Here is a 451,499-nt window from a genome sequence, read left to right on the forward strand (position 1 = left end):
CCGTCCAGCCACTGCGCAGGGAAGGCCGAGTGATCGGCGACACCTGTATGCTGCTGTGCGGTTCTTCCTGCGTGTGCCTTTCGCGCAGCGGACCGCGGGTGCCAGCCGGCACCCGGCCTTCCCTGCGCCCTCTTGGATTTGGAGGGTGAAGCGATGAAGCAAAGCTCGGGCGAAACGCGCCGCGAGGACGCGAAGACATGTCCGTTGTTTGACAGGTCGATGCGCCAGCCGTCAGCCGATCGTCGCAACAGCAAGCGAGGCCAGTCGAACGCGATCCAGTTGCGCGAGGCCATTCCGATGGGCAACTTGATGCGCGTCAATTGCCGGACATCCCGTACGGGCTATCCTTCACAAAAGGACTCCGGCATGCGGCTTTTCAACTCAGTCGATGATTATGGCGCGGTTGCTCAGGCCCTGCATTGGTTGACGGTCATTCTCGTCGCGGCGGCTTGGGCGCTCGGGATTTTCGGCGATCTGCTGCCCAAAGGGGCGGCCCGTGAGGCGGGACTTGCCGTTCATATTTGCACCGGCCTTGCGGTTCTCATCTTGGCGGTGGCTCGCCTGACGTGGCGATCGGTCGATCGATCGCCCGTATCGGAGGCGACCGAACCTGGCCCATGGATGACCAGATGGCTCGGGTCTGCCGCCGGGATCGCGCATTATGCGCTATACGCGCTGCTTGTCGCGGTACCCATTGCCGGAATCGTGCTGCAGTTTGCGCGTGGCGATGCGCTGTCAGTGTTCGGCCTTGCCGCCATCCCGTCGCCATGGCTCAAGGATGCGGCCTTTGCCCACAACGTGAAAGAGGTGCACGAAATCCTGGCGCAAGCGCTGGTGGTGCTCGCGATGGTACACGCCAGTGCAGCGCTCATGCATCACTGGGTCTTCCAGGATCGCACCCTCGTTCGGATGCTGCCTCATTCAAGGGACTAATGCCGAGCTTCCGGTCCGCGCCGGTCAAGGTCCGTACGGGCGGTCTCGTCGCACGTCGGACATTGATCGACGCCGTTCCGACGCCCGTGATCGGCGTCCTGCTCTGCATTGCTAGGCATGATAGCCGGAAACGGTTGTGACGTTCACGCTGGATGCGAGACGACGAACGTCCGCACCGAGGCAAAGCCCCGTGCCGGGATTAAGCAGTGCCGCCGACCCGCCGGCAACGCCGTAACGCAACGCGCTGTCGAGCCTATCGCCATCGGCCAGGCGCGACACCATCGCCCCCAGGAAGCTGTCGCCTGCGCCGGACACGCTGACCGGGTCCATCGCAAGGCCATCCGCCCGCAAGGCGATGTCGCGCGTCAGGAGCAGGGCTCCGCCGGGGCCCAAGGAGAGGGCTATGATCTCGATGCGATAACGGTCGATCAGGCGGCGGCCGGCCTCCAGCAGCGCGGGCTCGTCGGCGCAACTGATCCCGGTCAACTCCTGAAACTCCCGAAGATTGGGCTTGATGAGATAAACGCCCGCCTCCAGCGCGGGTTTGAGCGAGGCGCCTGACGTATCAACGATGACCTTGGCGGTCCCTTTCGATGCCCGGACCACCCTGCCGTAGAAATCGGCCGGCACACCCGGCGGCAGGCTGCCGCTTGCTATCACAAAGCCAGCCTGCGGACCAAGACGCGCAACTGTGTCGAGACACTGCTGCCATTCGAATTCGCCGAGAAAGGCTCCCGGAAACACCAGTCGGAACTGCTCCTTGCTGGTCTCGTCGAAAACGGTGATGTCTTCGCGGGTATCCTTCGCTATCGGGATCACGATGCTGCGCACGGCCTCGCGTTCAACCAGCGTTGCCAGGGTTTGCCCGGTTGCGCCGCCGGCCGGATAGATCGCGGTTGCTTCAAGGCCGAGCCGTTTCAGGACACGGGCCACATTGATCCCGCCACCGCCGGGATCGCGTTGGGGCTCGGCGCAGCGCATCTTCGTATAGGGCACCATTTTCGTGACCGAAGTCGAGATATCGACAGCCGGATTGATGGTCAGGGTCACGATGTGCGGCATGTCAACCAAGGCCTTCGACCTCCATCAGGTTACGAAGGCCGACGAACGCGACGTCGTCGTCCAGGATCAGATAGGCCGGGATCGCTTCCAGGAATTGTTGGAGCCGCCCCTTCTCCTCGAAGCGCCGTCGAAACTGGGACGCGGCGAGATAGTCAGGCATGTGGCGCAAAATGCCGCCACCGATGAAGATCCCGCCTCTCGCATTCAATGCGAGCGCGAGATTGCCCGCGACAGACCCCAGCATCGCGCAGAACATGTCCACGGCACCGCGGCTCACCGGACAAGTCCCGTCGATGGCCGCCCGCGTGATGTCGGCGGCGTGACGTTTTGGTGAGCTCACGCCGTCGATCTCGGCCAGAGCGTCATGGAGGTTCTCCAGTCCACCGCCCGACAGAACACGTTCGGCGGACACATGTCCGAAGCGCGGCCGCAACTGCTCGATGACGGCATGCTCGCGCAAGGAGCCACTCGCCATCGTGGAATGCCCCCCTTCGCTCGAAAGGACGATCTGCCCGCCGGGATACGGTATACTGACGGCCATGCCCAAGCCGGTGCCGGGGCCGATTGCCACAAGGGGCGCTCCTGCGATCCGCTGCCGCCCACCGAGTTGCAACAGACTGCTCGTGCCAAGACGGGGCAGGGCCCATGCAACCGCCTCGAAATCGTTGATCAGGCGTACGGTCGAGAATCCATGAGTCCGGCGCAGGTCCTCGGCATCGATCACCCAGGCATTGTTCGTGAGCGCGCAGCGGCCATCCTGAACCACGCCGGAAGCGGCAAGGATTGCATGAGCCGGTGCGCCGCCCTCGGCCAAGGCGCCGAGATAGGCAGCGAGCGCTTGCTGAAAGGTGGCGTAGTCACGAACGGCCATGTGGGCTGTGGCGCTAATCGAGCCGTCAATCAGCAGCGCGAAGCGGGCATTGGTGCCTCCGACGTCTGCAAGCAGGACAGTTGGTGGTGAGAGGGATGCTCTCATCGCTGCATCGCCTTGATCAGCCCGGCATACCAGCCGAAAGACGATTTCGGCGTTCGCTGGAGGGAAGCATAATCAACGTATGTCAGGCCGAACCTGATGCTGTAACCGGAGTCCCATTCGAAATTGTCCAGAAGCGACCAGACGAAATAGCCACGAACATCGACGCCTTTGGAAGCGGCTTCGTTCATGGCGCTGATGTAGGCTTTCAGGAATTCGATCCGACCCGGGTCGATCACCGCACCGGTCTGGTCGGGCTGGCCGGAATCACCATAGCCATTCTCGAGCACGTAGATAGGAAGCCCATAGCGTGCGTGCACATCCTGCAGTGTTCGGCTGAAAGCGTCGGGTTCGATCGGCCATCCGATCGGGGTCAGAGCAACGTTGGCCGGCTTGTCGCCGAAGTCGTAACCCAGCAACGAATCCGCCCGCGCCTTAACATAGACCGGGCTATAGTGATTCAGCCCGAACCAGTCGAGCGGACGGCAAATCCGCGCCAGGTCGCCTGGCCGCATGTGCGGTTCGATGGCCGCGCGCATCGATGGCGGATAGTCGCCGCGGTATTGCGGCTCCGGGAAAGCTTCATTCCAGTACACATCCAGGCGTGCGGCGGCCGCTGCATCGGCTTCGCTTGCGCTGGAAGGTCGGCATGGCTGTCGATTGTGGATGCAGCCGATCGAGGCGCCAATCACGTTGGCGCGGAGTACATCCACTGCCGCACCGTGGGCGAGATTGACGTGGTGGATCATGCGATGGAGCTTGTCCTCGCTGCTGCCATCCCGCGTGCCCAGCGAACGACTGAACAGGCTGAACATCGACGGCTCGTTCAATGTCGCAAAACGTTTGACCCGGTCGCCAAAGCGCGCGGCGATCAGGCTCGCATAGCCGGCGAACCATGTGGCCGATTCCCGATTGAGCCAGCCGCCGCGGTCCTCCAGGGCCTGCGGAAGGTCCCAATGGTACAGGCACAGCCACGGTTCGATGCCGGCGGCCAGGAGCTCGTCGATCAGGCGGTCATAGAATGACAGGCCGGCTTCGTTGGCAGATCCGCTTCCGGACGGCAAGACGCGCGGCCAGGCGATCGAGAACCGGTACGCCTGCACGCCCAGCGTTTTCATGAGGCCGACGTCTTCGCGGTAGCGATGATAATGGTCGCACGCGACGTCCCCCGTGTCGTGATTCTTGATCTCACCGGTCTGGCAATGGACATCCCAGACGCTCAGTCCCCGCCCGTCCTCCTGTGTCGCCCCTTCGATCTGGAAGCTGGAGGTGGAAACGCCCCAGATGAAATCGGGACGCAAGCTGGCGGTGTTCGGCAGTTGCGTTGTCGGCATGGACGACCTGCTTGGTCCTGCTCGATCGGCGATCGCACACGCTGTGCGGCCGGCCGGTGCTCGCAGGCTTATTGTCTCCCTGCGACATTGGTAGTCAGCTGGTTCCTGATGGTATTGAGATAGGTCAAGGAGCCCGAGCCGGACCGTGTGATGAATCGCACTATCAGACCGATGCTGGGGGCCGCGCTTGCGAAGAACGAAATGGGGAGGAGTCCTCGACGGTGACCTCAGCGGAAGCGGCTTCTTCCGCGTTGCCGAGTGCGACGGCATATTCTGGCTGGTCGATCCCGATGGCGGAAAATTTCTCTCGAAGGGGGTCAATAATATCCGTTTCGATCAGGATCATATCCGCGGGACCGAACGCGTGCCTTACGCCGAGGCTTGCCGGAGCAAGTACGGCAGCCTGCCGATCTGGCGCACCGCTGTGTCCGACCGGCTGGCCAGCTGGCACTTCAACACGGTCGGCTGCTGGTCGGATGAACTCGTCGCCAGTTCGGGATCGCAACTGCTGGCGACCACTCCGACCGCGGCGCTGGGCGCGTCCTTCCATTTGCATCGTCGCGACCAGATCTTTCCGGATGTCTTCGATCCCGAATTTTCCGCGCATATCCGTGCGAGCGCCAATCTTCGGTGCAGGCATCGGCGCAACGATCCGGGCTTGCTCGGCACGTTCATCGATAACGAACTCTACTGGTCGCCTGACTGGCGCGGTACCGATGAGCTTCTGACGCTGTTCTTGAACCTGCCGGCGCGCCGACCGGGCAAGGTCGCCGCCCTCTCCGGTCTGCAGGCGCACTACCGGGATTTTGCTCAGTTCAACGCGGTATGGCGCACACAGGCGCGATCCTGGGAGGAACTCGGCAGGATTGAACATGTCGTAGCGCCGTTTGTCAGACTTCGGCCCGGCGTCTTGAACGATGCGCTCGAGACCAAGGCCAATTTGGCTGATCCCGTCCGCGAGGCGTTCTCAGCAGACTGCGATGCCTTCGTGGCCGTCGTTGCCGACAAATATTTCGAACTTTGCGTCGAAGCAATCAAGGCGGTCGACCCTAATCATCTCGTGCTCGGAGCCCGGTTCGGATATCAGCCGCCGGCGAGCGTCATCGCAGCGGCCGGCCGGCATCTCGATGTGATTTCGTTCAATTGCTACGAGTTCAATCCCGGTCCGCTCATTGACGCCTATGCTGCCGCCGGCAAGCCATGCCTGATCTCGGAATTCTCGTTTCGGGGCGACGACGCAGGCTTGCCGAACACGATTGGAGCCGGGCCACGGCTGCCTACCCAGCTCGACCGTGCTCAGGCATTCGAGGGCTACGTTGTCGAGGCCCTCAGCAAGCCAAATCTGGTCGGCTATCACTGGTTCGAGCATGCCGATCAGCCGGCGCAGGGTCGATTTGACGGCGAAGATTCAAATTTTGGTGTGGTGACCATTGAAGACCGGGTCTATGAAGAGCTCACGAACACGATGACCAGAGTCAATGCTGCAGCAGAACGCGTTCATGCCGCTGCCGTCCCGGCCGTGATCTGAGCGCTACGGCGAGGCGTCACGCCTCGGATTTTCGCGGGTTGCTCTCGGCGTCGGCCACCACGGCCATGGTGCGAAACACGCTCGAGGGATTAACGCTGATCGAATCGATACCGAGTCCCGTCAGATATCGCGCGATCTCCGGATAGTTCGCAGGCGCTTCGCCGCAGATGCCGATATGTCGGCCGTTTCGCTTTGCGCCGACCACCGCCTGCCGAAACATTTCCAGCATTCCGGGGTCGCGTTCGTCGAAGTCGAAGGCGACGATATCGGAATCCCGGTCGACACCCAGCGTGAGCTGGGTGAGATCATTCGAGCCGATCGAAAATCCGTCGAACAACTTCGCGAACGCGTCGATCTGGATGACGTTGTTCGGGATCTCGCACATGACGTAGATCTCGAGATCGTCTTCGCCGCGTCTCAGCCCATTGGCGGCCATCGTCGCGATCACGCGCCGGCCTTCCTCGACGGTTCGGCAGAACGGCACCATGACGCGCAGATTGGAGAGACCCATCTCCTTTCGCACCAGTCGGAGCGCCGCGCACTCCAGCGCAAATCCTTCGGTGTAGGCGGGATGGCTGTAGCGGGAGGCGCCCCTGAATCCCAGCATCGGATTCTCTTCCTTGGGCTCGAAACCTTCCCCGCCTATCAGGCTGGCATATTCGTTGGTCTTGAAATCGGAAAGCCGTACGATCACCGGCTTCGGATAGAATGCGGCTGCGATGGTGCCGACGCCTTCCGCCAAACGCTGAACAAAGAAGTCCGCCGGACTTTTGAAGCCTTTCGTCAGGCGCGCGATTGCGGCCCGCGCCCTGGCCGACTTGACTTTGTCCGGTTTCAGCAGCGCCATCGGGTGAATGCCGATATGTTCGCTGATGATGAACTCCATGCGGGCGAGACCAACACCGGCCTGCGGCTGCATGGCGGTGCGGAACGCCATTTCCGGGGTGCCGACATTGACCATGATCGCCGTACGAGGTTGTCGGAGTTGGTTCACCGGCGTTTTGGTCACGTCGAAGGCAATCGCTCCCTGATAGACGCTGCCGATATCGCCTTCCGCACAGCAGATCGTGACGTCGGTTCCGCTCTTGATCTTCTCGGTCGCGTGTGTGGCGCCCACTACGGCGGGGATGCCCAGCTCTCGCGCCACGATCGCGGCATGGCAGGTGCGGCCGCCCTTGTCGGTGATGATGCCGGCCGCGATCTTCATGACCGGCTCCCAATCAGGACTGGTGGCCGGCGCCACCAGGACTTCACCGGGCCTGAAAGCTGCAAGATCGCGCGGGGTCGAGATGCGGCGTGTGCGGCCGGAAGCAATCTTCTCTCCGACCGCGCGGCCGCTGACGATGACCGAGCCGTGTCCTTTGAGATTGTAGGTCTCGTAGACGCCCGCCGCGCGCTGCGAGGCAACCGTCTCGGGCCGGGCCTGAATGATGTAAAGCTTCCCGTCGACGCCGTCTTTTGCCCATTCGATATCCATGGGCATCGAAGCGCCGGCATGTGTCGAGTAGTGGGCTTCGATCCGGACCGCGATCTCGGCGAGGCTCAGCACCTCCGGGTCCGAAATGCAGAATTTCTGTCGTTCGGCGTCGGGCACATTGCGCGTGAGCGTCGCACCGCTGCCCCCGCGCTTGCCGTAGATCATGCGGATCTGCTTGGCTCCGAGCCGGCGCCGCAGCACCCTGCGAAAGCCCTGGCTCAAGGTCGGCTTGTGGACGTAGAATTCGTCCGGATCGACCTGGCCTTGCACGATGGTCTCGCCGAGGCCGTAGCAGCTTGTGATGAAAACCACGTCGCGAAAGCCGGATTCGGTATCGAGCGTGAAGATGACGCCGCTGGCCGCCCGATCCGAGCGGACCATTTTCATCACCGCGACGGACAGCGCGACCTTGAAATGATCGAAACCGTTGTCGATGCGATAGGAGATCGCGCGATCGGTGAAAATAGAGGCAAAGCAGCGCCGGCAAGCTTCGAACAAGTCTTTGGGCCCGCGCACATTCAGAAAGCTTTCATGCTGGCCTGCAAAACTTGCCGTCGGCAAATCCTCCGCGGTCGCAGAGCTCCGTACGGCGACAGCGACTCCGGTCCCAGCTTCGCGTTCAAGCCGCCTATAGGCTTCCGCGATCTGTTCGCGCAGCAGCGGCATGTCCATTGCTTTGTATATGATCTCGCGGGCCTTCGCGGCCTTGCCGGCAAGCTGCTTGATCTTGCTCTTGTCGATCCCTTCGAGAAGCCGGCGGAGCTCGTCCGCGACACCGCCCTGCAACAGCGCCTCGCGATAGGCATCTGCCGTGATCGCGAAGCCATTGGGGACGGCAATCCCTTGGGATGCGAGTGCTGAATACAATTCGCCGAGCGAAGCGGTCTTGCCGCCGACCAGCCCGACGTCGCCTAATCCGATTTCAAGGAATGATCTGATATATCCCGACATGCAGGCAGCTGATCACGCCGGGCCTGCCTGGCCTTGAGGCAGGTCAACCTTTCGATGGATTGACATGTCTCCCGACAAGCCGTCGACCACCTTCCGGAGCAAAGTCTGGACACGCTCCGCCGATGCCTTGAGGTCAGGATTGTCAATCGCCTGCATCGATGCGACAGGATCAATGGCCGCGATCTCGGTGCGACCGTGAGCGATCTCCTGAACGACGACGTTGCAGGGCAGCATGGTGCCGACCTTGTCCTCAAGCTGGAGTGCTTCGTGGGCAAGCCGTGGATTGCATGCCCCAAGGATGCGATAGTTTCGGAAATCGACGCCGAGCTTGTCCTTGAACGTCCGCTTGACGTCGATATCCGTGATGATACCGAAGCCGCCTTGCTTGAGAGCTTCGGTCGTGCGTCGCACGGCTTCGTCGAACCCGACCTGCAAGGTCTTGCTGAAGTAATAGCCCATTTGAAATCCCTCCTGGTGAGGCAGCGTCAGGCTCCACCGCGAACAGGACACAATCCGAACTCTCGCCTTCAATAGCGCCGACGTGCTACCAAAGGTGCCGCCAAAAGCGACCTCGGTCCGAAGGCGAATCCAGCCGGCTCTTCTGCTCGTCGCTGAGCGTGGCGTAGAAGGCCTCGTAAGGCGGACGCATGGCCTTCACGGCCTGCAGCATCGCCTCCATCCGCTTCTCCATAAACTCCATTCGACCGATCGCGGTGGTCGGCACTTCAGTCGGACAGGAGAGGCGCAGGGCCTCGGCGGCTTTGTTGGATGCCGCCTTCAACTCGTCGAACTTGGCACGTTGAGCATCCGTTGGCTTGATGACCTGTTCGAGCCGGTCGATGCGCCATCCGGAGAAGCCGGCGGCGGCGGGGCTGCATGTGCCCCGGAATCCGCCTCGGTCCATGAATCCCGGTCCCATCATCATGCCGGACCCCATCATGTCTCGTCCCGATCCATGCGCTCCAGGTCCGAAAGGCTGCGCATTGGCGCCAATGGAAGACATTACGATGGTAAGCGATACCGAGGCGGCTGCAACGAGCTGATTGAATTTGAGCATGGTATGGTCCTCCATTGCTATCAATCTCTCGGTCAAGATCCGAACGTCACACCTTATGAGGCCAATTTCGACAAGCAGTTGAGATGGATCAAATTGGAGCGCTTTGAGAGTTTAGCTGCTGCGACGTGTTGCGGCTGCGATAGCGAGTCGGACGGGGTCGTCCTATGTCTTGATGGCAGGGGTCAGAGAGAGGCGCCGTTGGCGGGTGTCGGAAAGCTGATCAAGCAGCGACAGCACCACCGGGAGCGCGCTGCCATCCACGTCGAATTATTGGGTCGGCACGCAAATGAGACCAAGGCGCGCGCATTCCATGTCCGAGAACATCAGCGCCCTCCGTTCTGTCGCGGCGCCCAGCTCTTCGCTGATCCAACGTTCGGGATCGTTGCCCTGGAGCGCCGCGCAAACCCAGGGCAAAGTCGTTGGGTCGCGGAGCTTTCGCTCGCCACAGCCCCTTGCGGAACGAACGGGCAATCACCATATGCAATTTATCGAGTTTCGGCCGAACGACTTGGCCTCGCCGCATAATGCGCGCCTGACTGACGACCCTCCCTCCAGATCTCGAATTCGCATGCTGCGCTGAGCGCGGCTTGAAACACTATATCCTAAAGGACGATCACCCATGAATACGGGAACTGTGAAGTGGTTTAACGGTCAAAAAGGCTTTGGCTTCATTCAACCAGATCAAGGAAGCCAAGATGTCTTCGTTCATATCAGCGCGGTTGAACGCGCCGGCATGAGCAGCCTCGATGAGGGACAAAAGGTCTCGTTCGACATCGTTGCTGACCGCCGGACTGGAAAGTCTGCAGCAGAAAATCTGCGCGCCGCTTAGACACTTGCAATCGATGCCTTTGATGCTTTGACCACGGATGTACTGGCAGAGCTTCTGGTTTTCGCAACCCCGCGACCGGTCACCGGCCGCGGGGTTGTTTTTGCCATCTATAAACGCGGCCCAACTGGCACTTGAGTGCAACAGTCGGCGGATCAGAGCAATGCTGTCCCGCAGTTTTTGAATGTTGCGATGTGCGTTGTCTGTCTTGATTGCGCGTGTTCGCGGTCACTGCAAAGGATTGTGCTCATTGAATGAGCGAGCGGCCGACAACTCCTTGATCGGTTCTCGTGCGTGAGCGAAAAAGTGGCATTTGCCGCGAGCGTCCCCATATAAGATGAATGACAAAATGGCAAAAATCGAGCGTGCGGCAGCCGCACAAGACAAAGGCTGAACTTCGGCAGATGCTGACCGAAGCTGTCCGCAATACGCCCAGTTCGGGCCCGCAACCAAATCCGTTGACGAAACGCGACGGCATCGCGGATCGAGTGCCTGTTAGCGTCGATTGAGCGACCGCGGTCGCCACGGTTGGTTCAATTCATGCCGAGCAAAGTCTTTCGAGAATCCGTGAAGGAGTAGGATGCGCAAGTTTCCCAAGCCCACTGAACAAGAGATCGACGAGGGGCCCCAAAAAGTGTCTTTCCAGATCGCGAATGGGAATGCGCGTCAAACCTGCATTTTGCAGACCGAGCTTCCGACGAAAGTGCAGGCTCAGAAGTACCTCATGGCGAATTGGCCCATCATCGAGAAGATGGCGCGCGACGCCCTCGCGGCGGGGGCCATTGACGACGGTGCGATCAGGCTGACGGCCAGTTGAGCGACCAAGTCGCGCGCTTCCTGCCCTTCGACGCAACTTATGCGCCTCGGCAGCCCAATGGCGTGCAACCATTTATGGTCGGACTGCCGAGACTATGGCCGCCACGTCACGGGCACGGGTGCCTTAGTCCGTCGTAGCCGAGATAGGTGCCCGAATATGGATCATAGGACCTGAAGCGTCGCGCGCAATAGTCAACGGCGTCGACGCCAACATAGGGAGCGGGAGCGCCGTAGGCCGGCCCGTAATAGCCGGGGCCGTAGCCATAATACCCGTAGTAAGGTTGCGTTGCGCCGATGATCGCGCCGCCGATCAGGGCGCCGGCGATCGCCGCGCCGATTCCAACGCCTGGGCCGCCATAATGGCCGCCGTGGCGGTGACGATATTGCACAGTTTCGATAGAGGAGGGCGCCACCATGCCGCGCAGCATCAGCGCGGAGCTTGCCGGCGCGGCCGTAACTGGCGTGACGAGCCAAGGTGTGGCCGCCGCGACGAGCGCGATAAGCATGGTTTTAGACGTCTTGTTCATGACGGCATCTCCAATTGCATTCTTGGTAGAGCGGCTGCCTTGGCCGCAGCCGCCCCCTTGGGAAAGGACACATCATAATGGTCCATTCCTGCTTGCGCGGAATTGACCCAGAGCAACTGTGATCGCTCACCGCTTGGGCCTACTTACTTAAGTTTCTCGTCGGGGGCATTCGCGAGGCAACGTGACGCGCGTGACGAGTCGCTTCCGCAAGGTGTTGGCGTCGAGAGGCTTTCGACGAACTGGCGGACAATTCTCGAAGAAAGTTGACGAATCTGCGGGTGCGCCGAGAACCGCATGTGTCCATTTTGCTGTTGATCTAGATCAGCACGGGAGGCTCCCAGAGCGGTGATCGTAGATTACGAGATTTGGAAGAAGCGCCACATCGGCTGCTTCGCGTCGTATGCTCTTCCAGATGCTGCCCAAGACAGGGCAAGGCGGGAAAGAAGCGGTTGAGAGATTGATTGACAGATGAGCCGCCTCCACAAAGAGACCCACCTCGTTGCGCGCATCGGCTGGCTGAGAGCGGCCGTGCTTGGCGCCAATGACGGAATCATATCAACCGCAAGTCTTATCCTTGGCGTGGCGTCGGCTGCCGCATCCCGTAGCGATGTTCTCTTGACCGGAGTCGCCGGGCTGGTTGCCGGCGCCATGTCCATGGCGGCCGGCGAATATGTTTCGGTCAGTTCGCAATCGGATACGGAGCATGCCGACCTCGCGCGTGAGAAGCGCGAATTGGCAGACGACCCGGTGTTTGAGAGGGAAGAACTTGCTCAGATTTACGTCGCGCGGGGCGTCGAGGCCGGCCTCGCTCGCGAGGTTTCGAGGCAATTGATGGCGAAGGACGCCTTGAGCGCGCACGCTCGGGACGAGCTTGGCATTTCGGAAATCACCACCGCTCGTCCGGTGCAGGCGGCGTTGGCATCGGCCGCGACCTTTTCTGTCGGAGCGGTAGCGCCGCTTGCGCTCGTCCTGGTCTCGCCGTCCAACGTATTGATTCCAATCGTCGCTGCAGGTTCGTTGCTCTTCCTGTCACTGCTCGGCGCAATCGGTGCCAAGGCGGGGGGCGCCGGCCTGTTGAAGCCAACCGTACGAGTCGCATTCTGGGGTGCCTGTGCGATGGCACTCACGGCCGGAATTGGCGCCGTCGTCGGCAAAGTTGTGTGAGCGCCGCGACAGCCGCGCGGCAGTAGGCAAGCTGTGCCGGCTTCCGCGGAGTTGGAAGGTGCCTGGCAATCTGCCTCCATGCCGGCCGCGGGTCAGTAGACGAAGGCTGGAGTTTTGAGCAAGTGATCATTCACGGTCACCACGCCGGGTATCGCTTCGGCGGGTTGGCCCGCTGACGATCCCGACGAGTTGGCCGTCCTTGTTGACGATGGGACGCGCTTGATCTGGGCGCTCTTCGAGAGCATGGCGACCGGTGCAACGGCGTCTCCGGTGCGGCGGTCGCGACCTCCCGCGTCATCACGTCCTGCACCTTGATTGAGTGCGACTTGACGTAGTCAGTCGCGAGCCGGGCGTCGCCGGTCAGCAGGCGCGACCACCAACAGGGTGAGCGTTCGGTCCCGCTCTCGGCTCTGTGCAGCAGATCGCCTCGCGACGCCGAGCACTCTGTTGTCGGCATCGACGACCGTCCCGGCGCTGATCCGCCGTTCCAACAGGATCTGTACGACCTGGCCTGCTTGTGACCCGTCTCGATCTTCGCGCGTCGCGAAGGCGAGAGCATCCTAGTCCTTCGCTGCCCGACCGGCAAAGTCCCGGGCCCCTCCTCGACCGATTCGAAAACGGGCGGGACGCTTGGCAAACTTTACGATGGAGGAATAAAAGAGCGTGATCTCGAGCACGCCATACAGTGCGAATATCATCAGCGCCTTGATTGCTTCGTTGGTCATTTGGATACCCTCCAACATCCGTGCCCGACTAACGTTGTGCCATCCTGGTCAAAGCGCGGGCTGGGTGAGGCTGGTAAACAGCGAGAGTCGTTGCCTTCTGCCCGTTGATGTCAGGATGGTTCAGGTGAACTGTCAGCGCGGTCATGACGATAGCGATGCCCCCAGTCGCCCCGGCAACAACCACCTTCAGGTGTGTTGCCTTGTCCGCGCTGTAAATCGAATGATTCATGGCAGGCCCCTCGACGGTGCGTGCTGGCAAATCCTTTCTAGGCCATACTTGCCCGCACAGAAATTTGGGGGCATCACCTAAGGAGATTTCCGTAGTCACGCGCGAGAGGTCGCAAGGCCTCCTCCCGGAAATACCGGCACGGAACGACCTTGATAATCCTCAAGTCCGGGCAGAATGCCCGCAACTAGACTGGTCTGGACGCTCCCCTGTCATTGGACCGTTGTTCCATGTCGCGCGCTCGGCTTCAGCGATATCTCGGCCAGGTCGGCATCTGTATCTTCGGCCTGCTTGTCGTCTCCGCAAGTGACTGCCTGGGCGGCGATCTCCCGCGAGAGCGGATGCAAGGCTATTCGGCACGGAATCTCGCGCCGCTCGTCAAACGCGTGTCTTCGGCGATCGTCACGATACGCAGTTGGGATATTCCGGCTGAGCAGCGCGAGGTGGACCCGTCGGGCGGATTTCCGGATCCGCCAAGGCTGCGCGAGCTTCGGGGCGCGGGCTCCATCGTGGACGCCGCGGCGGGCCTTGTGGTTACCGCAAATCATCTCGTTGCCAACGCCATGGCCGTGGAGGTGTCGCTTCAGGATGGACGGACGTTGAATGCCGGCCTGGTCGCACGATCGGATCGAGACGACGTTGCGCTGCTTCAAGTCACGGCGAGTGCGCTTCACGGCCCGGCGCTGGAGGTGGCGGCGGATATCGAGGTCGGCGAGTTCGTCCTGGCCCTCGGCGACTCCCTCAATCTCGGCCCGAGCGTGTCTTTTGGAATCGTTTCGGCGCTCCACCGCTCCTGCCCCGGTATCGCCAACGACGATCTGATCCAATCGGACGCTCTGGTCGAGGCGGGGAGTTCCGGCGGCGCACTGATCAATCTGCGCGGCAAGCTGATCGGGGTCATCGTCGCGCGCAGAGGCGAGGGGCGCAGCGGCTTTGCCTTTGCGGTGCCGGCCGACGCCATCATGCGGCTGCTGGCGACGGCTAGGCGGGAGCCGCCCAGCCAATAGGCTGGGCTTTCCGCAGCCTCCCACCTTGTCCCTCGGGGGTCACCGAGGCGACTGGCTCCGCCCGGTGTATGCGGCAATGAGCCAGACCACGGCGGTGACCAGCAACATGGTCACGACGGTCTGAATGAGACCGAAGTTCAGCGCGTCGCGGGCCACGAACAGCGCCGTGATCGGCGCCGCGAAGGCGAAGAGAATCCGAACGAGCCATCCAAGCATGGTCGCCTCGCGTCAGTACTTTCAGCCTGCGGCCTTCATGTCTTCAGGTGATTCCATGTAGAACCCGGAATAGGTATCGACGAAGCAGAGATGGTCGTGAACTTTCTTGACGCCGACGGTATTCTCGGCGGCGACGATCGCGGCCTGACGGGCCTCATCGGTGGTCACAAGGCCGTGCAGATGCACGACGCCGTTGCGAACATTCACTTCAAACCCGATCGGCCGCCAGTCGGTCGCATTGACCGCACGTGTGATGCGCTCGCGAATGTGTTCATCGTCGGCCGTCGGGTCAGGAACTTCGTGCACGAGGCTCGCCACGGCTTGCAAGACGTTGGTCCTCGTGACGATTCCGACTGGCGCCTTGCCCCGCATGACAGGAACGCGCTTGATGTCGTTCTTCTCCATCAGGTCGACCACTTCGGCCAGATCGGCATCTTCCTGCACCGAGACAACTTGCTTCGTCATGACGTCGGCGACCTTGCGACCCCGCTCGTGAACAAACTCGGCAGCCGCGCGCCCGGGCCCCATGAAGAATTTGAGCCACTCGGCATGCCTGCGGCCGGTGCCGATCTCGCTGCGGCGGAGGAAGTCGCTTTCCGAGACAACGCCAACGAGATTGCCCGCATCGTCGACGACGGGCAGACCGCTGATATGCATCTGCAGCATGATTTTGGCCGCCTCCCCGATGGTGGTGTGCGGCGTTACGGCGACGAGGTCTTTCGTCATGATATGATGTGCGCGCATGTTATGCTCTCAGTTTGGCTGACCAGTCCCGAAGGAGGTGAGGCTGCGACCGTCACGGCCTCACCTCGGCGGGAGCGCTCAAGCGGCCTTCACACTGATGGTCTTGGCCGGCTTCTGTGCCTCCTCGGTCTTCGGCAGGACGACCTTGAGCACACCGTTCTTGAACGTCGCCTCGATCTTGTCGGCATTGACGCCGTCGGGCAGCGCGAAGTAGCGCTCGAAGGAGCCATAGCGGCGCTCGGAAACGTAATAGTCCTTCTTCTTTTCCGCGGTCTCTGCCTTCTTCTCGCCCCGAATGGTGAGACCGCCGTTGACGAGCTTGACGTCGATGTTCTTCTCGTCGAGGCCGGGAAGCTCCGCGGTGATCTCGTAAGCCTTGTCGCTCTCGGCGACATCGACGGCCGGCGCATTGAAGTTCTTGGAGAGGTCACGGTCGAGCCGCGCGAGCGACCGGAACGGCCTCTTCCAGAAGCCGTTGCCGAAATCGTCGAAGATCTGATCGATCTCGTTTCTCAGCGCCTGGAACGGCTGCCATGCCTCGCCGGCCACTGCAGGCGCGGTCGACGTCTTGGTGACGGGTAGTTTGGTCTCGGTTGCCATGATGATTTCTCCTGACAGAGTTTGACCATCTCGGTCACCGGAAAGCATAGTCCCGGCCCTTGAACGTAGATTGATTTCGCGCAAATTTGGGAGCGGCGCCCGCAATCAAGGACGATGCGACATCCTTATGGACATAGATCGATTGCGAGGCAGCCGAGCGTCGCGCATCTATGCATCCGGCCACTTGGGCACCCATTGATCGCCAAGTTTCACGTAGGAGCGCTTCACGGCGGCCCATGCTGTTCGGTGCGCGATTTCTTCCTGTCGAAGGTCCCCGGCATGCGCGGCAAAGGAATGGTCGACCGCTTCTCGATAGATTATCGAGGGCATGAGGCGGCAGATGGTGCCGCACGCCGGGTGGAAGATCGCCGTTTGATCGATAAGGCATCTCCAACTCCCGTGCCTGTCACTCGCTCTCGGGCGGTACGGGCCAAGCAGGACGCTCTTACGGCTTCATTGCCAAATCGTACTCGGGCAGGGAGCCGGCGCCGGCTATCGCGATCTCCGCACCGACTGCTGCCTGGTATCATCCCGATCTACAATCCTACCGCTGTCCTTTGCCGTCTTGGCGGCGGCGATCGCCCGACGCCGTGAAAAGAGGGGGCCCGGGCATCAGGCGGCCGTTGGCGAGGGAGCATGTGCGGGAGCTAGGTGGCCAAGGTCGGCTCATGTGCCGCATGCTCGCATTCGCGGGGATGCCGGCATCGGCGCGGGTCTGGCTGGGCCGAAGACCCAGCATCGTCCCGTCTCGACGAATTGATGAGCGCGTCGTCACCCGGCGTGCGCACCTAGGAACTCTCGGGCACGATCGACGCTTGAATCGGCGGGCCAGTATCGCCGCCGATCGCTGGCCTGCACGGCCCCGCCTCCAAAGCCCCCATGCCCCCCAGGGTGGGGCCGTGCTTCACCAGAGGAGACGAAAATTGTCCGAACCGACCGAACAAGACATCAGAGACCGCGCGCACCGTTTGTGGGAGCAAGCCGGCAAGCCCGAGGGCCGCGACGATGAGTTTTGGAACGCGGCCGAGCAGGCGCTGCGCAACGAGGATAAGTCAGACACGCTGCGGACGCCGGATACGCTGTGACCGACAAGAATTGTCCGTTCTGCCAGGGGCTGGGGTGGGTCTGCGAAAACCATCCGCTCCGGGCCTGGAGCGAACAGCTGGGCGGCTGCCGCTGTGGCGAGGGCATGCCATGTACCTGCAACACGGCCGAAGATCCGGAAACGCGCGTGGTGATCGTCGAAGCCGATACGACGTGGCACTAGCTCGATGCGATGGTGCGTGGTGCGGTGAGCGTAGCGAAACCCATCATGCTGCTTCCTGCCGGCCCTGAATCAGTTTCGCATCGCACGTCCCATTCCCCGCCCGCTGCCAGGGGGAATAGACCATCCCGCAAGGCATTGACGGGCTCTCACAACTACATTTTCCCACAGCGGTATCAGTAGTGGACGAGCAGAAAAGAATAGAGCACCAAATCGAACTCGCCACGCGAGCGGTTGCGCTCGTCAAGGACGAGCCCACCCGCCATCGCTTCCGCGGCTTTGCCGAGGAGCTGAAACGAAAGCTCCGCGGCATGATGCGCCGCGGCCAGGTTCGCGCCCGCGCCTACGAACTCTGGGAGCGGGCGGGACGGCCAGCAGATCGCGAGCTGGAGTTCTGGCTCGAAGCGGAGCGGCAACTTGAGGAGGGGGACGAGCGAAGGGGCGCGGGCGGTTCTTCATAGGCACCGGCTGCCGGCGCGATCGAGGACGTCGGCAAGCCCGCGCCTGTGCCGCCTGCGGGCCGAAGCCCTCCGGTGCGGCGCACGCCCGGCATCCACGTTCTTATGCTGGGTAGAAACCAGGAAGAAAGCCGCCGGGCTCTTCACCCTGGCGGCTTGGAAAAGTCCCTAGCTGTCGATCGTCGCCGCAGCCTCACGCGTACCGCCGTTACCTTGTTTGCGGCCATGCAGGGACATCGTAGGGCAGGAGCCGTGATTCTGCTGTGATCTGACGCACACAGTGCACAGTTGATCACGAAGCCGGGTGCCGCGTGAGAACCGGGGACGGTGGAATGGGTAGATCCCTTGCCAAACCCAACATGTCCCGGCACGGAAATCTTCGTCCAGGTTTCCATTCAGGAGGACTCGGCGAATCTGACTGACGCAGGCAGCAGCGGCTTTCTGACGCACGTTCTGGGTACGCCGTGCCGCTTCCGCCGTTCAAGCCCGGCGCGGCGAGTGCAAGATGCTCGCGTGCGTCGAGCACCGCATGCAACCTTCGCAGCGGCGTAGCGACATTTGCACAGTGTTCGGCGTGACATGCCATGCAGGCTTGCGCCGCCGTTCCATCCTCGTTGTCGACCAACGCATCAAATGCGAGCGATTGTCGCGCCTGAAATTCGCAGTCTGCCTATGCGCTATCTCACACTTTGAAAATTAGCGGCCTCACGATTTGCTGACGCGATGACAGGCGTCATCCGTTGCTTTGTCTAATTCAGGTTGTATGGTGGCCGCGAACATTTCGACCCGGTCGATGACGTATGGATGGTGGGTGCCGTCCGCATCATTGGCGATGGTCATCATAAGAATGTTCGCCAGTGCATGAAGTGAGGGACAGAGGACAATGACCGAAGGACAAGCACAATGTCGCTGCTCCAAATCAATCTCTTCGGCGGTGTCGAGGTAGTTTCTGCTTCCGGTGAGTTCGTGCTGATCCCCAGCCGCAAGGCTGCGACTCTGCTGGGCTACGTCGCGCTCAGTTCCCCACGGGCCATTTCACGCGGCAAGCTCGCGACCCTGTTGTGGGACGGTCACTTCAGCGATCGTGCGCGCGCCAGCCTTCGACAAGCTCTGCTCACATTGCGGCGTGTGCTGCCGCAATATCCCGACGTGATCACGGCCGATCGCGACGACATCCGGATCTGCCCGGCCGCCATCAGTACCGATGTCGGGGAATTCGAGCGCCTGCTCCGGGACGGCCACCCCGAACGGCTAGCCCGTGCGGCGCTGCTCTATCGAGGCGACCTTCTCGAGGGCATCGACTCAAATTCTTGCCAGTTCGAGGCGTGGCTCTCCGCCGAGCGTCAGCGACTGAGAACACTGGCGATGCAGGCCCTTGCAGGCCTGCTGGACGCCGACAAGCGCGAACACATGGATATCGCGATTGCACTCGCGCTGCGTATCCTCGCGATCGACCCGCTTCAGGAGAATGTCCATCGCATCCTGATGCGCTGTTATGCGCAGCAAGGCCGCCGCGCAGACGCGTTGCGTCAGTATGACCTCTGTCGCTCCGTGCTGTGGCGCGACGTTCGCGCAGCGCCGGAACAGGAGACCGAACAGCTGCAGCGCGAAATTCGCCACATGTTCTGCACGTCGCCGCGATCTGTCTCGCTCAAATTGCCCCGCGCCAAAAACTTTGACGCAACTTTCACGCTCGACGTGACGCCTGCATCACGATCCCTGTCGTAGCGTCAGCCGCTCGCACCAGTGATCCCGACTCCTTCGGGAAGCAATTGTCGCTCGCGGGTCAGGCACTTCATCAGGAGATTTGATCATGACTGGAACACAGCAGCAGTACGAGGATTATGGCCAACTCGACCCGCAGGGCATTTTCGGCTCCATCCTCGGCGGAGCGGCCGGACGCGTTATCGGTAATCTGCTCGGCGGCAAGAAGGGAAAGACCATCGGCGGTGTCGTCGGAAACATCGGCGGAGGTTTCCTGCCGTTTTCAGCCGGTCCGGACATGCCGCAAGGTTCGGTACAGGTCTCGGACATGGAGCTGCAGAGCTTCTGGAGCGTGCTGAAGAAGATCGGCCAGGGCGTGCAGACCGGTGTGAACATCGGTCACCAGCTCGGCGTGTTCAGCGCCGGCCAGCCGGGCCTGCAGCCCGCTGCGGCCGCGCCGCCGACCGACATGGAGCTGCAGAGCTTTTGGAGCGTGCTGAAGAAGATCGGCCAGGGCGTACAGACCGGCGTGAACATCGGTCACCAGCTCGGCGTGTTCAGCGCCGGCCAGCCGGGCCTGCAGCCCGCTGCGGCCGCGCCGCCGACCGACATGGAGCTGCAGAGCTTCTGGAGCGTGCTGAAGAAGATCGGCCAGGGTGTGCAGACCGGCGTGAATATCGGTCACCAGCTCGGCGTGTTCAGTGCCCAACCCGGCCTCGAGCCGGCCGCGGCAGCACCGCCGACCGACATGGAGCTGCAGAGCTTCTGGAGCGTGCTGAAGAAGATCGGTCGGGGTGCCCAGACCGGCCTGGACATCGGCCACCAGCTCGGTGTGTTCAGCGCCGGCCAGCCCGGCCTGCAGCCGGCAGCAAGCGCGCCGCCGACCGACATGGAGCTGCAGAGCTTCTGGAGCGTGCTGAAGAAGATCGGCCAGGGCGTGCAGAGCGGGGTGAATATCGGTCATCAGCTCGGTGTGTTTAGCGCCGGCCAGCCCGGCCTGCAGCCGGCAGCAAGCGCACCGCCGACCGACATGGAGCTGCAGAGCTTCTGGAGCGTGCTGAAGAAGATCGGCCAGGGCGCCCAGACCGGCCTCGATATCGGCCGCCAGCTCGGCGTGTTCAGCGCCGGCCAGCCCGGTGGCACGATGCACTAGACCCGAAACGCAGCGGGCGGGCGCAAGCCCGCTCCTGCACACAGAATGAATGGAAAGCCGATGGCGAATTCGAATACGTCGCAGCAATTCATCGTGCAGGGGGACCCGGTCCGGTCCGGTCAGCTCAACGAACACCTGCGGCGTGAACCCGGCGTGAAGCGAATAGCGCAGGTCGCTCCCGACGTCGTCATCCTGTCGATGACGAAGACACAGGCCGATCGCCTGAAATCGACGTTTGCCACGCTCGTGGTCGAACCGGATTCAGCGCTGAAGCCATTCGGCTGATTTCGGTCAGCAATCATTGGACACGCAAAACATCAAGGAGGCTGCAATGGCCACGAGAGGCAAACCAGGAACGTCCGGGCAGGCCGAGAGCAATGCGACCGAACCGGCGACCAACGGCAACGGCGCGCATCCCGCGCATGAAGCCGGCCCGTCGCCGGCACCCGCGCAGGCGACCGTAACGATCGCATCGCGCAAGGCGCAATTTATGATCGCGCCGCAGCAGCAGCCTGGGCTTGCGACCTTCAGCGTCGACTTCCTGACCCAGCAGCTCAACAACAGCCCCGACATCGAAGTGGTGAAGACGGTCTCGCCGCCGCGCCTGTTCGGATTTCAGAGTGCGGAGCTCGGACAGGTGCCGCTCAGTCCGCTGGTTCTCGCCAAGATGACTCCCGACAAGGCCAAGCTGCTGAAGACCCAAGCCCAGGGGCGGTGCGCGGTGGAGCGTGACGAGCGGCTGGCCTACATGCTTGACCCCTCCACGCCGCAGCTTCCCAATCCCGGCGTGCTGACGCCGCTGGCCGACGGCTTCACCGCGACGATCGAAGTGTTGGGCCAGGACGGTCCGCTGCCCGAAGCCGAGGTCTACGTGTTCGGCAGCATGTGGCCGGCACAGGGCATCACCGACGCCAGTGGCCGTGCCACGGTGACCCTGCAGGGCGAAACACCGGAGACCATCCGCTCGATCCTCGTCAAACCCAAGATCGACTACTGGACCTTCTGGCTCGATCGTCCGCAGCTCGTTCCGAACAGTGTCAACCGGATCGCCGTGAGGGCGCTCGGTGCCGTCTTGCGCAACTTCCCCGGCCAGCAATTGACGGGTTGGGGTGAGCGCGCCATGGGGCTCGATCGCCTGCCGCCGTCCTTCGACGGCGCCGGCATCAAGATCGCGATCATCGATTCCGGCCTGGCGCCGACCCATCGCAATCTGCACGGCATCACGGTGGGCACCAGCATCGTCGGCAACGACAAGGCGGCGTGGACCGTCGACACGATCGGCCATGGCTCGCATTGCGCGGGGATCATCGCCGGCGGTCCGGTCGGCCCCGGTGGCGGAATCCGCGGCTTCGCGCCGGCGGCGGAAATCCATGTCTGCCGCATATTCCCCGGCGGCCGGTTCAGCGATCTGGTCGCTGCGCTCGATTACTGCATGGAGCACGGCATCGACGTCGTGAACATGAGCCTCGGTGGCGGCGATCCCTCGCAGATCATCGAGGAACGCATCATCCGCGCCAAGCAGATGGGTATGGCCTGCATCATCGCGGCCGGCAATTCCTCGGGGCCGGTGCAGTTTCCCGCCTCGACGCCGCATTGCCTCGCGGTCGCCGCGTTGGGCAAATGGGGCGAGTTCCCCGACGACAGCTATCATGCGCAGCAGGCGCTCGACGGCTTCCAGAGCCGCGACGGGTATTTCCCGGCGAAATTCTCCTGCTTCGGACCGGAGGTCGACGTCTGTGCGCCCGGCGTTGGCATCGTCTCATCGCTGCCCGCTGATGGTTTTGGTGCATGGGACGGCACCTCGATGGCGACGCCGCATGTCACCGGCCTCGCCGCGCTCGTGCTGGCCCATCATCCTGATTTCACCAAGGGCAACTTCCAGAATCGCGATGCACGCCGTGTCGAGCGGCTGTTCCAGATCCTGAAGGAAACCGCGACGCCGCTGCAATTCGGTGACCCCAACCGGACCGGCGCGGGACTGCCGAACGCGATGCGGGCGCTCGGCCTCGAAACCGGCGTCGCCCCGATCGCCGCGGCTGCGTCCGCAACCGATCCGTCGCTGGCAACGTTGCGTCGTCTGCTCGGGTTGCCGCCGGCCGACGCACCGAGCATGGTTCCGGCGAGCGCCCCGGCGCCGCAGCCCGCCGCTCCCATGCAGGCCAGTGCCGGTTCAGTGGCGCGCGGTCCGGCACAAACGGCGGGCGCGATGACGCTGCAGTCCGTCGATCCCGCGCAAAGCGGTTCGGGCTACCTCGCCCGCGGTCCCGCACCGACGGCGAGCGCGGCATTCGTGCCCACCATGATGGATCCCGATCCAGCCCAGATCCGGCAGATTATGCACAGGGTCGGCTTGCTGTAACGCGCAGCAAGGCGGTTTGCGAAAAGGGGCACAGCGGCACCAGTCGCTGTGCCCCGATCGTTTGACGCGCCGTGATGGGGCGGGTCGTAGGATGGGGTGAGCCCTCGCGAAAACATTATTTCCTCCGCGTTACACGAAGATGGCAGTGATTGAACCGAGAAGCCGCGGCGTACTGGATTCCCCGCCTGCGCGGGGGATGACAGCGAGACTTGGAGATTCAACTGCGGACGAGCAGACGTTCGGGCGGGCCGGCAGCGAACGCCGATCAGGTCGGCGATGACGGGACGCTGGCCGCGGTCGGACTCGACAAGGTCCATGTCGATCTGCCCAACGGAATCTCGTTCGAGATCCTGCATTCCCCAGGCAAGAATTCGACCGACAGCGCCGCGATCATGAAGCAGCTCACCGACGCCGCCGAAGAGTTCGCCGAATCGCTCGGGCATTATTCGCCGGCATCGAACGCCGCGTCGGCCTACGCCGCGCAGCAGGCCGCCGCGTCCGGTCGGAAAGGCCAGTTCGATGCCCGCGGCTGATGCGCGCGCAAAGGGCGTGACGATGTCACGCCAGCGCTCGCCGCGCTCCCTCCGCGCCCCTCAGGCGCGATACCACGCCGCCAGATTCCACGTGATGGTGTCCCAGCCCGACATGTCGACCATCAAATTGTTGACGCCGGCGTTGACGACGGGGCGCGAGAGCAGCGGCAGGAACACGTTGGCCTCGCAGAAAATCTCGTCGACCTTCATCAGCAGCGCGGCCCGCTTGACCGGGTCGAGCTCGTTCTGCGCGGCCTTGTAGGCCTTGTCGGCTTCGGGATCGGAATAGCGCGAGTTGTTGCGACCCAGCCATTTGTTGTCCTTGGTCGCGATTTCCCAGGACACGCACTGGTTCAGCAAGCGCTCCGGATCCGGCTGCGGCTGCGTCGTGTTGTACATCTCCATGTCGGCATAGAATTTCGAGTAGGTATCGGGATTGCCGACGTCCGATGAGAAGAACACCGAGGCGGTGACCGCCTTGATCTCGATCTCGATGCCGGCCTTCTGGCAGGCCTGCTTGATGATGGCCTGCGTCTTCTGGCGCGGGGCGTTGGTCGAGGTCTGGAACACGTATTTAAGCTTCTTGCCGTCCTTCTCACGGATGCCGTCCGCGCCCTTGGTCCAGCCGGCCTCGTCGAGGATCTTGTTGGCCTTGTCGACGTCGAATTCGTATTTCAGCTTGGGCGACTTGAACTGCTTCGGCGCGTTGACGAAGCTCGCGGTGGCGATGCCGCCGCGACCGTAGATGAATTTCTGGATCGAATCGCGGTCGATCAGCAGGTTGATCGCCCGGCGAACGGCGGGATCGGACAGCGTCGGATGCTTGGTCTTGACGCTTGACCGCTCGCCGTCGACCTCGGTCCAGGGATCCGTGGTGTTGAGGATGATGAACTCGACATTGCCGGACGGCGTGATGTCGAGCTTGCCTTTGCCGCTCGCCTCCATGCGCTTGAGCACCTCCTCCTCCACCTGCATGTTCCAGGCAAAGTCGTATTCGCCGGTCTGCAGCACGGCCCGCGCCGCGGACACCGCATCGCCGCCGCCCTTGACTTCGAGCGTGTCGAAATGCGGCTGGTTCTTGACGTGGTAATCGGGATTGCGTTCGGCCCGGATCATGTCGCCTGGCTTGAACTCGACGAACCTGTACGGCCCGGTGCCGACCGGCTTGAGATTGCCCGGGGCTTCGCGCGATTTGGCGCCGATATAGTCGCCGAAATGATGCTTTGGCAGGATCTGGCCGACCTGGCCGCCAACGAACGGATCGGCCCAGAACGGCGTCGGTGCCTTGAAGATCACCTTGACCGTATGGTCGTCGATCTTCTCGACCTTGAGGTCCTTGTAGGAGCCGGAGGTGAAGGCCGCGGTGGCGAGGTCCGCGGCGTACTGCCAGGTGAAGATGACGTCGTCGGCGGTGAAGGGCTTGCCGTCGTGCCAGTTCACGCCACGCTTCAGCTTCCAGACCACGCTCATGCCGTCCGCGGCAAGCCCGCCGTTCTGCTTGGTCGGCACCTCGGCGGCGAGACAGGGGACCAGATTGCCCTCCTTGTCCCAGCCGGCGAGCGGCTCGAAGAAGATGCGGGAGGCGATCTGGTCCTTGGTGCCGAGCGCGAAATGCGGATTGAGCAGGGTCGGGGCCTGCCACAGCAGGATCTTCAGCGCGCCGCCGCCGCCGGCCTTGGTCGGCTTGTAGTCGAGCGTGGCATCCGCCATCGCCACATCGTGCCAGACCAGGATCTGGCTGGCGATCGGGGCCGCGATTCCGAACGCGGCCACCTTCCGGATGAACGAACGCCGCGACAGCGTGCCTTGCTTGACCTCCGCGACCAGGCCCCGGATCTCGTTCTCGTCCATCAGCTCACCCTCCACCTCGAAGACTTCGGCGCCGCATCATGTGGCATCATGCAGGACGCGGCAATGCCGGCGTGGCCGCAAGGCCATGCGACGAAATGACGATGGGAGAGCTGTTACACGTCAGGATCCGGATCGCCGCCCGAGAGACCCGGGCGGCGATCCAGTGCGAACTTGAGTGAACTTGGGGAAGTTCAAAGGCCGCGCCGGAACGCTAACCCGGTCGTTGCGGGCGTATCAAGTTTCGTGATGTTGCGGCGCCCGGAGTTTCATTGCGGCCGCCACGGCGTCGCCACAGATGAACTCAATGAGCGAAGCTTGGCGAGCCGGCGGCTACCTGATGCCGGCGACGCCGATCGCCAGCACCGACAGCAGCAGCGCGTTGCTCAGCAGTTGCAGCGCCGTGTTCGGCTGTGCCAGCCAGCGCGAGACCTTCTCGGAGAAGGACAGGGTCGGATCGGCGAACAGCGGCTCGAAAGTTTGCCTGAAGAAATGCGGGAACTTCGGCCCCAGCCATGGCATCATGAGACCGTGGAGGATCGTCACGGTCGCAACGAAGATGGCGGCTTCGAACGGCTTGCCGGCGAATTCAGACCCGTTGATCAGCCTCATCAGCAGCGCAACGCCGGAATAGGTCGGCAGGCCTTGCAGCATTGCATAGAGCGCAAAGCATTCGAGCCGGTTCCGGCCGGTGAGGTTGGGAGCGGCGAGGGTGGTCATTATAAAACTCCGGGCTGGTTGTGCCGGCAATCTCGCTCGGCGGGCGAAGCCCTTCCGTGATGCGTCTCACGTTTGCGCAGGCGCGTTCGTTTCCCATCCGAGGTCGAACAGAGAAGCGTCGTCCGCGCCGAGCGGCAAATATGGTTTTCCATTTCATTGATTTCATCGGACGGAGCAGCGAATACGGTTCCCATCATTCGTGCCGTGCCATGGAGACCAAGATGTCGTTTCGCCTGCCCCTGATCTTCGCAGCCGCGCTCGCCGCCTGGTCGGCAGCCGCCAGAGCCGAAACCATCAAGATCGGCGTGACGCCGGGCCCGCATGCGCAGATCCTCGAGGCGGTGAAGCCGATCGCCGCCAGGCAAGGGCTCGACATCCAGCTGCTCGAATTTTCCGATTACGTCGTGCCCAACGCTGCGCTCGATGCCGGGGAGATCCAGGCCAATTCGTTCCAGAACCAGCCTTATCTGGACAACCAGAAAGCCGACCGCGGCTACAAGATCGAGGCCGTCGGGCTGACCGTGAACTTCCCGATCGGCGTCTACTCGAAGAAGCACAAGGCCTTCGCCGACATCCCCGCGGGCGGCAAGGTCTCGATCCCGAACGATCCGACCAATGGCGGCCGCGTGCTGCTGCTGCTGCGCGACAAGGACGTGATCAAGCTGAAGGACGGGACCGGCTTCAAGCCGACGGTGCTCGACATCACCGAGAACCCGAAGAAGCTGAAATTCATCGAGGTCGACGCGGCGCAGGCGCCGCGCGCGCTCGACGACGTCGATGCCGCCGCGATCAACACCAATTATGCGACCCAGGCGGGGCTCGATCCGGTCAAGGATCCGATCCTGCGCGAGGCCCCCAGGGGCCCCTATGTCAACCTGATCGCCGTGCGCGCCGCCGACAAGGACAAGCCCTGGGTCAAGATCCTCGTCGACAGCTACCACTCGCCGGAAGTCAAGGAGTTCGTCCTCGCCAAGTTTAAGGGCGCGGTGCTGCCGAGCTGGTAGGCAGTCTGCCCAGCTGAAGCGCAGCCGCGCTTCTCAGCGGCGGCGTTTGCGTACGAGCCTTGCGCATTGTCCGCTTGTCTGGAGCAGAAGGAACCGACATCATCGGAAGGCCTGACCATCCTCGCCTGACAGGGGTCGCATGAAACGCTTTGCAAATCTGAAACGCCTGGGATTTTTCACGCGGCTTTTGGACGAGGCCCCGCCCGCCGAGCGCTATCGCTTCGCGGCTGAGCAGATCGTCCGCGCCGAAAAGGCGGGGCTCGATACCGCGTGGATCGCCCAGCATCACTTCCACGAGCGCGAAGGCGGCCTGCCGTCGCCCTTTACCTTCCTCGGCTACGTCGCAGCCCAAACCTCGCGCATCAGGCTTGGGACCGGCATCGTTACGCTGCCGCTGGAGAACGCGGTGCGGGTGGCGGAGGACGCAGCCGTGCTCGATCTCATCTGCAACGGCCGCTTCGAGCTCGGCGTCGGCACCGGCGGCAATCCCTCGGCCTTCGCCGCCTTCGGCCTCGACAGCGCCCAGCGCAACGAGATCTTTGCGCGCAATCTGGAGATCGTCCGCACCGCCCTGGTCGGCAAGCCGCTCGAAGGCGGCGATACGATCTATCCGCAGCGGCCGCAACTGGACAAGCGGATCTGGCAGGCCACGTTCTCGGTCGCCGGCGGCGCGCGGGCGGGCAAGGCCGGCGATGGCCTGTTGCTGTCGCGCACCCAGCCGCGAACCAGGGAGGCACCGAAGGCGACGTTGGCCGACATCCAGAACCCGGTGATCGACGCCTATCTCGCGGCGCTGCCCAAGGGAGCCGAGCCACGCATCATGGCCTCGCGCAGCGTCTTCGTCGCCGACGATCATCGCGAGGCGTTGCGACTTGCCGATATCGGCCTGCGCCGCGCGCTGCCGCAGTTCATGAAAGGCGGTCATCTTCCACCAGGCGAGACGCTGGACGAGATGATCACGGCATTCGACACCCATGTCGGCGATGCCGACCACGTTATCGCCTCGCTGCGGGCCGATGCGACGCTGGAGCGGGTGACGGACCTCGTCTTCCAGGTGCATTCGGTCGATGCCCCGCATCCCCATGTCCTGCGCTCGATCGATCTGGTCGCGGAGAAGGTGGCGCCCGCGCTCGGCTGGACGCGGACGGCGCCGGACGTGGCGCTGGCGGGCTGATCGGACATGACGAGCATCGCGTTGCACGAGGCTGAATGATGAGTACGCAGGATATCATCGACACGCTGGCCGGGATCGAGCCGGGCTCGGTCCTGGACGCCATCCGGGCGCGCCGCCTGCAGGCGCGAGAGAATGCGCAGAAGAGCTATCTCTCCCTGTTCGAGCCGATCGACGCCAGCGATGTCTCGCTGCTCGAACGCGCCGCGGTGGCTGCCTTCGTGACCGGGCTCCATGGCGAATCCCCGGTTGCCGCCTTCTATCGCGAGAAGCTCGCCGCGAGCGCGGGCGGCGCAGCTCTGCTTGAATTGATCGACGCCGAGATCGCGCGCGGCAAGACCTCGGGTCCTTATGGCTCGTATCCCGCGGGCCCATTGTCGGTCGAGAACACCGCCGGCCTGATCTATCGCGTGAGCGCCGCGAGCAAGCCTTCGCTTGGTGCGAGGCTCGCAGCAGTCCTCGAACATGCGCATCTGCTGGTGTTCCGTCCGCGCGATGCGGCCGCCGCCGACATGAATGTCCTGCTGGACGCCGGCTGGTCGACCACCGGCATCGTCACGTTCTCGCAGCTCGTCGCGTTCCTGGCGTTCCAGGTGCGTGTCGTCAGCGGCTTGCGCACGCTCGCCGCCGTGAACGCACACAAGGAAGCTGCATCATGAGCTCCGCCGTCAATCCGCCAGTCGCGTTCACCCAGGACGAACTGGATTGGGTCTCCTGGATCGATCCGCTGCCCGAGGCCGAGCTGACCGAGCGGCACTACGCCGGCCTGGTCGATCGCTCCCGCGCCAAGTCGGAATATTTCCGCCTGCTGGTGCGCGATCCCGAAGTGCTGGAAGCCCGCACCAAGACCGACAAGGACATCTTTTACAACGTTGCCGACGGCCTGCCGCGCGCCGAGCGTGAGCTCGCGGCGGCCGCGACCTCGCGTTACAACGGCTGCATTTACTGCGCCTCGGTGCATGCGCGCTTCGCCAGCACCTATTCCAAGCGCCGCGACGACGTGCAACGCCTGCTCGACGCAGGCATCAAGGCCGATCTCGGCGAGCGATGGAATGCCGTGGTCAAGGCCTCGGTCGCACTGGCCGCAACCCCAATCGCGTTCGGTCCTGACAATATCGAGGAACTGCGCCGCGCCGGTCTCGACGATGCCGAGATCGTCGATGTCATCAACGGCGCCTCGTTCTTCAACTGGGCGAACCGGCTGATGCTGTCGCTCGGCGAGCCCTCGACATAGGCAATCTCACCGGCACGAGAATTGCTGCCTTATTGAACTGGCGTTTCAACACCTGAGTGGATGGAGCCGTGCATGAGTAACATCGATCGTCGTAATCTGGTCAAGGGCTCGCTTGCCGCGATGATGGCGGGCGCGGCCTTCTCGCGCGGCGCCTTCGCCCAATCGTCAGAACCGATCCTGCTCGGCGTCAGCGGCCCTCTGACGGGACCGAATGCGCAATATGGGACGCAATGGAAGCAGGGCTTCGATCTCGCGCTCGACGAAATCATGGCGGCCGGCGGCATCAACGGCCGCAAGCTCGCCTATCAGTTCGAGGACAGCCAGAGCGATCCGCGCCAGTCGGTCGCGATCGCCCAGAAGTTCGTCTCCGATCCCCGCATCGTCATGGAGCTCGGCGATTTCTCCAGCCCGGCCTCGATGGCGGCTTCGCCGATCTACCAGCGCGGTGGCCTCGTGCAGTTCGGCTTCACCAATTCGCATCCCGATTTCACCAAGGGCGGCGACTTCATGTGGAGCACCTCGGTCAGCCAGGCCGACGAGCAGCCGCTGCTGGCCGCCTACGCCGTCAAGCGCCTCGGCCTCAAGAAGCTGGCGGTCCTGCACCTCAACACCGATTGGGGCCGCACCAGTCGCGATTATTTCACCAACGCGGCCAAGGAATACGGCGCCGAGATCGTGGTGACCGAGGGCTACATCGCGGAGGAACGCGACTTCCGCTCGACGCTGGTGCGCGTGCGCGACGCCAATCCGGACGGGCTGATCTTGATCTCCTATTATTCCGACGGCGCACTGATCGCCCGTCAGGCGCGGCAAGTCGGCCTGAAGCAGGCGATTTGCGCTGCGAGCTCGGTCTACTCGCCGAAATTCATCGAGCTCGGCGGCGAGGCGGTCGAGGACGTTCACGTTGGCACGCGCTACTTCCCCGAGGATACGCGACCCGAGGTGCAGAAGTTCATCGCGGGCTTCAAGAAGAAATATAACGGGCAGGAGCCCGACGCCTTCAATGCTTATTCCTATGACGCGATGAACATGGCCGCCGCCGTCGTCAAGATTGGTGGCACCGATCGCAAGGCGATCCGTGACGCCTTCACCAAGGTCAAGGATGTCCCCAGCGTGATCTTCGGCGCGGCGACGTTCGACGTCGCGACCCGCCGGGTCAAGGGCGCCATGAATGCCGAACTCGTCGTGCGCAAGGGCCAGTTCGCGCTCTGGGACGGCAAACCGACCTGACTGATGCCGGTGCATTCCGCCCCGGCCCGTTCTCCCTTCAGTAGGAACGCTGCGTGTCTTCCTGGCTCGATTACACGATCAACGGTCTGATCGTCGGCAATGTCTACGCTCTCGTTGCGGTCGGGCTCGCGCTGATCTTCGGCGTCAGCCGGCTGATCAACTTCGCGCAGGGCTCGATCTATCTGGTCGGCGCCTATATCGGCTGGGTCGCGGTGGTGCAGCTGCATACGCCGCTGCCGCTCACCATCATCGTGGTGGCGGTGGCGGCCGCCATCGTCGGGCTGATCATCGAGCGGTTCGGCTTGCGGCCGCTGCAGAACTCGGTGCGCATTGCGCCGCTGCTCGCCACCATCGGTATCAGCTTCGTGCTCGATCAGCTGGTGATGCTGACCTTCTCGCCCAATCCGCGCGCGCTGCCGAGCCAATTGCCGGATGTCCGCTTCCAGGTCGGCGGCGGCACCATCGGGCCTCTTGACCTGCTCATAGCCGGCGTCGGTCTCACCAGCGCGCTGCTGTTGTTCGTGTTCCTGCGCTACTCCAAGCTTGGCTGGGCGGTGCGCGCCACTGCGCAGGACCGCGACGCCGCGATGCAGATGGGCGTCGACGTCAATCGCGTCAATCAGGCCGTGTTCGGCATTGCCGCTGCGCTCGGCGGCGTCTCCGGCATGCTGGTCGGCATGTACTACAACCAGATCGACACCGCGATGAGCCTGCAGGCGACGCTGAAGGGCGTTGTCGCCGAAGTGGTCGGCGGCGCCGGCAATGTGCCGGGCGCCGTGATCGGCAGCCTGTTGCTCGGATTGGTGGAGAGCTACGGCGTCGCCGTGTTCGGCACCAGTTATCGCAATCTGTTCGCGTTCCTGCTGCTCGTCGTCGTGCTCGTGCTCAGGCCGAACGGTCTGTTCGCGAGCGCGCGGCAGGCGCCACCGGAGCCACTCACCGGCACCTTCATCGCGCCGAGCCGCCCGGTCCGCATTCCGCGCTGGGCGCTGCTGGCCGCAGCCGTGATCTTTGCGATCCTGCCGCTATTTCCGGTGTCGTTCTACGTGCTGCAAACCCTGATCAATGCCTGGCTGCTGGGCATGCTCGCGCTCAGCCTGACGCTGGTGGCGGGCACGATCGGCCAGGTCTCGCTCGGGCACGCCGCACTGCTCGCCATCGGCGCCTACACCTCCGCGCTGCTGTCGCTCACTCTCAACGTGCCGGTCGGCCTCGCCATCATCGGCGGCGGCCTGATGAGTGCTGCGCTCGGCACGTTGCTGATCTCGCCGTCGTTCCGGCTGCGCGGGCATTACGTGTCGATCGCGACGCTCGCCATCGGCGAGATCGTGTCGCTGGTGATCCTGAACTGGGAAAGCGTCACGCGCGGCCCGATTGGCATTTCCGGCATCCCGCCGCTGTCACTGTTCGGCACCGATCTGATCAGCCCGACCTCGATCTACTGGTTCAGCCTCGCCGTGATGGTCGTGCTGGCGTTGCTGCAGGGGCGGCTGCTGACCTCGCATCTCGGCCGGAGCTTCCGCGCCATCCGCGACGACGACATCGCCGCGCGTGCCTATGGCCTCAGCCTGAACCGCTACAAATCGCTCGCCTTCATCTTCGGCGGGTTCGCGGCCGGCGTCAGCGGCGGCATCGCCGCCCATCTCTATTCCTACATCAACCACGAAACCTTCAACACGCAGCAATCGATCCTGGCGCTGACTGTCGTCATCCTCGGCGGGCTCGGCAACGTTGTCGGCGCGATGTTGGGCGCGGTGGCGCTGGTCGGCCTGCCTGAAGTGTTCCGGATCGCGGCGGAGTACCGCATCCTGATCTATGGCATCGTGCTCCTGCTGCTGGTGCGGTTCCGACCGCAGGGCCTGTTGGGGACGATCTGATGGCGGAGCAGCTCAACTCCATGCTGTCCCTGCGCGGGCTGACGCGCCGCTTCGGTGGCCTCACCGCCGTCGACGCCATCGACCTCGATCTCGCCAAGGGCGAGCTTGTCAGCATCATCGGCCCCAATGGCGCCGGCAAGACGACGCTGTTCAATCTCGTCACCGGGCTCGACCGGCCCGACGCGGGCCACGTGAGCTTCGCAGGCCAGGACGTCACGGGCTTCTCGCCGGAGCGGCTTGCGGGCCAGGGCATCGCGCGCACCTTCCAGCTCGGCCGCGTCTTCGGCAATCTCAGTGTCATGGACAACGTCCTGATCGGGGCGCACACGCGCTTGCGTGCGGTAAAGCCGGCCGTCCCGGTGATCGGTCCGCTGTTGGAGCTCGGGCTCGCGCTGCTGCGTCCTTCCAGCGTCAGGAACGAAGAGGAGCGGCTGCGCGAAGAGGTGAAAGCGATTCTCGCCCGCTTCGGCGAGCGGTTGCTGCCGCGGATCGACCAGCCCGCTTACAGTCTGTCCTACGCCAACCGCCGCCGCGTCGAGATCGCACGCGCGCTGGCCCTGCAGCCGCGCCTGCTGTTGCTCGACGAGCCGACCGCCGGCATGAACCCGACCGAGACCGCGGAGATGCAGGGCCTCGTCACCGAGCTCAAGGCCGAAGGCCTCACCATCCTTCTGATCGAGCACAAGCTGGAGATGGTGATGCGCCTGTCCGATCGCGTCATTGTCATGGACGAAGGCAGGAAGATCGCCGAAGGGCCGGGCGAAGCGGTGCGCACCGATCCCAAGGTGATCGAGGCCTATCTCGGCCATGGGCTGTCAGGGGCGTCGGAGCAGGAGAGCGCGGCATGACGGCGAGCACACCGGAACCGCTGCTGGCGCTGTCGGAGGTCAACACCTTCTACGGCCAGGCCCAGGTGCACTTCGACCTGTCTATCACGGTCGCACGCGGTCACATCGTCTGCCTGCTCGGCGGCAATGCCAGCGGCAAGTCGACGACGATGAAGATCATTCTGGGTCTGGTGAAACCGCGATCCGGCGATGTCACGTTCGACGGCGCCTCGCTCATCGGACTGACCACGCCGCAGATCGTCCGCCACGGCATCGCCTCGGTGCCGGAGGCGCGGCGGCTGTTCGCGGACATGAGCGTGCGCGAGAACATCCTGATGGGCGCGTTCGTGCGCAACGACCGCCAGGCGATCGCACAGGATCTCGACAAGATGCTGACGCTGTTCCCGAAGCTCGGCCAGCGGCTATCGCAGCGCGCGGGCTCGTTGTCGGGCGGCGAGCAGCAGATGGTCGCGATGGCGCGGGCGCTGATGAGCCGTCCCAGGATGATCGTGATGGACGAGCCGACCATGGGCCTGTCGCCGCTCTATGTCGACCGCGTGCTCGAGCTGATCCGCACCATCAACCAGGAGGGCGTCTCCGTGTTCATGGTCGAGCAGAACGCCAGCTTGGCGCTCGAGATCGCGCATGAAGCCTATGTGCTGCAGACCGGCAAGATCGTGCTGTCAGGCTCGGCACGCACGTTGAAGGACGATCCCCGAATCCGTGACGCCTATCTCGGCGGCGCCGAGGCCGCCTGACGAATTGCGCTGAGCTCTCGACGTCATGGCCGGCCTGACCCGGCCATCCACGTCTTGTTCCCGGCACGAAGAGCGTGGATGCCCGGGACAAGCCCGGGCATGACGACTTCGATCTCGTCTCAAGCCGAAGCCGCGCTCGCGACCGGCTCCGCTGGCTGATCATCACCATTGGGATCGCCAGGCGCGGTGGCCCAGGCCAGCTCGACCAGCGTCACGATCCGGCGTCCGCCGCCGTCGAGCTGGACCACGATCAGGCCCTGCTCTTCCATGTAGCCGAGCAGTCGCTGCGCCCGGCGCAGCGAATGCGAGCCATAGGCGCGCGCGATCGCGGTGTCGCCGGGGCAGGGCCAGCCTTCCTTGGCCGCGCGCGCGATCATCATGAACACGCCCTGCATATCGTCCGGCAGGATGGATGCGCGAAGCGACACGTCCTGCCAGGCGTCGTCTTCGGCATGTTCGGCGCCGAGCCCGGCGCGCGCGCGCGTCAGCATGCGGCGGAATTCGGTGAGGTCAGGGACGGCCGAGCCCAATCCCTCGATGCGGCAACGGACCACGAACTCCTGATAGAGCACGCCGACGGCGCGAAAGCCGGCGTCGGGTGCGGCAAGCACGGCACGAAGGGTGCGATCGACTCGTTCGCGCCGCTCGGCGAGCTCCTCGGCGCTCACCGGCACCTCTTCCACTTCCGGCTGGACCACCGGCGCGGCGGCCTTCGCGGCACGGAGCTGCTCGAGCAGATCCGGCGCGGGCCGGCGTTGCGGCCGGCTGGCATCGGGCGGAGGCGCGGCCAGGATCATGGCGCGCATATCTTCCGAGGCCGCTTCAGGCAGCGGCATCAGCCGCGGCGTGGAATTGCGCGGGGACGTATCGGTCGGGCCGATGTGCAAACGCAGCGGACGGCGCGACAGCGCAGGTCCCAGTGCCATGAACTGGCCGCGCTCGAGATCGCGGAAGGATTCGGCCTGCCGCCGCTCCATGCCGAGCAGATCGGCGGCGCGCGCCATGTCGATGTCTAGGAAGGTGCGGCCCATCAGGAAGTTGGAGGCTTCCGCCGCGACGTTCTTGGCGAGCTTCGCCAGCCGCTGGGTGGCGATGATGCCGGCCAGGCCGCGCTTGCGGCCGCGGCACATCAGATTGGTCATGGCGCTGAGCGACAGCTTGCGCGCTTCGTCCGAGACTTCGCCGGCAATCGCGGGCGCGAACAATTGCGCTTCGTCGACGACCACCAGCATCGGATACCAATGGTCGCGATCGACCTCGAACATCCCGCCGAGAAACGCGGCGGCACGACGCATCTGGTTCTCGGCGTCGAGCCCTTCGAGATTGAGCACGGTGGAGACGCGATGCAGCCGCGCGCGTTCGCCGGCGACTTGAAGGCCGCGCTCGGTGTGATCCTCGGCCTCTATCACCAGATGACCGAAGCGCTCGGCCAGCGTGACGAAATCGCCTTCGGGGTCGATGATCGCCTGCTGCACCCAGGGCGCGCTCTGCTCCAGGAGCCGCCGCAGCAGATGCGATTTGCCGGAGCCCGAATTGCCCTGCACGAGGAGGCGGGTCGCCAGGAGTTCCTCGAGGTCCATGGCGGCCGGGGCGCCCGCCGTGGTCTGCCCCATCTCGATCGCAACCGTCATGCCCGACTCAAGTCCCCGTCATTCGCGGACAGGGGCTTATCAATCCCATCGCGGCGCGTCGAGCGGCACGGCGTTGATCAGGCCGCGTTGCCCACGGCGACGTTCAGGCGTGATTCGATAGCCGTAGAAGTGCGGGACGATAGGGGGCTTGCGGATCGTCGTCCTCGTTCTCCGGGATGACGCAGGAGCCGAATTCCTGCCGGATCCGCTCCATCTCGGCGATACGCTCGTGCAATCGCTGCAAATGCTCCGGCGATGTCGCCCGCCAGAACCGGAACGTGTCTGCCGTCAGCGGCACGAACGCCGTGCCGAACAGCGTCGGTTCGGAAACGACCGTGCGCCCGAGCAGCAGGAAGCGGTCGGCGCCGGAAACGACGAGGGTCGCATAGCCCCGGTTTCCGATCCGCCTGATGCCATTCAGCGACCATTCGGCGAGCTTGCTGAAATAGGGCTCCTCGCGCCAGCGATCGGGGCAATGGTCGTCGACCGTGACGTTCACGGCATCCTGGCTGAAATGCACGATGATCCCCGACTTAGCCGGGAACCAGTCGTCGTCGAGATGCCCCTGTAGCCAGGCGCAGACGAAGGAGCGGCACATTTGCGGGCGGCGGTCGTAGATGGTGCAGCCGGTGCCCGTCTGCCAGTGTTTGCAGAGCTGGTTCACCGGCTTCTCGACGGCGGCGACTTCCAAAATATCGCAGCAGGCGTTGCACGATCCGCATTGCCGGGCCAGCGGCGCCGCTTTCGGCAGGCCGATGGCACGAAAGCCCTGGCCGTCGCGCGCCAGCAGCTTCTGCTTCTCCAGCGTGTTCAACGCGCGCTCGACCTTGAGCCGGGACAATCCGGTCGCGTCGATGACGCCCTTCATGGTTGTCGCGCCGGCCTCCACCGCGCGAGCGACCTGCAACGTCAACTGATCCATCTTCGCTGACTTGTTCTTTCGCCCGTCATCCGGCTGGCGCGGGCAGACTGGAACCTGCTGCCCGGAACCGGCATCCGAAAATAGCTGCTCGAGGCAGTTCGGCAACTTTCGTTACGTAAAGCCAGACCTCGCACGGATGCAAATTTTTCGCAAATCGACCACGGGATCTGCGGGATTCGCACCGATCACGAGATTTAAAGGACCGGATTCGATGATGAAGATCAAACCGACCCGGCCAGGGGCCTGCTAGCTCAGCCGCATGAGCTTCCTGACCTTCTTCACGGCGACCTATTTCCTGCTGGCCGTGCCCGGGCCCACCAACACCCTGCTCGCGACATCGGGTGCGGGGATCGGCATCGCGCGCTCGCTTCGCCTGCTTGTGGCGGAGCTCGCCGGCTATCTGCTGGCGATCATGCTGTTGCGGCTGGCGCTCGGGCCCATCGTCATGGATATCCCGCTGGCGGCCGCCGTGCTCCGGGTGGCGGTGACCATCTACGTCCTGTGCCTTGCCGTCATGCTCTGGCGAGTCAACGCGCGCGAGCTGCGCGACGGTACAGCGGTGACGTTCGGCCAGGTGCTGCTCACAACCCTGTTGAACCCGAAAGCGCTCGTCTTCGCGTTCCTGCTCCTGCCGCTTGAGGCCGGTCCGATCGAACTGTTGTCGTGGTTGGGCGCGATCGCGATTCAGATCGTCACGGCTGGCGCCGCGTGGATCACTCTGGGCGCAACGCTCGGGCGCGGTGCCCGCCGGCTCGGGCATCCCGACCTCATCGCGCGCACGGGCGCGGTTACGCTCGTCGCCGTGACCGGCCTGATCTGGCTTCAATCATTCCTGAGCGCGTGAGCGACGACGTCACCGGACGCGGCGCGCTTACTGCGCGCCGGATCCGCCCTGCACGATTTTCTCGTTCAGCTTGAGATCGACGGTCTCGACGGTACGGTCGATCTCGGCATTGGGGACACCGAGCTGATGCGAGATCAACTTCACCAAGAGGTCGACGCGCTCGATGAAGGGCGCGCCGCTCGCGACCGCGCGCGCCGCCGAAGAAGGCTTGAGCAGGCTCTCGGCGGCCTTGGCGTATTTCGCAAACGGTACCTGGTCCTGCGGATCGGCGCCGAGCTTGCGGGCAATGCTGTCGACATGGTCGTAGATCGTCTGCGAGCGCTTGAGGTCGCCGTGCACGGCGTCGCGGATCGACTGCGGCTCGTGCGGCGTGATGCAGCGGTAGTTGCCGGTCAGCAGCATCGACCATTTCGCCAGCGGCACGAACAGGGAATCGAACACTTTCAGCTTCACCGGCACGTCGTGGCCGTCGAGCGTCACCGCGTCGATGTCGGCCTCCAATTCGCGTAGCACCTTGTTGTGCTTGTCGTCGGCGAACACCGACGCCTTGAAGTTGGTGGGCAAGCCGACGTGCAGCACGTTCGCGGCCTCTTCCGGCGGACGGAAGGCCTGCGGGTCGGGCGAGCACAGCGTCACCAGTCCCGGCTCGAAGCGCTCCCACACCTGGGCGTTGGTGTAGGCCTCCTCCAGATCCATGCCGGCGAGCGCCGGGATGCGCTTCAGATAGGGCAGCGGCGGCATGTTCATGATCGACAGGCACGGCAGCTTCGCCGCGGCGATCTTTACCATCAGCATGCGTACCGTGTGGTTGGTATATTGCGGCTCCTGCATCGCAAGCCCGACCAGATCGTAGCGGGAGAGGTCGACATTGGCGGGGGTCACGGCATCGAGTTTGCCGGACAGGCTGCGCGAGAAGATCGCCCGGTGCACCGCCTCGTCACGCAATTTAATGCGCACCTCGGTACCTTCGCGGTTGATTAGTTCGGCAGTCTTGGCACGGCAAACCAGGGTCACGTTGTGCCCGGCCATCAGCAGCTTAGTGCCCAGCAGCGAGCCGTAAGAAGCCCCGAGAATCAATATGTTGCGCGCCATTTTCCGTCCCTTTGACAATGTCTGTGATTTCTGAGCCCCGATCGTCATCCGCGGGCGAGTTGCCGGCATCTAAAGCGAAGTCCGCGGGGATGGCAACTGGGATAATGCATACAAGGCAGCGCCGCGATCTTGGCGGCCCGGGTCGTGCGAAAGCACTATTCTGCAGTCCATCCGCGGGCTCGCGAGCGCCGGGCCGTTCGGCGCTCATTGGCCGCCCGGTCGTCTTCGTCGTGCCGGTACCATGTCGCTCTCATTGGCTCGCGCGACGCGACACAACCTACTCAATTCGATTTGTCGAATGTCTCGCTGGTGCGGGCTCGGCGTGGGGTGCGAGCGCATGGCGTCACGTCGCGCCCCGACAGTCGCCGCGCTGGTTGGTTCGCTGTTATCCAACTGTCATATTGCGAGGCGACATTGATGAAGCAGCGATCCGCCGCCGCCCTCACCATATCGTGCTTTCACAATGCCGATATACGCAGGCTTGTAGTTTACGTCGGCGAAGCAAAGGTCATCATCGGTTCGCCCACCACAACAAGAAACGACGAGGCGCGCATCGCTGGAGTGGCGGCGTGCGCGGCAAGCAACTGTGTTCAGCGATGGAGCTGGGACGTGACGATTGGGTTGAGCCGGCCCGGACCTGGGGGTCAGGCGGGCTGGTCTGGAATGGCGGCGAAAGACGTCGACGCGGCGGGTAGCATCAGCAGACGCAAGTGCGACGGACGCGATCAGGGGCGGCGATCGCATCGAACAGACGCACAGGGCGATGCGCCGAGCGCAAAGCCAAGCCGGTCCGGGCCCAAGTCCGGGCAATCGTCGACGACGTTGCGTGGGGGCTGCCATGGAAGGTGATCATTGGCACGGCTCGTGCGACGGCGCCGGACAAAGCCTGGCGCGCTTGCGGGATCGTGCGTCTCAATTTTTCGAAGGCCTGTCCGTCGCGGAGCTTGCGCGTGAAACGCACCGGCATTTGTGGATTTCGGACTGGTTGAGGGTTGCGGACGACTACCGGACGTTGGCTGAATCCGCGCACCAAAACCGTTCCGCCTGGGTTGCGCGGGAAGCGTGGTTGTGTTCGCTGACCGCACTCGAAGTCGTCAGAAGCTTGTCTTGTCCGGGAGACGTCGAAAGTGCAGGCCTCGCAGACGAGGTCTGCATCAGCCTGAGAGGTTTCGAGGCGGAGGCCGGCCTGGCGATCGAGCGCGTCAAGATCGATTGCTTCGATCAAGGTGCGCTGGCCGGTTTCTTCCTGCCGGCGCTCCATCGCGGGGCTTCCGCGCCGACGGTCATCTGCCTCAGTGACGAGGACATCACCCTGGGCTCGATGATGAGCAGGCTCCTGCCGGCCTCGCTCTGCGGGACCATGTCGCTCCTGCTCGTCGATGCCGGCAATTCGACCGTTCATCGTTCCTTCAAGCCGGAGCACAGGCTTCAGTACTGGCTGGATTATCTGGAGGCTCGCCCCGATGTCGATGCGCGGCGGATCGCAATCTATGGCGAAGGGGAGGGCGCCTGTCATGCGTCCCGCCTGGCCCTCTCCGATCGCAGGATCGCGGCTGCCGTGTGCGACGGCGGCCTTCTGACGCCGGTGATGCGCCGAGCGTCGCTTCGTTGGATGACCGGCGTCGGGCAGGCGGACCCTGACGAGGCCTTGACGGGTTCGCTGCCGCCGTCGCGTCGACTGCCGTGCCCGCTGCTGATGGTCGTGGGGAGCCGCTCCATGATCTGGGAGCAGGACGCCCTCGATCTGCAAGCCGGCTATCGACAGACCGGAGCCGACTGCTCGGTCGTCGTGCCGAACAACGTCCGGCATCCCCTCGGCGAGGTCGAGAATTTCATCGCTGTCGACGATTTCGTGTTCGAGTGGCTCGACAGCAAGCTCGGATCGGCCCGTCAGCTTGATCCGGTGACCTATCTCTAGCCCAGAAGCAGCCCATGAGGCGGTTGTCCCGAAGGGCGAGGCCGCGTTCAGGCGACCAGACTGTCATACGCAGGGCATCGACGGATCACGATACGTCGATGGCCAGCAATCGTGCCGCCAACCGGGCGTTCTTGGCGATGGTTGCGAGCGCGGCATTCAGTTCAACCAGGGTCTTCTCGTCAAGCTCGTTGAAGATGGTCGAATTCAAGGCCAGCTTTCTCTTGGAGAGTTTTTCGATTTCCGTCGTCGCCTTCGCCGTCAGCGACATCAGGACGAAGCGGGCATCGTCCGCTGCCGGCCGCCGCGATAGGAAGCCGCCCTTTTCGAGGCTCTTGGTCTGGTTGGTGACGAAGGCCGGGTGGACACGCAATTTGTTCGCGATGTCGATGCCGGCGACGCCGCGCCCGTCGTCCAGTTCGGTGATCGCCATCAGAATCAGCCACTGCGGCTCGGTAATGCCCAGCAGTCCGGCCCAGCAGGTATGGATGTCCTCCAGCTGCGAGTGAATTTCGACGACGTTCCAGATGAAGTCCGTAATCGCCCTGTCGAGTTTTTTCTCGATCATGTGGCTGCCCCCCGTTTCCCTTGGTTCATTCTTTTAATGGGATATTGGGGAATCGTCTCGTAAATCGCGCATAGACAATGGTGGCGGGCAACCAACACGGCCGAAACGGTTTGTTGGTTTGGTACTTGCAAAAAGCAATTAATTAAATTACGTCTCCTCTCACTCAATCTTTGCTGCTCTTGACCCTGTCGATGGACAGCGATGTGAGACCTCCAAGAAAGCCCTCGGGATGCCCCCTGAGGGCTTTTTCGTTTTCCAGCAATTACTTAGTCAGCTCGCCAATAGCCGCTGTTGCACTCGAGCAACATCTGCGGCCGAAGTTACGATTCATTAAATCAATAAATTGAGGCCGTTGTTTTTATAAACTATACGTGAGGCACGACGGAGGGGGGGCACCTCACTGTCGTTTCAGTCCGGTCCTTCGGGGCGGACCTGAATTGAACGGAAATTGTGAGGGTGACGCGGTGTCCGCCGAGGAAGCCGAACCCCCTGAATCGACCTGGAGGTTTACCTAATGAAGTTGACGAAGACGCTTTTGCTCGGCTCGGCTGCCGGCCTGATGGCCGCCTCCGGAGCGTTCGCAGCCGACCTTCCCGTGAAGGCCAAGGCCGTCGAATACGTGAAGATCTGCTCGCTCTACGGCGCGGGCTTCTACTACATCCCGGGCACCGACACCTGCATCAAGCTCGGTGGTTATCTGCGCGCTGAAGTCGCGTTCAACACCAACAGCCTGTACGGCATCTCGAACGGCTCGCCGGCCGGTGCGCACAACCGCCTCAGCAACACCTACTCGATGCGCGCTCGTGAAGATCTCAACATCGACACGCGCACCGCGACCGAATACGGCGTCGTCCGTACCTTCTTCGACGGCGTGTTCACCTGGACCACCGGTGGCTATCAGGGCTCCGGCTCCGGCACCGGCGGCACGGTCTACACCGGCAACCTCGGCCTCAACACCTCCGGCGCCACCCCGGCGCTCGTTGGTTCGTCGATCAACGGCACCGACGGCAACACCTCGGGCGGTTCGCTCGGCGTGTACTACGCCTTCATCCAGTTCGCCGGCTTCACCATGGGTAAGGCCGTGTCGCAGTTCGACGCGCCCTGGACCAACTATCCCGGCAACAACATCGACAGCCTCGTCGGCGGTTCCGGCACGGTCACTGGTGTCAACCAGTTCACCTACACCGCTGACTTCGGTCAGGGCGTAACGGCGTCGTTCTCGGCGGAAGACGCGACGGCCTATTACCAGGCTGGCAACGTCAACCTGACCGGCGCGACCGCGGGCAGCATGATCGGTGGTTCGTACGGCACCAACGCCATCGGCGGTTCGCGTTCGCCGAACCTCGTCGGTATGGTCCGTGTCGACCAGGCCTGGGGCATGTTCCAGGCGTCGGTTGCCGCTCACGACAACCACGTTGCCTACTACGGCGCCACCGAAGCCACCGGCCACCCCGACGACAAGTGGGGCTGGGCTGTTCAGCTCGCTCTGTCGATCAAGAACATCCCGACTGGTGCGGGTGACGTGATCAACATCCAGGGCGTCTACACCGATGGTGCGACCCGCTACAACTTCCAGAACCTGGCGGGCAGCAGCTACTCGATGTTCGGCAGCTCGGGCGTTGCCTATCAGAGCGTCGGCTTCGCCTATGCTCCGGACACCGTGTTCGTCACGGGCGGCCAGCAGGAAACCGTCAAGACCTGGGGCTTCCGTGGTGCTTACACCCACAACTGGGATCCCTACTGGAACACCGCGCTGTACGGTGCCTACGCTCAGGCGCAGTACGGCTCGACGGCCAAGACCGCTCTCTGCGGCGCTGGCGGTGCGGGCGGCGTGTTCGGCGGTCTCGCCGGCGTCACGGGTTGTAACCCTGACTTCGCCGTGGGCCAGGTCGGTATCATCACCCGTTGGACTCCCGTCAAGAACCTGACGTTCTCGGGCGACCTGAACTGGACCCGTCTCGACCAGAAGTACTCGGGCACGGTTGGCTACGCTGGTGCCGGCACGACGGCCAAGCCGGCCGCCCTGTACGAGCTGAAGGATCAGGACAGCGTCACCCTGCTGCTCCGCGCCCAGCGCAACTGGTAAGATCTTTCGTACCATCTAACGAACACCCGGCGGGAAACCGCCGGGTGTTTTTTTGTGCACGCATTCGCGTGATGCCTGATGGCCCCGTAGCCGGATCGCGCGACGGGCTGGCACGAGGCGGTTGCCGGCGGCGCATCCGCGGCCGCTTGCCCGGCATGTCGCTGGTCCAGGGATTACGTTGGCATCCATCCGGGCGACGGGACCGCGTTTGGTTTGATAGCTCCGAAAATCTTGTCTTAAAAAATTACGCCATACCGACATTCGGCTTCGCCGAATGAGTAGCCCTGACGGGTCCATCCGTTCAAAGACAGGCCACTGGCGCGAAAATTGTAGGCTCTCAGCCCTGGCTTGCGACGCGCGCGCGGTCGAGATGCTCCTCGATCTTCGGGCGGTCGCGGGTGCGCTCGAAGCTGGTGCACAGCAGTTCGGTCTCCTCGAGCGAGATCGGAGCGCGATACAGCCGGCACATGAATTCGGCGCTCGCGCGTGCCTTGGAAGTCGCCGGGCTGCGTTCGGCGAGAAACATGCAGTCGCGGCAGATGCTGGCGTCGAGCCGCTGGTGGGCCGCATCGAGATGATTGAGGACCTCGCGGAGCGAATCGCGCAGCCTGACGCATTCGTCGTTGCCGAGCGAGGTGACCGCATTGACCACGTGATTGATCGGATCGTGCTGGCTCAGGCATTTTTCGCCCTGAGCGGTGATGTGCAGGACGACGGAACGCTTGTCCTCCAGCGACGGCTTGCGCACCAGAAAGGACTTGCTCTCCAGCGTCTTCACGATTTGCGATGCGGTCGCTCTGGTGGCGCCGATGAAGCCGGCGAGCGCGGACGGCGTTCGCGAAAATCTGTTGGCACGGCCGAGAAAGCGCAGTGCCATCCATTCCCGGTCGCGCAATCCATGCTGATTGCCTTCGAAATACCAAGCCCTCGCCGCCTGGACCAGCAGCTCGACAGCTTCCCGTGCCAACGGCATGTATCTACCCCGCCCCCGAAACGTCGTCTTCGGCGCTCCGGAGCCGCTCGGCGTTCCGGCCTATGAGTCCATCGAACGACACCGAACGGCTGCCGTCCGGCGAGCGAATCGTGTCGAGCTCTCGTTCGAAAGAAGGGTTTGCAGCACGTCCGGCCCGGATCGCTGGGGCTCGCGTGCTCCGGCGTGAGAAACCGCGTCGTGGACGTGCCAACAGCGTCGTCGTCGCGCGGGAGCCCAAGTCGTCGTCGGCAACGGACGATGGATCGGAATAGCTCAACCGAAGCCCCTGAGTTCAAGTCACACGCAGACGTTTCTTATGTTCCGTCGAAACGATGAATGAGCTTCTCAACAAAATCAAGTAGAGACGCTCGCGCAGTCTGGATGTCGTCGCAGTCGAATGTAACGTTCAAGACAATCTCGCTGTTCGGGACACATGATGGTGAACGCAATACGCTGTCAGACAAGCAACATGCACTCAACTCTGCGACGCCGTGATTGCACGACATCCTGGTGTCCGTGATCGACGCAGATTGATCGAACCTTGTGCAGCATGACGAATGAGTTCGGCGCGTCATCCACAACTTGTGCGTGACGCCTCGGAATTGCCGGGGGAACTCACAGGAATTGCACGCGGCGGTTGTTGGTTGTCTTGCCCGCCAAATCGCCTGAGCGGTAACTTGCACGCAGTCGCCCGCCGTTCTCACCCGAATGGTGGAGGCGATAGCGCCGCCGGTCGCGTCCTCTGTCGCGCTGCTATTCGCCCTTCAGCATATCCCGCAACTCGCGGAACGGATCGGCGCTCGGGGGAGCCGAAGCGTCCTGGCGCATCGCGCTGTAGATTTTCGGAACCATTTCGACCGCTTGGTCGAGACCCGAATCACGTCCCGACTGATAGCCGCCCATCAGGCGAAGGTCGCGCGTGTCCTCGTATTTGGCGATCAAGGCGCGCAGCTTGCTGACCAATTCACGCTCTTCGGGATCCCAGACGTTATGCGCGAGGCGGGAGACCGAGGCCAGAACGTCGACAGCCGGATAGCGCGCCTGATCGGCGATGTGCCTGGAGAGCACGATGTGCCCATCGAGCGTGCTGCGAATGGTGTCGGCGATTGGCTCGTTGTGATCGTCGCCGTCGACCAGCACCGAGAATATGCCGGTGATGGTGCCGGAGCCTTCCTCGCCGGGCCCGGCGCGCTCCAGGAGGCGCGGCAGATCGGTGAAGACCGTCGGCGCATAGCCGCGCGCAACCGCAGGCTCGCCGGCCGCGAGCGCGACCTCGCGGGCGGCATGGGCGAAACGGGTGATCGAATCGACCATGAGCAGGACCGATTCGCCCCGGCCGCGGAAATACTCCGCGACCGCCATGGCCGTCTTCGGCGCCAGCCGCCGCATCATCGGGCTTTCGTCTCCGGTCGACACGATGGTGACGGCGCGCTGCCGATCGTTGCCCAATACGTCCTCGATGAACTCGCGCACCTCGCGGCCGCGCTCGCCGACCAGGGCCAGCACCACGGTGTCGAAACCCTGGCTGCGGGCGAGCATCGCAAGCAGCGTCGACTTGCCGACGCCGGAGCCGGCAAAGATGCCGACGCGCTGGCCGGCGCAGATCGGCGCGAACAGATCGATGACGCGTACGCCGGTGCGCAGCGGCTTGTGCACGCGTGCGCGTTTCATGGCCGATGGCGCCTCGGCCTCGGCCGAGACCGCCTGGGGGCCCGGCGTAAGGGGCCCCAAGCCATCCAGCGGCGTGCCGAGAGCATTGATAACGCGACCCTTCCAGTTCGGATCCGGCGCAAAGGACAAGGGCGGCATCCGGTAGGCGACCGAACCGAGTCCGCCGGCGAACTGGCGGTCGAACGGCTTGGCGATGATGCCCTCGCTGTCGATTCGCACCACCTCGCCGATCTGCGGCTTGCCGCCCGAAGTGACGCCGATGAGTTCGCCAAGCCTGACGAAGCGCGACAGGCCGGAGACACGAAAATGCGTCGGCGCGATCTCGGAGATCGCGCCGCTGACGCTTGCCAGGGGGGTGCTTTGCTGAAGCTCCAGCAGCGCCCACTCGAGTTGCCGAAGAGCGTTCAAGGTAACCGTCCAACCTCAATCTCACTGCGCGCGGGCGCAGACTATTTGCCGGGTTCGCCCAGCGTCCGGATCGCATTCTGCAGTGAGCTCTCGGTGCCCTCGATCATCGAATTGGTGCCGTCGAAAGCGCGCGAGGCCGCGATCAGCTTGGTCAATTCCATCATCGGGTTGGCACCGGATCCCTCGACATAGCCCTGCTTGAAGCCGTCGCGGGAGAAATCGGCGATGGCGCTTGCCGGCCGGTCCGGCGTCACGCCGGAATTGCCGTAGCGCTCGAGATTGGCGTCGGCGGGGATGCTGAACAGGCCGATGGTGCCGATCTCGTTGTTGTCCTGGGTGATCGCGCCGCTGCGTGCGATCGAGACCGGTCCGCCGTTCGGGTCCAGCGTGATCTGCGCGCCGCCGGAATCGACGACGGGAAATCCGCTCACGGTCTGGAGATCGCCGTTGGCGCCGATCTGGAAGCGGCCGTCGCGGGTATAGACCGTGCCGTTGGGCCCGGCGAACGCGATCCAGCCCTGGCCGACCACGGCGACGTCGAGCGGATTGCCGCTCTCGGTGATGTTGCCTTGCTCGCGCGAGATGATGTTGTCGCCGGGCGAGGAGAACGCGACCGGGTTCGCGCCGGCCTTGGACAGCACGGTCTCGAACTTCACCACATCGGTGCGGAATGCCGCTGTGTTGACGTTGGCGACGTTGTTGGCGATCGTCTGAAGGCGCTTTTCGAGGGCGACCTGGGCTGACAGTCCCACATAGAGGGCCGATTGCATGACTTACCTGTTGAACCTGATGTTCTGAAGAGTCGCGAGCATGTTGGTGTCCATGCTTGCCGAGGATGCGCCGCCGATCAGGATCAGTGCGGAATTGGTCGAGCTGTCGCTCTGGGCCTGGGTCGCGTCCCACATCGCCGCGAAGCGCTGCACGAACTTCGTGACCTTGGCGGGGTCCTGGAAATCGGTGAGCTTGACCCTGTTCGTGATCATCTTGGCCTGGGCGTCGATGTCGGCTGAACTGATCGTCGCCGGCAGTCCGAGCGCGGTCTGAACCACCTGCGTCAGCGCCTTGTCCGCGAGAACCTGGTAGGCGGTCGTGATCGTGGGGGCCTTGCGGGTGAAATAGAGCGCCAGCCGCAGACCCTCGTTCTGGTCGCCGGCCTTCTGCTCCATCGTCTGCGTGACATAATGGGTGGCCGTCCCGGTCGTGGCCTGGGCGGTCTTTGTCGCGTTGCTGCCGAGGGCAGCGAAATTGAAGGCGGTGGCGAATTCCCGGTAGCGGGTGTCGGTCAGCTTGTTGGCGAAGGTGTTCTTGTTGCCGACACCCTCGGTCAGCACCTTGCGCATGAACGCCTTGGCGTAGGTCATGTCGCTGAGGCCGAAGGCCTTCATGGCGTAGGAATAGAGGCGATAGTCCTTCAGGAAGTCGTCAATCGTCTTCACGTTGCCGATATGGCTCAGGAAATAGTCGGTCTCGCGGCTGACATCCGGCTGTGTCGCGACCTGCGTCAGCGACTTGCCCATGTCCTTGGTCAGCCTGGTGTAGTCCGCGATGGTGGATAGCATGACACGCGCCCCTCTGGCCGCTGTTGCGACGCCGACCCAAGCTGCCGCCGATTGCTTGCGCGGGGCTGGCGACGCGGGAAGCCAGCCCCGCGCAAGGCTCGCCGACTAGATGTTTCCGGTGGGATCGGCGATGGAGCGGCGCGTTGGGCAGTTTCGTGGGGATTTTCATCACGGTAGCGGCGCTGCTCGGCGGGTTTGCCGCGATGGGCGGGCATCTGGCCGTGCTCATGCAGCCGTGGGAGTTCGTGATCATCATGGGGACTGCGGTCGGCACCTTCATCGTGGCCAATCCGTGGAAGACGGTGGTGGATACCGGGGTTGCCTGCATGCAGGCCATCACCGGCGCGGTGCCCGGCCAGCGCTATTATCTTGATCTGCTCGGTGCGCTCCACGCGCTGATGCGCGAGCTCAGGGGCAAGGGCCGCAACGAGGTCGAGGCGCATATCGACGATCCCGCGTCCTCCGAGATCTTCAAGGCGTTTCCGAGCGTGCTCGGAGATCCCTCGCTGCTCCAGTTCATCTGCGACTACGTCCGCCTCATCATCATGGGGAACGCGCGCACGCACGAGATCGAGGCGCTGATGGACGAGGAAATCCACACCATCGTGAAGAGCAAGCTAGCGCCCTATCATGCCTTGGTGACGGTGTCCGAGGCGCTGCCGGCGCTTGGCATCGTCGCCGCGGTGCTCGGCGTCATCAAGGCGATGGGCGCGCTCGACCAGTCGCCGAAGCTGCTCGGCGGCTTCATCGGCGCGGCCCTGGTCGGCACCTTTGCCGGCATCTTCCTGTCCTACGGCGTCCTTTCGCCCTTCGCGATCAAGATCAAGATGACGCGCGAGAAGAAGTGCCGGCCCTACATCATCGTCAAGCAGACGCTGCTGGCGTTCATGAACGGCGCCATGCCGCAGATCGCCGTCGAGCACGGCCGCAAGATGATCGCGAGCACCGAGCGGCCGTCGATCGACGTCGTCGAGAACGAGACGATCGCGGGTCCCAAGGCCGTCGTCACCGAGCCCGAACCCAAGGCGGCCCGCGCATGATGGAAGACGTCGAGGTCGATCAGCGCAAGCAGCTGCCGAACTATTTGCTGGACGCCGCCGGTATATCGATCGAACGCATGCCGATGCTCAATGTGATCTTCGATCGCATGGCGGCATCCTGCACCGACAGCCTGCAGCCGATGGCGGGAACGCCGTGCTATTTCTCGGTCAACGGCATCACCAACGATCCGCTCGGAGACATCATCAAGGACTATGAGGGCAACGCGGTTGCGGCCGTGCTCTATGCCGAGCAGTGGGACTCGCGCGTGATCATCGTGCTGGACCGCGACTTCGTGTTCACGATGGTCGAGGCGATGTTCGGATCCGACGGGGCGGAACCACCGCTCGACGTCGAGCGCACTTTCTCGAACATCGAGATCCGCCTGGTCCAGGCGCTGTTCGAGCGATTCGCCAAGGCGCTGCAGAGCGCCTTCGCCGGCACGTCGAACGTCACCTTCCGGGTGGAGCGGGTCGAGACGGCGATGGCCTCGCTGGCGATCGGGCGGGCCAGCAACATGTCGATCTGCGCGAACATGATGGTGCAGGCGCTCTACCGCGGCGGCCAGATGTTCCTGATCATCCCGCACTCCGCGCTCAACCCGCTCAGGCAGAAGCTCGCTCACGTCGTCGTCAGCGACGGCCGCGCGACCGATCCGCGCTGGCGCGAGCAGATGGAGAGCGAGGTCCAAAGGACCGAAGTGACGCTGAGCGCGGTGCTCGACGAGAAGATGATTTCGCTCGAGGACGTCGTGAAATTCAAGGTGGGGCAGGTTCTCGAGCTTGAGGCCACGCCGCGCACGCTGGCGCGCCTCGAGAGCAACAACCAGGTGCTGTTCTGGTGTCAGATCGGCCAGCTCGATGGCTATTACGCCATGCAGGTGGCCGATCCCGTGGATCAGAAGCGGGAGTTTGTCGATGATATCCTATCTCGTTGATGCCGTGCTGTTGATCGCGCTGGCCTTCACCAGCATGCGGGTGACCCGGATGCACCGCGAGCTGGCGCGTCTGCGCAGCTACCAGGGCGAATTCACCACCATCATCCACGAGACGGCGGGTGCCTTTGACACGGTCATCACCGCGGCGCATGATTCCACCGCCAATCTCGGGCGCCTCGCCAACGTGCTGAGCACCAAGATCGATCAGGCCCACGAGGTGATCGCGGCTCTCGATGCGAGGAGCGGGCTCGCGCCCGCGACTGCAGGCGGCGCCGAGGTGAACAAGCACTAAGAGAGAGCCGGCAGAACCCTTACGAGCGGAACGCCAGGGCGCTCCGGGAGCGGAATACCAAGAGGCAATACCAGATGGCGCAATCCTTCGACTATGACTCTGCCACGCGAGCACCTGCCGCCGACGAGGGGCGTACCGATACGACCCCGCTTGAGCGGCTCGCGGAGATTGCCGCGCGCACGGCGGAGGAGACCGGCAAGTTCGCCAATGTCGATGCCATCCTGCGCATTCCGGTCACCATGCAGGTGGTGCTGGGATCGGCGACCATACCGGTGGCGAACCTCATGAAGCTCGGGCGCGGCGCGGTGGTCCCGCTCGACCACAGGGTCGGCGAGCCCGTCGACGTCGTCGTCAACGGCCGCATCGTCGCCCGTGGAGAGGTGGTCGTCGTCGAGGAGGACAATTCCCGCTTCGGTGTTTCGCTGACCGAGATCGTCGGGCCGCTGGGGCAGGGTGATAGCTGACCATGGCGGCACAGGTCGGCATCGCTCCCGTCAAGCAGCGAGGCGTTGCCACGCTTGGCGGCACAGAAAAGGTCGCGGCGCTGCTGCTTGCCATGGGCCGGCAGGCAGCCGCGAGCGTGCTCGCGCAATTCGAGCCGCAGGACATTCGCATCGTTACCAAGGCCGCGGCCGAACTGCGGCCGATCACGGCGCAGGAACTCGAATCCATCGTCGAGGAGTTCGCCCAGCAGTTCTCGATGGGCGCAAACATTCTCGGCACCCTCGGTGGCCTGGAGGCCGTGCTCGGCGACGTGCTTCCTGCCGATCAGGTCACGGCGATCATGTCGGACCTGCTCGGCAATTCGAGCCGGTCGGTCTGGGATCGCGTCTCGTCGGTGTCGGAAAATTCGCTGGCGACCTACCTGTCCAAGGAGCACCCGCAGACCGCCGCGCTGATCCTGTCCAAGGTCAAGCCGGCCTGCGCCGCCAAGGTCATGAGCCAGCTGCCCTCGAGCCTGCGCAACGAGTTGATGCGGCGCGTGCTCAGCCTCAAGCCGATCGTCGACGATGCGATGAAGGTTCTCGAGAAGACGCTGCATGAGGATCTGACGCTCAATTTCGCCCGCAACCTCGGCGCCGACACTTACGCCCGCGTCGCCGACATCATCAACAAAATGGAGCGCGGGCATATCGAGGACATGCTCAAGAGCCTTTCGGAGAAGCGGCCGAAATCGGCCGAAGTGCTGAAGGAGCTGCTGTTCACCTTCGACGACGTCATCAACCTGGCGCCGAAGGCGCGCACCATGATCTTCGACCAGGTGCCGACCGATCGTATCGTCGTCGCCTTGAAGGGCACCGACAAGCATTTCCGCGAGCTGATCCTGTCTGCGGTCGCCTCGCGCGTGCGCCGCGTCGTCGAGCACGAGCTCGCCATCGGCGAGCCGTCGAATCAGCGCGACGTGCTGGAGGCGCGCCGCGTCATCACCGATCTCGCGCTCGACCTCGCGGAGAAGGGCGAAATCGAGCTCAACCCCGACCAGGAGGATGAGCTGGTCTTTCGCTGACCGCTGAACGGGCATGGCAGAATCATCCGATCAGGAGAGCAAGACAGAAGAGCCGACCGAGAAGAAAGTCCGTGATGCGCTCGAACAGGGCAAGATCCCGGTCTCTCGGGAGGCCTCTATTTTCGCCTCGATGGCCGCGCTGATGGTCATTCAGGCGTTCCTGATCGGCCAGGGCGTCCAGCAATTGACGCCGACCCTGAAGAACCTGCTGGACGATCCCGATGGCTTCCCGCTCTCCACCGGCGCGGACGCGCAGAACCTGCTCACAGTGGTCAGTCTCGAGGCGCTGCGCTTCCTGGTGCCGCTGGTCGTCACCCTCGGCGCGTTCGGGCTCGCCGCCTCGCTGCTGCAGAACGCCCCGCGCCTGGTGCTGGAGCGTATCAAGCCAGACCTGTCGCGAATCTCTCCGATCGGCGGCTGGAGCCGTCTGTTCGGAAAGCAGGGACTGGTCGAGTTCGCCAAGTCGCTGTTCAAGCTGGCCGCGGTGACTTCCGTGGTCGCCTTCGTCCTGCGCTCGTCGGAGGCGAAGGCGTTCGAGGCGATGTACACCGACCCGGTTGCGCTGCCGGAGATGATTCTCAACATCGCGATGCGAATTGTCTCGGCGATCTGCATCGCGACCATCGTCCTTGTGGCGATCGATCTCGCCTGGGCGCGCTTCCACTGGCGGCGCGAGCTGCGCATGACCAAGCAGGAGATCAAGGACGAGCACAAGCAGGCGGAAGGCGATCCGCTGATCAAGGCGCGGTTGCGCTCGCTGGCGCGCGACCGCTCGCGGCAGCGGATGATCGCATCCGCATCCCGCGCGACGCTGGTGATCGCGAACCCGACGCACTTCGCGATTGCGCTGCGCTACAACCGCGAGGAAAATCCCGCACCTCTCGTGGTGGCCAAAGGCATGGACGTGATCGCGCTGAAGATTCGAGAGGTTGCCGAGAAAAACCGGATTCCCGTGATCGAGAACAGGGCGCTGGCACGCGCACTCTACGAGGCCGTCCAGGTCGATCAGGTGATTCCGGCGGAGTTCTTCCGACCCGTGGCCGAAATCATCTACTTCCTGCAGTCCAAACAGGCGCCGCGGACCGAGAAGGTCCAGTAGATTTCCGAGGACGACGTCGTGCCCAACAGCTTGACGAAAGCTTAACGCCCTAGGCTTTTCCCGAATGGACCAGAACGGGGCTGTCGTGGGACCGCTTTATCTCTTCGAACTCGCATCGTCGCAGGCGCGGTACCTCGAGCTCCGCCAGTCGACCATTGCCACCAACGTGGCCAACGCCAACACGCCGGGCTTCAAGGCCCGCGACGTCGAGCCCTTCAACAAGGTGCTCGACGGCATGCCGGTGAGGCTTGCCACGACGTCGCCCTCGCACATGCAGCTGGCCGCAGCCGAGACTGACACGCGGGCGACCGCGAAAAAGGACAGCTGGGAAGTCGTTCATTCAGGCAACTCGGTCAGCCTCGAGCAGGAAATGATCAAGGGCAGCGACGTAAGCCGCGACTATTCGATGAATTCGGCGATCGTGCGGTCGTTCCACCGCATGGTCCTGTCCAGTGCGAAGGCCTGAGGTGAACTGACATGCTGGACTCACTGCAAGCGTCATTGACGGTCGCGAGCTCAGGGCTCGAAGCGCAGTCGACGCGGATGCGCATCGTCTCGGAGAACCTCGCGAACGCGACTTCGACGGGGCGCACGGCCGGTGCCGATCCCTATCAGCGCAAGACCATCACCTTCGATGCCGCGATGGACCGTGCTTCGGGGTCGCAGCTGGCGAAGGTCAAGGAGATCGGGGTCGACACCACGCCGTACCGTGTCGAATACGATCCAGGGCATCCTGCCGCTGACAAGGCCGGCTACGTCAAGATGCCGAACGTCAACATGATGATCGAAATGGCCGACATGCGGGAAGTCAACCGGTCCTACGAGGCCAATCTCCAGGTCGTGAAACAGGTGAGGTCGATGCTCGGCATGACGATCGATCTCTTGAGGAGCTGACAATGCTTGAAGCGATTTCATCCACGGCGGTCTCCGCAGGACAGGCAGCAAGCCGCGCGACCGAGGCACAGGCCATCGCGCCGACGGCGCCGACCGCGATTCAGTCCGTCGACGATGTCGGCTTCGAATCGGTGATGAAGCAGGTGACGACCGACGCGATCGGGACGCTGAAGGCGGGCGAGGCGGCGTCGATCTCGGCGATGCAGGGCAAGGAATCGACCCGCAAGGTCGTGGAGGCGCTGATGTCGGCCGAGCAGGCCCTGCAGACGGCGGTCGCGGTTCGCGACAAGGTCGTGCAGGCCTACCAGGAAGTCGTCCGGATGTCGATTTGATCTGAAGGAGTGGGATAAGTGAAATCGCTCGCCATTGCGGCCACGGGCATGAACGCCCAGCAGACCAATATCGAAGTCATCGCGAACAACATCGCCAACATCAACTCGACCTCTTACAAGCGTGCGCGCGCCGAGTTCACCGATCTGTTCTACCAGATGGACCGCATGCAGGGCGTCGCCAACGTCAACGGCTCATCGCCGATCCCGGAAGGCGCCAATCTCGGTCTTGGCGTCAAGTCGGCAGCGATCCGCAAACTGCACATCCAGGGCGCGCTGACGCAGACCGGCAATCCCTACGATATGGCGATCAACGGCCGGGGCTGGTTTCAGGTGCTCGGCCCGAACAACGAGGTGCAATACACGCGCGCGGGTTCGTTCACGCCCAACGCCAACGCCCAGCTCGTCACCACGGACGGCTATCTCTTGGATCCCGCCATCACGATCCCGCAGGGCACCGTAGAGGTCACGGTCAACCAGACCGGGCAGGTGTTCGCCAAGCTGGATACCGAGGTGAACCCGCGTCAGATCGGCCAGCTCAACCTCGCCAACTTCGCCAACGAGGCGGGCCTCGAACCGCTGGGCGGCAATCTCTATCGCGAGACCACGGCGTCGGGCACGCCGGTCGTCGGCCTGCCGGGCGACTCCGGCTACGGCAAGATCAACCAGAAATGGCTCGAAGCCTCGAACGTCGACCCGGTCAAGGAAATCACCGAGTTGATCTCGGCACAGCGCGCCTACGAAATGAATGCCAAGGTCATCCAGGCCTCGGACGAAATGGCCCAGACGGTATCGAAGGGCATGCGCTAGTTCCGGTGTCCAAATGTTGAACAGGGTGGGTCTGATCGTGCGCGGGTTGGCCGCCGTGCTGCTGGTTCTGGCTTCGGTACGCCTCGCCACGGCCGATGAGAAGCGGCTTCCCGTGCCGGCGGTGTCGATCCGCGGCGGCGAGCTGATCAGGGACGACATGATCACGGAGCGCGCCTTCGCGCCGAACGTACTCGGCGTCGCCATGTTCATCGAAGGACGGCAGGTCCTCGTCGGGCGCATGGCGCGGCGCGCGCTGCTGCCGGGCCAGCCCATCCCGACCAACGCGGTGGAGGATCCCTGGACCGTCGCCCGCGGCGCCATGGTCAAGGTCGTGGTGGAGGACAGCGGCCTGTCCATCGTCACTTACGGCTCGGCGATGCAATCGGGCGCGTCCGGCGCGCTGATCCCGGTGCGCAATACGGATACCGGGGTGATCATCAAGGGCGTGGTCCAGCCCGACGGGACCGTGAAGGTCATGGACGGGTCATGACCAGAATACTGCTTGCGCTCATCCTGCTGCTTTCGGCCGCCTGCGCCCATGCCGCCGTCCGCATCAAGGACATCGCGGATATCAAGGGTCTGCGAGAAAACCAGATCGTCGGCTACGGCCTCGTCATCGGCCTGAACGGTACCGGCGACACGCTGCGCAACGCGCCGTTCACGGAGCAGTCCCTGCAATCGATGCTCGAGAACATGGGCATCAATGTCAGGAACGAGACCACGAGCACCAACAATCCCCCGCGCCCGACGACGCTGCGCACGCGCAACGTCGCGGCCGTGATGGTGACTGCGGACCTGACGCCCTCGATCGGGCCCGGCGAGCGCATGGACGTGACCGTGTCGTCGCTCGGCGATGCGACGTCGCTGCTCGGCGGTACGCTGGTCATGACATCGCTGCGCGCGGCCGACGGCGCCGTCTATGCGGTGGCGCAGGGTGCGATCACAGTCGCCGGTTTCAGCGTCGGGGGCCAGGCGCAGAACGTCAGCCAGGGCACGCCGACGGCCGGGCGCATTCCGAACGGTGCGCTGGTCGAGCGTGAGGTGCAGGGAAGTCTCCACGAGATGGAGTTCCTGGTGCTGCAGCTCAAGAACCCCGACTTCGTCACCGCGACGCGCATTCTGGACGCCATCAACCGCTTCGCCGGCGGACGTTACCGCGCGCAGATCGCCTTCGAGCGCGACTATCGCACCATCGTGCTGTCGAAGCCGCGCCACATCGGCCCCGTCCGTTTCCTCGCCGAGATCGGCGAGCTGACGGTCGAGCCGGATACGCCGGCACGGGTGGTGATCAACGAGCGCACCGGCACTGTGGTGATCGGGCGCGACGTGCGGATATCGACCGTTGCGGTGACCCACGGCAATCTGTCGGTTCGTGTCACGGAGATGCCGGTGGTGTCACAGCCGGCGCCGTTCTCGCGCGGGCAGACCGTGGTGGTCCCGCAGACAGTGGTCGAGGCCAACGAGGCCGGATCGCAGGTGGCGATCCTCAGCGGGGTCGATCTGCAGCGCCTGGTGCGCGGGCTGAACCAGATCGGACTGAAGCCTTCGGGCATCATCGCGATCCTGCAGGCGATCAAGACGGCTGGTGCGCTTCAGGCCGATGTCATCGTGCAATGATGCGCAAGCGTCGTGCAAGCATGCTCGCTCAATGCTCGGGTCTGAAGCGAGAATCGCGCGCGGCCCGATGCTGAAGCTGGATCACAAAGCCAAACTCCTCCTGCTGCTCGCGGCCTCCGTGCTCGCGGGCGCGTCGCCCGTGCTGGCGCTGGACGAGGCCAGGCCGTCGAAACCGCTCAACCTGCTCTCCTTCGCGCGCGCCCGCGCCTCCGGCCCGCAGAAGCCGCAGCCGGTCACGGCGATACCAACTGACAGCGCGTCGATCCGGGCCACGGCTTGGGCGGCGGAAGACCAGGGACCTGCGACCACCGGCGCGGTCCCCGCTTCCGGGGCGCCATCGGCCGCACCTGCAGCACCGCCTGCATCTCCACCGGCGCGTCCGGCCAAGCCGGGCAGCGTGACGGCGTCGCCGAAACCTGCGCCGCCGCAGGCCGCGGTCGCCACAGACAACGAAGTCGCCTTGTTCTGCAACAGCGTCGCCGATCCCGCCGTCGATGCGAGGCTGGCCTGGCAGCTCAAGGAGCTGGAGAAGGCCGAAAGCCTGCTCCGCGAGCGGATCGCCGAGGTCGAGGCCAAGCGCGCCGAATACCAACAGTGGATGGCGCTGCGCGACGACTTCCTGAAGAAGGCCGAAGCCAGCGTCGTCGAGATCTATTCGCGCATGAAGCCCGAAGCTGCGGCGACCCAGATTGCCGGCATGGCCGACGAGACCGCGGCCGCCGTGCTCGCCAAGCTCAGTCCGAGGAGCTCGAGCGCGATCTTCAACGAGATGGATACGGCACGCGCGGCGCACCTCGCAGACTTGCTTGGCGGAATGCGTCGCGTGGATGACGGAAAGACCAAATAGATGAAGAAGCCGATCCTCATCCTCTCGCTCGTGCTGGTATCCGTGCTCATGGCCGGATGCTTCCATGATCCGTCCGAGGTCCTGACCGGTCCGCAAATGTCGCCGGTCGGCAGCGGCCTCAGGACTCAGGCCGATCCGATCCCGGTGACGCCGCGCATGCGCACGCCTGTCAGCTATCGCTCCACCTGGGACGACGGCACCGATCTCTATCGCGATCCCCGCGCAAGGCGCACTGGCGACGTCGTTACGGTGATCATCTCGATGCAGGACAAGGCGAAGCTCGACAACAAGACCGGCCGCTCGCGCGATTCGCAGGTCAAGTTCGGGCTCGACTGGCTGATGGACGTCGCTGGATGGAACGACAAGGGATCGGCGAATGCAAACCTCAGCACCAACACACAGATCAAGGGCAACGGACAGATCGATCGCACCGAGGACATCAAGCTGTCGATCGCGGCCATCGTCACCGACGTGTTGCCGAACGGCAATATCATGATCAGCGGCTCGCAGGAGTTTCGCGTCAATACGGAGATGCGCGTGCTCAATGTCGGCGGCATCGTGCGTCCGCGCGATATTTCGCGCACCAACACGATCTCCTACGAGAAGATCGCCGAGGCGCGGGTTTCCTATGGCGGTCGCGGAAATCTGTCCGACGTGCAACAGCCTGGATGGGGACATCGGATCTATGACGCCGTGGCACCATTCTGAAGTCCGCGCCGGTTTGGCCGCGCCGGAACGGCGGGGGACGTGATGCGCCTGATTGCGGCCATCGTGGTGCTGACCCTTGTGGCGATCGGTGCGGGCGCGCTGGCGGGCCTGCATCTGTTCGCGGCGGCCGAGCGCGTCGCCGATGCGAAGAAAACCGCCACGCCGCCGCCGCTTGCCTCGAGCTACGCCGGCAGCGCGCGGCTCAGGAAGCTGTCTCCGATCGTGACCAATCTGGCCGCGCCGGCCAACAACTGGGCCCGCGTAGAAGCCTCCATGGTGACCGAGAGCATGAGCGACGAGGACGCCGGCATCCTGGCCGCCCACATCAGCGAGGACATCGTCACCTATCTGCGGTCGGCGACGGTGACGCAATTCGAGGGATCGCGGGGGCTCCAGCATCTGCGCGACGACCTGACCGAGCGCGCCAACATCCGCTCGTCGGGCAAGGTGCGCGAATTGATCATTGAGACCCTGGTGATTCAGTGAGAGTAAAAGCCCTGCTGCTCGCGTTGGTTCTGGTCGTGCTGCCCGAAATGGCGCTCGCCCAGATTCCGGACCTCAACTCGCTGCTGCCGCCCGGAAACGGCTCGACCAGCGGCCGAATCATCCAGCTGATGGCGCTGATCACGGTGCTGTCGGTGGCGCCGGGGCTGCTCATCATGGTCACCAGCTTCACGCGATTCGCGGTGGCGCTGTCGTTTCTGCGCGCCGGTCTCGGCCTGCAGACCACGCCGGCCAATCTGGTGCTGATCAGCCTCGCCCTGTTCATGACCTTCTACGTGATGGCGCCGACCTTCGATCGCGCCTGGGAAACCGGCGTCCAGCCGCTGATGAAGAACGAGATCTCGGAAGAGCAGGCCTATCTGAAGATCACCGATCCGTTTCGCGAGTTCATGCTGGCCCATGTCCGCGACAAGGATCTGCAGACCTTCGAAGCGCTCGCCGCGGAGAGCTTTCGCAAGAAGTTCGACGACAAGCGCGTCGATTTACGCGTCATCATCCCGGCCTTCATGATCTCCGAGCTGAGGCGTTCGTTCGAGATCGGATTTCTCATCATCCTGCCGTTCCTGGTGATCGACATGATCGTGGCGACGCTGACGATGTCGATGGGCATGATGATGATGCCGCCGACGATCCTGGCGCTGCCGTTCAAGATGCTGTTCTTCGTTCTGATCGATGGCTGGAATCTGCTCGCCTCCGGACTGGTGCGCTCGTTCTCGTGAGCGGCCGGGACCGCCCGGCGTCGGTCATGGTTAGCGGAAAGTACCGCGCTATGGTTAGCGTTGGGTAATATTAACCATCTGATATTGCTGAAGAATTCAAGTCGATCTTAATCCGGAGGCAAGATTCGGCGTGTTAGCAATGCGTCACGGCGGGTTGGACCCCACCCCTATCAGTCCAAAGGCATGATGCCGCCCCTCCGTACCGGTGCAAGTCCGGTATGTCCCCTGATGAAAATGTAACGCGTACATAAAGGGACATTCGCAATGTCAAGCCTGCTCACGAACTCGTCCGCCATGACCGCGCTCCAGACCTTGCGGTCTGTCAGCTCGCAACTCTCCACCACGCAGAGCCGAATCTCGACCGGTCAGCGCGTGGCCACCGCCGCGGATAACGCTGCCTACTGGTCGATCGCCACCTCGATGCGCGCCGACAACGCCGCGCTCTCCGCCGTCTCCGACTCGCTCGGTCTGTCGGCGGCGACCGTCGACACCGAATACACCGCTCTGAACAAAGTCCTCGGCGACAGCAACTCCGGCCTGACCAAGCTGCAGTCGCTGCTGGTCGAAGCCAAGACGGCCGGTATCGATCGCACCAAGATCCAGTCGGAAATCACCCAGATCCAGCAGGACATGAAGAACGTCGCCAACGCGGCGACCTTCAACGGCGTCAACTGGCTGAGCACCAACGCCTCCACGCCGGCGACCGTCAACCTGGTATCGTCGTTCTCGCGCGTCGGCTCCACGCCCACCACCAGCTCGATCACCGTGACAGTCGCGAACTACTCGCTCTACACCTCGAGCACGGGCGGTATCCTCGACACGGTGAGCGGCAGCGCCTCGGTCGACAGCCTCAACATCGGTGCATTGACCGACTCGACCGCCGACCAGACCATTCTCGATGGTTACATCGCGAAGGTCACCGCCGCGATCGGTACGGTGTCGTCGGGTGCCGCCAACCTCGGCGCCATCAAGAACCGTATCTCGAACAACTCGGAGTTCGTGAAGTCGCTGATGGACTCCGTGGATCGCGGTATCGGCCAGCTCGTCGACGCCGACATGAACCAGGAATCCACCCGCCTGGCGGCCCTCCAGGTCCAGCAGCAGCTTGGCGTCCAGGCGCTCTCGATCGCCAACAACAACAGCCAGAGCATCCTGTCGCTGTTCCGCTAAGCCCTTAGACGATCTCGGGAGGGCCGTGCTTCTCGCGAAGCGCGGCCCCTTCGTTCGCCTGACGCGCGCACCGTGGTTTCGGCCGCGCTGTTGCAACGGGATCACAGCGCCACAAGCCTCGCACAAGCTTCGCTGACTATCATCGCCGCTACGACAGGTTGGGCCCACGCGCATTTCCGCAGCCCAAAGGCATGACGCCGCTCTGTCGTACCGGTGCAAGTCCGGTATGTCCCCATCAAATCTGCTTTCAAAGGGACATCAAAGATGGCTTCCAGCCTGCTTACCAACTCCGCTGCAATGACTGCGCTCCAGACGCTCCGGAACGTCAGCGCCAGCCTGCAGACGACCGAAAACCGGATCTCCACCGGCCAGCGCGTCTCGACCGCTTCGGACAACTCGGCCTACTGGTCGATCGCCACCTCGATGCGCGCCGACAACGCCGCGCTCTCCGCCGTCTCCGACTCGCTCGGCCTGTCGGCCGCGACCGTCGACACCGAATACACCGCCCTGAACAAGGTCATCGGCGACCAGAACTCCGGCCTGACCAAGCTCCAGGCGCTGCTGGTCGAAGCCAAGACCGCCGGTATCGACCGCACCAAGATCCAGGCTGAAATCACCCAGATCCAGCAGGACATGAAGAACGTCGCCAGTGCGGCGACCTTCAACGGCGTCAACTGGCTGAGCACCAACGCCTCCACGCCGGCGACCGTCAACCTGGTATCGTCGTTCTCGCGCGTCGGCGGCACGCCGACGATCAGCACCATCACCGTGACTGTCGCCAACTACTCGCTCTACACCGCGACCACGGGCGGCATCCTCGACACGGTGAGCGGCAGCGCCTCGGTCGACAGCCTCAACATCGGTGCGCTGACCGACTCGACCGCCGACCAGACCATTCTCGATGGTTACATCGCGAAGGTCACCGCCGCGATCAACACGGTCAGCCAGTCCGCTGCCAACCTCGGCGCCATCAAGAACCGCATCTCGAACAACACGGAGTTCGTGAAGTCGCTGATGGACTCGGTGGATCGCGGTATCGGCCAGCTCGTCGACGCCGACATGAACGCAGAATCGACCCGGCTCCAAGCGCTGCAGACCCAGCAGCAACTCGGCGTTCAGGCGCTTTCGATCGCCAACCAGAACAGCCAGAGCATCCTGTCGCTGTTCCGCGGTTAAGCGGCGCTTTCGAAAGCGGCCGTGCTCCCGCGAGGGAGCACGGTCCCCGCCGCGACCGGCGCACGTGACGGCATGACGTGCCCGCGATCGATCTCCGCGATGTTGAATTTTCTTACGACGGGTCGCGGCCGATGGTACGGCCAAGCACGCCAACGTGCGTTGCCGTCGACCCGATCGCGTCGTCGAAGCTTCCCTTGAGATGGGCCTCTTGCAAGACCAGCCTTCTTGTAAAATTGCAACGCCTCGCCAGCGAACTGACACATTCGCGTCCTCGCGCAACCCTCAGACAAGGTTGGCAGCGGAGTGTCCCATAAGTTCGCATCGGTACGAGGTCATATGCTCAGTCGTGCGCAGATACAGCAACTGCTCAACAATCTGCTGGAGCTTGGGCCGCGACGCCTGATGGCCCTGGGCCTGATCGGCTTTGCCGTTCTCGTGACCGTCGTCGGTGGCGCATATTATCTGAGCCGGCCTGAATTCGAGACGCTTTATACCGGCCTCACCCGCGAGGATGTGACGCGCATGGGCGCGGCGCTGCGCGAGCAGAACATCACCTTCGACGTCAATACGGCGGGCGATGCGCTCTCGGTGCGCCCGAGCCAGACCATGCAGGCGCGGATGCTGCTCGCCGAGAAGGGGCTGCCGACCAGCGCCAATTCCGGCTACGAGCTGTTCGACAAGATCGGCTCGCTCGGGCTGACCTCGTTCATGCAGGAAGTGACCAAGCTGCGAGCGCTGGAAGGCGAGATCGCGCGCACGGTTCAATTGATGAAGGGCGTCAAGGCGGCGCGCGTGCATATCGTGCTGCCGGTGCGCGGCTCGTTCCGCGCGACGCAGCAACCGCCGTCCGCCTCGGTCGTGCTGCGCACCGACGGCGCGATCGAGGCACGCACGGCGCAGTCGATCCGCCATCTCGTAGCCGCTGCCATTCCCGGCATGAACCGCGACAAGGTGACGGTGCTGGATGCTGACGGCTCGATGCTGCTTGCTGAAGAGGACGAGGCGAGCGCCGCCCCGACCAAGATGGCGAGCCTGCAGAAGACCGTCGGTGGCATGGTGCAGGAAAACATCCGAAAGGCGCTGACGCCGTATCTCGGTCTCGACAATTTCGAGGTCAGCGTCGCGTCGCAGCTCTCCACCGACAAGAAACAGATCAACGAGACCGTGTACGATCCCGAGAGCCGGGCCGAGCGTTCGGTGCGGAACGTGCGCGAGAAAGAGTCGTCGCAGAACGCCGACCGTTCGACGCCGACCACGGTGCAGCAAAACCTTCCCGATCAGCAGGTGAACGCCGGAGGTGGCAAGAACTCCAGCGAGGACAAGACCCGCCGCGAGGACGTCACCAATTTCGAGGTCTCGTCCAAAACCACGACGACGGTGAGCGACGGCTATTCGGTCAAGAAGCTCTTCATCGCCGTCCTGGTCAATCGTGCGCGGCTGGTCGCCGATCTCGGCGACAAGAGCAACCAGGCCATCGTCGACAGCAAGCTCGCCGAGATCAGCCAGCTGGCAGCGACGGCGGGCGGACTGGACAAGACGCGCGGCGACCAGATCCAGGTGACGGCCGTCGACTTCATCGAGGGCTCGCGCGAACTGGCGCCGGTGCCCCCGATCAGCTTCGTCGAGATGATCAACAAGCAGCTCGGAAGCGTCATCAACGCGGTGACGATCCTGGCCGTCGCCTCGATGCTGGTCTGGTTCGGATTGCGGCCCGCGGTCAACGGCATACTGACCCATCGCGCGCAGCAGGAACAGGCCGAGGCTGCGGAGGTCGCCGAATTCGAAGCCGCAGCCGCCCTCGCGTCGGCGGACAGCGAGGAGGCGGAACTCAATCTCGTCGAAGACCTCGAAGGCAAGATGCAGCGAACGCCGCAGAAGCGACTGGAGCAGATCGTCCGGCTCGACCAGGCGCAGGCCGCCGCGATCCTTAAAGACTGGATGCGACGCGAGGAGGCGGCATGAACGCGGCAATCGGAAAATTCCTGACGCAGTTCGACGCCAACGGCCGGGCCAAATCACCGCCGGCTCCGGCGTCCAGGATCCAGGACGTGCTGACAAGGCCGAAGGACATCGCGCGCGAGCCTCAGCTTCAGGTTCAGCCTGAGCCTCAGCCTCAGCCCCAGTCGCCGCCTCCGGCGTCGAAGGCGGAAGCTCCGCCGGCCAGTCTGCTGGAGGACTCCTACCGGCGCGGCTTGGCTGCCGGCGTTGCGGAAGGCGATGCCAAGCTTGCCGAGGAGCGCGTTCGCAGCGCGATCCGCCTCGGCGAGGAGCGCGCCAAATGGTCCGACCAGCAGGCGGTCGCGATCGTCAGCGGCTTCGAGGCGGCGTGCCGCGAGATCGAGACCAACATCGCAAGCTCGGTCGCGCGGATCCTGCTGCCGTTCCTCACCGAGGCGGTCCGCGACAAGGCGATCGGATCGCTGGTCGAGCAGATTGGGGCGCTGACCGGCAACTCGTCGGTGCCGGCCTTCAAGGTCACCGGTCCGAGCGAACTGCTCGATCTCGTGAGAACTCAGCTCGAGGCGTCCAGGCGCACCGGCATCGAGTATGAGGCGGCCGAGACCGTCGAGGTCCGCGTCGTCGCCGACCAGACCGTGATCGAGACGCAGATCTCGGCATGGAGCGAACGCCTGAAGGAAGCGCGCAGGTAAGCCGCCATGGAAGATGTCAAGCACGAGCTCGTCATCGTCCGCCGCCGCAGCGCCTTCGCCGAAGAGGCGCATCACGGCGGCGTATGGAAGATCGCCTATGCGGACTTCATGACCGCGATGATGGCGTTCTTCCTGGTGATGTGGCTGCTTAACGCGCTCAATCAGGATCAGAAACAGGTCGTCGCAAGCTATTTCAATCCGATCCAGCTCGCGGAAAATGCGCCCGCGCCGAAGGGACTGAAGAATCTCTCCAAGAAGGAGCCGACGTCGTTCGAAGGTCAGGACGGCAAGCGTCAGCCGGCCGGCTCGAACGAAGAACGACGCGGTGACTCGCCGACGGCCGAGAAGCCGGCCTCCTATGAAGAGAAGGTCCTGTTCCGCGATCCCTACGCGACGCTCGCCGAGATTGCCAACAGTGCGAACCAGTCCTCCGGACAACGCCGCGCCGGCGCACTGACCTCCGCCGAGGAGGATGGATTCAAGGGCGGCGACGCCTACCGCGATCCCTTTGATCCCGGCTATTGGAAGCTGGCGCCGCAGACGTCAAAGGATGCCGATCGTATGATCGAGAGCGAGCCCAGGCCGAATGCCTCCGCGCGCGAGGGCGCGTCGGGCACAAATCAGGGCGAGCCGCAGCAGCGTCGTGCCAAGGCCGACGATGCCGGCGGAAGCCTGGCGCCGAACGCGGATGCGCTGTCGGCAAACCTGTCTCCGCTGCTGCCACCGGGCGCCGCACCGGCGCCAGCTCCGCGCGAGGGCAGCGCCCAGGCCACCGTTCAAGCGACCGCTCAGGCGAACGCCACCGCGCAGGCGCGTCCCAGCGATACGACGAAGGAGCCCGAGCCGCGCGATGCGGCGCAAGCCCAGCCGACCGTCAAGCAGCTTCAAGCCGCCGTCGCGGAGGCGCTCTCCGACATCAAGGCGGGCGCCGGGCCGGCGGCCGAGGTGCGTCAGGTCGAGGAGGGCCTCCTGATCAGCCTGACCGACGATGCAAGCTTCGGCATGTTCGCGGTCGGCTCGGCCGAGCCGCGGCCCGAGCTGATCCGCGTGATCGACAAGATCGGGCCGCTGTTGACGAAGCGCCCGGGCATGATCATCGTCCGCGGACATACCGACAATCGGCCGTATCGTTCGGAGACTTACGACAATTGGCGGCTGTCGACCGCACGTGCGCAGATGGCCTATTACATGCTGGTTCGCTCCGGCGTCGACGCATTGCGGATCGAGCATGTCGAAGGCTATGCCGACCGCCGGCCGAAGCTTCCGAACGATCCGGCGGCCGCGCAGAACCGCCGGATCGAGATCCTGATCCGTGAGAAGCGCCCTTGATCAGGCTGCTCCTCCGCGCCGCATTACTGCTCCTGCCGTTCACGGCAGCAAACGCGCTTGCGGAACCCGCGCGCCAGTCGGGCGAGCCCTATGAACTCGTCCGCGGGTTGCAAGCGGTGCAGGACGGCATCGCCAACGGTGACACCGCGGCGCATGGGAGCCACATCACGCTGATCCGGCAGATCGGAGAGAGATTTCTCGCCGCCGATCCGGGCGTGTGGAGCAGTGCGCAAAACAGCCAGGCTGCGGTCATCTACCTGCTCAGCGGCGGCGCGCCGCAAATCGTCCGCAAGCTGCCGCGCGACAAGATGAACATCGACGAGCGGCTATTCAACGGCGCGCTTGCCTATGTCGAGGGGCGTCAGGAGGAGGCGCGGGAGCTGCTCAAGGACGTCAAGCCGCGGTCGCTGTCCTCGGGCCTCGGCGGACAGGTCGCGCTGGTCCAGGGCGCGTTGTTCGCGCGCGCCGAAGCTTCGCTAGCGATCGAGCGCCTTGACGACGCCCGCCTGCTGCTGCCCGGCACGCTGGTGGAGGAGGCGGCCTTGCGGCGCGAGATCCTGTTGGTGGGGCAGGCGGAGGATTTCGACAAGTTCGAGTTCCTGACGCTGGCCTATATCCGCCACTACCGCAACTCGATCTATGCCGGCGATTTCTGGCAGCGCTTCTCCACGGGCCTGGCGCAATCGAGTCTCGCGCTCGACGAGCGTCGCTTCGCGCGGATCGCTGCCCTGCTCGAGCAGATCGAGCGCGCAGGCCGCCTCAAGCTCTATCTCGTCATTGCGCGCGCGGCGATGCTGCGCGGACAGCTGACCGTGACGCGTCTTGCCGGCGAGCGGGCGTTGGCGCTGAGCGCTGACGCTTCCGCGGAGCGCGAGCGGGCGCATTTCTTCCGGGGCGTCGCGCGGGCGCTCACCGACGAATATGACGGAGGTCTTGCCGAGTTGAAGGCACTCGAACGGTCGAAGCTCCCCGAGCGGGACGTCCTCCTTCTGAATGCCACGCTGCAGCTCGCGCTCGATGTTCGCAAGCCGCTTCCGGGCGGATCCGCCACTGCTGCCGACAGGCCTCCCGCAACGCCGGCGCGTCTCGACCTCGCGTCATCGACGGTGACGCTTGCGCGCGCACATAAGCAACTCGGCGAACTCGAACTCCTGACCAGGGACCGCCGTCCATGACCAAGCTCAGTGGAACCTCCGGACAAATTTTCTCGGGTCTCGCCGAGAGCCTCAACATTCGCGGGACGTCGCGGTCGGCGAAGAGCGCCGGGGCCAAATCGCAGGGCGGCTCGTCGTTCAACGATTTGCTCCACACGGTATCGAGCCTCGCCAAGCAGGCCCTGACCGATGAGGGCAGCGATACGACCGCGAAGGCCGGATCGCTGCGCACGCGTCTGGCCCACCCGTCGGGCAAGGACAAGTCGAAAGACGAAAAGGATGATCGCACCGAGGCGATTGATGTGATTGGGTCCGGCGACCAGACAATCGATAAATCTTCCGAGATGCAAGGTCCGGTCGGCCATGACGCCAAGCCGGACGTCGCCAACCGCCCGAACGTTGCCGCGATCATGGGACACGATCTTATGGCTGCATCGGCTGCAAAGCCGCCAATGCAATCGCTCTCGGGCGACAAGAAAGACACGCGCGAGGAGCGCTCATCCGGCGCGAGTCGCGAATTGTCAGCCGCAGGCATGGCGAGGGCGACGACGGTGGATTCCGAGCCATCCGCTGTGGTTCCAACCGGTGCGCGTGCGCCAGGCGGGTTCTTGCAAGCCGCGGCAGCACAGCCAGGCAGCGATGCCTCCGCCAAAGCAATGCCTGCGACATCGGGCTTCGAGGCCGTCGCAGTCAACGTCGAACGCGCCGCCAAGGCGTCGACGCGTGACGCATTGCCCGAGACGACCAAGGTCACTGTCGTCCAGCAGGAGACCCATCTGCCTCCGGCGCAGTTCAACGCTCCGCAACAGGTCGCCAATGCGGTCGTGGCCGAACTGAAGGACTCCACAGGCCCGGCGGCGTCCGCAGCGCCCGATCTCTCGGCATCCCAGACCAATGCGCCCGATCAGCCGCTCAGGATCCTGACCATCAATCTCGAGCCGCCCGCGCTCGGCAACGTCACTGTGCGCCTTCGTCTCGTCGGCGCCGAAGTGTCCGTCCACCTTGCGGCCGCGCGCAAGGACACCAGCCAGATGCTGGATCAGCAACGCGACCAGATCCGCGATCTCATGCAGTCGGCGGGCTATGTCGCCGACGTCGCCCCCGTGCAACACGGCTCGCTGGACGGATTCCAGAGCGGCTCCGGCCAGTCGCAGCCGCAGCTCTCGGGCCAGCAACAGCCCTCGTCGCAGCCTCAAGGTAGTTTCGGCGGCGCAGGCACGTCGTCGGGGCAATCCGACGGTGGCGCGAAGCAGGCCCGCCAGGAACGCCAGCCCAGCCAGGAGACGGGTCATGACCAGGACGTGGCGCCGCAACTTCGTCGCGGCCCTGTTTATCTGTAACGCGGGCGCTGCGGCCGCGGCCGCCGACGGCGCGCGTCCGTGCGAGCGCGAGATGGCGCGCGCGGCCCAGCAGCACGGAATTCCGCTCGGCATTCTCTACGCAGTCGGTCTCACCGAGACCGGGCGTCGCGGCGCGCTGCATCCTTACGCGCTCGGCGCCGACGGCCAGACCGTGTTCGCCAAGGACATGGACGATGCGATCGCAAACTTTCAGGCCATTCGCGGCAAGGGCATCAAGCTAATCGACCTCGGCTGCATGCAGATCAACCACTACTATCACGGCAACAAATTCGTCTCTGTGCGCGACATGTTCGATCCCGCCAGGAACGTCGAATATGCCGCGCGCTTCCTGAAAGAACTGAAGCAGCGCGAGGGCAGCTGGACCATGGCGGTGGCCCGCTACAATGCGGGCCCGAACAACCAGCCGGCGCAGAAGCGCTATGTCTGTCACATCGTGGCCCACCTCGTGTCGAGCGGCTTCGGCGCCTGGACCGACAAGGCGCGCTCGTTCTGTCAGCCGAAAACGACGTGACGACGTGAAGTTGTGCATGGTCTCGAACCATCAGCCCCGCGCAAGCAAGACCCCCCATTGTAACTGCAACCTACCAAAGGAGCCCACTTCATGAGCCTGTATGGTGTTATGCGCACCGGCGTTTCCGGCATGAGCGCACAGTCCAACAAGCTGTCGACGGTTTCGGACAACATCGCCAACGTCAACACCACCGGTTACAAGCGGGCTTCGACCGAATTCTCATCGCTGATCCTGAAGAGCGGCTCCGGCAATTACGATTCCGGCGCCGTCGAGACGACCGTCCGTTACGCCATCAGCGACGCCGGGCATACGCAGTTCACGACGTCGTCCACGGACCTGGCCGTGCAGGGCAACGGTTTCTTCGTGGTCTCGAACGCCAACAACACGCAGCAGTTCCTGACGCGCGCCGGCTCGTTCGTGCCGGACAGTCAGGGCAACCTCGTCAACGCGGCCGGCTACTACCTTCTGGGCCAGCCCGGCAAAGTGACTAATTTCTCGCAGAACAGCCTGTCCGGCATGCAGATCGTCAATATCGCCCAGGTCTCGCAGGTGCCGGTGCCGTCGACCGCGGGGACGCTCACGACCGGCAATCTCGATCCGAAGGCGGCCGTCATTGCCGGTCCGCCCGGTCCGGCGTCATATTCATCGAAGAGCTCGATCGTCGCCTACAACAATATCGGTCAGGCTGTTACGCTCGACGTTTATATGTCTCACACCGCTACGGCTGCCGGTTCCGACACCTGGCAGGTTCAGCTCTACGATTCCGCGACCGGCACCTCGCTCGGCGCCGCCACCACGTTCACCTTCGACACGACCGCGGCCGGAAAGGGCGCGCTGGCGGCCGCGAGCCCGACAGGTCTCACCGTGACCGTGCCGGGCGGCGCCGCGCTGACCATGGACCTGTCGAATATGACGCAGGTGGGTACCGACTTCAGCTTCAAGGCGACCGTCAACGGCAGCGTTCCCTCGGCGATCGACAAGATCAATGTCGACGAGAACGGATACGTTACAGCGGTGCTCAAGAACGGGCAGCAGACGACGCTCTACACCATCATGCTGGCCGACGTCGCGAGCCCCGACAACCTGACGCCCGAGCCTGGCAACGTCTATTCGACCAACATGAACTCCGGCAATGCGCAGGCCGGCAATGCCGGCACCGGCGGGCTCGGCACGGTCCAGTCCGGCGCGCTGGAGGACTCCAACGTCGATCTCGCGGACGAGCTCACCGGGATGATCGAGGCCCAGCGCGGATTCACCGCCAACTCGAAATCGTTCCAGACGGGCGCCGACCTGCTCGACGTCGTCGTCAACCTGAAGCGCTGAGTCTGTCAGCACTCACCCCCGGCAAGAGCAGATCATGTCCCTTACCGCCGCTCTCGACTCTGCTCGCGCCTCGCTCATGGCGTCGGGCATCCAGTCGTCGACGATCTCGCGCAACATCGCCGGCGCCAGCGCCACCGGCTATTCGCGCAAGATCGCCGTGCTGGACAACCTCCCCGGCACCGGCGTCTATGTCGCGGCGATCCAGCACGCGGCCAGCTCGGGCCTCTATTCGAACGTGCTGACCGCGACCTCGTCGTCGGCCAAGCAGAGCGTGATCTATGACGGCCTGCAGAAGATCGCGGCCGCGACCGTGGATGATCCCGAGCTCGAGCAGTCGCCGACCGCTCAGCTCAACAAGCTGAAGCAGGCGCTGCAGCAATACGCCAACTCCACCGACAATGCGACCCTGGCGCAGGCCGCCGTGACGTCCGCCAAGGACATGGTGACCGCGCTCAACCAGGCCACCAAGACGGTGCAGTCGGTGCGTGAGGGCGCCGACGCCGACATGGCGAATTCGGTCGCCAACATCAACCAGCTGCTGTCCCAGTTCCAGACCGTCAATACGGCAATCGTGAAGGGCACGATCTCTGGAGACGACGTCACCGACTATCTCGACCAGCGCGACAGCATCGTCTCCAGGCTGTCGCAGGAGACCGGGGTCTCGATGTCGATCCGTGCCAATGGAGACGCCGCGCTCTACACCGACAGCGGCGTCGTGCTGTTCGACAAGATTGCGCGGACCGTGAGCTTTACGCCGACCAACGCCTACACCGCCGGCACCACGGGCAATGCCGTCTTTATCGACGGCGTACCCGTGACCGGCGCCAATTCCGTCATGCCGCTCAAGTCCGGCAAGCTCGCCGGCCTCGCCCAGCTGCGCGACAAGGACACGGTCACGTATCAGAGCCAGCTCGACGAAATCGCGCGCGGCCTGATCGACGCCTTCAAGGAAAGTGACCAGTCGGCCGTCCCGACGCTGGCGGACCGGCCCGGCCTGTTCACCTATCCCGGCGCGCCCGTGATGCCCGCGAGCGCCACGATCTCGGTGGGCCTCGCGGGTCAGATCGCGGTCGCCGCCTCGGTCGATCCGGCCCTGGGCGGAAACCCGAACCTGCTGCGTGACGGCGCCATCAGCGGCCTTCCGGCCTTCAACTACAACACGACCGGCAATGCCGGCTTCTCGACGCGGCTTCAGCAGCTTATCAACAACATGGGCGCCCCGCAGGCGTTCGACGCCGCGGCTCAGGGCAAGCCGAGCGGCAGCGTGATCGAGTTCGCGTCCTCCTCGGCGAGCTGGATCGAAAGCCAACGCAAGACGGCGGACGACAACGTTCAGTACCAAAATACGCTGCTCGACCGCAGCATGGCGGCGCTGTCCAACGTCAGCGGCGTCAACATGGACGACGAGATGGCATTGATGCTCCAGGTCGAGCGCACCTATTCGGCGTCGTCGAAGATCATTTCCACTGTCGATGAGATGCTGCAGAGCCTATTGGCCGCCGTGGGGAACTAAGTCATGATGAGCGCGAACTATATCTCGACCCTGATGCTGTCTTCGTCGTTGAGGTCGTCGATCACGAACAACCAGAGCGCGCTGACCAAGGCCTCGAAGGAGGCGACCACCGGCCGTTTCGCCGATGTCGGCCTCGAGCTCGGCACCGGGACGGGCCGCGACGTGGCGCTGCGGGCCGATTTCAATTTCGCGGACCAGCTGGTCGACACCAACGAGCTGGTCTCGGGACGCCTCGACGTCACGCAGAACCGGATCACGCAGCTCGGCACGACCGCGTCGGAATTCCTCAAGAACCTAATCGCGGCGCGCGACGCCGACAGCGGCGCGAAGATCATCCTGCCGAGCGCGTCCGCGAACCTTCAGGACGTCATCGGCGCGCTCAATGTTTCCTACAACGGGTCATATCTGTTCGGCGGAATCAATACGCAGACCGTGCCGATCACGAACTACACGGCCGGCTCGGCCAGCAAGAACCAGGTCGACGCGGACTTCCTGGCGACGTTCGGCTTCTCGCAGGCTGCGGCGGGCGTTGGCACGATCACGCCGGCGCAGATGCAGAACTTCCTCGACAACGTCTTTGATGCCGAGTTCGCGAGCCCGACCTGGAACGCCAATTGGTCGTCGGCCACGGACCAGGCGCTGTCGAGCCGCATCTCCACGACCGAAGTCGTCGACAGCTCGGTCAGTGCCAACCAGCCCGGCTTTCGCAAGCTGGCCGAGGCCTACGCTATGCTCACCGATCTCGGCAACACGAGTCTGAGCAAGGACACGTTTCAGGTCGTCGTCGACAAGGCGATCGGTCTGGTCAGCGGCGCAATCAATGATCTCGCTGTGCTCGGCGGTACCGTCGGCTCGGTCCAGCAGCGGGTCACCGGCGCGACCGAGAAGCTGAAGATCCAGAAGGACATCCTCAACAACCAGATCGTCAAGCTGGAGGCGGTCGACCCGACCGAGGCCTCGGTCCGCGTCAACACCCTGCAGACCCAGATCAAGACGGCGCTGGCGCTGACCTCGCAGCTGCAGCAGATCAGCCTCATCAACTATCTCTAGCCGAGGCTCGCAGCCTCGTCCTGTTATCCGGTCTCCTGCGCAGAGTGATGCTGATGACGTTTGAAGCCTATGAATCGGTCGTGGACGAGAGCGGTCACGAGGCGCGGGGCCGCGAGCGGCAGGCGCTCAGCCTCGGCATCGACCGGCTCGAGCGGCTTCAGAGAGGCGTGTTCCGCCTCGAGGACCTGGTCGAGAGCCTGCTCTATGTGCGGCGACTGTGGACGATCTTCATCGAGGATCTCTCGCACCCGGAAAACGGGCTCCCGGACAAGCTGCGCGCCGACATCATCTCGATCGGCCTGTGGGTCGTCAAGGAAGCCGATCGCCTTCGCGAGGAGAGGTCGAACGACGTGATGCAGCTGATCGAAATCAACCGCCTGATCCGAGACGCTCTGTGATGAAGATCTCCTTGCGGGCGGGCGAACGGATCTACATCAACGGCGCGGTGCTGCGCGTGGACCGCAAGGTCTCCGTGGAGCTCGTCAACGACGTGATGTTCCTGCTCGAAGGGCAGGTCATGCAGGCCTCCGACGCCACCACAGCGCTGCGGCAGCTCTACTTCATCGTCCAGCTCATGCTGATGAACCCGACGGATATCCGCGACGCCGCGGCGCTCTATGGACAGCATCACGCGGCCCTGTGCGCGGTGTGCGAGAGCCGCGAGATGCTGGACGGGCTGGGGGCGGTCGACGAACTGGTCGGGGCGACCCGCTACTTCGAGGCGCTCAAGCGGATCAGGGCCCTGTTTCCGGTCGAGCAGGCCATCCTGGCCGGCACCATCACCGAGTCCCCATTCCAGGCTGCCTGACAGCGGAGAGGCACATGAACGTCACCAGCGCGACCGACAAATCCAGTTCGACCGGCTCCCCCAATCCGACCGCGAGCAACAGCGTCGACTACAATACGTTTCTTCAGCTTCTCGTCGCCGAGATGAAGAACCAGGATCCCACCAATCCGATGGATACCTCCCAATATATGAGCCAGTTCGCGCAGCTCTCGACGGTCGAACAGGCCATGCAGACCAATTCGAAACTGGATGCGCTGCTTTCCTCACAGTCGCTGTCGCAGGCCAACGGCCTGATCGGCAAGACTGTCAGCTTCACCGACGCCACCGGCGCGAGCTTCAGCGGCAAGGTCGTTTCGGTCTCCATCAATGCCGACGGCTCCATCGCGACCCTCGAGAACGGCACCAAGGTCGCGGTCGGGCCGGGACTCACGATCAGCCAGTCATGAACGAACGGGACGCTCTCGATATCGTCCAGGCGGCGATCTGGACCATCATCGTCGCATCCGGGCCCGCGGTCGGTGCCGCGATGCTGGTCGGCACCATCATCGCGCTGATCCAGGCCTTGACCCAGATCCAGGAGGTGACGCTGACCTTCGTGCCGAAGATCATCGTCATTCTGGTGGTGGTCGCCATCTCCGGTTCCTTCATCGGCGCGCACCTCTCCACGTTCACCGAGATGGTCTATTCGCATATCGAGCGCGGCTTCTGATCGGCGCGGGACCCGGCACCATCCCCGCGTAAGCTTTGCGGGGCAGATTGGAGGTGGACCCTCTGCCGGTGACCCATGGCCGATACGTTAGCTGCTAGCCTGCCGACCCCACGACGATTGGGGGCCGACGCCTTCTTCGCCGGCGGTATCGTGGCGATGCTCACGATCCTGTTCCTGCCGATCCCGCCGATCCTGATCGATCTCGGCCTGGCGTTCTCGATCGCGCTGTCGGCGCTGATCCTGATGGTCGCGCTGTGGATTCAGCGGCCGCTCGACTTCTCGGCGTTTCCGACCGTGCTGCTGATCGCGACGATCCTGCGGCTGGCGCTGAACGTCGCGACGACTCGCCTGATCCTGTCGCGCGGCGGGGAGGGCGAGCAGGCCGCCGGCCACGTCGTCGCCGGCTTCTCCAAATTCGTCATGGGCGGCGACTTCGTCATCGGCCTGATCATCTTTGCCATCCTGGTCACCGTGAATTTCGTCGTGATCACCAAGGGCGCAACGCGTATCGCCGAAGTCGGTGCCCGTTTCACCCTCGATGCCATCCCCGGCAAGCAGATGGCGATCGACGCCGACCTGTCGGCGGGCCTGATCGACGACAAGGAGGCCCAGCGCCGGCGCCGCGAGCTCGAAGAAGAAAGCGCGTTCTTCGGCGCCATGGACGGCGCCTCCAAATTCGTTCGCGGCGACGCCATCGCCGGCCTCATCATCACCGCGATCAACATCTTCGGCGGCATCGTCATCGGTGTCACCCATCACGGGCTGTCGCTCTCGCGCGCGGCCGATGTCTACACCAAGCTCTCCGTGGGCGACGGTCTGGTCACGCAGATGCCGGCGCTGATCGTGTCCCTGTCAGCGGGTCTGCTGGTTTCCAAGGGCGGCACCAGGGGCTCGGCGGAGCAGGCGGTGCTGCGGCAGCTCGGCGGCTACCCCCGCGCGGTGTCGGCCGCCGCGCTGATGATGTTCGTGCTCGCCTTGATGCCGGGACTGCCGATGAGTCCGTTCGTGCTGCTCGGCGGCATCATGGCCTTCGTCGGCTATTCGCTGCCGAAGCGGCAGGCCGCGCGCGAGCGGAAAGAGGATGCGCGCAAGGCCGACGAGCGCGCCCAGGCGGAGGCGAAGGAATCCGTCAAGGACCAGCTCAAGACCGCCGAGATCGAGCTTTCGCTCGGCGGCCATCTGTCGGTCCACCTGCTGGGCTCGCGCACCGAGCTCGCCCACCGCGTCGCCAAGATCCGCAAGAAGTTCGCCAAGCAGTACGGCTTCGTCGTTCCCGAGATCAAGCTCAGCGACAATCTGTCGATCGATCCCAAGGGTTACCAGATCCGGATCCATGACACCCGCGTCGCCCATGGCGAGCTCAGGCTCGGCGAGGTGCTGGTGCTGGTCGACAAGGACGGCAAGCCCGACGTGCCCGGCGAGGAGGTGGTCGAACCCGCGTTCGGCATGAAGGCGCTGTGGGTGACGGAAGCCTTTACGGACGAAGTCAAGCGGCAGGGCTGCAAGCCGGTCGACAATCTGTCGGTGCTGCTCACGCATTTGAGCGAAGTGCTCAGGGCGAACCTCGCCCAGCTCCTGTCCTACAAGGACATGCGCTCGCTGCTCGACCGGCTCGATCCCGAATACAAGCGACTCGTCGAGGATCTCTGCCCGTCACAGATCTCCTATTCGGGCCTGCTGGCAATCCTGAAGATCCTGCTGGCCGAGCGCGTGTCCATCCGCAATCTTCATCTCATCCTCGAGGCGATCGCCGAGATCGCGCCTCACGTGCGGCGCTCCGAGCAGGTCGCAGAGCACGTGCGGACGCGGCTGGCACAGCAGATCTGCGGAGACCTCTCCGACAACGGCGTCCTCAACGTCGTCAGGCTCGGCAACCGCTGGGACCTGGCGTTCCACCAGAGCTTGAAGCGAGACGGCAAGGGCGACGTCGTCGAGTTCGACGCAGATCCGCGCCTGATCGAGCAGTTCGCGACAGAAGCCAGCGCCGCGATCCGCAAGTTCACCGAAAGCGGCACCAGCGTGGTGCTGGCGGTGACGCCCGAAGCGCGGCCCTATGTCCGGATGATCCTGGAGCGGGTGTTTCCGACTCTGCCGATCCTGTCGCATGTCGAAGTCGCGCGCAGCGCCGAGATCAGGGCGCTTGGAGCGGTGTCGTGATCAGCGGCCTTGCCCACAGCGTGCTGGTGACGTTCATCGTATTCTGCCGCATCGGCGCCTGCCTGATGTTGGTACCCGGCTTTTCCAGCGTCAACGTTCCGGCCCAGGTCCGGCTGTTCGTAGCGCTCGTCACCACGCTCGCGCTGGCGCCGATCCTGATCGCGGTGCTGAAGCCACTCACCGACAACGCCGCGCCGCTGACGCTGGCGCTCCTGATCTGCTCCGAGCTCGTGGTCGGCAGCGTCATCGGGCTCGGCGGACGGGTGTTCTTCCTTGCGCTCCAGACCATGGCGACCGTGATGGCGAGTGCGATCGGGCTCAGCAACATTCCGGGGACGCCGGTTGCCGACAGCGATCCGGCGCCCGCGCTGGTGCCGCTGATCATGGTGTCGGTGACCACGCTGTTCTTCATGACCGACCAGCATTGGCAGGTCCTGCGCGGGCTGATGAATTCCTACGAGGTCTGGCGTCCCGGCGACAGGCTCGGCGGCGGCGTGGCGCTCGACCTGCTCGTCGGCCGCCTGTCGGAAGCGTTCGTGCTAACGCTGCGGATCGCCAGCCCATTCATCGTCTATTCGGTAATCGTCAATCTGGCGGTCAGCCTGATCAACAAGCTGACGCCAGCGGTCCCGGTCTATTTCATCTCGGTGCCGTTCGTGCTGTTCGGCGGCTTCCTGCTGCTCTACCTCACGAGCGACGAGCTGTTGACGCAATTCATGCTCGGCCTCTCGTCCTGGCTGGCGGAGTGACGCTGTGACCATTTCGCGCGCGGACAAGCTCGGCCGGATGGTGTCGCTCGTGAAGCTGCAGCTTCGGCTGTCCGAATGGCAGCTCGCGCAGCTGCGGCAGCAGGAGAGAAGCCTGCAGGACGAGCAGGAATGGCTGGTGGGCGCCTTGAACGGCGGCAAGCCGCCAGCGGGATCGTCGAGCGATTCGATCGCGCGGCGGCTGAACAGGATGAGCGTCGGCGCGCGCGCGATCCAGGCGCAGGCCGCCCAGCAGCTTGACCAGGTCCGCACCGAGAGCCGCCGCGTCAGGCAGCTTGAGCAGGTTGCCAAGGCGGCGCTGGCCGACAAGCTCCGTGACGCCGAGAAGCGGAGTCTTGAGGAAATGACGGGAATTAGCCCAGCCGCGCGCGCGTGGACGCCACGGCCAGCCAATCGGAACAAGCCATGATCGTGACCGCGACACCCGACCTCGTTCTCGACGTCCTCGATGCCGCCGATCCCGTGACGCAGCGCGCGGCGACGGCGAAACTCGACGCGCTGAAATCCTCCGACGCGGATTTCGCCGCCACCATGGAGGCGGAGGCCGGCAAGGCGGCGGCTGCCAAGCAACCCGCGACGAAGGCTTCCGAGGCGCCTTCGGATGCGGTGAACGGGGCGCCGGTGCGGATGATCAAGGCGCCTGCATCCGGTGAGGTGTACCGGAAGTTCGAGGCATTCATTCTCCAGACCTTCGTCGAGACGATGTTGCCGAAGGACTCCGAGCAGATCTTCGGCAAGGGTACCGCCGGCGGCGTCTGGAAGTCGATGCTGGCTGAGCAGCTTGGCAGCCAGCTGGCAAAGGGCAACGGCATTGGCATTGCCAGGCAGCTGGCCGCCGCGAATGCGGCCGGACCGAACGAGGCCGGCAAGGCCGGATCATGATCGGCGAACGGGTGACAGAAGTTGAAGGGTGAATTTCTATGCAGGCACAAGACAGCGCGGCGGCCATGGCGATCGAACAGCCGGTCGCGGACACCGGGATGACGACGGCGGAGGCAGCAACAGGCGATGCGCTGCTGCCCGTGTTGCTGCCGGCCGCGACCGACGAGGCCGTGGTCGACGGCGCGGATGCGGCGAGAGCGGATGAAGTGCGCGGGCTGCTGGCGGCAATCCGCCGGCTCGAGAGCATCGTTGAGGAGGAGACGGTCGCGCTCGCCACGCGCCAGAAGATCGATTTCGACGATTTCAGCGCGCGGAAGAGCCGCAGCATGCTCGAGTTCGTCCGGCTGATGCGGGCGCGGATGCATTTCGGCGGTGACGTCGAGGTCACCGAGGAAATCCAGCGGCTGCGAGAGAAGCTCGAGCGGAATCGCTCGATCCTCGAAATGCATTACGACGCGGTGCGGGAGATCGCGAGCGTCATCGTCAAGGCGATCCAGGAAGCCGAGTCCGACGGCACCTATACCGGTCGCGCAGCGCAGGACGGAACATGATCAGACTGGTTCTGGCCGGGCTCTGGGTCTGCATCCTCACCGCGGGCACGAGCTATGGCGTGGCCTATTGGAAGGAAAACGGCAGCCTGCTGCCGGCGAAGGACGAATATCTCGACGGTCTGCAATATCAGAAGACGCGGGCATTGAGCGTGCCGATGGTTGAGAGCGGCAATGTGCAGGGCTATATCGTCGCGCGCTTCGTCTACACCGTGGAGGCGCGGACCCTGCATCAGCTCAACGTTCCGCCGGAGCCGTTCGTCGTCGACGAGGCCTTTCGCAGGATTTATGCCGACGAGCGTCTCGATTTCAGGAAGCTCGCCCGTTACGACCTCTCCATCCTGACGACGGCCATCAAACAGCGCGTCAACGAGCGGATGCAGGCCGAAGTCGTCCAGGACGTCCTGGTCGAGGACTTCAATTACGTCTCCAAGGAAGAATTCCAGCAGAAGCCGTAGCTCCTTTGTGCTGACATCCTTCGGGATGCCGCCAGGCGCCTCCTCCGGATGAGGACGGAATGCGCGGCTCCAGATTCAGCTCGCACCGCGGACCGATTAGCCTCATCCCGAGGAGGCGCGTCAGCGCCGTTTCGAATGACGAAGCGTGCGCTCTGCTCGCCGCCGCCAATCGCGAAACGGCCTCCGCGAAGGTGCTTCGCGGAGGCCGCTGCCTGTTTCGCCGCGGGCCGTGTCAGTTTCCGGCGGGGTAGGCCGCCGGGACGGCATGCGCCCTGTTGAGGATGATGCCGACCTCGTCGAGCTCCTGCATCGATACGTCGAGTGTCTCGCCGGCAGGGATGTCGAGGCGGTATCCGACGTAACGCCGGGCCACGATCGCGTCGAAGCCGAGGCGGTCGCGGAGCTTCTTGCGCAACTTGCTGACGTGGCTCTCGATCACGCTCTCGTCGAAGGTGGACTCGAAGATCCCGTAAACCGCGTTGAAGATCTGCGTCTTGGTGATCCACTTGCCGTGATTGCTGACCATATATTCGAGAATGCGCAATTCGCGGCGGGGCAGGGTGAGGGCGTGGCCCGCGATCTCGGGGTCGCGGCCGTTGAAAAAGACCTGAATCCTGCTCTCGCAGGGTCTCGGCAGCTCACCCACCCGGCGGCGGGCGATCGCGGCCGTTCGGGCCAGAATCTCGCGCAGATGGATCGGCACATGCACGACGTCGTCGACGCCGGATTCGAACAGCTCCAGCGTGTTCTTGAGCATCTTCTGGCCGCTCATGGCGATGATGGGCGCGGAGGAACGCTTGCGCATCGCCCGCGGCAGGCTTCCGCGGGCATCGCAGTCCCCGAGGAGGAAGGCGTCCACCGCTGCCAGGTCCGATTCGCTTGCGGATTGCAGCCAGTCCCAGAATTCTCCGGAGGAGAAGCCGATCGACGATACACCTTCGCGAACGAGCCCTCCGACATAGCTGTTCGCGACGCTCTCGCGATCATCAACGATAATATACATCAGTCTTTCGCCCCTGTTTCGCACCTGTCGCGGCCGGATGGTTGTTATGATGCCCGGCTCGGCAACGATGCTGTTTGACGACATTCCTTCCCGCGAACCGTTGTTATGGTTTCGATATTCGCGGGCAGCCCTACGCATTCAGTGCCTGCGTCTCGCAGGCCTGCTACTTCAACTCGATACTGAACGCTTACTGCGTGAGGCTCGGCGGGTGTGGTACGGATCACCTCGCGGAGCGGATTGAGAAACGACCTAGAACAGTTGCGCCAAGTTGCTCATCGCGTCCGAACACTGCCGATTCTGTGTCGATCTCCTCGCCAACTGGCGAGAATCACTTGAGTAGGACCGTAACAATTGCCGATTTCCGATCAAGCGTGCGTAATAAAGCGTTTGCTACGTGTGCTTGATGCTGTTGGTTTGTTTCGGGTTGTTTCTTGATATATTCAAACGCATCAGTTGCTTCGGAAAACAAACTAGTTCTGCACACTGTCGGTTCTAAGGTTCCGCATCTCCGTACAATTACAGCTATTTTAACCGGTGCTGCGGATATGGCATATCGAACGGTTTTCAACCCGGGATTGACTCGAGTGCGCGGTTGTCCACATGCGGCAATTCGACTCACGTGTGGCGGCGAGAGTCCAGCTTGGCAAAATCTTGGCGAGGGTGTGTCTTTCGAGTCGCACTCCCGCCACGTGCATGACGCGGTTGACAGATGCGACGCCGCATAGCGCGCGATGAGGGATCTTCGATGCGCACGTTTCAGGCAAGCTTCGGCACATAACGTCACCGTTCGAAAGATCGAACCGAACGGAGCATTTTTACATGTTGTCCGATGGACAAGCTCGTCCCAGCGCGACCGCCGATGTTTCCGCAACGGCGAAGCCGGCTATTGAAGTACGCGAGACGGAGGTTGATCCGGCGCGAGCGCCCAGGCCTGCTGCGGGCACAAAGCGTGTGTCGGCCGCGGTGAGCGACGAAGTTCTCGCGAAGGAGGCACTCGAGGGCCTGAAACGCATTCGCGCCAAGGCGCGTCTCGACAAGATGGCGATCCCCAAGCCGGCGCCGACCGTGATCAAGCCGGCCATGATCGTCGCCAAGTCCCCACCGCCCCGTCCGACCTGGGTTGTGCCCCTCGCAACATTGGCGGTCGCCGCCATGTTGGTGGTCTGCGCCTGCACCGGCGTGATCGCCTATCTCACGACGCAGCCCGCCCAGAACAACGTCGCAGCCAATACGGAGATCAGGAATCTGCGCGAGACGGTCGCGCATCTGCGCAAGCAAGTGTCGGGCGTGTCGGAAAATCTCGACGGCCTGCGGACCGCAGTGGATCAATCGAGCAAGGCGACCAATGACCGTTTCGGAAGGTTTGCCGAGAATTTGGACCGTATCGAGCGGGTGAGCTCGTCCTCGACGGTGAAGCTCGATAAGCTCGCTCAAGCGCAGGTTCAGGCGCCGGCCATCGTCCAATCGCAGCCCGCGCCACAGCAAGGGGCGATGGTGGCCTCGGTCGCAGCGCCGGAGATCACGGGTTCGGTGTCACCGACCGAGCGCGCGCTGGCGCCGCGAAAGGTGATCAAGGGCTGGTCGGTCCGCCAGGCCTATGAAGGCATTGCGATCCTGCAGAGCCCGAACGGCGTCATCGAAGCGGTGCTGGGACAGCAAGTGCCCGGACTTGGCCGCATCGAAGAGATCAGGAGCGAGAACGGGCGTCTGGTCGTGGAGGCGAGCGGCGGCGTCATCTATTCGTCACGCAAAGCAACGCCGTGATCGGGGGGCGGTCCTCTATTGGCGGTGATGTTCGAAGCTGGTGCATAGCAGATCGACCTCCGCTTCAGCGATCGGCGAGCGAAACAGGCGGCAGCTGAACTCGGCCGCTGTCTTGCTGTCGGTGGCGGTGCGCTCCTCCCGAAGGAAGATGCATCGCTTGCACACGTCGGTGTGGTGCCGCTGCTCGGCCGCGTCCGACTGATCCAGCACGTGCCGGAACGTGTCGCGGAAGCGGATTTTGACCTCTTCGTCGAGGACGGCGATCGCGTCGACCAGAACGTTGACGGGATCGCGCACCAGGAATTTCTTGCCTTGCTGCGTCACGCTCAGCATCACCGAGCGCTTGTCGGTGGCCGAGCGTTTCCGCTCGATATAGCCCAACCGCTCGAGCTCCCCGATGATGAACGAGGCGGTGCCGCGCGTGGTGCCGACGTAGCTCGCGAGCGCCGAAGGCGTCCGGGAAAAACGGTTGGCGCGGGAGAGGAAGCGCAGCGCCATCCACTCGCGGTCGCGCAAGCCGTGCTTGGTGCCTTCGAACCACAGGATCCGTGCAACCTGTTCCAGCAGTTCAATTGATTCGCGAGCCAAATTCATTTCAATTCCAGATCGGATAAACTTTATTCAATTGAGCCTTCGGATGCGCAATCTGTGTGGACGAGAATGAAGTTCTCGCGTGCCCCTTCGTCCGTTGCCGGATGGCGGAGCGCGCGTGGGAGAAGCCCTCTGCGGAGATGGGACTTCCGGCCGTGGAACTACGGCGTCGCGAAGAAAGTTCGAGTAAATCGCACGGCTCAAGTCCTCTGAAAATTTCAATCAAAATCACGACGGCCTGCGCCTGATCGACGGTGATGTGCGGTGCGTGAGCAACATGATGTGTCAATTCCACCGCTGCGGTATCCATTTGTTGCGGGTGAGCGTGTCGAACGTGCACGCATGTACATCCGCTGCAGCACATGGCGGTGCGGCCGGCCGGGAGAGAACCCTGTCTTTTCGGTTAATGGATGTTGCAATGCGGTGTGGCTAGACGGTTAAGCCCGGCACACCAGCGATCGGATCGTCAGAGTGTCGTTGGGTATCGCAACAGCAGCGCCGCTCAGCTCAAGTCTGCGGAACTGCCGCCACCGTTGTCTCCTGCGTGCCGCAGTCGCTAGACTTGGTCGCAACGGGCAGCCGAGGCCGCGCCGCTGAAGAAAACGGGAGGCCCAAGTTGAAAGCACGCGCGCTCGCAGGCTGGTGATTTGCGTTTCGCCGGCGATTATTGGCGAATGCGTCGCCCGGGGGAGGGCACCATGCGCAGCAGGAAGGGATAGATTGATGAGCTTCGAAACCACCATGACTTCGGACGTTGTCGGGCTGACCAAAGTCGCCCCGGTCTCGCGCCGCGGTTTCATGAGCGCCACCGCGGCCGTCGCCGCCGGCTACACGCTTGCGGCGGGGCCCGTGCGCGCCGAGGCGATCGCGACCGACACCAACGGCCTGCAGGCCGGCGACGCCAGGATCAAGGTCGGCTCCGAAGAGATGCCCGCCTATTTCGCCCGTCCCGCCGGCAACACCAAGGCGCCGGTGATCATCGTCGCGATGGAGATTTTCGGACTGCATGAGTACATCAAGGACGTGACGCGGCGCCTCGCCAAGCTTGGCGCGTTCGCCGTTGCGCCCGACTATTATTTCCGCAAGGGCACCGACCTGACCAAGGTCTCGGATATCAAGGAGCTCCTGCCGATCGTCAATGCCAAGCCGGACGCCGAGCTGTTGTCCGATCTGGACGCCACGGCGGCGTGGGCGGGATCGCAGGGCGGCGACGCCACCAGGCTCGGCATCATCGGCTTCTGCCGGGGCGGCCGCACGGTCTGGGAATATGCCGCCCACAGCGGCACGCTCAAGGCCGGCGTGGCGTTCTACGGCACGGTGGTCGATCCCGCCAATCCGCTCTGGCCGAAGAGCCCGATGCAACTCGCGCCCGAGATGAAAGCGCCGGTGCTCGGCCTCTATGGCGGCGCCGATACCGGCATTCCGGTCGCCCAGGTCGAGCAGATGAAGGCGGCGCTGGCGGAGAACAAGAAGACGGCCGAATTCAAGATCTACCCCGAAGCGCCGCACGGATTCCATGCCGACTATCGCAGCAGCTACCGCAAGGACGCTGCGGAGGACGCCTGGAAGCAGGCCGAGGCGTGGTTCAAGAAGTATGGCGTCCTGAGCTGACGCCTGGACAAGCAAAGGGCGGCCCGATTGGCCGCCCTTTCTCTTTTGGGTCAAGCCCGTCTCACTTCGTCATCGCGCCGTAGACGATGTCCTGGACCTGCTCGCGATAATACTTCCTGAGCTCGCCGGGCGCGGCCGTTCCCACGACGACCACAAGACGCTCCTTGGGATCGCAGAAGAACTGGGTTCCGTAGGCGCCGTTCCAGCTGAACTCGCCGGGATTGCCGGGGACCGACGACAGACCCTCACTGGTCCGAACCGCGACTGAAAGGCCGAAGCCGAAGCCGGCGCGATGCGGCTCGACATTGGCCACCTTGTTCTTGATCTCGGGGCCGAGATGGTTGGTCGTCATGTGATGCACGGTCTTCGGGCCGAGGATGCGCTGGCCGTCGAGCTCGCCGCCGTTGAGCAGCATCTGTCCGAAGCGGATGTAGTCGCCGACCGTCGCGAACGAGCACGCGCCGCCGCAATCGAATTTGGTCGGGGTGTCCAGCAGCTTGATCGCCTGCGGCTTGCCCGTCAGCGGATCCTTGCCGAACGGACGGGCGAGACGCGGGCGCTGCGCGTCGGTTGGGTGGAAGGTTGCGTCTGTCATGCCAAGCGGCTGCCAGACATTGGCGGCCAGATATTCGCCGAGCTTCTGCTCGCCCACCTTCTCGACGACGGCGCCGAGCACGTCGATCGAAAAGCCGTATTCGAATTCGGTCGAGGGCTGATGCGCCAGCGGCAGCTTGGTGATGCGGTCGATGAAGGCCTGGGTATCGCCCTCGATCGCCGGCGCTGTGCCGTCAGGATATTGCCGCGCCACTGGGCTCGATGAGTCCGGGCGACCGCCATACATCAATCCGGAGGTGTGCCGGTAGAGATCGTGGATGAAGATCGGCGTGGACTGCGGCTCCAGCTTGAGCGAACCGTTGGCCTCGGTCACGCCGACCTTCATGTCGGCAAAGCCGGGATAGTAATCGGACAGCTTGGCCTGGAGCGGCAGCCGTCCCTGCTCCATCAGTGTCAGGCCCGCGACCGCCGCCATCGGCTTGGTCATCGAGGCCAGCGCGAAGATCGCATCGACCGGCATCTGCGTGCCCTTGTCGGGATCGAGCATGCCGTAGGCCTTGTAGTGCACGAGCTTGCCGTCGCGTGCGACGGCGACGACCGCACCGGGGACGCGCTTGGAAGCGATCTCGCGGGCGAAGAAATTGTCGAGGCGCGCAAGACCCTGACTGGAGAAACCGACGTCGGCGGGTTTGGCTTCTGGCAGCGGCGCGGCGCTGGCCGCGCCGAATGTGATGACGGCAACCGCCGTCGCGATCACAGCGATCGTCTTCTTCATTATGTCCTCCCGCACGAGCTCCTTGTGTGAGTGGCTCGCTGGACGCCTAGATCACGATTGTACCGGCGCGAAGTCAAGCGCGAGCGGAGCATGCCTGGGACGCGTCGGAGATGCTGGAACCTATCGCGCTTCGCCTGCGTGCCACAGCGTATTGAGGCCGTGCCGATAGGTCGGATGGACGAGCGCGACCCCGAGCTCTCGCTTCAGTTTCGCATTCGAAACGCGGGCGCTGCTGGAATAGAAGCTGCGCGCCATCGCCGACATCTCGGCCGTCGCGAAATCCTCTTCCGGCGGCGGCGCAACGCCCATCAGTTCAGCCGCATAGGTGATCACGTCTTGCGGCGGAGCCGGCTCGTCGTCGCACACGTTCCAGATGCCGCCGCTTCCGTGTTGAATGGCGGCCATGATCGCGCCCGCGATATCGTCGACATGGATGCGGTTGAAGACCTGGCCGGGCTTGATGATGCGCCGGGCCGTTCCCGCCCGCAGCGTCGCCAGCGCGTTGCGGCCCGGGCCGTAGATGCCAGCAAGCCGGAGGATAGCGGCATCGCCGATGTCCATCCAGGCCTGCTCGGCCGCAACCCGCATGCGGGCGCGGTCGAGCGTCGACTGCGGCGGGGTGCTCTCGTCGACCCAGCCGCCGTCGTGATCGCCGTAGACGCCGATGGTGGAGAGATAAACGACCTTGCGGCGGCTCGCCGCTATTGCGTCGCCGAAGGCCGCGATGGCGGGATCGCCGGTGGTACCAGGCGGGATCGATACCAGAAGCACGTTGGCGTCACGAATCTGCTCGACTGTCTCGCGTGCGGGGGATCCACCCGAAAAGGCGTGCAGCTCGATGCCGGCGAGGCCATCCCGCTTTGCGGGATCGCGCACCGTGCCGGCGATATGCGAGAAGCTGCCGCCATGTTTGCGGGCAAAGTGCCGGGCGCTGTAGCCGAGGCCGAGGATGAAGAGCCGCATGCGTCTCCCGTGCTAGTCAAAAGTTCCCGCGCAAGCTGCGCGTCCTCTGCTCATAAGAGATTTTTGGGTCCGGCAAAAGATATTGCGATTTGTCTCGTCTTCGTTGCCGGGCGATGTTCGGCTGTCACCGGGAGGCACCGATCATGCAGGCACAGGCGCTGGCTTTCGCACCGGCGGATGCCAATGAGCTGATCCGGCGCGCGGTCGCGCTGATTTTCGACGTCGACGGCACCCTGGCCGAGACCGAGGAACTGCATCGGCGAGCCTTCAACCATGCCTTCGCCCACCACGGTCTTGGCTGGCAGTGGGACCGCGCTCTCTACAAGGACCTGCTGCGGGTGACCGGTGGCAAGGAGCGCATGCGCGCCTATCACGCACGGCTGGGAGGCGCGGCGCCGCTGTCGGACGGGGACATCGCGGAACTTCACCGCATCAAGACCGCGCATTACGCCGGGCTGGTCGAATCCGGTTGCTGTCCCCTCAGGCCGGGCGTGATCGAACTGCTCGCCGCGGCGCAGGCGCGGGGCCAGCGGCTTGCGATTGCGACCACGACCTCGCACGGCAATATCGATGCGCTGTTGTCGCAGGCGCTGGGGCCGGGCTGGGCAGCCGGGTTCGACGCCATCGTCGCCGGTGACGACGTCAGGCACAAGAAACCCGCGCCGGACGTCTATCTGGAAACCCTGGCGCGGCTGAAGCTGGGCGGCGCCGACTGCGTCGCCATCGAGGATTCCGCCAACGGGCTGATCGCAGCCTCGCGCGCCGGCATTCCGGTGCTGATCAGCCGCAGCATGTTCTTTGCGGATGATGATTTTTCCGCGGCGCGGTGCGTGCTGGACAACCTGTCGGAACTTGCGGCCAACCCAAAAATGGAAAAACAACCCCATGCACAGTAGATCGCGCCGGCCTGCCGGTCGCGGTCAGTGCACCCGGTGGCTCGCTCTATCGTCTTCAGCCTGTTCGACAATCTGCGCGATCGGGCTCGACTGGTGGTGCACCAGGCGCCACTCGTCGCCGACGCGGCGAAAATGGTTGGCGGCGGCCAAAGCGGTGCCGTCGACGATCTCGATGCAGAGCACGCGGGCGCTGTCGCCGTCGACGATGACCTGCGGCTCGGCGCAGACGATCTGGGGCCGCTCCGGGTTTTGCAGGATGTCGCGCCAGCTTCCGATCACGGTGGCACGGCCGATGATGGCCGGCCAACCGGGATGGATGCAGGAAATGGCGTCGTCGGCCGCCCACATCCGTTCCATGCCGTCGAAATCGCCGGTCGAAAACGCGGCGTAGAAGGCCGCGTTGGCGGCGATGATCTTGCTGTCCTTTGCCATTGCTCTCGGGTGGGGCAAGGACAGCCAAAAATCAAGCGCGACTTCCGTTCGACTTTGCGTCCGATTTGGACCGCAGTGCAGCATTGCCCGATTAATGTTCAGGCCGAGACCAGCGTCTCCACGGCCCGCCGCGCACCGTCCCGGTAGAGACGCGCGAGCGCCGTGGTCACGGCCTCGCGCAGGGGCGGCTCCGAGCCCAGCGGTCCGAAGACCTTCTGAACCCCGAGCAAGGCGGGCGCGAGCCGCTCGGCAACGGGCCCGGCTTCGCGCGTGAGCGCGGCCAACTCGGCGGCAAGGGGATCGCGCACGTCGATGGCGCGGCCCTGCTCGTCTGTTGCGGTGACGTAGCGCATCCAGCCGGCGACCGCGAGCGCATGCGTTGCGATCGGCAGGTTCCTGGCGAGGCGGTCCTGCATCGCGCCGAGCAGGCGCTGTGGGAGCTTCTGCGAGCCGTCCATCGCGATCTGCCAGGTGCGATGATGCAGCGCCGGATTGGCGAAGCGCCTGAGAAGTGAGGCGCGGTAGGCGGCGAGGTCGGTACCTGCCGGCATCGTCAGCGTCACTGCGGCGTCCTCCATCACCCGCGCGGCCAGCCGCGCGAAATGCGGATCCTGCATGCTGTCGGCAATGGTCTCGTAGCCAGAGAGGTAGCCGAGATAGGCCAGCGCGGAATGGCTGGCGTTGAGCAGCCGCAGCTTCATCAGCTCGAACGGCTTGACGTCGGTGACGAGCTCGACACCGGCGGCGGCGAGATTTGGCCGGCCCGCGGTGAAGCGATCCTCCACCACCCATTGCGTGAACGGCTCGGTAATCACAGGCCAGGCGTCGCGCACGCCGAGCGCGTTGGCGACCGCATCGCGATCGCTATCCGTCGTCTCCGGCACGATGCGATCGACCATGGTGGAAGGGAACGCGGCGTTGTCCGCGATCCACTTTCCGAGGTCCCTGGACCGGAGCGCGGCGAATTGCGTCACGATGCGCTGCACGGTGTGGCCGTTGGCGGCGAGGTTGTCGCAGCACAGCACTGTGAAGGGCAGGGCGCCAAGCGCGCGCCGGCGCGCCAGCGCCGCGACGATGAAGCCGGGCGCCGAGCGCGGCGCGTCGAAATTGTTGAGGTCGTGCACCACGTCAGGATGCCGCTCGTCGAGATCGCCGGTCTGCGGCGTGTGGCAATAACCCTTCTCGGTCACGGTGAGCGAGACGATGCGAATGGCGGGATCGGCCATCCGCTCGACCAGCGCTGCCGGATTTTCGCGCGCGACGACACTGTCGAGCAACGCGCCGATCACGCGGTGCTCGGTGCCTTCGGCGGCACGCACGGCAACGGTGTAGAGGTGATCCTGTGGGGCGAGCGCGTCGCGCGTATCCGGGCTGCGCAGGCTGGCGCCGACGATGCCCCAGGATGCGGCGCCTGCAGCGAGGCAATCGTCGACGACGACGGCCTGATGCGCGCGATGAAACGCGCCAAGGCCGAGATGCACGATGCCGGGCGTGACACGCGAACGGTCGTAGGCCGGGCGGCGGACGCTGCGTGGCAGCCGGTCGAGAGTGGCAAAGCCAAGGCGCATTGAACTCGGGCCCATCGACGTCTCCCCTTGTTTTGCCGCTGCTTGACATGGCGCCCATATCAGGTCAATGCTCCGGTCAATTGGTAAGACCAATTTTCCAAAATTGGCGAGCCCCGGCGTTTCGAATGCCCGGTGTGACCTTTCGGGAGGACCAGCGTGCCGCTGGAAGCTGTGGAGGCGAGACGGCTTTATCGCCAGGTCGCCGATCAATTGCGAAGCCTGATCGACAGCGGCGAGTACGCGGTCGGCAGCCGCTTGCCGACCGAGCGCGAGCTTGCCGAGCAGCTCAAGATCTCGCGGCCGACGGTGCGCGAAGCCCTGATCGCGCTCGAGGTCGAGGGCCGCCTGCGTATCCGCGTCGGCTCCGGCATTTATGTGATCGAGCCCGCCGCTCCGGCGATGGCCGTGCCTGCCGCCGCGGTCATTGAAGGCCCATTCGAGCTGCTGCGAGCCCGCGAATTCCTCGAAAGCGCTATCGCCGAACAGGCCGCGCACGTTGCGACCAGGGGCGATATCGCCCGCATCGACGCTTCGCTGCTCGCAATGGAGAATGTCGCGCATCCCGGCGAAGCCTCGATGGTGCACGACCGCGCGTTCCACGTCGCGATCGCCGGAAGCCTCGGCAATGCCGTGCTGGTGCGCGTGGTCGGCGAGCTGTTCGACCAGCGCCTCAATCCCTATTTCGCGCAGCTTGCGCATTATTTCGAAAGTCCGGGCACTTGGCGTACGGCGCTGGACGAGCATCGCGCCGTGCGCGAGGCGATCGCGGCGCATGATCCGCAAGCCGCGCGCGAGGCGATGCGCGCCCATCTGGTGCGGTCACAGGAGCGCTTCGCGCAAAATTTCGGCGCCGAGACAGCGGCGACAGCGCCCTCGGTGCGGAGCCGGACGGCGCGCGTGCCGGCAAAGAGACCGAGGCCGAAACCGGCGTTGAAGAAGAAGCCGGCCGGGAGCGGCAGCACGCGGCGGCGATGAGATTGTACGGCCCGCTTCCAATCGGGGCGGATGAACAAGAAGCAGACTTGAACGATGGAGGAAAAGTCAATGTTGAAGAAAACGACGATTGCCGCGGTGATGTCCGCCGCCGCGCTGTTGGCCGCCACCCAGGCCGCCATGGCGCAGACGAAGCTCAAATGGGCCCATGTCTACGAGACCTCGGAGCCGTTCCACACCGCCTCGGTATGGGCCGCGCAGGAGATCGGCAAGCGCACCAACGGGCGCTACGCGATCGACGTCTATCCGGCTTCGCAGCTCGGCAAGGAGGCCGACATCAACCAGGGCCTGTCGCTCGGCTCGGTCGACATCATCATCTCCGGCTCGAGCTTCGCGGCCAAGAGCTTCCCGCCGATCGGCGTGACCTATTATCCCTACACCTTCCGCGACGCCGACCATCTGCTCGCCTACACCAAGAGCGACATCTTCAAGGAGCTCGCCAAGGGCTATGAAGACAAGAGCGGTCACCACATCGTCGCGGTGACCTATTATGGCGTGCGCCAGACATCGTCGAACAAGCCGATCAAGACCTGCGCCGACATGAAGGGCCTGAAGATCCGCGTGCCCGACGTTCCGGCCTATCTCGCGATGCCGCGCGCCTGCGGAGCCAACACCGCGCCGATCGCGTTCGCCGAGGTCTATCTCGCGCTCCAGAACGGCACCGTCGAGGCGCAGGAGAACCCGCTGACCACGATCGAAGCCAAGAAGTTTTACGAGGTGCAGAAGCACATCGTGCTGACCGGCCACATCGTCGATCACCTCAATACGGTGATTGCCGGCGCATTGTGGAAGAAGCTCTCCGACGAAGACAAGAAGATCTTCACCGACGTCGCGCAGGAGGCCGCCGCCAAGGCCACCGGGGAGATTAAGCAGAACGAGGCCAAGCTGGTCGCCTTCTTCAAGGAGAAGGGCCTGACCGTGACCGAGGTCGACAAGAACGAGTTCCGCGACACAGTGCTGAAGAACGTCGCGTTCGAGACCTTCGGCTATCGCAAGGCCGACTGGGAAAAGATCCAGGCGGTGAAATGACTGACGCTTGCTCCGCTATCAACCCCTCATGGTGAGGAGCGCGGAACGCGCATCTCGACTATGAAGGCCCCGATATCGCCCGGGGCCATCCTTCGAGACGCTTGCTTCGCAGAATGAGGAGCGGAGCAAGTTTTACGCAGTCAGATCATCTCGCGGTTCCGGGTTCGGCTCTTCGAGCCGCCCCGGAATGACGACCAAGACGTTCAAGGAGTGCCCCATGTCCACCGCCGAAATACACCGGCAGATCACCGCGGACGAGATTGCCCATACCTTCGAGGAGGAGGCGACGCCGAAGGTCGATCTCGGCGTCTACGCGTTCGAGGACTGGGTAGCACTTGCGATCTTCTGGGTGATGGCGCTCGCCGTCTTCCTGCAGTTCTTCACCCGCTACGTGCTCAACGACAGCTACGCCTGGACCGAGGAGATCGCGACCTATTGCCTGATCGGCGTCGTCTTCATCGGCGCCTCGATGTGCGTGCGGCTGTCGCGGCACATCCAGGTCGATCTCCTCTACCGCTATCTGCCCCAACCCGTTGGGCGCGTGCTGTCGACGTTGATCGACCTGATCCGGATCGCCTTCTTCGGCTACGCCGTCAAACTCGTCTGGGTCTACATCCAGATCATCGGCGACGAGCAGATGACGACGATCAATTTTCCCAAGAACTACGTGTATTACGCCGTGCTGCTCGGCTTCGTGCTGATGTTCCTGCGTTCGTTGCAGGCAGCACTGCAGCACTGGCGGCAAGGCTACTCGGTCCTGGAACGTCCCGGTGCCTACGACGGATCGGAGTTGTAATCATGCTGCTGTTGCTCGGAGGCTTTCTCGTCCTGATGCTGCTCGGCGTTCCCGTGGCGATCGCCATGGCCGCGTCGTCGCTGCTCTACATCCTGGTCAGCGGCGTGACGCCCGACGTCACGCTGGCGCAGCGCATGATCGCCGGTGTCGAGAGCTTTCCGCTGCTCGCCGTGCCATTCTTCATCCTGGCCGGAAACCTCATGAACATCGCCGGCGTCACCGGCCGCATCTATAAGTTTGCGGTGGCCTTGGTGGGGTGGATGCGCGGCGGCCTCGGCCACGTCAACATCATCGGCTCGGTGATCTTCTCCGGGATGTCCGGCACCGCGATCGCGGACGCCGCCGGTCTCGGCACCATCGAGATCAAGGCGATGAAGGATCACGGCTATTCCACCGAGTTCTCGGTCGGCGTCACCGCGGCTTCGGCGACGCTGGGGCCGATCATTCCGCCGTCGCTGCCCTTCGTGATCTACGGCATGATGGCCAACGTCTCGATCGGAGCGCTGTTTCTGGGCGGCGTCATTCCCGGCATCGTGCTGACGCTGTTCATGATGGCGACCGTCACCTACTTCGCGCACAAGAACAAATGGGGCAGCGATACGCCGTTCTCCTGGCCGCAGCTCGGCTCGGCCGGGCTCGAGATCCTGGTCGTGCTGTCCTTTCCGATGGCGATCTGGCTGATGGTGCTGGCCGGCCTCTCGGTCAACGTCGCGGTCGTCATCGGCCTCGGCGCCCTGCTGGTGATCGACTGGTATTTCGACTTCTCGGCGGTGATGGCGCTGATGGCGCCGGTCATCCTGATCGGCGGCATGACGCTGGGCTGGTTCACGCCGACGGAAGCCGCGGTCGCCGCCGTGATCTGGTCGCTGTTCCTCGGCCTCGTCCGCTACCGCACCATGACTCTGCAGACAGTCGCCAAGGCGACGTTCGATACCATCGAGACCACGGCCTCGGTGCTGTTCATCGTCACCGCGGCCTCGATCTTCGCCTGGCTGCTGACGGTGTCGCAGGCAGCGCAGACGCTGTCGGACTGGATGCTCAGCGTCACCCACAACAAATGGGTCTTCCTGGCGCTCGCCAATGTGCTGATCCTGTTCGTCGGCTGCTTCATCGACACCACCGCGGCGATCACCATCCTGGTGCCGATCCTGCTGCCGATCGTGCTCAAGCTCGGCATCGATCCGATTCATTTCGGCTTGATCATGACGCTGAACCTGATGATCGGCCTGCTGCATCCGCCGCTCGGCATGGTGCTGTTCGTGCTCGCCCGCGTCGCAAAGCTCTCGGTCGAGCGCACCACGGTCGCGATCCTGCCCTGGCTGGTGCCGCTGATGCTGGCGCTGATCGCGATCACCTACATTCCCGAACTCACCCTCTGGCTGCCGAAATACATGGGACTTTCCAAATGACCTCCACAGCTCTCGCCGCTACCCTGTTCGGGCCCGAAGACCTGCGGATGGTCGAGCATCCGCTCGACAAGCTCGCAGACGGCATGGTGCGAATCCGCTTCGGTGCCGGCGGCATCTGCGGCTCGGACATGCATTACTTCCGCCACGCCCGGACCGGCGATTTCGTGGTGAAGTCGCCGCTGGTGCTTGGCCACGAGATTTCGGGCGAGGTCGTGGAGATTTTCGGCGCCGCTGCCAGTCTGAAGGTCGGCGACCGCGTCGCCGTCAATCCGTCGCGCTGGTGCGGCCATTGTGTCGCCTGCCGCGAGGGCCGGCCGAACCTGTGCGAGAACATCTACTTCATGGGCTCGGCCTCGAAGACTCCGCATATGCAGGGCGGCTTTGCCAATTACTTCGATGCTATCCCCGCGCAGTGCGTGAAGATCCCGGATCATGTCTCCTATCAGGCCGCGGCGCTGGCCGAGCCGCTGGCGGTCTGCCTGCACGCCGTGGCGCGCGCCGGCAACATCGAGGGCAAGCGCGGTATCATCTTCGGCGCCGGTCCGATCGGGCTTTTGACCATGCTCGCCGCGCGCCGCGCCGGCATGGCCGACATCACGGTCGCCGACATCGCGCCGGCACCGCTGGCGTTTGCGACCCGGCTCGGTGCCTCGCATGTCGAGAACGTCTCGGCCGGCGAGGAGGGTTTGAAGGCGCAGGCCGCGTCGCGCCCCTACGACGCCGCGTTCGAGGTTTCGGGCACGGCAGCGGGCCTTGCCAGCGCCATCGGCATCGTCAGGCGCGGTGGCGTGGTGGTGCAGATCGGAAATCTGCCGGGCGGCCAGATCCCGACGCCGTCGAATGCGGTGATGGCCAAGGAGATCGATCTGCGCGGTTCGTTCCGGTTCGGCTTCGAATTCGCAACGGCCGTGGAGTTGATCTCCAACGGCAGCGTCGACGTGTTGTCGCTGGTCACGGCCGAGCGTCCCCTCTCGACCGCGCCGGATGCCCTGCGGCTGGCGCTCGACCGCTCGCAGAGCGTCAAGGTCGTGCTGACTGCGAATTGAGTGGAGAGACCAGATGATGCGCGAAGGTTGGCGCTGGTACGGGCCCGATGATCCGGTCTCGCTCGACGATGTCAGACAGGCCGGAGCGAGCGACATCGTCTCGGCGCTACATCAGGTGCCGATCGGCGAGGCCTGGACGCGCAGGGCAGTCGAGGAGCGCAAGAACTTCATCGAGAACGGCCAGCCCGGCCGCTCGCAGCTGACCTGGTCGGTGGTGGAGTCGATTCCGATCCCCGACGACGTCAAGCGCCTGGGCGGCAAGGCGACGAAGTCGATCGAGGCGTGGATCGCGAGTTTGGAAGCGGTGGCAGCCAGCGGCATCAAGATCATCTGCTACAATTTCATGCCGGTGGTCGATTGGTGCCGCACTGATCTCGAATGGGAGCTGCCGAACGGCGCCCGCGCCATGCGCTTCGACCATGACCGCTTTGCCGCCTTCGAGTTGCATATCCTGAAGCGCCCGGCGGCGGCTCAGGAGTATCCTCCCGAGCAGCAGGCGCGGGCGAAAGCGCTGTTCGAGCAGATGGGCCAGGCCGATATCGACTATCTCGTCATGGTCATTGCCAGCGCGCTGCCGGGCTCGACCACCGAGCCGATGACCATCCCGCAGTTCCGCGACCGGCTCGAGTCCTATCGCGACATCACGCCAAAGATCCTGCGGCAGCATCTTGCCGAGTTTCTCGCGCGCGTGACGCCGGTGGCCGAGCAACTCGGCGTGTCTTTGACGCTGCACCCGGACGATCCGCCGCGCCCCTTGTTCGGTCTGCCCCGTATTGCTTCCTCGGCCGACGATTATCAGGCGCTGTTCGACGCCGTGCCGTCCAAGGCCAACGGCATCTGCCTGTGCACCGGCTCGCTCGGCGTGCGCGCCGAAAACAATCTGCCCGCCATGGCCGAGCGCTTCGGCCCCCGCATCGCCTTCGCCCATCTGCGCGCGACCAAGCGCGAGGCCGACGGGCTATCGTTCTACGAATCCGATCATCTCGACGGCGACGTCGACATGATCGCGGTGCTCAAGGCGCTTTTGAAGGAGAACGCCAAGCGTTCGCACGACAAGCAGATCGTCTTCCGTCCCGATCACGGTCATCGCATGCTGGACGATCTCGCCGCGAACAAGCGCACCAACCCCGGCTACACCGCCATCGGCCGCCTCCGGGGCCTCGCCGAGCTCCGCGGCGCGATCCGCGCGATCGAGCATCGGTGAGGGTCTTCGCCTCTTCCCGCTTGCGTCAGGCTATCCCATATGACGCCGAGCGGCAGTTGCGCAAGCGCCTCGTCCTTCGAGATAACCGCTTCGCGGTCTCCTCTGGATGAGGCTATGCTGCATTGGCGCTCGTTGAACCTGATGCCGCGCACCGGGTCCTCATCCTGAGGGCGCGCCAACGGCGGGCGTCTCGAAGGATGGCCACAGGCGAGATCGCTGTCATATGCGATTGCTACCCCAGGGGAGAGGCCGGATTGCATCGCAGATGCAATCCGGGTGAGGGGGACAACCAGCCGCTATAGATCACCCGATCGCGAAATCGGCTGCCGTCTCGGCGTGAATGGCCGTGGTGTCGAAGGTCTCGACGGAGGTGTCGTCAGGGCCGACCAGCATCGTGATCTCGGTGCAGCCGAGGATGATGCACTCCGCGCCGGCGGCCACCAGCGCCGCCATCACTTCACGATAGCGGCGGCGGGACGGATCGGCGACAACCCCAAGGCAAAGCTCGTCGTAGATGATGCGGTTCACGTCGGCGCGCGCCTCGGTGGGAGGAACTAGCACGTCGAGATCATGCGCGCGCAGCCGGTCGATGTAGAAGTCCTCCTCCATCGTGAATTTGGTGCCGAGCAGCCCGACCCGCCGGTACCCCTTCGCCCGGATCCGCTGCGCCGTCGCGTCGCCAAGGTGAATGAACGGCACGGTCACGCTGGCGATGATGTCGGGTGCCAATTTGTGCATCGTGTTCGTGCACAGCACGATCGCCCGTGCGCCGGTGCTTTCGAGACGGCGCGCGACCTCCGCCAGGCTGGCTGCCGCCTCGCTCCAGCGGCCGGCATACTGCATCTGCTTGATTTCCTCGAAGTCGTAGGAATACAGCAACAGCGGGGCAGAGTGCAGCTTACCCATGCGATCGCGGACCCGCTCGTTGATCAGCTTGTAATAGAGCGCCGTGCTCTCCCAGCTCATGCCCCCGATCAGGCCGATGGTTTGCATTCCGGTGTCCTCGTGTGGTCGGCCGGACCTTAAACGAAAACGCCGAAGCCCGGTAGCCGTCGCTTGGAACAGAGGTCGTGCCCCGGACGCAGCGCTGCTTCCGCGGTGCGCTGCAGAGCCGGGGCCCATGCAGCAAACCCCTGTTGCCTTGTCCCGGCTCTGCGCAGCAACGCGAAGGGCGTTGCAGCGCGTCCGGGACACGACAGAGACGCGCGAGGCCAAATACTCCGTCGTTGCGAGGAGAGAAGCGACGAAGCAATCCAGTGTCTTTGTCGCGGCATGATTCTGGATTGCTTCGACGCAGAGGCCCTCGCAATGACGGGGTCGGAAGAGCCGGGGGCCCGTCTCGCCGGGGGCTGCCCTCGATCGTTTACCATCATATCATCGCGAATGGGCGGTCGTGCAAACGGCACCGGCGGGCATGACGTCTGCGCAGGCTGCGGGAAGCCTTTCGATCTTGCGCGCCCTCTCGGCCTGTCCTACGCAGTCTCCGAATAACGACGCATCGCCAGATCCCTGAGGGAGCCGACATGACAATCCGCAACACCCGCACCGGGGGCCAGATCCTGATCGATCAGCTTGTCGCCCAAGGCGTCGAGCGCGTCACCTGCGTGCCGGGCGAGAGCTATCTGGCGGCGCTCGACGCGCTGCATGACAGCCCGATCGACGTCATGATCTGCCGTGCCGAGGGTGGTGCTGCGATGATGGCGGAGGCCTATGGCAAGCTCACGGGCCGGCCCGGTGTCTGCTTCGTCACCCGCGGCCCCGGTGCGACCAATGCCAGCCACGGCGTCCACATCGCGATGCAGGATTCGACGCCGATGATCCTGTTCGTCGGCCAGGTCGATACGGGCATGCGTGAGCGCGAGGCGTTCCAGGAGCTCGACTACAAGGCGGTGTTCGGCACCATGACGAAATGGACGGTCGAAATCGATCGCCCCGATCGCATTCCGGAGTTGGTGGCGCGCGCCTTCCGCGTTGCCATGCAGGGCCGCCCCGGTCCCGTGGTGATCGCGCTTCCCGAGAACATGCTGACCGAGACCGCCGCCGTCGCCGACGCCATGCGCATCGAGCCGGCCGTGAGCTGGCCCGCGCCGGCCGATATCGAGAAGCTCGGCGCGATGCTGGCGAACGCCACGGCGCCGCTCGTCATCCTTGGCGGCTCGCGCTGGACCGATGACGCCACCAAAAGCATCGCGCGCTTTGCCGAGCGGTTCGACCTGCCGGTCGCAACCTCGTTCCGTCGGGCGTCGCTGATCGACGCCGAGCATTCGCATTATGCCGGCGATCTCGGCATCGGGCCGAGCCCGGGGCTGAAGGCGCGCGTCGACAACGCCGATGTCATTCTGCTCATCGGCGGCCGCATGTCGGAGATGCCGTCCTCGTCCTACACGTTGTTCGACATTCCGACGCCAAAGCAGAAGCTGATCCACGTGCATCCGGGCTCCGAAGAGCTCGGCCGCGTCTATCAGCCGGAGCTCGCGATCCAGGCGACGCCCGCGGCGTTCGCCGCCGCCGTCGAGACGTTGAAGCCGGCGGGCGCCGTGGCCTGGAAGGGCGAGGCTGCCAAGGCGCATGCCGATTATCTCGCCTGGACCGAGAAGGCGCGCGAGCTGCCGGGCACGTTCCAGTACGGCCAGGTCATGACCTGGCTGCGCGACCGGCTGCCTAAGGACGCCATCGTCTGCAACGGCGCCGGCAACTATGCCGGCTGGATCCACCGTCACCACCGCTTCCACAGTTTTGCCGCGCAGCTTGCACCGACCTCGGGCTCGATGGGCTACGGCGTGCCGGCGGCGGTGCTGGCGAAGCGGCAATATCCGGAACGCACCGTCGTTGCCTTTGCCGGTGACGGTTGCTTCCTGATGAACGGCCAGGAATTCGCGACCGCCGTGCAGTACGACGCACCGCTGGTCGTGATCGTCGTCGATAATTCGCAATACGGCACCATCCGCATGCACCAGGAGCGCGACTACCCCGGCCGCGTTGTCGGTACCCAGCTCAAGAACCCTGATTTCGCGATGTACGCGAAGGCGTTCGGCGGCCATGGCGAGCGGGTCGAGCGCACCGAAGAATTCGCACCTGCCTTCGAGCGTGCGCTGGCCTCGAGAAAGCCGTCGATCCTTCACTGCATCATCGATCCCAGGGCGATCTCGGTCGGCAAGGATTTTGCGCCCGCGGTGAAGGCGTAGGCAATGACGACCGGCCGCCACGTCGCCATCATCGGTGCCGGCGCGGTCGGTGTGATCAGCGCCATCGAGGCGCTGCGCGAAGGCCATCGCGTCACGCTGATTGATCCGGGCGAGCCCGGCGGCGAACAGGCGGCGAGTTATGGCAATGCCGGCTGGCTGTCGTCGCATTCGGTGATCCCGCCGGCCGAACCTGGCATCTGGAAGAAGGTGCCGGGATATCTGATGGACCCGCTCGGGCCGCTGGCGATCCGCTGGTCCTATCTGCCGAAGGCGCTGCCCTGGCTGGTCAAATATCTGCTCTCGGGCTGGACCGAGGCGCGGGTCGAGAGGACCGCCTTTGCGCTCCGCGACCTGTTGAAGGACGCACCGCTGCTGCACCGGACGCTCGCCGAGGAAGCCGGCGTCCCTGAATTGATCGAGCGCAGCGGCGTGATGCACGTGTTTCCGTCGCGCGGCAATTTCGACAACGATCTCGGCTGGCGCCTGCGCAAGAAGGTCGGCGTGGAGTGGATGGAGCTCAACGCCGACGAGATGCGTCAGCGCGAGCCCGATCTGCATCCGCGCTACACCTTCGGCGTGGTGGTGGAAGAGGCCGGACGCTGTCGCGATCCCGGTGCGTATGTCGCGGCGCTCGCCAACCATGCGATCGCCGGCGGTGCCAAGCACGTGCGCGCCAAGGCGACCGGCTTGAGGCTGAACGGCGACAAGCTCGTGGCCGTCGTGACAGAGACCGGCGAGATCGCCTGTGACGCCGCGGTGGTCGCCGCCGGCGCGCATTCAAAGCGACTCACCGCGTCGGTCGGGGATTCGCTGCCGCTGGAGACCGAGCGCGGCTATCACGTCATGATCGAGCATCCGGAATCTGGGCCGCGCAGCTCGATGATGGCATCCGACGCCAAGATGGTGGTGAACTGGACCGACAAGGGTCTGCGTGCCGCCGGCACGGTCGAGATTGCCGGCTTGGAGGCCGCGCCGAACTGGAAGCGCGCGGAGATCCTGCGCAACCACCTCCTCAGCATGTTCCCGAAATTGCCGAAGGACATTCCGGCCTCGCGCGTCAAAACCTGGTTCGGCCATCGCCCGAGCATGCCGGACGGGCGTCCCTGCATCGGCTATGCGCGCGCCTCACGCGACATCGTCTATGCGTTCGGCCACGGCCATGTCGGCCTGGTCGGCTCGGCCCGCACCGGCCGTCTCGTCGCCCAGCTTGTGAGCGGCAAGGCGCCGGAGATTCCACTCGCGCCGTTCGCGCCCGATCGTTTCCTCTGAGAGCGCACCATGACCGTCTCAGCCAACCCGTCTTCCCAAATCGCCCGCGGCGGCAAGGCCATCTATGGCGCGCCGCTCGGCATCTTGATGCTGGAAGCGCGCTTCCCCCGCATTCCCGGCGACATGGGCAACGGCACGACCTGGCCATTCCCGGTGCTGTATCGCGTGGTGAGCGGCGCTTCGCCCGAGAAGGTGGTGCTGAAGGGTGCGGCCGGCCTGCTGCCCGACTTCATCGATGCCGCCAAGGATCTGGTCCGGTTGGGCGCCGAAGCGATCACCACCAATTGCGGCTTCCTCTCGCTGTTCCAGAAGGAGATCGCGGCCGCGGTCGGAGTTCCCGTTGCGACCTCGTCGCTGATGCAGGTGCCGTGGGTGCAGGCGACCTTGCCGCCGGGCAAGCGGGTCGGCCTCGTCACGGTGTCGGGCTCGACCTTGACGCCGGCCCATCTCGAAGGCGCCGGCGTGCCGCTCGACACGCCGCTGGTCGGCACCGAGAACGGCAAGGAGTTCTTTCGCGTGCTGATCAAGGCCGAGAAGGACGACATGGACATCGCGCAGGCCGAGCGCGACGTGGTCGCGGCCGGCAAGGAACTCGTCGCCAAAAATCCCGACGTTGGCGCCATCGTGCTCGAATGCACCAACATGCCGCCCTATGCGGCAGCGCTCCAGGCCGAGGTCGGGCTGCCCGTCTACGACATCTATTCCATGATCACATGGTTTCATGCGGGGCTGCGCCCGCGCGTTTTTGCCTGATACTGATCGGGCGCAAAGGCTTGAACAACTTCTGCCGGCACGGCCTCGCGCATTGCCATCGCGCCCGCGTCTCTCCTATATTCGGCTGTGGGCGATCGCAAATGCAACCTGTGAAGAGTGACGTGGAACCGGCTTCCGACAGCATCGTCGATCGTGTCTACGAACAGCTCAAGGCGATGGCCGTGAGCTACACGTTCAAGCCGGGCGAGCGGCTCAACGAGGGCGAACTCGCCAAAGGCCTCGGCGTCAGCCGTACGCCGCTGCGCGAGGCGCTCAACCGTCTCAACACCGAGGGTTTTCTACGCTTCACGCCGGGCAAGGGCTTCTTCTGCCGCGAGCTCGATGCGCGCGAGATCTTCGATCTCTACGAGTTGCGCAAGTCGATCGAGGTCGCCTCGATCCGCCTCGCCATCAAGCGCGCCAGGGACGAGGACATCGACCCGTTGCTGGAATTCCTCGAAGCCACCGGACCCGATCCCGGCGAGCGCTCCTCGCTGGAGCAGGTCGAACTCGACGAGACCTTTCACGAGCGGCTGATGGCAATGTCTGGCAATGCCGAGATGCTGCGCGTGCTGCGCAACGTCAACGCCCGCATCCGCTTCGTGCGCTGGATCGATATGGACCGCGTCAACCGCTCCAACACGCAAGGCGAGCACCGCGCCGTGGTCGAAGGCCTCAAGGCGCGCAACGAGCGGACTTGCGTTTCCGTACTGGAGAAGCACATCGACCGCCGCCTGGACCGCATCACGGCAGCGATCAAGGAAGGCTACGCGCAGATTTACATGCCGGCGCCGACGCGGCCGGCTCCAAATTGAAGTCCGATACGGCGTTTTGCTTTCAGGAGGCGCTCACATGAAGCTTAGGGGTAAAGTCGCTGCCATCACCGGCGCGGCGCGCGGCATCGGCAAGGCCTGCGCGAAGAGATTTTTGGATGACGGCGTCAAGGTCGTGATCTCGGACGTCGACGCCGAGGGCCTCGCCGCCACGGCGGCCGAGCTCGGACATCCCGATGCCTTGCGCACCGTGGTGGGCAACGTCGCCAGGCGCGCCGACGTCGACCAGCTCGTCGCCACCGCCGTGAAGGAATACGGCCGGCTCGACATCATGGTCAACAATGCCGGCGTCGCCCGCAATCGCGACATTCTGGAGATCACCGAAGAGGAATTCGACGAGATCATCGGCATCAATCTGAAGGGCGCGTTCTTTGGTGTCCAGGCCGCGGCCAGGCAGATGATCGCGCAAGGCTCCGGCGGGGTCATCATCAACATGTCCTCCGTGAATGCGCTGCTGGCGATCCCGGCGCTGGCGACCTACGCGATGTCCAAGGGCGGCATGAAGCAGCTCACCTCGGTCGCCGCCGTCGCGCTCGCCCCGCACGGTATCCGCGTCGTCGCGGTCGGGCCGGGCACGATCCTGACCGACATGGTGGCGTCGTCGATCTACACCTCCGAGGACGCCCGCAAGACCGTGATGTCCCGCACGCCGGCCGGACGCGGCGGCGAGCCGAGCGAGGTGGCGTCGGTGGTCGCGTTTCTGGCCAGCGACGATGCCTCCTACATCACCGGGCAGACGATCTATCCGGATGGCGGGCGATTGGTCCTCAACTACACGGTGCCGGTGAAGGAGAAGTAGGGCGCTTCACTCCGCCGCCACTGTCATCCCGTAACCCAGCCGCTTCGAGATGCCGCCGGCACAATCGCGCAAGGCATGTGCGATCGGGCTGTCCCAGCGCGCATCGAACGTGCCTTCCGGGCCCATCGCAGTGATGACCAGCGCGACATGGCCGGAATGGTCGAACACCGGCGCCGAGAAGGCGTTGACGCCGGGCAGTGGATCGCCGAGCGCGCGGGCGAGGCCATGCTTGCGGACCTCCGTGAGCATCTCGGCAAGCTTCGCGCCCTTCACGGCCCGCTTCGGGTTGTAACCGACGCCGTGACGATCCAGCCCGCTCTCGAGCGCGGCGGTGATGGTCTTTTCCGGCAGGAAGGCCGCAAAGGCCCGGCCGGTTGCGGTCTCCAGCAGCGCCATCACCGAGCCCGCGCGCATGACAATGTGGACGGGCTGGGCCGGCTCTTCGAGCTGCACCACGGTCGGGCCGTGCGTGCCCCATACGGCGAGAGACACGGCGTGTCCGATTTGGCTCGCGAGCGCGGCGATCTTCGGCCTTGCGATGCGCACGCCGGAGAGCCGGCGCAGGCTGATCAGGCCAAGTTCCAGCGCCAGCGCCCCGATCTCGTAGCGGCCGGTCGTCTCGTCCTGCTCGATCAGTCCGATGCGGGAGAAGCTGGCGAGATAGGGATGCGCCTTGGCCGGCGACATGCCGGCCTCGCGCGCGAGATCGCGCAGCATCATCGGCTCGCCGCTGCGGGCGAGCGCCCGAAGCAGTTCTCCGCCGACCTCGATCGACTGGATGCCTCGGCTCTCTCTCTTCATGCGCCTCCGATTGCGCTACGCCGCGCTGCGCCCGGCGGCGCTGTCGGCGAGATGACGACCGGCAATGTAGCCGAAGGTCAGCGCCGGCCCAAGCGTGATGCCGGCACCCGGATAATTACCGCCCATGATGCTCGCCATGTCGTTGCCAGCGGCATAGAGGCCGGGAATCACGCGGCCCTCGGCGTCGAGCGCGCGTGCGTTCTCGTCGGTGACGATGCCGGCATAGGTGCCGAGATCGCCGATCACCATCTTGATCGCATAGAATGGCCCGTTTTCGAGCGGCGCGACGCAGGGGTTGGGGCCGTGCATCGCATCGCCCTGGTAGCGGTTATAGGCTTTAGAGCCCTTGCCGAAGGCGGCGTCGTGGCCCAGCGGCGCCGTCGCGTTGAATTGCCTGACGGTCTCCACGAAGGCGCTGGCATTGATGCCGGCCTTGGCCGCCAGCGCCTCCAGCGTATCGCCGCGCATCAGATAGCCGGACTTGAGGTGATGACCCAGCGGCATCGGGAAGGGCGGCACGCAGCCAAGGCCGTATTTGCGCAGCGTCTTGTGATCGCAGACGAGATAGGCGGCGATCTCCTCGCCGGGTTTCGATGCCTTGACCATGGCCTGGACGAAGTCATGATAGGAATTGCCCTCATTGGCAAAGCGTCGTCCGTCGCGCATCACCGCGATCACGCCGGGTTTGGCGCGGTCGATGAAATGCGGCATCACGCCCTTCGTGCCGTCCTTGCGCGTGGTCAGCGACACCGGCACCCAGGCCGCCGCGTTCGGCAGGCGATCTTCGATACGTCCGCCTGCGGATTCCGCCAGGCGCAGGCCGTCGCCGGTGTTGCCGGTCGGGCCGGGCGAAAAGTGCTCGTTGCCGGTCGGCGCGTGCGGAAACATTTTTCTGCGCCGTTCGACATCATGCGGGAAGCCGCCGCAGGCCAGCACGACGCCCTGCCGCGCGCGGACCCGCACGTCGCGTCCCTCGCGCGACACGATGGCGCCGGTGACCGCACCATTTTCGACGGTCAGCTCGCGCACGGGCGAGGCCAGCCACATCGGAATCTTCAGGTCGAGCGCGGATTTCGCGAGGCGCCCGGCGAGTGCATTGCCGTTGGTCAACGTCATGCCGCGGCCATAGCGCAGCACGTCCATCAAGTGCCGCGACAGACGCTTGGCGACGTAGACTGCCGAGGTCAGCGACTTCGTCACCCGCATGAAATGGATGATCTCCTTGCCGCTTCCCAACATCATGCCGAACACGGTGAGCTCGGGGAGGGGCATGCCCAGCGTCTTGACGAGGTCGCCGAGCTCGCGGCCGTCGAACGGACGCGTCACCATCGAGCGGCCGCCTTGCGCGCCGCCCGGTGCCTCGGCGTGATAGTCGGGAAACACCAGCGGCATGTCGAAGCGCAGCGCCGTCTTGCTGGTGAAGAAATCGACCGCTTCAGGGCCGGCGCTGAGGAATGCATCGACCCGCGCAGCGTCGTAATTGTTGCCGGCCTCGTGGCGCAAGTATGTGCGGGCCTGCTCCGGCGTCTCCTCGATTCCGTAGGCTTTCGCCAGCGATGTGCCGGGAATCCACAACCAGCCGCCGGAGCGCGCGGTGGTTCCGCCGAAGCGCGGCTCCTTCTCGACAATCAGCACATCGAGCCCGCGATGGCGCGCAGTGATCGCGGCCGACATGCCGGAGCAACCCGATCCGGCCACGAGCACGTCGCACTCGTAAGTCTCAATTGCGTCATGCTCGTTGCCGGTCATCACTCACCTCACTTTTTCAGCAGCGGACATTTGGATTCGGAGACCGGTCGGAAGGCGTCCTCGCCCTTCACGGTCTTGACGATCTCCAGATAGTCCCAGGGTTCCTTCGACTGCTCGGGGGTCTTCACCTTGGCGAGATACATGTCGCGGATGACGCGGCCGTCCTCGCGCAGCTTGCCGCCGTGGACGAATGTATCCTCGATCGGCAGATCGCGCATCTTGGCCATCACCTTGGCGGAATCGTCGGTGCCGGCGGCCTTGATGGCCTTGAGATAATGCAGCACCGAGCCGTAGACGCCGGTCTGGATCATGGTCGGCATCACCTTGGTCCGCTCAAAGAATTTCTTCGACCAGGCGCGGGTCGCCTCGTCCATGGCCCAGTACGATGCCGTGGTCATATAAGTGCCCTGCGCGGCCTTGAGGCCGATCGCGTGCACGTCGGTGTCGAACATCAGGAGGCCGACGAGCTTTTGGCCGCCCTGGACGAGGCCGAACTCGCCGGACTGCTTGATGGCGTTATCGGTGTCCTGGCCGGCATTTGCGAAGGCGACGACGTCGGATTTCGAGCTCTGCGCCTGCAACGCGAAGGAGGAGAAGTCCGCGGTGTTGGTCGGATGCTTGACACCACCGAGAACCTTGCCGCCCATCTCGTTGACGAAGCGCGTGGCGTCCTTTTCGAGCTGCTGGCCGAAGGCGTAGTCGGCCGTGATGAAGTACCAGGACTTGCCGCCTTCCTTGATCACGGCGGAGGCCGTCACCTTCGACAGCGCGTAGGTGTCGTAGGTGAAATGCACGGTGTTCGGGCTGCACAGCTCGTCGGTCAGTGAGCTCGCGCCGGGTCCCGAGAGCAGAGCGATCTTGTTGCGCTCGCGCACCATGTTGTGCACGGCGATCGCGATGCCGGAATTGGGGATGTCGACGACGGCGTCGACCTTGCCGTTGTCGAACCAGCCGCGCACGATCTGCACGCCGACATCGGTCTTCATCTGGTGATCGGCGCTGATGATCTCGATCGGCTTTCCGAGCACCGTCGGACCGAACTCCTCCACCGCCATTTTGGCGGCCTCGACCGAGCCAGGTCCTGAGTTGTCGCGGCCCCAGCTCGACAGATCCGTCAGGACGCCGATCCGCACCGCGTCGTCGGAGATTTGCGCGGTCGCCGCTGTGGTCATGGCAGCCGAAGTCATGGCCGCGAGCATGGCGCAGGCGAGATGCCCTCTCATGGTTGTTTCCTCTGTTTATTGGCCGCTTTGCGCGGCTGGCTGGTTCGAAGGCAAATTAGATATAAGCAAACTTATTTGTCAATGGCGAACAAAGCTCGCGGCTCACGGTGTAGCGGACCAGCCATTGGCCTGCCGACAGTTTGGATCTAAGAACGCCCATGAGGAAACCAGTCCCCAAGAACAGGGAACACAAACATGACGAAGACGTCTCGACGCGACGTGCTCACCGCTGCAGCTGCGCTGACCGCGGCAGGCATCGCCGAAGCGGCCCCGGCCGCTGCGCAGGCTGCACCGACGCCGATCTTTCCGGTGCCGATGGTGACGATTCCGATTGTCGGCGAGAGCCATGTGTTCCAGGTCCGCCGCATCTATTGCATCGGGCGCAACTACGCAGCGCACGCGATCGAACGCGGCTCGGATCCGAACCGCGAGCCGCCGTTCTTCTTCCAGAAGCCCACCGATGCGATCCAGAACGTCGCGGTCGGCGAGGTCGCCGATCATCCCTATCCGTCGCTGACCAAGAACTATCATCACGAGGTCGAGCTGGTCGCCGCGCTCAAATCAGGCGGCACCAACATCCCGGCCGATAAGGCGCTCGACCATGTCTATGGCTACGCGCTTGGCCTCGACATGACCCGACGCGATCTCCAGAACGGCATGGCTGCGGAGAAGAAGCCCTGGGAGATCGGCAAGAGTTTCGATCACGCAGCAGTGCTCGGCCCGATCCATCCGGCCAGCAAGACCGGTCATTTCGAGAAGGGCGCTATTTCGCTGGCAATCAACGGGGCCGTCAAGCAGAACTCGGATCTCAGCAAGATGATCTGGAGGGTGGCGGAGCAGATCGCGAAGCTGTCGGAAGCGTTCGAGCTGAAAGCTGGCGACATCATCTATTCCGGCACGCCGGAGAATGTCGGTCCCGTCGTGAAGGGCGACGTGCTGCTGTGCAAGCTCGAGGGCTTGCCGGACATGTCGATCAAGATCGTGTAGTTGCTCTTTGTTCGCCTCTCCCCGCACGCGGGGAGAGGCGGCGCACCGCGGCTCTGCCTAAGCCGCTGCCTTCGGCCTCAACCTGTCGACCGTCCGCGCGATCAGTGCGGCAACTTCCGCGATCTTCGGTCCGATCCGGAATTCAGGGCCGGCGACGACGACCGACAGACGGCGGTCGCCGATCGGCAGCGGGATCGCCGCGCCGGCGAGATCGCGGCTGTAGTCGGCAAAGCTCTGGCAATAGCCGCGCGCGATCGAGTTGCGCAGTTCGGTCTCCACCGCCTCGATGCTGATCGGCGTCGACGGGCCATATTGCTTGAACTCGATCTTGCGGTAGACCGAGTCGCGCTCCTCTTGTGAATATTGCAGCAGCAGCGCGCGGCCGCTCGCGGTCGCGTGGATCGGCACGCGGTGACCGATGGTGGCGAAATAGCGGATCGCAGCCTGGGATTCGACCACGTCGATGAATACGGCCATCACGCCGGCCGGCGCCACGATCGATGCGGTCTCGCCGGTCTCGGCGGAGAGATCGGCGATCAGCGTATGCGTCCACTGCGGCAGCGGCTCGACCTCGGAGATCATCCGCGCCATGGCGAGCCACCGCGGCGTCGGATAGAAGCCGGCGCGTGGCCGCGGCTCATAGAGATAGCCCTTCTCCGACAGCGTCGCGAGCAGGTTGAAGGTCGAGGAGCGGGGCCAGCCGAAATGATCGGCGATCTCCGCAAGCGTCGCCGGCTTCTTCACCTGCGCGAAGAATTCCATGATCTCCAGGACGTTTGCGGCTTGCCGAACGATCATGGTGGCGTTGCGTCCTGCTTCTCTAGGGCTGGCCGAGAATCTTCTTCGCGGCGCGAAGATGAGGCTTGTCGATCATCTGGCCGTAGAGCCGCAGCGTGCCGGAATTGGGATTGCCGGCAAACGCCGCGATCACTTTCTCCGCCCAGGTCCGTTCGGCTTCCGTGGGCGCGAACGCGGCGTTGACGACATCGACGTGCTTCGGATGGATCAGCGCCTTCGCCGAAAACCCGTCGCGCCGCGCCGCGCGTGTCTCCTGCTCGAGACCGGTGAGGTTGTCGATGTCGGTATAAACGGTGTCGATCGGCGCAACCTCGGCCGCGGCCGCCGCCATCAGGCAGAGATCGCGCGCGAGACGATAGGGGCTGTGGAACACGCCGCCCGACGCTTTTTCGGTGGCGCCGAGCGAAGCCGAAAGATCCTCCGCGCCCCACATCAGGCCGGCGAGGCGAGGGGAGCAGCCCTTGTAGCTGCCAAGGCCGAAGATCGAGCCGGCGGTCTCCGTCGCGACGCAGACGATGCGCGTCGTGCCGTCGGTGATGCCGGCCGCCGCTTCCAAAGCTTCGAGCCAGGTTGCGACCTGGCGTACATCGTCGCCGCCTTGCGACTTCGGCAACACGATGCCGTCGGGCCTGCCCGGCATCACCGCGGCGAGGTCGGTCAGCGTCATGCCGGTGTCGAGCGCGTTGACGCGGACATAGAGCTGGTGCTGACCGGGGCGGCCCTTCAGCATCGCCAGCGTCAGCCCGCGGGCCTCCGGCTTTTTCTCGGTGACGACGGAATCCTCGAGATCGATGATCAGCGCGTCGGCCTTGCCTTCGCTCGCCTTCTCGAATTTGCGCGGGGAATCCCCCGGCACGAACAGCATCGAACGCATCAGACCGGCCTCTTGTGCATCATCGCCATGCGGCGGCATTTTCCGACGATCTCGTCGTTCTGGTTCAAGGCATGGTGCTCGAACTCGACAATGCCCGCCTTCGGGCGCGACTTGGATTCCCTCAACGAAAGCACCTTCGTCGTCGCCCGCAAGGTATCGCCATGAAAGACCGGTTTCGGAAAAGTCACGTCGGTCATGCCGAGATTGGCGACGGTGGTGCCCATGGTCGTATCATAGACCGTCATGCCGATCATGATGCCGAGGGTGTAAAGGCTGTTGAAAATGCGCTGGCCGAACTCGGTCTTTTCGGCGAAATGCGCGTCGATGTGAAGCGGCTGCGGATTGAGCGTGAGCAGGCTGAACATGGTGTTGTCCATCTCCGTGACGGTCCGGGTCAGCGGATGCCGGAACTCCTGGCCCACGGAAAAATCTTCGAAATAAAGTCCGGCCATCGCGGTTTCCTCCCTGCGTTCTGCGATTTGGGCCAGCGCCGCCGTTACGGCGGCGCGGCCAGGTGAACTGCTTTTTGCTCGGCCAACTGCTCGATCTCCTCCGTCGAGAAGCCGGCCTCGGCCAGGACGTCGCGACCGTGCTGGCCGAGCGTCGGGGCGGGACCTCCGGCCTTCGGTTGGGTTACGCTCCACGTGGAGGGAACTCGCATCTGGCGGATGCGACCCTCTACGGGGTGATCCAGCGTCCTGAAGAAGTCGACCGCCTTCAGGTGCGGATCCTCCAGGATCGTTTCTAGGGTGTGCATCGGCATCACCGGAATGTCGGCGCGCTCCAGCAGTTCGCGCCATTCCGCGGTGGTGCGTGTGACGAAGATGTGGCCGATCTCCTCGTAGATCTCGTCGATATGTTTGGTGCGCGCCGCGTGGTTGGCGAAGCGAGGCTGATCGAGGAAGTAAGGCTGGCCGATTGCCTCGAAGAAGCTGCGCCAGTGCTTGTCGTTGTAGATGAGGACGCAAAGATAGCCGTCGCGGGTCTTGTAAGGCTTTCGGTAGCGCGAGAGCAGGCGCGCGTAACCGCCATGATCGAGCGGTGGTTCGTAGGTGAGGCCACCGAGATGATCGACCAGCACGAATTCCGTCATCGATTCGAACATTGGCACGTCGATGCGCTGGCCGATACCGGTGCGCTGCTGGTGTATCAGTCCGCCCATGATGGCGTTGACCATCATCAAGCCGACGATGCGGTCGGCGATGGTGACGGGCACGTAGCGGGGCGTGCCGTCACTGGCGGCTGCGAGCAATGTCGGAATGGTGGACGCGCCCTGGATCAGATCGTCATAGGCAGGCTTGGCGGCGTAGGGGCCAGACTGGCCGTAGCCGAACGCACCGACATAGACGAGGGCGGGATTGATCGCGCTCAGCGTCTCGTAGTCGAGACCGAGCCGCGCCATGGCCTGCGGACGCACGTTATAGACCAGCGCGTTGGCGCGCTCCGCGAGCCGCAGCAGCGCCTCGCGCCCCTCCGGCTTCTTGAGGTCGAGCACGATGCTGCGCTTGCCGCGATTGACGTTGTTGAACATGCCGCCCATGCCGGGCGCGCGGCCGGGCCCGATCTGGCGGACGATGTCGCCTTCGGGACTTTCGACCTTGATCACGTCGGCGCCCATGTCCGCCAGCACCTGGGTGCCGTAGGGGCCCATCAGTACCGAGGTCAGGTCGAGAATGGTGAAGCCGGCGAGCGGTCCCATGAAGCCTCATTTATATTCATATAGGTGGAATTAGAATTCATAAAGAGCGGGTGTCAATTCGCTCGCTGAGGCTGGATGTGCATGGGCCTATGCAATGTTCATATACTTGACAGATAAATTCACATATATGTACGTTCGCCTCAATAAGAATTTGGAGCGAGATCCGGGCGGTCGGGGCGCAGTCGCCGCCTTCGGCGTGGGGACGCGTCTAGGGAGAACGAAATGAAGAGGACTTTGAGTTGGGCTGCCGCGGTGTTCGCACTCGCGCTGCCGGTCTCGACACTGGAGGCGCAGGCCATCGAGTTGAAGGTCGCCGACTCCTTCCCCGCCGGCCACTATCTCGTTCGTCTGATGCTCAAGCCGTGGATGGACGACGTCACCAAGCGCACCAATGGTGGGGTGACCTTCACCTATTATCCGAACCAGCAGATCGGCAAGGCGGTGGACATGCTCCGGCTGACGCAGTCGGGCGTGGTCGACATCGGCTACATCGCGCCGTCCTATGTCTCGGACAAGATGCCGCTGTCGGAAGTGGCGCAACTGCCTGGCGCGTTCGCGACCAGTTGCCAGGGCACGCTCGCTTATTGGAAGATTGCGCGCGAAGGCCTCCTGGCCAAGCAGGAATACGCGCCGAACAAGATCAAGCTGCTGATGGCCGTAGTGCTGCCGCCCTATCAGGTGTGGACCGTCAAGTCGAAGGTCGAGTCCATCAAGGACATGCAAGGCCTGAAGCTGCGCACGACCGGCGGCGCGCAGGATCTGACGCTGCGCGCGCTCAACGCCGTGCCGGTGCGCATGGCTGCGCCCGACGCCTATGAGTCGCTGTCGCGCGGCACGATGGACGGCCTGCTGTTCCCTCTGGACAGCGTCGTATCCTACGGCCTCGACAAGCTCGTCAAGCACGCCACCGAAGGTGTCAGCTTCGGCAGCTTCATCGTTGCGTATTCCATCAATCAGTCGGTCTGGGACAAGTTGCCCGAGGACGTGAAGAAGGCGATGGAGGAAGCCTCCGAAGCGATCACGCCGAAGGCCTGCGCCGACGTCGACAAGGAAGGCGAAGTGACCACGAAGCATCTCAAGGACCAGGGCATCAGCTTCGATCCGCTACCGGATGCCACGCGCGCCGAGATGAAGGACAAGCTGAAGGGCGTCAGTCAGGAATGGGCGTCCGGTCTCGACAGCCGCGGCAAGCAGGCATCCGCTGCCTTGAAGGAGTTCGAAGGTCTGCTCGCCGCCGGCGGCGCCAGGTAACTCGGAAATCAAACGCCAAACAACTCGATCCGATACGGCAAGGGGGCGTCAGACGTGATCAGGCGAGCAACGGATGTTCTCGGCGTGCTCGAACGCGCGCTCACGGTGATCGCGGCGATTTCGCTATTCGCGATCATGGCGCTGGTGGTGGCCGACGTCTTCATGCGGTACGTCATGAACAGCCCGCTCTCGTTCACCTACGATCTGATCGGGCTGTATCTCATGGCCGGCGTGTTCTTCCTGACATTGTCGGATACCTTGCGCGTTCATGCGCATGTCGGTGTCGACATCCTGCTGTCGCGTGCGCCGCCGGTCGGGCGGCGGCTGTCGGAGATCGTCACCGCGCTTACTGGATTGTTTGTCTTCGTCCTGATTTCGAAGGTCGGATTCGAACGCGCATTGGACAATTACGAGCAGCACGACGTGCTTGCCGGCGCCATCTCGTGGCCGACCTGGATTTCTGCAGCGCTTGTCCCGTTCGGCTGCGGCGTGCTGGTGCTGCGGTTGGCGCTGCAACTTGTGGGCAATCTGCTCAGCCTTGCCTCGGGGCGCGATCTGTTTCCGTTGCCGCCATTGACCGACGAATCCCGCAGCTTCGAATAAGAGCGGCCTGAAATGACAGTTATCATCGTGCTTGGCCTCCTCTTCCTGTTGCTTGCGACCGGAACGCCGGTCGGCTTCGCCATGGGCTTCGCCGGTGCGGTCGGCCTCCTGATGGTCGGCGGCACGGGCACGCTTTTCGGCATTCTTCAGACCGCGCCGCTGTCGACGGTTTCGTCCTACGAACTGATCACGATCCCGATGTTCCTGCTGATGGCCGAACTGGTCCTGCTGTCCGGCGTCGCCGACGATATGTTCAAGACTGCTTCAGCCTGGATCGGCCGCGTTCCGGGCGGCCTCGGCATGGCGACCGCCCTGGCCGGCGCCGGCTTCGGAGCGATCTGCGGCACCTCCACGGCATCTGCGGCGACGCTGTCGTCGACCAGCCTTCCTGCGATGATCAAGCAGGGCTATGAACCGAAAATGGCCGCTGGCGTCGTCGCCATCTCGGGCACGCTGGCCATGTTGATCCCGCCGAGCGTCGCGCTGGTGATCTTCGGCCTCCTGGCTGAAGTCAATATCGGGCAATTGCTGATCGGCGGCATCCTTCCGGCGGTGCTCGTGACCGCGACCATCATGGCGACGATCTACTTCCTGGTCTGGCAGGATCCGTCGCGGGCCCCGCGCGTCGAGCCGGTATCCTGGCGCGAGAAATTCTCGCTGCTGCGGCAGGTCGGCCCAATGGTGCTGCTGTTCTCGCTCGTCACCGGCACGATCTATCTCGGCGTTGCAACGCCGACCGAGGCCTCGGCGCTGGGCGCCGCGGGAGCGCTGGTGCTGGCCATCGCCAAGCGCAGGGTGACGCCGACGACGCTCTACCGCGCGCTGCTGAGTGCCTGCCACGGCACCTGCATGATCGCGACCATCCTCGTCGGCGCCTCGATCTTCGGCTATTTCTTCACCCTCACGCATGTGACGCAGGATCTCGTCGCCTGGATCGGCAGTCTGCCGACCTCGCGCTGGGTCATCATCACCCTGATCCTGTTCGGTTACATCGTGCTCGGTTCCTTCATGGATCAGATCGCGATCCTGGTGCTCACCGTGCCGATCGTGCTGCCGCTGATCAAGACGCTCGGCTTCGATCCGATCTGGTTCGGCGTCATCAAGATCGTCACCGCCGAGGTCGGCATGATCACGCCGCCGGTAGGGCTGAACTGCTTCATCGTCGCCCGCTATGCCAAGCGGCCGGTGGCGGAGGTGTTCCACGGCACCTTCCCGCATTTCATCGCGCACCTGATCGCGATCGCGATTTTGGTGGCGTTTCCGTCTATCATTCTCTGGCTGCCCTCGCAGATGGGGCGCTAGGATCGGAGCTCGCGGCTCCCAAGAAGGAGATCAAGAACATGGATTTCGCGCTCACCGATCAGCAGGAAGCCATTCGCGACGCCATCGCCAAGGTTTGCGAAAACTTTCCCGACGCCTATTGGCTGAAGAAGGACCACGACGGCGGCTTCCCGCACGACTTCCACAAGGCGATGGCCGATGCCGGCTGGCTCGGCATCTGCGTGCCCGAGGAATATGGCGGCTCCGGTCTTGGCATCACCGAGGCCGCGATCATGATGAAGACCATCGCGGAATCCGGCGCCGGCATGTCCGGCGCCTCCGCGGTGCACATCAACGTGTTCGGACTCAACCCCGTCGTCGTGTTCGGTACTGAAGAGCAGCGCAAGCGCATGCTGCCGCCGATGGTGGAGGGCCGCGAGAAGGCCTGCTTCGCCGTCACCGAGCCCAACACCGGCCTCAACACCACGCAGTTGAAGACCCGCGCCGTCGCCAAGAACGACCGCTACGTCGTCAATGGCCAGAAGGTTTGGATCTCGACCGCACAGGTGGCGCACAAGATCCTGCTGCTGGCGCGCACCACGCCGCTGGAAGAGGTACGCTCGCCGACCCATGGTCTCAGCCTGTTCTACACCGATTTCGACCGCAAGAAGATCAAGGTCCACGAGATCGAGAAGATGGGCCGCAAGGTCGTCGATTCCAACGAGCTGTTCTTCGAGGACTTCGAGATCCCGATCGAGGACCGCATCGGCGAAGAGGGCAAGGGTTTTCAGTACATCCTCGAAGGCATGAACCCCGAGCGTATCCTGATCGCGGCGGAGGCGGTCGGTCTCGGCAAGGTCGCGCTGTCGCGCGCCAGCGAATACGCCAAGACACGAATGGTGTTCAACCGTCCGATCGGCAAGAACCAGGGCATCCAGCATCCGCTCGCGGTGAACTGGGTCGAGCTGGAAGCCGCCTGGCTGATGGTGATGTCGGCGGCCTGGCAATATGACAAGGGCATGCCGTGCGGGGCTGCGGCCAACGCCGCCAAATATCTCGCTGGCGAAGCCGGCTTCCATGCTTGCGAGCAATCCGTGATGACACATGGCGGTTTCGGCTATGCCAAGGAGTATCACGTCGAGCGGTATTTGCGTGAAAGCCTGATCCCGCGCATCGCGCCGGTCAGCCCGCAACTTGCACTCAGCTTCATCGCGGAGAAGGTGCTGGGCCAAGCCAAGTCGTATTAGGCCGTCTGTGCCCCAGACTACAGCTCCCATCGACTTCTCCCGCCTGATCCGCCAGGACGATCTCGTCGTGTGCGGGCAGGCGACGGCGGAGCCTGTTACGCTGACCGAAGCGCTGATGGCGCAGGCGGCCCAGCTTCCGCCAATCCGCATGATGATCGGGCCGGCGTTCTCGGAGACGTTTGCGGCGTCGTGCGCACCCGGCGTGGCGTTCCGGAGCTACGGCGTGATCGGCAATGCGCGGCGGCTCGCCAGGGCCGGACGGCTCGAGATCATCCCGAGCAACTACAGCGCCTTTTGTGCCGACTTTGCCGCCCGCCGCCACAAGGCCGATGTCGTCCTGGTGCAACTGGCGGAAGCCGGTGACGGCCGCTTGAGCGCGAGCCTGTCCAACGACTACGTCATCGACGCCGCCCGCGCTGCCCGCCTCGTCATCGCCGAGATCAATCCGGATGCGCCTTTTACATTCGGCGCGGAATGGCCCGAGGGCTTGCCGATCCACATGCACGTGGCCGCGCGCCGGTCGCCCGTCGAACTGGCCTCGACGCCGCCCGACGACGTCTCCCGGCGCATTGCTGCGCATGCGGCGAGCCTGATCGTCGACGGCAGTACGCTTCAGTTCGGCGTCGGGCGGATTCCGGACGCGATTCTCTCGTCGCTGTCGCACCTGCGCAACCTCGGCATCCACTCCGGCCTGATCAACGACGCCGTCGTCGATCTGATCGCGTGCGGCGCGGTGACGAACGCCGAAAAGGGGATCGATCCCGGTATCACGGTCACCAACCAGGTGATCGGCACGCAGCGGCTCTACCGCTTCGTCCATGAGAACAGGACGATCGCGGTGCGGCCGACGTCCTACACGCACGGCCAGAGCGTGCTGGCGCGGATCAGACGGCTGGTGGCGATCAACTCGGCGCTGCAGGTCGGGCTCGACGGCAGCGTCAATTCCGAAGTGTTGAATGGCGTTGCGATCGGCGCGATCGGCGGCCAGCTCGATTTCGTACGGGGCGCCAATGCCTCTCCCGGAGGAAGAGCCATCATCGCGCTGCCGGCGACGGCGTCCGACGGAACCAGCCGGATCGTCGCCCATGTCGAGACCGTGACGACGCCGCGCGCCGACGTCGATGCCATCGTCACCGAATGGGGCATCGCGGAGTTGCGCGGCTGCGGTCTTGCCGAGCGCGGGCGCCGCATGATCGCGATCGCTGCGCCCGAGCATCGCGACGCTCTGTCGGCGCAGCTTCGTACGACCTGAACTTCAGCGCTGGGCCAAGCTCACTGATCGGCCGCGATCCGCTGCATCGCCATGGCACGAAGCCGGGCGCGCTGGATCTTGACGCCGTTGGCGCTGTCGGTGACGGGGAAGGCCTCCACGACATAGATTCGGGCCGGGACCTTGTAGCCGGCGAGGCGCTCGCGCAGGCGCGCGATCAGCATCTCCTGTACTGGCGGCTCCTTCGCCGGGATCACGAAGGCGACGCAGCGCGCCTGGCCCTTGAGATCGACGGCAACCACCTGGGCGTCGGCCACGCCATTACAAGATTTGAGCTCGTCCTCGATCTCGCCGGGCGCGACGAGGAAACCGCCGAGCCGCATGGTATCGCCAGCGCGGGTCTCGTAGACGAAGGAACCGTCGCCACGGAGCCGGCCGATGTCGCCGGTGCGGAAGAAGCCATCCGCTGTGAACGCATCTCGCGTCGCATCGGGATTGTTGAAGTAACCGAGGAACTGCGACGGGGCGCTGATCTCGATCTCGCCGGAGACGGCGGGCGCGGCGAGCTCGCCGGTCTCGGTGTCGCGCACGCGCACCCTTGCGTTGGCCGACATCGGCCAGCCGCCGCCTTCGATCCGGTCGGTGAACGCGTCGCTGGCGCGGGCGATCGAGAACAGGGCCTGTACCTCGCTCGAGCCATACAACCCGAACAGCGGCAGGCCGCGCGCCTCGGCCTCCGCGGCAAGCTCGCGCCAGCCGGGCTGGAACGCGGCGAAGCCGCAGACTTCCAAATGCGGAAACGGGCGTGGCGTCTCGGCGAGGGCGAGGATGCGGCGGAACATCTCGTCCGAGCCGAAGGCGTGCGTGATCCCTTGCGTGCTGAGGATCTCCATTGCCTGTGCCGCCTCGAAAGCGTCAAGCACGTGAACGGTCGCACCGGCTGCGACGAAGCCGAGCAGGCTGGTCATGCCGAAAGTGCCGCAGAACGGCAGCATGGCCAGCAGCGCATGACGCTGCGGATCGAGCTGCAGCGCGCGGGCGACGGAGGTGGCGTGCGTGGCCAGCGTCCGCTGCGAATGCGCAACGAGCTTCGGCCCCTTGGTGGTGCCTGAGGTCGTGTAGAGCAGCACAGGAAGATCGACTTCATCTCGAGCTGGCGCCTGCGGATAATTCGTATCGAACGCATCGAAGCGCACGCATGGCCAGTGCGTCGGGATCGCGTCCGCACCGACTACCGCGAGCCGTTGCAGCGCCGGGACCTCGTCCTTGGCGATATCGGAGAGGATCGCAGCGAAGTCGATCGCGCGAAATGCGGGCTCGACCACCATGAGCCTGGCTCCGGACAAACGAAGCAGATGCGCGACTTCCGCGCTGCGATAGCGCGTATTCACGGCGGCGACGATCGCACCCAGACGGCCGGCGGCAAACAGCAGCGCGAGCCATTCGATCCGGTTGACCAGCCAGACTGCGACCACGTCGCCCCTGCCAATCCCCTGTGACGCAAGCCAAGCCGCGGTCTGCTCGATCCTTTCGGTAAACTCGGCGCGCGAGACCGGCGTGCCGTCGCATACGAAGGCGGGATCGGCGACCGACTCCGACCGGATCAGCGATTGCAGCGAAAACGCGTTGGCCATGGCAAGGGAAGTAACCCGATCGCGCCAACCTGTCTACTTGGTGCCGAACATCCGGTCGCCGGCATCGCCCAGGCCCGGCACGATGTAGCCGTGGTCGTTGAGCCGCTCGTCGATCGCGGCGGTCCAGATCGGCACGTCCGGATGCTCGCTCTCGAACTGCGCGATGCCCTCGGGCGCGGCGAGAAGGCACACGAAGCGGATGTCGCGGGCGCCGCGGGCCTTGAGCAGGGAGGCGCCGGCGCAGGCCGAGTTGCCGGTCGCCAGCATCGGATCCATCAGGATCACGGTGCGATCGGACAGGTCCTGCGGCGCCTTGAAGTAATATTCCACGGCCTGCAATGTTTCGGGGTCGCGGTAGAGCCCGATATGGGCGATGCGCGCCGAGGGCATCAGCGCCAGCATGCCGTCGAGGAAGCCGACGCCGGCGCGCAGGATCGGCGCCAGCGTGAGCTTCTTGCCGGCGATCTTGGGCGCCCGCATCGGCGCGATCGGCGTCTCGATGTCGACCAGCTCCAGCGGCAGATCGCGCGTCACCTCGTAGGCGAGCAGCATCCCGATCTCGTTCAGGATCTCGCGGAAGCTCTTGGTCGAGCGATCCTTCTCCCGCATCAGCGAGAGCTTGTGCTGGACCAGGGGGTGGGCGACGACGTTGACATTGCCTGTGCTCATGAAACCGCTCTACACGGTTCCGCGAAAACGCGCCAGATCGGCCGGTTGTTTTCGGGGGATACGCCGCCTCAGGCGCGCATCGCCACCGCGCTGCGGGCCCGGTTGCTCGCCGTGTAGGCAGCCATGGTCAATTCACGATCGATCGCCATCCGCATCGCATCCATCGCGGGCTGACGCAGGCGCCGCTTCGCGGTCGCATGGGATGGCCTGTGGACGGCGCGTAGCGCGGCGATGGTCTCCGCAAGGGTGCCGTCGATGGCTTCCTGTGCAACCACGCGATCGAGGAAGCCGGCGGTCAACGCCTCCTCGGGTTCGAACATTTCGCCGAGCGTGGCGGTGCGGCTGAGCCAGGCGGGATGCACGCGGCTGCGCGCGAGCTCGATGGCAAAGCTCGGCGGCGCGATACCGATCGCGACCTCGTTCAACCCCATGCGATGCGGCCCGCGCGCGCCCAGCCTGAGGTCGCAGGCGAGCAGCAGGAACGTTCCCATCGGAAAGGCGTGACCCTCCATCACGCCGATGGTCGGATGTGGAAACGCCATCAGCCGCAGCGCGAGCTCGGCGCCGGCCCGGACCATGTCTAGGCTGCTGGCGGCATCGCCGGACGCGAACACCTTCAGGTCGAAGCCGGCAGAGAAGATGCCGGGCCGCGCCGAGCGCAGCACCACGATCTCGGCCTCCCTTTCGGCCCTGTCGAATGCTGAGCCGATCCCGGCGAGCATCGCGGTCGACATCACATTGACCTTGCCGTCGTCGAGCCCGATCTGGGCGACGCCGTCGTTCAGCTGGTAGCTCACTCCGTTCGTCATCTGCCGCTCCCTGTCATTCTTACGGCTTGACTGTCGAAGGTCGATGTAGACCAATCAATATAATTTCTGCGACGGGAGAGCGCCATGCCGGCCGTGCCAAAACACCGCCAGCCCATCATCAATGCCGCGGTGACGCTGTTCCGCCGCCAGGGTTTTGCCCGGACCGGGTTGAACGACATCGTCGATGTCAGCGGGGCGCCCAAGGGCTCGCTCTACTATTACTTCCCCGACGGGAAATCCTCGATCGCGGTGGCGGCGGTGGAGGAGGCGGGCCGCCGCGTCGCAACGACGGTCGCCAAGCTCGCGGAGGAGTGCAGCACGACCGCCGACCTCCTGCGTGCGCACGCGAGACTGCTGGCAGGCTGGATGCAGGGCTCCGGCTTTCGCAATGGCTGCCCGATCACGACCGTGTTGCTCGAGCTTGCACCGCGCGAGCGCGCCGTGTCCGATGCCGGTCGCAAAGCCTATGGGGCGCGATTGTCGATCCTGCGCGACAAGCTGCTCGCGGACGGCTTTGCCAGACCTCGCGCCGAAGCGCTGGCCGTGCTCTGCACCTCGGCGCTCCAGGGCGCGCTGATCCAGGCCCGCGTCGAGCGCAGCGGCCGGTCGATCGAGGTCACGGCGGCGGAATTGGCGCGGCTGATCGAGGCGGAGCGGAGGAGCTAGACCCCGAGCCCGGGTGCGACGAGCGTGATCACGAGCGTCAGGATCGCGCCCCAGATAAGGCTCAGCGTCATGGTCAGGATGGTCATTGTGACCGTCTGCTCAAGAGTCCCCTTGAAGGGCCGCATGCTAGCCGTCCGGGGCCGGCCGCGCGGTGACGCGCGTGCCCAGCAGCAACGCCCGCATCAATGCGACCAGGACGACGATCTTGAGTTCGATCATATTGTTAGCTCGCGAGCCGGGCCAGATGTCGCTTCACCTCGTCCAGCCATCGTGTCGCGACCGCGACCAGCGGACTGCCCTGATTCTCGATGTCAAGCTCGAAGGTCTCCGCCGAAAACACCAGTGCGCATCGGGCCGGCGCGCTGCGGTGGTGCGCGAATTCGACCGCCGAACTCTTGAAAAGGAAGAGACCGCCGGCGCGGCCCTGTGCCTCGCGGGCGACCCAGAGGCCGGCGCAATTGTGCCCGATGAAGAAAGCGGGAATGGCGGGGCTGACGACATCGGGATCGAGCGGCTTGAGCGCCGTCGCCACGCCGACATCGGACGCGCCAGTTCGTGATTTCGATGCGGGGTGCACGGCTTGTAGAGCAATGGCTGCCATGGCGGCCTCCTCACACATCTGCAGGGTCATGATGTCTGCCGCGGTGGGTCAGGCGTGGAGCCGCCAGACATAGATTGCGGTGCGCAGCGCAATGAGCGCGGTGAGCACGCTGCCCATCGAGAGCAAAGTCAGCGCACCGAGCGCGAGGCGTTTGAGCTGTGCCTTGCGCGCTGTCGGGGTTCGCATCGGGCGCTCTGCCCAGGCGAGAGGCCGTTCAAGGCCGTGGGTGAGCATCGACATCTTCGGAATCCTTGTCTGTGGTGCGGCGAGAGCCGTCCCAATCCGTCTCGTAGGATGACGATCCCGGCGTAGGATTGCGAGATGAGCGCCGGCGCCCCCGTATAGGAATGTCATAGTCAGGCTCCGACGCCATCGATCAGTTCCTCGTTGGCGATCGCAGCGAACGCCCTGGCGATCTCCGCTCGGCCGGCGGCGTTGAGCGGCACGATCGGCAGCCGCGTGTCCGGCCGCATCAAGCCGAGCATGGCGAGGGCGCTCTTGAGAGCCGCCGGGCTTTCCCTGGAAAGGCAGGTGATGAGCGGGATCAGGCGCTTGTGCAGATAGCGTGCCGATTGCAGCCGGCCTTGCCTGACCTGCGACAAGATCGTGCGGCAGAGATCAGGCGCGATGTTGGCGACTTCCGAAATCGCGCCATCGCCGCCGTCCGCGATGTAGGCGAAGGCGGTAACGTCGTCGCCGGATAGAAAGCGAAAGCCGGCCGGCAGATGGCGGGCAAGGCGCATCGGGCGGGTGATGTCGCCGCCGCCGTCACTCAGGCCCACGAATTGGCGGGATTCGACCAGACGCAAAAGCGTCTCGTCGGCCAGCGGGCGCAGCGTGCGGGAGGGCACGTCGTGCAGGATCACGGGCAATCCGATCGCGCCGGCGACGGCGCGGAAGTGCGCGAGCATGCCCTCTTGCATCGGCCTGTTGTAGGCGGGCACGACCGACATGACGGCATCGGCGCCGGCTGCTTCCGCGCGTCGCGCCAGGGCGATGGCGTGGCTGGTCGCATTGGAGACCGCGCCCGCGATGATCCGCACGCGGCCGCGGGCGACGTCGACCGCGGTGCGAATGACCAGTTCCTGCTCGGCCGCCGAGAGCGTCGGCGCCTCGCCGGCCGTCTCGCAGACCAAGATGGCGGGAGCGCCGGCCGCGACGTGTCGTTCGCACAGTGCGGCGAACGCCTTGAGATCGATCGCGTCAGCCGCATCGAATGGAGTCGGCAGGTCCGGGATGAAACCGGTGAACCAGGCAGCGGGAGGAGTGAACATGGCTTTTCGCCCGTATGCGCCGGCTCAGGCGGCACGGCGTGCGCTGGTGCTGTCGGGATTTTTGCCCATGTCGAGCTCGATCTCGCGCGGCAGCTCGACGATGGTTTCGGGGTGGTGGCCGTTCTCGAACAGTGCGTATTTGATGGCCTGGACGCGGCTGACGAACAGGCCGCCATAGAGGCCGTGCTGTTCCTGAGCGACCCATTGTCCCCGGCGATTCCTGCCGATGAAGACGATGGTCGAAGGCGAGTTGCACGAGGGAGGTTCGACGAGTTTCACGGATGTAGTCCTTCCGATTGACGGCGGTGGCGGGCGCATGTCCCGCAACCGTTCGATCAATATCGTCTTAGGCAGATAGGATTTCGAGTGAGGCTGCGCGGCGATCTCATAAGCGCGTCATAAAAGCCGGCGTTCAGGTCAGGTCGTCGACGACATGAACCAGCGCGAACAGCGCGCCGAACGCGACGCATTCGTCCCAATGGTTGAGGGCGGCGCCGAATGGCGGCTCGCGCCGCATAAGGGCGACAGCCGCACACAGGATGATGGACATCCAAAGCAGGGCTCTGAGGCTCCGTCCAAAGCCAATGCTGCCGAACGCGGCAAACCCGGAGAGGAGTACGACGCGGGCGGCAAAGCGCGCAATCACCCGTGACGGGCTTAAGGCGGGGGATATGTCCGACGATCGCGGCAAGATGCGAATCTCCCGCTGGCTCAACTGAAATTTTCGCAGCCGACGGGCTCGTAGAGCGGGTTCGGAGCAGGCCGCACCGTGGGAACGCTCGGCCGAGGCACGTCTGCAGCAAGTGCCCCGACCTCGAGGAAGGCCGACAGCAGAGCCAGCGCGAGGTCAACGTGGCGCGCCTCGACAGCGGCGTCCAGCCAGTCCGGCAGCTCGCGCTCGCGCGAGAGTGCGCAATGCCACTCACCCTCGTCATAGGCGATGCGGCGGACCTGCCATAGCGGCAGCTCGAGCTCAATCAGCGCCAGGGCCGCATCGGCCCAAGCCTCAACGTCGATCAGGCGCAAGATGCGTGCTGTGTGTTCGCCTCCGCCGCGCGAAGAGACGCGCCGGCAGGCATGGGCGATGATGTCGAGCATCAATGGCCGCGTCATTGCAGCCGCATCGTGAAGCTGCTGGCCGAGGGAAGGTGGGTTGAAGTGTCGGAGAGCGGCGGTCATGTCAGGCCTCCTGGGAGTTGGCGTCGGTCAGTCGGCCGGCGGCTTCAAGATGGCCAAATGGACATTGGAAAACGAGATGGGGAAGAGGGCGGAAATATAGGGATCTCATAAGCGGAGAAGTGGCAGAGGCGGTACGCCATTCTCCACCATCGACCCGGATCGGCGCCTCGCTTGTCCGGGACAACGGCGCGGTTGCCTCGCGACCGCCGCCGGCCTTTATGAGATTCCTATATCTTCGCCATAGCCCTCATCTCGAAAACCTATGTCCGGGATGGCACTTCAGCACGGTCAAAGTCCCGGCTGTTGCCCGCGGAAATGCGTTCCATTTCCATCGCGAGCTGCCGGGTCGCCGAGAGAAAGTTGCGCCGGATCCGATGGCGCAACGTGGAGTATTCCCATGATGGACCTTCTCATGCTGGCGCTGGGCTTCGCCTTTTTCGCCCTTGCGATCGGCTACACCTATACCTGCGAACGGCTGTGACGGAGCAAGCCATGATCTTCGATTATGCGCTCGCCGGCGCCGTCTCGTTCGGCCTGCTGGCCTACCTCACCTATGCGCTGCTGCGGCCCGAGCGGTTCTGACCCCGTGCTGCTGATTGTCGAATTGCTGCTGGCGGACGCCGTGCTCGTCGCCTGCCTGCTGACGGTGCTCCTGCCGCTGCTGCGACGGACACAAGGATTGAAGGGTTGAATCCATGACTGTGATCGGTTGGCTCCAGATCATTCTCTTCTGCATCATCATCGTGGCGCTCACGAAGCCGCTCGGCTGGTACATGACGCGGGTGTTCGGCGGCGAACGGACGTTCCTGTCGCCCGTGCTGCGCCCGATCGAGGCCGGCATCTACTGGATTTCCGGCGTCGACGAGAAGCGCGAGCAGCATTGGCTGACCTACACGGTCGCCATGCTGTTGTTCCATGTCGGCGGCTTCCTCGTCATTTACGGGGTGATGCGCCTTCAGGCTGTGTTGCCGTTCAATCCGGCGGGCCAGGGCGCGGTCGCCGAGGATCTGTCCTTCAATACCGCCGTCTCTTTCATCACCAACACCAACTGGCAGAACTACGGCGGCGAGAGCACGCTGTCCTATCTGGTGCAAATGCTCGGCCTGACGCACCAGAACTTCCTGTCAGCGGCGACCGGCATCGCGCTGGCGATGGCCTTGATCCGCGGCTTCTCGCGCGCCTCGATGCGCACGGTCGGCAATTTCTGGGTCGATGTCACCCGCTGCACGCTCTACGTGCTGCTGCCGATCTGCGTGGTCTACACGCTGTTCCTGGTCTGGCAGGGCATGCCGCAGACGCTCGGCCCCTATGTCGAGGCGACCACGCTCGAAGGCGCCAGGCAGACCATCGCGGTCGGCCCTGTCGCGTCCCAGGTCGCGATCAAGATGCTCGGCACCAATGGCGGCGGCTTCTTCAACGCCAACGCGGCGCACCCCTTCGAAAACCCGACCGCGCTGTCGAACTTTGTGCAGATGCTCTCGATCTTCACGCTCGGCGCCGCGCTCACCAACGTGTTCGGCCGCATGGTCGGCAACCAGCGCCAAGGCTGGGCGATCCTGTCCGTGATGGGCGTGCTGTTCGTCGCAGGCGTTGCCGTCACCTATTGGGCGGAAGCGAATGGCACCGCGACGCTTCACGCGCTGGGCCTCGCCGGCGGCAACATGGAGGGCAAAGAGGTCCGCTTCGGCATCGTCGCGTCCTCGCTCTTCGCGGTCGTCACGACGGCGGCCTCGTGTGGTGCCGTCAACGCCATGCATGACAGCTTCACCGCGCTCGGCGGCATGATCCCGCTGATCAACATGGAGCTCGGCGAGATCATCGTCGGCGGCGTCGGTGCGGGCATGTACGGCATGCTGCTGTTCGTCATCCTCGCGATCTTCGTTGCCGGATTGATGGTCGGCCGCACTCCGGAATATGTCGGCAAGAAGATCGAGGCCCGCGAGGTCAAGATGGCGATGCTGGCCATCCTGGTGCTGCCGCTCATGATCCTTGGCTGGACCGCCGTCGGCGTGGTCTATCCGGCGGCCGTCGCGTCAATGGCGAACGCCGGACCGCATGGCTTCACCGAGGTGCTCTATGCCTTCACCTCGGCAACCGGCAACAACGGCTCGGCCTTTGCTGGCCTCACCGGCAACACCATCTTCTATAACCTGACGCTCGCAGCCTCGATGTTCGTCGGTCGCTTCTTCATGATCGTCCCGGCCATGGCGATCGCGGGCTCGCTGGCGGAGAAGAAGTCGATCCCGCCGTCCACCGGCACGTTTCCGACCACGGGTGGGCTGTTCGTCGGCCTCGTCGTCGGCGTCATCCTGATCATGGGCGGCCTGACCTTCTTTCCGGCGCTCGCGCTCGGCCCGATCGTCGAACACCTGGCGATGAACGCCGGCAACCTCTTCTGAGAGTCTGGAGTGACCTCCATGGATAAGACGAAACTGCAAAAACGTGCTGCCGTCTCGGCAATGCTCGATCCCAGGATCGTGATGCCCGCGATCCGCGCCTCCTTCACCAAGCTCGATCCGCGGATGATGATCAAGAACCCCGTGATGTTCGTGGTCGAGGTCGTGGCCGCGCTGACCACGGTGATTTTCCTGCGCGAGATTGTCACCGGCGGCGCTGGCCTCGGCTTCACCTTCCAGATCATCGTCTGGCTCTGGTTCACCGTGCTGTTCGCAAACTTCGCCGAAGCGGTCGCCGAAGGCCGCGGCAAGGCGCAGGCCGAATCCTTGCGCAAGACCCGCACCGAGAGCCAGGCCAAGCTCCTGACCGGCGCAGACCTGGCCTTCAAGCTGGTGCCGGGCACGAGCCTCAAGGTCGGCGACCTCGTGCTGGTCCAGGCCGGCGACACCATTCCCTCCGACGGCGAGGTGATCGAAGGTGTTGCCTCGGTGAACGAGGCCGCCATCACCGGCGAGTCCGCGCCCGTCATCCGCGAGTCCGGCGGCGATCGTTCCGCGGTGACCGGCGGCACGCAAGTGTTGTCCGACTGGATCCGGGTCCGCATCACGGCAGCCCAGGGCTCGACCTTCATCGACCGCATGATCAAGTTGGTCGAGGGCGCCGAGCGGCAGAGGACGCCGAACGAGATCGCGCTCAACATCCTGCTCGCGGGCCTCACCATCATCTTCGTGTTCGCCACCGTCACCATTCCGAGCTACGCCGCCTACGCCGGCGGCTCGATCTCGGTGGTCGTGCTGGTCGCGCTGTTCGTGACCTTGATCCCGACCACGATCGGCGCCCTGTTGTCGGCTATCGGCATCGCCGGCATGGATCGTCTGGTTCGCTTCAACGTGCTGGCGATGTCGGGCCGTGCGGTCGAGGCCGCCGGCGACGTCGACACGTTGCTGCTGGACAAGACCGGCACCATTACGCTCGGCAACCGTCAGGCGACCGCATTCCGTCCCCTGCGTGGCGTGACCGAGCAGGAGCTCGCCGACGCAGCCCAGCTCGCCTCGCTCGCCGACGAGACGCCGGAGGGCCGTTCCATCGTGGTGCTGGCAAAGGAGAAATACGGCATCCGCGGTCGCGACATGGCGGAACTCGGCGCCACCTTCATCCCGTTCACGGCGCAGACCCGCATGAGCGGCGTCGATGCCGGCGGCTCGTCGGTGCGCAAGGGCGCGGTCGATGCGATGCTGAACTATGTCGGCGGCGGCGCGCCGCTGGCAGTCGCTTCCGGCAATGCGGCGCGGGCGATTCAGCCTACGGCTTTGTCGGACCTCGGACGCGAGATCCAGGCCATTGCCGACGATATCTCGAAAGCCGGCGGCACGCCGCTGGCGGTCGCCAGGGACGGCAAGCTGCTCGGCGTCATCCAGCTCAAGGATATCGTCAAGGGCGGCATCCGCGAGCGCTTCGCCGAGCTGCGCCGCATGGGAATCCGCACCATCATGATCACCGGCGACAATCCGATGACGGCCGCCGCGATTGCGGCTGAAGCCGGCGTCGATGATTTCCTGGCGCAGGCGACACCTGAGGACAAGCTCAAGCTGATCCGCGACGAGCAGGCCAAGGGCAAGCTTGTCGCCATGTGCGGCGACGGCACCAACGACGCCCCGGCGCTGGCGCAGGCCGACGTGGGTGTTGCCATGAACACCGGCACCCAGGCAGCCCGTGAGGCCGGCAACATGGTCGACCTCGATTCCAATCCGACCAAGCTGATCGAGGTGGTCGAGATCGGCAAGCAGCTGCTGATGACGCGCGGCGCGCTCACCACGTTCTCGATCGCCAACGACGTCGCGAAGTACTTTGCAATCATCCCGGCGATGTTTCTGGCGTTCTACCCCCAGCTCGGCGTCCTCAACGTAATGAACCTGTCGAGCCCGCAGAGCGCCATTCTCTCGGCGATCATCTTCAACGCGCTTGTGATCATCGGGCTGATCCCGCTTGCCTTGAAAGGCGTCGCCTACCGTGCGGTCGGTGCCGGCGCGCTGCTTCGCCGCAACCTCCTGATCTACGGGCTCGGCGGCATCGTCATTCCCTTCATAGGCATCAAGGCGATCGACCTCGTCGTCGTCGCCCTGCACTTGGCCTGACCCTTCATTGCGAGCGAAGCGAAGCAATCCAGAAATAGTTCCACGGCTGACAGCCTGGATTGCCTCGTCGCTTCGCTCCTCGCAGTGACGAAAGACATTGGAGACCTAACATGCTCAGAGAAATCCGCCCCGCCATCGTCCTGTTGCTGGTCCTCACCGCCATCACGGGACTGGCTTATCCCCTCGCGATGACCGGCATCGCCGGCGCGCTGTTTCCCGCCCAGGCGCAGGGCAGCCTGATCGAGCGCGACGGCAAGGTGATCGGCTCCGCCCTGATCGGGCAGGAGTTCAAGGACGACAGATACTTCCACGGGCGTCCCTCGGCGACGCTCGCGCCCGACCCGAACGATTCGACCAAGACGGTTTCGGCGCCCTACAACGCCGCGAACTCGGGCGGCTCCAACCTCGGCCCGACCAGCAAGGCGCTGGCCGACCGGCTCAAGGAGGATGTGAACAAGCTGAGGGGCGAGAGCCCGAATGCCGCCGTGCCGGTTGACCTGGTCACCACCTCGGCCAGCGGACTCGACCCGGACATCTCCCCGGAGGCCGCGCAATTCCAGATCGCGCGCGTTGCGAAGGCACGGAATATGCCGGAGGACGCGGTGAAGCAGCTTGTGGCCTCCAACGTCCAGGGCCGTTTGCTCGGCCTGTTGGGCGAACCTCGGGTTAACGTATTGGCGTTGAATCTCGCACTCGACCGCGCCTCGGCGAAGTAGCGGTCTAGGCTCGCGGCAGCAGGATGATTATATTGCCTTGATGGTCCGAGAACGCCGCGATCCCGAACAACGTCCGTCGCCGGAGGCGCTGCTGGAAGCAGCGCGCCGGGAGGAGGGTGCGAGCGGCAAGCTGAAGATCTTCGTCGGCGCTGCGCCCGGTGTCGGCAAGACCTACGAGATGCTGCAGAGCGCCCACGCCAAGCGAAAGGCCGGGGTCGATGTCGTGGTCGGATTCGTCGAGACTCATGGCCGCGCCGAGACCGAGGCGCTGGTTCGCGACCTCGAGGTGATCCCTCGCAAGCGGCTCGACTATCGCGGGCAGATAATCGAGGAGATGGACCTCGACGCGGTGATCGCGCGCCGACCACAGATTGCTCTGGTCGACGAGCTCGCCCACACCAACGCGGCCGGCAGCCGCCATCCGAAGCGCTATCTCGACGTCGAGGAACTGCTGTCCCACGGCATCGACGTCTATACCGCCGTCAACATCCAGCACATCGAGAGCCTGAACGACGTCGTCGCCCAGATCACCCATGTCCGGGTGCGCGAGACGGTGCCCGACTCCGTGTTCGACCGCGCCGACGCGATCGAGCTGATCGACCTCACGCCCGACGATCTCATTCAGCGCCTGAAGGAGGGCAAGGTCTATGTTTCCAGGCAGGCCGAGCGGGCGCTTGAGCACTATTTTTCGCCGGGCAATCTGACCGCGCTGCGCGAGCTCGCTTTGCGGCGCACTGCCGAGCGGGTCGACGAGCAACTGCTCACCCACATGCAGGCCAATGCCATTGCCGGGCCCTGGGCCGCCGGCGAGCGCATCCTTGTCTGCGTCAGCGAGGATCCGCGCGCGGCCGGGCTCGTACGCTACACCAAGCGGCTGGCCGACCGGCTGCATGCGCCGTTCACCGCGGTGTCGATCGAAACGCGGCGATCCCTGCAATTGTCTGACGAGCAGCGCGACCGGCTGGCCGATACGCTGCGGCTCGCGGAATCGCTTGGCGGTGAGGCGCTGACCATTCCCGCGGTCGGCCGCCGCATTGCCGACGACGTCGTGAGTTTCGCTCAAGGCAACAACGTCACCCAGATCGTGATCGGCAAGTCTACGCGCTCGCGCTGGTTCGAGATGACGCGGGGCTCGGTCGTGCACGACCTGGTGCGTCGGGCCGGCAACATCAGCGTTCACGTCATTCCGGGTGACGAGCTGACGAGCGAGCCGGCGCCGAAGACGGCGGTACAGACCGCTGCACGGTCCGAGCCATTCGACGCGATACCTTACCTCAAGGCACTCGGGATCACCGCGTTGGGCCTTGCCGCGGCGGTGGCAATCAAACCGTATTTCGGCATTGAGAACGTCGATCTCATGTTCCTGACCGCGGTGGTTGCCGTGGCTGTCCGCTATGGGCTGTTGCCGTCGCTGCTGGCGAGCCTTGCGGCGTCGCTGGCGTATAATTTCTTCTTCCTGCCGCCGGTCTACACCTTCACCATCACCGATCCGACCAACGTTGCGGCGTTCTTTTTCTTCATGCTGATCGCATTCGTGGTGTCCAATGTCGCCGCGCGCGTCCGCACCCAGGCCGACGCCGCCATCGGCCGGATCAGAATGAGCGAGCAGCTCTACGCGTTCAGCCGCAAGCTCGCCGGCACCGCGACGCTCGACGACGTGCTGTGGGCGAGCGCCTACCAGATCGCCTTGATGCTGAAGGTCCGGGTGGTGCTGCTGCTGCCGGAAGAAGGCCTTCTGACGGTGAAGTCCGGCTACCCGCCCGAAGACGATCTCGACCAGGCCGACCTTGCCGCGGCCAATTGGGCCTGGAGCAACGACCGCCCTGCCGGCCGTGGCTCGGACACGCTGCCCGGCGCCAAACGCCTGTTCCTGCCGATGCGGACCGGCCGCGGCCCGATCGGCGTGATCGGCATCGACAACGATCGCACCGGGCCGCTGCTGACGCCGGATCAGCGCCGGCTGCTGGATGCGCTGGTCGACCAGGGCGCGCTGGCAATCGAGCGCGTGCTGCTGGTCGAAGACATGGACCGTGTCAAGCGCACGGTCGAATCCGAGCGCTTGCGCTCGGCGCTGTTGACCTCGATTTCGCACGATTTGAAGACGCCGCTCGCCTCCGTGCTGGGGGCGGCCTCGACGATGCGCGATCTCGCCGGGGCGCTCTCCGACACCGAGAAGCGCGATCTGCTCGCGACCGTGATCGACGAGTCTGAACGGCTCAACCGCTTCATCGCCAATCTGCTCGACATGACCAAGCTCGAATCCGGAGCGATCGTGCCCAACACGGCGCTGCACGATCTCGGCGAGATCGTGGGCAGCGCGCTGCGGCGTGCCAGCAAGATCCTCACCGCCCACAAGGTGGAGCTAGTGCTCGCGGCCGATCTGCCGATGCTTCAGCTCGATGCCGTCCTGTTCGAGCAGGTGCTGTTCAACTTGCTGGACAATGCGGCAAAGTACTCGCCGCCGGACACCACGGTCTCGATCAGGAGCAGGCGCGAGCGCGATCAGGTCGTGCTGGATGTCGCCGACGAAGGCGCCGGCATCCCGGCTGACGAACTCGAGAGCGTGTTCGACAAATTTTACCGCGTACAGAAGGGCGATCACGTCCGTCCCGGCACGGGGCTCGGGCTCGCCATCTCCCGCGGCTTCGTCGAGGCGATGCGCGGCACGATCTCGGCCGCCAACCGTCGGGACCGCACTGGCGCCGTCATCACCATCCGTCTTCCCATCCCGGCAGACAGCCGCGCATTGGATACCGCCGCATGAGTGCTGCTCCGATCAAGGTCTTGGTCATCGACGACGAGCCGCCGATCCGGAAGTTGCTGCGGATGGGGCTGACGACGCAGGGCTATGAAATCCTCGAAGCGTCGAATGGCAAGATGGCGCTGGAGAAGCTGGTCGAGGAGCCGGCGCTGATCATCCTCGATCTCGGCCTGCCTGACGTGCAGGGACACGAGTTGCTGCGCACCATTCGCGCTCGCAACGAAGCCGTGCCGATCGTAGTGCTGTCGAGCCGCGGCGACGAAGCGGGCAAGGTGCAGGCGCTCGATCTCGGCGCCGACGATTATCTGACCAAGCCGTTCGGCATGGAAGAGCTCCTGGCGCGCTTGCGCGCCGCGCTCCGGCACCAGCTCCAGATCCAGGGCGAGCGGCCGGTGTTTCGCACCGGCGATCTCTCGGTCGATCTCGTCCGCCGCATCGTCAAGGTCGGCGAGCGCGATGTGAAATTATCACCCAAGGAATACGACCTGCTGCGCGTGTTGGTGCAGCACGCCGGCAAGGTGCTCACGCATCGCTTCTTGCTGAAGGAGCTCTGGGACGAATTGACCGACGCGCAATATTTGCGCGTCTATGTCCGCCAGCTGCGACAGAAGATCGAAGCCGATCCGGAACGGCCGCAATTCGTGCTGACAGAGACAGGGATCGGGTATCGGTTGAAGGCCGGGGATTAGCCCCTTATGTCAGTCCGGGACGCGCCCCTTGGCGCGGGCCCGGAATCCATTTCTCCACTCGTCACGCTTGGCATGATGGATTCCGGGCTCGATGCGCCGCATCGCCCCGGAATGACGAGCTAGCCTGCCTTGCGATGCCGCACCGTTGAACGAGTCGACTTCTTCGCGGCCTGCCGCCGCCCCGTTCCGCGGCGCGGGTGGGGCTTCGCCGATGTCTTCTTGCCGCCGCGTCCCTTCAGGCTCTGCTTCAGCGCATCCATCAGGTTGACGACATTGCTCGGCCGCTCCCCTGGCTCCGGCAGCTCGATTGTCTTGCCGCTGGCCTTGCGCTTCACCAGCGCCTTCAGCGCGGTTTCATATTCGTCCTTGAACTTGCCGGGATCGAAATGAGCCGCCTTGGTGTGAAGGATGTGGCCGGCGAGATCGACCATGTCCTTGGTGATTTTCGGGCTCTTGATGTCGTCGAAGAACTCGTCCTCGTCGCGCAGCTCGTAGGGGAAGCGCAGCGTGGTGCCCAGCAGTCCCTTGCCGAGCGGTTTGATCGCGATGATGTGCTCGCGGTTGGTGAGCACAATCTTGGCAAGCGCTACACGATCCTGGTCCTTCATGGCGTCGCGGATCACTGCAAACGCATCAACCGCGGCCTTGCCGTCGGGCGCGATGTAATAGGGGTGGTTGAGATAACGCTCGTCGATCTCCTCGCTCGGCACGAAGCTCTCGATGTCGATGGTATGGTTGCTCTCGATCTGCACCGCCTCGAGCTCCTCCGGCTCGATCTCGACATATTTGCCCTTCCGCAATTCGTAGCCGCGGCCTTTCTGGTCGCTTTCGACGACGTCGCCGGTCTCGGAATCAATCATCTGCTGCTTGAGCCGGTTGCCGGTCTCGCGGTTGATCATGTGAAACCGCGTCTTCTCGGCCGAGGTGGTCGCCGGATAGAGCGCGACCGGGCAACTGACCAGCGACAGCCTCAACGTTCCCTTCCAGTAGGCGCGCGGTGCCATTCCATTCTCCGGTGTTTTCGAGGCAATTTGGAACCCCAACCGCCCCGTAGGGTTTTGGTTCCGGATGCGATCTGGGCCGTGATAGGCTTGAATTCTCGAACGAAAGCGGGACTGGCCGTGCTGCAGAAACTTTCAACCTATCGAAAGAAGCGTGACTTCGGGAAGACCCCGGAGCCGTCTGGCAAGACGGCAGTGACGCCCTCGAAGCAACGCCGTTTCGTGATCCAGAAGCATGATGCCACCCGGCTGCATTACGATCTCAGGCTTGAATTCGACGGCGTGTTCAAGTCCTGGGCGGTGACCAAGGGTCCCTCGCTCGATCCGCACGACAAGCGGCTGGCGGTCGAGGTGGAAGACCATCCGCTCGACTATGGCGATTTCGAAGGCACGATTCCGGAAGGGCAGTACGGTGGCGGCACGGTGATGCTGTGGGATCGCGGCACCTGGGAGTCGGAAGACCCCGAACGCGGCTTCAGGAAGGGCGATCTGAAGTTCACCCTGCACGGGGACAAGCTGCACGGCAGCTGGGTCTTGGTCCGCATGCGCAACGACCGCACCGGCGGCAAGCGCACCAACTGGCTCCTGATCAAGCACCGCGACGAATTTGTCCGCGAAGGTGCCAAGAACGACATTCTCGATGAGGACAAGTCCGTCGCCTCCGGCCGGGCCATGGAGCAGATCGCCGAGGGCAAGGGGCGCGCGCCAAAGCCGTTCATGCTGGCCAAGGGCGCCAAGACCAAGGCCGATGCGGTCTGGCAATCCAACCGGCCCGAGGAAACGAAGGGGCAAACGGTCAAGCCGGCGCCGCGCAAGGCATTGAAGGGAAGCAAGATCGTCAAGACCAAGGCTGCGAAGAAGAAGGCCTCGACGGCGACGAATGCCAAGAAGGTCTCGGAGATGCCGGACTTCGTGCCGCCGCAGCTCTGTACGCTGGTCGAGCGGCCGCCGGCCGGCGAGGGCTGGTGCCACGAGATCAAGTTCGACGGCTATCGTGTGCAGCTTCGGGTCGAGGGTGGCAAGGCGACGCTGAAGACGCGCAAGGGTCTCGACTGGACCGGGAAGTTCGGCTCGATCGCTGAGGAGGCAGCCGCGCTGCCGGACGTGGTGATCGACGGCGAGATCGTCGCACTCGACCACAATGGCGCTCCGAACTTCTCCTCGCTCCAGGCTGCGTTGTCCGATGGCAAGACTGACGACCTGATCTTCTTTGCGTTCGACCTTCTGTTTGCCGAGGGGCAGGATTACCGGCGGCTGCCGCTTGCCGAGCGAAAGGCTCAGCTGCAGAAGCTGCTGGACAAGCGAAAACGGAAATCGAGCCAGATCCGCTATGTCGAGCATTTCGAGAGCGGCGGCGATGCGGTGCTGCAATCGGCCTGCAAGCTCGAGTTGGAAGGCGTCGTCTCGAAGAAGTTGGACGCGCCCTATGGTTCCGGCCGGTCGGAGAGCTGGGTGAAATCGAAATGCCGCGCGGGCCATGAGGTCGTAATCGGTGGCTACAAGACGACCAACGGCAAATTCCGATCGTTGATGGCCGGTGTGCAGCGTGGCGATCATCTCGCCTTCGTCGGCATGGTTGGCACCGGCTTCGGCGCCGACAAGGTCAAGCGCCTCCTGCCGTCGCTGAAGGCGGTAGCGGCCAAGGAAAGTCCTTTCGGCGGCAAGTACGCGCCGAAGAAAGCCAAAGAGGTGCACTGGCTGAAGCCGGAGCTCGTCGCTGAAATCGAGTTCGCCGGCTTCACCGCCGACGGCAATATCCGCCAGGCCGCGTTCAAGGGCTTGCGGCAGGACAAGCCGGCCGAGGAGGTCGAGGCCGAGACACCCGTCGATACCGAACTCGCCAAGCCCAGAGCCGGCAAGCGCGTGGCAAAGACGGCGAAACGATCGAAGGACTCCGGCACGGCCGAGGTGATGGGCGTCATCATCTCCAAGCCGGATAAGGAGCTGTGGCCGGACGGCGGTGACGGCGGGGGCGTGACCAAGCTGGATCTCGCGCGCTATTTCGAGGCGGTCGGGAGCTGGATGATCGAACACCTGAAGGGGCGTCCGTGCTCCATCGTGCGAGCGCCCGATGGCATCGGCGGCGAGACGTTCTTCCAGCGTCATGCCATGCAGGGCACTTCGAACCTGCTCGAACTCGCCAAAGTCTCCGGCGATCGCAAACCGTATCTGCAGATCGATCGCGTCGAAGGGCTGGCCGCCGTCGCGCAGATCGGCGGCGTCGAGCTGCATCCCTGGAATTGTGCGCCCGATGCCTACGATACGCCGGGCCGGCTGGTGTTCGATCTCGATCCGGCGCCGGATGTCGGGTTCGCCGATGTGGTCGAGGCCGCCAAGGACATGCGCCAGCGGCTCGTCGGGCTCGGCATGGAGAGCTTCTGCAAGACGACGGGCGGCAAGGGCCTGCATGTGGTGGTGCCGCTGCTTCACGGCGCGCGCGACAAGGTGAGCTGGAAGGAAGCCAAGGCCTTCGCCCAGGGCGTCTGCCAGTGGATGGCCGACGACGATCCGGAGCGCTATCTGCTCAACATGTCGAAGAAGCTGCGCGAGGGTAAGATCTTTCTCGACTATCTCCGCAACGACCGGATGTCGACGGCGGTAGCGCCGCTGTCGCCGCGGGCCCGCGCAGGGGCCACTGTCTCAATGCCGGTGACCTGGGCGCAGGTGAAGAGCGATCTCGATCCGACGCGATATACGCTGCGAACCGTGCCGAGCCTGCTGCCGCGGTCAAAGGCATGGGAGGGCTATGACGATGGGGCCGCCTCGATCAAGGCGGCGATCAAGAAGCTTGCGGTGAGACAGAAATAAGTTGGACTCCCGATACGGCGTCCGTGGATGTGTCGGCCAGAGCGAAGCGTGCCCACGATCGTTCCATAACGACGAAGAGGTGGGCGCGGCGCAAAGCGCGCTGGCCCACCTACAAGTCGAAGCGGTCGTGCTTGCTAGATTCGTCCCATCAGCAGCAGGATCAGCAGGATGATGATGACGAGCCCGAGGCCGCCGCCGCCGTAATAGCCGGTGCCATAGAATGGTCCGCCGCCGATGCCGCTGAAACCGCCAAGCAAGGCGATGACGAGAATGATCAGGATGATCGTACCGATAGACATGCGAAACTCCTCCAGCCCTTCCTCAAAAGGGTCGTTGCAAACCTGTCCCGTTGTACGAGGGCAACTTGCCGCAGGTTTTAAAGTTCCATCTTTGAAACACGGCCGGCGGATCAACTTGCATGGAACCATTCGACGCGCCGCCGGCATGACTATGTAAGTATCCGTCACTGTAGGGCAGGACCATGTCAGCACCGCTTGTTGTTTCAATTCCACATCGTCTCGGCCGCGAGGAGGCGGTCCGCCGGCTCAAGACCGGGCTCGGTCGCGCCGCAGCCAGCCTTCCCGTGATGCAGGTCGAGGAAGAGCGCTGGACCGGCGACAGCATGAATTTCCGCATCCGCGCGCTCGGGCAGATCGCGAGCGGTCAAGTTGACGTCGGGGAAGATCAAGTCCGGGTCGAGGTGGTGCTGCCTTGGCTGTTGCAGCGCTTCGCCGAGATGGCGCAGGCTGCGATCCGGAAGCGCGGACAGTTGCTGCTGACCAAGGACGGGGGAAAGTAGCTTCAGCCGCGCGCGCGCGGCCGCGAGGGCCTGATGGCGGTTGCGGTGCGAGCCTCGATGACGGCAGCGGGAAAATCACGGAAGGCCTGCCTCACCGGCAGTTCATGGCTTTCATGGCCGGTGACGGCATAACCTGTGATATCAAGGGTCGCGTCAAAGCCATCCAGCGCGGGCCATTCTCGCCCGGCTTGGGTGAACGGCGCAAACTGGCGCCCGACCACGACGATCGCCGCAGCGCGGCCATGGCGGCGGGCGAATGCGATGACATGGTCGGCATGTACGCCGCGCACCTCCAGCGGCTGATAGTCGCCTTCCGCGAAGACGTCGGGGAGCTCGTTGCGCATCTTGAGCAGACGTCGTGTCCAGGCCAGCTTGACCAGGCCGTCGGACCAGCTCTTGGTTAGGCCGCGCCAATCGGGATCGTCCAATGTGACCAGCGCCGCATGCCGCGCAGCAAAGTCGACCGGGCGACGGTTGTCGGGGTCGACAAGAGACAAATCCCAGAACTCGGTGCCCTGATAGAAATCCGGCACGCCGGGCAGCGTAGCCTTGAGGGTGAGCTGGCTCAAACCGTTCAGCGCGCCCAGCAGCGCAACGCGCCGGGCCAGCGTTTGCAGTGACTCCAGGAATTCGCCGGATAGTGCGGGATCGAGGATCTTCTCGATGAAGCTGTTGATGCCGTTCTCATAGGCTTTATGCGGGTTGAGCCAGCTGGTCTCTTCCTTGCCCTCGCGCGCGGCCTTCAGCGCATAGGCCCGGATGCGATCGACGAAGCCGGCATCGACCGGCCCCTGCAGCGGCCAGGCGCCGAGCAGGGTCTGGTAGAGCATGTATTCGAACGTCGCCGACGGCGCGCGGTAGTTGCCGTCGAGCACAAGGTGCGGCGCGTTTAGCACCTTCCAGCGGGAAACCGCGCTGGTCCAATCGCCGGGAATCTCGCTGAGTGCGGCGATACGGGCGCGGGCGTCCTCGCCGCGCTTGGTGTCATGCGTGGCGGTCGCCGTCATTCCCATCGGCCATTCCCTGGCGCGGGCCTGCATGGTCTCGTGGAACGCGGAGATCGTGAGACCGGAGCTGGCGGGATCACCGCCGACCTCGTTGAGCGCGAGCAGCCGGTGGAATTGATAGAACGCGGTGTCCTCCAGCGACTTCGCCATCATCGGCCCGGTGAATTGCTGCACCTTCAGCGCGAAGCGGCGCACGCGCGGGGCGCTATGCGGGGGGCGGCCGGGCTTGAGCAGGTCCATGGTCAGGGCATCGCGCAGGAAGTCGAAGATGCCTTCATCCGCGGCGAACCATTCCGCTCGTGCCCGTGCAATGGTGTCGTCGATCAGCTTGCGATCGGCTTCCGTAGGGGCGCTGTTGGTCAGGTAGGTGCGATACACCGGGAAGTGCAGCACATAGAGCTCGAGCGCCTGCCGCAGACTGTCCGCGGAGAAATCGCGGGTCGAGTAATGCCCGTTGGCAATTCGCGCGAGCAGGCGAGTCAGCACGGTGAATTCGCTGGTGAGCAGGGTTTCCAGCACGCGCCGCTTGGCGTCCTTCACGTAAGGCGCAAGCTGCGGCGGTCGGTTGCTGATCTGCCGCCAGGTCTCGTCCAGCGGCTCCAGCCCCTTTGGATCGACGAGCAGTTGCGTGATGACGTTCATCCACTCGTAGCCGGTGGTGCCCTGAACGCCGGCGAAGTGCGGCAGGCGTTCGTGCTCGCACAGGATCTTCTCGATCACGGTGTAGAACGGCTTTGTGTTGCCTTGCGCATCGCGCACCAGCCGGCGCAGCCGCTGGCAATATTGCGCGGGGTCGCGCAGGCCGTCGACGTGATCGAGCCGGATGCCCTGCAGCCTGTCGCTGGCGACGAGTTGTTTCACCAGCCGGTGCGTGGCGGCGAAGGTGCTCGCGTCCTCGACGCGCAGGCCGGCGAGCCCGTTGACGTCGAAGAAGCGGCGGTAGTTGATATCGCTGGAGGCGAGCCGCCAGTGGCCGAGCTTGTAATGTTGACGCTCGAGCAGATGATGCAGCGCCAGCGTCTGCGCAGGACGATCCGGGGCAGCGCGATAGGCGCCAAGGCCGCGGGCGATGATTTCGGCGGCACCGGGGATTTCCCTGAGTTCGGTCTTGAACGCAGGGGCTTCCTTGCGGGTGGGACGACGCAATCCGGTATAGCGCCCTACGAGTGAGAGCAGGCGTTTGCCCGCGTCCGTCTCGGAGGCGTCCGCTTCCTTCACGATCATGCGCAGCATCTCGCCATAGCGCTCCGGCGCGATCGGCAGGCGATGCTCGAAATACCAGGCTGAAAAGCTTCCCTCATCGGGATCGTAGCGGATCTCGATGTCGCCGCGCTCCAGCGCCTCGCCATAGAATGCACCCAGGATCGGCAGCAGCACGCCGCCGCGGGCGCGGTAGGGCAGCAGGTCCCAGTCGATGTCGAAGGAGACCGCGTGGGGCGAAGCCTGGCCCCATTCCAGCACGTCGAGCCACCAGGGATTGTCGGCAAAATGCACCCCGACATGATTGGGCACGAAGTCGATGATGAGGCCGATGTCGTGCTTGGCCAGCGCTTCGCTCAGCCGGGCGAAGCCGGCTTCGCCGCCGAGTTCCGGATTGAACTGGCCGTGATCGACGGTGTCGTAGCCGTGGGTGGAGCCCTTGCGCGCTTTCATCACCGGCGAGGCGTAGAGATGTGTGATCCCGAGCGTCTTCAGGTAAGGAACGACCGCGGCAGCCTTGTCGAAGTCGAACTCCGCGGTGAGTTGAAGCCGGTATGTCGCGAGCGGAATGGCGGAGGGCATGCTATTCTCCGAGACGCCAGATGACCGACCAGGGCGGCAGCCGGCCGCCGGTCTCTCCGCCCCAGATCGGCGCGGCTGTGTTGGCACTTGATGCGATCTCGTGATCCGAGAGATTGGCGGTCAGTCGCAGCTCGGTACCATCGCCCATGCGCCAGTGCGCGGTGAGCAGGCCGTTGTCGGCCGCCTCGGCGTCGCCGAAGCTTGCGCCCTTCAGCCGGGGCACGATTTCCTTGCGGCGAAGCGCGAGCAACTCCCGCACCAGTGCGAGCCGCGCGGTCTGCTGCTGCGTGCGGCCGGTCCAGTCGAGCACCGCCGATCGCGGCGTGGCCGGATCGAGAGGATCCGGCACCTCGTCGCCGTATCTCTCGTAGGCCCAGCCATACTCCTGCCGGCGCCCCTTGCGCACGGCATCGACAAGGCCGCCCTGGAAATCGCAGAAGAACGGGAACGGCACAGTCGAGCCCCATTCCTCGCCCTGGAACAGCATCGGCACCATCGGTGCGAGCAGGGTCACGGCGAGCGCCGCTTCGATCTGCTGCGGCGATGCCAGGCTTTCGAGCCGATCGCCGAGTGGGCGGTTGCCGATCTGGTCGTGGTTTTGCAAAAAAATGACGAAGGTCGCCGGCGGCAGCTCGCCGCTCGGTTCGCCGCGTGGTTTCTTGCCCCAGAACTCCGAAATCTCGCCCTGGTAGACGAAGCCGGAGGCCAGCGCGCGGGCGAGATCGAGCCGCGGCGTTTGATAATCGGCGTAGTAACCTGCGAGTTCGCCGGTCAGCATCACGTGCCAGGCGTGATGATAATCGTCGTTCCACTGCGCCCGATATTTCCCGTTCGGGGGCTCCTGCGCCGCGTCGAGCAGGCTGGCGCGATTGTCGCCGTTTTCCAGCACGAGATGGATGTGTCGGCCTGTCGCCTTCGAAAGCTCTCCAACGGCAGCGCTGAGATCGTGCAGCATCGATACCTCGCCGGGGATCGCCACGATATGGTTGGCGGCATCGAGCCGGAGGCCATCGAAGCGATAGTCGGTGAGCCAGGACAGTGCGTTCTCCACCGCGAAGGCGCGCACCTGCGGCACGCGGAAATCGATCGCGCTGCCCCAGGGCGTGTGCGCATCCGTGAAGAAGGCCGGCGCGTAGCGGCCGAGATAATTTCCCTCGGGGCCGAAATGATTGTAGACGACGTCGAGGAAGACCATCAGCCCGCGCAGATGCGCCTCATCGATCAGCGTCTTCAGGTCTTCGGGCCGGCCATAAGCGCTGTCGGGCGCATACCACAGCACACCGTCATAGCCCCAGCCGCGGCGGCCGGCGAAATCGGCCAGGGGCATCAATTCCAGCGCGGTAATGCCGGTTGCGACGAGATGATCGAGCTTGTCGATCATGGCGCGGTAGGTACCTTCCGGCGTGAACGTGCCGACATGCGCCTCGATCAGGACAGTCTCTTCCCAGGGACGGCCGCGCCAATCGCGCGCACGCCATGCAAAGGCGTCGTGATCGATGACTTCGCTCGGACCGAACACATCCTCAGGCTGGAAAGCCGAAGCGGGATCCGGCACGTCGATCTCATCGTCGATCCTGAACTTGTAGGCGCTTCCGGCGGTCAGTCCGGAAATCTCCGCCACGTACCAGCCATCCTGCCGGCGCTGCATCGCGTGTCTGCGTTCGAGCAGAAGGTCGACGCGGCGCGCGGCAGGCGCCCAGAGGCGGAATGACACGCCGTCCTTCGTCGGCTTCGCCCCGAAGGACGGTCTCATAGCGCCCCCGCGAAGGCGAGCACGGAGCGCGGCGGCGCCTTGCTGTCGCTGCCGGGCGGAAAGTCGATCGTATTCAGCTTGGCATCCGTCGTGTTCAAGATCTGCTGCCAACCTTTGTATTCGGTCATTTTGGGCAATTTGAATGCGATCTCTTCGGGGGCGGCGTTCAGTACGATAAAGATTGCGGCCCCGCCCGGTTCCGCCGGCCCCACCACGTAGGAGAGGAATCTCCCTTCCGGGAATTTCCAGTCGTTCTCCGTCATCTCGTCGCCCGCAGGTGTGAGCCACAATGCGCCGTAGGACACGCCGTCGGCCGGACGGCCGTCGAGCCAGCGATGGCTGCGAAGCTGCGAGAAACGGCGGCGGATGTCGGCGAGATGGCTGACGAAATCGACCATGTCGTCGCCCTCCTTGCCGAGATTGTCCCAGCCGACCCAGCCGATCTCGTTGTCCTGGCAATAGGCGTTGTTGTTGCCTGACTGCGAGTTACCGACTTCGTCGCCGGCGAGGATCAGCGGAACACCCTGCGCCAGCATCAGACAGGCCAGCACGTTCTTGCGAAGCTGGCGGCGCAGGCTGAGGATCTTCGGATCGTCGGTCGGGCCCTCGACGCCGCAATTGTTGCTGTGGTTGTCGTTGGAGCCGTCGCGGTTGTCCTCGCCGTTGGCCGCGTTGTGCTTCTCGTTGTAGCTGAACAGGTCGGCGAGCGTGAAGCCGTCGTGGACGGTGATGTGGTTGATGCTGGCGCGCGGCCGCCGGCCATCGTGGTTGAACAGGTCGGAGGACGCCGTCATCCGGCTGGAGATGTCGCCGATCAGGCTGCCTTCGCCGCTCCAGTAGCGACGCATGGCGCTGCGATAGCGATCGTTCCACTCCGACCATTGCGAGGGGAATGCGCCGACCTGGTAACCGCCGAGGCCGAGGTCCCACGGCTCGGCGACAAGCTTGACTGTCGCCAGCACTGGATCCTGCCGGATCGCGGTCAGGAACGAGCTGCCGCGATCATAACCGTTCGGTCCGCGCGCGAGCGTTGTGGCGAGGTCGAAGCGGAAGCCGTCGACGTGGCAGACCTCGACCCAGTACCGCAAGGAATCCATCACCATCTGCAGCACGCGCGGATGGGTGAGGTTCACCGACGAGCCGCAGCCGGTGAAGTCGTCGTAATAGCGCGGGTTCTCGCGATTGAGCCAGTAGTAGGATGCGTTATCGATGCCGCGGTAGCACAGCGTCGGGCCAAGATGGTTGCCTTCGGCGGTGTGGTTGTAGACGACGTCGAGCATCACCTCGATGCCTGCATCGTGCAGCCGCGCCACTGTGGTTCGGAAGGAGTCGAGCGCGTTGTCCTGGGCGTAGCGCGCCTCGGGCGCGAAGAAAGAGAGCGTGTTGTAGCCCCAGTAATTGGCGAGCTTCTTCTCAACCAGGATGCGGTCGTCGACAAAGCTGTGCACCGGCAGCAGCTCGACCGTGGTGACGCCGAGCTTCTTCAGGTGCTCGATCATCGCCGGCGAGGACAGCCCGCCATAGGTACCGCGCAGGTTCGGCGGCACGTCGTCGCGCTTCTGGGTCAGACCCTTGACGTGCGCCTCGTAGATGACGGTGTCTTCCCAAGGGATGTTGGGGCGGATCTCGCGGCGGCCCCAGTTGAAGGTCTCGTCGACCACGACGCCCTTGGGCATGCCGCGGGCATTGTCGCGGCGGTCGAACGACAGATCCTCGCGCGGGCTCCCGGTGCGGTAGGCAAAATGCGCATCGCTCCAGACCAGCCGCCCGGCGAGACGCTTGGCATAGGGATCGAGCAGCAGCTTGTTGGCGTTGAACCGGTGGCCGTGTTCGGGCTCGTAAGGGCCGTGCACGCGGTAGCCGTAGAGCTGGCCGGGCGAGACGTCGTTGAGGTAGCCGTGCCAGACGTCCTCGGTGCGCTCCGGAAGTTCGACGCGCTCGAGCTCGCGGCGGCCCTGGCTGTCGAACAGGCATAGCTCGACTTTCCGCGCATTGGCCGAGAACAGCGCGAAATTGGTGCCGCGTCCGTCCCAGCTTGCGCCGAGACGTGCAGGCGATCCGGCAGTCAGGCGCATGTCTCAGCTTTCCGGAACGAGGAAGATCGCGGCGAGCGGCGGAATGGTGAGACGAAGCTCGCCGTCGGCGGCCTGGACTTCGCCGATATTGCCGACATTCGTGCCGCCGTAATGGGCGGAGTCCGAATTGAACACCTCCTTCCACTTACCGGCAAAGGGTGCGCGCACGCGATAGTCGTGATAGACGTTGGGTGAGAAGTTGACGATCACCAGACAACGCGAACGGTCGTCGAAGCCCTTGCGCAACCAGGCGAACACGTTGCGGTTGGCATCGTCGGCGATCACCCATTCGAAGCCGGCCTGGTCACAGTCCATCTGGTGCAGCGCCGGCACCGCGCGATAGACCCGGTTGAGGTCGCGGATCAGCGACTGGATGCCGGAATGGGGTTTGTATTCGAGCAGGTGCCAGTCGAGCGACTGGTCGTGATTCCATTCGCGGCTCTGGGCGATTTCCGCGCCCATGAACAGCAGCTTCTTGCCGGGATGGGCGAACATGAAACTGTAATAGGCGCGCAAATTAGCAAAGCGCTGCCACTCGTCGCCGGGCATGCGGCCGAGGATCGAGCGCTTGCCGTGCACGACCTCGTCGTGTGAGAGCGGCAAGATGAAGTTTTCCGAAAAGGCGTAGTGCAGGCCGAACAGGATGTCGCCGTGGTGGTGCTTGCGATGGATCGGGTCCTTGCTGATGTAGTTCAGCGTGTCGTGCATCCAGCCCATGTTCCACTTGTAGCCGAAGCCGAGCCCGCCAAATTCGACCGGGCGGGAGACCTGCGGCCAGGCGGTGGACTCCTCGGCTGCCGTGGTCGCCTGCGGGAAGCGTGCGAAGACCTCGGTGTTGAAGCGGCGCAGGAAGTTGATCGCCTCGATGTTTTCGCGGCCGCCATACTGGTTCGGAATCCAGGCGCCGGGCGGCCGGCTATAGTCGAGATAGAGCATGGATGCGACGGCATCGACGCGCAGGCCGTCGATGGCATAGCGCTCCATCCAGAACAGCGCGTTCGACACCAGGAAGTTCGTCACTTCGGTGCGGCCGTAATTGTAGATCAAGGTGCCCCAGTCGAGATGGCGGCCCTGCAGCGGGTTGGCGTGCTCGTAGAGGGCGGTGCCGTCGAAGCTGCCGAGGCCGTGCGGATCGTCGGGGAAGTGACCGGGCACCCAGTCGAGCAGTACGCCGACACCCTCGCGGTGACAGGCATCGACGAGGGCGGAAAAATCCTCCGGCGTGCCGAAGCGGCTGGTCGGGGCATAGAGGCCGGTCGGCTGATAGCCCCAGGATCCGTCGAAGGGATGCTCGCTCACGGGCAGGAATTCGAGATGGGTAAAGCCCATGTCACGGGCATAGGCCGGCAACTGCTCGGCCAACTCGCGATAGGTCAGCCATTCATCGCCGTTCTTCCGACGCCACGAGCCGAGATGGACCTCGTAGATCGACATCGGCGCAGACAGCGCGTTGATGCCGTCCGGCGACGGACGCGGTCGCGGCAAATGCGCTTCGTCGAACACGATGGAGGCCGTCTTCGGACGGACCTCGCTCGCAAATGCCATCGGATCGGATTTGAGCGGCAGCAGATGACCGTGCGGGCCGATGATTTCGAACTTGTAGTGGTCGCCGGCCTTGGCATGCGGAACGAACAATTCCCAATAGCCGGCGCCGCGCACCCGCATCGGATGGCGCCGCCCGTCCCAGAAATTGAAATCTCCGACCACGGACACGCGCCGCGCGTTCGGCGCCAACACCACGAAGCCGATGCCATCCACGCCTTCGAGCCGCATGGGATGCGCCCCGAGCTTGTCGTAGAGGCGCTGATCGGTGCCTTCGCCCAACAGATACAGGTCGAAATCGGTCAGGATCGGCGGAAACCGGTAGGCATCCTCGAACTCGACGACATTGCCCGCGAATTTCGCGCGCAATTGATAGTGCTTCGAGCCATTGGGCAGGGCTCCGATGAAAAGCCCTGCATCATGCACGCGGTCGAGCGGCGCGACTTCGCCATGCTCGCCGACCGCCTCGACATTCGAGGCCTCGGGAAGAAAGGCACGCACCACGCTTTTATCGCCCTCGGGATGCAGCCCGAGATAGTGGAAGGGGTCGGAGTGGCGGCCCTCGATGATCGCATAGGCCTCGGCAGGTAGTTTAGGCATGGGCTTCGCTCCCGGTGCTGGACAGAATGCGAAGCAGTCCGGTCAGCGGCGCATGGAGCCCCTCGGGCCGGTTGGACAGCTCGTACTCTACTTCATTGAACGCGTGATCAAGCAGGAAGAACCTTAACAGGCCTTCCGCGGATTTCCGATCCTCCGGCCACAGCCGTCGGTCGGTCATGGCTTCGCGATAGGCGGACAGGAAGGTCGCGGCGGCCCGCTCGCGCCATTCGTCGAGCGCGGCTGTGATCCGGCCCTGCTCGTCGGAGGCACCCGTGAGCGCGCGGCTCAGTGCCGCGTTGACCGAAAGGTCGATCGAGCGGATCAAGCCGGCGACGTCGCGCGCGGCAGGCAGCTTCCGCCGCTTGTCGGCCAGCGGCAGGCGCGGATCGCCGTCGAAGTCGATGATGAAGATATCATCCTTCACGATTAGAGTCTGCCCGAGGCGGAAGTCGCCATGATGACGGATGTTCAGCCCGCCGATCCCCGAAGGCAATAGCGCATCCAGGTGGTCGGGCAGGGATGCGCGTGCGGCGGCGAGCTGCTCGATCAGCGGCCGGTCGGCTTCCCGCAGGTCGGCGCGGCCGTCGGCCAGTCTTTCGAAAACCCGCTCGGCCCGCGCCTTTAGGTCGGACACAAGTCGCTTCACGTGCGCAGGGCCGATCGGCTCGGGGGCGAGATCGTCCGGCTTTGCCGCCGCCAGGGCAACATGCAGCTCGCCGAGCCGGCGGCCGATCTGCGCGAGGAAGTGCAGGTAAGGCGCTTGCTCCTGGGTCTCGCGGGGCGCTTCGCCTGCCGACAGCACGCGCTGCTCGTCGATATAGCGATCGAGATAGCCCGTGGTCACGGCCCAGCCGTCGCCCTGGTTCTCGACATAGGCATGCATCACGCCGAGCGCGCTGCGCTGGTCGCCCTCGACCAGCTCGACGCTGCCGAGCAGCGCTGGCGTATTCGCAAAGCGCGCGACCTCGGTAAGATAGTTGCCGATCTCGATCTCGGGATTGATGCCGCTTTCGAGCTGCCGATAGATCTTGGCCACGTACTGGTTGTCGACCAGCGCGGTGCTGTTCGCTTGCTCGATCGCGCGGATGCGTTCGGGCTCCTTGATGGTGTAATCGGCGAAGCGGCTGGTTGCCTTGAACTCAAGCCGCATATTGTTCTCATCCACCACCAGGTTCTGCGACAGGTTGCGGAGGAACAGGCCGATGAAGATCTGGTCGGTGGCGACGTCGAGCAGCGTGCCTTCGCGCGCGCCCTGGCGCACGGCGGCCAGCGCCCTCGGATTGAAGCGCTCGCGGTCGAAGCGTACCCACTCGATCTGCATCGGCAGGACGTAGCGCGACGAGGCGTCCTGCTCTGTTGCCTGGAAGAATGCGATCCAGGGCCTGTTGTCGCCGATGTCGCAGAATGGAACCGCCGAGGTCAGCGTGGTCTTGATGTGCTTCGGATTGTGCTCGGGATACCACCGCGTACGCGACAGGAATCCCGGCAGCACGTCGCGTTCGAACACGCCGCGTTCGCGGGCGAGCGACACCCAGTTGGAATTCACAGGCACCACCAGAGTCTCGAACTCCGGCACCGCGCGCGGCGTCACCGGCTCGGACTTGTCGCGCTCTTGAAGCTGGAACCAGTAGAAGCCGTAGGGCCCCAGCGTGATCATGTAGGGCAATTCGCCGATCGCGGGGAAGCGGGTGCGGCCGAGCATCTCCTGGGGAATGCGGTCCTTCCAGGGTGACAGGTCGAGCTCGGTGGCCTGCGCTGCGCGCGACAAATTGGCGACGCACAGGATCACCTCGTCACGATATTGCCGGACATAGGCGAGCACGGCGCGGTTGGCCGGGCGGATGAAGGTCATGGTGCCGCGGCCGAAAGCGAGCGTCGACTTGCGCACCGAGATCAGCCGCTTGGTGGCGCTGAGCAACGAGGACAGGCTGCGCGACTGCGCCTCGACGTTCACCGACTCGTAGCCGTAGACCGGGTCCATGATCAGCGGCGCGTAAAGTCGCGCCGGGTCGCAGCGCGAGAAGCCGCCATTGCGGTCCGGGCTCCATTGCATCGGCGTACGCACGCCGTTGCGGTCGCCGAGATAGATGTTGTCGCCCATCCCGATCTCGTCGCCGTAATAGATGATCGGCGTACCGGGAAAGGACAGCAGCAGCGAGTTCATCAGTTCGATCTTGCGCCGGTCGTTGTCCATCAGCGGCGCAAGGCGCCGGCGGATGCCGACATTGATGCGGGCGCGAGGGTCGTTGGCGTAAGTGGTCCAGAGATAGTCGCGCTCGACGTCGGTGACCATTTCCAGCGTCAGCTCGTCATGGTTGCGCAGGAACAGCGCCCATTGGCAGCTTGCGGGAATGTCGGGCGTCTGGCGCAGAATGTCGGTGATCGGGAAGCGGTCCTCCTGCGCGATCGCCATGTAGATGCGCGGCATCAGCGGGAAGTGGTAGGCCATGTGGCATTCGTCGCCACGGCCGAAATATTCCTGCACGTCCTCTGGCCATTGATTGGCTTCGGCCAGCAGCAGCTTGCCCTTGGAGTAGGAATCCAGCTCCTGACGCAGTCGCTTGATGATCGCGTGCGTCTCCGGGAGGTTCTCGTTGTTGGTGCCGTCGCGTTCGCAGAGATACGGGATGGCATCGAGCCGGAAGCCGTCGACGCCGGCGTCCAGCCAGCGCTTCATCACCTGGATCAGCGCGCTGACCACGCGGGGATTGTCGAAATTGAGGTCCGGCTGGTGCGAGAAGAAGCGGTGCCAGTAGAACGCGCCGGCCTCATGATCCCAGGTCCAGTTCGACTTTTCCGTGTCGGTGAAAATGATCCGCGTGCCCTGGTATTTCTGGTCGGTGTCGCTCCAGACATACCAGTTACGGGCGCTCGAGCCTGCGGGGCTGCGACGCGCGCGCTTGAACCAGTTGTGCTGGTCCGAGGTGTGATTGACGACGAGCTCGGTAATGACGCGCAGTCCGCGCTTCTGCGCTTCCTGGATGAAGCGCTTGAAATCCTTCATGGTCCCGAAATCGGGATTGACGGAGCCGTAGTCGGCGATGTCGTAGCCGTCGTCGCGGCCGGGCGAGGGGTAGAACGGCAACAGCCAAAGCGCGGTGACGCCGAGCTCCTGCAGATAGGGCAGTTTCTCGGTCAGGCCGGCGAAATCGCCTATGCCGTCATTGTTGCTGTCGGCAAATGCCTTGACGTGGAGCTGATAGATAATGGCGTCCTTGTACCAGAGCTCGTCCACGATCTCGGCAGCCTCGGCTTTATTGGTGTCGACGGAAGACAGAACATTCATGGCGTGAACCTTTACGCCAGGCAGCGGAACAAGAGCGCGGGATCGCGGTCGGGATCGATACGCAACCTGATCCCGCCCCATTCGATGCGGGACTGTTCGCCGGTGACAAGATTTTCGAGTGTGGTGACATGGTGTCGCTGACCGCTGGCGGCAACACTGACCTCTCCAAGCGGCAGCCAGACTTCGCGCACATGGCGCGACAGGGCGATCGCGATCACGACGGTGTTGGCGGGATCGGCAGCATCCTTGACGAAGGCGATCGTCTCGTCGTCCTCGATGCCGATGAAGCGCAAGTTCGCCGTCTGCTGGAGTGCGGCATTGTCGTTGCGGATGCGGTTAAGCACGGCGATGTAGGACTTGATGTTGCCGGGCCGGTCCCAGTTGCGTTGCCGGATCTGGTACTTCTCGGAATCCAGATATTCCTCGCGGCCGGGGATCGCCTCGTGTTCCAGCAGCTCGAACCCGCTATAGAGACCGTAACTGCCCGACAACGTCGCCGCCAGCGCAACGCGCGACTTGAAGGCCCAGGCTTCGCCGCCCTGGAGATGATAGGGCAGCAGGTCGGGCGTGTTGACGAACAGGTTGGGGCGATAGAAGTCGCGCTCGGGATAGCGCGTCAGCTCGCCAAGATACTGCTCCAGCTCCCATTTCGTCGTGCGCCACGGGAAATAGGTGAACGACTGTGCGAAGCCGAGCTTGGCGAGGCCCTTCATCAGTTTCGGCCGGGCAAACGTCTTCGAGAACAGGATCACCTCGGGATGCCGGCGGCGGATGTCGCGGATCAGCCAGTCCCAGAACGGGAAGGGGGCGGTGTCGTGATTGTCGATGGCGAAGATGGTGACACCATGGTCGATCCAGAACAGCATGGCGTCGCGAAACGCATTCCACAGTCCAGCCCGATCGACCGATGCGAAATCGGGAATCACGATATCCGAATAAGGGCCATCGCCCGCCCGCACCGAGCGGTCCGGTCGCCATTTGAACCATTCCGGATGCTGCGTCAGCCAGGGATGGTCAGGCGAGCACTGCACGGCGAAGTCGAGCGCGAGTTCGAGGCCATACTCGAGACAGGTTGCGACCAGCGCGCGGAAGTCCTCGATGGTGCCGAGCTCGGGATGCAGCGCATCGTGGCCGCCCTCGGCGGAGCCGATCGCGTAGGGCGAGCCGGGATCGCCTTCAGTCGCTACCGGCGCATTGTTGCGGCCTTTGCGACGCGTGCGGCCGATCGGGTGGATCGGCGTAAGATAGAGGACGTCGACACCCATCGCGGCGATATCAGGCACGCGCGCGATGCAGTCGCGCAGCGTGCCGTGCTGGCCTGTGACCGGGCTCTGGCTGCGCGGCATCATCTGGTACCAGGCGCCGAAGCGCGCCTTGTCGCGGTCGACGGTCAGCGGAAAGGGCTGCGAGCGGGTCAGGTCGGGCCGGGACTGGCTCTCAGCCATGGCATTGCCGAGCTCGGCCGCAAGCAGCGGGGCGACATCGCCAGTCTGAAGATAATCCTCGCACTGCCTGACAATGACGGTCGCGGCGTCCTGTCGCGCGCCGTGCGCCTTGGTCAGGAGTCCGGCCCCCTCGATGGCATCCAGGCTGACATCAGCTCCCATGCGCTGCTTGCGCGCGACCCCGTGCGACCAGGTTGCGAATTCGTCGGTCCAGGCCTCGATCGCATAAAAATACTGGCCGGGCTCGACCGGCGTGAATGCGGCGGACCAGCGGTCATTGCCGTGATGGATCATCGGCTCGCTCCGCCATTCCCGGTTCTGCTCCTGTCGCCAGATCAGCGCGGCTCCGACAACGGCGTCGCCGTCGCGATAGATATCCGCCCAAACCTCGACCCGTTCGCCCGCGATCCGTTTCACCGCGAAGCGGCCGCCATCGATCAGGGGATAGATGTCTTCGATGAGGAAAGCGCTGCCGGCAGCGGCGCTCTCGACAGTTTGAATTGTCTTGTTCACGGTGATGCCATTGACAAGAAAGCAGGAGCCCGTTTCCCTTGCCGGGAACCACGCTTGGTACCACAATAGAAAGCCGCTTGTGTGTCATTGGTTCCCAAGGGAACGGCAGGCGCGGCTCGCGACTTAACCCCGACTAAGCTCTTCCGCGACCTCTAGAATCGATGCCCCCGGCCAGACAATGGCTTGCAAGCTGCGTGCCGAATGGATCTTTTAACTCAAGCCCAGATCAAGGGCGTTCAATCCGAATTCGTCGATGCCCTCGGAAAGCTGCGGGTCACCGATCCCGTGGCCCTCAAATCCATCCTCGAGGCCTTGCCTGAAAAGCGGGTCTATCGCTTCGTCGAGGGCCCGGTGGTGCTTCGCGCCTTGAGGCATTCGCGGACCGAACTGGCGGCCACCGGCCGGGTGCCCCTCAAATGGACAATCACCGGCAACGCGAAGGTGATCGCGCAAGGCGAGACGCGCGAGCCCGTGATCGCTTGGCCTTCTGACTTGCCGCTCGGTTACCACCGCTTGACATTGACCGACGCCGAAGGTGCGACGGAAGAAGTCCCGATGATCGTGGCGCCCGAGCGGGCGTACGGCGGTGATTTTGACCGTGGCTGGCTGCTCGCCGTGCAGCTCTACAGCATTCGCTCCGACCGGAATTGGGGCATCGGAGATTTCACCGATCTGGCCGGCCTCGTCCGGCTTGCCAAGCAGCTTGGGGCAGACGGCGTCGGACTCAATCCGCTGCATATCCTGTTCGATGACCATCCGGCCGATTGCAGCCCCTATTCCCCCAACAGCCGGCTGTTTCTCAACCCGCTCTATATCGACGTCGAGGCGATCCCCGAATTCGCGGCAGACCTCGTACCGGATGCCGCGGCGACCGCTGCGCGGCTGCGCGAGGGCGACCGGGTCCCCTACGCCGATATGGCTGCGCTGAAATGGCGGGCCTTGCGCGCCGCCTTTGAAGCTTTTTTGACAAAGGCGAGCGGCGTCCGCCGCAATCAGTTCGACGCATTCCGTGCCGACCGCGCGCCGCTGTTGTCCCGCTTCGCCTGCTTCGAGGTGCTGCGCCACCGTTTCGTGTCGCCGTGGTGGGAATGGCCGGTTGAATGGCAGCAGCCGGACGACGCCAGATGCGCGGAGCTGCGAAACGGTCCCGACAAGCGCGAGGTCGAGTTCGTCGAATTCGTGCAATGGACGGCCGACAGCCAATTGCATGCGGCCAAGGAGCTTGCCAGCCAACTCGGAATGCGGGTCGGATTGTACCTCGACGTCGCCGTCGGCGTGCAGTCCAACGGCTTTGATGCCTGGAACGAGCAGGTTGCGATCTCGCGTCATCTCGCGGTCGGCGCGCCACCCGATGTGCTCAACACCGCCGGTCAGGACTGGGGTCTCGCCGGCTTCAATGCCGGTGGCCTGGAAGCGCAGTCCTTCGTGCCCTTCGCCGATATGCTGGCGGCCTCGATGCGCCATGCCGGCGCCATCCGGATTGACCACGTCCTCGGCCTGAAGCGGCTCTATCTTGTGCCGCGCGGCTTCAAGCCCGACAACGGCGCTTATGTGCAGATGCCGTTCGAGGCCCTGCTCGGCGCCATCGCGCGCGAGAGCGTGGCGCATAAGTGCATCGTGATCGGCGAGGATCTCGGCACGGTGCCGGAAGGTTTCCGCGAGACCATGCAGGATTTCGGCATCTGGTCCTATCTCGTCATGATGTTCGAGCGGGACGATGCCGGCCATTTCCGCACCAGCGACTTCTACCGACCCAATGCGCTGGTGACGCTGAACACTCACGACCTGTGCACTTATGCAGGCTGGCGCTCTTTCAGCGATCTCAGGGTAAAGCGCTCGCTCGGGCTCGATCCCGGCGAGAACGAGCAGGACCGCTGGGATGCGCTCGGCATGCTCGACGAGATCCTGCGCCAGAACGGCATTACCGCCAACGACCTCTATTCGGTGCTTGCCTTCCTGTCGCGCACGCCGTCGCGGCTGTTGGCGGTGTCAATGGAGGATCTGCTCGGCGTGCTCGACCAGCCCAACATCCCCGGCACGATCGACGAGCATCCGAACTGGCGCCAGCGACTTCCCGTCGCGCTCGACAAGATCGCCTCGAAGGTCGACCTCACGGCCTTGCGAGCGGCGACGCGGGAACGTTCGCTGAATGGCGGGAGTTGATCGGGCGGGGATTTCCAGGCTCGAGAGACATTGACCCAGAGAATCGAAGACTACGCGCTGATCGGCGATTGCGAGACCGCGGCGCTGGTCGGGCGCGACGGCTCGATCGATTGGCTGTGCTGGCCCGCCTTCGATTCCGACGCCTGCTTTGCCGCCATCCTCGGCACCCACAAGAACGGCCGGTGGCTGGTCGCCCCTGGCGAGGACGTCACGAAAATTGCGCGCCGCTATCTCGGCCACACTCTCATCCTCGAAACACGCTTCGAGACTGAGAGTGGAACCGTCGCGCTGATCGACTTCATGCCGCCGCGCGGCAAGGCGTCCGATATCGTGCGGCTGGTCCGCGGCGTCAGCGGCACGGTGAAGATGCGGATGGAGCTCGTGATCCGCTTCGGCTTCGGCGTGGACATTCCCTGGGTGCGACGGATCGATCATTCGCTGCTGGCAGTGGCCGGCCAGGACATGACGGTGCTGCGGACGCCGGTGAAGACCCGCGGCGAGGACTTGACCACGGTCGCCGACTTCGAAGTGAAGGCGGGCGAAACCGTGCCGTTCGTGCTGACCTACGGCCCTTCGCATCTCGATCCCCCTGAAGCGATCGACCCTAAGATCGCGCTCGAGGAGACCGAAAAATTCTGGACCGAATGGTGCAGCCGCTGCACCCACGATGGCGAGTATCAGGATCTCATGCTTCGCTCGCTGATCACGCTGAAGGCGCTGACCTTCGCCCCGACCGGCGGCATCGTCGCGGCGCCGACGACGTCGTTGCCGGAAAAGCTCGGCGGGGCCAGGAACTGGGACTATCGCTTCTGCTGGCTGCGCGATGCCACCTTCACGCTGCTGGCGCTGATGAACTCGGGTTATACCGAGGAAGCCCTGGCCTGGCACAATTGGTTGCTGCGCGCGGCGGCCGGCGCGCCGGCGAACATGCAGATCATGTACGGCATCTGGGGCCAGCGGCGATTGCTGGAATGGGAGGCCGGCTGGCTCGACGGCTACGAGGGCGCAAAGCCGGTCCGCGTCGGCAACGCCGCGCATGCGCAGCTTCAGCTCGACGTCTATGGCGAGTTGATCGACGCCTTCCACCAGTCGCGCATGGCCAAGCTCGAGCTCGACGAGGAGACCTGGGCGCTGGAATGCGCCGTGCTCCAGCATCTCGCCGAAGTCTGGGATCGGCCCGACCAGGGCATCTGGGAGCGGCGCGGCGAGCCGAAGCATTACGTTTTCTCCAAGGTGATGACCTGGGTCGCATTCGACCGCGGCATCAAGAGCGCCGAGACCTTCGGCTTCAAGGCACCACTGCTGCACTGGCGCGCCCTGCGCGAAGCAATTCACCGCGACGTCTGCAACAAGGGATTCGACGCCGAGGAAAATGCCTTCGTGGAATCTTACGGCTCGAAAATGCTGGACGCCAGCGTGCTGCTGCTGCCGGCCGTCGGCTTCCTTCCGCCCGACGATCCGCGCATCCGCGGCACCATCGCCGCGGTCGAACAATACATGATGCGCGATGGCTTCGTGTTGCGCCATGATCCGCGCGAGGTCTCCGCGGAGACCCAACCGATCGAGGGCGCGTTTCTGGCCTGCAGTCTGTGGCTTGCCGACGCCCATGTGCTGGCCGGCCGTCTCGACAAGGCGCAAGTGCTGCTTGATCGTGTGATCGGCATCGCCAACGATGTTGGGCTGCTGGCCGAAGAATACGATTCAGTCGCGCGGCGCCAGACCGGCAATTTCCCGCAGGCGCTGACGCACATCGCGCTGATCAACACCGCGCATAATCTGTCGGCGGCGCGGCAGGAGTGCGATAAGCCGGCGGTGCAACGGTCGAAGTAGGGACTTAAGCGACGCCATTCCGCTTCAGGATCATCTCCATCGCCTCGGCAAATCCGTCCTGCTCGTTGCTTGCCGTGACGTGGGTCGCCTGGTCCTTGACGCTGTCGGTGGCGTTGCCCATGGCGATGGAGGTGCCGCTGACGCGGAACATCGCAAGGTCGTTCTGCATGTCGCCGATGGTGGCTACCGCATCGGTAGATATGCCGAGGCGCTTGGCCATCGCCTGCACGAAGGTGCCTTTGTTGACGTTAGGCGGAGTGATGTCGAGATAATAGGTCTGCGAGCGCACCGCGGTGGCCTCGCTGCCGAGCGCCTGCTGCATCGCCTTCTCGCAAGCCTCCAGGCCTGCCGCATCGGCGCTGGCGCCGACGATCTTGCAGGCGCTCGACAGGTAAGGAGAAAAGTCCGTCACGATGGTGGGGTCGGAGCGGATCGTGTGCTGCTCATGCGCGACGTATTTGCCGCTGGGGTTGTCGATCAGCCATTTGTCGTAGGTGAATAGCCAGATGTCGGCGCCGAACTCGCGCAGGATCTGCAAGGCGCGCTCGGCGGCACTTGCGGGGATCAGGTGCTGTTCGACCGGCTTCATCTCGGGATCGACGATCGAGGAACCGTTGAACGGGCCGACCGGGAGCCACAGCGCCAATGGCTCGATCAGGAAGCGCATGCCGATCGCGGGACGACTGGAGGTGATGGTGAAGCCGACACCGGCCCTGTGCAACTGCTGCACTGCAGACCTCGCGCGATCCGTCAGCGTCTTGTCCTTGGTCAGCAGCGTGCCGTCGACGTCGGACACCACGAGGGAGATTTGCGTCATGACAGGACTTTCACTTTCGAGGTCTCAGCGCTTCGTCCCGCCAAGCTTCAATTGCCGTACCACGCCATCCACGATCGCTTCGACGGTTTCGTCGATCGAGACGGTGATGACGTGCTCGGCCGCTTCCGGCGGCTCCAGCGTGTCGAACTGGCTGGTCAGCAACCCTGGCGGCATGAAATGGCCCTTGCGGCGCGCGAGCCGCTCGGCGATCAGCTCCTTGGTGCCCTTCAGGAACACGAAGCGGACGTCGTCGCGTCCGCGCAGCAGGACGTCGCGATAGGTGTGCTTCAGGGCCGAGCAGGCGATGATGACATGCCCGCCTTCGTTGCAGACCCGCGCGATCTCGTCGGCGATGGCATTGAGCCAGGGCCAGCGGTCGTCGTCAGTCAGGGGGTGACCGGCCTTCATCTTCTCGACATTGCTGGCGGGATGAAAGCTGTCGCCGTCCTCGAAGCGCCAGCCCAGCCGCTCGCCGAGTGCTTCAGCAACCGTGCTCTTGCCCGAACCCGACACGCCCATCACGATCAATGCACAAGGTGCTTCAACGCCCACGAATTCCCTCCGGAAGCGCGGCCTGGTCGACCAGCCAGACGGTCTCACCATTCGAGCGCGCGCGTAACGCCGGAAGAGTCTCGCCATTGAGGAGGCGCGTCAAGATCGGCTGCTTGTCGTGCCCGGCAATCTCGAACAGCATCTCGCGGCACGAGGCCAGAGCCGGCAGGGTGAGCGAGACCCGCGGCACGAAAGGCGCGACATTGGCCTTGGGCACCCCGACGACCCAGCGTTCGGTCTCTTCGATCGCGGGATAGCCCGGAAAGAGCGAGGCGGTGTGGCCGTCGGGGCCGGCGCCCATCAGCACCAGGTCGAACAGCGGTCGCGTCGGATCGAGACTTTCAGAACCGTAGAAGGCCTGCAACTCGCGCGCATAGGCCTCGGCGCCCTGGTCCGGGTTTTCAGCCGTGGTCGGAATCGGGTGGATATGACCGGCGGGCGCATTGCCATCGAGAAACGTCGCGCGGGCCACAGCCATGTTGTTGAGAGGATCGCTCTCGGGCACGAATCGCTCGTCGCCGATGAACCAGTGCACGCGGTCCCACGGGATCTTGCCGCGCCGGGGAGCGCCGCCGAGCAAATGATAAAGCCTCTTCGGGCTGGAGCCGCCGGTAAGGCAGATCGCGATGCGCGAGGGGTTGGCCGCGATCCGCGCCATCACCCGTTCGGCCGCCGTCTGCGCCAGCGCCTCGGCATCAGCTTCGACGATCAGCGTCGGCTGTTCGGCCGTTGCCATCACGAATACTTCCGCCAGCTTCGCCCGTCCCGCCGCAGCAGCTCGTCGGCGCATTTCGGGCCGTCGCTGCCGGCGTCATAGGTCTCGATGCCGTTTGTGCCGGCCTTTTTCCAGGCGTCCAGGAACGGCTGCACCGCCTGCCATCCCGCTTCGACGCCGTCGGCGCGCTGGAATAAAATGTTGTCGCCGATCATGCAGTCGTAGATCAGCGTCTCGTAGCCCGTGCTGGGGTCCGCTTGGAAAAAATCGCCGTAACGGAACTTCATCTCGACGCCGTCGATGGTGATGCTCGGTCCCGGAATCTTGGCGTTGAACTGCAGCTCGATGGTCTCGGTCGGCGCGATACCGATCGTGAGGAAATTCTGCGAGAGGCGATCGACATCCGTGCCCGAAAACATCGACAGCGGCGCCTGCTTGAACTTGATCGCCACCTCGGTGCGCTTGTGGCCGAGCGCCTTGCCGGTGCGCAGATAAAACGGCACGCCGGCCCAGCGCCAATTGTCGATCAGGAGCTTGAGCGCGACATAGGTCTCGGTGGTGCTGTCGGGCTTGACGTCCTCTGTCTTGCGATAGTCCGGAATCTCGTCGTCGCCGATCTGCCCCGCAAGATATTGCCCGCGCACCGAACGCCGCAGCGCCTCCTCTTCGGTGGGCTGCTGGATCGCCGAGAGCACGTCCGCCTTCTCGGAGCGCACCGAATGCGCATCGAAGCGCGTCGGCGGTTCCATCGCGACGAGCGACATGAGCTGGAACAGATGGTTCGGCACCATGTCGCGCAGCGCGCCGGTCGCGTCGTAGAACCCGCCGCGATGACCGACGCCGAGCTTTTCCGCGACGGTGATCTGGATGTGGTCGATATGGTTGCGATTCCAGATTGGCTCGAACATGCCGTTGGCAAAGCGCAGCACCAGGATGTTCTGCACCGTCTCCTTGCCGAGATAATGATCGATCCGGTAGATCTGGTGCTCGTCCATGATCTTCAGAAGTTCGGCGTTCAGCGCGCGCGCCGAGGCGAGATCGGTGCCGAACGGCTTTTCGATCACCAGCCTGCGCCAGGCACCGTTCTCCTTCATCATGCCGGTGCGGCCGAGTTCGCGCGCCGTCGGCGCGAAGGCAGCGGGCGGGGTGGCGAGGTAGAACAGGCGGTTGCCGCCGGTGCCTTGCGCGCATTCCAGCGAATCCAGATGTTCGCGCAAGCGATCGAACGACGGCGGGTCCTTCGGATCGGCCTCGACGAAGGTGACGCATTGCAGCAGCTGCTTGGCGATGTCGTCGTCCACGGGACGCGTCGCGAACTGCCGCAACCCCTTCATCAGGCTCTGGCGCAACTCGTTATCCGACTGGCCCTTGCGGGCGACGCCGACGACGCAGAACTTTTCCGGCAACAGGTTCTCGGCGGCGAGATTGTACAGCGACGGCATCACGAGTCGATGAGTGAGGTCGCCGGTCACGCCAAAGATGACGAAGGCGCAGCTTTCCGGCTTGCGCTTGGCTTGCGGGTCTTTTGTCACGAATTGTCGGCCTTCGCTTTGTTACTGATTATTTTGGCTTTGCCGCGCCCGGCTGCTTTGGCTCCTTGTGGCCGCCGAACCCCGCGCGCATCGCGGAGAGAATTTTTTCGGCGAAGGTGTGTTCCCGGCGGGAACGGAAACGTGTGTAGAGCGCTGCTGTCAGCACTTCGGCCGGCACGGCCTCGTCGATCGCCGCATTCACGGTCCAGCGCCCCTCGCCGGAATCTTCCACGAAGCCTGAATATTCCGTGAGCTGCGGGCTGTCGGCGAGCGCCGTCGAGGTGAGGTCGAGCAGCCAGGACGGGATCACTGAGCCGCGCCGCCAGACTTCGGCGATGTCGGCGAGATCGAAATCGTAGCGGTGATCCGCCGGCAAGGCCTCGATGTTGGCGTTCTTGAGGATGTCGAAGCCTTCCGCATAAGCCTGCATCAGGCCGTATTCGATGCCGTTATGGATCATCTTGACGAAATGGCCGGCGCCGACGGGACCGGCATGGATGTAGCCCTGCTCGATGCGGGGATCGCGGCCGTCGCGGCCTTCCGTGCGCGGAATGTCGCCGGCGCCAGGGGCGAGTGCGGCGAAGATAGGATCGAGCCGGTCCACCACCGGCTTCTCGCCGCCGATCATCATGCAATAGCCGCGGTCGAGTCCCCAGACGCCCCCGGACGTGCCGACGTCGACATAGTGGATGCCGCGTTCCTTCAGCGCCTTGCCGCGGCGGACGTCGTCCTGCCAGAACGTGTTGCCGCCGTCGATGATGACGTCGCCGTCCTGCATCACGCCTGCGATCGTATTGATCGTGGTCTCGGTGATGTGCCCGGCAGGCAGCATCACCCAGGCCGTGCGCGGCCGCTCGAGCTTGGCGATGAAATCTTCCAACGTTGCCGAGCCGACCGCGCCATCTGCGGCGAGGCCAGCTACGGCCTTGGCGTCCTTGTCGTAGACCACGGTCGAATGTCCGTGGCGCATCAGGCGGCGAACGATGTTGCCGCCCATTCGGCCGAGGCCGATCATGCCGAGTTGCATTTGCAATCTTCCCTTAGTTCAGCGCGTCGTTGAGCGCCGCATTGAGTGCCGCGAGACCCTTCTTGAGGCCGCCCTTGAGGTGCACCCGCAGCGCGCGCCGGCCGCGCTCGGTGAGCACGTCGAAATCGCCGCGTGCCTGCGCCGCCTTGATCACGCCGAAGCTGGCCTTCTGGCCGGGCACCGCCAGGTCCTTCGCATCATCCGCGGTGATCTGAAGGAACACACCGCTGTCGGGACCGCCCTTGTAGGCCTGGCCCGTCGAGTGCAGGAAGCGCGGGCCGAACTCCGCACAGGTCGCGACCTGCCGCTTCTCGCGCACCTCGAGCCGCATGGCCTGGAGCGCGTCGATGGTCGCCTTGTCCCGCGCGATATAGCCGAGCAGGGCGACATAGTCGCCATGATTGGAGCGCGACAGATGCGCCTTCAACCACGAGGTAAGGTCGCCATTGGCGCCGGCGGCGCGCAGCGCAGTCGCGTTGGCCTCGTCGGTATAGAGGTCGGCTTCATCGGTGCTGATCACCGGCTGCTCTTCCGGCAAGGTACCGGTCTTCTCGAACGAGGCAGTGAGCTCGCGGGTCTTGATCTTGGCCGCTTCCACATCTGGCTGGTCGAACGGGTTGATGCCGAGGACCGATCCTGCCACCGCCGTCGCCATCTCGAAGCGGAAGAACTCCTGGCCGAGATGGTCGACCGACTTCATCACGATACGCACCACGGGGTGCCCGGCCGCTTCGACCGCGGCGAGCTGCGAATCATGGGCCGCGTCGGCTTCGCCTTCGATGCGGATGTCGATGAAGAACCGGTCGTTGCCGTAAACCGAAGGATCGCCCAGCGGCTCACCCTCGATCGGGATCAGGCCCTTGCCTTCCTTGCCGGTCGATTCGGCGATGAGCTGTTCGGCCCAGGCGCCGAAATCGGCGATCTTCTTCGAGGCCAGGATCGTCACCTTGTCGCGGCCTTCGAGGCCGGCAAGGCCCATGGCCAGGCCGAGCTGCACCCCCGGGTTCTCACTCGGCGGCACGTCCGGTCCGCAGGAACGCGCCATCGAGAGTGCATGCTTGATGAACGTCTTGACGTCGATGCCGGCGGTCGCCGCCGGCACGAGGCCGAACGGCGACAGCACGGAATAGCGCCCACCGATCGAGGGCTCGCCATGGAAGACGCGGGCGTAATTCAGCTTCTTGGCGGCCTTTTCCAGCGATGAGCCGGGATCGGTCACCGCGATGAAGCGAAAGCCGGTCTTCGCCTTCGGGCCAAGCGCTTGCGCAACGCGCTCGTGGAAATAGTCCTTCATCGCGTTCGGCTCGGTGGTGCCGCCGGACTTGCTGGAGACGATGAACACGGTGTTGGCGATGTCGATCTTCGCCTCCATCGCCCGCACCTGCGCCGGGTCGGTTGAGTCGAGCACATGCAGTTTCGGGAAGCCGGGCTTTTTCCCAAACGTCTCGGCCAGCACTTCGGGCCCGAGGCTCGATCCGCCCATGCCGAGCACGACGGCGTCGGAGAATTTCTGGCCCTTCACCCGGCTCGCGTAATCTTCATAGTCGGCGACGTTGGCTTTCGCGGCGCTGTCGAGCCAGCCGAGCCATTTGTCCTCGTCTGCGCCGGTCCAGACCGATTTGTCGCGCTGCCACAGCCTGCGGATCTTGGCGGAAGCACGCCATTCCTCTGTGCTCTTGGCGACCGCCTTGCCGAGCCCATCGCCGAGCGAAAGCTGCTGGCGGTCGATGGCAGCACCGAGGACGGTGGCGCGCTTGTGCGCGACGGCGCCGTAGAGCTTGTCGGCGGCGTCCGCGAATTGCTTGACGCCGTCCTTGACCAGCTCCTCGGTGATGGCATCGAGCGAGATGCCGGAACGCTCCAGCTCTTCCAGCACGCGGTGGGCGTCCTCGACGTTCTCCTCCAGGCTGTCGCGCGGCTTGCCGTGGTCTCGGAACGCATCCAGCGTTGCCGGCGGCACGGTGTTGATGGTGTCGGGGCCGATCAATTCTTCGACATAGAGGACGTCGCTGTAATCCTTGTTCTTGGTGCCGGTCGAGGCCCACAGCATCCGCTGCGGCTTGGCGCCCTTGGCGGCGAGCTTGTCCCAGCGGGCACCCGAGAACAGGCGCTTGTAATCCTGGTAGGCGACCTTGGCGTTGGCGATCGCGACCTTGCCCTTGAGCGCGGCCAGCCTCTCCTTTTCGGATGGGTCGTTGACGCGGGCGATCTTGTCGTCGAGCTGTTTGTCGACCACGGAGTCGATGCGGCTGACGAAGAAGCTGGCCACGCTCGCCACATGCGAGGGGTCGCCGCCGCCGGCGACGTATTTTTCGAGCCCGGCGATGTAGGCTTCCGCGACCTGGAGGTAGACCGCCTTGGAGAACAGCAGAGTGATGTTGATGCTGATGCCGTCGCCGATCAGCTCTTCGATCGCCGGCAGGCCCTCGGGCGTCGCCGGCACCTTCACCATCAGGTTCTTGCGACCGACGCTCTTCCAGAGCCGCCGCGCCTCGGTCACGGTGCCGGGCGTGTCGAGCGCGAGATAGGGCGAGACTTCCAGACTGACATAGCCGTCGCCGCCCTTGAGGCGGTCATAGACCGGGCGAAGCACGTCGGCCGCGTTCTGGATATCCTCGACCGCGACAGCCTCGAACAAATCGGCTACGGTCCGGTCGCCGCGCTTCAGCGCCTTGCCGATCGGGGCGTCATATTCGTCCGAGCTGCCGATCGCCTTCTCGAAGATCGAGGGGTTGGAGGTGACGCCCTTGACGCCGTCGGTCTCGATCAGCCGCTTCAGGTCGCCCTTGGCGATGAAGCCACGGGCCAGGAAGTCCAGCCAGACGGCTTGTCCGTGCTTTTCCAGTTCTTTGACGGGATTCATGTTGCTTATTTATCTCCAAGCCTGCGGGCGAGGGGTTTCCGCGCCGGTCGTGACGCGTTATCCTCTAGCTTACATGCGCGCGTGTGGGAACCAATCAAGGCTACAGGCGTCATTCCTCCTGTGTAACTCCGTCGCGATCATGGCGATCCAGGCAGCAGTAGCGGTTGTTGCGTAAAAAGTCGTTGGCCGAAGGTGGCCAGGGTCTGGTTGCGTAACGTCGGCCGCTTGGTCGTTAGCCAATGGCTGCGTGGAGTGCCACCAGCGGATTCCGGTCCGTCTGGTACATCATGGCTCGGTCGCGAATGGCCATGCTGGGGAAAAGCATGCACGCACATCCTGAAGGTTTGGCGTTTGCTGTTGCCGACAGCCGGCAATCGGCCGCGAGCATCGATGTATCCCGCGATCTTGAAATTAGTCGATGCGTGACGCAGTTGCGGCTGCTGGTCGCGGCGGGCTTCGCGATGACCCTGTTCAGCGCGAGCCTCGCCTTCGACTGGTGGGAGGGTTTCGGCGATTACGACACGACGCTCGGCTATGCCGGCGTCGCACTGTTCGGCCTGGTGACCTGCCGGCTGATCTGGATGCTGCCCGCCGAACGGGGAGCCGTGGTGGTCGTCACCCCCTACGGCATCCGTGACCTCCGCATCGGCAATCAATTTCTGCTGTGGGATTCGATCGCGGAGATTTCGGCTGAGGAGAGCCGCGGCCACCACATGATCGTGCTGACGCCGACGCCGGCCTTGCGGCGGCAGCTCCTCAGCATCCCCGATTTGGCCCGTTGCGCGCGAAACGATCGCATCGTCATCCCATCGGAGGGCCTGGCGACCGATTTTGATACATTGCTGCGCGTCTGCCGCGACTGTCACGCCGCCAGCCTTGCGCGCGCCGCAACGCAACAAGATGAACGTGGCACACAAGGTGGCGCTCAAGGCTTCGCCGTACAAGCGTCATAAGATCGCCGCTCGCGGATCGCTATGCTGCAGCGCCGGATGGTCGTATCCCCGGTAAGGCCCGGATGTTGCGAGCGAGTGACATTTTCTGGAAATGAGCGATGATGGACATAGATTCGCACAAATAACAGGCAGGTGCCTGTTCGTAACTCAACGAGTGCCTACGTTGTGCGTTGCGTCAAGTCGGCACCCGGGTGTCCAATGATCGTCATGTGCTCACGCTGATTCGAGAGTGGCGCTACGGAACGGTCCAGTCGCTGCTTTAGTTCAGTTGTGTAGCGGAACTCACGCGGAGAGGGATCATGTACAACGATTCTCTATTCAACGCTTTCGCTCGGTCGTTCGAGGCGAGAAGCCAGCACGACATGTCGATGGCGGAATATCTGGAATCGTGTCGAAGCGATCCCATGAAATACGCCAACGCGGCCGAACGATTACTAGCAGCGATCGGCGAGCCCCAAACGATTGACACGGCCAAGGACCCACGCCTTGGCCGTATTTTTTTGAACCGCACGATCCGCACCTATCCGGCCTTCGCCGGCTTCTACGGAATGGAAGAGACCATCGAGCGCATCGTCGGTTTCTTCCGTCATGCGGCGCAGGGCCTCGAAGAGCGAAAGCAGATCCTCTATCTGCTCGGCCCAGTCGGCGGCGGCAAATCCTCGCTGGCCGAGCGGCTGAAGTCGCTGATGGAAGTGCATCCGATCTACGTTCTCAAGGCCGGTGACGAACTCTCGCCGGTGTTCGAGAGCCCGCTCAGCCTGTTTGATCCCGATCAGTTGGGTCCGATGCTGGAAGAGAAATACGGCATTCCGCGCCGTCGTCTCACCGGTCTGATGAGCCCCTGGTGCTACAAGCGGCTGGAGGCCTTCGGCGGCGATATTTCCCAGTTTCGCGTCGCCAAGATCCAGCCGTCGCGGCTGCGCCAGATCGCGATCGCCAAGACCGAGCCCGGTGACGAGAACAACCAGGACATCTCCTCGCTGGTCGGCAAGGTCGACATCCGCAAGCTCGAGACCTATGCGCAGAACGATCCCGACGCCTACAGCTATTCAGGCGGCCTCAACCGCGCCAACCAGGGCGTGCTCGAGTTCGTCGAGATGTTCAAGGCGCCGATCAAGATGCTGCACCCGCTGCTGACCGCGACGCAGGAAGGCAACTACATCGGCACCGAGAATATCGGCGCCATTCCCTTCACCGGCGTGATCCTCGCGCACTCCAACGAAGCGGAATGGTCGAGCTTCAAGGCCAATAAGAACAACGAGGCGTTCATCGACCGCATCTGCGTGATCAAGGTGCCATACTGCCTCCGGATCACGGAAGAGCAGAAGATCTACGAAAAGCTGATCCAGGGCTCCGAACTCGCCGCCGCGCCCTGCGCACCCTCGACGCTGGAAACGCTGGCGCGGTTCTCGGTGATGTCGCGGCTGCGCAAGCACGAGAACTCCACGATCTTCGCCAAGATGCGGGTTTATGACGGCGAAAGCCTGAAGGAATCCGATCCGAAGGCGCGCAGCGTCCAGGAATATCGTGATGCCGCCGGCGTCGACGAGGGCATGGACGGCGTCTCAACCCGCTTTGCCTTCAAGATCCTGGCCGCTACCTTCAACCACGATCCGCAGGAGGTCGCCGCCGATGCCGTGCATCTGATGTACGCGCTGGAGCAGTCGATCAAGCGCGAGCAGCTGCCGGAGGAAGTCGAGAAGCGTTACCTCGAATTCATCAAGGCAGACCTGGCGCCGCGCTACGCCGAGTTCATCGGTCACGAGATCCAGAAGGCCTATCTGGAATCCTACTCGGATTACGGCCAGAACCTGTTCGATCGCTACGTCGACTATGCCGACGCCTGGATCGAGGACCAGGACTTCAAGGATCCCGACACCGGCCAGCTGCTCGATCGCGAGCTTTTGAACCAGGAATTGACGAAAATCGAGAAGCCGGCGGGCATCGCCAACCCCAAGGACTTCCGCAACGAGGTGGTCAAATTCTCGTTACGGTCCCGCGCCCAGAACGGTGGCAAAAATCCGACCTGGACCTCCTACGAGAAGATTCGCGAGGTGATCGAAAAGAGGATATTCTCGCAAGTCGAGGACCTGCTTCCGGTCATCTCCTTCGGGTCGAAGAAGGACGGCGAGACGGAGAAGAAGCACGGCGAGTTCGTCGCACGCATGGTGGAGCGCGGCTACACCGAGCGTCAGGTTCGCCGGCTCGTCGAATGGTACATGCGCGTGAAGCAGGCCGGTTGAGGCGGATGGGAGGCGGATGGTAAAGTGCCCATTCACATTATTGACAGGCGCCTGAATCCGGGCGGCAAGAGTCTTGAGAACCGGCAGCGGTTCTTGCGTCGGGCCAAATCCCTGGTGCAGGGCGCCGTCAAGAAGACCTCGCAGGAACGCGACATCAAGGACGTCCTGGAGGGAGGGGAAGTCACGATCCCCCTCGACGGCATGCACGAGCCGCGCTTCCGCCGCGAAGGCGGAACGCGCGACATGGTGCTGCCCGGCAACAAGAAGTTCATCGAGGGCGACTATCTGCAGCGCTCCGGGCAGGGCAGCGCCAAGAATTCCGGCCCCGGCGAAGGCGACGGCGAAGACGCCTTCCGCTTCGTGCTGTCCCGGGACGAGTTCGTCGACCTCTTCCTCGACGATCTTGAGTTGCCCGATCTTGCCAAGCGCAAGGTCGCGCAGACCGAGAGCGAGGGTATCCAGCGCGCCGGATACACCACGTCGGGTTCGCCCGCCAATATTTCGGTGGGCCGGACTGTGCGGCGCGCGATGGCGCGTCGTATCGCGCTCAAGCGTCCCAGCAAGGAGGAGATCGAGGAACTGGAAGCCGCGATCGCCGCCTGCACGGACGAGGACGAACGTCTGGTGCTGCTCGACCAGCTCGAAAAGCTGAAGGCGAAGACCAAGCGCATACCCTTCATCGATCCGCTCGACATCCGCTATCGCCGCTTCGAGACGGTGCCGAAGCCGGTGGCGCAGGCCGTGATGTTTTGCCTGATGGACGTCTCGGGCTCGATGTCCGAGCACATGAAGGATCTCGCCAAGCGCTTCTATATGCTGCTCTACGTGTTCCTGAAGCGCCGCTACAAGCACGTCGACATCGTCTTCATCCGCCATACCGACCGCGCCGAGGAAGTCGACGAGCAAACGTTCTTCTATGGCCCGGCTTCCGGCGGCACGCTCGTCTCCAGTGCGCTGCAGGCGATGCACGAGATCGTGCGCGAGCGCTTCAATCCGTCGGACTGGAACATCTATGCCGCGCAGGCCTCCGACGGCGACAATTCCTATTCCGACGGTGAGCTCACGGGGCTCCTGCTGACCGACAAGATCCTGCCGGTCTGCCAGTTCTTTGCCTATCTCGAGGTCGGGGAATCCGGCGGCAGCGCCTTCGATCTCTCCGACTCCTCGCTGTGGAGCCTGTACGAGCGCTTGCGCAACAGCGGCGAACCGCTCTCGATGCGCAAGGTCTCAGAGCGCAGCGAGATCTTTCCGGTGTTTCACGACCTGTTCCAGCGCCGGGAAACCAGTCAGGAGAAAGCCGCGCCATGACGGAGCGATTGTTCGAAGGCGCCGATTGGGATTTCCACACCTTGCAGCGCATCACCGACGCCTGCGAGACGGTGGCGATGAAGGATCTGGGGCTCGACGTCTATCCGAACCAGATCGAGGTCATCACCGCCGAGCAGATGCTGGATGCCTACTCCTCCGTCGGCATGCCGCTGTTCTACAAGCACTGGTCCTTCGGCAAGCAGTTCGCGTACCACGAAGCGTCCTACCGCAAGGGCCTGATGGGCCTCGCCTATGAGATCGTGATCAACTCCTCGCCCTGCATCTCCTACCTGATGGAGGAGAACACGGCGACGATGCAGACGCTGGTGATCGCGCATGCTGCCTTTGGTCACAACCACTTCTTCAAGAACAACTATCTGTTCAAGCAGTGGACCGATGCCGAGGGCATTCTGGACTATCTGGATTTCGCCAAGAACTACGTCATGCAATGCGAGGAGCGTTACGGCCGCATCGAGGTCGAGCGCACGCTGGATGCCGCGCATGCGCTGATGTCGCACGGTATCGATCGCTATCCCGGCAAGAAAAAGCTCGATCTGCGCGAGGAAGAGAAGCGGGCAGGGCGCCGCCGTCAGCACGAGGAGGAAGTCTTCAACGACCTCTGGCGGACCGTTCCCAAGGGCGCCTCGAAGACCCGGTCCGCGATCTCGCTGGAGCGGCGCCGCAAGCTGCTCGGCCTGCCGCAGGAAAACCTGCTCTACTTCCTGGAGAAGAGCGCGCCGCGGCTGGCGCCCTGGCAGCGCGAGTTGTTGCGCATCGTCCGCCACATCGCGCAATATTTTTATCCGCAGAGCCAGACCAAGGTGATGAACGAGGGGACGGCGACCTACGTCCACTATCGCATCATGACGCAACTGCACCAGCAGGGCCGCATCACCGACGGCAACTTCCTCGAATTCCTGGGTTCGCACACCAACGTGGTGTTCCAGCCCGAGTTCGACGATCCGCGCTTCTCCGGCTTCAATCCCTATGCGCTCGGCTTCGCGATGATGCAGGACATCGAGCGCATCGTCACCGCCCCGTCGGACGAGGACCGCGAATGGTTCCCCGATATCGCCGGCAAGAACGACGTGATGGGCGTGCTGCGCGACGTCTGGGCCAACTACCGCGACGAGAGTTTTATCGCGCAGTTCCTGAGCCCGAAACTGATGCGGCAGCTCCGCATGTTCCATCTGCACGACGATCCCGAGGAGCGCGCCGGGATCAGGGTCGATGCCATCCACGACGAGCGCGGTTTCCGCCGCGTGCGGCGCGAACTGGCGCGGCAGCACGATGTCGGCTACATCGACGCCAATATCGAGGTGGTCGACGTCGATCTCTCCAGTGACCGCCGCCTGATCCTGCACCACCATGTCATCAAGGGCGCGCAGCTCAACGAAACCGACGCCAAGCGGGTGCTGCAGCATCTCGCCGATCTCTGGACCTACGACGTCTCGCTGATCGAGGTCGATGCCAGCGACAAGGTCCTGCGCGAATATGTCGTGAGCCCGCGCCCGATCACCGCGGCGGCCTGAGGCGAGTTGTTGGCTCGTGATGCTGCGAAACTTCGCCCGCAGCCCATCCTTCGAGACGCGAGCCTCGGGATGGACGGAGCATGCGGCAGCAATCTCGACGGGCAGAGTTGCTGCCTAGCCAAATCCTGAGGCGACCGCGCAACGGCCGTCTCGAAGGACGAGGCGCTTGCTCCGGCTGCTACCCAAGAGCCTAAATCGGCCCGAGAAGCTCTATGCCGATCGCTTTTTCGCCGCCTTCTTCGCCCCGTTCAGCTCCACCGCCGCGCGGATCAGCGCCTTCAACGCTTTCTCGTTGATCTTCTCGCCTTGGCGAATGTCGATCGCGCGCCGCACATTGCCGTCGAGGCTGGAATTGAACAGGCCGGCCGGGTCGTCCAGCGCGGCGCCCTTGGCAAAGGTCAGCTTCACCACCTCCTTGTAGGTCTCGCCGGTGCAGATGATGCCGTCGTGCTCCCACACGGGAACGCCGCGCCATTTCCATTCTTCGATGACATCAGGGACGGCCTGTTTGATCAGGCCGCGAACCCGCGCGAGCATTTCGCCGCGCCAGTCGCCGAGCTCCCTGATCCTGCCGTCGATCAGTTTGGAGGCTGACGCTGCGCCCGCTTCCTTCGCGCCGCCTTTCTTCGCCGCCACCGCCGTCTTCACGATCTTGCCTCGCCGTGCTCGCCGCGACGCTGGCCGAGATAGGGCAACGCGAACAGATAGAGCCCGGTCGCGAGCAAAGGAATCAGCGGGACGAGCGCCAGAAAGCCGATCCAGATGGCCTGGAGCTGCATGGTCATGGCGACGATGTTGGCGACGACGGCAAGGGTGAAGGCGATCGACAGCCAGCGATGGATCTGCCGAATCCATAAGTTCGCGCTCATTGGGTCCTCCTCTAGAACGATCGGACGTGACGCCGGCGGGGCTTAGTCTGCCCGCGCCAGCACCTCGTCCAGCTTGGCCAAAAACTGCTTCCAGCCGGCGTGGGCGCCGCCAAAAGCCTGCTTCTGCGTTGGGCCGAAGCCCGCCTGCTCGACACGCAGATGCGTGCCCGCACGCGTCGGCGTCAACGTGAAGGTCACAATGCTCTTGAGGTCGAACGCGGCGTCCGCATGCGAGAAATTCCAGGTGTAGGCGAGAGTCTTCTGCGGCTCGATGGTGAGCACCTCGCAATCCAGCACGCCGCCCCATTCGCCGCGGAGGTTGAAACGATGACCGACGTCAGGCTTGAAGTCGTTCTTCATCAGCCATTCCTCGATCAGATGCGGCTGCGTCAGCGCGCGCCAGAGCCGCTCGGGCGGAAAGGCAAATTCGCGCTCGATCACGATGGAGCGCGTTTCGCTCGAAGCCTCAGTCATTGGTCCATCCTCTTCAGGAGATCGTCGAGCGCATCGAGCCGCCGTTGCCAGAACGAGGTCATCTGGCCGGTCCAGTCGATCAGCGGATCGAGTGCACCGGGCTGCGCGCTGTAATGGGTCTGCCGTCCCTCATGGCGGTCGCGCACCAGGCCGGCCTGCTTCAATGCGCCGAGATGTTTTGAGACCGCCGGTTGGGACACGCCGGATCGCGCCGTCAGCGCCCCGACCGTCTGCTCGCCCTCGCGGCACAGCCGCTCGAAGATCGCCCGCCTCGTAGGGTCGGCAAGCGTCTTGAACAGGACGTCGGGAGCGGGCGGCATGAATAACCCATAACTGGTAAGTTATGGATTGACTCATAACCGTGGAGTTATGGGTGTGTCAAGCACGTCTCTCGACCGTTATGACGAGCGCAGCGAAACAGTTCCCAATCCCTGCAACGGACGATTCAGGATTGCTTCGCTGCGCTCGCAATGACGGCGAATGTAGCGGCGCCCCCGCCTCAAGGCCGCAGGTACAAATATCCCTGCGATTGCAATTCAGCCAAACGAACCACGCCGCCTTTTTCCGCGCTGACGAAACCCGGCAGCAACTCCTTCAGCGTCACGTTCTGCGCCTTCATCGTGTTGCCGCAGGCGGCGAGTTCGACGCCGCCCTTGGAGAATTCGCCGACGCGCCTGCTGATGTCGGGGTTGGCCTGAGCTGCGTGAAATGCCTTCAGTGCCGGCCCGTGGATCACCAGCGCGATCGTCACGTGATCAGGACCGCCGACGCCGTCGATGTGGTTCTGGATGTTGCCAAGCACGAAATTGACTTTGTCGGCGTCGCTGAGGTGATAGACGACCTTGAGCTTGTCCGATTTGGCCGGCTCGGCCGCCGCCCGGGCGCGCGAGGCGGCCAACGCTGCGCCGAGCGCCGAGACAGTGCTCCACAGGATGTTGCGGCGGTTCATGCTAATCTCCTTCAACTCGCCGCAGGCATATCATTTGTGGCGGAGCGCGGCGAGTTCCTTGCGATCGGTCACGAGCGCGGCGCACTCGCTGTTGTCGGTCCGGTCGAGCCGGAAGATCCCGTCGTCGCTGCCCGCGACCAGCGATCTCTCGGCCTCGTCGTCAGGCCTGTTGTGCAGCCAGACCCTGATGCTCTCGAGCCGTACGATGATGGACTTGTCGTCCCTCGACAGCGCAATTCCGATGCCGCCGCCCTCGCAGTCGACGCCGCAGCCGAGGCGGACCTCGATGCCCTCCCTGGTGAAGACCGTGTGGCGGCAGGAGCCGCTGGAGTCGTAGTCACCGTTGCGGTTGCGATAGCGGAAGCCGAGCCGGAAGGAGTTGTGGAGCTGCATGTCAGCTTCAAAGGTCTCCGCCGAGACGAGCAGCTTCATCGCGGTGACCTGCTGCTTGGGGTGACGTGCCAGATGCTTCGCATCGTAGCGGCGGACGAAGCAAGCATAGGCGGTCTTGCCGGGCGTGCCCGCATACATGCGCGCATTGAAAGCATCGGCTTCGGCCTTCGTGGTCTCGCGGACAGGGTCAGCCTCGTCGGCATGGGCGACGCCGGTGAATGCGGCAAGGACAAGCGGCAGGATGAGGGTAAGCTTCATGGTCGCACCGAACGCGTGAGCCGTTGACGGCCCGCGGCGGGAGGATCGGGGCCGATTGGCAGTTGGTCGCAAGCCATGCGCGGCGCGTTCACGTTCGCTGCTCCCCGGTATCGTCGTCACCGGGGCGACGTCAGACGGATGCACGCAGCGATGCCTTAGTCGCTCCTGGGCCCAGAGCGGTTCAGGGCTGTCGTTCTCTGGAACTCGATATCGGGAGTCCTTCGACGTTGTTCCAGTTCGTCAATGTGATAGCCTTCACAAACGATCGCGTCTCGAGGTCGTAGGGTGGGGCTGCCTTTGCAAGTTTGTGGAGTCCCCGCGCAATGGGCGAAATTCGCAACTTCAGATCCGAGAATCAGGACGAGCCGCCTCCGCACGGCGTTATGCCTCGTCGTCTCGCAGCAATCATTGTCGGTGACATCGCTTCCTACAGCCGCTTGATGCAGGCCGACGAGGAGGGCACGCATGTTCGCGTCAAGAGGATTGAGCGGGACCTCATTCAGCCAAGCATCGTCGAGCACCATGGAGCTCTGGTGAAGACGACGGGCGATGGTTTCATCGCCATTTTCGACAGCCCCGTCGAGGCGGTTCGCTGCAGCATTGTCATTCAACAGAACTTGATCGGTCGCAATGCCACGCTTCCAAAGCACTCGCGGCTGGAATATCGGATCGGCGTCAATCTCGGCGATGTAATCGTGGAGCCCGACGACGTCTACGGCGACGGCGTCAACATTGCCACGCGTATTGAGGGCATTGCCGAGCCCGGCCAAGTCTACATCTCGGGCGCGATCTACGAGCAGATCAAGCACAAGGTGGTGTGCGGCTACGAGTCGCTCGGAGACCGCAAGGTCAAGAACATCACCGATCCGGTTCGCATCTATCGCGTGCTGCCGGATGCAGATGCCGTCGGTAAGACGAGAAGTCAGCGCGAGAACGCGTTGATCTTTTTCCTGGCCATCACGCTGCTCGTCATTGCCGCCGGCGCACTCTGGTATTTGCTGGTGCAACCTGGCGGGAAGGGCGAGCAGGCCGCCGCGCCAACCGTTCCTCTGGCCGCCCCGACCGCAGCTCCGGCCGGGCCGCCGATCCCGCAGCCTTTGCCCAGCGAGGCAGCGACGCAGATACCGCAACCGTCTACCTCACTGGCTTCGGCGCCTTCCTCGCCGACACCGGCGCCAGGCCCCTCCTCGACGCCGCTGCGCGAGCCCGAAATGAACTCCATTCGCGGCGGCAGTTTCGCGATGGGAAGCAATGATGATCCAACCGAGCGCCCCATCCACCAAGTCGCGATCAAGCCGTTCTCGATCGGAAAATATCCGGTCACGGTGCAGGAGTGGAACGAATGCGCCGCCGCCAAGGCGTGCGGGTTCACGGCCACGGGCAAGGACGATAGCCCGGTCGGCAATGTGAGCTGGGCCGACGCTCAGCAATATGCTGCCTGGCTCGCGCAGGCGACGAAGAAGCCGTACCGGCTTCCGAGCGAAGCGGAATGGGAATATGCGGCGCGCGGCGGAACGCAGACCAAATATTGGTGGGGCGACAAGCTCCAGCCGGGTATGGCCGGATGCAAGGATTGCGGCGACCTCGCTGCCGAGCAGCCGGCGAAAGTGGGCAGCTTCAGGCCGAATCCATTCGGGCTCCACGACATGGGCGGCGGCATCGACCAGTGGGTCGAAGACTGCTGGCACAAGAACTATCAGGGTGCGCCGGCCGATGGTTCGGCATGGAGCGGTGGGGACTGCTCATCGCACGTCCTGCGCTCGGGCTCGTGGAAGAACGATTCGAGATATGTGCGGCCGTCCAACCGCGATGGTTACGATACCAACGTCCGTTACCCAACGCATGGATTCCGCGTCGCGCTCAGTCCGTAGGTGCTGGAGTAGCTTCGATGAAGATCAGTCATGGTGTGGTACTGGCGGCGGCGATCGCATTGCTCCCGGGCGCAGCCTACTCGCAAGGGAAGGCCGCGCCAAAGGACGCAAAGCTCTATTTCATCACGCCGCATGATGGACAGAAGGTGCGCGGCGGATTCTGGGTCCGGTTCGGCTTGCGCAACATGGGCGTGACACATGCCGGAGACGACTACCAGAACGCCGGCCATCATCATCTGCTGGTCGACGTCAGCGAGCCCATCGATCCCAAGGAGCCGATCCCGCAGGACAAGTCGCACCTTCATTTCGGGGCTGGGCAGACCGAAACCATGCTGGACCTTCCGCCGGGACCTCACACCCTGCAACTGGTGCTCGGCGACGCCAAGCACTATCCGTTCGAGCCGCCAGTCGTGTCGGAGAAGATCGCGATACGCGTCAGGCCGCCGGCTTCGGCGCGGAGCAAATGATCACCGCAGGCTTGCGTTGAACTTGTCCAGCGCCGCCGAGCCCGGGCACAGCGTGTCGGCTTCCAGCGTGTTGAGCGGGGCCTCGACGGTGTTGAGATGCTCGTGCAGATCTTCCGCATCGGGGTCGACGTACAAAAGCCCGGTGACAATCTGTCCCTTGGCGGCGTGCCTGGCGAGGAAAGTCTGTGCCCCTAACCGGTCATGCGGATCGTAGTCCGCGTCGATCTTGCGCAGCGCGATCTTGCTGCCGTCGTGCTGCTCGACCATTTGCACCGTGCCCGGCGCATAGTCCACCGCAATGGGATCGCGGCCGACCAGCACGTCGAGCCGGTTCACGGCGTCGTTGTGCTCGCGAACATAGTCGAAGCTCTTGGTCGAGCCGGCGTGATTGTTGAAGGCGATGCAGGGGCTGATGACGTCGATGAAGGACGCGCCCTTGTGACGGATCGCCGCCGCGATCAGCGGCACCAGCTGCGTCTTGTCGCCCGAGAACGAGCGCGCCACGAAGGTGGCCCCCAGCTGCAGCGCGATGGCGACGAGGTCGATGGCGTTGTCGGTGTTGGTGACGCCCTTCTTGGATTTTGAGCCGCGGTCGGCGGTTGCCGAAAACTGGCCCTTGGTCAGGCCATAGACCCCGTTGTTCTCGACGATATAGGTCATGTTGACGCCACGCCGGATCGAATGCGCGAACTGGCCGAAGCCGATCGAGGCGGAATCCCCGTCGCCGGAAACGCCGAGATAGATCAGATCGCGGTTGGCGAGGTTGGCGCCGGTCAGCACGCTGGGCATGCGGCCGTGCACGGAGTTGAAGCCGTGCGAATTGCCAAGAAAATAATCCGGCGTCTTCGACGAGCAGCCGATGCCGGAAATCTTCGCAACCCGATGCGGCTCGATCGAGAGTTCGTAGCAGGCCTCGATGATCGAGGCCGTGATCGAGTCGTGGCCGCACCCCGCGCACAGCGTAGAGATCTTGCCTTCGTAGTCGCGATGCGTGTAGCCGAGCTCGTTTTTCTTCAGGCCCGGATGATGGAATTTGGGCTTTGCAATGTAGGTCATGAGTGCACCTGCGATCCCAGCCGCGTCATGGCCGGGCTTGTCCCGGCCATCCACGTCTTGGCGGCAAGGAAGAAAGGCCTGGATGCCCGGGTCAAGCCCGGGCATGGCGAAGGAGAGAGTAAAGCGTATGTCACGACACGGCCTTGCGGAGCGGGGTCACCTTGAGGTGATCCTGGTGGTTGCCAATGGCTTTTGCAATGAAACGGGCGGTAATCGGGGTTCCATCATAGTGCACGATCGGCACCAGCCGGACCGGGTCGATTCCGTTCTCGTTGACGATGAGCTGGCGCAGCTGGCTGTCGCGGTTCTGCTCGACGACGTAGACGAAATCGTGCTCGGCAAGGAAGCTTGCGACGCTGGAGTGGAACGGGAAGGCGCGGATGCGCAGGCGGTCGAGCTGATGTCCGCGCGTTTCCAACAGGCCGATCGCCTCGTCCATCGCCGGCGAGGTCGAGCCGAAATAGATCACGCCGTATTTGGTCTGCCGTTCCGCATTGGCTTGCAACGGCCGCGGCACCATATCCTGCGCGGTCTCGAACTTGCGCATCAGGCGCTGCATGTTGTCGGCGTAGACCGAACCTTCCTCGGAGTAGCGTGCGTAGCGGTCGCGCGACGTGCCGCGCGTGAAGTAGGAGCCCTTGGTCGGATGCGTGCCGGGATAGGTGCGATAGGGAATGCCGTCGCCGTCGACGTCGAGATAGCGGCCGAAGTCCCGGCCCTCGTCCAGCATCTCCGCGGTCATCACCTTGCCGCGGTCGTATTGCTTGGCATCGTCCCATTTCAGGGGCCGGCAGAGCCGATGGTTCATGCCGATGTCGAGGTCGAGCATCAGGAAGATGGTGGTCTGCAGGCGCTCGGCGAGATCGAACGCGGCGGCCGCGAACTCGAAGGCCTCGGCCGGATCTTCCGGGAACAGCAGCACATGCTTGGTGTCGCCGTGCGAGGCATAGGCGCAGGCGATGATGTCGCATTGCTGGGTGCGGGTCGGCATGCCCGTGGAAGGGCCGGCGCGCTGGATGTTCATGATGACGGCCGGGATCTCGGCGAAGTAGGAGAGCCCGATGAACTCGGTCATCAGCGAGATGCCGGGGCCCGATGTTGCGGTGAAGGCGCGGGCGCCGTTCCAGGACGCGCCGATCACGATGCCGATCGAGGCCAGCTCGTCCTCGCCTTGCACGATCGCATACTTGGCTTTGCCCGTTTCAGGATCGTGCCGGAATTTCTTGCAATGCGCGGTGAAAGCCTCCGCCACCGACGAGGACGGTGTGATCGGATACCAGGCGCATACGGTCGCGCCGCCATAGACGGCGCCGAGCGCGGCGGCGCTGTTGCCCTCGATGAAGATGCGGTCGCCGACCTTGTCGGACTTCTTGATGCGCAGTCCCAGCGGGCATTTCAGGTTCTGCAGCGCCCAGTCGCGTCCGAGATGCAGCGCGTGGACGTTCGAGGAGAGCAGCTTCTCCTTGCCCTTGTACTGCTCGCCGATCAGTTGCTCGATCAGCTTCGGATCCATGTCGAGCAGCGCCGAGAGCGCGCCGAGATAGATGATGTTCTTGAACAGCTGGCGCTGGCGCGGATCGGTATAGGTCGAATTGGTGATCGCGGTGAGGGGGACGCCGATCACGGTGATGTCGTCGCGGAATTTGGTCGACGGCATCGGCTTGGTGGAATCGTAGAACAGATAGCCGCCGGGCTCGATGCCGGCGACGTCCTTGTCCCAGGTTTGCGGGTTCATCGCCACCATCATGTCGACACCGCCGCGGGCGCCGAGATGGCCGTCTTCCGTCACCCGCACCTCGTACCAGGTCGGCAGGCCCTGGATGTTGGAGGGGAAGATGTTGCGGGGGGACACCGGCACGCCATGGCGCAGGATCGCGCGCGCGAACATCTCGTTGGCGCTGGCCGAGCCCGAGCCGTTGACGTTGGCGAAACGAACGACGAAGTCGTTTACGCTGCTGAGCGGCTTTTTGTCGGACATGATGATCCCGCGTGAGTCATTTCGATGAGATATTTCTGCATGTCCCAGGCTCCGGTGGGACAACGCTCGGCGCACAGCCCGCAATGCAGGCAGACATCCTCGTCCTTGACCATCACGCGCCCGGTCTTGAGGTCGCTGGAGACGTAAAGGTCCTGGTCGGGGTGCAGCGACGGCGCCTTCAGCCGTTGGCGCAGGTCGGCTTCCTCGCCATTTTGCGTGAAGGTGATGCAGTCCATCGGGCAGATGTCGACGCAGGCGTCGCACTCGATGCAGAGCGAGGTCGAGAACACGGTCTGGACGTCGCAGTTCAGGCAGCGCTCGGCTTCGCCGAGCGCGAGCTTGACGTCGTAGCCGAGCTCGACTTCGGTGCGGATGTCCTTCAGCGCGATCACCTTGTCGCGATGCGGCACCTTGAAGCGCTTGTCGTTGGAGATGTCGTTGTCATAGCTCCATTCGTGGATGCCCATCTTCTGCGAGGAGACATGCACCTCCGGCAGCGGGCGCTCGGTGATGTCCTCGCCCGAAAGCATCTTGTGGATCGACAGCGCGGCGTCATGGCCCTGAGCTACCGCCCAGATGATGTTCTTCGGTCCGAACGCGGCGTCGCCGCCGAAGAACACCTTTGGATTGGTCGAGACGAAGGTCTTCGGGTCGACCTTGGGCATGTGCCATTTGTCGAACTCGATGCCGCAATCCTGCTCGATCCAGGGGAAAGCGTTCTCCTGGCCGACGGCGACCAGCACGTCGTCGCATGCGAAGGTCTGGTCGGGCTCGCCCGAGGGCACGAGATTGCGGCGACCCTTGGCATCATATTCGGCCTTCACCTTCTGGAAGGTGATGCCGGTGAGCTTGCCGTTGTCGTGAATGAAGGCAACGGGCACGAGAAAATTGAGGATCGGAATGTCCTCGTGGATCGCGTCTTCCTTCTCCCACGGTGAGGCCTTCATCTCCTCGAAGCCGGACCGCACGACGACCTTAACGTCCTCGCCGCCGAGGCGGCGCGCGGTGCGGCAGCAATCCATCGCGGTGTTGCCGCCGCCGAGCACGATGACGCGCTTGCCGATCTTGTCGGTATGGCCGAACGAGACCGAGGACAGCCAGTCGATGCCGATGTGGATGTTGGCGGCGGCCTCTTTCCGGCCGGGAATGTCCAGCTCGCGGCCGCGCGGCGCGCCGGTGCCGACGAAGATCGCGTCATACTTCTCCGCGAGCAGCGCCTTCATGCTCTCGATGCGGTGACCGCCCTTGAACTCGACGCCGAGACCCAGGATGTAACCGGTCTCCTCGTCGATCACCGAATCGGGCAGGCGGAATTTCGGGATCTGCGAGCGCATCATGCCGCCGGCCCGGGGATCGCCGTCGAACACCGTGCAGTGATAGCCGAGCGGCGCGAGATCGCGCGCCACCGTCAGCGATGCCGGGCCGCCGCCGACGAAGGCAACACGCTTGCCGTTCTTCGCCGAGAGGCGCGGCAGGCGCTGCTTGATGTCGTCCTTGAAATCGGCGGCAACGCGCTTGAGCCGGCAGATCGCGACAGGTGTTTCCTCGACGCGTCCGCGCCGGCACGCTGGCTCGCAGGGACGATCGCAGGTGCGGCCCAGAATTCCGGGAAACACGTTCGATTTCCAATTGATCATGTAGGCGTCGCTGTAGCGGCCTTGTGCGATCAGTCGGATGTATTCGGGAACGGGGGTGTGCGCAGGACAGGCCCATTGGCAATCGACCACTTTGTGAAAGTAGTCGGGGGCCGCGATATCGGTCGGTTTCATTCCTACCCTGTCCGCGCAGGCTCAAAGACCCGGCGGCCTCTTTTGTTTGAGCTTGGCGAGCGCTTAACGCGCTTTGATCTGGTTTCTGAATGACGTCATTGGGTTAGCTTATTAGAACCTTTCCGAAGTACAACGGCAAAGTTCTGCGCCTCCCCGCTTTCATGGGAGCCAAGCGCGCACAGCATTAACGGCGGCGCGATGCGTGCGGTGCAATATGCTGCGATGCATATGTCGAAGGTCTCGTGCCCCGGACGCGGCGCAGCGTCTCCACGGCTCTGCGCAGCAACGCTCGCGCGTTGCGGCGCGTTCGGGACACGAAAGCAATGCGCATCAGACCTGCGCGATGTCGCTCTTTGCGAGATCCCACATCAGGCTGTAGGTGCCGACCGAGACCGGCGGCGGAAGGGGTGATGCGGCCGGGCCGGTGAAGCGTTCGGCAATCACGGCCGAGACCGCGCCGACATGCGTACCGTCGATCAGCACGAGCCAGTCGCGCGCGCCTTCATTGCGCACCGCCGGAATGTCTGCCGTTGCGCCCGACAATTCGGGCTCGCTCTCCAGCAGATGCATGGAGATGATGCCGTCGCGTTGCTCCGGCGCCAGCTTTTCTTGCAGTGCATCACGCCATGCTGTTGCATTGTCGGGCGTCGGTCGCAGGCGCACCACGCCGAGCGCAGCGCCCCGGCCCGTGCCCTTGCTGATGGTGATGCGCGCGACCACGCGCAGCATGTCCTTGAAATGCGCCATGCTCCGCCGCGACCATTCGGTCTGATTGGCGAGCCGCGCCCGGTAAGCGGGACTGTCGAGCACGTCGAGCGTCGCGGTGGAATACAGCGAGAGATATTTGGGATTGGCGGCGTGCGCGACATAGCGCCGCGCCTCCAGGAAGCCGTCGATCGCGACGCGCTCTTCCAGATGCTCGCGATCGTACCAGCGGTTGAAATCGGCCTCATCGGCTGCGTCGATGGTCATCGACGTCAGCAGCATGCCCTTTCCGGCGAGCGGCATTTTCTTGTTGTCCTGTTTTGCGCGTCAGCGCGCAGCCTTCGACGCGAGGTCGGCGATCGACTTCATCACCGCGTCTCGCACGCCGCCATCATAGAGCGAATGTCCGGCTTCTTCCACGAGGCGAATTTCGGAACCCGGCCACGCTTTCGCGAGCGCGTGCGATGTCCGAGGAGGGCACAACAGGTCGTAGCGGCCCTGCACGATAATGCCGGGAATGTCGGCGAGCCGGTCCGCGTTCCGCAGTAGCTGATCTTCGCTCATGAAGCTGTCGTTGATGAAGTAATGCGCCTCCATGAACGGCGTCGCCGGCAGCGTGCGCCAGACGTTCAGCGACGTCAGGTCCAGCCGCGTCTTCGCCGGCTTGTGCTCCGATAGGGCGCGCTCGGTGTCGTGCCAGGCGCGGGCCGCCGGTCCGTGCACGGCCGGATCGGCATCGAGGATGCGGCGATAATAGGCTTGCACCGGATGCGCGCGTTCCTCGGGCGGCAGCACGCTCAGAAAATCCTCGGAGAGTGCGGGATAGAATTGCGGCAGCCGCTCCGTGAAAGCCGTCTCGACTTCCGCTCGGGTCCCGAGGAACGTCGCGCGGAGCGCAATGCCGGAGACGCGCTCGGGATGGGCCTGCGCATATGCCAGCGCCAGCGTCGCGCCCCAGGAGCCGCCGACCACCATCCAGCGTTCGAAGCCGAATCTTTCGCGGATCTTCTCCATGTCCGCGATCAGATGCGCCGTGGTGTTGTGCTCGCGCGATCCCTTGGGCCGGCTGCGGCCGCAGCCGCGCTGGTCGAACAGCACCGCATGCATCCGCTCGGGATCGAACAGCCGGCGATGGTCGGGCTGGCAGCCGCTGCCGGGCCCGCCATGCAGATAGACCGCCGGAAAGCCGTCGCTGCGGCCGACGCTCTCGACATAGAGCTCATGGCCGTCGCCGACGTCGAGCATGTCGGAGGTCAGCGGCGCAAAGGGATCGGCACGCCTTCCAGTTTCTTTGGCCGCTGTGCCCGCGTCGGCGTCAGGCGCCATTCTCGGATTCCAGGGTGCCGCCGGCGAAGTTGCGATAGAGGAAGCGGTTGGTCTCGCCCTCGGCCTCGGCTTCCGCCTGCTTGAAGATGGTCTCGTGCAGCGGTGACAGCGCGCAAGCGGGGTCGGTGTTGGCGGCATCGCCCGTCAGCGCGAAGGCCTGGCAGCGGCAGCCGCCGAAATCGATCTCGCGGAATTCGCAGGACTTGCACGGCTCCTTCATCCAGCCGGTGCCGCGATAGCGATTGAAGGCTTCGGAGTTCTGCCAGATCCAGGCGATCGAATGATTGGAGCGCACCGATTCGAAGTCGAGCCCGGTGATGCTTTCGGCGGCGTGACAGGGCAGCACCTTGCCGGCCGGAGAGATGTTGAAGAACTGCCGTCCCCAGCCGCCCATGCACTTCTTCGGGCGCAGTGCGTAGTAATCGGGGACCACGTAGTCGATCGTCAGCCGGCCCTTCAGCCGCTCGCGCGCCGCCTCGACGATTTCAGTGCACTCGTCGAGTTGCGCGACCGTCGGCATCAGCGCAGCGCGATTCTTCAGCGCCCAGCCGTAATACTGGACATTGGCGACCTCGAGCCGGTCGGCGTCGAGATCGACGGACATCTGGATGATATCAGGCAGCTGATGCAGGTTTTGTCGATGCATCACCGCATTCACGGTGAGCGGCAGATCGAGCTCGCGCGTCCATTTTGCGACCTCGAGCTTCTTGCGGTGGCCGCCCTTGTAGCCGGCGACGCGATCGGCGAGGCTTTCCTCGATGCCCTGGAAAGAGATCTGCACATGGCAGAGCCCGGCATCGGCAAGTTCGCCGAGCTTCTCGCGCGTCAGCAGCACGGCCGAAGTGATGAGGTTGGTGTAGAGCCCAACGTCGCTGGCGTGCTTGACGAGCTCGACGAGGTCCTTGCGCGCCGTCGGCTCGCCGCCGGAGAAATGCACCTGCAGCACGCCGATCTCGGCGAGCTCGCTCAGCACCTTCTTCCATTCATCCGTGGTCAGCTCCTTGCCCGAGCGATCGAGCTCGACCGGATTGGAGCAATAGGGGCATTGCAGCGGGCAGCGGTGGGTGATCTCGAGCAGTACGGCCAGCGGAATGCCAAAGGTCTCCGCCGTGGCGCGGCTCTTCTCCAGCACCGCGAGGCTGTCGCTCGCATCGGGCGGGATCACGGGATTGCCGAGCACATCGCTCATGACGTCTTCTCCCGGGCTTCCGTGAGAAAGCCCTTGTCGGCGAGATCCTGCAGCATAGCGATGACGTCGGCCAGAATTGCCTCGCGCGGCGCGGCGTACTTCGCCGCCAGCTGATCGGCGACGTCGCCGACCTTGCGCTCGCCGTTGCAGAGCTGCAAGACCTCGACCGCGATCTCGTCCGGTGCCAGCACGCGTTCCGGCGCCAGGATCACCCAGACTTTCCGCGTCTCGTCATATTTGAGCTTGGCATGCCGCGGCAGCACCGGGCGGCTCGCCTCGCTGACGCTGATGTTCCGCGGCCCGGCCATTCCAGCTCCTCTTCAGCCCGCTTTGGGCACGAACGCGCCCGGGGGAATATTACCCTCGACATAGGCGTGCTGGAGCGCATCCAACTGCACCCACAGCACGTTGGTCTTGAAGATCAGCGCATTGCAGACCGAGGCGCGCTCTTCCGGCGTCCGTGCATGTGCCTTGACGTAGTCGAGCGCGAAATTGGCATCGCGCGGGGCCTGCGTCAGGCGGCGCTTGAAGTAGCTCATGATGTCGGGATTGACGAAGTCGTAATGCTCCAGCATGCCGGCGATGCGCTCTTCATGCAGGTTCGGCGCGAACAGCTCGGTCAGCGAGGAGGCGATCGCCTCCAGCGGGCTCTTTTCGCGGCAGTAATGGACGTAAGCCTCCACCGCAAAGCGCGTCGCCGGCAGAATGCCTTCGGTCGATTCCACGTAAGCCGTGTCGAGCCCGAGGCCCTCGGTCAGCTTGATCCAGCGCTCGATGCCGCCCTCGCTGCCGACATCGCCGTCATGGTCCTCGATGCGGTGGCGCCACTCCAGGCGCGTAGCGCGGTCGCGGAAGCGCGAGATCACCACCGCGTCCTTGATCGGGATCGTGCTCTGATAGTAGTAGCGGTTCAGCGCCCAGGCCTGCACCTGGCCCTTGTTCAGCTTGCCGCCGTGCAGCAGCTTATGGAACGGGTGCAGGCTGTGATAGCGCGTCGCCCCGATATGGCGCAGCGCCGCCTCGAGCTCTTCGGCCGAGTTGAGCTTGATATCCTTGCCGATCGAGAGCGCGGTCATTCCCGTCATTGAGGTCGCATTCACAGCACGATCTCCGTTCCATCCGCCGGTATCTGCCAGCCCGCCGCCTCGGCGGCCTTGCGCTCGGGCGAGGCAGGCAGCAGCGCCGGGTTCGAGTTATTGATATGCAGAAATATCTTCCTGTCGATACTAAGGTCGGCCAGCCGCGCGATGGCGCCGGCGTCGCCGGACATGGCGACGTGTCCCATGCTCCGGCCGGTCTTGTGGCCTAGCCCGGCCTTGATCATCTCGTCGTCCTGCCACACCGTGCCATCGAAGAACACCAGCGACGCGCCGTCGATCGCGGCCTTGAGCGCGTCGGTCACCTCGGCGCAGGCAGCGATGAAGTAGAAACATTTGCCGGTCGCCTTGTCGGTGATCTTCAGGCCCAGCGTGTCGCCATCGCCGCTCTCGCCGCCGGGATGCGCCTTGCCTTCCAGATACCAAGCCGACTTGCCCGGCACGGCGAAGGGCAGCACTTCCAGTCCGGAGCGCGCACCGTCGGGAAGGCGCGGCTCGAACGGCTCATTGATGCCGATCGGCTGGCGCCGCACGTGCTTCTCGTTCAGCACGTTGAAGATGCTGTTGCTGGCAAGGATCGCCAGCACTTTGTCGTGCGCGTAGATCGTGAACGGTGAGCTCTCGCGCATCGACAGCAGGCCGGCCACTGCATCCACTTCGCTGTTGGTCAGGATCACACCTGCGACGGGCGTATGGCGCAGCACCCCGGCCTTGGGGTGCAATTGAGGCGTGGCATTCAGTTGCTGGCGCAGGTCCGGGGAGGCGTTGATCAGGAACCAATGCTCGCCGTCGCCGCTGAATGCGACCGAGGCCTGGGTTCTCTGGAGTTCGTGACCGTTCGCACGGGCCGCTCGGCAGCCCTCGCAGCCGCAATTCCATTGCGGCACTCCGCCGCCGGCTGCGGCGCCCAGGACGACGACGCGAAGCATGATCCGTCTCCTGGAAGCAACGTCGCCAGGTGGATCTCAGGCCGACACGCTTTTTGTCTTTCGGACACCTGTCGTGACCGAAACGACGCGGGTCGGAAGATCCACCTGCGCAGAACGCAAACTCACCAACCGCTTACTTGCGGGTGGCGCTCACATACATGTTGATTTCCATGCCGCAGGGCACTTCGACGATCTTCGGGGCTTTCCAGGCCATTTTGGCACTCCATTGTTCGCGAATTCGGACGTATCCGCCCAATCGTTAAGTTAGTGCGCGCTGAGAAGTTCGCCAGTGAAATTTTCCCGAGACGTCCATGTTGCGCCGCGAAAAACGCCTTGGGAACACCACTTCTGAGGCGCTGCCTTGCGTCCGGCGCATTCGGTCGCGAACCCTGTCCTGATAAAGCAGTTGTGAGTGCAGTGCAGCTTTCATTCCGGTACAGGCGGACCCAACTGGATCCTGATGATGCCCAGATATTTCTTCAACACCCGTATCGACGACGAATTGATCGTGGATCCCGAAGGCGAGGAGCTGCGCAATCCCGACCACGCCTGGGAGGTGGCCCGCCAGATGATCCTGGAGGTGGTGAAGTCCGAGGGCACCCAGCGCGCCCTGCTGGACGCCGTGATCGAGGTGACCGACGGCGAAGGCGAGATCGTGCTCGAGTTCCCCTTTACCGAGGCCCTTTTGGACATTCCCGACAAGTCCGCAACCCTGCATTAGCCGGACCGGTTTGCGCGAAGAGCGGCTCGCCGCTTCCCACCGTCATTGCGAGCAGCCCATGCGGCGAAGCCATCCAGGCTGCCTCTCCGGAGGCAGTCTGGATGGCCTCTCTCTTCGCTCGCAAGGACGGAGGTATCCCTGCGAAATCCGCATGGCTTTGCCGCGTTCCCGGCGCTAAAAGACGCCGGTTACACGGAGCAAGCCATGCAAGATCTCTGGCGCCTGTCGGCCGCCGACCTCGCCACCCTCGTCAGGTCCAAAAAGGTGTCCGCCAGGGAGGCCGCCAAGGCCGGGCTCGCCCGGCTCGATGCCGTCAATCCCCAACTGAACGCGGTGATCGACCACAGGCCGGACGACGTGCTCAAACAGGCCGACGCGGTCGATGCCGCCATCGCCAGAGGCGAGGACCCCGGCGTGCTCGCCGGCGTGCCCGTTACCATCAAGGCCAATGTCGACCAGGAGGGCTTTGCTACCACCAACGGCCTGAAGCTGCAGCGCGATTTGATCGCGCGCGAGGACAATCCGGTGGTCGCCAATTTCCGCAAGGCCGGCGCGATTCTCCTTGGGCGCACCAATTGCCCGGCCTTCTCCTATCGCTGGTTCACGACCAATCTGGTCCATGGCGACACCAAGAACCCCCGCGACGCCTCGCTGACCCCGGGCGGCTCCTCGGGCGGCGCCGGTTCGGCAGTCGCGGCCGGCATCGGCCATATCGCCCACGGCACCGACATCGCCGGCTCGATCCGCTACCCCGCCTATGCCTGCGGCGTCCACGGCCTGCGCCCGACGCTCGGCCGCATTCCCGCCTTCAACCCGGCGCTGCCGGAGCGCCCGATCGGACCGCAGATCATGGCGGTCTCGGGCCCGCTGGCGCGCACCGTCAACGACATCAGGATTTCGCTGGCGGCGATGTCGGCCCGCGACATCCGCGACCCCTGGTATGTGCCGGCCCCGCTGGAAGGCCCCGCCCGGGACAAGCGTGCCGCGCTCTGCCTCAATCCGGACGGCCTTGCCACCACGCCCGAAGTGAAGGCGGCGGTGATCGATGCCGGCAAGCGGCTAGAGCGCGCCGGCTGGACGGTCGAGACGATCGAAAACACGCCGTCGATGCGCGAAGCTGTCGAGTGGCAGATCAAGCTCTGGCTGGGCGACGGCTATGAGGCCCAGCTGGAGATGGCCGAGCGCGAGGGCGATCCCGGTGCGCTGGCGTGCCTGCGCGGCAACCGCGCCAGGGTCACGCCGATGGACCAGGCCAATTACGCCAAAGCGCTGACCCGAAGAGCCACGCTGACCCGCGACTGGATGCTATTCTTCGAAAAATACGCCGTGCTGCTGACGCCGGTGTCCGGCGAGCTGCCGTTCCCCGATCATCTCGACCGCAAGGACGAGGCCTCCTTCAAGCGGGTCTGGGAAGCGCAGCTGCCGCAGATCGCAATTCCCTTCATGGGTCTGCCGGGGCTCGTGGTCTCCACCGGTCTGGTCGGCAAGGCGCCGGTCGGCGTGCACATCGTCTCCGGCCGTTATCGCGAGGATCTCTGCCTGCTCGCGGGCGAGGCGATCGAGGCCGGCGGCGTGCCGCCGTCGCCGATCGACCCCATGGGTTAGCGATGTCCGCGATCTACGACTTCAAGGCCAACTCGCTGGCCGGCGAGGAGGTGGCCCTGAAACGTTTCGAGGGGCAGGTGCTGTTGATCGTCAACACCGCCAGCAAATGCGGCTTCACGCCGCAATATCGTGGCCTGGAGGATCTGCATCGCGATCTCTCCCCGCGCGGCTTCTCCGTGCTCGGCTTTCCCTGCAACCAGTTCGGCTCGCAGGAGCCGGGGCCGGCAAGCGAGATCCAGGCGTTCTGCTCGACCCATTACGACGTCACCTTTCCCCTGTTCGAGAAGATCGACGTCAACGGCGCCAACGCGCACCCCCTGTATGAGTACCTGAAACACCAGCAATCGGGCCTGCTTGGCGCCTCCATCAAATGGAATTTCACCAAATTCCTGGTGGACCGTGCCGGAAAGGTGATCGCGCGCTACGCACCGACCGCACGGCCCGAAGGATTGCGCAGTCAAATCGAGGCCCTGTTATGAGCGAGACAATCATGAGCGACGAATTTCCGGACCGCCTGTCGGTCGATCCGAACAGTCCTTTTTACAACGCGGACATTCTGGCGCGCGACGTCGGCATCCGCTTCAAGGGCGTCGAGAAGACCAATGTCGAGGAGTACTGCATCAGCGAAGGCTGGGTCCGCGTTACCGCCGGCAATGCCAAGGACCGTCACGGCAACCCGCTGACCATCAAGGTGCATGGTCCCGTGGAGCCGTATTTCAGGGACAAGAAGTAAGCTGGCCTGTCGCTCGCTACTCAGTCGTCATGCCCGGGCTTGACCCGGGCATCCACGTCTTCGAGCTTGCTCCGTGGCAAAGACGTAAATGGCCGGGTCAAGCCCGGCCATGACGAGCGGAGAGAGCTAACCAGGAAGAGAAAACATGTCCGTCCGCATTGTCGACGTCCGCGAGTTCACCAAGCCGATCTCCTCGCCGATCCGCAACGCCTACATCGACTTCACCAAGATGACGACGAGCCTGGTCGCCGTCGTCACCGACGTGGTGCGCGACGGCAAGCGCGTCGTCGGCTACGGCTTCAACTCCAACGGCCGCTACGGGCAGGGCGGCCTGATTCGCGAGCGCTTTGCTTCGCGCATCACGGAGGCCGATCCGAAGTCGCTCCTGAATGCCGACGGCGACAATCTCGACCCGGACAAGGTCTGGGCCGCGATGATGACCAACGAGAAGCCGGGCGGCCATGGCGAGCGCTCGGTCGCGGTCGGCACCATCGACATGGCGGTGTGGGATGCGGTGGCGAAGATCGCAGGCAAGCCGCTGTTTCGTTTGCTCGCCGAACGCCACGGCGTCAAAGCCGATCCGCGCGTGTTCGTCTACGCCGCCGGCGGCTATTACTATCCCGGCAAGGATCTCTCGATGCTGCGGGCCGAGATGCGCGGCTATCTCGATCGCGGCTACAACGTCGTCAAGATGAAGATCGGCGGCGCGTCGCTCGACGACGATCGTACCCGCATCGAGGCGGTGCTGAAGGAGATCGGCAACGACGCGCAGCTCGCAGTCGACGCCAACGGCCGCTTCAATCTCGAGACCGGCATCGCCTACGCCAAGATGCTCCGCGACTATCCGTTGTTCTGGTACGAAGAGGTCGGCGATCCCCTCGACTACGCGCTGCAGGCCGCGCTCGCCGAATTCTATCCCGGCCCGATGGCAACGGGTGAAAACCTGTTCAGCCACCAGGACGCCCGCAACCTGATCCGCTACGGCGGCATGCGCCCCGACCGCGACTGGCTGCAATTCGATTGCGCGCTGTCCTATGGCCTGTGCGAATACCAGCGCACGCTGGACGTGCTGAAGACGCACGGCTGGTCCCCCAGCCGCTGCATCCCCCACGGCGGCCACCAGATGTCGCTCAACATCGCAGCCGGCCTCGGCCTCGGGGGCAACGAAAGCTATCCCGACCTGTTCCAGCCCTACGGTGGCTTCCCGGACGGGGTACGCGTCGAGAACGGCCACATCACCATGCCGGATCTCCCGGGCATCGGCTTTGAAGGCAAGTCTGATCTCTACAAGGAGATGAAGGCGCTGGCGGAGTGATAGTGAGGCGCGAGGCTCTCTCCCAAGTCCCGTCCCGGATCTGCGCTTCGCTTCGCTGCGCTTGTCCGGGATGACGCCTGCGTGTGAGGCTTACGACAACCGCATATCCAGCAGCCGTCGCCCTTCGCTCTTCAGCAGCTTCTTTACCGCGCTCGACGCCACGACCTCGCCGTCGTTGGCATAGGCCTCGTGGTTCTTCTCGATGTCGTCGAGGCGGTAGAGATAGTTGACCATGACACCGGCCGACTCGCGCACGCCCTTGGGTGAGAGGTCGCCGAGCCAGTTGATGCGTTCGAGCCGTGCGCCGTTGCCGAGATGGAAGCGGGCGACGGAATCGATCAGCTTGCCCTTCGGCGTGCGTGCCTTCAGGAAGTAGTGCGCCGCAAGCGGCTCTATCACGGCGCGCAGCAACGCGGTCGTCTCCGGGTTCTCGAACCATTTGGGATCGTCGAGGCGCTTCAGGACCTCGCGATCCTCGTCCGTCAGCGGCAGGTCCTTGTCCTGCTTCACCCACTGCATGAAGCCCGGCACCGGCGACAGCGTCACGAAGGTGTCGAGCTTCGGCAGTTCACGGCGCAACTCCTCAACCACCTGCTTGATCAGAAAGCTGCCGAACGAGATGCCGCCGAGCCCGCGCTGGGTGTTGGAGATCGAGTAGAACACGGCGGTGCGGGCGCGCTCGATCGGCAGGTGCTGGCGGTCGACGGCGAGCAGCGGTTGGATCGCGGCGGGGATCGTCTCGGTCAGTGCCACCTCGACGAAGATCAGGGGCTCGTCGACCATGGCGGGATGGAAGAAGGCGTAGCAGCGGCGATCGACCGGATCGAGGCGGCGGCGCAAATCGTCCCAGTCGCTGATCTCATGAACCGCTTCGTAACGGATGATCTTTTCGAGGATGTTGGCCGGGGTCGACCAGTCAATCCGGCGCAGCACGAGAAACCCCCTGTTGAACCACGATGACAGCAGATGCGAGACGTCGCGATCGAGCGCGGCGAAATCGGCGTGGCCTTTCATCATGCCGAGCAGGTCGGCACGCATGTTGACGAGATCGCCGGTGCCGCCGGGCGCACGGTTGAGGCGGCGGATCAACTCCTGCCGCCGCGGCTCCGAGGCGAAATGCAGTGCGCTCGCGTCCTCGTCGCTCGGCTTGGCGCGCCACTTCTCGATCGCTTTGGACAGGCGCTCGCGATCCGGGCCGAAATCGCGCACCAGTCCGTCGAAGAAGGCGCGGCGTCCCGCCTCATCCAGCTCCCGGTAGATGTCGAGCACCTCACGCGCGATGGCAATGCCCGATGCTTCGCCCCGGCCCGACAGCAGCGCATCGCAAAGCTCGATCAGCCCGTCGGCATCCCGCCGGGTGCCGGCGGAATCGCCGCCGCGAAGCAGGTTGCGGCCGCGCTCGGAAATGGTGGCGAGCAGGTCGGAGAAAAAGGCGTTGGCCATCGGGACTTTCGGATCAAGATTGTGCGTTGCGGAAGCTTACACGGGATTTTTGCGGAAGCCGATCACAATCCAGCGGAGGAAATGCGGCAACTTTCGTCGGGCCGTGCGTCTGGAGAATGGCGGCATGCCGTGGCAGGGCGTCGCGTTCGACCGCTGAAATCATGCGCCGCGCAGGCGGGGCACCCAGTACGCCGCGCCATCGGTTCATTCACTGCCGCCTCGGAGTGCTGGATCGCCCGGTCAAGCCGGGCGATGACGCCGCGTGTGTGGCAAACTCCGTCGGCGTCCGCCCCGTTACCTGGCGAAACGCGGCCGAGAACGCCGGCACGCTGGCATAGCCGAGTTGGGTTGCCAGCTGCTTCACCGAGACGCTCGCATCCGTCGACAGCCGCTCGATCGCGGCCGCGATCCGGGCGCGCTGGCACCAGCTCTTGAAGCTCAGCTGCGTCTCCGTGGAGAACAGCCGCGACAGCGTCCGCGCGGAGGTTCCGACCTCGCGCGAAAGCCGGTCGATGTCATGCAGGCCGGTGGGATCGTCGAGCACGATCAGGGCGGCGCGGCGGCAGCGCGGCTCGTGGGGCAGCGGCACGAAGGTCGCGGAATCCTCGGCCTGGTGCAATTCCAGCATGACGAGCCGCACCAAGAGTTCGGTGCGCTCTTCGGTGTTGCGCGCATCGAACAGCGCGAGGATCGCCTGGTTGAGCAGCGGCGACACCCGCACCACGAATTCCCGGGACAGGCCGTCATCGCGCTGCTCGCGCTTCAGCCAGGACACGTCGAAATACAGCGTGCGCATCTCGATGTCGGCGAGCAGGTCGATGGCGTGCTCCAGTCCGGCGGGCACCCACACGGCACGGTCCGGCGGCACCAGCCAGCGGCCGCCGGGCGTCGTCACCTGCATGGTGCCCTTGGCCGCATAGATCAGCTGCGCCTCGCGGTGCAAATGCGGATCGATCCGCATACCCTTGGGATAGTCGCGCGCAACCAGATGGACGCCGGCGGGCGAGCGGTGGTTGCTCCGGACCTCCCGCAGGGCTGGCGTTGGCTTTTCCAAGACAGTCATTGGCAGCATCCCGTCATGGTGAGGAGATATAACTCATTTCCAAGCAGGAGAGGATTCGGGAAATGAACAGCCCCAGCCGGGTGATCGGTTTCGTCAACGCAGGTCATTTCATCGACCATTATGCGATGCTGATCTTCGCCGCTGCCGTCATCATCATGGGGCCGGCGCTCGGAATGGCCTATTCGGAGCTTTTGCCCTATGCGACGCCCGGCTTCGTGGCTTTCGGGGCGGGCTCGCTGCTCACCGGCTGGCTCGGGGATCGCTGGAGCCGCCGCCACATGATGCTGATCTTCTTCGTCGGCATCGGGGCGTCCATGATCTCGGTCGGCTTGGTGCAGACCCCGGCGCAACTCGGCGCTGCGCTGCTCGCCATCGGCATCTTTGCCTCCATCTACCATCCCGTCGGCACCGCCATGATCGTGTCCTATGCCGACCGGCTCGGCCGCGAGATGGGCATCAACGGCGTCTGGGGCAATCTTGGCGTGGCCTCCTCGGCGCTGGTGACAGGCGTGATCGGCCAGTATTTCGGCTGGCGTTTCGCCTTCATCGTGCCCGGCATCGTTACCATCCTGATCGGCATCGCCTTTGCGATGCTGGTCGTGCACGAGGACCGCAAGGGTTCGAAGCAGGCGGCGGCGCAGGCGCGCGTCGCCAAGCAGGACATGTGGCGCGTGGTGCTGTCGCTGCTGATCGTGGTGATCGCGATCTCCACGACGTTCAACGCCGTCACCGTGGCCCTGCCGAAGCTGTTTGCGGAGCGGCTCGCGGATTTGACCAGCAGCCCGGCGCTGCTCGGAATCATCGCCGCCTGCGTCTACGTATTCGGGGCGATGACGCAGTACACGATCGGCCGCTTGCTCGACCGCTATTCGCTCAAGACGGTGGCGCTGCCGCTGTCCTTCATGCTGGCGCCGTTCCTGTATCTGGCCGCCAGCCTGAACAATCTGCCGCTGATCCTGGTCTCGATCGGCATCGTCATGGGCGCGTTCGGGCAGGTCACGGTCAACGACGCCATGGTCGGCAAATACACCAGCGAGGAATGGCGCTCGCGCGCCTATGCGGTGCGCTATTTCATCGGTTTCACCGCGGCCGGCGCCTCGGTTGGCCTGGTCGCCTGGCTCTACGAGCAGGGCGGCTTCGTCACGATGCTGCACGCCTTCGCCGCGCTCTGCCTGCTTGCCATCGCAGCCGCCATCATTCTGCCCCGCGAGATCAGAACGCCGCAGCCGGTGTAAGGTTCTGTGCTTCCAGGGCGCGCGTAAGCGCGACCCGGAATCCATAAGGGGCGGCAAAGACTGCAGGGAAATGAGTCCGGGCTGGTTGCTGCGCGCCGCCCCGGAATGACGGGAGATGAAGCGGCACGTCACGCAAGCCGCTAATCATGAACTCTACCCCTGTTTTGCCCGACGATGCAAATCGCTTCGGTAAGGCCGAAATTTTCGTGAGCCTTTTCAAGCCCATCTCTACTGTGCATGGGGTTGTTTTCGCAATTTTTGCTGTTGCACGCCGCCGCCCCTGCCTGGAACCCGCTGCCCCTGTCGCGGGTTCTGGTCCGTGTCCCCGGGATCGGGGTGAGGGGGATTCACTGCATGCCATCGCGCCTGCTACGTCCGGCCGGGCTTGCCCTAGCGGCGCTTGTGTTCACGACCATCGCGGCCGGTGCTGAAACGGGCAAGGCGGCCGGCCCGTCCGAATTCCTGCTGATCGTGCAGATCGTGCTGCTGATCGCGGTCGGTCGTGGCCTCGGCGAGATCATGCAGCGGATCGGCCAGCCCTCGGTGATCGGCGAATTGCTCGCCGGCATCATCCTCGGGCCGTCGCTGTTCGGCTGGATCTGGCCGGACGCGCAGGCCGCGATCTTTCCGAAGACGCCCGAGCAGAAGGCGATGATCGACGGCATCGCGCAAGTGGGCATCCTGTTGCTCCTGTTGCTGACGGGCATGGAGACCGACCTCAAGCTGGTGAAGAAGGTCGGCAAGGCGGCGATATCGATTTCGATCGCCGGCATCCTCGTGCCGTTCGCGTGCGGCTTCGCGCTCGGTGAATTCCTGCCCGATGCGCTGCTCCCCAACCCGCAGGCCCGGCTGGTCGCCTCGCTATTCATGGGCACGGCGCTGTCGATCTCCTCGGTGAAGATCGTCGCCGTCGTCGTGCGCGAGATGAACTTCATGCGCCGCAATGTCGGCCAGATCATTATCGCAACCGCCATCATCGACGACACCATCGGCTGGGTCATCATCGCGGTCATCTTCAGCCTCGCCTCGCACGGCACGCTCGACATCGCTGCGGTCGCCAAGGCGGTGCTCGGGACGCTGGCCTTCCTCGCCGTCAGTTTCACCGTCGGCCGCTGGCTGGTGTTTCAGCTGATCCGCTGGGCCAACGACACGCTCGTCAGTACCGCTCCCGTCATCACCGTGATCCTGCTGCTCATGGGCGGCATGGCGCTGGTCACGCATCTGATAGGCGTGCACACCGTGCTCGGAGCCTTCGTGGCCGGCATCCTGGTCGGGGAGTCCCCGATCCTGACACGGCAGATCGACGAGCGCCTGCGCGGACTGATCTCGAGCTTCTTCATGCCGGTATTCTTCGGCCTTGCCGGTCTGAGCGCCGATCTCTCGGCGCTCCGCGACCCCTATCTGCTAGGGCTGACCGCACTGCTCGTTCTGATTGCCAGCGTCGGCAAATTCGGCGGCGCGTTCGTCGGCGGCAGCGTCGGCGGCCTGAACACAAGGGAATCGCTCGCGCTGGCCAGCGGCATGAACGCGCGCGGCTCGACCGAGGTGATCATCGCTACCATCGGCCTCACCATGGGGGTGCTCAGCCAGAACCTGTTCACGATGATCGTGACCATGGCGATCGTGACGACCATGGCGATGCCGCCGATGCTGCGCGCAGCGCTCGCCAGATTGCCGATGAACAAGGAGGAGAAGGAGCGCCTCGAGCGCGAGGAGTTCGAAAAGCGCGGCTTCGTCGCCAATCTCGAACGTTTCCTGCTGGCGGTGGACGAGAGCGTCAACGCAACCTTCGCAGCCCACGTCGCGGGCCTCATCGCCGGCATGCGTGGCCTGCCGCTCACGGTGCTGCATATCGGGAGCCGCGTGAAAGATCAGGGCGACGAGGACAGCCACGAGGCGGTGGTGAAGAAGGCTGCCGAGAAAGTGGCGGCGGACGGAGACAATGATCCAGGCAGCGTCGACGTCACCACCCGGGTTCGGAAGGCCGCGCTCGGCGAGGCCATCGGGGACGAGGCCAAGAAGGGATTCGATCTCCTGGTGGTCGGCGTCGACAAGGTCACTGCCACCAAAGATCGTTTCAACAGGAGCATCGAGGACATCGCGGCGGAGTTCGATGGCTCGCTCGCAATCGTGGCGGCCAAGGGCAAGCATCTGAAGCAGCCGATGCCTGACGCCCTCAACATCCTCGTTCCGGTGTCCGGGAGCAGCGTGTCCAAGCGCGGCGCCGAAGTCGCCGTCGCGCTGGCGCAGGCTGGATCGGGCTCGCTTCGCGTGATCTATGTGGCGACGACGCGCGACAAGGGCGCGCAGCGCGGCGCTTCCCGGGGCCTCAGTCAGGAGGAGGGCATCTTGAAGGACACCAGCGACCTCGCGGCCCGCTACGAGATCGACATCACCACGACCTTGCGCGTCAACCGGGCGCCCGAGGCCGCAATCCTCCGCGAGATCGACACGACCGACGTCGACCTCGTGGTCATGGGCGTCGACCGGATCCAGGCCGATCATTTGTCCTTTGGCGGGGTCGCCGACGCCGTGCTGCGGCAGTCGAAAGCGTCCGTGCTGCTGGTGTCCAGCGGCGAAACGCGGAAGGCTGCGGCGGAGAAAGCCTAGGGCTTCACTTCAGCCACCGCCTCTGCCTTCGGCGCCTTCTTCGAGGCGCGCCAGTTTTCGAACCGCTGCACCACCACGAAGAAGGCCGGCACGAACAGCACCGCGAGGCAGGTCGAGGCCAGCATGCCCGAGAACACCGTGATGCCGATCGATTTGCGGGCGCTGGCGCCGGCACCGGTGGCGAGCACCAGCGGCACGACGCCGAGGATGAAGGCGAACGACGTCATCAGGATCGGCCGGAATCGCGCGCGCGCCGCCTCGATCGCGGATTCCAGAACCGGCTTGCCGTCGCGGCCATGCAGTTCGAGCCCGACCTCGACGATCAGGATCGCGTTCTTGGCTGACAGCGCAATCAAGAGGATCAGGCCGATCTGGCAGTAGAGGTTATTGTCGATCTTCAGCCCGGACAGGATCAGCATCGGCCCGAGCAGCGACAGCGGCACCGCGAGGATCACCGAGATCGGCGCGTACCAGCTCTCGTATTGGCCGGCGAGCACCAGATAGACCAGCAGCATGGCGAGCCCGAATACCCAGTAGATCTGGTTCGAGACCGCCTTCTCCTGATAGGACATCGCGGTCCATTCGTAGCCGGTGCCCGGCGGCAGCGTCTTGTCGGCGATCTCCTCCATCAGCTTCAGCGACTGTCCGGACGAATAGCCCTGCGCCGGCAGGCCGATCACGGTCGAGGACGGATAGAGATTGTAGAGGCTGATCAGCGATGGCCCGGTGGCCGGCGTGATCTTGGCGACCGTGCCGATCGGGATCATGTCGCCGTTCGAGTTGCGCACCATCATGTTGGCGATGTCGCGCTCAGTGACGCGGAAGGCGGGATCGGCCTGGGTGTAGACCTGGAACACGCGGCCGAACTTGTTGAACTGGTTGACATAGGACGAGCCGAGATAGGTCGACAGCGCCGAGAATACCTGGTCCGTCGTCACGTGCAGCGTCTGGGTCTTGACCCGGTCGATCTCGACGTTGAACTGCGGCACCGACGAGCGGAACGAGGACTGAACGCGCTGCAGCGCGCTCTGGCTCTGGCCGTTCGAAACCATCGCGCCGGTGATGGCCTGCAGCTTGGCGAAATCGCTGTTGCCGTCGCGCAACTCGACCTGCATCGAGAAGCCGGCGGCGTTCCCGATCCCCTGGATCGGCGGCGGCGGCAGCACGATGGTGCGAGCCTCCATGATGGTCGCAAGCTTGTCGTTGAGCCCGTAGACCAGCGAACGCAGATCCTCGCCCGGCCCTTTGCGCGCCTCCCAATCCTTCAGGATGATGTAGGCGACGCCGGCATTGGCCAGGCTGGCGCTGTTGTCGAGTGCGGAGATTCCGGCGATGGTGATGACCTGCTGGACGCCGGGTGTCTCCTTGATGATCTCGCTGGCCCGGTCGAGCACTTTTTGGGTCCGCTCCAGTGCTGCGCCGTCGGGCAGCTGGATCGCGGCGATCAGATAACCCTGGTCCTCGATCGGCAAGAAGCCGGTCGGCACCCGCGACAGCCCGTAGCCGCTGGCTCCGATGACCAGCAGCGCGAACGCAACGGAGATGGTGGCGTGCCGGCACAGGAAGGTGATCAGCCTGGTATAGCCGCGCTCGACCTTGTCATAGACTGCGTTGAATCCGCGGTAGAAGAAATTGCGCTGCTCCGGCGGCACCGCCGGCCGCAGCCACAGCGCGCATTGCGTCGGCTTCAACGTTGCCGCATTGATGGCGGAGAGCAGCGCGGTCGCCGCGATCACCAGCGCGAATTGCGAGTAGATGCGCCCGGTCAGCCCGGCGAGGAACGAGGCGGGCAGGAACACCGAGATCAGCACCAGCGTAATCCCGACGATCGGCGCGAACAGCTGGTCCATTGCCTTGATCGCGGCGTCGTGGCCGTTCATGCCCTGCTCGATGTTGTGGGCGGCCCCTTCCACCACGACGATGGCGTCGTCGACCACGATTCCGATTGCCAGTACGATCGCAAACAGCGTCGACATGTTGATGGTGAAGCCGAGCGCAGCCATCGCGGCAAAGGCGCCGATGATGGTGACAGGCACCGTGGTCGCCGGCACCAGCATCGCGCGCCAGTCCTGCAGGAACACCAGGATCACGACAAGTACCAGCAGGCCGGCCTCGATCAAGGTCATGTAGACCTCGTGCACCGAGGCCTCGACGAACTTGGTGGTGTCGAACGGGGTGTCGTATTTGATGCCTTCGGGGAAGCGCTTGGCGAGGTCCGCCATCTTCTTCTCGACGGCCTGCTCAACCTGGAGCGCGTTGGCGCCGGGCGACTGGAACACGCCGATGCCGACGGCGGGCTGCTTGTTGAGCGAGAAGATCTGGCTGTAGGTCTGTGCGCCCAGCTCGACCCAGCCGACGTCGCGGACGCGCGTGACATCGCCGCTGCTGCCCGACTTGACGATGATGTTCTCGAACTGGCTGGTGTCGTCGAGCCGTCCGTTGACGTTGAGCGTGTACTGGAACGCCTGGCCCGGCGGTGTCGGCGGCGCACCGACCTGGCCGGCTGCGACCTGCTGGCTCTGCTGCTGGATCGCCTGGATCACGTCCTGCGGCACGAGGCCACGGACCTGCAGCTTGTTGGGATCGAGCCAGACCCGCATCGAGTACTGGCCGGCACCGAACACCGTGACGTTGCCGACGCCGGGCAGGCGCGAGAGCTCGTCGCGGATGTTGATCGTTGCGTAGTTGCTCAAATAGAGGCTGTCGTACTTGGAGTCCGGTGAGGTCAAGGTCACGAACAGCAGGATCGAGGTCGACCGCTTCTGCACGGTGACGCCCTGGTTTTGCACGGCTTGCGGCAGTTGCGACAGCGCGCTGGAAACGCGGTTCTGCACCAGCACCTGCGCGAAATTGAGGTCGGTGCCGATCTTGAAGGTCACGGTCAGCGTATAGGTGCCGTCGGAGCCGCTGTAGGACTGCATGTAGAGCATGTCCTCGACGCCGTTGACCTGCTGCTCGATCGGCAGCGCGACGGTGTCGATCACGGTCTTGGCGCTGGCGCCGGGATAGCGGGTGGTGACCTGCACGGTCGGCGGCACCACATCGGGGTATTGCGCAATGGCGAGATTGAACAGCGCGACGCCGCCGATCAGGATCATCAAAAGCGCGATGACGTTCGAGAGGACCGGCCGCTCGATGAAGAACTTCGAGATCATGGCTGAAAGCCCCTTACTTCTTCGAGGCTTGCGGCTGCTCGATCTTCGTCACCTGCGGATCGATCTTCTGGCCCGGGATCACCCGCAGCAGCCCTGCGATGACGACGCGGTCGTCCGCCTTGAGGCCGCTTTCGATGACGCGCAGCCCGTTGTCGACCGGGCCGATCTGCACCTTGCGCTGCTCGACGACGTTGTCGCCGTTGACCACGAGCAGATAGCGGCCGCCCTGGTCGCTGCCGAGCGCGGTGTCGGGGACGAGCAGGGCGGTCTTCTCCTGGTCGAAGGGCACGCGGACCCTGACGAAATAGCCGGGTAGCAGCACCCGCTTGTCGTTGGGCATGAGGCCGCGCACCGCCAGCGTGCCGGTCGATTGATTGAGGGTCGGCGCGACGTAGTCGAGATGGCCCTCGTGCGGGTAGCCGGCTTCGGTTTGGAGGCCGATCTGGATCGGAAACTGCTTGAGGTTGGCTGGCGTCAATCCCCGGCGGGTCGCTTCGGCGCGGATACGCAGCACGTCCTGCTCGTTGACGGAGAAGTTCACGTAGATCGGATCCATCGCGACGATCGTGGCGAGCTGGGTCGGCGAGGAGACGCCGACGAGCTCGCCGATCGAGACCATGTGGGCGCTGACGATGCCGTCGAACGGTGCCGTCACCTTGGTGTAGCCGTAATTGACTTCGGCAAGCTTGGTGTTGGCCTGCGCCTGCTGCAGATTGGCTTGGGCGTTGTCGCGCGCCGAGGTGGAATTGTCGAGCGTGGCCTGCGAGACCGCCTGGCGCTGCACCAGTTCGGCCTGCCGCTTGTAATCGGCTTCCGATTGCCGGAGCGAGGCCTGCGCGCCGGCCTCCGCGGCCTGCGCCTGCTCCAACTTGAGCTTGTAGGTCTCCGGCTCGATCGTGAACAGCTGGGTGCCCTGCTTGACGAAGGTGCCGTCCTGATAGTCGATCGATTGCAGGAAGCCCTGCACCCGTGCGACGAGATCGACGCTCTTGACTGGCGCGGTGTTGCCGGTGGCCTCGATGTAGCGCGTCACGGCGCGCTGCACCGGCGTTGCCACGTCCACCTTGGGCGGCGGGGGCGCCACGAACGTGTTCTTGTCCTCGCAGCCCGCCAGCGCGACCATGGCCGCAGCGGCGGCCAGTGTCCGCCCGGCCAGTCTCCACGCTCCGTTGCGCCGTGCGGGAGAGGCGGGATTCGATGAGGTCATTCGGTAGCCCCCGAGTATCGTCTGTCGGTGCGGCAGGCTATCAACAAATGTCCGGCCGTGGAACACCATAGCCATGGCAGTCTCCGGCCTTGCGCTGCACAGGGTGGTGTGGCCTCTGACAGAATTTTGTCATGACAAATCGCTTTTCACCGGACGCATGATCGACCACATTGTCTCAAAGGCCGCATGAGCCGGCCGGGTAAAGCCAAGAAGAAAAGGTGAGGAGACCATGACATGCCAACGTCCCTTCAGTCGGCCCTTGTCGGCCTCGGTCTCGCAGCGATGGTCGCCATGCCGGCGCTAGCAGACGGCTCGAAGGACGAGATCGCGCCGACCGGCAGACTGCGGGTCGCGATCGCCATCAGTCCCGCAGGCGGGGCGTTCTGGTCGACCAAAACCGAAGCCGGCTATGCCGGCGTCCCCGTCGATCTCGGCAAGGCGATGGCCGCACAGCTCGGCGTCCCCGTCGAATATGTCGTGCATCAGAATTCCGGGCAGATCACCGACGCCGCGTCGAAAGGCACCTGGGACGTCACCTGGCTCCCGAAGGATCCCGAGCGCGAAACCAAAATGATGTTCGGCCCGATCTACGAGGTCGCGGACGCCACCTACATCGTCAAGCCTGGCTCGAACGTCACCAATTTTGCGACGCTCGACCAACCGGGAATCAAGGTCGCCGCCGTCAACGCCACGACGACCATGCGTGGCGCCATCGCGCATCTGAAGCAGGCCAAGGTCACGGGCTATCAGACCTATGACGAGATCTTCGGGCTGCTGAGGAGCGGCGAGATCGACGCTTTCGCATTGTCGCGCGATCAGCTCAACAAGATGGCCCAGAAGATTCCGGGGACAAAGGTGCTGGACGAGACGTTCAAGAAGACGGTGACGGCCGTCGCCGTCCCGCTCGGCCACCAGCAGGCATTGACCTTCGTCACAAAGTTCATGACGGAGGCGACGACCAACGGCATGCTGCGCAAGGCCTATGACGATAATGGCCTCAAGGACGCGCCGATCCGGACGGAGTAGGCTTGAGTGGGGTGAGACGCCCGATTGGTCGCCTAGTCTTTACGGCCATTTGCAGGATCGTTTCGCCCGGGCACGAGTTCTCCTCGTCTCGGACTGGGTGTGATCCAAGATCGACTTCCTCTCGTTCCAATCGTCGAGGGAAGCTGTCCTATGAACCAAACGTCGCTTGCAAAGATCTGCCAGGAAATGGCCGGCCGGGTGCTCGAGCTTCAGCGTGGCCTCAACACACCTGAGCGGCGGTTGGAATTGGCCGATGAACTTCATGCCACGATCGAGAAGTACCTCGCGTTCGAAAAGCGAAAGAACCGTTTTGCGGTGCGGAAAGACAGATAGCGCCGCCTCTGCCAGGCCTGAGTTCCGGAATGCGCAATGCACCGGCGCTGTGCTTCATTGATTTGTTTGGGCTTTTCGTTCTGAACGTTCAGAGTTGGGAGGAACTCTCGTGGCCCAACGTCCAGCCAGCCCGTGTTTTCACGGTTACAGCGAAGCGCCGCTCAATGGTGTCTAGTTGTTACGGCATTTCAGCCCAAGGGGACTAGACATGAAAAAAACAATGCTTGCCGGTGTCGCAGTGGCGGCACTGGCGTTGAGTACCCATGCTCACGCCGCTGATATGGCGGCAAGGCCCTACGTTAAGGCGCCGCCGCCCGCGGTCGCGGCGGTTTACGATTGGAGCGGCTTCTACATCGGCGGCAACGGCGGATACGGCACCAGCCGCAACTGCTGGGACTTCGTGAGCTTCGCCGGTGTCCCCGCTACGGCAAGCGAGGGATGTCACGATGCAGACGGCGCCGTCGCGGGCGGTCAGGTCGGATATCGCTGGCAGTCGGCGTCCTGGGTTTTCGGATTGGAAGCGCAGGGTGATTGGGCCGACTTGAACGGATCGCGGGTGTCGTCGCCTGCCTTCGTGTTCGCGCCGGGCGACCTCACCATCAACTCCCGGGTTCGTGCCTTCGGTCTTTTCACGGGCCAGGTCGGTTGGGCTTGGAACAACATGCTGCTCTATGCCAAGGGCGGCGCGGCCGTAGTGGATAGCCGCTATACCCACACCTTCACGGCAACCAATGCGTTGATCAACTCCAGCAGCGATACGCGGTGGGGAGCTACCGTCGGCGTCGGCGTGGAGTACGGTTTCGCTCCCAATTGGTCGGTCGGCGTGGAATATGATCACATCTTCCTCGATCGTCGGACCTTGGGCTTTGCGGCCGCCCCTGCAGGGGTTGCCACGACCAACAGCATCGGTCAGGACCTCGATATCGTCACTGCGCGTATCAACTATCGCTTCGGCGGGCCGGGCTTGTCGCGTTACTGAGGGCCACTGGTCCGGCCGCGGATTCGTCATCAATGATCCCGGCGGCTTAAGAATGAGGAGGAGGGCGACCGATCAAGCCGGTCGCCCTTCGCACGAACAGGCTTCCCTGGCGCGACCCTACTGTCCCCTGATCTCCGCGTATTTCGCCATCGCTTTCTCGAACTTGCGGTTGAACAGCCACATTGCCGCGAGGATCTCGCGGTAGCTGGCCGAGGTTTTCGCCCGGTCGGCCTGTCCAAACGCAAAGATGCTGTTGTTGCGCAGGTGCTTCATGACCGTGGGGCTCGACACCCTGTAGTTCAGGAGATCACCCGATTTCAGGGCCGCGCGCGTCGGCGTCGGCACGATCTGGATCAGCTCGAACAGCTTCATCTGGTCGATCGCATCGGGCAACGTCTTCACGATCCCCCGAATCTCGCGGAACACATCCGCATGCGCGTTCATCAAGCCGTCGCGCACGTTGGTCCAGTGGTTGAAGCGGAGATCGGTGCCGCGGGCCCGAGCCTCCTCCTTGTCGTCGCGCGCGCTCAAGGCCGGATCGATCGCGGCGACCTCGCCCTTGATGGCCTGCCATCTCCTGTGGCCGTTGCGGTCTTCGGAGGGGCCGGTCTGGAAACTGCCCATATAGGTGTTCGAGCGGCCGTTGCGGACGTTTTGCTTGCCGTTGGTCTCGGCAAAGAACAGCCCGAGGCTGATGCGTCCCGCAGCTGCTGCGTGGTCAGGCGAAAGTCCCTTGGCGCGCGCGATCGCCGTGGCGAGATCGACGACGTCCTTGAACGGCGTCGCCGAATTCTGCGCATTGGCGGGCGGCGCCTCCATGACGTCGAACAATTTCGAATATTCGTCGATCAGCGGTTCGATGTCGGCATCGAAATAGGCGGGAGGGATCTCGAACTTGTTGGGCCGGCCGATCCGCGACGGAATGGCATCGGTGAGATCCTTGTAAGTGCTGATGACCGCAACGCGGGCGAGATAGAGGGCCTGTCCCGGCAGGTTCGGCAACGGCTGCTTCGCCTCGATCTGGCGCCGCCGCTCGGCGAGGATCGACTTGAAGTCGGCGAGCGCCTTGTCGTAGGCAACCACCGCCTCGGATTGCTTCGGAGTGAGTGCGCGCTGTTGTGCGACGGCGGGCACCGCGACGAAGAAGGCAACAGCCGCAAAAATTGCAAGACGTCTGGATCCCATGGCTGGTTCCTGTCGATTCGGTGGCCAGGGGATCGTAAGCATCACAGGCGAGGGCTGGCGAGATGCAAATTCCGCTCAGCCGGACTTCTTATGCCGCCCGGTAATCCGGCGCTGTCGCCAGGAATTTCGCATAGGCGTCCGCATCCGGCGGCTGGAAGCGTCCTCTGAGCCCGCCGCGCTTCTGCGTCTTTGCGCCGATGTCGGCCATCAGCTCGTCGAAATGGCGGAAGTGATGGGGCGCGACGCAGAGGCCGCCATAGACGCCCGCGGCCGGCCGTTCGACGCGCTTGAAGTGCAGCATCATCTCGATGTTGTCGTGCATCTGGCGCGCCGTCGGCTGGTTGGCGAGCTGGCCGTCGGCATAGCGCACCAGCCAGTTGGCGGCGAGGTCGGCGCAGAGCACGGTGCAGAAGGAAGAGTTGAAGCCGACGAAGCCGAGCTCGGGCAAATCGGGATTGGCGATCAGGCGGTAGAGCCGGTACTGCCCGTCGGCGTCGACCAGCTTCTGCCTGTAAGCCTCGGGCAGGAACGGCACGCCGAGCTTGTAGCCGATCGCAAGCACGGCGACATCCGCGCCGACACGCTCGCCGCCGCTCATCACGATGCTGTCGCCTTCGTAACGATCGAACGTGCCGAACACGGCCTTGATGCGTCCGTCCGCGACCATTGGATAGAAGCCTGGCGTTGCGATCGGCACCGAGCAGTTGACGCCGTCCTCGATCCGCTCCTTCGGCACCATGTTGCAGCGGCCAAGCTTGAGCTGTGCCTTCAACAGGCTCTCCAGCCCGCGCCAGTTCGCCCACACCAGCGGCGCGGCGATGCGATGCGCGAGCCGTCCCATCGCGCTGATGCCCCAACCCGGAAACATCTCCTCCTGCGCGCGGATATATAAAATGCGCTTGAAGTTGACGAGCCCGCCGATGAAATAGGGGATGCGCCAGACCGGCTCGCGCATCACGATGGTCACCTCGCGCGCGCCCGATTTCACGGCGTTGACCGCGATGTCGGTCGCCGATTTCGAGCCGCCGAGCACGACGATACGGCGTCCTTTCGCCAGCACGGGATCGCCGTATTTCGACGAATGCAGGATCTGGCCGCCCTGTGCGACAAAGCCGTCCTCGCCGGGGCAATGCAGCTCGCGCGGCTCGTTGAACTGCCCGGTGCAGACCGCGACGAAATCGAAATCCTCGCTTGTGCCTCTGCCGTCCTTGGCCTTCAGCGCCACCGTCCAGCCCGGCTTGCCGTCTGCGCGCCGCGCCATGCCGGCGACCTCGATGCCGAGGCGGAGCATGCGGTCGAGACCGAAGCTCTTGGCGTAATCGGCGAGATAGGCATGAACCTGCGGCCCGGTCGGCCATTCCGGATAGGCCTCCGGCATGGCGCGGTCGGTGTAGCGATAGAGCTCCTTCGGGCTCTGGGTCTGCACATCGGGATAGGAGCGCGCCGGCTCCCAGACGCCGCCGAGATCTCCGCTGCGCTCGACGATGGTGACGCGGTGGCCGCGGCTCGAGAACGCCTTGGCGGCGGCGAGGCCGGAGACGCCGGCGCCGATCACGCAGACATGTTTGGGGCTGACCATGGGATTGCTCGCAATCGACGTGTGTTTCGCGCGCAAGCGGCCTCGTTCGGCCGCTAGGCGCGGCCGGCGGTGCTGCAAGCCGATGAATGGACGAGGAGGCTAGTCGTTGGCCTCGGGCGGCAGGAAGTCGACCTCGTGCAGCGCCGAGATGCGCACGACCTCGGCAGGGTCGGTCAGATTGTGCAGCTGCTCGAACAGCGCCTCCAGCTTCTGCATCGGCGAGACCCAGAACAGCGCGCGGCACGGCTTGTCGGATTTGTTGAAATAGCCGTGCGGGATGCCGCGCGGCATGCGCACGAGATCGCCGGCATGAGCCTTGACCCAGACGCCATCGAGCTTGAGGTCGAGTGTGCCTTCCTGCACCAGGATGAACTCGTCCTGGGTCGGATGGATGTGCACCGGCACGAACTGGCCGGGATCGCTGTTGGTTTCGAACGCGAAGGTGGAGTCGGTGATGGCCTTGGGGAAATAGACCTGGCCCAGAATATTCCAGCTTTTGCCGCCATAGCCCGTGCCGTTAGCGGTAATGCCTTTTTCGAGTGCAGTCATCGCATGCTCCCATTGGATTCCGGCGAGGTTGGAGCTTCGGCCAACAAAGGGGCGCCTGTCTATCCGCTAAACGAATCCGCGAAGCGCCTGCTGCCGTGCAGCATGACGATTTTGCAGATACCGCCCTTTTCGTATGCGGGGAATTATTATAGGTTTAAAATAATTCCGTGACGCGAAGCGTGATCGATAATGTCCGCAGCCGTGCTGGAAATGAGCGCAAGGACGCCGGCGGCTGAACGGCTCGCGGATTTCGCCCGCGTCACCACTGACGATGTCGACGAGGCGGCCGACCAGATCGGGCGCATCTTCTGCCCACACGATCTCAAGCCTGCAAGGGCGCGTGCGACCGGCTTCTCGGCCCGGCACAATTGCGCCGCCTTCGACGGCTTCTCGATCAATTACGTCGCCTATGGTGGATCGGTCGGCATCGATCCCGGCTGCCTCGAGCGCTTTTTCCTGGTGCAAGTCCCGCTCGCGGGCACGGCCTTGATTCGCGCCGGCACGACCAGGCTCGAGGCCGTGCCGGAGCGGACGGCATCGCTGCTGTCGCCGACGATCCCGACCCGGATGATGTGGCGCGACTGCGCGCAGGCGATCCTGCTGTTCGATCGCCGCATGGTCGAACAGCGCGCAGCCGCGCTGTCGGGCAGGGTGTCAGGCACGGTCGAGTTCGATCCAGTGATCGATTTGGATACTCCGGCCGGGCGGGCGCTGAAAACCAGCCTCGCCGAGCTGATGCTGCTGGCCGAGCGTCTCGGTCCTTCCGGACGGCTGTCGGCGGTCGCGATGGCCGATTGGCGGGAGCTGCTGCTCGATCGCCTGCTCAACGGCCAGCGTCATGGCCTGTCGAATGCTATTCAAACGTTCTCAGGGCGGGCCGAGCGGCTGCCGCGCGCACTCCGCACGGCGCGGGAGCACCTGGCCGACAATGCCGGCGAGCCGCTCGACCTCGCGCAGCTCGCCTGCGCTTCCGGCATCGGCATCCGTGCGCTGCAGCTCGGCTTCCGCCGTCACTTCGGCCTGTCGATCTCGCAAATGCTGCTGGATATGCGTCTCGCCGAGCTCCACGCCCGCCTCGGGCAAGGATCGCCCGATGCCTCCATCACCGACATCGCCTTCGACCTCGGCTTTACCCATCTCGGCCGCATGGCTGGCGCCTATCGCCAAAAATTCGGCGAGACGCCCTCGGCGACGCTGCGTCGACGGATGAGCTAGGTGAGAGAGCTATTTCCGCGATCGCGTCGCGTCGTCTTCCGCCGCCTGCCTGCGCAGGAAAGCCTCGACATCGGCCTGCACCGAGTAGGGCGTCGGGATCGCGTCGCCGGCGGAATCGACGGCGGTGTCGAGGCAGCGGCGCAGCATGCGGGCGAGCTCGGCCTTGCGATAGGGCTTTCTCAAGAGCGGTGCGCCCATCGTGGCGCGGCTTTGCGCGTGCACCGAGTCGTAGGCGTAGCCCGAGGTGAACAGCACGCGCAGTGACGGCCGCGCCGCCACCATCTGCTCGGCGAGCTCGCGTCCGTTCATGCCGCCGGCCATCACGATGTCGGTGAAGAGCAGGTCGAACGGCGTGCCTTCGGCCGCAATCGCGAGCGCCTCGGTCGCATTGGCGGCCGGGATAACCTTGTAGCCGAGGCCTTCGAGCTGGACGGTGACGTAGTGGCGGACGTCGCGGTCGTCCTCGACGCAGAGTACGGTTTCCTTGCCTCCCACGATCTTGCGGTCGTCATAGCCGGTCGGGCGCAGCGCGCTCATCTCCGCCTTCGGCAAATAGAGCGTGAAGACCGTGCCACGGCCTTCCTCGGAGGCGACCTTGAGGCCGCCGCCGGACTGCTTGACGAAGCCGAACACCATGCTGAGCCCGAGACCGGTGCCCTTGCCGACCTCCTTCGTCGAGAAGAACGGATCGAAGATCCGCTCCAGGATGGCCTGGGGAATGCCGCTGCCGCTATCGGCGATCTCGATCTCGACATAGTCGCCGGCGTAGCCGGCGCCGACCGCAATTGCCTCGCGCACGCCGAATACGACATTGCGCGCCGTCAGCGTCAGTCTGCCGCCGTCCAGCATGGCGTCGCGGGCGTTGATGGCGAGGTTGAGCAGTGCCGAACTCAGCTGGCCGCGGTCGGCATAGGCGAGCCAGACGTTGCGGTCGAGACGGGTGACGATCTCGATCTTCTTGTCGAAGGTCGCCAGCAGAAGCTTGGCGAGTTCTTCGAGCAGTTGGTTGACGTCGATCTCGCCCGGCTGCAGCGCCTGTTTGCGGGCAAACGACAACAGGCTCGACGTGAGCGCAGCGCCGCGATCTGCGGCCTCGCTGATCAGCTTGGTGATGGTCGCAAGCGGCGGGTTGTCCCTGACGGCGTCGGCGAGAATCTCGATCGTGCCGGTGATCACGGTGAGCATGTTGTTGAATTCGTGCGCAATGCCGCCGGTGAGCTGTCCGACCGCTTCCATCTTCTGGGACTGCACCAGCTGCTCCTCGGCCGCGCGCTTCCGGGTGATGTCCCTGACGAAGGTGTTGACGATGACGCGTCCGCCCAGCCGCAACACCGTGCTGGAAGCCTCGGCCAGGATCTGGTCGCCGTTCCTGTGGACCAGGTTGAGCTCGAAGCGCAGGCCGGAAGGTGTGTCCGACAATTCCGGAATTAGCCGCGCCATGCGTTGCCTGAAGCCGGCGCGCAGCGGCTTGGCGACGATGAGATCGACGACGTCAGCGCCGAGCGCCTCCTGGCGCGTCCATCCGGTCAGGGCTTCGGCCTGAAAACTCCACTCAAGCACAGCGCCGCTGTCGTCGATCTGGATGAAGGCATCGAGCGCGGTCTTGACGACGGCTTGCATCATCTGCGCGCCGTCGCTGCGGGCCTGCGACAGCTCGGCCGATTGGGTCGCGGCGCGCTTGTCCTCTGACGCCTCAATCGCGCGTGTGCAGAGCCGCGCGAGCACGACGGCAACGGCGGCGCTTGCGATGAGGGCCGCGACCTGAGCATTGCCGAACCCGGGTCCGGGCACGGCATAGGAGGCGAGGATGGCCGCTGCGGTCACGACGACCTGTGCAGCCATCGCGAGTGTCAGAAGCCCCCTGGGTCTCATGGTCTCCCACCAACGACGTCCGGTACGGACTCCCATGTCCGCCCGGCGGATGACTCCGGCCTCACGTGAGCTACAGATTCAATGAGGCGGCGTCGAGGGCAATTTCCGACGGTACCGGGTGGCAGCGCTTCAACCTGCGGGCGGGCTGGTCTGGCGCAGCGTCGTCACCCAGATCACGCGCGCCGTCTGCTGGGTCGGGTTGTCGAACATGTGCGGCACGGTGCTCGGAAAGCGGAAACTGTCGCCGGCTTCCAGCACATGGGCCTGGTTGTCGAGCCACAGCCGCAGGCTGCCCGACAAAATGTAGCCGGCCTTCTCGCCGGTGTGCTGCAGGAAGTCGGTGCCGGACGAGGCGCCGGGATTGAGCGTGAGCTCGTAGAGCTCGAGCTGGCCCTTGCCTTCCGGCGTTAGCGCTTCCTTGACGACGCCGCTGGCAGTGAGGCGCAGCAGCCGCCTGGCGTTCTTGCGCACGATATAGCGCTGCACGTCGGCGGGATCGCTGGTCTCGAAGAAGTACGAGATGGGAACATCGAGCGCGATGCTGAGCAGGCGCAGCGTCCGTATCGACGGCATGGCGCGCGCGCGTTCGAGCTGACTGATCATGCCGGTGGACAGGCCGGTCTTGTTGGCGACGTCCTGGATGGAGAAGCCGGCGCGCTGGCGCAGCAGCCGCACGGTTTCGCCAAGGCGCTGGTCGACCGCATCGTCCGGCTCGATCGTCGGGGCGTCTTTCGGACTATTCGTGTCGCCGCGACCATCCATGTCGCTCTCCCATGCATCATCTTGAGCCCAAGCCATGATCGGGCCGGACTTCAGTCAAAGTGAAAAGGTCGCGCATACTAGCAATGCGATTGACAGCTGTATTTAGTCATGGTGAAATTTTATCTGAAAAAGTTAGAAGCACTAAAGCCCACTCCTGTCCCTTGCCGGGGTCTCGGGGCGCGGGAGACGGTGCCGCGTGCGGGAACGGAGACTGGTCATGGCAGACAGCACCGGCACATTCCGCGGTGGCGGATCGCACTTCGGCATTCCAAATCGCCGGCAGATCCTTCAGCTCGGCGCCGGCGCCGCAGCAGGATGGACGCTTTCAGGCAGTGCCTTTGCCCAGACCGAACGTCCAACCAATCCGCCGGACAAGCCGCGCGGGCAGGTGATTGCGGCGCTGTCGCAGGAGCCGACCGTCTTTCATCCCTTGATGCCAGGCATCGAGGTCGACCAAGGCATCTGGTGGCAGGTGTTTTCGCCGCTCTGGTACATCGAGCCCGACGGCAAGTTCGTCCCCGACCTCGCGCGAGAAGTCCCGACCATCGAGAATGGCGGACTTTCGGCTGACGGCCTGACCTGGAAGATCAAGCTGCGCAGCGACGTGAAGTGGCACGACGGCACGCCGTTCACGGCCGAGGACGTCAAGTTCTCGCTCGATCTGATCAACAATCCCGATTTCCGCGTGCGCAACCGCGTCGGCCATAGCCTCGTCAAGGACATCAAGGTGGTCGCACCCGACGAGATCCACTGGCGCATGGAAGCTCCCTATTCGCCCTACATGTCGATCCTGTCGCTCACTTTCATCGTGCCGAAACACATCCTGGAGAAGGTGACCGATCCGAATGCCTCGCCGTTTCACAACGCACCGGTTGGCACCGGTCCATTCCGCTGGGCCGAGCGCGTGCCCGGCGACCACATTCAGTTGAATGCCCATGCCGGCTATCACGGCAAGGGACCTTACGTCGAACGCGTGGTGTTCAAATACATTCCTGATCTCACCGTGCTCTACACCCAGTTCCGCACCGGTCAGGTCGACTACACCGGCCTGCAAGGCATCCTGCCGAACTTCGTGCAGGAAGCGAAGACGCTGAAGGGCCGCAAGATTTTCGTCTCGTCGACCTCCTCGGTGGAGCACATCGCGCCCAATCTGGAGTTCGGCCCGTTCGCCGATCGCAGCGTGCGCGAGGCGCTGTATCTCGCCATCAACAAGCAGGCGATCATCGACGCGCTGAATTACGGCCTGCCGACGCAGACCGAGAGTTTCGTGCCGCAGCAGGCCTGGTCGTTCCAGCAGGGGTTGCCGCAACACAAATACGATCCCGCCAAGGCCAACGCGCTGCTCGATGCTGCGGGGTGGACGCGTGGCTCCGGCGGCGTGCGCGAGAAAGGCGGCGTCAAGCTCGAATTCACCAATTCGACCACGTCAGGTAATGCGGTGCGCGAGCAGACCCAGCAGCTCCTGGTGCAGGACTGGCGCGCGATCGGCGCCGCGATGCGCGTCAACAACATGCCGGCCGCAGTGATCTGGGGCGACTTCTGGCAGCAGTCGAAGTTCAACTCAGTGATCGTGGGTGTGAACTTCATGCTGGGCAGTGATCCCGATGTGACGCCGCGCTTCGGCTCCGGCGCGATTCCCGCCAAGGGCGGCCGCGGCTATAACACCTATCAGTATAAGAGCCCCGAGGCCGATCGCCTGCTGGCCGAAGGCGCCAGGCAGTTCGATATCGCGCAGCGCAAGATCATCTATGGCGACCTGCAGAAGCTGATCCGCAACGACCTTGCGATCCTGCCGCTGTTCCAGGGCTTTATTGCCGAGGGCGTGAAGGAGGGGCTGCAGGGCTTCCGGCCCAACATCAACACCTCCAGCAATTGCTGGAACATCCGCGAATGGTACTGGGCCTGATGCACAGGGTTTGCTGGGCAGCCTGAGATGGCCCGATACGTCGTCAACCGCCTGGCACAGGCGATCATGCTGCTGGTGATCGTCTCCGCGATCGGCTTCGCCATCCTGCATCTTGCGCCGGGCGGGCCGCTGTCGCAATTCGCGGCCTCCGCGCAGATGACGCAGGAAGATCTCGACCGCGTCACCAAACAGCTCGGGCTGGATCGGCCGCTGCCGGTCCAGTATCTCGACTGGTTCGGTCGCATGTTGAAGGGCGATTGGGGCAAGTCCTATCGCGACGGCGAGGCGGTGCTGGCGGTGATCTCCTCGCATCTGGGCGCCACGCTCGAACTGATGGCGACGGCGACGATCATCGCGGTGCTGCTCGGATGCTGGATCGGCATCCTCGGCGCGCTCAAGCGATACTCGCTGTTCGACACGCTCGCGACCGTCGGCGCGATGATCGCGCTGTCGATCCCGACCTTCTGGTTCGGCCTCGTCACCATCTACGTGTTCTCGGTCAAGCTCGGCTGGCTGCCGGCCGGCAACCGTCAGACCGTCGGCGACGGCTCCTTCCTCGACCTGCTGCATCATCTGATCGCGCCGGCGATGGTGTTGGCGCTGGTCGAGACCGCGATGTGGGGGCGCTTCATGCGGTCCTCGATGCTCGAGGTCATCAACCAAGACTACATCCGCACCGCGCGTGCCAAGGGCATACCGGAATGGCGTATCCTCACCGTGCACGCGTTGCGTAACGCGCTGCTGCCGATGATTACCGTGGCGGGCCTGCAGTTTCCGACGCTGCTCGGCGGCGCGCTGGTGGCCGAGACCGTGTTCACCTGGCCCGGCATGGGGCGGCTGTTCCTCGATTCCATCGGCTATCGCGACTATCCCGTGGTGATGGGCATCCTGATGTTCTCGGCGACGATGGTGCTGATCGGCTCGCTGCTCGCCGACATCCTCTATGCGGTCGTCGATCCGCGCATCCGGGTGGGCTAGGCGATGGCGACCGCAACGCTCTCCACCGTCCAGCTCGCGCCCGGCCAGGCCGCATGGCGGCGCTTCCGCCGACACCGTCTGGCGCTTGCCGGCGCCGTGATCATTCTGGTGCTGGTGCTCGGTTCGGCGTTCGGGCCTTATCTGCTGCCGTTCGACGACACCTACATCGACATCATGAAGCGGTTCGCGCCGCCGCTCTCCGGCGCGCACATCCTCGGCACCGACGAGCTCGGCCGCGACGTGCTGGCGCGGCTGATGATGGGTGGACGCGTCTCGCTTTCGATCGGCATCGTCGCGATGGTGATGGCGATGGCTGTCGGCATCGTCGTCGGCGCCTTCGCCGGCTTCTATGGCGGCGTGGTCGGCGCGGTGCTGATGCGGCTCGTCGATGCGGTGCTGTGCTTCCCGACCATCTTCCTGCTGCTGGCGCTGGCGGCGCTCACCGAGCCCGGCCTCGTCACCACCACCGTGCTGATCGCGGCGACGGCCTGGATGGCCGTGGCCCGCGTCGTCGAGGCCCAGGTCCGTTCGCTGCGCGAGCGTGAATTCGCCGTTGCCGCGCTTGCCTTCGGCTCGTCGAACCTGCGCATCATGTTCCGCGAACTGGTGCCCAACGCGATCGCGCCGATCGTGGTCGCGGCGACGCTGAACGTGGCGAAAGCGATCCTGCTGGAATCCTACGTGAGCTATCTCGGCTACGGCATCCAGCCGCCGGCGGCGAGCTGGGGCAACATGCTCAACAACGCGCAGATCTATCTCACCAGCGCGCCGTGGCTCGCGATTGCGCCGGGTCTCGCCATCACGCTGGCCGTGACCAGCTTCAACTTCCTCGGGGACGGGCTGCGTGACGCGCTCGATCCGCGCATGAACATCCCGTGACGGCAACAATTCAATCGAACCGACCTCCAGGAGTGCTTCATGTCCCCGCCACTCAACCGCATCAACAGCGATGAACGCCTGCCCGCACAGGTGGATGTCGTCGTCATCGGCGGCGGCGTGATCGGCGTCTCCGCGGCCTATCATCTGGCGAAAAAGAGCCTTTCGGTCGCATTGGTCGAGAAGGGCCATGTCGGCGGCGAGCAGTCGAGCCGCAATTGGGGCTGGTGCCGTCAGCAGGGCCGCGCGCGAGAGGAGATTCCGCTGGCCCGCGAGGCGCTGCGGCTGTGGGAAGATATGCAGAACGACGCCGGCGTCGATGCCGGCTTCCGCCGCACCGGCGTGTTGTTTCTGACCAAGAACAAGGATGAGCTTGCAAGCTGGGAGCGCTGGGCCGCGGTCGCCCGCGAGATGCAGGTCCACTCGACCGTGCTGACGCCTGCCGAGGTCGCCGAGCGCATGCCGGGCAATACCGACGCATGGGTCGGGGGGCTGCACACGCCGAGCGACGGCCGCGCCGAACCGTCGATGGCGGTGCCCGCGCTCGCCACCGCCGCGCGAAAGCACGGCGTCACCATCCACCAGGCCTGCGCCGCGCGCGGGCTGGAGACGACGGGCGGGAAGGTCAGCGCCGTCGTCACCGAGAAGGGCACCATCCGCACGCAATCCGTGCTGTTGTCAGGCGGCGCGTGGTCGTCGCTGTTCTGCCGGCGTCACGGCATCGAGCTGCCGATCGGCCTCGTCAACGCCACCGCGTGCCGCACCACGCCGGGACCGGAGATCACCTCGGGTGCGCTCGGCACCGATTTCTACTGCATCCGCCGCCGCCTCGACGGCGGCTTTACGTTGGCGCTGCGCAACCGCGGCACGGTCGAGCTGTCGCCCGATCTGTTCCGTTACGCGCGCACCTTCTGGCCGACCTATCTGCATCGCAAGAACGGGCTGAAGCTGTCGCTCGGCAAGTCCTTCCTCGACCAGATCATGCGCGGCACCAGCTGGAATTTCGACAAGCCGTCGCCGTTCGAGACCGAGCGCGTGCGCGATCCCGCGCCCGACATGTCGCTGGTCAACGCCGCGCTGGCGTCGCTGATCAAGGCCAATCCGGAATTGAAGGACATCGAGATCGCGGAAGCCTGGGGCGGCACCATCGACTGTACGCCCGACACGATCCCGGTGATCTCGCCGGTCGACGCGCTGCCCGGCTTCTTCCTCGCCACCGGCTTCTCCGGCCACGGCTTTGGCATCGGCCCCGCCGCCGGCAAGCTTGCTGCCGACATCGTCACCGGCGCGACGCCGCTGGTCGATCCCGAGCCCTACAGCCACAAGCGCATGATCGACGGCCGGCGGCTCGCGCCGGTCAGTCCGTTCTGAGGGCCGCATGACGGTTCTCTACAAGGCCAACATGGTTCGCGGTGCGGAGTGGGCGACCTTCTTTGCCGAGCGCGCGCCCCATCTGCCGTTCCGGCTCTGGCCGGATATCGGCGATCCCGCTGATATCCGCTATCTCGTAGCATGGGTGCCGCCGGACGACATCGCGACGACGTTCCCCAATCTGGAGCTGGTCTTCTCGGTCGGCGCCGGCGTCGATCAGTTCGACGCCACGAAAGTTCCGGCGCACATTCCGCTGGTCCGCATGCTGGAGCCCGGCATCGCCGAGACCATGGTGGAGTACGTCACCATGGCCGTGCTGGCCCTGCATCGCGACCTCCTGCACTTCATCGATCAGCAGAAGCAGCAGCTCTGGCGCGAGATCCGGATCAAGCCGGCGAAACGGCGACGTGTCGGAATCATGGGGCTCGGCCAGCTCGGCCAGGCGGTGCTCGAACGCCTCAAGGCGTTCGGCTTCCCGCTTCTGGGGTGGAACCGCTCGCCACGCGACATCGAGGGCGTGACCTGTTATGCGGGCCCCGACACCTTGCCGGATTTCCTGGCGCAGAGCGACATTCTCGTCTGCCTCCTGCCGCTGACCGACGAGACGCGCGGCATCCTCAACGCCGATTTGTTCGCACGACTGCCGCACGGTGCATCGCTCGTCAATGTCGGCCGCGGCCCGCATCTCGTCGAGGCCGATTTCCTCGCGGCGCTCGATAGCGGTGCGTTGTCGGGCGCGGTGCTCGACGTCGCCGATCCCGAACCGCTGACCGAGGGACATCCGTTCTGGAGCCACCCGCGCATCCTGCTGACCCCGCACAACGCCAGCATGACGACGCCGGACACGGCGGTCGATTACGTGCTCGACGTCATCGACCGTCACCGCCGCGGCGAGGAGCTGCCGGGGCGCGTCGATCGTAGCCGTGGTTACTGAGGTCGAGATGATGGTCGTAACATCGGTGCAGCCCCGGGCTCCTCTTGCCTCTCCCGCCTGCGGGGAAGGTTGGCGCGAAGCGCCGGGTGGCGGCTCTCTCCTCTTGGCGACCCTCGCTCGTGGAGGCAAGCGGAATAGGGGGCGCACCGTCTCTGCGGCAAGTGTCGGGGACTTTTCGTGAGCAACGGCGCAACCAAGCCCGACCAGACCCAAAACCACGCCCAAGACCGCGCGCCGGTGCTGTCGGTCTCGGCCCTCACCACGTCCTTCATGCTGGAACGGCAATGGATTCCCGTCGTGCGCAACGTCTCCTTCGACGTCGCGCCCCGTGAAACCGTTGCGATCGTCGGCGAGTCCGGTTCCGGCAAAAGCGTCACTGCGCTGTCGATCATGCGGCTCATTCCGAAGGAGATCGGTCGCGTCGAGGGCCGCGTCATGCTCGCCGGCCGCGACCTGCTGGCGCTGCCGGACGCCAGCATGACGGACATTCGCGGCAACGACGTCGCGATGATCTTCCAGGAGCCGATGACGAGCCTCAATCCGGTGCTCACCATCGGCTTCCAGATCGCGGAAGCGCTGATCCAGCATCGCGGCCTGCCGCGCGCCGCGGCGGAGGCCGAGACCGTGCGCCTGCTCGATCGTGTCCGCATTCCCGCGGCCAAGTCGCGCTTCCACGAGCATCCGCATCGTTTCTCCGGCGGCATGCGCCAGCGCGTGATGATCGCGATGGCGCTGGCCTGTAAGCCCAAACTCCTGATCGCGGACGAGCCGACCACTGCGCTCGACGTCACCATCCAGGCCCAGATCCTGGAACTGCTGAAGGAGCTTCAGCAGGAGGAGGGGATGTCGATCCTCTTCATCACCCACGACATGGGCGTGGTCGCCGAGATCGCCGACCGGACGGTCGTGATGTATGGCGGGCAGGCGGTGGAGACGGACGCGACCTCGCGGATCTTCGCCGCGCCCTCGCATCCCTACACGCGTGCGCTGCTCGCCGCCGTGCCGCGCTTGGGCTCGATGGACGGACGGGCGCGGCCGATGCGCTTTCGCATCGTCGACAAGGTGACGGGGACTTCGGACGAGCCGACGGAAACGCCCGATACGGTCTCGCCGGCCGAGCGGCCGCTGCTCGAAGTCGCAAACCTCACCACCCGCTTTCCGATCCACTCGGGCCTGTTCGGCAAGGTCTCGGGCCGCGTCCATGCGGTCGAGAACGTTTCCTTCACCTTGCGCGCCGGCGAGACGCTGGCGCTGGTCGGCGAGTCCGGTTGCGGCAAGTCGACCACCGGCCGCTCCATCCTCAAGCTGACGGAGCCCGACAGCGGGACTGTTCTGATCGACGGCCAGGACGTGCTGGCGATGTCCGGCCGCACCTTGCGCGACGTCCGCAAGCAGATGCAGATCGTGTTTCAGGATCCGTTCGCAAGCCTCAACCCGCGCATGTCGGTCGGCACGGCGATCGCGGCACCCTTGCTCGCGAACGGTCTCGCCTCGGCGTCGCAGGCACGGGACAAGGTCGCTGACCTCCTCGTTCGCGTCGGCCTCGCCGCTGATATGGCCGCGCGCTTCCCGCATGAATTCTCCGGCGGCCAGCGCCAGCGCATCTGCATCGCCCGCGCGCTCGCACTCGGGCCGAAGCTGATCGTCGCCGACGAGGCGGTCTCCGCGCTCGACGTCTCGGTCAAGGCGCAAGTCGTCAACCTGATGCTCGACCTCCAGGCCAGCATGGGTCTCGCTTATCTCTTCATTTCCCACGACATTGCTGTGGTCGAGCGCATGAGCCACCGCGTGGCCGTGATGTATCTCGGCGAGATCGTCGAGATCGGACCGCGCGTGGCCGTGTTCGGCAATCCGCAGCACCCTTATACTAAGAAGCTGATGGCCGCCGTGCCGGTGCCGGATCCCGCGCGTCGCGCCTCGAAGCGCGAGGTCGCATACGACGAAATCAGAAGTCCGGTGCGTGCGCCCGACTACCAGCCGCCGGTGCGGCAATATCGTGAAGTCTCGCCCGGCCACGTCGTCCAGGTCTGGGGCGAGGAATGGTCGGGCTGAGCCGCCTCACGAATTGACGTGCACGAAATCCCGTAGCAGCGGATAGATCTCGTTATTCCAGCGCTTGCCGGAGAACACGCCGTAATGGCCTACGCCGGCTTGCATGTGGTGGACGCGGCGATAGGCGCGCACGCCGGTGCAGAGGTCTTGCGCGGCCAGCGTCTGGCCGATCGAGCAGATGTCGTCCTTCTCGCCTTCGACCGTCATCAGCCCCATGCGGCCGACGGCCCGGGTGTTCACGGGACGCCCGCGGTGCATCAGCTTGCCTTGCGGCAGGAGATGCTCCTGGAAGACGTCGCGCACGGTCTCGATGTAGAACTCGGCCGGAAGGTCCATCACGGCGAAATATTCGTCGTAGAAGGTCTTGATGGTCGCGGCCTTGTCCTTCTCGCCCTTGGCGATGTGGTTGGCGAGATCCATGTGCTGCTTGATGTGGCGTTCGAGATTCATCGAGACGAAGGCGGTGAGCTGCACGAAGCCGGGATAGACTTTCCGCAAGGCGCCGGCGCACTGCATCGGCACGTAGTTGATCAGGTTCTGCTCGAACCATTCGATCGGCTTGCTCTTGGCGAAGTCGTTGACCTTGGTCGGCTGGATCCGCGTGTCGATCGGCCCCGCCATCAGCGTCAGCGTCGCCGGCCGCGAGGGATGGTTGTCCTCGCACATGATCGCGGCGGCCGCGAGCGCCGAGACGGAGGGCTGGCAGATCGCAACCATGTGCGGGCGCGGGCCGAGCTGACCGAGGAAATCGATCAGATGCTCGGTGTAGTCGTCTAGTCCGAAACGGCCTTCGCTGCGCGGAATGTCGCGCGGATTGTGCCAGTCGGTGATGTAGACGTCGTGGTCCTGCAGCAGCGTCCTCAAGGTGCCGCGCAACAGCGTGGCGAAATGGCCTGACATCGGCGCCACCAGCAGCATGCGCGGCTGCTCGGACACGCCCTCTTTCTTGAAATGCAGCAGCGAGCCGAACGGTGTCGCGTAGGCGACCTCCTCGGTGACGGCAACTTCGCGATTGCTCACCATCACGCTGTCGATGCCGTAGGGCGGGCGATGATAAGTGAGGGTTGAGCGCGAGATCAGCTCCAGCGCCGCCGAGAGCCGGTTGACGACCTGGCCCGGCACGCCCTCGGGCACCAAACTGAGGAATTTGAGCGCGGAGGACGCCCCGGCCCGCCACGGCGCGGTCAGGTCCATATGGTTCTGAAAGGCCTGATAATACATCGACATCATACTGAAATGCCCACTTTTCCTCTGCTGTCATGCAATATCGACGCCAGACACGAGCCAGATCGCGCTCGAAAATTGGCACGTCGCTTGCTGCTCATTTCGCGAAAAACGGCTCGCGGGCACACCCGCGGGCCCGGCGGGGTGCAGGTCACAGGGAAGGGCCGACATGGCGAAGGCGACACTGACCATCAGCAGCAAGAACTACTCGTCCTGGTCGCTGCGTGGCTGGCTGCTGACGAAATTCTCCGGGCTCGATTTCGATGAAATCGTCACCGCGCCGGACGATGCGTCGGCGCGCGCCGAAATCCTCTTGCTGTCGTCGTCGATCCTGGTGCCGTGCCTGCGCCACGACGGTGCAACGGTCTGGGATACGCTGGCGATCGCCGAATATCTCAACGAGGTGATGCCGTCAGCCGGCCTGCTGCCAGACGACCGCGTGCAGCGCGCCCATTGCCGCTCGATCTGCGGCGAAATCCACTCCGGCTTCACCACCTTGCGCGCCTCGCTGCCCGTCAATCTGAAAGGCCATTTTCCAGGCTTCAAGATCTGGTCGCGCGCGCAGGCCGACATTGACCGGGTCTGGTCGATCTGGCGCGACTGCCTGGAGATGTCGGGCGGCCCATTCCTGTTCGGCGAGCGGCGCACCATGGCGGATGCGATGTACGCGCCGGTGGTGACGCGTTTTGTCACCTATGACGTCAAGCTTGAGCCGCGGCTGAAGGCCTATGCCGACACCATCATGGCGATGCCCGAGATGAAGGAGTGGATCGCCGCGGCGCGGGAAGAGCCGGCCGAGATCGAGGAGCTCGAGGTCGAATATTAGGCAGGCATTCCATGGCCCTGCCTGTTTCGGGGGCGGCGACTGGCCACGGCGGTCGCAGCGCCCATGCCCTTGTCGGGATTAATCTTTGGCGCCCGCGTTCGGGTCCGGGCCATCCGCATGCTGCACAGATATTGTACGCGCCGACGGTGCTGCATCGACATCTAGCCGTGAACAGCTGCGTACGCGGCCGTTCGGCTGATTCGGACGTGATTCGTTCGGGCCGCGTTCTGAACGTTAAGGAGGAGCGCGGCCCCGTTGCATTTTGAAACAGATGCAGGCGTCAGGCGGCTCCGCGCTGCCTCACGCGCGGCAGCCGCCAACCGATGACGGTCGCTTCGACCGCGATGCCGGCCTCGTGGTTCTGCCACCGTCCCTCGACGTAACGGCAGGCGAACGGCAGCTGGTACGTTCCGCTGTGGTCCTCGCACAGCACTTCGAGCGCAAGGTCCGGCGGTGGTTCTCCGGCGCCGTCGAATTCCGCCAGACGTCTGTCACGCGTTGCCATTCCAAAAATCTCCCCTAACCAAAGCCGCGGAAAGAGCGCCCACCTTCTTCCGCGCGCGGATCATCGTTCCCATCAAGGGAACGATGCAAGCTCAACGCGAGAATGCGGTACGAGTGTGGTAGCCTTGGGTGGCTGTGCGCAAAAAGCGCACATTGCCGTGATCAATTGAACGAGGAACCCTTCATGCTGCTTCGAAAAGCCGGCATTTGTTTCGCGACATTGCTGCTCGCAACGCTGGCGAACGCGCCGACGCACGCGCAGGACGTGCCCGGCATCGAGATCTGCACGGTCGAGAAGACCATGGAGCGGCGTACCAGTTGTCTGCAAAGCAATGTCGACTTCCTTCAGAAGACGATCACCAAGCTCACGCTCGACCATCAGCAGAAGCTGGACGCCGCCAACCGCCAGATCGACGCGTTGAAGACGAACCTTGCCGGTTTGCAAAAGACGCTCGGCGATCTCCAGGCCGCGCAAGTGAAGACGGCCGAGGATCTGAAGAAGAAGCAGGACGCGCCGGCTGCGAAGGATGCGAAATAAGCGCCGGTCAGGTCACGCGATATCGCTCCATCACCTCTCGATCGGGCTCATAGCCGAGCCCTGCGCCCGAGGGCACCGCGACATGGCCGGTGGCATCGCTGTTCGCGCGGCCGCCCCAGAGGCAGGCTTCGCGCTTCAGATAGAACAGCTCGACGAGACCATCGTCGCGTGTCGCCAGGAGATGCAGCGTCGCGAGCAGGCCCGGGCCGAAATACGGAGAGTGCGGGACGATCTTGACGCCGAGCCGGTCGGCCAGCGCCGCGATCTTCAGAAACTCAGTGATGCCGCCGACCTTGATCACCGACGGCTGGGCGTGGCTCACCGCGCCGGCCGCCATCATCTGGCGGAATTGATATTCCGTGCAGGCATTCTCCCCGGCGGCAATGCCGAGCCCGCCTTTGCTGCGCACCTCGGCGAGCGCGGCGAAATCTTCCGGCGGCCACACCGGCTCCTCCAGAAACATCGGCCGCGCGTCGCGGCAGTCCATCGCGAATGCGATCGCCTGCTCGGCCGACAGGGGGCAGTTCATGTCGACCATCAGCGGAATGGCCGGCCCGATTGCCTGGCGCGCGGCGAACACCGCAGGCGCTGTGGTCTCGTGCAGCTTGATTGCGCCATAGCCGAGCGCGAGCGCTTTCTTGCATTCGCTGGCGATATTCTCGGGTGAACCGATCCGCAGCAGACTCGCATAGGCGGGAATGGCCCTGCGCCTGGTCTCGCCAAGCAGGCGATGCATAGGCACGCCTTCGATCTTGGCAGCGAGGTCCCAGAGCGCGATGTCGAGCCCTGAGATCGCGAACATGGTGATGCCGTAGCGGCCGAACAGGTGCAGGTTGCGCTGGATCTGCTCCATCACGGCGGCGATGCTGGTCGCATCGGGCACCTTCAGCCCGCGGGCCTGCGGCGCGATCATCTCCTCGACGGCGCTGTGCGTGGTGCGCGGGCAGACATAGGCGAACGCATCGCCCCACCCCGTCAGCCCGGCATCGGTGGTGACCTCGACCAGCACCATGTCGAGCGCGGAGATCGCTGACGCGCCCTGGCGGAAGCTCGCGACGCCGGCATCATAGGGGATGCGGATATGATGCGCCCGCACATCGGTGATTTCCATGGCGTGGTTCCTCCGGGCTTTCTGGTGAGCGGTTCTGCGCAGTGTAGCCACGAATGCCGGGTCGTTGCCAGTCGCGGTTCAGGTGCGGTTTTGTCGCGGCGCAGAAGGAATGCGCGCAACGCTGGCATACCATCCCGCTTGCTTGGCAAGCCGAGGCGACTTTGCCATAACCGCAGGCAAATCTTGCGTGTGGGGCCCGTGCCGGACATCCCGTGCAAGCCATAACAAGCAGCCGGGAGGGTCCCACAATGTCCAACGTTCGCGTTCTCGCCACCGACCTCGAATTTCCCGAAGGGCCGGTCGTAATGCCCGACGGTTCGGTGGTGCTGGTGGAGATCCGCGGCCAGCGCCTGACGCGCGTTCATCCCGACGGCCGCAAGGAAATCGTCGCGAAGATTCCTGGCGGCCCGAACGGCGCAGCCCTCGGCCCCGACGGCAAGATCTACATCTGCAACAATGGCGGCTTCTCCTGGATCCCGACCCGCAACATGATCATGCCGGGCCCGCAGCCCGACGATTATCTCGGCGGCTCGATCCAGCGCGTCGATCTGCAATCGGGCCAAGTCGAGACCGTCGTCACCAAATGCGGCGAGCACGAGCTGCGCGGGCCGAATGATCTGGTATTCGACAAGCAGGGCGGTCTCTGGTTCTCCGATCTCGGCAAGCGCCGCCATCGCGAGATGGACGTCGGCGGCATGTATTATCTCAAGCCCGGCCTGACCGAGATCGTGGAGGTGGTGCACGGCATCCTGCCCGCGAACGGCATCGGGCTGTCGCCGGACGAAAACACCGTCTACATCGCGGAGACGCCGACGGGCCGGCTGTGGGCCTACGAGCTCTCCGCGCCCGGCACGCTGAAGCCGCGCGACGTGATCTATCGCGGCGAGCGGGGAAAGCCGATCTGCGGCCTCGGCGGATACCAGATGTTCGACTCGCTCGCGGTGGAAGCGAACGGCAATGTCTGCGTCGCCACCCTCGTCTCCGGCTGCATCTCGGTGATCGCGCCCGATGGCACCCTGGTCGAGCAGGTCCCGACCGGCGACCGCGTCACCACCAACATCGCCTTCGGCGGCCCCGAGTTGAAGACCGCCTATATCACGCTATCGGGCAAGGGCGAGCTGGTCGCGATGGACTGGCCGCGCGGCGGATTGCCGTTGAACTTTCTGAACAAGTGAGAATGTGTTGAGCCCGCATTCTGAACGTGCTGTACAAATTCCGCCGTCACTCCGGGATGCGTGCGCAAGCACGCAAACCCGGAATCCATAACCCCGGCTCGTGGTTATGGATTTCGGGCTCGCCGCTTCGCGTCGCCCCGGAATGACGATCCGTCGTTTTCTTGGAGATCCTTCAAATGCCGTGGCCTGATCCCATCACCCTGCGTGGACAGCACGCCCGTCTAGAGCCGCTGTCGAAAGCGCATCACGAGGGGCTGGTGGAGGCCGTGAAGGACGGTGAGCTCTACAAGATCTGGTACACCCTGATCCCGACGCCGGAAAACGTGGCCAAGGAGATCGACCGCCGCCTCGGCCTGCAGGCCGCGGGCTCGATGCTGCCGTTCACCGTGTTCGACGCCGGCGGCAAGATTGCAGGCATGACCACCTATATGAACATCGATGCCGCCAACCGGCGCGTCGAGATCGGTTCGACCTGGTACGGCAAGAGCGCGCAGCGCGGCCCGCTCAACACCCAGTGCAAACTGCTGCTGCTCACCCATGCCTTCGAAACGCTGGACTGCATCGCTGTGGAATTCCGCACCCACTTTTTCAATCACCAGAGCCGCAACGCCATCGAGCGCCTGGGCGCCAAGCAGGACGGCATCCTGCGCAGCCACCAGGTCGCGCCGAACGGTACGCTGCGTGACACCGTGGTCTACAGCATCACCGCAGCCGAATGGCCGACCGTGCGGACCCATCTGAATTATCAACTCAACGAAAAGCCGCGCTGAGCGGCGGCCGAGGCACCATGGACAGATTTGATTATGTGATCATCGGCGCAGGCTCTGCCGGTTGCGTGCTCACCAGCAGGCTGAGTGAAGATCCGAACACCAGCGTCTGCGTTCTGGAAGCGGGGCCTTCCGACTGGCATCCCTACATCCATCTGCCGGCCGGCTTCATCAAGACCTTCCACATGAAGAGCATCAACTGGGCCTACCAGCAGGAGCCGGGGCCCTGGACGGGCGGGCGCAGCATCTACGCGCCGCGCGGCAAGACGCTCGGCGGATCGTCCTCGATCAACGGTCACATCTACAATCGCGGCCAGCGGATGGATTTCGACACCTGGGCGCAGATGGGCAATCGCGGCTGGGGCTATGCCGACGTGCTGCCCTACTTCAAGCGGCTGGAGAAGCGGGTCGGCGAGGGCGACAACACATTCCGCGGCCGTGACGGCAATCTCACGGTCACCACCATGGACTGGCGCGATCCGCTCTGCGAAGCGTTCATGGAAGGCGCGGTCTCGCTCGGCATTCCCCGCAACCCCGATTACAACGGCGCCATCCAAGAGGGCGTCTCCTACTGCCAGCGCACCATCGACAAGGGCCTGCGCGTGTCCGGCTCGACCGCTTTCCTCAAGCCCGCGATGAAGCGGCCGAACGTGCATGTGCACACCCATGCGCACGCGACCGAGATCATCTTCGAAGGCAAGCGCGCCGTCGGCGTGCGCTACACCAAGGGCGGTCGCGGCGGCACGCCGGTGGAGGTGCGCGCCAACAAGGAAGTGATCCTCTCCGGCGGCACCTATAATTCGCCGCAGCTCCTGCAGCTCTCCGGCATCGGCTCGCCCGATCTGTTGCAGCAACACGGCATCGCCGTGCGCCACGCGCTGCCGGTCGGCGAGGGCCTGCAGGACCATTACGCCCCGCGCACGGTGGCGCGGGTCAAGGACATCAAGACCATCAACGAGCTTCGCCGCGGCGTCTCGCTGTGGATCGAGGCGCTGAAATGGGCCACCGCGCGCCGCGGCCTGCTCTCGCTGTCGCCGACCATGGTCTATTGCTTCTGGCATTCCGGCGAGAGCGCCGACTCATCCGACCTCCAGCTCACCTTCACGCCGGCGTCCTACAAGGAAGGCGTGCAGGGCCAACTCGAGGACGAGCCCGGCATGACGGTGGCGTCCTGGCAGCAGCGCCCCGAGAGCCGCGGCTATGTCCGCATCCGCTCCAACGATCCCTTTGCGCCGCCGATCATCCAGACCAACTATCTCGACGCCGAGCTCGACCGCCGCGTCATCGTCGGCGGCATGAAGCTCGCGCGCCGCCTCTTGAAGTCCGCGCCGCTGTCGCCCTATTACGCCTACGAGGATTTTCCGGGTCCGAACATCAACACCGACGACGAATTCCTCGCCGCCGCCACCGAACGCGGCACCACCACCTTCCACCCCGGCTGCACCTGCCGCATGGGCCCGGCGGATTCGAGCTGGGCGGTCGTCGACGACCAGCTCCGCGTCCACGGCCTCGAAGGCCTGCGCGTCATCGATGCCTCGGTGATGCCGCGCATGATCTCGGCCAACCTGAACGCCTCCACCATGATGATCGCCGACCGCGCCTCGGATTTGATCCGCGGCAAGCAGCCGATGGAAGCCGCGCGCATTCCGGACGCTGCAGTGGCATAGGAGGTCTCGTGCCCCGGACGCGGCGCAGCGCTTCTTCAGCGGTGCGCTGCAGAGCCGGGGCCCATGTCTCCGAGCAATCAGTTTCGCCTTCTTGGTCCCGGCTCTGCGCAGCAGCGTTGCACGCTGCAGCGCGTCCGGGACACGAGAGGCCTTACACTTCCCGTCGGCTCAAAAACGCCAGCCGCTCAAACAGATGCACGTCCTGCTCGTTCTTGAGCAGCGCGCCGTGCAGCGGCGGGATCAGCTTGCGCGGGTCGCGTTCGCGCAGCTGCTCGACGCTCATGTCTTCGTTGAGCAGCAGCTTCAGCCAATCGAGAAGTTCGGACGTGGACGGCTTCTTCTTCAGCCCGGGCACTTCGCGGACCTCGAAGAAGATGCGCAACGCCTCTTCCACCAGGCGCTTCTTGATGCCGGGGAAGTGGACGTCGACGATGCGGCCCATCGTGTCGGCGTCGGGGAACTTGATGTAGTGGAAGAAGCAGCGGCGCAGAAATGCGTCCGGCAACTCCTTCTCGTTGTTCGAGGTGATCATCATGATCGGGCGCTGCTTCGCTTTGATCGTCTCGCCGGTCTCGTAGACATGGAATTCCATGCGGTCGAGCTCGAGCAGCAGATCATTCGGGAATTCGATGTCGGCCTTGTCGATCTCGTCGATCAGGAGCACCGGGCGCTGCTCGGCGGCGAAGGCTTCCCACAGCTTGCCGCGCTTGATGTAGTTCCTGATGTCGGACACGCGCGCATCGCCGAGCTGGCTGTCGCGCAGGCGCGAGACCGCGTCGTATTCGTAGAGGCCCTGCTGCGCCTTGGTTGTGGACTTGATGTGCCAGGTCAGGAGCGGCGCATTCAACGCCTTCGCCACTTCCTCGGCCAGCACCGTCTTGCCGGTGCCGGGCTCGCCTTTGATGAGCAGCGGGCGCTCCAGCACGATTGAGGCATTGACGGCGACCTTGAGATCGTCGGTCGCAACATAGTCCTTGGTGCCGGTAAATTTCATTGCGTGTCCTTGGGTAATCGTCGGCGCGAGGTGCGGCCCCGGTCGCGACAAGGGAACGGCCGCTCGCGGCGGCCGTTCCTGGTTCGGTCAGGCTTTCAGACCCGTTTTATCAGCGAAAGGATGACGAGCACAATCACCGCGCCGATGGTGGCATCCACGATGGCGCCGACGGTGCCCGTTGCCAGCTGGATGTGCAGCTGGGGCAGCACCCAGCTTGCGACCAGCGCGCCGATGATGCCGACGACGATGTTGCCGACCAGTCCAAATCCCGCCCCGTGGACAATCTTGCCCGCAAGCCAGCCTGCGATCGCGCCGATGATGAGCGCTGCGACAATTCCCATTGCAAACGTCCCCAAAACAACCCCGTGAGGGCCGCAATTCTAGAGCAAAAAGCGTCCCGGTCCAGCGCTCCGCGGCGGTCTCCGCCCCTTGACGTTCGTCCCCCGACGGGCAATCTGTCACCCATGTTCCTGCAATTCTTCACCTCTCTGCGCGATGCGCAGGTCCCCGTGACGCTGCGCGAATACCTCACGCTGGTCGAGGCGCTCGACGCCGACCTCGCGGACTATTCGGTCGAGAACTTCTACTATCTGTCGCGCACCGCGCTGGTGAAGGACGAGCGCAACCTCGACAAGTTCGACCGCGTCTTCGGCACGGTGTTCAAGGGGCTGGAAAACCTGCTCGACGCCATGGAGAAGGCGGAGATCCCCGAGGAGTGGCTGAAGAAGCTCGCCGAAAAGTACCTGACGGACGAAGAGAAGAAGCAGATCGAGGCCATGGGCTGGGACAAGCTCATGGAAACGCTGAAGAAGCGGCTTGAGGAGCAGAAGGGCCGGCACCAGGGCGGCTCGAAGTGGATCGGCACCGCCGGCACCTCGCCGTTCGGCGCGCACGGCTACAACCCTGAAGGCGTCCGCATCGGCCAGGAGAAGAATCGCAACAACCGCGCCGTGAAGGTCTGGGACAAGCGCGAGTTCAAGGACCTCGACGGCAATGTCGAGCTCGGCATCCGCAACATCAAGGTGGCGTTGCGCCGGCTGCGCAAGTTCGCGCGCACCGGCGCGCCCGACGAGCTCGATCTCGACACCACCATCCGCGAGACCGCCAATCACGGCTATCTCGACGTCCACATGCGTCCCGAGCGGCGCAATGCGGTGAAGCTGCTGGTGTTCTTCGACATCGGCGGCTCGATGGACATGCATATCGAGCAGGTCGAAGAGCTGTTCTCGGCGGCGAAGAGCGAATTCAAGCACATGGAGTATTTCTACTTCCATAACTGCCTCTATGAAGGCGTGTGGAAGCAGAACAAGCGCCGCTTCACCGACCGCACCCCGACCTGGGACGTGCTGCACAAATACCCGCACGACTACAAGATCGTGTTCGTCGGCGACGCCTCGATGTCGCCTTACGAGATCATGGTGCCCGGCGGCTCGGTCGAGCACGTCAACGAGGAGCCGGGCTCGGTCTGGCTCGATCGTATCATCCGCACCTATCCGCATGCGGTGTGGCTGAATCCGGTCGCGCAGAAGCACTGGGACTATTCGGAATCGACAACCATCATCAAGCGCATCTTCGCCAACCGGATGTATCCGATCACGATCGAGGGGCTTGAAGGTGCGATGAAGGAATTGACGCACTAGCGCCTGCCGTCATTCCGGGGTCGACGAAGTCGCGAACCCGGAATCCATCGGGCGGCAGCGCATGGAGCGAAATGGATTCCGGGCTCGCGCTACGCGCGTCCCGGAATGACGAAAGAGAAGGGAAGGCCCAATGCCCCAAAACATCACACGCGGCATCAAGGCGCTGATCGACGAGGCCAATGCCGAGATCGAGACGCTCGACGCCAAGGACGCCATCGAGATCTCCAAGAACGGCGACGTCGTCATCGTCGACATCCGCGACCCCCGCGAGATCGAGCGCGACGGCCGCATCCCCGGTGCGTTCGCCTGCACCCGCGGCATGCTTGAATTCTGGATCGATCCGCAGAGCCCCTATGCCAAGCCGGTGTTCCAGGAGGACAAGAAGTTCGTGTTCCACTGCGCCGGCGGTCTGCGCTCGGCGCTCGCGGCCAAGACCGCGCAGGACATGGGCCTCAAGCCCGTCGCCCACATCGCCGGCGGCTACGCCGCCTGGCGCGATGCCGGCGGGCCGACCGAGCAGTGGGTGCCGAAGAAGAAGTAAGACCTGCGCTTGCCTCCTCCGCCGTCATTCCGGGGCGCGACGAAGTCGCGAGCCATGGTGCGCAATTGCGCACCTGGGAATCCATCGGGCAGCGGAGTTGGTGGATGAATGGATTCCGGGCTCGCGCTGCGCGCGCCCGGAATGACGACAAGGAGTTGCCTGAATGACCAATACAGCCACCGATCCCCTCGTCTCCACCGAATGGCTCGCCGCCCATATCAACGACGCCAACGTCAAGATCCTCGACGCCAGCTTCAAGCTCCCGGGCGTACTGCCGCTGCCGAAGGACGATTATCTCGCCGCGCATCTGCCGGGCGCCGCGTTCTTCGACGTCGATGCGGTGTCGGACCACTCCAATCCGCTGCCGCATATGTATCCGAGCGCCGAGCAGTTCGGCCGTGACATCGGCCATCTGGGTATCTCCAACGCCGACACCGTCGTGCTCTACGATGCCGGCGGCTGGGTCGCTGCACCCCGCGCGTGGTGGATGTTCCTGGCCTTCGGCCACAACGACGTGCGGATCCTCAACGGCGGCTTGAAGAAGTGGCGCGCCGAAGGGCGGGCGGTCGAGGCCGGCGAGGTGAAGCCGAAACCCGCGAGCTTCAAGGCGAGCTACGATCCGAAGCGTGTGCGCAGCATGCAGCAGCTCATCGCCAACGTTGAGAGCCGTGCCGAGCAGGTGATCGACGCCCGCGCCGCCGACCGCTTCGAAGGCCGCGCGCCCGAGCCGCGGGCGGGCATCCGCTCCGGCCACATCCCCGGCGCCCGCAACGTGCCCTACAATCAGTTGTTCGACGCCGCGACCGGCGAGATGAAGCCGCTTGAGGATCTGCGCGCTGCTTTCACCAGCGCCGGCGTCAAGCTCGATGCGCCGATCGTGACGAGCTGCGGCTCGGGCGTGTCGGCCGGCGTGCTGACGCTCGCATTGTATCGCCTGGGGATCACCGACACCGCGCTCTATGACGGCTCCTGGTCGGAATGGGGCCAGGAGGGCGGCCCGGCGATCGCGACCGGGGCGGCATAGCCTCGCCTCTGCTACATCGTCATGGCCGGGCTTGACCCGGCCATCCACGTCTTGAGGCGCGGTGCGAAGACCTGCGCACGGAGAGATCACCGCGTCCGCGTGGGTGTCGTCGCAAAGGTCTGCGGCTGGCCGAACGGATCGAGCTGCTGCTGCACCTGCTGAGGCGGCGGGCGTCGAACCACGCGATGCCGCTTCTTGGCCTTCGCCTTGCGCTTGGTCGCCTTGTCAGCCTTGCTTTGAGCCTTGTTCTCAGTTTTGGCCTTCGCCGGCGCATCCTTCACGGCCGTTGTCGCCGGTTCGTTCAAAGCGGCCAGCTTGGCCGAGGCGACGTCGAGTGCGGAGGCGGCCAGCGACGCACTGTCCGCCGGCGCCGGCTCGCCGGCGGTCTCGTCCGGCTTGGGTGCGGGGATCGATGCCGTGGTGTCGGCCGGGGTGAGCGTATCGGCGGGTGCCGGCGCGGCGGCCTCGGGCGCCGTCTCGGCCTTGATTGTCTCAGCCTTGGCTGGTTCGTCGGCCGGAGGTGTGGCGGCCGGAGACTCAGCCTCGGTCGTCAGCGCGGCGATCTGCTCGGGCTCGCTTCCGGGCAGTCCAATGGTCGGCACCTGGTCGCGCAGCGACGGCTCGGGCTCGACCGCTTCCGGCTCCGCTCGCAAGACCGCAAGCACCGGCGGGGCCGGCTCGGGAGCTTGCGCGAACATCTGCTCCTGCGGGCTGTTCCGCCAGGAGGGGTTGCTGACATACTGCTCGTGGCTTGCCCGCAGCAGCGCGGCGGCGCCCAGGCCGAACACCAGTATGGAGGTTGACAGCAGGATCGCGGCAAACAGGAAGCGAAAGCCGGGAAGCATCGAAGGATTGCGAATTTCCGCCCCGGCGGCGACGTAGCCAGGGCCCAAGAGCCATCTGAACGCGGTGACGGTACTGCTTGCCGCGTTCGCCACGCGGGGATCGGGAGCTCAAATGGGTGGCGAATCAGGCTGATTCGAACATACCGCAACGATTCCGAGCCGTTCCCTTAAATTCGGAGGCGAAGACTGCGGCAATTGACGCCATGAGCTGATTTCCGCCCCGTGATGCAACGGGGCAACGGTAGTCTTGCGGATCACAAATCGGCAAGTCCGGCGCAAATAAGCCTGATATGTCTTGAATGTGCCGCTATCTTCGGCCATCTGGCCGTGATCGGTCCTGACGGGCCCGGGGACACTACAAGAGCGATGATGATCAAACATTTTCTGACGATATGCGCTGCCGCAACAGTCGCTGCGGCGGGAAGCTCGCTCGCGCAGGCTCAGAGTTATCCGATCCAGCAGGCGCCCAGCTACGGCGCCCCGGCCGAATATCGGCCTGGCGACCGCGCGCCGAATTTTGACGCGCTGGATGACGACGACGATGCGATGCCGCACACGTCGCTTCCGCCGCCTGGCCCGGCCGACGATCCGCGCTATGGCCGTCCGGTCGGCGCGCCCCCGGTCTACTCGGCAGCGCCGCCCCAAGGGCCGGTGATGTCGCCGGATGATCCGCGTTATGGCCGTCCGGCTGGTGCTCCGCCGGTCTATTCGGCAGCGCCGCCGCAAGGGCCGGTGATGTCGCCCGATGATCCCCGCTACGGCCGCCCCGCCGGTCCGCCGGCAGTCATCTATGCCGATCGGCCGGGTCAGCAGCCGCTCGCCAATGACGGCCTGCGCCCGCCGGAAGCCATCGGTGGTCCCGCCGCGACCGGAACGGTCCAGGCCGGGCAGCCGCCGGTTGGTGCCGATGGCCGGCCGATAACGATGGCCGCGCTTCCCCCCGAGGAGCAGCCCGATGCAGCGCCGGTGCAGTTGCCGCCGAACCTGCGCCGCCAGGAGGTCTCGTTCCAGACCAAGGAGCCGGCCGGCACCCTCGTGGTCGATACGCCGAACACCTATCTCTATTATGTGCTCGGAGGCGGCCGCGCGATCCGCTACGGCGTCCGCGTCGGCCGCGACGGCTTCACCTGGACCGGCGTCCAGAAGATCACCCGCAAGGCCGAGTGGCCGGATTGGCATCCGCCGACCGAGATGATCGAGCGCCAGCCCTATCTGCCGCGCTTCATGGCCGGCGGCCCCGGCAATCCGCTCGGCGCCCGCGCGATGTATCTCGGCTCGACCGTCTACCGCATCCACGGCACCAACCAGCCCTCGACCATCGGCAAGTTCGTCTCGTCCGGCTGCATCGGCATGCTGAACGAGGACGTGTCGGACCTGTTCGACCGCGTCAAGGTCGGCACCCGCGTGGTGGTGATGCCGGGTGGTCCCCCGCCGGGAACGGCGACCGCCTCCGCTGCGCCGGCGCCCGGTCCTGCCGCAGGTCCGGCTCCGATGTCAGCCCAGGCCGGTCCAGTCCCGGGCACGCAGCCGACCGTGGTGCCGCCGCTGCCCGCGCCGGTCACCGTGCGCTAAGCGTCGACCGACAATTCAGAATTGCGAAGGGCGTGCCACAGGCGCGCCCTTCCTCGTTTCAGGCCAGCTTGCGCGGTAGCTCGCCGCCGCCGGTGAAGGCGTCGATCGCCTCGACCATCTGGCCGTAATGGATGCGCAGGCCGTCCTCGGTGGCGTAGCCGAGATGCGGCGTCAGCACGATGTTGTCGAGCTTGCGGAAGGGATGGTCGACCGGCAGCGGCTCGACTGCGAACACGTCGATGCCGGCGCCCGCGATCCTGCGCTGCTGCAGCGCTTCCAGCAGCGCCTGCTCGTCCACGATCGGCCCGCGCGCGGTGTTGACGAGAAAGGCCGTCGGCTTCATCCGCGCCAGATCGGCAGCGCCGACCAGCCCGCGGGAGCGCTCGCTCAGCACCACATGAATGGTGACGATGTCGGCCTTGGCGAACAGCTCCTCCTTGGTGGCGTAGCCGACCCCGGCCGCCTGGCATTTCTCCGGCGTCAGGTTTGGACTCCAGGCGATCACGTTCATGCCGAACGCCTTGGCGATCCCGGCCATCCTGCCGCCGAGCTTGCCGAGCCCGACGATGCCGAGCGTCATGCCCTCGATCTCGACGCCGGCAAATGTCTGCCAGGGCTCGCCGGCATGCATGCGCGCGTTCTCGCGGCCGATGCCGCGGGTCAGCTCCAGAATCAGGCCCATGGTCAGCGGCGCCGTTGGATCGCGCGAATATTGCGTGCCTGCGACGGCGACGCCGCGCGCCTTCGCCGCGTCCATGTCGATCGCGGCATTGCGCATGCCTGACGTCAGCAACAGCTTCAGCTTGGGTAACTTGTCGAACAGGCTCTTCTGGAATGCCGTCCGCTCGCGCATCGCGCAGATGATGTCGAAATCGGCGAGCGCGCTGGCCGCGGCCTGCTCGGAGGCGAAGGGATGGCTGAACACGGTGACGTCGAGGCGGTCGGACAATTTCTGCCAGTCGGCAACGTCGAGCGCGAGGTTGAAATAGTCGTCGAGAATTGCACAGCGCAGCCGGCTCATCAGTGGTCATCCATGGCGAGAGGGGACGGCGCTGGGCGCGCGCCATCGTCGGAATGGGCCATGGTTGCGCACAATCAGGACGGCGCGCAAGCCGCTCGCGCCTTCAAAACTCCGATAGCAGGAGATGCCTCAGAGGTCGCGGGGCTTCAGGCGGAACGGCGCATCCAAGCCGTGCTTGGCGCGCCAGGCGGGGCCGGGGCCGCGCATGTAGTGCAGTTCGGGCCGGTAGGGATTGAAGGCGGTGGCGAAGAAGCGCTTGAAGAAACCCTTGATCTCCGAGCCGAGCGCGGAGGAGCCGCCGGCTTCGGCCGGAACAGGAAGTGAATGGGTGTCGATCAGAGCCATGACGCTGTCTCGCTGTGCTCCCGCTTGTTCTGAGCGGGCGGCGCTGTTGCCGCGCGAGACCGAGCATTCGGCCTGATTGATTAAAAGATGGTTTCAATTGTCCGGATCTGGCCCGGATGGTGTCCGTTCCGTATTCATCCGTGGTGAACGGACGGAAAACATTGCCCTTTGGGGGCGGGATCGCTACATCGGCGGCAGCAAATCTCCTCAAATTGAAGGTGTCACGGGACCCATGGCGCGCCAGTTCATCTATTTCATGCAGGGCCTGACCAAGAGCTACCCGACCCGGAAGGTGCTCGATAACATCAATCTGAGCTTCTACCCGGACGCCAAGATCGGCGTGCTCGGCGTGAACGGCTCCGGCAAGTCGACGCTGCTCAAGATCATGGCCGGCCTCGACAAGGAGTACAACGGCGAGGCCTGGGTCGCCGAGGGAGCCCGCGTCGGCTATCTCGAGCAGGAGCCGCAGCTCGACCCAAAGCTCTCGGTGCGCGAGAACGTCATGCTGGGCGTCGCAAAGAAGAAGGCGATCCTCGACCGCTACAACGAACTGGCGATGAACTATTCCGAGGAAACCGCCGACGAGATGACCAAGCTGCAGGACGAGATCGAGGCCCAGGGCCTCTGGGATCTCGACAGCAAGGTCGACCAAGCCATGGACGCGCTGCGCTGTCCGCCGGACGATGCCGACGTGTCGAAGCTCTCGGGCGGTGAGCGCCGCCGCGTCGCGTTGTGCAAGCTGTTGCTCGACCAGCCCGAGCTGTTGCTGCTCGACGAGCCGACCAACCATCTCGACGCGGAATCCGTGTCATGGCTGGAAGGTCATCTGCGCAACTATCCCGGTGCGATCCTGATCGTCACCCACGATCGCTACTTCCTCGACAACGTCACGAGCTGGATCCTCGAGCTCGATCGCGGCAAAGGCATTCCCTACGAGGGCAATTACTCGTCCTGGCTGGTGCAGAAGCAGAAGCGGCTTGAGCAGGAGGGGCGCGAGGACGCCGCGCACCAGAAGACGATTGCGCGCGAGCAGGAATGGGTCGCGTCCTCGCCGAAGGCACGTCAGGCCAAGTCGAAAGCGCGCTACCAGCGCTACGAGGAACTGCTCAAGCAGGCGAACGAGAAGCAGACTCAGACCGCACAGATCATCATCCCGGTGGCGGAGCGGCTCGGCGCCAACGTGGTCGATTTCGACGGCATCAGCAAAGGCTTTGGCGATCGCCTGCTGATCGACGATCTCACCTTCAAGCTGCCGCCTGGCGGCATCGTCGGCGTGATCGGCCCGAACGGCGCCGGCAAGACCACGCTGTTCAGGATGATCACCAAGCAGGAACAGCCGGACAAGGGTACCATCACGATCGGCGAGACCGTGCATCTCGGTTATGTCGACCAGTCGCGCGACGCGCTCGACGGCAAGAAAACCGTGTGGGAGGAAATCTCCGGCGGCAACGAGCTGATCCTGCTCGGCAAGAAAGAAGTCAACTCGCGCGGCTATTGCTCGTCGTTCAACTTCAAGGGCGCCGACCAGCAGAAGAAGGTCGGCGCGCTTTCCGGCGGTGAGCGCAACCGTGTGCATCTCGCCAAGATGCTCAAGTCCGGCGCCAACGTCCTGCTGCTCGACGAACCGACCAACGACCTCGACGTCGACACGCTGCGCGCGCTTGAAGAGGCGCTGGAGGATTTTGCCGGCTGCGCCGTCATCATCAGCCATGATCGCTGGTTCCTCGACCGTATCGCGACCCACATCCTGGCCTTCGAAGGCGACAGCCATGTCGAGTGGTTCGAGGGCAACTTCCAGGACTACGAGAAGGACAAGATGCGCCGGCTCGGCCAGGACAGCATCATTCCGCACCGCGTGAAGTACAAGAAGCTGACGCGGTGACGGCGGCATGATGCGGCGGGCGCTCATCGCTGCGGTGATCATGGTCACCTGCGGCTGGTCGTCCGCCCGCGCGGCCGATGCTGCCTTCGCGCAGTTCATTGCTTCGCTCTGGCCGGAGGCGCAAGCTGAAGGCGTCTCGCGCAAGACGTTCGACGAACAGACCCGCGGGCTGGAGCCCGATTACAAGCTCCCGGATCTGATCCTGCCGGGCCGGCCCGCGCTCGGTGCGCCGTCGCAGGCCGAATTCGTTCAAGTGCCGGCCGACTACGTGAGGGAAGCCTCGATCGCGCGGCTTGCCGGCGAGGGACAGCGGCTGCTGCAGAAATATCGCGCCGTGCTGAGCGAGATCGAGAACAAGTCCGGCGTGCCCGCGACCGTGATGCTGGCGATCTGGGGCCGCGAGACCGATTACGGGCGCTACACGCTGCCTTATGATCTGGTCCGCGTGCTGGCAACGCAGGCCTATGTCGGGCGCCGCAAGGATCAATACCGCACCGAGTTCATCCTTGCGCTGAAGATCCTCAGTGAGGGCGTGGTCACGCGCAAGGATATGCGCTCGTCCTGGGCGGGCGCCACAGGGCTCACGCAGTTCCTGCCATCCGAATATTACAAGCACGGCGTCGACTTCGATCGTGATGGCCGCACCGACATCTGGCATTCGGTGCCGGATGCGCTGGCGTCGGCCGCGCAACAGCTCGTCAACAAGGGCTGGCAGAGCGGCGTGCGCTGGGCCTACGAGGTGCAGGCGCCTGCGAAAGTTGATTGCACCACCGGGGTGCCCGAGGTGACGAAGCCGATCGGGCAATGGCTGCGCGAAGGTTTCGTGCCGGTGCGCGGCCAGAAGCTAAGCGCTGCCGAACAGGCGCAGCCGGCCTCGCTGCTGCAGCCGGAAGGCATCTACGGCCCGTCCTTCCTGACCACGAAGAACTACTTCGTCATCAAGGAATACAATTTCTCCGACCTCTATGTGCTGTTCGTCGGTCACCTCGCCGACCGTATGACGAGCCCGCTGCCGTTCGCAACGCCCTGGGCGGCCTCCAAGCAATTGCGCACGAAGGACGTGGAGACGATGCAGCGCGGGCTCACGCGCGCCGGGCTCTACAAGGACAAGATCGACGGCAAGGCCGGCATGCAGACGCGCGCCGCGCTCGGCGCCTATCAGAAGTCTGCTGGCCTCAAGGTCGACTGTTGGCCGAGCGAAGAGGTGCTGCGCGCAATCCAGGCGGCGCGATAGCGCGGGTCCAACGAAAAAGCCCGGCCGAAATCTCGGCCGGGCTTCGATCGCTGCGCGGATGCGCCAAGTTGATCAGGTCGGGCGTTCAGATCAGTAGCAGACGCGAACCGGGCGAACGACCCAGCCGTAACCGTCCCAATAACGCTGACGCTGCCAGTAGCAGGGCGGCGGCGGCGGGCCGGGCTCGGCGACGTAGACCGGGCCGCCATAGGCGGGCCGGCTCGACGCGATGGCGCCGCCGACGATCGCGCCGCCGATCAGGCCGGCCGCGATACCGGCGCCGATGTTGTCACCGGCTTTCGCCGGCGGGGTTGCTGTCACCAGCGAACCGGCGACCGTCGCAACCGTGAGGGCGGCAACCAAAGTCTTCTTCATGCTCTTGGCTCTCCTGGGAGATGGGTTCCTCTTGTTAGAGGCGCCCGGGTTTCAAAGGTTCACACACGCTGGTGGAATTGGCCGTGCAGCTAGGAAGCGCGCAATTGGTCAACCCACGGTAAACGCACACGGAGCTGTGACGAGAAAAAGCGGTCTTTTTCGGGCCCCGAGATGAACGGCGCATCCGTAGTGATCCGGTCCAGCTGCACCGTCGCAGTGAACCGGTTCGGAGGCGCGTTAGCCGCAGACCCGGACGCGGCGGACGCGCCAGGCATAGCCGTCCCAGAAGCGCTGCTTCTGCCAGACGCAGCCGCCGCCGTAATAGCCGTCGGCGACATAGCCGGGGGCCGGCGCATAGTAGCGGGGCGGGTAATAGCCTGGCTCGTAATAGCCGGGGCCGGGTCCGTAATAATACGGAGAGGCCAGCGCTCCGCCGACAATAGCGCCGCCGATGATGCCGGCCGCCACGCCGGCTGCGACACCACGCTGCGCATGGGCCGGTGTTCCGGCCGAAAGGGCCATGGTGGCGACGGCGGCGACCGCCAGGAGCGACTTCTTCATTGGGTAGACCTTTCGTACGAACACGCGGGAACGCTTTGGGGCAGAGTTCCATACTTCGTTTGAATGATCAATGAACGGCGCCTTCGTGGCGGGCGACCAATTCACATGGACCACAGGCTCGGGCCGGGGAGACGATGATGGGTAGCGCGATGATCAATGCATTGATTGCCGCCGGGGTCGTGTCCGCGATCGGCTACGGCTGGATGACCCATTTTCAGAACCGCGGCCAGCGGCGCTCCCGCGCGGGGGCTGGCGGCGACGGCAGCAGCGGCGGCGCCACCTCTTCGGGCAGCAATGACGGCTTCTCACTGGGGAGCTGGTTTTCCAGTGACAGTTCGGGCAACTCGACCGACAACGGCAGCTGCTCCAGCAGCGATAGTGGCGGCGATTGCGGAGGCGGCGGCGACGGTGGGGGAGGCGGCGGCGATTAGATCCTCTCCAATCTTGATCCAGCGCAACGCTGAAATTTAGAGCCGTTCTAGGCTCTGTCCGGGCCAGTTTGGAATAGCTTCAAATACCGCTTTTTCCTTTTGCATCCGGGCGGCCCGTTAAATATCGATGATGACGCATCACCGAAGGGCCCGCCGCTTCCATGATCGTTTGTTCCTGTAACGTGCTGAGCGATGACGACATCCGCGCCGCCGTCGCCGAGTCCGACGACGCCGTGCGCCATGCCAAGCAGGTCTATGGATGCCTGGGATGCAGCGCAGAATGCGGTCGCTGTGCCCGGACGATCAAGACCATCATCGACGAAGCCCTGGGCCCCTGCGCTCAATCCTGCTGCTCGGGCTGCCCGCATAACCACACCGTAGCTGCCAATGATGAGGCGGCCGAGCCCGCCCAGTTCGCCCTCGCGGCCTGCTGAATCCTTCTCCAGCCATGCTGAGCTTTTCCCCGGCTGCGTCTGTGTAGCCAGTTGCCCTCATTCGTAAACTGACTTAGAAGCGTTCTAAATTCGGTTGGGGCCGATTTGGACTGCAAGAGCTGGAGTGAACCATGCAGGGCGACGCAAAAGTCATCGACTATCTCAACAAGTCACTGCGTCACGAGCTGACTGCGATCAACCAGTACTGGCTGCACTACCGCTTCCTCGACAATTGGGGCCTCCTCGACATGGCCAAGGTCTGGCGCAAGGAGTCCATCGAGGAGATGGAGCACGCTGACAAGCTCACCGCGCGCATCCTGTTCCTGGACGGCTTTCCGAACATGCAGGTCCTTGATCCCTTGCGCATCGGCCAGAACGTCAAGGAAATCATCGAGTGCGATCTCGCTGCCGAGATGAGCGCGCGTGCGCTGTACCAGGAAGCGGCCACCTACTGTCACGGCGTCAAGGACTACGTCACGCGTGACCTTTTCGAGAAGCTGATGAGCGACGAAGAGCACCACATCGACTTCCTCGAGACCCAGCTCGACCTGATCGGCCGCATCGGTCTCGAGCTCTACACCCAGAAGCACGTCGGCGGGCTCGAGGGCGAGGGGCACTAAGCTCCGGTCGGCTCCCTCCATTCGTCATGGCCGGGCTTGACCCGGCCATTTACGTGTTGCCGCACAACGAAGACGTGGATGCCGGGACCTTCGCCTCGCCGAAGCGGCTTCGGCCGCGCAGGAGGCACGAGCCCCGGGCAGGGACCACGCACCACTTACAACTGCGTCTTGTAGATCTCTTCCACGGCCTCCTGGCTCGCCGGCTCGCCAAGGCCGGTCTGCTCGTGAACGACCGTGATGATGCTGGGCATCACCGAGCGCTGCACTTTCTCGGGCGACCATAGCTTCGAGCGCATCAGCGCCTTGCCGCAGTGGAAATAGACTTCACTCACTGCGACGTTCAGCACCGCGCGCGGCGGCTTGCCGAATTCCACCATTGCGGCGAGCAGATCCGGATCGGCCGACAGCGTGCCGCGCCCGCCGACGCGTAGCGTCTCGTCGATCCCTGGCACGAAGAACAACAGATGCACGAAGCCCGAACCTTCGACCACGTTGCGAAAACTGTCGATCCGGTTGTTGCCGGAGCGGTCAGGCATCAGCAACTGGTTGGGACCGGCGACGTGGACGAAGCCAGTGCCGCCGCCGCGTGGCGAGGCATCGACGCTGCCGTCTGCGCCCGATGTCGCGAGCACGCAGAACGGCGACATCTCGATGAACTTCTTCGCATGCGCATCGATCGCGGGACGCGCTTTCGCGATCACGCGCGCGCTTGGTTCGGCATAGATCGTGGCGAGATCTTCGGCACGAAGCTGGGTCACGGAGGTCTCCTTCATTGACGTGCCGAGACTATCATTCTCCGGCCGCCCGGCTATCCCCTTTGTCGCTGCCACGGCCATGTGATCACGTCGGCGCAGTAGAGCGCCCACCAGATCAGCACGGGCTGAAGCACCAGGCGCGGCCCATGGTAAAGCCAGCTGTTGGGGATGGGAGGAAGGTCGATCCCCTCCAGCGCATGCTTGATGTTTGCCGGCCAAACGCAAAGCGCATAGAGCGCGAAAGCCACGCCTGCCCACCAGCGAAGCGGTGTCGTCAGCAATGCGATCGATCCGGCAATTTCACCAACGCCGGTGATGAGGATGATTTCTACCGGGAATGGAACCCAGGACGGCGTGATCGCAAGAAATCTGTCGGGGACGGCCAGATGCGCAAACCCGGCAGCGATGTAGAGTGCGGCAAGAGCGAAGCGCATCACCGCGCGCCTGCGGTCGGGTTCAGAGGCCATCTCCCGAACTAGCACGCGCGGAACGAAGGCGCCATCGTGCGCTAGACTGCGTCCGCCGGCACGAAGCAACTGATGATGATGGCGCCCCGGTGGTGGACGTACCACACCACGGCCTGACCGACCGGATTGCCGCGATCGCGGATGATGGCGCGTTCGGGCACTTGCATCCATTGTCCTTCGATCGGCACCCAATAGGCGCCGCCGCGGACATCATAGTCGGTGCGATGACCGTCGGACACGTCGCAGCAGGGCACGCCGTTCGGCGCGATGACGCTCTTGAACCATGCGCGGATGTCGGGCGGGACGTGGTCGTATTGACCGTTGTCGAAAGCGAGCGCGGCGCTGGTCAGCGCCGTCATCGCGACCAGCCAGACGCACAGTGCGAGCCTGTGCATGCGATCCCTCCTCGTCGCGTCCTGATCGTCGCGCGCGCGTCTCGCCCGCGTCGATTCCATCGTTGACGCGATTAAGCCCGAGCTGTCTGCGCATTGCATGCCCAAATAATATGCGTCTTCGATGTGCCGCACATGATGCGATGCAAAATCAGCGGTTTGCCGATTCGATCATTCGCTGTGGCGTGCTCTCCAGGAATTGCCTGACTTGCTCGCTGTAGAATTTCGCATTGCCGGTGGTGCCGTGGCCGCGAGTCTCTGCGCTCGCCGGGATCAAATAGAGTCGGCCGTTCTTGACCCGCTTCATGGCCGCATCCGTGATGCCGGTCTCGGGCGGGTTGCGCTCGTCGTCGGCGGAATTGATCAAGAGCAGCGCGGCCTCGATTGCCTCCAGCTTCTCGCCGGCATTGTAGTCGTGCGAGGACTCCCATTGATAGACGAAGTCGTTGGCGTCAGCCGTGATCGGCGTCGCCAGCCGTTCATCGACGATCTTGTCGGCCTTGGCCGCGGTCGGCGCCTGCGATTGATAGGCCAGCGTGCCGCCGATGCTGGCGATGCCGTAGGCGGTGGCTGCGTATTTCATCATGCGCGGCTGGCTGGTGTAATTGCCGCCATTGTAGTCGGGATCGTTGCGGATGGTATCGAGCATGATCCGCCGCATCATCCAGTTGCGCGAGGCCATCTCGGTCGGCTGCGAGGCCATCGGGACCAGCGCGTCCATCGCCTTCGGATATTTCTCGCCCCACAGCCAGGTGTGCATGCCGCCCATCGAATTGCCGATCACGAGCCGCAGATGCTTGACGCCGAGGCCTTCCGTCACCAGTCGAAATTGCGCCTCGACCATGTCGTCGTAATTGTATTTCGGGAAAGCTGTCTTCATCCCGTCAGAGGGCTTCGACGATTTGCCGTGGCCGATGCCATCAGGAAGGATGATGTAATATTTGGTGGCATCGAGTGGCTGTCCCGGGCCGAACATCTCGCCGCCGAATGTCGGCCCCAGCATGCCGGTGCCGGAGCCGCCGGTGCCATGCAGCACCAGCACCGGTTGGCCAGAGGGCTCGCCGACCGTGGTGTAGTGCAGCTTCAGCTCGGGCATGGTCTCGCCGGTGTGGAACTTGAAGTCCCTGGCGATCCAGTCGCCTTGCCTGGGTGTCGGAAAATCGGCGGCGAAGACCGGCGTCGAAAGAGTCAGCAGGACAGCCGACAGCGCGGCGTAGCAAGCCTTCATGTTTCTCTCCCCAGTGCGGCTCATGGTCGGCGACCGCGTTGCGGCGGAACTTAGCAGAACTGCGCGGACGGATGTAGTATTTTGGCTCCGTCGATCGTCTTCAAGGAAACATCCGGAAGGAGGCCCCCGCATGTGCCGCAACATCAAGACGCTGTTCAACTTCGAGCCGCCGGCGACCGAGGATGAGATCCACGCCAGCGCGCTTCAGTTCGTGCGAAAGCTGTCCGGTTTCAACAAGCCGTCGCAGGCCAACGAGGCAGCGTTTGACCGCGCGGTGGCCGAGGTCTCGCAGGCCGCGCGAACTCTTCTGACCTCGCTGCACACCCATGCGCCGGCGCGCGACCGCGAGGTCGAGGCGGAAAGGGCCAGGGAGCGCTCGCGGTTGCGGTTTGGCTAGCGGGCTGCGGCTTCGCCTTCCGTGATCTGGCTCACGGAGCGAGGCGCCACTTTCTGCGATGATGTCTGCCGGGGTTTTTGATAGCCCGGAGCAGGACCATGAGCCGCCCCCTTCTACCCTTGAAAGCAGGTGCCATCGTTTTCACGCTGCTATGGACCGCGTGGATGATGTGGTGGAGCGGCTCGTTCTCGAGCGGGAACGTGGTGATCCTGGCCCTGTGCGGCGCAGCGGTCGGCTATCTCTGGTATCGCGCCATGCGCTGGCAGTTCGAGCGCATGGGCATGCTGCCGCACAAGGATGACTTCACCGGTACGTCTTGATGCTCCAGCGTGTCCCCGACGCGTTGCAGCGCGTCAGCGTGGCGTCCGGGGCAGGGAGCCACTAATCCTTGTGGCCGTGCTTCTTCTTTTTCTTTTTCTTCCTGTGCTCGTCGCCATCGGCGTGGTCGCTATCGTCGTCGACCATGTCCACGTCGGTCTCCTGCACCGCGGCTTCCAGCGCGGCGCGCTCGGTGGCCTCCAGTGCCTCGCGTTCGGCGGCGTCGCGCTCGCGCTGGCGGCGGCGTTCGTCCCAGGCGTCGAACAGCTGCTCGAGCCAGGGCAGCACCTGTTCGATCGAGGGCAATTGACCGGCCGGCCCCGCCTCGCCGCGCGGGCCTTGCGGCCCTGCCGGCCCCTGCGGTCCGGCAGGTCCTTGCGCTCCGGCAGGCCCCTGTGCGCCGGCGGCGCCGCGCGGACCGACCTCGCCCTGCTTGCCTTGCGGACCGGGCTTGCCCTGAGGTCCGGCCTTTCCGATCGGTCCCGGCTTGCCCTGCGGACCCGGCTTGCCGCGTGCGCCATCGGGTCCGCGGCGGCCCGGATGCCCCTGCGGCCCCGGCCGTCCTGGCTCGCCCTGCCGTCCGCGCGGACCTTGAGGTCCCTGCCGCTTCTGTTCGTCTGCCACGCCGCTGCTCCCTTGACCGGAAGCAAGCTACTTAGCGGCGTTTGACGACAGCAGCAATTCCGCCCGGACATCTCGCCGCGCTTGATCAACATCAATCCGCGGCACGCACTGCCGTGTCATCGATCGTGCGGCCACAACTCCTGGCGAGGAGCGACCGATGCGCGCGGCGTGGAAGATCTTCTGGCTGTTCGCCGTCGTCCTTGCAGCAGCGCTTGGCCTGGCTCACCGGCTGGTGCCCGACATCGTGCCGGTCGCATTCGCCGAGGAGCCGCAGCCGTCATGGGCTGTCATGACGGCCTTCTTCCTCCGCGCCATCGAGATGATCGCCGCCTTCGTCGCGATGGTCGCGCTTGCGGTCATCATCGGCGGAATGATTCAGCGGCGCATCCTCGGGCGCTAATCCTGATAGGCGGGCACGTCGATGCCGGACGCCGCGTAGATCCTGATCTTGTTGCGCAGCGTGCGCACCGACAGGCCGAGCACGCGCGATGCGCGGGTGCGGTTGCCGTCGCAGCGCGCGAGCGTCTGGAGCACGAGCTCGCGCTCGACCTCGTCGACGGTGGCACCGATCAGCAGCGGCACGATCTGGTGAGGGGCAAGGAATTGTGCGCCCGGTTCGGACGCAGCGACATGAACAGTGGTCATCGACATACTCCCCGATCAACGCCCGCTGCCATCGTTGGAAGCGGATCGAGAACAAACGACCCCCAAGCCGTAGATCCACGGTGGTCGGGTTTGGTTAACGAAAGGTTAATCGCGGACGATCGCACCAGATGACCTCGGGAATGCCGCGAAGCCGCCGCGATTGGCGGCGGCTCAGTGATGTCCCGTCACACCGTGCGATAGCCGCCGTCCACCATCACGATCGTTCCCGTGACATAGGCCGACAGGTCAGACGCGAGGAAGATCGCGGGACCCACGATATCCTCGGGCTTGCCGGTGCGCGCCAGCGGGGTGTGGTCGACGAAGGCCTGCACCAGTGACGGATTGGTCGCGCGCACATTGGCGTTGATGTTGGTCTCGATGAAACCCGGCCCGATCGCGTTGACGCGCACGCCCTCCTTGCCGAGCTCGGCCGCCAGCGCCTTGGTGAAGCCGAGCACGCCGTGCTTCGACGTCGTATAGGCCGCCGAGCTCGGCGTGCGCAGATGCACGAAGGACTGGATCGAGCCGATATTGACGATGCGACCTTTGCTCGCGCGCAAGGGTGCGAGGAAGGCCTGCGTCACGTTGAAGACGCCGTTGAGGTTGAGCGAGATGATGTCGTTCCAGTCCTTCGCCACCGTCTCGGTCTCCGCGGTGAAGGCGTTGCGGCGCGTGATGCCGGCATTGTTGACGAGGATCGAGACCTGCCCGACCTTGTCGGCGACCTGCCTGGCCAGCGCGAAGCAATCCTCGCGCCTGACCACGTCGAGCGCAAAACTCTCGGCTCTGCCGCCCGCCTTGCGGATCTCTCCGGCGGCCTCTGCAGCGGTGTCGGCGTTGACGTCGAGCAGCACCACCTGCGCGCCCTCGCGGGCGTAGCCGGCGGCGATCGCGCGGCCGATGCCGGAGCCGGCCCCTGTGACGACGGCGATATGGTTTGCGAGCAATGCCATGCATATTCCTCCCGATTTCGTTTCGAAGTTTCACGAAACGCTAACTCGAAATTAAGGGGTCGGAAACGGCGGCCTTGGCATACTGATCTTCATTGCTAAACGTTGCGCGCATGATGGAACGGCTCGAATCCTGGAAACCCGCCCTCGAACGCCTGCGGTCGGCGCATTCGGCCGACTGGGCCGAGGCGGGGCGGCTCGTGGCCGAGATCGCGCGGATGAGCCCGGATGCAACGCTGCGCCAGGCCGCCGAGCAGGCGCTTCCGGTGTTGCGCCAGGCGGTCGAGAATGACGATCACGGCGTCACGCTGGCGGCCCAGCGCCGTCTCGGTGTGGTGCTCGACGTCGTTCATGATCTGACCGCGCCGCGCTTCGGCCGCCGCAATGCCGCGCCGAAACAATTGTCCAGCGAGGATCGCGCCCGCAAGGTACTCGGCCTGCCGCTCTCGGTGCAGCTCACCTGCGAGGACATCAACCAGGCCTATCGCCGCGCCGCCAAGGGCATGCATCCCGACCGCGGCGGCAGCGCGCAAGCCTTCATCGACCTCGCCGCCGCCCGCGACGTCCTGATCCATCCCGGTGCGCATAAGGGCGGGTGAGGAGTTCGGTATTCAAACGCAAACGGGCAAGGACGCATGCCCGCGTCCTTGCCCGTTCTTCGTCCGCCGATCGATTATTTCACCACTTGCAGTGGCCCTTCTTCAACGCGGCGTCCTTCACTGCGAGTGCGTCGATGAAGGTCGGCACGCTGGCGCTGGCGCGGTGATAGCCGGCCGGCCACGGCGTGGTCGGGATGCTCTCGTCCCAGATCTGGCACAGGCCGGTGTCCTGCCAGCGGATCAGGTGATAGCTGGCCTGTGCAGGGCTCGCCGCGACGAAGGCGGTGACGGCAAGGCCGGCGGCAGCGCACAGCACGGAAATACGACGCATGATCAGCTCCTCAAAAGAATGGTGTGATGCGCCTCCCGGCAATCACGGGGAGGGCTTGGCCCCGGACGCTTGGGGATGCGCGCCGGACAAGATGTGAGTAGTTCCGCGTGCTGGTCAGGTTCAAAGCGCGTGGACGGAAATAGCTGATTTCGGCCGGGAAAAAGATGGTCTCGCAAAAACGAAGAGGGCGGGCCGCTCGCGCGACCCGCCCTCGCAATCCGGTTCGTTGCGAACGCTCAGAGCGTGCAGCGACGCTCGGCGCGCAGCTTGATCTGGACGTCGGAAGCGGCCTGGAAGGTCGGGAGCGGCTTGCTGACGACCTTGTAGGTCGACACGCCGAACTGGAACGGCTTGTACTTCAGGTCTTCGTTCCAGACCTGGCAGATGCCGGTGTTGTCCCAGCGGATCACGTAATAGCCGACCTTGGCCGAGGCCGGCACGGCGAAGACGGAAGTGGCGATGCCGGCGACGGCACAGAGCGCAAGAACGCGACGCATGAAATATCTCCTTGAGGGGACGTCAGATCGCAAAATTCGTGCGGTAAAAGCAGGTCCTTTGCAAGCCGGGGAGCTGCCCCTCACGGACATGTCAGCTGTTCCCCGAGCATTTGGTTTGGCCGCGTGCCCGGCAAGCCACACGCGGAAGGCGGCTCACTTCGCCAGCGAGGCCACCGCCTCGATCTCGATCAGCATCTTCGGATCGGGCAGCGCCTGCACCACGCAGGTCGTGCGCGCCGGGTAGGGCGGCGGGCCGAAGGCGCCGGCATAGAGCGCATTCATGGCGGCGACGTCGGCGGCGCGGGTCAGGAGCACGTTGACCTTGGCGAGGTCGCGGAAAGTGGCGCCGGCCTCGTCCAGCACGCGCCTGATGTTGACGACGACATTGGCGAACTGCGCCTCAAAACCCTCGGGCAGCGCGCCGCTGGCGTCGAAGCCGGGAATGCCGGAGACGAACAGGAGATCGCCGACGCGCGTCGCGAACGACAGCGGCGGCGCCTTGACGTGCGACGGGGGTGCGAAATGCTGGATCGGCATGGGATCACCTTGAAGAGTGTTCTCGTGGTCCGTGAGCGTAGCGGCAGGCGAGGAAGGCTCAAACCAAAAAAACGCGAAAACAACCCCATGCACAGTAGGGATGTTGCGGAGATCATTCGGTTTTTCTCATTCGTAAAAAGCGAAAATTTCGGGTTGCTCCGTCGGGCAAATCAAGGGCAGAATGTCATGATGGCTACGGTGGTGTTCGCCCTCATCTCCGCGGTCATGCCCCGGCTTGACCGCAGGGCAATCGCATATGGCTCTCTGCGTAAGCGGAGCGCACGCCTCGTCCTTCGAGACGACCGCTTCGCGGTCTCCTCAGGATGAGGCTTACTGGCATCTGAGCCCGCTGAAACTCGCGCAAAGCACTCAGTCCTCATCCTGAGGGCCCGCCAACGGCGGGCGTCTCGAAGGATGGCTGCAGGCGAAGTCCCTGCGCTGCTCGGTTCAATCTCAACCGTCTCGGCGTACTGGATCGCCCGGTTGAACCGGGCGATGACAGGGGGAAGCTAAGTCCGCGGCCCACATCCTCCGCCCATCATGTTGCCGCCCCGATCCATCCTGTACATTCGCTGCGTCTGATTCGATTCCTCTCCTTGAGAAATAGCCCCCGGAGACACCCATGAAGCTCGCATCCTCTTGCCGCGCCGCGCTGGTCGCCATCGTCGCCCTGGCCGGCCTCTCGACCTCGGCCTTCGCCGACGGCGGCACCGTGGTGCTGACGATCTACAAGGCGGGCTGGATCATCGGCGGCTCCGGCGGCTCCGGGGTGCTGAACTTCCGCGGCCGCTCCTATGCGCTGTCGACCGGCGGGCTCGATTACGGCCTGGTGTTCGGCGGCTCCAAGACCGTGCTGCGCGGCCGCGTCTCCAACATCAACCGTCCCTCCGACGTTGCCGGCGTCTACGGCGCCGCCGGAGCCGGCCTCGCTATCGGCCGCGGCGCCCGCGCCATCGTGCTGAGCAACCAGAAGGGTGCGGTGCTGGAGCTGTCGGGCACCCAGACCGGCCTGATGGCGAATGCGGATCTCAGCGGGCTTGCGATCACGATGCGGTAGCGCACGGTGCCTTAGCGTGGGTTAGCCTTGCGGATGCGCAAAGCGCATCTGCAGCGCGTACCCACGCGACAAGCCGACGCCTCGCGAGTCTCATCCAGAACGACCGGAAAAAATCTTGCCCGGCCTGTCGGATGCCGGTCCCGCTCTTCGTCCTCCGGGGGATGCCGCGATCGACGCGGATCCATCCAGCCGAGGTGCGACCGAACATGACGTCCATCACGCCGTTTCTCTGGTTCGACAACAATGTCCCGGAGGCCGTGGCCTTCTACAAATCGGTGTTTCCCAACGCCGAGGTCGAGACCGTCAGCGACTTCATGGCGGTGTTCGAGCTCGAGGGCCAGCGCTTCCACGCGCTCAACGGCGGGCCGCAATACCGTTTCAACGAGGCGGTGTCGTTTTTCATCAGCGTCGAGACGCAGGCGGAAGTGGACTATTTCTGGAATGCGCTGACCGCAGACGGCGGCGAGGAATCCCGCTGCGGCTGGCTCAAGGACAAGTTCGGCCTGTCCTGGCAGGTGGTGCCGTCGGCCCTCGGCCGCTATCTGGGCGACCCCGACAGGACCAGGGCCAATCGTGTCATGCAGGCGATGATGAAGATGCGGAAGATCGTGATCGCGGATCTCGACAAGGCCTATGCGGGGTGAGGGGATAGCGGCAAAGGCGCTGCTTAACCCTCATGGTGAGGAGGCGCGAAGCGCCGTCTCGAACCATGCAGGCCCCCGATCTCGCCCGCTTCCATCCTTCGAGACGATCGCTTCGCGATCTCCTCAGGATGAGGTCTGTGGATGGGACGCGCTTGGCGCATTGATCCACTCCGACAGTTCGCGCCACGGCTCGATCGTCCAATGCCCGGACGCCGCGCCCGACGGCGACGGCAGCACGAAGATCTCGGGCAAGCTTGCATCGCGCACCTGCCGCCCCAGCGCAATCGCCGTCGACGGCCGCCCGTAAAACAAGCTCGCCGCCTTCTTGCTCGTGAACGCAATCGTCCGCGGCCGATACGTCTCCATCTTCGCCCTGAAGCCCGCCACGTCGATCGTCTCCGCCGCGATCTGGTGATCCATCCCGGCACCCGACTTGGAGAGATCGGTGAAGCCGATTCCGAGTTCGATCAGCGCTGCGAACTCGCTTGGCTGATAGCGCCGCGGCGTGATGCCGGCCTCATGGATCGCTCGCCAGAAGCGGTTGCCGGGATGGGCGTAGTAGTGCCCCAACTCGGCCGAGCGCGTCGAGGCAGCGGTGCCGACGAAGACGAGGCGGAGGTTGGTGCGGAGTTTGTCGGGGAGGCGGTGGGCTTCTGGCAAATCAATCGTCCGTCGTACGCTCACTCGTCCGTCTTGCGGGCTTCGCGGCCATGCCATATCCGCGTGATCAGGATGTCCTGTGCCTCGGCCAACACGGCATACCGCACGATGTAGCCGGACGCGCCAAAGCGGACCACGATCTGGCGCAGTTCGGCGTCTCCCGTCGGCATTCCCAACTCGGGAAACTCCTGCAACCGCTCGATTGCCCGCCAGATCGACGCGAGCGCGCGTTGTGCTGCGCCCGGACTATGTTGATCGAGAAAAAGGCGCAATCGCTCGACGTCCTCAACGGCGTCGGGTGAAAGCAGGATCATCCGATCCTGCGCACCGCCGGGCGCGGCAGCTCCTTCGCCGAACCCCAGCTCGCCACCCAGTCCTTCACCTCGTCGAGAGGCACGGCGGCGCAGGTCTTTTTGAAATCATCCAGCCGGCGGCGGTCCTCTTGGATATCCGGGCCGGCGATATCGACCACGGAATCGAGCAGCGCCACGGCTTCCGCGAGCACGGCGGCGACATCCTGCCCGCGCTCGTCGGCCATCTCGCGCAAACGCGCATCGGTGTCGGCGTCGATCTCCAGCGTGCGGCGAATGATGTTCATGCTGTTAGAATAGGCGGGGACGACGAATTTGTCGAGACGCCCGACTTGGAGAGATCAGTGGGGCCGATCCCAAGCGCGATCAGCGCCGTGGACTCCCCCGGCTGATATCGCCGCCGTGATGCCGGCCTCATGGATCGCGCGCTAGAAGCGGTTGCCGGGATGGGCGTAGTAGTGCCCGAGTTCGGCCGAGCGCGTGGAGGCGGCGGTGCCGACGAAGACGAGGCGGAGGTTGGGACGAAGTTGGTCGGGGAGGCGGTGGGAAGGAGGGACGGGCAATCCATTTGTCCGCAGAGTTGTAGCCCGCACAAGCGTTATTGACATGCGGGTCCAACATCAATCCCGGATGTCGCTTCGCTCATCCGGGCTATGCTTGCCACGCTCGCTCAATGTGCCGTCCACTCCTCATCGAAGTAGGACCCACGCATGATGGGCGCGATTAGGTAAGTCCAGGTGTAGCCTTGCTCGCTCTTGGTGAGATAACCGATGGAGGCAAGCGCGTCGAACGTCGGAGTCAGCCGGGCATTCAGGCCGAAAGGGACGTCTGGCGTGGTGGAGAAACCCCAATACTGGGCTCCGAAATCCGCGAAGAGGTTGATGAACGTTGTCAGAAGCTGTACGAGCGCCGGGCCGGCCGCTGCGTTCCGTTCAGCCACAAGATTGGCTTCATCGATCGGACAATCGAACACAAAATGGAAGGCCCAAGCTCCCCGCTGATCCAACGGGCGGAGAATGCCGAGTCGCCACAGATCATGTGCGACCGCTTCGAACGTGGACGTCGAACAATGATAGTAGATGGGTCCCGGAGCGTCCGGAAATGCCTTGCGATAATTTTTATCTTCGGAAACGGCCATCGCATACGCATGACGCGCAAGTGCTTGCGCGACGCGTCCATACGCTTGCAGCTCCAATCCGCTCGTGAAGCTCATTGCAGGGAGGAATTCTCGTTCGCGCTTACGTTCGTCGACGGAATCGCAGGGGTAACATAACGATCACCCCCGCTTCGGTCGAATCAAGCCATCAAGCCTCACAACACCCGATTGCTCTCCTTCACCTTCTCCGCATCCAGATACAGGCTCTCGCCCATCTCCTTGAACTTCGCGCTCATCTGCTTCATGCCGTCTTCGGCCGTCCCGCTCAGTGACATGCCGATGCTGTTCGGATCGTTCAGCGTTGCGGCGTAGTCGCGCACGTCCTGCGTGATCTTCATCGAACAGAACTTCGGGCCGCACATCGAGCAGAAATGGGCGACCTTGTGGGCTTCCTTCGGCAGGGTCTCGTCGTGGAAGTTCTTGGCGGTCTCGGGATCGAGGCCGAGGTTGAACTGGTCGCTCCAGCGGAAGTCGAAACGGGCGCGGGAGAGGGCGTCGTCGCGCAGTTGGGCGGCGGGGTGGCCCTTGGCGAGATCGCTCGCATGCGCTGCGATCTTGTAGGTGATGACGCCGACCTTGACGTCGTTGCGATCGGGCAAGCCGAGATGCTCCTTCGGCGTGACGTAGCAGAGCATCGCGCAGCCGAACCAGCCGATCATGGCGGCACCGATGCCCGAGGTGATGTGGTCGTAGCCCGGCGCGATATCGGTGGTCAGGGGCCCGAGCGTGTAGAACGGCGCCTCGCCGCATTCCTTGAGCTGCTTGTCCATGTTGATCTTGATCTTGTGCATCGGCACGTGGCCGGGGCCTTCGATCATGACCTGGCAACCCTTGTCCCACGCGATCTTCGTCAGTTCGCCGAGCGTCTCCAGCTCGGCGAACTGCGCGCGGTCGTTGGCGTCAGCGATCGAGCCCGGGCGCAGGCCGTCACCAAGCGAGAACGAGACGTCATACTTGCGCATGAGGTCGCAGATCTCGTCGAAATGGGTGTAGAGGAAGCTTTCCTTGTGATGCGCCAGGCACCACTTCGCCATGATCGAGCCGCCGCGGCTGACGATGCCGGTGACGCGGCTGGCGGTGAGGTGGATGTATTGCAGGCGCACGCCGGCGTGGATGGTGAAATAGTCGACGCCCTGCTCGCACTGCTCGATCAGCGTGTCCTTGTAGAGCTCCCAGGTCAGCTTGACCGGGTCGCCGTTGCACTTCTCCAGCGCCTGGTAGATCGGAACGGTGCCGATCGGCACCGGCGAATTGCGCAAAATCCATTCGCGGGTGGTGTGGATGTTGCGGCCCGTCGAGAGGTCCATCACGGTGTCGGCGCCCCAGCGGATCGCCCACACCATCTTCTCGACCTCTTCCTCGACCGACGAGGTCACCGCCGAGTTGCCGATATTGGCGTTGATCTTGGTCAGGAAGTTGCGGCCGATGATCATCGGCTCGAGTTCCGAGTGGTTGATGTTGCAGGGGATGATAGCGCGGCCGCGCGCGATCTCGCTGCGCACGAACTCGGGGGTGATGAAGGCGGGGACCGCGGCGCCGAAGCTCTCGCCGTCGGCGAGGGCGGCTTCCGCGCGCTCGAGCTGCTGCTTGCGGCCGAGGTTTTCGCGCGCGGCGACGTAGATCATCTCCTTGGTGATGATGCCGGCGCGGGCGAACTCGAGCTGGGTGATCTTGTGGCCGTCGAGGCCGCGCAGCGGCTTGTGATAGGCGCTGAACGCGCGCGCGGCCTTGTCGGTGGAGACGCTGCCGTTGTCCTCCGGCTTGACCTGGCGGCCCTGATATTCCTCGACGCCGCCGCGCTCCAGCACCCAGGCCTTGCGATTGCGGGGGAGGCCGGCGTTGACGTCGATCGTCACGGACGGATCGGTGTAAGGGCCGGAGGTGTCGTACACCGGCAGGTTCGGCTCGCCGGCGCCCTCGGAGAGGATGATCTCGCGCAAGGGCACGCGCAGGTCGGGTGCGGCGTCGGGGGTCGCGAAGATCTTTCGCGAGGACGGCAGCGGGCCAGTGGTGACGGCGGGGACGGTTCTTTCAGGGTTGGAGCGGATGTTCATGGAATCCTCCGGGTTATTTCGTTGAGGTCGCGGCGCGGGCGTCAATTACAGCTGTCATCCCGGTCAAGCCGGCGATGGCAGTGGAGTGTGGGGTAGGAGGGGGGCCTGCATCACGCAGCCTCCTTCAGGCCGAGCCACTGCCGGACCCTTGCGTCAGGGTCGGCATTCTGGGTGACGTCGGACACCACCGCGATGGAATCCGCGCCCGCCGCAAAAATCTCCGCGGCGTGCTCGAACTTGATGCCGCCGATGGCGACCAGCGGAATGCTGCCGATGCGCTTCTTCCATTCGGTGATCTTCGGAATGCCCTGCGGCTCGAAACGCATCGATTTGAGCGTGGTGAAGAAGATCGGGCCGAGCGCGACGTAGTCGGGCTTGGCGGCAAGCGCGGTTTCAAGCTCGGCGTCGTCATGGGTGGAGATGCCGAGCGAAAGGCCGGCCTCGCGGATCGCCTTGAGGTCGGCGTCGGCAAGGTCCTCCTGGCCGAGATGCAGATATTTTGCGTCCGCGACGATCGCGGCGCGCCAGTAATCGTTCACGACCAGCCTGGCTTGCGTGCCTTTCGTGATCGCCAGCGCGTCGCTGACGATCTGCAGCGCGTCGGCGTCGTTCAGTTCTTTGGCGCGCAGTTGGATGGTGCCGACGCCGAGCTTGGTCAGGCGCTCGACCCAATTGAGGCTGTCGACGACGGGATAGAAGCGATCAGGATACGGCATGCCAGAACGGGGTCCCAACGACAGGGGTGGACGGGGAGGCGAAGTCGCGGGCGTTCATCAGCCCGGCTTCATAAGCGGTGCGGCCGGCGTCGACACCGAGGCGGAAAGCGTTGGCCATCGCGATCGGGTCCGCGGCCTTGGCGATCGCGGTGTTGAGCAGCACGGCATCGAAGCCGAGCTCGAGCGCCTCGGCGGCGTGGCTGGGCGCGCCCAGACCGGCGTCGACCACCAGCGTGATGTCGGGCAGGCGCTCGCGCAGCAGCTTGAGCGCATCGCGATTGGTGATGCCCTTGGCACTGCCGATCGGCGCGGCCCATGGCATCACCACCTTGCAGCCGGCGTCGACCAGGCGGTTGGCGACCGAGAGATCCTCGGTGCAGTAGGGAAACACGTCAAACCCGTCCTTGATCAGGATGCCGGCGGCTTCGACCAGGCCGACGACGTCGGGCTGCAGCGTGTCGTTGTCGGCGATGACCTCGAGCTTGATCCAGCTCGTGCCGAACAGTTCGCGCGCGAGCTTTGCCGTGGTCACGGCCTCGCGCACGGTGCGGCAGCCGGCGGTGTTCGGCAGCACGGTGACGTCGAGCTCGCGGATCAGCTTCCAGAACGCATCCCCGGTCTTGCCGCCGGCGGATTCGCGCCGCAGCGACACCGTGACGATATTCGAGCCGGACGCGCGGATCGCGTCCTGCATGATCGCGGGTGAGGGATAGAGCGCGCTGCCGATCAGCAAGCGGGAGGCAAAGGTCTTGCCGTAGAAGGTCACCATGAAGGTGTCTCCTTGAGTTCAGCCGTCAACCCAGATGCAGCTGTCATCCCCGCGAAGGCGGGGATCCCGTACGCCGCGGCAGAGCGGCTGGGACCGAGACGCCGCGGCGTACTGGATCGCCCGGTCTTGCTTTCCAGGACGCGCTCCGCGCTTTCGCCGGGCGATGACAGGGATGTGTTGGATGAGATCATCACCATCACCCTCCCTGCCGCGGCGTGATGATCTCGATCTCGTCGCCGGGCTTCAGGCTTGTCTCGGCCCAGCGACTTTTCGGCACGACGTCGTAGTTCAGCGCGATGGCGAAATGGGTGCCTTCGTAGTCGAGCTCGGAGAGCAGCGCGTCGACGCTTGCCGAAGTCACCTCGCGCTGCTCGCCGTTGACGATCACGCGCATCGCATCACCTCGTTGTCGATCTGGCCGCGCTCGACATAGGCCAGCGTCAGCTCGGCGAGGGCGGGCGCGATCAGGAAGCCGTGGCGGTAGAGGCCGTTGACGGAGATCGTGCTGCCGCGAATGCCGATGCGCGGAAGGTTGTCGGGAAAAGCGGGACGAAGCCCCGAGCCGAATTCGACGATGCGGGCTTCGCCGAACGCAGGATGCACCGTGTAGGCCGCACCCAGCAACTCCAGCGCGGAGCGGACGCTGACGCCGTTAGCCTCGGTCTCGATCGAGGTCGCGCCCAGCATGAACAGATTGGCCTCGCGCGGGATCACGTAGAGCGGCCAGCGCGGATGCATCAGCCGCACCGGGCGGGCCAGCTGCACCTCGCTGGTCTCGATCAGGATCATCTCGCCCTTGACGCCGCGAAGCTCGGGTTGTTCGTCGCGGGCGCCGAGGCCGCGGCAGTCGATGACGATGCCATCGGGATCGTTCGCGAGATCGCTTGCCGAGACGTCGCTGCCGAACTTGATGGTGCCGCCGGCGGCGCGGATGCGATCGTGCAACTGCGGCAGCACGCGGCGCGGCTCGACATGGCCCTCGGCCGGGAAGAACAGCGCATCGCGAAAGCGGCCCTCCAGCGACGGCTCGAGCGCGGCGAGGCCTGCGGCATCGAGCCGGCGGTGCTCCTCGGTCATGCGGGCAAAGCGCTCGAAATCGTTGCGCTCGCGCGGATGCGCCACGACCAGCGAGCCGTTGAACGGCGTGTCCGGCAGCTCGCGCCGCCAGAGGTCGAGCGAGCGCAGCCCGAGGCGGCTGATGATGGGTTCGGCGACCTCGGCCTCGCAATAGGGCGCGAGCATTCCGCCGGCCCAATGGCTGGTGGCGTCCGTCATCGCCTCGTCACCGCGCTCGTGCAAGGTCACGGCATGGCCTGCCTGCGCGAACAGCAGGGCCTGCCAGGCTCCCGCAATGCCTGCGCCGATGATGGATACCGGAGACTCCGGTCGCTTGGTCGTCTGTAACATCCCTGTCCCTTCGCCGGCATGACCCGGATCAGGTTCAAAGGGTCACCGCGGTCCTGGGCGGTATTGCCCATTTAGCGGTATCTCAGCTCCTCCTCGGAGCACCCCTCGGAACAGGTCTAATGTAGGACAGTGGGGGCTAGTGTCAACGCGTTACAGACGGAACCCACCGTCCGTGCCCCGGGCGCGATGCAGCGCGCCGCCTCTTGGCGGCGTGATGCGTCGCAGAGCCGGGGCCCGTTTTTGCGTCGGATAGGCTGGGTCCCGGCTCTGCGCAGCAACGCTACGCGTCGCAGCGCGTCCGGGACACGCGAGCTTACTGCGCCGCCTGCGCCCGCGCATTGCGGACACGCTGGGCCATTTTCCGGTGCGGGACGTTGCCGAACATCGGTTGCGGATTGCCGTTCGGCTCGAGCCAGGGCTGGCCCATGGTGTCGCCCATGTTGGCGATCTGCACCGTCTCCTGCCGCTGACGCTTGGCGGCGTAGTAATAGCCGCCGGCGAAATAGCGCACGGCGCGGGCGTGGTCGCCATTGGCGGCGCGATAGGCGCCGGCCAGGTATTTCACGGCATAGGTGAGATTGGTGTCGGGATCGCGCAGGCCGGCGGCATCGCCGGTGTAGCCGACCCCGCGGGCGGTCGCGAGCTTGATCTGCATCAGCCCGATGGTGCCGCCACGGCCGACCAGATGCGGCTGGTAGCGGCTCTCGCGCATGATGACGCGGTGCACCAGCGCCTCCGGCACGCCGTTGGCGCGGGCATGCGCCGCGACCATCTCGGCATATTCCGCTTCACCGGCAAAGGCGGCCTGCGGCAGTGTCAATCCGGCCGCGAGCAGCGCGGCAATGCGTAAAAATTTCATCAGATATTCCTGAGGTCCTATGAGTGACCTGCGCCCGATGCCGATAGGCCTCTCGAACGCGGCGATGATGTGACCAAACGCCGCCGTTAACGATTTGGCGGCGCCGAGCCGTTGTTACGACTCAATGCCGGGGTACGGGTTCCCTCAGGCGGATGACCGTTCGCGGCAGCAAGGCTGTCTAGTCGCGCGGGGCCGCGAAAGCGAGTAGGAAGCGGCTAGCAAATCGGGAGAGGTGCCATGACAAAAGCAGTCCTCAGAGAGACCCCCAAGCAAAACCCCTGTGCCCAATGCGGCACGCCGATCCCGCGGCCCGACTGGATCGAGCCGGGCGAGGGACGTGTCTCCTATCTCTGGACCTGCCACGCCTGCAATTATCGCTTCGAGGCCGTGGCGATCTTCGACGAGGTCGCCGTCGAGCGCCCGCCGCTCGCGGCGTGAATTAGGCCGCGAGCCGCGGCTGCTGCCGGAGCGGCAATTGCATCCGCACAATCAGTCCGTGCGGCTCGCGGTCGTGCAGCGACAGCTCGCCGCCATGGGCGAGCGCGATGGCGCGCGCGATCGACAGGCCGAGCCCGAAGCCGGTGGACTCGTCCATAGTGCGCGCATCGTCGCCGCGCACGAACGGCTCCAGCATCTCCTGCTTGCGCGCGTCCGAAATGCCGGGGCCGTCGTCCTCGACGTCGATGACGAGCGTGGTGTCGGAGACGTCGAGACGGATCGTCACCTCGGCGCCGAAGCGCACCGCGTTCTCGACCAGATTGGTGATGCCGCGATGCAGGTCGTCGGGCCGCGCGGCGGCGGTCGCGGACGCCGGCCCGTCATAATGCACGACATGGCCCATGTCGCCGAACTGGTCGGCGACGAGCTGCAGCGTGCTGGCGATGTCGACCAGCGTCACCGCCTCGACCTTGCGGTCGTTGCGCAGCAGCGACAGCACGCTTTCCAGCATCGATCGCATCTGGTCGAGATCGATCAGCATGCGCTTGCGGTTGCCCTCGTCCTCGATGAACTCGGCGCGCAGGCGCAGCCGCGTGATCGGCGTGCGCAGATCGTGGCTGATCGCGGCCAGCATCCGGGTGCGGTCCGACATCAGCCGCGCGATCCGCTCGTGCATGCGGTTGAGCGCGCGCGCCACGGAACGGATCTCCTCGGGGCCGCGCTCCGGCAGCGGCTCCGCGCCGCCGTCGAGGCTGAAATTTTCGGCGGCCTTGGCGAAGGACGAGAGCGGCGCCGCCAGCGCCCGCGCCGCCCACAGCCCGAGCACGCTGACGCAGATGAAAGCGGTCATCAGCGCCGTCAACCAGGGCGCGCCCCAGAACCATGGCCGCGGCCCGCCATCGACGCGTCCGGCGATCATGGTGCCGTCAGGCAACTCGATGCCGACGCGCGATCCGGTACCACCCGAAGTCAGCTGCACTGCCTTGTAGTCGCGCCTGAGGTGATGGCGCATCGCGCGCAGGTGCTGGTTGTCGCTCTCCTGGACGCTCACTGTGCCGGGCGCGAGCATTTCGATGCCGAGCTTGGGGAAGGCGCGCGCGAGATCGGCGACCAGGCGCGGACGTTCGCCGGCCTCGGCCGAACCGAGCAGCAGCGCGGCATCGGTCAGCTGATGCGCGCCGTCCGGCGGCATGTCGGAGCGGTCCGGCCGGCTGATCAGGAACGCGGTGGTGACGACGAGATGGAGCGCGACGGTCGATGCCAGCACCAAGGCGGCGATCTGCCCGCCGATCCCCTTGAGGTGGAAGAACCCGAACGACTTCATCGTCGGCGTCCCCTTCAACTGCTCAGGGGCGCCGCAACTGCTTCAGTGCCTGCCGTCAAGGGGCTTGCAGGCTGCGTTCTCGGCGTGAACAGGTAGCCGCCGGAGCGCACCGTCTTGATGAGGATGGGGTCGGCCGGATTGGGCTCGATCTTGCGGCGGATGCGGCTGACCAGCACGTCGATGGACCGTTCGAACGATCCGGTGTTGCGCCCTTGGGTGAGGTCGAGAAGGCTGTCGCGCGACAGCACGCGGCCGGGCCGTTCGCAGAACGTGCGCAACAGATCGAATTCGGCGCTGGTCACCGCGACGCGCGCGCCGTCGGGATTGCGTAGCTCGCGCAGCCGCAGGTCGATGTGCCAGCCTTCGAAAGTGAGCGTGGAGACGCCTTCGATCGAGCTGGCCGCTCGAGCCGCGGCCTGGCGGCGCAGCACCGCGTTGATGCGGGCGAGCAGCTCGCGCGGATTGAACGGCTTCGGCAGGTAGTCGTCCGCGCCCATCTCGAGGCCGACGATACGGTCGACGTCCTCGCCGCGCGCGGTCAGCATGATGATCGGCGTCTGGGCCTCGGCACGCACCTTGCGGCACAGGCTGAGACCGTCCTCGCCTGGCAGCATGACGTCCAGGATGATCAGGTCGATGCGGTGATCGGCCATGGCGCGCGACATCTCGCGGCCATCGCTCACGGCGGTGACGTTGCAGGCATTGTTGCGCAGGTACTTCGCAATCAACGTCCGGGTTTCGCGGTCGTCTTCGACGACCAGGATGTTGGGATTGGGAATGGCCATGCGCTTTGTTTGTCCAAGATTCGGGCCAAAAGGCGAAGATTTTTGTGTCGGATTGTTTCTGCCCGGCTTTCCGCAACAAGCGGCAATCGCCGGGCTGCGGAGCGGCAAGGTCTCGTTAAGGCCGTTAACCATACCGTGGCGTGGTTCGCGACGAAACCCCGCAAGATCCACGGAGCCATCATGACCTCGATTTCGGCGGCCTCCGCCGGCAACCACCAGTCGCCGCTGCAGAGGCTGCAGCAGGAATTGCAATCGGAAGTGTCCGCCGGCACGATCTCGTCGTCGGACCAGTCGGCGCTCTCGACCGCACTGACCGACATCGACACCGCCCTTCGGCAGAGCCGGTCGAGCGACCAGTCGAGCGGCACACGTCCCTCCAAGGACGAGATGCGATCGAAGATCGACGACCTCATCTCGAACCAGGTGTCGAACGGGACGCTGACCTCGGACCAGGCCGAGGAGCTGAAGAACGTGTTTCAGTCCGCCTTCGCGAGCGGTCCAGGCGCGGCGGGCGGCCCCGGTGGTGCAGGCGGACCTCCGCCCGGCCCGCCGCCGGACGACAGCTCTTCGGATTCGGCGTCGTCCACGGATTCGACCAGTAGCACGTCGACCGATGCGACGACGGCCAAGATCCTCCAGCAGTTTCTTCAGGCGCTGCAGCAGTCGCAATCGTCGAGCTCGTCCTACAGCGCCAATGGCGGCTCGTCCGGCACTTCCGACTTCTCTGCGCTTCTGATCGACTACAAGAGCTGACCTGAGCGACGCGGGTCGGCGCGGGTCCTCGCCGCGATCGTGCTTCACCCAGGGCGCACGATCGCCGGCGGGGATCCGGGCGCCGAAATGTTCCTGGGTGACCCAGGAACAGTTCTCGCAGATTGGTGCAATCACGTAGCGCGCGACGAAATTGCGGCGCGCACGGAACCGCGAGGGATCATCGCTGTTTTCTCAACACGAGTTTTTTGTGAAGGAGAGGACAACATGATTAAATCGATCGCCGCCGGTCTTGCCGGCACCGCACTGCTTGCTACCGTTGCGTTCGCACAGTCGCCGACTGTCACCACCGACAAGGCGCCTGCCGCCACCACCGCTACGACGACCACCACGACGGCGTCTGGCCAGTGGCGTACCTCGAAGATGGATGGCCTGAAGGTCTACAACGACGCCAACGAAAACATCGGCACGATCAGCGACCTCCTGATGGACAAGAGCGGTGACATCAAGATCGCCGTGATCGGCGTCGGCGGCTTCCTCGGCATGGGCGAACATCTGGTCGCCGTGCCCTATGAGAAGCTGAAGTTCGTCAACGAGGCGGTGGCTTCGACCACCACCACCAAGCCGGCGACGACGACCACCACGACCGGCGCTGCGACCGGCACCGAGAAGACCACGACGATGGCCCCGGCCGCTACGACCACGTCGTCGACCTCGAAGTGGTATCCCGACCACGCCGTGTTCAACGCGACCAAGGACGAGCTGAAGAACATGCCCGAGTTCAAGTACTCGGAGTAATACGGCTCACCTGACTGTCTAAGCGAAGCGCGCCCGGTTTTCACCGGGCGCGCTGTCGTGTCTTTTCTGATACCAGCTCGCCACCGCTCAGTGCGTCACCAGCGGACAGCCGCCCTTGTCGAGCGGACGGAACGCTTCGTCGCCGGGCACGGTGGCAATCAGCTTGTAGAGGTCCCATTCGCCCTTGGATTCCTCGGGCTTCTTGACCTCGAAAAGATACATGTCGTGAACCATGCGGCCGTCGATGCGGATCTTGCCGTTCTTGGCGAAGAAATCGTTGACCGGCGTGGCGCGCATCTGCGCCATCACCTTCGGCGCCTCGTCCGTCTTGATGGCGTCGATCGCCTTCAGATAGTGCATGGTCGCCGAATAGAGCCCGGCCTGGATCATGGTCGGCATGTGGCCGACCTTCTCGTTGAAGCGCTTGGAGAAGGCGCGGGTCTCCTCGTTCATGTCCCAGTAGAACGCGTCGGTGACGATCAGGCCCTGCGTCGCCTTGATGCCGAGCGAATGGGTGTCGGTGATCTCCTGCAGCAGCGCGATCATTTTCTGGCCGCCCTGCACCAGGCCGAACTCGGCTGCCTGCTTCAGCGCGTTGGTGGTGTCGCCGCCGGCATTGGCCAGCGCGACCACCTTGGCCTTGGAGGCCTGGGCCTGCAGCAGGAATGAGGAAAAGTCCGAGGAATTGAGCGGATGGCGCACCTCGCCGAGCACCTTGCCGCCGCTCTCCTTGACCACGTTGGCTGCGTCGCGCTGCAGCGCCATGCCGAAGGCGTAGTCGGCGGTGACGAAGAACCAGGTGTCCTCGCCGCGCTTGACCATCGCCTTGCCGGCGACGTTCGACAGCGCATAGGTGTCGTAGGTCCAGTGTACGGTGTTGGGCGAGCAGGCGATGCCGGTGATATCAGACGAGCCGCCGCCGGAGTTGATGTTGATCTTGTTCTTCTCGCGCGTCAGTGCCGAGATCGGCAGCGCCACCGAGGACGTCGGCACGTCGAAGATCGCATCGACCTTGTCGTTGTCGTACCAGTTGCGCGCGATGTTGACGCCGACATCGGGCTTGTTCTGGTGATCGGCGGCAACCACCTGCACGGGCTTGCCCGCAACCTTGGCGCCGTAATCGGCGACCGCCATCTCGACGGCGGCGAGCGAACCCTTGCCGGTCGCGTCCGCATAGAGGCTCGACATGTCCGTGAGGACGCCGATCTTGACGACGTCGTCGGAGATCTGCGCCTGCACCGTGCCCGACGTGGCGGCGAGCGCAAGGCCGGCCGCGACTGCGGCGATGAGTTTTTGCATGGTTGTTCTTCTCCCTGTGTGTTGTTGTTTGGGCTTTGTTGCAGGGACTGTTCTAGCGACAAACGGTCGCGGCCGCAAAGCCACGGACGCGTGAGGAGGAATGAGAAATAAGTAGGGGTATCGGTCGTCAATCCGGCGTGCGCCTCGATGCGCATTTGCGCATCGGAGTTTCCATTCATCCACCGGCGCTGTGGCCCGATGGATTCCGGGCTCGCGCTGCGTGCGCCCCGGAATGACAGAGGGCCTATCAGGCGCTGGTGCCTTTCAGCCGCTCGTTGCGTCGGCGCAGGCCTTCCAGAGTCGCGAGGAGGATCACCGAGACCGTCGTCAGGATCACCGCCGCTGCCGTGATGGTCGGGCTGATGTTCTCACGGATGCCGCTGAACATTTCGCGCGGCAGAGTGCGTTGTTCCGGACCGGCCATGAACAGCACGATCACGACCTCGTCGAAGCTGGTCGCGAAGGCGAATAGCGCGCCTGAGGCGAGGCCGGGCAGGATCAGCGGCAGGATCACGCGGCGGAACGCGTAGATTGGCGAGGCGCCGAGCGAGGCGGCGGCGCGTGCCAGATTGGTGTCGAAGCTTTGCAGCGTGGCGCCGACCGTGATCACAACGAAAGGCGTCGCCAGTGCGGTATGGGCCAGGATCAGGCCGAGATAGCTGCCGGTCAGTCCGATCGGCGCGAAGAAGAAATACAGGCCGACCGCCGTGATGACGCCAGGCACAACCACCGGGGACAGCACGAACGCGAGCACGAGCGGTTTGAACCGGCTCTTCCACTGCGCCAGCCCCAGCGCGGCCAGCGTGCCGAGCACCATGGACAGCGCCGTCGAAGCGACGCCGATGATCATGCTGTTCTTCAGTGCGTTCATCCAGCGCGGCGATGTGATGAAGTCGTCGTACCAGCGCAACGACAGGCCGGGCAGCGGATAGGTCAGATACGAGCCCGAGCTGAAGGACAGCGGCATGATCGCCAGGATCGGCGTGATCAGGAAGATGAAAACCAACGTGGAGACGACGATGGTCCCGGTCCACGCAATGCGCTGGCCGGGCGTGCGCAAGGAGGCATTGTCGCTCAATTCTTTATACCTCCCGTGACCTGCTGCCCCTGCACCAGCTTACCGTAGACAAGTGCCAGCAGAAGGGTGGCTAGCAGCAGCAACGCCCCAAGCGCCGATGCGAGTCCCCAATTCGCGGTCTCGGTGGTGTAGAGCGCGATGAAGTAGCTGATCATCTGGTCGGCGGCGCCGCCGACGAGTGCGGGCGTGATGTAATAGCCGAGCGCCAGGATGAAGACGAGCAGGCTTCCGGCGCCAATGCCGGGCAGCGTCTGCGGCAAGTAGATCCTCAAGAAGGCTGTGACCGGTGGCGCGCCGAGCGAGGCGGCGGCGCGCATGTAGGCCGGCGAGATCGCTTTCATGCTGCTGTAGAGCGGCAGGATCATGAACGGCAGCAGCACGTGGGTCATCGCGACGCAGACGCCGAAGCGGTTGTAGATCAGCCGCAGCGGCTGGTCGATGATGCCGAGCCATTGCAGGCTGTCGTTCACGACGCCCTTGCTCTGCAACAGCACGATCCAGGCGCAGGTGCGAACCAGCAGCGATGTCCAGAACGGCAGCAGGACGAAGATCATCAGCAGGTTCGATCTGGCAGGCGGCAGCGTCGCAAGCAAATAGGCCACCGGAAAGCCGAGCATCAGGCAGAGGACGGTGACGCTGAGACTGATGACGAAGGTGCGGGTGAAGACCTCGCGGTAGATCGCCTGGTCCGGCGGAGCTGCGATGATCGCGCCGTCGACGTTCCGCGTCAGGTCGAGCGCGGACAGAAGGTAGAAGCCGGTGAGGGGGCCGCCGGCGTCCTTGATCGTCGTCCATGTCGCACGTTCGCGCCAGGCCGCATTGATCTTGCCCAGCGTCTCCTTCGCGGCCCCTCGCTCCGGCACGGCCTTCAGGTTGCGTGCCGTGCTGGTCAGGATCGTGCGAAAGCCGTTCAGCGCGTAGTTCAGCCGCTTGGCTGCGATCGCGATGGTGCCGGCGGCGCGCGCCGCGAGGATATCGCTTGCGAGCGCAGCAAAGGCGTCTTCATTCGGCAGGTCCTTGCCGTCCCAACCGGCGAGCGCCGCCACCGTCTGCGGCAGAACCTGGCGCACCTCGCGGTCATCGACCGCGCGCCACAGCATGCCGGCGATCGGGCCTGCGAAGGTGAAGAGCAGGAAGACGAGAAGCGGCGCGACGAGTGCCAATGCCTTGAGCTGGCGCGCGCGTTCGGCCTGCTTCAGGCGCCGCCTGAGCGACACCGCGGGCTTGGCATCGGCGCCGGTAACGGACGCGGTCGTCATGACGAGAGCCTCTTTGACGCGCGGCCTGAGCAAGCGCCTCGTCCTTCGAGACGACCGCTTCGCGGTCTCCTCAGGATGAGGCTCATTGACATTGGTGCCTGTAGAGTCGTTGCCAAAAACTCAGACCTCATCCTGAGGGCCCGCCATAGGCGGGCGTCTCGAAGGATGCGCCGCAGACGAGCCAGTCGCCACGTTTCCCTCCGCCCGCGCTGCGGGCGGCTCTATTTCGCGGCCCATTTGTTGAAGCGCCCGGTCAGGCGGTCGATGTTCTCGAGCCAGAAGGCAACGTTGATCTCGACCGCGTTCTTGATGTTGTCGGGCGCCGTCGGCAGGTCCTTCAGAACGGCAGGCGCGATCAGAGCGGCTGCGTCCTTGTTCGAAGTACCGTAGGCAATGTTCTCCGACAGTTTCGATTGGTTCTCCGCCTTGCCGACAAAGTCCAGGAACTTGTAGGCGGCGTCCTTGTTCGGGCTGCCCTTGAGGATGACCCAGCTGTCAAGCGTGAACAGCGCGCCGTCCCACACCATGCCGAAATTCTTCTTCTCGTTCTTGTTCGCGGTATCGATGCGGCCATTGTACACCGAGGTCATCGTCACCTCACCGGAGGCGAGCAGTTGCGGCGGCTGGGCGCCGGCCTTCCACCAGACGATGTCGCCCTTGATGGTGTCGAGCTTCTTGAAGGCGCGCTCGATGCCCTCGTCGGTCGCCAGCACCTTGTAGACGTCCTTCGGCGCGACGCCATCGGCCATCAGTGCGATCTCGAGCGTGGTCTTCGGGCCCTGACGCAAGGCGCGCTTGCCAGGAATTTTCTTGGTGTCGAAGAAGTCGGCCCAGCCCTTCGGGGCCTCCTTCAGCTTGTCCTTGTCGTAGCCGAGAACGAAGTCGTAGAGGATGGCACCGACGCCGCACGGATTGACCGACGGCGGGATGTAGGCGGCCTCGCCGCCGATCTTGGTGTAGTCCAGCTTCTCGAACAGGCCTTCCTCGCAGCCGACCGCAAGTTCGTCGCTCTCGACCTGGACGACGTCCCACGTGGCGGCGCCGCCTTGCACTTTGGCGCGCAGCACGCCGACGCCGCCGTCCCATGACTCGTCGTTCATTGCAATTCCGGCCGCCTTCTTGAACGGCTCGAAATAGACCTTCTTCTGGGCATCCTGATAGGCCCCGCCCCACGACACGATCGTGAGATCACGCGCCTGGGCGACGGTGGCCAGCGCGGCGCTGGCGGCGAAGGCCGCGGTCAAAGCCAGAGCAATCTTGCCAATCTTGCGCTTCAGCATGGTCCTTGTTCCTTCTTCATATGAGTTGCGTCGATGTTGATTGCCGATTCAGACCGGATCGAGAGCGAGGCAGTCCTCGGGGCGAAAGGTGACGAACACGTCTGCACCATGTGACAGGCTGTCATGTGCGCCCGGCGGAAGCTTGACCATGAACTCGGCATTCCCCGCGACATCGAGCACGGCCAGCGCGTGGTCGCCGAGATAGATGGTGTTCTGCACCTTGGCCGGCAGCCGGTTTGGTCCATCACTGGCGGCGCCGTCCGGGACGATGGCGATCCGCTCCGGCCGTACCGACAGGGACGTCGACGCGCCTGCGCCTGACACATTGATTGCCCGAGCGGTGACGGTGCCGCCGCCGCCGGCCAGCGCGACTCGGCAATAAACCTTGTCGACCGTCTCGACGGTGCCTGAAAGCACGTTGTTTTCGCCAATGAAATGGGCGACGAAGCTGTTCACCGGGTGCTCATACAGCGCGTCGGGCTTGTCGATCTGCTGCACGATGCCGTCGTTGAACACGGCGATGCGGTCCGACATCGTGAGCGCTTCACTCTGATCGTGGGTGACGTAGACGACGGTGATGCCCATCGTCTCGTGCAATTGCTTGATCTCCAGCTGCATCTGCTCGCGCAGCCGCTTGTCAAGGGCGCCGAGCGGCTCATCCATCAGCACGAGTTGCGGATTGAAGACCAGCGCGCGGGCCAATGCCACGCGCTGCTGCTGGCCGCCGGACAGTTGTCCGGGCCGCCGGTGCGCCAAAGTTTCCATCTTGATCATGCGCAGCGCCGAGCCGACGCGTTCCTGCACGTCAGCCTTGCTGGTGTTGCGAACGGATAGCGGGAAGGCGATGTTCTCCGCGATCGTCAGGTGCGGAAACAGGGCATAGTTCTGGAACACCATGCCGATATCGCGCTTGTGCGGGGGCATGTTCTTGATCGGCCGGCCTGCCAGGTAAATCTCGCCCTGGGTCGGAACCTCGAAGCCGGCCAGCATCATCAGCGTGGTCGTCTTGCCCGAGCCCGAGGGGCCGAGCAGGGTGATGAACTCGCCCTTCCTGATGTCGAGATCGAGGTTCTTCACCACGAGATGCTCGCCATCATAGGTCTTCTGAATGCCGGAAAATCGCACCAGTGCCGGCTCAGGCGTGACCATGCCGGCTTCCATGTTGACCTCGACTTGCCCACTCTCGTGCTGTCAGAACCTCATTCGAGGTTGCGACGGACAGCTTAGCATCCTCCGATCAGAATGCCAGCGACGCAACCGACGAAGAGGCGGACTTATGACTTGCGACGACATCCAGCGTGCCCGCCTCGTCCTTCGAGACGGCGCTTTCGCGCCTCCTCAGGATGAGGCTCATCAGCATGGGTGCCCGTTGAAACTACCGTTGTGCGCTCCGTCCTCATCCTGAGGAGCCCGCCAACGGCGGGCGTCTCGAAGGATGGCCGCAAGGAGGAATCTCGAATGCGATAGTCCTGCGGCACGCGAGCGTGCGCTACATCCCCGATAGCTTGCTCACAAACACATTCAGCGAGCCACCGGCTTCTGCCACCACGCGCAGCGTCCTGGAATCGAAGGCGATGTCGGCCAGCGTCAGGCTGTCGATTTTGGCGTCGACCTTGACGCCGTCCTCGCTTTTCTGGAAGTCGGCGATGACGCCAGCGATCTTCTCGCGTGCGTTGGCGGCAATCGGCTTCAGGTCGAGCGTGGCTCTCTGCAGCAGTGCCTGCTGCATCTGCGGCACCACCGCGCGCGCCGCCGCGCCGAGCAGTCCGAAGGCCGCTTCGGACTCGACCGCGAGCTGGATGTCGGTGAGCCGCAGCGTCTGCTGTGCCTGGTCGAGCACCGGCCGGCCCCAGATGTGCACGGTCGCCTCGGCGCCGAGACCAAGCCAGCTCTTCTTTTCCTTGGCGCGTACCAGCAGCGAGATCAGCAGGCGCTCGCCCGACGGGACCACGGTGACACCCTTGACGGTCACGTCGACCGGACCGGAGCCGTCCTCGGGATAGGTGCGGCCGACCATTTGCGCTGCAATGAGCTTGTTGATCTCGGTGAAGGGCACGTCGATCGGCACGCCGATGTTCACGCCCGTGCCGGTCGGCGGCACGATCGAGATCTTGTCGGGGAACGGGCAGTCCGGCTTGGTCTGCGTCGAGGTCACGCGCGTCTCCGCCTCGAGGCCCATCAGTAGCGTGACGGCCTGGGCATCGACCCGCGGCTGCGCGGCGATGGCACGGATCGGCTTCATCTCCAGCCAGAGCGGCGGCAGTGCGGCCGATGCGCCCGAGCCCTGCAGCGGGATCGAGCGGCAGGCCTTGGCCCATTGCAGCTTCGCGTTCTCGCGCAGGGAGGGATCGTTGCGGATGCGCTCGGAAACAATGTTGATCTGCTCGCCGACATTCTTGTCGATCAGGGGCTTCACCTGCGCCGGCACGTTGACCCTGGCGCCGGAGACATTGAGGTTGGTGTCGCCGAGATTGACCTGCGCGCCGAGATTGGGCTCGAGATGCCAGTTGGCCGCGAGCTTCGGGCGCGAGGTGACGATGACGTTTCCCTTGATCTCGGCGCTGGCGTTCAAATTCTTGATGTTGACCGCGCCGATCCGTTTCGCCGCGTCACCGCCGAGCACGCTGCCGAGCGCTTCGCCGAGCGCGCCCGTGGCTTTCGAGGACAGCGAGCCGGTGACGTTCAGCTTGCCGTTGAGCGGCGTCGAGATCGTCAGCACGTCCTTGTCACCGGCAGCCGCCATCGGTCCGCGCACAGCGGTCCAGCCGATGTCGGCGTTCTCGAGGATCTGCGAGATCGGATTGTCTGCCTTCCCTGCGAAATTGCGCGGCGCGGCCTTCTCGGCCTGTTCGCGGATCGCCGACAGCGCGATGGCGACCGGCGCCACCACGATCGAACTCTTCGACGCCGGCGGCAGCGGCGGCAATTGCGCCACGGGCGGCGCCGAATTCGTCGCGCGCGGCGACAGCCAATCCATCGCCTTCAAGCTGATGAAGAACGACGCCGCGAGAACCGCGACGGCGATCATGATGGTCTTCAGATTCAACGTCAGTCGCATCGATCCCCCAGGCCGCCCCGGCAGGGATTCTACAGGGCGGGCGAGGAGGGCGCTAGAGCGCAGCGATGGGGTGGAAATGGGGCGAATGGGTTAACGGTTGCGAACGCGCCGTTGCCGCGTGTTCGGATCGTTAATTGCGAAGCTAGCCGCGCCGGGGACGGCGGACCGCTCTCACATTGCCGTTAGCGCCGCCGCCGCAGAAGAAGCGGTCGCCGCCGTCGGACTCCAACCCCGACACCATCGTCCCGGCAGGCAGGTCGAGCTGCTCGAGCACTTTGCCGGTTTCCGGGTCGATCCGCCTGATATTGCTGTCCTCGCCTTCCCAGGTGCCGTGCCAAAGTTCGCCGTCGACCCAGGTCACCCCGGTCACGAAGCGCTTGCTCTCAATGGTGCGAAGCACCTTCCCCGTATCCGGATCGACCTGGTGGATCTTACGCTCGCGATATTGCCCGACCCACAGCGAGCCCTCGGCCCAGGCCAATCCGGAATCGCCGCCTCCGCCCGGCGCCGGAATGCTGGTGAGCAGCTTGCCCGAGGCGGCGTCGATCTTCTGGATGCGATCCTCTGCGATCTGGAACAGGTGCCGTCCGTCGAACGCCGTTCCCGCATGGGCCGCGACATCGAGGGAGCGCGCGACCTTGCCGCTTTCCGGATCGACCGCATTCAATTTGTCGCCGGATGCGAACCAGACGTGGGTACCGTCATAGGTGACGCCATGCACGGCTTCGACGCCGGCAAAAGGTCCGTACTCCCTGACGATCTCGGCGGCTGAACGCTTCATGTGCTCGCTCCCTGTGATGTGCTCATACCTTATGTCTTCAGGAGCGGTCCCGGGAGTAACAAGCCTGTCGGGAAACCCGGGACGGGCGGCATCATCCAGCGCCGCGCCCGCCCATGTCCGAACGACTGCACCTTGTTCGATCGCGCCAGCTCGTCGAGCGCCCGCTGCACCGTGCGCGCGCTGGTCCCGAGCGCCAGCGCGAGCGCCGAGCTCGACCACGGCTCGCCATCGGAGAGGAAGGCGAGAACAGCCGCGTGCTTCTCCTCGACGGGCCGCGCCAGCACCAGGACCTGCCGTGTCTTGCGCGGCGTCAGTGCAAAACCCTGCTTCGTCGCGGCCACATCGGCGAGTGGCCTGAGCTTGGCGCGCAGCCGGCCGATCTCCACCCGCAGGCGTGCGCGGTGCGATCCATCGGCGTGCCTCGCCCGAAACGCCGCTGCCATCAGCGCCTCGCGCGTGACGTCCGCGGGCCAGGCTTGCGCCAGGATGCGGGCGAGCGCGAACAGCACCGGGCGGGTCCCGAGCGATACGATCGTGCCCCGCCGGCGCACCGCATGATGGAAGGTGTCCACGACGAGTGCGTCCGAAGCCGCGAGCTGCTCGACCTGCTCCAGCAGCAACGGACGTTCGTCGCCACGCGTGATCAGGCGCGCGGCCGGCGTATCGAGCACCTGCTCGTGCTCTCGACCTCGGCTGCGAGTCCAGCAATGCCTGCGAGGCGCGCTGCCCGAGCCGCCCGGGCAAGCGCTGCGCGCGCGTCCTTGGTTCTGAGCCGCCGTATCGCGATGCCGGCGACCACGAGCTCACGGACGACCTGCGAGGCAGGCGGCAGTGGGGAGGGGCTGAGCTCGGCGAGGATACGCTCGGCTTCGTCGAGTTGTCCCACGAGAACGAGTCGGCGTGCCTCGATGTGGCCGGCATGCGTGGCATTGGCGACATCGCCGTGTTTTTCGAGCGTCGCCCGGGCCGCAGCAAGCGTTTTCGCCGGCCAACCCAGATCGCGCGAGACCAGCGCAATCTCGGCTTCGGCCACCACGCATCTCGCGCGCGCCACCGCCTCGCGCGGACCGAACGCGCGTGCCGCGCTTCGCAGCAGCGTCTTCGCCTTTGCGAGGTCGCCGAGCTGCGCCATCGCGATGCCGCGCAGCGCCAGCGACGGCGCGTCGTTGCGCAACGCGACGCGGTTCAGCGCGCCGAGCGGATCGCCGGCCTCGAGCGCACGCGCTGCGGCATTGATCAGCGACTCCATGTCAATCCCGCCACACTTGTTACTCCCACCGCGCGACCGCGAGGTGCCAGAATTCGTTGGCAGGACGTCGAGCAAGAGGTTTGGAGAGCCATGATGACATCAATAGACAACGCAGCGACGGACGGACAGACCGCCATGCAAACGCCGCCGGTGGTCTCGCCGCAGGACTGGGAGGCGGCCCGTCAGCGACTGCTTGTGAAGGAAAAGGCGCACACCCGTGCCCGCGACGCCCTGGCTGCCGAGCGCCGGCGCATGCCGTGGATGGAAGTTGCCAAAACCTATGCCTTCGAGGGGCCCGGCGGCAAGGTCAGTCTGGTCGATCTGTTCCAGGGCCGGCGGCAGCTGATCGTCTACCGTGCCTTCTTCGAGCCCGGCGTGTTCGGCTGGCCCGATCACGCCTGCCGCGGCTGCTCCATGGTGGCCGACCAGGTTGCCCATGTCTCGCATCTGAATGCCCGCGACACCACGCTGGTGTTCGCCTCGCGCGCGCCGCAGGCCGACATCATCAGGCTGAAGAAGCGGATGGGCTGGACCATGCCGTGGGTCACCGTCACCGACAGCTTCGACGCCGATTTCGGCGTCGACGAATGGCATGGCACGAACGTGTTCTACCATGACGGGGCGCGCATCTTTCGCACCTATTTCGTCAAGAGCCGCGGCGACGAGCAGATGGGCGGCACCTGGAACTATCTCGATATCACCCCGCTCGGCCGCCAGGAGGTCTGGGAGGATTCGCCGAAGGGCTATCCGCAGACACCGACCTACAAATGGTGGAACTGGCACGACAGCTATACGGAAGGGGCTGCGCCCGACCAAAAATGGGTCGAGATCTCCGAGGCCGGCGAGAAGGCCTTTCGCGAGGAGGCGGCGGAAGGGCGTGACTAGTCCCGTCAGCATAACTGCCGGCACTGGCCGCGACGGCGTGGCGGCGGCGCGCCGTCTCGCCGGGTGGCTTGGGCTGGCCGCCACGCCGACCTTCGCGATCATGGCCGTGCTGACGGCCATGATCGGTAGCGGCCCGGAGGACATGCTGTGTGCCGCCGGGCACGGCTCAGTGCTCGGCGGGATGGTGCCGATGTATCTGCTGATGAGCGCATTTCATTCGGCAGCGTGGCTGAGGCTGATCGCGGAGCGGCTGCCGTCGGAGTGAACGCCTCGTCCTTCGAGACGCGCGCAAGGGCGCGCTCCTCAGGATGAGGCTAACTGGCAGTCGTGCCGCAGCAAGAGTGTTACCGCGCACTCAGCCCTCATCCTGAGGATCTCGCCGCAGGCGGGCGTCTCGAAGGATGCGCTGCGATTTCCCATGCAAGCCTCATCGCGGCGCCGCGACCCTATTGGCCGCCCGCCCTCTGCAAATAGGCCGCCACCTTCGCCGCTTCCTCGGCCGAGATGCCGCCATAAGGCTGCATCTTGTTGCCTGACACCACCTCGTCGGGCTTGACCATGAAGCGCGTGAGCTTGTCCTGGTCCCAGACGAAGCCGGCATCCTTCATTGCGGACGAATAATTGTAGTCCGGCAGCGAGCCGGCCTTGCGTCCCAGGATCTTGTTGAGGTTGGGGCCAAGGCGGTTGTCGCCTTCCTTCACGGAATGGCAGGTGCGGCAGGAATTGTTGAAGGCCTGGTGGGCCGCCTCGTCGCCCGCAGGCTGCTGCGCCAGCGAGGAGGGGGTGGAGAGAAGCAGTGTCACCGCTCCGGCGGCCGCGATCGTGCACAGCCATGAACTTCGTGGTGTCGGCAGGCGTGATTGCATCTGCGCCTCTCTCGGAGTTCGCGCCGCAACACGCGAGCGCGCCAGAATGTCGAGGGCAAACGGAAACGGCCCCGGTAGGTTCCGAGGCCGTTTGCGTCACAATGTCCTGTCGGCGTTAGCGCGGCGCAGCACCGAGGTCCGCGCGGCGTTCCGTCATCGGCAGCACGATCACCTTGGTGCCGACGTTGACGCGGGAGTAGAGGTCGGAAACGTCCTCATTGGTCAAGCGGATGCAGCCGGAGGAGACGCGCTTGCCGATCGTGTCGGGGGCATTGGTGCCGTGGATGCGGTAGATGGTGCCGCCGAGATACATGGCGCGGGCACCGAGCGGGTTGCCGGGACCACCGGCCATGTGGCGCGGCAGATAGGGCTGGCGGGCGATCATTTCCGGCGGCGGAGTCCAGGCCGGCCACTCGGCCTTGCGGGTCACCGATTGCGTGCCCGACCAGGTGAAGCCATCGCGGCCGACGCCGATGCCGTAACGCAGCGCCTGGCCGTTGCCGAGCACATAATAGAGATAGGTGTTGGGCGTATCGATGATGATGGTGCCCGGCGCCTCGCGCGTCGCGTAGGAGACGGTCTGGCGGCGGAAGCGCGCCGGCATCTCCACGGCGTCCTGATCGTCGGACGGCTCGGTCTGATAGGTCGGCGCCTGGTAGGGCTGATAGGGCTGGAGCGGCTGCGGCGCGGCGAACGGCGGCAGCGGCTGGAAGAAGGGGAAGAGCTGCACCGGCGCGGCCTTGGCTGCACCCGCGAATGCGATCGCGGAGATCGCGACTGCGCCGCAAGCAGCGGCGCGCGAAAAAATCCTGAACGTGTCCAGCTTGAACATGTGATCGCCCCTGTTCGCTCGGTGGCTTCGGCCACCGCGGCACCATTGCGGTGCTCCGTTGCCTGGATCACTAACGGCAAAACGTTTCGGGACATTTGCGCCGAAAACCGAAAACGGTTTCGTCGCTGAAAGGATTGTTTCATGACAGTTTCGTGGCCGCAGGTGCCCGTTAACGAACAAAACGGTGGGCCGACACTTCTGTGACGTCACACGCTTGAAATATCCTTCGTTGATGGTCGGAAACCGAGAATCATCAAACTCTCGGGATTTTCCCATGCGGGTATTAATCGCGACTGACGCCTGGCATCCCCAGGTTAACGGTGTGGTCCGCACCCTGACCTCGCTGGCGAATGCCGCAAAAGCCCTCGATGTCGAGATCGACTTCCTGACGCCGGAGGGCCTTCCGTCCTGGCCGCTGCCGACCTATCCGGGCCTGCGCATTGCGCTGCCGAGCGGAAAGGAGATCGCGCGGCGGATCGAGAAGGCCGCACCCGACGCTCTTCACATCGCGACCGAAGGCCCGATCGGCTGGGCGGCGCGGGCCTATTGCCGCCGCAACCGGCTTGCCTTCACCACGTCCTACACCACGCGCTTTCCCGAATATGTTGCGGTGCGGACCGGCATCCCCGCTGCCGTCGGTTATGCCGTGCTGCGCCACTTCCACGATGCCGCCGCGATGACCATGGTCGCGACGCCGTCGCTGCGGCAGGAACTCGCCGAGCGCGGCTTCAAGCGGCTCGGCTTCTGGACGCGTGGCGTCAACACCGAGCTGTTTCATCCCGACTCTCCGGCGCGGCTCGATCTGCCGCGTCCGATCTTCATGACCATGGGCCGGGTCGCGGTTGAGAAGAATCTCGAAGCGTTTCTTTCGCTCGACCTGCCCGGCACCAAGGTCGTCGTCGGCGACGGCCCGCAGAAGGCGGCGCTCGAGAAGAAATACCCGGACGTCGTCTTCCTCGGCGAGAAGAAGGGCGCAGATCTCACCGCGCATCTCGCCGCCGCCGATGTGTTCGTGTTTCCAAGCCTGACCGATACGTTCGGCGTGGTGCAACTGGAGGCGCTGGCCTGCGGCACGCCGGTCGCGGCGTTCCCCGTGACGGGGCCGAAGGATGTCATCGCCAATCATCCGATCGGTGCGATCGATCATGATCTGCGGTCCGCGTGCCTGCGCGCGCTCACCATGTCGCGCGAGACCTGCCGCAACTTCGCGCTGGAGCGCTCCTGGGAAAACAGCGCGCGCCAGTTCGTCGGCAACCTCACGTCACTTCAGCCCAGCCGCGTCTTGCGCGCCTCGCCTCGGATGGCGCGGCGGCCGGTACGCGGCTGATCCCTTCTTTGAACCACAGCGAGAAACTCATCGATGGCTAAGATCATGAACCTTGACGGCACCCAGCAGCTCGATCTCACCCGCGGCACGGTCGAGCAGGCTTACGATCGCTGGGCGCCCGTCTACGATCTCGTGTTCGGCGGCGTGTTCGCCAAGGGCCGGCAGGCTGCGATCGCGGCCACCAACAAGATCGGCGGCCGCGTGCTCGAGGTCGGCGTCGGCACCGGCATCTCGCTGCCGCTCTATGCGCCCAACCTGCGCATCTTCGGCACCGACATCTCGGAGGCGATGCTGGACAAGGCGCGCCAGCGCGTCGCCGAGGGTAAGCTGAAGAACGTCGAAGGCCTCGCGGTGATGGACGCCGAGAAGCTGGAATTCCCCGATAACTCCTTCGACGTCGTGATGGCGCAATATGTCGTCACCGCCGTACCAAACCCGGAAAAGGCGCTCGACGAATTCGCCCGCGTCCTGCGTCCGGGCGGCGAGCTGATCATCCTCACCCGCGTCAGCGCCGATGCCGGCATGCGCCGCTTCATCGAGCAGAAACTTCAGCCGGTGGTGCGCCCGCTCGGCTTCCGCACCGCCGAGTTCGCCTGGTCGCGCTATGCCAAATGGCTGGCCGGCGCCCATGGCATGGAGCTCGCCGAGCGCCGCCTGATTCCGCCGCTCGGCCATTTCTCGCTGGTGCGCTTCCGCAAGGTCGACGTCGCGAAAGCAGCGTGAGCTGAAGCTCGCGCCTCGCGTGCGTCATCGCGCCGCTGCACACCGTCACATGACAAAATGATGATGTCACACGGCCTACATCGAATCCCTGTAATCCCGGACCCGAAAGCATTTTGGGGGAGAGCATGATCAAGAATTATCTCGAGCAGCTGCGGATACAGCGCTGGGACGACCATCGCTACTATCACCACAGCCGCATCAATCAGAGCCTGCACTTCATCAGCGCGCTGAGCTTTCTCTTCGCCTATGTGTGGCTGTTCATCGACCCCGTCGTCTCCGCGCTGGTCGGATGGCTGGTCTCGATGACCTCGCGCCAGGCCGGTCATTTCTTCTTCGAGCCGCACGGCTACGATCACATCAACCAGGCCACCCACGAGCACAAGGAAGAGATCAAGGTCGGCTACAACCTTCAGCGCAAGGTGGTGCTGATGGCGATCTGGGCAGCTTCGCCGCTGGTGCTGTTCGCCGATCCCACGCTGTTCGGACTGTTTACCCCCTGGGCGAGCGCGACCGACTTCATGCGGCAGGTTGCCAAGATCTGGCTCGTGGTCGGCGGCGGCGGTCTGCTGTTCCGCACCGTGCACCTGTTCTTCATCCGCGACGTCGAGACCGGCCTCGTCTGGATGACCAAGATCCTGACCGACCCCTTCCACGATCTGATGCTGTATCGCAGCGCGCCGCTCGCCTTGATGCGCGGCGAGCTGATGGACCCTGGCCTGCACCTCAATCCCGAGCACACGCTGGGTCTCATCGGCGAGCCCACGCTCGAAGAGCAGCACGCCTGAGCGTTGCGCAGAGCCAACACTCCGATGTCTGATGGTTACGTCATGCCCGGGCTTGTCCCGGGCATCCACGTCTTGGGGCCGTCGTGTGGAAGCACGTGGATGGCCGGGACAAGCCCGGCCATGACGGCGTTGGCGAGGAAAGCTTCAGCGCCCGAGGCGCCTAGTCAGCATCTCTTTCAGGATCTGCCGCTTGATCTGCTTGTTGGTGAGCACGCCGTCGTGCCACCAGAAGCCGTCGGCCTTCATCTTTTGGGCGGCGCGGACGAAACGCTCGGCGACCTCGGTGAAATCGGCGTCGGTGTAGTTGAGGCTGAAGATCAGCCGTCCCGTGCCGACCCAGCTCAGCGCCAGGCCTTCGGCGCGCAGGTAATATTGCAGCATCCAGTTGTAGCGGGACGGCGTGGTGTATTTCACCGTCCAGATCGACGAGAAGTTTGCGAACCGCACCGGCAGGCCGGCGTCGGTCATCATCCGGTTGAGCCTCTCGGCGCGGCCGTTCCAGGTCTCCTCGAGCTCGTCATAGACGGCGCGGAAATTTGGGCTGGCGAGCCGGCTCAAAAACTCGTCCATCGCCGTCATGACGTAGGGGTGCGAGTTGAAGGTGCCGCGGGCAAAGCAGATGTCGGCCGGACGATCGTCGCGGAAGCGGCGCATCAAGTCCTTCTTGCCGCAGACGACGCCGACCGGCAGGCCGCCGGCGAGGCTCTTGCCGTAGGTCACCATGTCGGCCTTGACGCCGAAATATTCCTGGGCGCCGCCGGCGGCGAGACGGAAGCCGACGAAGACTTCGTCGAAGATCAGCACGATGCCGCGCTCGGTGCAGACGTCGCGCAGCCTCGCGAGCCATTCGGTGTAGGCCGCGCGATCGAAATTGCCCCCGCGGGACGAGTCCACCAGCGAGGAATCGCCGGGCGCGTTGCCGTTCGGATGCAGGCCTTGCAGCGGGTTGACGAGCACGCAGGCGATGTCGCGGCGGGTGCGCAGCACGTGCAGCGTCTTCTCCGACATCTCGGCGAGGGTGTAGGTCTCGTGCGCAGGGATAGGATTGCCGACGCCGGGCTGCACGTCGCCCCACCAGCCGTGATAGGCGCCGGCGAAACGAACCAGATGCGTGCGCTTGGTGTGGTAGCGCGCCAGCCGCACCGCCTGCATCACGGCTTCGGTGCCGGACATGTGGAAGGAGACTTCGTCGAGGCCGGAGATCCGGCAGAGCCGCTGCACGTTGTCGAGGATGACGGGATGATAGGGGCCGAGCACGGGACCCAGCGCATGCGCGCGCTTCTCGGCGCCCTCGATGCACTCCTTGTAGAAGTCGTTGCCGAAGATGTTGACGCCGTAGGACCCCGTCAGATCGTACGAGGTGTTGCCGTCGACATCGGTGACGGTGACGCCGCTCGAGGAGTCCATGAAGGTCGAAGTGCCCAGGTGCTCGCGGACCAGGCGCGAGAACTGGAACGGCACGCGATAGGTTTCGGTGAAGTGCAGGTCGGAAATCGTTTCCGCCGCTTCCTTCGTCATCGCGCGGCCCTTGGGGTAGCGCTCGGCGTAAAGCCTGGCGAGGCGGAAGAAGGCGTCCTTGCGCTGCGCCACCACGTCATCAGGCGCGCCGTCGCAGCCGAAATATCTGTCGCCTTCGAACTCGTAGAACGGCAGCAGCTTTGCCACCCGCCGCGACATCTTGGAGTGCCCGGCGAGCGAGCGGTGCTTGGCGCGGGACAGTTCGACCCGCGCCTTGATCTTCGGGAAGACGGCGGCAGCAGACGCTGCGGCGGCCACGGACATTGAGAGAATCGGGAGTGTCGTTTCCATGACAACAAGCGCTAATACTGCGAGCTGACAGATTCATGACAGTCAAAGCCCTCATCGCCTCTTTCACCCAGCAGGAAGACCTCAACTTCCTGTTGACCAACCGCATCCCCCGCGCGGCCCTGACCCGCTTCATGGGCTGGTTCTCCAAGGTCGAGAACCCGCTGGTGCGGGACGCCTCGATCGCGCTGTGGAAGCTGTTCTCCGACCTCGATCTGTCGGAGGCGCGGAAGGATCATTTCACGAGCCTGCACGATTGCTTCACCCGGGAGCTCAAGCCGGGCCTGCGTCCCTTTGATCCGGATCCGTCCGTCGTCGCCAGTCCGTCGGACGGCATCGTCGGGGCGCATGGCCGGATCGCCGACACCGAGCTGTTTCAGGTCAAGGGCGCGCCCTATTCGCTGCTCGACCTGCTCGGCGATTCGGCGCTGGTCGACCAGCACCGCAACGGCTCCTTCGTCACGCTGCGGCTGACCTCGAGCATGTATCACCGCTTCCATGCGCCGTTTGACGCGCATATCGAGCGGGTCACGCTGATCCATGGCGATGTCTGGAACGTCAACCCGATCGCGCTGAAGCGGGTCGAACGTCTGTTCTGCAAGAACGAGCGCGCGGTGATCCGGACGAATCTGTCGACCGGCGAAGCCGTGACGCTGGTGCCGGTCGCCGCGATCCTGGTTGCGAGCATCCGGCTGCACTTCCTCGACTTGGTGCTGAACGCGCAGTCCCGCGGCCCGGTCAATTTCCCCTGCGACGTCGATGTGACCAAGGGCGAGGAGCTCGGCTGGTTCGAGCACGGCTCGACCATCATCATCCTCGCGCCCGGCGATTTCACCTTCTGCGACGGGATTGCCGAGGGCACGCGCATTCGCGCCGGTCAAGCACTGTTGAGGAGAAGATAGCCTTCAATCCGCCGTCCCCGCAGCGTATATCCCCGGCGGGGACGACAGATCGACACGGATTTAAGTGATGGCGCGGGCGCCGGTCATGGCGGCGGGTGGTATTGTGCTGCGGCGTGGTGCGCCGCCGCTGATCGCGGTCGTGCGCCAGCGCAAACGCAACGAATGGGTTTTGCCCAAGGGCAAGCTCGACGACGGCGAGACACCAAAACAGGCGGCGCACCGCGAGGTGCTCGAGGAAACCGGGCATGAGGTTGCCATCCATGAATTCCTGGGCACGCTGGTCTACCAGTCCGGCGGGCGCTCCAAGGTCGTGCATTTCTGGCGCATGGAAGCTGCGGGCGGTCCAGTCCGCAAGCTGATGAACGACATCAAGGCGGTCGACTGGCTGACGCTCGACGACGCGCTTGCGCGCCTGTCGCGAGAATACGAGCGCGCCTTCCTGACCCAGATCGGCCCGATCGCGCTTGCGGCAGCGGGGCTGGCGTCGTCTCCCGCGCCCGAGCCGACGCCGACGCTCGCGGCCGACGATATCGATGCAACGCTGCAAACTTTGACGCCGGCCGAAGCCGCCTCCGTCGACGAGTTGCGGCATGGTCTGCTGCAGAAGGTGAAAGCCTGGCTGCGCGGCGAGGCGTGAGTTGTTTTCACGAGATTCTGCTTGCGGGTTTGGAGACATCCGCGAGTTGGTATGATCATTGGATCCCTAGCTCTCTCGCAAAGACGGAGGAGAGAGCGGAGCTCATTATCACCGCCGCTCCTTCTCCTTCGGTGGCGGCGTCGGCCTGCGCGGCGCGGCGGGGCGTGGTGCGGTGGGGAGGCGCTGCTGGAAGCCGCCCGGTCGCTGCACGCCCGGCTGTTGAGCCGCGGGCGGTTGGCCCGGCTGCATGCCGGTTCGCGGAGTTTGCGGCTGCGGTGTCGTAGCCGGCTGCGGCGGCAGGGTCCCGCGGGGTTGCACGTTAGGCTGGCCGGTGCGTGCCGGCTGTGTCTGCGGCGCGCCGCCGGGCGGCGTGCCTGGTCCGGTGCGCGGGATTCCGGCCGGTTGTCCTGCGCCTTGCTGCTGACCGCGTTGCCGTTGGCCCTGTTGTTGCTGACCCTGGCCTGCACGCGGTGTGCCCGGTTGCACGGCGCCGCCTTGTCCTTGCCGTTGCGGCGGCTGGGCGCCTTGCCGACCCGGCGTGCCAGGTTGCTGCTGGCCCGGACGGATGTTCTGATCGGGCTGGCCGTTCGGCCGCTGTGGCTGCTGGCCAGGTGCGGTCGCCGGCCGCAATTGCTGTTGTTGCGGCGGCTGCGCCGGCCGCGGAATGCGGCTGAGCGCGGTCGGATTGGCGCGGCGGAAGTCGCGCTGCTCGGTGACGATCTGGCGTCCGGTAGTCTGCGCCAGATGCACCTGGCCGACAAAGCCACGGTCGCGCGCGATCTGCTGGGCGGGAATCGTGATCGGCACCGCGGCGAAGCGCATGATTCCAGCAGCGGCCGCGCCGGGCCGGATCGCAAAGCCGCTCGCGCCTTGCGTCAGCGCGCCGAGCCGCGTGCCGCTGCTGCGGTCGTCGACGTCGATGTGGCCGACGCGGCCGTCGGCATCGGGATAGAGCTTGATGTTGACGTTGCGGGCATTGCTCGCCGCCGCGCCTTCGGGCACGTCGACGACGCCGGTGGTGCCGCGGATGCCGAGCGTCGCGGTTGGTGTCGTGATCTTCATGTCGCCGGTCTTCGCCACGGCAGCCGCGACGAAGGCGACCGTGCCCTTGCCGACGTCGAAGATCGCGGAGTTCTGCTTGCCGCCGTCCTCGTAGACGTAATTGTCGATGGTGATCTTCGAGCTGGCGGAGAGATTGAACGTGGTCGCGTCGTCGAAGGTAATGCCAAGCGAAGAGTTCGACGAGGTCTGCACCACGTCGTTGAGATAGATGTCGTCGCGCACGCGCAGCGGATAGGAATTCTTGTCGCGGATCACGGTCGCGATCCCCGTGACGGTTGCCACGTTGCCGATCGGCTCGACGGCGGCGGGTTGTGCGTCCGCGGCCGGCGCCGGCGAGGCGGAGGGCGTCGGGGAGGGGGCGGGTGCCGGCTGGGCTTGTGGCTGCGTCTGCGCGAGCTCGATTGTCTCGGATGCGCAAGCCACGCTGCTGCTTGCCACCGGCAAAGCCGGCAGCATGAGCGCAAACACGAAGCGGCGCCAGGCCAGCATTGATGTCACGAAGAAGTCCTGGTGAGAAACGAGAGGCGAGATCGGTCGATTTCAGCCGGGGAGACCTGAATGGCGGATGAACATTGTGTCGTACGGGAGCACGAACGGTGAAACGGTGCTGTCGTGGAGCCGGATATCTCCACATCGTCATGGCCGGGCTTGTCCCGGCCATCCACGCCTTGATGCGCGCTTCGAAGAACGTGGATGCCCGGGACAAGCCCGGGCATGACGAAGAGTGTGCGAGTATTGGGATGACGCGCTCGGCGTGTCAGCTCACGCGCTTCCAGGTCTGGCCGCCGCAGAACATGCCGCCGAAGGCGCAGCCTTGCACGCGCATCGCATTCGGGCCTTTCATCGCGATGGTCGAGTCGTAATTGCGGCCAGAGTCGGGATCGTGGATGCGGCCACTCCACTTCGAGCCTTCGGGCTTCATGTTGATCAGGATGCGCTGATTGGTCTTCTCGGCGTAGCCGCAGAGATTGGCGCCGCACTGCTCGACGCGAACGTTGCCCTTGTTCTCTTCGGTCGCCCAGACACCGATCGGCGTATTGGCGACGACCACCGGCGCGGCGGCGACCGGAGCCGGGGCGGGAGCAGCGGCGACGGGAGCGGGCGCGGCGACGGGGGCAGCAGCCGCAACGGGCGCGGGCTGCGTGTTGTCGAAGCCGGCCGACGGCGCGGCGGCAGCCGTTGTCGCCGGAGCGGCAGGAGCAACCGCGGGGGCGGTCGCCTGGACCGGCACCTGCTGCACGGGCTGCTGCTGCACAGGAGCCGGTGCGGGCTGCGCGGTCGTAGTCGCCGGAGCCGGCGTGTTGTCGATGTCATCATCCTTGGAGCCGCCCAGGCCCTTGAGGTTCATGTTGTTCAGCTTGATCGGCTTGTCCGACAGGCCCGGTGCAACGATGGTCACGCAGTTGAGCGAGGCGCAGTTGCGCGGCGTTTCGATGCGGATGTGCTGGCCCTCGATCTGGAAAGAGATCGTATTGCCGCCGGCGTGGGCAGCGGCGGTCGATGCCAGAAAGAGCACGGTGGCGGCGATGGTGAGCTTGTTCATGACAACCTCCGAAAATGGCGCGATCCCGATATGGACTGGTGTCGCCGGTGGATGAAAACGTGGTTCGACCCTACGCCCGGCTGGTCGCGCCTTCCGTGATAGACATCACAAGGGGCCGCCGTCGCTGGGTGAGGCAGCGCACATTCCGCCAGAGGGCATCCCGCGTAATCTCGTCTCGACACAGAGGGGAGGGCTCCGATGACACGGCTTTTGATTTCGCTTGGCACGGCGATCGCCTTGATGGCGAGTGCTCCGGCGGCCCAGGCCGGCTCCCACTCCTTTTCCATCGGCGGCCACCGGTTCCGTGTCGATCCACCACGCAATTGCCGGTCCAGTTTCTGTGTTTCGATTTCCGGCCGCAGCCTGCGGACGACGGATGATGTCGGCACGGCCCCGGTCCCGCCGCCCGCTCCGGTCCTGCAGACGCCGCAACCGATCGCTCCCGTCAGGCCACCGCAAGTGACTGTCGCCGCTCCTCCAGCGTCGCCGCCGGCGCCCGTCCTTGCCGCCACGACTTCCCAGCCCGTTTTGCCTCCGCCGGCGCCGAAAGCCGAGGCGTCAAGGATTGAACCGCCGAGCCCCAATCCGCCGCGGGTTGACATGCAGCGCGTCGATACGTCGAAGATTGTAACGCTCGATCCGCCGCGGATGGAGCCGCCTGTCGCTGCTCCGAAGTCCGAGATCAAGCAGGGCACGACCATCGCACAGCGCAGCGACGAGGAGCCGGCTTATTCGCCGCTGGGCGAATGGGAGAGCACCGGTGCCAAGGGCACCGTTCGCATCGAACGCTGTGGACCTGCGCTTTGCGGTTTTGCGCTCACCGAAGCCTCCGACCGGGGTGAGAGCGTGCTCATCAACATGAAGCCCAAGACGCACGACGTCTGGACCGGCAGCATCTATAGCCGCTCCAGCGGCAGCACCTATTACGGCAGGATGACGTTGACGTCTTTCGGCAAGCTCCGTGTCGAAGCCTGTGCGATCGGCCGCTTCTGGTGTTCCGGCAACGACTGGACGCGGGTCGAGGAGCCGCGGGAGCAGTTGGTCACGACCTCGCGCCAAGGGAGTGGAGCGCGGTCGTAGCTCCGCGCAGTCCGTGGCGGGATCTGGTCGATCGTCGTTGCTAGATCATGCCGAGCACGATAGCGCCGACGAAGGCCATGGCGAGATACGCAGTGGCAACGCTTAGTCTCCCGGCGAACGTCATGACGTTGCTCCTGGGGTCTCCCCGCCACGCACGCCGTTTTGCGCGCAAGTATCATGGTTAACAGAGAGTCTCTGTCCGAAAAAGTCAGCCCTGCTGTCGCTCGGGTAACGGCCGGTTCGGGCGCTCGCGAGCCCGTATGGTTAAAGAACCCTGAAATCAACGTGTTGAAGAGTCTTTAAGTAAATTCACCCAACGTGCGTGCATGACGCGCGGAGTTCGTTTGTATCTCGTCGGCTCCATCGTCCTTGTTTCGCTAGCGGGTTGTGGACGCGGCTTCTTCCAGGCCGAACGCGAACCGTGGCGGGCCGAGGCTGAAGCTGCTTGCCTGAAATCGGGCGCGGTGAAAGAAGGGCCGGACCTCGTCCGCATCGACCCGATCTCCGGGCCGGGCATGTGCGGCGCCGAGTTTCCGCTCAAGGTCGCCGCCATCGGCGAAGCCTCGAGCAGCTATGGCTTTGCCGACGAAGAACTGCGACCGCCGGGCAGCGTCGGCGGCCAGCCGCGCTGGCCGGTGACGCAGCCGCGATCGAATTATCCGGCATCGTCCTATCCGCAACGGTCGAACTATCCTGAGACCGCAGTGCGGCAGCCCGCCGGCTATGGCGCGTCGTCGGGGCCGGTGTCGCTGAACGCGCCGGGCGTGGCGGCGCAGGAGGACGAGATCGACCTGCCGCCCGATGGCACCGATGCCGCGGGCGCGGCGCGCTACATGAATTCGCCGAGCTATCCGGCGCGACCGGCACCTTACTCTCAGGCGCCCGCCCAGCCGCCGCCGCGCCTTGGGCCCGCGCAGGGCAATCCCGTCACGGCCGTCGGTCCGGTCGCGATCAAGCCGACCGCGACGCTCGCCTGTCCCATCGTGTCCGAGCTCGACCGCTGGCTCGCCGACACGGTGCAGCCGTCGGCGATGCGCTGGTTCGGCGTCCGCGTGGCCGAGATCAAGCAGATCTCCGCCTATTCATGCCGCGGCATGAACGGCAATCCGCATTCACACATCTCCGAGCACGCCTTCGGCAACGCGCTCGACATTGCCGCCTTCGTGCTCGCCGATGGTCGTCGCGTCACCGTGAAGGACGGCTGGCGCGGCATGCCGGAGGAGCAGGGATTCCTGCGCGACGTGCAGTCTGGCGCCTGCGCGCATTTCACCACCGTGCTCGCACCGGGGTCGAACGTCTATCACTACGACCACATCCACGTCGATCTGATGCGCCGCGCCAGCCGCCGCCTGATCTGCCAGCCCGCCGCCGTTTCCGGTGAAGAGGTCGCCTCGCGCGCGCAGTCGCGTCGCCCCTATGCCAATGCGCACGAAACGACAGTCACCGGCTCGGTCGGTGCGCGCAAGAGCGCGACGCGCAAGCGCGAGGAAGACGACTACGCCGACGATTAGGCGGCATGCTTGCCGGTAGCCCGGATGAGCGAATCGATGTTTGGGGCAGTGTCCTCCACACGCCTCGCTCAGCGGGCCGCGATCGCATCACCTGACGTCCACCGTCAGCCGCCTGCCTCATCCGCATATGCAAATCGATCTCGCCGTCCGGTGCCGCAATAGGGCCTTGGCCGGGGCGGCCGTGCGCGGACCGAGCAAACTGCCGGCTGAGGCCCGGCTGCCCATCCGGCGCTGCCTCTTCGGCAAACCGCATCTGCCGCGCAAATATTTGCATGGTCCGCATTTTCCTCCAAGCCGTTGAATTGTAATCGCGAATCGCGCCGTCGTGGCGATGCTCGGCGGTTGGCACGGTCGCTGCAATGAAGGGTCTGAAACGAAACAGCGCAGCCGGCGCTGTGAGCCAGCGGAACCCGTCATGCAGATGTCTGTCACCTTGCCTTACTCCGATCTCGAGCAGCGCGTGCTGTCGCGCATCACGGAGGAGCGGTGGCTCGACCTCGCAGCCGAACTGATCCGCACCGGCCAGCCGCGTTCCGGAAATCCGCTCGATCCCGACCTGCCGCCGGCTGAGGAGGAGGCGATCTCGATGTTGGTCGCTGGCAAGCTTGAAGCCCTCGGCATGGAGGTGACCAAGCACAGTGCGCAGCCGCACCGGCCGAATGTGCTCGGCGTCTTGAAGGGGCGGGAGGGCGCGCCGTCGCTGATCCTCAACGATCATCTCGACACCTATCCGGCGGTCGAGCCCGAGAAATGGCACATGACGGATTTCGATCCGTTCAAGGCGACGCGGCATGGCGACCTGCTTTACGCGCGCGGCACGTCGGATACGCGAGGCAACCTTGCCGCATCGCTGCTCGCCGTGCAGGCCCTGATCGAAGAGGGCGTCAAGTTCGATGGCACCTTGATGTGCTGCTACACCGTCGACGAGGAGCGCAACGGCACCGAGGGCTCGATCTACATGCTCGACAAGGTCGGCCTCACCGCCGACTACGAGATCACGGCCGAGCCTACCGCCTGGGGCGACGCTGCCGGGGAATGGGGCATGAACCTTTCGGTGGCCAATTCCGGCCATTGCCTGATCGAAGTCACGGTCGAGGGGATCAAGTCGCATATCTGGCGGCCCGACATCAGCGTCAACGCCATCATGGAGGCGGCGAAGCTGCTGCCACAGCTGAAAGAGATGGCGTTCACGCATGTGCCCAGCAAGTTCATGGGACACACGCCGCCCTGCTGCTCGGTGGTGCGCATCCGCGGCGGCCTGCCGGGCGAGATGCAGTTCTCGCCCGATGCCTGCACGATCACGCTCGCGGTGGTCGGAATCGTGCCGGGCATGACGCTTGGAAGCGTGATTTCCGACATCGAGCGTCTCGGACAGCTGACGTTTGCGGGCGTCAACGACGTCAAGCTCGGGGTGCGCCAGGTGCCCGGCTCGCTGTTCGTCAACGCGACCGAGCCGGTGCCGGTCGAGGAAGAGCCTTGCCGCTCCTTGCGCGCCGTCTACAAGCGCCTGATGGGCCGCGAGCCCGGCGTCAATCGCAAGAATGCTTTCAACGACACCATACGATTCCGGGAAGCCGGCATCAACGCGGTGACATTCGGTCCGGGCGAGGACGGCTGGGCGGTCGACAACGAGAACATCTCGATCACCAAGTCGGTGATGGCGACGCGGATCTATGCACTGACCATCATGCAGCTCCTGGGCGTGCGCACATGAGCGTCGAGGCAACCCCCATGGCAATCCCGATGTCGGCCGATCGCACGCAGCGGCGCAGTTGGCGGCCGCCGACAATTTCGCGATCGATGCTGCTGTCGACGCTCACCGTCGCCGTGCTGCTGGCCGCATGGGCCATCGTCACGGAGATGGGCTGGGCCAACGAGCTGTTTCTGCCGAAGCCGCAGGCGGTGTGGGCCGCGTTCGTCAAGACCATGACGAAGGGCTACCAGGGCGCCACGCTGCTTCAGCACCTCGGCGCCAGCCTCTACCGTATCCTCGTGGCTTTCGCGCTGGCCTGTCTCATCGGCATTCCGCTCGGCGTCGTCATGGGCGTTTCGAAGAATGCACGTGCGCTGCTCAATCCGCTGATCGAGTTCTATCGCCCGTTGCCGCCGCTCGGACTCTACACGCTGCTTGTGATGTGGCTCGGCATTGGCGAGAGCTCGAAACTGTCGCTGCTGTTTCTTGCGGGTTTGCCGGGTGTCGTGATCTCGACGATCCAGGCCGTCACCAGTGTCGATCCCGTCTACGTGCGCGCGGCCCAATCGCTCGGCGCAAACAGGCGCCATCTGCTCTTTCACGTCTACCTGCCTGCGGCGGGACCACTGATTCTCGCCGGGATGCGGATTTCGCTCGGGTTTACCTACACGGTCCTCGTCGCGGCCGAGATCGTCGCGGCCTCCGCCGGCATCGGCTGGATGATCTGGGACGCCGCGAAATTCCTGCTGTCCGATGTCGTCATCATGGGCCTGATCGTGCTTGGCCTGACCGGCGTCGTGCTCGACCTGATGATGCGCAGCATCGCGAAACTCTTGATGCCCTGGTCCCGAACCTAATCCCGATCGAGGAGAGACCTCTATGATGAAGAAACTTGCCACGCTTGCACTCGCTGCCTTTGCGTTCACGGCGCCCGCTCGCGCCGAGGACAAGCCGGCCAAGGTGACCGTTGGCTATCTCAACCTGGTGAACGCGCAGCTCGTGACCAAACATCTCGGCCTGCTCGCCAAGGAAATGCCAGGTGTCGACATCAAGTACGTCAAGGTCGGCGGCGGCGGCGACATGCTGCGGGCGATCGCCGGCAACGACGTCGATTTCGGCGGCCTCGGCAATCCCCCGACGGCGATCGGCGCGACCCGGGCGCTGCCGATCAAGGGCATTCTGGTGATCAATCTGCTCGACTATGTCGAGTCGTTGGTGGTGCGCACCGACAAGAACATCTCCTCGCTCAAGGACCTCAAAGGCAAGACGGTTGCCGCGCCGTTCGGCTCGACGACACATTACTTGCTCTTGCAGGCATTGAAGGACGAGGGTGTCGATCCCGCCTCGATGAAGATCATCGATCTCGCGCCGTCGGACATCGCGGCCGCCTGGCTTCGCGGCGACATCGATGCCGCCTGGTTCTGGGAGCCGAACCTCGACAAGGCCGTCAAGAACGGCGGCAAGATCCTCATCACTTCGGGCGAGATGACCAAGCGCGGCTATCCGACCTGGGACATCGGCGTGGTCATGAACGCCTTCGCGGAGAAATATCCGTCCTATGTCGAGAAGTTCATCAAGGCCGAATGCGAGGGAATCGATTTCTGGCTGAAGAACCCGGAGAAGACCGCCGAGATCATCGCCGAGGAGCTGTCGCTGCCGCTTCCCGATGCGACGCGGATGATGAAGGGCACCGGCATGGTCCCCTGCAACAAGCAGCTCACCGAGGAGTATCTCGGCACGACCGCGAAGAAGGGCAAGTTCGTCGACACGCTGGTTTCCACTGCCGACTTTCTGGCGAAGCAGGAGCGTCTTCCGAAGTTGCTGCCGCGCGCCGACTTCGAAGCCTTCATCCAGCCGGCCTATCTCGAGAAGGTGGTCGGCCGCTGAGAGGTCGGCTGCCGGCGGGGCTTGTCCCGCCGGCACGTTCTGTTCATGAGCACGTAACCGATATGGATATTTCGCCTCGTCATCTCCGCGCAGACTATCGCCGCGGTGCGCTCAAGCCGTCCGACGTCGCCGCGCATGTGCTGTCGCGCCTGGCCGATGCCGACCAGAGCGGCGTCTGGATATCGACGGCAGAACCGGAGAGCGTCATGGCCACTGCGCGCGCGCTCGATGCGCGCCTTGGCGAGATGGACAGGCTGCCGCTCTATGGACTCGTGTTTTCGGTCAAGGATTGCATCGATGTCGCCGGCGAGCAAACCACGTCCGCCTGCCCGGAATTCGCGTATGTGGCGAAAGAGACGAGTCCGGTGGTGGCTGACGCCATCGCGGCTGGTGCGATCTATGTCGGCAAGACCAACATGGACCAGTTTGCGACCGGGCTCGTCGGTGTCCGTTCGCCTTATGGCGTTGCACGCAATCCCCACAATCCGGACTACATTCCTGGCGGCTCCAGCTCGGGTGCGGCGGTGTCGGTCGCAACCGGCACGTCGTCCTTCGCGTTCGGCACCGACACCGGCGGGTCGGGCAGGGTGCCTGCGTCCTATTGTGGCGTAACCGGTTTCAAGCCGTCGCCGGGGGCGTTCAGCCAACGCGGCATGGTCTATGCGTGCCGGAGCTTCGACACCATCTCGCTCTACACACGCGAGCCTGGCGACGGCTACAACGTCTATCGTGTGCTTGCACGGCGCGATCCCGCGGATTCCTTTTCACCTGCGGAATTTCCCGGCTGGGCGGAGCAGACGCCTCCGTCCAGGCCGTTCAAACTCGCAACGCCACGATCCGACCAGCTCAAATTCTTCGGCAATGCGGAGACCGAAAAGCTGTTCGGCGACGCGCTGCGCAGGCTGCGACGGCTCGATCTGCCCGTTGATCCGGTCGATTTCTCCCCGTTCAGCTCGATCAACGATCTGATGTTCTTCGGCCCGTTTCTCGCCGAGCGGGATGTCTCGGTTGGCGCGTTTCTCGACGCCCATCCCGATGCCGGCGTCAAGATCGTACGCGATCTCGTGCTCGGCAGCCGGAAATTCTCCGCGGCTGACGCCTATCGCGCGTTCTACGCCGTCAAGGACGCCCAGCGTGGCCTCCGCGATTTCTGGACCGTGCACGATGCGCTGGTGGTGCCGACTGTCGGCACCGTGCTGAGCATAGCCGACGTCACGCGTGATCCGCTGACTGCCAACTTCAACAACGGCTACTACACCAACTATGCCAATCCGCTCGGCCTCGCTGCGATCGCAGTCCCGAACGGGATCACCGCGGCCGATGTTCCCTACGGCGTGACGTTCCTGGCACCGGCCGGTCGGGAGCGTTTGCTCGCAGACCTCGCCTGCACGTTCATGGAGGCAGCGCCCGAGCCATGAGCACTTGCGCCGCGTTGCAATCCGATCCGGGACCTCCTAGCCTTCGAGCCGTCACTCGAGGGGAGACCGATGGTGGAGCGCGGTCATGCGCATGAGGTGGCCGATCCAGGCGAGCCGTGCGCCGAGCTGCGAAAGGCCGGGGCTGGACGTTACGTGCTGAAGGCGTTGGATAAGCCCGATCTCGACCTGGTGATGCACACCGGCAGGCTGGCCACCTACCAGAACCGCGAATATCTCCTGCGGGAGGGCGAGCCGGCGAACGGCATCCATGTCATTCTCGCCGGCATCGTCGAAAGCACCCATGCCGGCACGCAGGGCCGGGAGCTGATGCTGGCGACCTGGGAGGGCGGCGACTTCGTCGGCGCCCCCTACATCCTGGGTGATCACCGTCATAGCTGGTCGGCGCGTGCGCTCGGCCGCGTCGAAGCGCTGCATCTCGACCAGAATGCGATCCGCCGGCTGATCGCGCAGTCCCCGTCCTTTGCGGTTGCGCTGATCGAGTGCCTCGGTTTCAAAGGCGAAACCTATTCGATGCTGGCGCAGACGCTGGCCGGGCAGAAGGCTGCGGAACGGCTGGTGCTGCTGCTGGTGAAACTGTGCGAGAACGCGGCACAGGATGAGAGCGGCCCGATCTCGCTCGGCCGTATCACGCAGGCCAACCTCGCGCGCATGATCGGCGCGACGCGGCAGTCGATCAGCCTGATCCTCAATCGCCTTCAGGATGACGGGATCATCTCGACCGGTCCAACCAAGATGGTGGTCAATGATCTCGCGGCGCTGAGGAGGCAGGCGATCGACTAGCGCGAACTCTCCTCTTTCATTTTCGATCCGGACATCGCCGGCGCCAGCCCCATGCACCGCTGCACTTCGCCCGGGACGTTGTAGGTGCGCATGATATGGCGGCTGTCGCGCAAGCCGGACGCCTCCCGCTGCACCACGAGCATCCAGAGCGCCTGGCCGGCCTCCATCACCAGCTTGCGCCTCGCCGTCTGCTTCGAGGTCGGCAGCTCCGAGAGCTCGTGGGCGGCATCGAACTCGCGCAGGCGCGTGAGTGCCTGTTCGAGTGCGTGGCCCATCCGTCCAAGCGCCGAGGCCTGCTCCTGAACGATTTCGTAGTGGAGGATATCGACGGGCGGGCGGAGGTCACGGGACATGGCCGCAAATATAGTGCGGCCCCGCCCGTCCGCGCAACGCGCAGCTACTTCGCCCGATATGCTGCCAGGAACATCCGCGTCGCGCTGTTGACCACCTCGGTCATTCGCTCCTCCGACGGCGCGGGCGCGGCCTGGAAGACGAACGGCAGGAAGAGGGACGCCTTGCACAGTTCCATGAACTGCGAGGCGGCAAGGTCGCAATCGTCGATCTCAAGATCGCCAGAGCCAACGCGGGCCTGCAGATAGGCGGAGAGACGGTTGATGCTTTTGTCGAGCACGCGCGCATAGTAGCGGCGACCGACATCCGGCATGCGTTCGGCGATCGCCATCACGGTGCGGATCGCCGATCCGCCGCCGGGCCGGCAGAGCAGATGGATGTAGGCGAGGCCGAACTCCTTCAGCGTGGTCTCGGCATCGCGCGCGGGATCGAAATTGAACACGACCTGGCCGTGCTGGAGCGCTTCCTGCTCGAGGATGGCTTCGAACAGCGCGCATTTGTCGGCGAAGTAGACGTAGAGCGTGCCCTTGGAGACCTGCGCCGCGCGCGCGATCTCGCCCATGCTGGCGCCGTCGAAACCGAGATCCATGAATACCTTGCGGGCGCCGTCCAGGATCTGGCGACGCTTGGAGCCGTCCTCCTCCTGGATGACGTGGAGATGATCGCGGTCGGCTACAACCATTGGTTCAGGGTCTCGGAAGGTTTCGGGGTCGGTTCGGCGGCCATGAAACCCGAATAAAGGATTCTCGCCAGTAGGGTCCGGCCGAGAAATTATGTATATTGACCGAACCGTTCGGTCAATGATATTTGAATTGGCGAGAAGGATCGGGCCGCAGGCCGGCCTCTCCTTGCTCGCGCTATTTTTGGGGAGGCCTTTATGGCCGTATCGAGAGACCAGGCTGCGCGCGTCCTTCGCCACGAAACGGTGGAGGATCACGCGGACGGTGGTGCCGCGATCGAGAACGCTGTGCCCCTTGCCGAGCAATTGCGCTCTCAATCGGCCGAGGAAGCCAAGCGCCGCACCGCCGAGGCGCCGGAGAAACCCGTGACCGACAAGCCGGCCGCACCAGCGCCCAACGCACCGGCCGCCGGCGCTCCCAAATCCGGCAAACGCAAATTCGTCCTGATGGGCGTTGGCCTCGTGCTGGCGCTCGCCGCCGCGAGCTATGCCGGCTACTACACGCTGGTCGGTCGCTTCTACATTTCCACCGACGACGCCTATGTCCGCGCCAACAACACCATGCTGGGGGCGCGCGTTGCCGGCCACATCGCCTCGATCCTCGCGGGCGACAACACCACCGTGCGCGCCGGCGACATCGTCTTCCGCATCGACGACGGCGACTACAAGATCGCGGTCGATGCCGCCGCGACCAGGATCGCAACCCAGCAGGCCACAATCGATCGCATCGGCCGACAGGTCGCCGCGCTCGACAGCCAGGTGGCGCAGGCCAAGGCGCAGCTTGTTTCGGCCCAGGCGGGCCTCAAGCGCGCCGATCTCGATTACGAGCGCCAGCAGGCACTGAGCAACAAGGGCTTTGCCTCGCGCGCCACTTTCGAGAGCTCGGAAGCCGGACGCGACCAGGGCGCCGCTGCGGTCAAGGCCGCGCAGGCCGCCTACGACGTTGCAATCAGCAATGTCGATGTCGCCAAGGCGCAGCAGGCCGAAGCGCAGGCCCAGCTCGCCGAGCTCAAGACCACGCTCGCCAAGGCCGAGCGCGACCTCAGCTTCACCGCGGTACGCGCACCGGTCGACGGCACGTTCTCGAACCGTCTGGTCAGTGCCGGCGACTTCGTCGCGGTCGGGCAGCGTCTCGGCAATGTCGTGCCGCTCGACAACGTCTATATCGACGCCAATTTCAAGGAAACGCAGCTCCGGCGCATCCGTCCCGGTCAGCCGGTGACGATCAAGGTCGATGCCTACGGCATGCGCAAGTTCAATGGTGTCGTCGACAGCATCGCGGCGGGCGCGGGCTCGGTGTTTACGCTGCTGCCGCCCGACAACGCCACCGGCAATTTCACCAAGATCGTGCAGCGCGTGCCCGTCCGCATCCGCGTGCCGAAGTCGGTGGCGAAGCAGAACCTGCTTCGTGCCGGCATGTCGGTCTATGCGACCGTCGACACCAACAAGGGCGCGGCCGACGCCGACAGCGAGGTCGACCTCGACGATCCCACCGCGATCCATCCGCAGTAAATCGCGCTCCCTGCGCTGCGAGGTCGGACGACTATGGCGAACGCCACGACTGCTTCACCTGCCCTGATGGCGGCCCAAGATTCGGAGCGCATCGCGCCGAAGCGGCTGTTCGCGTTCATCATCATGGTGTTCGGGATGTTCATGTCGATCCTGGACATTCAGATCGTCTCTGCTTCCCTCAGCGAGATCCAGGCGGGCCTGTCGGCGAGCTCCAGCGAAGTCTCCTGGGTCCAGACCGCCTATCTGATCGCCGAGGTGATTGCGATCCCGCTGTCGGGATTCCTGTCACGCGCCTTCGGCACGCGGCTGTTGTTCGCGATCTCGGCGGCCGGCTTCACCGCCTCGAGCCTGCTCTGCGGCTTCGCCACCACCATCGAGGAGATGATCCTCTGGCGTGCACTGCAGGGATTTCTGGGCGCGGGCATGATCCCGACGGTGTTCGCCTCGGCCTATACCGTGTTTCCGCGTTCGAAATTCCACATCGTCGGTCCCATCATCGGACTGGTCGCAACCCTCGCACCCACGATCGGGCCGACGGTCGGCGGCTACATCACCGATCTGATGTCGTGGAACTGGCTGTTCTTCATCAACGTCGTGCCCGGCATCGGCATCACCATCGGCGTGCTGGCGCTGGTCGATTTCGACGAGCCGCATTTCGAGCTGCTCGACCGCTTCGACTGGTGGGGCCTCTTGTTCATGGCAGGTTTTCTCGGCACCCTGGAATACGTGCTGGAGGAAGGCCCGCAATATGAATGGATGCAGGACACGTCGGTCGCGATCTGCGCCTGGATCTGCGCCATCTCGGCAATCGCCTTCTTCTGGCGCGTCTTCACGGCGGCTGAGCCGATCGTCAATCTGCGCACCTTCTCGGATCGCAATTTCGCGATTGGCTGCCTGCTGCAGTTCTGCATCGGCATCGGCCTCTATGGCCTGACCTACATCTATCCGCGCTATCTCGCCGAGGTGCGCGGCTACAGCGCGCTGATGATCGGCGAGACCATGTTCGTCTCCGGCATCACCATGTTCCTGGTCGCGCCGCTGGTCGGACGGCTCATGACGAAGCTCGACATGCGCTACATGATCGCATTCGGCCTCATCGTGTTCGCGATCGGCTCCTATCAGATGACCTGGATCACCCGCGACTACGATTTCTACGAGCTGCTGGTGCCGCAGATCCTGCGCGGCATCGGCATGATGTTCGCGATGGTGCCGACCAACAACATCGCACTCGGTACGCTGGCGCCGGAGCGCGTCAAGAACGCCTCGGGCCTGTTCAACCTGATGCGCAACCTCGGCGGCGCGGTCGGGCTCGCGGTCATCAACACCGTGCTGAACGACCGCACCGATCTGCACATCACCCGCCTCCAGGAGCGCGTGACCTGGGGCAATGCGACCGCGACCGAAACCCTGACCATGTTCATGCAGAAATTCCAGGGGCTCGGCGATTCAACGCTGATGGCGATGAAGCAGCTCTCCCAGCTCGTGCACCGCCAGGCCGTGGTGATGAGCTTCGGCGACGCCTTCTTCCTGCTGACGCTGTTCTATCTCGGCCTCAGCCTGCTGGTGACGTTGCTGAACAAGCCTGCCTCGCTGACCGGCGGCGGCGACGCGCATTAGGCGGGCCGGCTTGACCGGGCGACCCAGTACGCCGAGACCGTGATGACGAGCCGGGACGCCGCGGCGTACTGTTGCCCCGACAAGCCGCGGCATGACAGCAAAAATTGAGGCGACGGCGTCGCTGCAACATCGCGCCCGCCGACCAAATTGCAACACTCATCCGTGATTTCGCGCGGGCCCCGTTGCAAACCGCAAAACGCACATCTATAAAGCGCGCCTCATTCATTCGAACCGGGGAGAGATTTGCATGATTTCGTCGCATTCGCAGATCGCACGCCCGCGCTCGATGATCGCCTGGTTCGGGATGTACGCGGCCTGCTAGAGGCCTCTTCCGCCAGCTTCGATTGGACCCGGGTTCAGACCACGCGTTCCGATCGTTTTTTCTTCCGAAGTCAAATTAACTTCAGGTGACGCCGTTTCGGCCCTCGCGGCCGCTCTGCGTCCATCGATGGAGCCGGCCCGCCAAGCGGCCGGATGATGTCATGACCATTTCGTCCAATAAGCCCGCGGCGATCCGCCTGGTGCTGCCCTTCGTGTTCCGGCACTGGCTGAAGCAACCGGGACGGGGCCTGATCGTGGCCGGCGGCTTGCTGGGTGCCACCATCGCCGACCTCTTCATGCCCGTATTCTCGGGCCGGCTGGTCGATGCGCTGACGCGCGGCCCGTCCGATCCCGATGCGCGGCATGCGGCGCTGATGGCTTTCGGCGCCATCGTGGCGCTTGGCGCAGCCTCCGTGGTGCTGCGGCTGACAGGGCTTCAGGCGATCGTGCCGTTCACGCTCAAGATCATGTCCGAGGTCGCCCAGGAAGCCTTTGAGCGCGTGCAGCGCTTCTCCACCGACTGGCACGCCAACGCCTTCGCCGGCTCCACCGTGCGCAAGATCACGCGCGGCATGTGGGCGCTCGACCTGCTCAACGACACCATCCTGATGGCGCTCGCGCCGTCGCTTCTGGTGTTGATCGGGTCGGTGATCCTGATCGGATTGCATTGGGTCTCGTTGGGTGCCGTCATCGCGCTCGGCGCGATCTTCTACGTCACCATCACCGTCGTGTTCTCGACGCGCTACATCGCGCCGGCTGCCCGCGTTTCCAATGCATGGGATACCAAGGTCGGCGGTACGCTGGCGGACGCTCTTACGTGCAATCCGGTTGTGAAATCCTTTGGCGCCGAGTTGCGCGAGGATGCGCGGCTGGCGCGTGTCGTAAGTCGCTGGCGCGTGCGGGTGCGGCGGACTTGGTTGCGTTACAACTACACCGCCATGGCGCAGCTGACACTGCTGCTGTGCCTGCGCGCGTCAGTCATCGGCGGCTCGGTGCTGTTGTGGATGTACGGGCACGCCTCGCCCGGCGACGTTACTTACGTGCTGACGAGCTACTACATCATCCACGCCTATTTGCGAGACGTCGGCATGCACATCAACAACCTCCAGCGTTCGGTCAACGACATGGACGAGCTGGTGGCGATCCATGCCGAGCCGATCGGCATCGCCGATGCGGCCGGTGCGCAGCCGATCGCGATCGAGGGCGGCGAGATCGTGTTCGAGGATGTGACGTTCCACTATGGCGGCCATCGCGCGCCGCTTTATGAAGGGCTCTCGGTGACGATCCTGGCCGGTGAACGTGTCGGCCTGGTCGGCCGCTCCGGCTCCGGCAAGACCACCTTCGTCAAGCTGGTGCAGCGGCTCTATGACGTCACCGGCGGTCGCGTGCTGATCGACGGGCAGGACATCGCATTGGCCACTCAGCAATCGCTGCGCAGCCAGATCGCGATCGTGCAGCAGGACCCGATCCTGTTCCACCGTTCGCTCGCCGAGAACATCGCCTATGGCCGTCCCGGCGCCAGCCTCGAGGCGATCGAGCAGGCGGCACGGCTGGCCAACGCGCACGACTTCATCCTGCGCCTGCCGAAGGGTTACGGCACGCTGGTCGGCGAGCGCGGCGTGAAACTGTCGGGCGGCGAACGGCAGCGCGTGGCGCTGGCGCGCGCCTTCCTCGCGGACGCGCCGGTGCTGATCCTGGACGAAGCGACCTCGAGCCTCGATTCGGAATCGGAGGCGCTGATTCAGCAGGCGATGGAGCGGCTGATGAAGGGCCGCACCTCGATCGTGATTGCGCACCGGCTGTCGACGGTGCGCAGCCTCGATCGCATCCTGGTGTTCGACCGCGGCGAGATCGTCGAGCAGGGCACTCATGCCACGCTCGCGGGCAAGCCGGGAGGCATCTATCGCGGCTTGTTCGAGCGCCAGGTGGTGGAGCTCGGGCACGCCGCAGCGGCGGAGTGAGGCGGGCGGCTGCGGGACCAAACTCCCGCAGCCACGTCGCCCATGATGCGCCAAGCATGCGTCAATGCATGCGTCAAGGATGGAATGAGATGAAAGACCTGACGAACGGCTCCATCGTGAGACATATCCTCGTCATGACGCCGCCCATCATGGCCGGGATGGTCTCGATCATGATCTGCCAGCTGGTCGATCTGTATTTCGTGTCGGGATTGGGCGATGCCGCCGTTGCGGGTGTCGCTGCGGCTGGCAACGCCGGCTTTCTCGTCAACGGGCTGATGCAGGTGCTCGGCGTCGGCACGGTCGCGCTGATGGCGCATGCCGTGGGACGCAAGGATCGGGCGGACGCCAATCTGATCTTCAACCAGGCCATCGCGCTGTCGGTGCTGTTCGGCCTGGCGACGCTGGTTGCGGGAGCGGTGCTGTCGCGCCCCTATATGCGTTCGATTGCCGCGGATCAGGCCACGGTCGAGGCGGGGACGGTTTACCTGCTGTGGTTCATGCCGGCGCTCGCTCTGGAGTTTGCCATGCAAGTGATTGCGTCCGGGCTTCGCGCGACCGGCATCGTGCGCCCCGCCATGCTGGTGCGGGTGGTCGCGGTCGTCATCAACATCGCGCTGGCGCCGGTGCTGATCTCGGGCTGGGGCACCGGCTACGCGCTCGGCGTCGCCGGTGCCGGACTGGCGAGTTCGATCGCGGTCGCCATCGGCGCTCTGATGCTGCTGGCGTATTTCCGCAAGGTCGAGCGCTATGTCGCCTTCAATCCCGCGCAATGGCGTCCCCAGCCGCACCATTTGAAACGCATTCTCAACGTTGGCCTGCCCGCCGGCGGCGAGTTCGCGATGATGTTCATCTTCATGGCGGTGGTCTATTACGTGCTGCGTGATTTCGGCCCGGCGGCGCAGGCCGGCTTCGGCATCGGGCAGCGCGTGCTCGGCCTGATCAACATGCCGGCCTTGGCGGTCGGGCTGGCGGCCGGGCCGATCGCCGGCCAGAACGTCGGCGCAGCCAACGCTGCGCGCGTGCGGGAGACCTTCGTCAAGGCCGCTTTGATCGTCACGATCGTGATGGCCGGCTTCATGACGCTTGCGCAGGTCAAGCCGGAGCTGCTGCTCGCCGGTTTCTCGAACGACCGCGAGACGATGGAGATCGCCTATTTGTTTCTGCGGATCATCTCGTTCAACATGGTGGCGCAGGGGCTGATCTTCACCTGCTCCAGCATGTTCCAGGCCCTCGGCAACACCAGGCCGGTGCTCTTGAGCTCGGCGACGCGGGTGTTCACCTACTCGCTGCCGGCGATCTGGCTCTCGACGCGGCCGGGCTTTCGCATGGAGTACGTCTGGTATTTGTCAATCGCGGCGACAATGTTGCAGGCGGGCTTGAGCCTGTGGCTGCTGCGCCGCGAGTTCAGGAAGCGCCTGACTTCGGCGCCGAAGGAGAACCTGCCAGAGCAAGAGAGTGCTGAACCCATTGCGTCTCTCGCCCGCGAGCCTGCGTAACGGTAGCTTGTCCCATCCCGGCTGCTCCGGCTAATTTGCCGGGCAGTGGGGAAGCTGGCTGCAAAGGGCCGATGACCGGAGTGACGAACGAGCCGCAGGCGGCGTCATGGCTCTCCGCGATCTGGGCGGCGCGCTATCGCACGCCGGCCCGCTTCGTCGCGCTGATCGCGCTGCTGCTGCCGTGGACCACGACCGGGCTGATTTTCGCGCTCATACCCTGGCTGATCGCCTTCGCCTTCCTCGATCTGCGCGCGTTTCCCCGCTCTCTGCTTCGCCCGGTCTGCCTGCTGCCGATAGCGCTGGTCACGCTCGCCGCCGTCGGCACGCTCTGGTCGGATGCGCCATGGCCGGACCGGATCCACGCGATCGGGCCGTCGGCGAAGCTGCTGGTCATTCCGCTCCTGATCTACCAGTTCGAGCGGTGGCCGTACGGCCATTGGGTGTTCTTCGCCTTCCTCGCGTCCTGCGCGGCGTTGATGCTCTATTCCTTCGCCGTCGCCATCGACCCCGCGCTCTCGCTGAAGCTCTATCTGTCGCGCGGGCCCTACAGGGTCGAAAGCGGGATCGCGGTGCGCAACTACATCGACCAGAGCCAGGAATTCGCGCTCTGTGCCATCGCGCTGATCTATCCGATCGTGGCGCTGCTGCGACAACGCCGCACCGGCATCGCGACGCTGTTCGCGGCACTTGCGATCGGGTTTCTCGCCAACATGATCTTCGTCGTGGTGTCGCGCACGGCGCTGGTCACGCTGCCGATCCTGGTGGTGGTGTTCGCGTTCCTGTATCTGCGCCGGCGCGCGGCGCTGCTCGCGGCAGGCGCGATGGCGCTGGCGGCCATGCTGCTTTTTGGCGTGTCGCCGCATCTGCGCACGACGGTTGCGAAGTTTCAGGCGGATTACGAGGCGAGCGTGAAGGATGGCCAGGTCAGCGGCATGGGGTCACGGCTGGAATATTGGCGAAAGTCCCTGGGATTTATCGCCGAGGCACCGTTGGTCGGTCACGGCACCGGCGCGATCCGCAGCCTGTTCGCCAAGGCGGCCGTCGATGCGCGCGATGATCCGCTGCGCGGCGAAATCGTCGGCAATCCGCACAATCAGACCCTGAGCGTGGCTGTGCAGTGGGGCGTCATCGGTGTCCTGATCCTCTATGCGCTCTGGTTTGCGCACCTGTCGATGTTTCGCGGTGAGGGGCTGGCCTGCTGGATCGGCCTGCTGGTCGTGGTGCAGAACATGCTGACTTCGCTGCTCAACACTCATTTGTTCGATTTCACGCCCGGCTGGATCTATGTACTCGGCGTCGGTGTCGCCGGAGGCATGGCGCTTTCAGGAGCGCGTAAGAGCTAGAGCGCGCCGAGACTGTTCCAGACGAGAGTGAGGCCGGAGAGGAACAGCAGGCCGAGCACGACGTCGCCAAAATGCTTGTCGTTCAGCGCGTGATAAACGCGCGCGCCCGTCCAGGTGCCGATCAGCGTGCCCGGAAAGGCGACGGCTGCGAGCCAGATCACCTTGAGCTCCACGATCCCGGACACGGTCTGCATCACCAACGCGGCCGCGAGCACGGTGAAATTGAAGAGCTGGAAGATGCCGCGCCGCTCATGCTTGTTCCAGCCGCGGATGTTGGCCCAGATGATCGGCAGCGGACCGGACAATCCGGCAAGGCCGCCGAGAATACCGCCAGCAAAGCCGATCGCACCGTCGGCAAGGCGGCCGCCGAACTTGATCGCAAGCGGCCTCTTGTTCAGATAGAGCGCGCTCGAAAAAACCAGGATTAAAATGCCGACGCTCAGCTTGAACACTTTTGGATCGGCGGAGGCGATCAGCATGGTGCCGAGCGGCACGCCGATCAATCCCCCAATCAGGAACGGCCATACCAGCGAAAGGTCAAAACTCTTCCACATCGACGGCAGCGTCGAGGTCTGCGCGATCACCGAGCAGATCAGCACCAGCGGCACCGCGAGCGAGGGCGGCAGCACGTAGAGCCAGATCCCAAGCGCCATCAGCGCCGTGCCGAATCCGGCGAGGCCCGAGACGAAGCCGCCGGCCAATGCGCCGAACAGCAGCAGCGCGTAAGTGAGCGTTCCCAACCAGTTGGTCCTTGTCGCAATGGGCGATCCCGAACGGTTGATCGCCACTGCCCGCATAGCACGGCTTCGGCCATGGGGGTCAATTTCAAAACCGCACGCAAGCGTGATGGCGGGGGTCGGGCGTTCGCGGAAGACGCGCCTACATGATGGCCATACTTCAATCCAGCGGCATGCCAGCGCCATTTGATGCGCTCGCTTGTCCGGAACCAGAGGACGGAGAACGACGATGACCCGTACGACGATTGCCCTTGCGGCCGCGCTGCTGTCAGCGGCTTCCTTGACGCCGACCGTGGCGCAGGCGCAGTTTTCCGAGCCTGCGGCCTATCAGGCCGCCCATCCCGATCGCGACGTGCTCAATGGCGGCCAGCTCACGCCGGCGGCGCGCGCGGCCCGTGGTGAGACAGTGGCGCCGAGCGAGGCCTATGCGGCCTATCCATCAGGTGTGACGCCCGTCGTCCGCCCGCGCCATCGCCGTCATCATTAGGTTTTGCTAAACGATCTGCCTTGTGTCGGCGGGCCTGTGCAGCGCGCCGACCAGGATGCGCAGCGCTTCGGTCAATTCGGCCCTGTTGCGCGCGGCACCGAGTGAAACGCGTGCCGCGTTCGGCGGCGTTCCGTCGACAGTGAAGGCATCACCGGCGACGACCGCGAGGCCGTTGCGCAAGAGATAGCCGGCGACGTCGGGGCGGTTCTCGGGCAGCCGCAGCCAGAGATGATGCGCCGCGGGCTTTGTCAGAAACTGGAAACCCTTCAAGGCGCGCTGGGCGAGTTGCTGGCGGCCGACGGCCTCATTGCGGATGGCCGTGATGATGCGATCGGCGATGCCGGTCTCGATCCAGTGCGTCACCAGCGCGACCATCAGCGGCGCCGGCATCTGCACGGTGGCCTGAAGGCAGGTCCGCATGTCCTGCTGCGCGGCGCTGTCGGGCGTCACGAGATAGGCAACGCGCAGCGCTGGTGCGATGCATTTTGACAGCGTGGTTGCGAGATAAGTCCGCTCCGGAATGAGATTCGCGATCGGCGAGGCCGCACGGTCGAGCAGGCCGTAGGCGTCATCCTCGATCAGCACCGTGTCGGCATCGCGGACGATCCTTGCAATCGCGTTGCGCCGCTCGGCCGACAGCGTCGAAGTGGTCGGATTGTGCAGCGTCGGAATGAGATAGACGGCTTTCGGATTGTGCGTGCGGCAGGCTTTCGCCAGCGCATCGGGCAGGATGCCGCCGTCGTCCATGGCGACGCTCACGAGTTTGACGCCGAGCTGCGCAGCCGCAGCCTTGATGCCGGGAAACGTGAGGGCTTCGGTCAGCACGACGTCGCCGGGCCAAGCAATGTGCGCGAGCAGGTTGAACAGGATGGTCTGCGCCCCGGGAAAGATCACGAGCCTGTCGGCATGTGCATGCGGGACGCGGGTGCGCATCCAGCGGGCCGCGACCTCGCGCTCATGGGCACTGCCGCCCGGCGGCTGGTAATTGAGGAAGGCAGTCAGGCCCGATTGCGCGCGCAGGGCCTCCATGCCGGCGATGATGCGTTCGTCGAGCTGCGCCTCCAGCGGATGCGGCGGCACGTTCATCGACAGGTCGATGGTCACCGGATGCGGCAGGTCGACCGCGCGGCGCGCGCTGGTCTCCGACACGAACGATCCCTGGCCGACGCGCGCCTCCATGATGCCGCGTCGCCGCGCCTCGGTATAGGCGCGCGTCACCGTGGTGAGGTCGACGCCGAGCGCCTTGGCCAGCGCGCGCTGCGTCGGCAATTGCTGGCCGCGCACCAGCCGGCCGGCGCCGATGTCGGCTTCCATAGCTTCGACGATGCGCTGATAGCGGGGCCCTGACAGCTCCGAGATTGTCGGGGTCCAATCCATGCAATGTAGGCCCATTTCCTTTGAATGTATGGATACAGGATATTATTGTATGGATCAGTGAAAAGGAAGGTCCGTCATGGCAACCGGTTCGATCTCTCTGGCGAAGGCAATGTGGCGCGGCTTCCTGGGCAAGTGCCCGAACTGCGGCGAAGGCCATCTGTTCGGCCGGTTCCTGAAGGTGGCTCATTCTTGCGACCATTGCGGCGAGGAGCTGTTCCACCAGCGCGCCGATGACTTTCCGGCCTATCTCGTAATTGTCGTGGTTGGTCATCTCGTGGTGCCGGCGATCCTCGCGGTCGAGACCGCCTATGTGCCGGCGGTCTGGCTGCAACTGGCGGTGTGGCTGCCGGTGACGCTGTTCGCCTCGCTCGGACTGCTGCAGCCGACCAAGGGCGCTATCGTCGGCCTGCAATGGCAGATCGGCATGCACGGTTTCGAGGCGAGCAAGCTGCGGCGCGAGGGCACCGAGCTTGCGCCCATGCTGGTGAAAGCGGACACGCGCGCCGCCTGAGGCGCGGTCACGTGGAAGCGTTGCTGAAAATGGTGAGGGGTTCGATGCGGTCGGCATCGAACCCCTCGTTGCTTGCTGAGCAAGACGCGTTGTCTTGACGCGAACCGGAAACCCGCTTCGCACGAAAACGCTTTAGAATATCAGCCGGCCTGTAAGCCGGGTTCTGTAAGGCACCGCCCGCTTGCACGAACGATACGCGACGGCCATTCCTCTGGGACCATGTTTGCACGTGGCCTCAAGCAACCTACCCGGACGGCGGGCCTGACATCGCCCCGCGGCGTTATCGCTTGCGCGAACAGCCCGCTACGCCGTCCCTATTCGGTTTTGCTCCCGGTGGGGTTTGCCATGCCGGCTCCGTTGCCGGACCCGCGGTGCGCTCTTACCGCACCTTTTCACCCTTACTTCCTCCGAGGAGGGAGCGGTTCGTTCTCTGTGGCACTTTCCCTGGGGTCACCCCCGCCGGACGTTATCCGGCACCGTATGTCAAGGGAGCCCGGACTTTCCTCCCCGGCGGCCTTTCGACCGTTGCCGGAGCAGCCGTCCGGCCGACTGACTGGTAACGCATGGGCATTTGTGACGGTTTCGTCAAGCTGATATCGCCGCGCGCGCTTTGCCGGAATAATTTATCCTGAAGATGTCGTTTGGAGGCGAACTCGTTCGACTGGATGTCGGCGACACAGCCGAACAACGGGAGTTAAGCGATGCAGTATCTGCTCATGATCTACCAGAACGAGGTCGAGTACGCGAAGAACGACGCGGCGACCAGCCAGAAGATGCTGGCCGAATACCAGACCTTCACACAAGGCATCGTCCAGAGCGGTAATTTCAAGGCCGGCGATCGCTTGCAGCCGACCACGACCGCGACCACCGTGCGTGTGCGCGACGGCAAGACGCTCACGACCGACGGGCCGTTTGCGGAGACCCGCGAGCAGCTCGGTGGCTACTATCTGATCGAGGCCAAGGATCTGAACGCCGCGATCGAGATCGCGGCGCGGATTCCGAGCGCGAGGATCGGTTCGATCGAGGTGCGGCCGATCTGGGTCTACGACAAGTAAAGCCTGGCGGCGCATCGACGCATGACACCTTCCGAGATCGACAAGATCTTCCGTGACGAGGCGGCGCGGGCGCTGGCCACGCTGATCCGCCTCGTCGGCGATTTCGATCTGGCCGAGGACGCGCTTCAGGATGCTTTTGCCGTCGCGCTGGAACGCTGGGCGGCGTGCGAGGTCCCCGACAATCCGCGCGCCTGGCTGGTCAATGTCGCAAGGAACAAGGCGATCGATCGCGTCAGGCGCCAGGCCGTCTTCCGTAGCAAGCAGCTGGCGCTCCTGCATGAGATCGAACTCAACGCGCAAGCGATCGACGCGCCGCCGGCAATGCTCGACGACGATATGCTGCGGCTGATCTTCACCTGTTGCCATCCCGCTTTCGCGACTGAGGTTCAGGTCGCGCTGACGCTGCGCACGGTCTGCGGACTGTCGACGGCCCAGGTCGCGCGCGCCTTTCTCGTCGGCGAGGAAGCGATGGCGCAGCGCCTGGTCCGCGCCAAGCAGAAGATCAGGCTCGCCGGCATCCCCTACGAGGTGCCCGAGCGCGACGCGCTGGCGCCGCGGCTCGATGGCGTGCTTGCGGTGATCTACCTAGTGTTCACCGAGGGCTATGTCGCGACCGAGGGGGCGGATCTGATGCGGCCCGATCTTGCGGTCGAGGCCATCCGGCTTGGCCGCTTGCTCGATCGGCTGATGCCGGATCGCGGCGGCATCAAGGGCTTGCTGGCCCTGATGTTGCTGCACGATGCACGCCGCGCCGGACGCGAGACCGCAGCCGGCGATATCGTATTGCTCGAGGAGCAGGACCGCACGCTGTGGGATCGCGGGCAGATCGAGGAAGGCTTGCGTCTGGTCGAGGATGCGTTGCGCGTCCCCGGCCGGCCGCAGCCTTACGCGGTTCAGGCTGCAATCGCCGCGCTGCATGCGCGTGCGCCGAGCTTTGCGCAGACCGACTGGCGGCAGATCGCCGGGCTCTACGAGGTGTTGCTGCGCATCGCTCCCTCTGCGGTGATCGAGCTCAACCACGCTGCTGCCGTGTCGATGGTCGACGGGCCGGCGCGTGCGCTCGATCTCGTCGATGCGATCAGCGCCCGAGGGGGGCTGCGCGGCTATGAGCTGTTGCCCGCAGTGCGCGCCGATCTGCTGCGGCGAATGGGGCGCAAGGACGAAGCGCGTGAGGCGTATAAGGCAGCGTCTGCGGCGACCCAGCTGGAGCCGTTGCGGCGGCTGTATGCGCGGCGGGTGAGGGAGATGGGGTAGGGGCTACACACTCCGTCATTGCGAGGAGCACTTGCGACGAGGCAATGACCGGGCAGCGATCGCCGTCACTTCGACGCGACAGCCGTGCCCTCTGCCGGCAAGCTCGCCAGCAGCGCCTGCAATGTCGACAGCGTCGAATGGTCCGCGACACCATCCAGCCGTGCCGGCCGGAAATGTCGCTGGAACGCGGTAACGACTTCCATGGTCGCGGCGTCGTATTTGCCATTCAGCGGCACGCCGTAGCCGTATCTGGCGAGCGCCTGCTGCAGGCTCAGCACCTCGTCGCTGATGGTGCCGAGCATCAGGGTCTCGCCGCGCACGATCGGGGCGGGCGTCACCCAGTGACCGACGCCGGAATTGGCCAGCGAGTGCCACGGAAACTTTTCGCCGGGGTCCTTCTTGCGCGCGGGCGCGACGTCGGAATGGCCGAGCACCCGGTGGGCCGGCACCTTGCGGCGAAGCATGATGCCGCGGCACAGTGCGATCACGGCGGCGATCTGGCGCAGCGGATATTCCGGATAGCCCCAGTCATGGCCGCGATTGATGATCTCGACGCCGATCGAGCAGGAGTTGATGTCGTCCTCGCCGGCCCAGGACGAGACGCCGGCGTGCCAGGCGCGCTTGGCCTCCGACACGCATTGCACGATGCGGCCGTCTTCCAGCACGACATAATGCGCCGAGACTTCGGTCCCCGCGGTGCACAGCCGCGCCAGCGCGCCCTCGACGTCGGGCATGCCGGTGTAGTGCAGCACGATCATATCGGGCTGCCGCGCCTTGTTGCGTTCGCCATAGTTCGGCGAGGGGATGATGTCGGACACGATCGAGGAATCTGGTTCGAACGCCCTCATGCTCGCCGCGGCCTTGGGAACCGGGAGGACGCGTTGACGCTTCGAATCAGAACCAGACGGTGTGGACGAACCGGGCGGCGGCATAGACAAACCAGGGTGGGACGGAGAGTGGGCCAAGCCCTTCTCTTTACTATTCCTTTACCCTCCATCGTGCGCAATCGCGCGGCGCGGTTAACGGATGCATTTTCGCGATGTGTGTGGATGAAGCATCACCGCATCATCAGCTTTTCGACTTGTCAGCCGCCGAGCAACGCTTTCTTAACGCTAAGGGTCGTTACTGAGGGATGAAGAGCCGACCCGCGTCCGGAGGCGGCCAAAGCGTATTTTGGCTCGAAATCCCATGGCTGCCCGACAAATTCCGCTGGGAACACTCGGTTTGCCGCCCAGGACAGTCGGGCCCGGTAACCATGTTGGATTGGGGCATTGTCGTGGAACCGCCGCGACGTGGAATGATTCGAGGCGTTATGGGCTTGTTCGTCCCCGATCTCGCTTGGACGTCAGGACCCGCCGACGGGCTTTGGGTCACAGGGCTTGGTGCATGAGCTCGGCCCCGCATATCCCCGTTCTCGGCCGCGAAGCCGTCGACCACCTCGCCCCACGCGAGGGCGGTATCTATGTCGATGCCACCTTCGGCGCCGGCGGCTACAGCCGCGCCATTCTCGACATGCCGGGAACCCGGCTCATCGCCATTGACCGCGACCACACTGCCATCGCCGCAGGTGCCGAACTGGTCGAACGTTCCGCGGGCCGGCTGACGCTGGTCGAGGACCGATTCTCCAATCTCGCCGCGGTCTGCGCCGCGCAAGGCGTGGACGCCGTGGACGGCGTCGTGATGGATGTCGGGGTGTCCTCGATGCAGCTCGACCAGGCCGGCCGCGGTTTCTCATTCCGCCTCGACGGCCCGCTCGACATGCGGATGGGGCAGACGGGGCCGACCGCCGCCGACGTGATCGCGCGGGCCTCCGAGGGTGATCTCGCCGACGTCATCTACCAGCTTGGCGAGGAACGGCAGTCGCGCCGCATCGCGCGTGCCGTCGTGGCCGACCGGCAGGAGACGCCGTTCACGACCACACGCGCGCTGGCTGATCTCATCGGCAGGATCGTGCGCTCCAAGCCCGGCGACATCCATCCGGCGACGCGCACGTTCCAGGCCCTGCGCATTCTCGTCAACGAAGAGCTCGACGAACTTCAGACCGCGCTTGCTGCTGCCGAGCGCGTGCTCAAGCCCGGCGGCCGCCTCGTCGTGGTCTCGTTCCATTCGCTGGAAGACCGCATCGTCAAGAATTTCCTCTCCGAGCGTTCGAAGACCGGTGGCGGCTCGCGGCATCTGCCGGAGGTGGCTCAAATTCCGCCGAGCTTCCAGCTTCTCACGCGGCGGCCCGTGGTCGCCGGCGACGACGAGGTCGCGCATAACCCGCGCGCGCGTTCCGCAAAGCTTCGCGCGGCCGAGCGCACCTCGGCGCCCGCGCATGACGATGGCGAACCATCGTCCTGGCCGAGACTCTCCGACGTGTTGAGGGGAGGCTAGCGCATGCGCATCATCCACCTCCTCGTCATCGGCGCGCTGATCTTCGCGGCGGCCTATGTCTACCGGATCAAGATGGACTCAACGGCGCGCACCGAGAAGGTGTTGCGGCTGCATGCGGAGATCCGCGAACAGCGCGACGCGATCGCTTCGCTGCGATCGGAATGGGCCAAGCTAGATGCGCCGCTTCGCCTGCAAGGCCTGTCCGACCGGCATCTGCAGCTCAAGCCGGTCACCGGCACACAATATGATTCACTGAAGAACCTGCCGGAGCGTCCGCCGCGGATGTTCAGGCCGGGTGAGCCCGACCCGATCGGGGCGATGCTCAACACCATCGAAGCCGCGAGCGATCCTGACAACGTGACGGGCTCCGTGCCTCAGCCCGAGGACAAGCAATGAGCACTGCGACTCCGGCCAAGCCTACGGAACCCTGGCGCCAGCGGCTGATCCGCAGCCTGCTCTACGGGCGCAACGTCGATCGCGCCGCCAAGGCGCGCGCACGCGTGGGTCTCGCCATGCTCGCTTTCGCTTCGGTCTACGCCCTGATCGGCGGCCGGCTCGTGATGTTTGCAATCGGCGCCGATGCCCACGGCGCACGCCGCGCCGCGGCGCAGGAGGTGGTGGCGACAGCACGGCCCGACATCGTCGACCGCAACGGCGCCATCCTTGCGACCGACGTCAAGGCGGCGAGCCTGTTCGGCGAGCCGCGCCGCATCATCGACAAGGATGAGGCAATCGAGCTTCTCACCGCAACCGTGCCCGACCTCGATGAGGCCGAGGTGCGCGAGCGCCTGAGGACACGCAAGGGCTTCGTCTGGCTCAAGCGCGAGGTCACGGCGCAGCAACAGCAGGCCATCCACAAGCTCGGCATTCCCGGCATCGGCTTTCTGCGCGAGAACAAGCGCGTCTATCCGACCGGCAACGAAGTTGCCCACCTCATAGGTCTCGTCAACATCGACAACCAGGGCATCGCCGGCATCGAGAAGTGGCTCGACAATCAAGGTCTCGCCGATCTCCACCGCGCGGGCTTTGCTACAGACCGGCTGCAAAAGCCGATCGAGCTCTCGGTCGATCTGCGCGTCGAGCACGCGCTGCGCGACGAATTGCTTAAGGCCAAGGACAAGTTCCACGCCAAAGCCGCGTCCGGCATCGTCTCCAACGTGAAGACCGGCGAAATCGTCGCAATGGTCTCGCTGCCGGACTTCGATCCGAACAACCCGAAGGAAGCGCACGACCCCGACCGTATCAACCGCCTGACCACCGGCGTCTACGAGATGGGCTCGACGTTCAAGGCGTTCACGCTGGCGATGGCGCTCGATTCCGGCAAGATCAACCTGAACACGATGTGGGACGCGCGCGGAAACCTGCACTACGGCAAGTTCACCATCCACGACAGCCATCCGCTCGGGCGTTTCATCAACACCAAGGAAGTCTTCACCTACTCGTCCAACATCGGCGCGGCGCGGATCGCGCTGGGGCAGGGCGTCGAGGCGCACAAGGCGTTCCTCGCCAAGATGGGACAGCTGACCCGTCTCCGCACCGAGCTGCCGGAGAGCGCGGCGCCGCTGATCCCGCGGCGCTGGAGCGAGCTCAACACCGTCACCGCCGCGTTCGGCCAGGGCCTGTCTGTGGCACCGCTGCAGGCCGTGATGGGCATCAACGCCCTGGTGAACGGCGGCTATCTGATTCCGCCGACCTTCATGAAGCGCACGCCGGAAGAGGCCGCAGCATTGGCCAAGCGAGTCGTCAGAACGGACACCAGCGACAAGATGCGGTATCTCATGCGGCTCAACGCCGAGATCGGTACGGCCAAGACCGCAGACGTCAAGGGTTATTACGTCGGCGGCAAGACAGGCACGTCCGAGAAGGTCATTAACGGCCGCTACGCCAAGAAGCGCGTGCTCAATTCGTTCACCGCGATTCTGCCCTGCGACGATCCAAAATATCACGTCCTGATCATGCTGGACGAGCCGCAGGCGCTCCCCGAAACGCACGGTTTCATTACGTCCGGCTGGAACGCGGTGCCGACCGGCGGCAAGGTGATCGAGCGGATTGCGCCGCTTCTGGGCGTCGAGCCGCGGTTCGACCTGCCGCCTGCGGACCGCCTTATTCTTGCAGCATCCAGGACAACCCAGTAATCAATCGGGTGGGCCGCAGCCGCTGCTGAGTCGGGGATTTCCCTCGAAATTCGGCTCTCCGGTAAGGCCACTGGAAGACCATGAAGCTGCGCGACCTCCTAGGCCATGACGCCGCGATCGAGCCCGCCATTGCGGCGCTCGAGGCGACTGGCCTTGCGCTCGACAGCCGCGCGGTCAAGGCCGGCGATCTCTTCTTCGCACTTGCGGGCAGCAAGACCGACGGGGCGCGCTTCATCGACGCCGCGGTGGCCGCAGGCGCCGTGGCTGTCGTGGGTGACCATGCGCCGGCGACGAACAAGGTGCCGTTCATCACCGTCGCCAATCCGCGCCGCGCGCTGGCGCTGGCCGCGGCGAGATTCTTCCCGTCGCAGCCCGCGACGATCGCCGCGGTGACCGGCACCAGCGGCAAGACCTCGGTTGCGGCGTTCGCGCGCCAGATATGGGAGCGGCTGGGCCATGCCTCCGCGAGCATCGGCACCATCGGCCTCGTCTCGCCCAAACGGACAGTCTATGGCTCACTGACCACGCCGGATCCGATCGCGCTGCACCGGCAGATCGACGAGATCGCGCGCGACGGCGTGACGCATCTCGCCTTCGAAGCATCGTCGCACGGGCTCGACCAATATCGCCTCGACGGCGTGCGAGTCTCCGCCGGAGGCTTCACCAATCTCTCGCGCGACCACATGGATTATCATCCGACCGTTGCGCATTACCTTGCGGCAAAGCTTCGTCTGTTCCGCGAACTGATCCAACCCGGAGGCGCGGCGGTGATCTCGGCCGATCATGATTGCTCGGCGGAGGCGATTGAGGCGGCGACATCGCGCGGCCTGCGCGTGATGGCGGTCGGCCGCAAGGGCAACGGGGCCGGCGCAGGCATCCGTCTTGGCGGCGCCACAGTGGAAGGTTTTTCACAAGTCCTTGAGCTCGAGCATTGCGGCAGGCGGTATGCGATCCGACTGCCGCTGGTCGGCGAGTTCCAGATCGAGAACGCGCTGGTGTCGGCGGGCCTTGCGGTCGGCACCGGCAGCGACGCCGCCGATGTATTTGCCAGCCTCGAACATCTTGAAGGCGCCAAGGGCCGGCTCGAGCGCGTCGGCGAGCGCAACGGCGCGCCGATCTTCGTCGACTACGCGCACAAGCCCGATGCGCTCGCGAAGGCACTGCAGGCGCTGCGGCCCTACGCGAAACGAAAGCTTGTCGTCGTGTTCGGCGCCGGCGGCGACCGCGATGCCGGCAAGCGCCCTATCATGGGCGAGATCGCGGCCGAGAACGCCGATCGCGTCATCATCACCGACGACAATCCGCGCAGCGAGAAGCCCGAAGCCATTCGCGCCGAAATCCTCGCAACCGCCAAGGGCGCCCGCGAGATCGGCGACCGTGCTGCGGCCATCCGAACCGCGATCGAGGAGTTGCAGGAAGGCGATGCATTGCTCGTTGCCGGCAAGGGCCACGAGACCGGACAGATCGTCGGCGGCGAGGTTCTGCCCTTCAGTGATCACGAGGCGGTCGCCGCCGCATTAGCGTCGGGGGTTGCATGAGCGCGCCGATATGGACGGTTGCCGAAGTGGCGCGCGCGCTGGGCGCGGACGGATCATTCGCGGACACCCCGATCGATTTCGTCACCCAGGACAGCCGGCTGGTGAAGCCGGGCAGCCTGTTCGTGGCGCTGAGCGGCACGCCGAGCGGCGGCTTCGTCTCGGCCTTTGCCAGCGCGCGCGACGGCTGGGAGTTCGCGGACAAGGCGGAAGCCTCGGGCGCGGTCGCGATGATCGTGCCGCACGAGATCGCCGGTATCCGGATTCCGCAGATCGTCGTCAAGGACACGCTCATCGACGGCCTGTGGGCCCTCGCCCGCGCCGCTCGCGCGCGTTTCCACGGGCCTGTGATCGGGCTCACCGGCAGCGCCGGCAAGACCAGCACCAAGGAATTTTTGGCGGCCTATCCAAACGCCTATGCGAGCCCGTCCAGCTTCAACAATTTCTGGGGCGTGCCGCTGACGCTGTGCAATGCGCGGCCGGATGCCAGCCTCTGGGTCGTCGAGATGGGCATGAACCAGAAGGGCGAGATCGCGCGGCTCAGCGAATTGACCAGGCCCACCGTCGCGCTCGTCGTCAACGTTCAACCCGTGCATCTGGAAAAGCTCGGCTCGCTCGAAGCCATCCGCCGCGAGAAGGTGTCGATCGCGCTCGGCCTGCCCGAGCATGGCGTGCTGGTGCTGCCCGCCGGGCTCAAGGCATCCGAATGGAAGGGCAAGGTGGTGCGCTTCGGCGAGCATGCCGAGGTGCACGAGGTCGCGCACGCGCCGCATGGCGAGAGCTGGCAGGTCGTGGCCATGATCGGCAAGAAAGAGATCGCCTTCAGCCTGACGCCGGGGGCGCCGCACCGCGTGCAGAATGCGCTGGCGGCGCTCGCCGCGATCCGTGCGGCCCATCTCGATCCGGCGACGCTCGCAATCAAGCTCGACCGGGTCGGCATCATGACCGGCCGTGGGGTCGAGCAGGCTGTCGGCGGCATCACCGTGATCGACGACAGTTTCAACGGCAATCCGGCCAGCGTAGCGGCTGCGCTGCAAAGCCTGCAGGCGCGTCATATGAGCGGCGGCCGCCGCATTGCGGTGCTCGGCGACATGCTGGAGCTGGGCGATGATGCGCCGGACTATCACACCGGCCTTGCCAAGCATCTCGACGGGATCGACGGCGTCTACTGCGTCGGCCCTCTGATGCGCCATCTCTATGACGTGCTCCCGGCCGGCATGGGCCTCGGCTGGCACGACGATCCCGCCACGCTGAAGCCGAGTGAGGTCGCGAACCTGCTGAAGGCAGGCGACGTCGTGGTTGTCAAGGGCAGCAAGAAGATGTTCTGGGTCAACAAGTTTGTGCCGGGCCTGATGGCCGCCTTGCAGGCAAAGGCGTAAACTGCTTGGAAGGCGCCGTTCCCGAATCCCACCCTTTGCGGCGCGCTGCCGTCGTTTCCCAGGTCGCGCGATAGGACCCGTCTGAATGTTTTACTGGCTGATCGACCTTTCCAACACATTCACGGGCCTCGGTGCCGTTCGCACCTTCTTGAACGTGTTCCGCTACATCACCTTCCGCACCGGTGGCGCCGTCGTCACCGGCGCGCTGTTCGTGTTCCTGTTCGGGCCCTGGATCATCGATCATCTGCGCATCCGCCAGGGCAAGGGCCAGCCGATCCGGGCCGACGGTCCGCAATCGCATCTGTCCAAGAAGGGCACGCCCACGATGGGCGGGTTGATGATCCTGTCCGGCCTCACGGTCGGTACGGTGCTGTGGGCCAATCCGCTCAATCCCTATGTCTGGATCGTGCTGGCGGTGACGCTCGGCTTCGGCTTCGTCGGCTTCTATGACGACTACCTCAAGGTGACCAAGCAGACGACGACCGGCTTCGGCAGCAAGCTGCGCCTGCTGATCGAGGCGGCGATCGCGCTGGTGGCGTGCTACGCGCTGGTGCGGTTGAACCGCGATCCCGCATCGACCGCGCTGACGATTCCCTTCCTGAAGGACACCGTGCTGCATTTCGGCTGGTTCTTCGTCATCTTCGGCGCCTTCGTCATCGTCGGCTCCGGCAACGCGGTGAACCTCACCGACGGTCTCGACGGCCTTGCCATCGTTCCCGTGATGATCGCGACCGCGAGCTTCGCGATGATCGCCTATCTCGCCGGCAACGCGGTGTTCGCCGAATATCTGCAGATCAAATATGTCGCCGGCACCGGCGAGCTCGCGGTGCTCTGCGGCGCGCTGTTGGGCGCCGGCCTCGGTTTCCTCTGGTTCAACGCGCCGCCGGCCTCGATCTTCATGGGCGACACCGGCTCGCTTGCGCTCGGCGGCATGCTGGGCGCCATCGCGGTCGCGGTGAAGCACGAGATCGTGCTCGCGGTGATCGGCGGCCTGTTCGTGCTCGAGGCGGTCTCCGTCATCGTGCAGGTGGTATCGTTCAAGCTCACCGGCAAGCGCATCTTCCGGATGGCGCCGATCCATCATCATTTCGAGCAGCTTGGCTGGACCGAGCCGCAGATCGTGATCCGCTTCTGGATCATCTCGGTGATGCTGGCGCTCGCCGGCCTGTCGACGCTGAAGCTGCGGTGATCCCCTCGATGATCCCGGTCACGTCCTTTGCCGGCAAGACCGTCGCGGTGTTCGGCCTCGGCGGCTCGGGGCTTGCCTCCTGCCACGCGCTGAAGGCCGGTGGGGCCGAGGTGATCGCGGCGGACGACAATGCCGAGAATGTCGCCAAGGCCGTACAGGCCGGCTTCATCACCGCCGATCTGCGCAATGTGTCCTGGGCGAATTTTGCTGCCCTCGTGCTCGCGCCCGGCGTGCCGCTCACCCATCCGGCGCCGCACTGGAGCGTGCTGAAGGCGCGCGAGGCAGGCGTCGAGGTGATCGGCGACATAGAGCTGTTCTGCCGCGAGCGACGCCGCCACGCACCGAACGCGCCGTTCGTCGCCATCACCGGCACCAACGGCAAATCGACCACGACGGCGCTGATCGCGCATCTCACCAAGGTCGCGGGCTACGATACCCAGATGGGCGGCAATATCGGCACCGCGATCCTGTCGCTGGAGCCGCCGCGCACGGGCCGCGTCCACGTCATCGAGATGTCGTCCTACCAGATCGACCTCACGCCTTCGCTGGATCCCTCCGTCGGCATTCTGCTGAACGTCAGCGAGGACCACATCGATCGCCACGGTACCATCGAGCACTATGCCGCGGTGAAGGAGCGCCTGGTGGCCGGCGTGCAGGACGGCGGCACCGCGATCGTCGGCGTCGACGACGGTTTTTGCCGCGACATCGCCGACCGGCTCGACCGCGCCGGCAAGACCGTCGTGCGCATCTCCGTCAAGAATCCGCTGGCGTCGGGTCTCCACGTCGAGCACGGCAATATCGTGCGCACCTCGGGCGGTGCCCGCAGCGATATCGCAGCGCTCGGCGGCATCGGTTCGCTGCGCGGCCAACACAACGCGCAGAACGCGGCCTGCGCCGCCGCAGCCGCCCTCGCGATCGGCATCAGCCTCGATGTGCTGCAGAACGGCCTGCGCAGCTTTCCGGGCCTGGCTCACCGCATGGAGCAGGTCGGCCGCCGCGGCAACGTGTTGTTCGTCAACGACTCCAAGGGCACCAACGCGGACGCCACCGCGCATGCGCTGTCGTCCTTTGCCGACATCTTCTGGATCGCCGGCGGCAAGCCGAAGGCGGGCGGCATCAGTGGCCTGACCGGCTATTTTCCACGCATCCGCAAGGCCTATCTGATCGGCGAGGCCGCGCAGGAGTTTTCGGGAACGCTCGGCACGGTGGCGCATGAGATCAGCCAGACGCTGGACGTCGCCGTCGAGCACGCCGCCCGCGATGCGGAAGCCTCAGGCCTGACCGACGCGGTCGTGCTGTTGTCGCCAGCCTGCGCCTCCTTCGACCAATACCGCAACTTCGAAATCCGCGGCACCAAGTTCCGCGAGCTGGTGCAGGCGCTGCCGGGCGTGAAGCCGGTGGTGTGAGAATGTCGCGGCGACGCTGGATTGGAATTGTCGCGGCGCTTGCTGTTCCGATCGGTTTCCTCGGCGTCGTCCTCATCGACAACGTCATGCACCAATTCGGCGCATGCCGCGTCGTTCGCCAGCGCGCTTTCGCCTCGCCAAACGGTAGCCAGCTGGTCGTCGTGGTCTGGAAGTCGTGCGGAGCGACGCTACCCGACAGCACGCAAGCCAGCATTGTGGCGCGCGGCCGGACGTTTTCGCCTGAGAGCACGCCGACTTTTCTCAGCGTGCGCGGGCACCTCGATCCCGTCGTCGCCTGGAGTAGTGAGCGGGCGGTCAGGATCGGTTTCATTTCCGGGCCCGACCAGTTCTACAAGCGCGACGAACGCGCCGGGGATGTCACGATCAGCTACGAATAGGTCTCTCGTGTCCCGGACGCGTGCGGCACGAAGTGACGCTGCGCAGAGCCGGGACACGGAAGATGCACGGAAAGTATCGGAGAGATGGGTTCCGGCCCTGCAGCGCACCGCAAGCGCGCTGCGCTGCGTCCGGGGCACGAGACTCTTCGCGAGTTGACTGACGTCCTTAACCTCCCGGTAACCAACCTCGGCGACCAATGAACGGACCTCTCTCCGAAAGCGGCCGCCCATGCTCTCCCGTGAAGAACGCACCCCCTTTTCCGAGTGGTGGTGGACCGTCGACAAGCCGCTGATGGGCGCCATCCTGGCGCTGATGCTGACCGGGGTGATCTTGTCGCTCGCGGCAAGCCCGCCGGTTGCGACCCGGATCGGGCTCGATCCCTTCCACTTCTTCAGCCGCCACGTGATGTTCCTGCTCCCGTCGTGCCTGGTGCTGCTCGGGGTCTCCTTCCTGTCGCCGCGCGCGATCCGCCGCTCCGCTCTGATCATCTTCGCCGCGAGCATCATCCTGATCGTGCTGACGCTTGCGATCGGTCCTGAGGTGAAGGGCTCGCGGCGCTGGATCACGCTGCTCGGTGTCAACATCCAGGCCTCCGAAATCGCAAAGCCGTCCTTCGTCGTCATCGCCGCCTGGCTGTTCGCGGAATCGACCAAGCGGCCGGAGATGCCGGCCACCACGATGGCGCTGGTGCTGCTCCTGATGCTGGTGGCGCTGCTGGTGATGGAGCCGGACTTCGGCCAGACCATGCTGATCCTGATGGTGTGGGGCTCGCTGTTCTTCATCGCAGGCATGCGCATGATCTGGGTCTTTGGCCTCGCAGGTATCGGCGCGGCCGGCCTGTTCAGTGCTTATCTGTTCGTCCCGCACGTGGCGGGACGCATCAAGCGCTTCATGAACCCGGCCTCCGGCGACACCTTCCAGGTCGATACCGCCATGGAGGCCTTCTACAACGGCGGCTGGTTCGGACTCGGGCCGGGCGAGGGCATCGCCAAGCGCAGCCTGCCGGACAGTCATACCGACTTCGTATTCGCGGTCGCCGCCGAAGAGTTCGGCATCATCCTGTGCCTCGCGATGCTGGCGCTGTTCGCCTTCGTCGTTATCCGCACGTTGTCGCGCGCCTATGCCAATGAAGACATGTTTTCGCGCTTCGCGGCCTCGGGCCTCGCGATCCTGTTCGGCGTGCAGGCCGCGATCAACATGTCGGTCAACCTCCAGCTGATCCCCGCCAAGGGCATGACGCTGCCGTTCATCTCCTATGGCGGCTCCTCGATCGTGTCACTTGCCTATGGCGTCGGCATGATGCTGGCGCTGACGCGGCTGCGCCCGCGCACCGAGGTCGAGGCCAGCGGCCATGCCGAGGCGATGCGCAGTTACGCGTAACTTTTCGTCATTGCGAGCGTAGCGAAGCAATTCAAAATTGCTCCGCGGGGACAAACTGGATTGCTTCGCTGCGCTCGCAATGACGGCGGAGGCCCTGTAAAAGGGCCCTTATGGACACCTCCCCCTTGATTCTTCTCGCCGCGGGCGGCACCGGCGGCCATCTGTTTCCGGCCGAGGCGCTCGGCGTCGAATTGATCCGGCGCGGCTTTCGCGTCCGCCTCGTTACGGATGAGCGCGCGCTGCGCTATAGCGGGCTGTTCACCAAGGACATGATCGATGTGGTCGCGAGCGAAACCGCGCGAGGCCGCAATCCGCTCCAGCTCGCCTATGCCGGCCTCACGCTCGCCGCCGGTACGCTGGCTGCCTATAAGCTGATCAAGCGGTTGAAGCCCGTCGCCGTCGTCGGCTTTGGCGGCTATCCGACGCTGCCGCCGCTGGTCGCGGCCAAATTCGCCGGCGTGCCCGGCATCATCCACGACGCCAATGCCGTGCTCGGCCGCGCCAACCGGTTCCTGTCGAGCCGCGTACGCGCCATCGCGACGTCATTGCCCGGCGTGCTCGATCGCGATCCCGCCCTTTCAGGAAAGACCACGACGGTCGGCACACCGATGCGGCCCGCGGTCCTCGCCGCGGCAGCCGTGCCATATGCCGCGCCTGAGGTGAACGGTCCGCTGCGCCTGCTCGTCGTCGGCGGCAGCCAAGGCGCGCGCATCATGGCCGACATCGTGCCGGGCGCGATCGAGCGGCTCGAGCCTGCGCTGTGGAGCCGGCTGATCCTCACCCAGCAGGTGCGCGACGAGGACATGGCGCGCGTGCGCGCGGTCTACGAAAGGCTCAAGATCGAGGTGGAGCTGGCGCCGTTCTTCACCGATTTGCCTGCACGGCTGGCTTCCAACCATCTCGTTATATCGCGCTCCGGCGCCGGCACGGTCGCCGAGCTCGCGGCGATCGGCCGGCCCTCGATCCTGGTGCCATTGCCGGGCTCGATCGATCAGGACCAATTCGCCAATGCCGGCGTGCTGGTCACGGTCGACGGCGCGGTCCGCATCCCGCAGACCGATTTCAGCTCAGACCGGCTGGCCTCCGAAATCTCCACCTTCGCCGCCGAGCCCGCGCGCCTTGCCGCCATGGCCGCAGCCGCGAAGGGGGCAGGTCGGCTCGACGCCGCCGAGCGGCTGGCTGATCTCGTGGCCAAAGTCGCGGGAATCTGAGCCGAAGCGGACCGATTTTCGTATTTTTGCCGTCATGGCCGGGCTTGTCACATGAAGTCGGATTTATCCGACTTCACACTTTCAAAGGTAACGGCACTCGGTATACCGAGTGCCTATGCATCCACGTCTTGCATGAAGTAGCTTGGGATTCGTGGATGGCCGGGACAAGCCCGGCCATGACGACGGAACCACGGGATAAGCCATGAGACTGCCGCGCGAGATCGGACCCATCCACTTCGTCGGGATCGGCGGGATCGGCATGAGCGGCATCGCCGAGGTGCTGGTCAATCTCGGCTATACCGTGCAGGGCTCGGACGCTTCCGACAATTACAATCTCGACCGCCTTCGCAAGAAGGGCGCGAAGGTGTCGGTCGGCCACAAGGCCGAGAATGTCGACGGCGCCGAGGTCGTCGTGGTCTCCACCGCGATCAAACGCGACAATCCGGAATTGATGGCGGCGCGCGAGCGTCGCATTCCCGTGGTGCGCCGCGCCGAGATGCTGGCCGAGCTGATGCGGCTGAAGAGCTGCGTCGCGATCGCCGGCACCCATGGCAAGACCACGACGACCACGATGGTCGCGACGCTGCTCGATGCCGGCGGTCTCGATCCCACCGTCATCAACGGCGGCATCATCAACGCCTACGGCTCCAACGCGCGGCTTGGCGCGGGCGAATGGATGGTGGTGGAAGCCGACGAGAGCGACGGCACCTTCCTGAAGCTGCCGACCGAGGTCGCGATCGTCACCAATGTCGACCCCGAACATCTCGATCATTTCAAGACCTTCGAGGCCGTGCAGGACGCCTTCCGCCATTTCGTCGAGAATTTGCCGTTCTACGGCTTCGCCGTGATGTGCATCGATCATCCCGTGGTGCAGAGCCTGGTCGGCAAGATTGAGGATCGTCGCATCATCACTTACGGCGAGAATCCGCAGGCCGATGCGCGGCTCGTCGACCTGACCGCAGGCGGCGGTGGTTCGAAATTCAAGGTCGTCATCCGCGATAAGGCCGGTACAGAGCATGAGATCGCCGACCTCTCGCTGCCGATGCCCGGCCGTCATAACGCGTCCAACGCGACGGCCGCAATCGCCGTTGCACACGCGCTCGGCGTTTCCGACGATAAGATCCGCAGCGCCATGGCCGGCTTCGGTGGCGTCAAGCGCCGTTTCACCAAGACCGGCGAGTGGAACGGCGTCACCGTGATCGACGATTACGGCCATCACCCCGTCGAGATCGCAGCGGTGCTGAAGGCGGCGCGCGATTCCTACAACGGCAAGGTGATCGCCGTGGTGCAGCCGCATCGCTACACGCGCCTGCAATCGCTGTTCGAGGAGTTCTGCACCTGCTTCAACGATGCCGATGCGGTCATCGTCGCCGATGTCTATGCCGCGGGCGAAGCGCCGATCGAGGGTATTGATCGCGACCATTTCGTGGCGGGCCTGCGCGCCCATGGCCACCGCGAGGTTGTCCCGTTGCCGGGCGCGACGGAACTCGCGGGCATCGTCAAGGGATTGGCGAAGTCGGGCGATCTCGTCGTGTGCTTGGGTGCCGGTAACATCACGCAATGGGCGTATGCGCTGCCGGACGAATTGAAGGCGTTGGGGTAGGGCAGTGGGATTCCCCGACCTCACGCCTGATCTCAAAGCCGCGATGCCGGACCTTCGTGGCCGCCTGCTCGCCAACCAGTCGCTCGCCGAACTGACCTGGTTTCGCGTCGGTGGCCCGGCGCAGGTGCTGTTCACGCCGGCGGACGAGGACGATCTCGCATACTTCCTCGCGCATCTCGCGCCGGACATTCCCGTCCATGTCGTCGGCGTCGGCTCCAATCTCATTGTGCGCGACGGCGGCATTGCGGGCGTCGTGATCCGCCTGGCACCGCGCGCCTTTGGCGAGACGAGCGCGAGTGGCGACACCGTCACCGCCGGCGCTGCCGCGCTCGACAAGCGCGTGGCGGAAGTGGCGGCGTCGGCCAATATCGGCGGGCTGGAATTCTATTTCGGCATTCCCGGCACCATCGGCGGCGCATTACGCATGAATGCCGGCGCCAATGGCGGCGAGACCAAGGATGTGCTGGTCGAAGCGCGCGGCATCGGGCGCGACGGCACGAAGCACGTCTTCTCCAACGCCGATATGAAATTCGTCTATCGCAACAGCGGCGTCGATCCCTCCATCATCTTCACGTCCGCGCGCTTTCGCGGCGAGATCAGGGACGCGGAAGCGATCCGCGCGCGCATGGCGGAGGTGCAGGGCCATCGCGAGACCGCGCAGCCGATCCGCGAGAAGACCGGCGGCTCGACCTTCAAGAACCCGCCCGGCCAATCGGCCTGGAAACTGGTCGATGCGGCCGGCTGCCGCGGCCTGCGCGTCGGAGGTGCCGAGGTCTCCGAGATGCACTGCAATTTCCTGATCAATACGGGCGATGCCACCGCACACGACATCGAGGCGCTGGGCGAGACCGTGCGCGAACGGGTGAAGGCAAATTCCGGAATTGAGCTACACTGGGAAATCAAGCGGATCGGGATTCCCGCGTGAGTGTCATTCCGGCTCGCGACTTCGTCGCGCCCTGGAAGGACGAACGAAAGAGATTGCGGACAATGACCATGCGCATCACCATCCTCTTCGGCGGCTCCAACCGGGAGCGTCTGGTCTCGGTCGCCTCGGCGCAGGCGCTGCATCACGCATTGCCCGAGGCCGATCTCTGGTGGTGGGACGTCGAGGACAAGGTGCATGTGGTGCAGTCCAAGCAACTTCTCGAACATGCCCGCCCCTTCGAGGATGAGTTCAAGCCGGGCACATCGGGCATCCCGTTGGCGCAGGCGCTCGACCAGGCCAAGGCTGAAAACCGCGTGCTGGTGCTCGGCCTGCATGGCGGACGTGCCGAGAACGGCGAACTGCAAGTGATGTGCGAGGCGCGCGGCGTGCCGTTCACCGGCTCGGGCTCGGCCTCCTCTCACCTGGCCTTCGACAAGATCGCGGCCAAGCATTTCGCCGCGCTCGGCGGGGTGACGCCGCCGGCCAACATTGCGCTCGACAACATCGACGAGGCCTTTGCCGAGTACGGCAGGCTGATCGCAAAGCCGGCGAGGGACGGCTCGAGCTACGGCCTGATCTTCGTCAATGCCAAGCAGGATCTCGTCGCCGTCCGGAGCGCGGCCAAGCATGAAGAGTATGTGATCGAGCCCTATATCGCCGGCGTCGAGGCGACCTGCGGCGTGCTGGAGCGTACCGATGGTTCGATCATCTCGCTGCCGCCGATCGAGATCATTCCGGGCGAGGGCAACTTCGACTACGCCGCGAAATATCTGCTGAAGTCGACCCAGGAGATCTGCCCCGGGCGTTTTTCACCCGAGATCACCGCTGCGCTGAAGGCTCAGGCGATGCTGGCGCACCGCGCGATGTCCTGCACCGGCTATTCCCGGTCGGACTTCATCGTCTCGGACAGAGGCCTCGTTTATCTCGAAACCAACACGTTGCCGGGGCTGACCAAGTCCTCGCTCTACCCTAAGGCGCTGAAAGCCGAGGGCATCGAGTTCGTCGACTTCCTGCGGGGCCTGGTCGAGCTCGCCGGGCGCGGGGTTCGAAAATAATTAGGACTGGTTAACGGCCAAACGGTCGAAACGGCCCAGTTTGGGGCCCAAAACCGGTAAAATGCCGGTCATCGCGGCATAAATGCCTCACATGGCGGGGCAAAAAGCATTCCGCGTTAACGAACTTTACCTTTTGTTTACCAGGACGTCCGAAGGTTAACGCTGGCGGCGCATATGGCGTTTGGCTGCCGGCGCGCGAGCTGTTGTGGGTGATGTCACCTCCAGCGCACGCTTTAGTGGGGAAGGGCTTCATCTGCTGAAGACCAGCACCCGGCCCGGCAAGACCGAGACGTCATGTTCGCCAGGACCCGCGCGATGTCGCGGGCAAACTGTTGACGAGCTCGTGCAATGGATGGAGCAGGAAGCCTCACCCGGTCGCTTTTCAGATCGCTGAGGCCCCAAGCTGACCTGAAGGCGGCCGCTGTCGGAGCGGTCGTGCTTCTGCGCGAGTGGCTGCAGGACAGGCGTGACGAGAAGCGCGCGGCCGCCAAAGACAAGATCAAGGCCAAGGCCGTCGTCGAGCGCGAGCCGCCGCCGCGCGTCGTCGCGCTGATCGAGCGCTATGCGCCGCGCCGGGTCGGGATCACCATGACCGTGCTGCTGCTGATCGGAAGCTGCGGTTTCGGCATCGTCAAGGGCGGCCATCTCCAGGATTTCATCACCGCGGTCAGCGATGCCCGCAACGCGCTGGCCAATTCCGCGGGCTTCCGCATCACCTCCGTCGTGATCAACGGCCGCAAGCAGCTCAGCCAGGACGAGATCCTGGCGATCGGCGGCGTCAGCGGCCGTTCCTCGCTGCTGTTCCTCGATGCCGACGGCGTGCGCGACAAGCTCAAGGCCAATCCGTGGATTGCGGACGCAACCGTGCTGAAGCTCTATCCGGGCCAGCTGATGATCGAGCTCACCGAGCGCAAGGCGTTCGCGCTGTGGCAGGAGGCCGGCCGGCTCTCTGTCATCGCCGATGACGGCGCCGTGCTCGAGCCCTATGTGTCTCGGCGCTTCCTGTCGCTGCCGCTCGTGGTGGGCAAGGGCGCCGACACCCAGGCCCGCGATTTCCTCGCTCTGCTGGCGCGTTATCCGCAGGTCAATGCGATTACCAAGGCCGCGATCTTCGTCGGCGAGCGCCGCTGGAACCTGAGGCTCAAGGACGGTCTCGACATCCGTCTGCCCGAACAGGACGTCGGCAATGCGCTGGCGATGCTCTCCAAGCTCGACAAGGAGGACAGGCTGTTCTCGCGCGACATCGTCGCCGTCGACATGCGCCTGCCCGATCGCCTGGTGGTGCAGCTGTCCGAGGACGCCGCCAAGGCGCGCGAGGAGCTGTTCAAGGACAAGAAGAAAAAGAAGGCCGGGGATTCCGCATGACCGGTCTCGATCGCACCCAGACGCCGAAGACGCGCCCGATGCCGCACAAGCGCGGCGGACTCGTCGCCTGTCTCGACATCGGCACCAGCAAGATCGCCTGCATGATCGCGCGGCTGAAGCCGTCGCCGCCAAGCGAAGCGCTGCGCGGCCGCACCCATGCGGTGGAATTGATCGGCTACAGCCAGATCCAGTCGCGCGGCATGAAAGCCGGCGCGGTGATCGATCTCGGCGAATGCGAGCAGGCGGTCCGCCAGGCGGTCGCGCTCGCGGAAAAAATGGCCAAGGTGCGGGTCGAGTCCGTGCTGCTCTCGGTCTCCGGCGGCCGGCTCTCCGGCCAGCTGGTCGAGGCCGCCGCCGACATCCGCGGTGGCGCCGTGACCCAGGCCGATGTCAGCCGCGTCACCTCCACCGGCATGCGTCACGCCACCGGCGAAGGCCGCACCGTGCTGCATGCGCTGCCGGTCGGCTACACGCTCGACGGCGTCAAGGGCATCCGCGACCCGCGCGGCATGGTTGCCCATCAATTCGGTGTCGACATGAACGTCGTCACCTGCGACGCCACGGTGGCGCGGAACCTGATGCTGGCGGTGGAACGTTGCCACATCAATGTCGAAGCCATGGCGGCGAGCGCCTATGTTGCCGGTTTGTCGGTGCTGACCGACGACGAAGCCGATTTGGGCGCTGCTGTCGTCGAGATGGGTGCCGGCACCACGACGATCGCCGTTTATTCCGGCGGCCGTTTCGTTCATGCGGCGGGTTTTGCGGTCGGCGGGCAACACATCACGATGGATCTCGCGCGCGGACTCTCCGCGACCATTGCCGATGCCGAGCGAATCAAGACGTTATACGGCACCGTCATCACCGGCGGATCGGACTCGCGTGAGCTGATGTCTGTGCCGACAGCCGGTGACGAGCAGGATCTGCCGCAGATCGTTTCCCGCGCCACCATCGCCAACATCGTCAAGCACCGTGCCGAGGAAGTCTTCGAAATGGTTCGGGACAAGCTGAAGGATTCGCCCTTCGCCTCAGAGCCCAACGGCCGCGTCGTGCTCTCGGGCGGCGCCTCGCAGCTGACCGGCCTCGCCGAGCTCGGCACCCAGATTCTCGGCCGGCCCGTCCGGGTCGGACGTCCGCTCGGCTTCGGCCGGCTGCCCAACGAGGCGAAGAACGCCGCGTTCGCGGTGCCGGCCGGACTCCTCGTCTACCCGCAATATGTTCACCACGAACATGTCGAACCGCGGCATACGCGGCAGCAGGTCAAGACAGGGACCGGCGGTTATTTCGGAAAGGTCGGACGATGGCTACGCGAGGGCTTCTGATGACTGATTTCCGCAATTCCCGATTTTCACCAACTCCCGCGGCCGCCGGCCGGGGCGAACCCACGCGCACGTGATCGAGAGGCAAACATGACCATCAGCATCAATGTTCCTGATATTCACGAGTTGAAGCCCCGGATCACCGTGTTCGGCGTCGGCGGCGCCGGTGGCAACGCCGTCAATAACATGATCACGGCGGGCCTCCAGGGCGTCGACTTCGTGGTCGCCAACACCGACGCGCAGGCGCTGACGATGTCGAAGGCGCAGCGCATCGTGCAGATGGGCACCGTGGTCACGCAAGGCCTCGGCGCAGGTTCGCAGCCGAACGTCGGCGCCACCGCGGCGGAAGAGGTGATCGACGAGCTGCGCGACCATCTCTCCGGCGCCAACATGGTGTTCGTCACCGCCGGCATGGGCGGCGGCACCGGCACCGGTGCTGCTCCCGTCATCGCCAGGATCGCGCGCGACATGGGCATCCTTACCGTCGGCGTCGTGACCAAGCCGTTCCACTTCGAGGGCGCCCGCCGCATGCGTACGGCTGAAGCCGGCATCGCCGAGCTTCACAAGGTCGTGGATACGCTCCTGATCATCCCGAACCAGAACCTGTTCAGGGTCGCCAACGAGAAGACCACCTTCGCCGACGCTTTCGCGATGGCCGACCAGGTGCTCTATTCCGGCGTTGCCTGCATCACCGACCTGATGGTCAAGGAAGGCCTGATCAATCTCGACTTCGCCGACGTGAGAGCGGTGATGAAGGAGATGGGTAAGGCGATGATGGGCACGGGCGAGGCTTCCGGAGACAAGCGCGCACTGACTGCCGCTGAAGCCGCTATTGCCAATCCGCTGATCGACGACAGCTCGATGAAGGGCGCCAAGGGCCTTCTCATCTCCATTACCGGCGGCAAGGACCTCACGCTGTTCGAGGTTGACGAAGCCGCAACCCGCATCCGCGAGGAGGTCGACCAGGACGCCAACATCATCGTCGGCGCCACCTTCGACGAAGCGCTCGACGGCCTGATCCGCGTTTCCGTCGTTGCCACCGGCATCGAGCAGGCCGCGATCGCCCGCAATAGCCAGGCCACCAGTGCTCCGGTTGCCAACGCGGCGCCGCAGGCGCAGCAGGCTCCCGCAGCTCCGGCCGTCGCCGCCGAGAGCCGTCTTGCCGACCTGACCGCGCGGCTCCGCGCCGACAATCAGCGCATGGCTGAGCGCGCCCAGAAGCTGGAGGGCCAGATTCCGGCCGCCGCTGCCGCCGCGCCGATGGCGCCCCGTCCGAATGTCGAGCGCGCCGCGCTCGCCGCCATCGCCGCCGCCGTTGCGGAAGTCCCGCAGGCTCCGGCGCCGACGCAGACCTATGGCGACGTCACCGTGCGCCCGATCGCGCAGAAGCCGACGCTATTCCCGGAGCCCGACATGGCCCCGGTCGCGGTGCAGGAGCCGATGACGCCGGAAAACTTCATCCCGCCGCAGGCCGAGCGTGCGCCGGTTCGTGCACCGCGGATGCCGCGCCTCGAGGAACTGCCGATGCCGGCCCAGGCCGAGATTCGCCAGGCCCGCGGCGAGGTCGAGGACGAAACCCCGCAGAAGACCCGCCTGTCGTTGCTGCAGCGCCTTGCCAATGTCGGCCTCGGCCGTCGTGACGAGGAGAGCGAGCCGCCGGTCGCCGCCCGCACTGCCGGTCCCGCGATGCCGCCGCTGCCCGAGCGCCGGCAGCAGAAGACCGTGGCGCAGCAGATCGCATCGAGCGACCCGGTATCTGAGTATGCCCGTCGTCCCGCGCCGCAGGGGCTGGACATGCACGGCCGTCCCGCGCCTGTTGCGCCGGCGCCACAGGGCGACGACCATCTTGATATCCCGGCCTTCCTGCGGCGGCAGGCGACCTGAGGATTGTTACAATAAGGCAGACGAAAAAAGGTCCCGGCAGCAAGCTTGCCGGGACCTTTCCTTTTGTGCCGCGCATGTCCGGATTGCACGGTCAAGCAACTGATTTTAAATCATTAATTACGTGTTTGGGTGTTCAGTCTAAGTGCCGGAAACGCCCGAAACCTCGACATAATTTGGTTAAGCCTTGGCGCGAATACGGCAGGTTTGGGGTAACAATCGGTAAAAAAGCGTGAGTTGGCGCTGTTTGAGGCAGTGACTATGGTTTGCCGTGACTTGGGGATACGGATTCGCGAGCGTCGGCAGTGGCCGGCCAAGTGGTTGCGTATAAGTCGCAGTGGGTCGTAGTGGGGCGGGTTCCTGATGAAATTTAGCCGGCAAACAACGCTTCGTGCGCAAGCCTCTGTGGCAGGCGTGGGCGTTCATTCCGGTCTTCCCGTCACTCTTACCCTTGGGCCTGCGCCTGTCGACGCGGGTTTTGTTTTTGTCCGCACCGGCCTCGAGGGAAGTGATCGCGAAGTTCAGGCGACCGCCGAGCAGGTGATCGCGACCGATTTCGCCACCGTCCTCGGTGACCGTGCCGGTCCGCTGGTGTCCACAGCCGAGCACGTGCTTGCTGCACTGCGGGGCATGGGTGTCGACAACGCCACGATCGAGATCGACGGTCCGGAAGTGCCGATCATGGACGGCAGCGCCGCAGCCTTCATTGCGGCGATCGACCAGGCCGGCATCGTGACTCAGCCGGCACAGCGCCGCTTCATTCAGGTTTTGAAGCCGATCTCGGTCAAGATCGGCGACTCCTTCGGCGAGATCAGGCCCTACGCCAACGGGTTCTGCGTCGAGGTCGAGATCGATTTCACCAACCCCGTCATCGGCCAGCAGGCTTATGCCTTCGACCTCAATCCGGAGCGTTTCCGCCGCGAAGTCGGCCGGGCCCGGACCTTCGGTCTGATGTGCGACGTCGCCCGGCTCTGGAGCGCGGGCTATGCCCTCGGCGCTTCCTTCGACAACACGGTCGTGTTCGACGACGAGCGGCTGCTCAACACCGAGGGCCTGCGCTACGCCGATGAATGCGCCCGCCACAAGGTGCTGGACGTGATCGGCGACCTCGCCTTGGCCGGCCTGCCGCTGCTGGGCGCCTATCGCTCGGTGCGTGGCGGCCACAAGCTCAACCATGCTGTCCTGACCGCGCTGCTCGCCGATCGTACCGCCTGGCGGGTGGTCGAGGGTGAGGCGGCCCGTCGTACCACGCGTCCCGTGGGCGAAGTCGGCGGTGGTATCGTCGGCGGCCGGATCGCCGCGGCTTACGGGCCGGACGTATCCTGAACGGAGCTAGTGCCGCGGACCTCAGGCAGCGGCTGACACCGGGAAACTCCTGGTAACCATGATTGGCTAGCATTGCGGCAAGTTCGCCTTAATCCGGGCGAAATGCCTGCCTATCCGTTTGGTTAAAGATCGCTTTTCGGATACATCGGCGTGGTCGCATGGCAGGCACCACGGTTACATTTCGCGCCCATGACGGGGTTCATGGGCCGGCGGCACCGCATCACAGGGCGTCAGGGCTTCAACTCATGTCGGCACAGCGTATGACGCGCGGATATTTCTCGGTCTCGTCGCGAGCCCGTCGGCTGCTTCACGCCGCCACCTTCGTGATGCTCGCGCTGCCGCTGGCCGGCTGCGGCACCGGATCGCTGTGGGACAAGTTCACCGCCAAGGACGACACCTTCGTCGAGGAGCCCGCCGACAAGATCTACAATGAGGGCCTGTACCTCATGAACGAGAAGAAGGACATGAAGGCGGCGAACAAGAAGTTCGAAGAGGTCGACCGCCAGCATCCTTATTCCGACTGGGCCCGCAAATCGCTGCTGATGTCCGCCTATGCGTCCTACCAGGGCGGCGACTATGACGGCTGCATCGGCGCCGCCACGCGTTACGTCACGCTGCATCCCGGCAGCCCGGACGCGGCCTATGCGCAATATCTGATCGCTGCGTCCCATTACGACCAGATCCCGGACGTCAGCCGCGACCAGGCCCGCACCGAGAAGGCGATCGCCGCGCTGGAAGAAGTGGTGCGCAAATATCCGAACTCGGAATATGCGACGTCCGCCAAGGCCAAAATCGAGGGCGCGCGCGACCAGCTTGCCGGCAAGGAAATGAATACCGGCCGCTATTACGCGCAGAAGCGCGACTACACGGCGGCGATCAACCGCTACAAGACCGTCGTCACGCAGTACCAGACCACCCGCCATGTCGAGGAGGCGCTGTTCCGGCTGACCGAGGCCTATATGGCGATCGGCATCGTCGGCGAGGCGCAGACCGCGGCGGCCGTGCTTGGGCATAATTTTCCTGACAGCCGCTGGTACAAGGACGCCTATAATCTAGTAAAATCCGGCGGTCTCGAGCCGAGCGAGAATCAGGGGTCCTGGATCAGCAAGACCTTCAAGAAGATGGGCCTCGGCTAGGAAATTTGGTTCCATGCTGGCGCGTCTATCGATCCGCGACATCGTCCTGATCGAACGGCTCGATATCGAATTCACCACCGGCCTCGCGGTTTTGACCGGAGAGACCGGTGCGGGCAAATCCATCCTGCTCGATGCCTTTGCGCTGGCACTCGGCGGCCGCGGCGACGCCGGCCTCGTGCGCCACGGCGCCGAGCAGGGGCAGGTCACTGCCGTGTTCGATGTCCCGAAGAACCACCCTGCGACGAAGATCCTTGCCGAGAACGGTCTGGACGACACGAGTGTCGAAGGGTCATGCGAGATGATTCTCCGCCGCGTGCAGCTCGCCGACGGCCGCACCCGGGCCTTCATCAACGACCAGTCGATCAGCGTGCAGACGCTGAAGGCGGTCGGCGCCGCCCTGGTCGAGATCCACGGCCAGCATGACGAGCGCGCGCTGGTCGATGCCGCTACCCATCGCCGCCTGCTCGATGCGTTCGCCGGCCTGGAGAAGGACGTCGCCGCGGTCGAAACGCTCTGGGACGCACGCCGCACCGCCAATACTGCGCTGGAGGAGCATCGCGCCGGCATGGAGCGCGCCGCCCGCGAGGCCGACTATCTGCGCCACGCCTCCGCCGAGCTGAAGCAGCTCGCGCCCAAGGATGGCGAGGAGACTTCGCTCGCCAACCGCCGCACCACCATGATGCAGGGCGAGAAGATCGCCTCTGATTTGCGCGAGGCGCAGGAGGCTGTCGGTGGTCACCATTCGCCCGTCTCGACGCTGTCGGCGGCCGTACGCCGGCTGGAACGCCGCGGCGTCAATTCGCCGGCGCTGGTCGAGCCCGCCGTGAAGGCGATCGACGCTGCGATCAACGCGCTGGAGGAGGCCGACCAGCATCTCCAGGCGGCACTCGCCGCGACCGATTTCGATCCGGCCGAGCTCGAACGCATCGAGGAGCGCCTGTTCGCGCTGAGAGCGGCCTCACGCAAATATTCGACGCCGGTCGACGGGCTCGCCGCGCTGGCCGCGAAATACGCCGCCGACGTCGTGCTGATCGATGCCGGCGCCTCGCGGCTGAAAAAGCTGGAGCAGGCCGCGATCGAGGCGGATAGCCGCTATGCCGCCGCAGCCAAGAAGCTGTCGCTGGCGCGGCAGAAATCGGCCGAGAAACTCAACAAGGCGGTCAACGCCGAACTGGCGCCGCTCAAGCTCGAACGCGCCAAGTTCATGACCCAGGTCGCGACCGACGAGGCGGCTCCAGGCCCGCAGGGCTTCGACCGCGTCGAGTTCTGGGTGCAAACCAATCCGGGCACCAAGCCGGGACCCATGATGAAGGTCGCCTCCGGCGGCGAGCTGTCGCGCTTCCTGCTGGCACTCAAGGTGGTGCTGTCCGACCGCGGCTCGGCGCCGACGCTGGTGTTCGACGAGATCGACACCGGCGTGGGCGGTGCGGTCGCCGATGCCATCGGCGGGCGGCTGGCGCGGCTCGCCGGCAAGGTGCAGGTGATGGCCGTGACCCACGCCCCGCAAGTTGCCGCCCGCGCCGACCTGCATTTGCTGATCTCCAAGGACGCCCTCGACAAGGGCAAGCGCGTCGCCACCCGCGTCAACGCTTTGGCCGCCGACCACCGCCGCGAGGAAATCGCCCGCATGCTGGCCGGCGCCGAAATCACGGCGGAGGCGAGGGCGGCCGCGGACCGGCTGCTCAAGGCGGCGAGTTAGGTTTCGTGTCACGGACGCGCACCGCGAGCCGGGACCCTCGAGGCCGCCTCGTGCTGCAGAGCATCCGGAGAACAAACAGCCCAACCTGCCTTTACCCTTCCGCCCGCTCCGTCGTATCCAAGCATCATGGCCAGAGCAGCAAAATCCAAAGCAACACCACTTCGCGACGTCGCCGACCTCACCAAGGCGCAGGCCAAGGTCGAGCACATGCGGCTGGCGCTCGAGATCGAGGGACATAACGAGCGCTACTATCAGGAGGACGCGCCCACCGTCACCGACGCCGAGTACGACGCGCTGCGCCAGCGCTTTAATGCCATCGAGAAGCGTTTTCCTGAATTCGTCAGCGCGGATTCGCCTTCGCAGAAGGTCGGTGCCGCACCCTCGGGCCGCTTCAAGAAAGTCCGGCATTCCGTTCCGATGCTGTCGCTCGACAACGCCTTTGCGGAAGAGGACGTGCGCGACTTCGTCGGCCGCATCATGCGCTTCCTGAAGCTCGACGACGACGAGGTCGATTTTTCCGCCGAGCCGAAGATCGACGGCCTCTCGATGTCGCTCCGCTACGAGGGCGGTGAGCTAGTGACCGCGGCGACGCGCGGCGACGGTGCGGTCGGCGAGGATGTCACCGCCAACATCCGCACCCTCGAAGACGTGCCGCAGAAACTGGAGGGGCGGAACATCCCCGACATCTGCGAGGTGCGCGGCGAGGTCTACATGACCAAGAAGGCGTTTCTCGCGCTCAATGAGCGGCAGAAGGCAGCCGGTGACACAATCTTCGCCAATCCGCGCAATTCGGCCGCCGGCTCGCTGCGGCAGAAGGATCCGACCATCACCGCCTCGCGTCCCCTTGGCTTCTTCGCCTATGCCTGGGGCGAGATGAGCGTGATGCCGGCAGCGACGCAGAGCGGCATGATCGGCTGGTTCGAGCGCTGCGGCTTCAAGACCAACCCGCTGACCAAACTATGCCACTCCGTCGAGGAGCTGCTCGCCTTCCATCGTTCGATCGAAGAACGGCGCGCCCGGCTCGACTACGACATCGACGGCGTCGTCTACAAGGTCGATCGCATCGACTGGCAGGAGCGTCTCGGCTTCGTCTCGCGCACGCCACGCTGGGCGATCGCGCATAAATTCCCGGCCGAGCGCGCCACGACCGTGCTGCGCGACATCGAGATTCAGGTCGGCCGCACCGGCTCGTTCACGCCGGTCGGCAAGCTCGAACCGGTCGGCGTCGGCGGCGTGATCGTGCAGAACGTCACGTTGCACAACGAGGACTACATCAAGGGCATCGGCAGCAAGGGCGAGGTGCTGCGCGAGGGGCGCGACATCAGGATCGGCGACACCGTCGTGGTCCAGCGCGCGGGCGACGTGATCCCGCAAATCGTCGACGTCGTCCTCGACAAGCGGCCGAAGACCGCCAAGGAATTCCATTTCCCCAAGACGTGCCCGTGCCCGCTGCACACCGACGTCGTGCGCGGCGCGACGGCCGCCGGCGAAGAGGAATCCCGCGCCCGCTGCAGTGGCGAGTTCGCCTGCCCCTACCAGAAGATCGAGCATCTCAAGCTGTTCGTGTCGCGGCGCGCTTTCGACATCGACGGTCTCGGGGAGAAGCAGCTGCAGTATTTCTTCGACGAGGGATGGGTCAAGGAGCCCGCCGACATCTTCACGCTGGAGAAGCGCAACGCGAAGCTGAAGCTCGAAGAGGTCGAGGGCTACGGCGCAACCTCGGTGCGCAACCTGTTCGGCGCCATCGAGGGCCGGCGCAAGATCGCGCTGGAGCGCTTCATCTATGCGCTCGGCATGCGTCATGTCGGCGAGACCACGGCGCTGGCGCTGGCGCGCGGCTATGGCTCATGGGATGCCTTCCACGACGCCTGCCTCAAGGTCGCCAAGGGCGACGCGGAGGCGATGGCGGAGATGGACGCGCTCGACCAGATCGGCGACACCGTGATCAGGAGCATCGCGGACTATTTCGGTGAGAGCCACAATCGCGGCATCGTCGAGCGGCTGACCAGGGAGGTCGAGATCGTCGACGCCGAGAAGCCGAAGAGCAATTCGGCCGTCGCCGGCAAGACCGTGGTGTTCACGGGCTCGCTGGAGAAGATGACGCGCGACGAGGCGAAGGCGACCGCAGAGCGGCTGGGCGCAAAGGTCTCGGGTTCGGTGTCGAAGAAGACCGATCTCGTCGTCGCCGGCCCCGGCGCGGGCTCAAAGCTCGCGGAGGCCAACAAGCACGGCGTCAAGGTGCTGACCGAGGACGAGTGGCTGGCGCTGATCGGGGAGTGATGTTCGAGCAAAATTATCCGCCTCGGACGATCTCGGTGGCCCCCATTGGCCGTTGCCTGGCCTTGTCGGCGAATGCCACGGATTGCTCGAGATCGTACAACCGCAACTGGTCGGCGAGATTGAAGCGCGCCGAAATGCAATCGCCTCTGTCGGCCACTTTCGCTGCTTCCCACGGGCAGCCGGTCATACACAGCGGCGCGACGTGACAGCTTCGGCACGTCGGCTTGGCTGACGGTTCATACTGCGCCCATTGCTGCTTGACGCCGTTGGGGTGCGGCTCCGTCGCCGGACTATAGCGGTCAAGCGCCTGACGCGTGTCCTGATGCGCCTCGTTCCAGCAGTTGAAGATGCCGCCGCCCGGCCCGAGCACGAAGCTGTTGTTGCTGTCCGCCGAGCAGAGTGCCCCCCGTTTGGGTTGCGGCAAAGAAGCCCCGATGGCGAATCCCTTGCGGAACTTGAGGAACTTGAATTGTGTCTCGAGCGACGCGAATTCCTCCTTGGTCAGGATATCAGTCGCGCCGACCTCGTCGGTGTAGTGCCAGACATGGCCGAGATAGACTCCGACGTGGCGCAACCCGCGCTCCGTCAGCGCATCGAGCAGCTCTTCCAGGCCGTCGATATTGCGTCGGTCGACATTCACGCGCACGAGGATCGGGATATGCCGGGCCGCGGCTACCAAATTCTCGAGGATTCGATCGAAAGTGCCGTGGCCGGCAAGTGTTGGTCGGCGAACGTCGTGGTGCCTCCTTGCGCCATCGAGCGTGATCTGCGCGTCACCAAATCCCGGTATGCTTGCCAGAAATGCTGCGCGTGGCTCCGTCAGCAGGTAGCCGTTGGATATGATGCTGTGCCCGAACGTGCAATTGCGGTCCATCGCGAGCGCGTGGAGCCGGGGCGCCAGCTTCTCGATCACGTCGAACGCAGCAAGCGGCTCGCCGCCGAACCAGGTGACGTTGAGCGATGTGTTGGCTTCCAGGCGAGCTTCAACGAAGGTCAGCAGATCTTCGATCCTTGCATCGTCCAGGCGGGTGTTCGTATGACTCTGGAAGCAATAGCTGCATCCAAAATTGCATGTGATCGTGGGCGCTATGGTAAGGCCGAGCCCGCGTGAGCCGGCCTTGCCGCCGTGATATCGGCGGCTGATCTCGGCCTGCTCGTCGCATTCGTCCGGGATGACGAAGCCGTTCTCGATCAAGGTCTTCTGAAATGGCCTGAGAGGTTCGGGTGGGCACCCGGTCACGTCGATCGACTCGATCAGAGCCTCGTAGTCATCGAGCCGTTTGTCATCGAGCGACAGGAACGCCCCGGTCAACGCGTTGAACGCGAGATACTTGCCCGGAGCGAAAGACGAGGTCAGGGAATTGTAGGCCGAGATCTTCATCGTTGGTGCTGCCCGGCAGAAATCTTCAGGTCGCGCGATCGGGTGCTGAGAGCGAACGGGACGACAGCTGCGACCAGGATTCGGCCGGCAGGCTGGACATCGCTGCCGTCAGGGCGCCATGGGTCGATGCCCGCGATTCCCAATGGTGGTAGTTGTTGCAGGAGACTTTTTCGCAGCTCACGCTTTGACACGTATGGTTGGCGCAGACTTTCGTTGAGCATGCCTCGGTGGGGCAGGCGCTCGACTTCGTGGGGCATGTGACGCCGCTGCAGCTTCCCGGCTTGAAGCCGGAGCAGTCGTGCGGGTCGCAGCCGCCGTTGGCGTACAGGACGTTGCCGATCCGGGCTTCTTCGTTGACGACAGGGACGGAGATATCGACACCGATTTGCTTCATCGCATCGAGCATGTTGGCGATGTCCCGAGGGTCAATTGCGCTTTTGCTGTCGCAACCATCGCGGTGTTCGGTCATGACCTTCCTCCCTGCTTGAGCCCGTCGTTAGGCTCCTCGAAGGTTGGCCAGCCTGCATTGACATGGGTCAACCACTGCGGGCAGTGATCGACGGTATGCGTCCTGGTTGTGGTAACGGGATGCTGGATTGATGCTGCTGGAGCTGCATGGCTCCTCACATCATTCCGCCCTCTTCCTCCTCGGCCCGCTCGATCAGCGTCTCGCTCACCACCATGTCGCGGCGGGGGACGACGAAGATCATCATGCAGGCGCAGAGCAGCGAGATGGCAAGGACGGCCGAGGTCAGCGGCAGCGTCGTGGCTGAGTGGCCGCCGAGATAGGCGCCGAATTGCGACATCAGCGCGCCGATCCCCTGTTGCAGAAAGCCCATGGCGCCCGACGCCGCGCCGGCGGCTTCGGGGCGGATGCTGATCGCGCCGGCCGCGGAATTCGCCATCACGAAGGCATTGCCGACCATTACGATCATCTGCGTGCCGAACAGCCAGGCGGGAGCTTCGTTCCAGCCGGTGAAGCTCCACAACAGATTGAAGAGGCTGCCGGCGAGTTGGAGCGCGAGCCCGAACCAGATCAGCTTTTCCAGCGAATGCCGCGGCGCGAACCGTACGCAAAGCAGGTTGCCGACGAGGTACGCAAAGCCGGTGGTCGCGAACCAGGCGCCGTATTCGGCGGTGGTTCGGCCCATCTGCGTCACCACGATGTAGGGGCCGCCGCCTGCGAAGGTGAAGATGATCTGCGAGGCCAGCACCTGGCACATCACATAGCCGACGAAGGCGCGGCTCTTGATCAGGACGCCGACGTCGCCACGGAAGCCGCCGCCGGCGGCGCGGCTGCGCCGTGTCTCCGGCAGCGCGATGGCGATGCCGACGGCGACGACGATCGCAGCGATCGTGACGGCGTAGAAGATCGCGCGCCAGCCGAATGCCGTCTCGATCAGGCCGCCGGTAAGCGGCGAGACCATCTGGCCGATCATCAGCGCCGCGACCACGAGGCTGATCATCGAGGCGACGCGGTCGCGCTCGTAGACGTCTCGAATGATGGCGCGGCTGATCACCATGCCGGACGCGCCGCCGAGCGCCTGGAAAAAGCGAGCGGCGATCAATTGCGGCAGGGTCTCGGCGAAGATGCAGCCGACGCTCGCCACCACCATCAGCGCCAGCCCTCCGAGCAGCACCGGACGCCGCCCGAACCGGTCCGACAGCGGTCCCATGATGAGCTGCGACAGCGCGATGCCGACCATGTAGAGCGACACCGTCATCTGCGCGATCGAAATGTCGCTGCCGAAATTCATCGCCAGCACTGGCAGCGCCGGAACCAGGATATAAAGCGAGATCGGCGCGATTCCGGTCATCACGACCAGCAGCAACAACACCCCGCGCGACGTTGCGAGGTCGGTCGCCGCTTTCGGCGGCTTGCTGATCTTGCCGTGCATGCGGGTCCGTCTTCTTGAATTCGAATCCGACTGTAGCTTGCCGGCGCAAGTCCGATATCGGCGTTTCGGAATGCGGCTATACGGATTTTGGGACGGTGGTGGTGGAGGACCGATGATGATCAGGCCTCCGCCGTCATTCCCCGCGCAGGCGGAGAATCCAGTACATCAGGGCGCTTCAGTAGACGTCAGCCGTCTCTGGAATACTGGATGCCCGCCTTCGCGGGCATGACGGCTATGGTGAAGTAATGGCCTGGCGCAGATCGGTACAGCTATGAAGCGCGCCCAGGATGCACGCTACGCCTTCAGTTCCGCCGTCGCCTGATCGAGCCAGGCTCGCGTCGTCTCATCCAGCGCCGGACGCACCTCGGCTCTGACACGCGCGTGGTAGGCATTGAGCCAGGAGAGCTCGTCGCGGCTCAGCATCGCAACGTCGATCAGCCGGCGGTCGATCGGCGCCAACGTCAGCGTCTCGAACGCGTTCATCGGCTTCTCGGCGCCCTGGATCTCGGCGGCGACCACCAGTTCGAGGTTCTCGATACGGATGCCGAAACCGTCGGTCTTGTAATAGCCGGGCTCGTTGGAGAGGATCATGCCGCGCTTCAGTGGCGTGGTCCCGAGCTTCGAGATCCGTGCCGGCCCCTCGTGCACCGAGAGATAGCTGCCGACGCCGTGCCCGGTGCCGTGCTCGAAATCGAGGCCGGCGGCCCAGAGATATTGCCGCGCCAGCGTGTCGAGCTGCGCGCCCGTGGCGCCATCCGGAAAGACGGCGCGCGCGATCGCGATATGGCCGCGCAGCACGCGGGTGAAGCGGTCGCGCATCTCGTCGGTCGGCTCTCCCACCGCCATGGTCCGGGTGACGTCCGTGGTGCCGTCTTCGTATTGCGCACCGGAATCGATCAACAAGAGATCGCCGGGCACAATCCGCCGGTTGCTCTTGCGGGTCACGCGATAGTGCACGATGGCGCCGTTCGGGCCGGTGCCGGAGATCGTCGGGAACGAGACGTCCTTCAAAGCGCCGCTATCACGGCGGAAGGTCTCCAGCGCCTCGACCGCGTCGATCTCGGTGAGCTTGCCGCTCGCGGCCTCGCGGTCGATGAAGGCGAGGAAGCGCGCCAGCGCCACGGCGTCGCGCACATGGGCGGTTTTCGTGCCCTTGATCTCGGTCGCGTTCTTGACCGCCTTGAGCAGCGCAATCGGATCGCTGCCGCGCACCGGCTTGCCGCCGGCGCCCGCGATCAACCGGCTGAGCGCATCGGCTGCGGTGGCACTGTCGAGCGCAATCGATCTGCCGCCCTTGGCGAGCGCCATCAGTGTCGGCACCATCGCATCGGGCTCGCGCACGTCGGCGGACTGCTCGAGATGGTCGCGCGTCAGGTTGGAGAGTTTTCGGTGGTCGATGAAGATGGTCGGCCGTCCCTCCTTCGGAACCAGCGCGTAAGATAACGGCAGCGGCGTATGGGCGACGTCGGCGCCGCGGATGTTGAAGGTCCAGGCCACCGCGTGGCTGTCCGACAGCACCAGCGCGTCGGCGCCGAGCTTGCCGATCTCGGCCCTGATCTGCGTCAGCTTCTCGGCTTCGGTGACGCCGGCATGCTGCAGGCTGTGTACGGCGACGGGGGCGAGCGGCGGCTGCGGGCGGTCCTGCCAGATCGCGTCGATGGGATTGCTGTCGACGGCGACCAGCTCGGCGCCGGCCTTGGCGCAGGCGGCCGATAGGCGCTCGGCTGCCGCAAAAGTGTGCAACCATGGATCAAATCCGAGGCGGTCGCCGGCTTTCAGGTGCGCCGACACCCAGCTCTCCGGCGGTGGATCGATCAGGGATTCCACGGACCAGGCCTTGGCATCGACCTGCTTGGCGGCCTGAAGCGTGTAGCGGCCGTCGACGAACAGTGCAGCCTCCTGGATCAGCACCACCGCGAGGCCCGCCGAGCCCGTGAAACCGGTCAGCCAGGCCAACCGTTCGTCCGAGGGCGGCACATACTCATTCTGCTGCTGGTCGGCGCGCGGGATCACGAAGCCGGTCAGCTTGCGACGAGCGAGTTCTTCGCGAAGGGCGGCGAGCCCCGCCGTCAATGCGACGCCGGCCTCCGGCTCCTCGAATGTCTGGAAGTGTGCTTCGAACATGGTGGATCACTTTAGGATCATGGGGACGAGTCCGCAATCTGGACGCATTTAGCGCCGCATCTGGCATGGACTGTGCTTGAATGGTTCCATTCGAATTGAGTGGAGTAAAGGATGCAGCAGTTGCGCTTCGTCCGGACAACAGTGAAATTCGAGCAGGTGGTTCATCTCAACGGCGAGAGGACACACGATGCCAGCGTTCACGTTTGAGAAGATTACGCCGCCGGTGCGGCGTGTCCCGACTGCGACGGCACCAGAAAAGCCGCGCGGCGTCATCAGCCAGATGATCGATCGTCTGTCAGAGCGCCGCGCGAGGCGCGCCTTGCGGAATGAGCGCACATCGCAGCGGGACGACAAGCCGAAAGAGTAGGTGGCTTAGAAATTCGTCGGGTGGGCGAAGGTGCGAACCAACGCGCCCACGAATTCTCTCGGTCGCAAAAGGTGTTCGGGCACGCTTCCGCCGTCGCTCTTTGAGCTATGGCGGACAACTCGCTCCCCTACGGCACCGACGACGCTTCGCTCACCCCATCTTCCGCAGCAACAGGCTGCTCCACCCCTCGATCCGCAGATGCTTCAGCGGCACGAGACCGCGAGCGCGATAGGCGGCAATCACGGCGGGGGCCTGGTGTGTCAACAGGCCGGAGAGAATGACGTGTGCGCCGGGTGCGAGATGCCGGGCCATCGAGCCTGCCAACTGCCTGAGCGGGTTGGCGAGGATGTTGGCCAGCACCAGTTCGAACGGGCCGGCCTTTCCGAATTCCGGCGCGGCGAAGCCGGTGGCGCGGATCACCCGGACCTGATTGCCGACCTCATTAAGCACTGCGTTCTCGGCGGCTACCCGCACGGACGGAGGGTCGATGTCGGAGGCGAGCACCGCGCGGTGCAGCGCTTTCGCCGCCGCGATGCCGAGGACGCCGGTTCCGGTGCCGAGGTCGAGCAGGTTTCGCGGCCGGGAACTCTTGAGGACATGGTCAAGCAGCAGTAAACAACCGCGCGTGGTTCCGTGATGCCCGGTGCCGAAGGCCAGAGCTGCCTCGATCTCGATCGCGAGTTTGTTCGGCGCCACACGGCCGCGGTCATGACTGCCGTGCACGACGAAGCGCCCGGCCGGGACCGGGACGAGATCCTCCAGGCTGGCCTTGACCCAATCCTTGGCCTCGACGATGTCGAAGGCAAGCGTCGAAGCAATGGCATTTCCTGCTGAACTCTCAACGAGTTCGCGTAGCCAGGCCTGATCGGGCGCCTCAGCGAAATGGAGCGTCACATCCCATGCCCCGTCCGGCCGCTCGAAGGCTGCAACCGCCGCATCGCCGTCGAAAAATACCTCGGTGAGCACGTCGACGACTCGCCTCGCATCGGCCTCGCTGCCGATCGAAAAGCTGGCGCGATGGGTAGGAGAGGGCTGCATTCAGGGTTCCGTTGAGTTCAATTTTTGGAACTTTAGTTGCCAATTTTCCGCATAAGTTGCGGTTCCGGATTAACCGGGCTGCAGGTTGTGCCCCGTACATTTTCGGGTGTTGAGACCAACCAACACAGCTTGGAATTGTAACGGAGGCGAGTCTTGAAGAACATTATTCAGAAGTTCCGGTCGGATGAGTCCGGTGCAACGGCGATCGAATACGGTCTGATTGCCGCAGGAATTGCTCTGGCGATCATCACCGTGGTGAACAGCCTCGGCGTCACTCTGAACGACAAGTTCACGTCGATTAGCACCTCCTTGAAGTAATTTCCGCCTCCATTTCCCAGCGGGGGGCCGTTTTCTTCAAAGGCTAGTCCTGATCACCGCCCGCGAGGGGTTCCCCCTGGCGGGCGGGGGCGTTTTGGGGCCACCGTTTCCGGTCGATTTCACAGATTGTCCACCGCTTGCCGGGACGCCGTCCACCCGCTTTTCCAGCGATTGTCCTGCCGATTTTCCACCGGCTTTCACCAAGTTCGGTCGCGACCTTCCGGCCCCCATATCGTCGGTCCAAACACAGGCCATTCAACAGCCAGTCCACAGCTCATCCACAGGCCTATCCACGGCTTCCGAACAGCGACCGGTGATCGCTCAAGATCACCTGCGCCGCGTTATGGCCGGGCGCCCCGGTGACGCCGCCGCCGGGATGGGCGCCGGAGCCGCAATGATAGAGGCCGCTGAGCGGTCCGCGATAATCGGCATGGCCCAGCATCGGCCGTGCCGAGAACAACTGGTTCAAGCTCAGCGCGCCGTGGAAGATGTCACCGCCGAGCAGGCCGAACTGCCGTTCGAGATCGAGCGGGGAAAGGATCTGGCGGCCCAGCACGCTCGCCGCAAAACCCGGCGCATATTTATCCACCGTCGCGATCATGAGATCGGCGACTTCTTCGCGATGGTCATCCCAAGATCGTCCATCGGGAAGCTCCGGCGCGACGTGCTGGCAGAACAGGCTGGCTACGTGCTTGCCCGCCGGGGCCAGCGTGTTGTCGAGCGTCGAGGGGATCAGCATTTCGACGACCGGCTCCCGGCTCCAGCCCTGCGCCCGTGCATCGAGCCAGGCGCGGTCCATGTAGGGAAGGCTCGGCGCCAGGATGATGCCGGAGCTAAGATGATCGCCGTCGCCCGGCAGCGCCGTGAACGAGGGCAGGCGGTCCAGCGCAACGTTCATGCGGAAGGTGCCGGAGCCGTTCTTCCAATTGCGGATGCGGGCGAGGAAGTCCGCAGGCAGAGCGTCGGCTGCGACCAGCCGCGTGTAGAGCAGCTTTGGATTGACATTGGCCGCGACATATTTCGCGCGGATCGTCGCGCCATTCTCCAGCACGACGCCGACGGCGCGGTCGCGCTCGACGATGACCTCGCGGACGCCGGCATCGGTTTCGATCACGACGCCGCGGTCGCGTGCCGCGCGCGCCATCGCCTGCGTGATCGCGCCCATGCCGCCGATGGCGTGGCCCCAGACCCCCTTCTTGCCATTCACCTCGCCGAAGGCGTGATGCAGCATCACATAGGCCGAGCCGGCGGCGTAGGGGCTGGCATAATTGCCGACGATAGCGTCGAAACCGAACAGCGCCTTGACCAGATCATGCTCGAAGCGTTCGTCCAGCATCTCGCCGGCGGAGCGGGTGAAGAGATCGAGCAGGCTGCGGCTCTGTTCCAGCGTAAGACCGCGCAGGATGTTGGCGGTCTTCCAGGCGTTGACACCTTCACGAACGGCCGCTGTGCCAAAGCCGTCGACGAGGTTCGGGGGCGCGCGCAAAACGAATTGCCTGAGCACGTCGGCGATATCTTCCAGCTCGCGTGAAAACCCGTCGAGCGCGCTTGCGTCGTGTGCGCTCAGCCGCGCGACAGATGCCTTCGTCCGTCCCTCGCCGGTGAGGAGATAGCTGCCGTCGGGCGCGGGCAGAAAATTCTGGGCGCGCCGTTCCACGATCCGCAGACCTTGTTCGGCGAGGCCGAGGTCGCTGACCACTTGCGGATTGAGCAAACTCACAGTGTAGGCCGCGACTGAATTGCGGAACCCGGGGTGAAACTCCTCAGTGACCGCGGCACCGCCGACCACCTTGCGGCGCTCGACCACGTGCACGCGCAGGCCCGCGCGCGCCAGATAGGCCGCGCAAGTGAGGCCGTTATGGCCAGCGCCGATGATGAGAACGTCGGTCTCGGTCATGATTTCCCTGGCGTCATTCCGGGGCGATGCGCAGCATCGCGCTTCGCAAGCCCCGGCAGGACATCTCTATATCAAGCATTTCCGACTGCAACATCACGACGCCCTTTATTGCCCGTTCAGGCGCCTTGTGCTCCATTGCGCGCGTCCGGCGCCCGCCGGGTTTTGAGCCGGAGCTTTCATGGATTCGATCGCGCAACCTGCCGCCACGGAGCAGCCGTCCTCGTCACGCAACCGGCTGTTGCTGACGGTCTACACCGCTGCGATCTTCGTCAGCGCATTGCTGCTGTTCTCGGTGCAGCCGCTGTTCACGAAGATGGTGCTGCCGCGGCTCGGCGGCTCGCCGGCGGTGTGGTCGGTGGCGATGGTGTTCTTCCAGTCGTTGCTACTGGCAGGCTACGCGTACGCCCATCTGTTGATGCAGGCGAGGAACCGAACCGTTCCGGTCGCCGTGCATCTGGTGTTGCTGGTGCTGGCCTTCGTCACGCTTCCGCTCGGCGTCGCCTCCGCTTATGGCGAGCCGCCGGCGTCGGGCTATGCGTTCTGGCTGCTCGGCCTGTTCGTGGTCTCGATCGGCCTGCCGTTCTTCGCGCTCGCCGCCAACAATCCGTTGCTGCAGGCCTGGTTCGTCCGCACCGGCCATCCGGCCGGACACGACCCCTATTTCCTCTATGCCTCCTCCAACATCGGCAGCTTCCTTGCGCTGCTGTCCTATCCGTTCCTGCTCGAGCCGATGTTCACGCTGCATGCGCAGAACCGGCTCTGGACCGGCTTCTATGGACTGTTGATCCTCCTGATCGCCGCCTGCGGTTTGCTGTTGTTGCGCTCGCCGAAGCTCGCGCAGGTCGACGCGCGGACTGAGGACGCCAATGCACCGGCGCCTGATATACTGACGCGGTTGCGCTGGATCTTCCTCGCCGCCGTGCCCTCGGGTCTTCTCATCGCGGTCACCGCGCACATCTCGACCGACGTCGCCGCGGCGCCGCTGCTCTGGGTGCTGCCGCTGTCGCTGTATCTGCTCACCTGGGTCGTGGTGTTCCAGTCGCGGCCGCTGTTGCCGCACAAATGGATGCTGATGCTGCAACCGGTCGCGATCGCGGGCGTCATCGTCCTGCTCGCGTTCGGCGGCGAGCAGAATTTGCTGCTGACACTCGGTGGCCACCAGTTATGCTTCTTCATCATCGCCATGGCCTGTCACGGCGAACTGGCGCGGACCCGGCCGGCGGCCAGATATCTTACCGGTTTCTACGTCGCGCTGTCGTTCGGCGGCATGGTCGGCGGTCTCTTTGCTGGCCTCCTTGCTCCCTTCACCTTCTCATGGATCGCCGAATACCCGATCCTGATCGCGTTTGCCGCGCTGTGCCGGCCGTCCGCGAACGAGCGCTTCGCCGGCATCGTCAAATGGTACTGGCTGGTGCTCGCCTCGCTCGCGGTGGCCCTGGTTGCGACGTCCTATACCACCGGCAGCCCCTCGACCTGGCTGGAGGATCACCGCGTCTGGGTCGCCGGCGCCGTCGGCGTGCTCGCCGCGCTGCTCGCACTGGCGCTCGATGCCGGCCGCTGGAAGATCTTCGCCACTGTCGCGCTCGCGCTGGCGCTGATCCGGGTCTATCCGGCGGACGAGGGCCGGGTCACGACGGTGCGCAGCTTCTTCGGCGTGCACAAGATCGTGGTGACGCCAGGCGGCTATTTCCACGTGCTGATGCACGGCACCACAATCCACGGCGCCGAGCGTTTTCGCAACAATGACGGCACGCCGGTCACCGGCCGGCCCGAGCCGATCACCTATTATCACAAGGACGGCGGCATCGGTCAGGCTGTCAGCGCGATCCGCGAACGCAAGGGCGCGCCGCTCAAGGTCGCCGCGATCGGTGTCGGATCGGGTACGCTCGCCTGCGCCGCCGAACCCGGCGAGGACTGGAAATTCTTCGAGATCGACCAGTCGATGGTGGATGCGGCGCGTGACCCCAGGAACTTCCGCTACATATCGAGCTGCCTGCCGGACATGAAGCCGGTGATCGGCGATGCGCGCCTCACCTTCGCAAAGGAGCCTGACGGCGCCTACGACCTCATCATCGTCGATGCCTATTCGTCGGATGCGATCCCGATTCATCTGGCCACTGAAGAGGCGATGAAGATCTACAAGGACAAGCTGGCCCCGCAAGGTGCCGTGGTGATGCACGTCTCCAACCGGCATCTGGATCTCGAGACCGTCGTGGTCGGCATTGCCGACGCCAACGATCTCAAGAGCTGGGTCTTCAACGAAGATTCCGGGCGTGATGGCGATTACATCTTCTCGACCGACGTCGTCATCTCCGCGCGCGAGGAGGCTGATGTCGGCAGGCTCGCGTCCTCCAAGGTCTGGGAGCAGACCGAGGCCGACGACAAGGTGCGGGTCTGGACCGACGACTATTCCAACATCCTCGGCGCTTTGTACCGGCGCTTGAAGAATGGTGAGTAGGGCACGAGAAGCATCGTCCGGTGCGATGCGCGGGGCCCATGGCGCGCTGCTCTGGTCCCGGATCTGCGGAGCAGCGTTGCACGCTGCACCGCGCCCGGGACACGAGACTGGAGTTACGGTGCGACCGGCGTCCCCGCCGGCAGCGCGATGCCCTTCTCGCCGGCAACCTCGCGCAGCAGGTCGGGCCGGTCGGAAATGATCCCGTCGACGCCGAGATCGATCATCCGCACCATGTCTTCGCGCTTGTTGACCGTCCACACCACGACGCGCAACCCGAGCTGGTGGGCTTCCGCGATGAGCGCGGCGGTCACATCGCCGAAATGGGGTGACCAGATCGCTCCGCCCGCCGCCTTGATCGTCCGCGGCAGCGAACCTCCGTGATCGGCCGGGTTGAAGCCCGCTGTCCAGTTGGTGGCCTTGTCCAGCGACACGGTCTGGCCCGAGCCGCGCTGCAGCGTCAGGTACACCGTCGTTATCTTCGGTGCCTGCTGCTGGACCAGCTGCAGGGTTCTCCAGTCGAAGGACTGGATCATGACGCGGTCGGAGAATGCTTCGGTCTCGATCAGCCCCAACAACTTCGCGACAAAGGCTTGCGGATCGAGCGTTTCGTCCGGATGGTTCGGGTCGATCTTGGTCTCGATGTTGAAACGCACGCGCGAGTTGCCGGATTTTCGCACCAGCGCGAACAGCTCGCTTAGGGTTGGAATGCGCGTCCCCGGCACGGCGCGCTGGTCCGGGAATTGTTTCGCATAGGCACTGTCCGGCCGGATCTGGCCGACGTCATAGGTCCTGACCTCGTCCAGCCGCATTTTCACGAAGGGCGTGCCGGGCGGAGTGATGTAAGCCCCGCCGGTGCCGCGTGCGAGATCAGGATTGAGCCCGCGCTCATGCGACACCACGACCTCGCCGTCCGCGGTGACGCCGACATCGAGCTCCAGCGTGTCCACGCCCATCGACAACGCGTTGGCGAAGGCGGGCAGGGTGTTTTCAGGCAGCAGCGCTCGCCCGCCGCGATGGGCTTCGAGATCAAAAGCCATGTCTAGCGCCTTGGCTTGTCCTGCAATGAGGGCCGAGAGCACGGTCAGGATTGTCGTGATACGTGACGGCATCGGCGATCGCAGCACTCGTGAAAGCGCGAGCTTATGAAATCTTTGCGCGTTTCGTCCAGCCTCGCCGTTGACGGCGGCCTTTTAAGGCGGAAACTGTCGCCCAAAAAGCAACGGTTCGGGGAGCCACTCACATGCGGCTTGTCTTTATCGCAACGATGGCGGTGCTCATGATCGGACAGGTGGCAGCCAGGGACGTGCTTTCGGGCGCAAGTCTTTATGAAGATGTGGCGCGCTATGCCTCCTTCGGCCTGCACCGCTTCGGCTCTGCGGGCGATCGCGCGACCGCCGACTGGATTGCCGGCGAGATGAAGCAGGCGGGCTTGGATGTCAGCTTCCAGCATGTCGTGCTAGGCCGGCAATATGTCGTCGAGCAGGCCAGCGCCGAAGTTGCCGGCACGAGTGTCGAAGCAACGCCATTCTGGTGGCCGCACCAGGACCGGGCGAGCTTCCGCCTGTCGGCGCCGCTTGCACGCGAAGGCGATGTCGCCGGCAAGATCCTTTGGTTGGAGCTGCCATTCGACCGCGGTGCGTATTTGGGGCCGACCCATCGCGCGGCCATTGCTGAAGCGGCAGCGAGGCAGCCGGCCGCGATCCTGCTGATGATCGGCAATCCCGCCGACGATCGCTTCGCCTACAATGTCACGCAGGAGGATGCGCCCTGGCCGATGCCGGTGATTGTGGTCGGAGCCAGGTCGAGAGCGACGTTCGAGCGCGCGCTCGCCTCGGGCGCAGCTGTCAGCTTCGACATCAAGGGCCATTACGAACGCATGTTACCGGCCGCAACGTCATCGCCGAGATCGGCGCCGGTCGCGGGCCGACCGTCGTGGTCTCCACGCCGATGACCGGGTGGTTTGGCTGTGTCTGCGAGCGTGGTCCCGGTATCGCAAACTTCCTCGCGCTGGCCCGCACCGTTGCTGCGGAGAAATGGCCGGCTCATTTCGTCTTCGTCGCCACCGCCGGCCACGAGATCGGCCACGGTGGCATGGAGTTGTTCCTGGCGCGCGGAGCGCCGGCGCCGAAGGACACGCTGGCGTGGATTCACTTCGGCTCGTCGAATGCGTGCTACGGCTTCGCGGAGGGTGCGCGCACCGATCGGCCCGAGGAGGAGCGCTATCTCGTGCTCAGCAAATCCGCGGTCGCGCTGACCGATGAGGCCTTCGCCAAGGTCGCGGCCAAACGCCTGGTGACCGAGAAGCAGGCGGTCGGTGAGCTGCGCGATGTGCACGCGGCGGGCTACGCGAACTTCCTCGGCATGGCCGGCCGGCATCGTACTTTCCACACGCCCTCGGATGAACTCGAAGGGACCGGGCCCGAGATCCTCGAGCCGGTCGCCCGCGCCTTCGTCGCTGCTGCGCGGAAGATCGTGGAACGCGGCGACGCCGCGTTCCGATAGCGTCAGTTCTGGTAATAGTAGCCGCGCGGCTGGTAAACCTGCCGGGGCTGCGGCTGATAGTAGGTGCCCGGCTGGCCGTAACCCTGGTCGTAGGTTGGCTGCGGCAATTGCTGATAGGCCTGCGTGCCATAGGGCCGCGTGATCGGGCGCGGCGCAGGATAGCGCGCGCCGGTGTCGCTGCCGTCGGCGGGATAGATGTAATTGTCGTCCTGCGGCATGTAGCGACGGGCGGGCTGCTGCGGCGGCGTCAGGTTCACGGGATCGCCGGTGGTCGCGTACTGCTCTTCGACAGGCTGCTGGGGCGCGCGGGCGATTGCATTGTTGGTGCGGCCGCGCGGATTGCGCGCAAGGGCCACCTGCGCCGAGCCGGTCAGCGTCACAGTGGTGTTGAGCACGCCTTGCTTCTGGACCAGCGCATAGAGCGTCGAGGCGTTCTGGCGCGACAGCCGTACGCAGCCATGGGACGCCGGCGAGCCGAGGCGGCCGACCGAGTCCGTGCCATGGATGGCGTGGCCGACCTTGGTGAAGAAGATTGCGTGCGGCATCGGCGCGTCGTCGAATTCCTTGGAGTAGTGATCCTCCTCCATCCGGAAGGTGCGGAACGCGCCGTTCGGTGTCTCGCGCGAGGGGATGCCGGTCGACACCGGCCAGTGATACCGCGCGACTCCATCGACCGCGACGGTCATCTGCTGATTGTCCTTGTCAACGGTGATCTCGACCTTGGCCTGCGCGCTGCCCGCGCTGAAAAGCATCAGGGACGTGAAAGCGATGAAAAATGAACGCATCTGAGAACGCATCTGAATCCTGGCCTCCGGCCTGTTCACGCTAGGCGCCGCGGCTCTCCGTCCCCGGCGTGCAATATGCCCGCAATCCGGCTTTCGTTCCAGCGGCCTGCCTGCCCATCGTTAACGCCGCGCTAGGCGTAAGCAAGGCCGCTTCGTGCCGGCGAGAGTGCAGCAGCGCTGACATTTTCGCGAGCGGCGACCCGTTCACCATCGCCGACAATTCGTCACGAAGGCGCAACTATTCCGCCGTCCGGCGCGTTGATGCTGACTTGCCTCGACAGGCGGCGCGCGCCGCCATTCAGCCCTTGGGATCGAAGATGAACAAAGCCCGTATCGCCGCCGCGCCGTCGCCGGCCGGTTTGCCCGTCCGCTTGGCGTTCGCAGCCGCCGCCATCCTGCTCGCGCTGTTGGCGCTGCCGCAAGCCGGCCACGCCCAGGGAATCGTCCGGGGCGCCCAGGAAGGCTCTTACGAGGGCAACCGGATTGCCGGGCCCGTTGGTGGCGCGGTCGGAGGCGTCGTCGGTGCAGGCGTGGGCGGCGCCGTTGGTGCTGTCGAAGGCGTCCTCGGCATTCCCCACCGTCACTACCGTCATCGCTGCCGCGGCTATTACGACGGCTACCACCGCTTCCATTGTTATCGGTAAGCACGAGACGAACGCCATTCCGGGCTCGCCCTTCGGGCGGCCCGGATCGATAGCTCAATTCTTCAGCCGATACCCGGTGCGGAAGATCCACCAGATCACGACGAGGCAGATCACCAGGAACGCCAGCGTCATGCCGACGCTGACGGACATGCTGACATCAGCGATCTCGTAAAAGCTCCAGCGGAAGCCGGAGATCAAATAGACGACCGGATTGAGCAACGCCACCGTACGCCAGGTGGGCGGCAGCATGTCGATGGAATAGAAGCTGCCGCCGAGGAAGGTCAGCGGCGTCACCACCAGCATCGGGATCATCTGCAGCTTCTCGAAGCCGTCGGCCCAGATGCCGATGATGAAGCCGAACAGGCTGAACGTCACTGCCGTCAGCACCAGGAAGGCCAGCATCCAGACCGGATGGTGGATGTGCAGCGGCACGAACAGCCCGGCCGTCGCCAGGATGATCAGGCCGAGGATGATCGACTTGGTCGCGGCGGCACCGACATAGCCAAGCACGATCTCGAAATAGGAGATCGGCGCCGACAGGATCTCGTAGATGGTGCCGGTGAATTTCGGGAAGTAGATGCCGAACGAGGCGTTGGCGATGCTCTGGGTCAGCACCGAGAGCATGATCAGGCCGGGCACGATGAAGGTGCCGTAGCTGACGCCCTCGACCTGGCTGATGCGCGATCCGATCGCCGCGCCGAACACCACGAAATAGAGCGAGGTCGAGACCACCGGCGAGACGATGCTTTGCAGCAGCGTGCGCCAGGTGCGCGCCATTTCGAACAGATAGATGGCGCGGATGGCGCGATGGTTCATGACGTCCTCACGAGATCGACGAAGATGTCCTCGAGCGACGATTGCGTCGTGTCGAGATCGTTGAAGCGGATGCCGGCGGTGCGGAGGTCGCCGAGCAGGCTGGTGATGCCGGTGCGCTCGCCCTTGGTGTCGTAATCGTAAACCAGCGTCGCGCCATTATCGCATAGCTCCAGCTCGTAATCGCGAAGGCTCTCTGGCAGCGTGTCGAGCCTGCCTTGCAGATGCAGCGTCAGGCGCTTCTTGCCGAGCTTTTGCATCAGGCTTGCCTTGTCCTCGATCAGCACGATCTCGCCCTTGTTGATGATGCCGATGCGGTCGGCCATCTCCTCGGCTTCCTCGATGTAATGCGTGGTGAGGATGATGGTGACGCCTGACTGCTGGAGGGTGCGCACCACCTCCCACATGCCCTTGCGCAGTTCGACGTCGACGCCCGCGGTCGGCTCGTCCAGAAACAGGATCTGCGGCTCGTGCGACAGCGCTTTCGCAATCATCACGCGGCGCTTCATGCCGCCGGAGAGCGTGATGATCTTGTTGTCTTTCTTGTCCCAGAGTGAGAGGTCTTTCAGCACCTTCTCGATGTGCGCGGGATTCTTCGGCTTGCCGAACAGGCCGCGGGAGAAGCTCACGGTTGCCCACACGCTCTCGAAGGCATCGGTGTGCAATTCCTGCGGTACGAGGCCGATCAGCGAGCGCGCCTTGCGGTAGGAGGTCTGGATGTTCTCGCCACCGACCAGAACCTGGCCTTCGCTGGGGTTGGCAATGCCGCAGATGATCGAGATCAGCGTGGTCTTGCCGGCGCCATTGGGGCCGAGCAGTGCGAAGATTTCGCCGCGCTTGATGTCGAGATTGACGTTCTTGAGTGCCTTGAAGCCGGACCCATAGGTCTTCGACAAATTGGCGACAGAAATGATGGGGGACATGAGGGCCGGTAGGGCTGGGGAGTTGTCCGGAACCTACCGGGAACGGCGGGTCAGCGGAGCCCTGAGATAGGAATGCCCTTGCCGGCTCGCAATCGGCGAAGGAAAAATGGTCCCAAAACAGGCGCTTCGGTGGCAGGTTTCAGACAGGTGTTGCGCGATGGTCACGGGCTGTGGCTAAGATCACGGTTCACGCGGCTCTTTGTTGCGTCCGCAACGCGGCCGTGGCTACGATTCCGGCCAATCGCAAAGCGTATTGTCCCCAGGGAAACCACCGATGAGACCGAACGGCCGTCACACCGCCGGCGCCAGCCAATTGTCCGCCCTCCGTGGTTGGGCGATCTGCCTGCTCGTGCTGTCAACTGTTGCCATCAGCCCGACCGCAGCCCGGGCTGCGCCGAGCCAGGCCCAGGTCGCGACCACGCATGTTTACCTGCTCCGCGGCGTGCTGAACATCTTCTCGCTCGGTCTCGACACGATCGGCGCCCGCCTCCAGGCGCAGGGCGTCCCGGTGACCGTTGCCAATTTCGTGTCCTGGTCCTCGCTCGCCGATGAAGCCGCAGCGAACTACAAGGCCGGTCGCCTCAAGACCATCGTCCTGGTCGGGCATTCCTCCGGCGCGACCGCTCTGCCCGACATGATCGCCAAGCTCAACCAGCTCGGCGTGCCCGTGAAGCTGGCGATCGGTCTCGACTCCGTGTTCAAGACCAAGCTCACCACCGGCGCGGAGCGTTACATCAACATCTACATCGGCGACGGTCCCGGCGAGCCGGTGAAGCGTGCCGACGGCTTCCGTGGCAAGCTCGACAATGTCGACGTCCGCGGCACCGGCGTCGGCCACATCTCGATCGACAAGAACGAGGCGATCCAGCGCCGCGTGATCGCCGAGATCGACGCCGCCATCATGCGCTCGCGCGCGCCGGCGGTTTCGGTCGCCGAGCCCGGCGCGCCCGTCGCACCGCGGCAGGCACGTTCCGCGGCGGCGACGGCTCCGCGGAACTGAACTTTTCGCCCGACCCGATACGCTGACTTGGTCATGCCGCCGTCGACTTGAGTGTCGGCGGCGGCATCGCTTTGTCGGGCGATGTCATCGCCGGACATCAGAGGGGAGCGCCGCACTAGCGCAAAAGATTTCCTCGCGAGAGCCCATTGGAACTCCCCGCTCGATCTGGCGTTGTCAAACCATGGCTCAGAAACGTAGTGTCGGACCGATGTCGGTTCAGCCCGAGCGCTCTTGGGCCGGACACCCGGTTGGCGAGAATGTGCCCGCCGAGATGCCGCGGCCACGATCGAGCCTTTTGAGCGCGAAGCAAGCCGAACTGTTGAGACAGCGGGCCATCCGGATGCAGCGCGCGTTGCTTTACGGCAAGAACGACGGCCGCAAGACTTCCTCGAAGTAATGGTCCGGGCGCCAGGCGTGCCGGCTTTTTGGGACCCGAGAACGTGAAGCTGTTCCAGTGCCCATCATGCCGACAACCAGTCGCGTTCGAGCACACCCTGTGTGCGAACTGCGGCACGCAGCTGGTGTTCGATCTTTCATGCATCAATCTGACGATGCTCGCGGGTAATCAGTCCTGCCGTAACCGCGAGATCATCGGCTGCAACTGGTCCGTCAAGGGCGCGGACTGGTACTGCGACTCCTGTCGCCTGACGCGCACCATCCCGCATCTCGGCAGCACCAGGAACGTCATGCTCTGGCGCCGGGTGGAGGAAGCCAAGCGCCGTCTTCTCTACGATCTCCGCCGGCTCGGACTTCCGCTGGTATCGCGCAGCGGTGAGCGCGTGGCATTCGACATCCTTTCCGACGAAATCACTCCGGTTCTGACAGGGCATCTTTCGGGTGTGATTACGCTCAATCTGGCAGAGGCCGACGACGTCGAGCGCGAGGCTCGCCGCGTGGCGTTCCGGGAGCCGTACCGGACTCTGCTCGGGCATTTCCGTCACGAGATCGGTCATTTCTATTGGGATCTTCTGGTCAACGGCACGCTGTTCCAGGCACCGTTCAGGCTGATCTTCGGCGACGAGACGATGGACTATCAGGCCGCAATCCGCGGCTATTATGGACGCACCGATCGTTCATTCCAGCGCAGCGGCTTCATCAGCGAATACGCCACATCTCATCCGTGGGAGGATTGGGCCGAGACTTTCGCGCATTTTCTCCACATCTTGTCGACCCTCGACTCGGTTGGCAGCCTGCCGTTGTCTCTGGACGAGCGCGCGCGGCAGACCCTGACGGACCCCTATTTGGAAAGCGACATCGAGGCGCTGCTGGCATTGTGGACTCCGCTCTCCCGCGGCCTCAACGAACTCAACCGGTCACTCGGCATGAGCGACGCTTATCCGTTCGACATATCGCCCGCGGTCAAGGGCAAGCTGCACCTCGTGCACATGGCGATCAGCGCATTCCGCGAGCAAAGGCTTGCCGCGTAACGTGGTGGAGCGGCTTCGTTACGTCAGGAAGGCGCGGATGGCGTGTGCGATTTCCTTCGCATGCGTCTCCAGTGCGAAATGGCCGGTATCGAAGAACTGAACCGCCGCATTAGGATTGTCGCGCTTGAACGCCTCGGCGCCGGGCGGAATGAAGAACGGGTCGTTCCTGCCCCAGACCGCGAGGAGCGGCGGTTTGTGCGTGCGGAAATAGTCCTGGAAGTCGGGATAGAGCGCGACGTTACTCCTATGGTCGCCCATCAGATCGAGCTGCACGTCGTTCGAGCCTGGACGCGTCAGATAGAAATTGTCGAGGTTCTGGATCGGCGTCCAGCCGTCGCTCAGGCCTTCCTCATAGCCATTGCCGTTCTGTGAGATGATCGCCGTAATCCGCTCGGGGTGGTTGAGCGCGAGCCGGAAGCCCGTCGGGCTCTACGGATGTAACCTGTTAAATATTCCATATTAGGTTACATACGCGGAGGTGTAACTTGTCAAATGTATTTTTGAAGGTTACCTATTGGCCTATTAGGCTCAGGATCGCTCATGGGCAGACCGCGAGCAATGTTCATCGCCGACTCGATAGGCCTCGATTTCCTCAATTCGGTGGCGACGCCGGTCGATATGCCCCTCGACTGGCTCGACGATGGCGAGGGTCTCATCGACTGGCTCTGCCAGGCGAAACTGGCGGCGCCGGAGGAACTGGACGCCCTGAAGGCGCGCGCGAAGCCGGGCGAACTCGACAATGTCGCCGGTCAGGCTCGCGCCTTGCGGGAGTGGTTTCGCGGCTTCGTGCGCAAACATGCGGGCCGGCCGCTGACGGTGGATGCGCTGAGCGAACTGGGTCCGCTGAACCGTTTGATGGAGCGCGACGAGAAATTCACGCGGATCGAGCCCGGGCCGGACGATGGCGGCGTTCTCGCGCTGCGAACGAAGCGGCGCTGGCAATCAGCGGACTCCCTGCTGCTGCCCCTCGGTGAGGCCATGGCGAAATTCGTCTGCGACGAGGATCTCACCGATGTGAAGGCGTGCAAAGGCCATAACTGCACGATGCTGTTCGCCGATCACACCCGCCGGCGTGCCCGCCGGTGGTGCACCATGGCGGTCTGCGGCAACCGCGCCAAGCAGGCCGCACATCGCAGCCGGCTCAGGACCAGCCCGTGACGGGTCCAGTGTGTGCGCGTGGGATCACGGGGCTCTGACGTGCGCGCCCCAAAATCCACCAAATCGATGGTCACTAAGCCACGGGGGAGGCCTTCTGCCTTCCGTGGTGGAACTGCTGGACTGATGATTGATCTGAGGCGCCTCGTCGCGCTGGCAGCTGTCGTGCTGCTGGCCCTGAGTACCGGCATGGCCGCTGCCTCACCCGCCAAATCGAAGTCGACTACGGCCGTCCACACTGCACCGCCGCCTCCGCCCTTCGAGCCATTGCCGCCGCCCAGGATCTACCTGTTCCGCGGCGCCATGGGACCGATCTTCTCGACCGGCATGGACCGGCTCAGCGAGAAGCTGACACAGGCCGGCTTTTCCGCCGATGTCTACGAATTCACCCTGTGCCGGTTCATCGGCAACCGCGTCATCGCCAGCTACAAGGAGAAAGCGGCGCCGATCGTGCTGATCGGCCACTCCATGGGCGGGCTTTGCTCGATCATCATCTCCGAGATGGCGGAAAAGGAGAACATTCCGATCAGCCTCGTCATCGCCATCGACCCTGCGCATGCGACGGGTGACGTGCCGCTCAATGTCGAGCGCTTCATCAACATCTTCCTGTCCGACAGCGTGCTCGGCGGCGGCGACGTCGTCGCGGTCCCCGGCTTTCGCGGCCATTATGCAAGCTACGACCTCAAGGAAAACGGCCGCGTCTCGCACATCAACATCGAAAAGTCCGATGACATCCATCGCCAGATCCTCGAGATGGTGACGCAACTGCCGCGCATTCCGCCTCAGACCCAGTCCGGCGCCGTGCCGCTGCGCTATCTGGTGCCCGCCGATACGCTGGTTGAATTGTGGGACAGCGGCGTGCGGGTGCCGGTGCGCCCCGGCGACACTATGGAGAGCATCGCAGCCGCCAATCGCGTGCCGCTGTGGACGCTTGCGCAGAGCAACTCTCTTGCAGAGAACGCGCAACTCACCCCTGGCCAGACCGTCATCGTCCCGCGCCACCTGACGCCGCCAGAGCCTGCATCGGCGATGGCGACACCACCGCCGGCTCCTGCAAAGCGGAAGTAAGCTCTCCGCCTCTTCCGCAAGCGGTGAAAAGGCGAGAGCTACACGTTCGACCCGTTGATCGCGTCGATCACCGCATCCGTCACTTCCTTCGTCGTCGCCTTGCCCCCGACATCGGGCGTCAGCACGCCCGCCGCGCAGACACGCTCGACCGCCGCCATCAGCCTCGAGGCCGCATCCGTCTCGCCGAGATGCTCCAGCATCTGCACGCCGGTCCAGAACGTCGCGACCGGATTTGCGATGCCCTTGCCGGTGATGTCGAAAGCCGAGCCGTGGATCGGCTCGAACATCGAGGGGAAGCGGCGCTGCGGATCGATGTTGCCGGTCGGCGCCACGCCCAGACTGCCTGCAAGTGCGCCGGCGAGGTCGGACAGGATGTCGGCATGGAGATTGGTCGCGACGATGGTGTCGAGGCTCTTCGGATGCAGGGTCATCCGCACCGTCATGGCGTCGACCAGCATCTTGTCCCAGGTCACGTCGGGGAATTCGGTCGCGACCTCGGCGGCGATCTCGTCCCACATCACCATGCCGTGGCGCTGCGCGTTCGACTTGGTCACGACGGTCAGGAATTTACGCGGACGCGACTGCGCGAGCTGGAACGCATAGCGCATGATGCGGGTGACGCCGACGCGGGTGAAGATCGCGACTTCTGTGCCGACCTCTTCCGGCAGGCCCCGGTGCGCGCGGCCGCCCATACCGGCATATTCGCCTTCCGAATTCTCGCGTACGATCACCCAGTCGAGATCGCCGACGCCGACATTGCGCAGCGGCGAGGCGACGCCCGGCAGGATCTTGGTCGGTCGCACATTGGCGTATTGGTCGAAGCCCTGGCAGATCGGCAGGCGCAGGCCCCACAGCGTGATGTGGTCGGGCACATCGGGTGCGCCGACCGCGCCGAAATAGATCGCGTCGAACGTCTTCAGCTCGGCAAGGCCATCCGCTGGCATCATCACGCCGTGCTTCTTGTAATAGTCCGAGCCCCAGTCGAACGTCCTGACGTTGAAGGCGAGATCGCCGCTACGCTTGGCCAGCGCCTCAAGGACCCGGACGCCTGCCGAGATCACCTCGGGGCCGATGCCGTCGGCGGGAATGGCTGCGATCGAATGGGTGCGCATAGGAAAGCTCCATGGGACCAGGCCGCGGCGCGACCAGATGAGGCTGGCGAGCCGAGCAATTCGCGCTGGCTTATACAGAAAATGATGCGCTATGACATCAGTCCGAGCGAGAAAGCAGGATGCGATGACCGGACAGAAAGCCTCTCACGATTTGCGGGTTGCCATCGCAGGCCTGGGCTCGATCGGCACCAAGATCGCCACCGCGCTCGATCAGGGCATCGAGGGGCTGACGCTGTCCGCCGTGGCCGTGCGCGATCCCGCCAAGCATCAGGCCTTCATCGGCGGTCTGCGTCGTCCGCCGAAGATCCTGCCGATCGACCAACTCGGCGAGGTCGCCGACATCGTCGTCGAATGTGCACCGAGCAGCCAGTTGCGCGCGATCGTCGAGCCTGCCGTGAAGCGCGGCAGGGCCGCGGTCGTCGTCAGCGTCGGCGGATTGCTCGATAATTTCGATCTCGTCGATCTCGCACGTGCCAATGGCGGCCGCATCATCGTGCCGACCGGCGCGCTGATCGGGCTGGATGCCGTCAACGCCGCGGCCATCGGCACGATCCATTCCGTGAAGATGGTGACGCGCAAGCCGATCGACGGACTGAAGGGAGCGCCCTTCATCGTGCAGAACAACATCGACATCGACAATCTGCGCGAGCCGCTCAAACTGTTCGAGGGCAGCGCGCGGGAAGCGGCGAAGGGTTTTCCGGCCAACGTCAATGTCGCCGTCGCGCTGTCGCTGGCGGGCATCGGGCCCGACCGTACCCAGATCCAGGTCTGGGCCGACCCGACCGTGACGCGCAACGTTCACCGCATCGAGGTCGAGGCGGATTCGGCGCGCTTCTCGATGGGCATCGAGAACATCCCGTCGGAGAATCCCAAGACCGGGCTGATCACGGCGCTGTCGGTGATCGCGCTGCTCCGCAAGCAGCGCGCCACGCTGTGTGTGGGGACGTGATGTTTTACGCGCCCGTCACGCGCCAGATCACGTTGCCGACGTCGTCGGCCATCAGCAGTGATGTCTTGTCGGGGCCGATCACGACGCCGACCGGGCGGCCGTAGGATTCCTTCTCGTCCGGGGACAGGAAGCCCGACAGGATGTCGCGGCCGGGACCGGAGGGCTTGCCGTTCTCGAACGGGATGAACACCAGCTTGTAGCCGGACAAGGTGCTGCGATTCCACGAGCCGTGCTGGCCGATCACCATGCCGTCGGGGAAACCCGGCAGCGTGCCTGCGGGCATCCAGCACAGGCCGAGCGAGGCGGTGTGGCCACCGAGCGCGTAGTCCGGCTGAATCGCCTTGGCGACCATCGCAGGATCCTGCGGCACGCGGTCGTCCACCGTCTTGCCCCAGTAGCAATAGGGCCAGCCGTAGAAGCCGCCGTCGCGCACCGAGGTGAGATAATCCGGCGGTGTCTCGTCGCCGAGCCCGTCGCGCTCGTTGACGACGGTCCAGAGCACACCCGTATTCGGTTCCCACGCCAGCCCGACCGGGTTTCGCAGGCCAGCGCCGAAAATGCGGTGCGTGCCGGCGACGAGGTCGAGCTCGTAGACCGCGGCGCGGCCTTCCTCGACCTCCAAACCCATCTCCGCGATGTTGCTGAGCGAGCCGACGCCGGCATAGAGCTTCTTGCCGTCGGGGCTTGCAAGCAGGCTGCGGGTCCAGTGCCCGCCCGGCTTGAAAGTGGTGAGGCGCTTGCCCGGCGCGGTGATGCGGTCGGCGTTGGCGACGTAAGGGAAGGCCATGACGCCGTCGGTGTTGCCGACATAGAAGGTGTCGCCGATCAGCGCCATGCCGAAGGGCTGGCTGAGGTTTTCCATGAAGGCACCGCGAACTTCCGCGACGCCGTCGCCGTCCTTGTCGCGCAGCAGCGTGATGCGGTCGGCGGACACGCCGAGCGCCGCGGCGCGTCGCATCGTCGCCTGCATCGCATAGTGAAACACGCTGCGCGGTTTGCCCGCGATCTGCGTTGCTTCGGCGATCAACACGTCGCCATTGGGCAGCACCTCGATCCAGCGCGGATGGTCGAGTGCGGTCGCGAACGCGTTGACCTTGAGCCCGCGCGCGACGGTCGGCTTCTGCCCCTCGCTCCAGCCGCGCGCGGTCGGCATTTTCAAGGTCGGGATCGCGCCTTGCGGCTTCGCCTCGGGAATGGCGGGTGTCTCTCCCCAAGCCGGCGCGGGCACGGTGCCCGACAGCCTTCGCCATTGCAGCGCGATGCCGCCGAGAAGCGCAACGAACTGCGCAAAGATGCTGGAGAAGGTCATGTAAAGGCCCCTGATTGCGCGCGCATCCAACTGGTTGACGGGGCAGACGTCAACCTGTGTGGGGTGAGGGCCGGGCCTATTCCCGCGGAATGGCAGCCGATCGATTTTGCATGACGGGCGTCGACGGTCGTTGCCCGGAGGTCAGCCTCGGATTTGCCGTTCCAGCTGCCGTGCCACGCGAAAATCATCGAGGTGCTGGATGTTCGGGGCCAGTGCAGCCTCCTTGGACAGCAGGTGATAGACCCGCGCCACCGTGCGCTGCTTCTCTTTCGGCCGTCCGCGCGGCAGGGCCCGCGCCTTGCGGATGGCGGCAATCGCGTGCTCGCGGAAATAATCGTAGGCGTCCGACATGGCTCGATGCTCTGCAGCGGGTGGCAGCTGTCGAGAGGTAACGGGTTCGAGGGAGCGTGGTTCCTTGGTGCGTCAGGTCGTGTCCCGGACGCAGCGCAGTGCGCCTTCGCGGTGCGCTGAAGAGCCGGGGCCCATCTCACCGCGTACCACCGTCGCTAGCTGAGCCCGCGCAGCAGCGTTTGCACGTTGCGCATCCGGACTCGAGAGTGACGCGAGCTGCTAAACCTTCACCGCGGCGACAGGAACGGGATGATCATCGGCACACGGCGGCAATAAGCGCCGTAGGAGTCCTCGCCGAGCTCCTTGGAGAGAAATACCTCTTCCATCCGGCCCTTCTGCCACATGCCGACCGAGATCAGGATCGCGCCGAGGATCGTCGTCACCAGGCCAATTGCAACGCCGGTCACCAGCATGCCGAAGATCAGTCCCGTGTAGATCGGGTGACGCACGATGCCGTAGGGGCCGGTGTCGATGACGCGGTGGTCTTCCTTGTGGGTGATGGTGTTCGACCAGAATTTTCCGAGATGCAGCCGGCCCCACCAGGCGAAGGCGATGCCGGCGGCCGACAGGATTGCGGCGATGTAGATACCGGTGTTGCCGAGCACCCAAAGCGGCTTCCAACCCAAGAGCTGTGCAACCCACGGCGTGTACAGGATGCCGCCGATCAGGATAGGCAGACGATAGCGCTGCGACTCCAGCGTCATGACCTGCTTCTTGGTCCGCCCCTGCCAGAACGATGCACCGATCCAACTGATGAGAAAGGCGAGCCAGACCAATGCCAGGAGTTCGGTCGGCCAGGCCGTGGTCCAGCCACCCCAGGCGACGGAGAGAAGCTTGCTGAAATCGAAGGACATGAAGGTTCTTTGCGTTGGGCGGCGGCGTTAGCTCGCGCGCGAGGAGAGCGCGTGGTGTTCGAGGGCGCCGGAGGGCTGCTGGCCGTTGCGGGCGAGCAGATGGGTGATGGTTTCGCGCAGCACGGGCTCGATCGGACGCGGCGAATAGCCGAGTTCGGTGCGCGCCTTGTCGATCGAGAGGTCGCTGGCGGCGAGCGCGATGCGCACACCTTCGGCGGTGCCGTTGGGCGGCCGGCGCGTGAAATGGTCGGCGATGTATTCCAGCATGATCGCGGAGAGCTCGGCGATTCTGCCGGGCACGACGATCGGATACTGCCGCCGGCCGCTCATCGCCGCCATCATCCGCAGGATCTTGCCGAGCGGGACGCAGTCGCCGCCCAGGATATAGCGTTGGCCGATGCGGCCTCGCTCCATGGTCAGCACGAGGCCCATGGCGACGTCGCGGACATCGACGAGGTTGACCAGGAAGTTGAGGTGCGGCTGCACCTTCTTCTGGAGGAAGTACCACAGCATCGCCGTCGGGGGCGTCAGATTGTGGTCGGCGGCGCCGATCGGCATGGTCGGCGTGCCGATCACGAGCGGGAAGCCGCCGGCCGCCGCTTTCGCGGCATGATGCTCGGCGAGCGACTTCGACCGCGTATAGGCACCCGGCATCGCGTCAGCCGGCTGCAGCGCCTCTTCGGCGGCAGCGCCCTTGAGATCGGTATAGGGGAACAGGATGGATTCCGTCGAGCAGTGCAGGAAGCGCGACACGCCGCGCTTCATCGCGGCTGCGAGCACCACCTCGGTGCCGCGGAAATTGACGTCGTGAAAGTCCTGCTTGTGGGCGACCCACATGCCGGGCAGCCCGGCGAGATGATAGACCTGATCGACCCCGGCGACCGCGGTATCGACCGCGGCGCCGTCCAGCACCGAACCCTGGATATGCTCGACGTCCGCGTTCGCTGCGGCCGGTGCACGGACATCGAGAACGCGCACCCGCTGCCCACGGGCGCGGAGCGCTTCTACGAGGTGATGTCCGATGAAGCCACTGCCACCGGTAACCAGGACGAGAGCCATGCAGAAGGTTGCTGTTTCGCTTCGAGAACTATCGGGTTGAAAGGGAATTGGCCGGAAGAGGCGCCAGAATCGCGGCAAGGTCGCGACGGAAGCCCAGTGCAATGAATAATTTTGCCATCACGAACATCGGTCCGAGCAAAAGGTGCGACGGAAAAGTGAACAACGAGGCTTCGCGGCCCTCGAAAACCTTGTGGCCGATGGTCTGCGCGGCGACGCCAAGCACGACCAGCGCGGCGAAAATCGCCCACATCGACGCGGTGCTGACTTGCGCCGCAACGGTTGCCGCAACCGAAAATAGCATGATCGAGACCGCCAAAATCCCGATCCCCAACGCCACATCGAGCAGCAGCCAATAGATCAGGACCGGCAAGGCCAGAATCACGGCGAGGCTGACGTCAAAACCGAACAGCGGCAGCCGGACCAGCGTCAGCGGCATCACGGCGCCGGTGAACAACAGGAGAATGCCGACCACATGCATCGCCGTGTTCCGGAGGTCGCGATGGTACTCGACATAAACGGCAAGTTGGCGCTGGAAATAGCCACCCATTTCGGTCTCATGCAACTCGGGGTCGGGAAGGGCGAACAGTGCCTATAGCACCGGACCGGGCGGTGCACAAACCGCCGCTCATGTCGCGTGAAACCGTATCAGCGCGCCCGGGACACGCTACAAAATGATCGCGACTTCAAAGGGTTCCCGCAGGTGCAAAGCTGCGTGCGCTCAGCGTTTCTTGGCGGGCTTTTTCGCCGCAGGCGCGGGCGCCGCAGCCGGACGCGCAGGTGCGTCCTCGGGCACCTTGGCATAGGTCAGGATTTGCAACTGGCCGTTGACGGCCGCGGTCGGCTTGGCCCGGTCGAGAAACTGCTCCTCGCCGAGGCCGATCGGATGCAGCCGCTTGGTCGAGATCTTGAACGTGTTCACCAGCACGTCACGGATCGCGTCGGCGCGCCGCTGGCTCAGGATCGCGTTGGCCTCCCGCGTCTTCGAGTTGGATTCGACGTGGCCGACGATCAGGAACGTGTAGGGCAGCAGCGAGGAATGAACCAGCGCGTCCGCGATGCGGCCGACGGTCTGGTAGGAGGCCGGCTGGATGATCGGCGTGTCGGCATCGAACTGGATCAGCGCGTTGAAGGCGGGCAGCTTGGCGAGGTCAGGCGCGATCGGCGGCCGGTTCACCGGACCCGGATCGTTCTTGATCCTGGTCTTGGCGCGCTCCATCACCTGCTGCTTCAGCGCGGGAAGGTCGATCTCCGCGGCTTCTTCGAAATGGTTGAGCTTGCCGACGATGTCGTCGCGGGTCGGCGCCGACGTCTGGGCGCCGGCCGCGCCGGCGAGCCCAGCAAGGCCGAGCACGACCGCAGCTCCGGCAATGACGAGCCTGCTCGCGCGCATCAGCGGTACCCCGCATCGTCGACGGCCTTCAGGCAGTTGTTGCTGATGCCCTTGGGCGTCGAAACCAGGCAGGGGACCGACTTGCTGGTCTCCTTGGTCGAGCCGCCGCAGACCTTGACGATCTCGCGCTGGCAGGCGTTCGCCACCGTGACGCGCGCGGCGACGCGCTTCTGGATGGCGTCGAATGCGCCGAGATAGTCGCTCGCGCACTGCTGGGACAGCACGTCGCGATTGCGCGACAGGCACTCCTTCAGGCGGGTCGAATCCGGGTTGACGCCGCGGCAATTGGCGACGATTTCCGCGCCGCAGCTTTTGGCCAGCAGCCCGATCGAATCGCCAAAGCTCATGGTCTCCGCCGCCGCAAGCGACGGCATCCCCAATGCCAGCAAGATCAGTGTGATGCCTCGGACCATGGGCGCATCTGATACGGGGAAGTTCGCGATGGTCAAGACCTGTTCGGGCGAGAACTGTCGAGAGTTCGGCCGGTGCGGCGAACAGTCCTCACTGGTCGGCGTCGTCGCGGGGCGGCCATTCGATCAGGGCGACCGTGAGTTTGTTGAGGTCGTCTGCGAACTCAGGGTCGGCCTTGAGCTCGTCCAGCGTGCGCGGTGGGGGGAGCTGCCGGCCGTCCGCCATCAGCTCCTGCGCATAGAACGCGAGCGCCTCGGGTGCACTTTCCAGGGCCTCCTCGACATCGTCACCGCCGGAAATGCAGCCGGGCAGGTCCGGAAACCACAGGCTGACGGCGTCGGGATCGGTGTCCTCGATGACGGCGACATACTGAGCCATGTCGTGGCTCACGCCCGCTGCACGAAACTGTCCACGACTTTCTTCTCGCCGGCCTTGTCGAAGTGGATCGTGAGCTTGTTGCCGTCGATCTTGGTGACGTGGCCGTAACCAAATTTCTGGTGGAAGACGCGGTCGGACAGCGAGAAGTCCGAGGTCGTGCCGGTCGATTTGGCGACCAGCTCGCCCTCGATGGTCATCGGACCGCGGCGGCGTGAGGAGAAGCTGCCGAAGTCGGGGCCCGACGACGCGGAGGACGAGAACGTCGCGGCGTCTTCCTCGAAACCGCCGCTCCCTCCGCCGCCGTTGCGGCCGCCACCCCGATTGCGGTTGGCTTGCGCGCGCTGCCAGCCCGGCGTCGAATAGGTCGAGCCGAAGGCTTCCATGTCGTCGAAGCGCGAGGCGCCGTAACCGCCGGTGCCGCCCCAGGCCGAGCCGCCCTTGGATTCGGTGATCTCGACATTGGCCGCCGGCAACTCGTCGAGGAAGCGCGAGGGGATCGTGGTCGACCAGGTGCCGTGGATGCGGCGGTTGGTGGCGAAATAGATCATGGCACGGCGGCGGGCGCGGGTCAGGCCGACATGGCCGAGCCGACGCTCTTCTTCCAGCCCCGCGCGGCCCTGTTCGTCAAGCGTGCGCTGGCTCGGGAACAGACCTTCTTCCCAGCCCGGCAAGAACACGTTGTCGAATTCGAGTCCCTTGGCCGAATGCAGCGTCATCAGCGATACCGCGTCTTCGTCGGCGCCGCTGTCACGGTCCATCACCAGCGAGATGTGCTCGAGGAAGCCCTGCAGGTTCTCGAATTCCTCCATCGAGCGCACGAGTTCTTTGAGGTTCTCCAGCCGGCCGGCGGCATCCGCCGAACGGTCCTTCTGCCACATCTCGGTGTAGCCGCTCTCGTCGAGCACGATCTGGGCGAGGTCGGTGTGGGCGGTGACCTCGCGCTGGGCGCGCCAGCGGTCGAACTGAGTGACAACCTCGCGCAGGCTTCCCCGAGCCTTCGGCTTCAGCTCGTCGGTCTCGACCACGGCGCGCGCCGCCTCGAACAAGGGAATGCGACGCTTGCGGGCATGGTCGTGCAGCATCTGCACGGTGGCATCGCCGAGTCCCCGCTTGGGCACGTTGACGATGCGCTCGAAGGCGAGGTCGTCGGCCGGCGAGTTGATGACGCGCAAGTACGCCAGCGCGTCACGGATTTCGGCGCGCTCGTAGAAGCGGGGGCCGCCGATGACGCGATAGGGCAGGCCGAGCGTGACGAAGCGGTCTTCGAACTCGCGCATCTGGTAAGAGGCACGCACCAGAATGGCGACCTCATTGAGCTTCTCGCCCTTGCGCTGGATCTGCTCGATCTCCTCGCCGATGCCGCGGGCTTCCTCTTCGGAATCCCAAGAACCCGTCACGGTGACCTTCTCGCCGTCCTGGTCCTCGGTGCGCAGCGTCTTGCCGAGCCGGCCTTCGTTGTGTGCGATCAGATGCGAGGCGGCGGCGAGGATGTGGCCGGTCGAGCGGTAGTTGCGCTCGAGGCGAATGACCTTGGCGCCGGGGAAGTCGTGGTCGAAGCGCAGGATGTTGTCGACCTCGGCGCCGCGCCAGCCATAGATCGACTGGTCGTCGTCGCCGACGCAGCAGATGTTCTTGACGTGAGGCTTGTTGTTCGCATCGGGCAGCGCAACATCACTATGCTCGTCATCGCCGGGCCCATGTGAAGCATCGAGATCCGGTGATCCACCGTCTGAAGACGCAATGGATTGCCGGGGCAAGCCCGGCAATGACGGGGTGGAAGACGGCGACTGCGACAGCAGCCGCAGCCACAGATACTGCGCGACGTTGGTGTCCTGATATTCGTCGACCAGGATGAATTTGAAGCGCTGCTGGTACTGCCGCAGAATATCCGGGTGCTCGCGGAAGATGCGGATGTCCTCGAGCAGCAGATCGCCGAAATCGGCCGCATTCAAAATCTTCAGCCGCTCCTGATAGCTCGCATACAGCTTGCCGCCCTTGCCGTTGGCAAAGATAGCGGCTTCTCCTGCCGGCACCTGCGACGGCGTCAAGCCGCGGTTCTTCCAGCCGTCGATCAGGCCGGCGAGCATGCGTGCCGGCCAACGCTTGTCGTCGATGTTGTCGGCCTGCAGCAGTTGCTTCAGCAGCCGCACCTGGTCGTCGGTGTCCAGCACGGTGAAGTTCGACTTGAGCTGCGCCAGCTCGGCATGGGTCCGCAGGATACGGCCGCCGATGGAGTGGAAGGTGCCGAGCCAAGGCATGCCCTCGACGGCGTGGCCGAGCATCTGGCCGAGCCGGTGCTTCATCTCGCGCGCGGCCTTGTTGGTGAAGGTCACCGACAGGATCTCGGCGGGGCGGGCGCGGCCCTGGCTCAGGATATGGGCGATCCGCGTCGTCAGCACGCGCGTCTTGCCGGTGCCGGCGCCGGCCAGCACCAGGACCGGGCCGTCCAGTGTCTCCACGGCCTCGCGCTGCTCCGGATTGAGCCCGGACAGATATTTCGGGCCCACCGAGGCGCGCGCACGCGCGGCGATGCCTCCGGCTGCGGGCTGGTGGTCAGGTACGGTCTGGGTCGTGATTTTGCTCGGCTCGGTCATGCGAATCATTGGCCCCACGATGGCACCGCGGGGTAGCGGAAGGGAGCCTTCTAACAGGGATCGGTGAGTATATGGGGCCGCGGAACGAGGTTTTCCACGTGCACGGCGAGCCAATTTGTTCCGAAGACCCTTGCGAATTTCCGCGCCGGGCTGGCCGGAACAATTGTTCCAGCGTCGAGATTGTCTGGGCAGGTGGTGCGGCCCGCCGCGCCAGAGCAAACATCAAGACGAGGATTTCACCATGCTTGGCTGGGTTGTGACATTTCTGGTTATCGCGTTGATCGCCGGCATCCTGGGCTTCGGCGGCATCGCCGGCGCTTCGATCGAGATCGCCAAGATCATCTTCTTCATCGCGATCGTTCTGTTCTTGGTCTCGGCCGTTGTCGGCCTGGCCCGCGGTCGCAACAGGGTTTGATCGCGATCATGCGAGCGCGCGCGAGCCTGCCGTGACGGGCTCGCGCGCATTCGCTTCCGACAAGCCTCAGCGCCTCGTGATGACGACCTCCAGATACTCGCTGGGCACGACCATGCTGCCATCTTTGGCTCTGTTCGTGGATGCGATGAGCCGCAACAGATCCTGCGTCAGGCTTGCCTGCTGGTTGGCATCCAAGGCCGCATAGGCTTTCAGGACGGGACCATAAAACGTCTTGAACACTTCGAGGAAGTGCTCCGGCGAGCGATACCGGAAGGTGAATTGCCGATTTTCGGCCGTTATCTCGGCCGCGGCGGCGGCAAATAGTTGTTCCAGATGCTGACGCGTGCCCCACAATGCCGGCGACAACGCGCCGGACGGCGGCGGCAGATACTTGCCGAGCGTCTTGAATACCTGTCCGATGAAACCGTCCGGCGTCCAGTTGGCGAGCCCGATTTTGCCGCCGCTTCGGCACACCCGCAGCATCTCACCTGCCGCCTTGGCGTGATCGGGCGTGAACATCACGCCGAAGGTGGACACCACCGCATCAAAGGTCCCGTCGGCAAAGCCCAATTGCTCTGCATCCGCTTCCTTGAATTCGATGGCGAGGCCATCGGCTATCGCGCGGGCGCGCGCACGATCGAGCAGGGCTGGAACGTAATCGGTCGAGATGACATGGCACCAGCGGCGAGCTGCGGCCAGCGAAGCGTTGCCGTTGCCGGCGGCGACGTCGAGAACCGACTGTCCCGCGCGGATATCCATCGCCTCGCACAGCTCTTCGCCGACGATCTGGAGCGTGGTGCCGACAACGGCGTAGTCGCCTGACGACCAGGCGCCTTGCTGCCGGGTCTTGAGGGCCGCGAGATCGATCGCGGGGGCCTGGGCAATTGCGGAAATGGTCATGATCGGGATCCTTTTCAGTGTTCGCGATCCTGCACCCGCAGGAATTGGAGCGGCGCGAATAGGCCTGCGCGTGCTGGTCCCAGGGAACTAGGCCGCGAAGGTCCTTGCGGACTATCCGTTTCGCGACAGGACTATCCGCATCCGTGAACTTTTCGTCCGGAGGCAAGACCACTTTCTGAAGGAGGCTGACGCGATGACCGGAAGCGATGATCGCCCACCGGGTCCGCTGCCGCGCAGCGTGCGGACCGCACTGGATGCGATGTGCAACACCAGCGAGCGCCGCTGGACCGTTGCCGAACTCGCCGAACTCGCGGGCGTATCGGGTCGTACCCTGCAACGGCACTGCATGACGTTTCTCGGCAAATCGCCGCAGGAGATCATGCGCGACCGGGGCTTTGACTGCGCGCGGCGCGAGTTCTTGCGCGCGCTGCCCGGAACGCGGGTGATGGACGTGGCCTTGCGCTGCGGTTTCACCCACTTCGGCCGGTTCTCGATTGGATATCGGCAAAGGTTCGGTGAAACACCGTCCGAGACGATCAGCCGCCAGATGCGTCTTGCGGCCGGGTTGAAGTCGAGGTGGCAGGGGGGCAGGACCTCATGCGATGAGCCCATGATCCATCTTGGCCTGATCGAGGCCGATCCCTCCATTCGGCCGCGCATGGACGATATCGCCGACGAGATTGCCGTCGCCATGATGCGGATCGGGTTGCCGGTTGCGGCCGAGCCGCGTTCGGCGCGCTATCAGCTGGTCGGAGCGGTGAGGGGGACTGGCCGCGGCCAGCGGCTCCTGCTCCGCCTGATCGACCGGCACGGCGGCCGTCAGATCTGGGCTCACCGCATCGACGATCCGGTTGGCGCGTCAGCCGACATCGAACGACTGGCCGCAGGCGTGGTCGGCTCCTTGCAGCCCGGCCTGCGTGCCGTCGAAATCGATCAGGTGCTGGGCCGACCGCTCGCCGAACTCGGCCCTCGCGAACTCGCCCTGCGCGCAATGCCGGGTGTTCTTTCGCTCGACGAAGCCGGAAATGCCCGCGCGCTGGAACTTCTGGACCGCGCTCTGGCGTGCCACCCGTCGCACGCGCTCTCCGCTGCGCTTGCAGCTTGGGTCCATGCTCAGCGGGTGGTCTACCACTTCACCGCAGACATTCGGGAAGACCGGGCGCGAGGCCTGGAATTGGCCCGGCGGGCACAGACCCGTTCCTCCGATCCGACCGTGCTCGCGGTCGTCGGAACAGCGCTGACCCTGCTCGACGAACTCGACGGCGCGGCACTCGTGATCCAGAAGGCGCTGGCGGCCAATGGCGCCTCCGCCTGGGCGTGGAGTCGCAGCGGATGGCTCGATGTCTACCGGGGCGATTCGGACTCGGCGATCGAACGCTTCAAGATCGCCCTCGACCTGGCGCCGCAGGATCCTCTCGCCTTCAACAGCACCATCGGGATCGGCTGTGCCTATTTCTATGCCGGCAACTATGCCGCCGCAGCGCGCTGGCAGGCGCGGGGCCTGGCTGAGCATCCGTCGGCAGCCTGGGTGCACCGGACCTTATGTCCCGCCTATGTCCTGACCGGTGCGCGCCCGGAAGCCGGCCGAAGCCTCGGAGCGCTGCGATCGAGCTATCCCGACCTCACTTTGTCGCAAGTGCAGCTCGGCATGCCGCCCCTGCAGCAAACCTATCGGGATCTCATTCTCGAAGCGCTCTCGGAAGCCGGTCTGCCCGATTAGCGCGGAACTTTCACCCAAACTTGGCCGGCATCGCGATCCTGCGTCCGATACCTTCCGGCCGCGGCGCCGCACCATGCGCCTTGCGAACGGCCTGGATCCGCTCGCGGATATCGGGTGGGAACGGCGCCACCTTGCGCGCCGTCATATCCATGTGCAGCGACATGTTCTCGGAGGTCGCCGACAGCCAGCCCTCGGTCGCGTGCCGCATCTCCTCGAACGTGTGCAGGCGTTTGTCGTCGGCTTCCAGCAGCCAGACCAGGACCTGCACGGGATCGCCGAGGTGGATTTCGCGCAAATACCGCACGTGGCATTCGGCAGTGAAGGTCGAACCGCCGCGCTCCTTCATGTAAGCCGGCCCGATGCCGAGTTCGCTCCAGAGCTGGTCGATCGCGCGGTCGAACATCACGTTGTAATAGGCCATGTTGAGATGGCCGTTATAGTCGATCCATTGCGGCTCGATCTGCATGATCGAGGCGCGGAACGGTTCGGCCTTCGGCGCTGAGGCGGCGGTCTCGGGCATCGTTTCCTTCCAGCTATGCGTCCGGTCGCTTGACTTGACCGGCTTTATGTCCTTTGCCACGGTTCTTCTGTCGGGAGGAATTCGTGGGCACCACCATCACCAATAATCCGCCGCGGCCAGCGCCGAAAGCCCTCGCGAGCGCCTTGGAGCAGCTTGCCGCACGCTTCGGCAACCGCCTCATCACCTCGCAGGCCGTCCGCGAGCAGCACGGCCATACCACCACCTGGATTCCCAACCAGCCGCCGGATGGCGTGGTGATGGCGCAGGAAACCGCCGACATCCAGGACGTGGTGCGGATCTGCGCGAGGAACGGCGTTCCCGTCATTCCTTTCGGCACCGGCACCTCGCTCGAGGGCCAAGTCAACGCGCCTGCCGGCGGTATCTCGATCGACCTTCGCGACATGAACAAGGTGCTCGCGGTTCATGCCGAGGACCTCGACTGCGTGATCCAGCCCGGCGTCACTCGCAAGGCGCTGAACGAGCATCTGCGCGACCAGGGCCTGTTCTTCCCGATCGATCCCGGCGCCGACGCCTCGCTCGGCGGCATGGCCTCGACCCGTGCCTCCGGCACCAACGCGGTGCGCTACGGCACCATGCGCGACAGCGTGCTGGCGCTGAAGGTGGTGCGCGGCGACGGCGAGATCATCACGACCGGCACGCGCGCCAAGAAGTCATCGGCGGGCTACGACCTGACGCATCTTTTCGTCGGCGCCGAAGGCACGCTCGGCATCATCTCGGAATTGACCATCCGTCTGCGCGGCATTCCCGAGACCATCGCGGCCGGGGCGGTGTCGTTCGAGAGCGTGCATGGAGCCTGTCAGGCCGTGATCCTGGCGATCCAGACCGGCATACCCGTGGCGCGCATCGAGCTGCTCAACGCCGCGCAGGTGAAGGCCTGCAATGCCTATTCGAAGCTGACGCTGCCGGAAACTCCGCTGCTGTTGATGGAATTCCACGGCAGCGAGATCGAAGTCGCCGAGCAGTCCAAGGCCTTCGGCGAGATCGCCAGGGATTGCGGTGGCGGCGACTTCTCGTGGACCACCAAGCCGGAGGATCGCACCAAGTTGTGGCAGGCGCGGCACGACGCCTATTGGTCGGTCAAGGCATTGCGCCCCGGCGACAGCATCGGCGTGGTCGCGACCGACGTCTGCGTGCCGATCTCGCGGCTGGCCGATTGTGTCAGCGAGACCGAGGAAGATCTCAAGCGCCTGAACCTTCTGTCGCCGATCGTGGGCCATGTCGGCGACGGCAATTTCCATTGCTCGCTCGTGTGTGACACCAACGACGCCGCCGAGATGGCGCGCGGCGAGGAGTTCATGCATCGCCTGGTCGAGCGCGCGCAGGCGATGGACGGTACCTGCACAGGCGAGCACGGCATCGGCCAGGGCAAGCAGAAATATCTCAAGGCCGAGCTCGGACCTGAGGCGCTCGATGCGATGCGGGCGCTGAAGAAGGCGCTCGATCCGCTCAACATCTTCAACCCCGGCAAGATCGTGCCCGAGGCGTAGCGCGCAGGCCGAGCGCCGTTTATGCTCGCTCCATCAGCTACGGAGCGGGCTATGCGCTGGTTCGCGCGAAAGACGCGACAGGATATCTGGGACGAAGCGATCGAAGCACCGCTCGGCGACATCGAGGCCGCCGAGCGCATTCGCGCGATCTGCGATGCCGCGGCTCCGAGCGCCACACGAGCTGCGCAGGGCGACAAGCGCGAGGGCGAGCGCTACGAGCGCGCGGCCAAGGTCGCGATGGAAATCGCGATGAAGATCTCGGATGGACTGATGCGCGACGATGCCGTCCATCGCATCGTCGATCTCTGCATGACGGCCAACGACCTCAAGACTGCACAGATCCTGTTCCGCGCGATCCATGCCGGCTGGATTCGCGAGACGGTGCAGCGGGATCACCCGACGCTGGCGTCGTAAGAGGCGACCGTCGCGACTCGGGAGGTGCGCTCCCTTCCCCGCCTGGGGGAGGGAGAGGGTATCTCCTCAACGGGACAGCCCCTGGACGAAAGAACCCTCACCCGGCGCTCCGCGCCGAACCCTCCCTCAAGCGGGCAAGGTGTCCCGAGACCTCGGCACGATCGGTTCGACTGAAAAACCCGCTGACTACTTCGCCAACTTCCGTACCGCTTCATCCACACTATAGAAGACGTGCTCGCGGGGCAGGGCCTCGAACAGCCTGAAGCGCTCGAAGGCATCCTGCGCACGCACTGATTCCAGCCGTGCCAGCGCCACCGTGACGCCTTGCTCGCTACACGCCTTGAAGACATCCAGCAGGATCTGCGCGGCGGTGAAGTCGATCTCGACCATGCCGCTCGCTTCCAACACCAGCAGCTGCGGCGATGTCGCGAGCACCTTGGTCACATCGTTGCGAAAACCAGGCGCGTTGAGGAAGGACAACGGCGCCTGCAGTCCGATCACGGCGACGCCTTCGACGCGCTCGCCGGAGATGTGCGGATGCGCCGGCCACCAGATCGTCGTGCCGGGCACGCGCTCGAACTCGACCAGCCGCGCGCGCGTCGTACTCCAAATGCCGTGCAATAGCGACAGCACGATGCCGAGGAACGCGCCCTGCTGGATCGGGAGCACGATGATCAGGGCGGCGGTGGCGACGATCAGCAGGAATTCGCTGAACGACTGGCGGTAGATCGTCACGATCTGCCTGAAGCGGATGATGCGTAACGCCACGAACAGCAGGATGCCGCCGAGGGCCGCATCCGGCACGTGTTGCAGCAGGCCGGTGCCGAATGCGAGCAGCACCAGCACGATGGCCGCGGCGGCAAGGCCCGCGAGCTGCGATTGTCCTCCCGTCTCGGCGACGATGCCGGTGCGCGGCGGGCTCGCATTGACCGGAAAGGCGCCGAACAGGCCTGCGAGCACGCTGCCGGCGCCGGCCCCGAGGAAGTCGCGGTCGACATCAGCGGGTGTGTCGGGATCGGACGGGAACGACTGCGTCGTCGCCGCGGTCTGCACCATCACCACGACCGTGATGACGAACGCAAGCGGCACGAGGCGCACCCACACTTCCGGTGCCAATTCGGGAAAGGTCGGATGAGGCAGCGTCCCCGGCACCTGACCCACGACGTTGACGCCCTTGCTCTCCAGGCCGAGCGCAATCGTGGCCAGCGTCGCAGCGACGAGCCCGATCAATGCGCCCGGAATTTTCGCGCTGATCGTCTCGCAGACGAACACCAAGGCCAGCACGCCGAATCCGATGCACAGCGTGAATGGGTTGCTGAGGCCGATCTCGCTTGCGAGCACGCCGATGCGATCGAGCGTCGGTCCACTTGGCGACGGCAACCCAAGCACGCCCGGCAATTGCGAGACGATAATATGGACGGAAATGCCGGCGAGGAAGCCCACCATGACCGGCACCGACAAGAGGTTCGCGATCACGCCGAGGCGAAAGGCGCCGCCGGCCAGCATCATGGCACCGACCATCAGCGCCAGCGCAATCGCAAGGCCGTGATACTCAGGCGTCCCGGCGGCGGCCAGCGCCGCGAGCCCGCCGGCGAAGATCGGCGTGATCGTGGAATCGGCGCCGCAGGACAGGAAGCGGTTGCCGCCAAGCAGTGCGAAGCCGAGCGAACCCGCGATGAATGCGAAGAAGCCGATCTGCGGCGCGAAGCCGCCGAGCCGAGCTGTGGCCATCTGCTCGGGAATAGCTATTGCGGCCAGCGTCAGTCCCGCCATGAGGTCGCCGGGCAGGGAATACGACGCGAGCGAGCGGAACAGCGGCCATGAGCTCCAGGCGCGAGAATCGTGCGGCATCGATGCAGAGTCCCCGGGAATGCTGGCGCTGGCCGATCAGACTACAGCATTTCCTGGTTGAAAGGAGGCGGATGAGAATAGTCGCAACACTCGTGTCCCGAACGCGGTGCGGTACGAAGTGCCGCTCCCGCAGGGCCGGGAGCAATTACGCCTCACAGGACGTCGCCGCATCGGCCCCGGCTCTGCGGCGCACCGCAAGAGCGCTGCGCCGCGTCTGGAGCACGAGAGTGCAGTTTCTTCAATACCTGCCGCGATAATTGTCGCCGCGCCCGTAGCCGCCACCGCCGTAGCCGCCGCGGCCCATGCCGATTCCGATCCCGATGCCGACACCCACGGCGGCGGGCGGCGGAGGCGGCGGAGCGCGCTCGTAGACGATGACTTCCTCGGGCGGCGGCGGACGGCGCGGCTTCGGCGGTGTCTCGACCACCTTGCGCTTCGGCGGGGTGTCGTCGACGCGCTTCTTGATGACGGGTGCGACCGATGGGTTGACCGGCGTCGCCGGCGGCGCCGAACACGGGCAGGTCGGAGCCGTCGCGACCGCGACCGGGGTCGTCGCGGCGGCGACAGGCACGCCGTAATTGCGGTTCTGCACCCGCTGCAGCATCCGGCGTGCGGTCGCGGCGAGGTCGCTGTTGTCCCAATTGTCGAGATAGGCCTCGAACGAGGCGCGGGTGTTGATCGCGGTGGCGCGCTCCCAGGCCAGCATCTGGCGCCGGCGCTCAAGCACCGTGCGCAGGCGCGGCGTGCGGGTATCTTGTGCGTACAGCTCGACATAGGCCTGATAGGCCGGCACGGTGTCGTCGGTGATGACGAGGTCATAGGCGACCGGCGCCGGCTTGCCGCGCAATTCCTTGCGCCAGTCATCGAGGCTGCGCGTGCCCCCGGCAAGGGCCATCGAACCCGCGCCTGGAACGGATGCAGGCTGGCCGCTGCTCTCGCCAAAGAACTTGAAGTCGGTGGTCAGGGAGGAGCTTTCCCAGGGGATCTGCCGTCCGTCGGTCGATTGCGCGACGGCGACGCGGATGCGCTTGAATACCTCCTCGATCGGCAGATTGGGCTGCTTCGCAACGGTCAGCGCTGCCGCGGTGTAGGGGCTGTCGATGCCGTTGCCGTCTTCGGCCTCCGCGCCGGGCGAGGTCGAATAGGAAATGAACGAGCCAGGCGCGCCGGCCTTGGTGTCGACGATCGCGAGCCCGTGGCCGGCGCCGCTCAGCGCCGGAAACGGGTTGTTGCGGCAGGCGTCGAGCATGAAGATGCGTGCCCGCGTCGGCAGCGCGCCGAGCGTGTTGAGCATGTCGTTCAGCCGCACGCCCTGGAGCGGAATATCCGCCTCGCGCTTGGGATCGAGATCGACGGGAACGAGATAGTTCTCGCCGTCGATCTGCAGGCCGTGGCCGGCATAGAACACCAGGGCCACCGTGTCGGCGCCGCTGGCGCTGACCTTGCCGGCGAAATCCGAGATGGCCGCGCGCATCTCGTTCTGCGCCAAATTTGAGGCCGTGGTGACGGTGAAGCCGGCATTGCCGAGCAGCTCGGTCATGCCCTTGGCGTCGTTGGCGGCGTTGGGCAGTTCCGGCACGGTGCGATAGGCGGACTGGCCGATCACCAGCGCGAGCCGCGCTTCGGCCGCGGCCTCCGTTGGTGCCATCAATTGGGTAAGGGCCAGGAGGCTGGAGGCAGCAAACAAACGGGAAAAGGCAGGAAGGCGCATGGGTAAGCTCCATCGGCAACGCGCGCGACGATGCCAGCTTTCTTAAGCTGTCGCCATGTGTCCGTCTGTGCGCTGGGTCACGCTTGCGCTGCGGCAAAATGGGCAGCTGTTTGCTGGAGCCGGCAGGCATCGGTGTGGATGCATCCATGCCAATTGCGCATTGATCCATGCTCCCATTGGATTGATGGCGGCTTGGCGCGGCAGCTCGCATTGCGCGGCAGGGCATCAGGCCTCTCCTCGCCGCAAATCTTCGGGTGATGCCGTCGTTCAACTGCGCTGCGCGGGGCCGCTACGCATCCGACGCGCTGCTGCGCGCCTGCCAGCCCTGCGCTTGCTTGTGCCGTCGCTTTGGCCATACAGTCCGCGCAATAGCCACGGCAACGACCGCGGCGAACAAAAAATAATGTGGGAGAGACCGCACCATGACCATCGTCCCCGTGAACCGTCGCGCGTTCATCAAGTCGTCGGCGGCGGTCACCGCCGGCCTCGTGCTCTCTCCCGCCATCATCGGCCGTGCCGAAGCCGCGACGCTGAAGCTGAAATGCTCCTCCTCGCTGCCGAACGATCCCAAATTCGCCAATGGCCGCGTCTATTACGACAACCTCGTCAAGAATTTGAAGGGCAATGGGCTCGGCGAGCAGATCGAGGTCGCGTTCTTCCCCGACAACCAGCTCGGCCAGGAAATCGACGTCATCAATTCGGTGAAGCTCGGCGTGATCGACCTCATGGTGTCGGGCTCGTCGATCTCGGCCAATCTGGTGCCGCTGGTCGGCACTTACGATCTCGGCTTCCTGTTCTCGAGCTTCCCGCAGCAGACCAAGGCGTTCGACGCCGGTGCGGCCAAGCCGATCGAGGATGCCCTGCTCAAGGGCGGCAACATCCGCATCATCGCCTGGGCCTATAATTTCGGCTCGCGCAGCGTGCTGGCGAAGAAGCCGGTTAAGACGCCGGAGGATCTCGCCGGCCTCAAGATCAGGACCCTGCCCAATCCGGTTATCACGGAATGCCTGCGCCTGATGGGCGCCGCCGCGACGCCGCTGGCGTTCGGCGAGATCTATACGGCGTTGCAGGCCGGCGTGCTTGACGGTCTGGAGCACGATCCGCCGACGATCCTCGCCAGCAAGTTCTTCGAGACGGCGAAATTTTACGCGCTCACGCAGCACAATTTCTCGCCGCTGGCGATCTACTTCAGCGACATGACCTACAACCGCATGGATCCCAAGCTGCGCGAGGGCTTTCTCGATGCTGCAAAGAAAGCCGCAGCCGACACGCGGGCCCATGGGCTGGCGGTCGAGAAGGAGGCTCTGGCGGCTTTGACCGAGAAGGGCGTGACGGTGGCCGAATGCGACCGCGAGGCCTTCAAGAAACGCGTCGCGCCGCAGACCGAGAACTTCATGAAGGCACGGCCGGAATCCAAGGCCGTCATCGACATCATCCGCGCAACGCAGGCTTGATATGGCGATGGCCGGCGCCGTGTCTCTCCCGGGCGAGCGCCACGGGAGCATTGCTCTTTTGCTTCGCCTCAGCGACGCGATTGCGGCCGTCCTGCTTGCCGCCGATCTCGTGGTGGTCTGCGCCTCCGTGCTGCTGCGTTTCTTCTTCAACGCACCGGTCGAATGGTCGGACGACGTCGCGCGCGGCCTGATGGTCGGCTCGGCCTTCTTCGGAGCGGCGAGCGCGCTCGCGCGCGGCGAGAATGTCGGTGTTTCCTTCTTCAAGGATCTGCTGCCGTTGCGGCTGCGCGCCTTGGTCGACGCCGCGAGCGCGCTGCTCGTCGTCCTGATCTCAGGCTACGTCGCCTACAACGCCATCAAGCTGGGCTCGCTCACCGCGGGCCAGACCACCGGCTCCGGCCTGCCGCTGGAGCTGACCTTCTATCCCATGGGCGTCGGCGCGCTGTTCATGACGGTGTTCGCGATCGACCAGCTTTGCGCGCGGCCGTTTCCCGACATCGTCAGGGGGCTCATCGCGGTCGTCGTCGTCACGGGCCTCTATCTCGCCTGGGATTATCTGTCGCCGTCCTCGGTGCCGTCGGCGGGCACTCTGATGCTGGTCGGCTTCTTCGTGACGCTGTTCGGCGGATTGCCGATCGGCTTCGCGCTGGCGCTCGCCGCGCTCATCTTCATCTGGGTCGAGGGTGCGCTGCCCGGCGTCATCTTCGCCCAGCAGATGGCACGCGGCATCGACAATTTCGTGCTGCTTGCGATCCCGTTCTTCATCCTCGTCGGCTACCTCATGGAAGCCAACGGCATGTCGGTGCGGCTGATCGAACTGCTGCAGCGCGGGGTGGGGCGCATGCGCGGCGGGCTGAACGTCGTGATGGTCGCATCGATGGTGCTCTTCTCGGGCATCTCCGGCTCCAAGATGGCCGATGTCGCCGCGGTCGGCTCCGTGCTGATCCCGGCGGCACGCCGCTCGAAGCAGAACCCTGGCGGCGCGGTGGCGCTGCTCGCGGCCTCAGCGGTGATGGCGGAGACCATCCCGCCTTGCATCAATTTGATCATTCTCGGCTTCGTGGCCAATCTTTCGATTGGCGGCCTGTTTGTCGCCGGCCTGTTGCCCGCGGCGTTGATGGCGGCTGCGCTGATCGCCGTGTCCGTCATCTTCGGAAAACGTCCGGACAAGGTCGAGGAGGTCGAGCCACAGATGCCGGTCTCGGGCCTGTGGAGCGGCGCGATCGCCTCGTTCGGCCTGATCTTCATGATCTTCTTTGGCTTCAAGAGCGGCTTTGCCACCGCGACCGAGATCTCGGCGTTCGCGGTGGCCTACGCGCTCGTCGTCGGCAGCGTGGTGTTCCGCGAGCTCGGCTTCAGATCGGCGACACGCAGCTTCGTGCAGGCAGCCACGCGCGCCGGCCTGGTGCTGTTCATCGTCGCCGCAGCGCAATCGCTCGCGTTCACGCTGACCCTGCAGCAGGTGCCGCATGCGGTCGGCGATTTCATGCTGGGGTTGTCGAAGACGTCAGGCGTCTGGCTGTTCATTCTGCTTGCGATCGCCGTGCTGATCGTGATGGGCTCGGTGCTGGAGGGCGCGGCCGCGCTGATCATCTTCGGGCCGCTGCTGTTGCCGGTCGCGGTGCAGCTCGGCGTCGATCCCCTGCACTTCGGTGTCGTGCTGGTCATCGCCATGGGCATCGGCCTGTTCGCGCCACCGCTCGGGCTCGGGCTGTACGGCGCCTGCCTGATCGGCAATGTCCCGATCGAGCAGACGGTGAAGCCGATCATGGGCTATCTCGGCCTGTTGTTCCTCTGCCTGCTCGTCATCGCCTTCGTGCCATGGCTCTCGACCGCGCTGCCGCGGGCATTCGGCTACTGAAGGAGTTTCGTCGTGAAGGTTCTGCTCGCCCACACGCCGGAAATGCGGCGCAATTATTACGGCGATCGCAGCCTGAGCGGCCTGCGCGCGGCCGCCGATGTCATCCTGCACGAGAGCGATGAAACCCTGGACGCGGCCACCCTCGTGCGCGCTGCCCAGGATGCCGACATCATCGTCGCCGATCGCATGACGGAAGGTCGCGGCGAGATCTTTGCGCAATTGCCGCGCCTGCGGGCGTTCGTCCGCTGTGCCGTCGATATCCGCAATATCGATGTGGAGGCGGCCTCGAAGGCCGGCGTGCTCGTGACCCGCGCCGGGCCCGGCTTCGTGCAGGCCGTCGCCGAGCTCGCGCTCGGCTTCATGGTCGATCTCTCCCGCGGCGTCTCGCGGGCAACCGCGGACTACCAGGCCGGCCGCAAACCTGAGGCGCGGATGGGCCGCCAGCTTGCCGGCAGCAAGATCGGCATCATCGGTTACGGCAGCATCGGCCGCTATCTGGCCGAGGTCGCAAAAGTACTGCGTATGGAGGTGCTGGTCTCCGATCCCTTTGCCACCGTCGGCGACAGCGCGATCAGGCACGTCAGCCTCGACGAGCTGCTCGCTGCGTCCGACTACGTCGTCTGTCTCGCCATCGCCAACGAGCAGACCGAGAATCTGATCGGCGAGGCGGCGCTGGGGCGCATGCAGAAGCATGCGGTCTTCATCAATCTCTCGCGCGGCAATCTGGTCGACGAGGCGGCGCTGACGCGCGCGCTGCTGGAGCGTCGCATTGCCGGCGCGGCGATGGATGTCGGCCGCGCGCCCGATCAGATGCCGACGCCCGAGCTGGCGAAGCTTCCCAACGTCATCGCGACGCCGCATGTCGGCGGGCTGACGCCGCAGGCGATCGAATATCAGTCGCTGGAAACCGTGCGGCAGGTCGAGGCCATCGTTAAAGGCGAAGTCCCGCCGGGAGCGATGAACGCCGACCGCTGGACGCGGCGGCCGTGACGCGGCCTTAAAGCCGGTCCACCGGCCTGAACGTCCCGTCCTTCTGGATCACCGTCAAGAACACCTTCGGTGGCGTGTCGATCATGCGCATTCCGACGGTGACGGCGGTGCCGCTGATGTCGAAGCGGCCGACATCGTTGATGGCGCGGAGCAGGTTTGCGCGCGTCGGGTTCGGCCCGGCTTTCTCCAGCGCTGCTGCCGCGAGGCGGCCGGAGAGATAGCCCTCCAGCGACACGAAGTCCGGTGTCAGCGTCGGATCGAACGCCTTCTGCGCCGCCTGGTAGTCGTCGACGAGCTTGAGCGAGCGATCCCACGGAAACGGCACGACCTGCGAGACGATGACGCCTTCGCCCTCGGGGCCGAGCTCCCTGGCCAGCGCATTGGCGCCGACAAAGGAGACGTTGACGAAGGTCGGATGGAAGCCGCTGCGGTGCGCGAGCTTGATGAACTCGGCGCAGGGCCCATAGGTCCCGACCATCACGATGGCCTCGGGTTCGGCACGCTTGATCATTCGCCAGGCGGCCGTGACCGCGCGGGTGTTGCGTTCGAAAGTGCCTTCGGCGGCGAGCTCGAGGCCGCGCTTGGCGAGTGCGCGCTTGACGCCGGTCAGGCCATCGCGGCCGAAGGAATCGTCCTGGTAGAAGATGCCGATGCGGGTGAAGTGACGATCCTCGGTGAGGTGCTTGATCCACGCCTCGGCCTCGGCACCATAGCTCGCGCGGATGTTGACGACGTTTGCAAGTTCGAGGTCGCGCAGGAATTCGGCGCCGCTGAACGGGCCGATGAAGGGAACGTTCCGGGCGCTGGTGATCGGAATTGTCGCCATCGCGGTCGGCGTGCCCACCGCGCCGATCAGCGCGAACACCTTGTCGTCCTCGATCAGGTGCAGCGTCTGCGCCACCGAATGGTCGGGATCGTAGCCGTCATCGCGGCTGATGAGCTGGAGCTTGCGGCCGTGGACGCCGCCCTTGGCGTTGATCTCGGTGAAGGCCGCGACGATGCCTTGCCGCATGCGCCGTCCGAGCGCGGAGGAGGGGCCCTCCAGCGCGGCGGCCTGGCCGAACAGGATCGCATCCTCGCTGACGCCGGCCTCGTCGGCGTTCGCCGGGAGCATCGCTGCGGCCAGCAATGCGACGGTCAAGGCGACATATCTCGCGGATCGCGATGGTGTCATGAGAATGGTTGCCGGATGCTGGATGCAGTTTCAGGAACGATAGGTCTGCGAGGCTGAACAGGACGCTAACTCCGCGCCGTACGGACAGTCCGTAAGACTCCGGGGAAAACCGGTAACTTATTTCCACAACCCCGCATCATTCGGAGACTTCATTAACTAATTCGCGCATTGCGGAATGCTCGGGTTCCGAAATTGTGCAGTTCTTAACCGCGGTCTTGTTCCGATAGGGTCGCCGGTGCCTCAACCAGAGGTTCGGGTCGCAGACAGGGGACGGCGGCTGCAAGATGGGCGATCGCGATCGGAATGATCAGGATCGGAGGGGGATGACCGGATGGTGGCGTGCCGCGCCGCTGCTCGGGCTCTATCGCCCTGCGCTCGTCGCTGTCGGCATCGGTCTGCTGTTTTCGGTGGCGGGCGCGGCCGCCGTGGCGCGGTGGGAAGATCGGGTCAACAGGATCGAGTTCGAGAACGCGGCCGAGACCGAAGCCATCGTCATGCAGAACGGCATGGGCGAATACATCTCCAGGCTCGTCGCGCTGCGCACGCTGTTCGAATCGACCAATGACGAAGTCACCCGTAGCGAGTTCGAGACCTTCAGTGCGCGTCTGTTCGAGCGCCATCCCGGCATGCTGCGCATCGCCTGGCTGCCGCGCGTCAACCGCAAGGAGCGCGCCGAATACGAGACCGCGGCGATCAGCGACGGAATCTCCGGCTATCGCATCAAATCGCTGCAGGGTGAGCGCTTCGCGACCGCGCCGCAGAGCGATGAATATTTTCCGGTGTTCTACTCGACCCAGCCGAAGACCTCGCAGGTCTACGGCATGGATTACGCCACGGTCCCGGAGCGCCGCGCCGTTCTCGAGCGCGCGCGCGACGACGACAAGGTCGCGGCCATTCGCACCCGCCTGTTCGAACCGCGGGAGGGAGGGCGGCTGCCCGACGTACTCGTTGCCATTCCCGTCTACGCCAAGGGGACGTCGCGCGAGACGGTCGCGGACCGGCGTCGCAATCTAGCCGGCTTCGTGGTCGGCATCTTCGACCTGCCGCTGCTGATTCAGGCCGTTCGCGTCACCACCGGGGCAAGCCCCGCGGTCAGCATGAACGTCTACCCGCCCTTAGCGGCGCAGATCGTCAGCCTGGAGCAGATGCTGCCGGATTATTCCTCGGCGGCCTCGGCGCCACAGTCGATGCGGGACGTCGCTCGGGCGCTGCACTGGTCGGGCAGTCTCAAGATCGGCGACACCGATTGGCAGGTGCGGGCGGTTCCGACCGCCGGAGGTCCGCTGGAGACGACCTATGATCGCGCGTGCGCGGTGCTGATCGTCGGCTTGCTGCTGACTCTGTCGCTGTCGACCTATCTCATGCTCGCAAGCCGCAATTCGCGACGGCTGTCGCTGGCCAATCGGCGGGTGCTGGAACTCGCCCAGACCGACATCCTGACGGGGCTGCCGAATCGCGCCTTCTTTCTCGCCCGGCTCGACGAGCTCAATGGCCGGCTGGAAGACGGTGGGCCGACCTTCTCGATCCTGATGCTCGACCTCGACCGCTTCAAGAACGTCAACGACTCGCTCGGCCACAGTGCTGGCGACGCGCTGCTCCGCCAGGTGGGGCAGCGGCTGAAATCTGCCGTGCGCGCCGGCGACGTGCTGGCACGGCTCGGCGGCGACGAATTCGCCGTCATCCAGGAGCGATGCCAGGATCAGCGCACCTGCTCGACCGAGCTGGCGGCGCGGATCGCCAAGCTCTTGACCGAACCATTCCTGCTGCCCGGACACCGCGTCGAGATCGGCACCAGCATCGGCATCGCCATCGCACCGGATCACGGCCGCGATCAGGAGCAGCTCCTGAAGAAGGCTGACCTTGCGCTCTATCGTTCGAAATCGGCGGGCCGCAACTGTTTCACCATCTATGACGAGGCGATGTCGGCCGAGCTGGAGGCCCGCAACACGCTGGAGGGGGATCTGCGCGACGCCATCGCGCAGTGCCAGCTCGAGGTGCACTACCAGCCGTTCGTCGACGCGCTGAGCGGCGCGCGGCGCGGCTTCGAGGCGCTGGTGCGCTGGCGGCATCCGACACGCGGGTTGATCCCGCCGGATCAGTTCATTCCGCTTGCTGAAGAAACCGGGTTGATCGTGCCGCTCGGTGAATTCGTGCTGCGCCGCGCCTGCGCGGACGCGGCCGGCTGGCCATCGGATCTCGCGGTCGCCGTCAACCTGTCGCCGATCCAGTTCAAGGAGGCCGAGCTGTTCGAGATGATCTGCGCGGCGCTCGCCGATTCCGGCCTGCCGCCCCAACGGCTGGAGATCGAGATCACGGAATCCGTGCTGCTGGAGCGCGGGGTCGAGAACCACGCCTTCATGCAACGGTTGAAGCAACTCGGCATCGAGCTCGCGCTCGATGATTTCGGTACCGGCTATTCGTCGCTGAGCTATCTGACCGCGTTTCCGTTCGACAAGATCAAGATCGACAAGTCGTTCATCCGCAATCTCATCCATCAGCCGCGCAGTTCCGCCATCATCTCCGCGATCGTGACGTTGGCGCGCGGGCTGGACATGTCGGTTACGGCCGAGGGCGTCGAGACCCGCGAGGAGTTCGAGCGGCTGAAGGCGCTCGGCGTCAATTTCGCGCAAGGCTATTTGTTCGGCCGCCCGCAGCCGATCGAGCGGATCCTGTTCGATACGCCCGCCGACCCTTCACGGCGCGATGCCGCCTGAGCGCGTCCGGTGCATCTCGTCCGACGGGCAGGCGCGGAATTCGCTTGACCCGGGCATCCCCGGATGGTCGGTAGGACCGTCCAGGGATGAAACAAAAAACATGCGGCTTCCGTTCTTCTACGGCTGGGTCGTGGTCGCCGTGACTTTCGTCACCATGGCCATCGGCGTCAACGCGCGCACAGCCTTCTCACTGTTCTTTCCTCCCATCATCTCCGAATTCGGCTGGGAGCGCGGCGTCACCGCGGGCGCCTTCTCCTTTGGTTTCGTGGTGTCGGGTTTCGTCAGCCCGCTGATCGGCCGCCTGATGGACCGCGCCGGCCCGCGCGCAGTGATGGAGCTTGGCGTGGTGTTGATGGGCGGCGGGTTGCTGCTTGCGCCGCTCACCAGCGAGCCCTGGCACCTCTATGTCACCATTGGCGTCATGGTCGGTGCCGGCTCGGTGTGTCTAGGCTATTCCGGCCAGTCGCTGTTCCTGCCGAACTGGTTCATCCGCAAGCGCGGTTTCGCCATCGGCATCGCTTTCGCCGGCGTCGGCATCGGCTCGGTGACGTTGCTGCCATGGGTGCAGCATATGATCGAGCAGACCGGCTGGCGCACCGCCTGCACCGCGATGGGCCTGCTCATCCTGGTCGTGCTGGCGCCGGTCAATCTGCTGCTGCACAAGCGCCCGCAGGACATCGGCCTCGAGCCGGACGGCGATGCCGTCCCGGCCGCGGGTGCGGCGCAGCCGATCTCCAACGTCGTCGATCCGGTCTGGGTCGGGACCGACTGGACGCTGAGACGCGCGATGGCGACCGCGCGTTTCTGGTGGATCGCGCTCGGCTATTTCTGCGGCCTTTACATCTGGTACGCGGTACAGGTGCATCAGACCAAGTTCCTGCTCGACATCGGCTTCAGTCCCGGTGTCGCGGTGTGGGCGCTCGGCTTGGTCAGCCTGCTTGGCATTCCCGGCCAGATCCTGCTCGGCCATGTCTCCGACCGGATCGGGCGGGAATGGGTGTGGGCGATCAGTTGCGCCGGCTTTGTGATCTGCTTTGCCGCGCTGATGGTCCTGAAATTCCAGCCGTCGCTGTGGCTGGTCTACGTGATGGTGTTCGCCCAGGGCGCGCTCGGCTACGGCCTCACCTCGATCATGGGCGCGGTGGTGTTCGAGATTTTCCAGGGTAAGCATCAGGGCAGCATCTTCGGCACGATCATGCTGGCCGCGCTGGCGGGCGGTGCGGCCGGACCGTGGGTCACGGGCTTGCTCTACGATCGCGCCGGTGACTACACGCTCGCCTTCGCCGTGGCGATGATCATGAGCGGCTTGTCGGCGCTCTCGATCTGGCAGGCGGCACCGCGCAAGGTGCGGGCGGTGGCCGGCCGTCTGCACAGGCTTCAGACGGATACCGGCGCGGCGTAGGCTCCGCGCGCATCAAGATTCCGTTGTCGTTTTTTGTCGATCGTTAAGCATGTCGCGCCTTGGCCTGAGGCCGTCAGGCGACGAAAACGTCTTGGACACCATCGGAGCGCTAGCGTCGGCCGATTGCCGTATTCTCCCGATGTCGCCGGGTCAAACGATGTCCGCCTTTGATTGTCTCATTGAAAGTCCGGACGTGCTTCGAGCCGCGCTCGAACGCGCCGACGATGGCGTCGTTATCGTCGACAACGCGCATCGCATCACGCATTTCAACGCCGCCGCTGAGCGCATCTGGAAGCTGCCGCGCACCGACGTGCTGGGGCGCGATGCCGCAATTCTGTCCCTCAAGGGCTTTCCGCCCGCTCCGGTGACCGATCTCCGGGACGAGATCAGTCTCGTGCGCCGCGACGGTAGCCGCATCAGGGCGGGCATCGCACTGTCTTCCGTGAAAATCGACGGCGCCGATCATTACATCGTGTTTGCCCGCGACGTCACCATGGACGCCGAGCGCCGCGTCAGGATCGGACTTCTCCACGCCGTCTCCGACCAGACCAACCGGGCGGTGATCATCAGCGATACCGAGCAGAACATCGTCTACGTCAATTCCGCCTTCACGACCTTGTTCGGCTATACCAACGCGGAGGCCGAGGGCCGGCGCGCAGGCGAGCTGATTGCCGGCCGGCACACCGATCGCAGGGCCATCGCTAAGCTCATCAGGCGGCTGAGGCGTGGCGGCCGCCGCGGCGAAGCCGAAGTGCTGGCGTATGACAAGGACGGCGAGGAGATCTGGGTCAGCGCCCGGATTGATGCCTTCCGCGACACGAGGGGCCGGGTCAAGCACATCTTCGCGCTGATCGAAGACATCACCGAGACCAAGCAGCTGCGGTCGCTGCAGCAGCTCATCATGAGCTCGCTCGCGGACGAAGTTCCGATCACGGACATCGCCGACAGGCTGTGCCGTCGCGTCGAGGAGATCGCGCCCGATGTCGTCTGCTCGCTGCTCCACGTCGATGCCTCGGGCCTCCTTCATCCGCTCGGCGGCCCCAGTCTTCCCGAGGACTATTCCCACGCGCTGGACGGCATTGCTATCGGCCCCAATGTCGGCTCCTGCGGCACCGCCGCCTTCTACGGCAAGCCGGTGCTGTCCGAGGATCTCGACACCGATCCGCGCTGGCAGCCCTACAAGGCAATGCCGCTCGCGATCGGCTTGCGCGCCTGCTGGTCGACGCCGATCAAGGCCAAGGACGGCCGTGTCATCGCGACTTTCGCCTTCTACTTCCGCGAACCGCGCGCGCCGAGCAAATGGCACCGGCGTATCGTCGATGCCTGCGTCAATCTCGGCGCCTTCGCGATCGAACGCAAGGAAGCGCGCGCCGAGATCGCGCGGCTCGCCTACCACGACATTCTCACCGGCCTGCCGAACCGCGCGCAGCTGCGCAACCTGATCACGACGGCGATTGATGCCTGCCCGCACGGCAGTCACGTCGCCCTGGCCTTCCTCGACGTCGATCATTTCAAGGACGTCAACGATACGCTCGGCCACGCCGCCGGTGACGAGCTGCTAATCCAGCTCGCCCAGCGCCTGCGCGAGCAGATCGGACCCGAGGACCTGCTGGGACGGCTCGGTGGCGACGAATTCGTCATCCTGCTCCCGCAGCGTGACGCCGAGGCCGCCGATCGCGTCGCGTCCGGGATCACCGAAGCGCTCGCGGCGCCCCTGCGGATCGGCTCGAAGCTGATGCCGATGTCGGTCAGCATCGGCATCAGCCTCTATCCCGATCATGCCACCGACATCGACACGCTGATGCAGCAGGCCGACGCCGCCATGTACATGGCCAAGCAGGCGGGGCGCTCGACCCATCGTATCTTCAGCGCGGAGATGAACGGGCTCACCGAGCAGCGCCTGGCCTTGATCGCAGCACTCCGCCGCGCCATCGCGGAAGGGACGCTGACCCTCAGATACCAGCCGCAGATTCGCAGCTGCGACGGCGCGATCCATGGCGTCGAGGCGCTGGCGCGCTGGCACGATGCCTTGCTTGGCGACGTCTCGCCGGCAAAATTCATCCCGCTCGCCGAGGAGTGCGGCCTGATCGAACAGATCGGCCTGTGGTCAGTGCGCGAGGCCTGCCGGCAGATGGCGAGCTGGCGCCGCGCCGGACTGGACATTCCCTGCGTCTCGGTCAATCTGTCGCCGATCAACTTCCGCAACGTCACGCTGGCCGCGCGGCTCAAGGACGTCCTTGCCGAATACGATCTGCCGGCGGACGCCTTGATGCTGGAAATCACCGAAGGCGCCTTCATGCATGACAGCGTCGCTGCGCTGGAGACGATGAACGCGATCCGCGAGCTTGGCGTCGGCCTCTCTGTCGACGACTTCGGCACCGGTTATTCAAGCCTCAGCCGCCTTGCGCATCTGCCGATTCGCGAATTGAAGATCGACCGCAGTTTCATGCGCGACATCGAGCGTGATGCCGGCGCGGTTGCAATCGCCACCGCGGTGGTGCGCGTCGGCCAGGGTCTCGGCATGACCGTGGTCGCCGAAGGCGTCGAGACCGAGGGCCAGCGCAAGACCCTGGCCGAACTCGGCTGCGACGTCGTGCAGGGTTTCCTCTATGCCCCCGCGCTTCCTCCCGTCGCGTTCGAGCGCTGGCTGATCGAGCACTGCGCCGAGCAGGCGAGGGCGATGCTGGGGCGGCTGGACGTCGCCGCGGTGGGGAATGATGCCGTGAGGCGGTCGGCGTAGGGACAGCGTCGAAAGCAGGGTGCGAACCCACTCATGCGGTGAGTCGCACCCCGGTTCGGTTCTACCCGACGAGCGGTCAGTAGTCCCAGAAGGCCGGCACCCAGCGGAAGTGGTCGCGATCCTGCTCCAAGCCGGCGCGCGCTTTCACAATTGCACGATGAGCCGATGATGCCCCTGAGGGAGCATTGAACAACGGTCGCGCGAGAAGGTCTCCAAGCCCGTTGTAATCGCTTGCAAAAGGCAGTCTAAGCCGAGAGGCGCGACGGACCGTCACACGGCTGTCGCTCCGACGCGCTGGTCTGGACCGTCGCTTGGCGATGTCGGATAATCGGGCGTGATTTGGCGATGGCGCCGCGCTCCCAAGTCTCCTCTCACGCGAGATTCATGTCCATGGCACACGCAGCTGCCTTCGCGCAGAACGTCGAACGGTTTCTGCATCTGAAAGATGCGCCGCCAACGCTGGTCACGCGTTCGCTGCGCAGCGCCGAGCTCGCCGTCACCGAAACGCGGGACGACCATCCCATGCCGCGTCTTTCCGATTCGATGCCCTCGGAGGACGCCTATCTCGTTGGCCTGAAATTCCGCGATTTCGCCGATTGCGAGTGCTGGGAGCGCGGCCGCTGCGTGATCAAGAACGATATCCGGGCCGGCGCGACCTATCTCTACGACCTGAAACGCGATCCGCGCTACGTGATCGACAAGCCGTTCCATTCCCTGTTGTTCTATCTGCCTCGTTCGGCTTTGGACGACATGGCGAGGCAAGGCGGCGTGCGAGGAATCGGCGAACTCGCCTACCAGCCCGGCGTCGGCCATGACGATACGACGATCCGCCATCTCGGCGCGTCGTTCCTGGCGGCGTTGCGCCAGCCTGATGAGGCCAACCAGCTCTTCATCGACCACATGATGCTCGCGCTCACCGCCCATGTTGCGACGACCTACGGCGGATTGCGGAGCGCCGCCGAGCCGGCGCGCGGCGGCCTTGCCCCATGGCAGGTCAAGCGTGCCTGCGAACGGCTGGAATCCGATCTCCGCGGAAAGCTCTCACTGGACAAGATCGCAGCCGAATTCGATCTCTCCGTCAGTCATTTTTCGCGTGCGTTTCGCATCTCCACCGGCCTGCCGCCGCACCAATGGCTGCTGCGCCAGCGCGTGGACACGGCCAAGCAATTGATGACGGTGCGCGACCTGCCGCTGGCGGAGATTGCGATCTCGGCCGGATTCGCCAATCAAAGCCACTTCACCCGGGCCTTCTCCTCGATCGTCGGCATCAGCCCGGGAATGTGGCGCCGCGAGGCGCGGGGCGCGTCGGAAAGCGAAATCTGATCACGCGTCCGAGAGCCGTTCCAATAACCTGTGCAAGAATCTGTGCAAGAGCCTGTGCGCTCGCTGTTCGGCTCAACGGCATCCTGCCTGAGCGATGGCATAGGCGGCGCTACGCGCTGCAAACATTCGTCCGGCGGGTGGCCGATGCCTTCGACGAGATTGGCCGGATTGAACGCTGACCCGTCGCACGCCTCGTCCGATTCCGTGCCCGTTATCACGATCGTTCCGAGGCGTACCGCCTCGCGCCCATCCTCGTCGGGCCAACGGCAGGTCACATCCATCACGGGGTCGCCGGGCTGGTCCAGCAGCGCCATCACGCTGAACCTGACATCGCGTGCCCCGATCCGAGCTTCGAGTTCGCTGCGCGGAAAGCCGCCGGACCCGGATGTGGCCGCGTTGGCGGGCGGTCGGGCTTCTTCGCCGACCGGCGCGACCTTGAATTTGATGAACCGTGTCTCGCCCTTTGCGTTCGTCGCAGGAAAGGCGTGCACGCCCCAATAGGTCGTGCACGCAAGGCTCGCGGGCGGCGGATGCACGGCAAGGTAGCTCGCCTGACGCAGCGTTTCGGGATTGGCGGCGGAGAATGCCTCGACCTGCGCCGTGTCAGGCTTGCCGTCCGGTCCCGGCATGCGGGCCCGGATGAACGCCAGCATCTGGTCGAGCGTTCTGGCAAAATGAACCGGGGCGCTCTGGGTGAAGATCTCGGAGCGCTGATCCCCGCTGCCGAGCCGGAAGCTGAAGCCGCGCAGCGAGCTTGCGCCAATGTCCACGGCGGAAGGGCCGCAGCCGTCGGCCGCAAACCGCGCCAGCACCCGGGACGGCCTGGTGAAGCTGCGGGATTTGGTGATCTCCTCGGCTAGATGCGACGGGACGTAGGTGCCGCGAACGCATTGGCCCCAGGAAAAGCTCGCGCGCGACCCTGGCGGAAGCCCGGCAACCGCCTTCAGGGCATCGACGAGAGACGTCGGCGTGGCGGCGCCGCTGGGGAACTGAGGCAGGACGAACCCCCGGGTTCGAACGATGGCGCTCGTTTGTCGCGCAGGGCGGAACGAGCTTCTTTCCCAAAGCGGGCGTGCCTTGCCCGATCCTGCGACAAATATCGCGATCCGCTTGTTCGTGCCCAGCGCGTCTAATCCGACGCCAGCCCCGTCCTCCGCCGCAAATCCGTGATCGCCCGCAGAAAGCTGTCCGCCGGCGTCGTCTCCGGGTCGATCAGACGGTGCAGCCGAAAACCGTCTTCCAGCGCCAGCACCACCGATGCCATCCACGATGGGTTCAGATTGCTGTTCCTTCCGTTGCTCTTCAACGTCGCCTCGACGATGTCGGCGATCAGCTTGCGCCGCGCGCGCAGGCGTTTGGCGAGGTCGGGCCGGCGCTTCTCGGCGCGCGCGACGAACAGGATCATCTCCATGTGCAGCAGCGGCGAGCGGCCGAGCGGGTCCTGCCGGCTGCGGTCCATCGCCTTCAACGCCGCGATGAAGTCGTCGAGATTGTCGTGCTGGGCGAGGATGTCCATGTTGCGCCGGATCGACTGCTCGACATGGTCCTCGAGCATGGCGATGATCAACTCGTCCTTGCTTCTGAAGTTCGAATAGAACGCGCCGCGGGTGAAGCCGGCGGCCGCCGCGATCGCCTCGATGCTGGCGCCGCCGATACCGTCCTGCTCGAACACGCGCGCGGCGGCCTCGAACAATTTGTCACGCGTGTCGTCCCTGGTCGGTCTGGTTCTCACCCTTGACATCGGACCAGGTTAGGGCAGAATGCAACTCGATACAACAATGTATCGAGTTGATAAGATCAGGGATGGTTACGCCGGGCAGTGGGGCTGCGATCGGCGTATTCGTGTCATCGGCAACCGATCAGAGGTCACCATGAACGAGCACGTGCAAGGCGCCGGCGGCGGACCGCTGTTCAACCCGCTCTCGCCGGACTTCATCCGCGATCCCTATCCGCATTACGACCGGCTGCGCACGCTCGATCCGGTCCACGTGACCCCGTTCGGGCAGTTCGTCACCAGTCGCCACGCCGACGTCAGCCTCGTGATGCGCGACAAGCGCTTCGGCAAGGATTTCGTCGAGCGCACGACACGCCGCTATGGCGAGACGATCATGGACGAGCCGGTGTTCCGCAGCATGAGCCATTGGATGCTGCAGGCCGATCCGCCCGACCATACCCGCTTGCGCGGCCTCGTCGTGAAGGCGTTCACCGCGCGCCGGGTCGAGGACATGCGGCCGCGCATCCAGGCGATCGTCGACCAGGCCATCGATGCCGTGATCGATCGCGGACACATGGACCTGATCGAGGACTTCGCCTTCCGCCTGCCGGTGACCATCATCTGCGAGATGCTCGGCATCCCCGAGGACCATCGCGAGGTCTTCTACAAGAGCTCGCGCGACGGCGGGCGGCTGCTCGACCCCGTGCCCCTCACGCCCGAGGAGATCAAGAAGGGCAACGAGGGCAACCTGATGGCGCAGATGTATTTCCAGCAGCTGTTCGAGCTGCGCCGCCGCAGCCCCGGGGACGATCTCACCACCCAGCTGGTGCAGGCCGAGGAGGACGGCAACAAGCTCACCAATGAGGAACTGACCGCCAACATCATCCTGTTGTTCGGCGCCGGCCACGAGACCACGGTGAACCTGATCGGCAACGGCCTCTTGGCGCTCCACCGCAATCCGGACCAGCTTGCGCTGCTCAAGGCCCGCCCCGAGCTGATGGAAGGCGCGATCGAGGAGTTCTTGCGCTACGATTCGTCGGTCCAGATGACCGGCCGGGTCGCGCTGGAGGAGATCGACGATCTCGGCGGCAAGCGAATCCCGAAGGGCGAGAGCGTGTTGTGCCTGCTCGGCTCGGCCAACCGCGATCCCGCGGTCTATCCCGACAGGCCCGACCGGCTGGATGTCACCCGCCAGAATGTGAAGCCGCTGTCGTTCGGCGGCGGCATCCATTTCTGCCTGGGTGCCCAATTGGCGCGCATCGAGGCCGAGATCGCCATTGCCACGCTGCTGCGGCGGCTGCCCGAGCTGCGCATCGACGACGTGGAGAACCCGGAATGGCGGCCGACCTTCGTGCTGCGCGGCCTGAAGCGGCTGCCGGCGAGCTGGTAGGCGGCCCGGCATTAACCTCCGCGCGCAACAGTCGCTGTGACTTCGCCACACTTCCCCCTATATAAGGGGCTGTTCCGGCGCGCCTGAAACCTTCCTGGTCAAGGTTTGGCCCGGGTGCCGGCTTGGCCGAGGGGAGACCCGTGCAGACGACGCTGCTCGGATTGGCGATTGCCTTCATCATTGCGCTGCTGGCCGCGCTGATCGGGCCTTACTACGTCGACTGGAACCAGTTCAGGCCCCAGTTCGAGGCAGAGGCTGGCAAGATCATCGGCGTGCCGGTGCGGGTCGCAGGCGAGCTCGACGCACGGCTGCTGCCGGCGCCGACGCTGCGGTTGCGCCAGGTCACCTTCGGCGGCAACAACGATCTCGGCCGCCTGCGCGCCGACAAGCTCGATGTCGAATTCAGCCTCAGCTCCCTGATGCGCGGCGAATGGCGTGCCACCGAGCTTTCGGTGGGCGGCATGGCGGTCGATCTCGGCCTCGATGCGAGGGGACGGGTCGACTTGCCCTCCACCGCGAGCGGCACCTTCAATCTGGCCTCGCTCGCCATCGAGCGTCTCAATCTCACCGGCCGCATCGCGCTGCACGATGCCGCCAGCCGCTCGACATTGGAGCTGAACGACATTGCCTTCTCCGGCGACGTCCGCTCGCTCGCGGGCTCGGTGCGCGGCGACGGCCGTTTCACCGCCAATGGAGTGCGCTATCCCTTTCGCGTCTCCTCCGGTCCGAGCGCCGACGGCAATGCGACCCGTCTTCACCTGAACATCGATCCTGGCGAGCGCGCCATCCTCGCCGACCTCGAAGGCGTGCTCGCCTTCGACAATCGCCTGCCGAAATTCGACGGTGCGCTGACGCTGGCGGTGCCGACGGTCAAGAAGGCGGGCGAGGCGGGTCCGACGCCGTGGAAGCTCACGACCAAGCTCAAGGCGGACCCGGCCGGTGCGAAGTTCGAGCAGATCGACGCGAGCTTCGGCGCTGAAGACAATGCGCTGAAGCTTGGCGGCGTCGGCGACATCAGGTTCGGCGCCTCGCCGCTGCTGCGTGCAGTGCTGTCGGCGCGCCAGGTCGATGCCGACAAGCTCGCGGGCAAGGACGATGCCGAACCGCTCCGCATCCTGCCGGCACTGCGCGCGGGGTTGGCTGCCATCCCGCAGGCGCCGATCCCGGCGCAGATCGAATTCAACTCCGACCAGATCATGCTCGGCGGCCGTCCGCTGCAGAACATCACAACAGAGCTGCAGACCGATGGACGGTCCTGGACCTTCCAGCGGCTCGAGCTGCGCGCCCCCGGCATGACGCAGCTTTCGCTCAACGGCGCAACACCGGGGGCCGACAGTTTCAGCGGCCGCCTCAGCGTCGAATCCTCCGATCCCGACGCGCTGGTGGCCTGGCTGCAGGGCCGCAGCGAGATCACCCGTCGCAGCACGCGGCCGCTGCGCCTCGCCGGCGACGTCACGATCGCCGCCAACCATCTCGCCATCGACAGGCTGAAAGCCGACATCGAAGGCGGCGCGGTTGAGGGCCGCCTCGCCTTCGTGCAGACAGGCGCGAGCAAGGGGTCGCGGATCGATGCCGAGCTGAAGGCTGACCGGCTCGACCTCGACGCCGCCGCAAGCTTCGTCCGCGCGCTCGCGGGACCGCAGGGCGAGTGGCCGGAAGAGGCAAAGCTTTCGCTCGATATCGGCCGCGCGATCTCCGCCGGCCAGACGCTGCAGCCGTTCGCGGCCAAGCTCGGTTACGGCCCCGCATCGCTCTCGCTGGAGCAACTGCGCTTCGGCCAGGCCAGCGGCGTGACCACCGAGGCGAGCGGCAGCTTCGACCGCAGCAAAGCCACCGGCAAGCTCGCGCTGAAATCCTCGGCCAATTCGCTGCGCGAGCTCACCGCTTTGATCGAGCCGTTTGCGCCTGCGGTGCGGGCCCGCTTCGATGCCATGCCGTCATTACCAGGCGCCACGCGCCTCAAGCTCGATCTCAGCCTCGACGGGAATGCAGAGCATGCCGATCGCAGCAACGCCCGCGCCGTGCTCGATCTCGACGCGCCGCAGCTCAAGGCGACCGCGACGCTGGCGGCACAGATGCCGGCGGCGGCCGTCAATGGCATCGAGATCGACAAATTGCGCGCCAGCGACTTCACCCTGGACACGAAATTGTCGACGCCGCAGGCCGGTGTGCTGCTGGCGCTGCTCGGGCTCGATCGCGTGGTGGCCGCAGGCGAGGGCGCTTCGCAATTCGAAGGCAAGCTGACCGGGGCATGGCGGCGGCCGTTGCAATTGAACGCAAAGATCAGCGGAGGCGGGCTGGATGCCGATGCGCAGGGCAGCGTCGAATTGTCGGAGCCGAAAGCCAGCGTGAACCTGCGCGTGCGCAACGCCAATCTGGCGCCGCTGTTCGGGACCAGCCCGGTCGACAAATCGATGCAGGCCGTCAGCCTGTCCTCACGTGTGGGGCTATCGGGCAACCGCCTGACCTTCGACGATCTCGACGGCAATGCGGCCGGCTCGCATTTGCGCGGTCATCTGGCGGTGACGCTGGATCCGGAGAAGAGCGTCGACGGCGAAGTCGGCCTCGATACAGTCGATCTCGTGCCGGCGCTCGCGGTGGCGATAGGCGCGGCCGGGCATGAGTCGGGCGAGCCGCTGAGCGCGGGTTTATTGGGCGGCTGGCGTGGCCGCATCGCCTTCCAGGCGCTGCGCGGCATGTTGCCCGGCGGCATCGAGCTGCGCCCGTTCGGCGGCACGATCCGGAGCGACGGCCAGGCGCTCGCGCTCGATGCCCTGAAAGGCAGCCTCGGTGGCGGCGAGATGTCGGCGAGCTTCGACGCCCGCAACGGCGCCAACGGCCTGACCTTGAACACGCGGATCGAGCTGAACAATGTCGATGCGGCGGCGCTGCGCTATCGCGCTCTCGCGCTGCCGAAGGGGCGCGCCTCGGTGCAGATGGCACTGACCACCCAGGGCCGCAGCGTCGCGGCGCTCACCGGCGCGCTCGCCGGAAACGGCACAGTGACGCTGGACTCCGCGGAAATCGGCGGGCTCAATCCGCGCGCTTTCGAGATCGCGATCCGCGCCAGCGACGGCGGCCAGGTCAGCGACGATAACCGATTGCGACAACTGGTGGAGCCCGCTCTTGCCGCCGCGCCGATCTCAGTCGCCTCGGCGCAGATCCCGTTCACGATCCGCGACGGACGGTTGCGCGTCGGCGCGACGCCGCTGGAAGCGAAGAACGCGCGTGCCATCGTCTCCGGCGGCTACGACATTCCTGCTGACCAGGCAGACATCCGCGCCAGCCTGACGCCGATCATGACCGGGCTCTCCGGCGCCCCGCCGGAGATCCAGCTGTTCGCGGCGGGCCCTCCCGACAAGCTCAATCGCACCATCGACCTCGCGCCGCTGTCGTCATGGCTGGCGGTGCGCACCATCGACCGCGAGACGCGCAGGCTGGACGCCATCGAGCGCGGCGAGCCGCCGCCTGCGACCGCGGCGCTGCCGACGCTGGTGGATACAGCGCCGGAGCAGGCGCCGGCCAATGTGCCACTGTCGGGCCAGGATCCGCGCCGCGCGCCGCCGAAGCCGAAAGCCGCGCCGACGCCGAGGGCCCCGCAAGCGGCGCCCGCCGCGCCAAGCCCGCCGCTCGCCAGTCAACAGCTTGCGCCGCTGCCGCCGGCCATCGACGTGAAACCTGCCCCGGGTCCTGCGCCTGCAAAGCCAAGGCCGAAGCCCCCGCTGGTCCTCACGCCGCAAAATCCGTAAGGCGGATAGGTTTGCGCGAATTGGGCCGCGGGGCTCTTAACCTCTCCCGCTGGCGGGAGAGGTCGCGCCGCAGGCGCGGGTGAGGGCCCTTTCGTCTTGGGGACTGTCCGGTCGCTGAGACACCCTCTCCCCAGCTCTCTCCCGCAAGCGGGAGAGGCAGCACACCCCCGCGCAGCGGCCTTTCGTAACCCCCTAACCCATTCCCTTGCATTTGAACGAATTCTGCTCAGCAAAACTGATCAGCCGACTTTACCTGATTCCAGCGTTTGTTCCCTAGTCTCTGTTCCCAGAGGAATTCGGCCTCCTGCCAGCACATGCAGGGTGGATCGCCAAGAACTGGGAAGGACTGGGGTGAACGACATGAACGGGGCGAAAACGCTTCTGCAGGATCTGGACGACGCGATCGCGCGCGGCTCCGACGAAAGCCGGGCGAAAGCGTTGTGGCATGCGACCGACATTCTGATTACCGGCCGCTACAGCGACGACGAGATCAGCATGTTCGGCGAGGTCATCGGGCGTCTCGCCGATGAGATCGAGGTCGCCGCGCGCGCGCAGCTGTCGGAGCTGATGTCGGGATGCGATCAGGCTCCGCTCAACGTCATCGAGAAGCTGGCATTCGACGACGAGATCGCGGTCGCCGGCCCCGTGCTGCGCGACTCCGATCGTCTCGACGAGAAGTTGCTGGTCGAGAACGCCATGACCAAGGGCCAGTCCCATCTGCTCGCGATCGCCCAGCGCAAATCGATCGGTGAGGCCGTCACCGACGTGCTGGTCAAGCGCGGCGATCAGGAGGTCGTGACGTCGGTTGCCAAAAACGAGGGCGCGCGCTTCTCCGGTTCGGGCCTGTTGCACATGGTCCGCCGCGCCGAGGGCGATTCGATCCTTGCCGAGCAGCTCGGTCTGCGCAAGGACGTGCCGCGCCATATCTTCCAGCAGTTGATCTCGAAGGCGTCGGAAGACGTCCGCCGCCGGCTCGAGACCGAGCGACCCGAAATGATGGCGCAGATCCAGAGCTCAGTGACCGAAGTCACCGGCGATCTCCAGTCCAAGTTCGGCCCATCCTCGCGCAGCTATTTCGTCGCCAAGCGCGTGGTGACGACACAATATCGCCAGGGCAATCTCAATCAGGATTCGATCTCGAACTATGCGCGCCAGCACCGCTTCGACGAGGTGCAGATCGGCCTGTCGCTGCTGTCGGCGCTGCCGGTCGACGTGATCGAACGCGCCATGATGGACCGCAACCGCGAGATGATCCTGGTGCTGTGCAAGGCGCTCGACTTCTCTTGGGACACGACCATGGCGCTGCTGTTCCTCGGCGCCAAGGATCATCTGATCACAGCGCGCGAGCTCCACGACAACGAGCGAGATTTCGGCCGGCTCAAGATCGAGACCTCGCGCAGCGTCTTGAAGTTCTACCAGTCGCGCAAGACCGCAACTGATTCCGCCTCAGGCGGCCGTCAGCCCGAGCTCCATATCCACTGAACAGGTGCACTGAGCATCGTCCCGGAATTCAAAGGGGAGTATTTGCAATGTTGCCTCAATTCGGCACCGCGGTTCGCAAGAAGAACATCGACAGCGCCGTTACCGCCGATCTCGGCGGCGGAGCACCCGACAAGGCGTCGGTGGACGCGGCCTGGCTCGTGCTGGAGGCCGCCAACGACCTCGGCGACCACGCTGCAATCGACGCCTGCCGCCGCGTCATCGACGCCGAACTGAACGGCACGGTCGCCGGCAGCGCGGACATCGATCTCGTGCTGGGATATTTCAGGTAAGGGCCTTGTAGGGGAAAGGCGCAGTTGCGCCGTGCCCACCATCGAACCCCGCACAACAAGCCGTGGGCCTGCTGGGCTTCGCTCAGACTGAGAGCTGCGAGTGCGCCCCGCCGCTCCGTTTTTCACCGCCGGATGCGGTAGATCACCAAGTCCTCGCCGTGACGGTTGGTGCTCCGCTCGAGAAGGTAGTTCAACTTCTCCAGGACGCGGCGAGACGCGCCGTTCTCGATATAGACGAGGCCGATCAGGGACGGCAGCATGAGCCGTGACAGCCCGATCCTCGTCAACGCGGTCGCGGTTTCGCTCGCAAATCCCTGGCCCCAGAATTCGCGTTTGAACGCGTAGAAAATCTCGATCTCGTCCGCGTCGTCGACCAGGATATGGCGGATGCCCGCGCGTCCTGCGAACGCCCCCTCGCGCGTTCGCAGTGCCCAGAGGCCGAAGCCGTGCTGGTCCCAATGGGCCATGTTGACGTCGAGGTAAGCCTTGGTTGTCGCTGCCGAACGCACGCCACCGAGATAGCGCGACACGTCGGGATCCTGATGCAGCGCGACGAGGTCGGCGAGGTGACTTTCGTTCAGCCTCTCGGCGGTCAGTCGGTCGGTGACGAAGTGGTCCATGGAATCAGACAGCGGCTTCGACGTTGGTTGCGATCTCGCGTGCGACGCCGTCATCGAGCGCCAGATATTTCCCGATTGGGCCGTCGCGCAAGCAAGGTGACCGGCCCTCATGGCTTCTAACAGAACCTAACACGCAATTTGCGCAACGTTCGGTCAAAGTCACCGAATGAAAGCGGCCGAAATTTCCAAAAGGCACGACGACCGACGGGAGATAGTATGACGTCCAAGACATCAAGTGAAAGGTCGCCACGATCCGCGGACGTTTCTCGCCGTGGCTTTGTGGGCGGCTTGTCAGCAGGACTCGTGGGGGTCGCTGCGAGCGAGGTAGCCCGGGCAGAGACACTGGCCGACGTTCCTGATCGCGCACCAGGCGCCGATCTCAGCGCGCACAGCGAGCGTTCCCGTTTCGCCAAGCTCGACCGCATTCCCGAGGCCACACCGGGCAAGCGCAACATCGATCCGAGCGATGCCATCAACTCCAAGACGCCGCACCAGAAGCTGGTCGGCAATATCACGCCGACCGATCTGCATTACGAGCGCAGCCATTCCGGAGTTCCCGACATCGATCCCGCGCAGCACCGGCTGCTCGTTCACGGCATGGTGCAGAAGCCACTGGTCTTCAGCGTCGAAGACCTGAAGCGGATGCCCTCGGTCACCCGGATCGTGTTCATCGAATGCACCGGCAACGGATGGGAAAACTGGAAAAAGGCCGACCCGGATCTGACGGTGCAGAATACGCATGGCCTCGTCAGCACCAACGAGTGGACCGGCGTGCCCCTGAAATTCCTGATCGACCTCGTCGCGAAGGACAAGGGATCGACCTGGATGCTGGCGGAGGGCGGAGACGGTGCAGGCGTCGACCGCAGTATCCCGCTCACCGAGGAAATCGTGAACGAGGCTTTCATCGCCTACGGACAGAACGGCGAGCCGCTGCGACCTGCGCACGGCTTTCCGATGCGACTGGTGATGCCTGGCTTCGAGGGCAACCTCAATATCAAATGGCTGCGCCGCCTCAAATTCGGCAACGCGCCGTGGATGACGCGTTGGGAGACGGCGCGCTATACGCAGTTGCTCGCGAACGGCAAGGCAATGCAATTCCAACTGCGGATGGAGACCAATTCGGTCATCACGCAGCCGTCCGGGACGATGCAGATTCAGCCGGGCTATAACCGCATCTCGGGTCTCGCCTGGAGCGGTCATGGGAAGATTGCCAAGGTCGAGATTTCGACCGACGGCGCCCGGACGTGGAAGCAGGCGCAATTGGCTCAGCCGGTATTATCCAAGGCGCAGGTGCGTTTCCAGATGGATTGGGACTGGGACGGCAAGCCGACCAGGATTGTCAGCCGCTCGACCGACGAGCAGGGCAACGTCCAGCCGGACCGGCAGTCGTTCATCGCCGCGATGGGGACCAATGCCCTGTTTCACTACAATGCCCAGCAGACCTGGAGCATCGACGAGACCGGAAGGGTTCGCAATGTTCTCGCATGACAAGATGATTCTCGCCGGTATCCTCACATTCGGCCTGCTCGCCGCACCCGCGTTGGCGTTCGACTTCGGCCGTCCGGCGACGCCTGCCGAGATCAAATTGTGGGACATCGACGTCGGCCCGGATGGCAAGGGCCTGCCCGACGGCAGCGGCACGGCAGTGCAGGGCAAGCAGATCTTCGCTGACAATTGCGCGGCCTGTCACGGCGACAACGGCCAGGGCGGCATCAAGGATCGTCTGGCCGGCGGCCAAGGCACGCTTGCGTCGAACATGCCCGTCAAGACCGTCGGCAGCTTCTGGCCCTATGCGACGACCTTGTTCGACTACATCCATCGCGCGATGCCCTATCCGACCCCGGGCTCGCTCAGCACCGACGAGACCTATGCCGTCACCGCGTACATCCTGAGCCTCAACGGCATCGTTCCCGCCGACGGCAAGGTGGACAAGGAAAGTCTCCCGAAGATCAGGATGCCCAATCGCGATGGCTTCGTTCCACAACCGGAATTCGATCCCGCCAAGCTGTTCCGCAGGAAGTGAGCGGGCGATGAAGCTCTCGATATTGATCAGGATTCTCGTTCTGATCGCAGCGACATGTTCATGGGAGACACAGGCAATGGCCGCAGACGGACTCATCACCATCAAGAGCAGTTTCGGGCCCGAGGAAACGATGAAGCGGCTGGAGACGGAAGTGAAGGCCAAGGGCCTCACCGTGTTCGCCCATGTCGATCACGCGGCCGGTGCCGCCGCGGTCGGCCTGCCGCTGCGGCCGACCGATCTCATCATCTTCGGCAACGCCAAGGGCGGCACGCCGTTGATGCAGCAGGCGCAAACCGTCGGCATCGACCTGCCGCTGAAGGCGCTGGTCTGGCAGGACGAGCAAGGCACAACCTGGCTGTCTTACAACGACCCCGCCTATCTCGCCGGGCGTCACGGCGTCGGCGAGCCGGCGAACGCTGCCGTCATGGGCCTGACGGGCGCTTTGCATGCGATCGCGACCAAATCCACCACGCCGTGACGCGTGCCGATCAGGCAAACGCCGCAAGCTTCTTCAGGTGAGCCCATGAGTGACACAAGCAATCAGACGGCGCCAACCGCATCGCAAGGTGGACTCGCCCGATGGGTCGTCATCGCGGTGCTAGGCGCGTTGCTCGTCGCCGCCGGCGCACTGGCCTATCTCGGCTGGTCCCGAACGGATACGGAAGTGCCGGCGTCGGGCTATGTGGCACTGGTGCTCGGTGTCGTCTTCTCGCTGGTCGTCGGCGTCGGCTTGATGGCCCTGATTTTCTACAGCAGCCGCCAAGGCTACGACGAACCCGCGACGCTGATCCCCGATCCGGAGAGCGACCCGGACGGTGGGCGCGACAACCCGCGCTGACGGAAGGTCTCCCCAGCTGTGAACAACGGAGTCGCTAGATACCGCGTCGCGATGTTTCCGCCGATCAAGCTGTCTCTCGTTGCCGCAAGCGTCCGATCCAGATCGTGAGCCGGCCGCAGTCCGGGTCTTCCACCACATGATCGACGACGTGAAAGCCGTTGCTGTCGAGCAATTGGCGATATTCCGCCGGCGCGAGACTGGCATGGTAGAGCGGCTCACGCTCGAACGTTCCGATGGCTTCTCCGGCCGACGGACCGCTCGTGAACATCAGCGCGGCACCATCGGCGGCGTGCCGAGCAAAGATCGGAAACATCTGGCGCTGTTGCTCGGGAGCCAGATGGAAAAAGCTGTTCCAGGCGAGCAGGCCATTGAATGTCTCGTTCAGTTCCAGAGACCGCATGTCCGACACACGCCAGGTCGCGCCAGGAAGTTGCCTCTTTGCGATGTCGATCATTTCCGGAGCGGCATCGATGCCGGTGACGTCACATCTGGCCTCGAGCAGATAGCGCGCGATCGGCTCTCCGGTGCCGCAACCGATATCGAGCACCCTGGCCTTCGCGGGCAAATGCGCGATGAAGCGGTCGAGCCATTTTCGTTCCGTCAAATCTCGACCGCGCAGGCGCGCCCACGCAGTGGCGTGTCGGCGATACAATCCAATGATGTTGTTCGCATCAGAGTTCATTTTCGTTCCTCCCAACGCAGCCGCTTGCGACAGAGGCGGTCACTCGCGGGCCGTCGTCGCTGTTTTGGGCGACGGGTCAATCGGATTGCCGCCGACGCCCTATCGCGCGCCCCGCAAGCCATTGATTTAACAGGCCCCGTCTACTGTGCATGGGGTTGTTTTCGCATTTTTTGGTGGGTGGGCTGCTAGCCGGCCCCCAGCGCGACCGCGACGTTGTAAGTCACGAGGCTCGCCGCATAGGCCAGCACCAGCATGTAGGTGAAGGTCACCGCCATCCAGGTCCAGCTTCCGGTCTCGCGCCGGATCACGGCCAGCGTCGAGGCGCATTGCGGGGCGAAGATGTACCAGGCCAGCATCGACAGCGCGGTGGCGAGCGACCATTTCGTCGCCAGCACCTGGCCGATCTGCTCGGCCGCCTCCTTGCCGCCCTCGATCGCATAGACGGTGCCGAGTGCTGCGACCGCGACCTCGCGCGCCGCCATGCCCGGGATCAGCGCGACTGCAATCTGCCAGTTGAAGCCGACCGGGGCGAGCAGCGGTTCGAGCGCCTTGCCGATGATCGCAGCCAGGCTGAAATCGATGGCGGGCTCGGTGGCGCCCGCCGGCGGCTGCGGGAACGAAGCCAGGAACCAGATCAGCACCATCATCGAGAAGATCGTGGTGCCCGCGCGCACCAGGAACATCTTGGCGCGGGTATAGACGCCGATCGCGATCGATTTCAGCCGCGGCATCTTGTAGTCCGGCAGCTCCAGCATGAATGGCGCCGGCGCATAGTCGCGCAGCATGAAGAACTTGATCAGGAACGAGACGGCAAGCGCGCTGGCGATGCCGGTGGCGTAGAGGCCGAACATCACGAGGCCCTGCAGGTTGATGAAGCCCCAGACGTCCTTCGCCGGAATGAACGCTGAGATGATCAGCGTGTAGACCGGAATGCGCGCCGAGCAGGTCATCAGCGGCGCGATCAGGATCGTGGTCAGCCGGTCGCGCTTGTTGTCGATCACGCGCGTCGCCATGATGCCGGGAATGGCGCAGGCAAAGCTCGACAGCAGCGGAATGAAGGCGCGGCCGTGCAGGCCGGCGCCCCCCATGATGCGGTCCATCAGGAACGCGGCGCGCGCCATGTAGCCGAAATCTTCCAGGAGCAGGATGAACAGGAAGATGATGATGATCTGCGGCAGGAACACGATCACGCTGCCGACGCCCGAGATCACGCCGTTCTGGAGGAAGCTCTGCAGCAGGCCGGAGGGCAGGGTGGCGTGCACCAATTCGCCGAGCGCATCGAAGCCGGAGTTGAGCAGCTCCATCAGCGGCTGCGCCCAGGCGAACACCGCCTGGAACATCACGAACAGGATCAGCGCGAGCACGATGAGGCCGCCGACCGGATGCAGCACGATCCCGTCGATCCGCGCGGTCCAGGTGTCCGGACGGCTCGGCAGGCTGACGCAGTCGGCGATGATGCGATCGGCCTCGCGCTGGGTGGCGCGCAGCTCGGCGACGCTGAGCGCGCGCCAGCTGTTCGCCTCCGCCTCGGCGGCGAGCCTGGCCGAGATCTCGTCGGTCAGCTTCAGGAGGTCGGCGGTGCCGCCCTTGCGCACCGCGATCGAGGTGACCACGGGCAGTCCGAGTTCCTTGGCGAGCCGCTCGACGTCGACGGTGATGCCGCGGCGGGCGGCGATGTCGAACATGTTGAGCACGAGGACCATCGGCCGCCCGGTGCGCTTCAGCTCCAGCAGCAGGCGGATTGTCAGGCGCAGATTCGTTGAATCGGCCACGCACAGCACGAGATCCGGCACGGCTTCGCCTGAGGCTTTGCCGAGCACGAAGTCGCGGGTGATCTCCTCGTCGGGGCTGCGGCCGCGCAGCGAATAGGTGCCGGGCAGGTCGACCAGCGAGACCTGGCGTCCCAGGGGAGTGACGAAGAAGCCTTCCTTGCGCTCGACGGTGACGCCCGGATAGTTCGCCACCTTCTGCCGGCTGCCGGTCAGGGCATTGAACAGCGAGGTCTTGCCGCTGTTCGGCGTGCCCACCAGGGCGAGATGCAGCAGGGGTAATTCCATGGAATCACTGGTCCGGGATCAGAGGTCCGGTCGCTGTCTAGGCGACGATGATGGCCATGGCCTCGCGGCGGCGGACCGCAATCGTGATGCTGTCGACCCTTACGGCGATCGGGTCGCGCCCGACCAGCCCCTCGTGCAGGATCTCGACCCGGGCGCCCTCGACGAAGCCGAGCTCGATCAGACGGCTCTCGAGCTCGATGTCGGAGAGCGCCGAACCCGCCTCGCGAGCTGAAAGATGCTGGATGACGCCGGTATAGCCGCGATGGGCCAGACCCAGCGGCATATGCGGGCGCGTGTCATTGGTGTCGGTCATGCCCTGTATTTTCAACGCAAGGCATTGAGGTCAAGCGCGCGCGCTCGCTGAAACCGCACCTTAGAGCGATTATAAAGTGCGGGTGGCGGAGCGCCGTCGAAGGCGCCCCGGCGGCTACTGGGCCGGGACCTTGTCCGGCTGGGGGGCCATGGCCCGGCTCTTGAAATAGTCCAGGACGAACAGACGGATCGCCGACGACAGATTGCCCTGCTGGCGGTTGTTGTCGATCTCGCCGACCAGCTCGGACAGCGTCATGTTGCGCAGGCCGGAGATCTCTTTCATGCCGTTCCAGAACGCTTCTTCCAGACTGACGCTGGTCTTGTGCCCGGCGACGACGATAGACCGCTTCACGACGGGCGACTTCATGGCTGCTCCTCGCGATCGATCTGATGCTGCTCCAACTGATGCTGGTCCAGATGCGCCTTCGCCTTGTCCGCGCGCGCCTCCTCCGACGACCGTTCCGCCTTCGTGCGGCCGAACTTGGTCCGGTTGGCGTCCGCCTGCTTCGCCGAGGCTTCCCGCTCGGCGCGCTTCCTGAAGCGATTGAGGTTGATGACGTTCCCCATGCCGTGTCTCCATCATCCAATCCTTTCCAGGCAGGATGAAACAATCAGAAACAGGGTGCAGCGCTGCGCCCCAAAAGACTTGATCGCCATTCGCTTGTCCTCGTCAATCGGCCGCTTAGGCCATCAAACGATGAATTTGGCCCCCGTCGAGGGGAGGAAGCGCCTGCGTAGCACGCCGTCCTGCCGGAACATTGACGGTAATCAAATCCCGACCCCAAAGCCGCACATTTCTGGGGCGCCCCGCGTCCGTATCATTACGGATGGCTATCGGAATTCGGTGTTTTACCCGGGGCTGGTCATCTTCTCGGGGCGCACCAGGCGGTCGAACTCGTCGGCCGAGACGAAGCCGAGCCGCAGCGCTTCCTCCTTCAAGGTGGTGCCGTTGGCATGGGCGGTTTTGGCCACCTTGGCGGCGTTGTCGTAGCCGATCTTCGGGGCGAGCGCCGTCACCAGCATCAGCGAACGCTGCATCAGCTCGTTTATTCGCTTCTCGTCGGCGCGGATGCCGCTGACGCAATGCTCGGTGAAGGATCGCGCGGCATCCGCCATCAGGCGGATCGAATGCAGCATGTTGTAGGCGAGCACGGGCTTGTAGACGTTGAGCTCGAAATGGCCTTGGCTGCCGGCCACCGTGATCGCAGTATGATTGCCGAACACCTGGCAGCACACCATGGTCATGGCCTCGCACTGGGTCGGATTGACCTTGCCGGGCATGATCGAGGAGCCCGGCTCGTTCTCCGGCAGGATCAGCTCGCCCAGCCCGGAGCGCGGGCCTGATCCCAAGAGGCGAATGTCGTTGGCGATCTTGAACAGCCCGGTCGCCACCGAATTGATGGTGCCGTGCACCAGCACATAGGCATCGTTCGAGGCAAGCGCCTCGAATTTGTTGGCGGCGCTGGTGAAGGGAAGCTTCGTGATGGCGGCAACGTGCTTTGCGAACAGTTTGGCGAAGCGCGGCTTGGAGTTGAGGCCGGTGCCGACGGCGGTGCCGCCCTGAGCCAGCGGGTGAAGATCCTTCACGGCGACCTTGAGCCGGGCGATGCCGCTCTCCACCTGCGCCGCATAGCCGGAGAATTCCTGCCCGAGCGTCAGTGGCGTCGCATCCTGGGTATGGGTGCGGCCGATCTTTACGATCCTGGAGAACGCCTTCTCCTTCTTGCGCAGCGCGCGGAGCAGCTCGGTGAGGGCCGGGACGAGATCGGCGGTGATGCGGCTGGCAGCCGCGATGTGCATCGCGGTCGGAAACGAATCGTTCGACGACTGGCTCATGTTGACGTGGTCGTTGGGATGCACCGGCTTCTTGGCGCCAAGCTCGCCGCCGAGCAGTTCGTTGGCGCGGTTGGCGATCACCTCGTTCAGGTTCATGTTGCTCTGCGTGCCGGAGCCGGTTTGCCACACCACGAGCGGGAAATGGTCATCGAGCTTGCCGTCGATCACCTCGCGCGCGGCGCGGATGATGGCATTGGCGCGTCGCTGGTCGAGCAGGCCGAGCTCGAGGTTGGATTGGGCAGCCGCGAGCTTGACGATGCCGAGCGCGTGCACGAGCGAGATCGGCATGCGATCGGTGCCGATGCGGAAATTCTGGCGCGAACGTTCGGTCTGCGCGCCCCAATAGCGGTCGGCAGGGACCTCGATGGGACCGAAACTGTCGGTCTCGATGCGGGTGGCGGGGCGGGCGGTGTTCGCGCGGGCGGCTTTGGCCATGAGCACATCCATTCTGCCGCGCGAAACGCCGCGCGGCTCCTTCATGTGCTTCTCTATATAGGGAGTTCGGCCGCGTGCGACGGGCTCAAGCCCAACCTAGATCATTTCTTGCGGAAACGATCGAGCCGCACCACTTCGGCGCCGCCCTGGTTCGGCGGGGTCGGCTCTTCCGGGGTCTCGGCTTTATCCGTGGCGGCGGCGGGCACCGTTACGGCCGAAGGGGCGGGGGCAGCCGGCAAGGTTTCCGGCGCGACCTCGGCGACATCGGAGGTGTCGAACTGCAAGCCGAACTTCACGGACGGATCGAGGAAGCTCTTGATGGCGCTGAACGGCACGATCAGGCGCTCCGGAATGCCGCCAAAGGACAGCCCGACCTCGAAGCGGTCCTCGAGCACGGTCAGATCCCAGAATTGATGCTGCAGGATGATCGTCATCTCTTCCGGATATTGCGCCAGCAGCCGAGACGACAGCTTCACGCCCTCGGCCTTCGACACGAAGGTGATGAAGAAATGATGCTCGCCCGGCAGGCCCTGGGCGGCGGCATCGGTCAGCACCTTCCGCAGCACGCCGCGCAGCGCGTCGCGGGCAAGCACATCGTAACGGATATGATCGGTCGCCATGGTGGTCCTGTTGCATCCCGAAGCCGGACCGTGCCGATCCGACTCGCCAAGCCGCGATAGTACCGCGCCTGACGGGTCAGCAGGAGTCCCCGCCGAGGAAGAAATCAAGAGTAAAGTGGAGGCTTCTGTTGCCAGGTGCCTCCGAACCCCGCCTAACGGAGCTTAACCCGTTAGGACTTCAGAATGGTCTTTCAAACTGCGTTACGCAGCCTGAGCAACCGGAGCAAAGTTGTCGTTGGCAACTATTGCATAGCCCGATAACGGCGGAACAATACCGGGAAAAAGTTCGCCCTTTACGCCCTCGTCGATCCTATTTCGCCCCCGCCAAAACCCGCCTTTCGGCAGGCTGAAGCCCGAAGATCGGTGGGCTTTGGTGGAGGCGCCGGGTACCGCCCCCGGGTCCGAATGGTTTATTGCGACGACCGTTTATTTCCATAGCCGGCGAACCGGCATTCCCAATATAGGGGGCAAACGTTTCGAAAAACAGGGGTTTCGATGGCTCACGGTGCGGTTCCCTTTGGATAGGTTCCGAACCGACGCGAGCCTGCCTTGGCCGCGGTGCGAGCCTCGTTCTAAGCTCCTGACATGTCCTCGGATTCAGCACCGGCCGTGCAAGAGCCGGATTTCGCTCCCGCTCCCCCCGGTTTGCTCGCGCTGTTTCTGGCCTTCGCCAGAATGTCGCTGGCCGGTTTCGGTGGGGTTCTGGTGTTTGCCCGGCGGGCCATCGTCGAGCAGCATCGCTGGATGACGGCGGACGAGTTCAACGAGACCTTTGCGCTCTGCCATTTCCTGCCCGGGCCCAACATCGTCAATCTGTCGATGGTGTTCGGGTCGCGGCTGCGCGGCATCGCCGGCGGTGTTGCCGCCTTTGCGGGACTGTTGCTGCCGCCGACCCTGATCATGACGGTGCTCGCGATCGCCTATGCCCGCTTCGGCGACCTCGAGGTGTTGCGCCGCAGCCTCGCCGGCATCTCTTGCGCCGCGGTCGGCCTCTTGATCGCGGTGGTCTTCCGCATGATGACGCCGCTGCTGAAACGGACCGACCCCCTCGCATTGGTCTTGATGGCGGGCGTGTTCCTCGCCATCGGCGTGCTCCGCCTGCCGCTTCCGGCGGTGCTGCTGGTCGGCATTCCGCTCAGCATCGGCGCCACTGTTTTCCTGCGGCGGAAAGTAGCAGCATGAAGCCCGAGAATCCGATATGGGCGCTGATCTCGACTTTCGGACTGATGTCGCTGTTCGCGGTTGGCGGCGCCGCGGCGGCGGTGCCCGAGATGCACCGCATCGCGGTCGAGGTGCATCACTGGATGACCGACAAGCAGTTCACCGACGCCTATGCGATCGCGCAGCTCTCGCCAGGTCCAAACGTGCTTATCGTGACCTTAATCGGCTATGCCGTCGCCGGCATCCCCGGGGCATTGGCGGCGACGCTGGCGATGTGCCTGCCGACGGCGCTGCTTGCCTATTCTGTCAGCCGGCTCCTGAATCGGCCCGGCCAATCGCGCTGGCCCGGCCTGATCCAGGCTGCACTGGTTCCGCTCTCGATCGGATTGATGGCGGCAAGTGCCCTGATCCTGGCCCAGTCGACCGATCGCACAATTGCTGCAGTGCTTCTGACCGCGACGGTTGCAGTCATCGCCACCGTCTCGCGCATCAATCCGCTCTGGCTCCTGCTTGCCGGGGGCCTGTTGGGTTTTGCTGGCATTGTGTGATGAAAATCGCTAGGCAGTGGAGCGGGCGAGGGGAACAACTTCCAAGCCGATTAGAACAACAGTGCTCGTGACTTAAGGGTCGCGGAGGAGACATGCATGGCCGATACGATGGGCCAGTCGGCGACAGCCACCCGAAACACATCGATGGCGCTCGGCTTCTGTCTGCTGGCAATTGCGCCGCAGATTTTCGAATTCATCTGGTCGATAGGGACGATTTTCGGTTGGGGCGCAGGCCGTGGCCCGGCCACGGTCGTGATGAACCACGCCACCGCGTTGCTTGCCGGTGCGCCCGGTGCGTTGATCGGAGCGGCCAGCGGTGACAGCAAGAAGGCGTCATCCGAGGTGCTGCTCGCGCTGATCTATTCCTATCCGATCTTTGCCGTGGCGATCGTCACGCTGTTCATGACCGTCAGGTCGGCTCAGGACTATGTCGGCGGTGTCATTCTGATGGCGCTGGGGCTGTTCGCGCTGTGGGCTTCGAGCGATCTGCAGGGCATGCGCGGCTTCTCCTTCGGCGCCGGCACCGCACCGCGGATGTTCGGCGGGTTGCTGGTGGGTTTGTCCGCCGCCATTGCCTTGACCGGTCTTTTGACCGATGGGCCGGGGATGTCCCATTATTCATGGCGTGGTCCGCTGTTCGTGATGGCCGCGATCCTGTTCTTTGCGCTGGCGATCCGACCGCTCGGCGTCGTGGTCTCAGCCTTTGCGAGTTTCATGATTGCGGCGGCGGGATCGCGTGAGACGCGCTGGGTGGAGGCGGCCATCGTCGGCGCCTGCCTGACGGCCGGCTGTGCTGTGCTTTTCCCCTATGTGCTCGGGTTGCCGATGCCGATGTTCCCGCGTTTCCTGGTCCAGTGAGGGCGTAATGGATCTCTTTGCCAACCTCGCTCACGGCTTCGCCGTCGCGTTCTCCCCGATCAACCTCCTGATGTGTCTGATCGGTGCCCTCGTCGGTACGTTGGTCGGCGTGCTCCCGGGCATCGGCACCATCGCCACGGTCGCAATGCTGCTGCCGATCACCTTTGGTTTGCCTCCGGTCGGCGCGCTGATCATGCTCGCCGGCATCTATTACGGCGCCCAGTATGGCGGCTCGACCACGTCGATCCTGGTCAACATACCAGGTGAGGCGACATCGGTCGTCACCGCTATCGACGGTCACCAGATGGCCAAGCAAGGCCGTGCCGGTCCGGCGCTGGCGATTGCGGCGATCGGCTCGTTCTTCGCCGGCTGTGTCGCGACCGTGCTCATCGCCGTGCTCGGCGCGCCGCTCACCAAGCTGGCGCTGGCGTTCGGTCCGGCCGAATATTTCTCGCTGATGGTGCTCGGCCTGATCTTTGCGGTGGTGCTGGCCAAGGGCTCGGTGCTCAAGGCGATCGCGATGATCGTGTTCGGCCTGCTGCTCTCGATGGTCGGCTCGGACATCGAGACCGGTGCGTCGCGCATGGCCTTCAACATTCCGGAGCTTGCCGACGGTCTCGGCTTCGCGACGGTAGCGATGGGCGTGTTCGGCTTCGCGGAGATCATCCGCAACCTCGATGCCGGCGCCGAGATGAATCGCGACCTCGTGCAGCAGAAGATCACCGGCCTGATGCCGACCAGGAAGGACCTGAAGGATTCGACACCTGCGATCCTGCGCGGCACCGCGCTCGGCTCGATCCTCGGCATTCTGCCGGGCGGCGGCGCGGTGATCGCGTCGTTTGCGGCTTACACGCTCGAGAAGAAGCTCGCCAAGGACCCGTCGCGGTTCGGTCGCGGCGCGATCGAGGGCGTGGCAGGACCGGAAAGCGCCAACAACGCGGCGGCGCAGACCTCCTTCATTCCGCTTCTGACGCTCGGCATCCCGCCGAACGCGGTGATGGCGCTAATGGTCGGTGCGATGACCATTCACGGCATCGTGCCGGGCCCGCAGGTGATGCAGAAGCAGCCCGACCTCGTCTGGGGCATGATCGCCTCGATGTGGATCGGCAATCTCATGCTGATCATCATCAACCTGCCGCTGGTCGGCATCTGGGTGCGACTGTTGCGCGTGCCTTACCGGCTGATGTTCCCCTCGATCGTGATTTTCTGCGCGATCGGCATCTACTCGGTGAACAACGCCCCGGTCGACGTCATCCTTGCCGGCGTGTTCGGTCTCGTCGGCTACTGGCTGATCAAGCATGATTTCGAGCCGGCGCCGCTGCTGCTCGGCATGGTGCTCGGACCTCTGATGGAAGAAAACCTTCGCCGCGCGCTGCTGATCTCGCGCGGCGACTGGAGTGTGTTCCTGACGCGTCCGCTGTCGGCGGTGCTGCTCGCGATCGCTGCGGGCCTGCTGCTGCTGACGGTGTTGCCGGCGCTGCGGTCGAAGCGTGACGAGGTCTTCACCGAATCCGAGAACTGAGGGGCGCCTGCGTCGGCGCGCCGCATGCGGAAGTCGGATCGACTCGTGTTACGGCTTCGTGAAATGAAAATGCCGGCCTTCGGGCCGGCATTTTGTTTGGTATCCAATCGTTTGTGTCCAAGGAACTGATACGGGGATCGACATGACATTCGTTCGCGCGCTCACGGGCGCCTGTGCCGCAGCGCTTGCGTCGCTAACCGCTTTTGTTGCGCCGGCTGAGGCGCAGACTTATCCGACGCGCAGCATCACCATGATCGTGCCGTTCGCGGCCGGCGGACCGACCGACGTGATCTCGCGCATCGTCACCGGCAATATGGCGCAGACGCTGGGCCAGAGCATCATCATCGAGAACGTGGTCGGCGCCGGCGGCACCACCGCGACCACGCGCGCCGCGCGCGCGACCAATGACGGCTATACGCTGATCACCGGTCACATGGGCACGCATGCCGCATCTGTGCCGCTCTATCCCAAGCTCGCCTATCATCCCGAGAAGGACTTCGAGCCGATTGCGCTGCTCGCGGGTACCCCGATCCTGATCCTCGCGCGCAAGGACTTTCCGCCGAAGGATTTGAAGGAGTTCGTGGCCTATGTGAAGGCCAACGCCGAGAAGGTGAACGCTGCCCATGCCGGCGTCGGCTCGGTCTCGCACGTCTCCTGCGAGCTCCTGCACTCGATCCTCGACATCAAGCCGGTCGGCGTGCCCTTCAACGGCACGGGGCCTGCGATGAACGCGCTGGTGGCGGGCCAGGTCGATTACATGTGCGACCAGATCGTCAACGCCGTGCCGCAGATCAACGCCGGCACCATCAAGGCCTATGCGATCGCAACCCCGGAGCGTAATCCGTCGCTGCCCAACGTGCCGACTACGGCAGAAGCGGGCCTGCCGAAATTCCAGGCCCAGGCCTGGAACGCGATGTTCGCGCCCAAGGGAACTTCGCCGGCGATTGTGGCCAGCCTGAACGCTGCGGCCAGCAAGGCGCTGGACGACGAGACCGTGAAGAAGCGCCTGCTCGAACTCGGCAGCGTCATCCCGGGCCCTGCCGAGCGGACGCCGGAGGCTCTGGCAGCGCTCGTCAAGAACGAGATCGCGAAGTGGACCCCGGTGCTCAAGCCGGCAACTTAGTCAGTATTTTCAGGTCGATAGGTGAGGGGCGGGACGCAAGTTCCGCCCCTTGTCGTTTGCGCCGGGATGCTCATTTTTCCGGGTATAGTCGGTGCAGACAGCGAATCGCTGCTGTCGTACCGCAGGGGGCGCCGTTAAGTTCGCCGCCTCCCTAAAGGCTCAGTCGCACATGCACCAGTATCAGGACCTGCTCGAGCGGATTCTTTCAGACGGCGCCGAAAAAACCGATCGGACCGGTACCGGCACGCTCTCGGTGTTCGGCCACCAGATGCGTTTCAATCTGTCGGCCGGCTTCCCGATGCTGACGACCAAGCGGCTGCCGCTGAAGGCGATCATCCACGAGCTGTTGTGGTTCCTGAAGGGCGACACCAACATCAAATATCTGCGCGACAACGGCGTCACCATCTGGGACGAGTGGGCCGACGCCAATGGCGACCTTGGCCCGGTCTACGGGCATCAGTGGCGCTCCTGGCCAACGCCTGAAGGCGGCAGTATCGACCAGATCACCAAGGTCATCGACATGATCAAGCGCGCCCCGGATTCGCGCCGGCTGATCGTCACCGCTTGGAATCCGGCCGACGTCGACAAGATGGCGCTGCCGCCCTGCCATCTGCTGTTCCAGTTCTATGTCGCCAACGGCAAGCTGTCGTGCCAGCTCTATCAGCGTTCGGCCGACGTCTTCCTCGGCGTTCCCTTCAACATCGCCTCCTACGCGCTGCTCACCATGATGGTGGCCCAGGTCACCGGCCTGAAGCCCGGCGACTTCGTGCATTCGTTCGGCGACACGCACCTTTATTCCAACCATCTGGAGCAGGCACGGCTCCAACTGACACGTGCTCCGCGTCCGCTGCCGGTGATGCGGATCAATCCCGAGGTGAAGGACATCTTTTCCTTCCGCTATGAGGATTTCGAACTCGTCGGGTACGACCCGCATCCGCACATCAAGGCGGAAGTCGCGGTTTAGCGCCGATGTCGCTCAACATCCGCCGTGTGCGCCCGGGCGAAGCCGGGCTCGTTCTTGCTTTCATCCGCGAACTCGCCGACTACGAAAAGCTCGCGCACGAGGTGGAAGCGACCGAGGCCGATATCGCTGACGCGCTGTTCGGCGAGCGACCGCAACTCTATTGCGCGATCGCCGAGTGGAACGGCGAGCCGGTCGGTTTCGCGGTGTGGTTTGCGAATTTCTCCACCTTCAGCGGCCGCCCTGGCATCTATCTCGAGGATCTCTACGTCCGGCCGTCGCATCGGGGCAAGGGCCTCGGCAAGGCGCTGCTGGTCTATCTCGCCAAGGAATGCGTCGACAACGGCTGGTCCCGCCTGCAATGGGCGGTGCTCGACTGGAACGCGCCGTCGATCGCGTTCTACAAGTCGCTCGGCGCGGTCATGATGGACGACTGGACGCTGTGCCGCGTCACCGGGCGAGCGCTGACGCAGTTGGCCGGGAGTGCGCCCTGATGGAGATCGTCTTCGTGGTCGCGATCGCGGAGAATGGCGTCATCGGCGCGGGCAATGCGATGCCGTGGCGATTGAAATCCGACTTGGCGCGCTTCAAGGCGCTGACCATCGGCAAGCCCGTGATCATGGGCCGCAAGACCTTCGAATCCCTGCCTCGCCGCCCCCTGCCGGGCCGCACCAACATCGTGATCACGCGCGATACGGATTATCGCGCCAAGGGCGCCATCGTCACGACGTCGTCCGCGGATGCCGGTGCGATCGCGCGCGGCGATGCCCTGCGGCGTTCGGTCACTGAGATCGCGGTGATCGGCGGCGCCGAGATATTCCGCCAATGGCTCGACCGCGCCGACCGCCTCGAAATCACCGAAGTGCACGCACGGCCCGACGGCGACACGCATTTCGACATCAACAAGGCGGAATGGGATGAGGTCGCACGCGTCCGCCATCCTGCCGGAGGCGAGGACAGCGCCGAATACTCCTATGTGACATATCGTCGGCGGCGCGGCCATTAACCGCTTTCTTCAATGTTTACATTGACTTTTTCGTGCCCGAGCATAGCTCGGAAGACGGTCACCGCTGCGTTGTAAGGGGCTTGCGTGTCCCCTATAAAGCGGACCGGACAAAGCGGGCGGGGGCAATTCCACCCTGCCGAGGAGAGCGTCGAATGCCGTGGAAGAATCAGGGCGGTGGCCCATGGGGCTCGGGTCCGAAGGGACCATGGGGCTCAGGCCCGCAACCGGTCGGGCCGAGGCCGCCGGATCTGGAAGACCTTCTGCGGCGCGGCCAGGACCGCCTCCAGCAGATCATGCCGGGAGGCTATTTCTCCGGCATAGGCATCACGCTGATCGTGCTGTTGATCGCCGCGTTCTGGTTGTTGTCGGGCTTCTTCCGCGTGCAGTCCGAAGAGCTCGGCGTCGTGCTGCGCTTCGGCAAGCACGTCCGCACCGTGCAGCCAGGCCTGAACTATCATCTGCCCTATCCGATCGAGACCGTGCTGCTGCCGAAGGCGCTGCGCGTCAACACCATCTCGATCGGCATGACGCTGATCGACGACCCGGCGCGGCGCGGCCGTTCCATTCGGGACGTGCCCGAAGAGAGTCTGATGCTGACCGGCGACGAGAACATAGTGGACGTCGATTTCACGGTGCTCTGGCGCATCAAGCCTGATGGCGTCGGCGACTTCCTCTTCAACATCCAGAATCCCGAAGGCACCGTGAAGGCGGTCTCCGAGAGCGCGATGCGCGAGGTGATCGGCCGCTCGCAGATCCAGCCGATCCTGACTGGTGCGCGCAACGTGACCGAACAGGGCGTGCAGGAGCTGATCCAGAAGACCCTGGACAGCTACGGTGCCGGCATTCAGATCAGCCAGGTGCAGATGCAGAAGGTCGATCCGCCGGCGCAGGTGATCGACGCCTTCCGCGACGTTCAGGCCGCGCGCGCCAATCTCGAGCAGTTGCAGAACGAGGCGCAGACTTACGCCAACCAGGTGGTGCCGCAGGCGCGCGGCCGCTCGGCGCAGATTCTGCAGGCCGCCGAAGGCTACAAGGAGCAGGCGGTGGCCGAGGCCAAGGGCCAGAGCGCCCGCTTCCTGAAGGTGTACGAGGAATACAAGAAGGCGCCCGACGTGACGCGTGAACGAATCTATCTGGAGACGATGGAGCGCGTGCTCGGCGGCTCGGAAAAGCTCATCTATGACGGCGGCCAGTCCGGCCAGGGCGTGGTGCCCTATCTGCCACTCAGTGAGCTGACGGCCAAGCGGCCGCCTACCACCGGTCAGCCCTCGAGCGGAGGCACCCGATGAGGTCCCCGGTCACAGGTATCGTCACGCTGCTCGCCCTCCTGCTCGTCGTGGTTGTCGGCTACATGTCGCTGTTCACGGTGCAGCAGACCGAGCAGACCATCGTGCTGCAATTCGGCCGGCCCGTCGACGTCGTCACCGCTCCCGGCCTGCATTTCAAGGCGCCTTGGAACTCGGTGATCAATATCGACAAGCGGATCCTCGATCTCGAGAACCCGTCGCAGGAAGCGATCGCTTCCGACCAGAAGCGGCTCGTCGTCGACGCGTTCGCACGCTACCGCATCAAGGACGCGCTGCGCTTCTATCAGAGCATCGGCTCGATCCAGGCCGCCAACATCCAGCTCACCACGCTCCTGAACGCGGCGCTGCGCCGCGTGCTCGGCGAGGTCACCTTCATCAACGTGGTGCGCGACGACCGCGAGAAGCTGATGCAGCGCATCCGCGACCAACTCGACCGGGAGGCCGACGGTTACGGCATCCAGGTCGTCGACGTCCGGATCCGCCGCGCCGACCTGCCGGAGCAGAACAGCCAGGCGGTCTACCAGCGCATGAAGACCGAGCGTGAGCGCGAAGCCGCCGAGTTCCGCGCCCAGGGCGGACAGAAGGCCCAGGAGATCAAGTCCAAGGCCGATCGTGAGGCAACCGTGATCGTTGCCGAGGCGAATTCGCAGGCCGAACAGACCCGGGGTGCCGGCGATGCCGAGCGCAACCGCCTGTTCGCCGAAGCCTACAGCAAGGATGCCGACTTCTTCGCCTTCTACCGGTCGATGACGGCTTACGAGAACGGGCTGCGTTCGAACGACACCCGCTTCCTGCTGCGTCCGGACTCGGATTTCTTCCGGTACTTCAGTAACCCGTCCGGCAAGATGGCGACCGAGACGCCGGCGAAGCCGTAAGCTAGACATGGGGCGGCGGATATCGCCGCCCTTCGTCCAGACAAGAACAATATACCGGGAGGTTCCGATCCGATGAGGTCCATTGCGTTCACCGATTTCCTCATCGGCCTGGGCATCCTGTTCGTGCTGGAAGGCTTGATGTTCGCGGCCAGTCCCAACTGGATGCGCAAGGCCATGAAGAGCGCCATCGCCACGCCCGACAACATCCTGCGCGCGGTCGGGATCGGTTCAGCCATTGCCGGCCTGGTCCTGATCTGGGTGATGCGACGCCCCATTTAGGCGCCGCGCCAACGCCAAAGTGAAGGCGACAGACGGGTTTTCGCCGTATTATCGGGGTCCTGAGGTTCGCTAAGCTCCGTGCTTGCGCCGTCTCCCCGTCAAGCGCAGTCTGGCGCCGAATCCCTCTCTCTGGAGATCACAATGACCGCTGCCACCCTTGTTACGTCCCGCTCGCGACTTGGTGTGCGAATTGGGCTGGCCGCGCTCGCCGTCGCTGCTGTCAGCGCGCTCGGCACGCCGGCCCATGCGCGCGGACCGGAGGGCATCGCCGACGTCGCCGAGAAGGTGATCGACGCGGTCGTCAACATCTCGACCTCGCAGACCGTCGAGGCCAAGGGCGGCGGCGGCGGCAACGCCATGCCGCAACTACCACCCGGCTCGCCCTTCGAGGAATTCTTCGACGACTTCTTCAAGAACCGCAAGGGTCCGGGCGGCGGCAGCAAGGGCGGCGATAATAACCCGCCGCGCAAGACCAACTCGCTCGGAAGCGGCTTCATCATCGATACGTCAGGCGTCGTCGTCACCAACAATCACGTCATCGCGGACGCCGACGAGATCAACGTCATCCTCAACGACGGCACCAAAATCAAGGCCGAGCTGGTCGGCGTCGACAAGAAGACCGATCTTGCGGTGCTGAAGTTCAAGCCGACCAAGCCGCTGATCGCGGTGAAGTTCGGCGATAGCGACAAGCTGCGTCTCGGCGACTGGGTGGTCGCGATCGGCAACCCGTTCAGCCTTGGCGGCACGGTGACGGCCGGCATCGTCTCGGCCAAAAACCGCGACATCTCCTCCGGTCCCTATGACAGCTACATCCAGACCGATGCCTCCATCAACCGCGGCAATTCCGGTGGTCCGCTGTTCAACCTCGATGGCGACGTCATCGGCGTCAACACGCTGATCATCTCGCCCTCGGGCGGCTCGATCGGCATCGGCTTTGCCGTGCCGTCGAAGACGGTCGCAGGCGTCGTCGACCAGCTCCGTCAGTTCGGCGAGCTGCGCCGCGGCTGGCTGGGAGTGCGGATCCAGAGCGTCACTGACGAGATCGCCGAGAGCCTCAGCATCAAGCCGGCACGCGGTGCGCTGGTTGCGGGCGTCGACGACAAGGGACCCGCCAAGCCGGCCGGCATCGAGCCGGGCGACGTCGTCGTCAAGTTCGACGGCAAGGACGTCAAGGATCCGAAGGACCTGTCCCGCGTCGTCGCCGACACGGCGGTCGGCAAGGAGGTCGACGTCGTCGTCATCCGCAAGGGCAAGGAAGAAACCAAGAAGGTCACGCTCGGCCGCCTCCAGGACGCCGACAAGGTGCAGGCCGCGGTGAAGACCGACGAGCCCGCGCCCGAGAAGCCGGTGACGCAGAAGGCGCTGGGCCTCGACCTTGCGGCGCTGAACAAGGATCTGCGAACCCGCTACAAGATCAAGGACAGCGTCAAGGGCGTGGTCGTCACCAATGTCGACGCCAATTCCGACGCCGCCGAAAAGCGCCTCTCCGCCGGCGATGTCATCGTCGAGGTCGCGCAGGAGGCGGTGTCCAGCGGCGCCGACATCCAGAAGCGGGTCGATCAGCTCAAGAAGGACGGCAAGAAGTCGGTGCTGCTGCTGGTCTCGAATGCCGACGGCGAGCTGCGGTTCGTGGCGCTGAGCGTGCAGTAAGCGATCTGCTCGTCATGCCCGGTTCAAGCTCGGGCATGACGAGCCCGAGACTTACCCCTCGACAAACTCCTCGCGGCGATAGCCCTGCGCATAAAGCAGCGCGGTGAGGTCGCCGTAATCGATCCGCGCGGCTGCCGCGGCCGCCACGGCCGGCTTGGCGTGATAGGCAACGCCAAGTCCCGCCGCCTGGATCATCGCGAGATCATTGGCGCCATCGCCGACCACGACCGAGTCGATGTCGTCGAGATCGAACGATTCCATCAAATCCACCAGCGTCGCGAGCTTTGCCGCGCGGCCCAGGATCGGCTCCTTCACCTCGCCGGTGAACTTGCCGTCGCGCACGACGAGCTCGTTGGCGCGGTTCTCCTGGAAACCGATCTTGGCGGCGATCGCGGTCGTGAACAGTGTGAAGCCGCCGGAAACGAGGCAGGTATAGGCGCCGTGCTTGCGCATGGTTGCAACCAGTTCGCGGCCGCCGGGAGTCAGCGTGATGCGCTTGGCCAGGACCTCGTCGACCACGCTCGCCGGCAGGTCCTTCAGCAGCGCCACGCGCTCGCGCAGCGCCGGCTCGAACTCGATCTCGCCGCGCATGGCGCGTTCGGTGATAGCGGCCACGTGGGCTTTCATCCCGACGAGGTCGGCGAGCTCGTCGATGCATTCCTGGCCGATCATGGTGGAATCCATGTCGGCGAGAAAAAGCTTCTTGCGCCTGAAGCCGGCAGGCTGCACCACGATGTCGACGGGGAGGTCGCCGCGAAGCTCGCGCAGCCGCTGCTCGATGGCGTGACGGTCGCCTTCGAGGTTACTGTCGGCGCCGAAGGGAATGTCGACCGCAACCCCGTCGAACAGCCAGTGCGCGGGTGCTGCCTGGGGCAGCACGGCGCGGGCGCCATCGACGATGGTCGAGTCGAGCGCGGGGTTGTCGGGATTGCAGATCAGCGTGGCGACGAGGGACATTTGAGGTTTTCGTGAGCGAGGAACAGGTCGCCAGAAGGCAGGTTGGCGAGGCCGTGCTTATCGCAGGCCCGACCGCCAGCGGCAAGTCGGCGCTGGCGCTGGAGCTTGCCCTCCGCACGGGCGGCGTCGTCATCAATGCCGACTCCATGCAGGTCTATCGTGACCTCCGCGTTATCACCGCGCGTCCCACACAAAGCGAGGAGGCCCGTGCTCCGCACCGTCTCTACGGCCATGTCGATGCGGCCGTGAACTTCTCGGCGGGCGCCTGGGTGGCTGACGCGGCGAAGGTGCTCGACGAGGCGAGAGCGGAAAACCGTCTGCCGATCTTCATCGGCGGCACCGGGCTTTATTTCAAGGCGCTGACGGCCGGGCTCTCCGTGGTGCCGCCCATTCCTGCCGAGGTGCGCGAGGACGTGCGCGCGCGGCTGGAACGCAACGGCGCCGAAGCGCTCCATGCCGAACTGGCGCGTCGCGACCCCCGCGCGGCCGAGCGATTGAACCTGCGTGACCGCACCCGGATCGCGCGCGCGCTCGAGGTGGTCGAGGCGACCGGTCGTTCGCTGCTCGATTGGCACAGGGAAGGCCAGCCGCCGCTGCTGCCGAAGCACAGTTTTCGAGCGGTGTTTCTCGCGCCCGCACGGGACGAACTCTATGCCCGCATCGATGCCCGGTTCGACGCCATGCTGGACGCCGGCGCGCTGGGGGAGGTCGAGCGGCTCGCCGCCCGACATCTCGATCCGCTGCTGCCGGCGATGAAGGCTCATGGCGTGCCGGCCCTCATCCGCCATCTGCGCAGTGAGCTCAGCCTGGACGACGCGGCAGCAATCGGCCGCGCCGATACCCGCCACTACGCCAAGCGGCAGTTCACCTGGTTCCGGCACCAATTGCCTGACTTCGAATGGGTGAAGCCCGAGGAGGCCCGGGGATGGCTTGCCGCCGTCGTGAGTGCGGCACGAGACCCCGACTGACGCGCTTTTGTACCGAGGTACCCGAATTTACCTCTCGCCGAACCACGGGAACACCGCTACATTGGCAAAATCGCGCGAGAACGGCCGCATCGCCTTGACATCCGGGCTTTGACCGCTATGTTTCGCGCAACCTTTGGGAAGTCGACCGTCAGTCATGCGCAACATTATTACCAAACTCCTTATCGCCGTCGTACCCAGGCACACCGCCGGGGGTGGCTAGCTGCCATCCACATGACAGGCGGTGTGCATGGGCCCTCTTCGGGGCCTTTTTTATTTCCCGAACCAGACACGAACGAAGCCGCTGACAACAGCGCATCCGGAGCAAGCCAATGAGCGACAAGAGCCACGATCCGAACCAGATGACCGGCGCCGCGATGATCGTTCGCGCGCTCATCGATCACGGCGTGACCGACATTTTCGGCTATCCCGGCGGCGCGGTGCTTCCGATCTATGACGAGATCTTCCAGCAGAGCGAGGTCCAGCACATCCTGGTCCGCCACGAGCAGGGCGCGGGCCATGCGGCCGAAGGCTATGCGCGCTCCACCGGCAAGCCCGGCGTTGCCCTGGTGACCTCCGGCCCCGGCGCCACCAACATGGTGACGCCGCTCACCGACGCGCTGATGGACTCGATCCCGCTGGTCTGCATCTCCGGCCAGGTGCCGACGCATCTGATCGGCAACGACGCGTTCCAGGAATGCGACACGGTCGGCATCACGCGTCCCTGCACCAAGCACAATTGGCTGGTGCGCGACGTCAACGATCTCGCCAAGGTGCTGCACGAGGCATTCTACGTCGCGACCACCGGCCGTCCGGGCCCGGTGCTGGTCGACGTCCCCAAAGACGTGCAGTTCGCGACCGGCACCTATCATCCGCCGCGCAAATCCGACGTGCATCGCTCCTACGCGCCGCGCGTGAAGGGCGATGCGACGCAGATCCGCAAGGCCGTGGCGCTGCTCGCCAATGCCAAGCGCCCCGTGATCTACAGCGGCGGCGGCGTCATCAATTCCGGCCCCGAAGCGACCAAGCTGTTGCGCGAACTGGTCGAGGTCACGGGCTTTCCCATCACCTCGACGCTGATGGGTCTCGGCGCCTATCCGGCGTCGGGCAAGAACTGGCTGGGCATGCTCGGCATGCACGGCACTTACGAAGCCAACATGTCGATGCATGATTGCGACGTCATGCTGTGCGTCGGCGCGCGTTTCGACGACCGCATCACCGGCCGTGTCGACGCGTTCTCGCCGGGCTCGAAGAAGATCCACATCGACATCGATCCGTCCTCGATCAACAAGAACATCCGCGTCGACGTGCCGATCATCGGCGATTGCGGCAACATCCTCGGCGACATCCTCCAGGTGTTCAAGGCCGAGGCGAAGAAGCCCGACATCAAGGCGTGGTGGCAGCAGATCGCGCAGTGGCGCGCGCGCAACTCGCTCTATTTCAAGAAGAGCAACGACGTCATCCTGCCCCAGCACGCGATCCAGAGCCTGTTCGAGGCGACGCGCGGCAGGGACACCTACATCACGACCGAGGTCGGCCAGCACCAGATGTGGGCGGCGCAGTTCTACGGCTTCGAGGAGCCGCATCGCTGGATGACCTCGGGCGGTCTCGGCACGATGGGCTACGGCCTGCCGGCCGCGGTCGGCGTGCAGGTGGCCCATCCGGACAGCCTCGTCATCGACATCGCCGGCGATGCTTCGGTGCAGATGACGATGCAGGAGATGTCGACGGCGGTTCAGTACGAACTGCCGATCAAGATCTTCATCCTCAACAACCAGTACATGGGCATGGTGCGGCAGTGGCAGCAGCTGCTGCACGGCAACCGGCTGTCGCATTCCTATTCGGAGGCGATGCCGGACTTCGTCAAGCTCGCGGAAGCCTATGGCGGCGTCGGCTTCCAGGTGCACAAGCCCGGCGATCTCGACGGTGCCATCCAGGAGATGATCTCGGTCAAGCGCCCGGTGCTGTTCGACTGCCGCGTCGCGTCGCTGGAAAACTGCTTCCCGATGATCCCGTCCGGCAAGGCGCACAACGAGATGCTGTTGCCGGAGCAGGCCAACGACGAGGCCACCGCCAAGGCCTTTGCCGGCGGCAAGGCGCTGGTGTGACGAAAGACATTTGAGGGGACGACAATGAACCAGCCCGCATCCGCCTACTTCATCGAAGAGCGCCACGATCCCAACGAGACCCACACGCTCGCCGTGCTCGTGCAGAACGAGCCCGGCGTGCTCGCGCGCGTCATCGGCCTGTTCTCGGGCCGCGGCTACAACATCGAGAGCCTCACGGTGTCGGAGACCGAGGCCCAGAAGCACCTTTCGCGCATCACCATCGTCACCACCGGTACGCCGATGGTGATTGCGCAGATCAAGAACCAGCTCGACCGCATGATCCCGGTCTACCAGGTCGTCGACATGACCCAGACCCGGCGCTCGATCGAGCGCGAGCTCGCAATGGTGAAGGTGCGCGGGCAGGGCGAGCATCGGGTCGAGGCGCTCAGGCTCGCGGATGCGTTCCGCGCCCGCGTGATCGACGCCACCACCGAGAGCTTTGTGTTCGAGATCACAGGCAATACGGACAAGATCAATCAATATATCGACCTGATGCGTCCGCTCGGCCTTGTCGAGGTGTCGCGCACCGGCGTTGCCGCGATCGGCCGCGGGCCTGAAGGAATGTGAACCATGCTGGCGCGCGACTGGTACTACAACGAGCGGAACCGGATGGGGATCGAGCCCGCTGTGGCCTCGATCTACGACGCCCATGACGATGCCGATCTGCGGGCGCGCGCCGCGCTGAAGATGCTGGGAGTCCAGCGCGGCTGGCGCATCGCCGACATCGGCTGCGGCAACGGCGTGCTGGCGACCGAAGCCGCGCTGATGGGTGCCGAGGTCGATGCCATCGACATATCGCCGGCAATGCTGGCGCTCGCCGAGATCTACGCGCGCGACCGCAAGGCGAAGGTCGCAACCCAGTCGGCCGGCCTGCTCAGCTTCGCCTACCGGCCGGAATCCTACGACCTGATCGCCAGCGAATTCACGCTGCACCATTTGCCGGATTTCTGGAAGGCGGTGGCGATGTCGCGAATTTTCCGCGCGCTCAAGCCCGGAGCGACGTTCTATCTGCGCGACCTCGTCTACGCCGCGATGCCCGACGCCATCGAGCGTGACGTCGAGCAATGGGCCGACTTCCAGATCAAGAACCACGATTTTCCGCGCGACAGTGTCGTCACGCACATGCGCGACGAATATTCCACCTTCGGCTGGGTGATGGAGCGGATGCTGACCGACGTCGGCTTCACGCTGGTCTCGGCCGATTACCACGCACCGATGCACGGTACGTATCTGTTGCGCAAACCGAGAGCCGGCGAGCAAGGCTAGACGACAACAACAGGGCTGCACGATAGGGCAGAGCCGAGAACAACAATGAAGCCGGCCGATATCCTCATCGCCATCCTGGTGGCGATCATCTGGGGGCTTGCCTTCGTGGCGAGCCGGATCGCGCTCGACGAGCTTTCGCCGGAGCTGATGACCGCAATGCGCTTTTTCATCGCCGCGTTGCCGTGCCTGTTCATTCCGAAGCCAAAGGTCGCATGGTCGCTTCTGATCGCTATCAGCTTCACGTTGTTCCTCGGTCAATTCCTCAGCCAGGCCTACGCTATCGCCCATGGCGTGCCGGTGGGGCTGACCAGCGTCGTGGTGCAGAGCCAGGCGCTGTTCACCATCGGATTTGCCGCGATCGCCTTCGGCGAACGGCCGACGTCGGTCCAGACGCTCGGTATCGGCATCGCCGCGATTGGCCTGCTCATGATCTGCGGCACGGTCGGTTATGATTTCAGCGTCGCTGCATTTGCGGTGCTGATGATCGCTCCGATCTGCTTTGCCGTCGGCAATCTGCTGCTGCGCGGCGCCCGCGGCGCGCCGATGTTCGATCTGTTCGCCTGGCTCTGCCTCACCGCCGCGGTGCCGCTGTTCGCGCTTGCGGTGGTCGTCAACGGGCCAGTGCCGACCTTCCAGTCGCTGATCCACCTGTCGCTGACCGGGTTGATCTGCCTGCTGGTGATCGGCGCCATCTCCACCAGCATCGCCTATTGGCTGTGGGGACGGCTGCTGCGTGATTACCCGGCAGCGCAAGTGGTGCCGTTCGCGTTGCTGGTGCCGTTCGTTGGCTCGGCCGCCTCCAGCATCGTGTTCGGCGAGCGGTTCGGACCGTTGCGGCTGGCCGGCATGCTGACGGTGATCGGCGGTATCGCGGTGATGGTGCTGGTGAAGCGCCCGCAGATCCTGCCGAAGGCGGCGTGAGGTGGCGATGACCTATTCGCTGTTCTATGCCTTCCTCGTCTTCATGGTCGTGATGTACTTCACGCCGGGGCCGAACAACATCATGCTGCTGTCCTCCAGCCTGACTTACGGCTTCCGGCGCACCATCCCCCACATCGTCGGCATCGTCCTCGGCTTCGCCTTCATGGTCGCCGCCGTCGGCCTCGGGCTCGGCTCGGTCTTCCTGACCTATCCGATCCTCCAGACCATCCTGAAATACGCCGGTGCCGCCTACCTGATCTATCTTGCCGCTGTGATCGCCATGTCCGGCCCGACCAGGCCGGGGGAGGGGGATGGCCGTGGTCCGATGACCTTCTGGGGCGCGGCGATGTTTCAATGGATCAATGCCAAGGGCTGGGTGATCGTGATCGGCACCATCACCGCCTATGCGGCGATCGCCCAATTCCCGCTCAACATCGTGATCCAGACCCTGATCAGCCTGCTCGTCGGCACCGTCTCGACCGTGGTCTGGGCCCTGTTCGGCTCGGCGTTACGGCCAATTCTGACCTCGGAGCGGCTGGTCCGCGCCTTCAATATCCTGATGGCGATCCTGCTGCTGGCCTCTCTCTACCCCGTTTTCATGGATGCATGATGTCGCGGAATTCCATGCAGAAACGGGTTTCCCAGGGGGGCGAAAATGCTCTAGACAGCCCCCGAAATCCGCAATTTTCACCGTCCAAGACTTGAGCAGTCGGACCTGACCAACGGCCGATTCTGGCCCCTAACGAGGAAACGCCCCATGCGTGTTTATTACGATCGCGACGCCGACCTGAACCTGATCAAGGGCAAGAAGGTCGCCATCGTCGGCTACGGCAGCCAGGGCCACGCCCATGCGCTCAACCTGAAGGATTCCGGCGTCAAGGACGTCGCCATCGCGCTGCGCAAGGATTCGGGCTCGGTCAAGAAGGCGGAAGCCGCCGGCTTCAAGGTGATGGACGTCGCCGAAGCCGCCAAATGGGCCGACCTCGTCATGATGCTGACCCCGGACGAACTCCAGGGCGATATCTATCGCGAGCACCTGCACGACAACATGAAGAAGGGCGCCGCCCTCGTGTTCGCGCACGGCCTCAACGTCCACTTCAATCTGCTCGACCCGCGCGCCGATCTCGACGTGCTCATGATCGCGCCGAAGGGCCCGGGCCACACCGTGCGCTCGGAATATCAGCGCGGCGGCGGCGTGCCCTGCCTGATCGCGATCGCCAAGGACGTCTCCGGCAACGCCCATGACCTCGGCCTGTCCTACGCTTCGGCTGTCGGCGGCGGCCGCGCCGGCATCATCGAAACCACCTTCAAGGAAGAATGCGAGACCGACCTGTTCGGCGAGCAGGTGGTGCTCTGCGGCGGTCTGGTCGAACTGATCAAGGGCGGCTACGAGACCCTGGTCGAAGCCGGCTACGCGCCGGAGATGGCCTATTTCGAGTGCCTGCACGAAGTGAAGCTGATCGTCGACCTGATCTATGAAGGCGGTATCGCCAACATGAACTACTCGATCTCCAACACGGCGGAGTACGGCGAGTACGTCACCGGTCCGCGCATCGTCACCGCCGAGACCAAGGCCGAGATGAAGCGCGTTCTCGCCGACATCCAGGGCGGCAAGTTCGCTCGCGACTGGATGCTCGAGAACAAGGTCAACCAGACCTCGTTCAAGGCGACCCGCGCCAAGCTCGCACAGCACCCGATCGAGGAAGTCGGCGCGAAGCTGCGCGACATGATGCCCTGGATCAAGAAGGGCGCGCTGGTCGACAAGTCGAAGAACTAAGTCGGTTTGCCCCGGACGCAGCGCAACACGTTGGTGATGCGCTGCTGATCCGGGGCCCGATGCGGCTCCTGTGTCCCGGCTCTGCGCTCCACTCCGTGGCGCTTGTCCGGGACACGGGCAAAATTCCGAGGCATGATCGCGGGAACTCCAGGGGAGGAAGACCATGCGATCTGTCGTCGTCACCGGTGCGTCCACGGGCATCGGCTGGGCTACTGCAAAACTCCTGATCGGGCGCGGTTACCGCGTGTTCGGCAGCGTTCGCAAGCAGGCCGATGCCGATCGGCTCAAGGCCGAGTTCGGCGCCGATTTCACGCCATTGCTGTTCGACGTTACCGACGAGGCCGCGGTTCTCGCGGCTGCACGGGACGTGCGTGAGGCGCTGAATGGCGAGACGCTCGCCGGCCTCGTCAACAATGCGGGCGTCGCGGTCGCGGGTCCCGTGCTCGAATTGTCCGCGGATGATTTCCGTCGCCAGATGGACATCAACGTCATCGGCCCTGTCATCGCGACGCAGGCGTTCGGGCCGCTGCTCGGGGCCGACCCGTCGCTGAAGGGGCCGAAGGGGCGGATCGTGATGATCAGCTCGGTCGCTGGCAAGAACGGCAATCCGCTGTCGGCGCCCTACTGCACCTCCAAGCACGCCATCGAAGGCCTATCCGAAAGCCTGCGCCGCGAACTGATGCTGTTCGGCATCGACGTCATCATCATCGCCCCCGGCGCGGTGAAGACGCCGATCTGGAGCAAGGCTGAACGGATCGATCTCTCCGTTTACCAGAACTCGCCCTATCTGCCGGCGCTGAACAAGGTCATGGCGTTCATGATGGACCTCGGCGCAAAGGGCCTGCCGGCCGAGCGGATCGCCGAGATCGTGTTCGAGGCGCTGACCACGGCGAGCCCCAAGGTGCGCTACCAGATTACGCCGGATCCGCTGCGCCATATGATCGCGGCCGTGCTGCCGAAACGGACCCTCGACCGCATCATCGCCAAGCGGCTCGGTTTCCTGCCGCAATAGGCCGGGCACGTCAGCTTGCCGTGACGGTCTGCCCGCGCGGGTGGCGAGCCATCGCGATCATGCGCAGCGCCATCACGATCAACAGCGGAAAAAGGAACGCTGCATGGAGCGGCATCGCCGGCACACGCTTGCCGAACGCGACCATGAATTGGAGCCAGAGGTAATAGCCGCCGGCGAGATGCAGCGTCCGCCAGGCGCGCGGCCCGATCAGCGCGGCGGTGCGGTCGAACGAGGTCGCGCTCATGGCGATGATGACGGCATAGCCGATCCCGCCGAAGACGTAGGAGGCGGGCGAGGTGGCCTCCGCGAAGCCGGCGGGATCCATTTTGGCGAAGGCGATGATCGCGAGCGCATGAATGGCGTGGGAGGCGGCAAAGCTCAGGCCGAGATGACGGCGGTTGCGGCGCTGCCAGCGCGTCCAGCCATTGGGCCACAGCCACCCCAGCGCCGCGGCGCTGAAGGCGAGGCAGAACAGCAGCAGCGAGCTGCGTGCCGTGAAGCGGATCACCATCCGCACGCCCTCGACCTCGAACTGTCGCATCGAGGCGATCCACAGGCTGAGGACGACCAGGCTGAGGGTAAGGGCGGCCAGCAGCCGCCAGCCTTCGAGCCAGCCTTGACGTTGCGACATGGTGATCTCCCTGAGTTATGTAATCACTGATTACATTTATCGACCAGCCGTGATCAACAGTGTAATCGCTGCTTACATTCACGTTCGGGTGATGCTAGGAAGCTCGCGTGTCCGTCCGCCAGACCTCCAAGCCGCGTGCTCGCCGCCCGGCAGCCGAACCCCGGCCGTATCACCACGGCGACCTTCGCCGCGTCCTGATCGATGCTGCGCTGCAACTCGCCGCAGAGGGTGTGGAAGTTTCCGTCCGTGAGGCCGCGCGGCGGGCCGCCGTGTCCCCAGGCGCGCCGTTCCGGCACTTTCCGAACCGCGATGCCCTGATGGCGGCGGCGGCCGAGGAGGCGCAGCGGCGTTTCCGCGCCGAGATCGAGGCGGCGCTGGGCGAGGTTCCCGCCGCCGGCCCGCTCGCCCGCTTCCGTGCCTTCGGCCTCGCTTACCTGCGCTGGGCGTTGCGCAATCCCGCGCATTTCGAAATCATCTCCACCGGACGCTATTTCGTCCATGGCAGCTCCGCTGAACTGACGCGCGACAATGCTGAACTGATCGCCCTGACCGAGGGAATCCTCGCCGAAGCGGCGGAGCAGGGTCTGCTGCGCCCGGTCGATCTCAAGCAAGTCCAGATCGCCGGCCGTGCGCTGGTCTACGGCTTTGTCCGGATGAATCTCGACGGCCATTTCCCACGCTGGGGCGTCGAGGCAGGCGAGATCGAGCGGACGGCGGAAGGGGTGCTCGACCTGTTCATCGCGGGGATCGCGAAAGCCTGATTTTGCACGCGGCTCCGTGCGGCGCTTCGCCGCCTCCTCACATTAAGCGAAGGTCGGATCACGGCCTGCATTGCCTGTCCTTGACCGTTCCGTTACAGTTTTATGACACGGTGCAGGCCTTCCGGCTGCGCCGGACGCCCTAGCCGCCCTTGTTCTCCCTTGGGCCGGCCAGACGGCTAGGTATCATTGCGCCGGACCAGCTGTTGCGTGTCGTCGATGGCGTCCGCGCCCAATCCAGGTCCTTCTGCCGCCACCGCCGTGCTGGCGAGCGTCGCCGCGCTCGGCATCTGGCGGCTGCTCGCGGTTGCCGCGCCGCATCTGGCCGCGCTCGCGCTGATGTACGAGACCGAGACCGATTTCGGCTCGCGCCTCTCCTTCGCGCTGGCCTGGGGCATCCTCAATTTTTTCTGGATCACGCTGCTGCGCCGGCCGGCGCTGTCGGGCGCGCTGTCGCTGACCATGGTCGTGGTGCTGGTGCTGCTGTCGCGGCTCAAGCACGACGTCGTCCAGATGACGGTCAACTTCATCGACCTGATGATGATCGACCGCGACACCGTCGCGTTCCTGTTCACGATCTTCCCGAACTTGCGCTGGTCGGTGATCCTGGCGGGCCTCGTCACGCTGCCGCTGATGTATGCGCTGTGGTGGCTCGATCCGTTCCGCATCCGTCGCCTGCCGGCGCTCGCCTGCAAGCTGGCCTGCCTCGCCGCGCTGGTCGGCTATTCGCTCTATCATCCGGACGAGGCCTGGCGCGGCTATTACGACGATGGCTATCTGTCGAAGTTCTTCCGCTCCGGCGTCAGCTCGGTCTCGGACTTCGTGCAATACGGCTTCATGGAATCGGCGGCCGCGACCAACGAACGGCTCAACGTGCCGCTGGTCGATTCCTGCCATCCTGCCGGACGCCGGCCGAACATCATCATGATCCATGATGAATCGAGCTTCGACATCCGCGCTGCCCAAGGCATCAAGGTGCCGCAGGGCTATGGCAGCCACTTCAAGTCCTGGGACGGCAGGCAGCGCACCTTCCTGGCCGAGAGCAATGGCGGGCCGAGCTGGTTCACCGAATACAACGTGCTCGCGGGCCTCTCCTCGCGCTCGTTCGGCCGCTTCGCCTATTTCGTGACGCGCATCGCCTCGAACCGCGTCGAGCGCGGGCTGCCGCTGGCGCTGCGCCGCTGCGGCTACGACACGATGTCGCTGTATCCTGCCAATGGCGGCTTCATGGCCGCGCGCAGCTTCCAGATGACGACGGGCATCGAACGTTTCCTCGACTCCAAGGATCTCCACGCCAAGGACGTCGAGCCCGACAGCTTCTTCTATGACAAGGCGCTCCAGTTGATGGGTCAGCAGCCGCCCAACAAGCCGCTGTTCACTTTCATCTATCTCGGCGCCAATCATTTCCCCTGGGAGACGCGCTTCCGCCCCGACCTGCTGCAGAACTGGCGCGCGCCGGGCAACGTGGCGTCGATCGACGAATATCTGCGTCGTCAGGCGATGAGCGCCGAGCAGTACAAGGCGTTCGTCGCCAGTCTGAAAAAGAACTTCCCGGGCGAGCCCTTCCTGATCGTGCGCTATGGCGATCATCAGCCTGAGTTTGCGCCTGCGATCCTCGAGCCCGGCCTCGACGAGGGCGCCATCGGCAAGAAGCTCGACGCCTACGATCCGCGGCTCTACGCGACCTATTATGCGATCGACGCCGTCAATTTCGAGCCGGTCAGGAGCGAGGCCGTGATGGACACGGTCGACGGCCCTTATCTGCCGCTGGTGATCCAGGAAGCCGCCGGCATCCCGCTCGACCCGTCCTTCGCCGAGCAGAAGGAGATCATGCTCCGCTGCAAGGGCATGTTCTACAGCTGCAAGGACGGCGCCGAAGCGCGGCGGCTGAACAGGCTGCTGATCGAGGCAGGAATGATCCGGGGGCTGTAGCCTACGGCTTGCCCACCTTCTCCCATAGCCACTTCGCCACCGCATCCGGCGACGAATTTGCGTCGTTGCCGCTGGCGCGCAAATTCGCTTCGCGCATGGTAGTGATGTCGATCTTGCCGAGCAGGGGCTTGAGTGCGGCCTGCAGTCGCTCGTCGCCGGAACGTTTCGGCGCCAGCAGCAGGATGGCATCGTAGGGCGGAATCGCGTGCCTGGGATCGTCCAGCGCGATCAGATCGTACTTCGCGATCAACCCGTCGCTGGTGTAGCCGGCGATGACGTCGACCTCGCCGCTGGCGACCGCCGCATACATGAAGTCCGGCTGCATCTGGCGTTGCGTCCTGAACGAAAGGCCGTAGGCCTTTTGCAGCGCGGCCCATTCCGGCCGCGAGAAGAACTCGTAATCGCCGGCAATCGACAGCGTCGGTGCGTGCGTGGCGAGATCGGCGATGGTGCGGATATGAAGGGCTTCGGCGCGTTTCTTCGGGATCACCAGCGTATAGGCATTCTCGAAACCGAGCTCGCCGAGCAGGGTGATGTTGTCCTTGGCGAGCGCCGTCTTCAACTCCGCAAGAAGCTCGGCGCGTGGCTTGATATCGGTGCGGTGCAGCTGGTTGGCCCAGAGCGTGCCGGAATAATCGATGTAGAGATCGACGTCGCCGGCCTTCAGCGCCCCGAAGATCACGCTGGAGCCGAGGCCCGATCGTGCGGTGGCGGGCAGACCGGCGGCCTGGAGGCGGTCCCTGAGCAGGGCCGAAAGCACATATTGCTCGGCGAAGGTCTTGGCGCCGACGACATAGCCCTGCGACGAGCGCCCCATCGTCGGCACCAGCGTGGCGGCGACCAGTGCCGCGATGCCGGCCGTGCCGAGGCCGGTGCGCCAACGGCTGCGCTGGCGCAGGCCGCTCTCGATCAGGCCGAGCAACTGGTCGACGGCAAGCGCGAGCAGGGCCGAGGCAAAGCAGCCGAACAGCACGAACACCCAGTTCTGGGTTTGAAGCCCGGCAAAGATGTAATTGCCGAGGCTGGTCTGCCCTATCGGCGTCGATAGCGTCGCGGTGCCGATCACCCACACCGCGGCGGTGCGGATGCCTGCCATCATCACCGGCAGCGCCAGCGGCAGTTCGACGGTGACCAGCGATTGCCGCGCCGTCATGCCGACGCCTTTGGCGGCCTCGATCAGCGCGGGATCGATGCCGTTGAGCCCGGTGATGCCGTTGCGCAGCACCGGGAGCATCGAGTAGAGCGCCAGCGCCAGCACCGCCGGCAGGAAGCCGAACGCCGAGAAGGATACGCCGAACCAGGCCAGCGTCACCGAGGCGACGAGCAGCAGCAGCGGATAGAACAGCGCAAGCAGCGCCAGGCCCGGCACCGTCTGCACGATGCTGGCGAGTGCGAGCAGGATGGCGCGGGGCGCCGGGCGGTCGCGCGTCAGGATTGCCAGCGGCAGGCTGACGGCGAGACCGAGCGCGAGCGCGGCGAGGCTTACCCGGACATGATTGCCGAGATAGTCGGGCAGGTGCGCCAATGCTTCGCCCCAGCGCGGGTCGGCGAACAAGCTCATGCCGCACCGCTTTGCGGCAGCAGCGTGTTCAGCCGCGCGACCTGCCGCCGCGGCGTGCGCAGCAGCTCCAGCACGTAGGCGTCGCTGCTCCTCGACAGCTCGGCGGGTGTGCCCTGCGCGAGCAGCTTCCCGCTGCGCATCACCGCGATGCGGTCGGCGAGCAGGATCGCCTCCGTCATGTCATGGGTGATCATCACGGTGGTCAGGCCGAGCTTGCGATGCAGCGAGCGATAATCGTCGCCGAGCGCATCGCGGGTGAGGGGATCGAGCGCGCCGAACGGCTCGTCCATCAGCACGATGCGCGGCTTTGCCGCAAGCGCCCGCGCCACGCCGACGCGCTGGCGCTGGCCGCCGGAGAGCGCCTCCGGCAGACGGTCGCGATGGGCATCACGGTCGAGCTGCACGAGCTCCAGCAACTCGTCGACCCGCGCTGCGATATCCGCGGCCGGCCGGCCGAGCAGCTTTGGCGTGATCCCGATATTGTCGGCCACGCTCAGATGCGGAAACAGTCCGCCGCTCTGGAACACGTAGCCGATCCGCCGCCGCAGTGCGACCGGATCGACGTTCTGCACGTCTTCGCCCTCAACGGTGATGGTGCCGCTGTCGGCCTCGATCAGCCGGTTGGCGAGCCGCAGCAGCGTGGTCTTGCCGGAGCCCGAGCCGCCGACGATCGCCAGAAATTCGCCCTCGGCGATGTCGAGCGAGACGTCGTCCACGGCCTTGAGCGCGCCGAAGCTCTTGGTGATTTGGGCATAGCCGATCATCGGCCTGGATGGCATCGCGCGGGCTCACTTCGCTGACCCGCCCACGGAGGGAGGGACTGAGAAGGCCCATGCGTAGCACGCTTGGCGGCTTGATTGAACTTGGTCGCGCGAGCGGCTAAGGCATCTGGCCAAGTTCGGAGGGAATATATGTCAACGCCAACGGCAGTGGCGCTGGAAGATGCCAAGGTCGCATTCCGGCTCGGGGACGGGCGGGTCTATACGGCGGTGGAGAAGGCCCATCTCACGGTGGCGCAAGGCGAGTTCGTCGCCATTGTCGGCCCCACCGGCTGCGGGAAATCCACGCTGCTCAACGTCGCGGCCGGGCTGCTGAAGCCGGCTGCCGGCAACGTCAGGATATTCGACCGGCCGCTCGCCGGGCTGAACCGGGATGCCGGCTACCTGTTCCAGGCCGATGCGCTGTTCCCGTGGAAGACGGCGCTCGACAATGTTGCGATCGGGCTCGAGGTCCAGGGCACGCCGCGCGCCGAGGCGCTGTCGCGGGCGCAGCAATGGCTGACCTCCGTCGGCCTCGGCGCCTTCGCGGGTCGCTATCCGCACATGCTTTCCGGCGGCCAGCGCAAACGCGTGGCACTCGCGCAGGTGCTGATCCGCGATCCCAAGATCCTCTTGATGGACGAGCCGTTCGGGCCGCTGGATGCGCAGACCCGCCAAGTGATGGGCAATCTGCTGCTCGACCTCTGGAGCGCCGACCGCAAGGCCGTGCTGTTCGTGACGCATGATCTCGAAGAGGCGATCGCGCTCGCCGACCGCGTCGTGATCATGTCGGCCGGTCCGTCTTCGCGCATCATCGGCGACTGGCGGGTGAGCCTGCCGCGCCCGCGCGACATCTTCGAGGTGCGGCTGGACAAGGAGTTCCATGAGCTGCATCGCGAGATCTGGGGCGTGCTCAAGGACGAGGTGATGAAGGGCTACGCCCAATCCACCCACGCGGCGGAGGCGGTCTGATGTCGCGTCCGACACTGCTTGCGCTGCAAGTCCTGGTCGCAGTTGTCGGCATCGTGCTGTGGCAGGTGCTGTCGACCGTCCCCGTGTTCGGCAAGATCCTGCTGCCGCCGTTCTTCTTCTCCAATCCGCTCGATGTCTTCAGCCAGATCGTGAAATGGTTCTCGTCCGGCGTGATCTGGAAGCATCTCGGCATCACGCTGACGGAATCGATCCTGGCCTTCGTGATCGGATCGGCCGGTGGTGTGCTGGTCGGCTTCTGGTTCGCGCGCCAGCCGCTGGTCGCCGCCGTGTTCGACCCCTACGTCAAGATGGTCAATGCGCTGCCCCGCGTGGTGCTGGCGCCGATCTTCGCGCTGTGGCTGGGGCTCGGCATCTGGTCCAAGGTCGCGCTCGGCGTGACGCTGGTGTTCTTCATCGTGTTCTTCAACGTCTATCAGGGCGTCAAGGAAGTCAGCCGCACCGTGCTCGACAATGGCCGCATGCTGGGCATGAGCGAGCGGCAGCTGATGCGGCACGTCTATTGGCCCTCGGCACTGTCCTGGATGTTCTCCTCGCTGCACACCTCGGTCGGCTTTGCCGTGGTCGGTGCGGTGGTCGGCGAATATCTGGGATCGGCCGCGGGCCTCGGCTATCTCATCCAGCAGGCCGAGGGCGTGTTCGACGTCGCCGGCGTGTTCGCCGGCATGTTCGTTCTGTCGGCGTTCGTCATCCTGATCGATTTCGGGGTGACGCTGGTCGAGCGGAGGCTGTTGGTGTGGCGGCCGACCGTGGACGGTCGTGGCTAGGCGCGATCGCCTGCTGACATTTATGTGATTGGCCGGCCGGAATAGAACCCGCGCCCACGCGTCATACCCCCATGCAACCACCTGCATGGGAGTTCAGGATGCACCAGTTACAGATTCGCCGCGTTATTGCGGCGCTCGCAGGCAGATGCCGATGGCCGAGGCCCGGCCTCGGCACGGCACTCATCGGCGCCCGCATTTTCGTCGCATTCGCACTGCCGTCGCTCGTGCTGGCGCACGAGGACCATCCGGTCGCCCCCTCGGTTGCGCACAGCGCGGACGAGCGTGCGTTCCTGGAAGAGAATGACGCGGCGATGACCAAGATGATGAACGACATGGCGGCCAAGCCGACCGGGGATATCGATCGCGACTTCGTTGCGATGATGAAACCGCATCATCAGGGCGCGATCGACATGGCGATTATCGAACTGCGCTACGGCAAGAACGAACAGCTACGGCGGATCGCCCAGGAAATCATCGTCGATCAGATGCAGGAGATCGCGGCGATGAAGCTCGCCATCGGCGAGCCTGCAACGGACACGACGCCGGCCCCGACGCAGCCGCCAAGCGTTCCAGCCGCAAACGTTCATCATCACGGCATGCAGATGGGCATGTCCGACGGAATGAAGAAGTAGGAGTCATCGATGAAGACGTCGCAAAACAACTTCATGAAAAGCATGTTCCTGGCAGCCACGATGCTCGCAACCGGCTCGGCCGCATGGGCAGGGCAGGCGCCGGGCGCGCTCTCCGCTCCCGATATTCCGATCAGCCATCACGATCGCGTCTATGCGGCCGAGCAGTTCTCGAACACGGTCTCGGTGACAGATCCGGTCGACAACAAGCTGCTTGGTGTGATCCGCCTGGGAGATCCGCAGCCCGGCAATTTCAGCCCGCTTTACAAGGGCCAGGTTCTCGTGCACGGCATGGGTTTCTCTCCCGATCACACGACACTTGCCGTGGTGTCGATCGGCTCGAATTCGGTGACCTTCATCGACACCGCGACCAACGCGGTCAAGCACACGACTTATGTCGGGCGGTCGCCGCACGAGGCGTTCTACACCCCCGACGGCCAGGAGGTGTGGGTCACGGTCCGCGGCGAAAACTACATCTCCGTGATCGATGCCAAGAGCCTGAAGGAAAAGGCCCGCATCACGACCCCGAACGGACCGGGGATGCAGATCTTCTCGCCCGACGGCAAGTACGGCTACATCTGCTCGTCGTTCAATCCCGAGACCGATGTCGTTTCTGTCGCCGAGCACAAGATCATCGCCAAAGTGAAGCAGGAGAGCCCGTTCTGCCCGAACATCGCGGCGACGCCCGATGGAAACCAGGTCTGGTTCACGCTGAAGGATGTCGGCCGGACCCAGGTGTTCAACGCGAAGCCGCCGTTCAACCTGATCAAGACGATCGACACCGGTCCGATCACCAATCACGTCAACTTCGCGCACACCGCCAAGGGCACATTCGCCTATGTCACCGTAGGCGGCCTGAACCTGGTGAGGGTCTTCCGCACGGACGATTTCTCGCAGGTCGCGACGATCCCGGTCGGTAGTCTGCCCCATGGCGTCTGGCCGTCTGGCGATGGCACGCGCATTTATGTCGGCCTCGAGAACGCCGACGCCCTCGCAGCGATCGACACTGCGACCAACAGCGTGGTTGCGAATGTCCCGATCGGCCAGGCACCACAGGCGATCGCCTACGTTCCGGGCGCGGCGCCCAATCCAGATGACCTCCAGAATTTGCAGCCGCTGGGCGTAGCCGGCCGGGTCGCCCATCTTTCGATGGGCCCCAAGGACGGACCGAGGGAGGGCGCGCCGACCAGCGTCTCGCTGTTCGACCAGGGCCTGATTCAGATCTTGCAGGCTTCGGTGACGGGACTTCAACCCAAGCAGAAATACGTGCTTGCGCTGGCGGATCGAAATGACGGAAGCGGTCCCTTGCAGCCGCTTGCAGCCTTCATGACGAATCCGGCCGGGTCAGCTATCGTCAACGCGGCTGGTCCGATCCGGCAGATCGTCGATCAGTCCGCGGCCTCCGGAAAGCGATATCTCGTGATTGCGTCCGGTGATGCGACCGAGCCCGGCGGCGCGGTCCAGATCGAGACGCAATGACACGCCATCCGGCGTCAACGAAAGGCAGGCGGAGCACGCCATGAAGGACATGCTGGTTCAGGTCGAACCGCTGATCCCCTCGCTCCGCCGTTATGCGCGCGCGCTGATGCGTGATCGCACAACCGCCGACGATCTGGTTCAGGACTGCCTGGAGCGCGCCGTCAGCCGCTGGCATCAGCGGCGTGACGGCAGCGTGCGCGCCTGGCTGTTCACCATCCTCCACAATCTGGCGGTCACCCAATTCCGTCAGGCCGCGACGCGGGGAAGGCATATGCCGATCGATGATGCAGGCGAGCGCGAACTCGCGAGTGCCGCCGCACAGGAGCACAGGCTGATCTACCAGGACGTCCTGAACAAACTCGCAAGGCTGCCGGAAGAGCAGCGGGCCGTGCTGTTGCTTGTTGCAGTCGAGGATTTCTCCTACGCCGACGCCGCCAAATTGCTGGATGTTCCGGTCGGGACCGTGATGTCGCGCCTGTCACGCGCGCGGGAACGGTTGCAGCAGGAGATGGAGGGGACTGCACCGGGGAATGTCGTGGAATTGCGGAGCATGAAATGAGCCAGCGACCGATCACGGAAGATGATCTTCACGCCTTCGTGGACCAGGCGCTTGCACCCGAGCGTCGTGGAGAGATTGCGTCCTATCTGAAGGATCATCCGGATGCCGCCGGGCGCGTCGCGGCCTTCGCCAGCCAGCGCGAGCAATTGCGCAGCGCGTTGGCTTCGATTGCGGATGAACCCGTGCCGGCCGAACTGAACCTGTCGCACATCATCGAAGGTCGAAAGCGACGTCCAACGCGGGCATGGATGGCGATCGCGGCGATGTTGCTGGTGGGCATCGGCGGTTTCGGCGGGTGGACCGTGCGCAGCCTGTTGCAGGGCGGTTCGAACGGATTGTCCGCACTGGCGCAGGAGGCTGCCTACTCCTATGGCGTCTACGCACCGGATCGCGTGCGGCCGGTCGAAATACGTGCTTCCGACAGCGCCGAGCTCACGCAATGGGTGTCCAGCCGGCTGAAGCGGGCGGTCAAGGTGCCTGATCTCTCCACGTCGGGCTATCGGCTGATGGGAGGGCGCCTGGTTGCGACCTCGCATGGTCCGGCCGCGATGTTCATGTATGACGACGATCAGGGCGACCGTCTCGTCATGCTGACACGTCCAATGAGCAGCGGCAGTCAGGATGAGCCGATGATGCCGCACGCGGCCGGCGATATCGCGGGCTTCGCGTGGGCGGATCGCGGCATGGGCTATACGCTCGTCGGCCAGCTTCCGGGGGACACTCTCAAGCCGATCGCAAACGAGATCCGGAAACAGGCGGGACCGATCTAGTTTCAGAACTCGGGAAACGGGTTCGCGCGTGGGCGCGAACCCTGATCGCGAAACCTCAATCCAGCAGCTTGGTGTCGTCGGGCGCCTGCGGCGGCGTCTTGATCGCGATGGCCTTGACCTGTCCGCTGATCGGCTTGGTGCCGCCATGCGGCGTGCCCTTCGGAATGATGACGAGGTCGCCGGGCTTGACCGTGACTTCCTTGTCGCCGAGCCAGATCGTGCCGGTGCCGTCCAGGATGTACTGGATCTCGTTGGTGTTGGGATGCATGTGCTTGGGCACGTTGCCGACCTGGATCGAAATCGTGGCGCCGTCGGCGCTCGCGAACATTTTCGAGCGGTAGCCGACATTGTTGGCGGCCCCGAGCGCATCGCCTTCCGCCTCGCCGGTGTGGATGATCTGCGCGGTGATGTTCTCGGCGGCCAACGCCGGCCTGAGCAGCTGGTTCGCGCCGCACCCGGCGGCAAAGGCGGCGGCGATCGACAGCCCGATTGCAAGGCGGTTCATGGATGATCCTCCCCATCACAAGTTTGTTGTTGTACCCGCATGCTATTGCGCCGAATGGCCGATGGCCAGTGCTTCCGGAGCGCTTCTCAAGCCCGCCCCGCTGCTCTATGGTGCCGCCGGCCGAACGGAGGAAACCAATGAAGAACACGATTGCCAGGCTCGCCGGCGCGCTGTTGGCGCTGACGCTCACCACCGGATTTGCCGCAGCGCAAAGCAAGGTCACCATCGCGGTCGGCGGCGGCTCCTGCCTGTGCTATCTGCCGACGGTGCTGGCCAAGCAGCTCGGCGAATACGACAAGGCCGGCCTCAGTGTCGAGCTGGTCGACCTGAAAGGCGGCTCGGACGCGCTCAAAGCCGTGCTCGGCGGCAGCGCCGACGTGGTCTCCGGCTATTTCGACCATTGCGTCAATCTGGCCGCCAAGAAGCAGGAGCTCCAGGCTTTCGTGGTCTATGACCGCTATCCCGGCCTCGTGCTCGTGGTTGCGCCCTCGCGTACCAACGACATCAAGTCGGTCAAGGATCTCGCCGGCAAGAAGGTCGGCGTCAGCGCGCCCGGCTCCTCCACCGACTTCTTCCTGAAATACATGCTCAAGAAGAACGGCGTCGATCCCACCAGCGCCGCCGTGATCGGCGTCGGCCTCGGTGCCACCGCGGTCGCCGCGATGGAGCAGGGCCAGATCGATGCCGCCGTGATGCTCGATCCCTCGGTCACCGTGCTGCAGGGCACTCACAAGGATCTGCGCATCCTCTCCGACACCCGCACGCAGAAGGATACGCTCGAGACCTTCGGCGGCGAATATCCCGGCGGCGCGCTGTACTCGACCGCGGCCTGGGTCGCCAAGCACGAGAAGGAGACCCAGGCGCTCACCAACGCAATCCTCGCCACGCTCGCCTGGATCCATTCGCACAGCCCCGAGGAGATCATGGCGAAGATGCCGGAGGAGACGGTCGGCAAGAACAAGGAGCTCTATCTCGCCGCGCTGAAGAACACCCTCCCGATGTATTCGGAGACCGGCAAGATGGATCCGAAGGGCGCGGACGCCGTACTCGCGGTGTTCAGCGTCGGCTCGCCCGAAGTCGCCAACGCCAAGATCGACGTCAGCAAGACCTTCACCAACAAGTACGTCGAGCAAGCCAAGACGACGGGGAGCGCCAAATAGCTGACGCGAAGGCGTTAAGGTCGCCCTCTCATGACGCCACCGATCATCCATCGCGTCACGACGCTCGATCTTGCCGTCCGGCCGATCGCCTGGCCGTTCGCGGAAGAGCGTCGCGACGAGATCGCGGCGCATTTCGCCGAGAAGCAGCGCGAGCGGCCGAAGATCTGGAACGGCCGCGTCCTGGTCGGGCGAGATCCTGTGTTCACCAACGGCCATTTCGCCGCGACCTATTTCGAGACCGATTTTGCGAGCTTCCTCGCCTGGCGCGACTGGGGCTTTCCTGGCGCTCCCGTGTTCAACGGTTTCGGCATGGGCGCACTGCGCACGTCCGATGGCGCCTTCGTGATGGGCGAGATGGCGCAGCACACCGCGAATGCAGGCCGCATCTATTTCCCATCGGGCACGCCCGATCTCGACGACGTCAGGGGTGGCACGCTCGACATCCCCGGCAGCGTCATCCGCGAGCTCGAGGAGGAGACCGGCCTGACGGCGGCGGACTATCGCGCCGAGCCGGACTGGCATTGCGTCGTCAGCGGTCCCACGATCGCGATGATGCAGGTGCTCAACCTGGATATGTCAGGCGAAGAAGCGCGCGCCCGGATCGAGGCCAACCTCGCCCGCGAGGACGAGCCTGAACTGTCGGCCATCCATCTCGTGCGCGGGGTCGGCGACCTCACGCCGACCATGCCGCGATTTGTCACGGCCTTCATCGAGCAGCAGTTCGCCTCGCGCTGACTCGCAAGGCTTGACATCCCGGCGTCCAGCCCATGTGATGGGGAAAAGCAAAAGCAAAAAATTGCAATGCACAATCGTCCAGGGAGGTTTTGATGCGCCTGCGCATGGCTGCCCGCTTGGTACGTGGGCTGTTGGTCGCGATATCGGCGACGGGCTTGATGGCTTCGGCCGAGGCTCAGGAAAAGAAGATCAAGATCGGCGTTGTGTTCGACCTGACCGGGCCTCTTGCGGGCGGCGGGTCTGAGCTCGGCTATATTGGCGCAAAAATCATCCTCGACCATTTCGCCAAGACCGGCGTCGAGGGTTACAAGATCGAGGCGGTTTACGCCGATGCGCAGAGCAAGCCTGACATCGCGATCAACGAATCCGTCCGCCTGCTCGAGCAGGAGAAGGTGGACATGGTGCTCGGCTTCTTCTCCTCGGCGCAATGTGTGCCGGTGGCAGCCCGCGTCGAGCAGCTCAAGAAGTTCATGTGGATGACGACCTGCATCTCGTCCGCCGTGTTCAACGACAAGGGCTACAAATACGTCTTCCGCCCGCAGGCGAGCGGCGATCAGTTCGGCATGATGACGATGGATTTCATCGCGCAGAACGCCAAGGCGAAGTTCGACAAGGAGCCTAAGGACCTGCGCGTCGCCATCATCCACGAGGACGGCGCCTATGGCGTCGACGTCTCCAGGGGCAACGAGGCCGGTGCGAAGAAGGCGGGCTTCAACATCGTGATGAAGGAGGGCTATTCGGCCACCGCGCCTGATCTGTCCGCACTGGTGACAAAATTGAAGCGCGCCAAGCCCGACGTGATCTTCCACACCGGCTACAACCCCGACATCACGTTGCTGTTGCGCCAGGCGCGCGAGCAGGGCTTGAAGTTCGGCGCGTTGATGGGGCATGGCGCAGGTTACGGCGTCTACGAGAAATTGAAGGAAGGCATGGGTGCCGACGCCACCTACATCTTTAACACCGACCCGATCTCGATCTGGCTCGCCAACCAGAAGACGATGGATCCGAAGCTTCCGGCCGTGATCAAGATGGTCGGCGAGGAGTTCGACAAGATCAGGCCGGGCGTCGCCATCCGATCGGCGCATGTCGGCATCGGCGCGTCCAATACCTTCGTGTTCATGAATGATGTCCTGCCCCGCGCGATCAAGAAGTACGGCGGGGTCGATCCTGATGCGCTGCGCAAGGCGGCGCTCGACACCGACATCCCCGAAGGCGGCACCATGCTCGGCTTCGGCGTCAAGTTCTACGGCGAGGGCACACCGATGTCGGGCCAGAACGAACGCTCGTTCCCGGTCGTGATCCAGTACATCGACGACAAGTCCTCGGTCGTGTGGCCCAAGAGTCAGGCGCAGCGAGACGCCGTCCTGCCGCTGCCCAAGGGTACGACCTACAGCAACCAGTAACGCGGGCGCGGGGCAACGGAGGGGCGGCGGTGCTGGAAGTCAGTGGGCTGGTGAAGCGGTTCGGCGGCTTCACCGCCGTCAACAATGTGTCGTTTCGGGTCGATCAGGGCGAGATCCTCGGCCTGATCGGGCCGAACGGTTCGGGCAAGAGCACGATCTTCAACATGCTCTCCGGCACGCTGGCGCCGACGTCGGGCTCGATCCTGTTCGACGGGTCGGAGATCGCGGGCCTCGCACCGCACCGGATCATCAACGGCGGCGTCGGCCGCACCTTCCAGATTCCGCGACCGTTCCGCCGCCTGACCATTTTCGAGAACGTCGCGCTCGCCGGCTTTTACGGCCAGGGCCGCCACAGCCGTGCCAGGGCGGAGGCGGCGGCCGAACGATCGCTGGCGATGGTCGGCCTGCCGACCGATCGCCATGCCTCCGTCGATGGCCTCGGCGCGGCCGGGCTGAAGAAGCTCGAACTGGCGAAAGCCCTCGCGACTGCGCCAAAGCTGCTGCTTGCGGATGAGAGCCTCGGCGGTCTCGACGAGACCGAGATGGACCAAGCCGCCGACATGTTGCGCAACATCCGCGACGAACTCGGCATCACCATCATCTGGGTCGAGCACATCATGGGCGTCTTGATGCGCGTCGTCGACCGCGTCATGGTGCTCGATCACGGCGAGAAGATCTCGGAAGGCCTGCCGAGCGCGGTCGCGGGCGATCCGCGCGTCATCGAGGTCTATCTCGGCACCGATGCCGAGACCACGCAGGCCGCGGCCGCCGAAGCGCGCCGCCGCGCGGGAGGCGCCTGATGCTGGAGCTCCGCGCCGTCAATGCCGGCTATGGCACATTCCAGGCGCTGTTCGATGTCAATCTCGACGTCAAGGCCGGCGAGGCCGTCGGCGTCATCGGCCCCAACGGCGCCGGCAAGACCACCCTGATGCGCGTCATCTCCGGGCTGATCCGCCCCTCGCGCGGTTCGATCCGGATGGAGGGCACCGACGTCGTGGCAACGCCGTCGCACAAGATCGTCAGCCTCGGCATTGCGCATGTGCCGGAGAACCGGCGGTTGTTTCCACAGCTCTCGGTCGACGACAATCTCAAGATGGGTGCCTTCATGAAGGAGGCGCGCAGCCACTATGCCGAGCGGCTCGAGGTCGTGTTCGGCCTGTTTCCGCGCCTGAAGGAGCGCCGCCACCAGATGGCCGGCACCATGTCCGGCGGCGAGCAACAGATGTGCGCGATCGGCCGCGCGATGATGTCCAACCCGAAGCTGCTGCTTCTTGACGAGCCCTCGGCCGGCCTGGCGCCGGTCGTGGTGCAGCAGGTGTTCGAACTGGTGAAGCGGATTCGGGCCAGCGGGCTGACGGTGCTGATCGTCGAGCAGAACGTGCAGCAGGTGCTGAAAGTGGTCGATCGCGCCTATCTGATCGAGGCGGGCATGATCCGGGCATCCGGCACGTCCGCGGAGATGCTGGCGAGCGACACGGTCAGGGAAGCTTATCTCGGGGTGTGATTGGCATGCAGGGATTTCTCGACATTTTCGACATCTACCTGCTCGAGGCCGTGATCAACGGCATCCTGCTCGGCGGCGTGCTCGCGCTGCTCGCGCTCGGGCTCAATCTGATCTTCGGCGTCATCGACGTGACCTGGATCTGCTATGCCGAGCTGGTGATGATCGGCATGTATGCCATGTATTTCATGGTGCAGTATTACGGCCTCAGCTATTTCGTCGCCGCGCCGTTCACCGTCCTGTTGGTCGCAATGCTCGGTGCCGCGCTGCATTTCCTCGTGATCGCGCCGCTATTGACCGCGCCTCCGATCAACCAGCTGCTCGCGACCGGCGGCGTGCTGTTCGTTCTGCAGAGCTTTGCCACCGTCGCCTTCGGCATCGACTTCCGCAATCTCGGCATCCGCCTGCCGGTGCTTGCGTTCGGCGACATGAACTTCAGCTACGCGCGACTTCTGTCCTTCCTGGCGGCGCTGGTCGGCATGGTCTGCGTCTATCTGTTCATGACGCGCACCTTCACCGGAACCGCGATCCGCGCCATTTCGCAGGACCGGCAGATCATGGCACTGATGGGGGTCGACACCAGGCGGATCTATCTCATCACCTCTGCAATCGGCGGTGGGTTGGCCGGGCTCGCTGCCTGCCTGCTGGTGCTGCAATACGACGTGCATCCCTTCGTCGGCCTCTCATTCGGGCCGATCACCTTCCTGATCTGCGTGCTCGGCGGCCTCGGCAATTTCATCGGCGGCTTCATCGCCGCCTTCGTGTTCGCCGAGATCATCTCGCTCGGTGGCCTGTTCTCCGACCTTGAATGGGGCTACGTGCTCGCCTTCGCCTTCTTCATTGTCATGATGTTCATCCGGCCCGCGGGCCTGCTGGCGAGGCGCCGATGATGGAGCAGGGGCGGCTTGCAGCTTGGGGGATCGGACTGGCAGCGCTGGTCGCGCTGCCCTTCGTCTATCGCGATCCCTATCATCTGCACATCCTGGTGCTGATCCTGATCTGGTCGTTCGCCTACACGTCGTGGTCGATAATGGGGCGATTCGGCCTCGTCTCGCTCGGCCATGGCGGCTTCATGGGGATCGGCGCCTATGTCACCGCGCTGTTGTGGAATCACCTGGGTTGGTCGCCGTGGATCGGCATCCCGGTCAGCATGGTCGCGGCCGGCACGCTGGCTCTGATCGTCGGCTATCCCTGCTTCCGCTTCCGCATCACCGGACATTATTTCGTGCTGGTCACGTTGGCGCTGTCGGGCATCGTGCTCCAGGTCATCACGGCGACGCGCGATTACACCGGCGGCTCGCTCGGCTATACGCCGAACCGCGCATCCGGCAACAAGCTGCTGGCGCTGCAATTCGACGACAAGCTTACCTGGTATCTGATCGCACTCGGGGTCTGGCTGTTCGGCATCGTGGTCTGGCACTGGGTCGACCGCAGCATGAGCCGCTACGCGCTGGAGGCGATCTCCGAGGACGAGGACGCCGCGGCCGCGGCCGGCGTGAACGTCACCGCGGAGAAGCTCAAAATCACGCTGCTCAGCGCGGTGATGACGGCGCTCGCGGGCGCGATCTATTGCCAGTACCAGATGTTCATCACCCCGGACACGGTCAGCGGCATTGCGGTCTCGCTCCAGATGGTGTTCGCGGCCATCGTGGGCGGTCTGTTCGTCTCGCTCGGCCCGACCTTTGGCGCCGTGATCACCATCCTTCTCGCGGAAACCCTTCGCATCGGCTTCGGCACCAAGGCGGTCGGCTGGGACAATCTCGTCTATGGCGTGCTGCTGGTGCTCTTCATCATATTCCTTCCGAAGGGCATCCTTGGTAGCGTGCTCGATCGACTGAAGCCGCAACGCAAGGTGCCCCGCGCTCATGAGCAAGAAGCCGTCCAAATCGCTCGACCAGGAACTTGACCGCTACATCACGCCGTTCCGCTACGACGGATCCGGCAAGTTCCATCTCAAGGATCACAAGACCGACGAGAAGGACGATCTCGACAAGGAGAAGGCGCAAGCGATCCTCGACGACAACAAGAAGCGCCTCGTCGAATTTCAGGAGAAGCTGTACGCCCAGGACCGCTGGTCGCTATTGATCGTGTTCCAGGCCATGGACGCCGGCGGCAAGGACTCCGCGATCAAGGCGATCTTCGAGGGCATCAACCCGCAGGGCTGCGAGGTCCATGCCTTCAAGGCGCCGAGCAGCAAGGAGCTCGACCACGATTTCCTCTGGCGTCATGCGGTCGCGCTGCCCGAGCGCGGCCATATCGGCATCTTCAACCGATCCCATTACGAGGAGTGCCTGGTCACGCGCGTCCACCCGGAACTGCTGGCCAAGGAGAAGCTGCCGCAGAAGCTCGTCACCAAGAACATCTGGAAGGAGAGGTTCGAGGACATCGCCGCCTGGGAACGCTATCTCTGCCGTAACGGCACCGTGGTGCTGAAGTTCTTTCTCAATGTCTCCAGGGAGGAGCAGCGCAAGCGCTTCCTCGACCGGCTGGAGGAGCCGGCCAAGCAGTGGAAGTTCTCGATGGACGACATCAAGGAGCGCGCATTGTGGCCGCGCTACCAGGCGGTGTATCAGGATATCGTCCGGCATACCGCCACATCTCATGCGCCATGGTACGTCGTGCCCGCGGACCACAAATGGTTCGCGCGCGTCGTGATCGGGTCGGTGATCAATGCCGCGCTCGAAAAGCTCGACCTGCGGTTTCCGCGGGCCGACAAGGCCTCGGTGCAGGAGTTCGAGCAGGTTCGTAAGGCACTGGAGAAAGAGGGCAAGGGGAAGCGGTGAGGGCGCCGCTCCCGCAGGGCGCGCAAAGGCGCCCTTGCGCCGTGTCCACGCCTTTGGATTGCGTGGGCACGCTTCGCTTTGCCGCCCTGCGAGATCAGCGCGAGCCGTCAGTACCCGCGGGCCCACCAGTAGCAGAAGCGCTCGATGTTGGCGGGCAGGGCGGTCTCGTAATTTGCCCATTTCTCGTATTTCGGCAGCTTCACTTCCTTCATCGCGGTGTCGAAGCACTTGCCGCTATCTGCAGCCTTCTTCGTCTCGGCGGAGAGGTCCTCCATGTAGGCGATGTCGTCCTCGATATCCTTCTTGGTGCCGAAGCGGCCGCCGGCATAGGGATGGCCGGGGATCATCCGTTCCCAGTCGAGTGACGCCAGTCTCTTCAGCGAGGCGATGTATTCCAGCGGCGAAGCGTTGTCGGGGATGTTGCGGAACTGGACCTGCTCGATCGGCGCGAAGTCGACCACGAAAACGATCTTCTCCTTCGGCAGGCGCATCACCAGCGAATTGTCGGAATGGTTGCGGCCGACATAGTTCAACTCCAGCGTGGTGCCGCCGAGCGTGATGCTCTTCTTGTCGTCCACCACCTGGTCCGGCATTACGACATCGGCGAGCAGCGATTTCTGCTTCTTCAGTTCGAGGAAGCGCTCCTTGGTCCGCCGATGCGCGATGAAGGTGGCGCCGAGATCCTTGAAGGGCTGGCCGCCGGCGATGTGATCGTAGTGATGGTGGCTGTAGATGACGTATTTGATCGGCTTGTCGGTGACCGCCTTGATCGCATCGATATAGGGCTTGGCAGGACGCAGATAAGAGATCGGGTCGGTCGCGATCACGCCCTGGGGCGTCACGATGAAGATCGACTGATGGCCGCCATAGCGAAAGACATAGACGTTGTCGGTGCCGTCGACCTTCCTGGTCGAGGTCTGCGGCGGATTTTGCGCGGCGGCGGGTCCAAGTCCGGCAGCGATTGCTGCGACTATGGTGAGGCAAATCGATATCTTCATGTCTGACTTTCTGAAAATGAACGAGGGCGGGAGAGGATATCCTCGCCATCACAAACGCCGGCGGGAATAGTTTATTCCGCCGCTTACAGTCGCAGGCCGACACGCCATGATCCACCACCCAGCCGCCCGCGGACTAGCGCGTCAATTGTGATTGCTCCCACGATCGATCTCGCTTGACAGTTTTGTGGTACAGGAGGAGCATACGGGTGGTCGCTAACAAGCGACGCACAACGTCCACCTCATGAGCAAGGGGAGGTCTATGACTCCACCTCCGCAAATCCAGCCGCGTTAAGTGCGATGGAGCTCGTTCGGACTATCGCATAGCGGCAGAAACCGCGAACGGCACGCCGGGTCAAGGTTTAGCGGGCTGCATCAGTCAGGCAGAGCCCCTACCTTCCCGGCGCTGTAATTTACTCGCTGATCGTGTGGATGGCTTCGACGAGGCCGGCCGCGATAGCTGCGTTTGACATCCTTTGTTTCTCCTCCTCCTTCCTCCTCGCCGTCATTCCGGGCCGCCTCCCGGAATGACGGAGCGATCCCGCGACTAACCTCCTTGTGGTTCCCCGATCCGCATTGCGGCAAATGCCAAGAGAATGTCGCCTCTGAGGCCCACTTCTGACACAGGCGAGAGGCGAATAGCGCTCATCCGACATGACGCATGTGTTTCGGTGGTCCCGACGCCGCCGGCGCATGCATTTTTTTAAGGAAGCCTCGTGTCGCATAAGCTTGCCCCGGCGCTCCTTGCCGCTCTCTTCCTCGCGATCTCCTCTCTCTCCGCCGTCCGCGCCGAAACGCCTCAGCCGGCGCCGAGCAATGCTTCTGCGCTGTCGCCCGACGAGGCCAAGCGCGCACTGGAGACGCTCCAGGACGACAAGAAGCGCACGCAGATGATCGATACGCTCCGTGTGATCGCCAATGCGTCCGGTCAGCAGCAGCCTGCGCCGCCCGCGCCCGAGCAGAAGTCACCGATTCCACTCTCGGCCGACGGTCTCGGTGCGCAGCTCCTGCTCACCGTGTCGGAGCAGATCGGCGACATCTCGACCGAGATCGCCAGCGTGGCGCGGACGATTACGCATTTCCCGGCGTTCTATTACTGGATCGTGCGGACTGCGAATGATCCCGCGGCCTATAACCTTCTGATCGAGATCGCCTGGAAGCTTGCATTGGTGGTGGGTTGCGGGCTCGCGGCCGAATGGGTGTTGTTCCGCCTGATCCGTCGCCCGGTTGCCTTCCTGGAGGCTCGCGTGCCGCAAACCGCGCATCTGCCCGCGCAGGTGCTGCCGATCGCGGATCCGCCGTCGTCGGTTGCCGATGTCACTCCTGCGCCCGAACTGAGCAAGCGGCGTCACAGCCTCGCGCGCGCCTGGCAGGTCGTGCGGCGTCTGCCGTTCGTGCTGGGGCGCTTCCTCCTCGAACTCCTTCCCGTCCTCGTCTTCGTGGGCGTCGCCACGGCGCTGATCGGCACCGAACTCGGTGAGCCCACGACGGTTCGCCTCGTGATCCTCGCTGTCGTCAACGCCTATGCGTTCTCGCGCGGGCTCATCTGCCTGGTCCGGGCGCTGGCCGGACCCTTCGGCCTGTTCCCGGTGCGGGCCGAGACCGCGGCCTATGTCGAGATCTGGGCGCGCCGCATCGTCGGCGTCGGCGTTTCCGGCATCGCGTTTGCCAATGTGGCGCTGCTGCTCGGCCTGCATCGTGCCGGCTATGCCGCGCTGCTGCGCATGGTGATGCTGGTGGTGCACCTCTTCGTCGTGGTCATCATCCTGCAATGCCGCCGGCCGGTTGCCGAGGCCATCCGGGCGCCCGCCGACCGGCAGGACATCGCCGCGCGCCTGCGCAACCGCATCGCCGGCGGCTGGCATTATCTTGCCATCGCGCTCGATCTCGCGCTGTGGGCGGTGTGGGCGCTCAACATCCGCAACGGCTATTCGTTGCTGCTGCAATATTTCGTCGGCACCATCGCAGTCGCCCTGATCACCCGCGTCGCCATCATGCTGACGCTGAGCCTGATCGACCGCGGCTTCCGCATCAAGCCGGAGATCCTGCAGCGCTTTCCGGGTCTCGAGATCCGTGCCAACCGCTATCTGCCGCTGCTGCGCAAGATCGTCTCCGGCGTGATCGCCTTCACGGGCTTCGTCGCCGTGCTCGAAGTCTGGGGCGTGGATGCCATCGTCTGGTTCTATGGTGGCCAGATCGGCAGCCGGCTGATCTCGGCCGTGGTGACGATCGGCCTCGCCGTGTTCGTTGCGGCCGCGATCTGGGAGGCCGGCAACGCGCTGCTGGACCGCCAGATCAACACGCTGTCACGCGACGGGCACTATGCCCGCGCTGCCCGCCTGCGCACCTTCCAGCCGATGCTGCGCACCGCGCTGCTGTGCCTGATCGCCACCGTCGTCGGCCTCACCGCGCTGAGCGAGATCGGCGTCAACGTCGCGCCGCTCTTGGCGGGCGCCGGCATCGTCGGCATCGCCATCGGCTTCGGCTCGCAGAAGCTGGTGCAGGATCTCATCACCGGGCTGTTCCTGCTGCTGGAGAACACGGTCCAGGTCGGCGACAATGTCAGCGTGTCAGGGCTTTCCGGTGTGGTCGAGAATGTTTCCATTCGAACGATTCGCCTGCGCGCCGGCGACGGCGCCGTGCACATCGTACCGTTCAGCGCGGTCACGACCATCACCAATGCCAGCCGCGGCGCCGGCAACGCCTCGGTCAGCGTCAACGTCGCCTACAAGGAAGACACCGATCGCGCCGGCCAGATCCTCAAGGACATCGTCGAGGAGATGCGCCGCGAGCCCGAATTCCGGCCGCTGATCCGCGGCGACCTCGATCTCTGGGGCATCGACAAGGTCGATGGCGCGATGGTGTCGATCGTCGGCCAGATCCGCTGCACCGAAGCCGGGCGCTGGCCGGTCCAGCGCGAATTCAATCGCCGCATGAAGCTGCGCTTCCAGCAGAACGGCATCACTGTCGCGTCCGCCACCCAGACCATCCTGATGCACATCGCGCCACCGGCCGATAGCGCCGTCAACCTGACGCCGCGGCGCGCTGCTGGATAGAGGCGCGGTCAACTTACCGCTTGCCTCGGCCTGCCCGGCAGCGTTCTCTTGGCTCTCCAGCCCGCTGACAATAGGCGGGCGGCAAAAAGGGTGGGAGGGGTTGATGCGGGGCCTGTGGGGCGCGTTGCGCGACCATGTGATCGTCATCTGTGCGTTGCTTGGATTCCTGGCTTCGGCTGCTCCCGGCAATGCCCAATCCTCGCGTCCCATGACTCTCATTGTACCGTTCGCGGCGGGCGGTCCGACCGACACGCTGGCGCGGATTTTGTCCGAGCGGATCGCGGCCGAACTGCGCACCACGGTCGTGGTCGAGAACGTGGCGGGCGCGTCCGGCAGCATTGCCGGCGCCCGCGTCGCACGTGCAGCGCCCGACGGCACCACGATCACGATCGGTCATTGGGGCACTCATGTGCTGAACGGCGCCATCTTCAAGCTGCCCTATGATGTCCTCGCCGATTTCGAGCCGGTCGCGATGATCGCAATGGGAACGCAACTCATCGTCGGCCGGAAGTCGCTCGAGGCCAACAGCCTGAAAGAAATGATCGCCTGGCTGAAGGCCAATCCCGGCAAGGCCACCGCAGGCACCGCCGGAGCCGGCACGGGCGCGCACGTCGCCGGCGTCTTCTTCAAGGACAAGACCGGCACCGATTTCCAGTTCGTGCCTTATCGCGGCGCAGGACCCGCCATGATCGATCTCGTTGCGGGCCAGATCGACATCATGTTCGACCAGGCTTCGAACTCGCTGCCGCACGTCAAGAGCGGGGCGATCAAGGCCTTTGCGGTGACTTCGCCGACCAGGCTCGCGTCGGCGCCCGATGTGCCGACTGTCGACGAAGCGGGCCTGCCGGGCCTCTACATCTCCTATTGGCACGGCATCTGGGCACCGAAGAACACGCCGAAGGACCTCGTCACCAGGCTCAACGCAGCCATCGTCGCCGTGCTCGCCGAGCCTGCCGTCAAGCAGCGCTTTGCCGAACTGGGGCAGGAGATTCCGCTTCCGGCGCAGCAGACGCCCGCAGCGCTGGCGGCGTTCCAGAAGGCCGAGACCGAGAAATGGTGGCCGATCGTGAAGGCTGCCGACATCAAGCCGGAATAGCCGCGGCGTTAACCTTTCGTCGCGCAATTGCGTATCGGTCGCGAGAAATCTCGCTGCGGTGCGAGATCACAACAATCGGCGTCTCCGTCGCTACGTCCTTGATCTCGATGGAGCGCTGGCCGACAATGCCCGCAGGTTCAATGTGAAGCTCCTTGGGGGAATTTGTGAATAGACCTGCCCGGGTCGTTGCCCAATCGAAATCGTCCAACTCGCCGCAAGGCATGGCGCTGCTGCGCGATCCCCTGCTCAACAAGGGCACCGCCTTCACGGAGGCCGAGCGCGAGGCCTTGGGCCTGCGCGGCCTGTTGCCGCCTTGCGTGCTGACGATGGAGACGCAGGTTCAGCGCGTCCTCACCAATCTGCGCACGTTGCCCACGGACCTGGAGAAATATGTTGCGCTGAACGCGCTGCATGACCGCAACGAGGCGCTGTTCTTCCGCGTCGTCGTCGACAATATCGACGAGATCCAGCCGATCATCTACACCCCGACCGTCGGGCTCGCCTGCCAGAAATACGGCCTGATCTTCCAGCGGCCGCGCGGCATGTTCATCTCCTCGCGCGATCGCGGGCAGATCGCCGACCTTCTGAAGAACTGGCCCTATCAGGCCAAGCTGATCGTCGTCACCGACGGCGAACGCATCTTGGGACTTGGCGATCTCGGCGCCAACGGCATGGGAATTCCCGTCGGCAAGCTGTCGCTCTATTCGGCCTGCGCCGGCGTGCATCCGGAAGCTTGCCTGCCGATCCTGCTCGACGTCGGCACCAATAACGAAGAGCTGTTGAACGATCCCTATTATCTCGGCCTGCGCGAGCGGCGTCTGACGGGCGAAGCCTACGACAGCTTCGTCGACGAATTCATGCAAGCCGCGCGAAAGACCTTTCCGGGCGTGCTGATCCAGTTCGAGGATTTCGCCAATCATTCGGCGTTCAAGCTGCTGCACAAATATCGCGACGAAGCCTGCGTCTTCAACGACGACATCCAGGGCACCGCGGCGGTGGCGCTGGCCGGGATGTTCTCGGCGCTACGTGTCAATGGCGGCAAGCTGAAGGATCAGAAGATCCTGTTCCTGGGAGCAGGCGAGGCGGCCACGGGCATCGCCGATCTCGTGGTGTCCGCCATGATGGCGGAGGGCGCGAGCGAGGCGGACGCGCTGCGTCGCAACTGGCTGGTGGATTCCCGCGGCCTCGTCGTCAGCGACCGCCAAGGCCTCCATGGTCACAAGCTCCGCTACGCGCATGCCGACCAGGCGCCGATCGCCGACTTCCTCACCGCGATCAAGACGCTCAAGCCGACCGCTATCATCGGCGTTGCCGCGGTTGGTGGCGCCTTCACGCCCGAGGTGCTCAAGGCGATGGCCGAGCTCAACGAGCAGCCGATCGTGTTCGCGCTCTCCAACCCGACCTCGAAGGCCGAATGCTCGGCGGAGGATGCCTATCGCTACACCGAAGGGCGCGCGCTGTTCGCCTGCGGCAGCCCGTACGATCCCGTGAAGCTGAACGGCCGCAGCTTCGTGCCGCGGCAGGGCAACAACTCCTACATCTTCCCCGGCGTCGGCCTCGGCGTCATCGCCAGCGGTTCGAAGCTGGTGACCGACGAGATGTTCATGGCGGCAGCCCACACGCTTGCCGATTGCGTCGGCCAAGAGGATCTTGCGCAGGGCAGCCTCTATCCGGCCCTGCCGCGCATCCGCGAAGTCTCGGTCCGCATCGCCGCAGCCGTTGCCGACGTCGCCTATCAACGCGGGCTCGCCGACGGAGCCGCGCCCAACGACGTCAAGGCCCTCGTCCAGTCGCAGATGTACGAGCCGCATTACTGAGGACGCCAGACCCGTCGGGCGATCGGCGCAGGAACGCCAGTGCCATCAGGCGCTCCCCGGATTTCCGGCGGGCGCCTGATTTCGCTGCGGAGCGCGCCGGCACCAGCCTGGTTGTCCCGATTCAGGACGCATCACTGTGATGGAATCGCCACAGCCGACGCGAAATGGCGGCGGCCTCAGGCCCGCTTTTGTTCCGACAAGGTTCTGCCCCGATTGCGCATCGAAACTCCGCATCGTTCGGAGGGCGCATCATGTCTTGCATTGCACGTGCCGAAACTGCCCGGATTTCATTCGCGACCTCGAGCCGGCTGATGCTGGTCATCGTCGGTGCCGCTTCGCTCGCTGCCTGCGCACAATCGCCGGTCAGTCGCCAGAAGGCCGATCTCGCGGCGACCGGCCGGCACGCTGCGGTGGAACGGCCGCACAAAGTGGCGGCGCTGCATCCGCGGCCGATCAGCCGGGCGCGCATTCCCGATGGCGATGCAAAGCAGGCAGCCTCGCACGGCATCGCCAGCTTCTATTCGGATACGGAGACCGCGAGCGGCGAGAAGTTCGACAAGAACGAACTGACTGCGGCCCATCCGACGCTGCCGTTCGGCACAAAGCTGCGCGTCACCGACGTGTCCTCCGGCCGCTTTGTGACCGTCAGGGTCAACGACCGCGGTCCCTATGTTCGCGGCCGCGTCGTCGACATCTCGCCGTCTGCAGCCGAGGCCCTCGGGATGGTCGACAGGGGCATCACCAATGTCCGGCTCGACGTCGTGCAGTGAGGCAAGCTCGGTCACGCTCGAGCCGCTGTACTTAACCGGCTGTTAGCCGCTCTGTCGCACCATGGGGGTCCAACACGTCGGGGCTCCGGGTTCGGGGTCTGTCTTCTGGGGAGGCGGCCCTTGAACACGATCCAGTATCTCGAAGATCAGGCTGCGCGCGCCGAGCGGCTCGCCAAACGGATCACGGATGCGCTGACGATCGAAAGGCTGCTGAGCTTCGCGGGCGAGCGGCGCCGCGAGATCGAGGTCATCGCCGGCAAGCACCGCCGCGCCTGACCCCCGCGTTCATGCGCTGAGCGCATTCGCCCTCGCGGTGAGGCGCGGAACTTCTTCCCTCTGCCTGCGTCATGTTGTCATTGCAGAAGAGGAGGAATCCATGGGCTTTGGAAGAGGTGCTTTGCTTTGGTTGCTTGGCGTGCCGCTGCCGATCGTTCTGCTGCTGGCATTGTTCTGGCACCACTAGGCTGACCAGATCACACGAAAGCGCCGCGGAAGCGGCGCTTTTTTGGTCTGCGCGAATTGGCGAATTCACTTCAGCTGTGGCTCTCGACGAAGTCGCTGAGATAGTCGGGCAGCCTCACGCCGTCGATATCGCAGCGCGCCCTGATCTCATCGGCAACGTCGGTCGAGATGTCCTTCATCCAATGTTCGAGCGTGTTGAAGGAAATCACCTTGATGGGGTCGTTGAAGCAGCCGGCGACGAGCTCGCCGATCGTGGATTCGAGATCGCTGCGTTCGATGCGGATCTCCGTCGCCTGGTTGAGGCGATCTATCACCACGAACATGGTCTTGTCTGCGCCATAGGGCACGACGGGAGGTGGCACGCCAGCTTCGAGCATAAGAGGCACTCACGCAATGGCTTCCGATTTCCAACAACGGGAACAACCGGCAGAAAGTTCCTGACCTCGCGCGGGTGAAAACGCCGTCAGAGAAATTCTCTCCAGCGCGCGAGCTCGATGACGTGTTCTGGCGAGAGGATGCCGGTTACGAGCGGCGGCTGCGCCGCTGTCCGGATCTCATAGAGGTGCCTGGTCGTCGCCGGCTTGGCCATGAACGCCGAGATGCATTCGT

At 64.6% G+C, this 451,499-nt stretch carries 430 protein-coding genes, 2 other RNA genes, 4 pseudogenes and 1 riboswitch (1 of these 437 running past the window's edge); of the genes and pseudogenes, 253 read left to right on the forward strand and 183 right to left on the reverse strand.

The genetic code is table 11. The features are described from left to right. Positions 1 to 153: 153 nt before the first annotated feature. Positions 154 to 933 carry a cytochrome b gene (locus JQ580_RS16950; protein WP_311982457.1) on the forward strand — a complete coding sequence of 260 codons (780 nt, stop codon included), beginning with the start codon at positions 154 to 156 and terminating at the stop codon, positions 931 to 933. Positions 934 to 1,044: 111 nt separating this feature from the next. Here JQ580_RS16950 and JQ580_RS16955 read toward each other — a convergent pair whose 3' ends face one another. The 3 genes from JQ580_RS16955 to JQ580_RS16965 are packed head-to-tail and all read right to left on the reverse strand — an operon-like array spanning position 1,045 to position 4,302. Next, complete coding sequence (locus JQ580_RS16955; RefSeq protein ID WP_212281695.1) at positions 1,045 to 1,995, reverse strand: 1-phosphofructokinase family hexose kinase; 951 nt, start codon at positions 1,993 to 1,995, stop codon at positions 1,045 to 1,047. Between the two features lies 1 nt (position 1,996). Further along, positions 1,997 to 2,971 carry a glucokinase gene (gene glk / locus JQ580_RS16960; RefSeq protein ID WP_212281207.1) on the reverse strand — a complete coding sequence of 325 codons (975 nt, stop codon included), beginning with the start codon at positions 2,969 to 2,971 and terminating at the stop codon, positions 1,997 to 1,999. Further along, positions 2,968 to 4,302: a GH1 family beta-glucosidase gene (locus JQ580_RS16965; protein WP_212281208.1), complete on the reverse strand. Its 1,335-nt coding sequence runs from the start codon at positions 4,300 to 4,302 to the stop codon at positions 2,968 to 2,970. Before JQ580_RS16965 ends, glk begins: the two co-directional genes overlap by 4 nt. A gap of 187 nt (positions 4,303 to 4,489) precedes the next feature. Between JQ580_RS16965 and JQ580_RS16970 the strand changes: the two genes are divergently transcribed. Further along, complete coding sequence (locus JQ580_RS16970) at positions 4,490 to 5,830, forward strand: glycoside hydrolase 5 family protein (protein WP_212281209.1); 1,341 nt, start codon at positions 4,490 to 4,492, stop codon at positions 5,828 to 5,830. A gap of 16 nt (positions 5,831 to 5,846) precedes the next feature. Here the strand turns inward: JQ580_RS16970 and ppsA are convergent, their stop codons facing one another. From ppsA to JQ580_RS16985, 3 genes are all read right to left on the reverse strand, one after another. Beyond that, entirely contained in the window at positions 5,847 to 8,258 is a 2,412-nt protein-coding gene (gene ppsA / locus JQ580_RS16975) for a phosphoenolpyruvate synthase (protein ID WP_212281210.1), read from the reverse strand. Between the two features lie 12 nt (positions 8,259 to 8,270). Next, positions 8,271 to 8,717 carry a DUF302 domain-containing protein gene (locus JQ580_RS16980; RefSeq protein WP_212281211.1) on the reverse strand — a complete coding sequence of 149 codons (447 nt, stop codon included), beginning with the start codon at positions 8,715 to 8,717 and terminating at the stop codon, positions 8,271 to 8,273. Positions 8,718 to 8,802: 85 nt separating this feature from the next. Next, the gene (locus JQ580_RS16985; RefSeq protein ID WP_212281212.1) at positions 8,803 to 9,315 is read right to left on the reverse strand and encodes a Spy/CpxP family protein refolding chaperone; all 513 of its coding nucleotides are present in this window, start codon (positions 9,313 to 9,315) and stop codon (positions 8,803 to 8,805) included. Between the two features lie 619 nt (positions 9,316 to 9,934). Between JQ580_RS16985 and JQ580_RS16990 the strand changes: the two genes are divergently transcribed. Continuing rightward, positions 9,935 to 10,144, forward strand: a complete 210-nt coding sequence (locus JQ580_RS16990) for a cold-shock protein (protein ID WP_028153817.1) — start codon at positions 9,935 to 9,937, stop codon at positions 10,142 to 10,144. A 577-nt stretch (positions 10,145 to 10,721) separates the two neighbouring features. Next, entirely contained in the window at positions 10,722 to 10,958 is a 237-nt protein-coding gene (locus JQ580_RS16995; RefSeq protein WP_212281213.1) for a hypothetical protein, read from the forward strand. 106 nt (positions 10,959 to 11,064) lie between these two features. Here JQ580_RS16995 and JQ580_RS17000 read toward each other — a convergent pair whose 3' ends face one another. Beyond that, the gene (locus JQ580_RS17000) at positions 11,065 to 11,484 is read right to left on the reverse strand and encodes a BA14K family protein (protein ID WP_212281214.1); all 420 of its coding nucleotides are present in this window, start codon (positions 11,482 to 11,484) and stop codon (positions 11,065 to 11,067) included. 468 nt (positions 11,485 to 11,952) lie between these two features. Here JQ580_RS17000 and JQ580_RS17005 point away from each other — a divergent pair, with 468 nt between their 5' ends. Further along, positions 11,953 to 12,648 carry a VIT1/CCC1 transporter family protein gene (locus JQ580_RS17005; protein ID WP_212281215.1) on the forward strand — a complete coding sequence of 232 codons (696 nt, stop codon included), beginning with the start codon at positions 11,953 to 11,955 and terminating at the stop codon, positions 12,646 to 12,648. A 560-nt stretch (positions 12,649 to 13,208) separates the two neighbouring features. Here JQ580_RS17005 and JQ580_RS17010 read toward each other — a convergent pair. Further along, positions 13,209 to 13,373 (reverse strand): hypothetical protein, encoded by a 165-nt coding sequence (locus JQ580_RS17010; protein WP_212281216.1) that lies wholly within the window; start codon positions 13,371 to 13,373, stop codon positions 13,209 to 13,211. Positions 13,374 to 13,401: 28 nt separating this feature from the next. Next, on the reverse strand, positions 13,402 to 13,602 hold the full coding sequence (locus JQ580_RS17015; RefSeq protein WP_212281217.1) for a hypothetical protein: 201 nt from the start codon (positions 13,600 to 13,602) through the stop codon (positions 13,402 to 13,404). Between the two features lie 227 nt (positions 13,603 to 13,829). On the opposite strand from JQ580_RS17015, the gene JQ580_RS17020 reads away from it, so the two are divergent. After that, a complete protein-coding gene (locus JQ580_RS17020) occupies positions 13,830 to 14,606 on the forward strand; it encodes a trypsin-like peptidase domain-containing protein (protein ID WP_249134244.1) in 777 nt (258 codons plus the stop codon). A gap of 39 nt (positions 14,607 to 14,645) precedes the next feature. Here JQ580_RS17020 and JQ580_RS17025 read toward each other — a convergent pair whose 3' ends face one another. The 4 genes from JQ580_RS17025 to JQ580_RS17040 all read right to left on the reverse strand — a co-directional run bounded on the left by JQ580_RS17025 (position 14,646) and on the right by JQ580_RS17040 (position 16,496). After that, a complete protein-coding gene (locus JQ580_RS17025; RefSeq protein WP_212281218.1) occupies positions 14,646 to 14,822 on the reverse strand; it encodes a hypothetical protein in 177 nt (58 codons plus the stop codon). A 21-nt stretch (positions 14,823 to 14,843) separates the two neighbouring features. After that, a complete protein-coding gene (locus JQ580_RS17030) occupies positions 14,844 to 15,566 on the reverse strand; it encodes a CBS domain-containing protein (RefSeq protein ID WP_212281219.1) in 723 nt (240 codons plus the stop codon). Positions 15,567 to 15,644: 78 nt separating this feature from the next. Further along, positions 15,645 to 16,166: an Hsp20/alpha crystallin family protein gene (locus JQ580_RS17035; RefSeq protein ID WP_212281220.1), complete on the reverse strand. Its 522-nt coding sequence runs from the start codon at positions 16,164 to 16,166 to the stop codon at positions 15,645 to 15,647. Between the two features lie 168 nt (positions 16,167 to 16,334). Then, positions 16,335 to 16,496: a ChaB family protein gene (locus tag JQ580_RS17040; RefSeq protein WP_409363210.1), complete on the reverse strand. Its 162-nt coding sequence runs from the start codon at positions 16,494 to 16,496 to the stop codon at positions 16,335 to 16,337. A gap of 593 nt (positions 16,497 to 17,089) precedes the next feature. Here JQ580_RS17040 and JQ580_RS17045 point away from each other — a divergent pair. The 3 genes from JQ580_RS17045 (at position 17,090) to JQ580_RS34230 (ending at position 17,891) form a co-directional block, all read left to right on the forward strand. Then, positions 17,090 to 17,251, forward strand: a complete 162-nt coding sequence (locus tag JQ580_RS17045; protein WP_212281221.1) for a DUF2934 domain-containing protein — start codon at positions 17,090 to 17,092, stop codon at positions 17,249 to 17,251. Continuing rightward, a complete protein-coding gene (locus tag JQ580_RS17050) occupies positions 17,248 to 17,433 on the forward strand; it encodes a hypothetical protein (RefSeq protein WP_212281222.1) in 186 nt (61 codons plus the stop codon). Before JQ580_RS17045 ends, JQ580_RS17050 begins: the two co-directional genes overlap by 4 nt. Positions 17,434 to 17,612: 179 nt before the next feature. Further along, the gene (locus JQ580_RS34230; protein WP_212281223.1) at positions 17,613 to 17,891 is read left to right on the forward strand and encodes a DUF2934 domain-containing protein; all 279 of its coding nucleotides are present in this window, start codon (positions 17,613 to 17,615) and stop codon (positions 17,889 to 17,891) included. Positions 17,892 to 18,593: 702 nt separating this feature from the next. Here the strand turns inward: JQ580_RS34230 and JQ580_RS17060 are convergent. Continuing rightward, a complete protein-coding gene (locus JQ580_RS17060) occupies positions 18,594 to 18,731 on the reverse strand; it encodes a hypothetical protein (protein ID WP_212281224.1) in 138 nt (45 codons plus the stop codon). 60 nt (positions 18,732 to 18,791) lie between these two features. Between JQ580_RS17060 and JQ580_RS17065 the strand changes: the two genes are divergently transcribed. The 5 genes from JQ580_RS17065 (at position 18,792) to JQ580_RS17085 (ending at position 23,637) form a co-directional block, all read left to right on the forward strand. Further along, positions 18,792 to 19,616, forward strand: a complete 825-nt coding sequence (locus tag JQ580_RS17065) for an AfsR/SARP family transcriptional regulator (protein ID WP_212281225.1) — start codon at positions 18,792 to 18,794, stop codon at positions 19,614 to 19,616. An 85-nt stretch (positions 19,617 to 19,701) separates the two neighbouring features. Further along, positions 19,702 to 20,745, forward strand: a complete 1,044-nt coding sequence (locus JQ580_RS17070) for a hypothetical protein (protein WP_212281226.1) — start codon at positions 19,702 to 19,704, stop codon at positions 20,743 to 20,745. Between the two features lie 60 nt (positions 20,746 to 20,805). Further along, a complete protein-coding gene (locus JQ580_RS17075; protein WP_212281227.1) occupies positions 20,806 to 21,030 on the forward strand; it encodes a hypothetical protein in 225 nt (74 codons plus the stop codon). A 46-nt stretch (positions 21,031 to 21,076) separates the two neighbouring features. Further along, a complete protein-coding gene (locus tag JQ580_RS17080) occupies positions 21,077 to 23,104 on the forward strand; it encodes a S8 family serine peptidase (RefSeq protein WP_212281228.1) in 2,028 nt (675 codons plus the stop codon). Between the two features lie 209 nt (positions 23,105 to 23,313). Next, complete coding sequence (locus JQ580_RS17085) at positions 23,314 to 23,637, forward strand: hypothetical protein (protein WP_212281229.1); 324 nt, start codon at positions 23,314 to 23,316, stop codon at positions 23,635 to 23,637. 60 nt (positions 23,638 to 23,697) lie between these two features. Here JQ580_RS17085 and JQ580_RS17090 read toward each other — a convergent pair whose 3' ends face one another. Continuing rightward, positions 23,698 to 25,488: a peptide ABC transporter substrate-binding protein gene (locus JQ580_RS17090; RefSeq protein WP_212281230.1), complete on the reverse strand. Its 1,791-nt coding sequence runs from the start codon at positions 25,486 to 25,488 to the stop codon at positions 23,698 to 23,700. Positions 25,489 to 25,818: 330 nt separating this feature from the next. After that, entirely contained in the window at positions 25,819 to 26,205 is a 387-nt protein-coding gene (locus JQ580_RS17095; RefSeq protein WP_212281231.1) for a hypothetical protein, read from the reverse strand. A 209-nt stretch (positions 26,206 to 26,414) separates the two neighbouring features. Here JQ580_RS17095 and JQ580_RS17100 point away from each other — a divergent pair, with 209 nt between their 5' ends. From JQ580_RS17100 to JQ580_RS17135, 8 genes are all read left to right on the forward strand, one after another. After that, positions 26,415 to 27,209 (forward strand): MetQ/NlpA family ABC transporter substrate-binding protein, encoded by a 795-nt coding sequence (locus JQ580_RS17100; RefSeq protein WP_212281232.1) that lies wholly within the window; start codon positions 26,415 to 26,417, stop codon positions 27,207 to 27,209. Between the two features lie 139 nt (positions 27,210 to 27,348). Further along, on the forward strand, positions 27,349 to 28,383 hold the full coding sequence (locus tag JQ580_RS17105; RefSeq protein ID WP_212281233.1) for a putative FMN-dependent luciferase-like monooxygenase: 1,035 nt from the start codon (positions 27,349 to 27,351) through the stop codon (positions 28,381 to 28,383). A 38-nt stretch (positions 28,384 to 28,421) separates the two neighbouring features. Continuing rightward, entirely contained in the window at positions 28,422 to 29,039 is a 618-nt protein-coding gene (locus JQ580_RS17110) for a CMD domain protein (RefSeq protein ID WP_249134263.1), read from the forward strand. Continuing rightward, on the forward strand, positions 29,036 to 29,614 hold the full coding sequence (locus JQ580_RS17115) for an alkylhydroperoxidase domain protein (protein WP_212281235.1): 579 nt from the start codon (positions 29,036 to 29,038) through the stop codon (positions 29,612 to 29,614). Before JQ580_RS17110 ends, JQ580_RS17115 begins: the two co-directional genes overlap by 4 nt. 72 nt (positions 29,615 to 29,686) lie before the next feature. Continuing rightward, positions 29,687 to 30,844, forward strand: coding sequence for an ABC transporter substrate-binding protein (locus JQ580_RS17120; protein WP_212281236.1), 1,158 nt, complete (start codon positions 29,687 to 29,689; stop codon positions 30,842 to 30,844). A gap of 53 nt (positions 30,845 to 30,897) precedes the next feature. Then, a complete protein-coding gene (locus tag JQ580_RS17125; RefSeq protein ID WP_212281237.1) occupies positions 30,898 to 32,721 on the forward strand; it encodes an ABC transporter permease in 1,824 nt (607 codons plus the stop codon). After that, a complete protein-coding gene (locus JQ580_RS17130) occupies positions 32,721 to 33,569 on the forward strand; it encodes an ABC transporter ATP-binding protein (RefSeq protein ID WP_212281238.1) in 849 nt (282 codons plus the stop codon). The genes JQ580_RS17125 and JQ580_RS17130 overlap by 1 nt, the downstream gene beginning before the upstream one ends. Continuing rightward, positions 33,566 to 34,306 carry an ABC transporter ATP-binding protein gene (locus tag JQ580_RS17135; protein WP_212281239.1) on the forward strand — a complete coding sequence of 247 codons (741 nt, stop codon included), beginning with the start codon at positions 33,566 to 33,568 and terminating at the stop codon, positions 34,304 to 34,306. Before JQ580_RS17130 ends, JQ580_RS17135 begins: the two co-directional genes overlap by 4 nt. Before the next feature lie 119 nt (positions 34,307 to 34,425). Here the strand turns inward: JQ580_RS17135 and JQ580_RS17140 are convergent, their stop codons facing one another. After that, complete coding sequence (locus JQ580_RS17140) at positions 34,426 to 35,937, reverse strand: helicase HerA domain-containing protein (RefSeq protein WP_212281240.1); 1,512 nt, start codon at positions 35,935 to 35,937, stop codon at positions 34,426 to 34,428. 103 nt (positions 35,938 to 36,040) lie between these two features. After that, positions 36,041 to 36,859: a YkgJ family cysteine cluster protein gene (locus tag JQ580_RS17145; protein ID WP_212281241.1), complete on the reverse strand. Its 819-nt coding sequence runs from the start codon at positions 36,857 to 36,859 to the stop codon at positions 36,041 to 36,043. 259 nt (positions 36,860 to 37,118) lie between these two features. Between JQ580_RS17145 and JQ580_RS17150 the strand changes: the two genes are divergently transcribed. After that, positions 37,119 to 37,703, forward strand: a complete 585-nt coding sequence (locus JQ580_RS17150; protein WP_212281242.1) for a LysE family translocator — start codon at positions 37,119 to 37,121, stop codon at positions 37,701 to 37,703. 27 nt (positions 37,704 to 37,730) lie between these two features. Here JQ580_RS17150 and JQ580_RS17155 read toward each other — a convergent pair whose 3' ends face one another. Further along, complete coding sequence (locus JQ580_RS17155) at positions 37,731 to 38,795, reverse strand: ketopantoate reductase family protein (protein WP_212281243.1); 1,065 nt, start codon at positions 38,793 to 38,795, stop codon at positions 37,731 to 37,733. 1,066 nt (positions 38,796 to 39,861) lie between these two features. Between JQ580_RS17155 and JQ580_RS17160 the strand changes: the two genes are divergently transcribed. Then, the gene (locus JQ580_RS17160) at positions 39,862 to 40,713 is read left to right on the forward strand and encodes an alpha/beta hydrolase family protein (protein WP_249134245.1); all 852 of its coding nucleotides are present in this window, start codon (positions 39,862 to 39,864) and stop codon (positions 40,711 to 40,713) included. A gap of 85 nt (positions 40,714 to 40,798) precedes the next feature. Here the strand turns inward: JQ580_RS17160 and JQ580_RS17165 are convergent, their stop codons facing one another. After that, positions 40,799 to 41,278: a MarR family winged helix-turn-helix transcriptional regulator gene (locus JQ580_RS17165; protein ID WP_212281245.1), complete on the reverse strand. Its 480-nt coding sequence runs from the start codon at positions 41,276 to 41,278 to the stop codon at positions 40,799 to 40,801. Positions 41,279 to 41,792: 514 nt separating this feature from the next. Between JQ580_RS17165 and JQ580_RS17170 the strand changes: the two genes are divergently transcribed. After that, on the forward strand, positions 41,793 to 43,364 hold the full coding sequence (locus tag JQ580_RS17170) for a porin (protein WP_212281246.1): 1,572 nt from the start codon (positions 41,793 to 41,795) through the stop codon (positions 43,362 to 43,364). A 337-nt stretch (positions 43,365 to 43,701) separates the two neighbouring features. Here JQ580_RS17170 and JQ580_RS17175 read toward each other — a convergent pair whose 3' ends face one another. The 4 genes from JQ580_RS17175 to JQ580_RS17190 form a co-directional block, all read right to left on the reverse strand. Beyond that, complete coding sequence (locus tag JQ580_RS17175) at positions 43,702 to 44,337, reverse strand: MarR family winged helix-turn-helix transcriptional regulator (RefSeq protein ID WP_212281247.1); 636 nt, start codon at positions 44,335 to 44,337, stop codon at positions 43,702 to 43,704. Between the two features lie 753 nt (positions 44,338 to 45,090). Continuing rightward, positions 45,091 to 46,416, reverse strand: coding sequence for a flagellar protein export ATPase FliI (fliI, locus tag JQ580_RS17180; RefSeq protein WP_212281248.1), 1,326 nt, complete (start codon positions 46,414 to 46,416; stop codon positions 45,091 to 45,093). Between the two features lie 41 nt (positions 46,417 to 46,457). Then, complete coding sequence (flgF, locus tag JQ580_RS17185) at positions 46,458 to 47,186, reverse strand: flagellar basal-body rod protein FlgF (protein WP_212281249.1); 729 nt, start codon at positions 47,184 to 47,186, stop codon at positions 46,458 to 46,460. Positions 47,187 to 47,189: 3 nt separating this feature from the next. Then, positions 47,190 to 47,975 carry a DUF1217 domain-containing protein gene (locus tag JQ580_RS17190; protein WP_212281250.1) on the reverse strand — a complete coding sequence of 262 codons (786 nt, stop codon included), beginning with the start codon at positions 47,973 to 47,975 and terminating at the stop codon, positions 47,190 to 47,192. Positions 47,976 to 48,118: 143 nt separating this feature from the next. Here JQ580_RS17190 and motA point away from each other — a divergent pair, with 143 nt between their 5' ends. The 37 genes from motA to JQ580_RS17375 all read left to right on the forward strand — a co-directional run bounded on the left by motA (position 48,119) and on the right by JQ580_RS17375 (position 78,822). Beyond that, complete coding sequence (gene motA, locus JQ580_RS17195; protein ID WP_028145751.1) at positions 48,119 to 49,015, forward strand: flagellar motor stator protein MotA; 897 nt, start codon at positions 48,119 to 48,121, stop codon at positions 49,013 to 49,015. After that, positions 49,012 to 49,950, forward strand: a complete 939-nt coding sequence (locus tag JQ580_RS17200) for a flagellar motor switch protein FliM (RefSeq protein WP_212281251.1) — start codon at positions 49,012 to 49,014, stop codon at positions 49,948 to 49,950. Before motA ends, JQ580_RS17200 begins: the two co-directional genes overlap by 4 nt. Next, the gene (locus tag JQ580_RS17205) at positions 49,931 to 50,242 is read left to right on the forward strand and encodes a hypothetical protein (protein ID WP_212281252.1); all 312 of its coding nucleotides are present in this window, start codon (positions 49,931 to 49,933) and stop codon (positions 50,240 to 50,242) included. The genes JQ580_RS17200 and JQ580_RS17205 overlap by 20 nt, the downstream gene beginning before the upstream one ends. Before the next feature lie 74 nt (positions 50,243 to 50,316). After that, positions 50,317 to 50,706: a flagellar motor switch protein FliN gene (gene fliN, locus JQ580_RS17210; protein ID WP_212281253.1), complete on the forward strand. Its 390-nt coding sequence runs from the start codon at positions 50,317 to 50,319 to the stop codon at positions 50,704 to 50,706. Between the two features lie 2 nt (positions 50,707 to 50,708). Then, positions 50,709 to 51,749 (forward strand): flagellar motor switch protein FliG, encoded by a 1,041-nt coding sequence (locus JQ580_RS17215; RefSeq protein WP_094893600.1) that lies wholly within the window; start codon positions 50,709 to 50,711, stop codon positions 51,747 to 51,749. A gap of 13 nt (positions 51,750 to 51,762) precedes the next feature. Continuing rightward, complete coding sequence (gene flhB, locus JQ580_RS17220; RefSeq protein ID WP_212281254.1) at positions 51,763 to 52,848, forward strand: flagellar biosynthesis protein FlhB; 1,086 nt, start codon at positions 51,763 to 51,765, stop codon at positions 52,846 to 52,848. Between the two features lie 64 nt (positions 52,849 to 52,912). Continuing rightward, positions 52,913 to 53,314: a flagellar basal body rod protein FlgB gene (gene flgB, locus JQ580_RS17225; RefSeq protein WP_106948452.1), complete on the forward strand. Its 402-nt coding sequence runs from the start codon at positions 52,913 to 52,915 to the stop codon at positions 53,312 to 53,314. Between the two features lie 11 nt (positions 53,315 to 53,325). Beyond that, positions 53,326 to 53,742, forward strand: a complete 417-nt coding sequence (gene flgC, locus JQ580_RS17230; protein WP_094977116.1) for a flagellar basal body rod protein FlgC — start codon at positions 53,326 to 53,328, stop codon at positions 53,740 to 53,742. A 2-nt stretch (positions 53,743 to 53,744) separates the two neighbouring features. Further along, on the forward strand, positions 53,745 to 54,074 hold the full coding sequence (gene fliE, locus JQ580_RS17235; protein ID WP_212281255.1) for a flagellar hook-basal body complex protein FliE: 330 nt from the start codon (positions 53,745 to 53,747) through the stop codon (positions 54,072 to 54,074). A gap of 18 nt (positions 54,075 to 54,092) precedes the next feature. Next, entirely contained in the window at positions 54,093 to 54,881 is a 789-nt protein-coding gene (gene flgG / locus JQ580_RS17240) for a flagellar basal-body rod protein FlgG (protein WP_212281256.1), read from the forward strand. A gap of 13 nt (positions 54,882 to 54,894) precedes the next feature. Continuing rightward, on the forward strand, positions 54,895 to 55,371 hold the full coding sequence (flgA, locus tag JQ580_RS17245; protein WP_212281257.1) for a flagellar basal body P-ring formation chaperone FlgA: 477 nt from the start codon (positions 54,895 to 54,897) through the stop codon (positions 55,369 to 55,371). After that, positions 55,368 to 56,498 carry a flagellar basal body P-ring protein FlgI gene (flgI, locus tag JQ580_RS17250; protein ID WP_212281258.1) on the forward strand — a complete coding sequence of 377 codons (1,131 nt, stop codon included), beginning with the start codon at positions 55,368 to 55,370 and terminating at the stop codon, positions 56,496 to 56,498. Before flgA ends, flgI begins: the two co-directional genes overlap by 4 nt. Positions 56,499 to 56,565: 67 nt before the next feature. Continuing rightward, a complete protein-coding gene (locus tag JQ580_RS17255; protein ID WP_212281259.1) occupies positions 56,566 to 57,345 on the forward strand; it encodes a MotE family protein in 780 nt (259 codons plus the stop codon). Continuing rightward, positions 57,346 to 58,053: a flagellar basal body L-ring protein FlgH gene (gene flgH, locus JQ580_RS17260; protein WP_212281260.1), complete on the forward strand. Its 708-nt coding sequence runs from the start codon at positions 57,346 to 57,348 to the stop codon at positions 58,051 to 58,053. It abuts the gene before it with no gap. A gap of 42 nt (positions 58,054 to 58,095) precedes the next feature. Continuing rightward, the gene (locus JQ580_RS17265) at positions 58,096 to 58,539 is read left to right on the forward strand and encodes a flagellar basal body-associated FliL family protein (RefSeq protein WP_212281261.1); all 444 of its coding nucleotides are present in this window, start codon (positions 58,096 to 58,098) and stop codon (positions 58,537 to 58,539) included. Then, positions 58,536 to 59,276, forward strand: coding sequence for a flagellar type III secretion system pore protein FliP (gene fliP, locus JQ580_RS17270; RefSeq protein ID WP_212281262.1), 741 nt, complete (start codon positions 58,536 to 58,538; stop codon positions 59,274 to 59,276). Before JQ580_RS17265 ends, fliP begins: the two co-directional genes overlap by 4 nt. 264 nt (positions 59,277 to 59,540) lie before the next feature. Continuing rightward, a complete protein-coding gene (locus tag JQ580_RS17275) occupies positions 59,541 to 60,446 on the forward strand; it encodes a flagellin N-terminal helical domain-containing protein (protein WP_212281263.1) in 906 nt (301 codons plus the stop codon). A 264-nt stretch (positions 60,447 to 60,710) separates the two neighbouring features. After that, positions 60,711 to 61,622 carry a flagellin N-terminal helical domain-containing protein gene (locus JQ580_RS17280; protein ID WP_212281264.1) on the forward strand — a complete coding sequence of 304 codons (912 nt, stop codon included), beginning with the start codon at positions 60,711 to 60,713 and terminating at the stop codon, positions 61,620 to 61,622. Between the two features lie 336 nt (positions 61,623 to 61,958). Further along, positions 61,959 to 63,584, forward strand: a complete 1,626-nt coding sequence (gene fliF / locus JQ580_RS17285) for a flagellar basal-body MS-ring/collar protein FliF (RefSeq protein ID WP_212281265.1) — start codon at positions 61,959 to 61,961, stop codon at positions 63,582 to 63,584. Continuing rightward, entirely contained in the window at positions 63,581 to 64,273 is a 693-nt protein-coding gene (locus JQ580_RS17290) for a hypothetical protein (RefSeq protein WP_212281266.1), read from the forward strand. Before fliF ends, JQ580_RS17290 begins: the two co-directional genes overlap by 4 nt. Positions 64,274 to 64,279: 6 nt before the next feature. Beyond that, positions 64,280 to 65,602, forward strand: a complete 1,323-nt coding sequence (locus tag JQ580_RS17295) for a MotB family protein (protein ID WP_212281267.1) — start codon at positions 64,280 to 64,282, stop codon at positions 65,600 to 65,602. Continuing rightward, entirely contained in the window at positions 65,599 to 66,777 is a 1,179-nt protein-coding gene (locus JQ580_RS17300; protein WP_212281268.1) for a chemotaxis protein, read from the forward strand. Before JQ580_RS17295 ends, JQ580_RS17300 begins: the two co-directional genes overlap by 4 nt. Then, entirely contained in the window at positions 66,774 to 68,096 is a 1,323-nt protein-coding gene (gene fliK, locus JQ580_RS17305; protein WP_212281269.1) for a flagellar hook-length control protein FliK, read from the forward strand. The genes JQ580_RS17300 and fliK overlap by 4 nt, the downstream gene beginning before the upstream one ends. Further along, complete coding sequence (locus JQ580_RS17310; protein WP_212281270.1) at positions 68,047 to 68,628, forward strand: transglycosylase SLT domain-containing protein; 582 nt, start codon at positions 68,047 to 68,049, stop codon at positions 68,626 to 68,628. The genes fliK and JQ580_RS17310 overlap by 50 nt, the downstream gene beginning before the upstream one ends. A gap of 90 nt (positions 68,629 to 68,718) precedes the next feature. Continuing rightward, positions 68,719 to 69,951: a flagellar hook protein FlgE gene (locus tag JQ580_RS17315; protein WP_212281271.1), complete on the forward strand. Its 1,233-nt coding sequence runs from the start codon at positions 68,719 to 68,721 to the stop codon at positions 69,949 to 69,951. Positions 69,952 to 69,985: 34 nt separating this feature from the next. Next, the gene (gene flgK, locus JQ580_RS17320) at positions 69,986 to 71,464 is read left to right on the forward strand and encodes a flagellar hook-associated protein FlgK (protein ID WP_212281272.1); all 1,479 of its coding nucleotides are present in this window, start codon (positions 69,986 to 69,988) and stop codon (positions 71,462 to 71,464) included. A 3-nt stretch (positions 71,465 to 71,467) separates the two neighbouring features. Next, positions 71,468 to 72,514 carry a flagellar hook-associated family protein gene (locus tag JQ580_RS17325; RefSeq protein WP_212281273.1) on the forward strand — a complete coding sequence of 349 codons (1,047 nt, stop codon included), beginning with the start codon at positions 71,468 to 71,470 and terminating at the stop codon, positions 72,512 to 72,514. A 53-nt stretch (positions 72,515 to 72,567) separates the two neighbouring features. Then, positions 72,568 to 72,912: a flagellar biosynthesis regulator FlaF gene (flaF, locus tag JQ580_RS17330; RefSeq protein WP_212281274.1), complete on the forward strand. Its 345-nt coding sequence runs from the start codon at positions 72,568 to 72,570 to the stop codon at positions 72,910 to 72,912. Beyond that, the gene (gene flbT, locus JQ580_RS17335) at positions 72,912 to 73,322 is read left to right on the forward strand and encodes a flagellar biosynthesis repressor FlbT (RefSeq protein WP_106948473.1); all 411 of its coding nucleotides are present in this window, start codon (positions 72,912 to 72,914) and stop codon (positions 73,320 to 73,322) included. Before flaF ends, flbT begins: the two co-directional genes overlap by 1 nt. A 14-nt stretch (positions 73,323 to 73,336) precedes the next feature. Further along, positions 73,337 to 73,747, forward strand: coding sequence for a flagellar hook assembly protein FlgD (gene flgD / locus JQ580_RS17340; RefSeq protein WP_094893655.1), 411 nt, complete (start codon positions 73,337 to 73,339; stop codon positions 73,745 to 73,747). Next, the gene (gene fliQ / locus JQ580_RS17345) at positions 73,744 to 74,010 is read left to right on the forward strand and encodes a flagellar biosynthesis protein FliQ (protein WP_008130649.1); all 267 of its coding nucleotides are present in this window, start codon (positions 73,744 to 73,746) and stop codon (positions 74,008 to 74,010) included. The genes flgD and fliQ overlap by 4 nt, the downstream gene beginning before the upstream one ends. A 75-nt stretch (positions 74,011 to 74,085) precedes the next feature. After that, the gene (gene flhA / locus JQ580_RS17350; RefSeq protein WP_212281275.1) at positions 74,086 to 76,167 is read left to right on the forward strand and encodes a flagellar biosynthesis protein FlhA; all 2,082 of its coding nucleotides are present in this window, start codon (positions 74,086 to 74,088) and stop codon (positions 76,165 to 76,167) included. After that, positions 76,164 to 76,916: a flagellar biosynthesis protein FliR gene (fliR, locus tag JQ580_RS17355; protein ID WP_212281276.1), complete on the forward strand. Its 753-nt coding sequence runs from the start codon at positions 76,164 to 76,166 to the stop codon at positions 76,914 to 76,916. Before flhA ends, fliR begins: the two co-directional genes overlap by 4 nt. Before the next feature lie 37 nt (positions 76,917 to 76,953). Then, the gene (locus tag JQ580_RS17360; RefSeq protein ID WP_212281699.1) at positions 76,954 to 77,343 is read left to right on the forward strand and encodes a hypothetical protein; all 390 of its coding nucleotides are present in this window, start codon (positions 76,954 to 76,956) and stop codon (positions 77,341 to 77,343) included. Continuing rightward, positions 77,340 to 77,816: a rod-binding protein gene (locus JQ580_RS17365; RefSeq protein WP_212281277.1), complete on the forward strand. Its 477-nt coding sequence runs from the start codon at positions 77,340 to 77,342 to the stop codon at positions 77,814 to 77,816. The genes JQ580_RS17360 and JQ580_RS17365 overlap by 4 nt, the downstream gene beginning before the upstream one ends. Before the next feature lie 38 nt (positions 77,817 to 77,854). After that, positions 77,855 to 78,367, forward strand: coding sequence for a flagellar biosynthesis protein FlgN (locus tag JQ580_RS17370; RefSeq protein WP_212281278.1), 513 nt, complete (start codon positions 77,855 to 77,857; stop codon positions 78,365 to 78,367). Further along, a complete protein-coding gene (locus tag JQ580_RS17375; RefSeq protein ID WP_212281279.1) occupies positions 78,364 to 78,822 on the forward strand; it encodes a hypothetical protein in 459 nt (152 codons plus the stop codon). Before JQ580_RS17370 ends, JQ580_RS17375 begins: the two co-directional genes overlap by 4 nt. A gap of 232 nt (positions 78,823 to 79,054) precedes the next feature. On the opposite strand, the gene JQ580_RS17380 is transcribed toward JQ580_RS17375, so the two are convergent. Beyond that, positions 79,055 to 79,825, reverse strand: a complete 771-nt coding sequence (locus tag JQ580_RS17380) for a response regulator transcription factor (RefSeq protein ID WP_212281280.1) — start codon at positions 79,823 to 79,825, stop codon at positions 79,055 to 79,057. An 819-nt stretch (positions 79,826 to 80,644) separates the two neighbouring features. On the opposite strand from JQ580_RS17380, the gene JQ580_RS17385 reads away from it, so the two are divergent. Continuing rightward, positions 80,645 to 81,589 (forward strand): hypothetical protein, encoded by a 945-nt coding sequence (locus JQ580_RS17385; protein ID WP_212281281.1) that lies wholly within the window; start codon positions 80,645 to 80,647, stop codon positions 81,587 to 81,589. 15 nt (positions 81,590 to 81,604) lie between these two features. On the opposite strand, the gene JQ580_RS17390 is transcribed toward JQ580_RS17385, so the two are convergent. After that, positions 81,605 to 82,183 carry a MarR family winged helix-turn-helix transcriptional regulator gene (locus JQ580_RS17390; protein ID WP_212281282.1) on the reverse strand — a complete coding sequence of 193 codons (579 nt, stop codon included), beginning with the start codon at positions 82,181 to 82,183 and terminating at the stop codon, positions 81,605 to 81,607. A gap of 720 nt (positions 82,184 to 82,903) precedes the next feature. On the opposite strand from JQ580_RS17390, the gene JQ580_RS17395 reads away from it, so the two are divergent. Beyond that, complete coding sequence (locus JQ580_RS17395; RefSeq protein ID WP_212281283.1) at positions 82,904 to 83,791, forward strand: dienelactone hydrolase family protein; 888 nt, start codon at positions 82,904 to 82,906, stop codon at positions 83,789 to 83,791. Positions 83,792 to 83,852: 61 nt separating this feature from the next. Here the strand turns inward: JQ580_RS17395 and JQ580_RS17400 are convergent, their stop codons facing one another. Then, the gene (locus JQ580_RS17400; RefSeq protein ID WP_212281284.1) at positions 83,853 to 85,121 is read right to left on the reverse strand and encodes a serine hydrolase domain-containing protein; all 1,269 of its coding nucleotides are present in this window, start codon (positions 85,119 to 85,121) and stop codon (positions 83,853 to 83,855) included. Between the two features lie 120 nt (positions 85,122 to 85,241). Beyond that, entirely contained in the window at positions 85,242 to 86,084 is an 843-nt protein-coding gene (locus tag JQ580_RS17405) for an SDR family oxidoreductase (RefSeq protein WP_212281285.1), read from the reverse strand. Between the two features lie 143 nt (positions 86,085 to 86,227). Between JQ580_RS17405 and JQ580_RS17410 the strand changes: the two genes are divergently transcribed. Next, a complete protein-coding gene (locus JQ580_RS17410; RefSeq protein ID WP_212281286.1) occupies positions 86,228 to 86,980 on the forward strand; it encodes an HAD family hydrolase in 753 nt (250 codons plus the stop codon). A gap of 24 nt (positions 86,981 to 87,004) precedes the next feature. On the opposite strand, the gene JQ580_RS17415 is transcribed toward JQ580_RS17410, so the two are convergent. Together JQ580_RS17415 and JQ580_RS17420 are read right to left on the reverse strand one after the other, a co-directional pair. Further along, positions 87,005 to 87,412 carry a nuclear transport factor 2 family protein gene (locus JQ580_RS17415; RefSeq protein WP_166476042.1) on the reverse strand — a complete coding sequence of 136 codons (408 nt, stop codon included), beginning with the start codon at positions 87,410 to 87,412 and terminating at the stop codon, positions 87,005 to 87,007. Positions 87,413 to 87,510: 98 nt separating this feature from the next. Continuing rightward, positions 87,511 to 88,995 (reverse strand): mannitol dehydrogenase family protein, encoded by a 1,485-nt coding sequence (locus JQ580_RS17420; protein WP_212281287.1) that lies wholly within the window; start codon positions 88,993 to 88,995, stop codon positions 87,511 to 87,513. 141 nt (positions 88,996 to 89,136) lie between these two features. Between JQ580_RS17420 and JQ580_RS17425 the strand changes: the two genes are divergently transcribed. The 6 genes from JQ580_RS17425 (at position 89,137) to uxuA (ending at position 95,457) form a co-directional block, all read left to right on the forward strand. Beyond that, complete coding sequence (locus JQ580_RS17425) at positions 89,137 to 89,955, forward strand: FadR/GntR family transcriptional regulator (RefSeq protein ID WP_212281288.1); 819 nt, start codon at positions 89,137 to 89,139, stop codon at positions 89,953 to 89,955. 69 nt (positions 89,956 to 90,024) lie between these two features. Next, the gene (locus tag JQ580_RS17430) at positions 90,025 to 91,002 is read left to right on the forward strand and encodes a sialic acid TRAP transporter substrate-binding protein SiaP (RefSeq protein ID WP_212281289.1); all 978 of its coding nucleotides are present in this window, start codon (positions 90,025 to 90,027) and stop codon (positions 91,000 to 91,002) included. 217 nt (positions 91,003 to 91,219) lie between these two features. After that, positions 91,220 to 91,798 (forward strand): TRAP transporter small permease, encoded by a 579-nt coding sequence (locus JQ580_RS17435; protein WP_212281290.1) that lies wholly within the window; start codon positions 91,220 to 91,222, stop codon positions 91,796 to 91,798. Between the two features lie 2 nt (positions 91,799 to 91,800). Continuing rightward, on the forward strand, positions 91,801 to 93,207 hold the full coding sequence (locus JQ580_RS17440) for a TRAP transporter large permease (RefSeq protein ID WP_212281291.1): 1,407 nt from the start codon (positions 91,801 to 91,803) through the stop codon (positions 93,205 to 93,207). Continuing rightward, positions 93,204 to 94,253, forward strand: a complete 1,050-nt coding sequence (locus tag JQ580_RS17445) for an L-idonate 5-dehydrogenase (protein WP_212281292.1) — start codon at positions 93,204 to 93,206, stop codon at positions 94,251 to 94,253. The genes JQ580_RS17440 and JQ580_RS17445 overlap by 4 nt, the downstream gene beginning before the upstream one ends. A gap of 13 nt (positions 94,254 to 94,266) precedes the next feature. Next, a complete protein-coding gene (uxuA, locus tag JQ580_RS17450) occupies positions 94,267 to 95,457 on the forward strand; it encodes a mannonate dehydratase (protein ID WP_212281293.1) in 1,191 nt (396 codons plus the stop codon). A 303-nt stretch (positions 95,458 to 95,760) separates the two neighbouring features. Here the strand turns inward: uxuA and JQ580_RS17455 are convergent, their stop codons facing one another. Beyond that, positions 95,761 to 96,450 carry an aspartate/glutamate racemase family protein gene (locus JQ580_RS17455; protein WP_212281294.1) on the reverse strand — a complete coding sequence of 230 codons (690 nt, stop codon included), beginning with the start codon at positions 96,448 to 96,450 and terminating at the stop codon, positions 95,761 to 95,763. A 530-nt stretch (positions 96,451 to 96,980) separates the two neighbouring features. On the opposite strand from JQ580_RS17455, the gene JQ580_RS17460 reads away from it, so the two are divergent. From JQ580_RS17460 to JQ580_RS17480, 5 genes are all read left to right on the forward strand, one after another. Beyond that, positions 96,981 to 98,642 carry a thiamine pyrophosphate-binding protein gene (locus JQ580_RS17460; protein ID WP_212281295.1) on the forward strand — a complete coding sequence of 554 codons (1,662 nt, stop codon included), beginning with the start codon at positions 96,981 to 96,983 and terminating at the stop codon, positions 98,640 to 98,642. 3 nt (positions 98,643 to 98,645) lie between these two features. Further along, positions 98,646 to 99,911 carry an NAD(P)/FAD-dependent oxidoreductase gene (locus tag JQ580_RS17465; protein WP_212281296.1) on the forward strand — a complete coding sequence of 422 codons (1,266 nt, stop codon included), beginning with the start codon at positions 98,646 to 98,648 and terminating at the stop codon, positions 99,909 to 99,911. A gap of 9 nt (positions 99,912 to 99,920) precedes the next feature. Beyond that, complete coding sequence (locus JQ580_RS17470; protein WP_212281297.1) at positions 99,921 to 100,664, forward strand: aspartate/glutamate racemase family protein; 744 nt, start codon at positions 99,921 to 99,923, stop codon at positions 100,662 to 100,664. Between the two features lie 122 nt (positions 100,665 to 100,786). Next, a complete protein-coding gene (locus tag JQ580_RS17475) occupies positions 100,787 to 101,479 on the forward strand; it encodes a GntR family transcriptional regulator (RefSeq protein ID WP_311982458.1) in 693 nt (230 codons plus the stop codon). Between the two features lie 37 nt (positions 101,480 to 101,516). Further along, positions 101,517 to 102,296 (forward strand): SDR family NAD(P)-dependent oxidoreductase, encoded by a 780-nt coding sequence (locus tag JQ580_RS17480; protein ID WP_212281299.1) that lies wholly within the window; start codon positions 101,517 to 101,519, stop codon positions 102,294 to 102,296. Between the two features lie 6 nt (positions 102,297 to 102,302). Here the strand turns inward: JQ580_RS17480 and JQ580_RS17485 are convergent, their stop codons facing one another. Genes JQ580_RS17485 through JQ580_RS17495 form a run of 3 tightly spaced genes read right to left on the reverse strand, consistent with a single transcriptional unit; the run spans position 102,303 to position 106,069 of the window. After that, positions 102,303 to 103,097: an IclR family transcriptional regulator gene (locus JQ580_RS17485; protein ID WP_212281300.1), complete on the reverse strand. Its 795-nt coding sequence runs from the start codon at positions 103,095 to 103,097 to the stop codon at positions 102,303 to 102,305. A 15-nt stretch (positions 103,098 to 103,112) separates the two neighbouring features. After that, positions 103,113 to 104,846 (reverse strand): FAD-dependent oxidoreductase, encoded by a 1,734-nt coding sequence (locus JQ580_RS17490; RefSeq protein ID WP_212281301.1) that lies wholly within the window; start codon positions 104,844 to 104,846, stop codon positions 103,113 to 103,115. An 8-nt stretch (positions 104,847 to 104,854) separates the two neighbouring features. Next, complete coding sequence (locus JQ580_RS17495; RefSeq protein ID WP_212281302.1) at positions 104,855 to 106,069, reverse strand: ABC transporter substrate-binding protein; 1,215 nt, start codon at positions 106,067 to 106,069, stop codon at positions 104,855 to 104,857. 195 nt (positions 106,070 to 106,264) lie between these two features. Between JQ580_RS17495 and JQ580_RS17500 the strand changes: the two genes are divergently transcribed. Beyond that, a complete protein-coding gene (locus tag JQ580_RS17500) occupies positions 106,265 to 107,056 on the forward strand; it encodes a fumarylacetoacetate hydrolase family protein (RefSeq protein ID WP_212281303.1) in 792 nt (263 codons plus the stop codon). Between the two features lie 57 nt (positions 107,057 to 107,113). Here JQ580_RS17500 and JQ580_RS17505 read toward each other — a convergent pair whose 3' ends face one another. From JQ580_RS17505 to JQ580_RS17520, 4 genes are read right to left on the reverse strand one after another with little or no spacing between them, the layout of a single operon-like run. Next, the gene (locus JQ580_RS17505; RefSeq protein ID WP_212281304.1) at positions 107,114 to 107,854 is read right to left on the reverse strand and encodes an IclR family transcriptional regulator; all 741 of its coding nucleotides are present in this window, start codon (positions 107,852 to 107,854) and stop codon (positions 107,114 to 107,116) included. 22 nt (positions 107,855 to 107,876) lie between these two features. Then, a complete protein-coding gene (locus JQ580_RS17510; RefSeq protein WP_212281305.1) occupies positions 107,877 to 108,728 on the reverse strand; it encodes an HpcH/HpaI aldolase/citrate lyase family protein in 852 nt (283 codons plus the stop codon). Next, positions 108,728 to 109,216 carry a MaoC family dehydratase gene (locus JQ580_RS17515; RefSeq protein ID WP_409363213.1) on the reverse strand — a complete coding sequence of 163 codons (489 nt, stop codon included), beginning with the start codon at positions 109,214 to 109,216 and terminating at the stop codon, positions 108,728 to 108,730. Before JQ580_RS17515 ends, JQ580_RS17510 begins: the two co-directional genes overlap by 1 nt. A gap of 8 nt (positions 109,217 to 109,224) precedes the next feature. Beyond that, complete coding sequence (locus JQ580_RS17520) at positions 109,225 to 110,427, reverse strand: CaiB/BaiF CoA transferase family protein (protein ID WP_212281306.1); 1,203 nt, start codon at positions 110,425 to 110,427, stop codon at positions 109,225 to 109,227. A gap of 222 nt (positions 110,428 to 110,649) precedes the next feature. Between JQ580_RS17520 and JQ580_RS17525 the strand changes: the two genes are divergently transcribed. Genes JQ580_RS17525 through JQ580_RS17545 form a run of 5 tightly spaced genes read left to right on the forward strand, consistent with a single transcriptional unit; the run spans position 110,650 to position 116,040 of the window. Continuing rightward, positions 110,650 to 111,678, forward strand: a complete 1,029-nt coding sequence (locus JQ580_RS17525) for a TRAP transporter substrate-binding protein (protein ID WP_212281307.1) — start codon at positions 110,650 to 110,652, stop codon at positions 111,676 to 111,678. 54 nt (positions 111,679 to 111,732) lie between these two features. Continuing rightward, positions 111,733 to 112,281 (forward strand): TRAP transporter small permease, encoded by a 549-nt coding sequence (locus tag JQ580_RS17530; RefSeq protein ID WP_212281308.1) that lies wholly within the window; start codon positions 111,733 to 111,735, stop codon positions 112,279 to 112,281. 12 nt (positions 112,282 to 112,293) lie between these two features. Then, a complete protein-coding gene (locus tag JQ580_RS17535) occupies positions 112,294 to 113,583 on the forward strand; it encodes a TRAP transporter large permease (protein WP_212281309.1) in 1,290 nt (429 codons plus the stop codon). 38 nt (positions 113,584 to 113,621) lie between these two features. Next, positions 113,622 to 114,788 (forward strand): acyl-CoA dehydrogenase family protein, encoded by a 1,167-nt coding sequence (locus JQ580_RS17540; protein ID WP_212281310.1) that lies wholly within the window; start codon positions 113,622 to 113,624, stop codon positions 114,786 to 114,788. 7 nt (positions 114,789 to 114,795) lie between these two features. Continuing rightward, positions 114,796 to 116,040 carry an acetyl-CoA hydrolase/transferase family protein gene (locus JQ580_RS17545; RefSeq protein ID WP_212281311.1) on the forward strand — a complete coding sequence of 415 codons (1,245 nt, stop codon included), beginning with the start codon at positions 114,796 to 114,798 and terminating at the stop codon, positions 116,038 to 116,040. 20 nt (positions 116,041 to 116,060) lie between these two features. Here the strand turns inward: JQ580_RS17545 and JQ580_RS17550 are convergent, their stop codons facing one another. The 3 genes from JQ580_RS17550 to JQ580_RS17560 form a co-directional block, all read right to left on the reverse strand. Next, a complete protein-coding gene (locus tag JQ580_RS17550) occupies positions 116,061 to 117,632 on the reverse strand; it encodes an AMP-binding protein (RefSeq protein ID WP_212281312.1) in 1,572 nt (523 codons plus the stop codon). A gap of 33 nt (positions 117,633 to 117,665) precedes the next feature. Then, on the reverse strand, positions 117,666 to 118,301 hold the full coding sequence (gene upp / locus JQ580_RS17555) for a uracil phosphoribosyltransferase (RefSeq protein ID WP_212281313.1): 636 nt from the start codon (positions 118,299 to 118,301) through the stop codon (positions 117,666 to 117,668). A gap of 68 nt (positions 118,302 to 118,369) precedes the next feature. Continuing rightward, complete coding sequence (locus JQ580_RS17560; protein WP_212281314.1) at positions 118,370 to 119,110, reverse strand: crotonase/enoyl-CoA hydratase family protein; 741 nt, start codon at positions 119,108 to 119,110, stop codon at positions 118,370 to 118,372. Positions 119,111 to 119,194: 84 nt separating this feature from the next. Between JQ580_RS17560 and JQ580_RS17565 the strand changes: the two genes are divergently transcribed. Beyond that, the gene (locus JQ580_RS17565; RefSeq protein ID WP_212281315.1) at positions 119,195 to 119,776 is read left to right on the forward strand and encodes a TetR/AcrR family transcriptional regulator; all 582 of its coding nucleotides are present in this window, start codon (positions 119,195 to 119,197) and stop codon (positions 119,774 to 119,776) included. A 223-nt stretch (positions 119,777 to 119,999) separates the two neighbouring features. Here the strand turns inward: JQ580_RS17565 and JQ580_RS17570 are convergent, their stop codons facing one another. From JQ580_RS17570 to JQ580_RS17595, 6 genes are all read right to left on the reverse strand, one after another. Beyond that, positions 120,000 to 120,377 (reverse strand): hypothetical protein, encoded by a 378-nt coding sequence (locus JQ580_RS17570; protein WP_311982459.1) that lies wholly within the window; start codon positions 120,375 to 120,377, stop codon positions 120,000 to 120,002. 48 nt (positions 120,378 to 120,425) lie between these two features. Then, positions 120,426 to 120,617: a hypothetical protein gene (locus tag JQ580_RS17575; RefSeq protein ID WP_212281317.1), complete on the reverse strand. Its 192-nt coding sequence runs from the start codon at positions 120,615 to 120,617 to the stop codon at positions 120,426 to 120,428. 116 nt (positions 120,618 to 120,733) lie between these two features. Further along, the gene (dapA, locus tag JQ580_RS17580; protein WP_212281318.1) at positions 120,734 to 121,651 is read right to left on the reverse strand and encodes a 4-hydroxy-tetrahydrodipicolinate synthase; all 918 of its coding nucleotides are present in this window, start codon (positions 121,649 to 121,651) and stop codon (positions 120,734 to 120,736) included. Positions 121,652 to 121,675: 24 nt separating this feature from the next. Next, a complete protein-coding gene (locus tag JQ580_RS17585; RefSeq protein ID WP_212281319.1) occupies positions 121,676 to 121,930 on the reverse strand; it encodes a hypothetical protein in 255 nt (84 codons plus the stop codon). Between the two features lie 133 nt (positions 121,931 to 122,063). Continuing rightward, positions 122,064 to 122,342 carry a hypothetical protein gene (locus tag JQ580_RS17590; RefSeq protein WP_212281701.1) on the reverse strand — a complete coding sequence of 93 codons (279 nt, stop codon included), beginning with the start codon at positions 122,340 to 122,342 and terminating at the stop codon, positions 122,064 to 122,066. A 20-nt stretch (positions 122,343 to 122,362) separates the two neighbouring features. Then, the gene (locus JQ580_RS17595) at positions 122,363 to 122,830 is read right to left on the reverse strand and encodes a hypothetical protein (RefSeq protein WP_212281320.1); all 468 of its coding nucleotides are present in this window, start codon (positions 122,828 to 122,830) and stop codon (positions 122,363 to 122,365) included. 492 nt (positions 122,831 to 123,322) lie between these two features. Here JQ580_RS17595 and JQ580_RS17600 point away from each other — a divergent pair, with 492 nt between their 5' ends. The 6 genes from JQ580_RS17600 (at position 123,323) to JQ580_RS17625 (ending at position 131,528) form a co-directional block, all read left to right on the forward strand. Next, positions 123,323 to 123,412 (forward strand): K(+)-transporting ATPase subunit F, encoded by a 90-nt coding sequence (locus tag JQ580_RS17600; protein ID WP_049823729.1) that lies wholly within the window; start codon positions 123,323 to 123,325, stop codon positions 123,410 to 123,412. A gap of 113 nt (positions 123,413 to 123,525) precedes the next feature. Next, positions 123,526 to 125,229, forward strand: coding sequence for a potassium-transporting ATPase subunit KdpA (gene kdpA / locus JQ580_RS17605; protein WP_212281321.1), 1,704 nt, complete (start codon positions 123,526 to 123,528; stop codon positions 125,227 to 125,229). An 18-nt stretch (positions 125,230 to 125,247) separates the two neighbouring features. Then, positions 125,248 to 127,362, forward strand: coding sequence for a potassium-transporting ATPase subunit KdpB (kdpB, locus tag JQ580_RS17610; RefSeq protein ID WP_212281322.1), 2,115 nt, complete (start codon positions 125,248 to 125,250; stop codon positions 127,360 to 127,362). Between the two features lie 110 nt (positions 127,363 to 127,472). Next, complete coding sequence (locus tag JQ580_RS17615; protein WP_212281323.1) at positions 127,473 to 128,078, forward strand: K(+)-transporting ATPase subunit C; 606 nt, start codon at positions 127,473 to 127,475, stop codon at positions 128,076 to 128,078. A 40-nt stretch (positions 128,079 to 128,118) separates the two neighbouring features. Beyond that, positions 128,119 to 130,842: a sensor histidine kinase gene (locus JQ580_RS17620; RefSeq protein WP_212281703.1), complete on the forward strand. Its 2,724-nt coding sequence runs from the start codon at positions 128,119 to 128,121 to the stop codon at positions 130,840 to 130,842. Then, complete coding sequence (locus tag JQ580_RS17625) at positions 130,839 to 131,528, forward strand: response regulator (protein ID WP_094893724.1); 690 nt, start codon at positions 130,839 to 130,841, stop codon at positions 131,526 to 131,528. Before JQ580_RS17620 ends, JQ580_RS17625 begins: the two co-directional genes overlap by 4 nt. Before the next feature lie 119 nt (positions 131,529 to 131,647). Here JQ580_RS17625 and ku read toward each other — a convergent pair whose 3' ends face one another. Then, positions 131,648 to 132,532 (reverse strand): non-homologous end joining protein Ku, encoded by an 885-nt coding sequence (gene ku / locus JQ580_RS17630; protein WP_212281324.1) that lies wholly within the window; start codon positions 132,530 to 132,532, stop codon positions 131,648 to 131,650. Positions 132,533 to 132,649: 117 nt separating this feature from the next. Between ku and ligD the strand changes: the two genes are divergently transcribed. After that, on the forward strand, positions 132,650 to 135,337 hold the full coding sequence (gene ligD / locus JQ580_RS17635; protein ID WP_212281325.1) for a DNA ligase D: 2,688 nt from the start codon (positions 132,650 to 132,652) through the stop codon (positions 135,335 to 135,337). Between the two features lie 134 nt (positions 135,338 to 135,471). On the opposite strand, the gene JQ580_RS17640 is transcribed toward ligD, so the two are convergent. After that, positions 135,472 to 135,636, reverse strand: coding sequence for a DUF3309 family protein (locus JQ580_RS17640; protein WP_084298933.1), 165 nt, complete (start codon positions 135,634 to 135,636; stop codon positions 135,472 to 135,474). A 182-nt stretch (positions 135,637 to 135,818) separates the two neighbouring features. Here JQ580_RS17640 and JQ580_RS17645 point away from each other — a divergent pair, with 182 nt between their 5' ends. Continuing rightward, a complete protein-coding gene (locus JQ580_RS17645) occupies positions 135,819 to 136,136 on the forward strand; it encodes a polyhydroxyalkanoic acid system family protein (protein WP_212281326.1) in 318 nt (105 codons plus the stop codon). Positions 136,137 to 136,138: 2 nt separating this feature from the next. Here the strand turns inward: JQ580_RS17645 and treY are convergent, their stop codons facing one another. From treY to JQ580_RS17675, 6 genes are read right to left on the reverse strand one after another with little or no spacing between them, the layout of a single operon-like run. Further along, positions 136,139 to 138,925 (reverse strand): malto-oligosyltrehalose synthase, encoded by a 2,787-nt coding sequence (gene treY, locus JQ580_RS17650; protein ID WP_212281327.1) that lies wholly within the window; start codon positions 138,923 to 138,925, stop codon positions 136,139 to 136,141. A gap of 1 nt (position 138,926) precedes the next feature. Then, a complete protein-coding gene (gene treZ / locus JQ580_RS17655; RefSeq protein ID WP_212281328.1) occupies positions 138,927 to 140,678 on the reverse strand; it encodes a malto-oligosyltrehalose trehalohydrolase in 1,752 nt (583 codons plus the stop codon). Further along, the gene (gene glgX, locus JQ580_RS17660) at positions 140,675 to 142,753 is read right to left on the reverse strand and encodes a glycogen debranching protein GlgX (RefSeq protein WP_212281329.1); all 2,079 of its coding nucleotides are present in this window, start codon (positions 142,751 to 142,753) and stop codon (positions 140,675 to 140,677) included. The genes treZ and glgX overlap by 4 nt, the downstream gene beginning before the upstream one ends. A gap of 3 nt (positions 142,754 to 142,756) precedes the next feature. After that, positions 142,757 to 144,895 (reverse strand): 1,4-alpha-glucan branching protein GlgB, encoded by a 2,139-nt coding sequence (gene glgB / locus JQ580_RS17665; RefSeq protein ID WP_212281330.1) that lies wholly within the window; start codon positions 144,893 to 144,895, stop codon positions 142,757 to 142,759. Continuing rightward, the gene (gene treS / locus JQ580_RS17670; RefSeq protein WP_212281331.1) at positions 144,888 to 148,181 is read right to left on the reverse strand and encodes a maltose alpha-D-glucosyltransferase; all 3,294 of its coding nucleotides are present in this window, start codon (positions 148,179 to 148,181) and stop codon (positions 144,888 to 144,890) included. The genes glgB and treS overlap by 8 nt, the downstream gene beginning before the upstream one ends. 11 nt (positions 148,182 to 148,192) lie before the next feature. Then, the gene (locus JQ580_RS17675; RefSeq protein ID WP_212281332.1) at positions 148,193 to 150,139 is read right to left on the reverse strand and encodes a maltotransferase domain-containing protein; all 1,947 of its coding nucleotides are present in this window, start codon (positions 150,137 to 150,139) and stop codon (positions 148,193 to 148,195) included. A 201-nt stretch (positions 150,140 to 150,340) separates the two neighbouring features. Here JQ580_RS17675 and malQ point away from each other — a divergent pair, with 201 nt between their 5' ends. Both malQ and JQ580_RS17685 read left to right on the forward strand, forming a co-directional pair. Beyond that, entirely contained in the window at positions 150,341 to 152,302 is a 1,962-nt protein-coding gene (gene malQ, locus JQ580_RS17680) for a 4-alpha-glucanotransferase (protein ID WP_212281333.1), read from the forward strand. A gap of 30 nt (positions 152,303 to 152,332) precedes the next feature. Continuing rightward, positions 152,333 to 154,132 carry a glycoside hydrolase family 15 protein gene (locus JQ580_RS17685; RefSeq protein ID WP_212281334.1) on the forward strand — a complete coding sequence of 600 codons (1,800 nt, stop codon included), beginning with the start codon at positions 152,333 to 152,335 and terminating at the stop codon, positions 154,130 to 154,132. A gap of 4 nt (positions 154,133 to 154,136) precedes the next feature. On the opposite strand, the gene JQ580_RS17690 is transcribed toward JQ580_RS17685, so the two are convergent. The 6 genes from JQ580_RS17690 to JQ580_RS17715 are packed head-to-tail and all read right to left on the reverse strand — an operon-like array spanning position 154,137 to position 161,638. Continuing rightward, positions 154,137 to 154,949: an HAD family hydrolase gene (locus JQ580_RS17690; protein ID WP_212281335.1), complete on the reverse strand. Its 813-nt coding sequence runs from the start codon at positions 154,947 to 154,949 to the stop codon at positions 154,137 to 154,139. A 24-nt stretch (positions 154,950 to 154,973) separates the two neighbouring features. Next, positions 154,974 to 155,468 carry a gluconokinase gene (locus JQ580_RS17695; protein ID WP_212281705.1) on the reverse strand — a complete coding sequence of 165 codons (495 nt, stop codon included), beginning with the start codon at positions 155,466 to 155,468 and terminating at the stop codon, positions 154,974 to 154,976. Between the two features lie 22 nt (positions 155,469 to 155,490). Then, on the reverse strand, positions 155,491 to 156,237 hold the full coding sequence (gene pgl, locus JQ580_RS17700; RefSeq protein ID WP_212281336.1) for a 6-phosphogluconolactonase: 747 nt from the start codon (positions 156,235 to 156,237) through the stop codon (positions 155,491 to 155,493). Next, positions 156,237 to 157,748 carry a glucose-6-phosphate dehydrogenase gene (gene zwf, locus JQ580_RS17705; RefSeq protein WP_212281337.1) on the reverse strand — a complete coding sequence of 504 codons (1,512 nt, stop codon included), beginning with the start codon at positions 157,746 to 157,748 and terminating at the stop codon, positions 156,237 to 156,239. The genes pgl and zwf overlap by 1 nt, the downstream gene beginning before the upstream one ends. A gap of 28 nt (positions 157,749 to 157,776) precedes the next feature. Beyond that, positions 157,777 to 158,775, reverse strand: a complete 999-nt coding sequence (gene gnd / locus JQ580_RS17710; RefSeq protein ID WP_212281338.1) for a phosphogluconate dehydrogenase (NAD(+)-dependent, decarboxylating) — start codon at positions 158,773 to 158,775, stop codon at positions 157,777 to 157,779. Positions 158,776 to 158,788: 13 nt separating this feature from the next. Continuing rightward, positions 158,789 to 161,638, reverse strand: coding sequence for a bifunctional transaldolase/phosoglucose isomerase (locus JQ580_RS17715; RefSeq protein ID WP_212281339.1), 2,850 nt, complete (start codon positions 161,636 to 161,638; stop codon positions 158,789 to 158,791). Between the two features lie 302 nt (positions 161,639 to 161,940). On the opposite strand from JQ580_RS17715, the gene JQ580_RS17720 reads away from it, so the two are divergent. The 4 genes from JQ580_RS17720 to JQ580_RS17735 all read left to right on the forward strand — a co-directional run bounded on the left by JQ580_RS17720 (position 161,941) and on the right by JQ580_RS17735 (position 167,674). Beyond that, positions 161,941 to 162,591, forward strand: coding sequence for an STM3941 family protein (locus JQ580_RS17720; RefSeq protein ID WP_212281340.1), 651 nt, complete (start codon positions 161,941 to 161,943; stop codon positions 162,589 to 162,591). Between the two features lie 299 nt (positions 162,592 to 162,890). Continuing rightward, the gene (locus JQ580_RS17725; protein WP_212281341.1) at positions 162,891 to 164,834 is read left to right on the forward strand and encodes a PrkA family serine protein kinase; all 1,944 of its coding nucleotides are present in this window, start codon (positions 162,891 to 162,893) and stop codon (positions 164,832 to 164,834) included. 30 nt (positions 164,835 to 164,864) lie between these two features. Then, positions 164,865 to 166,142: a YeaH/YhbH family protein gene (locus tag JQ580_RS17730; protein ID WP_212281707.1), complete on the forward strand. Its 1,278-nt coding sequence runs from the start codon at positions 164,865 to 164,867 to the stop codon at positions 166,140 to 166,142. Beyond that, positions 166,139 to 167,674, forward strand: a complete 1,536-nt coding sequence (locus tag JQ580_RS17735) for a SpoVR family protein (protein WP_212281342.1) — start codon at positions 166,139 to 166,141, stop codon at positions 167,672 to 167,674. Before JQ580_RS17730 ends, JQ580_RS17735 begins: the two co-directional genes overlap by 4 nt. A gap of 210 nt (positions 167,675 to 167,884) precedes the next feature. Here JQ580_RS17735 and JQ580_RS17740 read toward each other — a convergent pair whose 3' ends face one another. From JQ580_RS17740 to JQ580_RS17765, 6 genes are all read right to left on the reverse strand, one after another. Then, positions 167,885 to 168,322 (reverse strand): DUF1801 domain-containing protein, encoded by a 438-nt coding sequence (locus JQ580_RS17740; protein WP_311982460.1) that lies wholly within the window; start codon positions 168,320 to 168,322, stop codon positions 167,885 to 167,887. After that, positions 168,319 to 168,543: a hypothetical protein gene (locus JQ580_RS17745; RefSeq protein ID WP_212281343.1), complete on the reverse strand. Its 225-nt coding sequence runs from the start codon at positions 168,541 to 168,543 to the stop codon at positions 168,319 to 168,321. Before JQ580_RS17745 ends, JQ580_RS17740 begins: the two co-directional genes overlap by 4 nt. Positions 168,544 to 168,585: 42 nt before the next feature. Next, positions 168,586 to 169,017 (reverse strand): SRPBCC family protein, encoded by a 432-nt coding sequence (locus JQ580_RS17750; RefSeq protein WP_212281344.1) that lies wholly within the window; start codon positions 169,015 to 169,017, stop codon positions 168,586 to 168,588. Then, complete coding sequence (locus JQ580_RS17755; RefSeq protein WP_212281345.1) at positions 169,014 to 169,337, reverse strand: ArsR/SmtB family transcription factor; 324 nt, start codon at positions 169,335 to 169,337, stop codon at positions 169,014 to 169,016. Before JQ580_RS17755 ends, JQ580_RS17750 begins: the two co-directional genes overlap by 4 nt. Positions 169,338 to 169,516: 179 nt before the next feature. Next, positions 169,517 to 169,966, reverse strand: coding sequence for a DsrE family protein (locus JQ580_RS17760; RefSeq protein ID WP_212281346.1), 450 nt, complete (start codon positions 169,964 to 169,966; stop codon positions 169,517 to 169,519). A gap of 30 nt (positions 169,967 to 169,996) precedes the next feature. Then, positions 169,997 to 170,617, reverse strand: a complete 621-nt coding sequence (locus tag JQ580_RS17765; protein ID WP_212281347.1) for a hypothetical protein — start codon at positions 170,615 to 170,617, stop codon at positions 169,997 to 169,999. 323 nt (positions 170,618 to 170,940) lie between these two features. Between JQ580_RS17765 and JQ580_RS17770 the strand changes: the two genes are divergently transcribed. Both JQ580_RS17770 and JQ580_RS17775 read left to right on the forward strand, forming a co-directional pair. Next, positions 170,941 to 172,488 (forward strand): SUMF1/EgtB/PvdO family nonheme iron enzyme, encoded by a 1,548-nt coding sequence (locus JQ580_RS17770; RefSeq protein ID WP_212281348.1) that lies wholly within the window; start codon positions 170,941 to 170,943, stop codon positions 172,486 to 172,488. Positions 172,489 to 172,505: 17 nt separating this feature from the next. Beyond that, positions 172,506 to 172,955: a DUF4399 domain-containing protein gene (locus JQ580_RS17775; protein ID WP_212281349.1), complete on the forward strand. Its 450-nt coding sequence runs from the start codon at positions 172,506 to 172,508 to the stop codon at positions 172,953 to 172,955. On the opposite strand, the gene JQ580_RS17780 is transcribed toward JQ580_RS17775, so the two are convergent. The 10 genes from JQ580_RS17780 to pqqA all read right to left on the reverse strand — a co-directional run bounded on the left by JQ580_RS17780 (position 172,956) and on the right by pqqA (position 183,218). Continuing rightward, positions 172,956 to 174,011, reverse strand: coding sequence for a 2-oxoacid:ferredoxin oxidoreductase subunit beta (locus JQ580_RS17780; RefSeq protein WP_212281350.1), 1,056 nt, complete (start codon positions 174,009 to 174,011; stop codon positions 172,956 to 172,958). It abuts the gene before it with no gap. 130 nt (positions 174,012 to 174,141) lie between these two features. Continuing rightward, positions 174,142 to 175,989 carry a 2-oxoacid:acceptor oxidoreductase subunit alpha gene (locus JQ580_RS17785; RefSeq protein WP_212281351.1) on the reverse strand — a complete coding sequence of 616 codons (1,848 nt, stop codon included), beginning with the start codon at positions 175,987 to 175,989 and terminating at the stop codon, positions 174,142 to 174,144. After that, positions 175,959 to 177,758 carry an FAD-dependent oxidoreductase gene (locus JQ580_RS17790; protein ID WP_212281352.1) on the reverse strand — a complete coding sequence of 600 codons (1,800 nt, stop codon included), beginning with the start codon at positions 177,756 to 177,758 and terminating at the stop codon, positions 175,959 to 175,961. The genes JQ580_RS17785 and JQ580_RS17790 overlap by 31 nt, the downstream gene beginning before the upstream one ends. Positions 177,759 to 178,088: 330 nt before the next feature. Continuing rightward, positions 178,089 to 178,766, reverse strand: a complete 678-nt coding sequence (locus JQ580_RS17795) for a DUF4286 family protein (protein ID WP_212281353.1) — start codon at positions 178,764 to 178,766, stop codon at positions 178,089 to 178,091. A 24-nt stretch (positions 178,767 to 178,790) separates the two neighbouring features. Beyond that, a complete protein-coding gene (gene pip, locus JQ580_RS17800) occupies positions 178,791 to 179,789 on the reverse strand; it encodes a prolyl aminopeptidase (protein WP_212281354.1) in 999 nt (332 codons plus the stop codon). Then, a complete protein-coding gene (pqqE, locus tag JQ580_RS17805) occupies positions 179,779 to 180,978 on the reverse strand; it encodes a pyrroloquinoline quinone biosynthesis protein PqqE (protein ID WP_212281355.1) in 1,200 nt (399 codons plus the stop codon). Before pqqE ends, pip begins: the two co-directional genes overlap by 11 nt. Beyond that, the gene (gene pqqD / locus JQ580_RS17810) at positions 180,975 to 181,286 is read right to left on the reverse strand and encodes a pyrroloquinoline quinone biosynthesis peptide chaperone PqqD (protein ID WP_212281356.1); all 312 of its coding nucleotides are present in this window, start codon (positions 181,284 to 181,286) and stop codon (positions 180,975 to 180,977) included. Before pqqD ends, pqqE begins: the two co-directional genes overlap by 4 nt. Positions 181,287 to 181,298: 12 nt before the next feature. Beyond that, a complete protein-coding gene (pqqC, locus tag JQ580_RS17815; RefSeq protein WP_249134273.1) occupies positions 181,299 to 182,054 on the reverse strand; it encodes a pyrroloquinoline-quinone synthase PqqC in 756 nt (251 codons plus the stop codon). Between the two features lie 20 nt (positions 182,055 to 182,074). Further along, complete coding sequence (pqqB, locus tag JQ580_RS17820; protein WP_212281358.1) at positions 182,075 to 183,004, reverse strand: pyrroloquinoline quinone biosynthesis protein PqqB; 930 nt, start codon at positions 183,002 to 183,004, stop codon at positions 182,075 to 182,077. 133 nt (positions 183,005 to 183,137) lie between these two features. Then, the gene (gene pqqA / locus JQ580_RS17825) at positions 183,138 to 183,218 is read right to left on the reverse strand and encodes a pyrroloquinoline quinone precursor peptide PqqA (RefSeq protein WP_007595659.1); all 81 of its coding nucleotides are present in this window, start codon (positions 183,216 to 183,218) and stop codon (positions 183,138 to 183,140) included. A gap of 249 nt (positions 183,219 to 183,467) precedes the next feature. Here pqqA and JQ580_RS17830 point away from each other — a divergent pair, with 249 nt between their 5' ends. The 5 genes from JQ580_RS17830 to tarD all read left to right on the forward strand — a co-directional run bounded on the left by JQ580_RS17830 (position 183,468) and on the right by tarD (position 187,378). Next, positions 183,468 to 183,725, forward strand: a complete 258-nt coding sequence (locus JQ580_RS17830) for a DUF6894 family protein (protein WP_162308710.1) — start codon at positions 183,468 to 183,470, stop codon at positions 183,723 to 183,725. 204 nt (positions 183,726 to 183,929) lie between these two features. Beyond that, complete coding sequence (locus JQ580_RS17835) at positions 183,930 to 185,330, forward strand: amidase family protein (RefSeq protein WP_212281359.1); 1,401 nt, start codon at positions 183,930 to 183,932, stop codon at positions 185,328 to 185,330. Positions 185,331 to 185,332: 2 nt separating this feature from the next. After that, positions 185,333 to 185,809 (forward strand): glutathione peroxidase, encoded by a 477-nt coding sequence (locus tag JQ580_RS17840; protein ID WP_212281360.1) that lies wholly within the window; start codon positions 185,333 to 185,335, stop codon positions 185,807 to 185,809. Then, positions 185,806 to 186,063, forward strand: coding sequence for a DUF3297 family protein (locus JQ580_RS17845; RefSeq protein ID WP_007613756.1), 258 nt, complete (start codon positions 185,806 to 185,808; stop codon positions 186,061 to 186,063). Before JQ580_RS17840 ends, JQ580_RS17845 begins: the two co-directional genes overlap by 4 nt. Positions 186,064 to 186,208: 145 nt before the next feature. Continuing rightward, on the forward strand, positions 186,209 to 187,378 hold the full coding sequence (tarD, locus tag JQ580_RS17850; protein WP_212281361.1) for a D(-)-tartrate dehydratase: 1,170 nt from the start codon (positions 186,209 to 186,211) through the stop codon (positions 187,376 to 187,378). A gap of 90 nt (positions 187,379 to 187,468) precedes the next feature. On the opposite strand, the gene JQ580_RS17855 is transcribed toward tarD, so the two are convergent. Both JQ580_RS17855 and JQ580_RS17860 read right to left on the reverse strand, forming a co-directional pair. Beyond that, positions 187,469 to 188,821, reverse strand: a complete 1,353-nt coding sequence (locus JQ580_RS17855; RefSeq protein ID WP_212281362.1) for a malonyl-CoA decarboxylase — start codon at positions 188,819 to 188,821, stop codon at positions 187,469 to 187,471. A 208-nt stretch (positions 188,822 to 189,029) separates the two neighbouring features. After that, positions 189,030 to 189,884, reverse strand: coding sequence for an AraC family transcriptional regulator (locus JQ580_RS17860; RefSeq protein ID WP_212281363.1), 855 nt, complete (start codon positions 189,882 to 189,884; stop codon positions 189,030 to 189,032). A 62-nt stretch (positions 189,885 to 189,946) separates the two neighbouring features. On the opposite strand from JQ580_RS17860, the gene JQ580_RS17865 reads away from it, so the two are divergent. Then, positions 189,947 to 191,119, forward strand: coding sequence for an MFS transporter (locus JQ580_RS17865; RefSeq protein WP_212281364.1), 1,173 nt, complete (start codon positions 189,947 to 189,949; stop codon positions 191,117 to 191,119). Positions 191,120 to 191,473: 354 nt separating this feature from the next. Next, positions 191,474 to 193,729 (forward strand): cation:proton antiporter domain-containing protein, encoded by a 2,256-nt coding sequence (locus JQ580_RS17870; protein WP_212281365.1) that lies wholly within the window; start codon positions 191,474 to 191,476, stop codon positions 193,727 to 193,729. On the opposite strand, the gene JQ580_RS17875 is transcribed toward JQ580_RS17870, so the two are convergent. Both JQ580_RS17875 and JQ580_RS17880 read right to left on the reverse strand, forming a co-directional pair. Further along, a complete protein-coding gene (locus tag JQ580_RS17875) occupies positions 193,726 to 196,884 on the reverse strand; it encodes an efflux RND transporter permease subunit (RefSeq protein ID WP_212281366.1) in 3,159 nt (1,052 codons plus the stop codon). The genes JQ580_RS17870 and JQ580_RS17875 overlap by 4 nt on opposite strands. Before the next feature lie 13 nt (positions 196,885 to 196,897). Beyond that, the gene (locus tag JQ580_RS17880; RefSeq protein WP_212281367.1) at positions 196,898 to 198,091 is read right to left on the reverse strand and encodes an efflux RND transporter periplasmic adaptor subunit; all 1,194 of its coding nucleotides are present in this window, start codon (positions 198,089 to 198,091) and stop codon (positions 196,898 to 196,900) included. 234 nt (positions 198,092 to 198,325) lie between these two features. Between JQ580_RS17880 and JQ580_RS17885 the strand changes: the two genes are divergently transcribed. The 3 genes from JQ580_RS17885 (at position 198,326) to JQ580_RS17895 (ending at position 200,429) form a co-directional block, all read left to right on the forward strand. After that, complete coding sequence (locus JQ580_RS17885) at positions 198,326 to 199,117, forward strand: ABC transporter substrate-binding protein (protein ID WP_212281368.1); 792 nt, start codon at positions 198,326 to 198,328, stop codon at positions 199,115 to 199,117. 150 nt (positions 199,118 to 199,267) lie between these two features. Next, positions 199,268 to 199,450, forward strand: a complete 183-nt coding sequence (locus tag JQ580_RS17890) for a hypothetical protein (protein ID WP_212281369.1) — start codon at positions 199,268 to 199,270, stop codon at positions 199,448 to 199,450. Positions 199,451 to 199,658: 208 nt separating this feature from the next. Beyond that, positions 199,659 to 200,429, forward strand: a complete 771-nt coding sequence (locus JQ580_RS17895) for an outer membrane protein (RefSeq protein ID WP_212281370.1) — start codon at positions 199,659 to 199,661, stop codon at positions 200,427 to 200,429. Positions 200,430 to 200,546: 117 nt separating this feature from the next. Here the strand turns inward: JQ580_RS17895 and JQ580_RS17900 are convergent, their stop codons facing one another. The 3 genes from JQ580_RS17900 to JQ580_RS17910 form a co-directional block, all read right to left on the reverse strand. Then, positions 200,547 to 201,614: a hypothetical protein gene (locus JQ580_RS17900; protein ID WP_212281371.1), complete on the reverse strand. Its 1,068-nt coding sequence runs from the start codon at positions 201,612 to 201,614 to the stop codon at positions 200,547 to 200,549. Between the two features lie 88 nt (positions 201,615 to 201,702). Continuing rightward, the gene (locus JQ580_RS17905) at positions 201,703 to 203,193 is read right to left on the reverse strand and encodes a flavin-containing monooxygenase (RefSeq protein ID WP_212281372.1); all 1,491 of its coding nucleotides are present in this window, start codon (positions 203,191 to 203,193) and stop codon (positions 201,703 to 201,705) included. A gap of 99 nt (positions 203,194 to 203,292) precedes the next feature. After that, positions 203,293 to 203,742: a cupin domain-containing protein gene (locus tag JQ580_RS17910; protein ID WP_212281373.1), complete on the reverse strand. Its 450-nt coding sequence runs from the start codon at positions 203,740 to 203,742 to the stop codon at positions 203,293 to 203,295. A gap of 189 nt (positions 203,743 to 203,931) precedes the next feature. Here JQ580_RS17910 and JQ580_RS17915 point away from each other — a divergent pair, with 189 nt between their 5' ends. Continuing rightward, positions 203,932 to 204,957 carry an AraC family transcriptional regulator gene (locus JQ580_RS17915; RefSeq protein ID WP_212281374.1) on the forward strand — a complete coding sequence of 342 codons (1,026 nt, stop codon included), beginning with the start codon at positions 203,932 to 203,934 and terminating at the stop codon, positions 204,955 to 204,957. Between the two features lie 9 nt (positions 204,958 to 204,966). Here the strand turns inward: JQ580_RS17915 and JQ580_RS17920 are convergent, their stop codons facing one another. Both JQ580_RS17920 and JQ580_RS17925 read right to left on the reverse strand, forming a co-directional pair. Further along, the gene (locus JQ580_RS17920) at positions 204,967 to 206,829 is read right to left on the reverse strand and encodes an ATP-binding protein (RefSeq protein ID WP_212281375.1); all 1,863 of its coding nucleotides are present in this window, start codon (positions 206,827 to 206,829) and stop codon (positions 204,967 to 204,969) included. Between the two features lie 129 nt (positions 206,830 to 206,958). Further along, positions 206,959 to 207,591, reverse strand: coding sequence for a cupin domain-containing protein (locus tag JQ580_RS17925; RefSeq protein ID WP_212281376.1), 633 nt, complete (start codon positions 207,589 to 207,591; stop codon positions 206,959 to 206,961). Positions 207,592 to 207,808: 217 nt separating this feature from the next. Between JQ580_RS17925 and JQ580_RS17930 the strand changes: the two genes are divergently transcribed. From JQ580_RS17930 to JQ580_RS17955, 6 genes are all read left to right on the forward strand, one after another. Next, positions 207,809 to 209,497, forward strand: coding sequence for a peptide ABC transporter substrate-binding protein (locus JQ580_RS17930; RefSeq protein ID WP_212281377.1), 1,689 nt, complete (start codon positions 207,809 to 207,811; stop codon positions 209,495 to 209,497). 27 nt (positions 209,498 to 209,524) lie between these two features. Next, positions 209,525 to 210,475 (forward strand): ABC transporter permease, encoded by a 951-nt coding sequence (locus tag JQ580_RS17935; protein WP_212281378.1) that lies wholly within the window; start codon positions 209,525 to 209,527, stop codon positions 210,473 to 210,475. A 3-nt stretch (positions 210,476 to 210,478) separates the two neighbouring features. Next, positions 210,479 to 211,354, forward strand: coding sequence for an ABC transporter permease (locus tag JQ580_RS17940; RefSeq protein WP_212281379.1), 876 nt, complete (start codon positions 210,479 to 210,481; stop codon positions 211,352 to 211,354). A 39-nt stretch (positions 211,355 to 211,393) separates the two neighbouring features. After that, positions 211,394 to 212,722: an NAD(P)/FAD-dependent oxidoreductase gene (locus JQ580_RS17945; protein ID WP_212281380.1), complete on the forward strand. Its 1,329-nt coding sequence runs from the start codon at positions 211,394 to 211,396 to the stop codon at positions 212,720 to 212,722. A gap of 7 nt (positions 212,723 to 212,729) precedes the next feature. Beyond that, positions 212,730 to 213,656, forward strand: coding sequence for a 2-hydroxyacid dehydrogenase (locus JQ580_RS17950; protein WP_212281381.1), 927 nt, complete (start codon positions 212,730 to 212,732; stop codon positions 213,654 to 213,656). 177 nt (positions 213,657 to 213,833) lie between these two features. Beyond that, the gene (locus JQ580_RS17955; RefSeq protein WP_311982461.1) at positions 213,834 to 215,708 is read left to right on the forward strand and encodes an ABC transporter ATP-binding protein; all 1,875 of its coding nucleotides are present in this window, start codon (positions 213,834 to 213,836) and stop codon (positions 215,706 to 215,708) included. Between the two features lie 6 nt (positions 215,709 to 215,714). Here the strand turns inward: JQ580_RS17955 and JQ580_RS17960 are convergent, their stop codons facing one another. Next, complete coding sequence (locus JQ580_RS17960) at positions 215,715 to 216,938, reverse strand: polyhydroxyalkanoate depolymerase (protein ID WP_212281382.1); 1,224 nt, start codon at positions 216,936 to 216,938, stop codon at positions 215,715 to 215,717. 163 nt (positions 216,939 to 217,101) lie between these two features. On the opposite strand from JQ580_RS17960, the gene JQ580_RS17965 reads away from it, so the two are divergent. Continuing rightward, positions 217,102 to 217,758, forward strand: coding sequence for a glutathione S-transferase family protein (locus tag JQ580_RS17965; protein WP_212281383.1), 657 nt, complete (start codon positions 217,102 to 217,104; stop codon positions 217,756 to 217,758). Positions 217,759 to 218,038: 280 nt separating this feature from the next. Here the strand turns inward: JQ580_RS17965 and JQ580_RS17970 are convergent, their stop codons facing one another. Beyond that, a complete protein-coding gene (locus JQ580_RS17970; RefSeq protein WP_212281384.1) occupies positions 218,039 to 218,263 on the reverse strand; it encodes a hypothetical protein in 225 nt (74 codons plus the stop codon). A 183-nt stretch (positions 218,264 to 218,446) separates the two neighbouring features. Here JQ580_RS17970 and JQ580_RS17975 point away from each other — a divergent pair, with 183 nt between their 5' ends. Then, on the forward strand, positions 218,447 to 218,800 hold the full coding sequence (locus JQ580_RS17975; RefSeq protein WP_212281385.1) for a hypothetical protein: 354 nt from the start codon (positions 218,447 to 218,449) through the stop codon (positions 218,798 to 218,800). 7 nt (positions 218,801 to 218,807) lie between these two features. On the opposite strand, the gene JQ580_RS17980 is transcribed toward JQ580_RS17975, so the two are convergent. After that, positions 218,808 to 219,911, reverse strand: coding sequence for a mandelate racemase/muconate lactonizing enzyme family protein (locus JQ580_RS17980; RefSeq protein WP_212281386.1), 1,104 nt, complete (start codon positions 219,909 to 219,911; stop codon positions 218,808 to 218,810). A 248-nt stretch (positions 219,912 to 220,159) separates the two neighbouring features. On the opposite strand from JQ580_RS17980, the gene JQ580_RS17985 reads away from it, so the two are divergent. The 3 genes from JQ580_RS17985 to JQ580_RS17995 all read left to right on the forward strand — a co-directional run bounded on the left by JQ580_RS17985 (position 220,160) and on the right by JQ580_RS17995 (position 223,520). After that, entirely contained in the window at positions 220,160 to 221,086 is a 927-nt protein-coding gene (locus JQ580_RS17985; protein ID WP_212281387.1) for an SMP-30/gluconolactonase/LRE family protein, read from the forward strand. A gap of 176 nt (positions 221,087 to 221,262) precedes the next feature. Then, positions 221,263 to 221,856: a GNAT family N-acetyltransferase gene (locus tag JQ580_RS17990; protein WP_212281388.1), complete on the forward strand. Its 594-nt coding sequence runs from the start codon at positions 221,263 to 221,265 to the stop codon at positions 221,854 to 221,856. A 17-nt stretch (positions 221,857 to 221,873) separates the two neighbouring features. Beyond that, positions 221,874 to 223,520, forward strand: coding sequence for a GMC family oxidoreductase (locus JQ580_RS17995; RefSeq protein WP_212281389.1), 1,647 nt, complete (start codon positions 221,874 to 221,876; stop codon positions 223,518 to 223,520). A gap of 151 nt (positions 223,521 to 223,671) precedes the next feature. Here the strand turns inward: JQ580_RS17995 and JQ580_RS18000 are convergent, their stop codons facing one another. Together JQ580_RS18000 and JQ580_RS18005 are read right to left on the reverse strand one after the other, a co-directional pair. Continuing rightward, positions 223,672 to 224,514 (reverse strand): AAA family ATPase, encoded by an 843-nt coding sequence (locus JQ580_RS18000; RefSeq protein WP_015684162.1) that lies wholly within the window; start codon positions 224,512 to 224,514, stop codon positions 223,672 to 223,674. A 95-nt stretch (positions 224,515 to 224,609) separates the two neighbouring features. Beyond that, on the reverse strand, positions 224,610 to 224,855 hold the full coding sequence (locus JQ580_RS18005) for a GlsB/YeaQ/YmgE family stress response membrane protein (RefSeq protein WP_212281390.1): 246 nt from the start codon (positions 224,853 to 224,855) through the stop codon (positions 224,610 to 224,612). A gap of 123 nt (positions 224,856 to 224,978) precedes the next feature. On the opposite strand from JQ580_RS18005, the gene JQ580_RS18010 reads away from it, so the two are divergent. From JQ580_RS18010 to sseA, 3 genes are all read left to right on the forward strand, one after another. Further along, complete coding sequence (locus tag JQ580_RS18010; protein ID WP_212281391.1) at positions 224,979 to 226,154, forward strand: vWA domain-containing protein; 1,176 nt, start codon at positions 224,979 to 224,981, stop codon at positions 226,152 to 226,154. Positions 226,155 to 226,284: 130 nt separating this feature from the next. Beyond that, the gene (locus tag JQ580_RS18015) at positions 226,285 to 226,695 is read left to right on the forward strand and encodes a rhodanese-like domain-containing protein (RefSeq protein ID WP_212281392.1); all 411 of its coding nucleotides are present in this window, start codon (positions 226,285 to 226,287) and stop codon (positions 226,693 to 226,695) included. Between the two features lie 163 nt (positions 226,696 to 226,858). Beyond that, positions 226,859 to 227,719, forward strand: coding sequence for a 3-mercaptopyruvate sulfurtransferase (sseA, locus tag JQ580_RS18020; protein WP_212281393.1), 861 nt, complete (start codon positions 226,859 to 226,861; stop codon positions 227,717 to 227,719). 86 nt (positions 227,720 to 227,805) lie between these two features. Here the strand turns inward: sseA and JQ580_RS18025 are convergent, their stop codons facing one another. After that, complete coding sequence (locus tag JQ580_RS18025) at positions 227,806 to 228,564, reverse strand: hypothetical protein (RefSeq protein WP_212281394.1); 759 nt, start codon at positions 228,562 to 228,564, stop codon at positions 227,806 to 227,808. Between the two features lie 369 nt (positions 228,565 to 228,933). On the opposite strand from JQ580_RS18025, the gene JQ580_RS18030 reads away from it, so the two are divergent. Then, positions 228,934 to 230,136 carry a L,D-transpeptidase family protein gene (locus JQ580_RS18030; protein WP_212281713.1) on the forward strand — a complete coding sequence of 401 codons (1,203 nt, stop codon included), beginning with the start codon at positions 228,934 to 228,936 and terminating at the stop codon, positions 230,134 to 230,136. A gap of 58 nt (positions 230,137 to 230,194) precedes the next feature. On the opposite strand, the gene JQ580_RS18035 is transcribed toward JQ580_RS18030, so the two are convergent. Further along, positions 230,195 to 231,157 (reverse strand): D-2-hydroxyacid dehydrogenase family protein, encoded by a 963-nt coding sequence (locus JQ580_RS18035; RefSeq protein WP_212281395.1) that lies wholly within the window; start codon positions 231,155 to 231,157, stop codon positions 230,195 to 230,197. 129 nt (positions 231,158 to 231,286) lie between these two features. Beyond that, positions 231,287 to 231,502, reverse strand: a complete 216-nt coding sequence (locus tag JQ580_RS18040) for a hypothetical protein (protein WP_212281396.1) — start codon at positions 231,500 to 231,502, stop codon at positions 231,287 to 231,289. 232 nt (positions 231,503 to 231,734) lie between these two features. Between JQ580_RS18040 and ettA the strand changes: the two genes are divergently transcribed. Together ettA and JQ580_RS18050 are read left to right on the forward strand one after the other, a co-directional pair. Next, positions 231,735 to 233,384, forward strand: coding sequence for an energy-dependent translational throttle protein EttA (ettA, locus tag JQ580_RS18045; RefSeq protein ID WP_212281397.1), 1,650 nt, complete (start codon positions 231,735 to 231,737; stop codon positions 233,382 to 233,384). Positions 233,385 to 233,391: 7 nt separating this feature from the next. Further along, the gene (locus JQ580_RS18050; protein ID WP_212281398.1) at positions 233,392 to 234,618 is read left to right on the forward strand and encodes a lytic murein transglycosylase; all 1,227 of its coding nucleotides are present in this window, start codon (positions 233,392 to 233,394) and stop codon (positions 234,616 to 234,618) included. Between the two features lie 90 nt (positions 234,619 to 234,708). Here JQ580_RS18050 and JQ580_RS18055 read toward each other — a convergent pair whose 3' ends face one another. Together JQ580_RS18055 and JQ580_RS18060 are read right to left on the reverse strand one after the other, a co-directional pair. After that, positions 234,709 to 234,993, reverse strand: coding sequence for a hypothetical protein (locus JQ580_RS18055; RefSeq protein WP_028179902.1), 285 nt, complete (start codon positions 234,991 to 234,993; stop codon positions 234,709 to 234,711). Between the two features lie 237 nt (positions 234,994 to 235,230). Then, the gene (locus JQ580_RS18060) at positions 235,231 to 235,554 is read right to left on the reverse strand and encodes a hypothetical protein (protein ID WP_212281399.1); all 324 of its coding nucleotides are present in this window, start codon (positions 235,552 to 235,554) and stop codon (positions 235,231 to 235,233) included. Between the two features lie 134 nt (positions 235,555 to 235,688). Between JQ580_RS18060 and JQ580_RS18065 the strand changes: the two genes are divergently transcribed. From JQ580_RS18065 to bfr, 3 genes are all read left to right on the forward strand, one after another. Then, positions 235,689 to 235,985, forward strand: a complete 297-nt coding sequence (locus JQ580_RS18065) for a hypothetical protein (protein ID WP_212281400.1) — start codon at positions 235,689 to 235,691, stop codon at positions 235,983 to 235,985. Positions 235,986 to 236,146: 161 nt separating this feature from the next. Next, positions 236,147 to 236,419 (forward strand): (2Fe-2S)-binding protein, encoded by a 273-nt coding sequence (locus JQ580_RS18070; protein ID WP_094893810.1) that lies wholly within the window; start codon positions 236,147 to 236,149, stop codon positions 236,417 to 236,419. A gap of 131 nt (positions 236,420 to 236,550) precedes the next feature. Further along, positions 236,551 to 237,039, forward strand: a complete 489-nt coding sequence (gene bfr / locus JQ580_RS18075) for a bacterioferritin (RefSeq protein WP_027529403.1) — start codon at positions 236,551 to 236,553, stop codon at positions 237,037 to 237,039. A gap of 155 nt (positions 237,040 to 237,194) precedes the next feature. Here bfr and JQ580_RS18080 read toward each other — a convergent pair whose 3' ends face one another. The 4 genes from JQ580_RS18080 to JQ580_RS18095 all read right to left on the reverse strand — a co-directional run bounded on the left by JQ580_RS18080 (position 237,195) and on the right by JQ580_RS18095 (position 239,881). Beyond that, positions 237,195 to 237,797: an MSMEG_1061 family FMN-dependent PPOX-type flavoprotein gene (locus JQ580_RS18080; RefSeq protein WP_212281401.1), complete on the reverse strand. Its 603-nt coding sequence runs from the start codon at positions 237,795 to 237,797 to the stop codon at positions 237,195 to 237,197. Between the two features lie 50 nt (positions 237,798 to 237,847). Next, entirely contained in the window at positions 237,848 to 238,261 is a 414-nt protein-coding gene (locus JQ580_RS18085; protein WP_212281402.1) for a DoxX family protein, read from the reverse strand. 41 nt (positions 238,262 to 238,302) lie between these two features. After that, positions 238,303 to 238,656: a hypothetical protein gene (locus JQ580_RS18090; RefSeq protein ID WP_212281403.1), complete on the reverse strand. Its 354-nt coding sequence runs from the start codon at positions 238,654 to 238,656 to the stop codon at positions 238,303 to 238,305. Positions 238,657 to 238,804: 148 nt separating this feature from the next. Beyond that, complete coding sequence (locus JQ580_RS18095; RefSeq protein WP_212281404.1) at positions 238,805 to 239,881, reverse strand: alpha/beta fold hydrolase; 1,077 nt, start codon at positions 239,879 to 239,881, stop codon at positions 238,805 to 238,807. Between the two features lie 130 nt (positions 239,882 to 240,011). On the opposite strand from JQ580_RS18095, the gene JQ580_RS18100 reads away from it, so the two are divergent. Together JQ580_RS18100 and JQ580_RS18105 are read left to right on the forward strand one after the other, a co-directional pair. Next, positions 240,012 to 240,278: a DUF2277 domain-containing protein gene (locus JQ580_RS18100; RefSeq protein ID WP_212281405.1), complete on the forward strand. Its 267-nt coding sequence runs from the start codon at positions 240,012 to 240,014 to the stop codon at positions 240,276 to 240,278. Positions 240,279 to 240,376: 98 nt separating this feature from the next. Next, positions 240,377 to 240,598 carry a hypothetical protein gene (locus JQ580_RS18105; RefSeq protein WP_212281406.1) on the forward strand — a complete coding sequence of 74 codons (222 nt, stop codon included), beginning with the start codon at positions 240,377 to 240,379 and terminating at the stop codon, positions 240,596 to 240,598. 61 nt (positions 240,599 to 240,659) lie between these two features. Here JQ580_RS18105 and JQ580_RS18110 read toward each other — a convergent pair whose 3' ends face one another. Beyond that, a complete protein-coding gene (locus tag JQ580_RS18110; protein WP_212281407.1) occupies positions 240,660 to 241,220 on the reverse strand; it encodes a collagen-like protein in 561 nt (186 codons plus the stop codon). A gap of 157 nt (positions 241,221 to 241,377) precedes the next feature. Here JQ580_RS18110 and JQ580_RS18115 point away from each other — a divergent pair, with 157 nt between their 5' ends. Then, positions 241,378 to 241,620, forward strand: coding sequence for a hypothetical protein (locus JQ580_RS18115; RefSeq protein WP_212281408.1), 243 nt, complete (start codon positions 241,378 to 241,380; stop codon positions 241,618 to 241,620). On the opposite strand, the gene JQ580_RS18120 is transcribed toward JQ580_RS18115, so the two are convergent. Both JQ580_RS18120 and JQ580_RS18125 read right to left on the reverse strand, forming a co-directional pair. Next, a complete protein-coding gene (locus JQ580_RS18120) occupies positions 241,617 to 241,865 on the reverse strand; it encodes a helix-turn-helix domain-containing protein (RefSeq protein WP_094977837.1) in 249 nt (82 codons plus the stop codon). The two genes, JQ580_RS18115 and JQ580_RS18120, sit on opposite strands and share 4 nt — an antisense overlap. Positions 241,866 to 242,050: 185 nt before the next feature. Next, positions 242,051 to 242,818, reverse strand: a complete 768-nt coding sequence (locus tag JQ580_RS18125) for an SDR family NAD(P)-dependent oxidoreductase (protein WP_212281409.1) — start codon at positions 242,816 to 242,818, stop codon at positions 242,051 to 242,053. Positions 242,819 to 242,928: 110 nt separating this feature from the next. On the opposite strand from JQ580_RS18125, the gene JQ580_RS18130 reads away from it, so the two are divergent. After that, positions 242,929 to 243,414 carry a J domain-containing protein gene (locus JQ580_RS18130; protein WP_212281410.1) on the forward strand — a complete coding sequence of 162 codons (486 nt, stop codon included), beginning with the start codon at positions 242,929 to 242,931 and terminating at the stop codon, positions 243,412 to 243,414. Between the two features lie 79 nt (positions 243,415 to 243,493). Here the strand turns inward: JQ580_RS18130 and JQ580_RS18135 are convergent, their stop codons facing one another. The 3 genes from JQ580_RS18135 to JQ580_RS18145 form a co-directional block, all read right to left on the reverse strand. Continuing rightward, positions 243,494 to 243,745 carry a hypothetical protein gene (locus JQ580_RS18135; RefSeq protein ID WP_212281411.1) on the reverse strand — a complete coding sequence of 84 codons (252 nt, stop codon included), beginning with the start codon at positions 243,743 to 243,745 and terminating at the stop codon, positions 243,494 to 243,496. Positions 243,746 to 243,981: 236 nt separating this feature from the next. Continuing rightward, entirely contained in the window at positions 243,982 to 244,242 is a 261-nt protein-coding gene (locus tag JQ580_RS18140; protein ID WP_212281412.1) for a hypothetical protein, read from the reverse strand. A 153-nt stretch (positions 244,243 to 244,395) separates the two neighbouring features. Beyond that, the gene (locus JQ580_RS18145; RefSeq protein WP_212281413.1) at positions 244,396 to 244,779 is read right to left on the reverse strand and encodes a RidA family protein; all 384 of its coding nucleotides are present in this window, start codon (positions 244,777 to 244,779) and stop codon (positions 244,396 to 244,398) included. A gap of 622 nt (positions 244,780 to 245,401) precedes the next feature. On the opposite strand from JQ580_RS18145, the gene JQ580_RS18150 reads away from it, so the two are divergent. Both JQ580_RS18150 and JQ580_RS18155 read left to right on the forward strand, forming a co-directional pair. Next, on the forward strand, positions 245,402 to 245,836 hold the full coding sequence (locus tag JQ580_RS18150; RefSeq protein ID WP_212281414.1) for a hypothetical protein: 435 nt from the start codon (positions 245,402 to 245,404) through the stop codon (positions 245,834 to 245,836). A 206-nt stretch (positions 245,837 to 246,042) separates the two neighbouring features. Continuing rightward, positions 246,043 to 246,480 carry a VOC family protein gene (locus JQ580_RS18155; RefSeq protein WP_212281415.1) on the forward strand — a complete coding sequence of 146 codons (438 nt, stop codon included), beginning with the start codon at positions 246,043 to 246,045 and terminating at the stop codon, positions 246,478 to 246,480. A gap of 123 nt (positions 246,481 to 246,603) precedes the next feature. Here JQ580_RS18155 and JQ580_RS18160 read toward each other — a convergent pair whose 3' ends face one another. From JQ580_RS18160 to JQ580_RS18210, 11 genes and pseudogenes are all read right to left on the reverse strand, one after another. Continuing rightward, complete coding sequence (locus tag JQ580_RS18160) at positions 246,604 to 247,197, reverse strand: mismatch-specific DNA-glycosylase (protein WP_409363211.1); 594 nt, start codon at positions 247,195 to 247,197, stop codon at positions 246,604 to 246,606. Further along, positions 247,161 to 247,454: a type II toxin-antitoxin system RelE/ParE family toxin gene (locus JQ580_RS18165; protein WP_212281417.1), complete on the reverse strand. Its 294-nt coding sequence runs from the start codon at positions 247,452 to 247,454 to the stop codon at positions 247,161 to 247,163. The genes JQ580_RS18160 and JQ580_RS18165 overlap by 37 nt, the downstream gene beginning before the upstream one ends. After that, positions 247,451 to 247,738: a hypothetical protein gene (locus JQ580_RS18170; RefSeq protein WP_212281418.1), complete on the reverse strand. Its 288-nt coding sequence runs from the start codon at positions 247,736 to 247,738 to the stop codon at positions 247,451 to 247,453. Before JQ580_RS18170 ends, JQ580_RS18165 begins: the two co-directional genes overlap by 4 nt. Before the next feature lie 38 nt (positions 247,739 to 247,776). Continuing rightward, positions 247,777 to 248,059 (reverse strand): annotated as a pseudogene (locus JQ580_RS18175) (uracil-DNA glycosylase family protein); the annotation flags it as partial. Between the two features lie 62 nt (positions 248,060 to 248,121). Further along, positions 248,122 to 248,664 carry a hypothetical protein gene (locus JQ580_RS18180; RefSeq protein WP_212281419.1) on the reverse strand — a complete coding sequence of 181 codons (543 nt, stop codon included), beginning with the start codon at positions 248,662 to 248,664 and terminating at the stop codon, positions 248,122 to 248,124. A gap of 98 nt (positions 248,665 to 248,762) precedes the next feature. After that, positions 248,763 to 250,661 (reverse strand): phosphomethylpyrimidine synthase ThiC, encoded by a 1,899-nt coding sequence (gene thiC, locus JQ580_RS18185; RefSeq protein WP_212281420.1) that lies wholly within the window; start codon positions 250,659 to 250,661, stop codon positions 248,763 to 248,765. Positions 250,662 to 250,771: 110 nt separating this feature from the next. Then, entirely contained in the window at positions 250,772 to 251,377 is a 606-nt protein-coding gene (locus tag JQ580_RS18190) for a thiamine phosphate synthase (protein ID WP_212281421.1), read from the reverse strand. Next, positions 251,364 to 252,146, reverse strand: a complete 783-nt coding sequence (locus JQ580_RS18195) for a thiazole synthase (protein ID WP_212281422.1) — start codon at positions 252,144 to 252,146, stop codon at positions 251,364 to 251,366. Before JQ580_RS18195 ends, JQ580_RS18190 begins: the two co-directional genes overlap by 14 nt. A 196-nt stretch (positions 252,147 to 252,342) precedes the next feature. Further along, positions 252,343 to 252,540: a sulfur carrier protein ThiS gene (thiS, locus tag JQ580_RS18200; RefSeq protein ID WP_212281423.1), complete on the reverse strand. Its 198-nt coding sequence runs from the start codon at positions 252,538 to 252,540 to the stop codon at positions 252,343 to 252,345. Next, a complete protein-coding gene (locus tag JQ580_RS18205) occupies positions 252,531 to 253,553 on the reverse strand; it encodes an FAD-dependent oxidoreductase (protein ID WP_212281424.1) in 1,023 nt (340 codons plus the stop codon). The genes thiS and JQ580_RS18205 overlap by 10 nt, the downstream gene beginning before the upstream one ends. Beyond that, positions 253,542 to 253,669, reverse strand: a riboswitch (TPP riboswitch). Its footprint overlaps the gene before it by 12 nt. Before the next feature lie 197 nt (positions 253,670 to 253,866). Then, complete coding sequence (locus tag JQ580_RS18210; protein WP_212281425.1) at positions 253,867 to 254,412, reverse strand: lytic transglycosylase domain-containing protein; 546 nt, start codon at positions 254,410 to 254,412, stop codon at positions 253,867 to 253,869. A 237-nt stretch (positions 254,413 to 254,649) separates the two neighbouring features. Here JQ580_RS18210 and JQ580_RS18215 point away from each other — a divergent pair, with 237 nt between their 5' ends. Continuing rightward, entirely contained in the window at positions 254,650 to 254,850 is a 201-nt protein-coding gene (locus JQ580_RS18215; RefSeq protein ID WP_212281426.1) for a hypothetical protein, read from the forward strand. Position 254,851: 1 nt separating this feature from the next. Here JQ580_RS18215 and JQ580_RS18220 read toward each other — a convergent pair whose 3' ends face one another. Beyond that, the gene (locus JQ580_RS18220) at positions 254,852 to 256,174 is read right to left on the reverse strand and encodes an ATP-binding protein (RefSeq protein WP_212281427.1); all 1,323 of its coding nucleotides are present in this window, start codon (positions 256,172 to 256,174) and stop codon (positions 254,852 to 254,854) included. 14 nt (positions 256,175 to 256,188) lie between these two features. Continuing rightward, on the reverse strand, positions 256,189 to 256,959 hold the full coding sequence (locus tag JQ580_RS18225; RefSeq protein ID WP_212281428.1) for a response regulator: 771 nt from the start codon (positions 256,957 to 256,959) through the stop codon (positions 256,189 to 256,191). Between the two features lie 180 nt (positions 256,960 to 257,139). Here JQ580_RS18225 and JQ580_RS18230 point away from each other — a divergent pair, with 180 nt between their 5' ends. Beyond that, entirely contained in the window at positions 257,140 to 257,712 is a 573-nt protein-coding gene (locus tag JQ580_RS18230; RefSeq protein WP_212281429.1) for a hypothetical protein, read from the forward strand. Positions 257,713 to 257,937: 225 nt separating this feature from the next. Further along, positions 257,938 to 258,468, forward strand: a complete 531-nt coding sequence (locus JQ580_RS18235) for a PRC-barrel domain-containing protein (protein WP_212281430.1) — start codon at positions 257,938 to 257,940, stop codon at positions 258,466 to 258,468. A gap of 87 nt (positions 258,469 to 258,555) precedes the next feature. Here JQ580_RS18235 and JQ580_RS18240 read toward each other — a convergent pair whose 3' ends face one another. The 8 genes and pseudogenes from JQ580_RS18240 to JQ580_RS18275 all read right to left on the reverse strand — a co-directional run bounded on the left by JQ580_RS18240 (position 258,556) and on the right by JQ580_RS18275 (position 268,472). Next, positions 258,556 to 259,767 (reverse strand): ABC transporter substrate-binding protein, encoded by a 1,212-nt coding sequence (locus JQ580_RS18240; RefSeq protein WP_212281431.1) that lies wholly within the window; start codon positions 259,765 to 259,767, stop codon positions 258,556 to 258,558. Between the two features lie 247 nt (positions 259,768 to 260,014). Then, complete coding sequence (locus JQ580_RS18245) at positions 260,015 to 260,845, reverse strand: ABC transporter permease (protein ID WP_212281432.1); 831 nt, start codon at positions 260,843 to 260,845, stop codon at positions 260,015 to 260,017. Then, positions 260,842 to 262,104: an ABC transporter permease gene (locus JQ580_RS18250; protein WP_212281433.1), complete on the reverse strand. Its 1,263-nt coding sequence runs from the start codon at positions 262,102 to 262,104 to the stop codon at positions 260,842 to 260,844. The genes JQ580_RS18245 and JQ580_RS18250 overlap by 4 nt, the downstream gene beginning before the upstream one ends. Before the next feature lie 221 nt (positions 262,105 to 262,325). Beyond that, the gene (locus JQ580_RS18255; protein ID WP_212281434.1) at positions 262,326 to 263,384 is read right to left on the reverse strand and encodes an ABC transporter substrate-binding protein; all 1,059 of its coding nucleotides are present in this window, start codon (positions 263,382 to 263,384) and stop codon (positions 262,326 to 262,328) included. A gap of 48 nt (positions 263,385 to 263,432) precedes the next feature. Beyond that, positions 263,433 to 264,545 carry an ABC transporter ATP-binding protein gene (locus JQ580_RS18260; RefSeq protein ID WP_212281435.1) on the reverse strand — a complete coding sequence of 371 codons (1,113 nt, stop codon included), beginning with the start codon at positions 264,543 to 264,545 and terminating at the stop codon, positions 263,433 to 263,435. Between the two features lie 328 nt (positions 264,546 to 264,873). Further along, complete coding sequence (locus JQ580_RS18265; RefSeq protein WP_212281436.1) at positions 264,874 to 266,442, reverse strand: DUF4403 family protein; 1,569 nt, start codon at positions 266,440 to 266,442, stop codon at positions 264,874 to 264,876. Between the two features lie 142 nt (positions 266,443 to 266,584). Next, positions 266,585 to 267,223, reverse strand: a complete 639-nt coding sequence (locus JQ580_RS18270; protein WP_212281437.1) for a Vgb family protein — start codon at positions 267,221 to 267,223, stop codon at positions 266,585 to 266,587. 29 nt (positions 267,224 to 267,252) lie between these two features. Next, a pseudogene (locus JQ580_RS18275) lies at positions 267,253 to 268,472 on the reverse strand (helix-turn-helix domain-containing protein). 93 nt (positions 268,473 to 268,565) lie between these two features. On the opposite strand from JQ580_RS18275, the gene JQ580_RS18280 reads away from it, so the two are divergent. Both JQ580_RS18280 and JQ580_RS18285 read left to right on the forward strand, forming a co-directional pair. Next, positions 268,566 to 269,357 (forward strand): DUF899 domain-containing protein, encoded by a 792-nt coding sequence (locus JQ580_RS18280; protein ID WP_409363214.1) that lies wholly within the window; start codon positions 268,566 to 268,568, stop codon positions 269,355 to 269,357. Continuing rightward, complete coding sequence (locus JQ580_RS18285) at positions 269,350 to 269,622, forward strand: hypothetical protein (protein ID WP_212281439.1); 273 nt, start codon at positions 269,350 to 269,352, stop codon at positions 269,620 to 269,622. The genes JQ580_RS18280 and JQ580_RS18285 overlap by 8 nt, the downstream gene beginning before the upstream one ends. 181 nt (positions 269,623 to 269,803) lie before the next feature. Here the strand turns inward: JQ580_RS18285 and JQ580_RS18290 are convergent, their stop codons facing one another. Beyond that, a complete protein-coding gene (locus JQ580_RS18290; protein ID WP_212281440.1) occupies positions 269,804 to 270,223 on the reverse strand; it encodes a c-type cytochrome in 420 nt (139 codons plus the stop codon). A 115-nt stretch (positions 270,224 to 270,338) separates the two neighbouring features. Then, positions 270,339 to 271,055, reverse strand: coding sequence for a L,D-transpeptidase (locus tag JQ580_RS18295; RefSeq protein ID WP_212281441.1), 717 nt, complete (start codon positions 271,053 to 271,055; stop codon positions 270,339 to 270,341). Positions 271,056 to 271,329: 274 nt separating this feature from the next. Here JQ580_RS18295 and JQ580_RS18300 point away from each other — a divergent pair, with 274 nt between their 5' ends. The 3 genes from JQ580_RS18300 (at position 271,330) to JQ580_RS18310 (ending at position 273,890) form a co-directional block, all read left to right on the forward strand. After that, on the forward strand, positions 271,330 to 272,382 hold the full coding sequence (locus JQ580_RS18300; protein WP_212281442.1) for a glycosyltransferase family 4 protein: 1,053 nt from the start codon (positions 271,330 to 271,332) through the stop codon (positions 272,380 to 272,382). A gap of 33 nt (positions 272,383 to 272,415) precedes the next feature. Next, a complete protein-coding gene (locus JQ580_RS18305; protein WP_097663141.1) occupies positions 272,416 to 273,105 on the forward strand; it encodes a class I SAM-dependent methyltransferase in 690 nt (229 codons plus the stop codon). Between the two features lie 125 nt (positions 273,106 to 273,230). After that, the gene (locus JQ580_RS18310) at positions 273,231 to 273,890 is read left to right on the forward strand and encodes a hypothetical protein (RefSeq protein ID WP_212281443.1); all 660 of its coding nucleotides are present in this window, start codon (positions 273,231 to 273,233) and stop codon (positions 273,888 to 273,890) included. A gap of 144 nt (positions 273,891 to 274,034) precedes the next feature. On the opposite strand, the gene JQ580_RS18315 is transcribed toward JQ580_RS18310, so the two are convergent. Next, on the reverse strand, positions 274,035 to 275,699 hold the full coding sequence (locus JQ580_RS18315) for an aminotransferase class III-fold pyridoxal phosphate-dependent enzyme (RefSeq protein WP_212281444.1): 1,665 nt from the start codon (positions 275,697 to 275,699) through the stop codon (positions 274,035 to 274,037). 35 nt (positions 275,700 to 275,734) lie between these two features. On the opposite strand from JQ580_RS18315, the gene asd reads away from it, so the two are divergent. Both asd and JQ580_RS18325 read left to right on the forward strand, forming a co-directional pair. Next, positions 275,735 to 276,598, forward strand: a complete 864-nt coding sequence (gene asd / locus JQ580_RS18320; protein WP_212281445.1) for an archaetidylserine decarboxylase — start codon at positions 275,735 to 275,737, stop codon at positions 276,596 to 276,598. A 67-nt stretch (positions 276,599 to 276,665) separates the two neighbouring features. Beyond that, on the forward strand, positions 276,666 to 277,235 hold the full coding sequence (locus JQ580_RS18325; RefSeq protein ID WP_212281446.1) for an NUDIX hydrolase: 570 nt from the start codon (positions 276,666 to 276,668) through the stop codon (positions 277,233 to 277,235). Between the two features lie 108 nt (positions 277,236 to 277,343). Here JQ580_RS18325 and JQ580_RS18330 read toward each other — a convergent pair whose 3' ends face one another. Then, a complete protein-coding gene (locus tag JQ580_RS18330; RefSeq protein ID WP_212281715.1) occupies positions 277,344 to 278,786 on the reverse strand; it encodes a FecR family protein in 1,443 nt (480 codons plus the stop codon). Positions 278,787 to 279,054: 268 nt separating this feature from the next. Then, positions 279,055 to 279,840 carry a DUF2147 domain-containing protein gene (locus JQ580_RS18335; protein ID WP_212281447.1) on the reverse strand — a complete coding sequence of 262 codons (786 nt, stop codon included), beginning with the start codon at positions 279,838 to 279,840 and terminating at the stop codon, positions 279,055 to 279,057. Between the two features lie 600 nt (positions 279,841 to 280,440). Here JQ580_RS18335 and JQ580_RS33845 point away from each other — a divergent pair. From JQ580_RS33845 to JQ580_RS18370, 7 genes are all read left to right on the forward strand, one after another. Beyond that, positions 280,441 to 280,920: a DUF2147 domain-containing protein gene (locus tag JQ580_RS33845; protein ID WP_249134249.1), complete on the forward strand. Its 480-nt coding sequence runs from the start codon at positions 280,441 to 280,443 to the stop codon at positions 280,918 to 280,920. Positions 280,921 to 281,246: 326 nt separating this feature from the next. Beyond that, positions 281,247 to 282,431, forward strand: coding sequence for an extensin-like domain-containing protein (locus JQ580_RS18345; protein WP_212281449.1), 1,185 nt, complete (start codon positions 281,247 to 281,249; stop codon positions 282,429 to 282,431). Between the two features lie 415 nt (positions 282,432 to 282,846). Next, positions 282,847 to 284,145, forward strand: a complete 1,299-nt coding sequence (locus JQ580_RS18350) for a M20 family metallopeptidase (protein WP_212281450.1) — start codon at positions 282,847 to 282,849, stop codon at positions 284,143 to 284,145. Continuing rightward, the gene (locus tag JQ580_RS18355; RefSeq protein ID WP_212281451.1) at positions 284,142 to 284,981 is read left to right on the forward strand and encodes an ABC transporter permease; all 840 of its coding nucleotides are present in this window, start codon (positions 284,142 to 284,144) and stop codon (positions 284,979 to 284,981) included. Before JQ580_RS18350 ends, JQ580_RS18355 begins: the two co-directional genes overlap by 4 nt. Before the next feature lie 22 nt (positions 284,982 to 285,003). After that, positions 285,004 to 286,011: a taurine ABC transporter substrate-binding protein gene (locus tag JQ580_RS18360; RefSeq protein WP_212281452.1), complete on the forward strand. Its 1,008-nt coding sequence runs from the start codon at positions 285,004 to 285,006 to the stop codon at positions 286,009 to 286,011. Positions 286,012 to 286,073: 62 nt separating this feature from the next. Continuing rightward, entirely contained in the window at positions 286,074 to 287,429 is a 1,356-nt protein-coding gene (locus tag JQ580_RS18365; protein WP_212281453.1) for an amidase family protein, read from the forward strand. A gap of 69 nt (positions 287,430 to 287,498) precedes the next feature. Then, on the forward strand, positions 287,499 to 288,230 hold the full coding sequence (locus JQ580_RS18370) for a Crp/Fnr family transcriptional regulator (RefSeq protein ID WP_249134250.1): 732 nt from the start codon (positions 287,499 to 287,501) through the stop codon (positions 288,228 to 288,230). Here JQ580_RS18370 and JQ580_RS18375 read toward each other — a convergent pair. Together JQ580_RS18375 and JQ580_RS18380 are read right to left on the reverse strand one after the other, a co-directional pair. Further along, positions 288,227 to 288,583: a DUF6665 family protein gene (locus JQ580_RS18375; RefSeq protein ID WP_212281454.1), complete on the reverse strand. Its 357-nt coding sequence runs from the start codon at positions 288,581 to 288,583 to the stop codon at positions 288,227 to 288,229. The genes JQ580_RS18370 and JQ580_RS18375 overlap by 4 nt on opposite strands. A 44-nt stretch (positions 288,584 to 288,627) precedes the next feature. Beyond that, positions 288,628 to 289,263 (reverse strand): TetR/AcrR family transcriptional regulator, encoded by a 636-nt coding sequence (locus JQ580_RS18380; protein WP_212281455.1) that lies wholly within the window; start codon positions 289,261 to 289,263, stop codon positions 288,628 to 288,630. Between the two features lie 195 nt (positions 289,264 to 289,458). On the opposite strand from JQ580_RS18380, the gene JQ580_RS18385 reads away from it, so the two are divergent. From JQ580_RS18385 to JQ580_RS18405, 5 genes are all read left to right on the forward strand, one after another. Continuing rightward, complete coding sequence (locus tag JQ580_RS18385) at positions 289,459 to 290,772, forward strand: HlyD family secretion protein (RefSeq protein WP_212281456.1); 1,314 nt, start codon at positions 289,459 to 289,461, stop codon at positions 290,770 to 290,772. A 33-nt stretch (positions 290,773 to 290,805) separates the two neighbouring features. Continuing rightward, positions 290,806 to 292,389 (forward strand): DHA2 family efflux MFS transporter permease subunit, encoded by a 1,584-nt coding sequence (locus JQ580_RS18390; protein ID WP_212281457.1) that lies wholly within the window; start codon positions 290,806 to 290,808, stop codon positions 292,387 to 292,389. Positions 292,390 to 292,871: 482 nt separating this feature from the next. Next, complete coding sequence (locus JQ580_RS18395) at positions 292,872 to 294,671, forward strand: ABC transporter ATP-binding protein (RefSeq protein ID WP_212281458.1); 1,800 nt, start codon at positions 292,872 to 292,874, stop codon at positions 294,669 to 294,671. 89 nt (positions 294,672 to 294,760) lie between these two features. Further along, on the forward strand, positions 294,761 to 296,167 hold the full coding sequence (locus JQ580_RS18400; RefSeq protein WP_212281459.1) for an MATE family efflux transporter: 1,407 nt from the start codon (positions 294,761 to 294,763) through the stop codon (positions 296,165 to 296,167). A gap of 71 nt (positions 296,168 to 296,238) precedes the next feature. Beyond that, the gene (locus JQ580_RS18405; protein WP_212281460.1) at positions 296,239 to 297,510 is read left to right on the forward strand and encodes an O-antigen ligase family protein; all 1,272 of its coding nucleotides are present in this window, start codon (positions 296,239 to 296,241) and stop codon (positions 297,508 to 297,510) included. On the opposite strand, the gene JQ580_RS18410 is transcribed toward JQ580_RS18405, so the two are convergent. Next, positions 297,507 to 298,250: a sulfite exporter TauE/SafE family protein gene (locus tag JQ580_RS18410; protein WP_212281461.1), complete on the reverse strand. Its 744-nt coding sequence runs from the start codon at positions 298,248 to 298,250 to the stop codon at positions 297,507 to 297,509. The two genes, JQ580_RS18405 and JQ580_RS18410, sit on opposite strands and share 4 nt — an antisense overlap. 226 nt (positions 298,251 to 298,476) lie before the next feature. On the opposite strand from JQ580_RS18410, the gene JQ580_RS18415 reads away from it, so the two are divergent. Next, entirely contained in the window at positions 298,477 to 298,734 is a 258-nt protein-coding gene (locus JQ580_RS18415; RefSeq protein WP_212281462.1) for a hypothetical protein, read from the forward strand. 6 nt (positions 298,735 to 298,740) lie between these two features. On the opposite strand, the gene JQ580_RS18420 is transcribed toward JQ580_RS18415, so the two are convergent. After that, positions 298,741 to 300,111: an aminotransferase-like domain-containing protein gene (locus tag JQ580_RS18420; RefSeq protein WP_212281463.1), complete on the reverse strand. Its 1,371-nt coding sequence runs from the start codon at positions 300,109 to 300,111 to the stop codon at positions 298,741 to 298,743. A 76-nt stretch (positions 300,112 to 300,187) separates the two neighbouring features. On the opposite strand from JQ580_RS18420, the gene JQ580_RS18425 reads away from it, so the two are divergent. Next, a complete protein-coding gene (locus JQ580_RS18425; protein ID WP_212281464.1) occupies positions 300,188 to 300,622 on the forward strand; it encodes a DUF983 domain-containing protein in 435 nt (144 codons plus the stop codon). A 136-nt stretch (positions 300,623 to 300,758) separates the two neighbouring features. Here JQ580_RS18425 and rnpB read toward each other — a convergent pair. Next, positions 300,759 to 301,175, reverse strand: an RNA gene (gene rnpB / locus JQ580_RS18430) — RNase P RNA component class A. Positions 301,176 to 301,323: 148 nt separating this feature from the next. On the opposite strand from rnpB, the gene JQ580_RS18435 reads away from it, so the two are divergent. Both JQ580_RS18435 and JQ580_RS18440 read left to right on the forward strand, forming a co-directional pair. Continuing rightward, on the forward strand, positions 301,324 to 301,677 hold the full coding sequence (locus tag JQ580_RS18435) for a YciI family protein (protein ID WP_212281465.1): 354 nt from the start codon (positions 301,324 to 301,326) through the stop codon (positions 301,675 to 301,677). Positions 301,678 to 301,698: 21 nt separating this feature from the next. Then, a complete protein-coding gene (locus tag JQ580_RS18440) occupies positions 301,699 to 302,931 on the forward strand; it encodes an RNA polymerase sigma factor (RefSeq protein WP_212281466.1) in 1,233 nt (410 codons plus the stop codon). Positions 302,932 to 302,996: 65 nt separating this feature from the next. Here the strand turns inward: JQ580_RS18440 and JQ580_RS18445 are convergent, their stop codons facing one another. Then, positions 302,997 to 303,779 carry an N-acetylmuramoyl-L-alanine amidase gene (locus JQ580_RS18445; protein WP_212281467.1) on the reverse strand — a complete coding sequence of 261 codons (783 nt, stop codon included), beginning with the start codon at positions 303,777 to 303,779 and terminating at the stop codon, positions 302,997 to 302,999. Between the two features lie 538 nt (positions 303,780 to 304,317). On the opposite strand from JQ580_RS18445, the gene rsmH reads away from it, so the two are divergent. The 20 genes from rsmH to ligA all read left to right on the forward strand — a co-directional run bounded on the left by rsmH (position 304,318) and on the right by ligA (position 330,527). Then, entirely contained in the window at positions 304,318 to 305,307 is a 990-nt protein-coding gene (gene rsmH, locus JQ580_RS18450) for a 16S rRNA (cytosine(1402)-N(4))-methyltransferase RsmH (protein ID WP_212281468.1), read from the forward strand. Positions 305,308 to 305,310: 3 nt separating this feature from the next. Further along, complete coding sequence (ftsL, locus tag JQ580_RS18455) at positions 305,311 to 305,703, forward strand: cell division protein FtsL (protein WP_106948658.1); 393 nt, start codon at positions 305,311 to 305,313, stop codon at positions 305,701 to 305,703. Next, entirely contained in the window at positions 305,700 to 307,442 is a 1,743-nt protein-coding gene (locus JQ580_RS18460) for a peptidoglycan D,D-transpeptidase FtsI family protein (RefSeq protein WP_212281469.1), read from the forward strand. The genes ftsL and JQ580_RS18460 overlap by 4 nt, the downstream gene beginning before the upstream one ends. Before the next feature lie 80 nt (positions 307,443 to 307,522). Continuing rightward, positions 307,523 to 308,980: a UDP-N-acetylmuramoyl-L-alanyl-D-glutamate--2,6-diaminopimelate ligase gene (locus tag JQ580_RS18465; RefSeq protein WP_212281470.1), complete on the forward strand. Its 1,458-nt coding sequence runs from the start codon at positions 307,523 to 307,525 to the stop codon at positions 308,978 to 308,980. Next, positions 308,977 to 310,356 (forward strand): UDP-N-acetylmuramoyl-tripeptide--D-alanyl-D-alanine ligase, encoded by a 1,380-nt coding sequence (locus JQ580_RS18470; protein WP_212281471.1) that lies wholly within the window; start codon positions 308,977 to 308,979, stop codon positions 310,354 to 310,356. Before JQ580_RS18465 ends, JQ580_RS18470 begins: the two co-directional genes overlap by 4 nt. A gap of 85 nt (positions 310,357 to 310,441) precedes the next feature. After that, entirely contained in the window at positions 310,442 to 311,545 is a 1,104-nt protein-coding gene (gene mraY / locus JQ580_RS18475; RefSeq protein ID WP_212281472.1) for a phospho-N-acetylmuramoyl-pentapeptide-transferase, read from the forward strand. Between the two features lie 8 nt (positions 311,546 to 311,553). Then, positions 311,554 to 312,951: a UDP-N-acetylmuramoyl-L-alanine--D-glutamate ligase gene (gene murD, locus JQ580_RS18480; protein WP_212281473.1), complete on the forward strand. Its 1,398-nt coding sequence runs from the start codon at positions 311,554 to 311,556 to the stop codon at positions 312,949 to 312,951. Between the two features lie 2 nt (positions 312,952 to 312,953). Next, positions 312,954 to 313,349, forward strand: a complete 396-nt coding sequence (locus JQ580_RS18485; RefSeq protein WP_212281474.1) for a hypothetical protein — start codon at positions 312,954 to 312,956, stop codon at positions 313,347 to 313,349. A gap of 229 nt (positions 313,350 to 313,578) precedes the next feature. Then, positions 313,579 to 314,730, forward strand: a complete 1,152-nt coding sequence (gene ftsW, locus JQ580_RS18490; RefSeq protein ID WP_212281475.1) for a putative lipid II flippase FtsW — start codon at positions 313,579 to 313,581, stop codon at positions 314,728 to 314,730. Between the two features lie 110 nt (positions 314,731 to 314,840). Then, positions 314,841 to 315,941, forward strand: a complete 1,101-nt coding sequence (murG, locus tag JQ580_RS18495) for an undecaprenyldiphospho-muramoylpentapeptide beta-N-acetylglucosaminyltransferase (protein WP_212281476.1) — start codon at positions 314,841 to 314,843, stop codon at positions 315,939 to 315,941. A gap of 202 nt (positions 315,942 to 316,143) precedes the next feature. Then, positions 316,144 to 317,544: a UDP-N-acetylmuramate--L-alanine ligase gene (gene murC, locus JQ580_RS18500; protein WP_212281477.1), complete on the forward strand. Its 1,401-nt coding sequence runs from the start codon at positions 316,144 to 316,146 to the stop codon at positions 317,542 to 317,544. Between the two features lie 4 nt (positions 317,545 to 317,548). Further along, positions 317,549 to 318,469, forward strand: coding sequence for a UDP-N-acetylmuramate dehydrogenase (murB, locus tag JQ580_RS18505; RefSeq protein WP_212281478.1), 921 nt, complete (start codon positions 317,549 to 317,551; stop codon positions 318,467 to 318,469). Positions 318,470 to 318,537: 68 nt separating this feature from the next. Next, entirely contained in the window at positions 318,538 to 319,524 is a 987-nt protein-coding gene (locus JQ580_RS18510; RefSeq protein WP_212281724.1) for a D-alanine--D-alanine ligase family protein, read from the forward strand. A 348-nt stretch (positions 319,525 to 319,872) separates the two neighbouring features. Next, positions 319,873 to 320,889 (forward strand): cell division protein FtsQ/DivIB, encoded by a 1,017-nt coding sequence (locus tag JQ580_RS18515; RefSeq protein WP_212281479.1) that lies wholly within the window; start codon positions 319,873 to 319,875, stop codon positions 320,887 to 320,889. Next, positions 320,886 to 322,208, forward strand: a complete 1,323-nt coding sequence (gene ftsA, locus JQ580_RS18520) for a cell division protein FtsA (RefSeq protein ID WP_212281480.1) — start codon at positions 320,886 to 320,888, stop codon at positions 322,206 to 322,208. The genes JQ580_RS18515 and ftsA overlap by 4 nt, the downstream gene beginning before the upstream one ends. An 87-nt stretch (positions 322,209 to 322,295) precedes the next feature. Continuing rightward, positions 322,296 to 324,089 (forward strand): cell division protein FtsZ, encoded by a 1,794-nt coding sequence (gene ftsZ, locus JQ580_RS18525; protein WP_212281481.1) that lies wholly within the window; start codon positions 322,296 to 322,298, stop codon positions 324,087 to 324,089. 360 nt (positions 324,090 to 324,449) lie between these two features. Beyond that, the gene (lpxC, locus tag JQ580_RS18530; protein ID WP_212281482.1) at positions 324,450 to 325,412 is read left to right on the forward strand and encodes a UDP-3-O-acyl-N-acetylglucosamine deacetylase; all 963 of its coding nucleotides are present in this window, start codon (positions 324,450 to 324,452) and stop codon (positions 325,410 to 325,412) included. Between the two features lie 245 nt (positions 325,413 to 325,657). Beyond that, positions 325,658 to 326,548, forward strand: coding sequence for an outer membrane protein assembly factor BamD (locus JQ580_RS18535; RefSeq protein WP_212281483.1), 891 nt, complete (start codon positions 325,658 to 325,660; stop codon positions 326,546 to 326,548). A 13-nt stretch (positions 326,549 to 326,561) separates the two neighbouring features. Beyond that, positions 326,562 to 328,247 (forward strand): DNA repair protein RecN, encoded by a 1,686-nt coding sequence (gene recN / locus JQ580_RS18540; protein ID WP_212281484.1) that lies wholly within the window; start codon positions 326,562 to 326,564, stop codon positions 328,245 to 328,247. 126 nt (positions 328,248 to 328,373) lie between these two features. Next, positions 328,374 to 330,527, forward strand: a complete 2,154-nt coding sequence (ligA, locus tag JQ580_RS18545; RefSeq protein ID WP_212281485.1) for an NAD-dependent DNA ligase LigA — start codon at positions 328,374 to 328,376, stop codon at positions 330,525 to 330,527. Positions 330,528 to 330,540: 13 nt separating this feature from the next. Here ligA and JQ580_RS18550 read toward each other — a convergent pair whose 3' ends face one another. The 4 genes from JQ580_RS18550 to JQ580_RS18565 form a co-directional block, all read right to left on the reverse strand. Further along, entirely contained in the window at positions 330,541 to 331,908 is a 1,368-nt protein-coding gene (locus JQ580_RS18550) for a radical SAM/SPASM domain-containing protein (RefSeq protein WP_212281486.1), read from the reverse strand. 25 nt (positions 331,909 to 331,933) lie between these two features. Beyond that, positions 331,934 to 332,377 (reverse strand): hypothetical protein, encoded by a 444-nt coding sequence (locus tag JQ580_RS18555; RefSeq protein WP_212281487.1) that lies wholly within the window; start codon positions 332,375 to 332,377, stop codon positions 331,934 to 331,936. A 154-nt stretch (positions 332,378 to 332,531) separates the two neighbouring features. Beyond that, positions 332,532 to 333,806: a multidrug effflux MFS transporter gene (locus JQ580_RS18560; protein ID WP_212281488.1), complete on the reverse strand. Its 1,275-nt coding sequence runs from the start codon at positions 333,804 to 333,806 to the stop codon at positions 332,532 to 332,534. A 294-nt stretch (positions 333,807 to 334,100) separates the two neighbouring features. Continuing rightward, a complete protein-coding gene (locus JQ580_RS18565) occupies positions 334,101 to 335,930 on the reverse strand; it encodes an aminopeptidase P family protein (protein WP_212281489.1) in 1,830 nt (609 codons plus the stop codon). 187 nt (positions 335,931 to 336,117) lie between these two features. Between JQ580_RS18565 and JQ580_RS33850 the strand changes: the two genes are divergently transcribed. After that, positions 336,118 to 336,297, forward strand: coding sequence for a hypothetical protein (locus JQ580_RS33850; protein WP_249134251.1), 180 nt, complete (start codon positions 336,118 to 336,120; stop codon positions 336,295 to 336,297). A gap of 150 nt (positions 336,298 to 336,447) precedes the next feature. Here the strand turns inward: JQ580_RS33850 and JQ580_RS18570 are convergent, their stop codons facing one another. After that, positions 336,448 to 337,335 (reverse strand): 50S ribosomal protein L11 methyltransferase, encoded by an 888-nt coding sequence (locus JQ580_RS18570; RefSeq protein ID WP_212281490.1) that lies wholly within the window; start codon positions 337,333 to 337,335, stop codon positions 336,448 to 336,450. Positions 337,336 to 337,488: 153 nt separating this feature from the next. On the opposite strand from JQ580_RS18570, the gene JQ580_RS18575 reads away from it, so the two are divergent. Next, the gene (locus tag JQ580_RS18575) at positions 337,489 to 337,653 is read left to right on the forward strand and encodes a Flp family type IVb pilin (protein ID WP_212281491.1); all 165 of its coding nucleotides are present in this window, start codon (positions 337,489 to 337,491) and stop codon (positions 337,651 to 337,653) included. Between the two features lie 286 nt (positions 337,654 to 337,939). Here the strand turns inward: JQ580_RS18575 and JQ580_RS18580 are convergent, their stop codons facing one another. Continuing rightward, entirely contained in the window at positions 337,940 to 339,550 is a 1,611-nt protein-coding gene (locus JQ580_RS18580) for a phytoene desaturase family protein (protein WP_212281492.1), read from the reverse strand. 178 nt (positions 339,551 to 339,728) lie between these two features. Here JQ580_RS18580 and JQ580_RS18585 point away from each other — a divergent pair, with 178 nt between their 5' ends. Further along, a complete protein-coding gene (locus JQ580_RS18585) occupies positions 339,729 to 342,008 on the forward strand; it encodes a fused MFS/spermidine synthase (RefSeq protein ID WP_212281493.1) in 2,280 nt (759 codons plus the stop codon). 113 nt (positions 342,009 to 342,121) lie between these two features. Here JQ580_RS18585 and JQ580_RS18590 read toward each other — a convergent pair whose 3' ends face one another. Next, positions 342,122 to 343,117, reverse strand: coding sequence for a glycerophosphodiester phosphodiesterase (locus JQ580_RS18590; protein ID WP_212281494.1), 996 nt, complete (start codon positions 343,115 to 343,117; stop codon positions 342,122 to 342,124). Between the two features lie 131 nt (positions 343,118 to 343,248). Between JQ580_RS18590 and JQ580_RS33855 the strand changes: the two genes are divergently transcribed. After that, positions 343,249 to 343,959 carry a hypothetical protein gene (locus JQ580_RS33855; RefSeq protein ID WP_249134252.1) on the forward strand — a complete coding sequence of 237 codons (711 nt, stop codon included), beginning with the start codon at positions 343,249 to 343,251 and terminating at the stop codon, positions 343,957 to 343,959. Further along, entirely contained in the window at positions 343,956 to 344,510 is a 555-nt protein-coding gene (locus tag JQ580_RS33860; RefSeq protein WP_249134253.1) for a hypothetical protein, read from the forward strand. The genes JQ580_RS33855 and JQ580_RS33860 overlap by 4 nt, the downstream gene beginning before the upstream one ends. A gap of 2 nt (positions 344,511 to 344,512) precedes the next feature. On the opposite strand, the gene JQ580_RS18600 is transcribed toward JQ580_RS33860, so the two are convergent. Beyond that, the gene (locus JQ580_RS18600; protein WP_212281495.1) at positions 344,513 to 345,307 is read right to left on the reverse strand and encodes a L,D-transpeptidase; all 795 of its coding nucleotides are present in this window, start codon (positions 345,305 to 345,307) and stop codon (positions 344,513 to 344,515) included. 305 nt (positions 345,308 to 345,612) lie between these two features. Here JQ580_RS18600 and JQ580_RS33865 point away from each other — a divergent pair, with 305 nt between their 5' ends. Further along, complete coding sequence (locus JQ580_RS33865) at positions 345,613 to 345,939, forward strand: hypothetical protein (protein ID WP_249134255.1); 327 nt, start codon at positions 345,613 to 345,615, stop codon at positions 345,937 to 345,939. Positions 345,940 to 345,993: 54 nt separating this feature from the next. Here the strand turns inward: JQ580_RS33865 and JQ580_RS18610 are convergent, their stop codons facing one another. Continuing rightward, a complete protein-coding gene (locus JQ580_RS18610; RefSeq protein ID WP_212281497.1) occupies positions 345,994 to 346,755 on the reverse strand; it encodes an ABC transporter permease in 762 nt (253 codons plus the stop codon). Further along, positions 346,752 to 347,675 carry an ABC transporter ATP-binding protein gene (locus JQ580_RS18615; RefSeq protein WP_212281498.1) on the reverse strand — a complete coding sequence of 308 codons (924 nt, stop codon included), beginning with the start codon at positions 347,673 to 347,675 and terminating at the stop codon, positions 346,752 to 346,754. Before JQ580_RS18615 ends, JQ580_RS18610 begins: the two co-directional genes overlap by 4 nt. Before the next feature lie 274 nt (positions 347,676 to 347,949). Between JQ580_RS18615 and JQ580_RS18620 the strand changes: the two genes are divergently transcribed. Next, complete coding sequence (locus JQ580_RS18620) at positions 347,950 to 348,675, forward strand: hypothetical protein (protein WP_212281499.1); 726 nt, start codon at positions 347,950 to 347,952, stop codon at positions 348,673 to 348,675. 440 nt (positions 348,676 to 349,115) lie between these two features. After that, on the forward strand, positions 349,116 to 350,102 hold the full coding sequence (locus tag JQ580_RS18625) for a zinc-binding metallopeptidase family protein (RefSeq protein WP_212281500.1): 987 nt from the start codon (positions 349,116 to 349,118) through the stop codon (positions 350,100 to 350,102). An 18-nt stretch (positions 350,103 to 350,120) separates the two neighbouring features. On the opposite strand, the pseudogene JQ580_RS18630 reads toward JQ580_RS18625, so the two are convergent. Further along, positions 350,121 to 350,531, reverse strand: a pseudogene (locus JQ580_RS18630) (alpha/beta fold hydrolase); the annotation flags it as partial. Positions 350,532 to 350,642: 111 nt separating this feature from the next. Between JQ580_RS18630 and JQ580_RS18635 the strand changes: the two are divergent. Both JQ580_RS18635 and JQ580_RS18640 read left to right on the forward strand, forming a co-directional pair. After that, complete coding sequence (locus JQ580_RS18635; protein ID WP_212281501.1) at positions 350,643 to 351,260, forward strand: CGNR zinc finger domain-containing protein; 618 nt, start codon at positions 350,643 to 350,645, stop codon at positions 351,258 to 351,260. 123 nt (positions 351,261 to 351,383) lie between these two features. After that, positions 351,384 to 352,325: a LysM peptidoglycan-binding domain-containing protein gene (locus JQ580_RS18640; protein ID WP_212281502.1), complete on the forward strand. Its 942-nt coding sequence runs from the start codon at positions 351,384 to 351,386 to the stop codon at positions 352,323 to 352,325. 38 nt (positions 352,326 to 352,363) lie between these two features. On the opposite strand, the gene JQ580_RS18645 is transcribed toward JQ580_RS18640, so the two are convergent. Further along, positions 352,364 to 353,437, reverse strand: a complete 1,074-nt coding sequence (locus JQ580_RS18645) for a tartrate dehydrogenase (protein ID WP_212281503.1) — start codon at positions 353,435 to 353,437, stop codon at positions 352,364 to 352,366. Between the two features lie 124 nt (positions 353,438 to 353,561). On the opposite strand from JQ580_RS18645, the gene JQ580_RS18650 reads away from it, so the two are divergent. Next, positions 353,562 to 354,386: an aspartate dehydrogenase gene (locus JQ580_RS18650; RefSeq protein WP_212281504.1), complete on the forward strand. Its 825-nt coding sequence runs from the start codon at positions 353,562 to 353,564 to the stop codon at positions 354,384 to 354,386. Positions 354,387 to 354,390: 4 nt separating this feature from the next. On the opposite strand, the gene JQ580_RS18655 is transcribed toward JQ580_RS18650, so the two are convergent. The 9 genes from JQ580_RS18655 to JQ580_RS18695 form a co-directional block, all read right to left on the reverse strand. Next, the gene (locus JQ580_RS18655; RefSeq protein ID WP_212281505.1) at positions 354,391 to 355,695 is read right to left on the reverse strand and encodes a PQQ-dependent sugar dehydrogenase; all 1,305 of its coding nucleotides are present in this window, start codon (positions 355,693 to 355,695) and stop codon (positions 354,391 to 354,393) included. A 141-nt stretch (positions 355,696 to 355,836) separates the two neighbouring features. Continuing rightward, a complete protein-coding gene (locus JQ580_RS18660) occupies positions 355,837 to 356,046 on the reverse strand; it encodes a hypothetical protein (RefSeq protein ID WP_212281506.1) in 210 nt (69 codons plus the stop codon). A 227-nt stretch (positions 356,047 to 356,273) separates the two neighbouring features. Then, positions 356,274 to 356,900, reverse strand: coding sequence for a methyltransferase family protein (locus tag JQ580_RS18665; protein ID WP_212281507.1), 627 nt, complete (start codon positions 356,898 to 356,900; stop codon positions 356,274 to 356,276). A gap of 27 nt (positions 356,901 to 356,927) precedes the next feature. Next, a complete protein-coding gene (locus JQ580_RS18670; protein WP_212281508.1) occupies positions 356,928 to 357,959 on the reverse strand; it encodes an NAD-dependent epimerase/dehydratase family protein in 1,032 nt (343 codons plus the stop codon). A gap of 28 nt (positions 357,960 to 357,987) precedes the next feature. After that, positions 357,988 to 358,506, reverse strand: a complete 519-nt coding sequence (locus JQ580_RS18675; protein ID WP_212281509.1) for an Mpo1 family 2-hydroxy fatty acid dioxygenase — start codon at positions 358,504 to 358,506, stop codon at positions 357,988 to 357,990. A 171-nt stretch (positions 358,507 to 358,677) separates the two neighbouring features. Continuing rightward, complete coding sequence (locus tag JQ580_RS18680; RefSeq protein WP_212281510.1) at positions 358,678 to 359,349, reverse strand: OmpA family protein; 672 nt, start codon at positions 359,347 to 359,349, stop codon at positions 358,678 to 358,680. Then, the gene (locus tag JQ580_RS18685; protein WP_199580749.1) at positions 359,349 to 359,762 is read right to left on the reverse strand and encodes a hypothetical protein; all 414 of its coding nucleotides are present in this window, start codon (positions 359,760 to 359,762) and stop codon (positions 359,349 to 359,351) included. Before JQ580_RS18685 ends, JQ580_RS18680 begins: the two co-directional genes overlap by 1 nt. 88 nt (positions 359,763 to 359,850) lie before the next feature. Then, positions 359,851 to 360,138 carry a type II toxin-antitoxin system HicB family antitoxin gene (locus tag JQ580_RS18690; protein ID WP_212281511.1) on the reverse strand — a complete coding sequence of 96 codons (288 nt, stop codon included), beginning with the start codon at positions 360,136 to 360,138 and terminating at the stop codon, positions 359,851 to 359,853. Between the two features lie 8 nt (positions 360,139 to 360,146). After that, positions 360,147 to 362,741, reverse strand: coding sequence for an ATP-dependent helicase (locus tag JQ580_RS18695; RefSeq protein ID WP_212281512.1), 2,595 nt, complete (start codon positions 362,739 to 362,741; stop codon positions 360,147 to 360,149). Positions 362,742 to 362,973: 232 nt separating this feature from the next. On the opposite strand from JQ580_RS18695, the gene JQ580_RS18700 reads away from it, so the two are divergent. Then, positions 362,974 to 363,147 carry a DUF1328 domain-containing protein gene (locus tag JQ580_RS18700; RefSeq protein ID WP_106948700.1) on the forward strand — a complete coding sequence of 58 codons (174 nt, stop codon included), beginning with the start codon at positions 362,974 to 362,976 and terminating at the stop codon, positions 363,145 to 363,147. Positions 363,148 to 363,213: 66 nt separating this feature from the next. Here the strand turns inward: JQ580_RS18700 and JQ580_RS18705 are convergent, their stop codons facing one another. Continuing rightward, a complete protein-coding gene (locus tag JQ580_RS18705; RefSeq protein WP_212281513.1) occupies positions 363,214 to 364,047 on the reverse strand; it encodes a class I SAM-dependent methyltransferase in 834 nt (277 codons plus the stop codon). Between the two features lie 193 nt (positions 364,048 to 364,240). On the opposite strand from JQ580_RS18705, the gene JQ580_RS18710 reads away from it, so the two are divergent. Further along, positions 364,241 to 365,767, forward strand: coding sequence for a helix-turn-helix domain-containing protein (locus JQ580_RS18710; protein ID WP_212281514.1), 1,527 nt, complete (start codon positions 364,241 to 364,243; stop codon positions 365,765 to 365,767). 10 nt (positions 365,768 to 365,777) lie between these two features. Here JQ580_RS18710 and JQ580_RS18715 read toward each other — a convergent pair whose 3' ends face one another. Next, positions 365,778 to 366,287, reverse strand: a complete 510-nt coding sequence (locus JQ580_RS18715; protein ID WP_212281515.1) for a thioesterase family protein — start codon at positions 366,285 to 366,287, stop codon at positions 365,778 to 365,780. Positions 366,288 to 366,370: 83 nt separating this feature from the next. Between JQ580_RS18715 and JQ580_RS18720 the strand changes: the two genes are divergently transcribed. Then, the gene (locus tag JQ580_RS18720) at positions 366,371 to 367,795 is read left to right on the forward strand and encodes an FAD-binding oxidoreductase (protein ID WP_212281516.1); all 1,425 of its coding nucleotides are present in this window, start codon (positions 366,371 to 366,373) and stop codon (positions 367,793 to 367,795) included. Positions 367,796 to 367,846: 51 nt separating this feature from the next. Further along, on the forward strand, positions 367,847 to 368,209 hold the full coding sequence (locus JQ580_RS18725) for a hypothetical protein (RefSeq protein WP_212281517.1): 363 nt from the start codon (positions 367,847 to 367,849) through the stop codon (positions 368,207 to 368,209). 186 nt (positions 368,210 to 368,395) lie between these two features. Here JQ580_RS18725 and JQ580_RS18730 read toward each other — a convergent pair whose 3' ends face one another. After that, the gene (locus tag JQ580_RS18730) at positions 368,396 to 370,060 is read right to left on the reverse strand and encodes a SulP family inorganic anion transporter (protein WP_212281518.1); all 1,665 of its coding nucleotides are present in this window, start codon (positions 370,058 to 370,060) and stop codon (positions 368,396 to 368,398) included. Positions 370,061 to 370,298: 238 nt separating this feature from the next. Then, on the reverse strand, positions 370,299 to 371,771 hold the full coding sequence (locus JQ580_RS18735) for a caspase family protein (protein ID WP_212281519.1): 1,473 nt from the start codon (positions 371,769 to 371,771) through the stop codon (positions 370,299 to 370,301). Positions 371,772 to 372,193: 422 nt separating this feature from the next. Between JQ580_RS18735 and JQ580_RS18740 the strand changes: the two genes are divergently transcribed. The 3 genes from JQ580_RS18740 to JQ580_RS18750 are packed head-to-tail and all read left to right on the forward strand — an operon-like array spanning position 372,194 to position 376,076. Then, entirely contained in the window at positions 372,194 to 373,225 is a 1,032-nt protein-coding gene (locus tag JQ580_RS18740) for a TRAP transporter substrate-binding protein (RefSeq protein WP_212281520.1), read from the forward strand. Between the two features lie 7 nt (positions 373,226 to 373,232). After that, positions 373,233 to 375,086, forward strand: a complete 1,854-nt coding sequence (locus JQ580_RS18745; RefSeq protein WP_212281521.1) for a TRAP transporter large permease — start codon at positions 373,233 to 373,235, stop codon at positions 375,084 to 375,086. A 12-nt stretch (positions 375,087 to 375,098) separates the two neighbouring features. Beyond that, positions 375,099 to 376,076 (forward strand): hydroxyacid dehydrogenase, encoded by a 978-nt coding sequence (locus JQ580_RS18750; RefSeq protein WP_212281522.1) that lies wholly within the window; start codon positions 375,099 to 375,101, stop codon positions 376,074 to 376,076. A 7-nt stretch (positions 376,077 to 376,083) separates the two neighbouring features. Here JQ580_RS18750 and JQ580_RS18755 read toward each other — a convergent pair whose 3' ends face one another. Next, positions 376,084 to 377,250: an ABC transporter substrate-binding protein gene (locus JQ580_RS18755; RefSeq protein WP_212281523.1), complete on the reverse strand. Its 1,167-nt coding sequence runs from the start codon at positions 377,248 to 377,250 to the stop codon at positions 376,084 to 376,086. Positions 377,251 to 377,573: 323 nt separating this feature from the next. On the opposite strand from JQ580_RS18755, the gene JQ580_RS18760 reads away from it, so the two are divergent. The 4 genes from JQ580_RS18760 (at position 377,574) to JQ580_RS18775 (ending at position 385,429) form a co-directional block, all read left to right on the forward strand. Then, positions 377,574 to 379,964, forward strand: coding sequence for a bifunctional diguanylate cyclase/phosphodiesterase (locus JQ580_RS18760; RefSeq protein WP_249134257.1), 2,391 nt, complete (start codon positions 377,574 to 377,576; stop codon positions 379,962 to 379,964). A gap of 100 nt (positions 379,965 to 380,064) precedes the next feature. Beyond that, complete coding sequence (locus JQ580_RS18765; RefSeq protein ID WP_212281525.1) at positions 380,065 to 381,366, forward strand: MFS transporter; 1,302 nt, start codon at positions 380,065 to 380,067, stop codon at positions 381,364 to 381,366. A gap of 157 nt (positions 381,367 to 381,523) precedes the next feature. After that, a complete protein-coding gene (locus JQ580_RS18770; protein ID WP_212281526.1) occupies positions 381,524 to 384,106 on the forward strand; it encodes an EAL domain-containing protein in 2,583 nt (860 codons plus the stop codon). Between the two features lie 390 nt (positions 384,107 to 384,496). Beyond that, a complete protein-coding gene (locus JQ580_RS18775; protein WP_212281527.1) occupies positions 384,497 to 385,429 on the forward strand; it encodes a helix-turn-helix domain-containing protein in 933 nt (310 codons plus the stop codon). A gap of 72 nt (positions 385,430 to 385,501) precedes the next feature. Here the strand turns inward: JQ580_RS18775 and JQ580_RS18780 are convergent. Then, a pseudogene (locus JQ580_RS18780) lies at positions 385,502 to 386,427 on the reverse strand (catalase). Between the two features lie 131 nt (positions 386,428 to 386,558). Beyond that, on the reverse strand, positions 386,559 to 387,170 hold the full coding sequence (locus JQ580_RS18785) for a TetR/AcrR family transcriptional regulator (RefSeq protein ID WP_212281528.1): 612 nt from the start codon (positions 387,168 to 387,170) through the stop codon (positions 386,559 to 386,561). Between the two features lie 130 nt (positions 387,171 to 387,300). Between JQ580_RS18785 and JQ580_RS18790 the strand changes: the two genes are divergently transcribed. The 4 genes from JQ580_RS18790 (at position 387,301) to JQ580_RS18805 (ending at position 394,054) form a co-directional block, all read left to right on the forward strand. Beyond that, positions 387,301 to 388,533 carry a cytochrome P450 gene (locus tag JQ580_RS18790; protein ID WP_212281726.1) on the forward strand — a complete coding sequence of 411 codons (1,233 nt, stop codon included), beginning with the start codon at positions 387,301 to 387,303 and terminating at the stop codon, positions 388,531 to 388,533. A 140-nt stretch (positions 388,534 to 388,673) separates the two neighbouring features. Then, positions 388,674 to 392,282: an AsmA family protein gene (locus JQ580_RS18795; protein WP_212281529.1), complete on the forward strand. Its 3,609-nt coding sequence runs from the start codon at positions 388,674 to 388,676 to the stop codon at positions 392,280 to 392,282. 360 nt (positions 392,283 to 392,642) lie between these two features. Then, entirely contained in the window at positions 392,643 to 393,764 is a 1,122-nt protein-coding gene (locus tag JQ580_RS18800) for a DUF2336 domain-containing protein (protein WP_212281531.1), read from the forward strand. A 47-nt stretch (positions 393,765 to 393,811) separates the two neighbouring features. Further along, complete coding sequence (locus JQ580_RS18805) at positions 393,812 to 394,054, forward strand: hypothetical protein (RefSeq protein ID WP_212281533.1); 243 nt, start codon at positions 393,812 to 393,814, stop codon at positions 394,052 to 394,054. Between the two features lie 122 nt (positions 394,055 to 394,176). Here the strand turns inward: JQ580_RS18805 and JQ580_RS18810 are convergent, their stop codons facing one another. Next, positions 394,177 to 394,674, reverse strand: coding sequence for a GNAT family N-acetyltransferase (locus tag JQ580_RS18810; RefSeq protein WP_212281535.1), 498 nt, complete (start codon positions 394,672 to 394,674; stop codon positions 394,177 to 394,179). A gap of 216 nt (positions 394,675 to 394,890) precedes the next feature. Here JQ580_RS18810 and soxC point away from each other — a divergent pair, with 216 nt between their 5' ends. The 4 genes from soxC to JQ580_RS18830 all read left to right on the forward strand — a co-directional run bounded on the left by soxC (position 394,891) and on the right by JQ580_RS18830 (position 397,535). Further along, on the forward strand, positions 394,891 to 396,162 hold the full coding sequence (gene soxC / locus JQ580_RS18815) for a sulfite dehydrogenase (protein ID WP_212281537.1): 1,272 nt from the start codon (positions 394,891 to 394,893) through the stop codon (positions 396,160 to 396,162). Continuing rightward, positions 396,149 to 396,697 carry a c-type cytochrome gene (locus tag JQ580_RS18820; protein WP_212281539.1) on the forward strand — a complete coding sequence of 183 codons (549 nt, stop codon included), beginning with the start codon at positions 396,149 to 396,151 and terminating at the stop codon, positions 396,695 to 396,697. Before soxC ends, JQ580_RS18820 begins: the two co-directional genes overlap by 14 nt. A gap of 76 nt (positions 396,698 to 396,773) precedes the next feature. Then, positions 396,774 to 397,175 carry a DUF302 domain-containing protein gene (locus JQ580_RS18825; protein WP_409363212.1) on the forward strand — a complete coding sequence of 134 codons (402 nt, stop codon included), beginning with the start codon at positions 396,774 to 396,776 and terminating at the stop codon, positions 397,173 to 397,175. 45 nt (positions 397,176 to 397,220) lie between these two features. Beyond that, positions 397,221 to 397,535 carry a hypothetical protein gene (locus JQ580_RS18830; RefSeq protein ID WP_212281543.1) on the forward strand — a complete coding sequence of 105 codons (315 nt, stop codon included), beginning with the start codon at positions 397,221 to 397,223 and terminating at the stop codon, positions 397,533 to 397,535. Between the two features lie 64 nt (positions 397,536 to 397,599). Here the strand turns inward: JQ580_RS18830 and JQ580_RS18835 are convergent, their stop codons facing one another. From JQ580_RS18835 to ssrA, 8 genes are all read right to left on the reverse strand, one after another. Next, a complete protein-coding gene (locus JQ580_RS18835; RefSeq protein ID WP_212281545.1) occupies positions 397,600 to 398,217 on the reverse strand; it encodes a class I SAM-dependent methyltransferase in 618 nt (205 codons plus the stop codon). Positions 398,218 to 398,402: 185 nt separating this feature from the next. Then, complete coding sequence (gene feoB / locus JQ580_RS18840; RefSeq protein ID WP_212281553.1) at positions 398,403 to 400,274, reverse strand: ferrous iron transporter B; 1,872 nt, start codon at positions 400,272 to 400,274, stop codon at positions 398,403 to 398,405. Positions 400,275 to 400,311: 37 nt separating this feature from the next. Then, positions 400,312 to 400,587: a FeoA family protein gene (locus JQ580_RS18845; protein WP_106948725.1), complete on the reverse strand. Its 276-nt coding sequence runs from the start codon at positions 400,585 to 400,587 to the stop codon at positions 400,312 to 400,314. A gap of 114 nt (positions 400,588 to 400,701) precedes the next feature. Continuing rightward, entirely contained in the window at positions 400,702 to 400,953 is a 252-nt protein-coding gene (locus JQ580_RS18850) for a ribbon-helix-helix domain-containing protein (protein WP_063202285.1), read from the reverse strand. After that, on the reverse strand, positions 400,950 to 401,153 hold the full coding sequence (locus JQ580_RS18855) for a DUF4169 family protein (RefSeq protein ID WP_212281555.1): 204 nt from the start codon (positions 401,151 to 401,153) through the stop codon (positions 400,950 to 400,952). The genes JQ580_RS18850 and JQ580_RS18855 overlap by 4 nt, the downstream gene beginning before the upstream one ends. A 282-nt stretch (positions 401,154 to 401,435) precedes the next feature. Continuing rightward, a complete protein-coding gene (fumC, locus tag JQ580_RS18860) occupies positions 401,436 to 402,869 on the reverse strand; it encodes a class II fumarate hydratase (RefSeq protein WP_212281728.1) in 1,434 nt (477 codons plus the stop codon). Between the two features lie 89 nt (positions 402,870 to 402,958). Then, positions 402,959 to 403,477, reverse strand: a complete 519-nt coding sequence (locus JQ580_RS18865) for an SspB family protein (protein WP_212281563.1) — start codon at positions 403,475 to 403,477, stop codon at positions 402,959 to 402,961. A 114-nt stretch (positions 403,478 to 403,591) separates the two neighbouring features. Next, positions 403,592 to 403,967: a transfer-messenger RNA gene (gene ssrA, locus JQ580_RS18870) on the reverse strand. Between the two features lie 95 nt (positions 403,968 to 404,062). On the opposite strand from ssrA, the gene JQ580_RS18875 reads away from it, so the two are divergent. From JQ580_RS18875 to JQ580_RS18930, 12 genes are all read left to right on the forward strand, one after another. Then, complete coding sequence (locus JQ580_RS18875; protein WP_212281565.1) at positions 404,063 to 404,659, forward strand: chromate transporter; 597 nt, start codon at positions 404,063 to 404,065, stop codon at positions 404,657 to 404,659. After that, on the forward strand, positions 404,656 to 405,186 hold the full coding sequence (locus tag JQ580_RS18880) for a chromate transporter (RefSeq protein ID WP_212281567.1): 531 nt from the start codon (positions 404,656 to 404,658) through the stop codon (positions 405,184 to 405,186). The genes JQ580_RS18875 and JQ580_RS18880 overlap by 4 nt, the downstream gene beginning before the upstream one ends. 96 nt (positions 405,187 to 405,282) lie before the next feature. Beyond that, positions 405,283 to 406,044 carry a tripartite tricarboxylate transporter TctB family protein gene (locus tag JQ580_RS18885; RefSeq protein ID WP_212281569.1) on the forward strand — a complete coding sequence of 254 codons (762 nt, stop codon included), beginning with the start codon at positions 405,283 to 405,285 and terminating at the stop codon, positions 406,042 to 406,044. A gap of 7 nt (positions 406,045 to 406,051) precedes the next feature. Further along, positions 406,052 to 407,566, forward strand: a complete 1,515-nt coding sequence (locus tag JQ580_RS18890) for a tripartite tricarboxylate transporter permease (protein WP_212281571.1) — start codon at positions 406,052 to 406,054, stop codon at positions 407,564 to 407,566. Between the two features lie 142 nt (positions 407,567 to 407,708). Then, positions 407,709 to 408,689 carry a tripartite tricarboxylate transporter substrate binding protein BugD gene (locus JQ580_RS18895; RefSeq protein WP_212281573.1) on the forward strand — a complete coding sequence of 327 codons (981 nt, stop codon included), beginning with the start codon at positions 407,709 to 407,711 and terminating at the stop codon, positions 408,687 to 408,689. Positions 408,690 to 408,858: 169 nt separating this feature from the next. Continuing rightward, a complete protein-coding gene (locus JQ580_RS18900; protein ID WP_212281575.1) occupies positions 408,859 to 409,653 on the forward strand; it encodes a thymidylate synthase in 795 nt (264 codons plus the stop codon). A gap of 5 nt (positions 409,654 to 409,658) precedes the next feature. Next, positions 409,659 to 410,144, forward strand: a complete 486-nt coding sequence (locus tag JQ580_RS18905) for a GNAT family N-acetyltransferase (RefSeq protein ID WP_212281577.1) — start codon at positions 409,659 to 409,661, stop codon at positions 410,142 to 410,144. Further along, complete coding sequence (locus JQ580_RS18910) at positions 410,144 to 410,656, forward strand: dihydrofolate reductase (protein WP_212281579.1); 513 nt, start codon at positions 410,144 to 410,146, stop codon at positions 410,654 to 410,656. Before JQ580_RS18905 ends, JQ580_RS18910 begins: the two co-directional genes overlap by 1 nt. A 152-nt stretch (positions 410,657 to 410,808) precedes the next feature. Further along, entirely contained in the window at positions 410,809 to 411,945 is a 1,137-nt protein-coding gene (gene hflK / locus JQ580_RS18915) for an FtsH protease activity modulator HflK (protein ID WP_212281581.1), read from the forward strand. Then, a complete protein-coding gene (hflC, locus tag JQ580_RS18920) occupies positions 411,942 to 412,838 on the forward strand; it encodes a protease modulator HflC (protein WP_212281583.1) in 897 nt (298 codons plus the stop codon). The genes hflK and hflC overlap by 4 nt, the downstream gene beginning before the upstream one ends. Positions 412,839 to 412,910: 72 nt before the next feature. Further along, a complete protein-coding gene (locus JQ580_RS18925) occupies positions 412,911 to 413,117 on the forward strand; it encodes a DUF2065 domain-containing protein (RefSeq protein WP_212281585.1) in 207 nt (68 codons plus the stop codon). A gap of 141 nt (positions 413,118 to 413,258) precedes the next feature. Further along, a complete protein-coding gene (locus JQ580_RS18930) occupies positions 413,259 to 414,767 on the forward strand; it encodes a Do family serine endopeptidase (RefSeq protein WP_212281592.1) in 1,509 nt (502 codons plus the stop codon). A gap of 51 nt (positions 414,768 to 414,818) precedes the next feature. On the opposite strand, the gene serB is transcribed toward JQ580_RS18930, so the two are convergent. Then, a complete protein-coding gene (serB, locus tag JQ580_RS18935) occupies positions 414,819 to 415,724 on the reverse strand; it encodes a phosphoserine phosphatase SerB (RefSeq protein WP_212281593.1) in 906 nt (301 codons plus the stop codon). Positions 415,725 to 415,735: 11 nt separating this feature from the next. On the opposite strand from serB, the gene miaA reads away from it, so the two are divergent. The 8 genes from miaA (at position 415,736) to JQ580_RS18975 (ending at position 423,773) form a co-directional block, all read left to right on the forward strand. Then, positions 415,736 to 416,692, forward strand: a complete 957-nt coding sequence (gene miaA, locus JQ580_RS18940) for a tRNA (adenosine(37)-N6)-dimethylallyltransferase MiaA (protein WP_212281595.1) — start codon at positions 415,736 to 415,738, stop codon at positions 416,690 to 416,692. Between the two features lie 329 nt (positions 416,693 to 417,021). Then, positions 417,022 to 418,797 carry an acetolactate synthase 3 large subunit gene (locus JQ580_RS18945; protein WP_094977427.1) on the forward strand — a complete coding sequence of 592 codons (1,776 nt, stop codon included), beginning with the start codon at positions 417,022 to 417,024 and terminating at the stop codon, positions 418,795 to 418,797. A gap of 24 nt (positions 418,798 to 418,821) precedes the next feature. Beyond that, a complete protein-coding gene (ilvN, locus tag JQ580_RS18950; RefSeq protein ID WP_028145447.1) occupies positions 418,822 to 419,364 on the forward strand; it encodes an acetolactate synthase small subunit in 543 nt (180 codons plus the stop codon). 3 nt (positions 419,365 to 419,367) lie between these two features. Further along, on the forward strand, positions 419,368 to 420,063 hold the full coding sequence (locus JQ580_RS18955; RefSeq protein ID WP_212281597.1) for a class I SAM-dependent methyltransferase: 696 nt from the start codon (positions 419,368 to 419,370) through the stop codon (positions 420,061 to 420,063). A 45-nt stretch (positions 420,064 to 420,108) separates the two neighbouring features. Beyond that, on the forward strand, positions 420,109 to 420,984 hold the full coding sequence (locus tag JQ580_RS18960; protein ID WP_212281599.1) for an EamA family transporter: 876 nt from the start codon (positions 420,109 to 420,111) through the stop codon (positions 420,982 to 420,984). Between the two features lie 7 nt (positions 420,985 to 420,991). Then, a complete protein-coding gene (locus JQ580_RS18965; RefSeq protein ID WP_212281601.1) occupies positions 420,992 to 421,594 on the forward strand; it encodes a LysE family translocator in 603 nt (200 codons plus the stop codon). A gap of 147 nt (positions 421,595 to 421,741) precedes the next feature. Further along, entirely contained in the window at positions 421,742 to 422,761 is a 1,020-nt protein-coding gene (gene ilvC, locus JQ580_RS18970; protein WP_094893974.1) for a ketol-acid reductoisomerase, read from the forward strand. Positions 422,762 to 422,924: 163 nt separating this feature from the next. Further along, positions 422,925 to 423,773 carry an SDR family oxidoreductase gene (locus tag JQ580_RS18975; RefSeq protein ID WP_212281603.1) on the forward strand — a complete coding sequence of 283 codons (849 nt, stop codon included), beginning with the start codon at positions 422,925 to 422,927 and terminating at the stop codon, positions 423,771 to 423,773. 10 nt (positions 423,774 to 423,783) lie between these two features. On the opposite strand, the gene JQ580_RS18980 is transcribed toward JQ580_RS18975, so the two are convergent. Further along, on the reverse strand, positions 423,784 to 424,404 hold the full coding sequence (locus JQ580_RS18980) for a hypothetical protein (RefSeq protein WP_212281604.1): 621 nt from the start codon (positions 424,402 to 424,404) through the stop codon (positions 423,784 to 423,786). Between the two features lie 107 nt (positions 424,405 to 424,511). Here JQ580_RS18980 and JQ580_RS18985 point away from each other — a divergent pair, with 107 nt between their 5' ends. Both JQ580_RS18985 and JQ580_RS18990 read left to right on the forward strand, forming a co-directional pair. Further along, positions 424,512 to 425,165 (forward strand): TetR/AcrR family transcriptional regulator, encoded by a 654-nt coding sequence (locus tag JQ580_RS18985; RefSeq protein WP_212281605.1) that lies wholly within the window; start codon positions 424,512 to 424,514, stop codon positions 425,163 to 425,165. 216 nt (positions 425,166 to 425,381) lie between these two features. Further along, positions 425,382 to 427,094 carry a sulfatase-like hydrolase/transferase gene (locus JQ580_RS18990; protein WP_212281607.1) on the forward strand — a complete coding sequence of 571 codons (1,713 nt, stop codon included), beginning with the start codon at positions 425,382 to 425,384 and terminating at the stop codon, positions 427,092 to 427,094. Between the two features lies 1 nt (position 427,095). Here JQ580_RS18990 and JQ580_RS18995 read toward each other — a convergent pair whose 3' ends face one another. Further along, positions 427,096 to 428,655: a glycine betaine ABC transporter substrate-binding protein gene (locus JQ580_RS18995; protein ID WP_212281609.1), complete on the reverse strand. Its 1,560-nt coding sequence runs from the start codon at positions 428,653 to 428,655 to the stop codon at positions 427,096 to 427,098. Next, positions 428,652 to 429,434 (reverse strand): ATP-binding cassette domain-containing protein, encoded by a 783-nt coding sequence (locus tag JQ580_RS19000; RefSeq protein WP_212281611.1) that lies wholly within the window; start codon positions 429,432 to 429,434, stop codon positions 428,652 to 428,654. Before JQ580_RS19000 ends, JQ580_RS18995 begins: the two co-directional genes overlap by 4 nt. A 132-nt stretch (positions 429,435 to 429,566) precedes the next feature. Here JQ580_RS19000 and JQ580_RS19005 point away from each other — a divergent pair, with 132 nt between their 5' ends. From JQ580_RS19005 to JQ580_RS19030, 6 genes are all read left to right on the forward strand, one after another. After that, positions 429,567 to 430,385 carry an ABC transporter ATP-binding protein gene (locus JQ580_RS19005; protein WP_212281613.1) on the forward strand — a complete coding sequence of 273 codons (819 nt, stop codon included), beginning with the start codon at positions 429,567 to 429,569 and terminating at the stop codon, positions 430,383 to 430,385. After that, complete coding sequence (locus tag JQ580_RS19010; RefSeq protein ID WP_212281615.1) at positions 430,385 to 431,170, forward strand: ABC transporter permease; 786 nt, start codon at positions 430,385 to 430,387, stop codon at positions 431,168 to 431,170. The genes JQ580_RS19005 and JQ580_RS19010 overlap by 1 nt, the downstream gene beginning before the upstream one ends. 98 nt (positions 431,171 to 431,268) lie before the next feature. Then, entirely contained in the window at positions 431,269 to 431,802 is a 534-nt protein-coding gene (locus JQ580_RS19015; protein WP_212281617.1) for a DUF305 domain-containing protein, read from the forward strand. Positions 431,803 to 431,811: 9 nt separating this feature from the next. Beyond that, entirely contained in the window at positions 431,812 to 433,278 is a 1,467-nt protein-coding gene (locus JQ580_RS19020) for a YncE family protein (RefSeq protein WP_212281619.1), read from the forward strand. Positions 433,279 to 433,318: 40 nt separating this feature from the next. Then, the gene (locus JQ580_RS19025; RefSeq protein ID WP_212281620.1) at positions 433,319 to 433,837 is read left to right on the forward strand and encodes a sigma-70 family RNA polymerase sigma factor; all 519 of its coding nucleotides are present in this window, start codon (positions 433,319 to 433,321) and stop codon (positions 433,835 to 433,837) included. Beyond that, positions 433,834 to 434,607: an anti-sigma factor family protein gene (locus JQ580_RS19030; protein ID WP_212281622.1), complete on the forward strand. Its 774-nt coding sequence runs from the start codon at positions 433,834 to 433,836 to the stop codon at positions 434,605 to 434,607. Before JQ580_RS19025 ends, JQ580_RS19030 begins: the two co-directional genes overlap by 4 nt. Before the next feature lie 55 nt (positions 434,608 to 434,662). Here the strand turns inward: JQ580_RS19030 and JQ580_RS19035 are convergent, their stop codons facing one another. Then, positions 434,663 to 435,112 (reverse strand): cupin domain-containing protein, encoded by a 450-nt coding sequence (locus JQ580_RS19035; RefSeq protein WP_212281624.1) that lies wholly within the window; start codon positions 435,110 to 435,112, stop codon positions 434,663 to 434,665. Positions 435,113 to 435,249: 137 nt separating this feature from the next. Between JQ580_RS19035 and JQ580_RS19040 the strand changes: the two genes are divergently transcribed. The 8 genes from JQ580_RS19040 to JQ580_RS19075 all read left to right on the forward strand — a co-directional run bounded on the left by JQ580_RS19040 (position 435,250) and on the right by JQ580_RS19075 (position 442,694). Beyond that, entirely contained in the window at positions 435,250 to 436,272 is a 1,023-nt protein-coding gene (locus JQ580_RS19040; RefSeq protein WP_212281625.1) for an ABC transporter substrate-binding protein, read from the forward strand. A 30-nt stretch (positions 436,273 to 436,302) separates the two neighbouring features. Then, entirely contained in the window at positions 436,303 to 437,007 is a 705-nt protein-coding gene (locus tag JQ580_RS19045) for an NUDIX hydrolase (RefSeq protein ID WP_212281627.1), read from the forward strand. A gap of 92 nt (positions 437,008 to 437,099) precedes the next feature. After that, positions 437,100 to 438,410 (forward strand): ABC transporter substrate-binding protein, encoded by a 1,311-nt coding sequence (locus tag JQ580_RS19050; protein WP_212281629.1) that lies wholly within the window; start codon positions 437,100 to 437,102, stop codon positions 438,408 to 438,410. A gap of 29 nt (positions 438,411 to 438,439) precedes the next feature. Then, positions 438,440 to 439,210, forward strand: coding sequence for an ABC transporter ATP-binding protein (locus JQ580_RS19055; protein WP_212281631.1), 771 nt, complete (start codon positions 438,440 to 438,442; stop codon positions 439,208 to 439,210). Then, positions 439,210 to 439,914 (forward strand): ABC transporter ATP-binding protein, encoded by a 705-nt coding sequence (locus tag JQ580_RS19060; protein ID WP_212281633.1) that lies wholly within the window; start codon positions 439,210 to 439,212, stop codon positions 439,912 to 439,914. Before JQ580_RS19055 ends, JQ580_RS19060 begins: the two co-directional genes overlap by 1 nt. 5 nt (positions 439,915 to 439,919) lie before the next feature. After that, positions 439,920 to 440,801, forward strand: a complete 882-nt coding sequence (locus tag JQ580_RS19065; RefSeq protein ID WP_212281635.1) for a branched-chain amino acid ABC transporter permease — start codon at positions 439,920 to 439,922, stop codon at positions 440,799 to 440,801. After that, positions 440,798 to 441,817, forward strand: coding sequence for a branched-chain amino acid ABC transporter permease (locus tag JQ580_RS19070; protein WP_212281637.1), 1,020 nt, complete (start codon positions 440,798 to 440,800; stop codon positions 441,815 to 441,817). The genes JQ580_RS19065 and JQ580_RS19070 overlap by 4 nt, the downstream gene beginning before the upstream one ends. Beyond that, the gene (locus tag JQ580_RS19075) at positions 441,777 to 442,694 is read left to right on the forward strand and encodes a polyphosphate kinase 2 family protein (RefSeq protein ID WP_212281639.1); all 918 of its coding nucleotides are present in this window, start codon (positions 441,777 to 441,779) and stop codon (positions 442,692 to 442,694) included. Before JQ580_RS19070 ends, JQ580_RS19075 begins: the two co-directional genes overlap by 41 nt. Positions 442,695 to 442,801: 107 nt before the next feature. Here the strand turns inward: JQ580_RS19075 and JQ580_RS19080 are convergent, their stop codons facing one another. Further along, complete coding sequence (locus JQ580_RS19080; protein ID WP_212281641.1) at positions 442,802 to 443,692, reverse strand: MBL fold metallo-hydrolase; 891 nt, start codon at positions 443,690 to 443,692, stop codon at positions 442,802 to 442,804. A gap of 713 nt (positions 443,693 to 444,405) precedes the next feature. On the opposite strand from JQ580_RS19080, the gene JQ580_RS19085 reads away from it, so the two are divergent. The 5 genes from JQ580_RS19085 to JQ580_RS19105 all read left to right on the forward strand — a co-directional run bounded on the left by JQ580_RS19085 (position 444,406) and on the right by JQ580_RS19105 (position 450,704). After that, positions 444,406 to 446,745, forward strand: a complete 2,340-nt coding sequence (locus JQ580_RS19085; protein ID WP_212281649.1) for a mechanosensitive ion channel domain-containing protein — start codon at positions 444,406 to 444,408, stop codon at positions 446,743 to 446,745. Between the two features lie 103 nt (positions 446,746 to 446,848). Next, positions 446,849 to 447,841 (forward strand): Bug family tripartite tricarboxylate transporter substrate binding protein, encoded by a 993-nt coding sequence (locus tag JQ580_RS19090; RefSeq protein WP_212281656.1) that lies wholly within the window; start codon positions 446,849 to 446,851, stop codon positions 447,839 to 447,841. Between the two features lie 164 nt (positions 447,842 to 448,005). Then, complete coding sequence (locus tag JQ580_RS19095) at positions 448,006 to 449,658, forward strand: NAD-dependent malic enzyme (RefSeq protein ID WP_212281658.1); 1,653 nt, start codon at positions 448,006 to 448,008, stop codon at positions 449,656 to 449,658. Between the two features lie 251 nt (positions 449,659 to 449,909). Then, entirely contained in the window at positions 449,910 to 450,428 is a 519-nt protein-coding gene (locus JQ580_RS19100; RefSeq protein WP_212281660.1) for a septal ring lytic transglycosylase RlpA family protein, read from the forward strand. A 120-nt stretch (positions 450,429 to 450,548) separates the two neighbouring features. Then, on the forward strand, positions 450,549 to 450,704 hold the full coding sequence (locus JQ580_RS19105; protein ID WP_212281661.1) for a hypothetical protein: 156 nt from the start codon (positions 450,549 to 450,551) through the stop codon (positions 450,702 to 450,704). Between the two features lie 257 nt (positions 450,705 to 450,961). On the opposite strand, the gene JQ580_RS19110 is transcribed toward JQ580_RS19105, so the two are convergent. Beyond that, positions 450,962 to 451,267 carry a hypothetical protein gene (locus JQ580_RS19110; RefSeq protein ID WP_212281663.1) on the reverse strand — a complete coding sequence of 102 codons (306 nt, stop codon included), beginning with the start codon at positions 451,265 to 451,267 and terminating at the stop codon, positions 450,962 to 450,964. An 86-nt stretch (positions 451,268 to 451,353) separates the two neighbouring features. After that, on the reverse strand, positions 451,354 to 451,499 hold the 3' portion of the coding sequence (locus JQ580_RS19115) for a hypothetical protein (protein WP_212281664.1). 127 nt of this gene lie beyond the right edge of the window; 146 of the gene's 273 nt are visible here — the last part of the coding sequence; its start codon lies off the right edge, out of view; it ends in the stop codon at positions 451,354 to 451,356.

The organism is Bradyrhizobium sp. SZCCT0148 (genome assembly GCF_018129985.1).
Classification (GTDB): Bacteria; Pseudomonadota; Alphaproteobacteria; order Rhizobiales; family Xanthobacteraceae; genus Bradyrhizobium; species Bradyrhizobium japonicum_H.

Coding starts and splice junctions, on each gene's coding strand:
- JQ580_RS16950 (WP_311982457.1), top strand. CDS start 154: ATGAAGCAAAGCTCGGGCGAAACGCGCCGCGAGGACGCGAAGACATGT.
- JQ580_RS16955 (WP_212281695.1), bottom strand. CDS start 1,995: ATGCCGCACATCGTGACCCTGACCATCAATCCGGCTGTCGATATCTCG.
- glk (WP_212281207.1), bottom strand. CDS start 2,971: ATGAGAGCATCCCTCTCACCACCAACTGTCCTGCTTGCAGACGTCGGA.
- JQ580_RS16965 (WP_212281208.1), bottom strand. CDS start 4,302: ATGCCGACAACGCAACTGCCGAACACCGCCAGCTTGCGTCCCGATTTC.
- ppsA (WP_212281210.1), bottom strand. CDS start 8,258: ATGTCGGGATATATCAGATCATTCCTTGAAATCGGATTAGGCGACGTC.
- JQ580_RS16980 (WP_212281211.1), bottom strand. CDS start 8,717: ATGGGCTATTACTTCAGCAAGACCTTGCAGGTCGGGTTCGACGAAGCC.
- JQ580_RS16985 (WP_212281212.1), bottom strand. CDS start 9,315: ATGCTCAAATTCAATCAGCTCGTTGCAGCCGCCTCGGTATCGCTTACC.
- JQ580_RS16990 (WP_028153817.1), top strand. CDS start 9,935: ATGAATACGGGAACTGTGAAGTGGTTTAACGGTCAAAAAGGCTTTGGC.
- JQ580_RS16995 (WP_212281213.1), top strand. CDS start 10,722: ATGCGCAAGTTTCCCAAGCCCACTGAACAAGAGATCGACGAGGGGCCC.
- JQ580_RS17000 (WP_212281214.1), bottom strand. CDS start 11,484: ATGAACAAGACGTCTAAAACCATGCTTATCGCGCTCGTCGCGGCGGCC.
- JQ580_RS17005 (WP_212281215.1), top strand. CDS start 11,953: ATGAGCCGCCTCCACAAAGAGACCCACCTCGTTGCGCGCATCGGCTGG.
- JQ580_RS17010 (WP_212281216.1), bottom strand. CDS start 13,373: ATGACCAACGAAGCAATCAAGGCGCTGATGATATTCGCACTGTATGGC.
- JQ580_RS17015 (WP_212281217.1), bottom strand. CDS start 13,602: ATGAATCATTCGATTTACAGCGCGGACAAGGCAACACACCTGAAGGTG.
- JQ580_RS17020 (WP_249134244.1), top strand. CDS start 13,830: ATGTCGCGCGCTCGGCTTCAGCGATATCTCGGCCAGGTCGGCATCTGT.
- JQ580_RS17025 (WP_212281218.1), bottom strand. CDS start 14,822: ATGCTTGGATGGCTCGTTCGGATTCTCTTCGCCTTCGCGGCGCCGATC.
- JQ580_RS17030 (WP_212281219.1), bottom strand. CDS start 15,566: ATGCGCGCACATCATATCATGACGAAAGACCTCGTCGCCGTAACGCCG.
- JQ580_RS17035 (WP_212281220.1), bottom strand. CDS start 16,166: ATGGCAACCGAGACCAAACTACCCGTCACCAAGACGTCGACCGCGCCT.
- JQ580_RS17040 (WP_409363210.1), bottom strand. CDS start 16,496: ATGCCCTCGATAATCTATCGAGAAGCGGTCGACCATTCCTTTGCCGCG.
- JQ580_RS17060 (WP_212281224.1), bottom strand. CDS start 18,731: ATGATGACCATCGCCAATGATGCGGACGGCACCCACCATCCATACGTC.
- JQ580_RS17065 (WP_212281225.1), top strand. CDS start 18,792: ATGTCGCTGCTCCAAATCAATCTCTTCGGCGGTGTCGAGGTAGTTTCT.
- JQ580_RS17070 (WP_212281226.1), top strand. CDS start 19,702: ATGACTGGAACACAGCAGCAGTACGAGGATTATGGCCAACTCGACCCG.
- JQ580_RS17075 (WP_212281227.1), top strand. CDS start 20,806: ATGGCGAATTCGAATACGTCGCAGCAATTCATCGTGCAGGGGGACCCG.
- JQ580_RS17080 (WP_212281228.1), top strand. CDS start 21,077: ATGGCCACGAGAGGCAAACCAGGAACGTCCGGGCAGGCCGAGAGCAAT.
- JQ580_RS17090 (WP_212281230.1), bottom strand. CDS start 25,488: ATGGACGAGAACGAGATCCGGGGCCTGGTCGCGGAGGTCAAGCAAGGC.
- JQ580_RS17095 (WP_212281231.1), bottom strand. CDS start 26,205: ATGACCACCCTCGCCGCTCCCAACCTCACCGGCCGGAACCGGCTCGAA.
- JQ580_RS17100 (WP_212281232.1), top strand. CDS start 26,415: ATGGAGACCAAGATGTCGTTTCGCCTGCCCCTGATCTTCGCAGCCGCG.
- JQ580_RS17105 (WP_212281233.1), top strand. CDS start 27,349: ATGAAACGCTTTGCAAATCTGAAACGCCTGGGATTTTTCACGCGGCTT.
- JQ580_RS17110 (WP_249134263.1), top strand. CDS start 28,422: ATGAGTACGCAGGATATCATCGACACGCTGGCCGGGATCGAGCCGGGC.
- JQ580_RS17115 (WP_212281235.1), top strand. CDS start 29,036: ATGAGCTCCGCCGTCAATCCGCCAGTCGCGTTCACCCAGGACGAACTG.
- JQ580_RS17120 (WP_212281236.1), top strand. CDS start 29,687: ATGAGTAACATCGATCGTCGTAATCTGGTCAAGGGCTCGCTTGCCGCG.
- JQ580_RS17130 (WP_212281238.1), top strand. CDS start 32,721: ATGGCGGAGCAGCTCAACTCCATGCTGTCCCTGCGCGGGCTGACGCGC.
- JQ580_RS17135 (WP_212281239.1), top strand. CDS start 33,566: ATGACGGCGAGCACACCGGAACCGCTGCTGGCGCTGTCGGAGGTCAAC.
- JQ580_RS17140 (WP_212281240.1), bottom strand. CDS start 35,937: ATGACGGTTGCGATCGAGATGGGGCAGACCACGGCGGGCGCCCCGGCC.
- JQ580_RS17145 (WP_212281241.1), bottom strand. CDS start 36,859: ATGGATCAGTTGACGTTGCAGGTCGCTCGCGCGGTGGAGGCCGGCGCG.
- JQ580_RS17150 (WP_212281242.1), top strand. CDS start 37,119: ATGAGCTTCCTGACCTTCTTCACGGCGACCTATTTCCTGCTGGCCGTG.
- JQ580_RS17155 (WP_212281243.1), bottom strand. CDS start 38,795: ATGGCGCGCAACATATTGATTCTCGGGGCTTCTTACGGCTCGCTGCTG.
- JQ580_RS17165 (WP_212281245.1), bottom strand. CDS start 41,278: ATGATCGAGAAAAAACTCGACAGGGCGATTACGGACTTCATCTGGAAC.
- JQ580_RS17170 (WP_212281246.1), top strand. CDS start 41,793: ATGAAGTTGACGAAGACGCTTTTGCTCGGCTCGGCTGCCGGCCTGATG.
- JQ580_RS17175 (WP_212281247.1), bottom strand. CDS start 44,337: ATGCCGTTGGCACGGGAAGCTGTCGAGCTGCTGGTCCAGGCGGCGAGG.
- flgF (WP_212281249.1), bottom strand. CDS start 47,186: ATGCAATCGGCCCTCTATGTGGGACTGTCAGCCCAGGTCGCCCTCGAA.
- JQ580_RS17190 (WP_212281250.1), bottom strand. CDS start 47,975: ATGCTATCCACCATCGCGGACTACACCAGGCTGACCAAGGACATGGGC.
- JQ580_RS17200 (WP_212281251.1), top strand. CDS start 49,012: ATGATGGAAGACGTCGAGGTCGATCAGCGCAAGCAGCTGCCGAACTAT.
- JQ580_RS17205 (WP_212281252.1), top strand. CDS start 49,931: ATGATATCCTATCTCGTTGATGCCGTGCTGTTGATCGCGCTGGCCTTC.
- fliN (WP_212281253.1), top strand. CDS start 50,317: ATGGCGCAATCCTTCGACTATGACTCTGCCACGCGAGCACCTGCCGCC.
- JQ580_RS17215 (WP_094893600.1), top strand. CDS start 50,709: ATGGCGGCACAGGTCGGCATCGCTCCCGTCAAGCAGCGAGGCGTTGCC.
- flhB (WP_212281254.1), top strand. CDS start 51,763: ATGGCAGAATCATCCGATCAGGAGAGCAAGACAGAAGAGCCGACCGAG.
- flgB (WP_106948452.1), top strand. CDS start 52,913: ATGGACCAGAACGGGGCTGTCGTGGGACCGCTTTATCTCTTCGAACTC.
- flgC (WP_094977116.1), top strand. CDS start 53,326: ATGCTGGACTCACTGCAAGCGTCATTGACGGTCGCGAGCTCAGGGCTC.
- fliE (WP_212281255.1), top strand. CDS start 53,745: ATGCTTGAAGCGATTTCATCCACGGCGGTCTCCGCAGGACAGGCAGCA.
- flgA (WP_212281257.1), top strand. CDS start 54,895: ATGTTGAACAGGGTGGGTCTGATCGTGCGCGGGTTGGCCGCCGTGCTG.
- flgI (WP_212281258.1), top strand. CDS start 55,368: ATGACCAGAATACTGCTTGCGCTCATCCTGCTGCTTTCGGCCGCCTGC.
- JQ580_RS17255 (WP_212281259.1), top strand. CDS start 56,566: ATGCTGAAGCTGGATCACAAAGCCAAACTCCTCCTGCTGCTCGCGGCC.
- flgH (WP_212281260.1), top strand. CDS start 57,346: ATGAAGAAGCCGATCCTCATCCTCTCGCTCGTGCTGGTATCCGTGCTC.
- JQ580_RS17265 (WP_212281261.1), top strand. CDS start 58,096: ATGCGCCTGATTGCGGCCATCGTGGTGCTGACCCTTGTGGCGATCGGT.
- JQ580_RS17275 (WP_212281263.1), top strand. CDS start 59,541: ATGTCAAGCCTGCTCACGAACTCGTCCGCCATGACCGCGCTCCAGACC.
- JQ580_RS17280 (WP_212281264.1), top strand. CDS start 60,711: ATGGCTTCCAGCCTGCTTACCAACTCCGCTGCAATGACTGCGCTCCAG.
- fliF (WP_212281265.1), top strand. CDS start 61,959: ATGCTCAGTCGTGCGCAGATACAGCAACTGCTCAACAATCTGCTGGAG.
- JQ580_RS17290 (WP_212281266.1), top strand. CDS start 63,581: ATGAACGCGGCAATCGGAAAATTCCTGACGCAGTTCGACGCCAACGGC.
- JQ580_RS17295 (WP_212281267.1), top strand. CDS start 64,280: ATGGAAGATGTCAAGCACGAGCTCGTCATCGTCCGCCGCCGCAGCGCC.
- fliK (WP_212281269.1), top strand. CDS start 66,774: ATGACCAAGCTCAGTGGAACCTCCGGACAAATTTTCTCGGGTCTCGCC.
- JQ580_RS17310 (WP_212281270.1), top strand. CDS start 68,047: ATGACCAGGACGTGGCGCCGCAACTTCGTCGCGGCCCTGTTTATCTGT.
- JQ580_RS17315 (WP_212281271.1), top strand. CDS start 68,719: ATGAGCCTGTATGGTGTTATGCGCACCGGCGTTTCCGGCATGAGCGCA.
- flgK (WP_212281272.1), top strand. CDS start 69,986: ATGTCCCTTACCGCCGCTCTCGACTCTGCTCGCGCCTCGCTCATGGCG.
- JQ580_RS17325 (WP_212281273.1), top strand. CDS start 71,468: ATGATGAGCGCGAACTATATCTCGACCCTGATGCTGTCTTCGTCGTTG.
- flaF (WP_212281274.1), top strand. CDS start 72,568: ATGACGTTTGAAGCCTATGAATCGGTCGTGGACGAGAGCGGTCACGAG.
- flbT (WP_106948473.1), top strand. CDS start 72,912: ATGAAGATCTCCTTGCGGGCGGGCGAACGGATCTACATCAACGGCGCG.
- flgD (WP_094893655.1), top strand. CDS start 73,337: ATGAACGTCACCAGCGCGACCGACAAATCCAGTTCGACCGGCTCCCCC.
- fliQ (WP_008130649.1), top strand. CDS start 73,744: ATGAACGAACGGGACGCTCTCGATATCGTCCAGGCGGCGATCTGGACC.
- flhA (WP_212281275.1), top strand. CDS start 74,086: ATGGCCGATACGTTAGCTGCTAGCCTGCCGACCCCACGACGATTGGGG.
- JQ580_RS17360 (WP_212281699.1), top strand. CDS start 76,954: ATGGTGTCGCTCGTGAAGCTGCAGCTTCGGCTGTCCGAATGGCAGCTC.
- JQ580_RS17365 (WP_212281277.1), top strand. CDS start 77,340: ATGATCGTGACCGCGACACCCGACCTCGTTCTCGACGTCCTCGATGCC.
- JQ580_RS17370 (WP_212281278.1), top strand. CDS start 77,855: ATGCAGGCACAAGACAGCGCGGCGGCCATGGCGATCGAACAGCCGGTC.
- JQ580_RS17375 (WP_212281279.1), top strand. CDS start 78,364: ATGATCAGACTGGTTCTGGCCGGGCTCTGGGTCTGCATCCTCACCGCG.
- JQ580_RS17380 (WP_212281280.1), bottom strand. CDS start 79,825: ATGTATATTATCGTTGATGATCGCGAGAGCGTCGCGAACAGCTATGTC.
- JQ580_RS17385 (WP_212281281.1), top strand. CDS start 80,645: ATGTTGTCCGATGGACAAGCTCGTCCCAGCGCGACCGCCGATGTTTCC.
- JQ580_RS17390 (WP_212281282.1), bottom strand. CDS start 82,183: ATGAATTTGGCTCGCGAATCAATTGAACTGCTGGAACAGGTTGCACGG.
- JQ580_RS17395 (WP_212281283.1), top strand. CDS start 82,904: ATGAGCTTCGAAACCACCATGACTTCGGACGTTGTCGGGCTGACCAAA.
- JQ580_RS17400 (WP_212281284.1), bottom strand. CDS start 85,121: ATGAAGAAGACGATCGCTGTGATCGCGACGGCGGTTGCCGTCATCACA.
- JQ580_RS17405 (WP_212281285.1), bottom strand. CDS start 86,084: ATGCGGCTCTTCATCCTCGGCCTCGGCTACAGCGCCCGGCACTTTGCC.
- JQ580_RS17410 (WP_212281286.1), top strand. CDS start 86,228: ATGCAGGCACAGGCGCTGGCTTTCGCACCGGCGGATGCCAATGAGCTG.
- JQ580_RS17415 (WP_166476042.1), bottom strand. CDS start 87,412: ATGGCAAAGGACAGCAAGATCATCGCCGCCAACGCGGCCTTCTACGCC.
- JQ580_RS17420 (WP_212281287.1), bottom strand. CDS start 88,995: ATGGGCCCGAGTTCAATGCGCCTTGGCTTTGCCACTCTCGACCGGCTG.
- JQ580_RS17430 (WP_212281289.1), top strand. CDS start 90,025: ATGTTGAAGAAAACGACGATTGCCGCGGTGATGTCCGCCGCCGCGCTG.
- JQ580_RS17435 (WP_212281290.1), top strand. CDS start 91,220: ATGTCCACCGCCGAAATACACCGGCAGATCACCGCGGACGAGATTGCC.
- JQ580_RS17440 (WP_212281291.1), top strand. CDS start 91,801: ATGCTGCTGTTGCTCGGAGGCTTTCTCGTCCTGATGCTGCTCGGCGTT.
- JQ580_RS17445 (WP_212281292.1), top strand. CDS start 93,204: ATGACCTCCACAGCTCTCGCCGCTACCCTGTTCGGGCCCGAAGACCTG.
- uxuA (WP_212281293.1), top strand. CDS start 94,267: ATGATGCGCGAAGGTTGGCGCTGGTACGGGCCCGATGATCCGGTCTCG.
- JQ580_RS17455 (WP_212281294.1), bottom strand. CDS start 96,450: ATGCAAACCATCGGCCTGATCGGGGGCATGAGCTGGGAGAGCACGGCG.
- JQ580_RS17460 (WP_212281295.1), top strand. CDS start 96,981: ATGACAATCCGCAACACCCGCACCGGGGGCCAGATCCTGATCGATCAG.
- JQ580_RS17465 (WP_212281296.1), top strand. CDS start 98,646: ATGACGACCGGCCGCCACGTCGCCATCATCGGTGCCGGCGCGGTCGGT.
- JQ580_RS17470 (WP_212281297.1), top strand. CDS start 99,921: ATGACCGTCTCAGCCAACCCGTCTTCCCAAATCGCCCGCGGCGGCAAG.
- JQ580_RS17480 (WP_212281299.1), top strand. CDS start 101,517: ATGAAGCTTAGGGGTAAAGTCGCTGCCATCACCGGCGCGGCGCGCGGC.
- JQ580_RS17485 (WP_212281300.1), bottom strand. CDS start 103,097: ATGAAGAGAGAGAGCCGAGGCATCCAGTCGATCGAGGTCGGCGGAGAA.
- JQ580_RS17490 (WP_212281301.1), bottom strand. CDS start 104,846: ATGACCGGCAACGAGCATGACGCAATTGAGACTTACGAGTGCGACGTG.
- JQ580_RS17495 (WP_212281302.1), bottom strand. CDS start 106,069: ATGAGAGGGCATCTCGCCTGCGCCATGCTCGCGGCCATGACTTCGGCT.
- JQ580_RS17500 (WP_212281303.1), top strand. CDS start 106,265: ATGACGAAGACGTCTCGACGCGACGTGCTCACCGCTGCAGCTGCGCTG.
- JQ580_RS17505 (WP_212281304.1), bottom strand. CDS start 107,854: ATGATCGTTCGGCAAGCCGCAAACGTCCTGGAGATCATGGAATTCTTC.
- JQ580_RS17510 (WP_212281305.1), bottom strand. CDS start 108,728: ATGCGTTCGATGCTGTTCGTGCCGGGGGATTCCCCGCGCAAATTCGAG.
- JQ580_RS17520 (WP_212281306.1), bottom strand. CDS start 110,427: ATGGGACCGCTCGCCGGCTTCACCATTCTCGACCTGACCTCGGTACTG.
- JQ580_RS17525 (WP_212281307.1), top strand. CDS start 110,650: ATGAAGAGGACTTTGAGTTGGGCTGCCGCGGTGTTCGCACTCGCGCTG.
- JQ580_RS17535 (WP_212281309.1), top strand. CDS start 112,294: ATGACAGTTATCATCGTGCTTGGCCTCCTCTTCCTGTTGCTTGCGACC.
- JQ580_RS17540 (WP_212281310.1), top strand. CDS start 113,622: ATGGATTTCGCGCTCACCGATCAGCAGGAAGCCATTCGCGACGCCATC.
- JQ580_RS17550 (WP_212281312.1), bottom strand. CDS start 117,632: ATGGCCAACGCGTTTTCGCTGCAATCGCTGATCCGGTCGGAGTCGGTC.
- upp (WP_212281313.1), bottom strand. CDS start 118,301: ATGAGCACAGGCAATGTCAACGTCGTCGCCCACCCCCTGGTCCAGCAC.
- JQ580_RS17560 (WP_212281314.1), bottom strand. CDS start 119,110: ATGACGAACGGAGTGAGCTACCAGCTGAACGACGGCGTCGCCCAGATC.
- JQ580_RS17565 (WP_212281315.1), top strand. CDS start 119,195: ATGCCGGCCGTGCCAAAACACCGCCAGCCCATCATCAATGCCGCGGTG.
- JQ580_RS17570 (WP_311982459.1), bottom strand. CDS start 120,377: ATGGCAGCCATTGCTCTACAAGCCGTGCACCCCGCATCGAAATCACGA.
- JQ580_RS17575 (WP_212281317.1), bottom strand. CDS start 120,617: ATGTCGATGCTCACCCACGGCCTTGAACGGCCTCTCGCCTGGGCAGAG.
- dapA (WP_212281318.1), bottom strand. CDS start 121,651: ATGTTCACTCCTCCCGCTGCCTGGTTCACCGGTTTCATCCCGGACCTG.
- JQ580_RS17595 (WP_212281320.1), bottom strand. CDS start 122,830: ATGACCGCCGCTCTCCGACACTTCAACCCACCTTCCCTCGGCCAGCAG.
- JQ580_RS17600 (WP_049823729.1), top strand. CDS start 123,323: ATGATCTTCGATTATGCGCTCGCCGGCGCCGTCTCGTTCGGCCTGCTG.
- kdpA (WP_212281321.1), top strand. CDS start 123,526: ATGACTGTGATCGGTTGGCTCCAGATCATTCTCTTCTGCATCATCATC.
- kdpB (WP_212281322.1), top strand. CDS start 125,248: ATGGATAAGACGAAACTGCAAAAACGTGCTGCCGTCTCGGCAATGCTC.
- JQ580_RS17615 (WP_212281323.1), top strand. CDS start 127,473: ATGCTCAGAGAAATCCGCCCCGCCATCGTCCTGTTGCTGGTCCTCACC.
- JQ580_RS17620 (WP_212281703.1), top strand. CDS start 128,119: ATGGTCCGAGAACGCCGCGATCCCGAACAACGTCCGTCGCCGGAGGCG.
- JQ580_RS17625 (WP_094893724.1), top strand. CDS start 130,839: ATGAGTGCTGCTCCGATCAAGGTCTTGGTCATCGACGACGAGCCGCCG.
- ku (WP_212281324.1), bottom strand. CDS start 132,532: ATGGCACCGCGCGCCTACTGGAAGGGAACGTTGAGGCTGTCGCTGGTC.
- JQ580_RS17640 (WP_084298933.1), bottom strand. CDS start 135,636: ATGTCTATCGGTACGATCATCCTGATCATTCTCGTCATCGCCTTGCTT.
- JQ580_RS17645 (WP_212281326.1), top strand. CDS start 135,819: ATGTCAGCACCGCTTGTTGTTTCAATTCCACATCGTCTCGGCCGCGAG.
- treY (WP_212281327.1), bottom strand. CDS start 138,925: ATGCCCTCCGCCATTCCGCTCGCGACATACCGGCTTCAACTCACCGCG.
- treZ (WP_212281328.1), bottom strand. CDS start 140,678: ATGAGACCGTCCTTCGGGGCGAAGCCGACGAAGGACGGCGTGTCATTC.
- glgX (WP_212281329.1), bottom strand. CDS start 142,753: ATGCGCCTGACTGCCGGATCGCCTGCACGTCTCGGCGCAAGCTGGGAC.
- glgB (WP_212281330.1), bottom strand. CDS start 144,895: ATGCCTAAACTACCTGCCGAGGCCTATGCGATCATCGAGGGCCGCCAC.
- treS (WP_212281331.1), bottom strand. CDS start 148,181: ATGAATGTTCTGTCTTCCGTCGACACCAATAAAGCCGAGGCTGCCGAG.
- malQ (WP_212281333.1), top strand. CDS start 150,341: ATGGATCTTTTAACTCAAGCCCAGATCAAGGGCGTTCAATCCGAATTC.
- JQ580_RS17690 (WP_212281335.1), bottom strand. CDS start 154,949: ATGACGCAAATCTCCCTCGTGGTGTCCGACGTCGACGGCACGCTGCTG.
- JQ580_RS17695 (WP_212281705.1), bottom strand. CDS start 155,468: ATGGGCGTGTCGGGTTCGGGCAAGAGCACGGTTGCTGAAGCACTCGGC.
- pgl (WP_212281336.1), bottom strand. CDS start 156,237: ATGGCAACGGCCGAACAGCCGACGCTGATCGTCGAAGCTGATGCCGAG.
- gnd (WP_212281338.1), bottom strand. CDS start 158,775: ATGCAACTCGGCATGATCGGCCTCGGCCGAATGGGCGGCAACATCGTT.
- JQ580_RS17715 (WP_212281339.1), bottom strand. CDS start 161,638: ATGAATCCCGTCAAAGAACTGGAAAAGCACGGACAAGCCGTCTGGCTG.
- JQ580_RS17720 (WP_212281340.1), top strand. CDS start 161,941: ATGGCCATGCTGGGGAAAAGCATGCACGCACATCCTGAAGGTTTGGCG.
- JQ580_RS17725 (WP_212281341.1), top strand. CDS start 162,891: ATGTACAACGATTCTCTATTCAACGCTTTCGCTCGGTCGTTCGAGGCG.
- JQ580_RS17735 (WP_212281342.1), top strand. CDS start 166,139: ATGACGGAGCGATTGTTCGAAGGCGCCGATTGGGATTTCCACACCTTG.
- JQ580_RS17745 (WP_212281343.1), bottom strand. CDS start 168,543: ATGAGCGCGAACTTATGGATTCGGCAGATCCATCGCTGGCTGTCGATC.
- JQ580_RS17750 (WP_212281344.1), bottom strand. CDS start 169,017: ATGACTGAGGCTTCGAGCGAAACGCGCTCCATCGTGATCGAGCGCGAA.
- JQ580_RS17755 (WP_212281345.1), bottom strand. CDS start 169,337: ATGCCGCCCGCTCCCGACGTCCTGTTCAAGACGCTTGCCGACCCTACG.
- JQ580_RS17760 (WP_212281346.1), bottom strand. CDS start 169,966: ATGAACCGCCGCAACATCCTGTGGAGCACTGTCTCGGCGCTCGGCGCA.
- JQ580_RS17765 (WP_212281347.1), bottom strand. CDS start 170,617: ATGAAGCTTACCCTCATCCTGCCGCTTGTCCTTGCCGCATTCACCGGC.
- JQ580_RS17770 (WP_212281348.1), top strand. CDS start 170,941: ATGGGCGAAATTCGCAACTTCAGATCCGAGAATCAGGACGAGCCGCCT.
- JQ580_RS17775 (WP_212281349.1), top strand. CDS start 172,506: ATGAAGATCAGTCATGGTGTGGTACTGGCGGCGGCGATCGCATTGCTC.
- JQ580_RS17780 (WP_212281350.1), bottom strand. CDS start 174,011: ATGACCTACATTGCAAAGCCCAAATTCCATCATCCGGGCCTGAAGAAA.
- JQ580_RS17785 (WP_212281351.1), bottom strand. CDS start 175,989: ATGTCCGACAAAAAGCCGCTCAGCAGCGTAAACGACTTCGTCGTTCGT.
- JQ580_RS17790 (WP_212281352.1), bottom strand. CDS start 177,758: ATGAAACCGACCGATATCGCGGCCCCCGACTACTTTCACAAAGTGGTC.
- JQ580_RS17795 (WP_212281353.1), bottom strand. CDS start 178,766: ATGCCGCTCGCCGGAAAGGGCATGCTGCTGACGTCGATGACCATCGAC.
- pip (WP_212281354.1), bottom strand. CDS start 179,789: ATGGCGCCTGACGCCGACGCGGGCACAGCGGCCAAAGAAACTGGAAGG.
- pqqE (WP_212281355.1), bottom strand. CDS start 180,978: ATGAGCGATGTGCTCGGCAATCCCGTGATCCCGCCCGATGCGAGCGAC.
- pqqD (WP_212281356.1), bottom strand. CDS start 181,286: ATGGCCGGGCCGCGGAACATCAGCGTCAGCGAGGCGAGCCGCCCGGTG.
- pqqC (WP_249134273.1), bottom strand. CDS start 182,054: ATGACCGCGCTCTCGATCGGCAAGGATATCAAGCTCAACTCGGCCGAA.
- pqqB (WP_212281358.1), bottom strand. CDS start 183,004: ATGCTTCGCGTCGTCGTCCTGGGCGCCGCAGCCGGCGGCGGAGTGCCG.
- pqqA (WP_007595659.1), bottom strand. CDS start 183,218: ATGGCCTGGAAAGCCCCGAAGATCGTCGAAGTGCCCTGCGGCATGGAA.
- JQ580_RS17830 (WP_162308710.1), top strand. CDS start 183,468: ATGCCCAGATATTTCTTCAACACCCGTATCGACGACGAATTGATCGTG.
- JQ580_RS17835 (WP_212281359.1), top strand. CDS start 183,930: ATGCAAGATCTCTGGCGCCTGTCGGCCGCCGACCTCGCCACCCTCGTC.
- JQ580_RS17840 (WP_212281360.1), top strand. CDS start 185,333: ATGTCCGCGATCTACGACTTCAAGGCCAACTCGCTGGCCGGCGAGGAG.
- JQ580_RS17845 (WP_007613756.1), top strand. CDS start 185,806: ATGAGCGAGACAATCATGAGCGACGAATTTCCGGACCGCCTGTCGGTC.
- tarD (WP_212281361.1), top strand. CDS start 186,209: ATGTCCGTCCGCATTGTCGACGTCCGCGAGTTCACCAAGCCGATCTCC.
- JQ580_RS17855 (WP_212281362.1), bottom strand. CDS start 188,821: ATGGCCAACGCCTTTTTCTCCGACCTGCTCGCCACCATTTCCGAGCGC.
- JQ580_RS17860 (WP_212281363.1), bottom strand. CDS start 189,884: ATGACTGTCTTGGAAAAGCCAACGCCAGCCCTGCGGGAGGTCCGGAGC.
- JQ580_RS17865 (WP_212281364.1), top strand. CDS start 189,947: ATGAACAGCCCCAGCCGGGTGATCGGTTTCGTCAACGCAGGTCATTTC.
- JQ580_RS17870 (WP_212281365.1), top strand. CDS start 191,474: ATGCCATCGCGCCTGCTACGTCCGGCCGGGCTTGCCCTAGCGGCGCTT.
- JQ580_RS17875 (WP_212281366.1), bottom strand. CDS start 196,884: ATGATCTCGAAGTTCTTCATCGAGCGGCCGGTCCTCTCGAACGTCATC.
- JQ580_RS17880 (WP_212281367.1), bottom strand. CDS start 198,091: ATGACCTCATCGAATCCCGCCTCTCCCGCACGGCGCAACGGAGCGTGG.
- JQ580_RS17885 (WP_212281368.1), top strand. CDS start 198,326: ATGCCAACGTCCCTTCAGTCGGCCCTTGTCGGCCTCGGTCTCGCAGCG.
- JQ580_RS17890 (WP_212281369.1), top strand. CDS start 199,268: ATGAACCAAACGTCGCTTGCAAAGATCTGCCAGGAAATGGCCGGCCGG.
- JQ580_RS17895 (WP_212281370.1), top strand. CDS start 199,659: ATGAAAAAAACAATGCTTGCCGGTGTCGCAGTGGCGGCACTGGCGTTG.
- JQ580_RS17900 (WP_212281371.1), bottom strand. CDS start 201,614: ATGGGATCCAGACGTCTTGCAATTTTTGCGGCTGTTGCCTTCTTCGTC.
- JQ580_RS17905 (WP_212281372.1), bottom strand. CDS start 203,193: ATGGTCAGCCCCAAACATGTCTGCGTGATCGGCGCCGGCGTCTCCGGC.
- JQ580_RS17910 (WP_212281373.1), bottom strand. CDS start 203,742: ATGACTGCACTCGAAAAAGGCATTACCGCTAACGGCACGGGCTATGGC.
- JQ580_RS17915 (WP_212281374.1), top strand. CDS start 203,932: ATGTCCGCAGCCGTGCTGGAAATGAGCGCAAGGACGCCGGCGGCTGAA.
- JQ580_RS17920 (WP_212281375.1), bottom strand. CDS start 206,829: ATGAGACCCAGGGGGCTTCTGACACTCGCGATGGCTGCACAGGTCGTC.
- JQ580_RS17925 (WP_212281376.1), bottom strand. CDS start 207,591: ATGGATGGTCGCGGCGACACGAATAGTCCGAAAGACGCCCCGACGATC.
- JQ580_RS17930 (WP_212281377.1), top strand. CDS start 207,809: ATGGCAGACAGCACCGGCACATTCCGCGGTGGCGGATCGCACTTCGGC.
- JQ580_RS17935 (WP_212281378.1), top strand. CDS start 209,525: ATGGCCCGATACGTCGTCAACCGCCTGGCACAGGCGATCATGCTGCTG.
- JQ580_RS17940 (WP_212281379.1), top strand. CDS start 210,479: ATGGCGACCGCAACGCTCTCCACCGTCCAGCTCGCGCCCGGCCAGGCC.
- JQ580_RS17945 (WP_212281380.1), top strand. CDS start 211,394: ATGTCCCCGCCACTCAACCGCATCAACAGCGATGAACGCCTGCCCGCA.
- JQ580_RS17950 (WP_212281381.1), top strand. CDS start 212,730: ATGACGGTTCTCTACAAGGCCAACATGGTTCGCGGTGCGGAGTGGGCG.
- JQ580_RS17960 (WP_212281382.1), bottom strand. CDS start 216,938: ATGATGTCGATGTATTATCAGGCCTTTCAGAACCATATGGACCTGACC.
- JQ580_RS17965 (WP_212281383.1), top strand. CDS start 217,102: ATGGCGAAGGCGACACTGACCATCAGCAGCAAGAACTACTCGTCCTGG.
- JQ580_RS17970 (WP_212281384.1), bottom strand. CDS start 218,263: ATGGCAACGCGTGACAGACGTCTGGCGGAATTCGACGGCGCCGGAGAA.
- JQ580_RS17975 (WP_212281385.1), top strand. CDS start 218,447: ATGCTGCTTCGAAAAGCCGGCATTTGTTTCGCGACATTGCTGCTCGCA.
- JQ580_RS17980 (WP_212281386.1), bottom strand. CDS start 219,911: ATGGAAATCACCGATGTGCGGGCGCATCATATCCGCATCCCCTATGAT.
- JQ580_RS17985 (WP_212281387.1), top strand. CDS start 220,160: ATGTCCAACGTTCGCGTTCTCGCCACCGACCTCGAATTTCCCGAAGGG.
- JQ580_RS17990 (WP_212281388.1), top strand. CDS start 221,263: ATGCCGTGGCCTGATCCCATCACCCTGCGTGGACAGCACGCCCGTCTA.
- JQ580_RS17995 (WP_212281389.1), top strand. CDS start 221,874: ATGGACAGATTTGATTATGTGATCATCGGCGCAGGCTCTGCCGGTTGC.
- JQ580_RS18000 (WP_015684162.1), bottom strand. CDS start 224,514: ATGAAATTTACCGGCACCAAGGACTATGTTGCGACCGACGATCTCAAG.
- JQ580_RS18005 (WP_212281390.1), bottom strand. CDS start 224,855: ATGGGAATTGTCGCAGCGCTCATCATCGGCGCGATCGCAGGCTGGCTT.
- JQ580_RS18010 (WP_212281391.1), top strand. CDS start 224,979: ATGTTCCTGCAATTCTTCACCTCTCTGCGCGATGCGCAGGTCCCCGTG.
- JQ580_RS18015 (WP_212281392.1), top strand. CDS start 226,285: ATGCCCCAAAACATCACACGCGGCATCAAGGCGCTGATCGACGAGGCC.
- sseA (WP_212281393.1), top strand. CDS start 226,859: ATGACCAATACAGCCACCGATCCCCTCGTCTCCACCGAATGGCTCGCC.
- JQ580_RS18025 (WP_212281394.1), bottom strand. CDS start 228,564: ATGCTTCCCGGCTTTCGCTTCCTGTTTGCCGCGATCCTGCTGTCAACC.
- JQ580_RS18030 (WP_212281713.1), top strand. CDS start 228,934: ATGATCAAACATTTTCTGACGATATGCGCTGCCGCAACAGTCGCTGCG.
- JQ580_RS18035 (WP_212281395.1), bottom strand. CDS start 231,157: ATGAGCCGGCTGCGCTGTGCAATTCTCGACGACTATTTCAACCTCGCG.
- JQ580_RS18040 (WP_212281396.1), bottom strand. CDS start 231,502: ATGGCTCTGATCGACACCCATTCACTTCCTGTTCCGGCCGAAGCCGGC.
- ettA (WP_212281397.1), top strand. CDS start 231,735: ATGGCGCGCCAGTTCATCTATTTCATGCAGGGCCTGACCAAGAGCTAC.
- JQ580_RS18050 (WP_212281398.1), top strand. CDS start 233,392: ATGATGCGGCGGGCGCTCATCGCTGCGGTGATCATGGTCACCTGCGGC.
- JQ580_RS18055 (WP_028179902.1), bottom strand. CDS start 234,993: ATGAAGAAGACTTTGGTTGCCGCCCTCACGGTTGCGACGGTCGCCGGT.
- JQ580_RS18060 (WP_212281399.1), bottom strand. CDS start 235,554: ATGAAGAAGTCGCTCCTGGCGGTCGCCGCCGTCGCCACCATGGCCCTT.
- JQ580_RS18065 (WP_212281400.1), top strand. CDS start 235,689: ATGATGGGTAGCGCGATGATCAATGCATTGATTGCCGCCGGGGTCGTG.
- JQ580_RS18070 (WP_094893810.1), top strand. CDS start 236,147: ATGATCGTTTGTTCCTGTAACGTGCTGAGCGATGACGACATCCGCGCC.
- bfr (WP_027529403.1), top strand. CDS start 236,551: ATGCAGGGCGACGCAAAAGTCATCGACTATCTCAACAAGTCACTGCGT.
- JQ580_RS18085 (WP_212281402.1), bottom strand. CDS start 238,261: ATGGCCTCTGAACCCGACCGCAGGCGCGCGGTGATGCGCTTCGCTCTT.
- JQ580_RS18090 (WP_212281403.1), bottom strand. CDS start 238,656: ATGCACAGGCTCGCACTGTGCGTCTGGCTGGTCGCGATGACGGCGCTG.
- JQ580_RS18095 (WP_212281404.1), bottom strand. CDS start 239,881: ATGAAGGCTTGCTACGCCGCGCTGTCGGCTGTCCTGCTGACTCTTTCG.
- JQ580_RS18100 (WP_212281405.1), top strand. CDS start 240,012: ATGTGCCGCAACATCAAGACGCTGTTCAACTTCGAGCCGCCGGCGACC.
- JQ580_RS18105 (WP_212281406.1), top strand. CDS start 240,377: ATGAGCCGCCCCCTTCTACCCTTGAAAGCAGGTGCCATCGTTTTCACG.
- JQ580_RS18115 (WP_212281408.1), top strand. CDS start 241,378: ATGCGCGCGGCGTGGAAGATCTTCTGGCTGTTCGCCGTCGTCCTTGCA.
- JQ580_RS18120 (WP_094977837.1), bottom strand. CDS start 241,865: ATGACCACTGTTCATGTCGCTGCGTCCGAACCGGGCGCACAATTCCTT.
- JQ580_RS18125 (WP_212281409.1), bottom strand. CDS start 242,818: ATGGCATTGCTCGCAAACCATATCGCCGTCGTCACAGGGGCCGGCTCC.
- JQ580_RS18130 (WP_212281410.1), top strand. CDS start 242,929: ATGATGGAACGGCTCGAATCCTGGAAACCCGCCCTCGAACGCCTGCGG.
- JQ580_RS18135 (WP_212281411.1), bottom strand. CDS start 243,745: ATGCGTCGTATTTCCGTGCTGTGCGCTGCCGCCGGCCTTGCCGTCACC.
- JQ580_RS18140 (WP_212281412.1), bottom strand. CDS start 244,242: ATGCGTCGCGTTCTTGCGCTCTGTGCCGTCGCCGGCATCGCCACTTCC.
- JQ580_RS18145 (WP_212281413.1), bottom strand. CDS start 244,779: ATGCCGATCCAGCATTTCGCACCCCCGTCGCACGTCAAGGCGCCGCCG.
- JQ580_RS18150 (WP_212281414.1), top strand. CDS start 245,402: ATGAAGCTCGCATCCTCTTGCCGCGCCGCGCTGGTCGCCATCGTCGCC.
- JQ580_RS18155 (WP_212281415.1), top strand. CDS start 246,043: ATGACGTCCATCACGCCGTTTCTCTGGTTCGACAACAATGTCCCGGAG.
- JQ580_RS18160 (WP_409363211.1), bottom strand. CDS start 247,197: ATGGCATGGCCGCGAAGCCCGCAAGACGGACGAGTGAGCGTACGACGG.
- JQ580_RS18165 (WP_212281417.1), bottom strand. CDS start 247,454: ATGATCCTGCTTTCACCCGACGCCGTTGAGGACGTCGAGCGATTGCGC.
- JQ580_RS18170 (WP_212281418.1), bottom strand. CDS start 247,738: ATGAACATCATTCGCCGCACGCTGGAGATCGACGCCGACACCGATGCG.
- JQ580_RS18180 (WP_212281419.1), bottom strand. CDS start 248,664: ATGAGCTTCACGAGCGGATTGGAGCTGCAAGCGTATGGACGCGTCGCG.
- thiC (WP_212281420.1), bottom strand. CDS start 250,661: ATGAACATCCGCTCCAACCCTGAAAGAACCGTCCCCGCCGTCACCACT.
- JQ580_RS18190 (WP_212281421.1), bottom strand. CDS start 251,377: ATGCCGTATCCTGATCGCTTCTATCCCGTCGTCGACAGCCTCAATTGG.
- JQ580_RS18195 (WP_212281422.1), bottom strand. CDS start 252,146: ATGGTGACCTTCTACGGCAAGACCTTTGCCTCCCGCTTGCTGATCGGC.
- thiS (WP_212281423.1), bottom strand. CDS start 252,540: ATGCGCGTGATCGTCAACGGCGAGCAGCGCGAGGTGACTTCGGCAAGC.
- JQ580_RS18205 (WP_212281424.1), bottom strand. CDS start 253,553: ATGTTACAGACGACCAAGCGACCGGAGTCTCCGGTATCCATCATCGGC.
- JQ580_RS18210 (WP_212281425.1), bottom strand. CDS start 254,412: ATGAAATTTTTACGCATTGCCGCGCTGCTCGCGGCCGGATTGACACTG.
- JQ580_RS18215 (WP_212281426.1), top strand. CDS start 254,650: ATGACAAAAGCAGTCCTCAGAGAGACCCCCAAGCAAAACCCCTGTGCC.
- JQ580_RS18220 (WP_212281427.1), bottom strand. CDS start 256,174: ATGAAGTCGTTCGGGTTCTTCCACCTCAAGGGGATCGGCGGGCAGATC.
- JQ580_RS18225 (WP_212281428.1), bottom strand. CDS start 256,959: ATGGCCATTCCCAATCCCAACATCCTGGTCGTCGAAGACGACCGCGAA.
- JQ580_RS18230 (WP_212281429.1), top strand. CDS start 257,140: ATGACCTCGATTTCGGCGGCCTCCGCCGGCAACCACCAGTCGCCGCTG.
- JQ580_RS18235 (WP_212281430.1), top strand. CDS start 257,938: ATGATTAAATCGATCGCCGCCGGTCTTGCCGGCACCGCACTGCTTGCT.
- JQ580_RS18240 (WP_212281431.1), bottom strand. CDS start 259,767: ATGCAAAAACTCATCGCCGCAGTCGCGGCCGGCCTTGCGCTCGCCGCC.
- JQ580_RS18250 (WP_212281433.1), bottom strand. CDS start 262,104: ATGACGACCGCGTCCGTTACCGGCGCCGATGCCAAGCCCGCGGTGTCG.
- JQ580_RS18255 (WP_212281434.1), bottom strand. CDS start 263,384: ATGCTGAAGCGCAAGATTGGCAAGATTGCTCTGGCTTTGACCGCGGCC.
- JQ580_RS18260 (WP_212281435.1), bottom strand. CDS start 264,545: ATGGAAGCCGGCATGGTCACGCCTGAGCCGGCACTGGTGCGATTTTCC.
- JQ580_RS18265 (WP_212281436.1), bottom strand. CDS start 266,442: ATGCGACTGACGTTGAATCTGAAGACCATCATGATCGCCGTCGCGGTT.
- JQ580_RS18270 (WP_212281437.1), bottom strand. CDS start 267,223: ATGAAGCGTTCAGCCGCCGAGATCGTCAGGGAGTACGGACCTTTTGCC.
- JQ580_RS18280 (WP_409363214.1), top strand. CDS start 268,566: ATGACATCAATAGACAACGCAGCGACGGACGGACAGACCGCCATGCAA.
- JQ580_RS18290 (WP_212281440.1), bottom strand. CDS start 270,223: ATGCAATCACGCCTGCCGACACCACGAAGTTCATGGCTGTGCACGATC.
- JQ580_RS18295 (WP_212281441.1), bottom strand. CDS start 271,055: ATGTTCAAGCTGGACACGTTCAGGATTTTTTCGCGCGCCGCTGCTTGC.
- JQ580_RS18300 (WP_212281442.1), top strand. CDS start 271,330: ATGCGGGTATTAATCGCGACTGACGCCTGGCATCCCCAGGTTAACGGT.
- JQ580_RS18305 (WP_097663141.1), top strand. CDS start 272,416: ATGGCTAAGATCATGAACCTTGACGGCACCCAGCAGCTCGATCTCACC.
- JQ580_RS18310 (WP_212281443.1), top strand. CDS start 273,231: ATGATCAAGAATTATCTCGAGCAGCTGCGGATACAGCGCTGGGACGAC.
- JQ580_RS18315 (WP_212281444.1), bottom strand. CDS start 275,699: ATGGAAACGACACTCCCGATTCTCTCAATGTCCGTGGCCGCCGCAGCG.
- asd (WP_212281445.1), top strand. CDS start 275,735: ATGACAGTCAAAGCCCTCATCGCCTCTTTCACCCAGCAGGAAGACCTC.
- JQ580_RS18325 (WP_212281446.1), top strand. CDS start 276,666: ATGGCGCGGGCGCCGGTCATGGCGGCGGGTGGTATTGTGCTGCGGCGT.
- JQ580_RS18330 (WP_212281715.1), bottom strand. CDS start 278,786: ATGCTGGCCTGGCGCCGCTTCGTGTTTGCGCTCATGCTGCCGGCTTTG.
- JQ580_RS18335 (WP_212281447.1), bottom strand. CDS start 279,840: ATGAACAAGCTCACCATCGCCGCCACCGTGCTCTTTCTGGCATCGACC.
- JQ580_RS33845 (WP_249134249.1), top strand. CDS start 280,441: ATGCAGCGCGTCGATACGTCGAAGATTGTAACGCTCGATCCGCCGCGG.
- JQ580_RS18345 (WP_212281449.1), top strand. CDS start 281,247: ATGACGCGCGGAGTTCGTTTGTATCTCGTCGGCTCCATCGTCCTTGTT.
- JQ580_RS18350 (WP_212281450.1), top strand. CDS start 282,847: ATGCAGATGTCTGTCACCTTGCCTTACTCCGATCTCGAGCAGCGCGTG.
- JQ580_RS18355 (WP_212281451.1), top strand. CDS start 284,142: ATGAGCGTCGAGGCAACCCCCATGGCAATCCCGATGTCGGCCGATCGC.
- JQ580_RS18360 (WP_212281452.1), top strand. CDS start 285,004: ATGATGAAGAAACTTGCCACGCTTGCACTCGCTGCCTTTGCGTTCACG.
- JQ580_RS18365 (WP_212281453.1), top strand. CDS start 286,074: ATGGATATTTCGCCTCGTCATCTCCGCGCAGACTATCGCCGCGGTGCG.
- JQ580_RS18370 (WP_249134250.1), top strand. CDS start 287,499: ATGGTGGAGCGCGGTCATGCGCATGAGGTGGCCGATCCAGGCGAGCCG.
- JQ580_RS18375 (WP_212281454.1), bottom strand. CDS start 288,583: ATGTCCCGTGACCTCCGCCCGCCCGTCGATATCCTCCACTACGAAATC.
- JQ580_RS18380 (WP_212281455.1), bottom strand. CDS start 289,263: ATGGTTGTAGCCGACCGCGATCATCTCCACGTCATCCAGGAGGAGGAC.
- JQ580_RS18385 (WP_212281456.1), top strand. CDS start 289,459: ATGGCCGTATCGAGAGACCAGGCTGCGCGCGTCCTTCGCCACGAAACG.
- JQ580_RS18390 (WP_212281457.1), top strand. CDS start 290,806: ATGGCGAACGCCACGACTGCTTCACCTGCCCTGATGGCGGCCCAAGAT.
- JQ580_RS18395 (WP_212281458.1), top strand. CDS start 292,872: ATGACCATTTCGTCCAATAAGCCCGCGGCGATCCGCCTGGTGCTGCCC.
- JQ580_RS18400 (WP_212281459.1), top strand. CDS start 294,761: ATGAAAGACCTGACGAACGGCTCCATCGTGAGACATATCCTCGTCATG.
- JQ580_RS18405 (WP_212281460.1), top strand. CDS start 296,239: ATGACCGGAGTGACGAACGAGCCGCAGGCGGCGTCATGGCTCTCCGCG.
- JQ580_RS18415 (WP_212281462.1), top strand. CDS start 298,477: ATGACCCGTACGACGATTGCCCTTGCGGCCGCGCTGCTGTCAGCGGCT.
- JQ580_RS18420 (WP_212281463.1), bottom strand. CDS start 300,111: ATGGATTGGACCCCGACAATCTCGGAGCTGTCAGGGCCCCGCTATCAG.
- JQ580_RS18425 (WP_212281464.1), top strand. CDS start 300,188: ATGGCAACCGGTTCGATCTCTCTGGCGAAGGCAATGTGGCGCGGCTTC.
- JQ580_RS18435 (WP_212281465.1), top strand. CDS start 301,324: ATGCAGTATCTGCTCATGATCTACCAGAACGAGGTCGAGTACGCGAAG.
- JQ580_RS18440 (WP_212281466.1), top strand. CDS start 301,699: ATGACACCTTCCGAGATCGACAAGATCTTCCGTGACGAGGCGGCGCGG.
- JQ580_RS18445 (WP_212281467.1), bottom strand. CDS start 303,779: ATGAGGGCGTTCGAACCAGATTCCTCGATCGTGTCCGACATCATCCCC.
- rsmH (WP_212281468.1), top strand. CDS start 304,318: ATGAGCTCGGCCCCGCATATCCCCGTTCTCGGCCGCGAAGCCGTCGAC.
- ftsL (WP_106948658.1), top strand. CDS start 305,311: ATGCGCATCATCCACCTCCTCGTCATCGGCGCGCTGATCTTCGCGGCG.
- JQ580_RS18460 (WP_212281469.1), top strand. CDS start 305,700: ATGAGCACTGCGACTCCGGCCAAGCCTACGGAACCCTGGCGCCAGCGG.
- JQ580_RS18465 (WP_212281470.1), top strand. CDS start 307,523: ATGAAGCTGCGCGACCTCCTAGGCCATGACGCCGCGATCGAGCCCGCC.
- JQ580_RS18470 (WP_212281471.1), top strand. CDS start 308,977: ATGAGCGCGCCGATATGGACGGTTGCCGAAGTGGCGCGCGCGCTGGGC.
- mraY (WP_212281472.1), top strand. CDS start 310,442: ATGTTTTACTGGCTGATCGACCTTTCCAACACATTCACGGGCCTCGGT.
- murD (WP_212281473.1), top strand. CDS start 311,554: ATGATCCCGGTCACGTCCTTTGCCGGCAAGACCGTCGCGGTGTTCGGC.
- JQ580_RS18485 (WP_212281474.1), top strand. CDS start 312,954: ATGTCGCGGCGACGCTGGATTGGAATTGTCGCGGCGCTTGCTGTTCCG.
- ftsW (WP_212281475.1), top strand. CDS start 313,579: ATGCTCTCCCGTGAAGAACGCACCCCCTTTTCCGAGTGGTGGTGGACC.
- murG (WP_212281476.1), top strand. CDS start 314,841: ATGGACACCTCCCCCTTGATTCTTCTCGCCGCGGGCGGCACCGGCGGC.
- murC (WP_212281477.1), top strand. CDS start 316,144: ATGAGACTGCCGCGCGAGATCGGACCCATCCACTTCGTCGGGATCGGC.
- JQ580_RS18510 (WP_212281724.1), top strand. CDS start 318,538: ATGCGCATCACCATCCTCTTCGGCGGCTCCAACCGGGAGCGTCTGGTC.
- JQ580_RS18515 (WP_212281479.1), top strand. CDS start 319,873: ATGGATGGAGCAGGAAGCCTCACCCGGTCGCTTTTCAGATCGCTGAGG.
- ftsA (WP_212281480.1), top strand. CDS start 320,886: ATGACCGGTCTCGATCGCACCCAGACGCCGAAGACGCGCCCGATGCCG.
- ftsZ (WP_212281481.1), top strand. CDS start 322,296: ATGACCATCAGCATCAATGTTCCTGATATTCACGAGTTGAAGCCCCGG.
- lpxC (WP_212281482.1), top strand. CDS start 324,450: ATGAAATTTAGCCGGCAAACAACGCTTCGTGCGCAAGCCTCTGTGGCA.
- JQ580_RS18535 (WP_212281483.1), top strand. CDS start 325,658: ATGTCGGCACAGCGTATGACGCGCGGATATTTCTCGGTCTCGTCGCGA.
- recN (WP_212281484.1), top strand. CDS start 326,562: ATGCTGGCGCGTCTATCGATCCGCGACATCGTCCTGATCGAACGGCTC.
- ligA (WP_212281485.1), top strand. CDS start 328,374: ATGGCCAGAGCAGCAAAATCCAAAGCAACACCACTTCGCGACGTCGCC.
- JQ580_RS18550 (WP_212281486.1), bottom strand. CDS start 331,908: ATGAAGATCTCGGCCTACAATTCCCTGACCTCGTCTTTCGCTCCGGGC.
- JQ580_RS18555 (WP_212281487.1), bottom strand. CDS start 332,377: ATGACCGAACACCGCGATGGTTGCGACAGCAAAAGCGCAATTGACCCT.
- JQ580_RS18560 (WP_212281488.1), bottom strand. CDS start 333,806: ATGCACGGCAAGATCAGCAAGCCGCCGAAAGCGGCGACCGACCTCGCA.
- JQ580_RS18565 (WP_212281489.1), bottom strand. CDS start 335,930: ATGTTCGAAGCACACTTCCAGACATTCGAGGAGCCGGAGGCCGGCGTC.
- JQ580_RS33850 (WP_249134251.1), top strand. CDS start 336,118: ATGCCAGCGTTCACGTTTGAGAAGATTACGCCGCCGGTGCGGCGTGTC.
- JQ580_RS18570 (WP_212281490.1), bottom strand. CDS start 337,335: ATGCAGCCCTCTCCTACCCATCGCGCCAGCTTTTCGATCGGCAGCGAG.
- JQ580_RS18580 (WP_212281492.1), bottom strand. CDS start 339,550: ATGACCGAGACCGACGTTCTCATCATCGGCGCTGGCCATAACGGCCTC.
- JQ580_RS18585 (WP_212281493.1), top strand. CDS start 339,729: ATGGATTCGATCGCGCAACCTGCCGCCACGGAGCAGCCGTCCTCGTCA.
- JQ580_RS18590 (WP_212281494.1), bottom strand. CDS start 343,117: ATGCCGTCACGTATCACGACAATCCTGACCGTGCTCTCGGCCCTCATT.
- JQ580_RS33855 (WP_249134252.1), top strand. CDS start 343,249: ATGCGGCTTGTCTTTATCGCAACGATGGCGGTGCTCATGATCGGACAG.
- JQ580_RS33860 (WP_249134253.1), top strand. CDS start 343,956: ATGACCGGGTGGTTTGGCTGTGTCTGCGAGCGTGGTCCCGGTATCGCA.
- JQ580_RS18600 (WP_212281495.1), bottom strand. CDS start 345,307: ATGCGTTCTCAGATGCGTTCATTTTTCATCGCTTTCACGTCCCTGATG.
- JQ580_RS33865 (WP_249134255.1), top strand. CDS start 345,613: ATGAACAAAGCCCGTATCGCCGCCGCGCCGTCGCCGGCCGGTTTGCCC.
- JQ580_RS18610 (WP_212281497.1), bottom strand. CDS start 346,755: ATGAACCATCGCGCCATCCGCGCCATCTATCTGTTCGAAATGGCGCGC.
- JQ580_RS18615 (WP_212281498.1), bottom strand. CDS start 347,675: ATGTCCCCCATCATTTCTGTCGCCAATTTGTCGAAGACCTATGGGTCC.
- JQ580_RS18620 (WP_212281499.1), top strand. CDS start 347,950: ATGAGACCGAACGGCCGTCACACCGCCGGCGCCAGCCAATTGTCCGCC.
- JQ580_RS18635 (WP_212281501.1), top strand. CDS start 350,643: ATGGGCAGACCGCGAGCAATGTTCATCGCCGACTCGATAGGCCTCGAT.
- JQ580_RS18640 (WP_212281502.1), top strand. CDS start 351,384: ATGATTGATCTGAGGCGCCTCGTCGCGCTGGCAGCTGTCGTGCTGCTG.
- JQ580_RS18645 (WP_212281503.1), bottom strand. CDS start 353,437: ATGCGCACCCATTCGATCGCAGCCATTCCCGCCGACGGCATCGGCCCC.
- JQ580_RS18650 (WP_212281504.1), top strand. CDS start 353,562: ATGACCGGACAGAAAGCCTCTCACGATTTGCGGGTTGCCATCGCAGGC.
- JQ580_RS18655 (WP_212281505.1), bottom strand. CDS start 355,695: ATGACCTTCTCCAGCATCTTTGCGCAGTTCGTTGCGCTTCTCGGCGGC.
- JQ580_RS18660 (WP_212281506.1), bottom strand. CDS start 356,046: ATGTCGGACGCCTACGATTATTTCCGCGAGCACGCGATTGCCGCCATC.
- JQ580_RS18665 (WP_212281507.1), bottom strand. CDS start 356,900: ATGTCCTTCGATTTCAGCAAGCTTCTCTCCGTCGCCTGGGGTGGCTGG.
- JQ580_RS18670 (WP_212281508.1), bottom strand. CDS start 357,959: ATGGCTCTCGTCCTGGTTACCGGTGGCAGTGGCTTCATCGGACATCAC.
- JQ580_RS18675 (WP_212281509.1), bottom strand. CDS start 358,506: ATGGGTGGCTATTTCCAGCGCCAACTTGCCGTTTATGTCGAGTACCAT.
- JQ580_RS18680 (WP_212281510.1), bottom strand. CDS start 359,349: ATGCGCGCGAGCAGGCTCGTCATTGCCGGAGCTGCGGTCGTGCTCGGC.
- JQ580_RS18685 (WP_199580749.1), bottom strand. CDS start 359,762: ATGGTCCGAGGCATCACACTGATCTTGCTGGCATTGGGGATGCCGTCG.
- JQ580_RS18690 (WP_212281511.1), bottom strand. CDS start 360,138: ATGGCTCAGTATGTCGCCGTCATCGAGGACACCGATCCCGACGCCGTC.
- JQ580_RS18695 (WP_212281512.1), bottom strand. CDS start 362,741: ATGATTCGCATGACCGAGCCGAGCAAAATCACGACCCAGACCGTACCT.
- JQ580_RS18700 (WP_106948700.1), top strand. CDS start 362,974: ATGCTTGGCTGGGTTGTGACATTTCTGGTTATCGCGTTGATCGCCGGC.
- JQ580_RS18705 (WP_212281513.1), bottom strand. CDS start 364,047: ATGACCATTTCCGCAATTGCCCAGGCCCCCGCGATCGATCTCGCGGCC.
- JQ580_RS18710 (WP_212281514.1), top strand. CDS start 364,241: ATGACCGGAAGCGATGATCGCCCACCGGGTCCGCTGCCGCGCAGCGTG.
- JQ580_RS18715 (WP_212281515.1), bottom strand. CDS start 366,287: ATGCCCGAGACCGCCGCCTCAGCGCCGAAGGCCGAACCGTTCCGCGCC.
- JQ580_RS18725 (WP_212281517.1), top strand. CDS start 367,847: ATGCGCTGGTTCGCGCGAAAGACGCGACAGGATATCTGGGACGAAGCG.
- JQ580_RS18730 (WP_212281518.1), bottom strand. CDS start 370,060: ATGCCGCACGATTCTCGCGCCTGGAGCTCATGGCCGCTGTTCCGCTCG.
- JQ580_RS18735 (WP_212281519.1), bottom strand. CDS start 371,771: ATGCGCCTTCCTGCCTTTTCCCGTTTGTTTGCTGCCTCCAGCCTCCTG.
- JQ580_RS18740 (WP_212281520.1), top strand. CDS start 372,194: ATGACCATCGTCCCCGTGAACCGTCGCGCGTTCATCAAGTCGTCGGCG.
- JQ580_RS18745 (WP_212281521.1), top strand. CDS start 373,233: ATGGCCGGCGCCGTGTCTCTCCCGGGCGAGCGCCACGGGAGCATTGCT.
- JQ580_RS18755 (WP_212281523.1), bottom strand. CDS start 377,250: ATGACACCATCGCGATCCGCGAGATATGTCGCCTTGACCGTCGCATTG.
- JQ580_RS18760 (WP_249134257.1), top strand. CDS start 377,574: ATGACCGGATGGTGGCGTGCCGCGCCGCTGCTCGGGCTCTATCGCCCT.
- JQ580_RS18765 (WP_212281525.1), top strand. CDS start 380,065: ATGCGGCTTCCGTTCTTCTACGGCTGGGTCGTGGTCGCCGTGACTTTC.
- JQ580_RS18770 (WP_212281526.1), top strand. CDS start 381,524: ATGTCCGCCTTTGATTGTCTCATTGAAAGTCCGGACGTGCTTCGAGCC.
- JQ580_RS18775 (WP_212281527.1), top strand. CDS start 384,497: ATGGCACACGCAGCTGCCTTCGCGCAGAACGTCGAACGGTTTCTGCAT.
- JQ580_RS18785 (WP_212281528.1), bottom strand. CDS start 387,170: ATGTCAAGGGTGAGAACCAGACCGACCAGGGACGACACGCGTGACAAA.
- JQ580_RS18790 (WP_212281726.1), top strand. CDS start 387,301: ATGAACGAGCACGTGCAAGGCGCCGGCGGCGGACCGCTGTTCAACCCG.
- JQ580_RS18800 (WP_212281531.1), top strand. CDS start 392,643: ATGAACGGGGCGAAAACGCTTCTGCAGGATCTGGACGACGCGATCGCG.
- JQ580_RS18805 (WP_212281533.1), top strand. CDS start 393,812: ATGTTGCCTCAATTCGGCACCGCGGTTCGCAAGAAGAACATCGACAGC.
- JQ580_RS18810 (WP_212281535.1), bottom strand. CDS start 394,674: ATGGACCACTTCGTCACCGACCGACTGACCGCCGAGAGGCTGAACGAA.
- soxC (WP_212281537.1), top strand. CDS start 394,891: ATGACGTCCAAGACATCAAGTGAAAGGTCGCCACGATCCGCGGACGTT.
- JQ580_RS18820 (WP_212281539.1), top strand. CDS start 396,149: ATGTTCTCGCATGACAAGATGATTCTCGCCGGTATCCTCACATTCGGC.
- JQ580_RS18825 (WP_409363212.1), top strand. CDS start 396,774: ATGGCCGCAGACGGACTCATCACCATCAAGAGCAGTTTCGGGCCCGAG.
- JQ580_RS18830 (WP_212281543.1), top strand. CDS start 397,221: ATGAGTGACACAAGCAATCAGACGGCGCCAACCGCATCGCAAGGTGGA.
- JQ580_RS18835 (WP_212281545.1), bottom strand. CDS start 398,217: ATGAACTCTGATGCGAACAACATCATTGGATTGTATCGCCGACACGCC.
- feoB (WP_212281553.1), bottom strand. CDS start 400,274: ATGGAATTACCCCTGCTGCATCTCGCCCTGGTGGGCACGCCGAACAGC.
- JQ580_RS18845 (WP_106948725.1), bottom strand. CDS start 400,587: ATGACCGACACCAATGACACGCGCCCGCATATGCCGCTGGGTCTGGCC.
- JQ580_RS18850 (WP_063202285.1), bottom strand. CDS start 400,953: ATGAAGTCGCCCGTCGTGAAGCGGTCTATCGTCGTCGCCGGGCACAAG.
- JQ580_RS18855 (WP_212281555.1), bottom strand. CDS start 401,153: ATGGGGAACGTCATCAACCTCAATCGCTTCAGGAAGCGCGCCGAGCGG.
- fumC (WP_212281728.1), bottom strand. CDS start 402,869: ATGGATGTGCTCATGGCCAAAGCCGCCCGCGCGAACACCGCCCGCCCC.
- JQ580_RS18865 (WP_212281563.1), bottom strand. CDS start 403,477: ATGGCGACCGATCATATCCGTTACGATGTGCTTGCCCGCGACGCGCTG.
- JQ580_RS18875 (WP_212281565.1), top strand. CDS start 404,063: ATGTCCTCGGATTCAGCACCGGCCGTGCAAGAGCCGGATTTCGCTCCC.
- JQ580_RS18880 (WP_212281567.1), top strand. CDS start 404,656: ATGAAGCCCGAGAATCCGATATGGGCGCTGATCTCGACTTTCGGACTG.
- JQ580_RS18885 (WP_212281569.1), top strand. CDS start 405,283: ATGGCCGATACGATGGGCCAGTCGGCGACAGCCACCCGAAACACATCG.
- JQ580_RS18890 (WP_212281571.1), top strand. CDS start 406,052: ATGGATCTCTTTGCCAACCTCGCTCACGGCTTCGCCGTCGCGTTCTCC.
- JQ580_RS18895 (WP_212281573.1), top strand. CDS start 407,709: ATGACATTCGTTCGCGCGCTCACGGGCGCCTGTGCCGCAGCGCTTGCG.
- JQ580_RS18900 (WP_212281575.1), top strand. CDS start 408,859: ATGCACCAGTATCAGGACCTGCTCGAGCGGATTCTTTCAGACGGCGCC.
- JQ580_RS18905 (WP_212281577.1), top strand. CDS start 409,659: ATGTCGCTCAACATCCGCCGTGTGCGCCCGGGCGAAGCCGGGCTCGTT.
- JQ580_RS18910 (WP_212281579.1), top strand. CDS start 410,144: ATGGAGATCGTCTTCGTGGTCGCGATCGCGGAGAATGGCGTCATCGGC.
- hflK (WP_212281581.1), top strand. CDS start 410,809: ATGCCGTGGAAGAATCAGGGCGGTGGCCCATGGGGCTCGGGTCCGAAG.
- hflC (WP_212281583.1), top strand. CDS start 411,942: ATGAGGTCCCCGGTCACAGGTATCGTCACGCTGCTCGCCCTCCTGCTC.
- JQ580_RS18925 (WP_212281585.1), top strand. CDS start 412,911: ATGAGGTCCATTGCGTTCACCGATTTCCTCATCGGCCTGGGCATCCTG.
- JQ580_RS18930 (WP_212281592.1), top strand. CDS start 413,259: ATGACCGCTGCCACCCTTGTTACGTCCCGCTCGCGACTTGGTGTGCGA.
- serB (WP_212281593.1), bottom strand. CDS start 415,724: ATGTCCCTCGTCGCCACGCTGATCTGCAATCCCGACAACCCCGCGCTC.
- JQ580_RS18945 (WP_094977427.1), top strand. CDS start 417,022: ATGAGCGACAAGAGCCACGATCCGAACCAGATGACCGGCGCCGCGATG.
- ilvN (WP_028145447.1), top strand. CDS start 418,822: ATGAACCAGCCCGCATCCGCCTACTTCATCGAAGAGCGCCACGATCCC.
- JQ580_RS18955 (WP_212281597.1), top strand. CDS start 419,368: ATGCTGGCGCGCGACTGGTACTACAACGAGCGGAACCGGATGGGGATC.
- JQ580_RS18960 (WP_212281599.1), top strand. CDS start 420,109: ATGAAGCCGGCCGATATCCTCATCGCCATCCTGGTGGCGATCATCTGG.
- JQ580_RS18965 (WP_212281601.1), top strand. CDS start 420,992: ATGACCTATTCGCTGTTCTATGCCTTCCTCGTCTTCATGGTCGTGATG.
- ilvC (WP_094893974.1), top strand. CDS start 421,742: ATGCGTGTTTATTACGATCGCGACGCCGACCTGAACCTGATCAAGGGC.
- JQ580_RS18975 (WP_212281603.1), top strand. CDS start 422,925: ATGCGATCTGTCGTCGTCACCGGTGCGTCCACGGGCATCGGCTGGGCT.
- JQ580_RS18980 (WP_212281604.1), bottom strand. CDS start 424,404: ATGTCGCAACGTCAAGGCTGGCTCGAAGGCTGGCGGCTGCTGGCCGCC.
- JQ580_RS18990 (WP_212281607.1), top strand. CDS start 425,382: ATGGCGTCCGCGCCCAATCCAGGTCCTTCTGCCGCCACCGCCGTGCTG.
- JQ580_RS18995 (WP_212281609.1), bottom strand. CDS start 428,655: ATGAGCTTGTTCGCCGACCCGCGCTGGGGCGAAGCATTGGCGCACCTG.
- JQ580_RS19000 (WP_212281611.1), bottom strand. CDS start 429,434: ATGCCATCCAGGCCGATGATCGGCTATGCCCAAATCACCAAGAGCTTC.
- JQ580_RS19005 (WP_212281613.1), top strand. CDS start 429,567: ATGTCAACGCCAACGGCAGTGGCGCTGGAAGATGCCAAGGTCGCATTC.
- JQ580_RS19010 (WP_212281615.1), top strand. CDS start 430,385: ATGTCGCGTCCGACACTGCTTGCGCTGCAAGTCCTGGTCGCAGTTGTC.
- JQ580_RS19015 (WP_212281617.1), top strand. CDS start 431,269: ATGCACCAGTTACAGATTCGCCGCGTTATTGCGGCGCTCGCAGGCAGA.
- JQ580_RS19020 (WP_212281619.1), top strand. CDS start 431,812: ATGAAGACGTCGCAAAACAACTTCATGAAAAGCATGTTCCTGGCAGCC.
- JQ580_RS19025 (WP_212281620.1), top strand. CDS start 433,319: ATGAAGGACATGCTGGTTCAGGTCGAACCGCTGATCCCCTCGCTCCGC.
- JQ580_RS19030 (WP_212281622.1), top strand. CDS start 433,834: ATGAGCCAGCGACCGATCACGGAAGATGATCTTCACGCCTTCGTGGAC.
- JQ580_RS19035 (WP_212281624.1), bottom strand. CDS start 435,112: ATGAACCGCCTTGCAATCGGGCTGTCGATCGCCGCCGCCTTTGCCGCC.
- JQ580_RS19040 (WP_212281625.1), top strand. CDS start 435,250: ATGAAGAACACGATTGCCAGGCTCGCCGGCGCGCTGTTGGCGCTGACG.
- JQ580_RS19045 (WP_212281627.1), top strand. CDS start 436,303: ATGACGCCACCGATCATCCATCGCGTCACGACGCTCGATCTTGCCGTC.
- JQ580_RS19050 (WP_212281629.1), top strand. CDS start 437,100: ATGCGCCTGCGCATGGCTGCCCGCTTGGTACGTGGGCTGTTGGTCGCG.
- JQ580_RS19060 (WP_212281633.1), top strand. CDS start 439,210: ATGCTGGAGCTCCGCGCCGTCAATGCCGGCTATGGCACATTCCAGGCG.
- JQ580_RS19065 (WP_212281635.1), top strand. CDS start 439,920: ATGCAGGGATTTCTCGACATTTTCGACATCTACCTGCTCGAGGCCGTG.
- JQ580_RS19070 (WP_212281637.1), top strand. CDS start 440,798: ATGATGGAGCAGGGGCGGCTTGCAGCTTGGGGGATCGGACTGGCAGCG.
- JQ580_RS19075 (WP_212281639.1), top strand. CDS start 441,777: ATGAGCAAGAAGCCGTCCAAATCGCTCGACCAGGAACTTGACCGCTAC.
- JQ580_RS19080 (WP_212281641.1), bottom strand. CDS start 443,692: ATGAAGATATCGATTTGCCTCACCATAGTCGCAGCAATCGCTGCCGGA.
- JQ580_RS19090 (WP_212281656.1), top strand. CDS start 446,849: ATGCGGGGCCTGTGGGGCGCGTTGCGCGACCATGTGATCGTCATCTGT.
- JQ580_RS19100 (WP_212281660.1), top strand. CDS start 449,910: ATGTCTTGCATTGCACGTGCCGAAACTGCCCGGATTTCATTCGCGACC.
- JQ580_RS19110 (WP_212281663.1), bottom strand. CDS start 451,267: ATGCTCGAAGCTGGCGTGCCACCTCCCGTCGTGCCCTATGGCGCAGAC.